The 428,627-nt window shown below is 71.1% G+C and carries 409 protein-coding genes, 6 tRNA genes and 7 pseudogenes (1 of these 422 running past the window's edge); 258 read left to right on the top strand and 164 right to left on the bottom strand.

The genetic code is table 11. The annotated features are described in order from the left end of the window. Positions 1 to 62: 62 nt before the first annotated feature. From IE290_RS17935 to IE290_RS17925, 3 genes are all read right to left on the bottom strand, one after another. Positions 63 to 230 (bottom strand): hypothetical protein, encoded by a 168-nt coding sequence (locus tag IE290_RS17935; RefSeq protein ID WP_191245734.1) that lies wholly within the window; start codon positions 228 to 230, stop codon positions 63 to 65. A 127-nt stretch (positions 231 to 357) separates the two neighbouring features. Next, the gene (gene coaA / locus IE290_RS17930; RefSeq protein ID WP_191245733.1) at positions 358 to 1,290 is read right to left on the bottom strand and encodes a type I pantothenate kinase; all 933 of its coding nucleotides are present in this window, start codon (positions 1,288 to 1,290) and stop codon (positions 358 to 360) included. A gap of 142 nt (positions 1,291 to 1,432) precedes the next feature. Then, positions 1,433 to 2,047 carry a macro domain-containing protein gene (locus IE290_RS17925; RefSeq protein WP_094003518.1) on the bottom strand — a complete coding sequence of 205 codons (615 nt, stop codon included), beginning with the start codon at positions 2,045 to 2,047 and terminating at the stop codon, positions 1,433 to 1,435. Positions 2,048 to 2,144: 97 nt separating this feature from the next. Here IE290_RS17925 and pheA point away from each other — a divergent pair, with 97 nt between their 5' ends. From pheA to IE290_RS17910, 3 genes are all read left to right on the top strand, one after another. Beyond that, positions 2,145 to 3,059 carry a prephenate dehydratase gene (gene pheA, locus IE290_RS17920; protein WP_191245732.1) on the top strand — a complete coding sequence of 305 codons (915 nt, stop codon included), beginning with the start codon at positions 2,145 to 2,147 and terminating at the stop codon, positions 3,057 to 3,059. Then, complete coding sequence (locus IE290_RS17915) at positions 3,056 to 3,673, top strand: histidine phosphatase family protein (RefSeq protein ID WP_191245731.1); 618 nt, start codon at positions 3,056 to 3,058, stop codon at positions 3,671 to 3,673. The genes pheA and IE290_RS17915 overlap by 4 nt, the downstream gene beginning before the upstream one ends. 162 nt (positions 3,674 to 3,835) lie before the next feature. Next, entirely contained in the window at positions 3,836 to 4,468 is a 633-nt protein-coding gene (locus IE290_RS17910) for a DUF4232 domain-containing protein (RefSeq protein ID WP_191245730.1), read from the top strand. Here IE290_RS17910 and IE290_RS17905 read toward each other — a convergent pair whose 3' ends face one another. Further along, positions 4,469 to 4,873 carry a hypothetical protein gene (locus IE290_RS17905; RefSeq protein ID WP_191245729.1) on the bottom strand — a complete coding sequence of 135 codons (405 nt, stop codon included), beginning with the start codon at positions 4,871 to 4,873 and terminating at the stop codon, positions 4,469 to 4,471. 96 nt (positions 4,874 to 4,969) lie between these two features. Between IE290_RS17905 and IE290_RS17900 the strand changes: the two genes are divergently transcribed. After that, positions 4,970 to 6,532 carry an AMP-binding protein gene (locus IE290_RS17900; protein ID WP_191245728.1) on the top strand — a complete coding sequence of 521 codons (1,563 nt, stop codon included), beginning with the start codon at positions 4,970 to 4,972 and terminating at the stop codon, positions 6,530 to 6,532. Here IE290_RS17900 and IE290_RS17895 read toward each other — a convergent pair. From IE290_RS17895 to IE290_RS17885, 3 genes are all read right to left on the bottom strand, one after another. Beyond that, entirely contained in the window at positions 6,519 to 7,730 is a 1,212-nt protein-coding gene (locus IE290_RS17895; RefSeq protein WP_191245727.1) for an MFS transporter, read from the bottom strand. The genes IE290_RS17900 and IE290_RS17895 overlap by 14 nt on opposite strands. A gap of 170 nt (positions 7,731 to 7,900) precedes the next feature. Beyond that, complete coding sequence (locus IE290_RS17890; RefSeq protein ID WP_191245726.1) at positions 7,901 to 8,251, bottom strand: metallopeptidase family protein; 351 nt, start codon at positions 8,249 to 8,251, stop codon at positions 7,901 to 7,903. 4 nt (positions 8,252 to 8,255) lie between these two features. Beyond that, positions 8,256 to 9,191, bottom strand: coding sequence for a septum formation family protein (locus IE290_RS17885; RefSeq protein ID WP_229874559.1), 936 nt, complete (start codon positions 9,189 to 9,191; stop codon positions 8,256 to 8,258). A gap of 62 nt (positions 9,192 to 9,253) precedes the next feature. Between IE290_RS17885 and IE290_RS17880 the strand changes: the two genes are divergently transcribed. Genes IE290_RS17880 through IE290_RS17865 form a run of 4 tightly spaced genes read left to right on the top strand, consistent with a single transcriptional unit; the run spans position 9,254 to position 12,462 of the window. Next, positions 9,254 to 9,868: a hypothetical protein gene (locus IE290_RS17880; RefSeq protein WP_229874558.1), complete on the top strand. Its 615-nt coding sequence runs from the start codon at positions 9,254 to 9,256 to the stop codon at positions 9,866 to 9,868. Between the two features lies 1 nt (position 9,869). Then, positions 9,870 to 11,036 carry a glutathionylspermidine synthase family protein gene (locus tag IE290_RS17875; RefSeq protein ID WP_191245725.1) on the top strand — a complete coding sequence of 389 codons (1,167 nt, stop codon included), beginning with the start codon at positions 9,870 to 9,872 and terminating at the stop codon, positions 11,034 to 11,036. Positions 11,037 to 11,079: 43 nt separating this feature from the next. Beyond that, positions 11,080 to 11,532: a DUF350 domain-containing protein gene (locus tag IE290_RS17870; protein ID WP_191245724.1), complete on the top strand. Its 453-nt coding sequence runs from the start codon at positions 11,080 to 11,082 to the stop codon at positions 11,530 to 11,532. 24 nt (positions 11,533 to 11,556) lie between these two features. Next, positions 11,557 to 12,462, top strand: a complete 906-nt coding sequence (locus IE290_RS17865) for a haloalkane dehalogenase (protein WP_191245722.1) — start codon at positions 11,557 to 11,559, stop codon at positions 12,460 to 12,462. A gap of 9 nt (positions 12,463 to 12,471) precedes the next feature. On the opposite strand, the gene IE290_RS17860 is transcribed toward IE290_RS17865, so the two are convergent. After that, positions 12,472 to 12,978: a MarR family winged helix-turn-helix transcriptional regulator gene (locus tag IE290_RS17860; protein ID WP_229874557.1), complete on the bottom strand. Its 507-nt coding sequence runs from the start codon at positions 12,976 to 12,978 to the stop codon at positions 12,472 to 12,474. Positions 12,979 to 13,014: 36 nt separating this feature from the next. Here IE290_RS17860 and IE290_RS17855 point away from each other — a divergent pair, with 36 nt between their 5' ends. Further along, a complete protein-coding gene (locus IE290_RS17855; protein WP_229874556.1) occupies positions 13,015 to 13,830 on the top strand; it encodes an oxidoreductase in 816 nt (271 codons plus the stop codon). 47 nt (positions 13,831 to 13,877) lie between these two features. Here IE290_RS17855 and IE290_RS17850 read toward each other — a convergent pair whose 3' ends face one another. From IE290_RS17850 to IE290_RS17840, 3 genes are all read right to left on the bottom strand, one after another. Beyond that, positions 13,878 to 14,627: a DUF2382 domain-containing protein gene (locus IE290_RS17850; RefSeq protein WP_191245720.1), complete on the bottom strand. Its 750-nt coding sequence runs from the start codon at positions 14,625 to 14,627 to the stop codon at positions 13,878 to 13,880. A gap of 432 nt (positions 14,628 to 15,059) precedes the next feature. Next, complete coding sequence (serS, locus tag IE290_RS17845) at positions 15,060 to 16,349, bottom strand: serine--tRNA ligase (protein WP_191245718.1); 1,290 nt, start codon at positions 16,347 to 16,349, stop codon at positions 15,060 to 15,062. A gap of 67 nt (positions 16,350 to 16,416) precedes the next feature. Continuing rightward, entirely contained in the window at positions 16,417 to 17,172 is a 756-nt protein-coding gene (locus tag IE290_RS17840; protein WP_191245717.1) for a maleate cis-trans isomerase family protein, read from the bottom strand. A 107-nt stretch (positions 17,173 to 17,279) separates the two neighbouring features. On the opposite strand from IE290_RS17840, the gene IE290_RS17835 reads away from it, so the two are divergent. After that, positions 17,280 to 17,804: a DUF3558 family protein gene (locus IE290_RS17835; RefSeq protein ID WP_191245715.1), complete on the top strand. Its 525-nt coding sequence runs from the start codon at positions 17,280 to 17,282 to the stop codon at positions 17,802 to 17,804. On the opposite strand, the gene IE290_RS17830 is transcribed toward IE290_RS17835, so the two are convergent. Together IE290_RS17830 and lhgD are read right to left on the bottom strand one after the other, a co-directional pair. Beyond that, a complete protein-coding gene (locus IE290_RS17830; protein WP_191245713.1) occupies positions 17,801 to 18,274 on the bottom strand; it encodes a permease-like cell division protein FtsX in 474 nt (157 codons plus the stop codon). The two genes, IE290_RS17835 and IE290_RS17830, sit on opposite strands and share 4 nt — an antisense overlap. Before the next feature lie 23 nt (positions 18,275 to 18,297). Then, positions 18,298 to 19,479, bottom strand: a complete 1,182-nt coding sequence (gene lhgD / locus IE290_RS17825) for an L-2-hydroxyglutarate dehydrogenase (RefSeq protein ID WP_191245791.1) — start codon at positions 19,477 to 19,479, stop codon at positions 18,298 to 18,300. A gap of 94 nt (positions 19,480 to 19,573) precedes the next feature. Here lhgD and IE290_RS17820 point away from each other — a divergent pair. The 5 genes and pseudogenes from IE290_RS17820 to IE290_RS17800 form a co-directional block, all read left to right on the top strand. Beyond that, positions 19,574 to 19,864, top strand: a pseudogene (locus IE290_RS17820) (DegT/DnrJ/EryC1/StrS family aminotransferase); the annotation flags it as partial. A gap of 230 nt (positions 19,865 to 20,094) precedes the next feature. Then, positions 20,095 to 20,223: pseudogene (locus IE290_RS17815) on the top strand (NAD-dependent epimerase/dehydratase family protein); the annotation flags it as partial. 35 nt (positions 20,224 to 20,258) lie between these two features. Beyond that, the gene (locus tag IE290_RS17810; protein WP_191245790.1) at positions 20,259 to 21,431 is read left to right on the top strand and encodes a glycosyltransferase family 4 protein; all 1,173 of its coding nucleotides are present in this window, start codon (positions 20,259 to 20,261) and stop codon (positions 21,429 to 21,431) included. Then, positions 21,431 to 22,080 (top strand): annotated as a pseudogene (locus IE290_RS38550) (acyltransferase). Before IE290_RS17810 ends, IE290_RS38550 begins: the two are co-directional and overlap by 1 nt. Continuing rightward, a complete protein-coding gene (locus IE290_RS17800) occupies positions 21,990 to 22,424 on the top strand; it encodes a VOC family protein (protein WP_191245712.1) in 435 nt (144 codons plus the stop codon). The pseudogene IE290_RS38550 and the gene IE290_RS17800 overlap by 91 nt, the downstream one beginning before the upstream one ends. Before the next feature lie 315 nt (positions 22,425 to 22,739). On the opposite strand, the gene IE290_RS17795 is transcribed toward IE290_RS17800, so the two are convergent. Next, on the bottom strand, positions 22,740 to 23,846 hold the full coding sequence (locus tag IE290_RS17795) for a DegT/DnrJ/EryC1/StrS family aminotransferase (protein ID WP_191245710.1): 1,107 nt from the start codon (positions 23,844 to 23,846) through the stop codon (positions 22,740 to 22,742). Positions 23,847 to 24,085: 239 nt separating this feature from the next. Between IE290_RS17795 and IE290_RS17790 the strand changes: the two genes are divergently transcribed. Further along, entirely contained in the window at positions 24,086 to 25,483 is a 1,398-nt protein-coding gene (locus tag IE290_RS17790; RefSeq protein WP_191245708.1) for an AMP-binding protein, read from the top strand. Positions 25,484 to 25,597: 114 nt separating this feature from the next. Continuing rightward, positions 25,598 to 26,944, top strand: coding sequence for a glycosyltransferase family 39 protein (locus tag IE290_RS17785; RefSeq protein ID WP_191245706.1), 1,347 nt, complete (start codon positions 25,598 to 25,600; stop codon positions 26,942 to 26,944). On the opposite strand, the gene IE290_RS17780 is transcribed toward IE290_RS17785, so the two are convergent. Next, positions 26,941 to 27,756, bottom strand: coding sequence for an HAD family hydrolase (locus tag IE290_RS17780; protein WP_191245705.1), 816 nt, complete (start codon positions 27,754 to 27,756; stop codon positions 26,941 to 26,943). The genes IE290_RS17785 and IE290_RS17780 overlap by 4 nt on opposite strands. A 64-nt stretch (positions 27,757 to 27,820) precedes the next feature. On the opposite strand from IE290_RS17780, the gene IE290_RS17775 reads away from it, so the two are divergent. The 8 genes from IE290_RS17775 (at position 27,821) to IE290_RS17740 (ending at position 37,011) form a co-directional block, all read left to right on the top strand. Then, positions 27,821 to 28,705 (top strand): LLM class flavin-dependent oxidoreductase, encoded by an 885-nt coding sequence (locus IE290_RS17775; protein WP_191245703.1) that lies wholly within the window; start codon positions 27,821 to 27,823, stop codon positions 28,703 to 28,705. 48 nt (positions 28,706 to 28,753) lie between these two features. Continuing rightward, positions 28,754 to 29,977 carry a UDP-galactopyranose mutase gene (gene glf, locus IE290_RS17770; protein WP_191245701.1) on the top strand — a complete coding sequence of 408 codons (1,224 nt, stop codon included), beginning with the start codon at positions 28,754 to 28,756 and terminating at the stop codon, positions 29,975 to 29,977. Further along, a complete protein-coding gene (locus tag IE290_RS17765; protein WP_191245699.1) occupies positions 29,970 to 30,491 on the top strand; it encodes a phosphatase PAP2 family protein in 522 nt (173 codons plus the stop codon). Before glf ends, IE290_RS17765 begins: the two co-directional genes overlap by 8 nt. Positions 30,492 to 30,501: 10 nt before the next feature. After that, positions 30,502 to 31,488 carry a decaprenyl-phosphate phosphoribosyltransferase gene (locus IE290_RS17760; RefSeq protein ID WP_373300463.1) on the top strand — a complete coding sequence of 329 codons (987 nt, stop codon included), beginning with the start codon at positions 30,502 to 30,504 and terminating at the stop codon, positions 31,486 to 31,488. Then, positions 31,485 to 33,443: an arabinofuranosyltransferase gene (locus IE290_RS17755; RefSeq protein WP_191245697.1), complete on the top strand. Its 1,959-nt coding sequence runs from the start codon at positions 31,485 to 31,487 to the stop codon at positions 33,441 to 33,443. Before IE290_RS17760 ends, IE290_RS17755 begins: the two co-directional genes overlap by 4 nt. Positions 33,444 to 33,511: 68 nt before the next feature. Next, positions 33,512 to 34,291 carry a hypothetical protein gene (locus IE290_RS17750; protein ID WP_191245695.1) on the top strand — a complete coding sequence of 260 codons (780 nt, stop codon included), beginning with the start codon at positions 33,512 to 33,514 and terminating at the stop codon, positions 34,289 to 34,291. Positions 34,292 to 34,327: 36 nt separating this feature from the next. Further along, entirely contained in the window at positions 34,328 to 36,451 is a 2,124-nt protein-coding gene (locus IE290_RS17745) for a DUF8728 domain-containing protein (protein ID WP_191245693.1), read from the top strand. Positions 36,452 to 36,477: 26 nt separating this feature from the next. Then, positions 36,478 to 37,011: a hypothetical protein gene (locus tag IE290_RS17740; RefSeq protein ID WP_191245691.1), complete on the top strand. Its 534-nt coding sequence runs from the start codon at positions 36,478 to 36,480 to the stop codon at positions 37,009 to 37,011. A 56-nt stretch (positions 37,012 to 37,067) separates the two neighbouring features. Here the strand turns inward: IE290_RS17740 and dprE2 are convergent, their stop codons facing one another. Both dprE2 and dprE1 read right to left on the bottom strand, forming a co-directional pair. Next, a complete protein-coding gene (gene dprE2 / locus IE290_RS17735; RefSeq protein ID WP_191245690.1) occupies positions 37,068 to 37,826 on the bottom strand; it encodes a decaprenylphospho-beta-D-erythro-pentofuranosid-2-ulose 2-reductase in 759 nt (252 codons plus the stop codon). Then, positions 37,823 to 39,214, bottom strand: coding sequence for a decaprenylphosphoryl-beta-D-ribose oxidase (gene dprE1, locus IE290_RS17730; protein WP_191245688.1), 1,392 nt, complete (start codon positions 39,212 to 39,214; stop codon positions 37,823 to 37,825). Before dprE1 ends, dprE2 begins: the two co-directional genes overlap by 4 nt. A 76-nt stretch (positions 39,215 to 39,290) precedes the next feature. On the opposite strand from dprE1, the gene IE290_RS17725 reads away from it, so the two are divergent. Continuing rightward, positions 39,291 to 39,773: a GtrA family protein gene (locus IE290_RS17725; RefSeq protein WP_191245686.1), complete on the top strand. Its 483-nt coding sequence runs from the start codon at positions 39,291 to 39,293 to the stop codon at positions 39,771 to 39,773. Between the two features lie 67 nt (positions 39,774 to 39,840). Further along, entirely contained in the window at positions 39,841 to 41,781 is a 1,941-nt protein-coding gene (locus tag IE290_RS17720; RefSeq protein ID WP_191245684.1) for a glycosyltransferase, read from the top strand. Here the strand turns inward: IE290_RS17720 and IE290_RS17715 are convergent. After that, positions 41,741 to 43,063 (bottom strand): MFS transporter, encoded by a 1,323-nt coding sequence (locus IE290_RS17715; RefSeq protein ID WP_191245682.1) that lies wholly within the window; start codon positions 43,061 to 43,063, stop codon positions 41,741 to 41,743. The genes IE290_RS17720 and IE290_RS17715 overlap by 41 nt on opposite strands. A 137-nt stretch (positions 43,064 to 43,200) precedes the next feature. Between IE290_RS17715 and IE290_RS17710 the strand changes: the two genes are divergently transcribed. Then, positions 43,201 to 44,136 (top strand): LysR family transcriptional regulator, encoded by a 936-nt coding sequence (locus IE290_RS17710; protein ID WP_191245681.1) that lies wholly within the window; start codon positions 43,201 to 43,203, stop codon positions 44,134 to 44,136. Positions 44,137 to 44,172: 36 nt separating this feature from the next. Here IE290_RS17710 and IE290_RS17705 read toward each other — a convergent pair whose 3' ends face one another. From IE290_RS17705 to wzm, 4 genes are all read right to left on the bottom strand, one after another. Next, on the bottom strand, positions 44,173 to 44,415 hold the full coding sequence (locus IE290_RS17705; protein WP_094003559.1) for a hypothetical protein: 243 nt from the start codon (positions 44,413 to 44,415) through the stop codon (positions 44,173 to 44,175). Between the two features lie 78 nt (positions 44,416 to 44,493). Beyond that, a complete protein-coding gene (glfT1, locus tag IE290_RS17700; RefSeq protein WP_191245680.1) occupies positions 44,494 to 45,381 on the bottom strand; it encodes a galactofuranosyltransferase GlfT1 in 888 nt (295 codons plus the stop codon). A 25-nt stretch (positions 45,382 to 45,406) separates the two neighbouring features. Then, the gene (gene wzt, locus IE290_RS17695; RefSeq protein ID WP_191245679.1) at positions 45,407 to 46,216 is read right to left on the bottom strand and encodes a galactan export ABC transporter ATP-binding subunit Wzt/RfbE; all 810 of its coding nucleotides are present in this window, start codon (positions 46,214 to 46,216) and stop codon (positions 45,407 to 45,409) included. 10 nt (positions 46,217 to 46,226) lie between these two features. Next, the gene (gene wzm / locus IE290_RS17690; RefSeq protein ID WP_191245678.1) at positions 46,227 to 47,180 is read right to left on the bottom strand and encodes a galactan export ABC transporter permease subunit Wzm/RfbD; all 954 of its coding nucleotides are present in this window, start codon (positions 47,178 to 47,180) and stop codon (positions 46,227 to 46,229) included. A 138-nt stretch (positions 47,181 to 47,318) separates the two neighbouring features. Here wzm and IE290_RS17685 point away from each other — a divergent pair, with 138 nt between their 5' ends. Genes IE290_RS17685 through IE290_RS17665 form a run of 5 tightly spaced genes read left to right on the top strand, consistent with a single transcriptional unit; the run spans position 47,319 to position 52,152 of the window. Next, positions 47,319 to 48,512: an acylneuraminate cytidylyltransferase gene (locus IE290_RS17685; protein ID WP_191245677.1), complete on the top strand. Its 1,194-nt coding sequence runs from the start codon at positions 47,319 to 47,321 to the stop codon at positions 48,510 to 48,512. Beyond that, positions 48,509 to 49,375 (top strand): N-acetylneuraminate synthase family protein, encoded by an 867-nt coding sequence (locus IE290_RS17680; RefSeq protein WP_191245676.1) that lies wholly within the window; start codon positions 48,509 to 48,511, stop codon positions 49,373 to 49,375. Before IE290_RS17685 ends, IE290_RS17680 begins: the two co-directional genes overlap by 4 nt. A 36-nt stretch (positions 49,376 to 49,411) precedes the next feature. Next, positions 49,412 to 50,095 carry a hypothetical protein gene (locus tag IE290_RS17675; protein ID WP_229874554.1) on the top strand — a complete coding sequence of 228 codons (684 nt, stop codon included), beginning with the start codon at positions 49,412 to 49,414 and terminating at the stop codon, positions 50,093 to 50,095. Beyond that, positions 50,092 to 50,529, top strand: coding sequence for a hypothetical protein (locus IE290_RS17670; protein ID WP_191245674.1), 438 nt, complete (start codon positions 50,092 to 50,094; stop codon positions 50,527 to 50,529). Before IE290_RS17675 ends, IE290_RS17670 begins: the two co-directional genes overlap by 4 nt. Beyond that, on the top strand, positions 50,530 to 52,152 hold the full coding sequence (locus IE290_RS17665; RefSeq protein WP_191245672.1) for a hypothetical protein: 1,623 nt from the start codon (positions 50,530 to 50,532) through the stop codon (positions 52,150 to 52,152). It begins immediately after the preceding gene. Between the two features lie 18 nt (positions 52,153 to 52,170). On the opposite strand, the gene IE290_RS17660 is transcribed toward IE290_RS17665, so the two are convergent. Beyond that, entirely contained in the window at positions 52,171 to 52,719 is a 549-nt protein-coding gene (locus IE290_RS17660) for a bacterial proteasome activator family protein (protein WP_191245671.1), read from the bottom strand. Positions 52,720 to 52,842: 123 nt separating this feature from the next. Here IE290_RS17660 and IE290_RS17655 point away from each other — a divergent pair, with 123 nt between their 5' ends. Then, the gene (locus IE290_RS17655; RefSeq protein WP_191245670.1) at positions 52,843 to 54,042 is read left to right on the top strand and encodes a cysteine desulfurase-like protein; all 1,200 of its coding nucleotides are present in this window, start codon (positions 52,843 to 52,845) and stop codon (positions 54,040 to 54,042) included. On the opposite strand, the gene IE290_RS17650 is transcribed toward IE290_RS17655, so the two are convergent. Next, positions 54,039 to 55,016 carry an NAD(P)H-quinone oxidoreductase gene (locus IE290_RS17650; RefSeq protein ID WP_191245669.1) on the bottom strand — a complete coding sequence of 326 codons (978 nt, stop codon included), beginning with the start codon at positions 55,014 to 55,016 and terminating at the stop codon, positions 54,039 to 54,041. The two genes, IE290_RS17655 and IE290_RS17650, sit on opposite strands and share 4 nt — an antisense overlap. A gap of 75 nt (positions 55,017 to 55,091) precedes the next feature. Here IE290_RS17650 and IE290_RS17645 point away from each other — a divergent pair, with 75 nt between their 5' ends. Continuing rightward, positions 55,092 to 56,573, top strand: a complete 1,482-nt coding sequence (locus tag IE290_RS17645) for a M28 family metallopeptidase (RefSeq protein WP_191245668.1) — start codon at positions 55,092 to 55,094, stop codon at positions 56,571 to 56,573. A gap of 455 nt (positions 56,574 to 57,028) precedes the next feature. Here IE290_RS17645 and ypfJ read toward each other — a convergent pair whose 3' ends face one another. Further along, the gene (gene ypfJ / locus IE290_RS17640; RefSeq protein ID WP_191245667.1) at positions 57,029 to 57,940 is read right to left on the bottom strand and encodes a KPN_02809 family neutral zinc metallopeptidase; all 912 of its coding nucleotides are present in this window, start codon (positions 57,938 to 57,940) and stop codon (positions 57,029 to 57,031) included. Between the two features lie 476 nt (positions 57,941 to 58,416). Between ypfJ and IE290_RS17635 the strand changes: the two genes are divergently transcribed. Then, on the top strand, positions 58,417 to 58,881 hold the full coding sequence (locus IE290_RS17635) for a MarR family winged helix-turn-helix transcriptional regulator (RefSeq protein WP_191245666.1): 465 nt from the start codon (positions 58,417 to 58,419) through the stop codon (positions 58,879 to 58,881). 20 nt (positions 58,882 to 58,901) lie between these two features. Continuing rightward, positions 58,902 to 58,986 (top strand) — tRNA-Ser (locus tag IE290_RS17630). A 410-nt stretch (positions 58,987 to 59,396) separates the two neighbouring features. On the opposite strand, the gene IE290_RS17625 is transcribed toward IE290_RS17630, so the two are convergent. Together IE290_RS17625 and IE290_RS17620 are read right to left on the bottom strand one after the other, a co-directional pair. Then, positions 59,397 to 60,572, bottom strand: coding sequence for a hypothetical protein (locus IE290_RS17625; protein WP_229874553.1), 1,176 nt, complete (start codon positions 60,570 to 60,572; stop codon positions 59,397 to 59,399). Positions 60,573 to 60,648: 76 nt separating this feature from the next. After that, positions 60,649 to 61,422 carry a FadR/GntR family transcriptional regulator gene (locus IE290_RS17620; RefSeq protein ID WP_191245665.1) on the bottom strand — a complete coding sequence of 258 codons (774 nt, stop codon included), beginning with the start codon at positions 61,420 to 61,422 and terminating at the stop codon, positions 60,649 to 60,651. Between the two features lie 231 nt (positions 61,423 to 61,653). On the opposite strand from IE290_RS17620, the gene IE290_RS38250 reads away from it, so the two are divergent. Continuing rightward, the gene (locus tag IE290_RS38250; protein WP_268246361.1) at positions 61,654 to 61,776 is read left to right on the top strand and encodes a hypothetical protein; all 123 of its coding nucleotides are present in this window, start codon (positions 61,654 to 61,656) and stop codon (positions 61,774 to 61,776) included. 162 nt (positions 61,777 to 61,938) lie between these two features. Next, positions 61,939 to 63,156 carry an aKG-HExxH-type peptide beta-hydroxylase gene (locus IE290_RS17615; RefSeq protein ID WP_191245664.1) on the top strand — a complete coding sequence of 406 codons (1,218 nt, stop codon included), beginning with the start codon at positions 61,939 to 61,941 and terminating at the stop codon, positions 63,154 to 63,156. A gap of 258 nt (positions 63,157 to 63,414) precedes the next feature. Here the strand turns inward: IE290_RS17615 and IE290_RS17610 are convergent, their stop codons facing one another. From IE290_RS17610 to IE290_RS17600, 3 genes are all read right to left on the bottom strand, one after another. After that, positions 63,415 to 64,662 carry a GTPase domain-containing protein gene (locus IE290_RS17610; protein ID WP_191245662.1) on the bottom strand — a complete coding sequence of 416 codons (1,248 nt, stop codon included), beginning with the start codon at positions 64,660 to 64,662 and terminating at the stop codon, positions 63,415 to 63,417. Further along, positions 64,659 to 66,458: a dynamin family protein gene (locus IE290_RS17605; protein ID WP_191245660.1), complete on the bottom strand. Its 1,800-nt coding sequence runs from the start codon at positions 66,456 to 66,458 to the stop codon at positions 64,659 to 64,661. Before IE290_RS17605 ends, IE290_RS17610 begins: the two co-directional genes overlap by 4 nt. A 109-nt stretch (positions 66,459 to 66,567) precedes the next feature. After that, positions 66,568 to 68,763 (bottom strand): IniB N-terminal domain-containing protein, encoded by a 2,196-nt coding sequence (locus IE290_RS17600; RefSeq protein ID WP_191245658.1) that lies wholly within the window; start codon positions 68,761 to 68,763, stop codon positions 66,568 to 66,570. A 227-nt stretch (positions 68,764 to 68,990) separates the two neighbouring features. Between IE290_RS17600 and IE290_RS17595 the strand changes: the two genes are divergently transcribed. Together IE290_RS17595 and IE290_RS17590 are read left to right on the top strand one after the other, a co-directional pair. Then, a complete protein-coding gene (locus IE290_RS17595) occupies positions 68,991 to 70,151 on the top strand; it encodes an Hsp70 family protein (protein WP_191245657.1) in 1,161 nt (386 codons plus the stop codon). After that, positions 70,148 to 72,442 carry a helix-turn-helix transcriptional regulator gene (locus IE290_RS17590; RefSeq protein WP_191245655.1) on the top strand — a complete coding sequence of 765 codons (2,295 nt, stop codon included), beginning with the start codon at positions 70,148 to 70,150 and terminating at the stop codon, positions 72,440 to 72,442. Before IE290_RS17595 ends, IE290_RS17590 begins: the two co-directional genes overlap by 4 nt. On the opposite strand, the gene IE290_RS17585 is transcribed toward IE290_RS17590, so the two are convergent. Beyond that, positions 72,439 to 73,056 carry a L,D-transpeptidase gene (locus tag IE290_RS17585; protein ID WP_229874552.1) on the bottom strand — a complete coding sequence of 206 codons (618 nt, stop codon included), beginning with the start codon at positions 73,054 to 73,056 and terminating at the stop codon, positions 72,439 to 72,441. The two genes, IE290_RS17590 and IE290_RS17585, sit on opposite strands and share 4 nt — an antisense overlap. A 505-nt stretch (positions 73,057 to 73,561) precedes the next feature. Here IE290_RS17585 and IE290_RS38415 point away from each other — a divergent pair. The 5 genes from IE290_RS38415 to IE290_RS17560 all read left to right on the top strand — a co-directional run bounded on the left by IE290_RS38415 (position 73,562) and on the right by IE290_RS17560 (position 80,930). Next, complete coding sequence (locus tag IE290_RS38415) at positions 73,562 to 75,367, top strand: rhodanese-like domain-containing protein (RefSeq protein WP_191245651.1); 1,806 nt, start codon at positions 73,562 to 73,564, stop codon at positions 75,365 to 75,367. A gap of 224 nt (positions 75,368 to 75,591) precedes the next feature. Next, on the top strand, positions 75,592 to 77,889 hold the full coding sequence (locus IE290_RS17575) for a molybdopterin-dependent oxidoreductase (protein WP_191245650.1): 2,298 nt from the start codon (positions 75,592 to 75,594) through the stop codon (positions 77,887 to 77,889). Positions 77,890 to 78,140: 251 nt separating this feature from the next. Further along, on the top strand, positions 78,141 to 79,325 hold the full coding sequence (locus IE290_RS17570; protein WP_191245648.1) for a sensor histidine kinase: 1,185 nt from the start codon (positions 78,141 to 78,143) through the stop codon (positions 79,323 to 79,325). Continuing rightward, positions 79,322 to 79,972 carry a response regulator gene (locus IE290_RS17565; RefSeq protein WP_191245646.1) on the top strand — a complete coding sequence of 217 codons (651 nt, stop codon included), beginning with the start codon at positions 79,322 to 79,324 and terminating at the stop codon, positions 79,970 to 79,972. The genes IE290_RS17570 and IE290_RS17565 overlap by 4 nt, the downstream gene beginning before the upstream one ends. Before the next feature lie 256 nt (positions 79,973 to 80,228). Next, positions 80,229 to 80,930: a hypothetical protein gene (locus tag IE290_RS17560; RefSeq protein ID WP_191245645.1), complete on the top strand. Its 702-nt coding sequence runs from the start codon at positions 80,229 to 80,231 to the stop codon at positions 80,928 to 80,930. A gap of 934 nt (positions 80,931 to 81,864) precedes the next feature. Here IE290_RS17560 and IE290_RS17555 read toward each other — a convergent pair. The 3 genes from IE290_RS17555 to IE290_RS17545 all read right to left on the bottom strand — a co-directional run bounded on the left by IE290_RS17555 (position 81,865) and on the right by IE290_RS17545 (position 84,046). After that, the gene (locus tag IE290_RS17555; RefSeq protein ID WP_191245643.1) at positions 81,865 to 82,269 is read right to left on the bottom strand and encodes an SsgA family sporulation/cell division regulator; all 405 of its coding nucleotides are present in this window, start codon (positions 82,267 to 82,269) and stop codon (positions 81,865 to 81,867) included. A gap of 153 nt (positions 82,270 to 82,422) precedes the next feature. Beyond that, positions 82,423 to 82,899 carry an Lrp/AsnC family transcriptional regulator gene (locus IE290_RS17550; RefSeq protein ID WP_191245641.1) on the bottom strand — a complete coding sequence of 159 codons (477 nt, stop codon included), beginning with the start codon at positions 82,897 to 82,899 and terminating at the stop codon, positions 82,423 to 82,425. A gap of 37 nt (positions 82,900 to 82,936) precedes the next feature. Beyond that, positions 82,937 to 84,046 (bottom strand): winged helix DNA-binding domain-containing protein, encoded by a 1,110-nt coding sequence (locus IE290_RS17545; RefSeq protein ID WP_191245640.1) that lies wholly within the window; start codon positions 84,044 to 84,046, stop codon positions 82,937 to 82,939. A 119-nt stretch (positions 84,047 to 84,165) separates the two neighbouring features. Here IE290_RS17545 and IE290_RS17540 point away from each other — a divergent pair, with 119 nt between their 5' ends. Further along, on the top strand, positions 84,166 to 85,173 hold the full coding sequence (locus IE290_RS17540; protein ID WP_191245639.1) for a beta-ketoacyl-ACP synthase III: 1,008 nt from the start codon (positions 84,166 to 84,168) through the stop codon (positions 85,171 to 85,173). On the opposite strand, the gene IE290_RS17535 is transcribed toward IE290_RS17540, so the two are convergent. The 6 genes from IE290_RS17535 to IE290_RS17510 form a co-directional block, all read right to left on the bottom strand. After that, positions 85,170 to 86,651: an adenylate/guanylate cyclase domain-containing protein gene (locus IE290_RS17535; RefSeq protein ID WP_191245637.1), complete on the bottom strand. Its 1,482-nt coding sequence runs from the start codon at positions 86,649 to 86,651 to the stop codon at positions 85,170 to 85,172. The genes IE290_RS17540 and IE290_RS17535 overlap by 4 nt on opposite strands. Positions 86,652 to 87,306: 655 nt before the next feature. After that, positions 87,307 to 88,302: a non-homologous end joining protein Ku gene (ku, locus tag IE290_RS17530; RefSeq protein ID WP_191245635.1), complete on the bottom strand. Its 996-nt coding sequence runs from the start codon at positions 88,300 to 88,302 to the stop codon at positions 87,307 to 87,309. Next, the gene (ligD, locus tag IE290_RS17525; RefSeq protein WP_191245633.1) at positions 88,302 to 89,243 is read right to left on the bottom strand and encodes a non-homologous end-joining DNA ligase; all 942 of its coding nucleotides are present in this window, start codon (positions 89,241 to 89,243) and stop codon (positions 88,302 to 88,304) included. The genes ku and ligD (IE290_RS17525) overlap by 1 nt, the downstream gene beginning before the upstream one ends. 41 nt (positions 89,244 to 89,284) lie before the next feature. Next, on the bottom strand, positions 89,285 to 90,091 hold the full coding sequence (locus IE290_RS17520; RefSeq protein ID WP_191245632.1) for a SigB/SigF/SigG family RNA polymerase sigma factor: 807 nt from the start codon (positions 90,089 to 90,091) through the stop codon (positions 89,285 to 89,287). Then, positions 90,088 to 90,522, bottom strand: a complete 435-nt coding sequence (locus tag IE290_RS17515; RefSeq protein ID WP_229874551.1) for an ATP-binding protein — start codon at positions 90,520 to 90,522, stop codon at positions 90,088 to 90,090. Before IE290_RS17515 ends, IE290_RS17520 begins: the two co-directional genes overlap by 4 nt. 117 nt (positions 90,523 to 90,639) lie before the next feature. Next, positions 90,640 to 91,695 carry an Rv2629 family ribosome hibernation factor gene (locus IE290_RS17510; RefSeq protein WP_191245628.1) on the bottom strand — a complete coding sequence of 352 codons (1,056 nt, stop codon included), beginning with the start codon at positions 91,693 to 91,695 and terminating at the stop codon, positions 90,640 to 90,642. Positions 91,696 to 91,749: 54 nt separating this feature from the next. Here IE290_RS17510 and IE290_RS17505 point away from each other — a divergent pair, with 54 nt between their 5' ends. Beyond that, positions 91,750 to 92,514, top strand: a complete 765-nt coding sequence (locus IE290_RS17505; RefSeq protein ID WP_191245626.1) for a sulfite exporter TauE/SafE family protein — start codon at positions 91,750 to 91,752, stop codon at positions 92,512 to 92,514. Here the strand turns inward: IE290_RS17505 and hisC are convergent. Beyond that, the gene (gene hisC / locus IE290_RS17500) at positions 92,504 to 93,556 is read right to left on the bottom strand and encodes a histidinol-phosphate transaminase (RefSeq protein WP_191245624.1); all 1,053 of its coding nucleotides are present in this window, start codon (positions 93,554 to 93,556) and stop codon (positions 92,504 to 92,506) included. The genes IE290_RS17505 and hisC overlap by 11 nt on opposite strands. 104 nt (positions 93,557 to 93,660) lie before the next feature. Here hisC and IE290_RS17495 point away from each other — a divergent pair, with 104 nt between their 5' ends. The 5 genes from IE290_RS17495 to IE290_RS17475 all read left to right on the top strand — a co-directional run bounded on the left by IE290_RS17495 (position 93,661) and on the right by IE290_RS17475 (position 98,261). After that, positions 93,661 to 94,287 (top strand): dienelactone hydrolase family protein, encoded by a 627-nt coding sequence (locus tag IE290_RS17495; RefSeq protein ID WP_191245622.1) that lies wholly within the window; start codon positions 93,661 to 93,663, stop codon positions 94,285 to 94,287. 12 nt (positions 94,288 to 94,299) lie between these two features. Beyond that, the gene (locus IE290_RS17490) at positions 94,300 to 96,264 is read left to right on the top strand and encodes an acetoacetate--CoA ligase (protein ID WP_191245621.1); all 1,965 of its coding nucleotides are present in this window, start codon (positions 94,300 to 94,302) and stop codon (positions 96,262 to 96,264) included. A 53-nt stretch (positions 96,265 to 96,317) separates the two neighbouring features. Beyond that, a complete protein-coding gene (locus IE290_RS17485) occupies positions 96,318 to 97,994 on the top strand; it encodes a phosphatidylglycerol lysyltransferase domain-containing protein (RefSeq protein ID WP_229874550.1) in 1,677 nt (558 codons plus the stop codon). 62 nt (positions 97,995 to 98,056) lie between these two features. Continuing rightward, positions 98,057 to 98,146 (top strand) — tRNA-Ser (locus IE290_RS17480). 42 nt (positions 98,147 to 98,188) lie between these two features. Further along, positions 98,189 to 98,261, top strand: a tRNA-Arg gene (locus tag IE290_RS17475). Positions 98,262 to 98,843: 582 nt separating this feature from the next. Here IE290_RS17475 and IE290_RS17470 read toward each other — a convergent pair. Further along, complete coding sequence (locus IE290_RS17470) at positions 98,844 to 99,434, bottom strand: LURP-one-related family protein (RefSeq protein ID WP_229874549.1); 591 nt, start codon at positions 99,432 to 99,434, stop codon at positions 98,844 to 98,846. A gap of 145 nt (positions 99,435 to 99,579) precedes the next feature. On the opposite strand from IE290_RS17470, the gene IE290_RS17465 reads away from it, so the two are divergent. After that, entirely contained in the window at positions 99,580 to 100,194 is a 615-nt protein-coding gene (locus IE290_RS17465) for an acetyltransferase (RefSeq protein WP_191245617.1), read from the top strand. Here the strand turns inward: IE290_RS17465 and IE290_RS17460 are convergent. After that, complete coding sequence (locus IE290_RS17460; RefSeq protein ID WP_191245616.1) at positions 100,191 to 101,225, bottom strand: LLM class flavin-dependent oxidoreductase; 1,035 nt, start codon at positions 101,223 to 101,225, stop codon at positions 100,191 to 100,193. The genes IE290_RS17465 and IE290_RS17460 overlap by 4 nt on opposite strands. 32 nt (positions 101,226 to 101,257) lie before the next feature. Then, the gene (locus tag IE290_RS17455) at positions 101,258 to 102,397 is read right to left on the bottom strand and encodes a cytochrome P450 (RefSeq protein WP_191245614.1); all 1,140 of its coding nucleotides are present in this window, start codon (positions 102,395 to 102,397) and stop codon (positions 101,258 to 101,260) included. Positions 102,398 to 102,486: 89 nt separating this feature from the next. Between IE290_RS17455 and IE290_RS17450 the strand changes: the two genes are divergently transcribed. From IE290_RS17450 to IE290_RS17425, 6 genes are all read left to right on the top strand, one after another. After that, positions 102,487 to 103,566, top strand: a complete 1,080-nt coding sequence (locus IE290_RS17450) for a TetR/AcrR family transcriptional regulator (protein ID WP_191245613.1) — start codon at positions 102,487 to 102,489, stop codon at positions 103,564 to 103,566. A 2-nt stretch (positions 103,567 to 103,568) separates the two neighbouring features. After that, positions 103,569 to 105,053, top strand: a complete 1,485-nt coding sequence (locus IE290_RS17445; RefSeq protein ID WP_229874571.1) for a DHA2 family efflux MFS transporter permease subunit — start codon at positions 103,569 to 103,571, stop codon at positions 105,051 to 105,053. Positions 105,054 to 105,138: 85 nt separating this feature from the next. Then, on the top strand, positions 105,139 to 105,831 hold the full coding sequence (locus IE290_RS17440) for an SDR family oxidoreductase (RefSeq protein WP_191245609.1): 693 nt from the start codon (positions 105,139 to 105,141) through the stop codon (positions 105,829 to 105,831). A gap of 37 nt (positions 105,832 to 105,868) precedes the next feature. Then, positions 105,869 to 106,198 (top strand): putative quinol monooxygenase, encoded by a 330-nt coding sequence (locus tag IE290_RS17435; protein WP_191245608.1) that lies wholly within the window; start codon positions 105,869 to 105,871, stop codon positions 106,196 to 106,198. Next, positions 106,195 to 107,376 (top strand): CaiB/BaiF CoA transferase family protein, encoded by a 1,182-nt coding sequence (locus tag IE290_RS17430; RefSeq protein ID WP_191245606.1) that lies wholly within the window; start codon positions 106,195 to 106,197, stop codon positions 107,374 to 107,376. The genes IE290_RS17435 and IE290_RS17430 overlap by 4 nt, the downstream gene beginning before the upstream one ends. 642 nt (positions 107,377 to 108,018) lie before the next feature. After that, on the top strand, positions 108,019 to 108,519 hold the full coding sequence (locus tag IE290_RS17425; RefSeq protein WP_191245605.1) for a hypothetical protein: 501 nt from the start codon (positions 108,019 to 108,021) through the stop codon (positions 108,517 to 108,519). Between the two features lie 142 nt (positions 108,520 to 108,661). Here IE290_RS17425 and IE290_RS17420 read toward each other — a convergent pair whose 3' ends face one another. Further along, complete coding sequence (locus tag IE290_RS17420; RefSeq protein ID WP_191245604.1) at positions 108,662 to 109,252, bottom strand: ImmA/IrrE family metallo-endopeptidase; 591 nt, start codon at positions 109,250 to 109,252, stop codon at positions 108,662 to 108,664. Then, positions 109,249 to 109,623, bottom strand: coding sequence for a helix-turn-helix domain-containing protein (locus tag IE290_RS17415; RefSeq protein ID WP_191245603.1), 375 nt, complete (start codon positions 109,621 to 109,623; stop codon positions 109,249 to 109,251). Before IE290_RS17415 ends, IE290_RS17420 begins: the two co-directional genes overlap by 4 nt. A 119-nt stretch (positions 109,624 to 109,742) precedes the next feature. Here IE290_RS17415 and IE290_RS17410 point away from each other — a divergent pair, with 119 nt between their 5' ends. Further along, positions 109,743 to 109,964 carry a DUF2188 domain-containing protein gene (locus IE290_RS17410; protein WP_191245602.1) on the top strand — a complete coding sequence of 74 codons (222 nt, stop codon included), beginning with the start codon at positions 109,743 to 109,745 and terminating at the stop codon, positions 109,962 to 109,964. A gap of 92 nt (positions 109,965 to 110,056) precedes the next feature. Here IE290_RS17410 and IE290_RS17405 read toward each other — a convergent pair whose 3' ends face one another. After that, positions 110,057 to 110,668 carry a D-sedoheptulose-7-phosphate isomerase gene (locus tag IE290_RS17405; protein WP_191245601.1) on the bottom strand — a complete coding sequence of 204 codons (612 nt, stop codon included), beginning with the start codon at positions 110,666 to 110,668 and terminating at the stop codon, positions 110,057 to 110,059. A 22-nt stretch (positions 110,669 to 110,690) separates the two neighbouring features. Then, positions 110,691 to 111,854, bottom strand: a complete 1,164-nt coding sequence (locus tag IE290_RS17400; protein ID WP_191245600.1) for an MFS transporter — start codon at positions 111,852 to 111,854, stop codon at positions 110,691 to 110,693. Positions 111,855 to 111,939: 85 nt separating this feature from the next. Between IE290_RS17400 and IE290_RS17395 the strand changes: the two genes are divergently transcribed. Continuing rightward, on the top strand, positions 111,940 to 112,479 hold the full coding sequence (locus tag IE290_RS17395) for a TetR/AcrR family transcriptional regulator (RefSeq protein ID WP_191245599.1): 540 nt from the start codon (positions 111,940 to 111,942) through the stop codon (positions 112,477 to 112,479). Between the two features lie 490 nt (positions 112,480 to 112,969). Here IE290_RS17395 and IE290_RS17390 read toward each other — a convergent pair whose 3' ends face one another. Then, the gene (locus tag IE290_RS17390; RefSeq protein WP_191245598.1) at positions 112,970 to 113,251 is read right to left on the bottom strand and encodes a metal-sensitive transcriptional regulator; all 282 of its coding nucleotides are present in this window, start codon (positions 113,249 to 113,251) and stop codon (positions 112,970 to 112,972) included. 407 nt (positions 113,252 to 113,658) lie between these two features. Between IE290_RS17390 and IE290_RS17385 the strand changes: the two genes are divergently transcribed. From IE290_RS17385 to IE290_RS17370, 4 genes are read left to right on the top strand one after another with little or no spacing between them, the layout of a single operon-like run. Further along, positions 113,659 to 113,868: a heavy-metal-associated domain-containing protein gene (locus tag IE290_RS17385; protein ID WP_191245597.1), complete on the top strand. Its 210-nt coding sequence runs from the start codon at positions 113,659 to 113,661 to the stop codon at positions 113,866 to 113,868. Positions 113,869 to 113,872: 4 nt separating this feature from the next. After that, positions 113,873 to 116,068 carry a heavy metal translocating P-type ATPase gene (locus IE290_RS17380; protein ID WP_191245596.1) on the top strand — a complete coding sequence of 732 codons (2,196 nt, stop codon included), beginning with the start codon at positions 113,873 to 113,875 and terminating at the stop codon, positions 116,066 to 116,068. A gap of 46 nt (positions 116,069 to 116,114) precedes the next feature. Next, entirely contained in the window at positions 116,115 to 117,137 is a 1,023-nt protein-coding gene (locus IE290_RS17375; protein ID WP_191245595.1) for a flavin-containing monooxygenase, read from the top strand. Between the two features lie 15 nt (positions 117,138 to 117,152). Then, positions 117,153 to 118,295, top strand: a complete 1,143-nt coding sequence (locus IE290_RS17370; RefSeq protein WP_191245594.1) for a CaiB/BaiF CoA transferase family protein — start codon at positions 117,153 to 117,155, stop codon at positions 118,293 to 118,295. On the opposite strand, the gene IE290_RS17365 is transcribed toward IE290_RS17370, so the two are convergent. Further along, entirely contained in the window at positions 118,292 to 120,079 is a 1,788-nt protein-coding gene (locus tag IE290_RS17365; protein WP_191245593.1) for a thiamine pyrophosphate-requiring protein, read from the bottom strand. The genes IE290_RS17370 and IE290_RS17365 overlap by 4 nt on opposite strands. Before the next feature lie 10 nt (positions 120,080 to 120,089). Further along, positions 120,090 to 121,025: a Ppx/GppA family phosphatase gene (locus IE290_RS17360; protein ID WP_229874548.1), complete on the bottom strand. Its 936-nt coding sequence runs from the start codon at positions 121,023 to 121,025 to the stop codon at positions 120,090 to 120,092. Between the two features lie 145 nt (positions 121,026 to 121,170). Here IE290_RS17360 and IE290_RS17355 point away from each other — a divergent pair, with 145 nt between their 5' ends. Genes IE290_RS17355 through IE290_RS17340 form a run of 4 tightly spaced genes read left to right on the top strand, consistent with a single transcriptional unit; the run spans position 121,171 to position 124,322 of the window. Next, positions 121,171 to 121,533 carry a hypothetical protein gene (locus tag IE290_RS17355; RefSeq protein WP_191245591.1) on the top strand — a complete coding sequence of 121 codons (363 nt, stop codon included), beginning with the start codon at positions 121,171 to 121,173 and terminating at the stop codon, positions 121,531 to 121,533. A 27-nt stretch (positions 121,534 to 121,560) separates the two neighbouring features. Further along, positions 121,561 to 121,884, top strand: a complete 324-nt coding sequence (gene cutA, locus IE290_RS17350) for a divalent-cation tolerance protein CutA (protein WP_191245590.1) — start codon at positions 121,561 to 121,563, stop codon at positions 121,882 to 121,884. A gap of 40 nt (positions 121,885 to 121,924) precedes the next feature. Beyond that, complete coding sequence (locus IE290_RS17345) at positions 121,925 to 123,232, top strand: glycoside hydrolase family 1 protein (RefSeq protein ID WP_373300462.1); 1,308 nt, start codon at positions 121,925 to 121,927, stop codon at positions 123,230 to 123,232. A gap of 10 nt (positions 123,233 to 123,242) precedes the next feature. After that, complete coding sequence (locus IE290_RS17340; protein WP_191245589.1) at positions 123,243 to 124,322, top strand: MBL fold metallo-hydrolase; 1,080 nt, start codon at positions 123,243 to 123,245, stop codon at positions 124,320 to 124,322. 4 nt (positions 124,323 to 124,326) lie between these two features. On the opposite strand, the gene IE290_RS17335 is transcribed toward IE290_RS17340, so the two are convergent. Both IE290_RS17335 and IE290_RS17330 read right to left on the bottom strand, forming a co-directional pair. Next, a complete protein-coding gene (locus tag IE290_RS17335; RefSeq protein WP_191245588.1) occupies positions 124,327 to 124,872 on the bottom strand; it encodes a hypothetical protein in 546 nt (181 codons plus the stop codon). A 53-nt stretch (positions 124,873 to 124,925) separates the two neighbouring features. After that, positions 124,926 to 125,354 carry a pyridoxamine 5'-phosphate oxidase family protein gene (locus IE290_RS17330; protein ID WP_373300461.1) on the bottom strand — a complete coding sequence of 143 codons (429 nt, stop codon included), beginning with the start codon at positions 125,352 to 125,354 and terminating at the stop codon, positions 124,926 to 124,928. 18 nt (positions 125,355 to 125,372) lie between these two features. On the opposite strand from IE290_RS17330, the gene IE290_RS17325 reads away from it, so the two are divergent. Together IE290_RS17325 and IE290_RS17320 are read left to right on the top strand one after the other, a co-directional pair. After that, complete coding sequence (locus IE290_RS17325; RefSeq protein WP_191245587.1) at positions 125,373 to 126,140, top strand: metal-dependent hydrolase; 768 nt, start codon at positions 125,373 to 125,375, stop codon at positions 126,138 to 126,140. Between the two features lie 11 nt (positions 126,141 to 126,151). Then, entirely contained in the window at positions 126,152 to 126,712 is a 561-nt protein-coding gene (locus tag IE290_RS17320; protein ID WP_191245586.1) for a TetR/AcrR family transcriptional regulator, read from the top strand. A gap of 84 nt (positions 126,713 to 126,796) precedes the next feature. Here IE290_RS17320 and IE290_RS17315 read toward each other — a convergent pair whose 3' ends face one another. Together IE290_RS17315 and IE290_RS17310 are read right to left on the bottom strand one after the other, a co-directional pair. Beyond that, the gene (locus tag IE290_RS17315; RefSeq protein WP_191245585.1) at positions 126,797 to 127,123 is read right to left on the bottom strand and encodes a putative quinol monooxygenase; all 327 of its coding nucleotides are present in this window, start codon (positions 127,121 to 127,123) and stop codon (positions 126,797 to 126,799) included. Positions 127,124 to 127,179: 56 nt separating this feature from the next. Further along, complete coding sequence (locus IE290_RS17310) at positions 127,180 to 128,157, bottom strand: ABC transporter substrate-binding protein (RefSeq protein ID WP_229874546.1); 978 nt, start codon at positions 128,155 to 128,157, stop codon at positions 127,180 to 127,182. Between the two features lie 88 nt (positions 128,158 to 128,245). On the opposite strand from IE290_RS17310, the gene IE290_RS17305 reads away from it, so the two are divergent. Genes IE290_RS17305 through IE290_RS17295 form a run of 3 tightly spaced genes read left to right on the top strand, consistent with a single transcriptional unit; the run spans position 128,246 to position 131,126 of the window. Continuing rightward, a complete protein-coding gene (locus IE290_RS17305) occupies positions 128,246 to 129,271 on the top strand; it encodes a FecCD family ABC transporter permease (RefSeq protein WP_191245584.1) in 1,026 nt (341 codons plus the stop codon). Further along, positions 129,268 to 130,317, top strand: coding sequence for a FecCD family ABC transporter permease (locus IE290_RS17300; RefSeq protein WP_191245583.1), 1,050 nt, complete (start codon positions 129,268 to 129,270; stop codon positions 130,315 to 130,317). Before IE290_RS17305 ends, IE290_RS17300 begins: the two co-directional genes overlap by 4 nt. Further along, entirely contained in the window at positions 130,314 to 131,126 is an 813-nt protein-coding gene (locus tag IE290_RS17295; RefSeq protein WP_191245582.1) for an ABC transporter ATP-binding protein, read from the top strand. The genes IE290_RS17300 and IE290_RS17295 overlap by 4 nt, the downstream gene beginning before the upstream one ends. A 144-nt stretch (positions 131,127 to 131,270) precedes the next feature. Here IE290_RS17295 and IE290_RS17290 read toward each other — a convergent pair whose 3' ends face one another. The 4 genes from IE290_RS17290 to IE290_RS17275 form a co-directional block, all read right to left on the bottom strand. After that, complete coding sequence (locus IE290_RS17290) at positions 131,271 to 132,725, bottom strand: NAD-dependent succinate-semialdehyde dehydrogenase (protein ID WP_191245581.1); 1,455 nt, start codon at positions 132,723 to 132,725, stop codon at positions 131,271 to 131,273. Next, complete coding sequence (locus IE290_RS17285) at positions 132,722 to 133,981, bottom strand: MFS transporter (RefSeq protein ID WP_191245580.1); 1,260 nt, start codon at positions 133,979 to 133,981, stop codon at positions 132,722 to 132,724. Before IE290_RS17285 ends, IE290_RS17290 begins: the two co-directional genes overlap by 4 nt. Before the next feature lie 117 nt (positions 133,982 to 134,098). Further along, positions 134,099 to 135,694, bottom strand: coding sequence for an ABC transporter permease (locus IE290_RS17280; protein ID WP_191245579.1), 1,596 nt, complete (start codon positions 135,692 to 135,694; stop codon positions 134,099 to 134,101). After that, entirely contained in the window at positions 135,691 to 136,587 is an 897-nt protein-coding gene (locus tag IE290_RS17275) for an ABC transporter ATP-binding protein (protein WP_191245578.1), read from the bottom strand. The genes IE290_RS17280 and IE290_RS17275 overlap by 4 nt, the downstream gene beginning before the upstream one ends. Positions 136,588 to 136,681: 94 nt before the next feature. On the opposite strand from IE290_RS17275, the gene IE290_RS17270 reads away from it, so the two are divergent. Both IE290_RS17270 and IE290_RS17265 read left to right on the top strand, forming a co-directional pair. Next, positions 136,682 to 137,146, top strand: a complete 465-nt coding sequence (locus tag IE290_RS17270; protein ID WP_191245577.1) for a GbsR/MarR family transcriptional regulator — start codon at positions 136,682 to 136,684, stop codon at positions 137,144 to 137,146. Positions 137,147 to 137,155: 9 nt separating this feature from the next. Continuing rightward, positions 137,156 to 137,295 (top strand): annotated as a pseudogene (locus tag IE290_RS17265) (SAM-dependent methyltransferase); the annotation flags it as partial. Positions 137,296 to 137,409: 114 nt separating this feature from the next. Here IE290_RS17265 and IE290_RS17260 read toward each other — a convergent pair. Next, entirely contained in the window at positions 137,410 to 137,979 is a 570-nt protein-coding gene (locus IE290_RS17260) for a TetR/AcrR family transcriptional regulator (RefSeq protein ID WP_191245576.1), read from the bottom strand. Between the two features lie 92 nt (positions 137,980 to 138,071). Between IE290_RS17260 and IE290_RS17255 the strand changes: the two genes are divergently transcribed. From IE290_RS17255 to IE290_RS17220, 8 genes are all read left to right on the top strand, one after another. Continuing rightward, positions 138,072 to 138,707 (top strand): NAD(P)-dependent oxidoreductase, encoded by a 636-nt coding sequence (locus IE290_RS17255; protein ID WP_191245575.1) that lies wholly within the window; start codon positions 138,072 to 138,074, stop codon positions 138,705 to 138,707. Between the two features lie 9 nt (positions 138,708 to 138,716). Next, positions 138,717 to 139,442, top strand: coding sequence for an SGNH/GDSL hydrolase family protein (locus IE290_RS17250; protein ID WP_191245574.1), 726 nt, complete (start codon positions 138,717 to 138,719; stop codon positions 139,440 to 139,442). Between the two features lie 121 nt (positions 139,443 to 139,563). Further along, complete coding sequence (locus IE290_RS17245) at positions 139,564 to 140,709, top strand: C1 family peptidase (RefSeq protein ID WP_229874545.1); 1,146 nt, start codon at positions 139,564 to 139,566, stop codon at positions 140,707 to 140,709. Between the two features lie 13 nt (positions 140,710 to 140,722). Continuing rightward, positions 140,723 to 141,298, top strand: coding sequence for a hypothetical protein (locus IE290_RS17240; protein WP_191245573.1), 576 nt, complete (start codon positions 140,723 to 140,725; stop codon positions 141,296 to 141,298). Positions 141,299 to 141,370: 72 nt separating this feature from the next. Continuing rightward, a complete protein-coding gene (locus tag IE290_RS17235) occupies positions 141,371 to 141,709 on the top strand; it encodes a protease inhibitor I42 family protein (protein ID WP_191245572.1) in 339 nt (112 codons plus the stop codon). A 104-nt stretch (positions 141,710 to 141,813) separates the two neighbouring features. Then, positions 141,814 to 142,419: an RNA polymerase sigma factor gene (locus IE290_RS17230; RefSeq protein WP_191245571.1), complete on the top strand. Its 606-nt coding sequence runs from the start codon at positions 141,814 to 141,816 to the stop codon at positions 142,417 to 142,419. After that, the gene (locus tag IE290_RS17225) at positions 142,416 to 142,901 is read left to right on the top strand and encodes a carboxypeptidase regulatory-like domain-containing protein (protein WP_191245570.1); all 486 of its coding nucleotides are present in this window, start codon (positions 142,416 to 142,418) and stop codon (positions 142,899 to 142,901) included. Before IE290_RS17230 ends, IE290_RS17225 begins: the two co-directional genes overlap by 4 nt. Positions 142,902 to 142,950: 49 nt before the next feature. Beyond that, positions 142,951 to 145,536 (top strand): CHAT domain-containing protein, encoded by a 2,586-nt coding sequence (locus IE290_RS17220; RefSeq protein WP_191245569.1) that lies wholly within the window; start codon positions 142,951 to 142,953, stop codon positions 145,534 to 145,536. Here the strand turns inward: IE290_RS17220 and IE290_RS17215 are convergent. Next, positions 145,533 to 145,973, bottom strand: a complete 441-nt coding sequence (locus IE290_RS17215; RefSeq protein WP_191245568.1) for an SRPBCC family protein — start codon at positions 145,971 to 145,973, stop codon at positions 145,533 to 145,535. The genes IE290_RS17220 and IE290_RS17215 overlap by 4 nt on opposite strands. A gap of 91 nt (positions 145,974 to 146,064) precedes the next feature. Between IE290_RS17215 and IE290_RS38410 the strand changes: the two genes are divergently transcribed. Continuing rightward, positions 146,065 to 146,376 (top strand): antitoxin, encoded by a 312-nt coding sequence (locus tag IE290_RS38410; RefSeq protein ID WP_191245567.1) that lies wholly within the window; start codon positions 146,065 to 146,067, stop codon positions 146,374 to 146,376. A 3-nt stretch (positions 146,377 to 146,379) separates the two neighbouring features. Here the strand turns inward: IE290_RS38410 and IE290_RS17205 are convergent, their stop codons facing one another. Together IE290_RS17205 and IE290_RS17200 are read right to left on the bottom strand one after the other, a co-directional pair. Continuing rightward, positions 146,380 to 147,333, bottom strand: coding sequence for a prephenate dehydrogenase (locus IE290_RS17205; protein ID WP_191245781.1), 954 nt, complete (start codon positions 147,331 to 147,333; stop codon positions 146,380 to 146,382). A gap of 21 nt (positions 147,334 to 147,354) precedes the next feature. After that, the gene (locus tag IE290_RS17200) at positions 147,355 to 148,581 is read right to left on the bottom strand and encodes a M20 metallopeptidase family protein (protein WP_191245566.1); all 1,227 of its coding nucleotides are present in this window, start codon (positions 148,579 to 148,581) and stop codon (positions 147,355 to 147,357) included. A 58-nt stretch (positions 148,582 to 148,639) separates the two neighbouring features. On the opposite strand from IE290_RS17200, the gene IE290_RS17195 reads away from it, so the two are divergent. From IE290_RS17195 to IE290_RS17180, 4 genes are all read left to right on the top strand, one after another. Continuing rightward, on the top strand, positions 148,640 to 149,122 hold the full coding sequence (locus IE290_RS17195) for a tRNA adenosine deaminase-associated protein (protein ID WP_191245565.1): 483 nt from the start codon (positions 148,640 to 148,642) through the stop codon (positions 149,120 to 149,122). 1 nt (position 149,123) lies between these two features. After that, positions 149,124 to 149,576 carry a nucleoside deaminase gene (locus IE290_RS17190; protein WP_094008739.1) on the top strand — a complete coding sequence of 151 codons (453 nt, stop codon included), beginning with the start codon at positions 149,124 to 149,126 and terminating at the stop codon, positions 149,574 to 149,576. Positions 149,577 to 149,626: 50 nt separating this feature from the next. After that, complete coding sequence (locus IE290_RS17185) at positions 149,627 to 149,839, top strand: CsbD family protein (RefSeq protein WP_094008740.1); 213 nt, start codon at positions 149,627 to 149,629, stop codon at positions 149,837 to 149,839. 45 nt (positions 149,840 to 149,884) lie between these two features. Beyond that, a tRNA-Ser gene (locus IE290_RS17180) sits at positions 149,885 to 149,971 on the top strand. Positions 149,972 to 150,025: 54 nt separating this feature from the next. Here the strand turns inward: IE290_RS17180 and IE290_RS17175 are convergent. Continuing rightward, positions 150,026 to 150,505 carry a hypothetical protein gene (locus IE290_RS17175; RefSeq protein WP_229874544.1) on the bottom strand — a complete coding sequence of 160 codons (480 nt, stop codon included), beginning with the start codon at positions 150,503 to 150,505 and terminating at the stop codon, positions 150,026 to 150,028. A 227-nt stretch (positions 150,506 to 150,732) separates the two neighbouring features. Between IE290_RS17175 and IE290_RS17170 the strand changes: the two genes are divergently transcribed. Together IE290_RS17170 and IE290_RS17165 are read left to right on the top strand one after the other, a co-directional pair. After that, positions 150,733 to 151,134, top strand: a complete 402-nt coding sequence (locus IE290_RS17170) for a hypothetical protein (protein ID WP_191245564.1) — start codon at positions 150,733 to 150,735, stop codon at positions 151,132 to 151,134. Between the two features lie 124 nt (positions 151,135 to 151,258). After that, positions 151,259 to 153,640 (top strand): DUF8508 domain-containing protein, encoded by a 2,382-nt coding sequence (locus tag IE290_RS17165; RefSeq protein WP_308431361.1) that lies wholly within the window; start codon positions 151,259 to 151,261, stop codon positions 153,638 to 153,640. Positions 153,641 to 153,717: 77 nt separating this feature from the next. Here IE290_RS17165 and IE290_RS17160 read toward each other — a convergent pair whose 3' ends face one another. After that, positions 153,718 to 153,975 carry a YbaB/EbfC family nucleoid-associated protein gene (locus tag IE290_RS17160; RefSeq protein ID WP_191245563.1) on the bottom strand — a complete coding sequence of 86 codons (258 nt, stop codon included), beginning with the start codon at positions 153,973 to 153,975 and terminating at the stop codon, positions 153,718 to 153,720. Positions 153,976 to 154,066: 91 nt separating this feature from the next. Between IE290_RS17160 and IE290_RS17155 the strand changes: the two genes are divergently transcribed. Then, on the top strand, positions 154,067 to 154,234 hold the full coding sequence (locus tag IE290_RS17155) for a hypothetical protein (RefSeq protein ID WP_191245562.1): 168 nt from the start codon (positions 154,067 to 154,069) through the stop codon (positions 154,232 to 154,234). A gap of 377 nt (positions 154,235 to 154,611) precedes the next feature. Here the strand turns inward: IE290_RS17155 and IE290_RS17150 are convergent, their stop codons facing one another. From IE290_RS17150 to IE290_RS17115, 8 genes are all read right to left on the bottom strand, one after another. Next, complete coding sequence (locus IE290_RS17150; RefSeq protein ID WP_191245561.1) at positions 154,612 to 154,968, bottom strand: hypothetical protein; 357 nt, start codon at positions 154,966 to 154,968, stop codon at positions 154,612 to 154,614. Beyond that, the gene (locus IE290_RS17145) at positions 154,965 to 157,688 is read right to left on the bottom strand and encodes an FtsK/SpoIIIE domain-containing protein (RefSeq protein ID WP_191245560.1); all 2,724 of its coding nucleotides are present in this window, start codon (positions 157,686 to 157,688) and stop codon (positions 154,965 to 154,967) included. Before IE290_RS17145 ends, IE290_RS17150 begins: the two co-directional genes overlap by 4 nt. A 7-nt stretch (positions 157,689 to 157,695) precedes the next feature. After that, complete coding sequence (locus tag IE290_RS17140; protein WP_094008747.1) at positions 157,696 to 157,944, bottom strand: hypothetical protein; 249 nt, start codon at positions 157,942 to 157,944, stop codon at positions 157,696 to 157,698. Then, complete coding sequence (locus IE290_RS17135) at positions 157,945 to 158,205, bottom strand: hypothetical protein (protein WP_017986316.1); 261 nt, start codon at positions 158,203 to 158,205, stop codon at positions 157,945 to 157,947. A 142-nt stretch (positions 158,206 to 158,347) separates the two neighbouring features. Next, complete coding sequence (locus tag IE290_RS17130; RefSeq protein ID WP_191245559.1) at positions 158,348 to 158,608, bottom strand: hypothetical protein; 261 nt, start codon at positions 158,606 to 158,608, stop codon at positions 158,348 to 158,350. 100 nt (positions 158,609 to 158,708) lie between these two features. Next, positions 158,709 to 158,795, bottom strand: a tRNA-Ser gene (locus tag IE290_RS17125). A 261-nt stretch (positions 158,796 to 159,056) separates the two neighbouring features. Continuing rightward, positions 159,057 to 159,818: a lipase family alpha/beta hydrolase gene (locus IE290_RS17120; RefSeq protein ID WP_191245558.1), complete on the bottom strand. Its 762-nt coding sequence runs from the start codon at positions 159,816 to 159,818 to the stop codon at positions 159,057 to 159,059. 104 nt (positions 159,819 to 159,922) lie between these two features. Continuing rightward, complete coding sequence (locus tag IE290_RS17115; protein ID WP_191245557.1) at positions 159,923 to 161,302, bottom strand: transcriptional regulator; 1,380 nt, start codon at positions 161,300 to 161,302, stop codon at positions 159,923 to 159,925. 199 nt (positions 161,303 to 161,501) lie between these two features. Here IE290_RS17115 and IE290_RS17110 point away from each other — a divergent pair, with 199 nt between their 5' ends. From IE290_RS17110 to neuC, 14 genes are all read left to right on the top strand, one after another. Continuing rightward, a complete protein-coding gene (locus IE290_RS17110; protein WP_191245556.1) occupies positions 161,502 to 162,560 on the top strand; it encodes a nucleotidyltransferase family protein in 1,059 nt (352 codons plus the stop codon). Further along, positions 162,560 to 162,763 (top strand): DUF5988 family protein, encoded by a 204-nt coding sequence (locus IE290_RS17105; RefSeq protein WP_191245555.1) that lies wholly within the window; start codon positions 162,560 to 162,562, stop codon positions 162,761 to 162,763. Before IE290_RS17110 ends, IE290_RS17105 begins: the two co-directional genes overlap by 1 nt. A 113-nt stretch (positions 162,764 to 162,876) precedes the next feature. Then, entirely contained in the window at positions 162,877 to 163,794 is a 918-nt protein-coding gene (locus IE290_RS17100) for a succinylglutamate desuccinylase/aspartoacylase family protein (protein WP_191245554.1), read from the top strand. Further along, positions 163,791 to 165,050: a phthiocerol/phthiodiolone dimycocerosyl transferase family protein gene (locus tag IE290_RS17095; RefSeq protein WP_191245553.1), complete on the top strand. Its 1,260-nt coding sequence runs from the start codon at positions 163,791 to 163,793 to the stop codon at positions 165,048 to 165,050. The genes IE290_RS17100 and IE290_RS17095 overlap by 4 nt, the downstream gene beginning before the upstream one ends. Beyond that, entirely contained in the window at positions 165,050 to 166,288 is a 1,239-nt protein-coding gene (locus IE290_RS17090) for a phthiocerol/phthiodiolone dimycocerosyl transferase family protein (protein WP_191245552.1), read from the top strand. The genes IE290_RS17095 and IE290_RS17090 overlap by 1 nt, the downstream gene beginning before the upstream one ends. After that, on the top strand, positions 166,285 to 167,559 hold the full coding sequence (locus tag IE290_RS17085; protein ID WP_505606745.1) for an acetyl-CoA hydrolase/transferase family protein: 1,275 nt from the start codon (positions 166,285 to 166,287) through the stop codon (positions 167,557 to 167,559). Before IE290_RS17090 ends, IE290_RS17085 begins: the two co-directional genes overlap by 4 nt. Positions 167,560 to 167,739: 180 nt before the next feature. Then, a complete protein-coding gene (locus tag IE290_RS17080; protein ID WP_191245550.1) occupies positions 167,740 to 169,176 on the top strand; it encodes an MFS transporter in 1,437 nt (478 codons plus the stop codon). A 116-nt stretch (positions 169,177 to 169,292) separates the two neighbouring features. After that, complete coding sequence (locus IE290_RS17075) at positions 169,293 to 170,288, top strand: SDR family NAD(P)-dependent oxidoreductase (protein WP_229874542.1); 996 nt, start codon at positions 169,293 to 169,295, stop codon at positions 170,286 to 170,288. Further along, the gene (locus IE290_RS17070) at positions 170,285 to 171,412 is read left to right on the top strand and encodes a DegT/DnrJ/EryC1/StrS family aminotransferase (protein WP_191245549.1); all 1,128 of its coding nucleotides are present in this window, start codon (positions 170,285 to 170,287) and stop codon (positions 171,410 to 171,412) included. Before IE290_RS17075 ends, IE290_RS17070 begins: the two co-directional genes overlap by 4 nt. Positions 171,413 to 171,437: 25 nt before the next feature. Then, the gene (locus tag IE290_RS17065; RefSeq protein WP_191245548.1) at positions 171,438 to 172,412 is read left to right on the top strand and encodes an aldo/keto reductase family protein; all 975 of its coding nucleotides are present in this window, start codon (positions 171,438 to 171,440) and stop codon (positions 172,410 to 172,412) included. Further along, complete coding sequence (locus IE290_RS17060; protein ID WP_191245547.1) at positions 172,409 to 173,452, top strand: Gfo/Idh/MocA family protein; 1,044 nt, start codon at positions 172,409 to 172,411, stop codon at positions 173,450 to 173,452. Before IE290_RS17065 ends, IE290_RS17060 begins: the two co-directional genes overlap by 4 nt. 31 nt (positions 173,453 to 173,483) lie before the next feature. Beyond that, positions 173,484 to 174,329, top strand: a complete 846-nt coding sequence (locus IE290_RS17055) for an SDR family NAD(P)-dependent oxidoreductase (protein ID WP_191245546.1) — start codon at positions 173,484 to 173,486, stop codon at positions 174,327 to 174,329. After that, entirely contained in the window at positions 174,314 to 175,147 is an 834-nt protein-coding gene (locus IE290_RS17050) for an SDR family NAD(P)-dependent oxidoreductase (protein WP_191245545.1), read from the top strand. The genes IE290_RS17055 and IE290_RS17050 overlap by 16 nt, the downstream gene beginning before the upstream one ends. Beyond that, the gene (neuC, locus tag IE290_RS17045; protein ID WP_191245544.1) at positions 175,132 to 176,427 is read left to right on the top strand and encodes a UDP-N-acetylglucosamine 2-epimerase; all 1,296 of its coding nucleotides are present in this window, start codon (positions 175,132 to 175,134) and stop codon (positions 176,425 to 176,427) included. Before IE290_RS17050 ends, neuC begins: the two co-directional genes overlap by 16 nt. A gap of 25 nt (positions 176,428 to 176,452) precedes the next feature. Here the strand turns inward: neuC and IE290_RS17040 are convergent, their stop codons facing one another. From IE290_RS17040 to IE290_RS17015, 6 genes are all read right to left on the bottom strand, one after another. After that, positions 176,453 to 177,526 (bottom strand): zinc-binding dehydrogenase, encoded by a 1,074-nt coding sequence (locus IE290_RS17040; protein WP_191245543.1) that lies wholly within the window; start codon positions 177,524 to 177,526, stop codon positions 176,453 to 176,455. A gap of 4 nt (positions 177,527 to 177,530) precedes the next feature. Further along, positions 177,531 to 178,529, bottom strand: a complete 999-nt coding sequence (locus IE290_RS17035) for a Gfo/Idh/MocA family protein (RefSeq protein WP_191245542.1) — start codon at positions 178,527 to 178,529, stop codon at positions 177,531 to 177,533. Further along, positions 178,526 to 179,485 (bottom strand): ABC transporter permease, encoded by a 960-nt coding sequence (locus IE290_RS17030; protein ID WP_191245541.1) that lies wholly within the window; start codon positions 179,483 to 179,485, stop codon positions 178,526 to 178,528. The genes IE290_RS17035 and IE290_RS17030 overlap by 4 nt, the downstream gene beginning before the upstream one ends. A 51-nt stretch (positions 179,486 to 179,536) precedes the next feature. Then, entirely contained in the window at positions 179,537 to 180,481 is a 945-nt protein-coding gene (locus tag IE290_RS17025) for an ABC transporter permease (protein ID WP_191245540.1), read from the bottom strand. Further along, positions 180,474 to 182,576, bottom strand: coding sequence for an ABC transporter ATP-binding protein (locus tag IE290_RS17020; RefSeq protein WP_191245539.1), 2,103 nt, complete (start codon positions 182,574 to 182,576; stop codon positions 180,474 to 180,476). The genes IE290_RS17025 and IE290_RS17020 overlap by 8 nt, the downstream gene beginning before the upstream one ends. A gap of 79 nt (positions 182,577 to 182,655) precedes the next feature. Continuing rightward, positions 182,656 to 184,242 (bottom strand): ABC transporter substrate-binding protein, encoded by a 1,587-nt coding sequence (locus tag IE290_RS17015; RefSeq protein ID WP_191245538.1) that lies wholly within the window; start codon positions 184,240 to 184,242, stop codon positions 182,656 to 182,658. Between the two features lie 412 nt (positions 184,243 to 184,654). On the opposite strand from IE290_RS17015, the gene IE290_RS17010 reads away from it, so the two are divergent. The 3 genes from IE290_RS17010 to IE290_RS17000 are packed head-to-tail and all read left to right on the top strand — an operon-like array spanning position 184,655 to position 187,642. Then, entirely contained in the window at positions 184,655 to 185,800 is a 1,146-nt protein-coding gene (locus IE290_RS17010; RefSeq protein WP_191245537.1) for a pyridoxal-phosphate dependent enzyme, read from the top strand. After that, entirely contained in the window at positions 185,797 to 186,846 is a 1,050-nt protein-coding gene (locus IE290_RS17005) for an NAD-dependent epimerase/dehydratase family protein (RefSeq protein WP_191245536.1), read from the top strand. Before IE290_RS17010 ends, IE290_RS17005 begins: the two co-directional genes overlap by 4 nt. Before the next feature lies 1 nt (position 186,847). Next, positions 186,848 to 187,642 (top strand): SDR family NAD(P)-dependent oxidoreductase, encoded by a 795-nt coding sequence (locus tag IE290_RS17000; protein ID WP_191245535.1) that lies wholly within the window; start codon positions 186,848 to 186,850, stop codon positions 187,640 to 187,642. A gap of 52 nt (positions 187,643 to 187,694) precedes the next feature. Here IE290_RS17000 and IE290_RS16995 read toward each other — a convergent pair whose 3' ends face one another. Further along, positions 187,695 to 188,522 carry an IclR family transcriptional regulator gene (locus tag IE290_RS16995; protein ID WP_191245534.1) on the bottom strand — a complete coding sequence of 276 codons (828 nt, stop codon included), beginning with the start codon at positions 188,520 to 188,522 and terminating at the stop codon, positions 187,695 to 187,697. A gap of 233 nt (positions 188,523 to 188,755) precedes the next feature. Between IE290_RS16995 and IE290_RS16990 the strand changes: the two genes are divergently transcribed. From IE290_RS16990 to IE290_RS16955, 8 genes are all read left to right on the top strand, one after another. Next, positions 188,756 to 190,036, top strand: coding sequence for an aspartate aminotransferase family protein (locus IE290_RS16990; protein WP_191245533.1), 1,281 nt, complete (start codon positions 188,756 to 188,758; stop codon positions 190,034 to 190,036). Then, positions 190,033 to 190,404, top strand: a complete 372-nt coding sequence (locus tag IE290_RS16985; protein ID WP_191245532.1) for a RidA family protein — start codon at positions 190,033 to 190,035, stop codon at positions 190,402 to 190,404. Before IE290_RS16990 ends, IE290_RS16985 begins: the two co-directional genes overlap by 4 nt. Then, positions 190,401 to 191,885, top strand: a complete 1,485-nt coding sequence (locus tag IE290_RS16980; RefSeq protein ID WP_191245531.1) for a M81 family metallopeptidase — start codon at positions 190,401 to 190,403, stop codon at positions 191,883 to 191,885. The genes IE290_RS16985 and IE290_RS16980 overlap by 4 nt, the downstream gene beginning before the upstream one ends. 4 nt (positions 191,886 to 191,889) lie before the next feature. Further along, the gene (locus IE290_RS16975) at positions 191,890 to 192,738 is read left to right on the top strand and encodes a fumarylacetoacetate hydrolase family protein (protein ID WP_191245530.1); all 849 of its coding nucleotides are present in this window, start codon (positions 191,890 to 191,892) and stop codon (positions 192,736 to 192,738) included. Then, entirely contained in the window at positions 192,738 to 194,120 is a 1,383-nt protein-coding gene (locus IE290_RS16970) for an FAD-binding oxidoreductase (RefSeq protein ID WP_191245529.1), read from the top strand. The genes IE290_RS16975 and IE290_RS16970 overlap by 1 nt, the downstream gene beginning before the upstream one ends. Further along, a complete protein-coding gene (locus IE290_RS16965) occupies positions 194,117 to 195,184 on the top strand; it encodes a (Fe-S)-binding protein (protein ID WP_191245528.1) in 1,068 nt (355 codons plus the stop codon). Before IE290_RS16970 ends, IE290_RS16965 begins: the two co-directional genes overlap by 4 nt. A gap of 87 nt (positions 195,185 to 195,271) precedes the next feature. Then, entirely contained in the window at positions 195,272 to 196,246 is a 975-nt protein-coding gene (locus tag IE290_RS16960) for an AraC family transcriptional regulator (RefSeq protein ID WP_268246360.1), read from the top strand. An 85-nt stretch (positions 196,247 to 196,331) separates the two neighbouring features. Next, positions 196,332 to 197,234 carry an AraC family transcriptional regulator gene (locus IE290_RS16955; protein WP_191245526.1) on the top strand — a complete coding sequence of 301 codons (903 nt, stop codon included), beginning with the start codon at positions 196,332 to 196,334 and terminating at the stop codon, positions 197,232 to 197,234. Positions 197,235 to 197,251: 17 nt separating this feature from the next. On the opposite strand, the gene IE290_RS16950 is transcribed toward IE290_RS16955, so the two are convergent. The 3 genes from IE290_RS16950 to IE290_RS16940 all read right to left on the bottom strand — a co-directional run bounded on the left by IE290_RS16950 (position 197,252) and on the right by IE290_RS16940 (position 200,219). After that, the gene (locus IE290_RS16950) at positions 197,252 to 197,902 is read right to left on the bottom strand and encodes a hypothetical protein (RefSeq protein WP_191245525.1); all 651 of its coding nucleotides are present in this window, start codon (positions 197,900 to 197,902) and stop codon (positions 197,252 to 197,254) included. A gap of 150 nt (positions 197,903 to 198,052) precedes the next feature. Beyond that, the gene (locus tag IE290_RS16945; RefSeq protein WP_191245524.1) at positions 198,053 to 198,325 is read right to left on the bottom strand and encodes a winged helix-turn-helix domain-containing protein; all 273 of its coding nucleotides are present in this window, start codon (positions 198,323 to 198,325) and stop codon (positions 198,053 to 198,055) included. Between the two features lie 199 nt (positions 198,326 to 198,524). Beyond that, positions 198,525 to 200,219: a GGDEF domain-containing protein gene (locus tag IE290_RS16940; protein WP_191245523.1), complete on the bottom strand. Its 1,695-nt coding sequence runs from the start codon at positions 200,217 to 200,219 to the stop codon at positions 198,525 to 198,527. Between the two features lie 167 nt (positions 200,220 to 200,386). Between IE290_RS16940 and IE290_RS16935 the strand changes: the two genes are divergently transcribed. The 4 genes from IE290_RS16935 to tsrT all read left to right on the top strand — a co-directional run bounded on the left by IE290_RS16935 (position 200,387) and on the right by tsrT (position 205,005). Further along, a complete protein-coding gene (locus tag IE290_RS16935) occupies positions 200,387 to 201,748 on the top strand; it encodes a tryptophanase (protein WP_191245777.1) in 1,362 nt (453 codons plus the stop codon). Between the two features lie 161 nt (positions 201,749 to 201,909). Further along, positions 201,910 to 202,908, top strand: coding sequence for an AraC family transcriptional regulator (locus IE290_RS16930; RefSeq protein ID WP_229874541.1), 999 nt, complete (start codon positions 201,910 to 201,912; stop codon positions 202,906 to 202,908). A gap of 70 nt (positions 202,909 to 202,978) precedes the next feature. Beyond that, entirely contained in the window at positions 202,979 to 203,263 is a 285-nt protein-coding gene (locus IE290_RS16925) for a helix-turn-helix domain-containing protein (protein WP_191245522.1), read from the top strand. Positions 203,264 to 203,346: 83 nt separating this feature from the next. Further along, positions 203,347 to 205,005 (top strand): tryptophan 2-C-methyltransferase, encoded by a 1,659-nt coding sequence (tsrT, locus tag IE290_RS16920; protein ID WP_191245521.1) that lies wholly within the window; start codon positions 203,347 to 203,349, stop codon positions 205,003 to 205,005. A gap of 144 nt (positions 205,006 to 205,149) precedes the next feature. Here the strand turns inward: tsrT and IE290_RS16915 are convergent, their stop codons facing one another. After that, entirely contained in the window at positions 205,150 to 206,313 is a 1,164-nt protein-coding gene (locus tag IE290_RS16915; protein WP_191245520.1) for a glycoside hydrolase family 3 N-terminal domain-containing protein, read from the bottom strand. A 137-nt stretch (positions 206,314 to 206,450) separates the two neighbouring features. Here IE290_RS16915 and IE290_RS16910 point away from each other — a divergent pair, with 137 nt between their 5' ends. The 3 genes from IE290_RS16910 to IE290_RS16900 are packed head-to-tail and all read left to right on the top strand — an operon-like array spanning position 206,451 to position 208,022. Next, positions 206,451 to 206,738 (top strand): DUF6343 family protein, encoded by a 288-nt coding sequence (locus IE290_RS16910; RefSeq protein ID WP_191245519.1) that lies wholly within the window; start codon positions 206,451 to 206,453, stop codon positions 206,736 to 206,738. A 28-nt stretch (positions 206,739 to 206,766) separates the two neighbouring features. Beyond that, positions 206,767 to 207,408, top strand: a complete 642-nt coding sequence (locus IE290_RS16905; RefSeq protein WP_191245518.1) for a phosphoribosyltransferase — start codon at positions 206,767 to 206,769, stop codon at positions 207,406 to 207,408. Continuing rightward, a complete protein-coding gene (locus tag IE290_RS16900; protein ID WP_191245517.1) occupies positions 207,405 to 208,022 on the top strand; it encodes a dienelactone hydrolase family protein in 618 nt (205 codons plus the stop codon). Before IE290_RS16905 ends, IE290_RS16900 begins: the two co-directional genes overlap by 4 nt. A 19-nt stretch (positions 208,023 to 208,041) precedes the next feature. On the opposite strand, the gene IE290_RS16895 is transcribed toward IE290_RS16900, so the two are convergent. Together IE290_RS16895 and IE290_RS16890 are read right to left on the bottom strand one after the other, a co-directional pair. Then, on the bottom strand, positions 208,042 to 208,884 hold the full coding sequence (locus IE290_RS16895) for an SAM-dependent methyltransferase (RefSeq protein ID WP_191245516.1): 843 nt from the start codon (positions 208,882 to 208,884) through the stop codon (positions 208,042 to 208,044). Positions 208,885 to 208,914: 30 nt separating this feature from the next. Beyond that, entirely contained in the window at positions 208,915 to 209,595 is a 681-nt protein-coding gene (locus IE290_RS16890) for a TetR/AcrR family transcriptional regulator (RefSeq protein ID WP_191245515.1), read from the bottom strand. Positions 209,596 to 209,721: 126 nt separating this feature from the next. Between IE290_RS16890 and IE290_RS16885 the strand changes: the two genes are divergently transcribed. Then, positions 209,722 to 210,165 carry a nitroreductase family deazaflavin-dependent oxidoreductase gene (locus IE290_RS16885; protein WP_191245514.1) on the top strand — a complete coding sequence of 148 codons (444 nt, stop codon included), beginning with the start codon at positions 209,722 to 209,724 and terminating at the stop codon, positions 210,163 to 210,165. Here IE290_RS16885 and IE290_RS16880 read toward each other — a convergent pair. Next, positions 210,149 to 210,985 (bottom strand): alpha/beta fold hydrolase, encoded by an 837-nt coding sequence (locus tag IE290_RS16880; protein ID WP_191245513.1) that lies wholly within the window; start codon positions 210,983 to 210,985, stop codon positions 210,149 to 210,151. The two genes, IE290_RS16885 and IE290_RS16880, sit on opposite strands and share 17 nt — an antisense overlap. 47 nt (positions 210,986 to 211,032) lie before the next feature. Between IE290_RS16880 and IE290_RS16875 the strand changes: the two genes are divergently transcribed. Next, positions 211,033 to 211,575 (top strand): CGNR zinc finger domain-containing protein, encoded by a 543-nt coding sequence (locus tag IE290_RS16875; RefSeq protein ID WP_191245512.1) that lies wholly within the window; start codon positions 211,033 to 211,035, stop codon positions 211,573 to 211,575. Between the two features lie 56 nt (positions 211,576 to 211,631). Continuing rightward, a complete protein-coding gene (locus tag IE290_RS16870) occupies positions 211,632 to 212,384 on the top strand; it encodes an SDR family NAD(P)-dependent oxidoreductase (protein ID WP_191245511.1) in 753 nt (250 codons plus the stop codon). A 51-nt stretch (positions 212,385 to 212,435) separates the two neighbouring features. Here the strand turns inward: IE290_RS16870 and IE290_RS16865 are convergent, their stop codons facing one another. The 3 genes from IE290_RS16865 to IE290_RS16855 all read right to left on the bottom strand — a co-directional run bounded on the left by IE290_RS16865 (position 212,436) and on the right by IE290_RS16855 (position 215,818). Further along, complete coding sequence (locus tag IE290_RS16865) at positions 212,436 to 214,295, bottom strand: multicopper oxidase family protein (RefSeq protein ID WP_191245510.1); 1,860 nt, start codon at positions 214,293 to 214,295, stop codon at positions 212,436 to 212,438. Positions 214,296 to 214,370: 75 nt separating this feature from the next. After that, positions 214,371 to 215,012: a DUF998 domain-containing protein gene (locus IE290_RS16860; protein WP_191245509.1), complete on the bottom strand. Its 642-nt coding sequence runs from the start codon at positions 215,010 to 215,012 to the stop codon at positions 214,371 to 214,373. A gap of 59 nt (positions 215,013 to 215,071) precedes the next feature. Next, the gene (locus IE290_RS16855; protein ID WP_191245508.1) at positions 215,072 to 215,818 is read right to left on the bottom strand and encodes a protein phosphatase 2C domain-containing protein; all 747 of its coding nucleotides are present in this window, start codon (positions 215,816 to 215,818) and stop codon (positions 215,072 to 215,074) included. Positions 215,819 to 215,880: 62 nt separating this feature from the next. On the opposite strand from IE290_RS16855, the gene IE290_RS16850 reads away from it, so the two are divergent. After that, the gene (locus IE290_RS16850; RefSeq protein ID WP_020419540.1) at positions 215,881 to 216,090 is read left to right on the top strand and encodes a helix-turn-helix domain-containing protein; all 210 of its coding nucleotides are present in this window, start codon (positions 215,881 to 215,883) and stop codon (positions 216,088 to 216,090) included. Then, on the top strand, positions 216,090 to 216,617 hold the full coding sequence (locus tag IE290_RS16845; RefSeq protein ID WP_191245507.1) for a Clp protease N-terminal domain-containing protein: 528 nt from the start codon (positions 216,090 to 216,092) through the stop codon (positions 216,615 to 216,617). Before IE290_RS16850 ends, IE290_RS16845 begins: the two co-directional genes overlap by 1 nt. Here IE290_RS16845 and yczE read toward each other — a convergent pair. After that, positions 216,609 to 217,232 carry a membrane protein YczE gene (gene yczE / locus IE290_RS16840; protein WP_229874540.1) on the bottom strand — a complete coding sequence of 208 codons (624 nt, stop codon included), beginning with the start codon at positions 217,230 to 217,232 and terminating at the stop codon, positions 216,609 to 216,611. The genes IE290_RS16845 and yczE overlap by 9 nt on opposite strands. A gap of 62 nt (positions 217,233 to 217,294) precedes the next feature. On the opposite strand from yczE, the gene yczR reads away from it, so the two are divergent. Then, positions 217,295 to 218,722, top strand: coding sequence for a MocR-like transcription factor YczR (gene yczR, locus IE290_RS16835; protein ID WP_191245506.1), 1,428 nt, complete (start codon positions 217,295 to 217,297; stop codon positions 218,720 to 218,722). 399 nt (positions 218,723 to 219,121) lie between these two features. On the opposite strand, the gene IE290_RS16830 is transcribed toward yczR, so the two are convergent. Beyond that, a complete protein-coding gene (locus IE290_RS16830; protein ID WP_229874539.1) occupies positions 219,122 to 219,916 on the bottom strand; it encodes a hypothetical protein in 795 nt (264 codons plus the stop codon). A gap of 288 nt (positions 219,917 to 220,204) precedes the next feature. Here IE290_RS16830 and IE290_RS16825 point away from each other — a divergent pair, with 288 nt between their 5' ends. Further along, positions 220,205 to 220,750: an RNA polymerase sigma factor gene (locus IE290_RS16825; RefSeq protein WP_191245505.1), complete on the top strand. Its 546-nt coding sequence runs from the start codon at positions 220,205 to 220,207 to the stop codon at positions 220,748 to 220,750. A 145-nt stretch (positions 220,751 to 220,895) separates the two neighbouring features. Here IE290_RS16825 and IE290_RS16820 read toward each other — a convergent pair whose 3' ends face one another. After that, the gene (locus tag IE290_RS16820; RefSeq protein ID WP_191245504.1) at positions 220,896 to 222,062 is read right to left on the bottom strand and encodes a pyridoxal phosphate-dependent aminotransferase; all 1,167 of its coding nucleotides are present in this window, start codon (positions 222,060 to 222,062) and stop codon (positions 220,896 to 220,898) included. Between the two features lie 29 nt (positions 222,063 to 222,091). Here IE290_RS16820 and IE290_RS16815 point away from each other — a divergent pair, with 29 nt between their 5' ends. Continuing rightward, the gene (locus tag IE290_RS16815; RefSeq protein ID WP_191245503.1) at positions 222,092 to 223,378 is read left to right on the top strand and encodes a DUF445 domain-containing protein; all 1,287 of its coding nucleotides are present in this window, start codon (positions 222,092 to 222,094) and stop codon (positions 223,376 to 223,378) included. Positions 223,379 to 223,467: 89 nt separating this feature from the next. Here the strand turns inward: IE290_RS16815 and IE290_RS16810 are convergent, their stop codons facing one another. Next, entirely contained in the window at positions 223,468 to 223,923 is a 456-nt protein-coding gene (locus tag IE290_RS16810; protein WP_229874538.1) for a CGNR zinc finger domain-containing protein, read from the bottom strand. Positions 223,924 to 224,016: 93 nt separating this feature from the next. Here IE290_RS16810 and IE290_RS16805 point away from each other — a divergent pair, with 93 nt between their 5' ends. From IE290_RS16805 to IE290_RS16795, 3 genes are read left to right on the top strand one after another with little or no spacing between them, the layout of a single operon-like run. Next, on the top strand, positions 224,017 to 224,379 hold the full coding sequence (locus IE290_RS16805) for a VOC family protein (protein ID WP_191245501.1): 363 nt from the start codon (positions 224,017 to 224,019) through the stop codon (positions 224,377 to 224,379). Between the two features lie 28 nt (positions 224,380 to 224,407). After that, the gene (locus tag IE290_RS16800; protein WP_191245500.1) at positions 224,408 to 224,809 is read left to right on the top strand and encodes a TFIIB-type zinc ribbon-containing protein; all 402 of its coding nucleotides are present in this window, start codon (positions 224,408 to 224,410) and stop codon (positions 224,807 to 224,809) included. Between the two features lie 16 nt (positions 224,810 to 224,825). After that, on the top strand, positions 224,826 to 225,449 hold the full coding sequence (locus IE290_RS16795; protein WP_191245499.1) for an ATP-binding protein: 624 nt from the start codon (positions 224,826 to 224,828) through the stop codon (positions 225,447 to 225,449). A 28-nt stretch (positions 225,450 to 225,477) separates the two neighbouring features. Here the strand turns inward: IE290_RS16795 and IE290_RS16790 are convergent, their stop codons facing one another. Continuing rightward, positions 225,478 to 226,611: a methyltransferase domain-containing protein gene (locus IE290_RS16790; protein ID WP_191245498.1), complete on the bottom strand. Its 1,134-nt coding sequence runs from the start codon at positions 226,609 to 226,611 to the stop codon at positions 225,478 to 225,480. A 111-nt stretch (positions 226,612 to 226,722) separates the two neighbouring features. Here IE290_RS16790 and IE290_RS16785 point away from each other — a divergent pair, with 111 nt between their 5' ends. The 4 genes from IE290_RS16785 (at position 226,723) to IE290_RS16770 (ending at position 229,095) form a co-directional block, all read left to right on the top strand. After that, positions 226,723 to 227,154, top strand: a complete 432-nt coding sequence (locus IE290_RS16785) for a helix-turn-helix domain-containing protein (RefSeq protein WP_191245497.1) — start codon at positions 226,723 to 226,725, stop codon at positions 227,152 to 227,154. A gap of 5 nt (positions 227,155 to 227,159) precedes the next feature. Further along, positions 227,160 to 227,780, top strand: coding sequence for a hypothetical protein (locus IE290_RS16780; protein WP_191245496.1), 621 nt, complete (start codon positions 227,160 to 227,162; stop codon positions 227,778 to 227,780). A 439-nt stretch (positions 227,781 to 228,219) separates the two neighbouring features. After that, complete coding sequence (locus IE290_RS16775) at positions 228,220 to 228,516, top strand: DUF2516 family protein (RefSeq protein WP_191245495.1); 297 nt, start codon at positions 228,220 to 228,222, stop codon at positions 228,514 to 228,516. Between the two features lie 27 nt (positions 228,517 to 228,543). Continuing rightward, positions 228,544 to 229,095 (top strand): YbaK/EbsC family protein, encoded by a 552-nt coding sequence (locus tag IE290_RS16770; RefSeq protein WP_191245494.1) that lies wholly within the window; start codon positions 228,544 to 228,546, stop codon positions 229,093 to 229,095. On the opposite strand, the gene IE290_RS16765 is transcribed toward IE290_RS16770, so the two are convergent. Further along, positions 229,079 to 229,828, bottom strand: a complete 750-nt coding sequence (locus IE290_RS16765) for an ABC transporter permease (RefSeq protein WP_191245493.1) — start codon at positions 229,826 to 229,828, stop codon at positions 229,079 to 229,081. The genes IE290_RS16770 and IE290_RS16765 overlap by 17 nt on opposite strands. Beyond that, positions 229,801 to 230,487: an ABC transporter permease gene (locus tag IE290_RS16760; protein ID WP_191245492.1), complete on the bottom strand. Its 687-nt coding sequence runs from the start codon at positions 230,485 to 230,487 to the stop codon at positions 229,801 to 229,803. The genes IE290_RS16765 and IE290_RS16760 overlap by 28 nt, the downstream gene beginning before the upstream one ends. A 118-nt stretch (positions 230,488 to 230,605) precedes the next feature. Between IE290_RS16760 and IE290_RS16755 the strand changes: the two genes are divergently transcribed. The 4 genes from IE290_RS16755 (at position 230,606) to IE290_RS16740 (ending at position 234,143) form a co-directional block, all read left to right on the top strand. Then, positions 230,606 to 231,523 (top strand): ABC transporter substrate-binding protein, encoded by a 918-nt coding sequence (locus tag IE290_RS16755; RefSeq protein ID WP_191245491.1) that lies wholly within the window; start codon positions 230,606 to 230,608, stop codon positions 231,521 to 231,523. A gap of 46 nt (positions 231,524 to 231,569) precedes the next feature. Next, positions 231,570 to 232,004 carry an SRPBCC family protein gene (locus tag IE290_RS16750; protein ID WP_191245490.1) on the top strand — a complete coding sequence of 145 codons (435 nt, stop codon included), beginning with the start codon at positions 231,570 to 231,572 and terminating at the stop codon, positions 232,002 to 232,004. A 329-nt stretch (positions 232,005 to 232,333) separates the two neighbouring features. Continuing rightward, positions 232,334 to 233,338, top strand: coding sequence for an NADP-dependent oxidoreductase (locus IE290_RS16745; protein ID WP_191245489.1), 1,005 nt, complete (start codon positions 232,334 to 232,336; stop codon positions 233,336 to 233,338). 76 nt (positions 233,339 to 233,414) lie between these two features. Then, positions 233,415 to 234,143, top strand: coding sequence for a hypothetical protein (locus IE290_RS16740; RefSeq protein ID WP_191245488.1), 729 nt, complete (start codon positions 233,415 to 233,417; stop codon positions 234,141 to 234,143). Here the strand turns inward: IE290_RS16740 and purU are convergent. From purU to IE290_RS16705, 7 genes and pseudogenes are all read right to left on the bottom strand, one after another. Further along, a complete protein-coding gene (purU, locus tag IE290_RS16735; RefSeq protein ID WP_191245773.1) occupies positions 234,140 to 234,982 on the bottom strand; it encodes a formyltetrahydrofolate deformylase in 843 nt (280 codons plus the stop codon). The two genes, IE290_RS16740 and purU, sit on opposite strands and share 4 nt — an antisense overlap. 44 nt (positions 234,983 to 235,026) lie before the next feature. Then, positions 235,027 to 235,743 carry a maleylpyruvate isomerase family mycothiol-dependent enzyme gene (locus IE290_RS16730; protein ID WP_191245487.1) on the bottom strand — a complete coding sequence of 239 codons (717 nt, stop codon included), beginning with the start codon at positions 235,741 to 235,743 and terminating at the stop codon, positions 235,027 to 235,029. Between the two features lie 196 nt (positions 235,744 to 235,939). Then, positions 235,940 to 236,251, bottom strand: a pseudogene (locus IE290_RS37880) (DedA family protein); the annotation flags it as partial. Between the two features lie 103 nt (positions 236,252 to 236,354). After that, entirely contained in the window at positions 236,355 to 237,038 is a 684-nt protein-coding gene (locus IE290_RS16720) for a lysophospholipid acyltransferase family protein (protein WP_191245486.1), read from the bottom strand. A gap of 77 nt (positions 237,039 to 237,115) precedes the next feature. Further along, positions 237,116 to 237,838, bottom strand: a complete 723-nt coding sequence (locus IE290_RS16715) for a GNAT family N-acetyltransferase (protein WP_191245485.1) — start codon at positions 237,836 to 237,838, stop codon at positions 237,116 to 237,118. A 112-nt stretch (positions 237,839 to 237,950) separates the two neighbouring features. Beyond that, positions 237,951 to 238,748, bottom strand: a complete 798-nt coding sequence (locus tag IE290_RS16710; RefSeq protein WP_191245484.1) for a class I SAM-dependent methyltransferase — start codon at positions 238,746 to 238,748, stop codon at positions 237,951 to 237,953. Next, on the bottom strand, positions 238,727 to 239,227 hold the full coding sequence (locus IE290_RS16705) for a DUF2505 domain-containing protein (protein WP_191245483.1): 501 nt from the start codon (positions 239,225 to 239,227) through the stop codon (positions 238,727 to 238,729). The genes IE290_RS16710 and IE290_RS16705 overlap by 22 nt, the downstream gene beginning before the upstream one ends. A gap of 26 nt (positions 239,228 to 239,253) precedes the next feature. On the opposite strand from IE290_RS16705, the gene IE290_RS16700 reads away from it, so the two are divergent. Next, positions 239,254 to 240,276, top strand: a complete 1,023-nt coding sequence (locus IE290_RS16700) for a UDP-N-acetylmuramate dehydrogenase (protein WP_191245482.1) — start codon at positions 239,254 to 239,256, stop codon at positions 240,274 to 240,276. Positions 240,277 to 240,285: 9 nt separating this feature from the next. Here IE290_RS16700 and IE290_RS16695 read toward each other — a convergent pair whose 3' ends face one another. Further along, the gene (locus tag IE290_RS16695) at positions 240,286 to 241,020 is read right to left on the bottom strand and encodes an SDR family oxidoreductase (RefSeq protein WP_191245481.1); all 735 of its coding nucleotides are present in this window, start codon (positions 241,018 to 241,020) and stop codon (positions 240,286 to 240,288) included. Positions 241,021 to 241,115: 95 nt separating this feature from the next. Here IE290_RS16695 and IE290_RS16690 point away from each other — a divergent pair, with 95 nt between their 5' ends. The 4 genes from IE290_RS16690 (at position 241,116) to IE290_RS16675 (ending at position 245,518) form a co-directional block, all read left to right on the top strand. Beyond that, positions 241,116 to 242,285 carry a L,D-transpeptidase gene (locus IE290_RS16690; protein WP_191245480.1) on the top strand — a complete coding sequence of 390 codons (1,170 nt, stop codon included), beginning with the start codon at positions 241,116 to 241,118 and terminating at the stop codon, positions 242,283 to 242,285. Between the two features lie 99 nt (positions 242,286 to 242,384). Continuing rightward, on the top strand, positions 242,385 to 243,692 hold the full coding sequence (gene mshA / locus IE290_RS16685; protein ID WP_373300460.1) for a D-inositol-3-phosphate glycosyltransferase: 1,308 nt from the start codon (positions 242,385 to 242,387) through the stop codon (positions 243,690 to 243,692). Further along, a complete protein-coding gene (locus IE290_RS16680) occupies positions 243,689 to 244,204 on the top strand; it encodes a type III secretion system chaperone family protein (protein ID WP_191245479.1) in 516 nt (171 codons plus the stop codon). The genes mshA and IE290_RS16680 overlap by 4 nt, the downstream gene beginning before the upstream one ends. 573 nt (positions 244,205 to 244,777) lie before the next feature. Further along, a complete protein-coding gene (locus tag IE290_RS16675) occupies positions 244,778 to 245,518 on the top strand; it encodes a phosphoglyceromutase (RefSeq protein ID WP_191245478.1) in 741 nt (246 codons plus the stop codon). Between the two features lie 52 nt (positions 245,519 to 245,570). Here the strand turns inward: IE290_RS16675 and IE290_RS16670 are convergent, their stop codons facing one another. Then, positions 245,571 to 245,750, bottom strand: coding sequence for a hypothetical protein (locus IE290_RS16670; RefSeq protein ID WP_167120588.1), 180 nt, complete (start codon positions 245,748 to 245,750; stop codon positions 245,571 to 245,573). Positions 245,751 to 245,817: 67 nt separating this feature from the next. Between IE290_RS16670 and IE290_RS16665 the strand changes: the two genes are divergently transcribed. Beyond that, positions 245,818 to 246,417, top strand: coding sequence for a TetR/AcrR family transcriptional regulator (locus IE290_RS16665; RefSeq protein ID WP_191245477.1), 600 nt, complete (start codon positions 245,818 to 245,820; stop codon positions 246,415 to 246,417). Here IE290_RS16665 and IE290_RS16660 read toward each other — a convergent pair. Next, positions 246,403 to 247,029 carry a helix-turn-helix transcriptional regulator gene (locus tag IE290_RS16660; RefSeq protein ID WP_191245476.1) on the bottom strand — a complete coding sequence of 209 codons (627 nt, stop codon included), beginning with the start codon at positions 247,027 to 247,029 and terminating at the stop codon, positions 246,403 to 246,405. The genes IE290_RS16665 and IE290_RS16660 overlap by 15 nt on opposite strands. Before the next feature lie 67 nt (positions 247,030 to 247,096). Between IE290_RS16660 and IE290_RS16655 the strand changes: the two genes are divergently transcribed. The 14 genes from IE290_RS16655 (at position 247,097) to IE290_RS16590 (ending at position 259,520) form a co-directional block, all read left to right on the top strand. Next, positions 247,097 to 247,987 carry an oxidoreductase gene (locus tag IE290_RS16655; protein ID WP_191245475.1) on the top strand — a complete coding sequence of 297 codons (891 nt, stop codon included), beginning with the start codon at positions 247,097 to 247,099 and terminating at the stop codon, positions 247,985 to 247,987. Between the two features lie 107 nt (positions 247,988 to 248,094). Then, the gene (locus tag IE290_RS16650; protein WP_308431359.1) at positions 248,095 to 249,315 is read left to right on the top strand and encodes a sensor histidine kinase; all 1,221 of its coding nucleotides are present in this window, start codon (positions 248,095 to 248,097) and stop codon (positions 249,313 to 249,315) included. Beyond that, positions 249,315 to 250,004: a response regulator gene (locus IE290_RS16645; protein WP_027936104.1), complete on the top strand. Its 690-nt coding sequence runs from the start codon at positions 249,315 to 249,317 to the stop codon at positions 250,002 to 250,004. Before IE290_RS16650 ends, IE290_RS16645 begins: the two co-directional genes overlap by 1 nt. Positions 250,005 to 250,070: 66 nt before the next feature. Further along, positions 250,071 to 251,078, top strand: a complete 1,008-nt coding sequence (locus tag IE290_RS16640) for a Ppx/GppA family phosphatase (RefSeq protein ID WP_191245474.1) — start codon at positions 250,071 to 250,073, stop codon at positions 251,076 to 251,078. Between the two features lie 88 nt (positions 251,079 to 251,166). Then, the gene (locus IE290_RS16635) at positions 251,167 to 252,813 is read left to right on the top strand and encodes an Rv0497 family membrane protein (RefSeq protein WP_229874536.1); all 1,647 of its coding nucleotides are present in this window, start codon (positions 251,167 to 251,169) and stop codon (positions 252,811 to 252,813) included. Positions 252,814 to 252,838: 25 nt separating this feature from the next. Beyond that, positions 252,839 to 253,612, top strand: coding sequence for a sugar phosphate isomerase/epimerase family protein (locus tag IE290_RS16630; RefSeq protein ID WP_191245769.1), 774 nt, complete (start codon positions 252,839 to 252,841; stop codon positions 253,610 to 253,612). Between the two features lie 83 nt (positions 253,613 to 253,695). Further along, on the top strand, positions 253,696 to 254,622 hold the full coding sequence (locus tag IE290_RS16625; RefSeq protein ID WP_191245473.1) for a proline dehydrogenase family protein: 927 nt from the start codon (positions 253,696 to 253,698) through the stop codon (positions 254,620 to 254,622). Beyond that, positions 254,619 to 255,446 carry a thioesterase family protein gene (locus IE290_RS16620; protein ID WP_191245472.1) on the top strand — a complete coding sequence of 276 codons (828 nt, stop codon included), beginning with the start codon at positions 254,619 to 254,621 and terminating at the stop codon, positions 255,444 to 255,446. The genes IE290_RS16625 and IE290_RS16620 overlap by 4 nt, the downstream gene beginning before the upstream one ends. A gap of 23 nt (positions 255,447 to 255,469) precedes the next feature. Then, positions 255,470 to 256,276, top strand: a complete 807-nt coding sequence (gene proC / locus IE290_RS16615) for a pyrroline-5-carboxylate reductase (RefSeq protein WP_191245471.1) — start codon at positions 255,470 to 255,472, stop codon at positions 256,274 to 256,276. Positions 256,277 to 256,464: 188 nt separating this feature from the next. Beyond that, positions 256,465 to 256,677: a helix-turn-helix domain-containing protein gene (locus IE290_RS16610; RefSeq protein ID WP_191245470.1), complete on the top strand. Its 213-nt coding sequence runs from the start codon at positions 256,465 to 256,467 to the stop codon at positions 256,675 to 256,677. A 321-nt stretch (positions 256,678 to 256,998) separates the two neighbouring features. Then, on the top strand, positions 256,999 to 257,100 hold the full coding sequence (locus IE290_RS16605) for a 30S ribosomal protein bS22 (protein WP_017986394.1): 102 nt from the start codon (positions 256,999 to 257,001) through the stop codon (positions 257,098 to 257,100). Positions 257,101 to 257,292: 192 nt separating this feature from the next. Next, positions 257,293 to 258,318 (top strand): NAD-dependent epimerase/dehydratase family protein, encoded by a 1,026-nt coding sequence (locus IE290_RS16600; protein ID WP_191245469.1) that lies wholly within the window; start codon positions 257,293 to 257,295, stop codon positions 258,316 to 258,318. A 28-nt stretch (positions 258,319 to 258,346) separates the two neighbouring features. Further along, positions 258,347 to 259,339 (top strand): lysophospholipid acyltransferase family protein, encoded by a 993-nt coding sequence (locus tag IE290_RS16595; RefSeq protein ID WP_191245468.1) that lies wholly within the window; start codon positions 258,347 to 258,349, stop codon positions 259,337 to 259,339. A 25-nt stretch (positions 259,340 to 259,364) separates the two neighbouring features. After that, entirely contained in the window at positions 259,365 to 259,520 is a 156-nt protein-coding gene (locus IE290_RS16590; protein WP_191245467.1) for a hypothetical protein, read from the top strand. A gap of 95 nt (positions 259,521 to 259,615) precedes the next feature. Here the strand turns inward: IE290_RS16590 and IE290_RS16585 are convergent, their stop codons facing one another. After that, positions 259,616 to 260,452: an HAD family hydrolase gene (locus IE290_RS16585; RefSeq protein WP_229874567.1), complete on the bottom strand. Its 837-nt coding sequence runs from the start codon at positions 260,450 to 260,452 to the stop codon at positions 259,616 to 259,618. Positions 260,453 to 260,633: 181 nt separating this feature from the next. Between IE290_RS16585 and IE290_RS16580 the strand changes: the two genes are divergently transcribed. Beyond that, positions 260,634 to 262,589: an ABC1 kinase family protein gene (locus IE290_RS16580; RefSeq protein WP_191245466.1), complete on the top strand. Its 1,956-nt coding sequence runs from the start codon at positions 260,634 to 260,636 to the stop codon at positions 262,587 to 262,589. Positions 262,590 to 262,602: 13 nt separating this feature from the next. Then, the gene (locus IE290_RS16575) at positions 262,603 to 262,917 is read left to right on the top strand and encodes a DMT family transporter (RefSeq protein WP_191245465.1); all 315 of its coding nucleotides are present in this window, start codon (positions 262,603 to 262,605) and stop codon (positions 262,915 to 262,917) included. 4 nt (positions 262,918 to 262,921) lie between these two features. Here IE290_RS16575 and IE290_RS16570 read toward each other — a convergent pair whose 3' ends face one another. Both IE290_RS16570 and IE290_RS16565 read right to left on the bottom strand, forming a co-directional pair. Continuing rightward, a complete protein-coding gene (locus IE290_RS16570) occupies positions 262,922 to 263,920 on the bottom strand; it encodes a DUF5667 domain-containing protein (RefSeq protein ID WP_191245464.1) in 999 nt (332 codons plus the stop codon). 39 nt (positions 263,921 to 263,959) lie between these two features. Next, positions 263,960 to 264,550, bottom strand: a complete 591-nt coding sequence (locus IE290_RS16565; protein WP_229874566.1) for a sigma-70 family RNA polymerase sigma factor — start codon at positions 264,548 to 264,550, stop codon at positions 263,960 to 263,962. A gap of 224 nt (positions 264,551 to 264,774) precedes the next feature. Between IE290_RS16565 and IE290_RS16560 the strand changes: the two genes are divergently transcribed. From IE290_RS16560 to IE290_RS16495, 14 genes are all read left to right on the top strand, one after another. Further along, entirely contained in the window at positions 264,775 to 266,268 is a 1,494-nt protein-coding gene (locus IE290_RS16560) for an AMP-binding protein (protein WP_191245462.1), read from the top strand. A 7-nt stretch (positions 266,269 to 266,275) separates the two neighbouring features. Then, positions 266,276 to 266,512, top strand: a complete 237-nt coding sequence (locus IE290_RS16555) for a glutaredoxin family protein (protein ID WP_191245461.1) — start codon at positions 266,276 to 266,278, stop codon at positions 266,510 to 266,512. Positions 266,513 to 266,531: 19 nt separating this feature from the next. Further along, the gene (locus IE290_RS16550) at positions 266,532 to 268,040 is read left to right on the top strand and encodes a molybdopterin-dependent oxidoreductase (protein WP_191245460.1); all 1,509 of its coding nucleotides are present in this window, start codon (positions 266,532 to 266,534) and stop codon (positions 268,038 to 268,040) included. A gap of 165 nt (positions 268,041 to 268,205) precedes the next feature. Continuing rightward, positions 268,206 to 268,985 (top strand): redox-sensing transcriptional repressor Rex, encoded by a 780-nt coding sequence (locus tag IE290_RS16545; protein WP_191245459.1) that lies wholly within the window; start codon positions 268,206 to 268,208, stop codon positions 268,983 to 268,985. Continuing rightward, positions 268,986 to 270,311, top strand: coding sequence for a glutamyl-tRNA reductase (locus tag IE290_RS16540; protein WP_191245458.1), 1,326 nt, complete (start codon positions 268,986 to 268,988; stop codon positions 270,309 to 270,311). Continuing rightward, on the top strand, positions 270,308 to 271,264 hold the full coding sequence (gene hemC, locus IE290_RS16535; protein WP_191245457.1) for a hydroxymethylbilane synthase: 957 nt from the start codon (positions 270,308 to 270,310) through the stop codon (positions 271,262 to 271,264). Before IE290_RS16540 ends, hemC begins: the two co-directional genes overlap by 4 nt. Positions 271,265 to 271,319: 55 nt before the next feature. After that, positions 271,320 to 272,855 (top strand): bifunctional uroporphyrinogen-III C-methyltransferase/uroporphyrinogen-III synthase, encoded by a 1,536-nt coding sequence (locus tag IE290_RS16530; RefSeq protein ID WP_191245456.1) that lies wholly within the window; start codon positions 271,320 to 271,322, stop codon positions 272,853 to 272,855. 79 nt (positions 272,856 to 272,934) lie between these two features. Beyond that, on the top strand, positions 272,935 to 273,906 hold the full coding sequence (gene hemB / locus IE290_RS16525) for a porphobilinogen synthase (RefSeq protein WP_191245455.1): 972 nt from the start codon (positions 272,935 to 272,937) through the stop codon (positions 273,904 to 273,906). Positions 273,907 to 273,973: 67 nt separating this feature from the next. Further along, the gene (locus IE290_RS16520) at positions 273,974 to 274,492 is read left to right on the top strand and encodes a hypothetical protein (RefSeq protein WP_191245454.1); all 519 of its coding nucleotides are present in this window, start codon (positions 273,974 to 273,976) and stop codon (positions 274,490 to 274,492) included. A gap of 2 nt (positions 274,493 to 274,494) precedes the next feature. Next, complete coding sequence (gene mce1N / locus IE290_RS16515) at positions 274,495 to 274,917, top strand: transport-regulating membrane protein Mce1N (protein ID WP_191245453.1); 423 nt, start codon at positions 274,495 to 274,497, stop codon at positions 274,915 to 274,917. Positions 274,918 to 274,929: 12 nt separating this feature from the next. Next, entirely contained in the window at positions 274,930 to 275,274 is a 345-nt protein-coding gene (locus IE290_RS16510) for a hypothetical protein (protein ID WP_191245452.1), read from the top strand. A gap of 25 nt (positions 275,275 to 275,299) precedes the next feature. Then, positions 275,300 to 276,607, top strand: coding sequence for a glutamate-1-semialdehyde 2,1-aminomutase (gene hemL / locus IE290_RS16505; RefSeq protein ID WP_191245451.1), 1,308 nt, complete (start codon positions 275,300 to 275,302; stop codon positions 276,605 to 276,607). Next, positions 276,604 to 277,230, top strand: a complete 627-nt coding sequence (locus tag IE290_RS16500; protein ID WP_191245450.1) for a histidine phosphatase family protein — start codon at positions 276,604 to 276,606, stop codon at positions 277,228 to 277,230. Before hemL ends, IE290_RS16500 begins: the two co-directional genes overlap by 4 nt. Continuing rightward, entirely contained in the window at positions 277,227 to 277,802 is a 576-nt protein-coding gene (locus IE290_RS16495) for a TlpA family protein disulfide reductase (RefSeq protein ID WP_191245449.1), read from the top strand. Before IE290_RS16500 ends, IE290_RS16495 begins: the two co-directional genes overlap by 4 nt. Here the strand turns inward: IE290_RS16495 and IE290_RS16490 are convergent. Next, a complete protein-coding gene (locus tag IE290_RS16490; RefSeq protein WP_191245448.1) occupies positions 277,739 to 278,308 on the bottom strand; it encodes a hypothetical protein in 570 nt (189 codons plus the stop codon). The genes IE290_RS16495 and IE290_RS16490 overlap by 64 nt on opposite strands. 121 nt (positions 278,309 to 278,429) lie before the next feature. On the opposite strand from IE290_RS16490, the gene IE290_RS16485 reads away from it, so the two are divergent. From IE290_RS16485 to IE290_RS16470, 4 genes are read left to right on the top strand one after another with little or no spacing between them, the layout of a single operon-like run. Next, positions 278,430 to 279,203 (top strand): cytochrome c biogenesis CcdA family protein, encoded by a 774-nt coding sequence (locus tag IE290_RS16485; protein ID WP_017986418.1) that lies wholly within the window; start codon positions 278,430 to 278,432, stop codon positions 279,201 to 279,203. Further along, positions 279,200 to 280,798, top strand: coding sequence for a cytochrome c biogenesis protein ResB (gene resB / locus IE290_RS16480; RefSeq protein WP_191245447.1), 1,599 nt, complete (start codon positions 279,200 to 279,202; stop codon positions 280,796 to 280,798). Before IE290_RS16485 ends, resB begins: the two co-directional genes overlap by 4 nt. 6 nt (positions 280,799 to 280,804) lie before the next feature. Further along, complete coding sequence (ccsB, locus tag IE290_RS16475) at positions 280,805 to 281,803, top strand: c-type cytochrome biogenesis protein CcsB (RefSeq protein WP_191245446.1); 999 nt, start codon at positions 280,805 to 280,807, stop codon at positions 281,801 to 281,803. Next, positions 281,803 to 282,900, top strand: a complete 1,098-nt coding sequence (locus IE290_RS16470; protein ID WP_191245445.1) for a MinD/ParA family ATP-binding protein — start codon at positions 281,803 to 281,805, stop codon at positions 282,898 to 282,900. The genes ccsB and IE290_RS16470 overlap by 1 nt, the downstream gene beginning before the upstream one ends. A 1-nt stretch (position 282,901) precedes the next feature. Here the strand turns inward: IE290_RS16470 and IE290_RS16465 are convergent, their stop codons facing one another. Beyond that, positions 282,902 to 283,075 carry a hypothetical protein gene (locus IE290_RS16465; protein WP_191245444.1) on the bottom strand — a complete coding sequence of 58 codons (174 nt, stop codon included), beginning with the start codon at positions 283,073 to 283,075 and terminating at the stop codon, positions 282,902 to 282,904. 131 nt (positions 283,076 to 283,206) lie between these two features. Further along, entirely contained in the window at positions 283,207 to 283,416 is a 210-nt protein-coding gene (locus IE290_RS16460; RefSeq protein WP_191245443.1) for a BldC family transcriptional regulator, read from the bottom strand. A gap of 212 nt (positions 283,417 to 283,628) precedes the next feature. On the opposite strand from IE290_RS16460, the gene IE290_RS16455 reads away from it, so the two are divergent. From IE290_RS16455 to cds1, 3 genes are read left to right on the top strand one after another with little or no spacing between them, the layout of a single operon-like run. Further along, positions 283,629 to 284,102, top strand: coding sequence for an Lrp/AsnC family transcriptional regulator (locus IE290_RS16455; RefSeq protein ID WP_191245442.1), 474 nt, complete (start codon positions 283,629 to 283,631; stop codon positions 284,100 to 284,102). Between the two features lie 11 nt (positions 284,103 to 284,113). Then, entirely contained in the window at positions 284,114 to 284,395 is a 282-nt protein-coding gene (locus tag IE290_RS16450) for a DUF4229 domain-containing protein (RefSeq protein WP_191245441.1), read from the top strand. Next, complete coding sequence (cds1, locus tag IE290_RS16445) at positions 284,379 to 285,452, top strand: L-cysteine desulfhydrase Cds1 (protein WP_191245440.1); 1,074 nt, start codon at positions 284,379 to 284,381, stop codon at positions 285,450 to 285,452. The genes IE290_RS16450 and cds1 overlap by 17 nt, the downstream gene beginning before the upstream one ends. On the opposite strand, the gene IE290_RS16440 is transcribed toward cds1, so the two are convergent. The 4 genes from IE290_RS16440 to IE290_RS16425 are packed head-to-tail and all read right to left on the bottom strand — an operon-like array spanning position 285,445 to position 288,592. Beyond that, positions 285,445 to 286,317 (bottom strand): 1,4-dihydroxy-2-naphthoate polyprenyltransferase, encoded by an 873-nt coding sequence (locus IE290_RS16440; RefSeq protein WP_191245439.1) that lies wholly within the window; start codon positions 286,315 to 286,317, stop codon positions 285,445 to 285,447. The genes cds1 and IE290_RS16440 overlap by 8 nt on opposite strands. 23 nt (positions 286,318 to 286,340) lie before the next feature. Beyond that, on the bottom strand, positions 286,341 to 286,481 hold the full coding sequence (locus tag IE290_RS16435; protein WP_191245438.1) for a hypothetical protein: 141 nt from the start codon (positions 286,479 to 286,481) through the stop codon (positions 286,341 to 286,343). 31 nt (positions 286,482 to 286,512) lie between these two features. Next, the gene (gene menE, locus IE290_RS16430) at positions 286,513 to 287,661 is read right to left on the bottom strand and encodes an o-succinylbenzoate--CoA ligase (RefSeq protein WP_191245768.1); all 1,149 of its coding nucleotides are present in this window, start codon (positions 287,659 to 287,661) and stop codon (positions 286,513 to 286,515) included. Between the two features lie 7 nt (positions 287,662 to 287,668). Then, on the bottom strand, positions 287,669 to 288,592 hold the full coding sequence (locus tag IE290_RS16425; RefSeq protein WP_191245437.1) for a 1,4-dihydroxy-2-naphthoyl-CoA synthase: 924 nt from the start codon (positions 288,590 to 288,592) through the stop codon (positions 287,669 to 287,671). Between the two features lie 57 nt (positions 288,593 to 288,649). Between IE290_RS16425 and menD the strand changes: the two genes are divergently transcribed. The 4 genes and pseudogenes from menD to IE290_RS16405 all read left to right on the top strand — a co-directional run bounded on the left by menD (position 288,650) and on the right by IE290_RS16405 (position 293,001). After that, the gene (menD, locus tag IE290_RS16420) at positions 288,650 to 290,314 is read left to right on the top strand and encodes a 2-succinyl-5-enolpyruvyl-6-hydroxy-3-cyclohexene-1-carboxylic-acid synthase (RefSeq protein WP_191245436.1); all 1,665 of its coding nucleotides are present in this window, start codon (positions 288,650 to 288,652) and stop codon (positions 290,312 to 290,314) included. Between the two features lie 100 nt (positions 290,315 to 290,414). Beyond that, a pseudogene (locus tag IE290_RS16415) lies at positions 290,415 to 291,914 on the top strand (M1 family metallopeptidase). Between the two features lie 24 nt (positions 291,915 to 291,938). Beyond that, positions 291,939 to 292,421 carry a DUF3592 domain-containing protein gene (locus IE290_RS16410; RefSeq protein ID WP_229874535.1) on the top strand — a complete coding sequence of 161 codons (483 nt, stop codon included), beginning with the start codon at positions 291,939 to 291,941 and terminating at the stop codon, positions 292,419 to 292,421. Positions 292,422 to 292,437: 16 nt separating this feature from the next. Continuing rightward, positions 292,438 to 293,001 carry a dihydrofolate reductase family protein gene (locus IE290_RS16405; protein ID WP_191245435.1) on the top strand — a complete coding sequence of 188 codons (564 nt, stop codon included), beginning with the start codon at positions 292,438 to 292,440 and terminating at the stop codon, positions 292,999 to 293,001. Here the strand turns inward: IE290_RS16405 and IE290_RS16400 are convergent. Continuing rightward, positions 292,998 to 293,315: a zinc-ribbon domain-containing protein gene (locus tag IE290_RS16400; RefSeq protein ID WP_191245434.1), complete on the bottom strand. Its 318-nt coding sequence runs from the start codon at positions 293,313 to 293,315 to the stop codon at positions 292,998 to 293,000. The two genes, IE290_RS16405 and IE290_RS16400, sit on opposite strands and share 4 nt — an antisense overlap. A 35-nt stretch (positions 293,316 to 293,350) precedes the next feature. Then, positions 293,351 to 294,196 carry an inositol monophosphatase family protein gene (locus IE290_RS16395; protein WP_191245433.1) on the bottom strand — a complete coding sequence of 282 codons (846 nt, stop codon included), beginning with the start codon at positions 294,194 to 294,196 and terminating at the stop codon, positions 293,351 to 293,353. A gap of 142 nt (positions 294,197 to 294,338) precedes the next feature. Here IE290_RS16395 and IE290_RS16390 point away from each other — a divergent pair, with 142 nt between their 5' ends. The 19 genes from IE290_RS16390 to nuoN all read left to right on the top strand — a co-directional run bounded on the left by IE290_RS16390 (position 294,339) and on the right by nuoN (position 315,781). Further along, a complete protein-coding gene (locus IE290_RS16390) occupies positions 294,339 to 295,460 on the top strand; it encodes a glycosyltransferase family 4 protein (protein WP_191245432.1) in 1,122 nt (373 codons plus the stop codon). 4 nt (positions 295,461 to 295,464) lie between these two features. Beyond that, positions 295,465 to 296,571, top strand: a complete 1,107-nt coding sequence (locus IE290_RS16385) for a glycosyltransferase (protein ID WP_191245431.1) — start codon at positions 295,465 to 295,467, stop codon at positions 296,569 to 296,571. A gap of 1 nt (position 296,572) precedes the next feature. Further along, positions 296,573 to 297,277, top strand: coding sequence for a demethylmenaquinone methyltransferase (locus tag IE290_RS16380; protein ID WP_191245430.1), 705 nt, complete (start codon positions 296,573 to 296,575; stop codon positions 297,275 to 297,277). Beyond that, positions 297,274 to 298,545, top strand: a complete 1,272-nt coding sequence (locus IE290_RS16375; RefSeq protein WP_191245429.1) for a geranylgeranyl reductase family protein — start codon at positions 297,274 to 297,276, stop codon at positions 298,543 to 298,545. Before IE290_RS16380 ends, IE290_RS16375 begins: the two co-directional genes overlap by 4 nt. Positions 298,546 to 298,620: 75 nt before the next feature. Continuing rightward, complete coding sequence (locus tag IE290_RS16370) at positions 298,621 to 299,631, top strand: fatty acid desaturase family protein (RefSeq protein WP_191245428.1); 1,011 nt, start codon at positions 298,621 to 298,623, stop codon at positions 299,629 to 299,631. A 368-nt stretch (positions 299,632 to 299,999) separates the two neighbouring features. Then, a complete protein-coding gene (locus IE290_RS16365) occupies positions 300,000 to 300,404 on the top strand; it encodes an NADH-quinone oxidoreductase subunit A (protein ID WP_094003816.1) in 405 nt (134 codons plus the stop codon). A 12-nt stretch (positions 300,405 to 300,416) separates the two neighbouring features. Then, positions 300,417 to 300,959 carry a NuoB/complex I 20 kDa subunit family protein gene (locus IE290_RS16360; protein ID WP_020417415.1) on the top strand — a complete coding sequence of 181 codons (543 nt, stop codon included), beginning with the start codon at positions 300,417 to 300,419 and terminating at the stop codon, positions 300,957 to 300,959. Between the two features lie 6 nt (positions 300,960 to 300,965). Beyond that, the gene (locus IE290_RS16355) at positions 300,966 to 301,718 is read left to right on the top strand and encodes an NADH-quinone oxidoreductase subunit C (RefSeq protein WP_191245427.1); all 753 of its coding nucleotides are present in this window, start codon (positions 300,966 to 300,968) and stop codon (positions 301,716 to 301,718) included. After that, positions 301,715 to 303,097 carry an NADH-quinone oxidoreductase subunit D gene (locus IE290_RS16350; RefSeq protein ID WP_191245426.1) on the top strand — a complete coding sequence of 461 codons (1,383 nt, stop codon included), beginning with the start codon at positions 301,715 to 301,717 and terminating at the stop codon, positions 303,095 to 303,097. Before IE290_RS16355 ends, IE290_RS16350 begins: the two co-directional genes overlap by 4 nt. After that, positions 303,094 to 303,831, top strand: a complete 738-nt coding sequence (nuoE, locus tag IE290_RS16345; protein ID WP_191245425.1) for an NADH-quinone oxidoreductase subunit NuoE — start codon at positions 303,094 to 303,096, stop codon at positions 303,829 to 303,831. The genes IE290_RS16350 and nuoE overlap by 4 nt, the downstream gene beginning before the upstream one ends. Next, the gene (gene nuoF / locus IE290_RS16340) at positions 303,828 to 305,108 is read left to right on the top strand and encodes an NADH-quinone oxidoreductase subunit NuoF (protein WP_191245424.1); all 1,281 of its coding nucleotides are present in this window, start codon (positions 303,828 to 303,830) and stop codon (positions 305,106 to 305,108) included. Before nuoE ends, nuoF begins: the two co-directional genes overlap by 4 nt. Beyond that, positions 305,105 to 307,573, top strand: a complete 2,469-nt coding sequence (locus IE290_RS16335) for an NADH-quinone oxidoreductase subunit G (protein WP_191245423.1) — start codon at positions 305,105 to 305,107, stop codon at positions 307,571 to 307,573. The genes nuoF and IE290_RS16335 overlap by 4 nt, the downstream gene beginning before the upstream one ends. Beyond that, positions 307,570 to 308,907 (top strand): NADH-quinone oxidoreductase subunit NuoH, encoded by a 1,338-nt coding sequence (nuoH, locus tag IE290_RS16330; RefSeq protein ID WP_191245422.1) that lies wholly within the window; start codon positions 307,570 to 307,572, stop codon positions 308,905 to 308,907. The genes IE290_RS16335 and nuoH overlap by 4 nt, the downstream gene beginning before the upstream one ends. Continuing rightward, entirely contained in the window at positions 308,894 to 309,460 is a 567-nt protein-coding gene (gene nuoI / locus IE290_RS16325) for an NADH-quinone oxidoreductase subunit NuoI (RefSeq protein ID WP_191245421.1), read from the top strand. Before nuoH ends, nuoI begins: the two co-directional genes overlap by 14 nt. A 201-nt stretch (positions 309,461 to 309,661) precedes the next feature. After that, positions 309,662 to 310,459 (top strand): NADH-quinone oxidoreductase subunit J, encoded by a 798-nt coding sequence (locus tag IE290_RS16320; RefSeq protein WP_191245420.1) that lies wholly within the window; start codon positions 309,662 to 309,664, stop codon positions 310,457 to 310,459. After that, positions 310,456 to 310,755, top strand: coding sequence for an NADH-quinone oxidoreductase subunit NuoK (gene nuoK / locus IE290_RS16315; protein ID WP_191245419.1), 300 nt, complete (start codon positions 310,456 to 310,458; stop codon positions 310,753 to 310,755). The genes IE290_RS16320 and nuoK overlap by 4 nt, the downstream gene beginning before the upstream one ends. Before the next feature lie 19 nt (positions 310,756 to 310,774). Then, a complete protein-coding gene (gene nuoL, locus IE290_RS16310; RefSeq protein WP_191245418.1) occupies positions 310,775 to 312,670 on the top strand; it encodes an NADH-quinone oxidoreductase subunit L in 1,896 nt (631 codons plus the stop codon). Next, a complete protein-coding gene (locus IE290_RS16305; RefSeq protein ID WP_191245417.1) occupies positions 312,667 to 314,217 on the top strand; it encodes an NADH-quinone oxidoreductase subunit M in 1,551 nt (516 codons plus the stop codon). The genes nuoL and IE290_RS16305 overlap by 4 nt, the downstream gene beginning before the upstream one ends. A 1-nt stretch (position 314,218) precedes the next feature. After that, on the top strand, positions 314,219 to 315,781 hold the full coding sequence (nuoN, locus tag IE290_RS16300) for an NADH-quinone oxidoreductase subunit NuoN (protein WP_191245416.1): 1,563 nt from the start codon (positions 314,219 to 314,221) through the stop codon (positions 315,779 to 315,781). A 62-nt stretch (positions 315,782 to 315,843) separates the two neighbouring features. On the opposite strand, the gene IE290_RS16295 is transcribed toward nuoN, so the two are convergent. Both IE290_RS16295 and IE290_RS16290 read right to left on the bottom strand, forming a co-directional pair. Further along, positions 315,844 to 316,047, bottom strand: a complete 204-nt coding sequence (locus IE290_RS16295) for a hypothetical protein (RefSeq protein ID WP_191245415.1) — start codon at positions 316,045 to 316,047, stop codon at positions 315,844 to 315,846. Positions 316,048 to 316,198: 151 nt separating this feature from the next. After that, the gene (locus tag IE290_RS16290) at positions 316,199 to 318,109 is read right to left on the bottom strand and encodes an MDR family MFS transporter (RefSeq protein ID WP_191245414.1); all 1,911 of its coding nucleotides are present in this window, start codon (positions 318,107 to 318,109) and stop codon (positions 316,199 to 316,201) included. A gap of 177 nt (positions 318,110 to 318,286) precedes the next feature. Here IE290_RS16290 and IE290_RS16285 point away from each other — a divergent pair, with 177 nt between their 5' ends. Then, entirely contained in the window at positions 318,287 to 319,306 is a 1,020-nt protein-coding gene (locus tag IE290_RS16285) for a polyprenyl synthetase family protein (protein WP_191245413.1), read from the top strand. Positions 319,307 to 319,392: 86 nt separating this feature from the next. After that, positions 319,393 to 320,868 carry a sunset domain-containing protein gene (locus IE290_RS37875; RefSeq protein ID WP_229874534.1) on the top strand — a complete coding sequence of 492 codons (1,476 nt, stop codon included), beginning with the start codon at positions 319,393 to 319,395 and terminating at the stop codon, positions 320,866 to 320,868. Positions 320,869 to 320,964: 96 nt separating this feature from the next. Here the strand turns inward: IE290_RS37875 and IE290_RS16275 are convergent, their stop codons facing one another. The 4 genes from IE290_RS16275 to IE290_RS16260 all read right to left on the bottom strand — a co-directional run bounded on the left by IE290_RS16275 (position 320,965) and on the right by IE290_RS16260 (position 325,287). After that, the gene (locus IE290_RS16275; RefSeq protein ID WP_191245412.1) at positions 320,965 to 322,029 is read right to left on the bottom strand and encodes a 2-oxoacid:ferredoxin oxidoreductase subunit beta; all 1,065 of its coding nucleotides are present in this window, start codon (positions 322,027 to 322,029) and stop codon (positions 320,965 to 320,967) included. Beyond that, entirely contained in the window at positions 322,026 to 323,927 is a 1,902-nt protein-coding gene (locus IE290_RS16270) for a 2-oxoacid:acceptor oxidoreductase subunit alpha (protein WP_191245411.1), read from the bottom strand. The genes IE290_RS16275 and IE290_RS16270 overlap by 4 nt, the downstream gene beginning before the upstream one ends. A gap of 140 nt (positions 323,928 to 324,067) precedes the next feature. Next, positions 324,068 to 324,832 (bottom strand): enoyl-CoA hydratase, encoded by a 765-nt coding sequence (locus tag IE290_RS16265; RefSeq protein ID WP_191245410.1) that lies wholly within the window; start codon positions 324,830 to 324,832, stop codon positions 324,068 to 324,070. 8 nt (positions 324,833 to 324,840) lie between these two features. Beyond that, entirely contained in the window at positions 324,841 to 325,287 is a 447-nt protein-coding gene (locus IE290_RS16260; protein ID WP_191245409.1) for an Lrp/AsnC family transcriptional regulator, read from the bottom strand. 73 nt (positions 325,288 to 325,360) lie between these two features. Between IE290_RS16260 and ddaH the strand changes: the two genes are divergently transcribed. The 10 genes from ddaH to IE290_RS16210 all read left to right on the top strand — a co-directional run bounded on the left by ddaH (position 325,361) and on the right by IE290_RS16210 (position 335,180). Beyond that, positions 325,361 to 326,191 carry a dimethylargininase gene (gene ddaH / locus IE290_RS16255; RefSeq protein WP_229874533.1) on the top strand — a complete coding sequence of 277 codons (831 nt, stop codon included), beginning with the start codon at positions 325,361 to 325,363 and terminating at the stop codon, positions 326,189 to 326,191. 76 nt (positions 326,192 to 326,267) lie between these two features. Continuing rightward, positions 326,268 to 327,506, top strand: a complete 1,239-nt coding sequence (locus IE290_RS16250; protein WP_191245408.1) for a class I SAM-dependent methyltransferase — start codon at positions 326,268 to 326,270, stop codon at positions 327,504 to 327,506. Then, complete coding sequence (locus IE290_RS16245; RefSeq protein ID WP_020417439.1) at positions 327,503 to 328,291, top strand: sugar phosphate nucleotidyltransferase; 789 nt, start codon at positions 327,503 to 327,505, stop codon at positions 328,289 to 328,291. The genes IE290_RS16250 and IE290_RS16245 overlap by 4 nt, the downstream gene beginning before the upstream one ends. After that, complete coding sequence (locus IE290_RS16240) at positions 328,288 to 328,929, top strand: PIG-L deacetylase family protein (protein WP_191245407.1); 642 nt, start codon at positions 328,288 to 328,290, stop codon at positions 328,927 to 328,929. The genes IE290_RS16245 and IE290_RS16240 overlap by 4 nt, the downstream gene beginning before the upstream one ends. Before the next feature lie 3 nt (positions 328,930 to 328,932). Next, positions 328,933 to 329,955, top strand: coding sequence for an NAD-dependent epimerase/dehydratase family protein (locus IE290_RS16235; RefSeq protein ID WP_191245406.1), 1,023 nt, complete (start codon positions 328,933 to 328,935; stop codon positions 329,953 to 329,955). A gap of 45 nt (positions 329,956 to 330,000) precedes the next feature. After that, positions 330,001 to 331,290: an MATE family efflux transporter gene (locus IE290_RS16230; protein ID WP_191245405.1), complete on the top strand. Its 1,290-nt coding sequence runs from the start codon at positions 330,001 to 330,003 to the stop codon at positions 331,288 to 331,290. Continuing rightward, on the top strand, positions 331,287 to 332,141 hold the full coding sequence (locus tag IE290_RS16225; protein WP_191245404.1) for a glycosyltransferase family 2 protein: 855 nt from the start codon (positions 331,287 to 331,289) through the stop codon (positions 332,139 to 332,141). The genes IE290_RS16230 and IE290_RS16225 overlap by 4 nt, the downstream gene beginning before the upstream one ends. Then, on the top strand, positions 332,138 to 333,316 hold the full coding sequence (locus tag IE290_RS16220) for a polysaccharide pyruvyl transferase family protein (protein ID WP_191245403.1): 1,179 nt from the start codon (positions 332,138 to 332,140) through the stop codon (positions 333,314 to 333,316). The genes IE290_RS16225 and IE290_RS16220 overlap by 4 nt, the downstream gene beginning before the upstream one ends. Beyond that, positions 333,313 to 333,861, top strand: a complete 549-nt coding sequence (locus IE290_RS16215; RefSeq protein ID WP_191245402.1) for a dTDP-4-dehydrorhamnose 3,5-epimerase family protein — start codon at positions 333,313 to 333,315, stop codon at positions 333,859 to 333,861. The genes IE290_RS16220 and IE290_RS16215 overlap by 4 nt, the downstream gene beginning before the upstream one ends. A 5-nt stretch (positions 333,862 to 333,866) precedes the next feature. Beyond that, a complete protein-coding gene (locus IE290_RS16210; RefSeq protein WP_191245401.1) occupies positions 333,867 to 335,180 on the top strand; it encodes a glutamate-1-semialdehyde 2,1-aminomutase in 1,314 nt (437 codons plus the stop codon). Here IE290_RS16210 and IE290_RS16205 read toward each other — a convergent pair. Beyond that, positions 335,152 to 335,787 (bottom strand): phosphatase PAP2 family protein, encoded by a 636-nt coding sequence (locus IE290_RS16205; RefSeq protein WP_229874532.1) that lies wholly within the window; start codon positions 335,785 to 335,787, stop codon positions 335,152 to 335,154. The genes IE290_RS16210 and IE290_RS16205 overlap by 29 nt on opposite strands. A gap of 131 nt (positions 335,788 to 335,918) precedes the next feature. Here IE290_RS16205 and IE290_RS16200 point away from each other — a divergent pair, with 131 nt between their 5' ends. The 4 genes from IE290_RS16200 to IE290_RS16185 are packed head-to-tail and all read left to right on the top strand — an operon-like array spanning position 335,919 to position 338,605. Further along, positions 335,919 to 336,170 carry a PqqD family protein gene (locus IE290_RS16200; RefSeq protein ID WP_191245399.1) on the top strand — a complete coding sequence of 84 codons (252 nt, stop codon included), beginning with the start codon at positions 335,919 to 335,921 and terminating at the stop codon, positions 336,168 to 336,170. Then, positions 336,151 to 337,269 carry an asparagine synthase-related protein gene (locus tag IE290_RS16195; protein WP_191245398.1) on the top strand — a complete coding sequence of 373 codons (1,119 nt, stop codon included), beginning with the start codon at positions 336,151 to 336,153 and terminating at the stop codon, positions 337,267 to 337,269. Before IE290_RS16200 ends, IE290_RS16195 begins: the two co-directional genes overlap by 20 nt. Further along, on the top strand, positions 337,266 to 337,682 hold the full coding sequence (locus tag IE290_RS16190; RefSeq protein WP_229874531.1) for a lasso peptide biosynthesis B2 protein: 417 nt from the start codon (positions 337,266 to 337,268) through the stop codon (positions 337,680 to 337,682). Before IE290_RS16195 ends, IE290_RS16190 begins: the two co-directional genes overlap by 4 nt. Positions 337,683 to 337,687: 5 nt before the next feature. Then, positions 337,688 to 338,605, top strand: a complete 918-nt coding sequence (locus tag IE290_RS16185; RefSeq protein ID WP_191245397.1) for a hypothetical protein — start codon at positions 337,688 to 337,690, stop codon at positions 338,603 to 338,605. On the opposite strand, the gene IE290_RS16180 is transcribed toward IE290_RS16185, so the two are convergent. Further along, the gene (locus tag IE290_RS16180) at positions 338,588 to 340,354 is read right to left on the bottom strand and encodes an ABC transporter ATP-binding protein (protein WP_191245396.1); all 1,767 of its coding nucleotides are present in this window, start codon (positions 340,352 to 340,354) and stop codon (positions 338,588 to 338,590) included. The two genes, IE290_RS16185 and IE290_RS16180, sit on opposite strands and share 18 nt — an antisense overlap. 168 nt (positions 340,355 to 340,522) lie before the next feature. Between IE290_RS16180 and IE290_RS16175 the strand changes: the two genes are divergently transcribed. From IE290_RS16175 to IE290_RS16155, 5 genes are all read left to right on the top strand, one after another. After that, on the top strand, positions 340,523 to 340,660 hold the full coding sequence (locus IE290_RS16175; RefSeq protein ID WP_191245395.1) for a putative RiPP precursor: 138 nt from the start codon (positions 340,523 to 340,525) through the stop codon (positions 340,658 to 340,660). A 44-nt stretch (positions 340,661 to 340,704) separates the two neighbouring features. Continuing rightward, positions 340,705 to 340,845, top strand: a complete 141-nt coding sequence (locus IE290_RS16170; protein WP_191245394.1) for a hypothetical protein — start codon at positions 340,705 to 340,707, stop codon at positions 340,843 to 340,845. A gap of 87 nt (positions 340,846 to 340,932) precedes the next feature. Then, positions 340,933 to 342,063, top strand: coding sequence for an asparagine synthase-related protein (locus IE290_RS16165; protein ID WP_229874530.1), 1,131 nt, complete (start codon positions 340,933 to 340,935; stop codon positions 342,061 to 342,063). 52 nt (positions 342,064 to 342,115) lie between these two features. Further along, positions 342,116 to 342,967 (top strand): MmyB family transcriptional regulator, encoded by an 852-nt coding sequence (locus tag IE290_RS16160; RefSeq protein WP_191245393.1) that lies wholly within the window; start codon positions 342,116 to 342,118, stop codon positions 342,965 to 342,967. Next, entirely contained in the window at positions 342,964 to 343,902 is a 939-nt protein-coding gene (locus tag IE290_RS16155; RefSeq protein WP_191245392.1) for a hypothetical protein, read from the top strand. The genes IE290_RS16160 and IE290_RS16155 overlap by 4 nt, the downstream gene beginning before the upstream one ends. Positions 343,903 to 343,908: 6 nt before the next feature. Here IE290_RS16155 and IE290_RS16150 read toward each other — a convergent pair whose 3' ends face one another. The 19 genes from IE290_RS16150 to IE290_RS16060 all read right to left on the bottom strand — a co-directional run bounded on the left by IE290_RS16150 (position 343,909) and on the right by IE290_RS16060 (position 368,624). Beyond that, complete coding sequence (locus IE290_RS16150) at positions 343,909 to 345,036, bottom strand: nucleotidyltransferase family protein (RefSeq protein ID WP_191245391.1); 1,128 nt, start codon at positions 345,034 to 345,036, stop codon at positions 343,909 to 343,911. An 11-nt stretch (positions 345,037 to 345,047) separates the two neighbouring features. Continuing rightward, the gene (locus tag IE290_RS16145; RefSeq protein ID WP_191245390.1) at positions 345,048 to 346,589 is read right to left on the bottom strand and encodes a right-handed parallel beta-helix repeat-containing protein; all 1,542 of its coding nucleotides are present in this window, start codon (positions 346,587 to 346,589) and stop codon (positions 345,048 to 345,050) included. A gap of 59 nt (positions 346,590 to 346,648) precedes the next feature. After that, on the bottom strand, positions 346,649 to 347,323 hold the full coding sequence (locus IE290_RS16140) for a phosphatase PAP2 family protein (RefSeq protein WP_229874529.1): 675 nt from the start codon (positions 347,321 to 347,323) through the stop codon (positions 346,649 to 346,651). Continuing rightward, positions 347,307 to 348,317, bottom strand: a complete 1,011-nt coding sequence (locus IE290_RS16135; RefSeq protein ID WP_229874528.1) for a GHMP family kinase ATP-binding protein — start codon at positions 348,315 to 348,317, stop codon at positions 347,307 to 347,309. The genes IE290_RS16140 and IE290_RS16135 overlap by 17 nt, the downstream gene beginning before the upstream one ends. Then, the gene (locus tag IE290_RS16130) at positions 348,293 to 348,991 is read right to left on the bottom strand and encodes a nucleotidyltransferase family protein (RefSeq protein WP_191245389.1); all 699 of its coding nucleotides are present in this window, start codon (positions 348,989 to 348,991) and stop codon (positions 348,293 to 348,295) included. Before IE290_RS16130 ends, IE290_RS16135 begins: the two co-directional genes overlap by 25 nt. Beyond that, complete coding sequence (locus IE290_RS16125; RefSeq protein ID WP_191245388.1) at positions 348,988 to 350,100, bottom strand: NAD-dependent epimerase/dehydratase family protein; 1,113 nt, start codon at positions 350,098 to 350,100, stop codon at positions 348,988 to 348,990. The genes IE290_RS16130 and IE290_RS16125 overlap by 4 nt, the downstream gene beginning before the upstream one ends. Then, positions 350,097 to 351,236 (bottom strand): glycosyltransferase family 4 protein, encoded by a 1,140-nt coding sequence (locus tag IE290_RS16120; RefSeq protein ID WP_191245387.1) that lies wholly within the window; start codon positions 351,234 to 351,236, stop codon positions 350,097 to 350,099. The genes IE290_RS16125 and IE290_RS16120 overlap by 4 nt, the downstream gene beginning before the upstream one ends. 4 nt (positions 351,237 to 351,240) lie before the next feature. Beyond that, positions 351,241 to 352,428 carry an HAD-IIIA family hydrolase gene (locus IE290_RS16115; protein WP_191245386.1) on the bottom strand — a complete coding sequence of 396 codons (1,188 nt, stop codon included), beginning with the start codon at positions 352,426 to 352,428 and terminating at the stop codon, positions 351,241 to 351,243. 70 nt (positions 352,429 to 352,498) lie between these two features. Continuing rightward, the gene (locus IE290_RS16110) at positions 352,499 to 353,731 is read right to left on the bottom strand and encodes an O-antigen ligase family protein (protein WP_191245385.1); all 1,233 of its coding nucleotides are present in this window, start codon (positions 353,729 to 353,731) and stop codon (positions 352,499 to 352,501) included. Next, on the bottom strand, positions 353,731 to 355,194 hold the full coding sequence (locus tag IE290_RS16105; protein ID WP_229874527.1) for a right-handed parallel beta-helix repeat-containing protein: 1,464 nt from the start codon (positions 355,192 to 355,194) through the stop codon (positions 353,731 to 353,733). The genes IE290_RS16110 and IE290_RS16105 overlap by 1 nt, the downstream gene beginning before the upstream one ends. A gap of 64 nt (positions 355,195 to 355,258) precedes the next feature. Then, on the bottom strand, positions 355,259 to 357,196 hold the full coding sequence (locus IE290_RS16100; RefSeq protein ID WP_191245761.1) for a heparinase II/III family protein: 1,938 nt from the start codon (positions 357,194 to 357,196) through the stop codon (positions 355,259 to 355,261). Continuing rightward, complete coding sequence (locus tag IE290_RS16095; RefSeq protein WP_191245383.1) at positions 357,196 to 359,367, bottom strand: bi-domain-containing oxidoreductase; 2,172 nt, start codon at positions 359,365 to 359,367, stop codon at positions 357,196 to 357,198. The genes IE290_RS16100 and IE290_RS16095 overlap by 1 nt, the downstream gene beginning before the upstream one ends. Before the next feature lie 9 nt (positions 359,368 to 359,376). Next, positions 359,377 to 361,278, bottom strand: a complete 1,902-nt coding sequence (gene asnB / locus IE290_RS16090) for an asparagine synthase (glutamine-hydrolyzing) (protein WP_191245382.1) — start codon at positions 361,276 to 361,278, stop codon at positions 359,377 to 359,379. Positions 361,279 to 361,280: 2 nt separating this feature from the next. Next, the gene (locus tag IE290_RS16085; protein WP_191245381.1) at positions 361,281 to 362,870 is read right to left on the bottom strand and encodes a Wzz/FepE/Etk N-terminal domain-containing protein; all 1,590 of its coding nucleotides are present in this window, start codon (positions 362,868 to 362,870) and stop codon (positions 361,281 to 361,283) included. Continuing rightward, on the bottom strand, positions 362,867 to 364,174 hold the full coding sequence (locus IE290_RS16080) for an exopolysaccharide biosynthesis protein (RefSeq protein ID WP_229874526.1): 1,308 nt from the start codon (positions 364,172 to 364,174) through the stop codon (positions 362,867 to 362,869). Before IE290_RS16080 ends, IE290_RS16085 begins: the two co-directional genes overlap by 4 nt. A 179-nt stretch (positions 364,175 to 364,353) precedes the next feature. Continuing rightward, positions 364,354 to 365,532 carry a glycosyltransferase family 4 protein gene (locus IE290_RS16075; RefSeq protein WP_191245379.1) on the bottom strand — a complete coding sequence of 393 codons (1,179 nt, stop codon included), beginning with the start codon at positions 365,530 to 365,532 and terminating at the stop codon, positions 364,354 to 364,356. Beyond that, a complete protein-coding gene (locus tag IE290_RS16070) occupies positions 365,522 to 366,838 on the bottom strand; it encodes a nucleotide sugar dehydrogenase (protein WP_191245378.1) in 1,317 nt (438 codons plus the stop codon). Before IE290_RS16070 ends, IE290_RS16075 begins: the two co-directional genes overlap by 11 nt. Before the next feature lie 150 nt (positions 366,839 to 366,988). After that, the gene (locus IE290_RS16065) at positions 366,989 to 367,861 is read right to left on the bottom strand and encodes an LLM class F420-dependent oxidoreductase (protein ID WP_191245377.1); all 873 of its coding nucleotides are present in this window, start codon (positions 367,859 to 367,861) and stop codon (positions 366,989 to 366,991) included. A 52-nt stretch (positions 367,862 to 367,913) separates the two neighbouring features. Then, positions 367,914 to 368,624, bottom strand: coding sequence for a YncE family protein (locus IE290_RS16060; protein ID WP_229874525.1), 711 nt, complete (start codon positions 368,622 to 368,624; stop codon positions 367,914 to 367,916). Between the two features lie 1,141 nt (positions 368,625 to 369,765). On the opposite strand from IE290_RS16060, the gene htpX reads away from it, so the two are divergent. After that, on the top strand, positions 369,766 to 370,632 hold the full coding sequence (gene htpX, locus IE290_RS16055; RefSeq protein ID WP_191245376.1) for a zinc metalloprotease HtpX: 867 nt from the start codon (positions 369,766 to 369,768) through the stop codon (positions 370,630 to 370,632). 205 nt (positions 370,633 to 370,837) lie between these two features. Here htpX and IE290_RS38245 read toward each other — a convergent pair whose 3' ends face one another. Next, on the bottom strand, positions 370,838 to 371,146 hold the full coding sequence (locus tag IE290_RS38245) for a hypothetical protein (RefSeq protein ID WP_191245375.1): 309 nt from the start codon (positions 371,144 to 371,146) through the stop codon (positions 370,838 to 370,840). 189 nt (positions 371,147 to 371,335) lie between these two features. Further along, positions 371,336 to 372,217, bottom strand: coding sequence for a glucose-1-phosphate thymidylyltransferase RfbA (rfbA, locus tag IE290_RS16045; RefSeq protein ID WP_191245374.1), 882 nt, complete (start codon positions 372,215 to 372,217; stop codon positions 371,336 to 371,338). 87 nt (positions 372,218 to 372,304) lie between these two features. Here rfbA and IE290_RS16040 point away from each other — a divergent pair, with 87 nt between their 5' ends. The 3 genes from IE290_RS16040 (at position 372,305) to IE290_RS16030 (ending at position 374,567) form a co-directional block, all read left to right on the top strand. Next, positions 372,305 to 373,171, top strand: coding sequence for an alpha/beta fold hydrolase (locus IE290_RS16040; protein ID WP_191245373.1), 867 nt, complete (start codon positions 372,305 to 372,307; stop codon positions 373,169 to 373,171). A 4-nt stretch (positions 373,172 to 373,175) separates the two neighbouring features. Then, complete coding sequence (locus IE290_RS16035; RefSeq protein WP_191245372.1) at positions 373,176 to 373,766, top strand: TetR/AcrR family transcriptional regulator; 591 nt, start codon at positions 373,176 to 373,178, stop codon at positions 373,764 to 373,766. Between the two features lie 153 nt (positions 373,767 to 373,919). Then, a complete protein-coding gene (locus IE290_RS16030; RefSeq protein ID WP_191245371.1) occupies positions 373,920 to 374,567 on the top strand; it encodes a DsbA family oxidoreductase in 648 nt (215 codons plus the stop codon). On the opposite strand, the gene IE290_RS16025 is transcribed toward IE290_RS16030, so the two are convergent. After that, a complete protein-coding gene (locus IE290_RS16025) occupies positions 374,540 to 375,676 on the bottom strand; it encodes a sialidase family protein (protein ID WP_191245370.1) in 1,137 nt (378 codons plus the stop codon). The two genes, IE290_RS16030 and IE290_RS16025, sit on opposite strands and share 28 nt — an antisense overlap. A 193-nt stretch (positions 375,677 to 375,869) precedes the next feature. On the opposite strand from IE290_RS16025, the gene IE290_RS38240 reads away from it, so the two are divergent. From IE290_RS38240 to IE290_RS16015, 3 genes are all read left to right on the top strand, one after another. Further along, on the top strand, positions 375,870 to 375,998 hold the full coding sequence (locus IE290_RS38240) for a hypothetical protein (RefSeq protein ID WP_268246354.1): 129 nt from the start codon (positions 375,870 to 375,872) through the stop codon (positions 375,996 to 375,998). A 61-nt stretch (positions 375,999 to 376,059) separates the two neighbouring features. Beyond that, on the top strand, positions 376,060 to 378,909 hold the full coding sequence (locus tag IE290_RS16020; protein WP_191245369.1) for a lantibiotic dehydratase: 2,850 nt from the start codon (positions 376,060 to 376,062) through the stop codon (positions 378,907 to 378,909). A 139-nt stretch (positions 378,910 to 379,048) separates the two neighbouring features. Further along, complete coding sequence (locus tag IE290_RS16015) at positions 379,049 to 380,200, top strand: lanthionine synthetase C family protein (protein WP_191245368.1); 1,152 nt, start codon at positions 379,049 to 379,051, stop codon at positions 380,198 to 380,200. A gap of 3 nt (positions 380,201 to 380,203) precedes the next feature. Here the strand turns inward: IE290_RS16015 and IE290_RS16010 are convergent, their stop codons facing one another. Further along, a complete protein-coding gene (locus IE290_RS16010) occupies positions 380,204 to 380,695 on the bottom strand; it encodes a YajQ family cyclic di-GMP-binding protein (protein ID WP_191245367.1) in 492 nt (163 codons plus the stop codon). A 116-nt stretch (positions 380,696 to 380,811) separates the two neighbouring features. Between IE290_RS16010 and IE290_RS16005 the strand changes: the two genes are divergently transcribed. Continuing rightward, positions 380,812 to 380,893: transfer RNA gene (locus tag IE290_RS16005), tRNA-Tyr, on the top strand. A gap of 122 nt (positions 380,894 to 381,015) precedes the next feature. On the opposite strand, the pseudogene IE290_RS16000 reads toward IE290_RS16005, so the two are convergent. After that, a pseudogene (locus IE290_RS16000) lies at positions 381,016 to 381,225 on the bottom strand (tyrosine-type recombinase/integrase); the annotation flags it as partial. Between the two features lies 1 nt (position 381,226). After that, entirely contained in the window at positions 381,227 to 381,406 is a 180-nt protein-coding gene (locus IE290_RS15995; RefSeq protein ID WP_229874524.1) for a helix-turn-helix domain-containing protein, read from the bottom strand. Between the two features lie 161 nt (positions 381,407 to 381,567). On the opposite strand from IE290_RS15995, the gene IE290_RS15990 reads away from it, so the two are divergent. The 4 genes from IE290_RS15990 (at position 381,568) to IE290_RS15975 (ending at position 385,844) form a co-directional block, all read left to right on the top strand. Next, positions 381,568 to 383,160 carry a DUF262 domain-containing protein gene (locus IE290_RS15990; RefSeq protein ID WP_191245365.1) on the top strand — a complete coding sequence of 531 codons (1,593 nt, stop codon included), beginning with the start codon at positions 381,568 to 381,570 and terminating at the stop codon, positions 383,158 to 383,160. Beyond that, positions 383,157 to 384,407 (top strand): type II toxin-antitoxin system HipA family toxin, encoded by a 1,251-nt coding sequence (locus IE290_RS15985; RefSeq protein ID WP_191245364.1) that lies wholly within the window; start codon positions 383,157 to 383,159, stop codon positions 384,405 to 384,407. Before IE290_RS15990 ends, IE290_RS15985 begins: the two co-directional genes overlap by 4 nt. Before the next feature lie 365 nt (positions 384,408 to 384,772). Further along, positions 384,773 to 385,282 carry a hypothetical protein gene (locus tag IE290_RS15980; RefSeq protein WP_191245363.1) on the top strand — a complete coding sequence of 170 codons (510 nt, stop codon included), beginning with the start codon at positions 384,773 to 384,775 and terminating at the stop codon, positions 385,280 to 385,282. A 49-nt stretch (positions 385,283 to 385,331) separates the two neighbouring features. After that, a complete protein-coding gene (locus tag IE290_RS15975; RefSeq protein ID WP_191245362.1) occupies positions 385,332 to 385,844 on the top strand; it encodes a F0F1 ATP synthase subunit B in 513 nt (170 codons plus the stop codon). A 152-nt stretch (positions 385,845 to 385,996) separates the two neighbouring features. Here the strand turns inward: IE290_RS15975 and IE290_RS15970 are convergent, their stop codons facing one another. Genes IE290_RS15970 through IE290_RS15960 form a run of 3 tightly spaced genes read right to left on the bottom strand, consistent with a single transcriptional unit; the run spans position 385,997 to position 387,578 of the window. Further along, the gene (locus IE290_RS15970; protein ID WP_191245361.1) at positions 385,997 to 386,584 is read right to left on the bottom strand and encodes a DUF3618 domain-containing protein; all 588 of its coding nucleotides are present in this window, start codon (positions 386,582 to 386,584) and stop codon (positions 385,997 to 385,999) included. Further along, positions 386,581 to 386,994 (bottom strand): phage holin family protein, encoded by a 414-nt coding sequence (locus IE290_RS15965; protein ID WP_191245360.1) that lies wholly within the window; start codon positions 386,992 to 386,994, stop codon positions 386,581 to 386,583. Before IE290_RS15965 ends, IE290_RS15970 begins: the two co-directional genes overlap by 4 nt. After that, positions 386,991 to 387,578, bottom strand: a complete 588-nt coding sequence (locus tag IE290_RS15960; protein ID WP_191245359.1) for a hypothetical protein — start codon at positions 387,576 to 387,578, stop codon at positions 386,991 to 386,993. The genes IE290_RS15965 and IE290_RS15960 overlap by 4 nt, the downstream gene beginning before the upstream one ends. Positions 387,579 to 387,774: 196 nt before the next feature. Between IE290_RS15960 and IE290_RS15955 the strand changes: the two genes are divergently transcribed. Both IE290_RS15955 and IE290_RS15950 read left to right on the top strand, forming a co-directional pair. Beyond that, positions 387,775 to 388,026 (top strand): hypothetical protein, encoded by a 252-nt coding sequence (locus IE290_RS15955; protein WP_191245358.1) that lies wholly within the window; start codon positions 387,775 to 387,777, stop codon positions 388,024 to 388,026. 118 nt (positions 388,027 to 388,144) lie between these two features. Beyond that, positions 388,145 to 389,281, top strand: coding sequence for an MFS transporter (locus IE290_RS15950; protein ID WP_229874523.1), 1,137 nt, complete (start codon positions 388,145 to 388,147; stop codon positions 389,279 to 389,281). 287 nt (positions 389,282 to 389,568) lie between these two features. On the opposite strand, the gene IE290_RS15945 is transcribed toward IE290_RS15950, so the two are convergent. Further along, positions 389,569 to 390,792, bottom strand: a complete 1,224-nt coding sequence (locus tag IE290_RS15945; protein ID WP_191245357.1) for a sensor histidine kinase — start codon at positions 390,790 to 390,792, stop codon at positions 389,569 to 389,571. Then, on the bottom strand, positions 390,789 to 391,445 hold the full coding sequence (locus tag IE290_RS15940; RefSeq protein WP_191245356.1) for a response regulator transcription factor: 657 nt from the start codon (positions 391,443 to 391,445) through the stop codon (positions 390,789 to 390,791). The genes IE290_RS15945 and IE290_RS15940 overlap by 4 nt, the downstream gene beginning before the upstream one ends. Before the next feature lie 118 nt (positions 391,446 to 391,563). Here IE290_RS15940 and IE290_RS15935 point away from each other — a divergent pair, with 118 nt between their 5' ends. Genes IE290_RS15935 through IE290_RS15920 form a run of 4 tightly spaced genes read left to right on the top strand, consistent with a single transcriptional unit; the run spans position 391,564 to position 395,001 of the window. After that, positions 391,564 to 392,067: a hypothetical protein gene (locus tag IE290_RS15935; protein ID WP_191245355.1), complete on the top strand. Its 504-nt coding sequence runs from the start codon at positions 391,564 to 391,566 to the stop codon at positions 392,065 to 392,067. Next, a complete protein-coding gene (locus IE290_RS15930; RefSeq protein WP_191245354.1) occupies positions 392,064 to 393,143 on the top strand; it encodes an efflux RND transporter periplasmic adaptor subunit in 1,080 nt (359 codons plus the stop codon). The genes IE290_RS15935 and IE290_RS15930 overlap by 4 nt, the downstream gene beginning before the upstream one ends. After that, the gene (locus IE290_RS15925; RefSeq protein ID WP_191245353.1) at positions 393,140 to 393,802 is read left to right on the top strand and encodes an ABC transporter ATP-binding protein; all 663 of its coding nucleotides are present in this window, start codon (positions 393,140 to 393,142) and stop codon (positions 393,800 to 393,802) included. The genes IE290_RS15930 and IE290_RS15925 overlap by 4 nt, the downstream gene beginning before the upstream one ends. After that, complete coding sequence (locus tag IE290_RS15920; protein ID WP_191245352.1) at positions 393,799 to 395,001, top strand: ABC transporter permease; 1,203 nt, start codon at positions 393,799 to 393,801, stop codon at positions 394,999 to 395,001. Before IE290_RS15925 ends, IE290_RS15920 begins: the two co-directional genes overlap by 4 nt. Before the next feature lie 45 nt (positions 395,002 to 395,046). On the opposite strand, the gene IE290_RS15915 is transcribed toward IE290_RS15920, so the two are convergent. From IE290_RS15915 to IE290_RS15905, 3 genes are all read right to left on the bottom strand, one after another. Continuing rightward, the gene (locus IE290_RS15915) at positions 395,047 to 395,988 is read right to left on the bottom strand and encodes a pyridoxal-phosphate dependent enzyme (RefSeq protein ID WP_191245351.1); all 942 of its coding nucleotides are present in this window, start codon (positions 395,986 to 395,988) and stop codon (positions 395,047 to 395,049) included. 589 nt (positions 395,989 to 396,577) lie between these two features. Beyond that, entirely contained in the window at positions 396,578 to 397,807 is a 1,230-nt protein-coding gene (locus IE290_RS15910) for an RNA polymerase sigma factor (protein ID WP_191245350.1), read from the bottom strand. Beyond that, the gene (locus IE290_RS15905; protein WP_191245349.1) at positions 397,804 to 398,154 is read right to left on the bottom strand and encodes a YciI family protein; all 351 of its coding nucleotides are present in this window, start codon (positions 398,152 to 398,154) and stop codon (positions 397,804 to 397,806) included. The genes IE290_RS15910 and IE290_RS15905 overlap by 4 nt, the downstream gene beginning before the upstream one ends. Positions 398,155 to 398,259: 105 nt before the next feature. Here IE290_RS15905 and IE290_RS15900 point away from each other — a divergent pair, with 105 nt between their 5' ends. Both IE290_RS15900 and ligD (IE290_RS15895) read left to right on the top strand, forming a co-directional pair. Next, positions 398,260 to 399,333: an ATP-dependent DNA ligase gene (locus tag IE290_RS15900; protein WP_191245348.1), complete on the top strand. Its 1,074-nt coding sequence runs from the start codon at positions 398,260 to 398,262 to the stop codon at positions 399,331 to 399,333. Continuing rightward, entirely contained in the window at positions 399,330 to 400,325 is a 996-nt protein-coding gene (gene ligD / locus IE290_RS15895; RefSeq protein ID WP_191245347.1) for a non-homologous end-joining DNA ligase, read from the top strand. Before IE290_RS15900 ends, ligD (IE290_RS15895) begins: the two co-directional genes overlap by 4 nt. Positions 400,326 to 400,786: 461 nt before the next feature. Here the strand turns inward: ligD (IE290_RS15895) and IE290_RS15890 are convergent, their stop codons facing one another. Further along, positions 400,787 to 401,725, bottom strand: a complete 939-nt coding sequence (locus tag IE290_RS15890; protein ID WP_191245346.1) for a methionyl-tRNA formyltransferase — start codon at positions 401,723 to 401,725, stop codon at positions 400,787 to 400,789. 106 nt (positions 401,726 to 401,831) lie between these two features. Here IE290_RS15890 and IE290_RS15885 point away from each other — a divergent pair, with 106 nt between their 5' ends. Together IE290_RS15885 and IE290_RS15880 are read left to right on the top strand one after the other, a co-directional pair. Continuing rightward, entirely contained in the window at positions 401,832 to 403,151 is a 1,320-nt protein-coding gene (locus IE290_RS15885) for a lysine N(6)-hydroxylase/L-ornithine N(5)-oxygenase family protein (protein ID WP_191245345.1), read from the top strand. After that, on the top strand, positions 403,148 to 404,458 hold the full coding sequence (locus IE290_RS15880; RefSeq protein WP_191245344.1) for a salicylate synthase: 1,311 nt from the start codon (positions 403,148 to 403,150) through the stop codon (positions 404,456 to 404,458). Before IE290_RS15885 ends, IE290_RS15880 begins: the two co-directional genes overlap by 4 nt. Positions 404,459 to 404,783: 325 nt before the next feature. On the opposite strand, the gene IE290_RS15875 is transcribed toward IE290_RS15880, so the two are convergent. From IE290_RS15875 to IE290_RS15865, 3 genes are all read right to left on the bottom strand, one after another. Next, entirely contained in the window at positions 404,784 to 405,800 is a 1,017-nt protein-coding gene (locus tag IE290_RS15875) for a FecCD family ABC transporter permease (RefSeq protein ID WP_191245343.1), read from the bottom strand. A gap of 493 nt (positions 405,801 to 406,293) precedes the next feature. After that, entirely contained in the window at positions 406,294 to 407,280 is a 987-nt protein-coding gene (locus IE290_RS15870) for a FecCD family ABC transporter permease (protein ID WP_191245342.1), read from the bottom strand. A 262-nt stretch (positions 407,281 to 407,542) separates the two neighbouring features. Beyond that, on the bottom strand, positions 407,543 to 409,138 hold the full coding sequence (locus tag IE290_RS15865) for a (2,3-dihydroxybenzoyl)adenylate synthase (RefSeq protein ID WP_191245341.1): 1,596 nt from the start codon (positions 409,136 to 409,138) through the stop codon (positions 407,543 to 407,545). A 64-nt stretch (positions 409,139 to 409,202) separates the two neighbouring features. Here IE290_RS15865 and entS point away from each other — a divergent pair, with 64 nt between their 5' ends. The 5 genes in view from entS to IE290_RS15840 are tightly spaced (at most 53 nt apart) and all read left to right on the top strand, a layout consistent with a single transcriptional unit that may run on beyond the window. Continuing rightward, entirely contained in the window at positions 409,203 to 410,468 is a 1,266-nt protein-coding gene (gene entS / locus IE290_RS15860) for an enterobactin transporter EntS (protein ID WP_229874522.1), read from the top strand. Then, positions 410,441 to 411,244, top strand: a complete 804-nt coding sequence (locus IE290_RS15855; RefSeq protein WP_191245339.1) for an alpha/beta fold hydrolase — start codon at positions 410,441 to 410,443, stop codon at positions 411,242 to 411,244. Before entS ends, IE290_RS15855 begins: the two co-directional genes overlap by 28 nt. A gap of 53 nt (positions 411,245 to 411,297) precedes the next feature. After that, a complete protein-coding gene (locus IE290_RS15850) occupies positions 411,298 to 411,504 on the top strand; it encodes an MbtH family protein (protein WP_191245338.1) in 207 nt (68 codons plus the stop codon). A 2-nt stretch (positions 411,505 to 411,506) separates the two neighbouring features. After that, entirely contained in the window at positions 411,507 to 422,957 is an 11,451-nt protein-coding gene (locus tag IE290_RS15845; protein ID WP_191245337.1) for a non-ribosomal peptide synthetase, read from the top strand. Then, positions 422,954 to 428,627, top strand: partial view of a non-ribosomal peptide synthetase gene (locus tag IE290_RS15840; protein ID WP_191245336.1) — the 5' portion only. It continues 1,508 nt past the right edge of the window; 5,674 of the gene's 7,182 nt are visible here — the first part of the coding sequence; it begins with the start codon at positions 422,954 to 422,956; its stop codon lies off the right edge, out of view. Before IE290_RS15845 ends, IE290_RS15840 begins: the two co-directional genes overlap by 4 nt.

The following is a 428,627-nucleotide window of genomic DNA, read 5'->3' as shown; positions in this document are numbered from 1 at the left end:
CACACCGGCATCGGCGGCAACACCCCAGCCAGCCGCGGCACCAACCTCACCGAACAACACAGCTAGGGCACCGCGGTCGGGCTTTCCACCCCCACCGGGTCCAGCCGGCGCTTGCGGCGGCGGTCGGCGAGCGCGTCTTCGAAATCGAGGACGAACGCACCGAAGGCCATCACCAGCAGCACCGTGATACCGAGCACGGCACCGATCCACGTGATGATGATCGCGAACATCGGCGTGCCTCCTCCCTGGTCAGGGCGCATTTCCTGCCCTCCAGGGTGAGCTTTGCGAGGTGCCCGCGGTATCGGCCAACCGGTTACCGCTCGGTGGTCGCGGTCAGCCATTCGGCCGAGGCCGCGCCTACAGTTTGCGCAGGCGCACCCGGTTGATGCTGTGGTCCGGGTCCTTCCGGAGCACCAGCGTCGCGCGCGGGCGGGTCGGCAGGATGTTCTCCACCAGGTTCGGCTCGTTGATCGTGCGCCACAGGTGCCGCGCCTCGGCGCGGGCCTCGACGTCGTCCAGCGTGGCGAAGTGGTGGAAGTGCGAGGCCGGGTCCGCGAACGCCGTGCTGCGCAGCTTGAGGAACCGCTCGACGTACCAGCGCTCGATGTCCTCGATGTGCGCGTCGACGTAGATGGAGAAGTCGAACAGGTCTGACACCGCCAGGCTGGGGCCGGGCTGCAGCACGTTGAGGCCCTCGATGATGAGGATGTCCGGCCGGTTCACGACCTGCTCCTCGCCGGGCAGGATGTCGTAGGCCAGGTGCGAGTACACCGGCGCGCTGACCGATTCGGCGCCGGACTTGACGTCGGAGACGAACCGCAGCAGCGCGCGCCGGTCGTAGCTCTCCGGGAAGCCCTTGCGGTGCATGATGCCGCGGCGCACCAGCTCGGCCTTCGGGTACAGGAAGCCGTCGGTGGTCACCAGGTCCACACGCGGGTGGTCGGGCCAGCGGGCGAGCAGGGTGCGCAGGATGCGCGCGGTGGTCGACTTGCCGACCGCGACGCTGCCGGCGATGCCGATCACGAACGGCACCTTGGTGCCGCGGCAGTCCTCGCCGAGGAACGTCGTGGTGGCCTCGTACAGGCGTTGACGCGCCGCGACCTGCAGGTTGATCAGGCGGGACAGCGGCAGGTAGACCTCGGCGACCTCGGTGAGATCGATTTGTTCGCCGAGCCCCCGCAGGCCGTGCAGCTCCTCGGCAGTCAGCGGCAACGGGGTGCTGCGACGCAGCTCCCGCCACTGCTCCCGGTGGAGCTCGACGTACGGGCTGAGCTCACGTACCCGTGGCATTCCCACACTCCTTGCCCGTCGGTGGGCTGGGCTGGCGTCGACATCTCCGTAACGCAGCTTCAACGGTAGGTCTTACGGCGCGTAAATGCGCTGTGACCTTCTACACGCGCGCCAGGAACCGCCGGTGACCAGGGCCGGAGCGCTAGTTCCGCCGGAAGACCTCGTCCCAGGCCGCCGCCACCTGGCGCGCGCACGTCTCCGGGCTGACGCCGCCGACACCGGTGCCCAGACCGGGCATCGCGATGGTCTCCACGACCGCGCGCACCGCGACGCCCTGTTCGAGCACGCCGTCGCGCCACTGCAGGAACACCGCCCGCGCGGCGAGATACGGGTGGACCGTGTCGGCGGGCAGCCGCTCGCCGGGTTCCCGCATCGTCGGCGCGCTGATCAGCCACGCCGGCGCAGGTTCGCCGGTGGGCACTACGACCGCACTGCCCACCGGCAGTTCACCGCCGTGGTAAGCCAGGATCGTGCTGCGCACGTTCTGCTCGACGTTCGGGAACGCGCGTGCGTAGACGGCGTCGATCCCGCCTCGCATCCAGCCGAACGAGTTCGCCGGGCTCACCACCGCGTCGGCGACCACGTCCAGCACCGAACCCCGGTGCACGCGCACCGAGCCGGTCATGGTGTCCACAACGGATCGCCACGCGCTCGCGAGTGGTTCGTCGACGGCACACAGCACCAGGGCGGGAGTTGCGGGTGCGACCTGGTCCTCCGTTCGCTTGCCGGTGGGTTGGGTGCCCGATTCGGCAGTCACCCCTACACCATGCCAAAAAACCCGATCCCACGTAACCACGCGGCCCACTCGAATGCCTGAACAGACCAGCAACCCACGCGGTGCGTAGCCTGTCGGCGTGTCACGGATCGCATATTTCGGGCCGATCGGGACGTTCACCGAGCAGGCGGCCCGCACCTTCATGACGGCGGACGACGAACTCGTCGCCGCCGACACGATCCCGCAGGCGCTGGACGCCGTTCGCCGGGGCGAGGCGGACGCGGCGTGCGTACCGGTGGAAAACTCCGTCGAGGGCGCGGTTCCCGCGACGCTGGACAGCCTCGCCGTCGGCGAGCCGTTGATCGGTGTTGCGGAAGCCTTGCTGCCAGTGCATTTCAGCATCCTCACGCGGGACGACGTCGGCGAAATCCGTACTGTGGCGAGCCATCCGCACGCGCTCGCGCAGGTTCGCCAGTGGCTGGCGGACAACCTGCCTGGCGCCCGCGCGGTGGCGGCCGGATCGACCGCGGCGGCCGCGGTCGCCGTCCAGGCCGGGGAGTTCGACGCCGCCGTGACCGCGCCGGTCGCCGTCGAGCACTACCCGCTCAAGGTGCTGGCGACCGAGGTCGCCGACGTCCGGGACGCCCGCACGCGGTTCCTGCTGATGCGCCGGCCGCCGGTGGTGCTGCCGGAACCGACGGGCGCGGACCGCACGTCGCTGGTCGCCGCGGCCGCCAACCGCACCGGCGCGCTCGCCGAACTGCTCACCGAACTCGCGACCCGTGGCATCAACCTGACCCGCCTGGACGCCCGGCCGAACAAGCAGAACTTCGGCGAATACCGGTTCTTCATCGACTTCGAGGGCCACGTGGCCGAGCCGCGCATCGCCGACGCGCTCGCCGCGTTGCGCCGGCGCTGCCGCGACGTCCGGTTCCTCGGCTCGTTCGCCCGCGCCGACGGGGTGCGGGCCACCATCGAACCGGCCGCCCGCAACGAGGATTTCACCGACGCCGCCGGCTGGGTCGCCGCGGTGCAGAGAGGGGAGCAGGCGTGAAGCTGTACCTGGTGCGGCACGGGCAGACCGCGGCCAACGTCGCCAAGAAGCTGGACACGGCGTTGCCCGGGCCGCCGCTCACCGAGCTGGGCCACGAGCAGGCGCGGCAGCTGGCCGAGAAGCTCGCGACCGAGCCGGTGGAGGCCGTCTACGCCTCGCACGCCACCCGCGCCCAGCAGACGGCGGCCCCGCTCGCGCAGGCCCTGGGCCTGGCGGTGGAGCGCGTCGAGGGCGTGCACGAGATCGTGGTCGGCGACCTGGAGGGCCGCAGCGACCGGGCGGCGATCGAGCAGTACCTGACCGTGGTGAGCCACTGGACCCGCGGCGAGCTGCACATCCCGATGCCCGGCGGGGAGACCGGGGAGCAGGCCCGGGAGCGGTTCACCGGCGCGATCGCCGGTCTCGCGCAGCGTCACGACCTCACCCGATCGGACGGTGTCGTGGTGCTGGTCTCGCACGGCGGGCTGATCCGGCTCGGCGCCGAGTGGCTGGCCCCGAATGTGCGGCCCGAGCTGGCCGATCAGGGCCTGATCCCGAACACCGGCATCGTCGAGCTGGAGGCCGTCGCCGACGGTGGCTGGCAGTGCCTGAACTGGGTCGGTTTGCCCATGTAGGGGACGTTTCGACCGGTGGTCGAGGGCGCCTTGTTGTAGTTTCACCGCATGTTGCGGCGGATGGTCGGAAAATCGCGTGACGCGGCGCAACCAGGCGTGTGGACCACACGTCTCCCGGGTAGTGCTCCGATCGGCACAGGGAGGGGAAAGATCGTGGTTCGAATGAGTTCACCGCGGATCGGACTGGGTGTGGCGACGGCGGCGCTGGCGGTCGTGCTGGCCGGTTGCGGGACCGCGGGAACGGAGAACGCGCAGCCCCAGTCGGGCGCTCCGACGACACCCGGATCCACCTCGAGCAGCCCGTCCACGTCCGCGACCACGACCGAACCGGACGGGGCGACCAGCACCAAGACCAACGAGACGCTGTGCAAGTCCGGCGACCTCAAGCTGACCCTCGGCCACGGCGACGCCGGCGCCGGCACCGTCTACCGGCCGCTGATCTTCACCAACGTGAGTGACCACCCGTGCGTGATCCAGGGCTTCCCGGGGGTGTCCTACGTCGCCGGGGAGGACGGGCACCAGGTGGGCCCCGCGGCGGTGCGGCAGGGCGAGAAGGGCGGCGCGTTCACGCTGAACAACGGCGACACCGCCTACGCCGAGATCGGGTTCGTCAACGTGCAGAACTACGACACGGTGACCTGCCAGCCGCAGCCGGTGCGCGGCCTGCGGATCTACCCGCCGCAGGAGACGGCGTCGATGTTCGTCGAGCTGCCCACCACGGGCTGCGCGAGTGACAAGATCCCCGGCGACCAGCTGACGGTCCGGACGATCCAGAAGGGCAACGGCGGCCAGTAGCTAGATCGTGTCGCAGATTTCGCGGGCCTGCGCCAGGTGCCGCCGGCCGTTGGGGTCCGCGAAGTTCAGGCCCAGCGCCATCCGCCGCACGCCGTCGATGTGGTCGGCCAGGTCGTCGTAGGTCGAGCTGACCTCGGCGGCCGCCGAAGCGAGCGCGTCGGCCGCCATGATGTGCTGCAGCACGCCCGGTTCGAGCGTGCCCCGGCCCACGCGGCCCTCCGGCAGCGGCTCGGCCCTGGCCAGCGCGGCGCACGCGGCCTTCGCGTCCGCGGTCGGGCCGCTCACCGCCGTGGTGGACACCCACAGCACGCCGATCATGCCGGCCCCGACCACGAACCCGGCGACACCCGCCAGCACCAGGCGGCGCCGGGCCGCCAGCGGCTCTTCGGCCTCGCTGATCCGCATAGGACATTCCAGCACCGAACGGGCAAGCGCACCAGACGCTGTTCGGCCCCCATCCGGGGGTGGCATGCCGGGGCCGCGGCGACGACCATCGGGACCATGACACCGACGTCCCCCTACGACCGCCCGGGCGCCTGCGTGGCGCGGCTGCTGTGTGACGACCACCCGGCCGGCGACGTGGCTTTCACGGTCATCGAACCCGACCTGACCAGCCGCGACCTCACGTTCGGCGAGCTGCGGGACGCCTCCGCGCGCTTCGCCACGGCACTGGCCGAGCTGGGCGTCGGCCGCGGCGACCGGGTGGCGACGCTGATGGCGAAGTCGGCCGAGTTCGTCGTCGCCGTGCTCGGCATCTGGCGCCTCGGCGCGGTGCAGGTGCCGCTGTTCACCGCGTTCGCGCCGCCCGCGATCGAAACCCGCGTCGGCGGCGTGCAGGTGGTCATCGCGGACCCGTCGCAGCGCGCCAAGCTCGACCAGGTGCCCGGCGAGCGGCGGGTGATCGTCGCCGGCGAGGCGAGTGGCGACGACCTGGCGTTCGCCGACCTGCTGCGCGCCGAGCCGCAGACCGAGCCGGTGGCCGTGGGCGGCGACGGGACGATGATCGAGCTGTACACGTCCGGCACGAGCGGCGCGCCGAAGGGCGTGCCGATCCCGGCGCGGGCGATCGCCGCGTTCCGCATGTACCAGGAGTACGGGCTGGACCACCGGCCCGACGACGTGTTCTGGAACGCCGCCGACCCGGGCTGGGCCTACGGGCTCTACTACGCCGTGATCGCCCCGCTCGCGCTCGGGCAGCGCAGCCTGCTCCTGCACGCCGGGTTCTCCCCGGAGCTGACGTATTCGGTGCTGCATCGGTTCGGGGTCACCAACTTCACCGCGGGCCCGACGGTCTACCGGGCGCTGCGCAACGCGGACGCGCCGGTGCCGGACGGGCTGCGGCTGCGGCACTGCTCGTCGGCGGGCGAGCCGCTGAACCCGGACGTGATCGAGTGGGCGGAGAAGGTGTTCGGGGTGCCGATCCTGGACCACTACGGCCAGACCGAGCTGGGCATGGTGATCGCGAACGGCTGGCACCCGGACATCCGCGGCGAGCTGCGGCCCGGGTCGATGGGCCGCGCGCTGCCCGGCTGGCAGGCCGAGGTGCTGCGCCCCGACGCCGACGAAGTCGCGCCGCCGGGCGAGCAGGGACGGGTGGCCGTCGACCTGGCGAACAGCCCGCTGATGTGGTTCACCGGCTACCGCGACGCGCCGGACCGCACGGCCGAACGGTTCACCGCCGACGGCCGCTGGTACCTGACCGGGGACGTCGCCACGAAGTCGCCGGACGGCTACTTCACCTTCGCCTCGCGGGACGACGACGTCATCCTCATGGCCGGGTACCGGATCGGGCCGTTCGAGGTGGAGAGCGTGCTGCTGCAGCACGACGCGGTCGCCGAAGCGGCGGTGGTCGGCCTGCCGGACGAGCTGCGCGGCGAGGTGCTGGCCGCGTTCGTCGTCCTCCGGCCGGGCGCCGAGCCGGGTGAGGCGCTGGTGGCGGAGCTGCAGCAGCTGGTGAAGACGAAGTTCGCCGCGCACGCGTACCCGCGTCAGGTGCACTTCGTGGACGAGCTGCCGAAGACCCCGAGCGGCAAGGTGCAGCGGTTCCTGCTCAGGAAGAGCTGACCGGCTCGTGGTCCATCGAAAACCGCCACAGCATCAGCGCGGCGAGGGCGGCCAGCACGATCTGGGCCCCGCCGGACACCGCGAAGGTGGCGCTCGCGCTGCCCAGCACGTGCGTCAGGGCGCCGCCGGCCAGCGCGCCTAGCGGGATCGCGCCCCACACGACCGTCCGCCACACCCCGAGGACCCGGCCCAGCAGTTCGCCGGGCACCAGGGTGTGGCGGGCGGTCGCGAGCACCACGTTCACCGCGACGACGGCCGCCGCGAACAGGCCGAACAGGGCGGCGGAGGCGACCGGCTGGTGGACCAGGCCCATCGCGCCGAACCCGACGCCACCGGTGAAGATGCCGGCGACGAGCACCGGCCGCCGCCCGGCGCGCCGCACCAGCCGCGGCGCGACGGCGGCGCCGATCAGCCCGCCGATCCCGCCGACGAACGTGAACAGCCCGAACGCGGCCTCGCTCAGCCCGAGGTCCTCCAGCGCGTACAGGACGAGCTGGGCCTGGGCCAGCTCGCTGGCGAAGCTGATCAGGCCGGCGATGATCACCAGCCGGCACAGCAGCGCGTGGTGGCCCAGCCACTTGAACCCGTCGACCAGGTCGGTGCGCAGCCGGGTCGGTTCCGCGGGCGCCTTCGGCCGGTAACTGCCGGCCAGCCCGACGAGCAGCGCCGCGGCGATCGCGAACCCGGCGGAGTTCAGCAGGAACGGGAACGCGGCGAACACCGCGAAGGTGAGGCTGCCGACCGGCCCGCCCAGGAAGGTCTGGCCGAGGATCTCGGCGGCCTGGAACTTGCTGTTCGCGCTCTCCAGCTGGTCCGGCCGGGCCAGCGCCGGGATCATCGCGTTGCCCGCGCTCTCCGCCACGGTCTCGGCCGCGCCCAGCAGCAACGCGGCGACGTAGACGAGCCAGATCGACAGCGACCCGGTGTGCACGAGCAGAGCGGTCAGCCCGACGACCACGGCGCGCGTGACGTTGGCGAGCAGCACGGCGCGCTTGCGGTCCACGCGGTCGGCGAGGGTGCCCGCGAACACGCCGAAGAGCAGCCAGGGCAGGAACTGGGTCGCGGACAACGCGCCGATCTGCACGGGGTCGCGGGTGAGGGTCGCGGCCAGCAGCGGAAAGGCGACCTTGCCGATCCCGTCGGCGAGGTTGCCCACCGCGTTGGCCGCCAGGAGCCAGCTCAGCCGCCGGTCCGGCATCTGTCCTTCATGATCACCCTCGGTGGCGCCGCGATTGCCCAGTGCTTCCGATGCTGCCACGCAGGGTGGCGATCAGTCGAGCTCATCCGGGGGTTTTGCCGAGGTCTGGCTGAATGCGCCGCGTGACCGCGGCGAAAGGGACTTCCTTGCCCGGGCCTTCCGAAGAGCTGCTAGCCCCAGCCGAGTTCGTGCAGGCGGCTGTCGTCGATGCCGAAGTGGTGTGCGATCTCGTGCACGACCGTGATCAGCACCTCTTCCACCACCTGCTCCTCCGAGTCGCACATGGCCAGGATCGGCGTCCGGTAGATCGATATCCGGTCGGGCAGCACGCCGCCGTAGTCGCTCGTCCGCTCGGTCAGCGCCACGCCGTGGTAGAGCCCGAGGATGTCCGGCGCCTCCTCGTTGTGGTCCTCCACCAGCACGACCACGTTGTCCATCGCGCCGGCGAGTTCCTCCGGCACCTCGTCCAGCGCGTCGGCGACCAGTTCCTCGAACCGGGCCTTCGACATCTCCACCGGCACGCCGCTACCCGCCCGGGCTCGACGGGGGCGCTGCAGGCGGGGCCGCCTTGCGGATGCTGCCCGTCACCGGCGCGAGGCCGCTGTTGTCCGGCAGCTTGGCGCCGACCTTGCAGTTCACCAGCGTCGACCCGGCGTCCCAGCTCTCCTGCTCCCGGGTGTCCCAGGTGAGGATCAGCTTCTGCGCGGCCAGATCGACCTCGCCGGCGTAGTCCTGGACCGCCTTGTTGCACTCGGTGTCCAGCCAGGTCTTCTGGTCGATCTGCGACGGGTAGCCGTCCGGGAACTTCGTCTTCAGGTCCAGCGTGGCGACGATCTCGTAGGAGTGCGGCTGCGCGCAGTCGATCGGGTTGCCGACCGTCTTGTCGACCAGCGCCAGGCACGTGCCCGGCTCCCACACCGCCGACTGCGACTGGCCGGCCGCGTTGCCGACGATCGGCTCCAGCTTGCCGCCGGGCGCGGCCCACTGCAGCACGCACCGCATCTCGCGGTCGCCGTCGGCCCATTCGTCGTTGCCCGGCCGCAGCGCGCTGACCGTGAACCGGCCGAACGGGTCGAGCTGCTCGTTCAGGTAGGTCTCCACGCCCGCCGAGCAGCGCTCCAGGGCGATGTCCCGCCACTGGTCGACCGTCGGCGCCGGCGCGTTCGGCGGGTACTTGTCGCCGATGTTCACCACGCCGGTCACCTCGTACAGGTGCGGCTGGGCGCACGGCACGACGTGGATGTCCGACACGTCCGGCATCGTCCAGGTGACGCAGCTGCCGGGTGGCGCGGTGAACGCGGCCTTCGCCTCGGGGGACTCCTCGACCTCGCCGCCGCCGCTGACGGCGCCTCCCCACGAGAACGCGACGCTCAGCGACAACGCCAGGATGGCGCCCAGGAACACACCCGCCATCACCAAGCGGGTGCGCAGCGTGGTCTTTTCCACTCCATCTCCGAGCATCGGGTCCCATAATGCCTGCGTCTGCAGGACGGGACACCCCTCGGGTGGTTAGGGTGAGCGCGATGACAGAAGACGGTGCGGGCGGCCGGCGGCCCCCGGAAGAAGAGCCACCGCGCGGCTCGATGCGGTTCCAGGACCCGTCGACGGCCAAACGGCGCGAGCCGACGCTGGCCGAGCAGCGCGCGCGGCGACAGGCGCTGGAGGAACAGGCCCGCCAGGAGGCCGCCGCCGAGCAGGCGCGCGCCCAGGCGGAGCAGAAGGCCGCCACGCGGCGGAAGGTGCTGATCGGCGGCGGGGTCACCGTCGGCCTGGTCGCCGTCGTCGCGACCTGGTACATCGCGGGCACCGGCGACACGGTCAACGCGGTGTGCACCGACGGCAACGGCACGGTCCAGCCCGACGAGTACTGCGACGACAACTACGCCACCACCCACGGCGGGTACTACAACTCGTCCACCGGGTTCTGGTTCATCCCGATCGGCGGCGGCCAGTACCGCCAGTACCGCTACAACTACGGCGGCTCCGGCACGGTCGGCCAGCCGGTGTCCGGCGGCACCTACACCAAGCCGTCCGGCAACACCACGGTCAAGACGCAGTCGGGCAAGACCGTGCAGCGCGGCGGCTTCGGCATCAGCGGCAAGAGCAGCGGCGGCGACGGGAAGAGCGGGGGATCCTAGGGTGCGAAGGGGGACCGCCCAGCCGCGGCGGGACTGGCAGCGCATCGTCGAAGAGCAGGGCCTGGTGTTCGGCACGCCCGCCCGCTACGGCTCCGGTCAGGACCGGCCGTACTGGGACGAGTCGGTGCACTACGTCCTGGAGATGGACGAGGTGCTCAGCCTGGAAGCCGACGTCGAGCTGCTGCATTCGATGTGCCTGGAGGCCGTCGACAACGTCGTGCTGACCGAGCGCTACCGCGAGTTCGGCATCCCGGAGTGGGTGTGGCCGCACATCGCGGAGTCGTGGAAGCGCCGCGACCCGCACGTCTACGGCCGCTTCGACCTGCGCTACGACGGCCGCGGCCCGGCGAAGCTGCTGGAGTACAACGCCGACACGCCGACGTCCCTGCTGGAGGCGTCGGTGCTGCAGTGGCACTGGAAGACCGACGTCTTCCCGGACGACGACCAGTGGAACTCGGTGCACGAGCGGCTCGTCGAGCGCTGGCAGGAGATCCGCGGCCAGCTGCCCAGCAACGAGCTGTACTTCACCTGGTCCAGCGCCGACCCCACGGGCGAGGACCACATCACCACCTCCTACCTGCAGGAGACCGCGGCCGAGGCGGGCCTGGACACCGTCGGGCTGGCGATCGAGGAGATCGGCTGGGACCCGGTGCTCAAGCGGTTCGTCGACCTCGAAGAGGCGCCGATGAACACCGTGGTCAAGCTGTACCCGTGGGAGTGGGTGGTCGACGAGGAGTTCGGCCGCTTCGCCGCCGAGTCGCTGCCGCGGACGCTGTGGATCGAGCCGCTGTGGAAGATGCTGCTGTCCAACAAGACGCTGCTGGCGATCCTGTGGGAGAACTACCCCGGCCACCCGAACCTGCTGCCCGCGTTCGTCGACCAGCCCGGCATCCTCACTGAGTACGTGCGCAAGCCGAAGCTGGGCCGCGAGGGTGCGAACGTGCAGATCGTGGCGCCCGGCTACGAGACCGAGACCGGCGGCGTCTACGGCGCCGAGGGCTACGTCTACCAGGCCTTCGACCCGCTGCCCGAGTTCGACGGCTTCCGCCCGGCGCTGGGCGCGTGGATCGTCGGCGACAGCTCGGCCGGCCTGGGCATCCGCGAGACGGCGGGCCTGGTCACCGACGACGGTGCCGCGTTCGTCCCACACCGCATCCCGCAATCGTGATAAACCACCCGCGATCATCCACACCATCTGACTGGGAGACCCCGTGACCCACACCCTCGCGCTGGCCGAGACGTTCGGCTCCGACCTCGTGCGCGGGATCGGTGCGATCCTGCTGTACGGCGTCATCGGGCTGCTGCTGATGCTGGTCGGGTTCTACGCGATCGACTGGACGACCCCCGGCAAGCTGTCCGACCTGGTGCGCCGCGGCCTGCCGAACGCGGTGATCGTCACGGCGTCCGGGATGCTGTCGATGGCGTTCATCGTGGTGGTCGCGATCTTCAACTCGGCCAGCGACCTCACCGAGGGCCTGATCACCTCGCTGGTCTACGGCCTGCTCGGGATCATCGTCCAGGTCCTGGCGGTGCGGCTGCTGGAGTGGTCGACCCGGATCGACGTGAAGGGCACCATCCAGAGCGAGGTGTTCGCGCCGGCCAGCATCGTGGTCGCGGCCGCGCACCTGGCGCTGGGTCTCGTCGTCGCGGTCTCGATCAGCTGACGCGAAGCCCCTAGGGTGGGTGGTGTGCGCCTGCTGAGGACTCCCGAAGACCGGTTCACCGACCTCCCCGACTTCGACTACCCACCGCTGTACTGCGACCTGGAGAACGAGCAGGACGGCATCGTCCGGATCTCCTACGTGGAGGCCGGCCCGTTCGACGGTCCGGTCGTGCTGCTCCTGCACGGCGAGCCGAGCTGGTCGTTCCTCTACCGCAAGGTGCTGCCGATCCTGGCCGAGGCCGGGATCAGGGCGATCGCGCCCGACCTGATCGGCTTCGGCCGCTCGGACAAACCGGTCGACGTCGCCGACCACACCTACGCGCGGCACGTCGAGTGGATCCGCTCGTTCGCGTTCGACGCGCTCGACCTGCGGGACGTCACGCTGGTCGGCCAGGACTGGGGTGGCCTGATCGGGCTGCGGGTCGTCGCGGAGAACCCGGACCGGTTCGCGCGCGTGGTCGCGGCCAACACGGTCCTGCCGACCGGTGACCAGTCGATGCCGGACGAGTGGCTCGCGTTCCGCGCCGCCGTGCAGAAAGCGCCGGTGCTCGACATCGGCCGGTTCGTGCAGTCCGGCTGCCGCACCAAGCTGAGTGACGCGGAACGCGCCGCCTACGACGCGCCCTTCCCCAACGAGATGTACAAGGCCGGCCCGCGCGCGATGCCCGGACTGGTCCCGACCACCCCGGACGACCCGGCGAGCGAGGCGAACCGCCGCGCCTGGTCCGTGCTGTCCGAACTGGACATCCCGTTCCTCTGCGCCTTCGGCGACAGCGACCCGATCACCGGCCCGGCGGCGCCCGTCCTGCAGCGTGCGATGAAGGGCGCGGCTGGTCAGGACCACCGGACGCTGGAGAACGCGGGTCACTTCCTGCAGGAGGACAAGGGCGCGGAGCTGGGCCGGATCATCGCGCGGTTCGTCACGGGCTGAGCGGGCCGGTCACCGCACCTGGTCGTGCCGGGACACCGGCCCGAACTCGTCCTCGAACCGGGCGAGCAGCGTGGCCAGCAACGGGTTCAGCGCCGCGAGGTCGACTCCGCCGAACAACTCCCGTTCGTAGGCGGTGCGCGCGGCGGTCGCGGCGCGCCAGCGGGCGTGGCCCTTGCGGGTGAGCCGCACCGGGCGGCTGCGGCCGTCCGGTGCCGGCACCTGCTCGACCAGGCCGGCCCGCAGCAGCCGGTCCAGCCGCACGCTCACCGTGCCCGAGGTCAGGTTCAGCGCCTCGGCCAGCTGTTTCGGCGTGCACACCGGGCTGGTCCGGCGCAGCACCGAGAGCGCCTCCCAGTCGCCGACGGTCATGCCGTGCTCGGCCGCCGCCCGGTCGAGCACCTGCCGGAACTGGCGGGACAGGCGGCCGATCCGCTGCCGCGCCGCCTCCACCTCCGGGTCCACGCCCGCGGGCATCTGCTCGATCCACCCGGCCAGCTCGCGCGTCACCGAATCCACTCGACACCCCTTGACCTTCAAGCTAGTTTGTCTTGAGTGTCAAACTACAGGGTCTGGATGATCACGGGTGCGAGCAGTGGGTTCGGCCGCGTGCTGGCGGAAGCGGCCGTGGCCGCGGGCGATCGGGTGGTGGCGACGGCGCGGGACGCCGGGTCCATCGCCGGGCTGGGCTTCCCGCTGCCGCTCGACGTAACCGACCGGAACTCCGTCGATGCCGCGGTGGCGGCGGCGATCGCCGAGTTCGGCCGGATCGACGTCCTGGTGAACAACGCCGGGCACGGGCTCGTCGGGGCACTGGAGGAACTGTCCGAGGAGCAGTTCCGGTCCGTGCTGGAGACGAACCTGTTCGGGGCGGCCGCGGTGACCAGGGCGGTGCTGCCGCACATGCGGGAGCGGCGCTCCGGGCACATCGTGCAGATCTCCTCGGTCGGCGGGGTCGTCGGCAACCCGGGGCACGCCGCGTACGCCACCTCGAAGTTCGCGCTCGAAGGCATGTCGGAGGCGCTCGCGGGCGAGGTCGCGCCGCTGGGCATCCGGGTGACCATCGTGGAGCCGGGGCCGTTCCGGACGGACTTCGCCGGCCGCTCGATGGTGTACTCGCAACCGATCGAGGACTACGCCGGCACACCGGCCGGCGCCCTGCGTGCCCGCTTCGCCGCGCAGGACGGCAAGCAGCCCAACGACCCGGCGCGCGCGGCCGCGGCCATCATCCGGGCCGTGCGCGACGGGGACGCCCCGCTGCGGTTGCCGCTGGGGCCGGAGGCGGTGGCCCGCATCCGGGACAAGCTCACCGCGCAGCTGGCCGACCTCGAACGGTGGGAGGCGATTTCGGTCGACACCCGCTTCGCCTGAGGGCCTGCCCGGTGTGGCGTCCGGCGACGCCACACCGGGACCCCGGGTCAGCGGTTCTTGCGCCGCTTGGTGTCGTCCTCCATCTCGACGCGCTCCTTGCGCACCTGGCCGGACACGGTTTCCTCGCCACGCACGGTTTCCTTGGCCAGCCGCACCTTCTCCACCGGCACGGTTTCCTTCTCGACCTTCGCGCGCTCCTCGTGCAGGGTGATTTCCTGCTCCTCGTCGGAGATGCGCGCGCCGGTGCGGTCGCCGTCGGTGATCGGCTCGCGTTCCAGCCGCACCTCTTCGTGCGTCACCGGCACCTTGACCTGCTGCTCCTCGGTGACGGTGTACTTGCGCAGCCGGACCCGGCCGGTCTCGACGCGCTCCGTGCCGACGTTGAGCCGCTCCTCCGAGCGGGTCATGGACTCACCCGCTGTGCCGCGCTTGCCCGGCTGCGGCGTGGTGCGGCCGCCGCCGCGGTTCTCCTGGCTGCCGCGTGGCGCCGGCATGTCGTAGAAGCGGTACAGCTCGGCGGATTCCTGTTCGGACAGGTGCCGGTCGCCGTCGGTCTGCGGCGCCTCGGACACCTTTTCCTTGGTGACGCGCACGTGCAGGCCGTCCCGGTCCATCGTGGCGCCCTGGAGCGGCACGAAGCTCTCCTTGTGCCCGAACATCCCGGTGCGGACCGTGACCCACTCCGGTTGCTGCGTGTCGTCGGCGACGTAGACCGTGCCGACCTTCCCGATCTTGCGGCCGTGGGTGTCCACCACGGCGTTCTCCATCAGCTCTTCCGGTCGCATGGTGCCAGTCATGGCTGCTCCTTCCCCGTTGTTGAGCCGTCCTGGGTGTAGACGGCTTGGTGGGGGTGCGAAACTGACACCATCGGGGATCACTCACGTGAGCGTCCCCCACCCGTCGGTGACCGCCACTTCGACGACCCGGAGTAGAGCGTCCAGTGTGGACAACTCATCCGGATCGAGGCGAGCGGTGGTCCTGGACGGAATTTCCGTGGCCGACGGCGGTTCCGGCCGCGAGGGCCCGCGCTGGTTGGCCGTCGCCACCTCCCCGCGCCGCACCACACCGTCCCCGCTCCGGCGTCGAGGAGTTGGCCACGCGGCTGGCAGGCACCGGAATCGCCGCCGCCTGCCGCGATCGCGGCTTCAACACCACCGGGCTCGCCACTTACCTGCGCCCGGCCGGCGGCGAGGACGTGCAGCGTTGCCGGACGAGACCGCGAAGCTCCGCTAGGCCGTGCTGCCGTCCGGGTTGATGACCGCGAACCCGGTGTAGGGCACCAGCGCCTCGGGGATCCGGATCGAGCCGTCGGCCTGCTGGTTGTTCTCCAGCACCGCCACCAGCGTCCGCCCGATCGGCAGCCCGGAGGCGTTCAGCGTCGCGATCTGGGCGCGCTTGCCGTCCTTGCCCTTACCGCGGATGTTCGCCCGCCGGGCCTGGAACGTGCCGGTGTCCGACGCGCTCGAGATCTCCCGGTAGGTGCCCTGGCTGGGCAGCCACACCTCGACGTCGAAGGTGATCTGCGCGGAGAACCCGGTGTCCCCGGCCGCGAGCTTGATCACCCGGTACGGCAGGCCGAGTTTCCGCAGCGGCGCCTCGGCGTGCGAGAGGATCTCCTCCAGCGCCTCGCGCGAGCGCTCCTCCTCGACGAACTGCACCAGCTCGACCTTGGAGAACTCGTGCTGCCGGATCAGGCCGCGGGTGTCCTTGCCGTACGAGCCGGCCTCCGAGCGGAAGCACGGGGTGTGCGCGGTGTAGCGCAGCGGCAGGTCCTCCAGCGGCAGGATCTCGCCCGCGTGCAGGTTGACCAGCGGCACCTCGGCGGTCGGGATGAGGAACAGCTCCCGGTCGGCCACGCCGGTGCGGAACAGGTCCTCCTCGAACTTCGGCAGCTGACCGGTGCCGGTCATGGTCTGCCGGGTGACCAGCGCGGGCAGGCTGAACTCGGTGTAGCCGTGCTCGCCGGTGTGCACGTCGAGGAAGAACTGCGCCAGTGCGCGCTGCAGGCGCGATCCGGCGCCCTTGAACACCGCGAACCGCGGGCCGGACAGCTTGGTCGCGCGGCCCAGGTCCAGGATTCCGGCGCGCTCGCCCAGGTCGACGTGGTCGGCCGGCTCGAAGTCGAACTCCGGCGGCGTCCCGACGCGGCGCACCTCCTCGGCGAACTCCTCGGTCGCGCCGTCCGGGATCTCGTCGAGCGGGATGTTCGGGACGCCGAGCAGGAACTCGTGCAGCTCCGCCTCGACCTCCCGCTGCTCCTCCTCGAGCCGGGTGATCCGGTTCTTCAGCTCGCGGGCGCGCTCGCGCAGCTCGGTGACGTCCTCACCGCGCTTCGCGGCGGCGCCGACCTCGGCCGCGGCCTTCTTCGACTCCGCCCGCGCCTGGTCGCCCTCGCTGATGACGGAGGACCGCCTGCTCACCAGCTTGCCCAGGTGGTCGGTGTCGAGCACATACCCGCGGCGGCGCAGCTTGGCGGCCGCGTCCACCTCGGGGTCGAGCAGCTGGCGGGGGTCGTGCATCAGTACTCCAGGTACGAGCCGGTACGGATGCGCTCCAGCGTAACGAGCCCGACCAGCGGGTTTCGCGCTACCCGGTCGGCAGGCGGATCGCCGGCCGCGCGGGCGCGCCGAGGTCCCAGTCGACGGGCACGCCCGCGGCGCGCAGGGCCGACCACATGGTCACCTGGTTGGCGGTCAGCACGGGGATGCCCAGGCGCTGCCGCAGCGGCTCGATCACGTCGTAGGTGGGCACGTTCGTGCAGCTCACGAACAACGCGTCGGCCCCGGTGGTGTCCAGTTCGGCGACCGCGGCGAGCACATGCGCGTAGGTCATCTTCCAGATCTCGCCGAGCATGCCGAGCCCGACGCTCGCGGTGGTGGTGATCCCGTACTCGGCGAGGAACGACACCAGCCGGTCGGTCACGGCGTCCACGTAGGGGGTGACGACGGCGACCCGGCGCACGCCCAGCGTCTCCAGCGCGCTGACCATCGCGCCGGAGGTGGTGATCGCGCGCGGCGCGCCGGCGTCGAGCATCGCCGCGACCAGCGCGGCCTCGCCCGCGGCGCCGCCGATGAAGCTGCCGGAGGTGCACGAGTAGGCGACCACCTCGGGTTCCGGGACGAGCAGGTCGGTGGTGGCGCGCCGGACGCCGTGCGGGTTGGCCAGTGCCTCGGCGAGCTGCACGGTCACCGGCTCGGGCAGGTAGGGCAGTCGCGTGGTGTGCAGGCACGCGTGGTCCGGCACCCAGCGCCACAGTTCGCGGTCGAGGGCGAAGTCGAACGGCGCGACCACCCCGATCCCGGTCTGGACCGGCAGGGTGATCTCGAACGGATCGGCTGTCATCGCGGCGTTCCCCTCTCCCGGCAACGGCCGCCAGGCTAGGTTCGGCGTGGGAAAACCGATGACGCCGCTCGTTACCGCGCGGTTAAACCTGCCCCGGGAGGCTTTCAGTGAGGTGGCGGATCGCCGCGGTGGTGGCCGCGGCCGGCCTGGCCAGCGCGTGCACGACCACGGTCAGCGGCACACCGCAGCCGGCTCCGGGGCGGATCACCGTGGCACCGGCCGCCTCGACCGACCCGTGCACGCTGCTCACCACCGACGAGGCCGCCGAACTGGGGCTCGGCCCGGGCACCCCGATCCCGGCGCAGCCCAAGCAGCGAGTGCCACCCGGCTGCGACTGGCGACCGCTGGACCCCGACGCGAGCCTCGACGACTCGCTGCAGGCCTACTACGGCACCGACCAGACGATGGAGGAGTACTTCGCCGCGCAGCCGGTCGGGGAGAAGCAGCTGGGCGGCATCACGTGGCAGCACTACTCCTCCATCATGGGCGACTGGCTGTGCAACCTGGCCGTGAAGCTCGGCGAGAAGGAGTTCGTGGTGATCACGGGCCAGAACCTGGGCGACGAGAGCAAGTCCTGCGTGATGGCCGAACGCGCGGCGCCGGTGGTGGCCAAGCACCTGCCGGAGCGCTAGGGCGGGCAGGAGCCGGTGGTCCGGACCTCGGCGTCCGGGAACCGCTGCCGGATCTCCGGGGCCACCTGCTCGGCGGTGGTGTCCGCGCGCGTCATCAGGATCACGGACGCGGGCAGGGCCTCCGGCCGGGACTTGCTCAGCAGGTCCGGCTGGTCGGCGAAGATCCGCTGGAACTCCGCCCACCCCTCCTGCCGGGTCTGGCCGCGGACGCTCGCGAACCGCGCGTCGCCGCGTAGTTGGTCCGCGGCCGCCGACATCGCCGGGTCCGGGTTCCGGCTGTTGAAGTAGACGGTGACCTGGTGGACGCAGCGGTCGTGCGCCTCCCGGGCCGCCCGGTCCGCGCTCGACTCACCGGCCCACAGCAGCGCGCCGATCCCGATGCCGGCGCCGGCGACGAGCACGATCGAGAGGACGAACACCCACCACGGGACGCGTCTGGCGCGCCGCGCGGCGCCGGGTCTGTCGGTCATCCGATCATCTTGGCAGGACCCGCTCAGCCGACCTGGTCCGCCACGTACTTCGCGATCTCCAGTGCGCTCGTCGCCGCGGGGGAGGGGGCGTTCAGCACGTGCACCTGGTTCGGCGCGGTCTCGATGAGGAAGTCGTCCACCAGGGAGCCGTCCGGGCGCAGCGCCTGGGCCCGCACGCCGGAGCCGTGGCGCACGATGTCGTCCGGGCCGACCGCCGGGACCAGCCGCGCCAGGCTGGCCGCGAACCGGCGCTTCGACAGCGATCGCCGCACCTCCTCCAGCCCGGTCGGATACGCCCACTTCCGCGCGAGCCGCCAGGAGCCGGGGAAGCGGGCCACGTCGGCGAGGTCCGACGGCGACACGTCACGCCACCGGTAGCCCTCCCGCCGCAGCGCCAGCACCGCGTTCGGCCCGGCGTGCACGCTGCCGTCGAGCATCCGCGTCAGGTGCACCCCCAGGAACGGCAGCGCCGGGTCGGGCACCGGGTAGATCAGCCCGCGCACCAGGTGCCGCCGCTCCGGCTTCAGCTCGTAGTACTCGCCGCGGAACGGCACGATCCGCGCGCTCGGCCGCAGCCCGGCCAGCTCGGCGACCCGGTCGGACTGCAGGCCAGCGCAGTTGACCAGCGCGTCCGCCCGCAGCACCTCGTCGCCGGTGGCGATCTCCACGTTCGCCGTCGACCCCGGCCGGATGCCTCGGGCCGCCGTGCTCAACCGCAGGTCGGCGCCGTGGTCGGTGAGCAGCCGGACCAGCGCGGTGCACACCCGCGGGAAGTCGATGATCGCCGTCGACTCCACCCGCAGCGCCCGCACGCAGGAGACCTCGGGCTCGTACTCGCGGGCCTCCGTCGCGCTGATCAGCTTCGCCGGCACGCCGTTGGCCTCGGCCCGCTCGGCGAGCACGCCCAGCGCGGGCAGTTCGGCGTCGCTGGTCGCCACCACGAGTTTGCCGCACACCTCGACCGGCACCCCGTGCGCGCGCGCGAATTCCACAATGGACCGGTTGCCCGCCACGGACATCCGCGCCTTCGCCGAACCCGGCCGGTAGTACAGCCCGGCGTGCACGACGTTGGAGTTGTGCCCGGTCTGGTGGGCGGCCCACCGGTCTTCCTTCTCCAGCACGGTCACCGCGGACCCGCGGCGGGTCAGCTCCCACGCGGTCGCGAGGCCGATGATTCCGCCGCCGATGACGACAACCCGGTTCACCACGCGCCCAGCGTATACGCCGCCAACCAGGGCGTTCGCCCGATCGAGTGACGGGCCTCGTGCCTAGACTGCCCGCTCGAGGAGAAGGAGCCCGATGCCCGAACCCGTTCCGCTCGGCCGTCCCACGGTCGGCGAGGAGGAGCTCGCCGCGGTGGCCGAGGTGTTCGCGTCGGGCTGGCTCGCCGGCGCCGGCTCCGCCTGCCGCCGCTTCGAAGAGCGCCTGGCCGCCGCCACCGGCACCGCGCACGCCCTGGCGACCAGCAGCTGGGGCGCCGCCCTGTTCCGAGGCTTGCGCGTGCTCGGCGTCCGGCCCGGTGACGAGGTGATCGTCGGCGACCACACCTTCCCGGCCACCAGCCACGCCGTCCGGCAGGCGGGCGCGAGCACCCGTGGCAGGCGTACCTGCTGCTGCTCGACCGTGGCCGCGACTAGGCCATCGCTAAGCTGCGGGCCCGCGGCATCCAGTGCATCGGACCTGTTCCGCCGCCACCTGGCGCTCCCCAAGCACGCCGGCCTGGCCGATGAGCAGGTCGCGCGGGTCATCGAATCCGTCCGAGACGTCGTAGGAGAGCTGTAGTGCGAGTCCTGCTCACCGGGGGTGCCGGCTTCATCGAGTTCAACCCGCGGGACGTGCTGGTGTCGCGCCGGGCCGCGGACGTCGCCCGTGCACGCGAGGTGCTCGGCTGGACGCCGGAGATCTCCGTCGAGCGGGGCATGCGCGACCTCGTCGAGAGCTGCCGGTGAGCGCGCCCACCGCGGGGCCGGGCGCGAACCGGCCGATGCGGATCGCCGTCGTCAACAACTTCTTCCCGCCCCGCGTCGGCGGCAGCGCGCACATGGCGGCGTCGCTGGCCCAGCGGTACGCGGCCGAGGGGCACGAGGTGCTGGCGATCACCGCGGCCTACGCCGACGCGCCGGAGACCGAGGAACGCGACGGCTACCGCGTCGTGCGGCTGCCCGCGGTGCGGATGCCGCGGCTCGGGTGGTCGATCGACTTCGACCTCAGCTTCGTCACACCGCACCCGCGGACCCGGTGGCGGTTGCGGCGCCTGCTGGACGAGTTCCGGCCGGACGCGCTGCACCTGCACGGCCAGTTCTTCGACCTCACCTGGCTGGCCGGTCGGTACGCGCGGCGGCGGGGCCTGCCGTCGCTGCTGACCGTCCACACGCTCCTCATCAGCGAACGGCGGCGGTACGACCGGCTGTTCCGGCTGCTGGACGCGGCGCTGGTGCGGCCGATCCTGACCCGGATCGCGCCGCGGTTCGTGATTCTGGACAAGCTGGGCCTGGACTACTGCGCGAAGCGGTACGGGGTGACCGATCCGGAGTTCTTCCCGATCCCGGTCGACACCGAGCACCTGGATTCCGCGCCACGTACGGACATCCGCGCCGAACACGGCATCGACGGGCCGCTGATCGTCTCGCTCGGGCACGTCATCCCGCTGCGGAACCGGCTGCCGCTGGTCGAGGCGATGCCGGCGATCCTGGCGCGGCACCCGGACGTCAAGGTGCTCGTGGTGGGCCGGGTCTACCACGACGCGTTCCTCAAGCGCGCGAAGGAACTCGGCGTCGCGGACGCGTTCGTGGTCACCGGCGCGGTGCCGAAGGACGACGTGCCGTCCTACCTGGCCGCGGCGGACATCGTGGCGCACGACCTCAACGGCGGCTGCGGCACGGCGTCGCTGGAGGCGATGGCGGCCGGCACCGCGACGATCGCGTCGGTCGGCGAGGACAACTACCCGGGCGTGGAACTGCGCAACGGGTGGAACGTCCTGCTCGTCGAACCGGACGACGCCGAGGCGGTGGCGGCGAACGTGATCGAGCTGCTGGACAAGCCCGGCAAGCGCCGCGCGCTGGCCGCGCGGCAGCAGGCGATGGTGCGCAACAACTTCGCGCTCGACGTGGTCGCGGCCGAGCACCTGCGCGTGCTGGCGAAGATGGCGGGCCGGTGATGTTCCTCGACGATGAGCGCACCAACCGGTTGCGGCCCGCAGATCCTGACCGAGGTCGTCGGGCAGTACCTGAACGACTCCGAGCGTGCCCGCCTGTTCGGCCTGCCGGACACCACGCGCATCCGGGAACGCGCGAAGATCATCAACCCGGAGCGGCTGGAGATCGGCGAACACTGCTGGATCGGCGAGGGCGCGGCGCTGGACGCCAGCGGCGGCCTGACCATCGGCGAGCACACCGGCACCGGGGTGGGCACGCTGGTGTTCACGCACTCCAGCTGGCTGGCGAACGATGCTGGACAACCGGCCGGGCAGCGACCTGATCGAGCGCGAACCGGTGCGGATCGGCAAGGGCTGCTTCATCGGCAGCCTGGTGGTGGTGATGTCGGGCGTCACGATCGGCGATTTCGTGACGGTGCAACCGATGTCGCTGGTCACGAAGGACGTCCCGGACCGCTGACTGGTGGCCGGCAACCCGGCGCGGGTCTTCCAGCGCTACGACGAGGAGTTCATCGAGGCGGAAGCCGCCCGGGCACCGACGCGCCCCGCTATGGTGAGCGCATGGGGTCGGTCAAACAGTTCCAGGTCACCTTCGACTGCGCGGAACCCGAGCGCGTCGCGCGCTTCTGGTGTGAGGTGCTGGGCTACGTGATTCCGCCGCCGCCGGAGGGGTTCGCCTCCTGGGCGGAGTTCGATCGCTCTCTGCCTGCCGACCACCGGGGCGCGGCGTTCGCCTGCGTCGATCCCACCGGGGTGGGTCCGCGGCTGTTCTTCCAGCGCGTCCCCGAAGGCAAGGTCGTCAAGAACCGCGTGCACCTCGACGTGCGCGTCGGCACCGGGCTGGTGGGCGAAGAGCGCCTCGCCGCGCTGCAGGCCGAGCGCGAGCGGCTGGAAGCGCTCGGCGCGACCTGCGTGCAGGTGCTGCTCGCCGACGAGTTCAACGAGTCGTGCATCCCGATGCTGGACGTCGAGGGCAACGAGTTCTGCATCGACTGAGCCGTCAACCGCGGTGCACGCCCCGGGTCCGACGGCGTCGGTAGCTGGGCCGGTTCCCGCGGTGCGGCCCGCAGCTGGTCCAGCAGCACCGCCCGCAACCGCCGTCCCTCCGCGGAACTGTCGCCTTCCTCGGTGGTGCGACCGCTCGGCGCCCTCGCCGACCGGTGGTGCATGCCGTGGCTGCCCCCGGCCGGCGCCCTCACCAGCGGGCTCGCGGTTCGCCGCCGTCCACCCGGAAGCCGCCCGTGGCGCGGATCGCTCGGCCTGCTACTGCTGTCCACTGTGGAGGAGCCGGCTGTCCGGTGCCGGAGGTGATCACGCGCCGAGCGCCTCTCGCACCTCGCGCACGGTGGTGTCCACATCGGCCTCGGACAGGGCGGGGTGCACGGGCAGCGACAGGACCTCTTCGGTGACCTTCAGCGCGACCGGGAAGTCCTGCCGGGACACCGCCGGGATCTGCGGGTGCTCGCGGAAGCAGTCGTGGTCGAACACCAGCTTCGGGTAGTACACGCCGGTCCCGACGCCGCGCTCGGCCAGCTCGGCGACCAGCTCGTCGCGGGCGAGCATCGCGTGCGGGCCGATCAGCACGCTGTACTGGTGCCACACGTGCTCGCGGCCGGGCAGCTCGGCCGGCAACGCCAGCCCGGGCGTCCCGGCGAGGCCGACGGACAACTGCCGCGCGTTGCGCCGCCGCGCCGCGATCAGCTCGTCCAGTTTGGCCAGTTGCGGGATGCCGACGGCGGCGTGCAGCTCGGACATCCGGTAGTTGTGCCCGGGCACCTCGTAGGCGTAGCGCGTCCGCATGCCCTGGTTGCGCAGCACGCGCAGGCGGTCGGCCAGCCCGTCGTCGTCGGTGGTGATGACGCCGCCCTCGCCGGTGGTCACGTTCTTGTTGGCGGACAACGAGAAACAGCCCACGCCGAACGATCCGGCCGGTCGGCCGGCGAACGTGGCGCCGACCGCCTGCGCCGCGTCCTCCACCAGGTGCAGCCCGTGCTCCTCGGCGAGCGGGGCGAGCTTGCCCAGGTCGGCGATCTGGCCGTAGAGGTGCACCGGGACGATCGCCCGGGTGTCCGGGGTGATCTCGGCCGCGACCGCGTCCGGGTCGACCGCGAAGTCCTCGCGGGTGATGTCGGCGAAGCGGACGGTCGCGCCGGTCTCCAGGATCGCGTTGAGCGTCGCGACGGCGGTGAACGGCGAGGTGATCACCTCGTCGCCGGGGCCCAGCCCGAGCGCCCGCAGCGCGGCGGTGAGCGCGGCGGAGCCGCTGTTCACGGCGACCGCGTGCGCGGTGCCGGCGGCGCGGGCGAAGGCGTCCTCGAAGCGCGCGACCATCGGGCCCTGCGCGAGCGTCCCCGACCGCAGCACCTCCACCACGAGTGATTCGGCGTCGCGGACGTCGACCGCGGTGATGGGGATCATGGGCGCGGCGTTCCTCTACTGTGATCGGCTCAGGCGTCCGTAAGACTGTACGAACAAATCTCGCGGGGTAAACCGCAACCACCCGACTGCGGTACCCGGGCCCAGCGGCGCGTTCACCGTCGCGGTCGGCAACCCGATTCCACCCGATGGGCTGCTGGACCGGCTCCCCGCCGACGTCTCTACTTTGGTGCGGGCCTGGAACGACCGGAAGGACCGGGCGTGGACGGAGGGATGGTCCTGTGACCCTGCTGGCTCCCGGCGCGCGGCTGGTCGACGCGGAAACCGGCGCGGTACTGGACGGCGCGGCGCTGATCACCGAGGTCGAGCGGCGGGCCGACGAACTCGCGGCGCTGCCGGACGGTGTGTTGTTCGCCCGCACGGGCGTCGACCTGGAGAGCGTGCTCACCTACGTCGCGGCGGTGCAGGCCGGGCGGGCGGTGGCGCTGATCGACCCGGCGCTCGACGTCCCGGTGCTGGCCGGCCTGATCGACCGGTTCTGCCCCGCGGCCGTGCTCGGCGCGCCCGCGGCGGAACCGCCGGCCGGGTACCGGGCCGCGGACGGGCACTGGCTGCGCCTCGACCCGGAGGGCATCCGCCCGCATCCCGACCTCGCCGTGCTGCTGCCCACCAGCGGTTCCACCGGCAACCCGAAGCTGGTCCGGTTGTCCCGCAAGGCGATCCTGACCAACGCGCACGCGATCGCCGACGTGCTCGGCATCGACGAGCGCGAGGTCGCGCCCACCACGTTGCCGCTGCACTACAGCTACGGCCTGTCCGTGCTCAACTCGCACCTGATCTGCGGCGCGACCGTCGTCGTCGAGCGGGAGGGCATCCTCGGCCGCGGGTTCTGGGACGCCGTGGCCGCGCACGAGTGCACGTCGGTCGCCGCGGTGCCCTACCACTACGAGATGCTGCGGCGGCTCAAGTTCGACCCGTCCGCCAATCCCGGCGTGCACACGCTCACGCAGGCCGGCGGGCGGATGCGGCCGGAGCTGATCGCCGAGTTCGACACGCTCATGCGCTCGGCGGGCGGGCGGATGTTCGTGATGTACGGCCAGACCGAGGCCGCGCCGCGCATGGCGATCATGCCGTCGGACCGGCTCGCCGAGAAGATCGGCTCGGTGGGGCCCGCGCTGCCCGGCGGCCAGTTCGCCATCCGCCGCCCGGACGGCGGCGAAACCACCCACCCCAAGATCACCGGCGAGATCGTCTACCGCGGGCCGAACGTGATGATGGGCTACGCCTCGACCGCCGAGCAGCTCGCGCTCGGCGACGAGTGCGGCGGCGTGCTGCCCACCGGCGACCTCGGGTACCTCGACGAGGAGGGGTTCCTGTTCGTCACCGGACGGCTCAAGCGGATCGGCAAGGTGTTCGGCAACCGGATCAGTCTCGACGACCTCGAGGCGGCCACTCGCGCGACCGGGCTGGGCATCGACATCGTGGCCGCGGTCCCGGCCGACGACAAGGTCGTGTTGTTCGCCGAGGGCGTTCCGGTGGAAGCGTGCGAGGCCGCGTCCCGTGCGCTGTCCGACCGGCTGCACCTGCACGCGTCCGGGTTCGACGTCCGCTCGATCGACACGATCCCGCTGCTGGCCAGCGGGAAGATCGACTACCAGGCGCTGACGGACGAGATATGAGCGAGTAGGTCAGCACCGGCGCCAGCCGTCCGCCGAAAGTCTCGGAGAAGAAACAATTCGTGCGCGAGAACGATACTCACGGCAAGGGTGGAGCGGCGTCACGGAGGGTGAGAAGTGCCTGGTGCCCTGGTCGTCGCGTGGCTGGCGCTGGCGGGGGTGGTCGTCGCGGTGTGGCCGCGGGTGGGGACCCAGCGCGCCCGCCGGGGCTGGATCCTGCTGCTCGCGCTGGTGTTCGCCCTGGTCCTGCAGCTCGTCGTGGCGACGGTGCCGGACGACGCGTTCGTGACCTTCCGCTACGCCCGCAACATGGCCGACGGCTACGGCGCGGTCTACACGATCGGCGAGCGGACCCAGGGCGTGCCGAACTTCGTGTGGCTGGTGCTGGTCACGCTGCCGCGGGCGCTGTTCGGCGCGGACGTCGTGAGCGGCGCGGTCGGGCTCGGCATCGCGTGCGCGCTGGGCTGCGTGGTGCTGGCGTACCTGCTGGCGAAGCGGTTCGCCGGCGGGGCCGGGGTGGTCGCCGCGCTGCTGACCGCGGGCGCGAGCATCCTGGCGGCGCGTGGTCTGGCCGGCACCGAGACGGCGTTGTTCGTCCTGCTCGTGCTGGCCGTGTGCCTGGCCCTGGTCACCGGCCACCCGCTGGTCGCCGGGGTGCTCGCGGCGCTGGCCGTGATGACCCGCTCCGACGGTGTGGTGCTCGCGTTGCTCGGCGAGGTTTGGCTGGTGACAGCCGCGGTGCGGCGCCGGTCGAGCTGGTGGGGCCCGGCCGGGTACCTGCTGGGCGCGCTGGTGTTCCTGGTGCCGTGGTGGGCGTGGGAGGCCACCTACTACGGGCACGCCAGGGCCGGGTGGCCCGCGTCGGCCCACCTGCCGTACGGCTTCCTGCTGTGCGCGCTGGCCGCGGTCGGGGCCGCCGTGGTGTGCGGCAGGCTGGGCGTGCGGCGCGATCGCCCGTCACCCCGGCCGCGCCGCAGCCTGGCCGAGCGGCGCGTGGTGCCGGTGGTCGCGCTCGTGCTGTGCGCGGTGAGCGTGCCGGTGGCGTTCGCGGCCCGGCAGGTCGTGCACCTCGACCGCGAGCGGCTCGCGCAGACCACGGAGATCGGTCACTGGCTGCGCGACCGCCTGCCGGCCGGCTCGACCATCGACACGTTCGGCAGCGCCGCGCTCGCCTACCGCGCCGGCTCCCGGATGATGATCACCGGCATCACCGGGCCGTCGCCGGAGGGCGACTACGCGCCGGTCGCGCTCTTCGGCCTGCCCGTGCTCGCCGCTCCACTGGCCTGGTACTCACCGGTGCAGGACTGCGGGATAGCGGAGAAGTACGCCCAGCGCTACGAAGTGGCCACCTTCCAGCGCACCGGCCTGGGCTGGCTGACGCTGTACCTCCGCACCGACAGCGAGTCGCGACTGCTGACCCAGCTGATGTCCGACCAGCGGCTGACCTACGTGCCCTGCCCTTAAAACCAGCGCTCCAGCACCTGCGCGACGCCGTCCTCGCTGTTCGGGCTCGTCACCTCGTCCGCCACCGCCAGGACCTCCGGGTGCGCGTTCGCCATCGCCACGCCGTGGCCGGCCCACTTCAGCATCTCCACGTCGTTGGGCATGTCCCCGAACGCGATGATCCGCTCCACCGGCACGTCGAACCGCTCGGCCACCTCGGCCAGCCCGGTCGCCTTCGTGATGCCGTGAGCGGCGACCTCGATCAGCCCGCCGCTGGCGGAGAACGTGATGTCCACCGACTCGTCGAGCACCGCCCTGGCCGCGCGCGCCATCTCGTCCGACGTCATGTCCGGGTGGCTGACCAGCAGTTTCACCGCCGGCCGCCCGACGATCTCGGCCCGCGACACCGGCACGCCCTCGCCGTCGCCCCACGGGTTGCGGTAGCCGTGCTCGATCACCAGGTGCTGCACGTCCGGGTCTTCCGCGCGCCGCCCGACCCGTTCGGCGGCGAACCCGGCGCCGGGCAGCGCCTTGGTCAGCTCGTCGACGGCGTCGTTCAGCATCATCGGCTCCAGCGCGCCGTGCACGCTGACCACTTCGTCCTTGCCGATGTCGTACAGCACGGCGCCGTTCGCGCACACCGCGTAACCAGTCAGGCCGCCGGCCTGCGCCACCGCCGGGATCCAGCGCGGCGGGCGGCCGGTGGCGAGCACGATCGGAACCCCCGCCTCCGCGACGCGGTGCAGCGCGGCGGCGGTGCGGGGGGACATCCGTTCCATCGGGTCGAGCAGGGTGCCGTCCACATCCGACGCGATCAGCAGGGGTTTCTCCACACCCCCCATTGTCCCTTGGGGTGCGGGGCGAGGGATTGTCGGTGCTGACCGATAGCGTGGGCCGGTGCGCGTTGGCATCGTGATTCTTCCCGAGGACCGGTGGTGGGCGGCCGAGCCGAAGTGGCGGGCCGCCGAGGAGTACGGCTTCGACCACGCCTGGACCTACGACCACCTCGGCTGGAGAACGCTGGTGGACGGGCCGTGGTTCGCCGCGGTGCCCACGCTGACCGCCGCGGCCATGGTGACCTCCACCATCCGCCTCGGCACGTTCGTCGCCTCGCCCAACTTCCGCCACCCGGTGCCGTTCACCCGCGAGCTGATCACCCTCGACGACGTGGCCGACGGCCGTCTGGTCCTGGGCATCGGCGCGGGCGGTCTGGGCTACGACACCGGGGTGCTGGGCGAGGCGGAACTCACCCCGCGCCAGCGCTCCGACCGGTTCGCCGAGTTCGTCGAGGCCCTGGACGGCCTGCTGATCACCGACAAGTTCGACTACACCGGCACCTATTACACCGCCCGCGGCGCGCGGAACCTGCCCGGTTGCGTCCAGCGGCCGCGAATTCCGTTCCTGATCGCGGCCAACGGACCGCGCGCGATGAAAGTTGCCGCAACTTATGGTGGCGGCTGGGTGACGACCGGGCCCAAGGCCGAAACGCTCGACGAGTGGTGGCGGGGTGTGGCCGAGCTGTCCCGGCGGTTCGACCAGGTGCTGGACGGCTCCGGCCGGGCCGGCGAGGAGGTGCACCGCTACCTCAGCCTGGACTCCGCACCGGTGTTCTCCCTGGTCAGCAAGCAGGCGTTCACCGACGCGGCCGGCCGCGCCGCCGAGCTGGGCTTCACCGACGTCGTCGTGCACTGGCCGCGCTCGTCCGGCCCGTACGCCGGGCGCGAGTCGGTCCTCGAAGACGTGGTCACCGACGTGCTCCCGGGCCTGCGCGCGGCGCAATAGTGAATGTGGGTGCGATCGCCCTCAGTAGCGTCGGTACCCTCGCTTCCCGTGAGCGAGCACACGAGCAACACTGACGTCACCGACGCCGATTTCGCCGGGTACGACCTGGTCGTCGTCGGCTCCGGCTTCTTCGGGCTGACGGTCGCCGAGCGGGCGGCGAGCCAGCTGGGCAAGCGCGTGCTCGTGCTGGAACGGCGCTCCCACCTGGGTGGCAACGCCTACTCCGAGGCCGAGCCGGAGACCGGCATCGAGGTGCACCGCTACGGCGCGCACCTGTTCCACACCTCGAACAAGCGGGTCTGGGACTACGTCAACCAGTTCACCGAGTTCACGAACTACCAGCACCGGGTGTTCGGCAAGTACCGGGGCCAGGTCTACCCGCTGCCGATGAACCTCGCGCTGATCAACCAGTTCTTCGGCAAGTCGCACACGCCGGACGAGGCCCGCGAGCTGATCGCCAAGCAGGCCAGCGAGATCGACACCGCGAACGCGCAGAACTTCGAAGAGAAGGCCATCTCGCTCATCGGCCGCCCCCTGTACGAGGCGTTCTTCCGCGGTTACACGGCGAAGCAGTGGCAGACCGACCCGAAGGAGCTGCCCGCGGCCAACATCACCCGGCTGCCGGTGCGCTACACCTTCGACAACCGGTACTTCAACGACACCTACGAGGGCCTGCCGGTCGACGGCTACACCGCGTGGCTGGAGCGGATGGCCGACCACGAGCTGATCGAGGTCCGCCTGAACACCGACTACTTCGACGTGCGCGAGCACATCCCGGCCGGCACGCCGACCGTCTACACCGGCCCGCTGGACCACTACTTCGGCTACTCCGAGGGCCGCCTGGGCTGGCGCACGCTGGACTTCGAGCAGGAGGTCGTCCCCACCGGCGACTACCAGGGCACCTCGGTCATGAACTACAACGACGAGGACGTCCCGTTCACCCGGATCCACGAGTTCCGCCACTTCCACCCGGAGCGGGACTACCCGAAGGACAAGACGGTCATCGTCCGCGAGTACTCGCGCTTCGCCAACGAGGACGACGAGCCGTACTACCCGATCAACACCCCGGACGACCGCGCCAAGCTCGAGCGCTACCGCGAGCTGGCGAAGGCCGAGGCGCGTGAGCGCAACGTGCTCTTCGGCGGCCGCCTGGGCACCTACAAGTACCTGGACATGCACATGGCCATCGGTTCGGCGCTGTCGGTGTTCGACAACAAGATCGCCCCGCACCTGACCGACGGCGCCCCCCTGGAGGGGAGCATCGATGCTTGAGAAGAAGCCGGAGCGCGCCGCCGAGATCCAGGTGCTCTCCAAGGTCCAGGGCGCGCTCAAGCGCCCGGCGACCGTGAAGGCCGCGCGTGGCCTGTCCCACTTCGGTGAGCACGCGATCGGGTGGTTCGCCGCCGGTCTGGTGGGTGCGGCGGTGGACCGCAAGCGCCGGAAGGACTGGCTGGTCGCGGCCGCCGGTGTGGTCGGCGCGCACGGCGCGTCGATCGCGGTCAAGCGCGTGGTCCGGCGGCCCCGCCCGCAGGACCCGAGCGTCGAGGTCCTGGTGGGCACGCCTAGCCGGCTGAGCTTCCCGTCCTCGCACGCCACGTCCACTACGGCGGCGGCGGTGCTCTACTCGGGATTGACCGGGCGTAACCTGGTTCCCGCGCTCGTCCCGCCGATGTTGGCGTCCCGGCTCGTGTTGGGGGTCCATTACCCGACCGATGTGCTCGCCGGTGCCGCGCTCGGCGGTGTGGTCGGAGGTCTGCTGCGCAGGAAAATCCGCAAAAAGGGGTAGGGAACCACCCGTGACCAAATCAGTGAACAACGCCGCGGAAGCCGAGATCGTGGACGAAACCAGCGAAACGGCCGAAGCGAAGACGGTGGAACCGGCGGAGCCGGCTCCGGCGGTCAAGCGCGGCCCGGTGCACATGGTCCTCGGCGTCGCCAAGACCGCGCGGCCGAAGCAGTGGGCGAAGAACGTCCTGGTCTTCGTCGCGCCGTTCACCGCGGCCCAGATCACCAACGGCTCGGTGCTGCTCGACGCGGTCATCGCGTTCGTGGCGTTCAGCCTGGTCGCGTCGTCGGTGTACCTGATCAACGACGCGGTCGACGTGGAGGCCGACAAGGCGCACCCGACCAAGCGGAACCGGCCGATCGCGGCCGGGATCGTGCCGGTGCCGGTCGCGTACCTGGCCGCGGTGCTGTTCTTCGGCGCCGGCCTGGCGCTGTCGTTCCTGGCCAGCCCCGAACTGGCCATCGTGCTGGGGGTCTACGAGGCGGTCCAGCTGGGCTACTGCTTCGGCCTCAAGCACCAGCCGGTGATCGACCTGGCGATCGTCGGATCGGGCTTCCTGATGCGCTCGATCGCCGGTGGTGTCGCCGCCGGCATCGCGCTGTCGCAGTGGTTCCTGCTGGTCACGGCGTTCGGTTCGCTGTTCATGGTGGCGGGCAAGCGCTACGCCGAGATCATGCTCTTCGAGCGCACCGGGGCGAAGATCCGCTCGTCGCTGAAGAAGTACTCGGCCAGCTACCTGCGGTTCGTGTGGGCGACCGCGGCGGCGATCCTGATCATGTCGTACTCGCTGTGGGCGTTCGAGCTGCGTGAGGGCGCCGACCAGTCGGTGTGGCCGGTCATCTCGATGGTGCCGTTCGTGATCGCCGTGCTGCGGTACGCGGTCGACGTCGACGGCGGCACCGCGGGCGCGCCCGACGAGATCGTGCTCAAGGACCGCATCCTGCAGGTCCTGGGTGTGCTGTGGGTCGCCACCCTCGGGATGACCTTCTACCTGTGACGACCACGTTGGCCCGGCCCGGCGGCGGCACGTCGACCGAACCCGCACCGCGCCGCCCGCTGACCCGGCTCGGACCCGGCCGCACCCTGGCCGAGCTCGTGCTCGGCACGCTCGCGGCGGTCGTGTTCAGCCTGGTGCTGCAGTTCGGCTCGAACAAGCTGGGCGTCGACCCGGGCACGTACGTGCCGGACGCGCTGGTCAACCTGGCCGTCACGGTGATCGTCGTCGTGCTGTTCGGGTCGCTGGCCTACAGCGGCGCGGCCCGCTGGCCGCTGTGGGTGCGCCTGGGCGGCAGCTGGGCGGCGCTGACCGCGCTGTCCACCCTGCTGCTGGCGATCCCGCTGCAGGGCACCCGGTTCTTCCTCGGCGGTTCCAGCGTGGACAACACGTTCCGCCTGCAGTACATGGAGCGCCTGACCGAGACGGCCGGGCTGGCCGACGTGAACTACCACGGCCTGGCCGCCTACTACCCGGGCGGCTGGTTCTGGCTGGGCGGTCGCTTCGCGAACCTGCTCGGCCTGGAGGGCTGGGCCGCCTACAAGCCGTACTCGATCACCTGGGCCGCGGTGTCCGGGGTGGTCGCGTTCGTGCTGTGGAGCCTGGTCGTGCGCCGCCGGATGGCGCTGCTGGCCTCGGTCGCCACGGTGCTGGCCGGGTTCGTCGCGCTCGGCCCAGAGGAGCCCTACGCCTGGCCGACCACCGCGTGGCTGCCGCCGATCATGCTGCTGGCCTGGCACGCGCTGCGCTCCCGCGAGCGGGTGCCGGCCTGGACGCTCCTGCTGATCGGCGTCTACCTGGGCTTTTCGGCGGTCACCTACACGCTGCACGTCGCGTTCGGCGTGGTCGCCGTGGTGGTGCTGGCGCTGGCCGTGCTCGCGCTGGACGTCCGCGCCGGCGAACCCGTCGGGCCGGTGCTCAAGCGGCTGTTGCTGCGCCTGGTCGCGATCGGCGTGGTCACCGCGGTGCTGGCCCTGATCACCTGGGGTCCGTTCATCCTGGCCGGCGGGCTGGGCCAGCCGAACGTCGCCGCGCACTTCCTGCCCGAGATCAGCGCCTACTTCCCGACGCCGTTCACCTCGGCGAGCGCGTTCGGGCTGCTGTGCCTGGCCGGGCTGGTCTGGCTGGTGCTGCGCGCCCGCCGCGACCCGGTCGCGTTCGTGCTGCTCGTGCTGACCGTGCTGGTCTACGTCTGGTTCGCGTTGTCGAACCTCGCGCTGCTGGTCCGCACCACGCTGCTGTCGTTCCGGTTCATCGTGACCATCGACGTGGTCCTCGCGGTGGCCGGGGTGTTCGCGCTGGTCGAGCTGGTGCGGGTGCTGCCGAAACTGATCGGCCGGATCCGCCCGGTGCGGACGGTCGCGTTCGTGCTGGCCGTGCTCGGCGCCGTTTCGGTGTCCCAGACCGTCGTCGGCTCGTCGATGAAGGACGCGGTGGACACCGCCGAGTCCGACTACTACCCGGACGGCTGGACCGCGAGCTTCGGGCACGACCCGAAGCAGGACGGGTACTGGACGCCCGAGCTGATCACCACGATCGCCGAGCTGACCGGACGCCCGGCGAGCGGCAACATCGTCTTCTCCGCGCACGACCGGCTGCTGTCGTTCCAGCCCTACTGGGGCTTCCAGCAGACCACGCCGCACTACGCGAACCCGCTGGCCGGATACGCGCAGCGCAACGAGGAGATCCGGTCCTGGGCGACGGCCCGGGACTCGGCCGACCTGCTCGCGCGGCTGCGCGCGAACCCGCACCAGGCGCCCAACGTCTTCGTGCTGCGCCGCGCCGACGACGGGAAACTGCTCGCGCCGGTCGTGTCCGACACGTTCCCGCGCGCGGTGCCGATCCGCGTGGACGAGATCGAATTCGCGCCGGAACTGTTCACCGCGCCCGGGTTCGAGCGGCGCGACGTCGGACCGTTCACCGTGATCGTGGACTCTTCGGCACCACCGATTAGCTGAATGTGTGAGTTTCTCGTAAACTGCTCCGCACACACCTGTTGGTCGGAAAACGCAGAGGGGGCACCGGCGTGACCTACCCCCTGTACCGCACCGGCACGATCGCCGTCGTGGACGGCGTGTCCTACCCGGTTTCGTATGCGGCGGGCGAAAATTACGTGCACTTCCCGCAGGTGCGCGACGCGAGACCGGCGCCGTTCCCGCGTCAGGAACTCGCCGGCGCGGTTCCGGTGGAGATGTGTGAACGCGTTTTCTCGGTGCAGGTCTACGCCAGCTACCGGGACCACCGCGTGATGGTCGACGCGGCATTCGACAACGGCACCGCCCGCGTGCTGGACGCCGAATGGGATAACGAATGGGCCACGATCAACGGTTTCGTGCAGGAGAACTCCTACGAGTACTACAAGACCGTCGACATGCGTGATCTCCGCGACTACGCGGAACGGCAGAACGACCTGCTGTTCACGCGGTGGCGCGCGGCGCGGTTCGCGCGGCCGGTCGAGGGGATCCCGCTGCACGGCGGCTGGCCCAACGGCCAGGCGGCGGTCGTCGCGGGCCGACCGCGCTCCGGGGTGCTGGAGACCGAAGGCGGCCGGGTCGCCGAGGTGAGCACGCGCGCGGAGTACCTCGGCTACTCGTGCGAGGTCGCCGGGATCACATTGGACGGTTCGGTCGGCGTGCACTACCTGGGCAGCGACTTCGAGCGCGCCGAGGCGGACGGGTTCCGGCCCGGCGACGACGGCCGCTGGTCCAAGACCGTGCACATCTTCGACCTGGCGCGCTACCACGAGTTGCACCGGGACCTGCTGTTCGACCAGTGGCGAGAGTCGCGGGATAGCCTGGCCCGATGAGGCAACCACGGAACCGGGCCAGGGCGTGTGCGTGAAGTGACACAAGTTCTGGACCGTTCGGACGAGGTCGACCGCACCACCCGCCGGCCGCGCCGCGTACTGCCCGGCGACCGGGCCTTCTGGCTCACCGCAACGCTGGCCGCGCTGGTCGGCGTCGTGTTCGTCGCGAGCGGCCTGGCCTGGAACCAGGGCAAGCTGATCGCGCCGCTCGACGACGTCTACATCCACCTGCAGTACGGGCGTCAGCTGGGCCTGGGGCACTTCTTCCAGTTCAACGCCGGCGACGAGATCAGCGCTGGGGCGAGCAGCCTGCTGTACGCGCTGGTGCTCGGCGCCGCGTACGCGGTGGGTTTCCAGGGCACGTTCTTCCTGGCCTTCGCGACCGGCTTCGGCATCCTGTGCTTCGCGCTGGCGACCGGGCTGGTCACGGTGCTGGGCACGAAGTTGGTGTCGCGTTCGGTCGGGGTGTGGTCGGGTGTCCTGGTCGCGCTGAGCGGCCCGCTGGCGTGGGGCTCGGCCAGCGGCATGGAGGTCGGCCTGGTCATGCTGCTGGTGGTCGCGACGCTGCTGGCGTTCGTGACCGAGCAGCCGTGGGCGCGGTTCCGGTGGACGCCGGTGCTGGGCGGTCTGCTGGCGCTGGTACGCACCGAGGGCCTGATCCTGGCGGTGACGCTCGCGTTCGCGGCACTGTGGACGGTGTGGGCGCACCGGCACATGACGCGTCCGCGCCGGGCGGTGCCGCGGGCACTGTGGACACTGCTGCCGATCGCGGTCGGCGCGGCCCAGCTGCTGTTCTACAAGATCGCGACTGGAACGGCGTCGGCGAACGGCATCCAGTCGAAGTCGTTCCTGCACGACCGGCCGCTGTTCTGGTTCAGCGAGTTCACCGACCGCACGATGGCCAACGCGCGCGGGTTCCTGAACATCTTCCTGGGGTTCGACGGGCAGGACTACGCGTTCCCGGGCGCGCTGCTGGTGTTCGCGGCGGGGATGGTCTACGTGTTCCTCACGCGGCCGACCTGGCGGCCGATGCTGTACGCGCTGGCGGCCGGCTTGCTGCTGATCCTGGTATCGGTGTCCACTTTGAACACCGCGCTGGTGCACGAGCTGCGGTACGTGCAGCCGTTCATGCCGGTGTTCGTCCTGTTCGTGGTGATCGGCGTGTACGGGCTGAGCCGGATCGCCGCCCGCGAGCGCGCCCGGCGCATTTCGCTGCACGGCGCTCTGGTGGTGGTGCTGGTGCTGTCGCTCGCGACGCTGCCCAGCTGGTCGGTCCGCTTCGGCCGGGCGACGGCGGCGATCCGCGACACGGACGTGTCGGTGGCGCAGTGGGTGCGCGGAAACCTGCCGCCGGAGGCGATCGTCGCGGTGAAGGACGTGGGCGCGGTCGCCTACTTCGGCGAGCACCGGGTGCTGGATCTGATCGGCCTGGGCACCAACGGGTTCGCGGCGCCGGCGAACAACGGCACCGGTTCGCTGTACGAGGCGCTGAAGCACCTTCCCGCGGCGCAGCGGCCGGCCTACTTCGCGGTGTACGACCCGGCGCCCGGCCCGTCGATGGAGCCGCTGAAGGACGTCGGGGTGCTGCGGACGCCGGCGGAGATGAACTTCGAGGTGCAGGCGCAGCCGGACCTCGGCGGGCGCTTGATCGTGCCGTTCCGGTGGCTGAGCGTCTACGAGGCGGACTGGTCGCTGGCCGGCAGCGGCGACGAGCAGGCGGTGCCCGGTGAGCTGCGGGACTACGTGAACGTGGGCGACCTGCGCAGCGAGGCTGAGCACGGGTACGCGCCGGTGGCGGCCCAGGTGGGCGCGCAGCCGTGGACGTCGCTGGGCCGCGTGGGCGACGTGATCGACAGTTTCCGCCCCATCGTGGGTGGCGAGGCGTTCACGGCGCACAACCTGGTGCCCGGCCGCCCCCTGACGATCACCTCCCGCACCGCGATGCACGGCACGGTGTTCGACATGCGGGTGCTGGTCAACGGCGTGGACGCGGGCGTGTGGACCCGCGACGAGCGGGACGGCGTGTGGTCGACCTACAGCTTCACGATCCCCGCGGAGCTGATCACCGACCCCTCGGCGCACATCGAGATCCAGCAGCCGCGCCCGCTGCTGAACCCGTACCCGGACTACACCTCCTACGGTTACTGGCTGAGCCAATAACCTCGGTTCCATCGGGAGACTGGACGATGCGTGCATTCGCGCTGGCCGGGGTGGCCGCCGCGCTGGCCGTCACCGTGGCCGGGTGCGAGCAGTCCCGGGAGTACGCCGTGCCCGAGCGCGTGTGCGGCGTCCCGGTGGACCCCGCCGTGCTCGCGCCGCTGCTGCCGGGCGGGGAGCAGATCGCCGACCGGAGCACCGACCTGGGCGCCGGGAGCGGGTCCTGCCGGGTCGAGGTGGACAACAGCACCGTGCTCTACCTCGGCCACGGCGTGGCGCCACGGGACTGGGACGTGCTGGCCGAGGAGGGCTGGAAGCTGGCGAACCGCGGAAATCCCACCCCGGTCGCGGGGGTGGGGAAGGCGGCCGCGGTCGCGAACGACGGGGCGCAGGCGTCGGCCGAGTGCACGTACGAGGGCGAGCCGCGGCTGTTCGTGGGCTTCGTCGGGCTGGAGCGCGCCGAACCGGTGCCCGAGGAGATCCCGGCGCGGCGGGACGCCCTCGTCGCCTTCCTGAAAGCCTGGCTCCCGGTGGCGGCCACGGCAGCGGGTTGCGTGGCCTGAACACGAAAAACGCCCCGGGCCCATCGCGGTGCCCGGGGCGTTTTTTCGTGGAACGATCAGATGGGCAGCTTGCGGAAGATCGGCCGCGGCACGTGCCGCAGGATCGACATCACCGCGCGGAACTGCGCCGGCGCCCACACCAGGTCCTTGCCCTTGCGCGCGGCGTCCACGGCGATCTCGGCGACCTGTTCGGCCGTCTGCTCCAGCGGCGCCTTGCCCAGGCCCTCGGTCATCTTCGTCTTGACCTGGCCCGGCCGCACGACCGTCACCTTGACGCCGAACGGCGCCAGCGCCTCGCCAAGGCCCAGGTAGAACCCGTCGAACCCGGCCTTCGTCGAGCCGTACACGAAGTTCGACCGCCGCACGCGCTCACCGGCCACAGAGGACAGCGCGATCACCGAGCCGTGGCCCTGCTTCTTGAGTTTGTCCGCCAGCGCCACGCCGACCGACACCGCCGCCGTGTAGTTCACCGTCGCCAGCTCGACCGCGGTGGCGTGGTTCTGCCACGCCTCCTCGTTGTCGCCGAGCAGGCCGAACGCCACCACGGCCACGTCGATGTCCCCGGCCGAGAACGCCTGGTCCAGCACCGCGGGGTGGGAGGCGGTGTCCGTCGCGTCGAAGTCCACTTCGGACACCGTGGCGCCGGCCGCGCGCAGCTTCTCCGCGGCCAGCTTGCGGCGCTCGGACGCCCGCGCGGCCAGCACGACACGCAGCTCCGGCGCGTCGCTCAGGTACTTCCGCGCGATCGCCAGCGCGATGTCGGACGTGCCGCCGAGCAGCAGCAGGGACTGGGGGTTGCCAACAGCGTCGATCACAGTTCAAGCCTCCGGCTCATGTCGGACGCGAACACGCCCTCGGGGTCGACCGACTGGCGGATCTTGCGCCACTCCTCCAGCCGGGGGTACATCTTCGCGAAGGTCTCCGGCGTGGTGCGCGAGTCCTTCGCGGTGTACAGCCGGCCACCGGCCGCCAGGACGTCTTCGTCGAGTTCGGTGCAGAAGCGGCCCAGGCCGTCCTTGATCGGGAAGTCCACCGACAGCATCCAGCCCGGCGACGGCCAGGACAGCGGCGCGCGGTTGCCCTCGCCCATCCGCTTGAACACGTTCAGGAACGAGTAGTGACCCGACGTCGCGATCTTGCGGCACAGGTCCTTGAGCGCGTCCTCCCGGCCGAACGGCACGGAGAACTGGTACTGCAGGAAACCCTTGGAACCGTAGGCGCGGTTCCACTCGCTGAGCATGTCCAGCGGGTGGTAGAACTGCGTCAGGTTCTGGATCTTGCCGCGCGCGCCCTTCTTCGGCACCGTGCGCTGCCAGATGTTGTTCAGCATCCCGAACGTGAGCTTGTTGCCCAGGCCGTTGGGGAAGACGTCGGGCAGCGTCATCAGCTGCGGCGCGTCGAACTTCAGCGGATCGGCCCGCAGCTTCGGCGGCAGCTGGTCCAGCTTCGCCAGCGAGCCGCGGGAGAACGTGGCACGACCGAGACGGCTGTCGGAGTTGATGAGGTCCGGCACCGACATCGAGTAGTCGTAGTTCAGGTCGGACCCGTTGCTGAACAGCTCCAGGGTCTCGTCCAGGCTCGACGTGCGGTCGGCGTCCACGATGAAGTAGGCGCTTTCGGTCTTCTTCATGCGGATCTTCGCGCGCACGATGATGCCGGTCAGGCCGATGCCGGCGACCGTCGCCCAGAACAGCTCGGACTCCGGGCCCTCCGGGGTGAGGGTGCGGATCTGGCCGTCCGCGGTGACCAGGTCCATCGACAGCACGTGGTTGCCGAAGCTGCCCGCGCTGTGGTGGTTCTTGCCGTGGATGTCGTTGGCGATCGCGCCACCGATGGTCACCTGGCGCGTTCCGGGCAGCACCGGGACCCACAGGCCGTACGGCAGCGCGGCCTTCATCAGCTGGTCGAGGCTCACCCCGGCGTCCAGGTCGACCTCACCGGTGTCCGGGTCGATCGAGTGGATCGTGTTCAGGGCGGTCATGTCGATGACGAGTCCACCGGCGTTCTGCGCCGGGTCCCCGTAGGAGCGGCCGAGCCCGCGGGCGATCACGCCGCGCTCGCCGGCCTGCGCCACCGCGCGGGCGATCGTCTCCACGTCCGGCGTGGTCAGCACGTCTGCGACGGTCGGGGCGGTGCGACCCCACCCGGTGAGTGTCCGCCGCTCGGTATGCGGTGTCGTGTTCACCCGGACCAGGGTAACCATCCCCGAAGGGCGGCTTTGACCGAGGCGCTTCTACACTTTTCCGGTCCTGGAAATCGCACGCTGGTGAGGTAGTGCAGTGGTGTCTACGGAACCGCAGGAGCAGGCAGTGACCGCGAAGGCGAGCCCGGGCCTGCTCGGCCAGTTGGTGCGATTCGCGCTGATCGGCGGATTTTGCGCGTTGCTCGATCTCGGTACCTACACCGGGTTGCGAGCGCTGGGTCTCGATTACGCTCCGTGGGACACGGTCGCCCGCGCGATCAGTTTCATCATCGGTACGACGACCGCATTTTTCCTTAACCGGAAGTTCACGTTCTCCGGTGGCCGCAAGGGCGGCAAGGGGCAGATCGGCGGCTTCGTCCTGCTGTACGGCGTCACATTCTTCGTCGCCGTCGGTGTGAACGCGCTGATGCTGCACGTGCTCGGCGAGTTCGCGTTCAAGCCGACAGTCGCGTGGGTGATCTCGCAGGGCACCGCGACCGCGATCAACTTCGTGATGCTCAAGTGGGTTGTCTTCCGGGAACCGGATGTGACCGATGTTTCGCCGGAGTCCGGCTCGTGATTCGTTCACAGGTGACCCGTGTAACTTGGCGGTCGCGAGTCGGATTCCCCTGGAGGACTGAGAACTGATGGCCGGCAAGACTGCCGCGGGACAGCCTGCCCCCGCTGAGGCGAAGACCAACGGAGCCCAGTTGGCGCAGGACCAGACCACGTTCGCCGAACACGTTCCGCAGGGCCGCCTGACCGCGCAGCGCGGGCTCTACGCCGGGCCGTCGCCCATCGTGTCCAAGGACCTCTACTCCGAGGTGCTCGAGGGCGTGGTGAACCGCGGCCGCGACGGCGTGACGCTGGAGCCGTCGGCGCGCGTGTCCGGCAACACCTACTTCGGCCGGTTCCCGGCCAGCTACTGGCAGCGCTGGACGAAGGTGCGCCAGGTGCGCGTCGAGGCCGTGGTGAGCGGCGCCGGCCAGCTCGCGGTGCGCGCGTCCGACGTCGAGGGCGAGCCGCGCACGATCGAGGCGCGCGAGGTCGAGGGGGCCGACCAGGCGTCCGTCGAGTTCGACGTGAAGATCGACAAGTTCTACGACGGCGGCGCGCTGTGGCTGGACCTGGAGACCCAGGCCGGGCAGCGGCTGACCGTCGAGCGGGTGCGGTGGACGGTCGAGCCGCCGGAGAAGATCCGGCCGACCGCGGTGACCATCTGCACGATGAACCGCGCCGACGACTGCCTGAAGAACCTGCGGGCGCTGGCCGGTGACCTCCAGTCGCTGGACACCCTGGACGCGATCTACGTCGCCGACCAGGGCACCGACCGGGTGGACTCGCGGGACGGGTTCGCGCAGGTCGCGGCCGATCTGGGCGACAAGCTGCACTACATCACCCAGCCGAACCTCGGCGGCGCGGGCGGCTTCACCCGCGGCCTGTACGAGGTGGCCGGGCACACCGAGACCGAGCACGCGAACGTCCTGTTCATGGACGACGACGTGCTGCTCGAGCCGGATCTGGTCGTGCGGATGACGGCGTTTTCGAACCTGGCCGCGAACCCGGTCATCGTCGGCGGGCAGATGCTGAACCTGCTGCACCCGCACCAGCTGCACGTGGGTGCCGAGTACGCGCGGCTGGAGAAGCTGGAGCCGGGTGTGCCGGTCGAGCACAGCCTGCACACGGCGGACCTGCTGGGTGTCGACGAGGAGACCGGCGAGCCGAACCGCCAGGAGAAGCGGCTCGACGCGGGTTACAACGGCTGGTGGTCGTGCCTGATCCCGTACGAGGTGGTCAAGGCCATCGGGTACCCGATGCCGTTCTTCTTCCAGTGGGACGACGCCGAGTACAGCTACCGGGCGCGGGCGCACGGCTTCCCGACGGTCACGCTGCCCGGCGCGGGCGTCTGGCACGCCGACTTCCACTGGAAGGACTGGGACGAGTGGCACCGGTACTTCAACCTGCGCAACTCGATCATCACCGCGGCGCTGCACAGTGACTTCAACCTGAACGTGGTGTGCCGGACGCTGATGGCGCAGGTCGTGCGTTACCTGCTGGGCATGCAGTACGGATTGACGCACACGCTGATCAAGGCGGTCGAGGACTTCCTGGAGGGCCCGTCGATCCTGGAGGACGGCGGTGTCGCCGCGATGCAGGAGATCCGCGCGATCCGGGCCCAGTACCCGGAGACGAAGCGCCACGACGCGACCGAGGTGCCCGGCATCGCGTCGAACGACATCGGGATCATCAACGCCGCGCCGCGGCCCGCGCTGCAGCGGCTGATCCTGGTGAAGCGGATCGTCGACCGGCTGCGTGGCCGCTCCCGCTTCGCGCTGGGAGCCGTGCCGAACGACGAGGCGCACTGGTGGCACGTGGCGCTGTTCGACACGGCGGTCGTGACCGACGCGTCCCAGGAGGGCGTGCGGGTGCGCAAGTACGACCGGGAGCGGATGTTCGAGCTGGGCAAGCGCGCGGTGAAGACCCTGAACCGGCTGCGCAAGGAGGGACACGCGGTGCAGGCGCAGTACAAGCGCGCCCTCCCGCAGCTCACCAGCCGCGAAAACTGGAAGCGGCTGTACCGGCTCTGAGGTCTTGTGGTTTCCCAGCCGGCCCTGCTGCTTCCAGCGGCGGGGCCGGTTCTTTTTCGCCGCTGTCAGGCGTGCGGTCGCGCCGGGGGAGCAGCACCGGGGTGATCAGCATGAGCAGCCCGGCGACGGCGATCGCGGTGCGGGGGCCGACGATGCCGGCCAGCAGGCCCCACAGCCCGGTCATGGCCGCGACAGTCGCCTTGCTGGTGACCGACCACGCCGACAGGGTGCGGGCGATCCGGTTCGCCGGGACTCGCTCGAGCCGGTAGGTGGCGAACACCGGGTTGAACACGCCCATGCAGGTGATCAGTCCGAACTCGACCGCGATGACGAGCACCAGCCCGGCCACGCCGGGCTGGATGAAGGCCAGTCCGAGCGACCAGCACGCACGCAGGACCCCGGCGGCGAGCATGACCTTGTGCTGTCCGAACCGGGAGACGAGCCGGGGGGCCAGCCGCGCGCCGATGATGCCGCCGACGCAGGGCAGGCCGAACGCGAGGCCGTATTGCCAGGGGGCGAACCCGAGGTCGCCGAGCATGAGGACGGCGAGCAGGGGCATGGTTGCCATGACCAGGCTGCTGACCAGGACCGTGTTGACGAACAAGGGGCGCAGGGTCGGGTGGGTCAGGATGTACCGCCACCCTTCGAACAGGTCGCGGGGCCGCAGCCGCGTCCCGTGCGCGGCGGTGTGCACGGGACGCGGCTCACCGCCGCCGATCGCACGGATCCCCGAGGCTGAGAGCAGATAGCTGACCGCGTTGGCCACGACGGTCGTCGCCGGGCCGAACAGCCCGATCGCGGCAGTGCCGGCCGGCGGTCCGAGCACGGTGGCGGTCCAGGTCGTGGACTCGAATCGCCCGTTCGCGACGAGCAGGTCCGCCGGCCGCACGAGTGCCTTCAGGTACGCGCCACTGGCCGCGTTGAAGGCGATGTCGGCCGCACCGACGACGACGGACACGACCAGGAGCTGGACGAGACTGAGCAGACCGAGTGCGTGCGCGGCGGGGACGGTCATCAGTGCCACGAACCGGGTCAGGTCCATCGCGACCATCACCGGCCGCTTGCGGCGGAACTCCACCCACGGCCCGAGTGGCACCGCGACCACCGCTCCCACCGCCAGCCCCGCGGCTGCCAGCACCGACACCTCGGTCGGCCCGGCGTGCAGCACGAGGATCGCGATCAGGGAGAACGCGTCGAACGCGAGCCACGTGCCGAACGTACTGACCGCGTACGCCGCCCACAGCCACCCGAACCGTCGGCCCAACCGTCTCCTGCCCACCATGCGTAGCGCACCCCTTGTGTCCCACCCGAACAAACCGACGTTGATCAGTGAGAGCAGACCCGATGACGCCGCCGCAGGTCAAACAACTGATCTGCGATAAAGTCACAACCAGGCGTTGTGCGCTAGGGTGGATCGGCGTGGATCTCGACGCCGTGCGCACCTTCGTCGCCGCAGCCGACGCGGGTCAGTTCCAGGAAGCCGCCGCCGACCTGTCGATCACGCAGCAGGCCGTCTCCAAGCGCATCGCCGTGCTGGAGAAGGAGCTTGGTGTGCGGCTGTTCACCCGGACCGCGCGCGGCGCCGAGCTCACCATCGACGGGCAGGCGTTCCTGCCCCACGCGCGCGAGCTGCTGCGCGTCGCCGAGCGCGCGGTCACGTCCGTACGTGCCGGCAGCCGTCCGCTGCGCGTCGACGTGCTCGCCTCGCGCAGCGCGGCGTCGGGCCTGATGCGCGGTTTCCACCGCGCGCACCCCGAGATCGAGCTCGACGTGGTGTGGCTGTTCGACATCGAGACGGCCGTCGCCGCCATCCGGTCCGGTGCGATCGACGCGTCCTTCCGCGCCGTCGCCGTGCCCGGCCGGCCTCTTCCCGAGGACATCGAGTCCGCCCGGGTGCTCGACGAGCCGCTCCAGCTCCTCACCGGCCCCGCTCACGCGCTGGCGGGCGCCCAGTCGGTGACCGTCGCTCAGCTCGCCGGGCACCGGATCTGGATGCCCGGCATCGTCCCCGGTACCGAGTGGGCCGCCTACTACGACGACCTCGTCGCCGAGTTCGGCCTCACCATCGAGGCGACCGGCCCCAACTTCGGCTCCGACGCGCTCCTCGACACCATCGCCGACACCCCGGCCCTGGCCACCTTCATGGGCGAGCAGACCCGTCTCGTCTGGCCCGCCGGCCACGGCCTGCGCCGCATCCCGGTGACCGACCCGACGCCGGTCTACCCGCACTCGCTCCTCTGGCGCCACGACAATCCCCACCCGGCGCTGGCCACCCTCCGCGCCCACCTCGCCGCCACCGCAGCCGGCCACGACGCTGCCGGGACGTGGGTGCCGCGCTGGGCGATCCCGCGCTGACCGCCGCCAGGTCTTCGATCACCGTGCGCCGGGTCGTCAATGCAAGCCGAACACCTTGTTCTTCCGCTGCAGGTCGTCGATGTAGGCCACGGCCACGTGCGCGAAGTTCACCGTGACCCGGGAGCCTTCCTTCGTGCGCACGGTCTGCACCGAACCGTGCTCGAGGTGCAGGTGCAGGTCCTTTTCCAGCTCGTCGACGTCCTCCGGCGGCAGGGCGAACAGCAGAGGCTCGCCGCCGGTGGCGAGGTGCAGGACGAGCGCGGGTTTTTCATCAGCCATGCACCCAGCACACCAGCAGCCGATCTTGTCCGGCAACAAAGTTCGCGGACAGCGCAAGCGCCGCCCCGGAAAGCGCCCTCAGTAGCGGAAGAACCGCTCCCGCTGACCCTGGCGCACCAGCTTCAGCCACTGCACGAACGCCGCCGGATCGCGCTTCACACCCACGAAGTACAACCCGAACCGCAGGATCTCCAGCGCCCCGATCTTCCGCATCCCGGGCTGGGACAGCAGGTACCCGCGGTTGCGGTAGGTGTAGTAGCGCTTGACCTCGTTCTCCGGGTCCTGCGCGTGGAACCGCCCGCCGAGCATCGGCTTGAACTCGTCCGAGCCGTCCGGGTGCAGGTAGGACACCCGCAGCGACGTGCCGAACGGCAACCCGGACCGGACCAGCCGCCGGTGCACCTCGACCTCGTCGCCACGCACGAACAGCCTCAGGTCCGGCACGCCGACCACGTCCAAAGTGGACGCCCGGAACAGCGCGCCGTTGAACAGTGACGCGATCCCCGGCAGAAAATCGACCCCCAGCTCGGCCGAGGACCGCTTCCAGGTCAGGCCGCGGCGCAGCGGGAACGCCAGCTTCTCCGGCGCGTTGATGTTGGTGACCATCGGCGAGATCTCGGCCAGACCGCGCTTTTCGGCCTCCTCCAGGAGCACCGCCAGCACCGTCTCGTCCGCCGGTCGGCCGTCGTCGTCGGCCAGCCACACCCAGTCGGCGCCCAGCGCGAGCGCGTGCAGGATCCCCAGCGCGAACCCTCCCGCACCACCGAGGTTGTGGTGCGACGGAAGGTACGTGTACTGCCCCGGGAACGACTCCACGACGTCGCGCGCCGGCTGGTCCGGACCGTTGTCCACGACCACCAGGTGGTCCACCGGCCGGGTCTGCGCGGCGATGATCTTCAGCGAGTCCGCGAGCAGCTCACGGCGGTGCCGCGTGACGACCACCGCCGCCACACCGCCCGGTCGCATCGGAGCCTGCTCCGGACCGCTCATGTCACTCCCCGCCCTGTACCGCCGGCGCGGCCTCGATCCGCTGCGCGGCTTCCGCGCTGATGTTCTCGAACGGGTCCCGGCCCTTGTACGCGGTGAGCACTTCGCGCAGGCCGCCCCGCATCTTCATCCGGCCCTCGTCCATCCAGATGGCCGTGGTGCACAGCTCCAAGAGTAGGTCGTCGGCGTGCGAGGCGAAGACCAACATGCCGGAGCGGTTCACCAGATCCACCAGACGGTCCCGCGCCTTGTTGAGGAACGCCGCGTCGACCGCGCCGATGCCCTCGTCCAGGATCAGGATCTCCGGGTCGATCGTGGTCACCACACCCAGCGCGAGCCGCACCCGCATACCGGTCGAGTAGGTGCGCAGCGGCATCTGCAGGTAGTCGCCCAGCTCGGTGAACTCGGCGATGTCGTCGACCCGCTTCTCCATCTGCTTGCGCGTCATGCCGAGGAACAGGCCGCGGATCATGATGTTCTCGTAGCCGGAGATCTCCGGGTCCATGCCGACGCCCAGGTCGAACACCGGCGCGACCTTGCCCTCGACCCGCGCGAGACCGCGGGTGGGCTCGTAGATGCCCGACAGCAGCCGCAGCAGGGTCGACTTGCCCGCGCCGTTGTGGCCGACCAGCCCGACCCGGTCACCCTCGCGCAGCGACAGGGTGATGTCCTGCAGCGCCTCGATGATCGGCACCTTCGACTCGGTGCCGATCTTGCCGCCGACCTTGCCGAGGACCTTCTTCTTCAGCGAGCGCGTCTTGGCGTCGAAGATGGGGAAGTCGACGTACGCGTTCTGCACATCAATGCTGACCATTGGTTCGTTCTCACACCCAGTAGGAGACGCGGGCCCGGTAGTTGCGCATGGCGACGAGCGCGAGCAGCCAGCCCACGATCGTGATGCCACCCACGGCGACCCAGCTCCACGGGCTGACGGCCTGCCCGATCAGCGGCGCGCGCAGGATCTGGACGAAGTGGTAGATGGGGTTCAACTTGATGATCGGCTCCGCCCAGCTGACGCTGTGCCGCGCTCCGCCCGCGGTGAGCTGGTCGATCGGCCACACGATCGGGGTCAGGTAGAACAGCAGCTGGATCAGCGAGTTGATCACCTGCGGGATGTCCCGGTACCGCGTCGAGATGATGCCCAGCAGCAGCGTGACCCACACGCCGTTGAACGCCAGCAGGAAGAACGCCGGGATCGCGGTCAGGCTGTACCAGCCCAGACCCGGGTGGCAGATCCCGTCACCGGTGCAGACGCCCTCGGACAGCCCGTACCCGTGGTTCAGGCTGCCGAAGAAGACCGCCACCACGATCACGATGACGATCAGGTTGTGCGCGAACATCAGCGTCTGACGCCACACCGTGCGCAGCGCGTAGACGGTGAGCGGGGCCTGGATCTGCTTGATCAGACCCTCGTTCGCGATGAACGTCTCCATGCCTTCGGTCAGGCAGCCGCTGATGAAGGCCCAGACGATGAAACCCGCGCTGATGTAGGGCAGGAACGTCTGGATGTGCATGTTGAACAGCTGCGAGTACAGCAGCCCCAGGCCGAGCGCGATGACGCCCTGGCTGATGGTGATCCAGAACGGGCCGATCACCGACCGGCGGTAGCGCTGCTTGATGTCCTGCCAGCCGAGGTGGCTCCACAGTTCGCGCTGGCGGAGGCCTTCCTTGATGTCGCCGAACGCGCGCCCGAACGTCCGGCTGTCCGACAAGGGCGGAAGCTCAGCCGGGCGGGCGAGATCGTCGCTGGTCTGCTGGACCGTGCTGGTGGCTTGCACGGACCTAGCGTAGCGAGCGGGACACACGCACTCCGGGCAGGGCGGAGACGTCCGGTTCGGCTGATCATCGTGGGAAATCACGCTGTGCGACCGTCCGGGACGCAGGCGTGCACAGGATCGTCACGTACCCTCGCCCCCGTGCCTGAGACCCCGAAGACCCGCGTGCTGGCGGTCGTCCCGGCCAGGGGCGGCTCCAAGGGCGTACCGGGCAAGAACCTCGCGCAGGTCGGCGACGCCCCGCTGATCGCCAGGGCGATCCGGTCGCTGGCCGCCGCGGCCCGCGTCGACGAGGTCGTGGTGAGCACGGACAGCGGTGACATCAGCGCCGTCGCCAAGGCCGGCGGCGCCACGGTCCTGCCCCGGCCGCCCGAGCTGTCCGGCGACTCGGTCAGCTCCGAGGCCGTTCTCCGCCACGTGCTGGACGAGATGCGCGACACCGCCGACGGCGAACCGGACGTGGTGCTGCTGGTGCAGTGCACCTCGCCGTTCATCGCGCCGGAGACCGTGGACAACGTGATCTCGCTGATCGTCGACGGCGGCTGGGACTGCGCGTTCACCGCGGTGCGCGTGCACGAGTTCCTGTGGCGCCGGGACCCCGCGGGCGGCGCGGTGGCGGTCAACCACGACGCCTCGTTCCGGCCGCGCCGGCAGGACCGCGAGCCGGAGTACCGCGAGACCGGCGCCGTCTACGGCATGCGCGTGCCCGGCTTCCGCGCCGCCGGCCACCGCTTCTTCGGCCGGATCGGCCTGGTGGAGACCCCTGCCGAGCACGCCGTGGAGATCGACACCCCGGAGGACCTGGCGATCGCCCGCGCGCTGGCCGCCGTCATCGACCCGCCGCCGCACACCGGCATCGACGTGGACGCCGTGGTCACCGACTTCGACGGGGTGCACACCGACGACACCGCGATCGTTCTGCAGGACGGCACCGAGGGTGTCGTGGTCAGCCGCTCCGACGGGGCGGGCGCGGCCCGGCTCAAGGCGGCCGGGATCCCGCTGATGATCCTGTCCGTCGAGCAGAACCCGGTGGTCGCCGCGCGGGCGCGCAAGCTCGGCGCGGCGGTGCTGCACGGGGTGGGGGACAAGGCCGCCGTGCTCAAGACCTGGCTCGCCGAGCAGCGGCTCGACCCGGCGCGCGTCGCCTACGTCGGCAACGACCTGCGCGACCTGGAGTGCATGGCCCTCGTTGGCTGGCCGGTCGCGGTCGCCGACGCGCTGCCGGAGGTCCGCCGCGCCGCCCGGCTCGTGCTGACCCGGCCGGGTGGCGCGGGTGCGGTCCGTGAGCTGACCGATCTCGTCCTGGACGCCGTCGAACGGAGGACCAACCGGTGAGTGCCGTGCGGATCGGGGACCGCGAGGTGGGTCCCGGCCGGCCCGTCTACACCGTCGCGGAGATCGGGATCAACCACAACGGCGACGTGGAGATCGCCAAGCGGCTGATCGAGATCGCGGCGCGGGTCGGCGCGGACGCGGTGAAGTTCCAGAAGCGGACCCCGGAGATCGCGACCCCGCCGGACATGCGCGACACGCGGCGCGAGACGCCGTGGGGCGAGATGACCTACCTCGACTACCGGCACCGGGTCGAGTTCGGGCTCGACGAGTACCAGGAGATCGACCGGTACTGCGCCGAGCTGGGCATCGCCTGGTTCGCCTCGCCGTGGGACGTGCCGAGCGTGGACTTCCTGGAGAAGTTCGACGTGGTGTGCCACAAGGTCGCGTCCGCCTCGGTGACCGACCGCGAGCTGCTCACCGCGCTGCGCGACACCGGCCGCCCGGTGATCCTGTCCACCGGCATGTCCACGATGGCCGAGATCGACGCAGCGGTCGAGCTGCTGGGCACCGACCGGCTGGTGCTGCTGCACGCGACCTCGACCTACCCGTGCCCGCCGGAGGAGGCGAACCTGCGCACGATCCACACGCTCGCCGAGCGCTTCGGCGTGCCGGTCGGCTACTCCGGCCACGAGCGCGGGCTGCAGGTCTCCATCGCCGCCGTCGCGCTGGGCGCGTGCGTGGTGGAGCGGCACGTGACGCTGGACCGCACGATGTGGGGGTCGGACCAGGCCGCCTCGCTCGAACCGGACGGGCTGCGCCGGCTGGTGCGCGACATCCGGGCCGTGGAAGCCGCCCTCGGCGACGGGGTCAAGCGGGTCTTCCCAGGTGAAGAGGCTCCGCGTCGCCGACTCCGCCGAACGTAGCTAGAGTCGTCGCCTCGACGACGAAGGGTGATTGCCGTGTACCTCGCCGAGACCGTCTCCGAGACGGCCGCGGTCGGGACGGAGCAGGACACGCTCCGCGACCTGCTGACCGCCTACGGCCGGGGCGGGCGCGTGGAAACCCTCACCGTGGTCGGCAATGCGCCGATGCCGCCGTCGGGGGAGCGGGCCGCGTTGATCGACGACAGCGACCTGGTCGTGCGGATGACCACGTTCGCGCTCGACGAGCCCGGTGGCGAGCCGGGCTACGGGCGCCGGACCGACGTCGTGGTGCTGCACCGGGGCGTGATCGCCAGCCCGCACACCTTCGCCGACTACACCTCGCGCCTGTACCTGCTGGCCGAGCCGGGCCGGATGCACTGGGAGCCGGCGAACATCCCGGACTGGTGGCCCGCCGACCTGGGCTTCGTGCCGATCCCGAACCGGCCCTACGTCGTGCCGCTGAGCCGGGCCCTCGGGCTGGACACCGCGTCGGCGACCTGGGCGACCACCGGCACGCTGACCGCGTACCTGGCCGTGACCCTGTTCCCCGAGGCGAAGATCCGGCTGGCCGGGTTCTCGATCGTCGACGAGCCGGAGCAGACTTCGTTCGCCCACGCGTGGGGCGAGGACGTGAAGGTGACCGGGGACCACCGGTTGCACGCCGAATCCGCGTTGCTGCGTTCCTGGCGCGACGCGGGCCGAATCGAGGTGGTGCCGTGAACGCCGCGAAGAAACTGGTCAAGGCCGCCGGCTTCCCGGTGTGGAAGCGGCTGCGGTGGCGGATCGAGCAGGTCACCGACGAGCGGTCCGGGCCGCGGTTCGGGCACCTGCACGCGGAGCTGGACGGGCTGCGCGGTGAGCTGCGTGAGCTGCGGGACGGGTTGACCGGCCGATGCGACGAGCTGGCCGGGCACTACCGCTGGCACGACGACGAGCTGCGCCGCCTGGCCGCGCACGTGGCGGGGCTGGACAGCAGGCTGGCCGGCCTGGAGCGCCCGGGCACCGACGGCAGCGCGCCGGTCTCGGCGGTCGAGGAGGTCCGCGCGGAGCACGCGCGCGTGCGGGCGAGGCTGTCCGCGGTGGCCCGGTACGAGGAGCGGCTGGCGCGGCTCGAGGAGGCGCTGTCGGTGCGGGCCGAGAGAGCGGGCGAGTAGATGACGGCCACCCATCCGGTCCGTGAGCAGGGACGTCGCAAGCCGATCCGGGGATGGGTGTGGGCGGCGGTCGCGGCGCTGCCGGTGGCGCTGACCGCCTCGTGGATCGGGCTCGGCCACGACATCCGCTACGTGCTCGGCGGGCTGGACGTCAGCCCGTTCGGCGCGACCGGGACGTTCGTGCACCGGCCGCTGGCGTACCGCTGGCTGGCCGAAGCGCTGAGCGTGTTCGACGTGGGGCCGGTCGGGGTCGGCGAGGGTCTGATCCGGCTGGTCGCGCTGGTCCTCGTCGCCGCGGCCGCCTGGTGGCTGCGGGCCGGGCTGCGGCAGCGGCTGCCGTCGGGTGAGGCGTCCGCGGTGGCCGCGGCGGTCGGGCTGGCCCTGGCGCTGGCGCCGAACTGGGACTTCCTGCAGCCGGAGTGGGTCGCGGCCCTGCTCGGGGTGGCCGCGATCGGGTCCGCGTTCCGGACGTCGAGCGTGCTCGGCGGGGTGCTGCTGGCGCTGGCGGTGCTGGTCAAGTACACGACCCTGCCGACCGCGCTGATCGCACTCGGGGTGATCGTCGTGCTCGACCGGCGGCGCGCGCTGGTCGCCGGGGTCAGCGCCGTGGTGTCCGGGTTCGGCCTGTTCGGGCTGAGCCTGCTCGCGCCGCGCGAGTGGCGGTGGCTGCGTGAGGCGTGGCTGCTCGACGAGGGTGCGGCCCGGGACTTCGGCGCGGTGGTGAAGTTCGCGGCCAACGAGGCCATGCTCGTGCCGCTGGTCGCGCTGCTGCCGGCGAGCCTGGTGGTGCTGGTGCGGCTGTCGCGGCGGCGGTGGGCCTGGCCGGTCCTGACGGTGCTCGCGCTGGCGCTCGTGCTGGGCGCGGCGGTGATCCAGGGGCAGTGGTTCCAGTACCACCTGGCCGCGTGGGTCCCGCTGGCCGCGGGAGTGTGGGCGCTGGCCGTGGCGCGCTGGACACTGGTGCACGGGCGGCCGCCGTGGACGCTGGTCGGGGCGACGGTCGTGGTCCTGTTCGCCGCGCGGGTGTGCCTCGGCGCGTCGTTCGACTGGCGCTCCGGTCACGGCACGCTCGCGTACGGCCTGCTCGGCGGCCTGGTGGTGGTGGCGATGCTGGCCTGCGCGGTGGAGCCCGGCCGTGGCGGACGGCAGGTGCTGTCGGTGCCGGTGCTGGTCGGGGTGCTCGCGCTGACGGTGCCCATCCTGCCGACGACGCCGTACTCGTTCGACGGGGTCCACGCGGACTACACCAACGCCGGCCGGGTGGAGATCGAGCACAAGTTCACCGAGGAGATGCTGGCCGTCCGGGACCGCATCGGCGCGGACACGCCGGTGGTCTACCTGGCCTTCGGCGACATCGCGTACTTCATGGGCAACCCGACGCCGTGCCGCTATCCGTCGCCGGCCTACCTGCGGCGGGGCACGTACCTGCCGTCGCTGCGGGACACGGCGAGCTACGCGGAGAACGTCGCCTGCCTGTCCGATCCGTCGGCCGCCTACGTCGTGATCCAGCCCCTGTGGATCGACGTCGCCGCCCTGCCGCCGGACCTGGTCGAGACCCGGTTCGACTGCTCGCGGGCGATCACGAACGACGACGTGGTGGTCTGCCCGCGCGCCGACGCCTGATCCGCGCGCGGGCACCCGTCACAGGTACTGACCCGTGCCGCTGATCCCCGGCGCCTGGCCCTCCTGGCCGCCGCGCCCGGCGGGCAGCCCGCGGCGCATCTGCTCCAGCTGCACCCGCGCGGCCATCTGCTGCGCGAACAACGCCGTCTGGATGCCGTGGAACAGGCCCTCCAGCCAGCCGACCAGCTGAGCCTGCGCGATGCGCAGCTCGGCGTCCGACGGGGTGGTGCCGTCGGTGAACGGCTTGACCAGCCGCTCCAGCTCGCTCTGCAGCTCCGGCGCGAGCGCCTGCTCCAGCTCCTTCACGGAGGTCTGGTGGATCTCCCGCAGCCGGTCGCGGCTCGCGTCGTCCAGCGGCGCGGCCCGCACCTCCTCCAGCAGCTGCTTGATCATGGTGCCGATCCGCATGACCTTCGCCGGCTCTTCGACCAGGTCACCGACCGACTCCTGCTGCTCGTCGTCGTTGTTCGGGATTCGCGCGGTCCCCACCGGCGAGCCGTCAGGCCCCACCACGACCACGCGGTGCGGCTGCTCGTCGGGTGACTCGGAAAACCTCGGTTCCGTCATTGCTCCATCCTGGCTGGTTCGGCAACGCCGCTGTGTTCGAGCCTAGCGTCCGGGGACGCCCGCGGTCGGCGACAGCCCAACCCCGGACGCACTGCGAAACTACCCGTCCGTACGGTGTTGTCCATGGCGTTCGACGTCGCTCGAATTCGTGGGTTGTTCCCCGCGCTGGGTGACGGCTGGATCCACTTCGACGGCCCTGCCGGAATGCTGGTACCCGAACAGGTGGCCTCGGCCGTGTCGACGGCGATGCGTGCCCCGGTCTCCGGCCCGGGTGGCGCGTTCCCGGCGTCCCAGCGCGCGGAGAGCATCGTGACCGCTGCCCGGCGGGCGGTGGCCGACCTCGTCGGAGCGGACCCGGCCGGGGTCGTGCTCGGTTCGAGCGCGGCGGTGCTGCTGCGTCGACTTGTCGACGTGCTCTCGGAGCGCTGGACCCTGGGCGACGAGGTGGTGGTCTCGCGCCTGGACGAGCAGGCCAACATCGCGCCCTGGACGCACGGCGCGAAACGCGTGGGCGCGGTGGTGCGCTGGGCCGAGATCGACATCGAGAACTGCGAGCTGCCGGCCTGGCAGTACGAGAACCTGGTCAACGCCCGCACGAAGGCCGTCGCCGTCACCGCCGCCTCCGGCGCGGTCGGCACCCGGCCCGACGTGCCGACGATCGCCGAGTTCGCCAAGCGCGTCGGCGCGCTCGTCGTCGTCGACGCCACCGCCGCGGCGCCGTTCCTCCCGCTCGACATGAACGCCCTCGGCGCGGACGTGCTCGTGGTGTCCGCGCAGGCCTGGGGCGGCCCGGCCGTCGGCGCGCTCGTCTTCCGCGACCCCGACCTGCTGGAACGGCTGCCGTCCGCGTCGCTCGACCCGGGCGCCCGCGGCCCGGCCCGGCTGGAGCTGGGCCCGCACGCGTACCCGCTGCTGGCCGGGCTGATCGCCTCGATCGACTACCTCGCCGGCCTGGACGACGCGGCCACCGGCTCCCGCCGCGAACGGCTGGTGACCTCGCTCGGCTCGGCGAAGTCGTACCACGCCGGGCTGCTCGCCCAGCTCAGCACGGAACTGCGCGCGCTGCGGCACGTCATGGTCATCGGCGACGCGATGCGCCGCATCCCGGCGCTGGCGTTCACGGTCATGGGCAAGAAGGCGCCGGAGGTCGCCGAGTACCTGGCCGCGCAGGGCCTGTGCGCGTTCGCCGACCTCGGCACCAGCGGCGTGTTCGCCGCGCTCGGCGTCGGAGAGGTGGGCGGCGCGGTGCGGATCGCGCTCGCCCACTACTCCAACGTCTTCGAGGTCAACCAGCTGGTGCGGGTGCTGGACGAGCTGCGCTAGCCGCGGACCGAGAGCAGCACCTTGCCGAACACGCCGCCCTCCTCGAGGGCCTGGTGCGCCTTGGCGGCCTCGGACATCGGCACGACCTGACCGATCACCGGCCGGATCGTGCCCTCGGCGACCAGCGGCCACAGCCGTTCCCGCACGTCGGCGACGATCCGGGTCTTGTCGTCCACCGGCCGCGCCCGCAGGGTGGTTCCCGCGACGCTGGCGCGCTTGGCCATCAGCTTGCCGATGTTCAGCTCGCCCTTGACGCCGCCCTGCATCCCGATGATCATCAGGCGGCCGCCGGTCTTCAGCGCGCTGACGTTGCGGTCCAGGTACTTCGCGCCCATGTTGTCGAGGATGACGTCGGCGCCGCCGGTCTCGTGCTGGAGGACCTCGACGAAGTCCTGCTCCTTGTAGTTGATCGCGAGGTCGGCGCCGAGCTGCCGGCAGCGGTCCAGCCGGTCGGCCGAACCCGCGGTGACGGCGACCGTCGCGCCGAGCGCCTTGCCGACCTGGATCGCGTGGGTGCCGATGCCGCCGGCGCCGCCGTGCACGAGCAGCACCTCGCCCTCGGCCAGGTTCGCGTGCATGACCACGTTCGACCACACGGTGCAGGCGACCTCGGGCAGGCCGGCGCTGGTGATGAGGTCGACCTCGCCGGGGACGGGCAGCAGCTGCCCGGCGGGCACGACGACGCGTTCGGCGTAACCGCCGCCTGCGAGCAGCGCGCACACCTCGTCGCCGACCTGCCAGCCCTCGACGCCCTCGCCCAGCTCGGCGATCGTGCCCGAGCACTCGAGCCCGAGGATGTCGCTCGCCCCGGGCGGCGGCGGGTAGTTGCCTTGGCGCTGCAGCAGATCGGCCCGGTTCACCGCGCTCGCGGCGACGTCGAGGAGGACCTCACCGGGGCCCGGTCGCGGATCGGGGACCTCGACCCACTCGAGGTTGTCCGGGCCGCCGGGTTCACGGAGCTTGATCGCATGCATGTGCCCGACCCTATTGCCGGGGTACACCGAATGCACGATTGACCTCCGCGCGGATCGGGACAAAAGTGACTGCCCATGTCACTCCGGCCAAAGAGACCCTTTGCCGCCCTGGTGCTGACCGCCGCATTGGCGACGGCCGCCACCCCGGCCGCGAGCGCAGCCCCGTCCCCGCTACCCGACCAGCTCGTCGAGAAGACCGACGCGCGTGCCATCAACCGGCACCTGATCGCGTTGCAACGCATCGCCGACCGCAACGACGGAAACCGCGCGGCCGGAACCGACGGGCACGCCGAGTCCGCCGAATACATCGCCGGCAAGCTGGAAGCCGCCGGGTATTCGGTGACGCGGCAGGAGTTCCCGTTCACCTACACGGAAACGATCGAGGAAAAGCTGACGGTGAACGGTGCCGACGTGCCGATCATCGTGATGACGTATTCGGCGTCGACCCCGGCGGGCGGGATCACCGCGCCGCTGGCGGTGGTCCCGGTGGACGCGACGCCCGGTTGTGAGGTGTCGGATTACGCCGGTGTGGCGGGCAAGATCGTGCTGGTGTCGCGTGGTGCCTGCCCGTTCGCGCAGAAGCAGGCGGCCGCGGCGGACGCGGGCGCGATCGGCGCGATCATCTACAACAACGAGGCCGGGCCGCTCAACGGCACCTTGGGCGACCCGGCGGCCGCCCGCATCCCGACGGGCGGCATCTCCCAGGCCGACGGGCAGGCGCTGGCCGGGCAGAACGGCGCCACGGTGACGTTGGACCTGCGTGAGTTCCAGGAGGAGCGCACGTCCTACAACGTGATCGCCGAGACGAAGACCGGCCGCAAGGACAACGTCGTGATGGCCGGCGCGCACCTGGACAGCGTGCCGGAGGGCCCGGGCATCAACGACAACGGCACGGGTTCGGCGGCGTTGTTGGAGATCGCGTTGCAGCTCGGCGGAAAGCCGAAGGTGGAGAACGCGGTGCGGTTCGCGTGGTGGAGCGCCGAGGAGTTCGGCCTGGTCGGCTCGACGCACTACGTCGATTCGCTGAGTTTCGAGCAGCAGCTGGACATCGCGCTGTACCTGAACTTCGACATGATCGGCTCCCCGAACGCGGCGTACTTCGCTTACGACGGCGACGATTCGGACGCCGAGGGCGCTGGGCCGGGCCCGTACGGTTCGGCGCAGATCGAGGCTGCGCTGACGAGGTATTTGAACGGACGAGGCGTCCTGACAGAGGGCACGGACTTCGACGGCCGTTCGGACTACGGCGAGTTCATCGCGGTCGGGATCCCCGCGGGTGGCCTGTTCACGGGCGCGGAGGATGCGAAGACGCCCGAGCAGGCCGCGAAGTGGGGCGGCCAGGCGGGCGTGCCGTACGACCCGTGCTACCACCAGGCGTGCGACAACCTGGGGAACGTGGACCGGGTGGCGCTGGACCGCAACGCGGACGCGATCGCCTGGACGCTGGGCACGTTCGCGCTGAGCACGGAGTCCGTGAACGGTGTGGGGCCAGGCAAGGCAGCGGTGAAGCCACACCGCTCGCCGGCAGCGCAGGAGGCGAGGCTAGCCGCGGCGTGAGTTGGTGGGTGGGTGCCGCTCCTCGGGCGGCACCCACCTGCAGTGCCGCGCTTGCAGTGTCGCGCCTTGCTTCAAGGGCGCGCCTGACGAGAGCCCGTTTCACCGGCGAACGAGCGGCCCCCTCGCCGACTCACGAAAGTCCCATCCGCCGGCGCGAGTGGTCCACTCGCTGCAGTCCGCCGCTTCCACCCACGAGAGTCCCACTAACCAGCCCACGAGAGTCCCATTCATGGGTACACGAGAGTCCCGCTCACCGGCCCACGAGTGGCCCCTTCGCGGCGCCGAGCCTTCGCCCTCGCGCGAAAGTTCCGCTCGCCGGCGCGCGAGTGGTCCACTCGCTGAAGTCCGCCGCTTCCACCCACGAGAGTCCCACTCGCCAGCCCACGAGAGTCCCATTCATCGGCCCACGAGAATCCCACTCGCTCCCGCGCGAACGGTCCACTCGCGCAGCCGCGTCACCCGAGGTTCTTCGTCCCGAACGTGTCGCACCGCGCCGGATCGCCGGTCTGGAAACCGGTCGTGAACCACCGCTCCCGCTGGGCCGACGTGCCGTGCGAGAACTGCGACTCGTCCACCTGCCCGCCGCCGAGGTGGGACTGGATGTAGTCGTCCCCGATGCGGGACGCGGTGTCCAGCGCGCGGTCGATGTCGTCCTGCGTCACCTCGCTGATCAGCGGCCGCCCGGTCGACGACGGCGTGGTCGTCGCGTGGTTGGCCCACACCCCGGCGTAGCAGTCGGCCTGCAGTTCGAGCCGCACCGAACCCGACGTCGGCCCCGTCTCGTTGCCGACCCGGCGCGACGTGCCGAGCAGGTTCTGCACGTGGTGCCCGTACTCGTGCGCGAGCACGTACGCCTCGGCGAACGTGCCGCCCTCCGCGCCGAACCGGGTGCGCAGTTCGTCGTAGAAGGACAGGTCGATGTAGACCTCCGAGTCGGCCGGGCAGTAGAACGGTCCGACGTCGGAGGTGGCGCTGCCGCAGCCGGTGCGCACGCCGCCGCTGAAGAAGTTCGTCTGCGCGCTGCGGTAGGTGCGGCCGGAGCGGGCGAACTGGTCGCTCCAGTAGTCCTGGATGGAGTTCACGATGGCGACGATCGCGCAGTCGTGATTGGAATTGGCGTCCGCGCCGGTGCGGCATTCCTGGGCCAGCGTGCCGTTGCTGACCTGCTCGCCGGACCCGAGTTCGCCCAGGCCGCCCACACCGCTCGGGCTCACGCCGCCGATCTGGGAGAGCACGAAGTAGATGATCACGCCGACGATGCCGAGCCCACCGCCGCCGAGCGCGACCCGGCTCCCGATGCCCCCACCGCCGCCCCGGAGGTCGTCGACCTCGGACGTGTCCAGCCCGGCGCCTTCGTCAAACCTCACCGCGTCTCCCTCACACAAGCCTGGGTGCGGACTCGAGCGAGTCCGCACCCAGGATTACCGAGGTTGTCAATTGTAATCGGCGGCTGACCACGTCGCGGGCCGGCGAGTGGCTCTGCTGTGCGGACACGGAGACCGCACGGAAGCAGGCTCGAAATCGCCGTAGTGCGCAAGCGATGGTCGAGGCGCATCGAGATGGAAACCCGTTGCTGCTCACAGTCACAGCCGGACTGGGTTCACCGCATCCCGGCTGTGGGTCCACAGCTGTATCCGGTAGTCAACCGCGAGGAACTTCTCGTCATTGAACCACCTGACCCTCTCCCGGCGGACGGCTCGATGGACCGCACCCGGGTAGTGCGTCCCTGGACCGGTGACCGATCCGCCGTTGCCCCCAAGCATGCGCCTGTGGGCTCGAATCCTCAACCGCAGCGCCGTCCCTCGTTGGTTGGTAATCGCGGTTCCGGGCTACTGTGCGGTACATGGCTGAGGTGCGCTGGCTGAGCGAGCCGGAGATGTCGGCGTGGCGCGCGTACATCGTCGCCACGCTGCGGCTCCGGCAGCGGCTGCACCGCGAACTGGCCGCCGCGCACGACGTGTCACTGACCGACTACGAGGTCCTCGTGTGCCTGGAGATGGCGCCGGAGCGGCGGATGCGCATGTCCGAGCTGGCGACGATGATGGGTTCCACGAAGAGCCGCCTGTCGCACCAGATCGCGCGCATGGAAGCCGCCGGCCTGGCCCGGCGCGCGCCCGACCCGGACGACAAGCGCGGCGTGGTGGCCGAACTGACCCCCGGCGGGGAGGCCCTGCTGAAAGAAGCCGCGCCGACGCACGTGGAGGGCGTCCGGGCGCACCTGATCGATCTGATGACCCCGGAGGAGCAGGCGGTGCTCGCCCGGGTCTTCTCCCGGGTCGACGAGCACCTCGAAGGCCTGGGCGGCTGAGCCGCTACCCTGAGGCCCAGGGAAGCGTGGCAGAGCGGCCGAATGCACTCGCCTTGAAAGCGAGCGTCGGGAAACCGACCGGGGGTTCAAATCCCTCCGCTTCCGCGTCCGTGACCAGGGCGGATTACCGATAGCGATCCGCCTTGGTCACCACTGCTGCACCGGCGCTCCCGCCGGCGGCTGAATCGCGGTGGGGTCCGCGCGGATGTCGTAGATCCGCTCGTGGCGATCGGTGAACTGCGATTCTTCAGGTGGCGGATCAACTCGCGTCGCGGCCAGAACAGTTCATCGATTCTCCGGGTCGCTGTTGTAAGTGCTTGCCCGGTCGATCACACCCTGCAGAAGGCGATCCGCCGTTTTCCGGGTGATGGGTTTGGCCAGAGTCGCGAGGGCGTTTCCCTGGATTTGGTATCCAGCCCGCTTGGTCCCCGACTAGGCTGATCGGCTCGAGGAAGCCCGCCTTGCAGAAGGTGTCGAGGTGCTCGAGCGCCGCTGACTCGTTCGTTCCAAGTGGGTCACTTCGCCGGCCGCCACAACAGCGCCACCCCGTGGCCCGGCAGCAGCCAGGACCGCACGTCCAGGTCGGTCAGCTCCTCCGGCTTCAACCACCGCGCCGACGCCGTGTTCGACCGGAACGTGAACGGCACCACCCGGAACTCGAACGCGTCCCCGCCCTCGAGGTCCAGCTCCTTGGCCGACATGGAGATCCGCTCGACGTAGCACGGGTACGGCGCCTGCCAGTAGCAATACCCGTCGTCGATGCGTTGCAGCGCCGTCGCCCGCATGGACAGGCGTTCGATCGCGGCCACCGTGTGGTCGTCGCCGGCGATGTCGGACAGGTCGCACTCGAAGATGCGCAGGTCGGCGAGGTGGTCGAGCGTGTTCTGCCGGGGGAGCGGGCCCATGTTGGTGCGGAAGAACGTCAGGTAGTCGGCCCACTGCTGGTACTTCACCTCGCGCAGTTCGAGCCTGCTCGACGACGCCACGTGGTGCCTGCCCGCGCCGTCGAGGTACTCGATCCGCAGGCGCACGGACGGCAGCATGTCGTCCACCGAGCTTTCGAACAGCGAACTGTCCGGCACGAACCACAGCTCGAACAGCGGCAGCTGGCACCCGGCGCTGATCGAGTCCCGCAGCAGCGCGTCGCACGTCGCGAAGATGATGAACCGGTCGACGTGCACGTTCTTCTTGAAGCTGTACGTCACCGCGGTGGTCAGGTGGTAGATCTCGTGGTCCACCGCGCTCAGCTCGAACGTCACCCCGGTGTGGGTGCTGATCGTCAGGTCCCCGCCGAGCGGGCGCAGCCCCTCCCCGCCCAGCACGCCGGTCACCACGTCGCGGTTGGCCTCGTTGTCGCCGTAGATCGAGTGCAGGAAGGTCTCCATGACCTGCTGGGGGAGCAGCGCCTCGACGATCCGCGGCCCGGAGATCCGCGCCATCTCGCTCACCAGCCACGGGTGGACGAACAGCTCGTACCCGCCGATCGCCGCCCCCGCCACGATGACCAGCGGAAACACCGCCTCCAGCACGTCGTGCAGTGCGGTGGGCCAGCCGGCTCCGGCGTGCCAGGACACGACCGTCAGCAGCGCGGCGACCCCGGCGAGCACCAAACCGGACGCGACGCGCAGGACACCCGGGCGGGGTTTCGGGCGCGCCTCGACACCAGGCCGCTGTTTCTCCCCAGCTGTCACAGCCTCTCCGCCCGGTTCGACAGGAACCATGATCGGCGGAGAGGCTGTGCCGGCGAAAGCGGCCGATAGGCTTAATTCACTCCCGCTGCCAGCGTGGCTCGTCCTCCAGCGCGTACGTCGTCAGCGTGGCCCGCTCGCCCGGTGGGGTGCCGGTCTGGGCGACCAGGTCGCTGTACAGACCGAGCAGGTGCGTGGCCATCGCCGCGCGGGCGCCGCCCTCGTCGCGGCGCTTGAGGAACCAGGTGACCTGGTTGTGGTCGTTCGCGGAGCGGACGTGCACCTCGGAGCTGCTGTAGCTGTTGCGCCGGTAGCCGCGCAGCTGCGGCACGAGCGACCGGTACAGCTGGTCGAGCAGCTCGTTGTGGCTCGCCCGCACGACCGCCGCGTGGAAGTCCTCGTCGGTCTGCAGCAGCTCGTCCTTGTCGTCGATGGACGCGGACTGGTGCAGCTTCGCCAGCTTCGCGATGTCGTCCAGCTCGCCCGCCGTCGCCCTGGTCGCGGCCAGACTCGCCGCGGTGGCCTCCAGCGCGATCCGGACCTCCATCAGGTCCGCGTCGCTCACGCGCCGGTCGAACACCAGCGGCTCGTCGTGGTCGGACACGTCGGTCGACCGGACGTACCAGCCGCGGCCCCGCATCACCTCGACCACACCCTGGAGCTGGAGCCGCTGCAGCGCGGTGCGCAGCGAACTGCGCGCCACGGCCATCCGCTGGGCCAGCTCCGGTTCGGTGGGCAGCCGGTCACCCGCCTTGAACTTGCCGCTCTTGATCAGCGACCTGATCTTGTCCTCGATCAGTTCGGGCAGCGGCTTGCGCGTGTTCGGTGAGAGAGCCCAGCTCTCGTCATCCATCGTCAACCTCTCGCGCTCTTGGGTCCCCGAGCTTCGGAGAACCATAACTCCAAACTGATGCCAGACGCAAGTTGTCTGTCAGGTGTCGTCACTTGACAGACAACCGACAGCGACGAGATCATACAACTGCCGACAGCAGGTGAGCGGCCGGCCACCAGCCGGGCCGTCACCTCGGCCAGTGAGGAGGTGTTCGCAATGAACTCGGAATCTCTGTTCGCTGTGATTTTCTTGGTGGCTCTCGGGGTGACCATCATCGGGTGGCGGACCGTCATCGTGATGACCCTGACGGCGGGCTTCGTACTGGCGGTCCTGGGGTTCGTGCAGATCGTTTCGTTCCTCGGCTCCGGCGCGTAGGAGCGAAACCTGGGGGGCGGCTCCGTCTGTTGTCTGACAGCCGCCCCCGGTGTGGGGGCCGGTCGCCCGAGTTGTACTCTCGCGCGGTCCATGGCTGTTCCCTCCTAGTGGAAGCCGCACGCTCGGATGCACTCCAGATCTGCCTGGCCGGATGCCACGGCCGTGCACGCGGCACTGGCGCCCGCGCACGCGGTGATCGAGGAGCGCCGCGCGCTCTACCGGATGGGTCTCGAGCTGCTGTCGCCGGGCCACGAGCCGGTTCCGGTGGCGCAGCTGGACAACCCCCTGTTCCGGTTCCGGATCGGTGAGGCGCTGGCCGGACGGCTGCCCTTCACCGACGCCGACGACGACCTCGGCCCCATCACGACGGAACTGTCCGCGGGACCGGTCTCGATCCGCGTGGCCACCGGGGCCGGAGCGAACGACGTGATGGCCGACGCCATGCGGGTCATCCAGACGCAGAGCCTGCCCGGCCGGCGCCCGCCGCGGCTGCTGACCGGTGACGACGAAGCCCTGGCCACGGTCGAGGCCGGCCTGCGCAAGGTCCGCGAGGTGAGCCCGGCGCTGGCCGACGACCTGCTGGCGCACGTCGGACTGCTGGTGATCCTCGATCCGGCGACCTCCGGCGGGCTGATCTCCGCGTCGTCGCGGCTGTTCCCGGGGCTCATCCTGATCGACCGGCCGTCGTCGGCGTACGACGTGGCCGAGGCGATCATCCACGAGGGCGCGCACGTCAAGCTCTTCGACTTCGCGATCACGCGCAGCTTCCTCGGCGCCGATGTCGCGGAGGGACGGGTCTTCCGGCCGTCCTGGTCGTCGGCCGTGTGGCCGGTGGAGCAGGTCGTGGCCGCGTTCCACGCCTACACCTGCCTCGCGCAGTTCGCCGAGGACGTCGAGCGGCGTGGCGAAACACCGGAACTGGGCCCGAATTCGCTGCTGTCGCGCGCCCGGGAGCGAGCCACCGAAATCGGCCGCTGGCTGCTCGGCGAAGAGGACGCGCTGGAATTCGACGCCAAGTGGCTCCTGCGCACCTTGATGTGTGATGGGACCGGACCCGAACCACTGTCTTCGGTCACCCGTCCGGTGCCCCCCGGCCACTATGCGCTGGATCCGCTGCTGCGGCTCGCCCGGATGGAGTCCACCGGCCGGGTGCTCGCCGGACGTCCCGGCAACCCACCGGAATTGCACTGGCTCGACGGGGAAGCGGCAGATCTGGCCGTCGAGATTGGTCAGGCCCCGGCGGGGAAGTCCCTGCCGGAAATCGGTGCCGAACGTGCGGCCGTACTCGCCGCGCTGGTGGAGGCGACCTTGGTTCGTGCCACCCCGCGCGGGAGAGTACTGTCCTCTTCGGACGGAACACACGCGTCGGAAGGAAACTGATGTCAGTCCAGTGGGACCCTCGCCGGAGACACGAAAACCGGCCCGGCGAAACGATGGTGCCCCGACCGGAGAACGGGATTGTTTCCCCGAATCCCGGCCTCGGCCGTCAGCCTTGCGGTCAGCCGGTCACCCGGGTGGATTTCTTCCGCCGCATGCCGACCGGTGGCACCGCCTACCTCAAGCCCGCCGACTCCACCGACGACTGAACCGGCCGGGCTCGTCGAACCGGGCGAGCCCGCAGCCTCGTGACGAACGGCCTCAGATCGTCCCGTTCGCCATCGCTTCGCAGCTGCGCAACACGACTGCCGCGGCGCGACGCTCCCCGGCGCTCAGCTCCGGGTTCTCCACCTGGTCCCGCCACCGCCGCACGGCGAGCAGCACCGGCTCCGCCCCCAGTCGCTCGGTCCGGGACGTTCCCGCGGCTCCGATCAGCCGCAGGGCTTCCGCCTTCAGGTCCGCCGAAAAAGACGTCCGTCCGGTTTGCAGCGCGGCCACCAGCCGCAGCTCCCGGAAATCGTGGGCGCCGGCCAGCAACCGTTCCAGCCCGGCCGCCAACCCGGCCGCGGCCGGGCGCGGTTCCATGCGCAGCACCACTTCCAGCCCGATCAACGCCGACCGCGCCTTGAGCGCGTCCCGCCGCGCCACGAAGTACCCGTCGATCGCCTCGCGCAGGTCGGCCAGTCCGCTGCGCGGCACGAGCTGACCGGCCAGCGCCGGCAACGTGTCCGCGCCACGGCGGATCAACGTCAACGCCAGCCGCACGCCGAAGATCCCGAACCGCGCGAGCAGTGCGGCGCGGTCGGACGCGGCCACCGGCGCCGGGAACTCCGCCGCCGCGAACCGGTCCGCCGACAGCAACCGCGGCTCCAGCTCCTCCCGCGGCACGGCCGCGAGCGCGCGCAGCACCGCGAACTCCGGCTCGGTCAGCGTGCGCGCCGCCGCGGCGAGCAGCCCGGCCACCGGCACGACGTCCTGGCACAGCCCGGCCACCTCCGGCGCCACCCGGTAGCGGCGCGCGACCTGCCGGGCCGAGATCACGGCGTCCACCCGGCCGCCACCCAGCTCGTCGGCGCGGGACAACACGACCAGCGCGTTCACCGCGGCCGCCCGCGCCACCGGGTGGTCCTGCAGCGTGTGCAGGAACGACAGATCGGCCTCCGACGGCCGCCGCACGAGGTGGAGGACCGCGTCGGCGTCCATGCAGATTCCCTCGATCGTGCTCGGCGCCGCGCCGCCGTCGATCGCCGGCGTGTCCATCAGCATCAGCTCGTCCGGCGACCGGCCCGGCGAGGTCCGGAACCACGTCATCTCGCCCCGCGGCGGCTCCCCGGCCAGCGCGGCGACCAGTGTCGACCGGCCCGAGCCGCGCGGCCCCACCACCGCCAGCCGCAGCGGGTCCTCGAACCGGGTCAGCTGGCGCTGCAGCCAGCTCGTCGCGCGCGGGCTGTCCTGGTAGACCTCCAGCGCCTCCTGCAGGACCGCACGCGTCCTCGCGGCCAGGCTCACGCGGTGATCCCCCGCTGGGTGGGCAGCTGCGCGGGCGTGGCCAGGGCCTGGGCGCGGCGGCGCAGCACGTTCAGTTCGTCCATCATCCGCCGGATCTCGTTCGCCCGGACCGTTCGACGGGTGGTGTCGTCGTCGATGGCCTGCTTGAACGTCTTCGCGGTCTCGGTGATCTCGCCACGCAGTTCGTCGGCGACCCCGTTGAGCCGGTCGCGCAGCGCGCGGTGGATCTGCCGCGCGGTGTCCTTGCTGTGCTTGCTGTAGCGCAGGAAGAAGTCGTCGACGTACCGGTGCGCGGCGGTCTTCGCGGCGTGCTGGCGCCGCTTGAGCCGGTTGCCGCGCTCCTCGAACACGCTCTTCGCGCCGAAGGCCGCGCCCGCGCCGAGCGAGATCGGGTTGATCAGCGGCAGTCCGGCGATGGTGGTGGCGAGCCCGAACATCAGCAGGCCGCTGTAGGACCCGCGCATGCCGACGAACAGCTTCTGCCCGACGCCGAACCGCTCGACCCGCGGCATCCGCAGGTCGCCGACCGCGTCACCGGGCACCTCGCGCGGCAGCGAGTCGGGCAGCGCGTCCTCGCGGTGCGGGGCGACCTGCCGCGCGATCTTGCGCGCGATCCATTCGAACCGGTCCAGCAGCCATTCCGAGTTCGTCTCCGCGACCGTGGTCAGGTTCTCCCGCAGCCACTCCTCGAACTCGGGCCACGTCTTCGCCGGGTCCGCGGTCTCGAAGTACTCGTCGACCTCGACCAGGATCTTGCGGGTCCGGTCGCGCAGGTCGAACTCGACGTCCGAGATCAGGTCGGACACCTCGTCGGACAGCAGCGTCTGCCAGCGGCTGGCGTCCCGCTGCAGCTTCTCCAGCCGTCGCCCGGCGGCGTGCCAGCGGGCGACCGCGTCGCCGTTGTCCGGCTGCTGCGTCGCGGCGTATTCCTCGGTCAGGGAGTTCTGCAGGGCCTCGACGGTGGTGGTGCTCAGCGCGGCGACCGAGCGGCGGGCCAGCAGGTCGGCCTGGCCGGGCAGGTCCTGGTGCAGGCACTTGACCAGCTCGCCGAACCCGGACTCGGCGTTGAGCGCCTGGTCGCCGGTGCGGGCCGCGGCCAGCCGCAGCGCGGCGGACACCGGGATCAGCGACGCCATCAGCCCGCGCTGGTCGAGGCGGTTGCGGTTGCGCTGCGCCACCGCTCGCCAGCCGGGGACCAGGTCGATCTTGGTGAGCACCACGAGCACGGTCGGGCACAGCCGCACGACCTGCTCGAGCAGCTGGATCTCCGACGCCGACAGCTCGCTCGTGGCGTCGGTGGCCATCAGCACGGCGTCCGCCGAGTCGACGGTCTCCATGGCCGCCCGCGCCGGCGTGTCGACCAGCGCCAGGCCGCCGGACAGCAGCGCGCGGGGCAGGCCGACCTCGGCCCGCACGACCGGTGGACCGCTCACGGCGACCGCTTCCCGATTGGCCTGCCCGGTGACCGACTCGACCGGGACCGGCTGCCGGGCCGGGCCTTCGATGGCCCGCGGACCGGCCGTGACGACGGCCGCGGTCGGGGTCTCGGCGTGCGTGACGACGGCCGGGACGGTGGTCGTCGCGTCCTCGCCGACCGCGCACACCGGCGCGTTGACCAGGGCGTTCACCAGCTGGCTCTTGCCCTGGCCGGTCTCGCCGATCACGACCACCCGCAGCTTCTCGTCGAGCAGCTGCGCTCTGCGTCTGCGGATGCGGTCGAGGAGATCCGGACGCCGTTGGGTGGCGCAGACGTGGGCGGTGTCGTCCAGTACGTCGAGCCAGGGCGGTGCAAGCACGCGGAGGAGTGTGCCGTGTCGTGACCAAAACGTGAAGCGGCGGGGTCCGTTCTGAGACGAACCCCGCCGCTTCGTCGGTGAGCGGTAGCCGCGCCGTTGCGGCTACCGGTCAGTGACCCAGGGGCAGGTCGCCGTGCAGGTTGTCGAGGTCAGCGGCCTCGGGCAGCGGCGCGTGGTTCAGCGGGCCGATCGCGTCGGACAGCGGGCTGTTCGTGACCGACACGACCTCCTTGACCGGGTCGGTGGTCAGCGCGTGCTCGACGTGGTTGGTCACCTCGGGCAGCGGGTTCGCGACCGGCAGGTGCGGCAGGCCCTGCGGCAGCTCGGCGCCGAAGTGGACCGGCACGTCGCCGGGCGCCTCGGCCGGGATCTCGGCCGGGACGGCGGCGGGCAGCACGGACGGCACGCCGGGGGCGGCGGGCAGGTCGCTCGCGAGGTCCGCGGCCTGGTGGCCACCGTCGGAGATCGCGGTGCCGGCCTGGGCGCCGGCGTTGGTGACCAGGTCACCGGCCTGCGCGCCGCCGAGGGTCAGGTACTCGCCGAGGGTGGCCGAGTTCTGGGCGACACCGCCGCCGACCAGGTCACCACCGATCGAGATGTAGTCGGCGATCGTGCCGGCGGCCGGCTCGGCGCGGCCGAGGACGTCCGAGTCGAGCGAACCGGCCAGGTCACCGGCCTGGTCGAAGCTCGGCACGTCGGCGGGCAGGCCGTCGAGGCTCGGGACGTCGGTGGGCAGGTCGGCGGGCAGGCCGTCGAAGCCGAGGGTGTAGGTGCCCAGGGCGGAGTCGGTGCGAGCGCCCGCGAGGACGGCGTCCTCACCGGCGGTCAGGCCGCCCTGCAGCTCACCCTCGTTGTTCTCGACGGCGAAGCCGCCGGTGAAGCCCTCGGTGCTGCCCGCGGCGCTGCCGATGAAGGCACCGGCCGGGGTGCCCGCGGTGCCGGCGACACCGGCGCCCTCCGGGGCGGCGGCGGCCGCGGCGGCACCCTCGGCCAGGTCACCCTCGTAGGAGACGGTGGTGGCGTAGCCGTCGGCGGAACCGGCGCTCGCGGTGTCGAAGCGGCCGACACCCGGAACGTCCAGGTCGGGCGCGGTGAACGGCTTGTCGCCCAGCGACGGGGCGTCCACCGGCAGCGAGCCCAGCGTGTCGAAGTCGACGGGCAGGCCGCCGGTCTCCGGCAGCTCGGTCAGGCCGACGGTCTCGGCGAGGCCGGTGACGTCCTCGGTGCCGACGGGCAGCGCGCTCGCGTCGAGGGGCAGGGCGCTCGCGTCGACCGGCAGGCCGGTCAGCTCGCTCGGGACGTCGGCACGCTCGGCGCCGACGGTCGGCAGCGACGGCAGCTCGCCCAGCGCGGGCAGCTGGACCGGGAGCCCGGGCAGCGCGCCCTGGAGGCCCTCGACCTCGGGGAGCGACACCGGCAGCTCGCCCAGCTCGGGGGCGTCGACCGGCAGCGCGTCGGTGGACAGCGCGTCAAGCGGCAGCGCGTCCGTCGGCAGGGCGTCGGTGGGCAGCGCGTCGACCGGCAGCGCGTCGGTGGGCAGGTCGTTGCGGGCGTCCAGCGGGAGGTCGCCGACGGCGGGCGGCTGCAGGGGCAGGTCGCCCAGCGCGGGCAGCTCGACCGGCACGTCACCCAACTCGGGCAGGTCGAGCGGCAGCGCGTCGGTCGGCAGGCCGTCGGTGGGCAGCGCGTCCAGCGGCAGCTGGTCGACCGGCAGCGCGTTGACCGGCAGGTCCTCGCGGGCCGGGACGTCCAGCGGGAGGCCGTCGAGGGCCGGGACGTCGAGCGGCAGGTCGCCCAGCTCGGGCAGCTCGAGCGGCAGGTCGCCCAGCAGCTCGCCGCCGACCGGAAGGGCCGAGGCGTCGAGCGGGAGGGCCGAGGCGTCGAGCGGGAGGGCCGAGGCGTCGAGCGGGAGGGCCGAGGCGTCGAGCGGGAGGGCCGAGGCGTCCAGCGGCAGGGCCGAGGTGTCGACCGGCAGGTCGGCGCGGGCCGGGACGTCCAGGGGCAGCTCGGGGGTCGCGACGGGCAGCGCGTCGGCGGCGTCCGCGACGGCCTGCAGCTGGGCGATCGCGCCCTGCAGGTCGGTTACGTCGGCGTCCAGCGGCAGCGCGGACAGCGCCTCGGCCAGCGGAGCGGGGGCGTAGTCGGCGACCAGCGGGGCGACTTCCTGGATGTCCTGCGGCGTGACGTCGCTCAAGCCGGCGGCGGCGAGCGCGCTGGTCGGGTCGGCGGCGAACGCGGCCCGGGCAGCCTCGTCGTTCAGCAGGGTCAGCACGAACTCGTGCAGGTTCTGGGCGGGGAGAGACAAGGAATATCTCCGCGGATCTCGGGGGGTTGAAAACGGACAAGGCGTCCAGGGTGCACCGCAGGACGCCTGGGCCGAACCTAGTGACCGTTCCGTTACCGAGGCATCGGGGATCGGTCCGCAACCTTCGCCGAGGCCATCGGGGCCACCCGTTAGGGGATTAGGGGATGTGACCCCAACGGGCGACTTTGGTACGAAGGGGCGACCCCGTGAGTGAGGATTCAACCCCTATGCGTCACGTTCTCGGCATCGACATCGGCAGCACCGGCATCGCCGCTGCCGTGTGCCGTGACGTGGGCGAACGCTGGTCGGAGCCGGTGGCCGGACCCCTGGTCGAGTCCGTCGTGCACGTCGCTTTCGACGCGACCGTGTCGGTCGGCGCGGAGGCCTTGCGGCGTTCGGTCGGGGAACCCGACCGGGTGGCGCGGGGGTTCCTGCGCCGAATCGGTGATGACGTTCCGTTCCTGCTCGGTGACGAGCTGTACACGGCGGAGGCGTTGACCGCGGCCGTCGCGGGCTGGGTCGTCGACCAGATCGCCGCCGACGAGGGCGAGCCGGCCGAGCGCATCGCGGTCACGCACCCGCCGTCCTGGGGCACCTACCGGCGCAAGCTGCTGCTCGACGCGCTGGCCGCGGCCGGGTTGCCGCCCGCGATGCTGCTGCCGACGCCGGTCGCGGCCGCGGAGGGGCATCTCGCGCGTGAGCGCATCGACCCGCAGACCCTGGTCGGGGTGGTCCGGATCGGGGGCGAGCACGCCGACCTCGCCGTGCTGCGGCGCGGGCCCGCGACGTTCGACCTGGTCGCGCACGCCGAGCCGGCCGAGCCGACGGCCGGCAAGACGCTCGACGACCTGCTGTTCGACCACGTCCGCGAGCGGTGCGGCGATGTGGCGCCCTCGGCGTTGCGACTGGTGTGCGCGGAGGCCAAGGAGCGGCTGTCGGCGGTGCCCGAGACCGAGATCGGGCCGGTGCGGGTGACGCGCGCCGAGTTCGACCGCCTGGCGCGGCCCGGTCTGCTCGCGACGCTGGACCCGCTGCGCCGGTACGAGCGGCTGAGCGCGGTGCTGCTGGTCGGCGGCACGGCGGCGGTGCCGCTACTGGCCGAGCTGGCCGGCGAGCTGACCGGGTGCCGGGTCGTCGCCGAGCCGGAGCCGGCGTTCGCGGTCGCGCGCGGGGCGGCCCTGGTCGCGCGGCTCGGGGAAGGCGCCCCGGTCGAGTCGACCGCGCTCGTGCCGAAGGTGACCGGCTTCCCCGACCTGGAACCCGAAGACGCGTACGACGACGAACCCGTTCCGCCGCGGCCGCCCGTCGTACTGACCCCGCTCGAACCGCCCCGCCGCCGGTTCGCGCCCTCCCGCCGCGGCGGCTCCCGAAGCGAGGACGACGAGTGATCCTGCTGGACGAACCCACCGAGCGGGTCTGCGCGGCGATCAAATCCGGTCAGCTCGCGCCGGTCCGCCTCGCGATCGTGGCCCCCGGCGGCTACGGCAAGACCGCCGTGCTCGACCACCTCGCCGGCGCGCCCGGCGTGCGGCTGGTCGACGACGCCCACCTGCTGGGCGACGCCGAACTGTCCGAAGTGGCCCGTCAGCTCGACGACGAGTCGGCCGGGCTGGTCATCGCGGCCCGCCCGCACCCGCGGCCGGCCGCGCTGAACCAGGTGCTCGGCCGGTTGACCGGGCAGCTGGTGCTGCGGCCGTTCGACCGGGTGCGCACGGAGACGTTCCTGGCCAGGGCCGGGCGGCCGCTGGCGGTCGACACCGTGCTGGCGCAGACCGGCGGTGTGCCGGGGTTCGTGCGCCTGCTGGCCGGCGGCGACGGTGAACTGGTCGCGGCGTTCCGGCACGAGCTGGATCAGGCCGGCGAGGATTCGCTGTGCTACCTGCTCGCGGTCGAAGCCGGGGCCGATCCGGACCTGCTCGCCGCGCTGAAGCTGCCCGCGTCGACGGTCGAAGCCGTGCGCGCGACTGGTTACCTGGGGCCGGATGGGCGGCTGCTGCCGGTCGCCGCGCGGGCCCTGCGGGAGCTGGTGCCCGCCGACCGGCGGATCGCCCTGCGGCTGCGGCTCATCCAGCGGCAGCTGGACCGCAGCGGGCCGGTGCTGAGCCTGGTCCGGCCGCTGATCGGGACCGGCGTGACCGGCGCCGACGTGGCGAGGGCGTTCGAGGTGGCCGCGGGCGAGGCGACCGGCGAACCGGCGCTGGCCGCGCGGTTGTACGAGGCGGCGGTGCGAGCCGGGCGGCCGATCGCGGCCGTGGGGACCCGCTGGGCCGAGGCGGTCGCGCGAGCCGGGGACTTCGACACCGCGCTGCAGCTGGCCGACCAGGTGATCGCCTCCGACGACGCGGCGGACCGGGCCGAGGGCGCGCAGGTGGCGGGCGCCGCGCTGGCGCACCGGGGCCAGCTGGCGCGCAGCGCGGAGCTGTTCCAGTGGTCGGACACGGCGGCCGCGCGCTGTTTCGCGGTGATCGGCCTGACCGGATCCGGGCGCCTCGCGGAGGCGGAGAAGCTGCTGGCGAAGTCCTCAGTGGACGGTCCGCCGACGCTGCTCGCGGGCGCGGTGTCGTCGGCGGCGGAAGGCGTGCTGGAGTCGGTGACGGGTCAGCCGACGGTGGCACTGTCCACTTTGATCCGGTCGGCGGAGATGCTGGAGCCGGTGTCGGACCGCGTGCTGCTGCCGGACAGCCCGGCGGCGCTGGGCGCGCTGGTGGCGCTGCACTCGGGTGAGGCGGCGATCGCCGAGCCGTTGCTGGAGCGGGCGGTGTCCTCGGGTGTGCTGGTGCCGCGGCACCGGTTGCTGCTGGCGTGGATCGCGATGCTGCGCGGCGACGAGGAGGGCGCGAACGCGCAGCTGAGGTCGGCGGGCGAGCAGTTGTCGCCGCGGGACTGGTTGTTCGCGGTCGGGTTGCGGGTCGGGCTGGCGCGCCGGGCGAGTGACCTGGCGGGGCTGCGGCGGATCTGGATCCAGGCGCGCGAGGCGGTGGTCCGGCACCCGGTCGACCTGTTCACGTTCCTGCCGTTCGGCGAGTTCGAGGTGGCGGCGGCGCGGCTCGGGGAGCGGGACCGGCTGGCGCCGCACCTGCGGCAGGCGCGGGAGCTGCTGGCCGGGCTCGGCGACCCGCCGTTGTGGGCGAGCGCGTTGCACTGGAGCGGCCTGCACGCGGCGGTGATCGCGGAGCAGCCGGAGGAGGCGGCTTCGCACGCCGCGGCGCTGGCGGAGGCCGCGTCGGCGGGCCCGTACTTCGCGACGATCGCCCGGGCGGCGGGGTGCTGGCTGGAGGTGCTGGGCGGCGAGGTCGACGCGGCGGCGGTCGAGTCGGCGGCGCGGGACCTGCACGGGGTGGGCCTGTGCTGGGACGGCGCGCGGCTGGCCGGCCAGGCGGCGATCCGGACGTCCGACCGCAAGGCGATGGTGACCCTGCTGGATTGTGCCCGTGTGCTCCAGGGCCGGCCGGGCCGGGAAGCGGTGGAGCACACGGGCGGGGTGCGGCTGAGCGAGCGGGAGCGGCAGGTCGCGGAGCTCGTGGTCGCCGGGTTGACGTACAAGCAGATCGGCGACCGGTTGTTCATCTCGGCGAAGACGGTCGAGCACCACATGGCGCGGATGCGGCAGCGCCTGGGTGCGTCGAGCCGGGGTGAGCTGCTGGCCGAGCTGCGGGAGATCGTGCAGGTGGCGTCCTAGCGGACGACCTGCACGGTGTCCCCGGTCGCCAGCGTGCTGAAGAATTTTTGCGAGGCGCCGGTCGACAGGTGGATGCAGCCGTGCGAGTACTTGGACAGGCTGCCCTGGTGGAAGGCGATGCCGGGCTGGAAGAAGACCGAGTTCGGCATGGGGGCGTCGAACTCGCGGCTGTGGTAGTCCTTGACCTTCCCGGAGACCCGGAAGGTGCCGATGGGCGTCGGGTTGGCGGCCGAGCCGGGCATGATCTGGACGGGGCCGTAGACGACCTTTCCGTCCTGGAGGAGCCACGCCTTCTTCGCGGAGAGGTCGACGCAGGCGTCGACGGTGGCCGCGCACGGGACGCCGGCGGGCGCCGGGGCCTTGGTCGTCGTGGTCTTCTTGGTGGAGGTCTTCGAACTGGTCGACGGCTTGGTGGTGGTGCTGGTCGTCGAGGGCGCGGCCGAGGTGGTGCTGACCGGCGGCGTGGTAGAGCTGGGGGCGGTGGTGGTGGGCGCTGCGGTGGTCACCGCGACCTGCTGCACGTCCGCGGCCTGCTGGGAGCCACCCCCACAGGCGGTGAGCACCAGCGCGGTGGCTCCGGCCATGACGGCCAGCACCAGCTTCTTGACGGTCACTTGTACGTTCCCCCAGTGATTTCGATGATCCCTACAGCGCATAGACGCTGCGGGGGTGGTCGTGGTTGAGCGGCCGAGGTCACGATCTTGTTGCACCGGGTTTGAGGCGGGTTTTCACTCCGTCGGGTGAGCATGTGGTGGTGCCCGCGCTGGTACCCGCGCGTCGACACCCAGAGCACCAGGTTGTCGGCCTCGCCGTCCGCTCCGCCAGCCGCAGCCGTATCCGGCCTCGGCCGCCGCGCCCGCACAATCCCTCCGGCAAACACGGGCCCGGTGCCCAGCACAGTCCCGCCAGCAGACACGGGCCCCGTGCCCAGCACAGTCCCCGCCAGCTGACACGGGCCCCTCCGCCCGGCCCCGTCCCTCCGACGAACACCAGCCCCTCGGTCCAGCACTCTCCTCCCGGCGACTGACCTCCCTTTCCGCCAGCCCCATCCCGTCCCCCAGTACCGTCACCCCACCCAGCACAGGCACCTCCCAAACGCTCGTCCGGCACCATGGGCCCATGCGCTACGTCATCATCGGAGCGGGCGCGGTCGGCTCGACCGTCGCCGCTCAGCTCCACCTCGCCGGCATTCCGGCCGTGCTCATCGCGCGCGGCGAGCACGGCGCCAACATCCGCGAGCGCGGGCTGCGGTACTTCCGCCCCACGGGCGAGCAGCTCGTCCGCGTGCCGGTCGCCGGCAACGCCGAGGAGGTCGAACTCGCTCCGGATGACGTCCTGGTCGTGGCCACCAAGACCCAGAACACCGAGGAAGCCCTCCAGGAGTGGTCGTGGCGCCCGGCCGGCACCGGCCTGGCCGCCGATCTGCCGGTGCTGATGCTGCAGAACGGCCTGGAGAACGAACGAGCGGCGTTGCGCCGCTTCGCCACGGTGTTCGGGGCGTCGCTGTGGATGCCGGCGACCTACCTGGAACCGGGCGAGGTCAGCGCCCAGGGCGCCGAACTGCCGGGCATCCTGTGGCTCGGCCAGTTCCCGTCCGGTGCCGACCCGCGCCTGGACACCATCGCCGCCGACCTGCGCACCGCCGGCTTCGGCGTCCAGCTCGTGCCGGACCTGCTGCGCTGGAAGGCAGGCAAACTCCTAGCCAACCTCGGCAACGCCGTCGACGCACTCTTCGGTCACGACGAACGCACGGCATCGCTCGGCCGGGAGCTCCGCGCCGAGGGGCGCCGAGTGCTGGCCGCGGCAGGCATCGATCCGGTCAATCTGCGCGAAGCGTCCGAACTAGACACTTCGGCCGCAGACCCCGCCGAGATCCCAGGACGTCCGCGCGCCGGCAGCTCAACCAGGCAGAGCCTGGCGCGCGGCGCTGGATCGGTGGAGGGCGATTTCCTCAACGGCGAAATCGTCCTGCTCGGACGGTTGCACGGCGTTCCGGCCCCGCTCAACGCCGCGGTGCAGCGTCGTCTCGCGCTCGCCGCCGCACGTGGTGAGGCGCCGGGCTCGGCGGACCCGTCCGAAATCGACGTGCCCCGGCCGCCGGTTCTCATCAGCGCCGACGAACTGCACCGGCAGCTCGAATCGTCCACCCCACCTGTCCTGCTGGATGTCCGGTGGGCACTGGGCGATCCGAACGGACACCGCCACTACCTCGACGGCCACCTGCCGGGGGCGGTTTACGTGGACCTCGACACCGAGCTGGCCACACCGCCGTCTCCCGCCGAGGGACGCCACCCGCTACCGGACGTCGAAGCCCTCCAGGCGGCGGCACGCCGATGGGGCATCCGCGACGGCTCCTCCGTCGTCGCCTACGACAACAGCGGCAACCTTGCCGCCGCGCGCGCCTGGTGGCTGCTCCGCTGGGCGGGCGTCACGGACGTCCGGCTCCTCGACGGCGGACTCGCCGCGTGGGGCGACCGGCCGCTGGAGACCGGTTTCGGCCGCGCACCGGAGCCGGGTGACATCGTGCTCAAGCCCGGTCACCTGCCCGTTCTTTCCATCGACGAGGCCGCGGCGCTGCCGAGCGAGGGCACGCTGCTCGACGCCAGGGCCGGCGAGCGCTACCGCGGCGAGCAGGAACCCGTCGACCCGCGCGCTGGGCACATTCCCGGCGCCGTCAGCGCACCGACCGGCGACAACCTCACCGCCGACGGCCGGTTCCAACCGGCGGCCGAACTCGCGTCCCGCTTCCGCGAGCTCGGCGTCACCGCAGGCCCGGTCGGGGTGTACTGCGGTTCCGGTGTGACCGCGGCGCACGAGATCGCAGCGCTGGCCATCGTCGGGATCGACGCGGCCCTCTACCCCGGTTCGTGGTCGCAGTGGTCGAACCAGCCCGACCGTCCCGCGGCAACGGGGCCGAACCCGTAGGCAGAGCATCGTCATGCTGCTCGGGCCGGCTGCTTCGCGCAACGGAGCCGGCCTGAGCAGCGCGTACCGCCACCCGTGATCACCGGTCGTCGATGTCACGCCAGGCTGCACCCACGCACGACGATCGCGACCACCGTGAGCAGCCTGCCTGGTTGCCCGCCGCCAACGGACGTCACCGTCTCACAGCACCATCGATCACCATCCTTCCTGGTAGTTGTAGACGTATGCGCCTGCGGCCGAGCACCTCGCACTGGGGAGCCTTCTCAGCCGGACTCGACGAGAACGGACACCTCCAGGTCTCCGCACACCCCGAGGACCCGGCGCCGTCGCCTCTGCTCGGCAATCTGCCCAGCGCCTTGACCGACCCCACCCGGATCGCGGCGCCGGCGATCCGACGAGGGTGGCTCGAACGCGGGCCTGGCCCGGATCCGAAGCGCGGTCACGAGGAGTTCGTCGAAGTCGGCTGGGACGAAGCGCTTGATCTGCTCTCGGCGGAACTCCTCCGGGTGCGATCCGAGCACGGCAACGAGGCGATCTACGGCGGCTCCTACGGCTGGGCGAGCGCCGGCCGGTTCCATCACGCCCAGAGCCAGTTGCACCGGTTTCTCAATGCTTTCGGCGGTTTCACCTCCTCTCGCAACACGTACAGCAACGGCACCAGCACGGTGGTGCTCCCGCACATCGTCGGCACTGCCACCGACGTCCTGCGCAATGGTTCGAGCTGGCCGACGATCGTGGCGAACACCGAACTCCTCGTGGCTTTCGGCGGTGTGCCCGAGAAGAACGTCTTCGTCACGCCCGGCGGAGTCACCCGGCACCACACCCCGGGCTTCCTCGCCCAGCTCGCTGACCGGGACGTCGAGGTCGCCCTGATCAGTCCGCTGCGCGCCGACCTGCCGGCGCGACTCGATGCGCGGTGGTATCCCATCCGCCCCGCGACCGACACCGCATTCATGCTCGCGCTCGCGCACACCCTTGTGGTCGAGGGCCTGCACGACCGACGATTCCTGGACCGCTACTGCGCCGGTTACGACGAGTTCGAGCGCTACCTCCTCGGTCTCGACGACGGAATCGCCAAGGATGCCGCCTGGGCCAGTGCTCTGACCGACATCCCGGCCGCGGACATCGTCGCTCTCGCTCGACGCATGGCCGCACGCCGAACCTTCATCACCGTCACCTGGAGCCTCCAGCGCATCGAGCACGGCGAGCAGCCCGTCTGGGCGGCCATCGCGCTGGCCGCCATGCTCGGCCAGATCGGACTACCCGGTGGTGGATTCGGCCACGGGTACGGATCCATGGGTGACAGCGGTGACATCGGCCCGGACTTCCGGGTGCCCTACCTGTCGCAGGGAATCAACCCTGTGAGGCAGTACATTCCGGTAGCCCGGATCGCGGACATGCTCCTCCGGCCCGGTAGCCGCTACCAGTACGACGGTGCGGAACGCACCTACCCGGACATCCGCCTCGTGTACTGGGCCGGTGGCAACCCGTTTCACCATCACCAGGACCTCAACCGGCTACGGAGGGCCTTCGCGCGGCCGGACACCGTCGTCGTGCACGAGCCCTTCTGGACCGCCACTGCACGGCACGCGGACATCGTCCTGCCCACCACCACGGCGTTGGAGCGTGAGGACTTCGGTTCCGGCCGCCGCGACACCCACCTCATCGCGATGCATCGGATCGCTGAGCCTCGTGCGCAGTCCCGGGACGACTACGCGATCTTCGCCGGGCTGGCTGCCCGGCTGGGCATCGAGGACAGGTTCACCGAGGGGCGCACCGCATGGGAGTGGCTCGAGCATCTTTATGACTCGTGGCGACAGCACCTGGCCGGGAAAGGCATCTCCGTACCATCCTTTCCGGAATTCTGGGAGACCGGGCAGTACCGCTTGCCGAACACGGAAATCCACCGGACGCTCTGGGCTGACTTCCGCGCCGACCCCGTCGCGCATCGCCTCCCGACCCCGAGCGGCAGGATCGAGATCGTCTCCAAGCGAGTGGCCTCGTTCGGCTACGACGACTGTCCGGGACACCCCGCTTGGCTGGAGCCCGTCGAGTGGCTCGGCGGCGAGCGAGCGAGCCGATTCCCGTTGCTGCTCATCGCCAATCAGCCCCACGCACGCCTGCACGGCCAGCTCGACGGTGGTGCTGTCAGCCAGGCGGCGAAGGTCGCGGGCCGGGAGGCTGTCCGCCTGCACCCCGAGGACGCCGGGCCTCGGGGCATCAACGAGGGCGACGTCGTCCGGATCTTCAACGACCGCGGCGCTTGCCTGGCCGGAGCGGTTCTCACCACCGATCTTCGTCCTGGCGTGGTACAGCTGCCGACTGGCGCCTGGTTCGATCCGCACGGAACCATGTGCGTCCACGGCAACCCCAACGTGCTGACCGCGGACCTGCCCTCGTCGCAACTGTCCCAGGGGTGCACGGGACAGCACGTGCTCGTCGAGATCGAGCGTTTCGCGGGCGAACCACCTGGCATTGTCGTGAATCGACCACCGGTCATCTCGCGCAAGCGCGACGTGTAGATCCGCGGCGCGGGCACGGTGTGCTCCATGAGCGCTCCTTGTCATCGATTTTCCTTGTACTGCAGCAGATCCGGCTGTGGGCGCCGTCCGCGGTGTCTTCGACAGTACACGAATATCGAATCTGTGTTCTAACCCGATCGATTGATTCTGTCGGCGCGTCTCGCAAATATCTGTCTTTCGGTAGATGGTGCGCCTGGACCGATTCGTGCATTCTCGAATCACCACCACATCGCCGAGCGAGGAGATCGGACATGAACACCACGCCCGGAACCAGTCGACGGATGAAGCTCGAACTGGGTTGGCCTGTCCCGGTTCTCGGTGCTGTATGTGTGGCGCTCGCGGCGATGCCCGTGGGCACGGTCCTCGCGACCACCTCGACCCTGGTGGTTCTCCTTGCTGCGCTGGGGATCGCGCTGCGTCGTGCTGGGCAGCCCAGGGGCACGGTCGCTGTCGCGGTTGTCGCGGCCGGCAGTTCACTCCTGGCGACGTTCGGAAGCGGCGAGCCGGCCAACCAGAGTCTCAGCTCGTGGTTGCTGATGGAGTGCGCACTCCTGCTGTGCGTCCTCGTCCAGGCGGTCCGCCGGACGAGGGGGCCGGGGACGCTGCTGTCAGCCGGAACGGTGACGAGTGCGATCGTTCTGGCGCCGTTGAGGCTCGCGAGCGGCCCTCGAGCGTCTCCCGGGGTGGCGTCAGCAGGCGAGTGGTGCGTCGCGTGCGGATTGCTGGCGGCTTGCGCCATCGCGGTCGGTCTCTACTTGCGGTCCCTCGACGAAGTGCGGGAGGAGTCGATTCACGCAGCACGCCGCGAGCAACGCCTGCGGCTCGCGAGTGACCTGCATGACTGGCTCGGCCACGAGGTGACCGGGCTGGTACTGGAGGCTCAGGCCGCGCGGATCAATGACCGGGAACCAGGTGAAGTGCGCCGTGCGTTGGAGCGCATCGAAGAAGCCGGCGTCCGTGTCCTCGACTCGGTCGACAGGGCTTTGTGCTGGTTGCGCGCCGACGATCGGACGGCCGGGATGCTCGAGTGGGAGCGGTCGGCGACGGTGAGCGACATCCCTGCTCTGGTGAACCGGTTCGAGGCGTTCGGGTCGGTGCGCGTGGAGCTGGACCTGGACGACCAGGTAAGGGATGTGCGCCCAGAGATCACGAGAACCGTGCACCGGATCGTGTTGGAAGCGCTTACGAATGTCCGAAGGCATGCGCCGGCGGCGCGTCAGGTGTCCGTGGCGGTGCGGCGCAACGGTGCGCACGTGATCGTTCGGGTGGTCAACGACGGCGTGCGACGGCAGGGGTTGCTCAAGCGGGCCCGCGGCGGAGGATCCGGACTGCAGGGATTGGCCGAACGGGCCATCGCATTGGGCGGAACCTCCTGGGCAGGACCTATGGGGCAGGCTGGCTGGGCGGTGCATGCGGTGCTGCCGGTGGTCTCGTGACCGCGATCAGAGTGCTCGTTGCAGATGATCAGGAGGTGGTTCGCCGCAACCTGCGCCACATCCTGGAGGCCGAAGACGATCTCGAGGTGATCGGTGAGGCAGCCGATGGGGAGTCGGCGGTGAAGCGGGCACGAGAGTTGAGGCCCGACGTCCTCTTGGTTGACGTTCGGATGCCGGGGCGAGACGGGTTGTCGGTGACGCGGGAACTTGCCGGCCCGGACGTGGCGAATCCGTTGCGAGTCATAGTGATCACGACGTTCGAACTCGACGAGTACGCGTGCGCCGCGATCCGGAACGGTGCCTGCGGGTTCCTGCTCAAGAGATCAGGGCCCGGACTGCTGGTGGAAGGTGTTCGCGCCGCGGTTTCGGGCGACATGCTGATCAGCCCCGAGATGACCCTCCGGCTCTTCCGGCAGATGGGCCGACCGGATGCCGGTAGCCGGCGGCCAGGGGTGCTGTCCGGACGGGAATGGGAGATCGTGCATCTCGTCTCCGAGGCGAAGACGAACGTGGAGATCGCGCAGTCCCTGGGAATCACGGTCGGAACGGTGAAAACGCACCTGAGGAGCATCCAGCGGAAGCTGGACCTGCGTAACCGGGTCGCGATCGCGGCATGGGGGTGGGAAACCAGCGCGGCGAGGGCGTGAAAGGTCAGAAGGTAACAAGACGTGGAGCGGCGGGAGGGGACCATTGACTACGGTCCGCAGGATTGTGTACTTGATCATCACCCGATGGAGTTATCTTTTTCCGTGATCGGGGAAAGTGAGAGTCTCTCGGCATCGACCCACTCATCGCGCTGGTAGTTTTTGCCGAGCCGTAGCTGGCTCTGTGGGGTGGTCGAGTGACGCCTGGCGAGCGGCAAGGCATTGGGGAAGGTCCACGCCGTGCCGATGGAGGGTGTTGATGGCGCGCACGATCCTGCGTGACAGGTCGGATGACCTCGTGCGGAGCGTGCAACTGGCGGACCGCACGGGAATCGTCGCGGCCAGCGCGCCCAAACCCGTCGAGCCGTACGAAGACCACGAGCCGATCCTCGGCGAGTTCGCGTCGGTGTCCGGGCAGCTCAACGTCGCGCTCGCTCCGGTGGCTTGCCGGCCTGGGGCGGGTGACGAGCGGCGCTTGCTCCGCCGGGTCCGGCGCAATGTGCTGGTCGCTGCTGCGGCGGTCGTCCTCGTGGGTATCGGTTGGTTCGCGGGTGGCGCCTTCGGTTCCGGCCATGACTCCGACACCGCCCCGGCAGTGGCGGTTGGGGTCGTGCCGAGCGCGGGTCCTGTGGAGCCGGTGCAACCGCCGCCGAGCACGAGTCCCGTTCCTCAGGTGCCGCCGGCGACGATGCAGCCGAGTGCACCCCCGCAGCTGTCGAAGACATCTCCGCCGGCGCAGAAGAAGGTGTCTCCTACTCGCAACTCGCCTTCGGGGAACGGCGAGGCGCGCAATGAGCCCGTCGAGGAGACAGGCAAGGAGAACAAGCCGCTCGGCCGGGCGATCGATGAGCAGATCCAGCAGCTGTTCGAGGTCTGGACCTGGAACCAGCCCGATCTGCGCGGTGACTTCGACGAGGAACAGGACCGGTCGCCGAGGTCCTTCGGGCCGCTGGGGCGCTGACGAGTCGGCTGGCAGCGCTGCACGGGCCCGGGAGGAATCGGCGAGAAGCTGCCGACGTGATGCTGTCGGGTCTCGACGAGACGTTGCCGAACGGCACGAGGCCGAGCGCTCGAGCCGCCCCGCGTCGACACCCTGCGCTCGAAAGTGGCGCTCGTGGCGCTCGAGATGCCGCGTTCAGGGCCGACAAGGTCCAGCCCCGCCGTGGTGGGGCGGAAGCCGCGCGTGCTGGTGTGGGGTGTTTTGGCGTGGAGCTGGAACGCCCCGCGGGATCAGCCGAGTCCGGATCACGCCGGTGCGGGTAGTCGCCGGAGGTGGGTCGGCATGAGGTCGTCGGTGCGGGTGGTCGCCGAAGGTGAGTTGGCATGACGCCCTCGGCGCGGGTGGTCGCGGGAGGTGAGTTGGCATGGCGCCGTCGCTGCGGGTGGTCGCCGGAGGTGGGTCGGCATGGCGTCGTCGGTGCGGGTGTCGCCAGGAGCTCAGTCGGCGTGTGGGGATGGCCGCGAGGTGTGGAGTCGGCCTGACACCAGCGGTGGGCCGTGGCCGGCATGGGCGGAGTTGACGTGGCACCCTCCGTGAGGTGGCCGCCGCGGGATGGCTACCAAGGGCCGAGCTGGCGCGACGCCGTCCCTGGGGGCGGCTGCCGGGGGTCGAGCCGGGCGTGACGTCGTCGGTGGGGGCGGCGGCCGGGGGTCGAGCCGGGCATGACGTCGTCGGTGGGTGCGGCTGCCAGGGGGCGAGCTGGCCTGACGCCGTCCGTCGGGGCGGGCGCCAGGGGGCGAGCTGGCGCGACGCCGTCCGTGGGTGCGGCTGCCAGGGGCGGAGCCGGCGTGACGTCGTCAGTGCGGGTGGCGCCGAGCGATCTGGCGGGGCTGCCGCAGCCGGGATCAAGCGGGCTGAAAGCCGGCACCGCAGCGAGGGGGTGCGGTGCCGGGCGTCAGACGTTCGTGATCTCGTCGATGAAGGCGTCCACGTCGAAGCGGTCGCTCTCCGTGCCCAGGGGCACGAGATCCGTAGCGGCGTCGAGGAAACGCTCGACGTCCTCGCGCTCGATTTCCACCAGCGCGTAGCCGTCGGGGGACTCGATCTCCAGGATCAGGATTCCCTCGTCGGTCGACAGGTCGGGGCGGACACGCACGTCGCCGATGCCGGAGGGCTCGCGCAGGCCCGTCACGAGCAGCTCGCGGGCGAAGGTCCACTCCACCCAACGGCCACGCTCCGTGCGGAACGCGATGTTCACGGCGAACGGTTCGCTCGCGACGTACGACAGTCGAGACAGGACTGGAGCACTGGAGCCGTTGAGTGACACGAACTGGCTCTGGGTGACGGTATCGGTGTTCACGTGCCACCTCTCGCGGTCTTGGTTCGCGCTCCCGGCGCGAACGGGTCGGACAGCGATGAGATGTAAGCGGGCGCCGAAAATGATGCCTCGCCGACGACTTTCACGCGATCGGCTGCAAAACCTTCCAACCTGTAACACGCGGGCCCACGCCGATCAGCCCCCGTTCAGGGGAACGGTCAGGCCCACCTTGACGCGGTCCATCGCGACACTCGTCGTGAAGTGCCGCACCTCGCCGTTGTCGAAGAACATCCGGCGCGTGAACGCCTCGAACTCCCCCATGTCCCGGCACTGCACGACAAGGATGAAGTCCGCCGACCCCGTAACGTAGTAGCACTGTTGCACAGCGGAATCAGCCAGCACCTGCTTCCGGAACGCCTCCAGCACCTCCAGCCGCTCGCGCTCCATCTCCACCATCACGATGAACGTCATGTGGACCCCGACCGACGCCGGATCGATCACCGCGACCTCGCGGGAGATCACGCCGGCATGCCGCAACCGCTTGATACGACGCTGCACCGCGGCGGCCGACAGACCGACCTCAGCGCCGATCGTCTCGGCGATCGTGCGTGAGTCGTCCTGCAGGCGCCTCAGAATCTCGTAGTCGAGTTTGTCCAGGTCAGCGGCGGGCACCACCGCATCGTAACCACAACCGGGCTTGCGACGCGGCTCACGCAAGGGGTGCGACGCGGATGTCGCCGGCTTCTTCGCCGACAGCGAAACGCAGCAGTCGCGCCCCCTCGTCCTCCAGCGCTTGCCGGTCCTTTGTGGAGACTCGTTCGTACGGCTCGATCTCCAGCGTCGCGGCCTTCCCCGAGCGCGTGATCCGCCAGCTGCCCCGCACCAGCCCGTCGACCAGGATCGTCCCCGGGAACACCCCGTTCGGCACCCCGAACACCCGCTTGCGTGCGTCCTCGGGCAGCACGCGGGTCCGGTCGGCGTGGGACAGCAGCAGGTTGTCGAACTCGGCGATGAACCGCGGCGGGGCGGGCGTCGCCGGATCCGGGCGCGGCGCTTCGGGCAGGTCGAACACCTCCCGGCCCTGCTCGGTCCGGAACACGCGCAGGCGCGGGCGCAACCGGTCCACCACTTCACCGAGCCGGGTCAGCCCGCTCCACACCTGTACGTCCGCCACGCTCGCCGGCCCGAACGCCGCCAGGTACCGCGACACGAGATCGTCCAGCGAGCCGTGCCGATCCAGTGGCCGGCCGAGCCAGTCCTCCGCCTCGGCCAGCGTGGTCCGCCCGCTGCGGCCCCACACCGCCCGCGGCGGGACCTGCACCAGCGGGAGCAGGCCGCGGGCCGCGTGGGCGAGCGCCGCCGGCGGCGTGTCCGGCCACTCCTCCGCGAGCCGCTTGCCCAAGGCCGACGGGGTGTGCGGCTCCTCCGCCAGCACCGCACGCGCCCGCTCCGCGACCGCGTCCAGATCAAGCGGGGCAAGCGGTTTCTTGTACGCCGTATTCGTGCGCAGGTCACGCTCGAACAGCGGTTGCACGAGCGGGCGCAGCCACAGGCAGTCCTCCGCCGCGACCAGGTGCACCGTGCCGCGCATCAACGCGATCCGGACCACCTGCCGGTCGAGCAGGAGCTGCCCGAGCTGCTCGGGCCGGAAGCCGCGCAGGCGCGACCACAGTCCGTAATACGGCGGGAACGGCGCCTGCGCCTGGAGCCCGCAGAGGTGCCGGACGGCTTCGAGTGGTGTGACCTCTGCCGGCTGCAGCAGCAGTTGGCGGGCGAGCAGCGCGCGGTTGAGCGCCCGGGGCCCCAGCGTGTCCGACATGGCCGAACCCTAGAACCTATCGGTGACAGTTCCGGGCCGCGTAGTCCTTTAGGGGGCCGATTTTGTGACCTGGAACACAACTCACCGGTCTACCCAGGGGTAGCCCCTACAAGTGTTGCATGCATGAAGGACACCACGCGGTCCTTGCCGGCCTGGGAGCCTGGCTGCCGCCGCGGGTGGTGGACAACGACGACCTCGCCCGGAATCTGGACACGTCTGACGAATGGATCCGCGCCCGCACCGGTATCCGTGAGCGCCGCATCGCCGACGCCGATACGTCCACTGTGGACATGGCTGTCGCCGCGGGGCGCAACGCTCTGCGCAGCGCCGGCACGGACACGGTCGACGCGGTGGTGCTCGCGACCGCGACGCCCGACCAGCTCTGCCCGGCCAGCGCCCCCCAGGTCGCCTCGGCGCTGGGGCTCAGCGGTGTCGCCGCCTTCGACGTCAACGCCGTCTGCAGCGGCTTCATCTACGCCCTGGCCACCGGTGCGGGCCTGATCGCCGGCGGGATGGCCGGCCAGGTGCTCGTCGTGGGCGCCGACGCCTTCAGCCGCTACTGCGACCCCGCGGACCGCACCACGGTGCCGATCTTCGGCGACGGCGCCGGCGCGGTCGTGCTGCGGGCCGGAACCGCCGACGAACCAGGCGCTCTGGGGCCGTTCGACCTGCACAGCGAGGGTGAGAACGCCGACCTGCTGATCGTCCCGGCCGGCGGTGCGAAACAACGCCAGTCGGACAACCCGCACGACCACTTCCTCACGATGCAGGGCACTGCGGTGTTCCGGCACGCCTGCGCGCGCATGGCCGAGTCGGCGCGCGCCGTGCTGGGCCGGTCCGGGCTCGGGGTGGCCGACGTGGACCGGTTCGTGGGTCACCAGGCCAACATCCGCATCCTGCAGGCCACCGCCAGGCAGCTGGGCATGGCGAACGACCGGGTCGTGGCGAACATCGAGCGCGTCGGCAACACGAGTGCCGCTTCGATCCCGCTCGCGCTGGCCGACGCCTGCGACGACGGTGATCTCCAGCCGGGTCACCGGGTGCTGCTGACCGCGTTCGGCGCCGGCCTGACGTGGGGTTCGACGCTGCTGACCTGGCCCGACGTCAAACCGGGCGGCGAGGCCTAGTTCGTCCAGGTCTTCGTGGGGGTGTCCCGCCCGCGGAGCTGGATCGTCTCGTGACGCGACCACTGCGCCTGCTCACTGGCTGTGGCCTGCGACCACACGCTGTCGCTGGCGAGGACGCGGCCGGGCACGTGTTTCGCGTGCTCGGTCAGCCGCGCCGCTTCGTTCACCGCGTCGCCGATGACCGTGTACTCGAGCCGGCTGCTGCTGCCGAGCTGTCCGGCGAACACGCGGCCCCACGCGACGCCGATGCCCAGGTCCAGCTCGCCCTCTTCGCGGACCGCGTCCCGGATGGCGCGCGCCGCGGACAGGGCGGCGGTCGCCGCGTCCGACAACCGGGTCGGCGCGCCGAAGACGCACAACGCCGCGTCGCCCTGGAACTTGTTCACCAGCCCACCGCGTGCGTCGACGGCCGACACCACGTGGTCGAACAGCCGGTTCAACTTGCGCACGATTTCTTCGGGCGGCAGCCGGTAGGCCAGGGCGGTCGAGTCCACGACGTCGACGAACAGCGCCGCCACCTCACGCACGTCGCCGCTCAGGGACGCGCCGTGCTCGAGGGCGTGCCGGGCGACGTCGATGCCCACGTGCCGGCCGAACAGGTCGCGTAGCCGGTCCTGTTCCCGCAGCCCGGTGACCATGCTGTTGACCGACACCTGGAGCGAGCCGATCTCACTGGCGTCGTCGACGCGCACCGAAACGTCCTTGCGGCCGCGGGTGATGAGGCCGACCGCCATCCGCAACCGGTGCAGCGGCGCGGCGACCGCTCGTGCGAGCAGCGCGGTGCCGAGCGCGCCGGAGATGAGCCCGACGATCGACAGCATGATCAGGCTCGCGGTCTCGTCGGCCTTGCCGATGTTCGGCGGCGCGGCGACGATCAGCACCCCGAGCAGCGGAACGCCGCTCGCCACGGCCCAGGTGATCGCGAGGCGCGACAGGACGCTGACCGACACCGCGTTGCGCGGCGGGCTCACCTCGAGGGCGAGGATCAGGATCGGGCGCGCGACCCACTCCGCCACCAGGTACATCAGACCGACGGTGAGCAGCCCGCCGAGACCGACGGCGAGGGTGACGCCCAGGGCGTCGAGCGCCGAGCCGAGGATGCTGGTCAGGGTGCCGAGGATGATCGTGCCGCCGAGCCACAGGGTGCCGCTGACCAGCGCGAGGTCGCGGGGCAGGCGGAGCGCGCGGCGGGCTTCCGGCGGTGTCGGGCGGCGGCCCTGGGCGAACCAGACGGCGGTGCGGCGGTGCAGGATGGCCGTCCACGCGGAGCCGACGAGCACCGACAGCAGGACGTAGGCGCCGGCGCAGGTGAGCAGGACCCAGTTGCGGCCGCCCATGTCGGCGGGGATGCCCTGGAGGAACAGCAACAGCCCGACGGCCGCCGCGCCGCACACACTCGACCCGACGCCGAGCGCCACGAAGCCCAGCCCCGTGCGCAGCACCACGCGGAACTTCGCGAGCTGGGCGAACTTCGGCACGCAGGTGATCGTATTGCCCCGGCGGAGGTGGGGCGCGGTGGTTTCGGTGGGTGGTTCGGCGGGAGTGGGGTGGGGCGGTGGAGGGCGGGGTTGCCTGTGCGCGCCGGGGACGGGCGGGCGGGGCGGGGGTGGTGAGTGCCGGGGGATGGGTGGCGGAGGGCTGGCGGTGGTGCGGTGGCGCGCCGGATGGGTGGTGGGAGTGGACGGACGGCTTGGGATAGGCGGGTGTGGGGGTGCCGGTGGTGGGCGGGCGGTGAGTGCGGTGGAGCGGGTGGCGCTGGGGCGGTGGTGGATACGGATGAAGGGTGGGAGTGGAGGGGCTGTCTGGGGTAGGCGGCTGGCGGACGGGGGTGGGGCGCCGCATTCGGCGGGCGGTGAGCCCCGGGGGATGGGTGGCGGAGGCCGGAGGGCTGGTGGTGCGCGGCGGCCGAGCCGGATGAGTGGGTGGGAGTGGACGGGCGGCCTGGGTTAGGCAGCAGGCAGCTGGCGGACGGCTGTGGGGTGCCGGTGGCAGGGCCCCGAGGGATGGGTGACGGAGGGCTGCAGGTCACGCGGCTGGGCGGTGACGCGGGGATGGGGTGACGCGGTGGCGCGGAGACGGGGGGCGACAACCCAGCACCCCGACGTCGGCCCGGTGCTGGTGATCCTTCGGCCGTCAGGAGGCCCGCTTGCGCGACCCGCCCGAGCGGGCTTCTCGCACTGCTTTTTCCAGCTCCGCGCGCTTGAGTTTCGACCTGCCCTTGATGTCCAGCTCTCGCGCCAACTGGTCCAGCTCCGCCTTGCTCAGCTCCGACAGGTCCGGCTCCGCCGCCTTGCGGGAGGCCTTCTTCCCGGACGAACCAGAACCCGAGCCGCCCTTCGCCGGGGCACCGCCCTTTCGCCGCTCGACGCTGCGGGACAGCGCTTCGAACAGGTCGACCACCTTGGTCGGCTCCGAGGGCTCCTCCTCGACGCTCACCGTGCGCCCGGCCTTCTTGTCGTCGATCAGCTTCAGGACCCGCTCGGTGTACTGGTCGTGGTACGCCTCCGGCCGCCACTCGTCCGCCATGGAGTCCACCAGCGCGATCGCCATCTCCAGTTCGCGCCCTCGCGGCGCCGCCTTCTCCGGCAGCTTCTTCAGCTCCTTCGCCGGGTCCCGCACGTCCTCGGCGAACAGCAGCGTGTCCAGCACCAGCACACCGTCCCCGGCGCGCACCGCCGCCATGTACTCCTTGCCCCGCATCACGAAGCGCGCGATGCCGGCCTTGTTCGTCTCCGCCATGGCCTGCATCAGCAGCCCGTACGCGCGCCCGAACTCCTCCTTCGTCGGCGCCAGCCAATAGCTCTTCTGGAAGTACAGCGGGTCGATGTCACCGAGGTCCACGAACGACTCGATGTCGATCGACCGCGACCGGCCGGGCGCGATCTGGTCCAGCTCGTCCTGCTCGACCAGCACGTAGTCGCCGTCGCCGAGGTCGTAGCCCTTCACGATGTTCTCGTAGGCCACCTCTTCGCCGGTCCGCTCGTTCACGCGCTTGTACCGGATCCGGTCCGACGTCCCGCGCTCGAACTGCCGGAAGTGCACGGTGTGGTCCTCGGTCGCGGAGTACAGCTCGACCGGCACCGTGACCAGGCCGAAGTTGATCGCACCGCTCCAGATCGCTCGCGCCATCACGCCTCCCGGACGACTTCGGCGGCCGGCTTGTCGTCACGCACCCCGGTGAACCGAGGATGCCGCAGCTTCCCGTCCCCGGTCCACTCCGAAAACCGCACCTGCACCACCACCGACGGCTCGACCCAGCGCGGCCCACGCTCCGGCACCGGCTCGTCGAACGGCGACCGGCGGCGCTCCAACCCGGTCAGCGTCCCGGTCAGCTCACGCAGCGTGGCCTCCGTGTAGCCCGCGCCGACCTTGCCCGCGTACCGCAACCGGCCGCGGTCGTAGTAGCCGACCAGCAGCGCCCCGAACCCGGTCCGCGCCCCGCCCGGCGCGCTGAACCCGCCGACGACGAACTCCTGCTCCTTGACGCACTTGAACTTCAGCCAGTCGTTCGTGCGCCCGGACCGGTACGGCGCGTCCGCGCGCTTGGCGATCACGCCCTCCCAGCCGTGCGCGCACGCGTAGGCGAAGTACTCCTCGCCCGTGCCGTTGCGATGCGTGGCGTACCGCAGCGGCCCGCCCCAGTCGAACGCCTTGCGCAGCAACTGCTTGCGGTGCCGCAGCGGCAACCCGGTCATGTCGTGGCCGTCGAAGGCCAGCAGGTCGAACAGGTACAGGTAGACCGCGACCCCGGTGGCCTCGATGCGCCGCCGCTCGGTCAGGTGGATGCGCTGTTGCAGCCGCGCGAAGCTGGTCTGGGTGCCGTCGAACGCGACGATCTCACCGTCGGCGACGAACGAGGAGGCACCCGCCTCCGCGAGCGCCTCCCCGAGCTCGGGGTAACCCGCGCTGATGTCGTTGTGGTTGCGCGACCACAGCACCGGCGCGCCGCCGTCGCGCGAGCAGATGGCCCGGACCCCGTCGAGCTTGCGCTCGAACAGCCAGTTCTCCCGCGAGAACGGCCGCTGGGTCAGCGTCGCGAGCATCGGCGCGCGCCACCCGGGATCTGCCATGATCGCCGGTTACCCTGCGAAGCGGTGGGCAAAACCGCAGGTCAGGACTCTCCGTCCGGCTCGGTGAGGCCCTCGCGCAGCCGCTGCAGGGTGCGGGCGAGCAGGCGGGACACGTGCATCTGCGACACGCCGATCCGCTCCGCGATCTGGGTCTGCGTCATGTTGTGCACGAACCGCAGGCCGAGGATCTTGCGCTCCCGTTCGGGCAGCTCCTGGATCAGCGGCAGCAGCGCCTCGTGGTTCTCCACGCCCTCCAGCCCGGCGTCCTCCTCGCCCAGCGTGTCGCCGAGCGCGAGGTTCTCGGTGTCCCCGGACAGCACCTCGTCCAGTGACATCGAGTGGTAGGCGTTGCCGGCCTCCAGGCCCTCGTACACCTCGTCCTGGCTGACGCCCAGGTGGCTCGCGATCTCGCTCGGCGTGGGCGCGCGGCCCAGCCGCTGCGCGAGCTCGGTGCTCGCCGCCGAGATCGACAGGTGCAGCTCCTTGAGCCGGCGCGGCACCCGCACCAGCCAGCCGGTGTCCCGGAAGTGGCGGCGCACCTCACCCATCACCGTGGGCACGGCGAAGGACAGGAAGTCCGAGCCGCGGCTGGCGTCGAACCGGTCCACCGCGTTGATCAACCCGACCGTGGCGACCTGGACCAGGTCCTCCTTCGCCACCCCGCGCCCGGAGAACCGCTGCGCGATGTGCTCGGCCAGCGGCAGGTGCCCGGTGACGAGCTCGTCGCGCAGCTCGGCGCGGCGGGGGTCATCGGCCGACAGTTCCGCCAGCTCGTCGAACAGCGGTGCCAGGTGACCGTATTCGTTCGACGCGGTGGGTTTGGTCGGCTCCGTCCGGGAACCGGTCACGCGCCTGCCCCTGGGACGTCGACGGCGATGCGTCGCTTGGCGAGTTCGATGTCCACCTGGTGGCCCTGGCCGTTCGACTTCACGTGCGCGTCCACCGAGTCCGTGAGCGTGCTCAGGACCCGCCAGCCGAACGACTTGGTGCTCGGCGCGCTGTCGCTGTCGGACAGCACCGTGCCCTGGAACCGCAGTTCGTCGTCCTCCACGACGAAGCGGCAGCGCATGGTGGAGCCCGGCAGTGCCCGGGTGATCAGCGTCGAGCACGCTTCGTCCACGGCCAGCCGCAGGTCCGCGATCGAGTCCAGGTCGAAGTCGGCACGGGTGGCGAGCGTCGCCACCACCGACCGGACGATCGGCAGGTGTGCCAGGTCGGCACCGAGCCAGAGTTCGATCTCGTTCTGCGCGCGCAAGGACGGTGGCTCCCAGTCCGTCACGTTCACCTCACCGTCGTTCGAGTGTTGCTTCGGAACCATCATGCCTCGAACGAGGGAAGTTCGCTCGGTACGGTTACCGTCCGGAAGCATTCTGTAGCTGCGGTTATCACTGTCTCCTCACCGATGGCGCAAGATCGCGCCGAATCCGTCGACGAGCTCCTCGTCGACGTGCACCAGGTCCGCGTCCACGGCGATCGCTGCGGCGGGGACCGCCTCGTCGGCCCGGCAACGGTGGATCTCCGTCGCGCCGTAGGCCTTGAGTTCTTCCTCACCCAGCGCGATCTGCGCCGGGGTCGCCCCTGTGCACACCACGTCCTCGCCCGGATCGCCGACGAGCAGGGTCTCCACATCGGCCTCCCGCAGAGCGGCGGTCACGGCCTCGAGCCCTTGCACCGCAAGGCCGTCCGGCCGGCTCAGCGCGCCGCGGAACCGCTCGACCACATCGTTCAACCGGCTCTGCCGGACCGCTTCGGCCAGCTCGTCGGCGACGTCGGAGTGCGTGGCCTCCCGCGCGATGGCCTTCGCGGCCTCGGGCAGTTCCTCGATCACGGCCGTGCGGCCCTGCACCTCGCCGGCCACCACGATCAGCTCCGCGTGGGTGCGTTCGGCGAGACGGGCGACCGCGTCGGCGATGTCGGCGACGTTGTGGTGCCGGACCTCCTCGGTGCGGTGCTGCATGCGGTGGTGCGCCTCACCACCGCCGCGCGTCTTGTGCACCGGGTGCTCCTGGCCGCTGACCTCCTCCACGGCCATCTCGTCCCCGTGCTCGTCGTAGGCCCGGATGGTGGCGCTGACCTGGTCGACCTCGGCGACCACGTGCGGCAGTGCCAGCTCCCCGTACCGCGCCAGCGGCAGCAGGTAGGGCAGGTCGGACACGCGGGCGATGGTGCTCGCCGGCGGGCTCGGCAGGTGCTCGTCGACCAGGACCCGCTCGCCGGCGGCCAGCAGCGCGCGGCCGCTGCGGCCGGACGCGCGCGGACCGTCCAGGATCGCGCTCTCCAGCGCGCCCACCGCACCGTCCGGGGCGTGCTGCGCGGTCAGCGCGTCCTTCAGCTCGCGCCACTTCAGCTCGAGTTGCTTCTCCGCGTCCGCGGTGTCGTGCGAGTCCTCGAAGTAGACGGACGTGAACGGACCGGTCGCGGTCACCAGCGGGCGCAGCGTCGTCGTGTCCATGCCCGCTTCTTACCCGTCGGCCGGTGCCGCGAAACGCCACGGTTTGATGGGGACATGGAGTGGTGGGAGGCGCTGGTCGTATTCCTCGCGGGCGTGTGGGCCGGCACGATCAACACGGTCGTCGGGTCCGGCACGCTCGTCACGTTCCCGGTGCTGGTGGCGCTCGGCTACTCGCCGGTGACCGCGACGACGTCGAACGCGATCGGGCTCGCGCCGGGCACGATCAGCGGCGCGATCGGGTACCGGCACGAGCTGACCGGGCAGCGCAGGAGGCTGGTGCGGTACGCGATGCCGTCGGCGCTCGGCGCGGTGTGCGGCACGGTGCTGCTGCTTTCCTTGCCGCCCAACGCGTTCGAGACGGTCGTGCCGGTGCTGGTCGGGCTCGCGGTGGTGCTGGTGATCATCCAGCCGCGGGTGTCGGCGTGGGTGGCGCGCCGCCGCGAGGCCGGGGACGGCGGCAGCTCGCACGGCGGGCTCGTGCTGTTCCTGATCTTCCTGGTCGGCATCTACGGCGGCTACTTCACCGCGGCGCAGGGTGTGATGCTGATGGCGTTCATGGGCATGCTGCTCACCGACCCGCTGCAGCGGCTCAACGGCATCAAGAACGTCCTGGCCGCCGTGGTCAACGTGGTCGCCGGGATCGTCTACGCGTTCATCGCCCCGGTCAGCTGGCCGGTGGTCGCGCTGCTCGCCGTCGGGTCCACCATCGGCGGGCAGCTCGGCGCCAAGATCGGGCGCCGGCTGCCCGCGCCGGTGCTGCGCGGCGTGATCGTCGTGGTCGGGATCGCCGCGATCGTCCAGCTGGTGGTCAACGGCTGAAGCCGCGCGCCGCCTGCAGGAACGCGTCGTTCTCCTCGCGGGTGCTCACCGTGATCCGCACGCCGTCGCCGGCGAAGGCGCGCACGACCACCTTGTTCGCCAGCGCGTGCTCGGCGAACTCCAGCGCGCGGTCGCCCAGCGGCATCCACACGAAGTTGGCGTGCGTCTCGGGCACCTCGTAGCCCAGTGCGAGCAGCTCGTCGGCGACGCGCTGCCGCTCGGTGACGATCGCGGCGCAGCGCTGCCGCATCTCGTCCTCGGCGTCCAGCGAGGCCATCGCGGCGATCTGCGCCAGCGAGTTCACGCTGAACGGGATGTAGACCTTGCGCACCACCTCGGCCAGCTCGGCCGGGCCGACCAGGTAGCCGACGCGCAGCCCGGCCAGTCCGTAGGCCTTGGAGAAGGTCCGCAGCACCACCACGTTGTCGCGGGTGCGGGCGAACTCCATGCCGTCCGGCACGTCCGGGTCGGTGACGAACTCGCGGTAGGCCTCGTCCAGCGCCACGACCACGTGCGGCGGCACCTGGTCGAGGAAGCGCACCAGCTCCTCGCGGCGGTTCGCGGTGCCCGTCGGGTTGTTCGGGTTGCAGACGAAGACCAGTTTCGTCTTCGGCGTGATCGCGGCGAGCATCGCGTCCAGGTCGTGCGTGTGCGTCGAGTCCAGCGGCACCTTCACCGACGTCGCGCCGGCGATCTGGGTGACGATCGGGTACGCCTCGAACGAGCGCCACGCGAACAGGACCTCGTCGCCGGGCTCGCACAGGGCTTGTGTGAGCTGCTGGCACAGCGCGACCGAGCCGCAACCGACCGCGACCTGCTCCACCGGGAAGTCGTACTTGCGCGCCAGCCGGTTCGCCAGCGCGGTCACACCCATGTCCGGGTAGCGGTTCACGTCCGCGGCGGCGTCGGCGATCGCGTCCCGCACGCTCGGCAGCGGACCGCCGGGGACCTCGTTGCTCGCGAGCTTGATCGCACCCGGCACCGTCCGCCCGGCGACGTAGGCGGGCAGCGAGCCGAGATCGGGACGGGTACGCACGGACATGGCGGGCACTCCTTCGGGTCGAACGCGCTGGTGCCACGTTATCCCGAACACTTGATCGCGATTGGTGTTGACTCCCGTTCACCCGGGGATGGTTGAGTAGTGCGATGACGCAGACGCACACCTCGCACTACGAGCGGAACGACGGCCGGGCCATCGAGCTGACCTACGCCGAACCCGAGAACGTCGTCCGTGGCGGGCTCGTGGTGCTGCACGAGGTCGGCGGCATCACCGACGGGGTACGGCTGCTGATCTCGAGCCTGGCCGCGGAGGGCTGGCTGGTCGCCGCTCCGCACATCGAGGACACGCCGACGCCGGACAGCGTCCTGGCCGCCACCGACATCGCGCTGGCGTGGCTGGTCGAGCGCGGTGTGCAGGCCGATCTGCTCGGCGTGGTCGGCTTCGACCTCGGCGGCACGGCCGCGCTGCTGGTGGCGGCGAACCGCAAGCTCGGGGCCGCGGTCAGCGTGGGCGGGCACAGCGTGGCCGAGAAGCCGGGGCTGGTCGAAATCGCCCGCGAGCTGGTCAGCCCGTGGCTCGGCCTGTACGGCGACGCCGGTGACGAGCTGAGTGCCGCCGAGGTGGAAAAGCTGCGCGAGGCGGCGGCCGAGTCGCGGGTGGCGACCAACGTGGTCCGCTACCCGGGGGCCAACCACCGGTTCGACGCGGACCCGCAGGCCGCGATCGAGGCCTGGCAGCGCACGCTGAGCTGGTTCGACGCCCACCTGCGCTAATACGCTCCCGGGGTGACCAACGTTGCTGACACCCCGGAAGTGTTGTGGCGCCCGGACCCGGAGCGGGTCGCCACGAGCAGGATCCAGGCGTTCCGCGACTGGCTGCGCGCGGAGCGCGACCTGTCCCTCGACGACTACGACGAGTTGTGGCGGTTCTCCGTCGACCGGCCCGAGGAGTTCTGGGGCGCGGCGGCGGAGTTCCTCGGCCTCCGCTGGCACGACCGGCCGGCCGCGGTCCTCGGCGACGCGCGCATGCCCGGCGCGCGGTGGTTCCCCGGCGGCACCCTCAACTACACCGAACACGCGCTGACCGGCGCCGACGACGCCCTCGCGGTGATCTTCCGGCGCGAGGACGGCCGGAGCGCCCGCCTCACCTACCGCGAGCTGCGCGAGCAGGTCGCCGCGGCGCGGTCGGCGCTCGTCGCGCTCGGCGTCGGCCGGGGGGACCGCGTGGTCGCGCTCGCCCCGAACTGCCCGCAGACCCTGGTCGCGTTCCTGGCCACCGCGAGCCTGGGCGCGATCTGGTCGTCCTGTTCGCCGGACTTCGGGGTGCGCGCGATCAGCGACCGGTTCACCCAGATCGAGCCGAAGGTCCTGGTCGCGATCAACGGCTACGTCTACAACGGACGGTCCTTCGACGTGCGGCCGACGATCGGCGAGCTGCGCGCGCAGATGCCGTCGCTGACCGCGACCGTGCTGGTCGACTACGCCGGCGGCGGCACGGTCGACGACTCCCTCGACTGGGACACGCTGCTCGCCGAGCACGCCGGCGCGGAGATGGCCTACGAGCCGGTGCCGTTCGACCACCCGCTGTGGGTGCTGTACTCGTCCGGCACCACCGGCCTGCCGAAGGGCATCGTGCAGGGGCACGGCGGGATCGTGCTGGAGCACCTCAAGGCGACGGTGCTGCAGATGGACCTCGGGCCCGGCGACCGCTTCTTCTGGTTCACCACCACCGGCTGGATGATGTGGAACTTCCTGATCGGCGGGCTGCTGGCGCGCTCGACGATCGTGATGTTCGACGGCAGCCCGGGGCACCCGGACCTGAACACGCTGTGGCGGCTGGCGGCCGAGGAGCGGATCACCTACTTCGGCACGTCCGCGCCGTTCATCCAGAGCTGCCTCAAGGCCCGGATTCGCCCGGCCGCGTCGGTCGACCTGTCCTCGTTGCGGGCGCTTGGGTCGACCGGCGCGCCGCTGTCCGACGACGGGTTCCGCTGGATCGCCGACGAGGTCGGCCGGTCGGTGCAGATCTGCTCGGTGTCCGGCGGCACCGACCTGTGCGCCGCGTTCGTCGCCGCCGCGCCGGACGTCCCGGTGTGGCTGGGCGAGCTGTCCTGCCGGGCGCTCGGCGCGGCGGTGACCGCGTTCGACGAGGAGGGCCGCGAGGTCGTCGACGAGGTCGGCGAGCTGGTGGTGACCAAGCCGATGCCGTCGATGCCGGTGTTCTTCTGGAACGACGAGGACGGGTCGCGGCTGCGCGAGGCCTACTTCGACATGTACCCGGGTGTGTGGCGGCACGGCGACTGGATCCGGATCACGCCCCGCGGCTCGGCGGTGATCTACGGCCGCAGCGACTCGACCCTCAACCGCGGTGGCGTGCGGATGGGCACCGCCGAGTTCTACCGGATCGTCGAGGGCTTCGACGAGATCGCCGACTCGCTCGTCATCGACACCACGCGAGCCGGGAATACCGACGGTGAGCTGCTGTGTTTCGTCGTGATGGCGCCCGGGGCGGATCTTGCCGCGGTCGAGCCGGAGCTGCGCGTCCAGCTGCGGCGCGCCCTCTCGCCGCGACACGTACCCGATCGGTTCGTCGAGGTGGCGGAGGTGCCGCGGACGCTGAACGGTAAGAAGTGCGAGGTGCCGGTCAAGAAGATCCTGACCGGGATGGCGCCGGAGCGGGCGGTCAGCCGGGACGCGCTCGCCAACCCGGCGGCACTGGAACCGTTCGTCGACATGGCGAGGGGGAGTTAGGGGGAAGGGTGTCGGGGAGGACGTTGGCGGGGGAACGGCCCGCGGTGTGGCGGGTGACGGGCGCCGCGTCGGTGTTCGCGATCACCTGGGTGACCAGGCTGGTCGGGCTGCTGGCGGTGATCTCGGTCGTCCTGCCCGCCGGGCGGCGCGGCATGCGTGGTCACGTCGCCGTGTGGCTCGGGCTGCCCCAGGAGGCGACGACGGCCGCGGCCGCCGTCGTGCTGGCCGTCGGCGTCCTGTTGATCATGCTCGCCTCCGGGTTGAAGCGGCGCAAGCGCCGGGCCTGGCAGCTCGCGCTCGCCGCCAGCGTCGTGCTGGCCGTGTCGCACCTCGGGATGCAGCACGTGTTCGGCGCCGGGGTGGTGGCGGTCGCGCTGGCCGTGACGCTGGTGCTGAACCGGCGGCACTTCGTCGCGCTGCCGGACCCGGTGACCGGCAAGTGGGTCGCGCTGCGGGTGTTCGTGCAGCTGCTGGTGGCCGGGTTCGTGATCAACGTCGCGCTGCTGTCGGTGGCCCCCGCGCGGTTCATGACACCCCTGTCCTTCCCGGACCGGATGGCCGAGGCGGCGCTGGCGCTGTTCGGGGTCAGCGGGCCGGCCGAGTTCCACGTGGAGTGGATGGACGACCTGACCGCGACGGTCGGGTTGCTGTTCGGGCTCGGAGCGGTGCTGCTCGCGGCGTACTTCCTGCTGCGCTCGGCCGAGCCGGCGCCGAGCCTGAGCGAGGACGAGAAGGCCCGGCTGAAGGCGCTGCTGGACAAGCACGGCGCCCGCGACTCGCTGGGCTACTTCGCGCTGCGCGACGACAAGTTCGCGGTCTTCTCCAGGACCGGCAAGGCGGCCGTGACGTACCGGGTGATCGCCGGGGCGGCGATCGCGTCGGCCGATCCGCTGGGCGACAACGAGGCCTGGCCGGGCGCGATCGAGGAGTTCCTGGCGGTGTGCCGGCGGCACGGCTGGGTCCCGGCGGCCATGGGGTGCTCCGAGCTGGGCGCGACGGCGTGGGCCCGGTTCGACCTGGACGTGCTGGAGATCGGCGACGAGGCGGTCGTCGACGCCGACACGTTCACCCTGGACGGCCGCGTGATGCGCGGGGTGCGCCAGGCGGTGGCGAAGACGAAGCGGGCCGGGTACAGCGTCCGGGTGCGGCGGCCGGAGGAGCTGGCCGAGGGCGAGCTGGCCGAGCTGGAGGCGCTGGCCGCGAAGTGGCGGGGGAGCGACACGGAGCGGGGGTTCTCGATGGCGCTGGGCCGGATGGGTGACCCCGGTTCGGTGCTGGTGACGGCCGAGCAGGACGGCGTCGTGCGGGGGCTGCTGCAGTTCGTGCCGTGGGGCGAGGACGGGCTGTCGCTGGACGTGATGCGCCGCGACCGGACCGCCGACAACGGCATCAACGAGCTGATGATCTCGGAGCTGCTGCTCGCCGCCCGCGATCACGGTGTGAGGTACGTCTCGCTCAACTTCGCCGCGTTCCGGAAGCTGATGGAGCAGGGCAGGCGGATCGGAGCCGGCCCGGTCGCGCGCGCGTCGGCGAAGTTCCTGGGGTGGATGTCACACTGGGTGCAGATCGAGACGCTGTACCGGTTCAACGCGAAGTTCCAGCCGCGGTGGGTGCCGCGGTACCTGGTGTACCCGGGGGTCCGCGAGCTGCCGCGCGTCGGGGTGGCCGTCTTCGAGGCCGAGGGGCTCGCCGGACGTTCCCCCAGGTTGCGCCGCTTGTTGCGGCGATGAGGGGGTCCTTTGCGGCTGCGTTTCGGGGCTGTGTACGCTATCTCAGCAGTGGTCGTGATCCGGGAGGCTTCGCCTAGTCTGGTCTATGGCGCCGCACTGCTAATGCGGTTGGGGGTAACCCCCCCTCCCGGGTTCAAATCCCGGAGCCTCCGCAAGGCACTCGGACCCCGAGTGCTAGAGTGAAAACTGAACAAGCGCCCGTAGCTCAACGGATAGAGCATCTGACTACGGATCAGAAGGTTAGGGGTTCGAATCCCTTCGGGCGCGCGTCTGGTTGAGACAGCAAGACCAGAAAACCCGCCGGAGACGGCGGGTTTTCTGCTTTGTGGGGGTCGGTGCCCGCTGAGGCTGCCTCCTCGCGTCACCGCGGCGGCGAGCGGGAGCAGTGACGGGCGCCCGAGGCGCCGCGGCTTCCCGCCAACCGGTCACCAGGCGGGCGCTCATTCCGTTATGACCCCTTCGGGGGATTCCTCCTCGACGGGCCCCGTACGGGCGTGACCAACCAGCACCGTTGTCGCGCCGCTCGAGGAGCCGTACGGTCCGGTTCGGATCGTCGGGAGTGGATCGCCGTTGCGCTTCACCACCGTCGGCGAGCCCGTCCTCGCGGGAGGTACCCGTGATCCGGCGCCCCGTGCCGGCCGTGCTGGCGGCCGGGCTTCCTCGCACCCGCGGGCACCTCGACTCGCTGACCGTCTCAATGGGACTGTCCATCGGCTGGGGTGACCGGTACCCGTGCACCGTGCCCGACCACGCCACCGCACGCCCAGGGCCTGTTCGTGGAGTGCGACCGCGCGAACAACTCGACGTGGGTGGACATCGCCCTGACCAGCCGCAAGCACGGGCCGCGGCTCAGCGGGACTGCAACGCGTCCAGCGCCACGGCCTGCGCGAGCACCAGCCGGCGGTCCAGCGACGGGTCGCCGATGCGCACCACGTAGTGGTCCCGGAAGCGGGTCTTCTTCTCGAAGCTGCCCACCACCTGGCCGTCGCGGACGAAGTCGAAGTGGTACTTCCACGGGAACGGGATGTCGCCGACCCACGGGAGGAAGTCCCAGATCCGCCGGAACAGCGCCAGGCCCATGCTGCGCTCGCTGATGTCGACCGGCGGCAGGCCGGGCTGCTCCAGCCGCCAGGTGGACCGCAGCAGCGACTTGCCGAACTGCTTGCCGAACACGCCGATCGACTGCCCCTCGGCGGTGGTCACGTCGTAGGCGCTGGCCAGGTCGATCACCTTGCGCGCGCGGAACGCGGCGAGCACGTACTGCTTGCTCTCGTCCGCGTAGAGGGTGACCTGTTCGCGGAAGGTCATCCGCTTCTGCTCGACGAACGCGACCAGCTGGCCGGGCCCGCCGTTCCCGTCGTCGGCGAAGACCTCGTAGCGGTTCACCATCATGGTGACGCGCTGGTGGACGTGGAACTGGTCGTGCTGTTGCAGGTTCACGAAGCCCCCAGATCGGCTGTTTTGGCGACACTCTAGGCGCCGGGAACGGCACGGTGAAAATCAGCGGGCTTACCAGCCGGCGCGCGGACCGGTTGGCTCGGGAATCACCAGCCGAAACCGCGGAACCGCCGGAGAGTCGCGCCGTATGTCGAAGAACCTGGTCGTCCTGGGAGCCGGAGGACTGGCACGTCAGATCGTGGGAGTCATCGACGACATCGACGACCTCACGCTGCTCGGCCTCACGGGCGAACCGGACGAACACAGCCTGCGGAACGACACGCCACTTCTCGGCGGGGACGAGGTGCTCAAGACCCTCGACACGGCCTACGTGATCGGCGTCGCAAACCTCCTCGTGCGGCGCAAGCTCGAGGAGTACGCGGCCGCCGCAGGTCGGGAACCGGCGACGGTCGTCCATCCGACGGCGCGGGTCGAGAAGCGCGTGTCGATCGGTCCGGGCGGTGTCGTGATGCCCGCCGCGCAGGTCCAGGAAGCCGTGGAACTCGCCCGGCACGTCCTGGTCGACGCGAACGTGCTGGTCTGCCATGAAGCCGTCGTCGGCGCGCACGTCACCATCAGTCCGCGGGCGGTCGTCGGCGCGCGGACCACCATCGGCGAGGGAACCACCATCGGCATGGGAGCCGTCGTCCTGCCGGACGTGACCGTCGGCGAGGAAGCGGTGATCGGTGCCGGCGCTGTCGTCACCAAGGACGTTCCGGCGCAGACCACCGTGGTGGGCGTCCCGGCACGCGTCCTGCGCTAGTCCCCGAACTCCGCCTGGAGCTGGGGTAGCACCTCGGTGCCCAGCAGTTCGATCGCCGTCATCACGTGCTTCTGCGGCACCCCCGACCAGTCCATCTGCATGGCGTATCGGTCGGCTCCCACGAGTTTTCCGACCGTGATCAGGCGCTCCGCGACCTCGTTCGGGCTGCCGGTGAACAGCGCGGAAGCCCCGGCGGTGTAGGCGTCGTACTCCGCGCGGGTCGGGACCGGCCATCCGCGGGCCCGCGCGCCGTACTTCATGGTTTCCAGCCAGTACGGGTAGAACGTCTCCTTGGCGTCCTGCGACCGGCGCGCCACCAGCCCGATCGCGCTCATCGTGACGTGCTGCGTCGCCGGGTCGTTGCCGGACACCTCGCTCGCCCGGCGGTACAGCTCCACCAGCGGCGCGAACCGCTCCGGGCGGCCGCCGATGACGGCGTACACGACCGGCAGCCCGAGAGCGCCGGCGCGGATCGAGGAGTCCTGGTTGCCTCCCGTGCCCACCGAGATGCGCAGGTGCTCGCCGAACGGCCGTGGCAGCACCCGCGCACCCCGCAGCGGCGCGCGGAACTTGCCCGACCACGTCACCGGATCCTCGCGGTCCAGCGTCAGCAACAGGTCGAGCTTCTCCTCGAACAGCGCGTCGTAGTCCTCCAGGTCCGCGCCGTACAGCGGGAACGACTCGATGAACGACCCGCGCCCCACCAGTAGCTCGGCCCGGCCGCCGCTGAGCTGGTCGAGCGTCGTGAACTGCTGGTACAGCCGCACCGGGTCCTCGGTGCTCAGCACGGACACCGCGGTGGACAGCGTGATCTTCGAGGTCACGCTCGCCGCCGCGGCGAGCACCGTGGCCGGGTTGGAGATCGCGTACGAGTCCAGGTGGTGCTCGCCCAGGCCGTAGAACCCCAGCCCCAGCTCGTCGGCCAGCTTCATCCGCTCCAGCGTGTCGGCCAGCGCCTGCGAGACGGACCGCTGCTCGCCGGTGACCGGATCGGCCGGGCGGTCACCGAAGCTGTAGATGCCGAGTTCCATGCCTCCCAAGGTAACCAGCGGAAGATGACGCGTCAACCAAATCGGACGACCAGGCTGGACAGCCGCCAGGTGCCCGGATCCGGCATGCGCTCGACCTTGACCGGTTCGAACTCCCGTCGCAGCAACGCGCTCAGCGCGACCTCGGTCTGCACCCGCGCCAGCGCCGCGCCGAGGCAGAAGTGCGGGCCGTGCCCGAAGCCGAGGTGACCGCCGCCGGGACGGGTCACGTCGAAGCGGTCGGGATCGGCGAACGCGCGCGGATCCCGGTTGGCCGCCGCGACCGCCGCGACGATCGCCTCGCCCTCGCGGATCACGGCGCCCTCGAGTTCGACGTCCTCGCGGGCGTAGCGCGGGATCGTCATCAGGGTCGGCCCGCACCAGCGGATCAGCTCGTCGACCGCGCGCGGCATCAGCCCGGGGTCGGCGCGCAGCGCGGCGAGCTGGTCCGGGTGGTCCAGCAGGGCGGCCACCGCGTTCGCGATCAGGTTCGCCGGGGTCTGACCGGCCAGGACCAGGTGCCACACCAGCGTGACCATCTCGGTGTCGCTGAGCCGGTCCTCGGCCCGGATCAGGTCGGCGAGCACGTCGTCGCCCGGCTCCACCCGGCGGCGGGCGATGGCGGCCTGCGCGCCGGCCATGACTCCCGGGATCGCCGCGGCGAACGCCGGGCCGTGGCCGCTCGCGACGGCCATGCCGTACTCGCGCCACCGCGCGCGGTCCTCGTCCGGGATGCCGACCAGCTCGCAGATCACCTCCATCGGCAGCGGCCGGGCGAAGTCCCGCAGCAGGTCGGCCTCGGCGGGCAGGTCGTCGAGCAGCCGTCCGACGAGTGGTTCGATGCGCGGCCGGAAGTCCAGCGCGCGGCGGGCGGAGAAGGCGGGGGAGACCAGTCGCCGCAGCCGGGCGTGCTCGGCACCCTCCACTTCGGACATCGTGCGCATGTACGCGCGGCAGTGCTCGGGCACGTCCGGCCGCTGGTAGCTGTTCGACGTCAGCTCGAAGCGCGGGTCCGACAGGACGGCTCGGGCGGTTTCGTGACGGGTCGCGGCCCACACCGGGCCGAAGCCAGGCGCGCCGACGCGGGCGAGCGGCGCCTGTTCCCGAACCCGGCCGTAGGCGGTGAACGGGTCGGTCAGCACTTCGGGGTCGGTCAGGGAGATCTCGGGGATCATCAGCACTCCAGATGTTGATACCAGATGTTCACATCATCTGAATGGGCACGATATCTTGGTCTCCGTCCGGATGGCAACGAGGAGGCGTGGTGGCGCGGCTGACCAGGGCGGAGACGCAGGAGCGCAACCGCGCGAAAGTGCTGGTGGCGGCCCGTCAGGAGTTCGCCGAGCGGGGGTTCCGGGACGCGAAGGTGGACGTGATCGCCGAGCGCGCGGAGCTGACGCGCGGCGCGGTCTACTCCAACTTCCCCGGCAAGCGGGCGCTCTACTTCGCGGTCCTGGCCGACCTCGCCGCCCGCGCCGAGCCGTCCCCGCACAGCCGGCCCGGCACCGACGCGCGGTCCGCGATCGGTTCGTTCGCCCGGGACTGGATGGTGCGCGACGCCGGTCTGGGCCGCGACCTGCCGTCCGAGGTGATGGCCGACGAGCGGGTGCGGCTGCCCTACGCGCAACTCCTGGAGCTGGGCGCGCTGCTGCTCGCGCTGGCGATGGAACGGCTCGACCCGCCCGAGTCCCCGCCGGGTGCGCCGCCCGCGCGGTACGTGCGCCGGGCGCGGTCGGTGCTGACGACCCTGCACGGCGCGCGGCAGCTCACCGTCGCCGCGCCCGGGTTCGTGGAGCCGTTCGACGTGGTGAGCACCTGCGAACAGCTCGCCGGCCTGCCGCTCAACGACTGGTGGGCGCCGCCGCAGGTGTCCCCGCAGCCGCGCCCCGCCGGTGAGCCGTGGTCGCCCGGCGAGGCCTTCGACCTGGTGCGCGGGGAGACGGTCCGGCTGCCGTCCGACGGCGTCGTCGCGGTCCTCGGCCTGCACCGGCTCGCCGCGGCCGAGGAGGCGGTCCGGGCGGGGGCGGGCGTGACGGTCGTGGTGGTCACCGGGGAGCCGGCCGAGCTGGGGCCGCTCGCGCGTCTGGTGATCACCGAGGTGGCCGCGTCCCTGCGCCAGGCGTTCCCGGCGACGGCGTGGCCGGGTCTGCCGGTCGTGTTCGACGAGCGCGCCGAGCTGGCGGCGGCGGCCGGCGTGCCGGCGGTCAGCGACGCGACCGAGGTGGCGGTGCGCGTCGCGGGTGGCCGGGTCGTGGCGCGCGCGGACGGTTTCGGCGCCTGTCACGCGGTGGCGGCGAACAGGCTTGCGCCCGCCGCGTCCAGCCACCACGATCGGTCCTCGTGACGATGGCGGAACCCGCGCTCCGGTACGGCCAGGCCTCCGGGCGCTGGGTCCTTCTCGCGACCGTGCTCGGGTCCGGCGTGACCTTCCTCGACGCGACGGTCGTGAACATCGCGCTGCCGAGAATCGGCAGCGATCTCGAGGCGAGCACGGCCGGTCTGCAGTGGACGGTCAACGGCTACACGCTCAGCCTCGCCGCCCTGATCCTGCTCGGCGGCTCCCTCGGCGACCGCTTCGGGCGGCGCCGGATCTTCGTGCTCGGCGTGGCGTGGTTCGCGATCGCGTCCCTGCTGTGCGGGCTCGCGCCGGACGTGTGGACCCTGGTGGCCGCGCGGGTGCTGCAGGGCGTCGGTGGCGCGCTGCTCACGCCCGGGTCGCTGGCGATCCTGGAGGCGTCGTTCCACCCCGACGACCGCGCGAAGGCGATCGGCGCGTGGTCCGGGCTGGGCGGGATCGCCGGGGCGCTCGGCCCGTTCCTCGGCGGGTGGCTGGTCGAGGTGGCGAGCTGGCGGCTGGTGTTCCTGATCAACGTGCCGCTCGCGGCGATCGTCGTCGTGGTCGCGCTCCGGCACGTGCCGGAGACCCGCAACCGGGAGGCCGCGCGGCAGCTGGACTTCACCGGCGCGGCGATGGGCGCCCTCGGGCTGGCCGGGCTGAGCTACGGCTTCACCGCCTGGCCGGCGCTCGGCGCGGGCTCGCCGACGGTGCTGGTGGCGCTGGCGGTCGGGGTGGCCGGGATCGCCGCGTTCGTGCTGACCGAGCGGCGGTCGGCGCACCCGATGCTGCCGATGGGCGTGTTCGCGTCGCGGCCGTTCACGGCGGCGAACCTGGTGACCTTCGCGGTGTACGCGGCGCTGGGCGGCGTGTTCTTCCTGGTGGTGCTGAACCTGCAGGTCGTCGGCGGGTTCTCGCCGGTCGCGGCGGGGTCGGCGATGCTGCCGGTGACCGCGTTGATGCTCGTGCTGTCCGCGCGGGCGGGAGCACTGGGGCAGCGGATCGGGCCGCGGCTGCCGATGACCGCGGGGCCGATCATCTGCGCGGTCGGGCTCGTCCTGCTGTCCCGGATCTCGGCGAGCCCGTCGTACCTGACCGAAGTGCTGCCCGCGGTCGTCGTGCTCGGGCTCGGGTTGTCGCTGACGGTCGCACCGCTGACGGCGACCGCGCTGGGCGCGCTGGACGACCGGTACGCGGGGGTGGCCAGCGGCGCGAACAACGCGATCGCCCGCACCGCCGGGCTGCTCGCCGTGGCGGTGCTGCCGCTGGTCGCCGGCATCGGCACGGGCAGCCTGACCGATCCCGCGGCGCTCGCGCCCGCCTACCGCACGGCGATGCTGGTCTGCGCCGGGTTGCTGGTCGCGGGCGCGTTGATCGCGTTCGCGTTCGTGCCCGGCCGCCCGAAGCCCGCGCCGGTCAGCCCGGTGAAGGTCCACTGCGCGGTGGCCGGGACCCCGCTGCACCCGGCGGAATGCCGGGAACCGGCCGGTCGTTGACGGGGCCGCGCGGCCGGGCCGAATAGCGGAACAGGGTCCACGGACCCTGTTCTTTTTCGCGATCAGGCGTTTATCCTGGCGCCCGATGAACGACAGGGGAATTGCCGTCGTGGTCGGAGCGACCGGCGGAATCGGCGCCGAGGTGGCCGCGGCCTTGGCTGACCGGTACACGCTCTGGCTGGCCGGACGTGACGAGACCGAGCTGAAGGAATTCGCCGGAAAACTACCGGACGCTCATTGCTGGCAACTCGACCTCGCCGCCGATCCGGACATTTCAGATAATTTCCCTGAATTGTTTTCCGTCGACGTTCTGGTGCATTGTGCCGGTGTTTTCCAACTGGGCGATGTGGCGGAAACCGATCCCGCGGTGTGGCGTGAGCTGTTCGCGGTCAACCTGTTCGGGGTCGCGTCGGTGACCCGGCTGCTGCTGCCCGCCCTGCGGGCCGCCCGGGGACGGGTGGTCCTGGTGAACTCGACGGCCGCGCTCGGTCCGCCTGCCCACCGCGCCGCGTACGCCGCCAGCAAGACGGCGCTGCGGGTGTTCGCCGAGGCGCTGCACCGCGAGGAGCTCCCGAACGGGGTCCGCGTCACCAGCATCTACCCGGGGCGCGTCGCGACGCCGATGCAGCAGACGGTGCGCCGCATGGAGGGCGGGCGCTACGAACCCGAGCGCTACCTCGATCCGGCGTCGGTCGCCGGCGCGGTGCGGTCCGTGCTGGCCGCGCCGCCGGACACGCACCTGACCGAGCTCGTGATCGAGCCCGAATGGCGCCCGTGACCTTGCGGTCGCGGCGCGTATCCGGTGGTATGACGGCATGAACCAGACGGACCCAGTTGTCGTGGTCGCGACCATGGAGGCCGCGGAGGGCAAGGAAACCCAGGTCGAGGAGGCGCTGCGGACCGCGGTGCGGGCGGTGCACGCCGAGCCCGGCTGCGAACGCTACGCGCTGCACCGCGACGCCAAGTCGCCGACGACGTTCGTCATGGTGGAGAAGTGGGCGTCCGGCCCGGCGCTCGGCGCGCACGGCAAGGGCGCGGCGCTCGCCGAGCTGGGCAAGGCGCTGGACGGGCTGCTCGCCAAGCCGATGGACGTGCAGCTGCTGACCCCGCTGCCGGACGGGGACGGCCGGCTGGGCGCGCTGTGAACCTGCCGCTCGCCGGGATCACCGTCGTCAGCCTGGAGCAGGCCGTCGCGGCGCCGTTCGCGACGCGTCAGCTCGCCGATCTCGGCGCCCGGGTGATCAAGGTGGAGCGGCCCGGCGGCGGCGACTTCGCGCGACGCTACGACACGACCGTGCACGGCCAGTCCAGCTACTTCGTCTGGCTCAACCGGTCGAAGGAGTCGCTGACGCTCAACCTCAAGGATCCGCGCGGCCGTGAGGTGCTAGCCCGGCTGCTCGAGGGCGCGGACGTGTTCGTGCAGAACCTCGCGCCGGGTGCCGCGGCGCGGATGGGCCTGGATCCGCGGGCGCTGGGTGAGCGGTACCCGTCGCTGATCCCGTGCACGATCAGCGGGTACGGCACCGACGGGCCGTGGGCCGAGCGCAAGGCCTACGACCTGCTCGTCCAGTGCCAGACCGGGCTGGTGTCGCTGACCGGCACGCCCGAGGGCGCGGCGCGGGCGGGGGTGTCGGTGGCGGACATCGCGGGCGGTATGTACGCCTACTCGGGCATCCTGACGGCGTTGTTCACCCGGGCGACGACCGGCCGGGTGCGGCCGGTGGAGGTGTCGCTGTTCGACGCGCTGTCCGAGTGGATGGGACAGCCGGCCTACTACACGCGCTACGGCGGCACCCAGCCGCCGCGGGTGGGCACTCAGCACGCGACGATCGCGCCGTACGGGGCCTACACGGCGGCCGACGGCAAGGACGTGCTGTTCTCGATCCAGAACGAGCCGGAGTGGGTCGCGCTGTGCACGCACTTCCTGCAGCGGCCGGAGCTGGTCGACGACCCGCGGTTCGCGACGGGATCGGCGCGGGTGGTCCACCGGGACGAGCTGAACGAGATCGTCGCCGCGCGGTTCCGAGAGCTGGACAGCGACAAGATCATGGCCCTGCTGGACGGCATCGGCGTGGCGAACGCCGGGGTGAACTCGGTGCACGAGTTCCTAGCGCACCCGGTGCTCGCGGAGCGCGACCGGTGGCGGGAGGTGCCGATCCCCGGCGGGACGATGCAGGCGCTCCTGCCGCCGGTGATCATGGGCGGTTTCGAGCCGCGGATGGGGCCGGTGCCCGAGGTGGGCGCCCAGACGGACGCGATCCTCCAGGAGCTGGGCCACGACGCGGCGGAGGTGGAACAGCTGCGCGCGGAGGGCGTCGTCTGAGGCGCGTGGCTTGCCGGCTTGCCGCGTGCGGCTTGGTGGCTTGGCGCGTGGGGCTTGTCGTGCGGGGGCGGCGCGGGGCCTGCCCTTCCGGGCCGCCCGCCAGGGGCCTGGCCCCCCGCCACGCGGGCTTGGCAGCTTGCCGTGCCGGGGTTGGCCGCCGCACAGGCTCGGGAGCTCGCCGCGCCGGGCCGGGATAGCTCGCCGCGCCGGGCCGGGCAGCTTGCTGCGCCTGGCCTGGCGGTCTGTCCTGCGGGGCTCGCTGGCTTGGCGCCTTGAGGCGCGGTGCTTGGCCGCCTGACGCGCCGGGCTTGGTGGCTTGGCGCGCGGAGCCTGGCGCCTTGCAGCGGGGTTTGGCGGCTTGCGGCGCGGGGCATGGCCGCCCGCCTGCGGGGCTTGGCCGCCTGCCGCGCCGGGCCTGCGGTGCCGTGTGGGTCCGGCTGCCCGCCGGGCGGGGTTTGGCAGCTTGTCGCGTGAGGCTTGGCTGCTTGCCGCGCCGGGGGGCGGTGGGCCTGCCGCGCGGCTGCGGAGTGTCTGAGAGCCGCTCTCGTCGCCATTCGGGGCGTGCTGCGTCGGGGGCCTGGAGCGCGTCGGCGGGCTGTTCTGGCCTGGATTGGGGCGCCGGTTCGTGGGGTACTCACCGGTATGGGTCGCACGTTGCTGGGCATTTACCTCAACGACCACGTGGCCGTGGTGACGGCCGGGGCCGAGCTCGCCAGGCGCTTCGCCCGCGCTGAGGCCGAGTGGGCCGGCAACGGGAAGCTCGACCGGCTCGCCGAGGAGATGGCCGATGACCGCGACGCCCTCGTCGACATGATGCGCGCCCTCGGCGAACCCAGCCGCCCCACCGGGCAGTGGGCCGGCTGGCTCCTGGAGAAGGCGGGCAGGCTCAAGTTCAACGGCCGGCTGCTGAACCGGTCACCGCTCAGCCGCGTCGTCGAACTCGAAGGACTCCGGCTCGGCGTCGAGGGCAAGGTAGCGGCGTGGCGCACCCTGCGCGCCCGCGCCGCCGTGGACTCGCGCCTGGACGCCGATCGCCTCGACGAGCTGATCGCGAACAGCCGCAGCCAAGCCACGCGCCTCGAACGGCTTCGGGCACGCGCGGTCGCGGAACTGTTCGGCGAGGAAGCCGCGCAGGACGCCTGACGACACCCCGCGGCCACCAGCCTCCGCGGGCTCTTCCCCGTGGTTGACCCGTTCTGCCGGCAGCCGCCTCCCATCTGTCCCTAGTGGACGGTCGAGTTGTCCACAGATTTACCCACCTGTGGATCGCTTTGTGGACAACCTCTCAGGCGGGTGTGGCGTAGCGTGCCTCGGCCTTGATCCGTGTTCTCGCGGCGATCCGGCGCGCGCCGCTCATGTTCATGCGCCACGTGGCCATCGCGACGCTGACCCGGAAGTGGTTGGCCACCGACTGATCCGACCATCCCTTGAACGCCGCTATCCGCGCGGCGTCGGTGGGGATGAGGAGTTCGCCGGAGAGCTCAGTGGCCTCCTCCTCGATCCCGGCGACCGCCGAGCGGCAGCCGTTCTCGTCGGTCAGCGTCGGGCCGAACGGGTGCTCCAGCAGCACGTGCGCCATCTCGTGGGCCATCGTGGACCGCCTGCGGCGCAGCGGATGCACGTGGTTCTCGATGATCACCGCCCCGCTCGGCTCGAGCGGGACCAGCGCCGCGGAGAACACGTGCGGCCGCTCCTCCGTCAGGTACCGCACCGACGTCTCCGGCAGGAACGGGCTACTGAGGTCGAACACCTCGATGCCGTAGAGCTCGGCGAGCGCCCACGGGTCCAGCGGCGCGAAGACCTCGGTGCCCAGCTCGGCCCTGACCTCGAGCGCGAGTTCCCTGGCCTCCTTCTTGAAACCCCGGCGGAGGGTCATTTCAGCTCCTTGTTCTTGGCGCGGATGTGTCGCATCGTCAGGCCGACCACGTCCAGCACGTGCTGCTGATCGGCCTCGCTCAGTTCTTCCTCGGCCCGGAGCAGCGGCGCGAGCCGCGCTTCGAGCGAGGGCCGTCGGCGCCCGTCGGGCAGGCCCTCCGGCCACACCATGAACGTCTCGGCGGGCATCCCCAGCCACTGGACGAGCGCGATGAACCCGTCCAGGTCCGGCCGGTGACCGTTGCCCATGCGGCTGACCAGGGACGCGCTCACCCCGGCCTCGGCCGCGAGCTGCCGCCAGGACAGGCCGCGTGATTCGCGCTCCGCGTCCAGAGCCGCATAGAGCCTCCCCGTGTCCAGCCGTCCGCCCATGTGGCACACCTCCGCCTCTCGTCCCGTCGCAGTTTTGCCGAACCGTTGCGGAGGTGCAACGGTGGTGTAGTATAGGAACGGTGTTGCTGTGGTGCAACACCGGAGGAGGGAGGCGGATCATGTCGCGAACGGTGTACTGGGTCTCGCCCATGCTGGGCAGCTGGGACGTCAAGCGAGGTGCGGCCGTGCTGTCGCACCACGAGCGCAAGCGGGACGCGGTGCGCGCGGCCGCGAAGCTGGCGCGCGCCGATCGCCCGAGCGTGCTCAGGATTCAGCGGCGGGACGGGTCGATCGAGAGCCGACGGCTCTACGGCGACGATCCGCTTCCCGCTCCGGGCTGACTTCTGCCCCGGCCTTCCGGGGTTGGGGTGGGTGGGCATGAGGGGAGACTAGGGGTGGGGTCTGACAATTCGGGGCGCTTCGTCCTCCGGGGTCACGAGGCCCTTCGCTCTCCGTCCCCTGTGGACAGTGCGCGGGCCACTTCCGCGCACAGGATGTGGACCGCCACGAGGTGCGCCTCCTGCACGGTGGCCGCCGTGCCGGGCAGGCACAGCGCGTCCTCGACGACGTTCGCCAGCGGGTTCGGGCTCGGCCCGGTCAGCGCCCACACGTTCGCCCCCGCCCGGACGCCCTCTTCGGCCGCTCGCGCCAGGTTGCGGCTGCGCCCGCTCGCCGACAGCAGCACGAGGACGTCGCGCGGGCGGGCGTGCGCCCGCACCTGCCGCGCGAAGACCTCGGCGTGGTCGTACTCGTACTCGTCGCCCACCGCCGTGAGGCTGGAGGTGTCGGCGTGCAGGGCGATCGCCGAGAACGGCGGGCGGTCGTCGTGGTAGCGGCCGAGCAGGTCCGCGGTCAGCTGCCGCGCTTCGGCCGCGGACCCGCCGTTGCCGGCCGCGAGCAGGCGGTTGCCCTCGCTCAGCCGCTCGGCGAGCACGCGGCCCCAGCGCGTGAGGCGCCCCGTCTGCTGACGGAGCGCGCTCAGCGTCTCGTCCAGGATGTCCAGGTGTCCGCGCGCCACGTCCGGAACTGTGGTGGTCGCGCTCATGTGCGGGAGGTTTGCCTGCTGTTCAACGTTTAAACTTCTCCGCCGCCCAGGCGGCGGCCAGGCCGACGAGGAGGAACACGGCAGCCAGCCACGGCAGGAACGGGCCGGGTACCAGCTCGAGCGCGGCGGCGCCCAGCACCCCGGCCAGGGACACCGCGAGGTAGATCGCCGACGCGTTCAGCGACACGACCAGTGACGGCGTCGCCGGCGCGGCGGCGATCAACTGGTGCTGCTGCGGCACCATCACCGACCACGAAGCCAGGCCGTAGGCGATGACGGCGATCAGCGCACCCGCGAACGTGGCGGTCGTCCACGGCATCAACGCGAAGTCCAGCGCGCCGAGGACCATCGCGGAGGTGATGACCCGCATCGGGCCGAAGCGGTCGGTCCAGCCGCCGGTGACCACGTTGCTGATCGTGCCGGCGACGCCGGAGGCGAACAGGAGGACGGTGAGTCGGACGCCGTCGCCCGCGGTCGCGTGCTCGACGATCACGCTGAGGTAGATCGTGACCAGGTAGATCCCGATGAACATGGCCACGGTCGCGGTGAGGATCAGCGCGATGGTCCGGTCCCGCAGCGGGGCCAGGCGCTCCCGCAGGGTGGTGGCCGGCGGGTTCGGCACCGGCGGTAGCCACAGCGCGACGCCGGCCGCGGCGACCACGCCGAGCGCGGCGACCAGCCACATCGTCTCGCGCCAGCTCGCTACGGAGCCGAGCAGCGTCCCGATCGGCACGCCCAGCGCCGTCGACGACACCAGGCCCAGCGTCACCAGCGACATCGCGCGGCCGCGCCGCTCGGGTGGCGCCAGGGCGGCCGCGGCGGTGGAGGCGGTCGGCGTGATCGCGGCGGCGCCGGCCGCGGCGATCACCCGCGACGCCAGCGCGAGGCCGTAGTCCGGGGCGAGCGCGGTGAGGGCGTTGCCCACCACGAAGACGGCGAGCGCGGCCAGCAGGACCCTGCGCCGCGGCCAGTTCCCGGTCGCGGCGGCGGGCACCGGGGACAGGACGGCGTAGGCGATCGCGAAGACGGACACGAGCTGGCCGGCCTGGCCGACGCTGACGTCCAGCGAGCGGGAGAGTTCGGGCAGGACGCCGTTGACGACGAAGGCGTCCGTGCCGACGGCGAACGTCGCGATCGTCAGGACGCCTATCCGGGCGGACAGGCGTTCGCTGGTGGTGGTGACCATGGGCTCCCCAAAACGGTACTGATCGGTTCCGTTTGAACGGTACTGATCGGTTCCGTTTTTCGTCAAGTTCGGATACTGTGGGGGTATGCCGACACGTGCTCGTGAGCGTCTGGTGCAGACCGCGGAGGACCTCTTCTACGCGGAGGGCATCCGCGCGGTCGGGGTCGAGCGGTTGCTGGAGGAGTCCGGCGTCGGGCGCGCGTCGTTCTACCGGCACTTCGCGAGCAAGGACGACCTGGTCGAGACGGTCCTGAGTGAGCGCGACCGGCAGTGGCGGCAGCTGCTGGCGGAGGGGGTCGCGGCGCGCGGCGATCATCCGCTCGCGGTGTTCGACTTCCTCGCCGAGCGGTTCGCGCGCGCCGACTACCGGGGCTGCGCGTTCATCAACGCGATGGCCGAGATCGGCGACGCGGACGCGGCGGTGTACCGGCTGGCGCGGGCGCACAAGGCGGCGGTGACGGACTACCTGGCGGGGCTGCTGGAGAAGGCGGGGTACGCCTCGAGCGCGACGCTCGCGGCGCAGCTGATGTTGCTGATCGACGGGGCGCTGGTCACGGCGCTACGCGAGCGCAGCGCGGAGCCGGCCCACCGCGCGAAGGCGGTCGCGGAGGCGCTGCTGGGGTGAGTTCTGGGGTCGGTGGGGTGCTGCGTGGAATGGGCTTGCCGGCGAAGGTGGTCGTGGAGGCGCTGCTGGGGTGAGTCCGCGGCCGGGCGGGGCGCTGCGTGAAGTCGGCTCGCGCGGCGAAGGTGGCCGCGGAGTTGCTGCTGGGGTGATTCTGGGGGCCAGGTGCGGCGGGGACGCTGTGGCGGGCCGGCCCATCGCGACAACGCGCGCCGAGGCGCTGCTGGGTGAGTTCTGGGGCCCGTGGGGCGCTGTGTGGAGTGGGCTCGCGTGGTGAAGGTGGTCGCGGAGGCGCTGCTGGGGTGAGTACGGGGTCCCGGTGCGGCGGGGACGCTGTGGCGGGCCGGCCCACCGCGACAAGGCGGTCGTGGAGGTGCTGCTGGAGTGAGCTCTGGGTGCCGGCTGTGCGAGCCGGCTCGTCGGGGACTGTGGTCGCGGCCGCGCCGCGATGGCTGTCGTCCGGCGGGTGGGTGCGGCTGTCCGACCTCGCGGGTCAGGACTTCACGAGGCGCGCGATGGCGTCGCTGGCCTCGCGGACCTTGACCTCCGCCTCGCGGCCGCCGGTGCGCGCCGCGTCGACCACGCAGGTCGACAGGTGCTCGTCCAGCAGCTCGAGCGAGAACGACTGCAGCGCCTTCGTCGCGGCGGAGACCTGCGTCAGGATGTCGATGCAGTACTTGTCCTCTTCGACCATGCGCTGCAGGCCGCGGATCTGCCCCTCGATCCGGCGCAGCCGCTTGAGGTAGGCGTCCTTGTCGCCGCTGTAGCTCGCCATGTCCGCCTCCGCTGTAGGAAAACTCCCGCCATCATACCCGTTCCCCGTATGCCCGACCTTGCGTCGAACGGAGCCGTCTGTTCACCTGATTACCTGAACAGGTGATGGAGGTTATCCGCGGGTGATCGGACCCCTCTCGGCGGGCGGGAACGGATGTCGGGTGGCCGCGGTGGCCGGCCTCCACGCTGCACGACGTCACCAGCGTGACCGGCGCGGTTCGACGACGCCGAGCTCGCCAGCCGCGGCCCGCTCGCCTCGATCGGCGGAGCTGAACCTCGGCCACGCCGGGTTCGTGATCGTGGGTTTGTTCGTCCTGACCTGGGTAATCGCCTGGCTGGTGTGGCACTTCGGCCGCATCGAGGAGCGCTGGGTGACCCCCGGTACGGGTAGGGGGTATAGTTCGGGCCATGACTGAGACCGTCTACACCGTCACCGGGATGACCTGCCAGCACTGCGTCGCCTCCGTCACCGAGGAGGTCGCCAAGATCGACGGCGTCGAAGACGTCAAGGTCGATCTGCCGACCGGCTCGGTCACCGTGGTGAGCGCCGCCGAGCTGAGCGACGACGCGATCCGGGCCGCCATCGACGAGGCCGGGTACGAGCTCGCCTCCCGGTGACCCGATGACCGCCGCCCCCGAGCGCACCGAGGTCGAACTGGCCATCGGCGGCATGACCTGCGCCGCGTGCGCGAACCGCATCGAGCGCAAGCTGAACAAGCTCGACGGGGTCACCGCCACGGTCAACTACGCCACCGAGAAGGCCAAGGTCAGCTTCCCCGCAGGCATCGAGCCGCAGGAGCTGGTCGACACGGTCGTCGCCGCCGGGTACTCGGCCACGCTGCCGCGGCCCGACGAGGAGAGCGACGACCACGTCACCGGCCTGCGGGACAGGGTGCTCGCGGCGGCGGTCCTGTCGCTGCCGGTGGTCGTCCTGGCGATGGTCCCGGCCTGGCAGGTCGACTACTGGCAGTGGATCTCCCTGGCGCTGGCGACACCGGTCGTGTTCGGCGCCGGCCTGCCGTTCCACGTGGCGGCGTGGACGAACCTCAAGCACCGCGCCGCGACGATGGACACCCTCATCTCCGTCGGCACCCTCGCGGCCTACCTGTGGTCGGTGTACGCGCTGGTGTTCACCGACGCCGGTGAGATCGGTCTGCGGCACCCGTTCGAGCTGACCATCGAGCGCGGCAGCGAAAGCCGCATCTACCTCGAGGTCGCCACGGCGGTGACCACGTTCATCCTGGCCGGGCGCTACTTCGAGGCCCGCGCCAAACGCCGGGCCGGCGCCGCCCTGCGCGCACTGCTGGAGCTGGGGGCCAAGGACGTCGCCGTGCTGCGGGACGGCGCCGAAGTCCGGATCCCGGCGTCGCAGCTGGCCGTGGGGGACCGGTTCGTGGTGCGGCCGGGCGAGAAGATCGCGACCGACGGTGAGGTCGAGGACGGCTCGTCGGCGGTCGATCAGAGCATGCTGACCGGCGAGTCCGTGCCGGTCGAGGTCGGGCGGGGTGACGCGGTCGTCGGCGCCACCGTCAACGCGGGCGGTCGTCTCGTCGTGCGTGCCACCCGCGTCGGATCGGACACGCAGCTCGCGCAGATGGCGAAGCTCGTCGAGGCGGCGCAGACCGGGAAGGCGCAGGTCCAGCGCCTGGCCGACCGGGTGTCCGGCGTGTTCGTGCCGATCGTGCTGGTGCTCGCGCTGGGCACGCTGATCACCTGGCTCGCCCTCGGGGAGCCGACCACCTCGGCCTTCACCGCCGCGGTCGCGGTGCTGATCATTGCCTGCCCGTGTGCGCTCGGGCTGGCGACGCCGACCGCGCTGCTCGTCGGCACCGGCCGGGGCGCGCAACTCGGGATCCTCATCAAGGGCCCGGAGGCGCTGGAATCCACCCGCCGGATCGACACCGTCGTGCTGGACAAGACCGGCACGGTCACCACCGGCCGCATGTCGCTGGTCGACGTCCGGCTCGCCGACGGCGCGGACCGGGACGAGGTGCTGCGGCTGGCCGGGTCGCTGGAGCACGCCTCCGAGCACCCGATCGCCAAGGCCATCGCCGCCGCCGTCGACGAGCACGCGCCGGTGTCGGAGTTCCGCAACGTCGAGGGTCTGGGCGTGCGGGGCGTGGTCGACGGCCGCACGGTCGTGGCCGGGCGCGCCGCGCTGCTCGCCGAGTCGGGCCTGCACCTCCCGGACACGCTCGCGCGGGCCAAGGCCGAGGCGGAGGAACTGGGCCGGACCGTGATCGCGGTCGGCTGGGACGGCCAGGTACGTGCGGTCCTGATGGTGGCCGACACGGTCAAGCCCACGTCCGCCGAGGCGGTGCGCCGGCTCGCGGCGCTCGGGCTGCGGCCGGTGCTGCTGACCGGCGACAACGAGACCGCCGCGAAGGCGGTGGCCCGTGAGGTCGGCATCACCGAGGTGATCGCCGAGGTGCTGCCCGCGGACAAGGTCGACGCGGTGAAACGTCTGCAGGACCAGGGAAACCGGGTCGCGATGGTCGGCGACGGCGTCAACGACGCGGCCGCGCTCGCGCAGGCCGACCTGGGCCTGGCGATGGGCACCGGCACCGACGTCGCCATCGAGGCGAGCGACCTGACGCTGGTGCGTGGCGACCTGCGGGCCGCGGCCGACGCGATCCGGCTCGCGCGCCGCACGCTCGGCACCATCAAGGGCAACCTGTTCTGGGCATTCGCCTACAACGTGGCGGCTCTGCCGCTGGCCGCCCTCGGCCTGCTCAACCCGATGATCGCCGGTGCGGCCATGGCGCTGAGCTCGGTGTTCGTGGTGAGCAACTCGCTGCGGCTGCGCGCGTTTTCGTAGGAACGCCCTCCCGGCTACCGTAGCGGTTCGGACCTGGGGAGGCGTGATGCCGGACGCGATCGTGATCGGCGGCGGCCAGTCCGGACTCGCCGCGGCCTACGCGCTGCGGGAGGCCGGGCTGAAGCCGGTGGTGCTGGAGGCGGGAGCGGAGCCGCTCGGATCCTGGCCGCGCTACTACGACAGCCTCACGCTGTTCTCGCCCGCGGGCTACAGCTCGTTGCCCGGCAAGCGATTTCCCGGCGATCCGCGGCACTACCCGGTGCGCGACGAGGTGGTCGACTACCTGCGCGACTACGCGGCCGGGCTGGATGTCGACATCCGCACCGGGCAGCGCGTGGAATCCGTGCGGCGCAACGGGAGTTTCGTCGTGCGCGCCGGGGAGGAGTTCGAGGCGCCGATCGTCATCGCGGCCAGCGGGTGGTTCGGCAAGCCCTACACGCCCGCGTTGCCGGGGCTGGATTCCTTCGCCGGCAAGGTGATCCACGCGGCCGGCTACCGCGAGCCGAGCGCGTTCGCCGGGCAGCGGATCGTCGTGGTCGGCGCGGGCAACTCCGGGGTGCAGATCGCCGCCGAGCTGGCCGAGGTGTCGTCGGTGACGCTCGCGACGCGCAAGCCGATCCGGTACGCGCCGCAGCGGTCGCTGGGCAAGGACCTGCAGTTCTGGCTCACCGTCACCGGCGTGGCGGTGCTGCCGCGCCGGATCAAGGGCGAGCCGCCGACCGTGCCGGTCATCGACACCGGCCACTACCGCGGGCTGATCCGCGCCGGCCGCCCGGACCGCCGCCCGATGTTCACCCGCCTCGATGGCAACCACGTCGTCTGGTCCGACGGCCGCCGTGAGCCCGTCGACACGCTCCTGCTCGCCACCGGGTACCGGCCGGACCTGCCCTACCTCGCCGGGCTCGGCGCGCTGGACGAGCGCGGCCTGCCGAAGCACCGGCGCGGCGTGTCCACGTCCGTGCCCGGCCTCGGGTACGTCGGGCTGGAGTGGCAGAGCACGCTGGTGTCCGCCAGCCTGCGCGGCGTCGGCCGCGACGCCCGCCATGTGGTCCGCCGCCTGCGCCGATGAGGTAGAAGGGACGGTGTGACCGATCGAACCGGGGCGCTGTCCGGCGTCGTCATCGCCGACTTCAGCCGGGTGCTCGCCGCGCCGTACGCGACCATGCTGCTCGCCGACCTCGGGGCCGAGGTGATCAAGGTCGAGCGGCCCGGAGCCGGGGACGACACCCGCGCTTGGGGCCCGCCGCACGCCGACGGGGAGGCCGTCTACTTCCGGTCGGTCAACCGCAACAAGCGCTCGATCACCCTCGACCTCGCCGATCCGGACGACCTGGCCGCCGCGAAGGCGCTGGCGAACCGGGCCGACGTCGTGGTCGAGAACTTCCGCCCGGGCACGATGGCCCGCTACGGCCTGGGCTACGACGACCTCGCCCCGGGCAACCCGGGCCTGGTCTACTGCTCGATCTCCGGCTTCGGCAGCGGCGCGGGCGCGGCCCTGCCCGGCTACGACCTGCTGCTACAGGCCGTGGGTGGGCTGATGAGCGTCACCGGGCCCGCGCCGGGCGAGCCGACGAAGGTGGGCGTCGCGCTCGTCGACGTCCTGACCGGCCTGCACGCCGCCGTCGGCATCCTGTCCGCGCTGCGCCACCGCGACGCCACCGGCGAGGGGCAGCTGATCGAGGTCAACCTGCTCGGCGCGTTGCTGTCCAGCATGGTCAACCAGAGCGCGAACCACGTGATGGCCGACGTGGTGCCCGGCATCCTCGGCAACCGGCACCCGTCGGTAGCGCCGTACGAGGTGTTCCAGGCCGCCGACCGGCCGATCGTCATCGCGGTCGGCAACGACCGGCAGTTCGCGGCGCTCACCGAGGCGTTGGGCGCGCGGGAACTGGCGACCGACGAGCGGTTCACCACCAACGCCCAGCGCGTCGCGCACGTCGCCGAGCTGGCCGAGCTCCTCGGCGCCCGGCTGCGCACGCGACCGGCGGACGAGTGGTTCGAGCTGCTCACGCCCCTGGGCGTGCCGTGCGGACCGGTCAACGACCTGGCCGAGGCGTTCCAGCTCGCCGACCGGCTCGGGCTCGCGCCGCGCGTGCCGCTGGGCGGGCTGGACGTGGTGCGCAACCCGATCGGGCTGACGAAGACGCCGCCCACCTACCGCCAGCCACCGCCGAAACTCGGCGAGCACACCGACGAGATCCGCAGCTGGCTCAAGGACGGCGACTAGCGGTTCGGCAGGAGCTCCTGGGCCTTGGTCTTCAGCCCCTGCACCAGGATGTGCCACGCGTCGCGGTCGCCCTTGAGCATCGCTTCCGTCGTGGACTTGATCTGTTCGAACGTCGCGTGCGGTGGGATCGGCGGCATCTCCGGGTCGCAGCGCACATCGAGCAGCGCCGGGCGGCCCGCGGACAGCGCCCGGTCCCACGCCGCGCCCAGCTGGTCCGGTGCGTCCACCGCGATGGCCTCGAAGCCGAGCGACCGCGCGAACTCGGCGTAGGAGAACTCCGGCAGCGACTGCGACTCCTCGAACTTCGGCGCGCCGCCCATCGCCCGCAGCTCCCACGTCACCTGGTTCAGGTCGTTGTTGTGGAACACGCACACGACCAGCCGCGGGTCCGACCACAGGTGCTGGTAGCGCTGGATGGTGAGCAGCTCGGCCATGCCGTTCATCTGCATCGCGCCGTCGCCCTCGAGCGCGATCACCGGCCGGTCCGGGCAGGCGAACTTGGCGCCGATCGCGTACGGCACGCCTGGCCCCATCGTCGCGAGCGTCCCGGACAGCGTGCCGCGCATCCGCCCGCGGATGCGCAGGTTCCGCGCGTACCAGTTGGTCGACGAACCCGAATCCGCGGTGACGATCGCGTCCTCCGGGATCCGCTGCGACAGCTCGTGCACGACCCGCATCGGGTTCACCGGGTTCGCGTCGACCATCGCCTGCTGCTCGACGGTCTCCCACCAGGACGCGACGTTCCGCTCGATCTTCTCCCGCCAGGCGCGGTCTTCCTTGCGCCGCACCATCGGCAGCAGCGCGCGCAGCGTGCCCTTCGCCTCGCCGACCAGGTTCACCTCGGTCGGGTACCGCATGCCGATCATGCTGCCGTCGATGTCGATCTGGATCGCGCGCGCCTTGCCGTACTCGGGCAGGAACTGGCTGTACGGGAAGTTCGAGCCGACGATCAGCAGCGTGTCGCAGCCCTCCATCATCTCGTAGCTCGGCCGCGTGCCCAGCAGCCCGATCGACCCGGTCACGTACGGCAGGTCGTCGGGCAGGACGTCCTTGCCCAACAACGCCTTCGCGACCCCGGCGCCGGTCAGCTCGGCGATCTCGCGGACCTCGGCGGCGGCGTTGCGCGCGCCCTGCCCGATCAGGATCGCGACCTTCTCGCCCGCGTTGAGGATGTCCGCGGCGCGCCCCAGCTCGTCATCGGGCGGGACGACCACCGGGTGCGGGAACCCGGGCGGGCTGGACGGCACGTGCTTGAACGCGTGCTTCGGCGCCGTGTACGGCTCTTCCTGCAGGTCGTTCGGGATGATCACGGCCGTCGGCGCGCGCTTGGCGAGCGCCGTGCGGATGGCGCGGTCGAGCGCGTTGGGCAGCTGCTCGGCGACGTTGACCTCGACCAGGTACTCGCTGGCGACGTCCTTGAACAACGGCTGCAGGTCCACTTCCTGCTGGTAGGACCCGCCCATCGCGCTGCGCGCGGTCTGCCCGACGATCGCCACCACCGGGACGTGGTCGAGCTTGGCGTCGTACAACCCGTTGAGGAGGTGGATGGCGCCCGGCCCCGAGGTCGCCATGCACACCCCGACGTGCCCGCTGAACTTGGCGTACCCCACCGCCTCGAACGCGGCCATCTCCTCGTGACGGGCCTGGACGAAGCGAGGCTTGTTGTCCGCCTTGCCGAACGCGGCGACGATCCCGTTGATGCCGTCGCCGGGGTAGGCGAACACCTGCTCGACGTCCCACTCCCGCAGGCGCTGCAGCAGGTAGTCGCCGACCGTCTCCGACATGGAAAACTCCTCACGCTCCTCGGCTCAGTCCCACGAGGGACTTACCCGGGGCGCCGCGGCCCGACACCTCCGGCACCGCGGTGCTGATCGCCTGCAGCGGCAGACCGTCGTAGACCTGCAGGGTTTGCAGGTGGTGCAACATGATCCCCTCGCGCAGGGCCCACGGGCACACGTCGACCTTGCGGATGTCGAGCGTGTCCATGGTCGCCTTGGCGACGATCGCGCCGGCCAGGATCTGCCGGGCGCGCGGCGCGGACACCCCGCGCAGGCGGGCCCGTTCGGACGTCTTCATCTCGGCCAGGCGGGGGATCCACGCGTTGAGCGCGTCCACGGTGAGGGTGCGCCGCACGAACGGGCCGCGCCGCTGCGGCGGCGCCCCGGCCAGGCGGGCCAGCTGCTTGAACGTCTTCGACGTGGCGACGGCGCGGGCGGGCACGCCCTCCCATCTCAGCCGGTCGGCGACCTCGCGCAGCATGTCCCGCACGTGCCGCCGCATCGCCTTGACCTGCTTCACCGACGGCGGGTCGTCGGGCAGGAACATCCGGGTCAGCCGTCCCGCGCCGAGCGGCAGGGACAGCGTGAGCTGCGGTTCGGCGTCGCGGCCGAGTGCGATCTCCAGCGAGCCGCCGCCGATGTCGAGCAGCAGCAGGCGGCCGGCGGACCAGCCGTACCAGCGGTGCGCGGCGGCGTAGGTCAGCCGGGCCTCGTCCTCGCCGGTGAGGAACTGGGGGCGTACTCCGGTGCGCTCCTCGATCCGGTTGATGATCTCGTCCCGGTTGGCCGCGTCCCGGATCGCCGAGGTCGCGAACAGGAACAACTGCTCGACGCGGTGCAGCCGGGCCGCGGCGAGCGCGGCCTCCACGGCGTCCACCGCCCGGCACACGCCCTCTTCGGCGATCGCCCCGTACTCGTCGATCTGCTCGGCCAGGCGTGTGGGCTCTTTCACAGCCAGCGCCGGTAGTGGCGGAGCGCCCGGGTGGGCATCCACGATTTGGAGCTGAGCGGAGTTCGAACCGATGTCGAGCACGCCGAGTCGCATAAGGTCCGGCGTACCCCGTTTAGCCCCGCGTCACACGGCTACTTCCGATCGCATGGAGACGTTCCACTACACCGCGACCGCCGATCTGCCCGCCGACGAGGCGTTCGCGTTCATCTCCGACACACCCAACCTCCCCCGGTTCCTGCCACAAAACCTGGCCGAGGGTTGGCTGCGCACGGACGCGGCGAGCAGACAGCTGGCATGGGGAACCGAAAGCGAGGGTGACGATTGCGGTGAGCTGCGGGTGATCGACCGCGGTCCCGCGCAGTGCGAGATCGCCATCACGCTGCACACCGACCGCACCGACGGGAACCAGGTGCGCGCGGAATTGGCGCAGGCGGTCGCCGCGCTGACCCACCAGGCCAGCGCCGACGCCGACGAGCAGCGCGAGGACCAGCAGGCGGGCTGGGTTTGAGGCGCGCGCGGTGCTCTAATCGGGCCCATGCGCGAACACGTGATCGTGTCGTCCACCACCGACAGCGAGACCACGGCCCGGGAGCTGGCGGCGCAGGCCGTCGAGGCGCGGTTGGGCGCGTGCGCCCAGATAGTGGGACCGATCCTGAGCGTCTACCGGTGGGACGGCGAGGTGCACGCCGATCCCGAGTGGCGGGTGGAGATCAAGACCGCGGCCGACCGGGTTCCTGCCCTGGTCGAGCTGATCAAGCAGCAGCACAACTACGAGGTGCCGGAGATCATCGCGACGCCCATCGAGGGCGGCAGCGCGGAGTACCTCGAGTGGCTGGTCCAGGAGACCCGGACCGGTTGATCGTTGACGGGCCGTCGCCGGAAACGTAAATTTCTTTCACATGTCGCGTCTGGCCCGGATAGCGCTCGTCGTCCTGTTCTGCGCCGCGCTGGTCCCGGTGACCCCGGCGTCCGCCGAGAGCCACTTCTACTGGGGCGTGGCCACCGCGGGTTTCCAGTCCGAAGGCAGCGCCCCGGACAGCAACTGGTCCCGCTACGTGGCGAAGGGCGGCGTCGACCCGTACGCCAACGCCACCGACTTCCGGCACCGCTACGCCGAAGACATCCAGCTGGCGAAGGACCTCGGCGTCAACACCTTCCGGTTCAGCGTCGAATGGGCGCGCGTGCAGCCCGCGCCGGGCGTGTGGGAGGAGGCCGAACTGGCCTACTACGACGACGTCGTCCGGCACATCCGCGACGCCGGCATGACCCCCATGATCACGCTGAGCCACTGGGTCTACCCGGGCTGGGTGGCCGACCAGGGCGGGTTCACCGCCGCCAAGACCGTCGACGACTTCCTCGCCTTCACCACCCGGATCGCCGAGCGCTACGACGACGTGCTGTGGGTGACGTTCAACGAGCCGGTCGCGTTCCTCACGCAGGAGCTGAAGATCGGCGCGATCAACCCGTTCCAGATCCCCGCCTGGCAGGCCAACGTGGTCGCCGCCCACCGCCGCGCCTACGACGAGATCCACCGGCTCGACCCGTCCGCGCGGGTGACCAGCAACCAGGCCTTCTACGCCGGCTTCAACCCGGTCACCGATCTGGTGGTGATGGACCGGATCACCGACAAGGTCGACTTCGTCGGGCTCGACTACTACTACGGCGTCAGCCTGACCAACCTGACGGCGGTCCACGCGGCGTTCGAGCAGTTCTGGAAGGTCAAGCCGCAGCCGGAGGGCATCTACTACGCGCTGCGCTTCTACCACGACCGCTACCCGGACCTGCCGCTGTACATCGTGGAGAACGGGCTGCCCACCGACAACGGCCAACCACGCGAAGACGGCTACACCCGCGCGGCGTCGATCCGGGACACGTTGTTCTGGGTGCAGCGCGCGAAGGCCGACGGCATGAACGTGATCGGCTACAACCACTGGAGCATCACCGACAACTACGAGTGGGGCAGCTACCGGCCACGCTTCGGACTGTACGAAGTGGACGCTCTCGGTGATCCGGCGCTGACCCGCCGGCCGACCGACGGGGTCGCAGCGTACCGGGACGTGATCGCGCGCGGCGGGGTCGGGCCGTCGTACCGCCTGGTCCAGGGGCCGGCGCTGTGCTCGCTGGTCGATCCGCTCGGCAGCTGCCTGTGGCCCGCCGATCCGTCCGGGCCGCTGGCGCCGCTGGGAACATCCGCGGTCGGTTCGTAGTTGTCCGGACATGGCGAAGACGTTGCGGTGGGCCCTGCCCGCGCTGCTCGGCACGGCGGTGGCGGCCCTGTGGGAGATCCCGGTGGCGTTCGGCGGGCGCCCCGACCCCGAACGCATGCGGCGCTCCCCGCAGTTCCACGACGGCCGGTTCCGCAACCTCGCCCCGCCGCTCGTGCAGCCGGCCCGGGCGCGCGACCTGGTCGGCGAGATGGTGTTCGGCAAGCAGCAGCGCAAGCCGACCGGGCCGGTGCCGCTGGTGCCGCCGCAGGCGCCGGCCGATGAGGGCCTGCACATCACCTGGTACGGCCACGCGTCGTCGCTGATCGAGATCGACGGCCGGAAGGTGCTGGTGGACCCGGTGTGGGGCAGGCGGGTCTCGCCGTCGCGGTTCGTCGGGCCGAAGCGCATGCACGAGCCGCCGCACCAGCTGTCGGAGTTGCCGGAGCTGGACGTCATCATCGTCTCGCACGACCACTACGACCACCTGGACCGGCCGACGGTGGTGCGGCTGGCGAAGACGCAGCGGGCGCCGTTCGTGGTCCCGCTCGGGGTGGGCGCGCACCTGCGCCGGTGGCGGATCCCGGCCGAGCGGATCATCGAGCTGGACTGGGACGAGTCGGTGTCGGTGGGCGGTGTCGAGGTGACCGCGTCGGCCGCGCAGCACTTCTCCGGGCGGGCGTTCACGCGGAACAACACGCTGTGGGCGTCGTGGATCGTGGCGCGGTCCGGGCGGAAGGTGTTCTACACGGCGGACTCGGGCTACTTCGAGGGCTACCGCACGATCGGGGAGAAGTACGGCCCGTTCGACGCGGCGCTCGTGCAGATCGGCGCGTACCACCCGGCGTGGCCGGACATCCACATGACGCCGGAGGAGGGAGTCGCCGCGCACCGGGACGTGCGTGGTGGCTTGCTGATCCCGGTGCACTGGGGCACGTTCCGCCTGGCGATGCACGGCTGGAGCGAGCCGGCCGAGCGAGCTTGGAGCGAAGCGAAGGCGCACGACGTGGCCCTGGCGATCCCACGCCCGGGCGAACGGATCGACGTGGACGCCCCGAAGCCCATCGACCCCTGGTGGCAGCCGATCGGGTAGCGCGTCAGGGACGGACCCGCGTCAACCCGACCCGGTCGGCCGCGCGGCGGATCTTGAAGAACGTGTTCCGGAACCACGCCATCAGCGTGGCCCGGGCGTCCGGGTCGAGCTGCTCCTCACCGGCGGCCTTCACGGCCTTGTAGTGGTCGATCAGCGTGTGCAGCCACGCGTCCACGTCCCGGACGCTCTCCAGCTGCACCACGCCCCCGGTCGCCGGCAGCCGCCGCAGGAACTCCTCGTGCGTGTTGCGCACCCAGTGCGACAGCTTGAGGTCGATCTCCGGGATCACCACCGGCGGGTCCAGCTCGAACGCCAGCCGCGAGCGCCACCCGAGCAGCTCCCGCTCCACCGGGTGGTCCCAACGGCCCGGACGGCCCAGCTGGTGACCGGCGATGCGCCGCTCGGCGAACCACAGGAAGTCCTCGGACCCCCGGCGCAGGGTGCTGATCATCGACGGCGCGAGCGCGCCGATCACGGTCCGATCGACGACGTCCCACGTCGTGCCGCCCGCGAACGGGCTGTCGATCTTGAGGGTCTTCGCGGTCCGCACCCTGAATTACTGCCTTATCTTCCCGTTTGTCCGCAACCCGCCAACCGTGTGCTTTACCTCATGCCGAGCCGGCGATCCAGGCTGATCTCGATCACGACCCGCTCCGGGTTCGGCTTCGGCTGCCGGTGGTACCGCACGGCGTACCGGTTTTCCGCGTCCGCCACAGACTCCGGATCCTCCCGGACCACAGCCGATCCCTCCAAACTCGACCAACGGCGACCGTCCACCTGGCTCACCACGACACGCGCGGGTTCGCCGGCCCGGACATTGCGTGCCTTGACGCTGCCGCGGCGGCAGATCACCCGCGCCGTGGTGAAGTCCTCGTCCACGGTGACCCCGACCGGCACGACGTGCGGTTTCCCGTCCGGACGCAGGGTCGTGAGCATGCACAGGTGCCGCTCGGCCCAGAACGCCCGCAGCTCGTCGCTGGGCGCCTCGGTGGTCATGCTCATGCGCGTCCCTTCGCGTCGGTCGGGGTCCATCTTGCCAAGATCTTCTTCATGATGGGCTCCACCCACGCGCTCACCGGCTGGTGCGCCGGTCTCGCGCTCGCCCCGGCCATCGGCGCCGGCTCCGTGCACCAGGCGCTGGCGTTCGCCGCGACGACCGCCGGTTTCGCGCTGCTGCCCGACCTCGACCACCCGCACGCCCGCGCCTCGAAGCTGCTCGGGCCGATCACCGGCGTGGTGTGCTGGCTGCTCCGGCACACCTCGGCGGCGCTCTACAAGGTCACCAAGGGCCCACGCGACGAGCGGGGACGGGGCAGCCACCGGCACCTGTCGCACACGCTGCTGTTCGCGATCGGCCTGGGCGCGGCGACGACGTACGGCACCCGGGCCGGCGGCTGGTACGTCGTGGCCGGGGTGGTGCTGTTCGCGCTGCTGCTCGCCGCGGACGCGCTCGGGGACTGGTTGCTGCTGGTCGCCGGTGGCGGGGTGGTGTGGTGGGCGCTGACGGCCAGCGCCGCGGCCGAGTTGTCGCAGCTCACCGGCTGGCTGGGGATCGCGGTCGCGGTGGGGTGTTTCGTGCACTGCCTCGGCGACGCTCTCACCGAGTCGGGTTGCCCGTTCCTGTTCCCGGTGCCGATCGCCGGTGAGACCTGGTACGAGCTGCGGCCGCCGGCGTTCCTGCGCTTCCGCACCGGCAAGGGCGTGGAGAAGTTCCTGGTCGTGCCGGTCTTCACGGTGCTGGCGGTGCTGTTGGTGCCCGGCGCGTGGGCCGGGTTGGTCGGGTTGTTCGCCGAACCCACCGTGACCGCGGGCGGCTAGAATCGGACACGATGACGACCCCCGTGAGCCGCACCGGACTGCGCGCCGACGCGCGCCGCAACCGCGCCCGTGTCCTGGCCGCGGCGCAGGAGGCGTTCGCGGACGAGGGCCCGTCGGTGCCGCTGGACGAGATCGCGCGCCGGGCGGGGGTCGGCGCCGGCACGGTCTACCGGCATTTCCCCAGCAAGGAGCTGCTGTTCGAGGCGGTCGTGCTGGACCGGATCGAGTGGCTGGCGGCGCAGGCGAAGGAGCGGCTCGAAGCGGCCGACCCGGGCGCGGTGTTCTTCGAGTTCTTCGACGTGGTGGCCGAGCAGGCGCTGCTGAACAAGGCCCTGTGCGACGCGCTGGAGGCGAGCACCGCTCTGCCGTTCAAGGCCGCTTCGGACGAACGCGCCGAGTTCCGCGCCGCGTTCGCCGGCCTGCTGCGCCGGGCGCAGGCCGCGGGCGCCGTCCGGGCCGACGTCGAGCCGGGTGACCTGACCGCCCTGCTCGCGGGCTACCTGGCGATCCAGCGCCAGGCCCCGCCGGGACGCCAGTTGGCGAAGATCATCGCCGACGGCCTGCGCGCCTAGCGCGACACGCTGCGCCGCGGTGTGACGAGGTGAACCGCCGCAGACTGCGCGACTGCCCGGCGCTTCACTCCGAGCCCGGAGCGCCTAGCGCTGCACAGCCATCTCGCCCAGTTCGGACCAGTCGTCCTGGGGCACGTCGAAGTTGACGATCCGCGGGGTCTCCGCCAGGTGGGGCGGCAGGGTCCGCTGCGCGGTCTTGAAGTGGTCGGACTGGACGTGCGCCGCGCCCGCGGCGCCGTCGCGGAAGGCTTCCACCAGCACGTACTCGGTCGGGTCCTCGACGCTGCGGGACCAGTCGAACCACAGGCAGCCCGGCTCGGCGCGGGTGGCGAGCGTGAAGTCCCGCGCGATGGCGGGCCAGTCGTCGGCGTACTGGGGCAGGATGCGGAACTTCGCGGTGATGAAAATCATGGCTCCACCGTAGAGCCGCGGGGCCGCGCCCACACCGGACGCGGCCCCGCGCCGGGTCACGGCGTGACGCCGAACTGGTTCGCCAGGTCCGTCAGCATCACCTGCGCGCCCTGCAGGCTCACCGCGCTGAACCAGGTCGAGTCGCTGACCTCGACGATCTTGCCCTTCAGCGTCGCCCACAGCGGGTTGGCCTGGAACTTCGCCTTCGGATCCTCTGCCGTCTTGGTCTCATCGGCGTACGAGGACACGAAGATGACGTCCGCGTCCAGCTTCGCGATGTCCTCCTGGCTGAGGTTCACCGAGATCTTGTCGGTGGCGTCCGGCTGGCCGGCGGGCCGGGACAGCTTCGCGTCGGCCATCACGATGCCGGGGTAGGACGCGCTGCTGTAGAGCCGCACGGTCGGCTCGCCCTCGACGAACCGCACGATCGACACCGTGGGCGCCCGGCCGAGCTTGGCCGCGATCTCCTGGCCGATCCGCTGCGCCCGCTGCTCGTAGGCGCCGATCTTCTGCTCGGCCAGCGGCTCCTTGCCGAGGACCTGCGCGAGCAGCCGGATGTTGTCCTTCCAGATCGCGCCGGTCGTGGTGGAGAAGACCGTCGGCGCGACCCCGGTGAACTGGTCGTAGTACTTCTCGTGCCGCACCTTCGCCGACACGATCACGTCCGGCTTGATGTCGTAGAGCTGCTCGACGTCCGGGCTCTCCAGCGGGCCGATCACCTTGGCGCCCGCGCCGAACCGGCGGTCGTCGCCGAGGTAGTCGGGCAGCTGGTCGTAGTTGCGGTACTTCGTGTACGCCACGACCTGGGCTTCGAGCGCGAGCGCGGCGTCCACGTAGCTGGTGTCGAGCGCGGCCACGGTCTTCGGCTGCGTCTCCAGCACGGTCGAACCCATCGCGTGCTGGATGGTGCGCGGATAGCCGGCCTGGCCCGTCTCGCCCTGCTGCGCGGCTTCTTCGGTACCGCCACCACACGCCGTGAGGGTCAGGCACGCGGTCACGGCCAGCGTCAGTGCTGCTCGCCACGGTCTCGTCATCGGGATCTCTCTTTCGGTTAGCCTTGCCTAACGCGGAGCATAGGATGCGGTTTGTCCCCTTTGGAAGCGCGAGTGATAGGCGACATCAGTGACGGTGGTGGCGACAGCCCGGCCACGGACGCGCAGGCAGCGTCGTCTCGCCGGTATCGGCGGGCTCGCCGTACTGCTGGTCCTGATCTGCGCGGCGAGTGTCGCGCTCGGGACGAAGACGATCCCGCTCGGTGAGGTGTGGACGGCGCTCACCCAGCCGACCGGGTCCGAATCGGACATCATCGTCCGGTCGCTGCGGGTGCCGCGCACGGTGCTGGGCCTGCTCGTCGGGCTCGCGATCGGCGTCGCCGGCGCGCTCATGCAGGGCCACACGCGCAACCCGCTGGCCGACCCCGGCCTGCTCGGCGTCACGCACGGCGCGGCGCTGGCGGTCGTGTTCGCGGTCGTCGTGCTCGGCGTCGACGGGCTCTACGGCTTCATCTGGTTCGGGTTCGCCGGCGCGATGCTGGCCAGCGTCGCGGTGTTCCTGCTCGGCGCGGTCGGCGGCAAGGGTGCGACCCCGGTGACGCTCGCGCTGGCCGGGGCGGCGGTGAGCGCCCTGCTGCACGGGCTGGTGTCGGCGATCATCCTCGGCGACGAGCGCGGCATGGAGACCTACCGGTTCTGGCGGATCGGGTCGATCGCCGGGCGCGACTTCGCGATCACCGGTCAGATCGCGCCGTTCCTGGTGCTCGGCCTGCTGCTCGCGCTGGTCAACACGCCCGGCCTGAACACGCTGGCGCTGGGCGAGGACGTCGCGACCGCACTCGGACAGCGGGTGCTGCGCACGCGGGTCCTCGGCGTCGCCGCGATCACGCTGCTGACCGGGTCGGCGGTGGCCGCGTGCGGGCCGATCGCGTTCCTCGGGCTCGTCGTGCCGCACCTCGCCCGCGCCATCACCGGCCCGGACTACCGCTGGCTGGTGCCGGTGGCCGGGCTGCTCGGCGCGGTGCTGCTGCTGACGGCCGACGTGCTCGGGCGCGTGCTGACCGGCGACAACTTCGAGGTCGGCATCCTGCTCGCGATCATCGGGGCGCCGGTGTTCATCGTGCTGGTGCGGCGGCGGGGGCTGAGCAAGGTATGAGTCGCAAGGTGCTGGCCGCCGGGCCGGTGGCGTGGATGGTCAAGCCGCGGGTGATCGCGGTCGTCGTCATCGCGGCGGTGCTGCTGGTGCTCGTCGCCGCGATCAACATAGGGATGGGCAGCTCCCGCATCGGGATCTGGAACGTGCTGGAGACCCTGCTCGGCGGCGGAACCCGGCGGGAACGCGGGATCATCTTCGACCTGCGCCTGCCGCGCACGCTCGCCGGTGTGCTGGTGGGCGCCGCGCTCGGGCTGTCCGGCGCCCTGTTCCAGTCGGTCGCGCGCAATCCGCTGGCCAGCCCGGACATCCTGGGCATCACGTGGGGCGCGGGTGTCGGCGCGGTCACCGCGATCGTCGCCGGCGGGTACCGCGGCCAGGTCAGCGGGATGGTGAGCGCGCTCGGTGTGCCGGTCGCCGGGCTGATCGGCGGGTTGCTGGCGGGCGTGCTGCTGTACGCGTTGTCGTGGCGGCGCGGCATCGACGGCTACCGCATGGTGCTGATCGGCATCGGGCTGTGGGCGATCAGCTACAACATCGTGAACTGGCTGCTGGCCGCCGGGGACGTGAACGACGCGGCGCGTGCGACGACGTGGCTGGTGGGCAACCTGGCCGACGTCGGGTGGGACTCGGTGGGCCCGGTCGCGATCGCGCTGGCCGTGCTGGTGCCGATCACCCTGGTCTGCGGGCGGACGGTCGGCGGGCTGCAGTTCGGCGACGACACCGCGCGCGGCCTCGGCATCCGGGTGGACGGTGCGCGCGGGGCGCTGCTGTTGCTGGCGGCCGCGCTGGCCGCGATCGCCACCGCCGCGGCCGGGCCGATCACGTTCGTCGCGCTGGCGACGCCGCAGATCGCGGTGCGGCTGGCGAAGACCGCGCAGCCGCCGCTGGTCGGGTCGATGGTGCTGGGGGCGTTGCTGACCGTGGGTGCGGACCTGCTGACCCGGCTGTTGTTGCCGGATCTGCCGGTCGGGGTGCTGACCGCGATCCTCGGCGCGCCGTATCTGATCTTCCTGTTCGTCCGGAGCCGCCGGGAGGCACGAGCATGACGTCACGACTGCGCGCCGAAGGGCTGAGGCTGGGGTACGGCGAGCGGGTGGTGGTCGACGGCCTGGACCTGGATGTCCTGGACGGCACGATCACCGCGATCATCGGCCCGAACGGTTGCGGCAAGTCGACGCTGCTGCGGGCGCTGGCGCGGTTGCTGGCGCCGCGGGAGGGCGCGGTGCTGCTGGACGGCAAGCGGATCGACACGCTGCCGACGCGCGAGGTCGCGAAGGTGGTCGGGCTGCTGCCGCAGTCGCCGGTCGCGCCCGAGGGCCTGACGGTCGGCGATCTGGTGGCGCGCGGGCGGCACCCGCACCAGCGCTGGTACCGGCAGTGGTCGTCATCGGACGAGGACGCGATCTCCAACGCCTTGCGGCTCACAGGCATGGACGTGCTCGCCGATCGCGTGGTCGACGAACTGTCCGGCGGGCAGCGGCAGCGCGCGTGGATCTCGATGACGCTCGCGCAGGAGACCGGACTGCTGCTCCTGGACGAGCCGATCACGTACCTGGACCTGGCCCACCAGATCGACGTGCTGGACCTGGTGCACCGCCTGCACCGCGACCGCGGCACAACGGTCGTGATGGTCCTGCACGATTTGAACCTGGCCGCCCGCTACGCCGACACATTGGTAGCGATGCGCGACGGACGGATCATCGCGCAGGGCCCGCCGTCGACGGTGCTGACGGAGCCCCTGCTGGACGAGATCTTCGGCCTGACGGCGAAGGTGTTGCCCGACCCGGTCTCCGGAACGCCGCTCGTGGTGCCGATCAGTGCGCACCTCCAGGAGGGCGCTGGGGAGGTGGGCTGACGGGCTGCGCGGGCGTGGGGTTGGCAGGTGGTGTTGGTGGCTTTGGGTGTGCTGGTTGTCGCGTTGGCCGGGCTTGGGGGCGCGGGCGCCGGTGGCTGGACCGTCTCACCGCGACAGTCCTCATCGGACTAAGATTGCGGATCGCTACGGAGTACCGCTGAGCGACAGCGCCATGTACTTCACGTCGAGGTACTCCTCGATGCCCTCGGCGCCGCCCTCCCGGCCGAACCCGGACGCCTTCACGCCGCCGAAGGGCGCCGACGCGTTCGACACCAGCCCGGTGTTGAGCCCGACCATCCCGGTCGCCATCCGCTCGCCGACGCGGATGGCGCGGTCCAGATCGCGCGTGAACACGTAGGCCACCAGGCCGAACTCGGTGTCGTTGGCGAGCCGGACGGCCTCGTCCTCGTCGTCGAACGTGGTCACCGGCGCGACCGGGCCGAACACCTCCTCGCGCAGGATGCGGGCGTCCGGCGGGACGTCGGTGAGCACGGTCGGCGCGTAGAAGAAGCCGTCGCCGTCCAGCGGTTTGCCGCCGGTGGTCGCGTGCGCGCCGCGGGACAGCGCGTCGTCGACCAGCTCGATCACCTTGTCCCGCTGCTCGGCGCTGATCAGCGGCCCGACCTTGACCCCGTCCTCGGTGCCGTGCCCGACCTTCAGCGACGACATCGCCTCGGTCAGCTGCCGCACGAACTCCCCGGCCACCGACGAGTGCACGTGGAACCGGTTCGCCGCCACGCACGATTCGCCGTTGTTGCGCATCTTCGCGGTGACAGCGCCCTTGACCGCCGCGTCCAGGTCCGCGTCCTCGAACATCAGGAACGGCGCGTTGCCGCCCAGCTCCATGGACATCCGCTGCAGGTTCGGCGCGCACTGCTCGACCAGCTTGCGCCCGACCTCGGTGGACCCGGTGAAGGACAGCTTCCGGATCCGCGGGTCGGCCAGGGCCGGGTTAACGACCCGGCTCGCCGACGTGCTCGGCAGCACGCTCAGCACCCCGTCCGGCAGCCCGGCTTCGTTGAGCAGGCCAGCGAGGTTCAGCATCGACAGCGGCGTCAGCTGCGCCGGCTTGACGATCATGGTGCAGCCCGCGGCGATGGCCGGCCCGATCTTGCGGGTGCCCATCGCGAGCGGGAAGTTCCACGGCGTCACCAGGATGCACGGCCCCACCGGGTGCTTCGACACGAGCACGCGCCCGCCACCGGCCGGACTGCGCGCGTACCGCCCGTCGATGCGCACGGCCTCCTCGGCGAACCACCGGAAGAACTCGGCGGCGTAAGTGACTTCGGCCTTCGACTCCTCCAGGCTCTTGCCCATCTCCAGCGTCATCAACCGGGCCAGCTCGTCGGCGCGGTCGGTCATCAACTGCCACGCGCGGCGCAGGATCTCGCCCCGCTCGCGCGGCGGGGTCGCGGCCCACTCCTCCTGCTTCGCGACGGCCGCCTCGATGGCCTCCCCGACATCGGCGTCCTGCGCGTCGGAGACCTCGCAGAGCTGCTGCTCGGTCCCCGGATCGTGCACACCGAAGCGGCTGCCGTCCGCGGCGTCACGCCACTGACCGGCGAGGAAGAGCTGGCGCGGTACTCCATCGAGGGTCATGTGGCGTGACTACCCGTGCGCTCCTCCTCGTATGCCTCGGGCAACCGCCGCATCCGCCGCAACGGCGAGCAGACCAGCCACAGCGCCGACGCCGCCACCCCGGCTCCGGCCAGCCACAACGTCCCGCGCAGCCCGGCCACGCTCGCCAGCACCCCGGCGAGCGCACTTCCGACCGGCCCCGGCGCGAAGTACAGGAACGCGGAGGTGGCCGCCACCCGGCCCTGCAGCCGCTCGGGCGTCACCGCCTGGCGGTAGCTGAGCTGGTGCACGTTGAGCACCACGATGCTCATCCCGGTCAGGAAGTTGCCGACGGGGTACCAGGCCAGACCCCAGCCCGGCGTGGTCAACGGGATCATCAGGTATCCCACGCCCCACGCCAGCGCGCTGATCCACATCAGCCGCGCCTCGCCGAGCCGCCTGCCGAGCCGGCGGGCCACCGCCGCGCCGAGCACCGCCCCGGTCAGCCCGCCCGCCTGCAGCAATCCGATCAGGCCCGGCGACAGGTGCACCTCGCGCTGTAGGAACAGTGCCGCCACCGTGATCTGGAACTGCTGGCAGACGCTGACGCACACGTCGTGCGCTCCGATCGCGCGCAGCACCGGGTGCCGGAAGACGAACCGGAGCCCGTCGCCGATTTCGCGTCGCAGCGGGGCTCTCGCCCGCGCCTCCGGCAGGCGGTCCGGCGCGCGGATCCGCCGCAACCACGCCGCCGACCACAGGAAGCTCACCGCGTTCACCCCGACCGCCGTGGCGCCGCCGAACAGCTGCACCAGCCATCCCGACAGGCCGGGCGCCGCCACTGCCGCGACCGACACGTTGGCCTGCAGCCGCGCGTTGCCTTCGACCAGCTGTGCGCGCGGGACCAGGCTCGGCAGGTACGTCCGGTGCGCCACCTCGAAGAACACCGACAGCACCCCGGCCACCGCCACCACCACATACAGCTGCGGCATCGTGAGCACACCGAACGCCGCCGCGACCGGCACCGAACCGAACGCCACCGCGCGCCCGGCATCGGCCGCCACCAGCACGCGCCGCTTGCGCATCCGGTCCGTCCACGCGCCCACCTGCAACGCCAGCAGCAAGTACGCCAGCGTCTCCAGCGTCCGCAGCACGGACACCTGCCACGCCGTCGCCCGCAGCGTGATCGCCGCCAGCAACGGCACCGCGAGCAGGTTGATCCGGTCGCCGAACTGGCTCAGCGCGTCGGCCAGCCACAGACGCCGGAAATCCCCGTGCCCCAACAACCCCCATCGCATGGTCCCCCCTCGGTCCCGCCTGATGAACAACGTTAGCGAGGGGTACCGACAAAAAAATGAACGGCAGAGCCCGGACCCCCCGACGAGTCCAGGCGCTGCCGCTCGGATGAACCGGGACTACCCGATGTCGCGCCGCTGAAACCGTGCCAGGCCCGTGGCAAGCGCGACCGCGGCGATCCCGAGCAGCCACGCGAACGGCGTGACCACGAACTCCGCGCTCGGCAACTTCGGCACGTGCGTGAACGGCGAGATGTCCAGCACCACCTGCGGCGCCTGCACGACCGGCCCGAACAGCGACAACAGGAGGAACAACGCGGCCACCCCCCACGCCGCCGTCGCCAGCTTCGGCGCGAACCCGAACACCACCACGGCGATCCCGACGACCACCCACACCGCGGGCACCTGCGCGATCGTCGCGCCGAGCACCGCCGGCACCTGGCCGCTCACGTCCCCGACCCGCAACCCGTGCAGCAGCCCGGCGAACAGGCCCGACACGACCAGCAGCAGAGCCGTCCCCAGCAGCGCGAACACCAGATGGCTGCCCGCCCACCGCAACCGCCGCACGCGGGTCGCCAGCAGCGGTTCCAGCCGCAGCGCGGTCTCCTCGGCACGCATCCGCAGCGTGGCCTGCACCGCGTACATCGCCGCGACCATCCCGAAGATGCCGGCGATCGCCGCGAGGTACGTGTCGACCAGGCTCTGCGCGCCACCCAGCCGCTCGAGCATCTGCTGTGCCTGCGCGCTTTCGCCGACGATGTCGCCGATACCCGCGGCCAGCGAGCCGAACATTGCCCCCAGCACCGCGAACCCGACGGTCCAGCCGATCAGCACACCCCGGTGCAGCCGCCAGGCCAGCGCGAACGGCGACCGCAGCCCGGGCGCCGCCACCGGCGGTCCCGGACGCGCCGGGAAGACGCCCATCCCGACGTCCCGCCGCGGCAGCAGCCGGTAGGCCACCGTCCCCAGCACGAGGGCCATGGCGACGAGCAGCAGCGCGACGGCCCACCGGTCGCCGGCGAACGGCCGCATCTGCGTCGACCACCCGAGCGGCGACAGCCACGACAGCCACGAAACGTCCGTCGCCGAGTCACCGACCGCGCGCAGCAGGAAGGCGAACCCGAGCACGGCGGAGGCGATGCCGTTCGCGGTGCGCGAGTACTCGGCCAGCTGGGCGGCGATCGCGGCGACCGCGGCGAACACCAGCCCGGTCAACGTGATCGCGAGCCCGAACGCCACCGAACCGCCGGACGGCAGGCCCGCGCCGATCAGGCCCAGTGCGACCAGCAGCCCGGTTCCGACCGCGCCGATGCCCGCGGTGATCAACGCGGCGGTCAGGGCGGCGTAGCGCCCGGTCACGGCCGAGGACAGCAGCTCCTGCCGCCCGGTGTCCTCTTCCTGCCTGGTGTGCCGCGTGACGGTGAAGATGCAGGCCAGCGCGGCGAACAGGGGCAGGAACACGCCGAAGCGCCAGGCCGTGAACCCGCCCGCGGTGGACAGGTCGAACGGCGGCCCGTACAGCAGGGTGATGGACGGGTTCGCGCTCATCCCCGCCGTCAGCGACGCCCGGCTGGCCGCGTCCGGGTACAGCTGGTCGTAGGCGCCCGCGGAGCTCGCGGGCAAGACGCCGAGCACCAGCACCCAGAGCGGCAGCACGACCCGATCCCGCCGCAGCGCGAGGCGGACCAGCTGCCGGGTGCCCACCAGCGCGGTCACCGGGCGCTCGCTTCGGTCGTGTAGTGGCGCAGGAACAGTTCCTCCAGCGTCGGCGGCTGGCTGGTCAGGCTGCGCACGCCGACCTCGGTGAGCTTGCGCAGCACCTGGTCCAGCGACTGGGTCTCGACGTCGAACCGGACGCGGTTGCCGTCGACCTTGAGGTCGTGCACCTCGGACAGCGAGCTGAGCCCGTTCGGGTGACCGGCCAGCTCCGCCACGATGGAGGTGCGGGTGAGGTGCCGCAGTTCGCTCAGCGTGCCGGTCTCGACGGCGTGCCCGTTGCGGATGATGCTGACCCGGTCGCACAGGGCCTCGACCTCGGCGAGGATGTGGCTGGACAGCAGCACCGTGCGGCCCTTGTCGCGCTCCTCCTGGATCGCGTACTGGAAGGTGGCCTCCATCAGCGGGTCGAGGCCGGACGTCGGTTCGTCGAGGATCAGCAGCTCGACGTCGGAGGACAGGGCCGCGACGATCGCGACCTTCTGCCGGTTGCCCTTGGAGTAGGTGCGGCCCTTCTTCTTCGGATCGAGGTCGAAGCGCTCGATCAGCTCGTCGCGCCGGCGCTTGTCGAGCCCGCCGCGCAGCCGGCCGAGCAGGTCGATGACCTCGCCGCCGGACAGGTTGGGCCAGAGGTTGACGTCGCCGGGGACGTAGGCGAGCCGTCGGTGCAGGCTCGCCGCGTCGCGCCACGGGTCGCCGCCGAGCAGGCGGACGATGCCGCGGTCCGCGCGCAGCAGACCGAGCAGGACGCGGATGGTGGTGGACTTCCCGGCCCCGTTCGGGCCCAGGAAGCCGTGCACTTCTCCGGTCTTGACCTGCAGGTTCAGGTCGTCGAGGGCCTTGGTCGCACCGAACGACTTGTGCAGGCCCTCGATGGAGATGGCGTTGTCCATGGACGCGAAGCTACAGTGATTTCACAAAGTTGTGAAGTTAGGAAAACGTATAGATTGGCTGAAGCGCTGGACGGGTGAGGAAGGATGATCGGTCATGCGTGACGAAGAGGCGGTCCGCCGGTACGTCGAGCGGCTGGCCCTCGTACTCACCCAGCTCGGCATCCAGCGCATGGCCGCGCGCGTGTTCGCCGCGCTCGTGGTGACCGACGACAGCCGCCTCACCGCGGGCGAGCTGGCGGAGAAGCTGCAGGTCAGCCCGGCGGCGGTGTCCGGGGCGGTGCGTTACCTGGAGCAGGTGGGGCTGGTCGAGCGGGAGCGGGAGCCCGGCGAGCGCCGCGACCACTTCCGCGTGCTCGACGACATGTGGTTCGCCAGCATGCGCAAGCGGGACCGGTTCGTGGAGATGTGGCGGGACGCGGCCGAGGAGGGCATCGAGGCGGTGGGGGAGGACACGCCGGCGGGCCGTCGGCTGGCCGACATGCGGGACTTCCTGTCGTTCATCCTCAAGGAGCTGCCGCTGCTGTTCGAACGCTGGGAGAGGGAGCGGGTGCGGCGGTAGGTGAACGACATGAACGCCTACTACGAGCGGCCCGCGATGCTGGCCCTCGCCGGGGACGTGGCCGGCCGTCGGATCCTGGACGCCGGCTGCGGTGCGGATTCGTTGACTCCGAGCTGCGCGACCGCGGCGCGGTGGTGACGGGGGTCGACGTCGGCTGATCGCGTCGGTGGACCACCCGTTCGTCGCCTACACGATCCAGGAGCCCCGGCCCGCAGCCCGATCCGGCCTGTTCTTCGTTCTCGAGGCTCTCGCTCGATGACGGGTCACGAGCTGGGCAGCACCGCCTTCACGAGTTTGCGCGCCAGCACCGTCGGGTCCTCGGTTTCGGTGTCCCAGTGTCGGAGGAATCCCTGCTGGAACGCCGCGCCCAGCAGCAAAGCCGCGATCGCGTCCGGGTCCGATGTGGACGGCAGGCGGCCCAGTCGCTGCTCGGCGCGCAGGTAGTTCGCCAGGCGGGTGACCGGCGTGCGCGGCCCGGCGCCGTGCTCGCGGATCGCCGCCCGGTGGGCCGTCAGCAGCTCCTGTGAGGAGAACAGGGACGCCCCGATCGGGAAGCTCTCGGTGTAGAAGTCGATCGCCGTGGCGGTGATCCGCACCAGGTTGGCGCGCACGCTGTGCCGCCCCGGGGTGAGGTCGCCCAGCATCGCCTCCAGACCGGGCAGCTGGGAGGAGATCACGCCGATGAAGATCTCCGTCTTGTCCGCGAAGTGCTTGTACAGCGCCGCTTCCGAAAAGCCGGCGGCGCGCGCGATCTCCTTCGTCGTGGCGCGGGCGTAGCCCTGCTCGCGCATGATCTGCGTGGCCGCGGCCAGGATCTTCTCCCGAGTTCCCATGCGTTCTCAGCAGTCTCTCAGTGCTCGCTTGACGGTTAGTGAGTACTCACTCACTATAGCAGGTGAGTGAACACTAACCAGGGAGGGAAACCGTGAAGCTGACGGTGTTCGGCGCGACCGGCGGGACGGGCGTCGAGGTGGTGCGGCAGGCGCTGGCGGCGGGCCACCAGGTCACCGCCGTGGTGCGCGATCCGGCGCGGCTGGACGTGCCCGCGCACCCGCGGCTGGAAGTCGTGACGGCGGACGTCTTCGACCCGGACTCGCTCGTGCCGGCCATCACCGGGCGCGAGGCCGTGCTGTCCGCGCTGGGGCCGCGCGACCGCGGCCCGAGCGTGATCTGCCGCGACGGGACGAGCAGCATCATGACCGCGATGGCGACGGCCGGCGTGCGGCGGCTGGTCGTGGTCAGCAACAGCGGCATGCACCGCGAGGGTGACGGCTGGTTCACGCGGCTGGTGGTCAAGCCGATGCTGATCCGCATGCTGCGCGAGGAGTACGCGGACATGGGCGAGATGGAACGCCGGGTGATCGCCTCCGGCCTCGACTGGACCATCGTGCGCCCGCCGAAGCTGGGCGACGGCCCCCACACCGGCCGCATCGCCAGCGAGACCAGGGGAAACGTGCGCGGCAGCTTCACCATCTCGCGGGCCGACCTGGCCGACTACGTGCTGCGGGCGGCAGCGGATCCGGCGCTGTCGAAGGTGGCTGTGTCGATCGCCAAGGGCTAATGTGAACGGGTGTCAACTTCTCGTTCCTTCCTGACCGTCGCGGCCACCGTCGGACTCGCGCCGGTGCTGGTCGCACAGGGCCTTCGCGTTCGCCGGACGACGCCGAGGCTGCCCGGCGCTTCCGGGCCGGTGACGGGTTCGGTTCCCGGCCCGGACCCGCTGCGGTTGCTGGTGATCGGCGAGTCCACAGTGGATGGCGTCGGCGCGGAGACGCACGAGGAGGCGCTGACCGGACAGCTGGCGTCGGCGCTCGCCGGGCGGCTCGGGCGTGGGATCGCGTGGCGTGTGGCGGGCCGGACCGGCGCCAACGCGCGCACCGTCCGGTCGGAACTGCTCGACGAGGCGTGCCGGGAGCCCGCGGACCTGCTCGTGGTGGCGCTCGGCGTCAACGACACCATCGAGATGCGCTCGCCGGGCCGCTACCGGCGCGACCTGCTGGCCCTGGTGGTGACGGCGCGCCGGGCGCTCGGGCCGGTGCCGGTCCTGCTGGCCGGGGTCCCGCCGCTCGGCGCGTTCCCGTCGCTGCCGCAGCCGTTGCGCCTGGTCCTGGGCCTGCGGGGCGGCGCGCTGGACGCGGCGGCGGCGACGCTCGCGGCCCTGCCGGAGGTCACCTACTGCCCGGTGCCGCGCGAGGTGGTGAACCCGGAGCTGTTCGCGACGGACGGCTTCCACCCCGGGCCGGCCGGCTACCGGTTGTGGGGCGAGAAGCTCGCGGAAGCCGTCGCATTGGTCTGAACGGGTGAAACCGGCCGCCGCCGACCAGGTGCTTTGGAAAAACTTCTGTCGCTGTGTATCTGGCGAGGGCCCCTCCGCGTCATAGGGGCGTTGGCTGGTTGCACACCGACTGGAGGAACGCATGAGCTCTCCCCGGCCCTTCGCCGAGGAAATCCGCGCAGTGCGGGATTCCCTTGCCACGATGGGGGATCCGTGGCAGGCGGGGGAGACGGTGCTCAGCCGGCTGGCGGGCGAGTCGCGCAGGGTGCGGCTGGGGGTGCCGGCCCCGAGCGCGGCCGAGGTGGAAGCCCGGGCGGATCTGCCCGGACGGATGCTCGAGGTCGCGCTCGGGGCCGCCGGCCAGCCCTGCACCGCCGTGCACGCGCCGGGCAGCACGCTGCCGACGAAGTTCGACCTCCGCGACGTGTGCGGTCGCAGCTACGTCACACCGGTGAAGGACCAGGGGGAATCGGGGTCCTGCAGCGCGTTCGGCACCGTGGCGGCGCTCGAGGGGACCGCCGCCTACACGCGCCGCAACACCGGCATGCGCCTCGACCTGTCCGAGGCGCACCTGTTCTTCGGGTTCGCGCCCGGACACCGCAAGCCGGGTGACACCGGCTCCTGGCCGGACGACCTGATGGGTGACTGCGCCTCCCACGGTGTCACCTTCGAGGATTACTGGCCCTACTCGGACGAGGGAACCGGCGCGTTGCACCCGAACTGGGTCAACCGCGTCGCCCGCGCGGAAGGGGTCGTCGACCTCACCCAGGACCCGGCCGCGATCAAGCACCACATCTACGGCTACGGCCCGGTCACCGCGTGCATGGTGATCTACGACGACTTCTTCCACTACACCGGCGGCATCTACCGCGCCACCACGACGGAGAGCAACGGCGGGCACTGCGTCGCGCTCATCGGGTGGGACGACGAGCAGAACTGCTGGATCGCCAAGAACTCCTGGGGCACCGACTGGGGCGAGGGCGGGTTCTTCCGCATCGCCTACGGCGAGGCCTTCATCGAGGACTACCCGGAACCGCGGCCGACGACCCTCGGCTGCACCGGGGTCACCCTGCGCGCCTGGCTACCGCCGCAGCGCGCGCTGCGCCTGTTCTCCGCCGGTGATGGCGAATGGGCGTATCTGGAGCAGCTGGGCTGGGTCCGGCTCTCGGGGGACGCCGCGAGCGTGAGCCGCCAGCTCGCGTTGCTCGCCGAAGCGCGGGCGGGCGGTCATCCCGTCAGCCCGTTCCTCGACCGCGGCGTGCTGACCAAGGTTGCGACCACCTACTGATGGGGAGCGAAGCATGACCACGAGCAAGAGCGAGACGCCGGACACCGGCCCGCGGGACGACCCGAACGCCGAGCTGGCCGCCCTGACCGCGGAGACCGCGAGTGCCCCGACGGGCGCCTACGACCCGAACACCCCGCCCACCGGCGCCTATGACCCCAACACTCCGCCCACGGGCGCGTATGACCCGAACACTCCGCCCACGGGCGCCTACGACCCGAACACGCCGCCGACCGGCGCGTATGACCCGAACACTCCGCCCACGGGCGCCTACGACCCGAACACGCCGCCCACCGGCGCCTACGACCCGAACACCCCGCCGGTCAACGGGAACGGCCACCCGCCCGCCCCGCAGCCGGTGCACCAGCAAGCCGGCCTGTGGATCCGCAACCGCTCCATCACCAGCCTGTGGTCGACGAGCGCCAACCCGGGGGTCTGGGTGTTCGTCGCGGGCCTGGGCTGGAAGCGGCTCGCCTCCGCCGGGGACGGCCGCAGCTCGCTGACGACGCTGGCGCTGCTGGCCCGCAACCACGGGCTGCCGGTGTCCTTCCACGAGAACGCCGCCGGGCAGATCGACCAGATCCTGGTCTGACGCCGGTGCACAGACCGGCGGTGGCCGGCAGCCGAGGGGGCCGCCGGCCACCGCCACCCTGGGGAGCTTCCAGTGGCACAGATCCGGCTCGTGCAGGCGGACGCGGGGGAGACGGCGCGGCTTCGCGTGGGGGACACGGTCGAGCTGCGCCTGCCGGAGGTCCGCGGGTCGGGGTACCGGTGGCGCTGGCGGCTGCCGGACGCGGTCCGCGTGGTGGCCGACGAGCACGTCCGGTCCAGGGGGGTGGCCCACGGGGAGGGGCCACCGGGCGAGGGGGGCGTGCGCCGGCTGGCACTCGACGTCGTCGAGGCCGGCCGGCACCTGCTCCGGGCGGAGCTGGCGCGGCCGTGGGAGGTCGAGCCGCGCCGCTCCGTCACGTTCGTGCTGTCCGTGACTACTCCGAACGAGTGATGTTGTGTATCTGGCTCCGGCCTTCGTGCTCTGCACGGTGACAGGGCCGGAGATACTGCCAAGCGCTGACCCGAGGAGTACCACTCGAAGTGGGGGCGAACGCGGTGACCGAAGCGAGGACCGCCGAGGCGGATCCGTCCTGGGAGGGACTCCGCGGACCGGAGCTGTTCGAGGCGTGCCTGGAGGCGGCCCGCGCGGGCAACAGAAAAGCGCTGAACCGCCTGGTCGCCGAGCTGACCCCGCTGGTGTGGAACGTGGCGCGCGGACAGGGGCTGGACACCCATTCGGCCGAGGACGTGGTCCAGACCGTGTGGCTGGCGCTGGTCAGCCACCTCGACCGGTTGCGGGAGCCGAAGGCGCTGGCCGGCTGGCTGGTCGTCACCGCGCGGCACGAGTCGCAGCGCGTGCGCGGCCGGAAACCGCCGCCGGTGCCGCTGACCGACGAGCTGGCCGAGACCGTGCCGAGCACGGACCCCGCGCCCGAGGCCGAGGTGCTGCGCAGCGAGCGTGACCAGCGGCTGTGGCACGCCTTCCGCCAACTCCCGCAGCGGTGCCAGGAGCTGCTGCGGCTCACCGTGCTGGCCGGTCGCGCCGAGTACCGGCTCGTCGCCGAAGCGCTGCAGATGCCGCGCGGCAGCATCGGGCCCAACCGTGGCCGCTGCCTGAAGACGATGCGCGAACTGCTGGACATCGAAGGGGGCAGCGCATGAACGACATCGGAGTGCCGGGGGGTGGGGCACACCCCGACGACGAAGCGCTCCTGGCCGACCTGGGGCGGGTGCTGGCCGCCGCCGACCCGCCGCCGCAGGGCCTGGTCGAGCGCGTGCAGTTCGCCCTCGAGCTGGAGAACCTCGACTTCGAGATCGCCCAGTGGGAGCGGGCCGATCCGGCGCTGGCCGGCGTCCGCAGCATCACCGACGAGGGCACGATCACGTTCACGGTCAGCGACCTCACGGTGATGATCAACCTGACCAGGGTGGGGCACTGCCACCGCATCGACGGCTGGCTCGTGCCCGCCGCCGCGCACGGGGTCGAGGTGCGGGTGGCCGAGCACGGTTCGTCGTCGACCGTCGCCGACGAAGGTGGGCGGTTCGTGCTCGACGACGTGCCGCGCGGGACGACCCAGATCGTGATCTCGGTGGGCGGGGCCAGCAGCCGCCGCACCGTCGTCACGCCCGCGGTCGTGCTCTGAGTTCCACCGGCCGCCCCAACTGATCTCCGGATGTGTTCAGATAGGAGCCGTGGCAGGTTCAGGTGCAGGCAGTCGCGTCCTTTCCGCAGCCGCTGATCTGCACCGCCGCGCCGCCGACGCCTCCGGCGACTTCCAGAACGTCGAGGCCGTGCGCCTGCTCAACCGCGCACTGAAGAGGCTGGACACCGGGGACGCGACCGACCCGGAATGGGTCGTGCTGCGCACCCGGATCCTGATCAGCCTGGCACTGGCCGAGGCGGAGGTCGGCTCGGCGAAGGCCGGGCTCGCGCACCTCGACGAGGCCGCCGGCCTGCCGTCCGCGTTGCCGGACGGCCCGCAGCGGCGGTCGCTGACGACCGTCGTGGAGGCCCAGCGCGCGCTGGTCTTCGGCCGCACCGGCCGGTTCGCCGAAGCAGTGAAGCTCTTCGACAGCATCATCCCCGTGCTGGAGCGCGACGTTGCCGACAACGCGCTGCCCCTGACGCGCAACCTGATGAACCGCGCGCTGATGCACGTCGCGATGAACAACTCCGCGGCCGCGCTCGCCGACCTGCGCCGCTGCCTGCAGCTCGCGATCGACCACGGCCTCACCCGCATCGAGGGCAAGGTCCGGCACAACCTGGGCGAGCACGCCCAGCTGATCGGTGACATCCCGGGCGCGCTGCGACACTACGAGGAGGCGGCGCGCATCTACCGGGAGGCCGCGCCGGGCTGGCTGCCGCGCCTGCGGGTCGAGCAGGCCCGCGCCCTGCTCGCGGCGGGGCTCGCCGACGACGCCGCCCGCCACCTGGACGAGGTGCTCCCGGAGCTGCGGGACAGCCGGGCGTCACAGGACATCGCCGAGGCCGAGATCGCCCGGGCGGCGGCGGCGATCCTCAACCGGGACTTCCGCCTGGCGCGCCGGCTCGCGGCGGACGCGGACCGCAGGTTCCGGCGCCGCGGCAACATCCCGTGGGCCGCGGTCGCCGCGCTGACCCGGCTGCGGGCCGACGCCACCGAGGTCCTCGGCGACTCGCGCCGCCCGCCGGCCCGGCTCGTCGCCGGTCTCACCACACACGCCGGCACGCTGGTCGAGCTGGGGCTGCGGGACGAGGCGGCGCTCGCGCGGCTGCTCGCGGTGCGGCTGCTGCTGCGCCGGGGCGAGGTCACGGTGGCCGAAGAGCTGCTGGCGCGGGTTCCGCGGCCGCGTCGCACCACCCCGGTCGACCACGTCATGCTGCTGCGGTTGTGCCGGGCCGAACTCGCGGTGGCGACCGGCCGTCCGCGCGCCGCGCTGGCGCAGGCGCGCGCCGGGTTGCGCGAGCTGAGCCGGGTGCGGGACCGGATGGGCGGGCTGGACCTGGTGTGCGGGACCGCGGTGCACGGCCAGGAACTGGGCCGGCTGGCGGTCGGTCTGGTGCTCGGCACGACCCGCGGCCACGCCGGGGCGCGCCGGCTGTTCGCCTGGCAGGAGCGCACGCGCGCGCAGGTCTACCGCTACGAGCCGCTGCCCGCGATCGACGATCCGGTGCTCGCGCGGCTCATCACCGAGATGCGGCAGGTGCGGCGGCTCGCGCAGCAGAACCGCCTGGAGGGCAGGCCGGTGACGGCGCTGGAGCAGCGCTACGCCCAGCTGCAGCGGGAAGCGGGCCGCCTCGGCTGGTACACCAGCCCGTGGGGCCGGCCACGCCCGGTCAGCTCACCCGAGGAGGTCGCCGCCGAGCTGGGCGAACGCGTGCTGGTGAGCCTGATCGGGCAGGACGGCGAGCTGTCCGCGGTGGTCGTGCGGGACGGCCGGTTCCGGCTGGTCCGGCTCGGTGGTCTGGACGAGGTCGTGGAGATCACCAAGCAGCTGCACGCCGACCTGAACGCGCTGGCGCCGGACCACCTGCCGCTGCCGCTGGTCGCGGCCGTCACGGCGTCCGCGGAGAAGCGGGCCCGCCTCCTCGACGAGCGGGTCGTCCGGCCGCTCGCGGACGCGATCGGCGACCGCGAACTGGTGATCGTGCCGACCGGCCAGCTGTACGCGCTGCCGTGGTCGGCCCTGCCGTCGCTGCGCGGGCGCCCGCTGTCGATCGCGCCGTCGGCCACGGCGTGGGTCACGGCGATGCGCCGCGAGCTGATCGACCCGGTCGTGCTGGTCGGCGGGCCGGACGTCCCCGGCGCGATCGGCGAGGTGAAGCAGCTGCGCTCGGTCTACCCGTCGGCGACGCTGGTCGACGGTTCATCGGCGACCAGCTCCGCGGTGCTGGCGGCGCTCGACGGGGCCGGCCTGGCGCACCTGGTCGCGCACGGCGCGCACGAGCCGGCGAACGCGTTGTTCTCGCGGCTGGAACTGGTCGACGGGCCGCTGTTCGCGCACGAGACCGCGCGGCTGCGGCGCCCGCCGGACCGGGTGGTACTGGCCGCGTGCGAGCTGGCCATGAGCCACATCCGGCCCGGCGAGGAGGCGCTGGGGTTCGCCGGCGCGCTGCTGGCCAGCGGGTCCCGCACGATCGTCGGCGCGATCGCGCGGGTCGGCGACCGGGCGGCCGCGGAGGCGATGACCGACCTGCACCAGCGGCTCGCGTCCGGGGTCTCCCCCGCGCTGGCCCTGGCGCACGCGACGGCCGCGGATCCGCTCCGCCGCCCCTTCCTCTGCCTCGGTGCCGGTTAGCGCTCGGCGGCCTTGACCAGCCTCGCGGACAGGAACCGGATCACCCCCGCCACCACGGCGCGCACGATCGGCCCGCTGCCCGGCACCTTCTCCCGGAACGAGCCGCGCCAGGTCAGCCGGGTGCCGGTGCCGTGCGGCTCGAACAGCACTTCGGCCCGGTAGTCGCGCACCGGCGCGGGCTCGGCGAACGTGTAGACGTGGCGCCGGTCCTGCTCGTACTCGACCGTTTCCTCGTGGGTCAGCAACGGCCAGGTCCCCACCGTCCGGATCGCGCCCACCCCGCCGACCGGGTCGGCCCACCGGGCCCACCTGGACACGACGACGAGCGGTTTGGCCCACTCGGACCAGCGGGCGCCGTCCGTCTCCAGCCGGAACAGGGTCGCGGGAGGGGCGCTGCTGGTTCGGGTGACCTCGAAGGTGAACGTCCTGGCTGGCATCGGTGGCCTTTCCGCTCGCGTAGGGGTTACCGACCAGTAAACCAGGGCCTTACCGGATGCGGGGGCGCTGACCTTGGGGTTTCATGGATTCATGGGCATCAACTTCAACGAGATCAAGAAGAAGGCGCAGCAGGCGCTCGACCAGAACGCCGACAAGATCGAGCACGGCCTCGACAAGGCGAGCGGGTTCGCCAAGTCGAAGTTCGGCCAGCACTCCGGCAAGATCGACAACGTCACGTCGAAGGCGAAGGACTTCCTGCACAAGCAGTCCGGCGGCGGCCACGGCGAAGCCGGCCCCGGCCCGGCGGGTCCGCAGGGCGGTCCTGGGCCGGCCGGTCCCCAAACTGGACCGACACAGACCGGACCCACCGGACCCACCCAGAGCGGACCGACCCAGCCGTAACCGTTACGGCACCTCGCCGATGGCGGTGTCGTCGGCGAGAGCGGTGATGCGGCCGCCGCGTTCGCCGAGCGCGCGCAGGCCGTCCCGGGCATCCGGCGCGCCCAGCGCGACGCGGACGCCCGACAGTGTGGCCTGCCTGGCGGCCGCAAGCGCTTGCGCGCCTTCGTGACCCGAGTTGATGCTGACCGCGAGGCCGCCGGTGGAGGCCAGTGACCCGCGCATGGCGCCGAGCCGGCCGAGAGCCTCGTCGAGCACGGGCAACAGCGCCTCGCGGTTGCCCTCGGTCATCGCCCGGACCAGTTCCGGGCGGCTGGCGGCCACGCGGGTGCCGTCGGTGTAGGAGCCGGCGGCCAGGGCCATCGCGACCGGCCCGCCGTCCGCGCCGACGGCCGCGAGCACGGCGGCCAGCAGGTGCGGCAGGTGGGAGATCCGGGCCACCGCCTCGTCGTGGGTCGCCGCGGTCAGCGGGACCACGTGCGAGCCGAGGTCGATCGCCAGCCGGGCGACCTCGGCCCACGCGGCCAGGTCGGTGTCGTCCTCCACGCACACCACCCACGCGGCGCCGCCGAACAGCGCCGCGTTGCCCGCGCGCCAGCCGGATTCCGCGGTGCCAGCCATCGGGTGGCCGCCGACGAACCGGGCCTCCGGCGCGAACGCCCGGGCGGCCGTCAGCACGCCGGTCTTCACGCTGGTCACGTCGGTGATCAGGCACGTCGGCGCGCACATGTTGACCGTCCGCAGCACCTCCTCGACGGCGGTCAGCGGGACCGCCAGCACCACCAGCGCGTCCCGGTCGGCGGCTCGCCGCAGTGCGGCCTCCACGTCGGTCGTGGCGTCGAACCCGTCAGCGGCCGCGGCCTCGGCGTCGGCCGCCGAAGTCGTGGCGCCCCACACCCCGCGCCCCACCGTCGCGGCCGCGCGCAGCACCGAGCCGCCGATCAACCCGAGCCCGATCACGCATACGTCTCGCACGGGGCGTCATCCTGCCAGGGCGTCGAGTGCGAAGGCCGCATACATCGCGACACCCTTCGGGAAAGCGCCTTCATCGTGGCGCACCCGGTTGGAGTGGTTGGTCGGCGCCTGTGCCGGGTCGAGGTCCGGCGGGCACGCGCCGAGGAACGCGAACGCGCCCGGAACCCGTTGCAGCACATAGGAGAAGTCCTCGGCGCCCATGATCGGGTCGGGCATCAGCTCGGCCCGGCCGAGCACGCGCTGGGCGAGGTCCAGCACGCGCAACGCCTGGTCCGGGTCGTTCACCGTCACCGGGTAGCCGGGCTCGATGTCGGCCAGCACGCGGCAGCCGTGCGCCTCGCCGACCGCTTCGCACACCTTCGGCAGCTCCGCCTTGACCAGCGCGCGCGTGGACTCGGACAGGGTGCGGATCGTGCCGGCGACCTCCGCGGTCTCCGGGATGATGTTGGTGGTGGTGCCCGCCTGGATGCGGGTCACCGACACCACCGCCGGATCGAACACGCTGACCCGCCGCGTCACCATCGTCTGCAGCGCGCCGACCATCGCCGCGGCCGCGGGCACCGGGTCGATCGCGTTGTGCGGGCTCGAGCCGTGCCCGCCCTTGCCGGTGACCAGGATCGTGAACGTGTCGTTGGAGGCCATCAGCGGCCCGGGACGCGTGGTGATCAGCCCGGATTCGACGTGGGAGAGCAGGTGGATGCCGAAGGCCCGCTCGGCCCGGGTCCCGGCCGCGTCGAGCACGCCCTCGTGGATCATGTGCCGCGCGCCGTGGTAGCCCTCCTCGCCCGGCTGGAACATGAACACCACCGATCCGGCCAGCTCGTGGCGGTGGGCCGCGAGCAGCCGCGCGGCGGAGGCGAGCATCGCGGTGTGACCGTCGTGACCGCACGCGTGCATAGTGCCGTCCACTTCGGAGGCGAACTCCAGCCCGGTGTCCTCCTGCAGCGGCAGCGCGTCCATGTCGCCGCGCAGCAGAACCGCCGGCCCGTCCTTCTCGCCACGCAGCACGGCGGTCAGCGCGGAGGTCGACTTCCCGTCGGTGATCTCCAGCGGGAGACCGTCCAGTGCGCGGCGCACGGCGGCCTGGGTGTGCGGCAGGTGGAGGCCCTGCTCGGGGTGGGCGTGGATCTCGCGGCGCAGCGCGACGGTGGCCGGTTGCAGAGCCTCGGCTTCGGAGAGCAACGCGGCGAGCCGGGTGTCCGGCAAAGGGGGCAACTCGGTGGGTCCCGTCATCATCCGATCCTCGCAGAGCGACTGCACCGATGATCCGTCCAGGTATACGGTGTGCGCTATGTCGGTGAAGGAGCCGGTTGCGGGATTCGCGGTGGCCGTGGTCCGGGAGGACGGCAAGTGGCGCTGCAGCGCGCTCGACGCCGGTGCGCTCACGGGGCTGGACGCCGCTATCACCGAGCTGGCCAAGTTGCGGTCCACGGGGGCCGTATTCGGCCTGCTCGCGGTGGACGACGAGTTCTTCGTGATCGTGCGGCCGAGCCCGCGCGGACCGTCCCTGCTGCTCTCGGACGCGGCGGCGGCGCTGGACTACGACATCGCCGCCGACGTGCTCGACGTGCTGCGGGTCGATCCGCCGGACGAGGAGGACGACTCGATCTGGCCCGAGGGCGACCTCGACATCCTCGCCGACCTCGGCCTGCCCGGGCCGGAGCTCGAGGTGATCGCCGGCGAGGTCGACCTCTACCCGGACGAGCAGTTGCAGATGATCGCGCAGCGCTGCGGGTTCGGCGGCGAGTTCACCGCGTTGCTCGACGAGATCTGACGTGTCCGACGCCGACCTGGTGTCCGCGGCGCTGGCCGCGGCGCGGGAGGCCGGCCCGGACGTGCCGATCGGCGCGGCGGTGTTCGCGCCCGACGGCCGCCTGCTCGCCCGCGCCCACAACGCCCGCGAGGAGCTGGGCGACCCGACGGCGCACGCCGAGGTCCTGGCGCTGCGGGCGGCGGCCCGGGAGTTCGGCGACGGCTGGCGGCTGGACGGCTGCACGCTCGCGGTGACGGTCGAGCCCTGCACGATGTGCGCCGGCGCGCTGGTGCTCGCGCGCGTGGCCCGGGTGGTGTTCGGGGCTTGGGAACCGCGCACCGGCGCGGTCGGGTCGCTGTGGGACGTGGTGCGCGACCGGCGGCTCAACCACCGGCCGGAGGTGCGCGGCGGGGTCCTGGAGGCCGAGTGCGCCGCGTTGCTGGCCGACTTCTTCGCCGGTCACCGGGACGTGTGACGCCGCGCCAGTCGGGGTAGCCCGTTGTCGACCGCGTCGAAGGAGGGTCGATGAACGTCGTGAAGAACCGGATGACGAGCCGGTCCCGCCAGGCCAAGGGCGGGGCGCGGGAGCTGTTCGGCCGCCTCACCGGCAACCGCCGTCACCAGACGGCCGGTCGCGCCGAGCGGATCCGCGGTGTCGTGCGCGAGACGACCACCGAGGTCGCGGACTGGGCGGCCACCGCCGCGCGGGACGCGCAGCGCCGCTTCCGCACCAGGTGAGGAGTGCCTGCGAGTCGCTCTTGGGCGTCTAGTAACCTAGTCGGCGGTAGCGTGTCCGAGCGGCCGAAGGAGCACGACTCGAAATCGTGTGACGGTTGACCCCGTCCGTGGGTTCAAATCCCACCGCTACCGCCGGGATCGAACGCCGGGTTTCCCGCTAGGGAGGCCCGGCGTTCGTCGTTCCCACTACCCGACGTCGACCGTGGTCTCCGCCGCGGTGGCGTTGTCGACCGAGAGGGTCAGCGTCGCGGTGGTGAAGGTCACATCGAGCACCTTGGCCGTCCAGAGCGGGTTCGGGCAGGCCGGCACGGCGGGGACGGCCGCGGGTTTGCTGGTGAGCGCGAAGGTGTACTGCCCGTTGTGCGGGGTTTGCTGCCGTGCGCTCGTCGCGGTGACTTCGACCTCGGTGTCCTGACCTTTCACGCGGATGCCGGCCGGGTTCACGCACTCGACCTTCGCCGTGCCGGTGGCGGTGGCGGTGATCTCGAAGGTCGTGCCACCGAGGCCGGCCACCTTGCCGGCGCACTCGAACCGGGTGCCGGTGTCGGTGCACGCCGCCGCGTTGCCGCCCCCGGTGACGAAGTGGCCGTTGTCCGCATACGCCGGAGCGGCGGCGAGGGCCGCGACAGCGAGCGCTCCCGCGAGGGTGCCGAGCATCCGCCTCATGTGCCTGCCTTTCGTCGGGGAACCCAGTTTCGGCTCGGCGGGTGGCCGGTGGTGGCCCGCTCACGCGGACGGGTGGCACGGTTCCCTCGTCCGGGGGTTCCCGGCCCGCAGGCGACCCGTACCGGCCGTTCCTGGCCTGCGGGAACACCCCACCGCGGTGCGCGGGATCCGTCAGCGCCCGGTCGTAGGTTCAGCCTCTTGTCGATCAGGACTTCTGGGGGTATCCGATGAGACTGCTCAACATCCGCACCTTGTCCGCGGCGGTGGCCGTGGCCGCGGCCGGGGCGCTGGTCCCGGTCGGCACGGCAGTCGCCATGCCCGACCCGCCGGGGGACGGCTGGGACCACACCTTCACCGCCCCGGGCGTCACCGTCTACGTCGAGGAGTACGGCGACCGCATCTCCGTCTGCGACAGCGAGGCCAACGGCTCCAGCGCTATGGTCAACGTCTGGGCCAACGGCGGGTGGCGGTACGAGGCCGTCGCCAATGGCGGCTTCGGTACCTGCGTGATGCATTCGGCGAACGACGGTGGCGCCTACAACCTGCCGGAGGGCGCGTACATCGAGCTCTACTACAAGGGCGTCAGCACGGGTTACGCCACGAAGAGCTCGTACGTCAACGACCACTGACGCACCCGCCCTCCGTCGTAGGCCAGGTGGACGAACCGTTACCGGTTGTTGCCGCTGCGTCTTCCTTCGTCTCACCTCATCGAGCGATGATGCCTCGACTGATGATCAGACGAGGGGACTCAGGGTGACGACCAGTCGAAGAATCGGCGTGCTCGCCGCGGCCGCGCTCGCCGGTGTGACCGTCGCGGTGGCACCGGCGTCGGCGGCCAGCGCGGATCTCGTGATCGCCGAGGTCTACGGCGGTGGTGGCAACAGCGGGGCCACGCTGACCAGCGACTTCATCGAGATCGCCACGGCGGGCGGCAGCGCGGCGCTGGACGGCTGGAGCGTGCAGTACCTGCCCGGCTCGCCGAGCGCGTCGAGCAAGTGGCAGGTCACCGCGCTGACCGGATCCGTCGCACCGGGCGGCCGGTACCTGGTCGCCGAGGCCACCGGATCGGGTGGCGCGGTCTCGCTGCCCACCGCGGATGCCGCCGGGTCGATCGCGATGTCCGCGACGTCGGGCACCGTCGCCCTCGTCCAGGGCACCACCGCCCTGACCTGCCTCACGGCCGCCGACTGCGCCGCCGATCCGCGCGTCCGCGACCTCGTCGGCTACGGCTCGGCGACCGTCCGCGAAGCCAGCCCGGCGCCCGCGCCGGGCAACACCACCTCGGTCGCGCGCGCCACGCTGACCGACACCGACAACAACGCCGCCGACTTCGCCACCGGCGCCCCGACCCCGGTCAACACCAAGGGCGAGACCTCCGGCGGCGACGCGGGCGGCACCCCGGCCAGGATCCACGACATCCAGGGCACCACCCGGCTCTCGCCGCTGGCGGGCAAGAAGGTCACCGGCGTGACCGGCATCGTCACCGCGTTGCGCACCTTCGGCTCCGCGCGGGGCTTCTGGGTGACCGACCCGCAGCCCGATGCCGACCCGCGCACCAGCGAGGGCGTCCTGGTGTTCACCGGCTCGACCACGCCCGCGGTGGCCGTCGGCGACGCCGTCACGGTCTCCGGCACCGTCACCGAGTACTACCCGGACAGCCCCACCAACTCGATCTACCAGTCCACCACGGAGATCACCGGTCCGAAGTGGACGGTTCAATCGAGCGGCAACCCGCTGCCCGCGGCCACCGCGATCACACCGGCCACCGTGCCCGGCACGCTCGCGCCCCAGCCCGGCGGCAACATCGAGGGCCTGCCGCTGGAGCCCGCGAAGTACTCGCTGGACTTCTGGGAGTCGCACGAGGGCGAGGTGGTCAGCGTGCAGGACGTCCGCGTGGTCGGACCGTCCACTGAGTACAACGAGGTCTACGTGACCACCAAGCCGGGGGAGAACCGGACCGGCCGCGGCGGCACCGTCTACACTGGTTACGACACGCCGAACACCGGGATCCTCAAGATCGAGTCGCTGATCCCGTTCGCGCAGCGGCCGTTCCCGCGGGCGGACACGGGTGACACGCTCGTCGGCCCGACCTCGGGCCCGGTGGAGTACGACAGCTACGGCGGGTACACGCTGCAGGCCACCGTGCTGGGCGAGGTCAAGGACGGCGGCATCCAGCGCGAGGTGACGCGCGAGCAGTCGCCGAGCGAGCTGGCCGTGGCGACCTACAACGTCGAGAACCTGTCCGCTGTGGACGATCAGGAGAAGTTCGACCAGCTGGCGCACGGCGTCGTGGACAACCTCGCCTCGCCGGACATCGTGACGCTGGAGGAGATCCAGGACAACAACGGCGCCGAGGGCGAGGGCGACGGCGTGGTGGCCGCGGACCAGACCCTGCAGCGGTTCACCGACGCGATCGTCGCCGCGGGCGGCCCGCGGTACGAGTGGCGGCAGATCGACCCGCAGGACCTGGCGGACGGTGGCGAGCCGGGCGGCAACATCCGGGTCGGGTTCCTGTTCAACCCGCGCCGGGTGTCGTTCGTGGACCGCCCGGGCGGCGACGCGACGACTGCGGTGTCCGTGGTGACGGAGCGCGGCAAGCCGCACCTGTCGGTGTCGCCCGGCCGGGTGGATCCGGGCAACGCCGCGTGGGCGAAGAGCCGCAAGCCGCTGGCCGGCGAGTTCGTCTTCCACGGCCACACCGTGTTCGTGATCGCCAACCACTTCAACTCCAAGGGCGGCGACCAGCCGACCCATGGCCGTTACCAGCCGCCGGTGCGGAGTTCGGAGGTGCAGCGCGGGCAGCAGGCGCGGGTGCTGCGCGGGTTCGTCGACCAGCTGCTGGCCGCCGACCCGTGGGCGGACGTCATCGTGGCCGGCGATTTGAACGACTACCAGTTCTCGCCCGCGCTGGAGACCCTGACCGCGGGCGGCGCGTTGAGCGACCAGATCGACCGGCTGCCCGCGGACGAGCGGTACAGCTACGTCTACGAGGGCAACTCGCAGGTGCTGGACCACATCCTGACGTCGCGGGCGCTGTGGTGGGTCGACTACGACGTGGTGCACATCAACGCGGAGTTCGCCGAGCAGGCGAGCGACCACGATCCGCAGATCATCCGGTACCGCCCGAGGCTCTGACGCGCAGGCCGCCGCCCCCGGGCGGCGGCCAGCGCACCATCGCGGCGGCGTGTTGGCCGCTCCCGGCGTCGTGTCGGTCAGCGGTGCAGCTGCCTGGCCCGACGTTGGGCGGCGCGGGCGGCCTGCAGCATGGCCTCCGCCAGGTCCATCGGCTTGACGTGGTCGAAGAGGGCGGAGTTGATGGCGACCTCGAGGATCTCCCCGTCCGCGGCGACTCCCACCTCGACCAGGCCCCAGTCGTCCTGGGCGGTGGTGACCTGCTGAGCGGCCTGACGCCGCCGCGCGACCGGCCGCTCGTCGACGGCCTCGGACTTCGTGGTCAGCTCGCGGTTCACCGGGTTCCTCTTCCTCTCGGCTGCTACGACGTCACCGACTCCCCAGCGGTTCCGTGGGGAACCAACCACAGGCGCGCAACGTCTGGAAGGCATGAACTGGGTACGCGCGACGATCGACCACCTGTCCCGGCGCGGGGTCTCGCCCGCGGTGCCGGCGACCCTGCGGAGCGACCTGCGCTGGGCGCGGGCGTACGTCCCCCGCCCGATGCCGAAGCCGGACACGCTGGAGCCGGAGAGCTGGCTCCGCCCGGCGAACTAGCCCCGCACGGGCCGAGCTCCCCCGCGCCGCGCGGCGCCCCGCCGCGCGGCGACCGGTGGCCCGCCCAGGGGCTGGCGCCCGCCTGGCTGGCGCCCCACTCGCGCGGCTGGTGCCGCGCCTGCACGGCTGGTGCCAGTCTCGCCGGCGCCCGCCTGGCTGGCCGCTCCCACTCGCGCGGCTGCTGCCGCGCCGCTCGAGTTGCGCCGCACCTGCTCGGCTGGCGCCAGCCTCGCCGGCGCCCGCCTGGCTGGCGCCGCGTCCGCGGGTGGCACATCAGCCCCCGCTTGGCACCGGCGACCTGCCGTCCGGCAGGGCATCCGTTCGGCTGGTGCCGCGCAAGCCATCGGCCCCGCGACCCAGCCAGCGCCGCCCGCCGGTCAGCGTCGCGCGCGCCAGCCCAGGGACAGCACCGCGTCCACCAGCTCCTGGTAGCTCTCCTTGACCTCGCGCAAGTACAGATCCAGCCGCGCGGCGTAGGCATGCGGCGCCGGCGCCGGGTCGGCGCCGACCTCCAGCCACGACAGCCGGCTGACGTTGTCCTGCGCCATCCGCCACCAGTGCTGCGCCCCCTGCGCCGTCCGGGCCTCGCGCTCCTTCGCCTCCGCCAGGGCAGCTTCCGCGGCCGCGATCTCGGCGTCCAGCTCCTCGGCCCGCCGCCGCTCCCACGCCCGCAGCTCCTCGGCCGCCTTCCCGGCGAGCCCGACGATCTGCTTGTACTCCATCGCCGCGTTCATCCCTGGTGCTCCGGCCGGTCGAAGGGGATCATCACCTCGGGCGCGACGTGCGTGCTGCGGTCGAAGAACAGCGCCCGCCCCGGCCGCGGCGACCAGTGCACGACCTGCCCGGCCGCGAACTGGCTCAGCTCCGCGCCCTGCACGTCGAGCGCGGCCCACGCCCCGATGTCGTCCGTGCCGGCGAACCCGAGCGTGTCCTTCAGCCGCGCCGTGCTGCGCCACCACCCGATCGTGTGGGTGCCCTTCCCGGGACCCTGCTTGAGCACCACCCGGAAGTGGTCCAGCCCGCTCTTGAGCTGACCGGGCTGCTTCTGCTCCAAGATGGGCAGCGCCGCGTCGACGCCGTACAGCAGCAGGATCCGCGCGTGCTCCGGCGGCTCCTCCGCGAGCTTCGCCATGTGCTCGCCCAGCTCGACGTCGCTCAGCCGCACCACGCGGTGGCCGTCCGCCTCCAGACCGTCGGCCAGCTCGCCGACCGCCGGCGCGCACCGGTCGACCAGGCACGCCACCAGGAACTCGACCTCGTGCGGCGGGTACTGCTTCGCCAGCGACCGGGCCGCGGCGTCCATGATGGACAGTGCCTCGGCGATCGCGTTGCCCATGATCGCCAGGTTCCGGCCCGGCGCCCCGGTCAGCTCGACCGCGCACGCCGTGTCCGCCACGTCGATCGACTGCCCCAGCAGCGCCCGCGGCGGCCCGCCCGGGCTGAGGGCGGCGAACGCGGCCGAATGCTCCAACACCGGCGAGTGCGCGCCGTCGAACAGCCGCGGCCGCTGGTGCTCCTGGGCGTAGCGCTCCCACAGCTCCCGCTGCAGCGACGAGAAGATGTCCTTGCTGCTCGCGTCGGGCACGTGCGCGAGCTGGTTGCCGTGCGCGACACCGGAGTCGTGGTTGATCACCGCGTGCCACTTCGGCGCGGCGACCGCCGCGTTGTTGGTCTCGGCCAGCACGCGCCGCGCCTTGGGCATCGCGATCCGCAGCGTGCACTGCTCGAACACGGCCGGCTTGCCCCAGAACGCGTCGATGCCCGCGATGTCCTGGCTGGCCAGGATCAGGTGGATGCCCTGCGCACGACCACGGCGGGCGATGTCCTCCAGCAGCGCAGTCGCCTGGTTGGTGACCCCGTCGCGGCCCGCGAACAGGTACTGGAACTCGTCGATCACCGCGACGATCCGCGGCCAGTGCCCGTCCGGGTCCTGGGCGCGCAGCCCGGCCAGGTCGGTGACCTCGTGCTCCTTGGCCGCGGCCGACCGGCGGCGCAGCTCGTCGGCGAGGAACCGCAGCAGCGCCAGGCCGAACTCGCGGTCGGTGTTGACGTTGACCCCGATCAGGCGCGCGTGCGGCAGCCAGCTCGCGTCGCGGCGGCCCGGCGCGAGCCCGGCGAAGGACACGCCCTCCTTGAAGTCCAGCAGGTACAGGGCGAGCTCGTCCGGTGGGTAGCGCGCGGCGAGGCTGCCGAGCAGGGCGTACAGGAAGTTGGTCTTGCCCGAGCCGCTCGGCCCGCCGATCAGCGCGTGCGGGCTCGCGTCGCCGATGACGACCTCGACCGGATCGCCCTCGAAGAACCCGACCGGCGCCCGCAGCTCGCGCGCGGAGTTCTCCTGGCCCAGCTCGGCCGGCAGCAGGTCGCGGAACGACCGCGGCCCGCCCTGCTTCTCCACGATCGCGTCGGCCAGCCTGCTCGCCGCGGCGCTGACCTCGGTCGACGGGATCGGCGGGTCCAGGTCGACGACCAGGTTGGGCCCGGTCATGCTGGTGGCCGCGTGGTGTTCGTCGAGCATGCGGATGTTCTCGAACGCGCCGCCCAGGATCGTCGGGATGTCGACGGTGATCAGCGAGATCCCGGCGGCCAGCGCGGCGCCGGCGATGCGCTTGAGCTCCCGCAGCGGTTCCGGCGCCCAGGTCTCGCCGTTGCCGAACAACACGACGACCCGCCACGGCTCGACCCGCTGGCCGAGCTGGTCGCGCAGCCCGCGCAGCGACGTGTGGCCGGCCTGCATGGTGTGCGCGTGGATGCGCCGGATGTGCCCGGTCAGCTCGTCGAGCAGGACGCCGAGCTGGTCCGGGTCGTAGAGCGTGACCGCGGACGTGCGGGACAGCGGGTAGAGGTTGGGCAGCACGGCGGTCAGCTGCGCGACGTCCCACAGGTGGATCCGCACCGAGCCCAGCTCCATCGTGCTGAGCACGCGCAGCAGCAGGCTCTCGATGAGCGATTCGACGGCTGAGCGGCCGCGGACGGCGGTGGTGATCGCCAGGTGCGAGTCGTCCAGCAGCGGCACCATCACCGGGAACGGACCGGAGTCGTCCATTGTGGACGACCCGATGCGCCACAGCGGCGGTGGTGACAGCGGTTCCCGGCCCGCACGGCCGAGCCACGCGCTCGGCGGCATGCTGGCCGGCCCCGGCGCCACGCGGGCGACCAGGTCGCGCAGGCGCGCGGGCACGGTCGCCGCGTCCGTGTAGAAGGCGGCGTGCTGGGCGTTGAGCTTGTCCCGCACGCCGGCCATCACCGGGCTGCGGAGTGCGGCGGTGAGGTTCTCGTCCCCGGCCGCGGCGTCGATGCCGACGCGCACGATCTGCTGTTCGAGCTGGAGGCGGGCCAGCTCGGTCTCGGCGATCTGGCGGCCGGCCTGTGCCGCGCCGAGCACCATGCCGAGCTTCTCGCGCATGGTGCCCAGGGCCGCCACGACCCGGCGTTTCTGCTCGTTGGCCTTCGGCATCGCGCGCCTACAGCCGGGCCAGGTAGGTGTTCACCAGATCGTCGGCGGCGCGCAGCCGGTCGGCGTCCTTGCCGAGCCGGTCGACCGCCGCCGCCAGCTCGGGCGGCACCCACGCGTCGGCCTGCTCATGGGCGTTCACGATCACTTCGCGTGCTTCGTCCAACAGCTCCACCGCACGGTTGGTGTGTTCGCTTGCCTCGGCCAGTTTCGCACGGAACGCGGCCAGCTGCGCCTGCAGCTCGGGGAGCGAGAACATCTAGAGGCGAGCGGCGTACGACTCGGCCGAGGACACCGCGGCCTGGATCGTGTTCTGCTGACCGCTGATGCCCTGCAGCGCCTCGGCGAGCATGCTGTTCGCCTGGGTCACCTCCGGCTGCGTGCTTCCCGAGGTGACCTGGCCCAGGATCTGCTGGGCCTCCTCGAGTGCCTGAGCGGCCTGCTGGAGGGCTGCGACGCTGGCGTTGCACTTCTCGTTCGCCATCGCGATCCCAGCGCGGATCTCTTCCACTCCGGCCATAGTGACGCGGGTTCTCCTCGAGCTAGCGGTTCGTACGGCCGCGTGTGCGGCCTGTCAACAAACTATCGGTAGAGCGGAGGCGAGCATGAGCCTGGTCACTGGTGCATCCGGGTGAAGTGCGGAGGTGGTTCACACGGCCGGGTCAGCCGCGACGCCGGAGTGGATGGCCCCACCAAGCAGCGACAGCGCTGACGAGCCCGAAGACGACGGCGGTGACGAACGATCCTCCGGTCCACGGCCGTGGGTTGCCCTCCAGGTACTCGAACCCCACGCGGCCGAGGTACGCGACAACCATCACCAGCGCGACGCTCAACGCCAGGCGCCAGTAGCTCTCGTACGTCCACCGCCAGAGCGCGGGGAGGTACTTGAGTTCGTCTTCGGGCGCGTCCTCGTCCTCACCCATGCCAGTCGAGTTCCCCGTTCCGGCTGGCCCACGCTCCACTGAACGGCTCAACAACGCAGAACGCCGGGCCCCTGGAGGTGCCCGGCGTCTGTCGGAAGAGCGGAGGATACGGGATTCGAACCCGTGAGGGCTGTTACACCCAACACGATTTCCAATCGTGCGCCTTAGGCCGCTCGGCCAATCCTCCGCTGAGAAGGGTACAGCAGGCTCCCGCGCGGTCTGCCTAGACCCGCTTCTGGCACGCGTCCACGATCTCGAACACCGGAAGGTGCTGTGCGCGGTCCGCACGTGTTCGGCCAGGTCGTCGCGGGTGTAGCGTCGACCGTCACCACCCGCTCGAACCGCCGCGCGGCAGCCAGGGCGAGCGTGCACGGGCGAGTTCGTCGAGCACCCACGATTCGGCCGTGCATCGACTTGTCGGCTGTGACCAGCGGTTTTCAGGCCGCCGTCAGGCCGACTGGGTGAGTGTCTCCCCGTCGTCGGGAGCGGCGACGGGCCCGAACAGCGCGCAGATCTCCTCCACGACCTGGCGGTGCGCGGCGAGCGCCAGGTGACCGACCCCGGGCAGCACCACGTTGCGCACCTCGAGGTCGGGATGCTCGATCCGGCCGTGCCTGCTGGGCAGCACCAGCTCGTCGCCGTCGCTGGAGAACGTGACGAACTTCGTCGTGCAGCCCGGCGCGGGCCGGTTCAGCTCGGTCAGCAGGTCGCTGCCCGGGCGCAGCTGCCGGGCCAGCGGGATCGGTGAGAACAGCCAGGCCGCGACCGTGCCGCCGTGCGGCGTGCCGACGGTGACCACGGTGTCGACCCGCTCGTGCCCGCCGAGCCGCTGCACGTAGTACCGGGCGATGAGGCCGCCCAGGCTGTGGCCCACCAGGTCGACCTTCGCCGCGCCGGTGACCTCGCACAGCTGCTCGATCTGCTCGGCCAGCCGCGCCGCCGCGGACCGGACATCGCGCAGCAGCAGGCTGTAGCTGAACGAGACCACCGGCCCGGCGCCGCAGCGGTCCAGTGCGACCTTCAGGTCGGTGAAGATCGCGGTGTTGTCCGCCAGACCGGGCAGCACCACCAGCGGGCGGCCCGGCACCGGCGCCGGCACATCCCCGCGGACGGGGTGGATCGCCCAGCGCCGCCCGATGCCCGCCGGGTACCGCACCGCGTGCGTCACCACGCTCGCGATCTCGCCCGCGACCGTCCGCAGAACCGCCATCACGCACCTCCACAGCGAGGTGGTCGTCCACTTGCTGCGAGGTTAGCCGCAGGCACCGACATTTTCGTTTCGCCGCCCCGGTCTCGGTTGCGTTTCGAACCCGATCAGTGGAACAGCGCGAGCTTGCCCGCGACCTCCCGCGCCGCGGCGAGCAGCGTGCGCACGGTGCCGAGGTAGGTCTTGGCCTCCGACGGCAGGATGTGGCTGTCCCGGCTGGTCGGCATGTCCAGTTCCTTCGCGCGCTGGCGGAGCAGCTCGATCTGCGAGAACTGGTGCCCGAACTGGGCCGCCACGACCGTCCCGACCACCTGCTCCGGCGCGGACAGCGCGGGCCGCAGCCCCTGCCGGGCGAGCAGGCCGGCGCCGATCAGCTGCGCGGACTTGGCCAGCAGCAGGAACGCCGAGTCCGGCGAGACCTCCGCGAGCCGCTCGGCCGAGGAGATGTGCTTGGCCGCGAGGTCCAGGAACGGTTGGCCGTTGGCGGCCGGACCGCCGACCAGGTCGAGGTGACCGGCGCGCACCAGCTGCAGGACGACGTCGTGCCCGTTGAGCCCGACGCCCGAGGTCAGCGGTGCCTGCCGGGGCGGGATCGGGGCGATCTCGACGACCGGGTGCCCGGGCCGCTGCCGCGGGATCTGCAGGCCGTCCAGACCACGCTCGGGCGCGGCGAGCGAGAAGCTCACCGGACGCTTGAGCCGCTGCTCGGCGCGCCGCGCGGCGATGTGCAGGGCCTGCTCGTCGGCCGCGACGCCGGGCTGGAGGGAGACCAGCAGTTCGATGCTCTCCGGCGCGGGGCCGGGGATGCCGGCGAACCGGTCGGCCCACACGCCGCCGACCAGGATGCGCACCACGCCGCGCACGCAGCCGAACTCCTCGCCGATGATCTGGGGGACGCCGTAGGTGAGGCGGAGCAGTTCGGCCAGCGGGCGCGCGAGCGGCCCGTCCCCGGACGCGCGCATCAGCCGGATCGTGCCCTCGCGGCGGCTGGTCAGGATGCCGGCCTTCTCCAGGAGCTTGTTCTCCTTGTCCACCGAGGCCAGCGAGCTGCCGGAGTGCTCGGCCAGTTCGGTGAGGCTGAACGAGCGGTCGGGGTTGAGCAGCGTCGCGGCGAGGATGCCGGCCTGCACGCGCGACCGGAAGACCGGGAGGAGGGCCGGGGTGCCCTGCGCGCGGCGGGCCGGACCGGGGGTGGCGGGCGCGTTGTCGGTGACGACGGCGTGCCCGAGCCGGTTGCGTCTCCGAGCCGCCGCGGCGGCCTGGTCGAGCCGCTCCTGGGGCACCTGCAGGACGACGGACAGCCATCGTCGCGTGCCCAGTCTCGGGATCTGGTGCCCACGTTCCCACCGGGCGACCAGATCGCGCGTGACGGTCGGCCGCCCCGACACGGTCGCCAGTTCGCGCGCCAGGGTGTACTGGCTGAGCTTCCGCTCCCGCCGAGCGGCCCGGATGAGCTGCGAGATGGGCTGGTTCAGGTCCACTTCCATGATCCTCAGGCTCCTGCTTCCGCCGATTGGGCCACGACCGTAGCTCCGCCCCTGGCCCCCGCACCGTACGTTTCGCGCACGCTTTCATCTGTTTTGCGCCCCCGGCGTCGGCCGGCTGCCTCCTGGGTGAACTCGTCCCCTGGCTGCGAGCTTTTGACCTGGGAAACCCTGGATCGCGTCCCCCTCGGTCGAGTCAACGATGAACGGACGAACGATGTGCTTGTCGGACCTGTTGCTTTGTTCGAACGCCTCAATTCGCGACGCGTTCACCGTAGTCGACATGAACGATCTGAGCGACGTTTTCGTGGTGGATGACGACTACCGGTTGGTCGGTGCGGTTTCCGAACAGGACCTGCGCCGCGGACTCCTGAACGGCGTGTCGCTGGACGATCCGATCGCACCCCTGGTCCGCCCCTGGCGTGCGACGGCGAGCCAGGCCGCCGACCGGGCCGCGGTCCTGGATCTCATGCGTGCGCTGGGAGTTCGCAACATCCCGGTGGTCGACTCCGGGAACCGGGTGGTCGGCCTGCACGTCGAACGGCGGATCATCGGGGTGCCGAAACTGCCGAACTGGGCCGTGATCATGGCGGGCGGCAAGGGAACCCGTTTGGCGCCCCTGACCAATACGATTCCCAAACCGATGCTGACCGTCGCCGGACGTCCCATTCTGGAACGGCTGGTGCTGCATCTCGTCGGGTCCGGGGTGGAGAAGATATTCCTCTCGGTGAACTACCTGGCGAACGTCATCGAGAAACATTTCGGCGACGGCGGGCACCTCGGGTGCAGCATCGAGTACCTGCGCGAGGACCCCGACCTGCCGCTGGGTACCGGCGGCGCGCTGCGGCTGCTCGGCGACCTCGGCTACCGGGCCCAGCACCCGCTGCTGGTCATGAACGGCGACCTGGTCACCAACTTCTCGGTCGGCAAGCTGCTCGAGGCGCACCGGCGGGAGCAGGCCGTCGCGACGATCGCGACGAGCAGGTACCACCACGAGGTGCCGTTCGGTGTGCTGAAGTCCGACCGGAACCGGCTCACGCAGATCGTCGAGAAACCGACGCAGGAATGGCCGGTGAACGCCGGCATCTACACGCTGGACCCGGTCCTGCTCGACCGCATCCCGGCGGACCAGGAGTTCCCCATCACGCACCTGTTCGAAGACTGCCTGCGCCGCGGCGAAAAGGTGGCGCTGTGGCCCCTCAGCGACGACTGGCAGGACATCGGCAGGCCCAACGAACTGGCACAGGCAAGGGGGCAGTGATGTCCGACGCGCTCAAGATCCAGGTCCGGCTCACCGGCGGACCCGCCGGGATACCGCCCGTGGTGGAGATCGACCCGTCGCTGCTGCCGGACGGGTGTCTCAAGATCCGGTTCGCCGCCGGGTACGAGCACTTCCGGCTGGTCGAGCAGGGAGACGGCGCGCCCGTCTTCGCATGGGCGGACCGGACCCGGATCGCGGAGTGACGATGACCTGGTGCCCGTCGCGGCTTCCATCCCACGCCATGCTTCCCTAAGATGAAATCGCTGTTTCATCAAGCGGTATCATTCGCGGGGAGGCAGGGTTGGGCATGGGGTCTGTGCGGGTCACCCGGACCGTGTTGCCGGGTGATGCGGTCATGACGACACTGGAGGGGGCTGAACCCGGTCCGACCGTCGCGCTGCTCGGCGGGGTGCACGGTGACGAGGATGAAGGTGTTCTCGCGGTGCGGCGGTTGCTCAACCTGCTGAACCGCGAAGAACTGGCCGGGCGTGTCAAGGCCGTGGCTCCCGCGAATCCGGTCGCGTGGGACGCGGGAACTCGAGTCAGTCCGCTCGACGACGGCAACCTCGCCAGGTCCTTTCCAGGGGACGGGAGCGGGCCGACGGCGGCCCTGGCGTCGGCGCTGACGAGCGACTTGATCGACGGCGCGGACCTGCTGATCGACCTCCACTCGGCCGGGGTGGCCTATCGGATGCCGCTGTTCTGCGGGTTCGTCGGCAACGTGCCGGGCGCCGAGCGGTCGCGTCGCGCCGCGGAAGCGTTCGGGGCACCCCTCGTCTGGGTCCATCCGACCGTGGGGCCGGGACGGAGTCTCACCGTGGCGGCAGAACGCGGCATCCCCGCGCTCTACGCCGAGTGTTCGGGAGGAGGGGGGATCCGGTCTGACGAGCTCGACTTCTACGTGCTCGGAGTCCTCTCCGTTCTCGCGGAGTTCGGAGCCTTGCCCGCCCGGCATCGCCGCTTTCCTTCGCCCATGCGGTGGGTTCACGGCGGCGGGGATCTCGACTTCGGGGGCCAGGCGGCGCAGCACGGTCTGTTCGTGTCCGTGTGCGAGGTGGGCGAGGAAATCGCGGAGGGCGCCGAGATCGGGCGGATGTTCGGTTACGACGGCGATTTGCTGGAGGTCGTGCGGGCGCCTCGACGGGGCGTCGTCATGTTCCTCCGTCGCCGGGCCCGCACTCGTGCCGGTGAGGTCCTCTTCGCCATGTCGGAAGCGACGGAGACACCGCTGTGACGAAAGGACTCGAGCGCTACCTCGACAACGTGGAACTGCAGGCGACGCGACATCCAGTGGCACTCGTCGTCCGTTACGAGGGGCACGTGGATCTGGCGGGTCTCGAGGACGCCTACCGCTTGCTGTGCGTCCGACACCCGGTTCTGCGAGCGCGGATCCACCCCGAGGGAGACCGCCATCTGCTCGAAGTTCCACAGTGGTCGAGCGTGGACGTCGTGGTGCGCAGCGGAGGGTCGGACGAAGAGCACCTCCGACGGATCGGACTGGAGTGGCGGATCGAACGTGAGCTGGCCCGACTGCTGGTCGTCGAACGTGACGGCGGAGGTTCGATCGCATTCTTCGCCGATCACGCGATCGCCGACGGCATGGCGAAGAGCGCCTATCTCGCCGAACTCTGGGCGTTGTACGTCCAGTGGGCGAGCGGCAGACGACCCGAAGTGAGAACGGACGGACGGTTGCCCGCGGCGCCGGTCGACGTGCTGCGTGACCGGCTTGGCGACCACTCGTTGCCCGAGATCGTCAAACTCGTCGATCCTGACGACTACGAGGGCACCGAGGCGGTTCGGCGGTACATCACGTTGTCGCCGCGGGCGACCGCGGACCTCGTCGCCACTGCCAAGGCCATCGGCACCACGGTGAACGCGATCCTGTGCGCCGCGGTTCTCCTGGCGCAGCGGAGGCAGTTCGACGGACGCGATCCCGTGGACATGCTCTGCTGGGCTCCCGTCGATCTCCGTCGTCGAATGGAACCGGCTGTCGGGGCGACCGAAACGACCAATTTCATCGGGATGAGTCCGGTGACCGTATTGGTGGGGCCCGATTCCGACCTCGTCCGCCTCGCCCGGACCGTCAGGTCCCGGTTGGAGGCCGTGATCCTGAACCAGCAGCCCCTCCGTGATCTGTTCGCTCGGACCTCCGGCGGAACGTCGCCGCCGGTGGGCTGGAACCTCACCAACGCCGCGGTGAGCAACCTCGGTGTGGTTCGCGGATTTCCGCCGGGACCAGGTGCTCGGATCGCTGGATTCGAGGTCTATTCGCATGCGGTCAAGGGGGCCACCCCGAGCTACGTGGCGTACACGTACGACGGCTGCTTGGGCATCGAAGCCTTCTACCGATCGGGTACTTACTCAGTCGATCAGGTCGAGAGCTTGGTCGACGAACTCAAGCGACAACTCGCGCAGGCGACGGCCCTGCGAGGGGGCAACGACGATCACCCACGAGCCGGAACGGCACGAGCTGAAAGGTCCGCGTCCTGATGCCTCTCGAACGACAACTCGACAACATCGAACTGCAGGTTATGCACTACCCGAGCGCGGTCGTCGTCGAATACCAGGGCGAGCTGGTCCCGGAGGCCATGCAGGAGGCCTACTGGCAGTTGTGCCGCCGACATCCGGTTCTCCGCACGCGGGTGGAGCGGCGAGGGGCCGATCACTTCCTAGTGATGCCGGACGAGACCTTCCCCGAGGTCGCCGTGCACGACGGCGGCGGGGAGGAACACCTGCGACGCGTCGGCCTCGAATGGCGGCTGGACCGGGCCGTGTCGCAGCTGACGGTGGTGACGGGCAGCGGTCGTGGGCTGGTGGCGATGTTCACGGATCACCTCATCGCCGACGGCAAGGCCAAGAGTGCGCTCTTCGACGAACTGTGTGCGCTCTACGGAGCGATCCTGAACGGGACACCTCTCTCCGTGGAGGTCGGCACCGCATTGCCGGCGGCGCCGACGGACGTGTTGCGGTCGCGAGTCGGGGACGAGGCCATGCCACCCGTGGTCCATGTGTCCGATCCGCGCGATTTCGTCGGTGTGGAAGCGCTGCGCCGGTACATCCGTCTGACCGAGAGGCAAACCAGCAGACTGGTGGCGGTGGCGAAGGCGAACGGCACCTCCGTTCACGCGGTGTTGTGCGGCGTGATCCTGCTGGCGCAACGGCGCCACTGGACCGACACCGCGGAATCCAAGATGGTCTGTCTGGCTCCGGTGAATCTCAGAGAGCGGGTCAGTCCTCGGGTCGGAGCGCTCGACACGACCAACTTCATCGGCGTGAGTCCGGCGGAAGTGAAGGTCGAGCCGGACACCGACCCGATCGCGCTGGGACGCGAGGTGAAGCAGCTCCTGGAGACCGCGATCGCGAACCGCCAGCCGGAACAGGAGATCCTGGCCCGAACCAGTGGCAGCCAGTCGCCACCCGTGGGACAGGACCTCGGAACCGCGGCGATCAGCAACCTGGGCGTGGTTCCCGAATACCCCCAGGTGCCGCTCCTTCGGATCGTCGATTTCCAGGTCTTCACGCACTGCGTCAAGGGAGCCACCCCGTCCTACGCCGCATACACCTATCAGGGGCGTCTCGGCATCGAGGCGTTCTACCGATCGGACCTCTACCCCGCGGCGCAGGCGGACGGCCTCGTCGCCGAGATCGGCCGGGAGATCGGCGGCCTGCTGGGCGACGAGTACGGCGATCCCGTGATGACCTCGGTACTGGTGAGCGACGTCCCATGAGCCGGAGCCCACTGGTCGTCGAGGCCGCCGATCTCGACCTGACGAAGTGGATCCGCAGTGGCGACCGTGTCATGTGGCCGCAGGGCTGTGCGGAGCCGGTCACACTGATCGAGAACCTTGTCCGTCAACGGGCTGCCATCGGCAGCGTCCGGCTCTTTCTCCTGCTGTCGTTCACCGAACTGCTCCGGCCCGAGCACGCGGACCATTTCGACTTTGAGGGGTTGGGCGGGCTGGGAACCACCTCCCGACTGTCCAGAGCGGGCGTGCTCGATCCGAACCCGATGCACTTGAGCGACTTGTGCTTACGTCTGTCCACCGGCTCGTTTCCCGTCGATGTCGCGTTCGTGCAACTGGCCGGCCCAGACGCGAACGGGGAGTACAGCCCGGGGGTGGACCACTCCTACACCCACGACCTGATCGCCAAGGCCCGCGTGGTGATCGCGGAGGTGAACTCGCGTGCTCCGGTGACCACCGGAGTTCGCCCGATCCGGGCGGACGAACTCGATGTCGTGGTGCCGAGCGCACGCCCGCTACCGCGGATGCCTGTGATGGAACCGGATGACGACGACCGGCGGCTGGCCGCACACGTGGCCGGCTTCATCACTGACCGCGCGACGATCGAGATCGGTGTCGGAACCCTGCCGTCCGCCCTGCTACCGACGTTGTCCGATCGATGCGATCTGGGGGTGCACACGGGGCTGATCAGCGACTCGGTGCTGAACCTCATCGCCTCCGGTGCGGTGACCAACAAGTACAAGCCCGTCGACACCGGGCTCAGCACCGGGAGCGCGATCTTCGGGACGTCCCCGCAGGCGGTCGACCCCCGCGGCCTCGACATCATCATGCGGCCCTCGCGACAGGTCCTGGATCTCCCGACGCTGGCCGGAATCCCCAGGTTCACGGCGATCAACACGGCTGTCGAGGTGGACCTCACCGGCCAGGTGAACGCCGAGTACGCGTCCGGCCGGTACGTCGGGGCGGTGGGCGGGCTGGTCGACTTCATGCGGGGCGCGAAGGCTTCCCCGGGTGGGAGGTCGATCATCGCACTGCGCTCCAGAACACCTCGGGGAACTCCCAGACTGGTCACCCGGCTGGCCGGCGGGATCGTCACGGTTGCCCGCAGCGACGTGGACGTCGTGGTCACCGAGTGGGGAGCAGCCGAACTCGCGGGGAAATCGGTCGAAGACCGCGTCAGCAGTCTGATCGCCATCGCGCATCCGGACGACCGGGACTCCCTCATGACGGAATGGGCGACCCGCCCTGGAGTCTGAGTTGGGTTAATGCGCCTCCGCGTCGAAACCGTGCGCGAATCGGACTGCCGGCACGCCCGGCGATCAGTAGCGTGGCCGGCACAACCACCGGGACGGCGGTGAGAGTCACGGTCCGACGTACGTCGTCGGCCGCAGCAACCTTCTAGTTCCGCTCTGTTCCTCGACGAGCCGCGTCCCGATGTGGTCTCCGGCGATCGTGAGGATCACAGGGTGCTTTCGGAACACGCGGACCGGACTTCTTCGCCTCGGTCGGCATTGATGGCGGCCTGTCTCGCACAGGCGTTCATCGTGATGAACAACTTCAGCGTTGTCGTCATCCTCCCGCAACTGCAGAGCGAGCTGGGGTTGGAACTGGCGGACGCCACCTGGGCCATCAACGCCTACACCCTGATGTTCGGCGGATTCGTCCTCCTCGGCGGGCGCGCGGCGGATCTGTGGGACCGGAAGTGGGTCTTCGTCTGCGGAGTTTCACTGTTCGCGGCCGCCTCGTTGCTGTGCGCCGCCGCGCCGGCTCCCGTCGTGTTGCTGATCGCCCGTGCCGTACAGGGGCTGGGGGCTGCGCTCGCGACCCCCGCCGGTATGGCGCTGCTGACCTCCGAGTTCCCCGCCGGGCCGGCGCGTCGGGCCGCCCTGGCGACCTGGATCGCGGTAGGCGCGGGAGCCGGGAGCGTCGGTGTCCTCATGGGCGGCCTGCTGGCCGAGGTGTGGCCCTGGCAGGTCGTGTTCCTGATCAACGCACCGTTCGGTGCGGCTGTGGCGTTGCTCGCGGCGTGCCGCCTCGGAGCGAATCCCGGGCCGGCTCGACGACGAGTCGACGTGCGCGGCGCGGTTGTGGTGACGGCGGGTCTGCTGTGCCTGGTCTACGCCGTCCTGGAGGGCAGACAGGTGGGCTGGGCGCTGCCCGGAACGTACGTGCCCGGCTGCGTCGCCGTCGCACTGCTGGTCTGTTTTCCCCTGCTCGAACGGAGACATCCGGCCCCGCTCGTTCCGCTCGGGCTGTTCCGTCTCAAGACGCTCGCCGCCGCGAACGCTGCCATGCTCGCGCTGGCCGGGGTGCCGGTGGTCATCATCTACCTGGTCACCTTCTACGTGCAGGCGGTTCTGCGATTCGACTCGCTGCAGACCGGCCTCGCGTTCGTCCCGGGCACTCTCGCCGCGGCACTCGGCTCGCTGGCATCACGACGCTTGATGGCCGTGCTCGGGATAAGAACGGTACTGCTCTCTTCACTGACCCTGGTCGCCGTCGCGGTGGCTCTGCTCAACCGGACCGGCTCCGGCGACTACCTCACCGTGATCTTGCCGAGCGTCACGTTGATGTTCTTCGGCACCACCTGCGCTGCCGTCTCGCTCCAGCTCCTCTCGGTGACGGAGATCTCCAGGGCGGAATTCGGTCTCGGGTCAGGGCTGATCGCGGCGACCCAGCAGGTCGGAGCCGCGTTGTCGTTGGCGTTGCTCGCCTCGTTGGTCGTGGACGCGAAGGTGACGGAGGTGGGAACCGATCCCGCTGCCGAGCTCACCCGGCTGCACCCGGCGTTCTGGGGTGTGGTGGTGCTCGCGATCGTGGCCTTCACGTTGGTGGCCGGGATCCTGCGCACGCGGTCGTCCGACGAGGCCTGAACTCAACTCCTGTCGATGCGCCCGAGCGGTTGGAAGACTTCCGGGGGAACGACCTGGGGCCGGCGTTTTCTCACAAGGTCGCCCATCGACGATCACTCGACGAGGATAGGGATTTCGTGACCTCACTGACTGGCAAACGCGCCCTGGTGACCGGAGCCGACGGTTTCATCGGGAGTCATCTGGTCGAACGCCTGCTGCGAGAAGGCGTCGATGTCACCGCGTTCTGCGTCTACAACTCGAACGGCACATACGGTTGGCTGGACGAGGCGGTGGAGGCCGGCGAGGATCGGCTGGACGCCGTGCTTGGCGACATCCGCGACTACCGCACGGTGCGATCCGCTGTCGACGGCGTCGACGTGGTCTTCCACCTCGCGGCGCTGATCGCGATCCCTTACAGCTACGAGGCGCCGTCGTCCTACGTCGCGACGAATGTGGCTGGAACGCTGAATGTTCTGGACGCGGTGCGCGACGCGGGTTCGATGCGCATGATCAACACCTCGACGAGCGAGGTCTACGGCACGCCTGAGGCTCTGCCGATCACTGAAGCTCATCCACTGCGAGGTCAGTCCCCGTATGCCGCCACGAAGATCGCGGCGGACAAACTCTGCGAGGCGTACGCGTGCTCGTTCGGAACCCACGTCACGACCTTGCGGCCGTTCAACACCTACGGTCCGCGCCAATCACAACGCGCGATCGTGCCGACCGTTCTCGCACAGTTGCTGGCAGGGGTGGACAAGGTCCGGCTGGGGAACCTGAGTCCGCGGCGCGATCTGACGTTCGTCGCGGACACCGTCGACGGGTTCGTGAGAATGGCCGCGGCGGATCTGGCACCTGGCACGGTGGTCCAGCTCGGCACCGGCCAAGCGGTCTCCATCGGCGAGTTGTTCGAGCTGTGTTGCGAGGTGACCGGTGCCGAGGCCGAAGTCCTCACCGACGCGCAGCGGGTGCGACCGGCCGGCGGCGAGGTGGAAGTCCTCCTCTCCGATGCCGGGAACGCCGCGCGAACACTCGGCTGGCGTCCGGAACGCTCGCTGCGCGAAGGGCTGGCGGAGACCGCTCGATGGCTGGAACCGCGTGTCGACGCGGTCCGGGCGATGAGGTACCAGCGGTGATTCCCCTGAGTGAACCCGTCCTGCAAGGCAACGAGCTCCGTTACGTCCAGGAGTGCGTACACAGCCGTTACGTCTCGTCGGTCGGCCCGTTCGTCGGTCGTTTCGAACGCGAATTCGCGGCCGCGGTCGGGGTGCGGCACGCGGTCGCATGCGCGAGTGGGACAGCCGCGCTGCACGTGGCGCTGCGGCTGGCGGGCGCTCGGCCGGGGCGTCTCGTGGCGGTTTCCGACTTCACCTTCATCGCGTCGGCCAACGCGGTCAGCTACACCGGTGCGGACCTTCTGCTGGTGGACAGCGAGCCGGACACGTGGAACATGAACACGGCGATGCTGCGCGACGAGGTGTTCCGCCGTGCGAAGCTCGGACGGCGGATGCCGTCCGTCGTCGAGGTCGTGCACGTGTTGGGACATCCCGCCGACATCGAACCTCTGCTCGAGTTGCGGTCTAGGTTCGGGATTCGCATCGTCGAGGATGCCGCGGAGTCCCTCGGAGCATCGTGGGTTGCCGGCTCCTCCGCGTCGCGCCAGGTGGGGTCACTGGGTGACTTCGGCTGTTTCTCCTTCAACGGCAACAAGATCATGACCACTGGAGGCGGCGGCATGATCGTGACGGACGACGCCGACGCGGCACGACTGGCGAAGCACCTGACAATGCAGGCGAAACTGCCCGACCGGGGCTACCACCACGACATGGTGGGTTACAACTACCGCCTGACCAACATCGCCGCCGCGCTCGGAGTGGCTCAGCTGGAGAGACTCGGTGACGCGGTGCGCGCGAAACACCGGATCGCTGAGCGGTACGAGGCGGGCTTGGCGGACGCACCATTGGTCCTGGCGCCACATGCGCAATGGGCTGAGCCGACGCACTGGCTCTATTCGGTGCTGCTGCGCGGGGTCGCGACAGGCACGGACGAGGTGGTGGAGCGGTTGGAAGCGCAGGGCGTCGGCGCACGGCGGGTGTGGCCGCCGCTGCACCGACAACAGCCCTACCAGCACGTGGAGCGTCTGGGCGGCGGAACGGCGGAGGACATTTATCGCCGGGGTGTCTCTCTGCCCAGCTCCATCGACATGAAGGAAGCCGACCAGGACATCGCCATTGCGGCCCTGGCCGAAGTGATCAAGTGATAGCGAATACCATTCGGGAGACGGCATGGAATACCGGCGCGTCGGGCGTTGGGGACTGCACGTATCGGCCGTGAGCCTGGGAAGCTGGCTCACCTACGGCGGCGGCACCGAGGTGGACACGGCGATCAAGTGTGTGCACCGGGCCTTCGACCTCGGCGTCAACACCTTCGACACCGCCAACGAGTATCAGAACGGGCAGGCCGAGGTCGTCCTGGGCTCGGCGCTTCGCGACCTGCCGAGAGACGATTACCTCGTCGCGACCAAGGTCTGCCTGCCGACGGGAACAGGTCCGCTGAACCGCGGGCTGTCCCGCAAGCACATCCACGCCCAGGTGGATCACTCGTTGACACGCCTGGGCCTGGACCACATCGACCTCTACCAGTGCCATCGGTTCGACCCGGATGCTCCGGTCGAGGAGACCGCCCGGGCGATGAACGATCTCGTGACGAGCGGGAAGATCCTGTACTGGGGAGTTTCGGAATGGTCCGCGGACCAGCTCGAGCACGTGGTCTCAACGTGCCGGGACCGGCATTGGGCGGAGCCGATCAGCAACCAGCCGCAGTACTCGGCCCTGTGGCGCTCGGCGGAAGAACGGGTTCTTCCTGTTTGCCGCCAATTGGGACTCGGGGTTCTCGCGTGGTCGCCGTTGGCAATGGGGGTGCTCACCGGCAAGTACCGACCGGGTGCGGATGCACCGTCGGGAAGCCGTGGGGCAGGTGGCGACGCGTGGTTCCTCGACCGATATCTGAAGCCGGGAGTGCTGGAAGCCGTGCAGGAATTTCGAGCCCTCGCCGAAGACGCGGGCCTGACCGCCGCGCAGCTCGCGTTGGCCTGGTGCTTGGACCGTCCTGGGGTGAGCAGTGTGATCGTCGGTGCGACAGCGCTGGAGCAGCTCGAAGAAAACCTGTCCGTGGTCGATCTCCAGCCCGACCGCGAGTTGTTGGACAAGGCCGACGACGCACTTGCCGAGGCCGCGAGCACGCTGAGCGTGCAGACGTGAAGGACGTGACGGGCCGGCCCGGTCGTGACGGTGCGCCGGCGAGGATCGGCGTCATCGGCACGGACAACTCGCACGCTTATGCCTACTCGGCTTTTCTCAACGGCTGGGCGGACTCCGAACCCGTGCCCACACGCCTGCCCGACGGCACCTCCGTCCCGGACATGTATCTGTGGGCGGCCCTGCACGGGCGGCTGCGCAATGCGGCGCGGTCGCCGGTTCCCGCCGGCGACGCCCGCGTCACGGCCATCTGGAGCGATGATCGCCGCGACGCCGAACGGGTCGCCCGAGCTTGCGGGATCGACAGGGTGTGCGCTTCACCCCGCGAAGCCTGTGAGGACGTCGACGCCGTCATGGTTCTGAGCAAGGAACCGAGCACGCACCTCGAGTACGCGCGCCTTTCATTGCAACAGGGCCTTCCGACGTACGTGGACAAGCCGCTGGCGGAGTCGTTCGAGGCGGGACGGTCGATCTTCGAGCTGGCCGCCGATCACGGTGCACCTTGCTACACCGGGTCTTCGCTCCGGTGGTCACCGGAGTTGCTGACGGTCCGCGACGCCGTCCGGAGACGACCTGGACCGCCGCGGACGGTCTCGATCCAGTGCCCGCTGTCGATCGAGCTGTACGGCATCCATGGTGTCGAGATGGCGAACATGTTTCTCGGCAGCGCCGTTGACTCCGTGCAGTCCTTGACCGCCTCGGGGCGCCAGATCACAGTTCTGGAGTATCCGGACGGCTCCTCGGCCCTGATCGAAAATCTGGAGTACCTCGCGTGGCCGACCTACAGCGTCTTGGTCGGTGGCGAGACGTGGCACGAGGGAACGACCTTCCACGACCCGTCCGGGACGAGCTACGAGTTCGTCCGGCGATTCGTCCAGTTCGTCCACGACCGTGTTCCGCCGGTGTCCGCGAGGGAATCACTGAGTCTCATCCGAATCGTGGACGCGATACTCGCATCGCACGAGACCGGCCGACGCGTCAGTGTGACCTCTGCGGACGAGGGATTCGACCGACGTTCAGGGGTGATGAGTTCTCATGGCTGACAGGATATCCAGTGGCTCCGACTCGAGGACCGTGATCATCACGGGTGCCGGTAGCGGGCTCGGCAGGGCGATCGCACATCGCCTGCTGAGCGACGGTTACCGGTGCGTGCTCGCCGGAAGGCGCGAGGCGGCGCTCAAGGAAACGGTCGCTTCGGCGCCTGCCGGAAGTGAGCGAGCTGTGGTCGTTCCGACCGACATCCGGAACGCGGAGGAACGAGCGCGTCTCGTGCGATGTGCCGTGCGGCAACCCGGCCCGCTCTTCGGACTGGTGAACAACGCCGGCCTGGCCGAAGCGATGCCGTTCTTCGAGGAGGACGTAGAAACGTGGCGGGAAATCGTCGGCGTCAATCTCGAGGCGGCCTTCTTCCTCACGCAAGCGGCCGTCGAGCAGATGCGCGAGGAGGGCACCGGGCGCATCGTGAACATCGCGTCGGTGTATGCGTTCGCGGGCTTCGACAACAAGGGTTACGGCGCCCGGGCACCGGAGGTGTCGAAGGGCGACCGAGGCCCCTACCGGCAGTCGGCCTACGCCGCGAGCAAGGGAGGTCTACTGCAGCTGACGCGCGACCTGGCCGCAGGCGTCGGCCGCTGGGGGATCACGGTCAACGCCGTCAGCCCGGGAACGATCCCGACCGTGGACTCTCCCCAGCACGAGGAGGCCGACCGGTGGGATGCGAAGCCGGATCCGGATCAACGGCCGAAGCTGGGCGATCCGATCGACCCGCGGGTGCTCGCGGATCTCGCGGCACAGGTGCCACTGGCACGGGTGGGCAGGCCCGCCGAGGTGGCAGGTCCTGTCAGCTTCCTGCTGTCCTCGGACGCGTCGTACGTGACCGGGTTGAACCTGGTGGTGGACGGCGGATGGACGATCTGGTGAGCCCGGCTGGGCGACGCGGTGGGGACATGCCTCCCGCGCGGGGACTGGCGGTGGTGACCGGCGGCGGAGCGGGGATCGGACGAGCGATAACGCTCCGATTCGCGCGCGCGGGGTACCGGTGCTTGATCGCCGGCCTTGTCGACGACGAACTCAAGGCCACCGCCGACCTGGCCGCGCAAGACGGCGCGGCGATCCGGACGGTTGAGTGCGACCTCGCGGAGGAGGCAGGGCGCGAGGCGCTCCGACGAGCGGCCGAGAACACCGGCCCCGATCTGCGAGTTCTGGTGAACTGCGCGGCGCAATGCACGGGTCTGTCGCTTTTCGACCAATCTCGGGAGGACTGGCGGAAAGAGCTGGATGTCAACGTTCTCGCGGTCGCGCTGCTGTCCGGCTGGGCGATCGACCGGATGCGCGAGTCGGGTGGGGGAAGTGTGGTCAACATCGGCTCCGTCTACGGCCGGCTCGCTCTCAACCCGCGGTTCTACGAGGGCGTGTATCCACAAGAGACCGGCAAGGGGCCGGTGCGGGCGCTGGCCTATCACGCTTCCAAAGGCGCTCTCGCGGCGCTCACGCGCGACCTGGCGGCAGCGGCCGGACGCTGGAACGTTCGGGTCAACAGCGTATCGCCGGGAATGATCAACACGCCGGAGCGCCACTTCGACGGTGAACGGTACACGGGATTTGCCGAGAACACGCCGCTCCGTCGCATGGGAACGCCGGAAGAGGTGGCCGGGGTGGTGGAGTTCCTAGCGTCCGAGCGGGCGTCGTTCGTCACCGGCGCGGATTGGGTGGTCGACGGCGGATGGTCGATCTGGTGACTGACCGGCGTCTCCGAGCGACGCTCCGCGTCTGCGTTTTCACGGGATCCCGTGCGGACTACGGCCCACTGCTCTCAGTCATCCGAAGGCTCGATGACGACCCCGAGATCGACCTTCGCCTGCTGGTGACGGGAAGCCACCTTCTCAGCGAAAAGGGCATGACGGTGGAGGACATCCGCGCTGACGGTTTCCGGATCGACGAGCGGGTGCACAACGTGCTCGCGAGTGATTCTCCGGTCGGGGTGGCGGCTTCGTTCGGCCTGGGCGTGATCGGGTACGCACAGGCCCTCGACCGGATCCGGCCGGATGTCTTCCTCGTGTTGGGTGACCGGTACGAAGCGCTCGCCGGGGCGGTCGCGGCCGCGACCCACCGGATCCCGATCGGCCACATCTGCGGGGGTGAGGTGACGGCCGGGTCGACGGACGAGTGGGCCAGGCACGCCATTTCGAAGGTCGCGCAACTGCATTTCGTCGCCACGGATTCCTTCCGTCGTCGCGTCATCCAGCTGGGTGAGCAACCTGACCGAGTCTTCAACGTCGGCTCGCCCGGCCTGGACACCATTCGGACCATGAACTGGCGGGGGCGAGCCGAACTGGCCGCGGAGATCGGGGTCGAGCTGCGGGAGCCGGTGATCCTGGTGACCTATCATTCGGCGACGGCCGACCCGGCCGGCACTGCCGCCGGTGCTGTGGGCCTGGCTGAGGCACTGGCGAGGTATCCGGACGCCACCGTGATCCTCACGGGCACCAATGTCGATCTGGGGTCGACGACCGCCGTCTCTCCGCTCCTCGAGCACGTTCGACGACGCGGGCGCCGGGCCGCCTTCAACGATTCCCTGGGACAGCAGCGGTACCTCAGTCTCTTGAGACTCGCGGACCTCGTGGTCGGCAACTCGTCGAGCGCGTTGATCGAGGCGCCCGCGGTGGGGACACCCACCGTCAACGTCGGATCCAGGCAGGACGGTCGTCCGAGAGCGGAATCGGTGATCGACTGCGGCGAGACAGCCGAAGAGATCTACGAAGCAATGCGTGTGGCGCTCGGCGTCGAACACCGCCGGCTGACCGAAGCTGCCTCCTCACCGTATGGAGACGGGCACGCGGCCGAACGCATCGTCACGATTCTCAAGCGTGCACGACTAGACTCGGTCGCGAAGTCGTTCTACGACCTACCAGTACCGGCCTCCGGGATGCCCGACGAACCGGCCGCCGGCCGGGAAGTGGACCTCCATGGCCGGGATCCTGCTCGAGCAACGCGCTGCCGAGACAGCTCCCCGCGCTGAGCAGGACCTCGATCACGGCAGAGGCTCACGGAGCACGGCCCGTCAAGGGCCGGTCAGGTGCCTCCCAGTCCAGGATCACCGCTCCTGTCGGACGTTCGTTCGCGATCATCGCGAAGGCCTGTTCGATCCGGTGCGCCCCCGCCCGAGCCGAGATGAGCCTCTCCAGCGGGAGCCGGCCGCTCTGCTCGAGACGAGCGATCTCGATGACGTTGCCGAGCGAAGTCGGTGCGCCGGCCTTCGGGGGCGCGTAGTCGTCGTTCCCGCAGAAGACGACATCGAGCATCTTGCGGTAGAAATTGCGGGCGAACAGCGCTCCGAGATCTTCCGAGTGCAGGCCGAGCACGACAAGACGGGCTCGTACGCCTGCGAGCTCGGCGGCGAGCGCGAGCGACGCCCTGGTGCCCGCCGCCTCGATCACGATGTCGGCGCCGAGTCCGCCGTCGATGAAGCACCTGGGCCGTTCGCATCGCGGATCGTGCACGCGGTCCCGCCCGAAAAGTTTCGATGCGAAATCGCGGCGTTGTTCGGAGGTGTCGAAGCACACCGGGTCCGCGCCGAGGCTCTGCGCGACGAGAGCGGCGCACAGCCCGACCAGACCGAGCCCGATTACGGCGACCCGAGCGCCGGACTGGTAGCCGACGCGGCGCAACGCGCTGAGCCCCAGCGTCGGCAGGTAATAGAGGGCGGCGACCGTGGGATCGATCCGCTCGGGCAGCGGAACGGCCTCCCAGTCCGCGACTTCGACCGCTGCCTGGTGACGGGCGACAGCGAAGGCGAGTGTGCCGATGCGGTCCGGGTTGACGCCCTCGCCGACCGCGGAGATCCGGCCCACCAGGTTGTATCCGAGGGCGACCGGAAACAGAGCGGCCTGCTCAGGCGTCTCGTCGTCGAGCGGGTCCATGACGAGCGACGTGGCCGCGGGGGAGAAGCCGGCGTTCAGGCCGTCGACCATCTCCCTGCCCTCGTAGAGAGCGAGTTCGGTGCCGGGGCTGATCAAGGACCTGACCGAGGTCAGACGCACCATTCCGGGGGCCGGGCGTCCGGACAGCTCGAAGGGCTGCCAGGTGATCGTCCTGGGGGCGGTCACTACTGGGCGCACGTGCTCAACTCCTTGTCTCGACTTCCTCGATCGTCTGTGGCGTTCCGGACCGCAGGGCGGCCTCCGCGGCCGCTCCGATGTCGATGAAGCGCAATGCCGCCGCTTCCGACGGCAGGCCTTCGCCCGTGGCGAGGATTCGCAGTACCGCTCGGACGAAGTCTGCGGGTATGGAACCGATGCCGTGGATCTGAGTGGTCACGTCTCGATGCAAGCCGTTGACGATCAGGTTCTGGCAGGGACGCTGGAGGTAACCGAGCGTCTCGTAGGTGGCCGAGCGCCCGTCCGCGAATTCGAGGCAGACCGTCTGCCGGTTCCTGGCGCGCAGGCCGGACACCCGTCGCACGTCCGAGCCCATGAACATGTCGATCATCTCGATGGCGTGCAGCCCGTACAGCAGGTTGTCGATCGGCACCTGGACGTACATGCCTCTGAACTCGCCGACGCGCGCATGCGCGTAATGCCGGAATCCGCGCAGCTCCTCCGTGTAGCGCAGCGAGGACCCCGTGAAGCACGGAGCTCCGTACTCGCGGGCCATCGCGAACATCTTTTCAGCGGTGCGGCGATCCGGCGCCATCGGTTTGTCCACGTACGTGGGTAGGCCCGCTCGCAAGGCCGGCGCGGCGTGAGCGAGGTGTTCCGCGGGGTTCTCGCTGAGCACCAATACCGCATCCACGTCTTCCGCGACCTCGTCCGGGGACTCACAGATCACGTCTATGTCGCAGGCTCTGCGAATGAGGTCGGCGTCCTGGGCATCAGCGCTCCACAGACGTGTCACACGTGCCCCGGACGTGCTCCGGAGCGCGTCGAGAGAGCCGTCGTTCGTCGACTCCCGCAGCACCTGTGCCCATTCGTACATCGCCGGAACCGGATCGCCCGTCGGGAGCCGGACCGGAATGGGCACGTCTTCGCGCCATCCGTTGACGAACGCGGCGTACTGGTAGGCGTGCGTGTTGTCGGTTCCGACGATTCCGAGCCGTAGCATCCGATCTCCCGTCGCACTCATGCGGCCGACACCTTGACCCGCGGATCGATGGCCGCGTAGAGCAGATCGACGAGCAGATTGACGATAACGAAGAACGCGACGGCCAGGAGCATCATGGCCTGGATCATCGGGTAATCCCGTTGTTCCACGGCCTGCAGAGACAGCAGCCCCAGGCCTGGATAATTGAAGACGGCCTCGATCACGACGACTCCACCGAGCACGGACGCTAGCTGCAAACCGAAGATCGTGACCACGGGCAGAGCGGCGTTCCGGAGGATGTGACGGAGCATCAGGCGAGCTCCACGCACACCCTTCGCCCTGGCAGTTCGTACGTATTCGGTATTGGCCACCGCGCTGACTGAATCGGTGATGAAGCGCGTCAGGATCCCGGACAGCAGCAGGGCCAGCACGGTCACCGGACCCGCCAGGTTGTTCAGCGCGACGAACGGCGAGGTGAGCACGTTTTCGTACTGGGAGATCGCCGGGAACCAGCCGAGACCGGTGCCGCGGGAGAACGCGAGCACGAAGAGGATCGCGGCCCAGAAGCTGGGCACGGCGAGGGTGAGGCTGCAATAGCCGTGGATGAGAGAGGTGAATCGCGAGTTCGGCCGGGTGCCTGCGAATACGCCGATCGGGATCGAGATCAGCATCGCCAGGAGCATGCTGATCAACGTCAGCTGCAACGTCGCGGGCAGCCGCTCGCCGATGATGGAGGAAACGGAGAAGTTGTTCTGCGCCGAGGTTCCGAAATCACCCTGGAGGGCGTGCGACAGCCAGGTCGCGTATTGCGAGACGATCGGTTCGTCCAGCCCGAGCCGTTCCCGCGCGGCGTCGAGCTGCGCCTGGGTCGCCGTTGGTCCCGCGATGGCTTGTGCCGCGTCGCCGGGCAGCATGTAGACCATTGCCCAGACCGCTATCGACGCGAGGAAGAGGACGATTATCAGCTGGCCGATCCTTCGGCCGAGTACCCGCTCCATGCGGAGCTCCTTCGACTCGATTGCCGGACGGTGTCCGGGCAGGAAGCCCGGTCACACCGTCTGCGCGATTTTGCGGTACCTCCGGTTCGCTCTGGCCACCGTGTCGATCGCGAGGATCGTGGCGGTCAGTGCGAGGCCGGTGAACAGGCCGTACGTCGGTACTTGCGTGAGATACGTCTTGCTGTCGAGGAGGAGACCTCCCCACGTCGGACTCGGCGGCGGAAGGCCGAGTCCGAGGAAGCTCAGCGACGCTTCGATCAGAATCGCGACAGAGGTGAAGACGTTCAGTTGCACCAGCAGAGAACCGAGGATGTTCGGCAGGATCACACGTCCCATCAGGTAGCGGTCTCCGGCGCCGGCGACGCGTGCGGCCTTCACGTAGTCCAACGACCGCACCTGCATGGTTCCCGCTCGCGCCAGACGCGCGTACACCGGAACACCGACGATCGCGATGGCCGAGATGAGGGCGACCGCGCTCCGGCCCGCGATCGCGATGATGGTCATCGCGAGGAGGATCGCGGGGATGCCCAGTAGCAGGTCCATCAGACGCATGATCGCGGAATCGAGCCAGCCCGCGTAGAAGCCGGCCAGCAGACCGATCGTGACGCCGAACACCGCGGCGAGCGCGGAGGCGGCCAGTCCGATCTGGAGTGTCGGCTGGCTGCCGTAGACGATACGCGAGAAGATGTCCCGCCCGAGCTGGTCGGTGCCGAACCAGTGCGCCGAGGACGGCCCGGACAGTGCGGCACGAACATCCTGATAGCCCGGATCGTAGGGTGCCACCCAGGGGGCGAAGACGGCAGTAACGACAAGCAGGACCAAGAATGCCACGGCGATCCAGCCGGACGGCCCGAGCGAGCGCCGGATCCTACGGAGGTGTTCTCGTCGCGGGCTGTGCGGCCGGCGAAACGAAGTAGTCGTGATCGTTGCGCTGCCCGGCGTGGCGACGCTCGCGTCGACCGGCGGAGGCGCAGTTCGTTCGTCCAGCCTATCCATGGAGTCCCTCCAACCTGGCAGTCTTCGGTGAGACTTCGTCGTCGGCCACGGTCGCTTCCGGGAAGTGGCAGGCCACGAACCCGCCCCCCGCCACGGCGGTATGCGCGGGCTCGACCTCCGCGCACAGGTCCTGCGCCTTCCAGCACCTCGTGCGGAACCGGCATCCCGAGGGCGGATTGGCCGGTGACGGCTGGTCGCCGCTGAGAATGATGCGCTCGCGTTTTCGCTCGATGTACGGATCGGGTATCGGCACCGACGACAGAAGAGCGACGGTGTAGGGGTGAGCGGGCGACGAGTAAAGGCGCTCCACGGCTCCTTCTTCAACGATCTTCCCGTGGTACATCACGGCGACGCGGTCGCTGATGTGCCGTACCACGGCGAGATCGTGCGCGACGAAGAGATAGCTGACGCCGAGGCCTTCCTGTAGGTCGGCCAGGAGGTTCATGATCCCCGCGCGAACGGAGACGTCGAGAGCGGACACCGGCTCGTCGAGAACCAGCACCTGGGGTTCGAGCATCAGCGCCCGCGCGATTCCGATGCGTTGACGCTGCCCGCCGGAGAAGGCGCTGGCATGCCGGGCGGACGCGTGTTCGTCGAGCCCGACGAGGCGTAGCATCCTGGCGATCTTCTGCGGACTGCTCTTCCGATCCCAGCGGTTGTTCAGCTTCAGGGGTTCGGCCAGGATCTGTTCCACCGTCATGGTGGGGTTGAGGGAGGAGAACGGATCCTGGAACACGAACTGGATCCGGGTGGCCAGCCCCCGCAGTTCCTTCCGGCTGAAGGTCGACAGCCGCTTTCCGGCGATGGAGATCTCACCGGACGTCGGTTCCGTGAGGTTGACGAGCATGTGAGCAACGGTCGTCTTCCCGGAACCGGATTCGCCGACGAGACCGAGGGTTTCGCCACGTGCCACTTCGATCGACACGTTGTCCACGGCCCGGATCACCTTCCGATCACCGCGGCCCAGGGACCGCTTGTGGAGCGGGAAGTGCTTGGACACGTTCACGGCCTCGATGAGGAGGTCGTCGCGCTCGACGTGAGCGACGGCGATGTCGCCGGGATGCTCGGGCGCGGAGACGTCCGCTCGCTGCGGAACCTCTGCCGCGAAGTGGCAGGAGCTGAGGTGCGGCTCTCCCGTCATGCCGCTCTCGGCGACCGTATCGATCAACGGAGGTGGCACGGTCGAGCACGGGCTCGGCAGCCGCGCCATCGGACATCGAGGGTGGAACACGCAACCGGACACGCTCGTGATGTCGCGTGGCGGGGTGCCGTCGATCTGGTGCAGCCGGCTGCCGCGCCCGCCGGAGTCCACCCGAGGAAGGCACGCGAGGAGTCCTGCCGTGTAGGGATGGCTCGCGTTGTAGAAGACGTCCTCCGTCGTGCCGAGCTCGGCCAGTTTGCCGCCGTACAACACCGCGACTCGGTCCGCGATGCCGGCCACCACCCCGAGGTCGTGCGTGATGAACACGATCGACGAGTCGGTCCGTTCGTGTATCCTTCGCAGTACGTCGATGACCTGGGCCTGGATGGTGACATCCAGCGCGGTGGTCGGCTCGTCGGCGACGATCAGGCGGGGCTCGTTGGCGATGGCGATGGCGATCATCACCCGTTGCCGCATCCCGCCGGAGAGCTCATGCGGATACTGGGCGGCCCGTTCCCTCGGCGCCGGTATCCCGACGAGCTCCAGCAGCTCGACCGCCTTCTCCCTGGTTCGCGCTCGGGACAGGTCCCGGTGGTGCACCGCTACGGCTTCGGCGACCTGCGCGCCGACGGCCATCACCGGGTTCAGAGACGCCAGGGCGTCCTGGAAGATCACGCTGACTTCCCGGCCGCGGAGCCGGCTCAGCTCGGCTTCCGAGGCCGACAGGAGGTCCTGGCCATTCAGCAACGCCTGCCCGGTGACATGTGCTCCGCGCTGAAGGCCGAGTGCGGACAGGAAGGTGGTCGTCTTGCCGGACCCCGATTCACCGACGACGGCCAGGACCTCTCCCGCGTCCACGTCCAGGCTCAGGTCGTCGACCGCGGTGACAGGAGCGTCTTGCCCGGCGAAACTTACCGTGAGATTTCTCAGTCGAAGTGTCGGTGCGGCTTCCACACTGGCTCCATTTCCTGGCCGGCCGCTTTGTCTCCGGCCACGCGACGTTCGAGTCGGCCCCGGCCCTTCCGCCGCTGCTTCACGCACTGAAGAAGGCGTTTCCGAAGTAGGGCATCGCGTCGATGTTCCGGTCGAGACCGTGGACGTTCGGCGCGTAGTAGGAGAGCGCCGAATGCGACGACACCGTGATGAAGCTGGAGGTCTGCAGGATCGCGGCGTTCAGGTTCTTGAACGCGGCCTTCTGCTCGGCGTCACTGACTGCCGTATTGGCGGCTTCCACCGCGGAGACGTACTCCGCCGGCGGCGTGCCGTTCGGGAAGTACGGATTGGCGGTCGTCGCGAAGAAGGGCACCTTGGCCAGCGCCGTCGGGTACTTGTTCTCGTTCCCGGTGGTCGAGACGTAGATGCCGTTCGTGCCCTTCGTCAGCTGTTGCAGGAAATCGGCGATCGTGACCGATTGCACGTTCACCTGGACACCGATGCCGGCCAGGGTCGCCTGGACGATCTCGGCGGTGGACTTCAGCTGCGGGAGGTTGCTGGGCACGAGGATCGGATCGGGCAGGGAGGTGACACCCGCGGCGGCGAACTCGGCGCGCGCACGATCCGGATCGAAACCCCAGTCCTTGGCGGCTTCCGGATCGTAAGCCGGAGAGGTCTCGGGCCAGGGCAGGATCTTCGTCTTGGCCTCGCCGAACAATGCGTTGCGCACGACCGTGTCGCGGTCGATCGCCCGGTGGAAGGCCTGACGGACCGCTTGTCGGTCGAACGGAGGTCGCTTGGCGTTGAGGTATATGACCATCGTGCCCGCCGCACTCGGATTTTCGATCATCCGGTAGGTGCCGCGGAGTTGCGGGATCCCGGAGTACGGCGTGGACGAGATCACGTCGATCTGTCGCGACTGGAGGGCGGTGATCGCGGCGGTGGGCTCGGCGACGATCCGGAAGTTGAGGCCGGCGACCTTCACCGGCGCGCCCCAGTAGCCGTCGTTGCGCACGAGTGTCCAGTTCTGCCCCGGAATGCGGGGGCCTTGCTTGAACGGGCCGGTTCCGATACCGGTGGTCGCGATGTTCCCCCGGTTGCCGGGATAGCCGAGCGGCACCGCCTGCAGGATGTCGGTGATGAGTTTGGTCGCCCGCGGTCCCTTGAGTGTGAACAACACGGTGGAGTCGTCGATCGCCTCGACCTTCGCGGCATCGCTCACGGTTTGGGTGATCAGGCCGCCCGCCTTCGGATCGGCCACGATGGTGTAGTTGTCGACGACCGCCTGCGCCGTCAGTGGCTGTCCGTTGTGGAACGTGACGCCCTGTCGCAGCAGAACCCGCACCGATGCCTGGTCCGGGGCGATGGTGAATTCCTGGGCAAGAACCGGGACCGGTTGTCCGCCGTGGTCGTACTCGATCAGCGATTCGTACATGTTGCGGATGAGGGGATAGCTGTTGCCCCCGAGAGCGTACGGATCGTAAGACGGCAGATCGCTCGACACGGCCACCTGCAGTGTCCGCGTGGCCGAGTCGCCGGCGGGAACAGCATTCGCGTCCGCCGTGAGTTCGTCGTTCGGGCCGGTGTTGCACGCGGAGAGTAAGGGGCCGCCTGCGCCGAGCACCACGCCGGCCGCGCCCACGGTCCGCAGGAACCGGCGCCGATCCAATTGGTGGTTGTGTGACATTTTCACTCCTCGCGAGGCGGGTCGGGGAGAGTCTGAGGCGGTGCGAGTGCGGCTGTCGCCGGAGCGCGCCTGCCAGTCGTGCTGGTCTTCGTCGGCCTCGCTGGTCGTAGTAGCGCTGATGTCTCGGTTGGAACCTCGATGCGATACGGCAGTTTCAGCTAATGAGACACCGGGTTCACGGGTGGTGTCAACTACCGGAGCGGCCGGGGCGGTGGGCTATATCGTTTTGACATCTTGGTGAACTTTCGGCCAGGTTCCGCTGAACCGAGTCGGCGGTCGACTGCTGGTGGCGAATCGGCCCCGGGTGTGCTCGGGTGGTTGGTGTTCGCCACCTGAACATCTAGAGTGAAACGACGAGTTCATTTTACGATCCGCTGGTCGTTCGCCGGCCGTCGGCGGAAGCGGAGGTAGCGTGACTTTCACCCAGCACGGTCTCGCCCGGTACGCCGCCGATCTGCCGGCGGTCCAGGAGTTCGTTCACCTCGGGGAGGGGAATACCCCCCTGCTGCCGCTGAACGCCCTCGCAGCGAGGCTCGGGTTGGCCGAGCTGCATGGCAAGCTCGAGACGGTCAACCCGACCGGGTCCTACAAAGACCGGGTCGCGGCCCTGTCGGTGTCGCTGGCGCGTTCGCGGGGACTCCGAGGGTGGATAGCGACCTCGTCGGGGAACGCCGGAGTCGCGATGGCGGCCTACGGTGCACGGGCCGGTCTGCCGGGATTCCTCTGCCTGGTTGCCTCGGCGCCTGTCGAAAAGAAGCTTCCCCTGGTGCCGTATCCGGCACGAGTTCTGGCCGTCGGAGGCATCGGTGACCAGGGCACCGGCGCGACGGGACAGCGGCTCTTCGAGGTGGTCCAGCGGGCAGGTGAGCGCCACCGGCTGTACCTCGGGATCACCGCCCACGCGTTCAACCCGGAGGGCATGCGCGGGTGCGACACGATCGCTTACGAGCTTGCCGAGCAGCTTCCGGGCCTGAGTCACGTGTATGTACCGGTCGGTGGTGGCGGGCTGCTCACCGCGATCGCGCGCGGGTTCGGGCATCGGAATCTGCGGGTCCGGACCGTCGCGTGTCAGCCTGCCGGTTGTGCTCCGATCGTTCGGTTCCTCGAGCGGGAGATTCCGGAGCCGCGTGTCGTGACCTGCGCGAGTCAGATTTCGGGCCTGCAGTTACCGCATCCGCCGGACGGGCTGCTCGCAGCCGAGTCGGTGGTGCGCACGGGCGGCTGGGGCACGTGCGCTGAAGACGCCGCGGTGCTCGTGGCCCAGCGCTTGCTCGTGGAGACCGAGGGCGTGTTCGTCGAACCGGCCGCGGCCTTGCCGCTCGCCGCGTTGATCCTCGACCTCGAGAACGGGCGAATCGACCGGGACGCGCGAGTGGTCCTCGTGTTCACCGGCGCGGGTTGGAAGGACCTGAAGCGCTTCGACGAGGAGGCGAGCCGGGTTCGGGTCGCGGACCTCGATGACGTGCCCGCGTGCATCGACGAATGGGCAGGTCTGGCGCTCGTCGACGGAGCAGGGGCCGCGACCGCGGCCGCGCAGGAAGGGAGCTGGTCGGAATGACGAAGGTACTGGTCACAGGCGCCGCCGGGCGGGTCGGCGCCAACGTGGTCAAGCGCCTGGTCGGCGCCGGCGTCGGGGTCAGAGCGATGGTGCTGCCGGGAGACCCGCAGGCCGCCAAGCTCGCGACGCTGCCGGAAGTGGAGGTGGCAGAAGCCGATCTGCTCGACCAGGCCGCGATCGACAGTGCGTGCCGGGGCGTCACACATGTGGTGCACCTCGCCGCACAGCTCGTCCGGGGGGACACTCCTGTCGACCGCTTCTACGACATCAACGCTTTCGGCACCCTGCGACTTCTCGAAGGAGTGCTGCGCGGCGGCGGGGTCGAACGGTTCGTTCTGGCCAGCACCGACGGCACCTATCGTCCGGGTGATCCGCCCGCCGTGCCGCTCTCGGAGGACGCGCCGCAGGAGCCGGCCGACTACTACGGGACCAGCAAGCTGCTGGGAGAGATCATCCTGCGCAACCACGCCGCACAGTTCGACATCCCGTTCGCGATGGTCAGATTCGCGACTGTCGTCAGTCCGGAGGAAGCGGTCGAGCAGTTCCGGCTGAGGTGGGTCCGCGAGCTGCTCGGCCGTGCCGAGCTCGGGCGCGACTCGAACATATGGCAGCTCTTCCGCGGGCGGCCGGACCTCTGGAAGATCATCGACGAGCAGGTCGGCGGCGATGCGGACGACCGGATGGCGGTCGGTCTCGTCGGGCCGGACGACGTCCCCTGGACCCTCCACCTTTTGGATGTGCGGGACGCTGTCGAAGGGGTCTTCCGCGCTCTGACCGAGCCCGGCGCGCTCGGTGGGGTGTTCAACATCGCGGCCGCCCGGCCGACCTCGTTCGTGGCGGGCTCCGAGATCATCGCCGACCGGTTCGGCGTACCGTGCGCGGTGGTGCGGATGCCGATGACCTGGCGCTTGGAGATGACCATCGACGCGGCTCGACGGTCATTGGGATTCGCGCCGAAGTACGACTTCGCGTCCATGGTCGCGACGGCGGCTTCGGCCGTCGGCAACGACGTCATCCCGGCCCGTGTCTGGGCGGGCGGTGTCTGAGATGGAGCAGACGGATCGGAAGCTCGCCCTCGTCACCGGTGCCGGCTCGGGTATCGGTCGCGCGATCGCTTTGCGCCTGGTGCGTGCCGGCTTTGTCTGTGTGCTCGTGGGGCGGCGCAAGGAACCGTTGCAGGAAACCGCATCCCTGGCGGAGGCCGAGGGCGGTGAGGCGGTCGTCGTACCGGCGGACGTGACCGAAGAGGATTGCCGGAAGGAGGTCCTCGACGCTGTGGACGGTCTGGGGCACCCGCTGCGCGGTCTGGTGAACAACGCCGGGGGATCGCACGCGTCTGGCCTGTTCGACCAGGACGTCCGGCGATGGCGCGACGAATTCGCGTTGAACGTCGAGGCCGCCGCCTTCCTGTCGTTCGAAGCGATCCGCCGGATGGCAGGCACCGGAGGCGGAAGCATCGTGAACGTCGGTTCGGTCTACGGCATCGTGGCGCTCAACAACTCGTACTACGAGGATGTCTACCCGTCGAAAACGCCCAACGGGCCGATCCGGGCGCCGGCCTACAGCGCTTCGAAAGGCGCGTTGCGACTCCTTTCGCGTGAGCTCGCCGTGTCCGCGGCGCCGATGGGCGTCCGAGTCAACACGGTCTCACCGGGCATGATCAGGTTGGCCGAAGACCCCGCCTTCGCCGAACGGGACCGATTGCTGGCCGAAGCGACCCCCATGGGACGGATGGGACGGCCGGACGAGATCGCCGGTGCGGTCAACTTCCTGCTGTCCGACGAAGCGAGCTTCATGACCGGGGCGGAAATGGTGATCGACGGCGGCTGGACGACATGGTGACCGGCGGACACGGGTCGGCCAAACCGCTCTCGTGACCGCCGGGGGCGGGCTGTCAGCCGGCCGCCTCCTGGGGTTGTGGGTTCGTCGCGATGCCGGCGGCTACCTCGATGAGCGTCTTGGCCACCCGCTTCACGTCCTGCATCGTGAAGCGGGATGCGGGGCCGCTGACGCTGATCGCCGCGGGGAGGTGCGTCGCCAGCAGCGGGGCGGCCACGCAGCGGCCGTCCTCTTCGTTCTCGCCGTTGTCCACCGCGTAGCCGAGCCTCCGCACCTTCGCGAGCTCGTCCAGGTAGTCGTCGATCGAGGTGATCGTGTTCGCCGTGCGTGAGGGCAGCCCGGTGGACTCGAGGAGGTTCCGGACGCGGTCCGCGGGGAGGTGAGCCGCGATCGCCTTGCCCAGCGCCGTCGAGTGCAGCGGGTCGCGGTCGCCGCGGGACGCCGCGAGCCGGACGCCGCGCCGGCTCTCCACGATCTCGATGTAGATGATGTGGTCGCCGTCCAGCAGGCCGAGGTTCGCGGTCTCGCCGAACTCGTCGCGCAGCGACTCGAGCGACGGCCTGGCCCGCTCGCGCAGGATCTCCAGGTGCCGGGACTGCATACCGACGAACCCGAGGCCCAGTCGGAACAGGCCGCGCTCGTCGTCACGCTCGACGTACCGGTGGTTCTCCAGCGTCCAGAGGTAGCGGAACGCCGATGACTTGGGCAATCCGGTGGTCTGGGCGACCTCGTTGAGGGTGATGCCGTCGACCGATTCCTGCAGCAGGTTGAGGATCAGGCAGACCCGTTCGACCGCGCGCACCGAATAGTCGCGCTCCTCCTCCGCCGAGCCGTTGTCCGACGGGTTGACGTCTTCCGGGTCCTGCTTACGGCGCCGTGTCACGGCTCCTCCTCGTTTCGGACGGCAAGTTCGATGTTTCAGATCGTAGTCCGGCGCGGAGATGGGTGTCAGGGGGCCAGAGCGCACGTCGGTGGCCGAACAGGGCCCCTTGACGGTGTGGACGTCGCGGTCGTACCGTGAATCGCGTCTTAGACTTCTAGTTTCACTAGATGAAACTAGGCGGAAACCCCCGGAACGTCGGCCTCGGCCGCCGCCGGGCTGTGGGAGGGATCTGCATGCCCAACGATTCGACCCGGCTCGGCCCGCGGTCGGCGGAGCTCAGGCGACGGGCGGTCGCCCGGACCCCGGGCGGGGTCCACTCGAACGTTCGCCTCACCGGCGCGCAGGAGTTCATCGACCGAGCCAAGGGAGCCTGGCTGTACAGCGTCGACGGGCGGGACTACGTCGACTACCTGCTGGGGCAGGGGCCGAACTTCCTCGGACACGCGCCCGACCACGTCGTCGACGCGGTCTCCGACGCGTGCCGGCGCGGCGTCATCTTCGGCGGGCAGCACGAGCTCGAGGTCCAGGCGTCGGAACTGGTGTGCCGCGCGGTCGGCTGGGCGGACATGATCCGTTTCGGCGTGTCCGGAACCGAGGTCGTGCAGGGCGCGCTGCGGTTGGCCCGCGCCGTGACCGGCCGCACCAAGGTCATCCGGTTCGAAGGGCACTACCACGGCTGGCTCGACAACGTGCTGACCGCGGCACGGGACGGACACTGGGGCGTGGCGACGAAGGGGCAGGTCGCCGGGCATCTGGACGATTTCATCGTGCTGCCCTGGAACGACGCCGAGCAGGTCGCCGACGCGCTCGACCGGCACGGTGAGCAGATCGCCGCGGTGATCATGGAACCGGTGATGATCAACGCCGGGGTCATCGAACCACTGCCCGGCTACCTCGAGGCTGTCCGGCGGTTGTGCGATCAGCACGGGGTCGTGCTGATCTTCGACGAAGTGATCTCGGGCTTCCGGCTCGGCCTCGGAGGTGGCGCGGAACGCTACGGGGTCCCCCCGGATCTCGCGACGTACGGCAAGGCGATCGCCGGCGGGTTCCCGGTGGCCGCGCTCGTCGGCCGCGCCGACCTGATGTCCCGGTTCGGCACCGGGGAGGTCAACCACTCCGGAACCTTCAACGGCTCGGTGATGGCCACCGCCGCGGTGGCCGCGACGGTGACGAGCCTGCTGGAGGATCCGCCCTACGAGCGGGTCGCCAAGCACGGCAGGACGCTCATGGTGGGGCTGCGGGATCTCGGCATCGAGCACGGCCTGCCCTTGCGGGTCGAAGGCCTCCCGGCGGCGTTCCACGTCTCGTTCGGCGACGCCGAGGTCCGGGACTACCGGACATTGCAACGACTGGACCTGGCCCGGTACGAACGGCTGTCCCGGGTGCTCGTCGAGCACGGCCTGTGGGTGACCGGCCGTGGTGTCTGGTACGTCTCCGCCTGCCACGGCGAGGAGGAGCTCGACGCCGCGCTCACGCGGTTCGAGAAGGCGCTGCGTGACGGGGCTGGACTATGACCGGCACCGTGAGCCGGGATGGCAACACGTCGAAGTTCTCGTCGTTCATGCGGGCCGGCGATCTGGTCTTCGTCTCCGGCCAGGCGTCGGTGGACGAGAACGGCTCCATCGTCCCGGGAACCTTCGCCGAGGAGATGCACCGGTCCTTCGCCAACGTCATCCGGGTGCTGGCCGACGCCGGACTCGAACTGTCCGATGTGGTCAAAGTCGGGGCCTACCTGCGGGACGCGGGCGATCTCCCCGAGTTCAACCGGCTGTACACCGAGTACTTCGCGGAGCCGCTGCCCGCGCGGACCACGATCACCGGCTGCCTGCCGGAGAGCATCCGGTTCGAGGTCGACGTCGTCGCCCACGCGGGAGACAGATGATGCGATTCGCGACGCTCGGGCTCTACCACGAGGCGAACACGTTCTCGCCGCTGAAGGCCGACCGGCGGATGTTCGGCAACGGCGGCGTGGTGCGCGACGAGGAGATCGTTTGCGACTACGCGGACTCGGCGACGACCCTCGGCGGCTACTTCACCGCCGCGCGGAGGATGGGCATCGAGATCGAGCCGATCCTCTTCGCGTTCGTGACGCCGATCGGTGCGATCACCGAGGACGCGTTCGAGTGGCTGGTGGGTGAGATGCTCGCCGAACTCCAGGCCAGGGGGCCCTGGGACGGCGTGCTCCTGAACCTGCACGGGGCGGCTGTGGCCGAGCACCTTCCCGACGCCGATGGCGAGATCGCCACGCGCGTCCGTCGGGTGGTCGGTCCGGACGTGCCCGTCGGGGCGGTGCTGGACCTGCACGCGAACGTGTCCCGGCGGCTGGTCGAGGCGCTCACGGTGACGCTCGTGTACCAGACCAACCCGCACGTGGACGCGAAGGAACGCGGTATCGACTGCACACGGCTGGTCGCGGCCGCGGCGCGCGGTGAGATCCGTCCCGTGCAGGCGCTCGTCCCGTTGCCGCTGGTGGTGAACATCGCGCGGCAGGACACCGCCGAGGAGCCGATGGCGGAGTTGATGGCCAAGGCGCGAGAGGTGGCCGGCTGGCCCGGCATGCTCTCGGCGAGCGTCGTCGAAGGGTTTCCGTACGCCGACGTCCCGCAGATGGGCATGTCGTGCATCGCCATCCACGACGGCGACGAGTTCGAGGCGACCGTGGCGGCGCAGGAACTGGCCAACCAGGTCTGGAAACGGCGTTCCGGTCTGCAGGCGCTGGGGATCACGGTGACCGAAGCGCTCGACCTCGCGGTGCGTGAACCCGTGGGGCCCGTCGTCCTGCTGGATGTCGGGGACAACATCGGCGGTGGGGCGCCCGGGGATTCGACCGTGATCCTGCAGGCGGCGCTCGACCGGGGGGCGCCGCCGCTCGTGCAGACGCTTTGCGACCCCGACTCGGCGCGGCAGTGCGTCGCGGCGGGGGAGGGCTCCGAGGTGCACCTTCGCGTGGGGGCGAAGCACGTGCACTCCGCCGGGCGGCCGGTGCCGGTGCACGGCACGGTCCGGGCGGTGTCCGACGGCCGGTTCGAAGAGCCGACCGCCACGCACGGCGGGTTCCACTTCTTCGACCAGGGGCCGACGGCCGTCCTGGACACCGCTGAGGGGCACACGCTCGTCATCGGCTCCAAGGCCGTCATGAACTCCAGCCTGCAGCAGCTGCTCAGCGTCGGCGTCGATCCGGCTCGCTACCACATCGTGGTGGCCAAGGGCGTCAACTCGCCCCGCGCGGCGTACGGCGCCATCGCGCGGCGGATGGTCGTCGTCGACACCGACGGCATCACCGCGATGAACCTCGACCGCTTCACATACCGGCACCGGCGCAAGCCGTTGTACCCCTTCGAAGCCGCGGAATTCCCGGAGTAGACGGATGAAACTGATGCAGGTGGGCGCTCCCGGCCGGGAGCGCCCCGTGGTGCTGGAGGACGGCCGTCACTACGACCTGTCCCCGTTGACGTCCGCCGTCGACGGCGCCTTCCTGGAGCGGGGCGGGCTGCGCCGGGTGCGGGAGGCGCTCGACGACGGCGCGCTGGCCGAGATCGACGTCGTCGGGCTGCGGATCGGGGCGCCGATCGCGCGGCCGGGTGCCGTGCTGTGCATCGGGCAGAACTACGCGGCCCACGCGGCCGAGACCGGCGATCCGCCGCCCGCCGAGCCGATCCTGTTCCACAAATCGCCGAACACCGTGGTCGGGCCGTACGACGAGGTGCTGATCCCGCGCGGCTCGGAGCGCACCGATTGGGAAGTGGAACTCGGCGTCGTGATCGGCAAACGCGCGCGGTACCTGGAAACACTCCGTGACGCACGGTCCTGCATCGCCGGGTACGTCACCTCCGACGACGTTTCGGAACGCGCCTTCCAGCTCGGCCGGCCCGGCGGGCAGTGGTCCAAGGGCAAGTCGTGCGAGACGTTCAACCCGCTCGGGCCCTGGCTCGTCCCCGCCGACGAGGTGCCGGACCCCCAGGTGCTCGAAATCCGCTCCTGGGTCAACGGCGAACCGCGCCAGGACTCGAAGACCTCGGACATGATCTTCACCGTCGACGAGATCATCTGGCACCTCTCCCAGTTCGTGGTGCTCGAGCCCGGCGACCTGGTGAACACCGGCACACCCGAGGGGGTCGCGCTCTCCGGGCGGTTCGGCTACCTGCGGCCGGGCGACGTCGTCGAGACCGAGGTGGCCGGGCTCGGCCGGCAACGCAACGTGTGCGGGCAGGCCTGATGACCCTTGACCGCGATTTCGCCGCCGCCCTGGCCGACGTGGTCGGGGCCGATCACGTCCGCCAGGCGCCCGGCGAGCTCGCGGTCTACGCGCGGGACGCCACGCCGCTGTTCCACCACCCTCCGGACGTGGTGGTCTTCCCGGCCACCACGGAGCAGGTCGCCCGCGTCCTGAGGCTGGCCACCGAGCACCGCGTGCCGGTGGTGCCGCGCGGCTCCGGCTCGAACCTCTGCGCGGCGACCGTCCCGCTGCACGGCGGGATCATCCTCGCGCTGACGCGGATGACGCAGATCCTGGAGATCAGCTCCGAGGAGCTGCTCGCGCGCGTGCAGCCGGGCGTGACCACGGCCCGGCTCGCGGACGCCGCCGCGGCGCGGAACCTGTTGTACGCGCCCGATCCGGGCAGCCGGACGACCGCCACGATCGGCGGCAACATCGCCACCTGCGCCGGCGGCCTGCGCGGCCTGAAGTACGGCGTGACCCGCAACTACGTGCTCGGTCTGGAGGCGGTGCTGCCGACCGGCGAGATCGTCCGCACCGGCGGCCGGCTGTGGAAGGACGTCGCCGGCTACGACCTGACCCGGCTGCTCACCGGGTCCGAGGGCACGCTCGCGGTCATCACCGAGGCCACCGTGGCCCTGTTGCCCGCTCCGGCCGAGAGCAACACGGGCGTGGCCTACTTCGCCTCGCTCGCAGACGCGTCACGGGCGGTCGGCGCGATCATCACCGCCGGGATCGTACCGGCCACTTTGGAGTTCCTGGACCGCAAATGCGTTGCCGTCGTGGAGGAGTACGCCGGGCTCGGGCTGCGGCTGGACGCCGGCGCGCTGCTGCTGTTCGGCGAGGATGGTCCGATCGAGGTCGTCGCCGGGAACATGGTGCGGATGCGCAAGATCTGCGCCGAGGCCGGGGCGCTCGAGGTGACGGTGGCCGACGACGTCGCGCGCGCCGAGGCGCTGCTGACCGCCCGCCGGTGCTCGCTCCCGGCGCTGTCGCGGCTCGGCTCGCTGACGATCCTGGAGGACGTCACGGTCCCGCGGCCGCGGATGCCGGAAATGGTCGACCGGATCGACGAGATCGCCGAGCGGTTCGACCTGCAGATCGCGACCTTCGGGCACGCCGGTGACGGCAACCTGCACCCGACGTGCGTGCTGGACCCCGACGACGAGGACGCGGTGGGACGGGCGCACAAGGCGTTCGCCGAGATCTTCCGCACCGCGATCCGGCTGGACGGCACGATCACCGGTGAGCACGGTGTGGGCGCGGCGAAACTGCCGTTCCTCGCCGACCGGCTCGGCGCCGTCCAGCTGGGGCTGCTGCGCCGGATCAAGACCGCGTTCGACCCGGCGGGCGTGCTCAACCCCGGGAAGCTCGGTTCATGATCTTCTCCAAACCGCTGCTGGACCGGTGCATCTCCTGCGGGTACTGCCTGCCGGCGTGCCCGACCTACGCGATGACGGGGGAGGAGGCGTCCTCGCCGCGCGGGCGGATCTCGCTGATGCGCGCGCTGGAAACGGGGCAGCTGCCTGAGGACGACGAGACGCTGGCCGAGCAGGCGTCGTTCTGCCTCGGCTGCCGCGCGTGCGAACCGGTGTGCCCGGCGGGGGTGGAATACGGGAACCTGCTGGAGCAGTGGCGGGACCACCAGTGGCGGGGCAGGCGGCGGCCGCTGCGAGCGCGGTTGCTGATGGCCGCCGTCGAGCGCCCGTGGCTGCTGCGGGTGCCGGGCCTGGTGCGCCGGCACGCGCGGACGGCGGCGAGCGCGAGTGGGCCGTCGCTGATGCTCGGGTGCGCGGAACGTGCGCTGTTCCCACGGGTTTCGCGCGCGGCGCGGAAGCTGGTGCCCGGGCTGGCGGCGCCGTCGCGGCAGGGGTGCTGCGGAGCGTTGCACGCGCACAACGGGGATTCCGCGGCGGGCCGACGAATGGCGAAGGAACTCGGCGAGGTCCTCCCGGGCACGATCGTGACGACCTCCGGTGGCTGCGCGGCGCACCTGGCCGCCCACCTCGGCCGGCCACGCGTCCGCGAGCTGAGCGAATTCCTCGTCGAAACCGACGTTCTGCCGTCCGGGCCGTTGCTCGTCGACGGCCGGCCGGCACGGGTCGCGCTGCAGGACTCCTGCCACCTGCGCAACGGGCTCGGCGTGTGGCGCCAGCCGCGGGAGCTGATCCGGGCGGTGGCGGAGTACGTCGAGCTGCCCTCGGCGGCCACCTGCTGCGGCGCGGCAGGCACCTATTCGATCTTGCGGCCGCTGGAGAGCGCGAAAATACTGGCGGTGAAAATCGACGAGATCGAGGCAGCCGGGGTCGACTACGTGGTCGCGGTGAACCCGGGATGCCTCCGGCAACTGCGGTCCGGCCTGCGGAAACGCGGTTCCGCGGTGCGGGCCGTGCACCTCGCGGAACTGCTCGAGCTCGCTGCGAAACAAGCCAGGAGATCGTGCTGAACAGACTTGTCTGAACGGCGTTCTGGAGTAACATGAAGCGCGCTGAAACGACAGTTTCAGGCTTACTCGACAACGAATCCTGACATCATGTTTTCCCGCCCTCTGGAGCCGTACCGGATCTTCCAATCCACCGACCTGGACGAAACTCGTGAGCTGACCTCGCAGGTGCTGTGCGACCACTACCTGGACGTCCTGGACCAGACTTGTGGCCTGAACGCCCGGCTGAATTCTACGCGAATACGCGATGTCGGACTCATTTATGTGGAATACGACGCTCCCGTACTCGTCGATCCCGGCGAGACCGAGTCGTTTCTGGTGGTGCAGGGCCACCTGAACGGCCGCGGGGTCGTGCGATCGGGCGGCGAGCAGATCGCCGCCACCAAGTCTCGAATCGTCGTGAGCTCACCGGACGAGCCGCTGCGGATGGTCTTGTCCGCCGACACCGAACTGATCCTCGCGAAGATCGGAATGACCGCAGTTCGGCGCGTTCTGACCGATCTGCTCGGTGACGACGGTGGGCGCACCATCCGGTTCGAGCTCGGCATGAGCGTGTCCGATGGCATGCCGAGACGCTGGTACTCGTCCTTGCTGCACCAGATTTCCCGAGTGACGCGCGGGGACGCGTTGCTCAGCAGTCCGTGGTGGGCCGAACTGTTCGAGGAGGCGCTGATCTCCCAACTCCTGCACCTCCAGCCGAGCAACTACTCGGAGCGGCTGAACCGAGGGGCGCACCCCGTCGGTGCGCGCATCGTCGGTGCCGCCACGGAGGTGGTCCGTGGTCGTCCGGAAGCGCGTCACACGCCGCACACGCTTGCCCGCGTCCTGGGCGTGCGGCTCGGTGACCTGGACGCCGGATTCCGGAACCACCGGGGTGTCCCGCTGGCCGACTTCCTGACGACGGAGCGGCTCCGCGGGGCGTACGACCAGTTGTGCACTGTGGAACCGGGGCAGGTGCGGCTCTCCGACGTCGCACGGCACTGGGGGTTCGCGGACCCGATCCAGTTCGCGAGCAGATACGCCGAGGCCTTCGGCGAAACGCCGGAGCAGACCCTTCACCGATGATCCGCCGCTTTTCCGGAACGGAGAACCCCGAGCAATGAGCGGCTACGAGTATTCCTACGTCAGAGCAACCGAGTTCCCCCTCGCCGTGGAGGCCGCCGAGCCCGTGCTCGGCCGCCACGAGCTGATCCCGCAGGGGGGCGGCCGCGAAATCGACCTGCGGCTGCGCACGCACACCGGAACCCAGCTCAGATCCGCGATTCTCAACTACGGATGCGATGTCGTGGTACGGCTTGCCGTGCCGCGGTCGGCCTACATCACCACCATCGTCCTCGGTGGAAGGTGCGTTTGCCGGGTGGACGACGTGTACCTCGAAGCCGGAGCCGGCAGTGTCGTGACCGTGTCGCCCAAGCAGCGCTTCGGCTTCCAGGTGACCGGCGCCTGCTCGCTGAAGGTCGTCCGCATCGAGCCCAGAGCCATGCACATGCGGCTCGCGCGCATCACCGGGGACTGGCCGCCGTCGCCGATCCACTTCCGGCCGGTCATCACCGGGCTCGCCGGACGGGGGCAACCGTTGCTCACGAGCGCGGAACGCTTCTTCGGCCGCCCCAAGTCTCGGTTCGCCCGTCATTCGGACGAGGTGTTCGTCGACTGGCTGCTCCGCCACCAGCCGCACGAGTACAGCGACGCCATCTGGCGGCGTTGTGACCCTGTGGTCACCTCAGGCGCCAGCGACTTCGCGAAGGTGTTGTTGCGGGCGGACCCGCGTGGCGAGGTGAGCATGGCGGACCTGGCACGGCTGGCCGGGGTTTCGCTGGACGAGCTGACGTTGTCCTTCCGAGCGCACGAGGGATGTCTACCGCACGAATACCTGCGCAGGGTGCGCCTCGACTGCGTGCGGTTGCTGCTGGTCGCGGCGACCGAAGAACTGATGACGGTGGATGAGGCGGCGCGGCGCTACGGTTTCCGGGACAACCAGCAGTTCCGGATCTGGTACCTCGACCGGTTCGGGGAATGGCCGGTCGAAACGCTGCGGCGGCCTCTGGGGTAGCGGTCGGTCCGCACCGGTCAGTCCACTTCCTGGCCGGGCCACCACTGGTCCAGCAGCTCCATCCGCGCGTCGACCAGGGTGGGGTTTCTCAGGTCCACCAGGTGGACTCCCCGCCAGCGCTCGAAACCGATGCTCTCCAGCATCGCGCCGGCGCGCAGGCTCGACAGTTCCGCGGTGATGCGGTCCGCGCCCGGGACGCTGAAGTCCAGCGGGGAGACCCGGCACGCGGCCAGCCGCGCGTTCGGGGCCAGGATCCGCAGCGCGCTCGCGATCAGGGCGGCGCCCAGGCCGTGCCCGCGCCACGGCTCGGTCAGTTCGATGCGCCGCAGGATCACCATGCGCGGCGGGCCCTGGCTGATGCGCGCGTCCAGTTCGGGGTGCAGCTTGCCCTGGTCCGGGTCGATCACCGTCTCCGCGATGAACTCCAGCGCCCATTCCCCGAGCACGACCGAATCCAGCAGATTCCGTTCCTTCGTCAGATCGGCGATGACGAGGGCGATGTCGCCGACGTGCCGGAGGCCGGCCGGGCACACGTCCAGCTCCGACACGTCCGCGGAGGCGTCCCATTGTTCCGGTTGCTCGTCCTCGTCGTCGATCTGCCACCAGAATCGCCGGTGGGTCAGCTCGAGTTCGATCGACAGAGGGTTCGCCGGCAGATCAGGAACCACGAGCCCTCCTCAGCGTCGCGCGAATGCTGATGCACGTGCATCCGCACTCTAGATGACGACAGCGGCAAATGCCGCCCGGGTGGGAGGAGCTGTCGCGGTCCTTTTCCGGCGCGGTTCGGAATTCCGGCCGGAAGAACGGGTGAAAAGAGTTCACGAATCCCCCGAAGCGGCTCTTCTGCGGGCCTCGTCGGCGATGAAGGTGCCCTTTGAGCGGATGGTGAACACCAGGCCGCGCTCGCGGAGGATGTGCGTTGCGTGGCGCGCCGTGCCGAGTGACACGCCGTACTCCGCGGCCAGCCGTCGTTCCGCGGGGAGTGGCGTGTTGGGGCGCAGTTCACCGGCCTCGATGCGCGCGGCGAGGTGGTCGGCCATCATCTCGTAGATGTAGCCCGGAGCGTCTGGATCGAAGTCTGGGACGGTCACGGGAGGAAGGTAGAACGGCGTTAAAAGGCGGGGATTTCACGGTTGCTCCAAGATGCGCCTGTGCGCGCTATGACGGGGATGACCACGGAAGGCCGCGCACTGCCACCCTACCGGGTGGCGAAATGCGAAACCGATGCCTGATTCGTCAGTTGTTCACTGCCGTCACCCGGCCGGGTTAGCCACAATGGGCGCACATTTCTCACCGCACTTGATTCGGCGCCCGCAACGGGTCGTGGCCCTGCCCGCGCAGAATCTCGAACCGGTCGGTGCCCGGCCAGCTGTTCACCCAGCTCGACCCCGGCACGTCCTTCGCGCGCTTCTTCAACGGCGCCAGCAGCCGCGAAACCTCGTGGTAGGACTTCGCCGCCGTGCCCGCGCACACGACCGTCGCCAGTGACACCGTGACCGTCAGGTGCTGGGCCGTCCACGGGGTGCCCAGCAGGGTGTCCGCGACGGCCGGGATCTCGTCGATGTCGCACGCGATCAGGAAGTCGTCGCCACCGACGTGGCTCACCGTGACGCTGCGCAGCTTCGCCGCGAGGTCGGTCAGGGCCCGCCCCAGCGCGCGGATCAGGTCGTCGCCCGCCGCGAAGCCCACCGTGTCGTTGATGCGCTTGAACGAGTCCACGTCCAGCCACGCCACGACCAGCGGGCGGCCCGCGGCGATCCGCCGGTCGACCTCGCGGGCTACCGTGTCGCTGCCCGGCAGCCGGGTCAGCGGGTTCAGCGCGGCCGCCTCCTCGATCTTCGCCTCGGCCATCGCGCGCACGATCTCGGTCACGAACACCACGCCGAGGCACTCGCCGTCGGCGCCGACCACGACGATGTCGTCCCCGCTGCGGGTCAGGCCCGCGTCGGCCACCAGGTCGAGCAGCTCCAGCGCACCCGCGCCGCTGCGGATCGTGCGCGGCGGGTCGGCCAGCCGCGCGGCCGCCTTGTTCGCGTGCAGCGCGTGCCCGAACGGGCCGGTCAGTTCCAGCAGGAACCGGGTGCGGTCGATCGACCAGCGCGGCCGCCCGGCCGCGTCCAGGCCGACGATCCCGCTCGGCGCGTCGTGGTCGAGCAGCACCCGCCGGACGTCGTCGCACGTCGCGTCCTCGGGCAGGGTGGTCGCGGGGTGCCGGAAGTCGTCCACGCGCGGCGTGGTCGTCGGGGTCAGCGGCACCGGCAGCGCCGGCTCCGGCGGTGCGGTGACCAGTCCGGCGGGCATCGCGTTGGCGCGCGCCGGGGCGAACAGGTTGCCCTGCACGATCCGCACGCCCAGCCGGCGCACGGTGGCGAGCTGCTCCTCGGCCTCGATGCCGGTCGCCGCCAGCCGGATGCCGGTCCGCGAGGTGAAGTGCACGAGCGACTCGACCAGCGCGACCGTGGCGTCTTCGTCCGGCAGCCGGCGCAACGCGGTGCGGTCGAGCTTGACCAGGTCGACGCGGGCCTCGGCGAGCAGGTTCAGCGGCAGGTCGCCCGCGCCGAGCCCGTCGAAGGCCAGCCGGAACCCCAGCTCGCCGAACCGCTGCATCCCCGCCAGCAGCGCCTTCGGCGACACCCCGTGGAACGGCGCGCCGATCTCCAGGACGATCTCGCGCGGACGGCGCCCAGTGTGCCCGAGCGACTCCAGCAGCGGGTCCAGCACCAGCTGCGGCGCCGCGGCCGACAGCGCGGTCAGGTTCAGGTGCAGGGGCAGCAGCGTCTCGTGGGCCGCCTCGGCACGCACCGCCTGCGCGGCCAGGCCGGCGTCCACGTGGACCAGCCGCCCGCGGCGCTGGGCGGCGCGCAGCAGGTCGTGGACGCGTCCGGCGGCGGGCCGGGCGAGGGCTTCCACACCGACGACGCCGCCGGTGTTCAGGCTGTAGAGGGGTTGGAAGGCGAAGCCCACGTCGTCGGCCGCTGCTGGCACACCGTGAATCCTCCGCCGCCGCGGGGCCGGGACGGCCGGATCGCGCGCCGATTGTGGCCCAGCTCACCGCGGGCGGCGAACTGGCCCCTACCGTCGCGGCCCGCGGTCGCACCAGGCTGGTCTGGGTGTCCGAGTTGACCAGCGAGGAGCTGCCCGTGCCGCCCTTCATGGAGCCGTTCCGCATCAAGGCCGTCGAACCGATCCCGTTCCCCACCGCGGCGGAACGCCGGGACGCGCTCGTGTCGGCCGGCTGGAACCTGTTCCGCGTCCCGGCCCGTGCGATCACGATCGACCTGCTGACCGATTCCGGCACGGCGGCGATGTCAGCCGCGCAGTGGTCCGCGCTCATGGTCGGCGATGAGTCCTACGCCGGCGCCCGTTCGTTCGAGCGGTTCGAGACCGTCGTGCGCGACCTGACCGGGTACGCGGAGATCCTGCCGGTGCACCAGGGGCGGGCGGCCGAGCGGATCCTGCTCGGCCTGCTGCTGGGGCCCGGCGACATCTCGGTGAGCAACACGCACTTCGACAGCACCCGCGCGGCCGTGGAAGCCGCCGGCGCCCAGGCCGTCGACCTGCCGGTGCCGGTGGGGCCGGGGGAGCTGAACCCGTTCGGCGGCGACCTGGACACCGGCCGGTTGCGGGACCTGCTGCGCCACTCGGCCGACCGGGTGAAGTGCGTGGTGCTCACCATCACGAACAACGCCGGTGGCGGGCAGCCGGTGTCGGTGCGCAACGTGAAGGCCGTGCGCCAGCTCTGTGACGCCCACGGCGTCCCGCTGTTCCTGGACGCGTCGCGGTTCGCGGAGAACGCGTACCTGATCACCGAGCGCGAGGACGGCTACCGGCACCTGACCCCCCGTGAGGTCGCCCGCGTGGTCTTCGAACTCGCGGACGGCTGCTGGGCCAGTCTCAAGAAGGACGGCATGGCCAACATCGGCGGGCTCGTCGCGCTGCGCGACGCCGGGCTGGCCGCCCGGGCCCGCGAGCAGCTCATCGCGTTCGAGGGCTTCCCGACCTACGGCGGGCTCGCCGGGCGCGACCTGGAAGCGCTCGCCCAGGGGCTGCTGGAGGTCACCGAGCCGGACTACCTGCGCTACCGCGCCGAGTGCGCGCGCTGGTTCGGCGAGCAGCTCGGCCTGGCCGGTCTGCCGGTGCTGCAGCCGACCGGCTGCCACGCGGTCTACGTCGACGCGGGCGCCATGCTGCCGCACATCGCGCCGCAGCAGCTGCCGGCCACCGCCGTCGCCAACGCGCTCTACCTCGCCGGCGGGGTGCGCGTCACCGAGCTGGGCACGCTGGTCTTCGGCCGCCGCGATCCCGACGGCGGGCCGGACGTGCCCGCGCCGCGCGAGCTGGTGCGGTTCACGCTGCCGCGCCGGGTCTACACGCTCAGCCACCTGGAATACGTCGTCGACGTCGCCGAGACCGTCTCGTCGAAGGCGGACCAGCTGACCGGATACCACATCGTGGAGCAGGGAGGTGCGCTGCGACAGTTCACGGCGGTCCTGCGACCGGCCGCCGAGTGGTGAAACCCCTGATCAACGGGGTGCGACGCGACGGATGCAAATTGCAGTCAGCAAATTCGCCCGTTCGTCGGTAGCAATTGAACGGCCAACAACGGACAGTGGTGCATTGGAGGTGTATGGGAGTCGGCGCCACCGTGCGTTGATCTTTTTCGACTGCCCGGGACATGACAGTACTGCCGTTGGACAAGTACCGGCTCTTCCACTCGCACGATGTCGACGACACCCGCGAGCGGGTGGGCCGCATATTCTGCCCACACTCGATGAACACGGTCGGCCGCAACCCGCGGCTGAACACCAAGGTCAACTGCCGGCGTCTGGAGAACGTGGCGATCGCGGTGGTCGCCTACGGCACCGACGTCCGCGTCGAGCCCGGCGAACTCGGCTCCTTCTTCGTCGTCCTGGCTCCGGTGATCGGCCGGGGCATGGTCCAGTGCGGGCGCGAGCAGACCAGCACCGCACCGGACACGGCCGGGGTGGTCGGCGCCGACGATCCGCTGCGGATGCGGTTGTCCGGCGACTGCGCCCAGTTCGTCATCCGGATCGAACGGCCGGCGCTGGAGGCGCGCCTGGCGGAGCTGATCGGCGGCCCGGTGGCGGAACCGGTGCGGTTCCGGCTGGGCATGGACATCACCCGCGGCTACGGCCGCAGCTGGTACCGGGAGCTGGCCTACGGCGTGTCGGAGCTGGACCAGCCGGACACGATGCTCTCCCACCCGGCCGCGGTGGCGCAGTTCGAGCGCAACCTGATCACCGGGTTGCTGCTCGCGCAGCCGCACAACTACACCGCGATGATCGAGGGCCGGGACCGCCCGCTGCCCTCGCGCTCGTTGCGGGAGGCGCTCGATCTGATCCACAGCCACCCGGAGGCCCCGCACACCCCGGCGAGCCTGGCGCACCAGGCCGGCGTGAGCGTGCGGGCGCTGCAGAAGGCCTTCCGGGAACAGCTGGGCAGTTCGCCCAGCGAGTACCTGCGCGGGGTGCGGCTGCAGCGGGTGCACGACGAGTTGTCGGCCGCTCAGGTCGAGGTCACCACAGTCGGGGAAATCGCGAGCAAGTACGGGCTGATGCACCACGGCCGCTTCGCGGCGGCCTACCGGGACCGGTTCGGTGAGTCACCCAACGCGACGTTGCACAGACGGTCTGGACGTCCAACTCGAGTGTGAAGGGGCGAATCGTGCGTGATGACAAGACCGCGCGCCGGACGGACCGAGCCGGCGGCAGAGCGTCCGTGTCATGAGCGGCGAGGTTGCTGTGGCTGCCCGTGACTCGATGCCGATCGGCCGGCTGATCCGGTTCGCCCGGCACGAGCGCGGGCTCACCCAGTACCAGCTCGCGGCTGAGCTCGTCACGGTCTCGGGCAACGAAAGCCTGGGCCGTGGCGAGGTCTCGCGCTGGGAACGGGGCAAGCGCGTACCCGGCCCGTACTGGCAGCGCCACCTCAGCCGGGTGCTCGACGTGCCCCCGGACGAGTTGCGGGCGGCCGCGCGAACGGCGAAACAGTGGCGACGGCGCCAGTGAAACACAACCCCTGATTTCCCGATCCCGCTTTTGTCACTTTTGCAGCGACCGTTTCGCTGTGTTGCGCAGGAGTGGGAGTCACCATGGGAAAGTCGTTGGTCACGCTGGTCAACCCGAATCTCGTCCATCCCCCGATCACGCCCTACGCGCTGGACATCCTGACCACCTCACTGGAGGCCGACGGGTTCGACGTGGACGTCGTGGACCTGACGTTCCGGCGGGACGACTGGCAGACCGTGCTGCGCGAGTACTTCGGGCGGCACCAGCCGATGCTCGTCGGCGTGACGGTGCGCAACACCGACACGATCTACGCGCAGCAGCAACGCGGTTTCCTGGCCGACCACCGGGCGATCATCGACGAGATCAAAACGCACAGCGCGGCCCCGATCATCGCGGGCGGTGTCGGGTTTTCCTCGATGCCGTTCGCGCTGGTCGACTATTTCGGCATCCCGTTCGGGGTGAAGGGGCCGGGGGAACGAATTCTCGTCGAACTGGCGAATGCGTTGCTGGCCGGGAATTCGCCGGACACCGTGCCCGGGCTGCTGGTCAACCGCGGCGGCGGCCGCGTGGAGAAGATCACGCCGAAGCTCGGCCGCCGCGGGCGTCCGCTGTCCTCACCGCTCAACGCGACCACCAGCTACACCCGCCGCTCCGGCGTGCCGTGGAAGGTCGACAACCTCCGTTACTACCGCCGCGGCGGGCTCGGCAACATCCTCACCAAGAACGGCTGCGCCTACTCGTGCGCCCATTGCGTCGAACCGGACGCGAAGGGCACGCACTTCACCCGCCGCGCGGTGGAATCCGTGGTCGACGAGATGGAAGCGCTGACCGCACAAGGGGTGTACGACCTGCACACCACCGACAGCGAGTTCAACCTGGTGATCGCGCACAGCAAGAACGTGCTGCGGGAGATCGTCCGGCGCAAGGACACCGACCACTCCACGCCGCTGCACAACCTGAAGCTGTGGATCTACGCGCAGCCCACGCCGTTCGACGACGAGCTGCTCGACCTTCTGGTGCGGGCCGGGTGCGCGGGCATCAACCTCGCCCCCGACCACGTGCGCGACGACGTCCTCGACGGCTGGAAGGTCTCCGGCGGCGGCCGCCGGTTCTACACCTTCGACGACGTGCGCACGTTGTGCGCCAAGATCGCGGAGGTCGAGCTGCCGGTGATGGTCGAGGTCCTGCTCGGGATGCCGGGGGAGACGGCCGAGACGATGACCGAGGCCGTCCGCCGCACCCTCGACCTGGAGGTCGCGGTCGCCGGGTACAGCCTGGGCATCCGCGCGTTCCCGTACTCGCCGCTGGGGATCCGGATGGCCGAGCGGTGCGCGGGACGGCGCACGCTGCCCGGTCTGCAGTCGGACTCCGCGGTCGAGCCGATCGTGCTCAAGCCGCGGGCGATGTGCGAGTCGGTCGTCGAGTACGAGCGGCAGTTCGCCTTCGACGACACCGGGCGCTTCCGGCCGGTCTACTTCCTCTCCCCGGACCTGCCGGAGGACCCGGCGACGATCGCCTCGCCGAACGGCCGGTGGGTCAACAGCGTGCAGTTGCTGTGGGACCTGGTGCCGCCGTCGGAGTACCACCGCGTCATGCTGCCGACGCTGCCCGGCCTCACCGAGGACGACAACAACTACGCCGACAACCCGTTCCTGCTCAAGCTCATCGAGCTCGGCTACACCGGGGCGTTCTGGTCGCACTGGCCGCACCGGCACGAGATCATGGCGGGCGCGGGGGCCTGACCAGGAACTATTTCGATCCGAACACGAGACCTTGAGCCGCCGCGAAGGTTACGTAGACTTTGCCGCGGCGATACGCCCCCGGATCCCGCTGCGTCGGCCGGTACCTCAGCGTCGAGGAGCCGGCCGGCGCAGCCGCCCCTCTTCTCAGCAGGCGTGCTTGGCGCGCAGGACCGTGGTGAGCGCGTCGGTGACCCGGTCCGCGGACAGGGTCCCGTCGGCCGCCGCCCGCTCCATCGCGTCCAGCACCGTCGACACCCGGCCGCCCGAGGACCACAGCGCCTGGTCCGCGCCGGACTGCACGGCCTTCACCACCGCCTGCGGCAGCGGGTAGCGCTGGGTGACGGCCTTCATCGCGCCGAGGTCGTCGGTCAGGACCGGGCCGTCGAAGCCGAACTCGCCACGCAGCAGCTGGTAGGCCGCCGGGGACAGCGACGCGGGTTCGCCGCCGGTCAGGCCCGGCACGTCGAGGTGGCCGACCATCACGGCGGCGTCGCCGAAGTCCGCGAGGTGCCGGTAGGGCCGCAGGTCGTTGTCCCGCAGTTCGTCCAGCGGCGGGGTGGTCACCGAGCCCTTGTGCGAGTCGCCGGTGGCGTGCCCGTGGCCGGGGAAGTGCTTGAGCACCGGCTGGATCCCGGCGTCGGCCAGGCCGGCGGCGAACGCCTGGGCGTAGCGCCGGGCGGTGTCCGGGTCGGCGCTGAAGGAGCGGTCGCCGATGACCTCGCCGGCCGGGGCGTCGGTGAGGTCGAGGACCGGGGCGTAGTCGACGGTCACCCCGCGCGCGGCCATCGCCTGGCCGCGCTCCCGGGCGAGTTCGCGGACCTCGGCGGTGGTCATGGTGTCGGCCATCTTCCGGGCGCTGGGGATCGAGCCGTCCAGGTCGTCGAGCCGCTGCACCCGGCCGCCCTCGTCGTCGACCGCGACGGACACCGGCAGCTGCGCGGCCTGCTGGACCTGGTCCAGGGCCTTGTTCTGGAGCAGCGCGGTGGCGTTGCCGCCGAGGAAGATCCCGCCGATCTGCTCGGCGCGCACCAGATCGGCCGCGCCCCGCGGATCCGACGCGTCGACCCCGACGACCACCAGCTGCGCGAGGCGCTGGCGCGGGGTGAGCTTGCCGATCACCGTCGCGCACGCGTCCGGCCCCGCGGCCGCGGCGATGCGCGGTTGCGGCGTGGGCGGGGCGGTCGGCGCGGCGGCCGGGGGCTGCTGCTCGGCTTCGTCGCCGCCGGCGTAGACGACCACGGCGGCGAGCAGGGCTCCGGCGGCCAGGACGAGCAGCAGTCGCCGGGTCAGGGGCTGGGCCGGCCTCATCGGCTTTCGGTGTTCCTTCCTGGCGGAATGGGGTTCGCGGCCACGGTAACCCAGGAGGCGGCCGGTCAAACGGGCCGTCGCCGGACCGGGTGAGGGCGGGCACGTGTGTGCTCACCCACGCACGGGTAGCCCAGGGCATGCGAATCCCGCGTGAACGGCCTCGCACCCGCGAGGAATACCAGCGGGGCCTGCCCGACTACCACGATCCGACCGCCGGGTTCGGCGGCGCCGCGCCGGCCTACAGCGCGCTGACGCTGCGGATCTGGCTCGCCGCGATCGGCATCGTCCTCGCCGCCGGGGCCGCCGTCCTGTTCGCCACCGTCGAGATGTGGTGGGTGACGGTGCTGATGGGCCTGATGGTGGTGGGGCTGGTGATCGACCTGGCCTGGGTCGTGCACCGCAAGCGCCGCGGCGAACCTGGTTGACGATCGCCCGCCCGGGTAGACCTGTGACATGAGGCGGCGATACGAGTTCGGCGACCGCCGGGAGGCGGGCGTGCGGCTGGGCGAGCTGCTCGGCGAGCGTGAATGGCGTGATCCGCTGGTGCTGGGGCTGGCGCGTGGCGGGGTGGTCGTCGGGCAGGCGGTGGCCGAGGTGCTGGGCGCGCCGCTGGACGTCGCGGTCGCCCGCAAGATCGGCGCGCCCGGCCAGCCGGAGTTCGGCGTCGGCGCGGTCACCCCGGACGGTCCGGCGTACTTCGACGAGCGGTCCCTGTCGATGCTCGGGCTGCGGCCGGCGCAGCTGCACGACATCTGCCAGGCCGAACGCGCCGAAGCCCGCCGGCGCGCGGTCGTCTACCAGCGTGGGCGCCCGCCGCAGCCGCGGGCCGGCCGGGACGTGCTGGTGGTCGACGACGGGCTGGCGACCGGCGTGACCGCGCGGGCCGCGTTGCGGGCGTTGCGGGCGGACCGGCCACACAGCCTGGTGTTCGCCGCGCCGGTGTGCGCGCCGGACGCCGCGGCGGCGCTGAAGAGCGACGCCGACGAGGTGCTGTGCCTGCTGGCGCCGCACGGTTTCCGGTCCGTCGGCCAGTGGTACGCCGACTTCCGTCAGATCGAGGACGACGAGGTCGTCGAGTTGCTGGAGACGTCATGACCGTTCCGCTCACCGTCGATCCCGGGCTCGAGGGCGATCTGACGGTCCCGTCCGACGCGATCGGGGTCGTCGTGTTCGCGCACGGTTCGGGCAGTTCGCGGCACAGCGCCCGCAACATCGCGGTGGCGCGCGAACTGCAGGACAACCGGTTCGCCACGCTGCTGTTCGACCTGCTCAGCCCGGACGAGGACCACGGCGACCGGCGGTTCGACATCGGGTTGCTGACCGACCGCCTGCGCGCGGCGATGGCCGAGTTGTCCCGGCGGGCGGACACGGCGCGGTTGCCGCTGGGCCTGTTCGGGGCGAGCACCGGCGCGGCCGCCGCGCTGCGGGCCGCGGCGGCGGAACCGGAACGCGTGAAGGCGGTCGTCTCGCGCGGCGGCCGCCCCGACCTCGCCGGCGACGCGCTGGCGCGGGTGCGGTGCCCGACGCTGCTGATCGTCGGCGCCCGGGACGCGGAGGTGCTGCGGCTGAACCAGCAGGCGGCCACCGAGCTGGGCGGCCGGTACGACATCGAGATCATCCCGAAGGCGACGCACCTCTTCGAGGAGGAGGGCGCGCTGGAGCGGGTGGCCCAGCTGGCGGCCGCCTGGTTCAGCGACCACCTGCGTTAGGTGTGCCGTCCCGACGCGGTCAGGGCTTGCGCGCCACCGCGGCGAGGATGCGTGACTTCGACGGCGCGTCGGCGAACAGGGCGTTTTCGTCGGGGTGCCATTCGGGTGCGTAGACCAGCCCCGGCTCCACCAGTTCGAAGTCGCCGTAGAACTTCAGGAACTCCTCCCGCGAGCGGTACTGCCCGGGGTTCGTGGTGGTCTCGTAGTAGGCCTTGAGGTCGTCCAGCGCCCGGCGCTCCTCGTCGTCGGCCGGGTTCTCGTCGGTCAGCTGGCACATGATCAGGTACGAGCCGGGCGCGAGCTGGTCGCGGTAGAAGTCCAGCGCCGGGTGCGGCCGCTGCTCGTCCTTGATGAAGTGCAACACCGCGTTGATCACCAGCGCGACCGGCTCCTCGAAGTCGATCACGCCGGTCTCCGCGACCCGCTCCCACAGGTCGATCGGCTCCAGCAGGTCGCCGGCGATCGCCCGGTGGCGGTCCGGGTCCGCGGTGTCGGCGAGCAGCAGCTGCGAGTGCGCCAGCGCGATCGGCTCGTTGTCGATGTAGACCACCGTGGTGTCCTGCTCGGGACGGGCCTCGTCGGCGACCTCGTGCACGTTGCCCGCCGTCGGCAGGCCCGACCCGATGTCGACGTACTGCCTGATCCCCGCCTTCGACGCGTACCGCACGGCGCGGCCGAGGAACTGTCGGCAGGCCACCGCGGAGTCCGGGATCAGCGGGAGCCGGGCGCGCACCTTGTCGCCGAACGCGCGGTCGATCGCGTAGTTGTGGTTCCCACCGATGAAGTAGTCGTACACCCGCGCCGCGGACGGCCGGTCGAGGCTTCCCTCGACGGCCCGCAGCACCTCGTCATCTGCCGCCATGTGACGAGTCTGCCACAACGCGTAAAGCGTTCACGGAAGGCCGACCAAATCGGCAAATTGCCCTGCGCTGTAGGCGAAGTAGGCGTCCGCGGGATCGGCCGTGCGGGCGTACTGGCCGAACAGCTCGAAGCTGATCGCGCCGAAGAGGTGGGTCCAGGCGGTCACCAACCGGAGGAGATCCGCCTCGCTGAGCGACGTGTCGAGCGCGGCTTGGATCCGGCGGGCCTGCTCGGCCAGTTCGCCGGACAGCGGCGGACCGGGCGACGCGGGGGCGAGGTCGGCGGCCTCCATGACGCGGAGGAGCGCCCGCGGGACCCGGCCGGCGGGGGTGATCGTGTCCTGCGGCGCCCGGTAGCCGGGCACGGGGGAGCCGTAGATGAGCGCGTACTCGTGCGGGTTCCGCTTGGCCCAGTCCCGGGTGCCCGTCCAGATGCGCAGCCAGCGGTCGCGTGGCGGGGCCGAGGGGGCGTCGGCCCGCTCGGCCGCTTCGCCGACCTCGTTGTAGGCGTCGATGATCAGCTCGGTCAGCAGGTGGTCGCGGCTGGGGAAGTAGCGGTACAGCGCGGACGACACCATGCCCAGCTCGCGCGCGACGGCGCGCAGGGACAGCCCGTGCGCGCCGACCTCGGCGAGCTGACGTCGCGCCTCGTCCTTGATCTCGCGGGTGAGTTCGGCGCGAGCCCGTTCACGTGCGGTCTTGCTGGCTGGCATGCCGTCGAGTGTGCCACGGGTGAGAGCGGCGAACAAATTAGAGAGCGGTGCTCTTGACAGTCGGCGCGGAGACGTGTTCACTGATCTCAACAGAGAGCGCCGCTCTCGCAACTGAGGGAGATCCAGGTGAACCGTTACATCAAGCCGGGCAAGGGCGACGGTGTCTTCAACGTGGCCGTGCAGTTTCTGACCAAGCTGGGCGTGAGCCTGGCCGGCAGCCGGGTGCTGCTGGTGCGCGGCCGCAAGTCCGGGGAGCTCCGGTCGACGCCGGTGAACCTGCTGAAGGTCGGCGGGCAGCGGTACCTCGTCGCGCCGCGCGGGCAGACGCAGTGGGTGCGCAACCTGCGCGCGGCGGGCGAGGGGCAGCTGCGGGTCGGGCGCCGGGTCGAGACGTTCCGCTTCGCCGAACTGGCCGACGAGGAGAAGCCGGTCATCCTGCGCGCCTACCTCAAGAAGTGGGCGTGGGAGGTCGGCCGGTTCTTCGAGGGGGTCGACCACAGCTCGTCGGACGAGGTGCTGCGGGGCGTCGCGCCCGGCTTCCCGGTCTTCCGGATCACAGAAAGCGCTTGAGGTGCTCCAGGACCGCGTCCGGTTGTTCTTCGGCGAGGAAATGGCCGCATTCGGGCAGACCCTCGCCGGTGACGTCCTCGGCGTAGTCCCGCCAGATGTCCAAAGTGGGCAGTGCGCCGAGCAGGCCGGCCTGTCCCCACAACGCGAGGACCGGCATCGTGAGCTTGCGTCCGAAGTCGGCGTCGTCGTGCTCGGCGTCGTCCGGGAAGGACGCGCGGTAGTCGTCGAACCCGGCGCGCAGGGCGCCCGGCGCGGAGAACGCGCGGACGTACTCGGCGACCGCGTCCGGGTCCAGCCCCTGCCGCTGGTAGGTCCAGCGCTCGAAGAAGTACCCCAGGTAGGCCGGGATGTCCTTGCCCGCCAGCAGTTCCGGCAGGTCCGGCTGCAGGTGGAACAGCCAGTGCCAGTAGCCGCGCGCGACGCCGGCGTCGAGCCGCCGCCACATCTCCCGCGTCGGGATGATGTCGAGCACGGCCAGCCGCTCGACCTCGTCCGGGCGGTCCAGCGCCCACCGGTGCGCGACCCGGCCGCCCCGGTCGTGCCCGACGACGCTCGCCGAGGAGAAGCCGAGTTCGTGCAGCAGCGCGGAGACGTCGGTGGCCATCGTGCGCTTGTCGAAGCCGGTGCGCGGCTTGTCGGTGAGCCCGTAGCCGCGCAGGTCCGGCGCGATGACGGTGTGGTCCCGCGCGAGCCGGTCGAAGATCCGGTGCCAGCAGTAGGACGTCTGGGGCCAGCCGTGCAGCAGGACGACCGGCGGCCCCTCGCCGGCTCGCCGGTAGTGCACGCGGATGCCGTTGACGGTCGCCATGTACGAGTCCATGTCTCACCCTTCTAACCGGTTATGAAGGTTAGAGTACTCTGGTCGTCGTGAAGGCGCAGTGGGTTTTCGACGGTGGCCGTCCGTGCCTGGACCTGGTGAACACGCTCCGGGACCGGCACCGCGGCGGTCGTGAGCTGCTGACCTCGCCGTCGGCGCTGGTCGAATGGCTGGTGCTGGCGGGCCTGCTGCCGCGCCCGGTGCCCGCCTCTCCCGAGCTGCTGGACGCCGCGATCAAACTGCGCGAGGCCGTCGACCGGGTCTCGCGCGGCGAGGGTCGGCCGGCCGATGTGCGCCTGTTGAACCGGCACGCGCGCAAGGCGCCGGTGCCCCAGCTGCGCATCGACGCGGACGGCGTCGCACACCGGCGGCTGGACGCCCCGGATCCGGTCGAGGGTGCTCTCGGCGCTCTGGCTGTCGACGCGATCGACCTGGCGACGAGCGAGGCCGACGTCCGGATCTGCGCCTACGACGACTGCGGCTTGCGGTTCGCGGACACCTCGCCGAAGCGCAACCGCCAGTGGTGCTCCATGTCGCGGTGCGGAAACCGGGCGAAGGCGCGCGCGCACTACGCCCGCACCCGCGGCCGTTGACGGTCCGCCACTCTGCCTTGTAGTTTGAAACGCACGTTTCAGAGAGGCGGTGGCGGATGGGTGCACAACGGACCGCCCTGGTGACCGGCGGCGCCACCGGCATCGGCGCCGAGATCACCTCCCGGCTGGCCACCGGCGAGATGACCGTCTTCGTGGTCCAGCGGACCGAAGAGGACGCCAGCGTCGGCCGGAAACTCTTCGCGGAGCACCCGTTCGCCGAGCTGATCCAGGTCGGTGCGCACGACCTCGCCACCGGGGACGGTTGCCGCGACGCGGTGGCTGAGTGCGTGCGGCACTTCGGGCGGCTGGACGTCCTCGTGAACAACGCCGGAATCAGCGGCTCCGCGGCCTTCGGTCCGGTGGAAAGCGCCGGCGACGAGCTGATCGACCGGGTCATCGACACCAACCTCAAGGCGCCGCTGCGCCTGGCGCGCGAAGCGTTCACCCAGCTCGTCCTGAACCAGGGCGTGATCGTCAACATCAGCTCGATCGCAGAGTTCCAGGCCCAGCGCGACGTGCCGGCCTACGTGGCGAGCAAGGCCGGGCTCGGCGGCCTGACCCGAGCGCTGGCCTGCGACCTCGCCCCGCACGGGGTCCGGGTGGTCGGCATCGCGCCCGGGGACATCGCCACCGGGACCAGCCGCAGCCCGGACTACACCGCCGTCGCCGGGCCGGTGAAGGACACGCCGCTGGGCTTCGCCGGGGATCCGGCGGACGTCGCCGATCTGGTCACCTGGGTGATCTCGCCGCAGGCCCGCTACGTCACCGGCACGACGATCGTCGTCGACGGCGGCCGCACCGCGTACTGACGCGCCGGCCGGCGGCGCCCCGCACCCAGGGACGCCGCCGGCCCGGTCACCTCAGTGACCGCCCCCATGAGAAGCCCCGGGGTGCACGTGGAACCGCGCCACCTCGGGCGGGTGCACGACGAACGGCCGCATCATGCCCTCGTCCTCGTGGTCGAGGATGTGGCAGTGGTACATGAACTCACCGGTCGCGCCGGTGTGGTGCCCGGCCACGCTGACCCACTCGCCGGCCTGGATCTGGAACGTGTCCTTCCAGCCCTCTTCGTACTTCTCCAGCGGCCTGCCCGTGCCCGGCACCGGCAGCGCCGCGGGCGTCCCGCCGACGGCGGTGTCGAACCCGATCACGTTCCCCGCCGCGTCGAGCGGGTAGGCGCGGCGGGTCAGCAGCTGGAATTCGGCCAGGTGGATGTGCATCGGGTGGGTCGGCCCGCCCAGGTGAACGAAGTTCCAGACCGCCCACCGGTCGTGGTCGATGAAGAACGTGGTGGTGTCGTCGAACAGGCTCGCCACCATGCGGAAGGTCCGCACCGCGCCGTTGGCCGGGTCGGTCAGCTGCACGAAGCCGCGAGCCGGGAACCGCGCGGGCATCTCCGCCGGATCGCTGACCTCCCGCAGCTCCCACATCTGCGGGTGCCCCTCGCCCGCGGTGCCGGGCGGGACGAGCGCGACGAAGACGTGGTCGTGGTCCTCCGGCACCGTCGTCCCGTGGTGCAGCCGCACGTACGACCGCGAGACCACCTCCGGCAGCGCGAACGAGTCGTGCCGCTCCCGGTTCTCGACCCGGAACTGCATCACGTCCGGCTCGGTGCCGTTGGCCAGGGTGTCCCGCAGCGTCAGGTGCTGCCCCTGGTAGCGGCTGAAGTCGATCAGCACGTCCGCGCGCTCCGCGGGCGCCAGCACCAGACCCGCCGCCGGGAACGCGGCCGGCGCGGGCAGCAGACCGCCGTCGGTGCCGATGATCCGCACCCCGTCGTTGTCGACCGCACCGGTTTCGTCGACGAGGTTGAGCCGGTAGAACCGCGAGTTCGACGCGTTCAGCACGCGGAACCGGTACCAGCGGGCGTCGACCTCGAGGTGCGGCCAGATGACCCCGTTGACCAGCGTGAACGGCCCGGTGAACGGGATCGGCACCTTGGGTCCGTCCGGTCCGGCCGGCGTGATGAACGGGATCTTGAACAGCAGCTGCCCGGTCAGCGCGCCGGTGGCGGGGTCGGTGTCGAGGTTGCGGTCGGTGATGATCAGCGGGATCTCCCGGTCTCCGGCGGGCAGGCCGAGCGCGTCCTCCTCGGCGTCGCGGATCAGGTACATCCCGGTGAGCCCGGCGAAGACGTTGAACCGGGTCACCGCCATCGCGTGGTCGTGGTACCAGAGCGTCGCCGACTGCTGCCCGTTCGGGTACTCGGCGAGCTGGGCGGCCCGGCGCAGCACGGCGTTGTGCGCCCAGCCGTCGTTGCCGCCGCCGGTGCGGGCGCCGTGCAGGTGCACCACGGTCCACGCGGGCAGCGCGGACACGCCGTCGATGACCTCGGCGCCGGGCAGCGGCGTGCCGTCCGGGTTGCGCCAGCCGGGGGTGCGCACCGGCGCGGTGATGTCGGTGAGTTCGGCGTGCTGCTGGACGGCGACCACCGGGATGGTGCCGTCGATGTGGTTGCTCCAGCTGACGCGCAGCCGCTTGCCGCTGCGCACTTCGATGGTCGGGCCGGGGAACTGGCCCTCGTAGGCCCACACCTCGGTTTCCGGCAGCTGGCTGTGCAGCCGGACGCGCGAGCGGACCATGTCGATGGTGATTTCGTCCTGGTGCCACCACGAATGCGGCCGGATCAGCGGCGGCACCCGCAGCGGGTCGGCGAACTTGGTGAGGCCGAAGCCCGGCCCGGTGAGGATCGGTGCTGGCTGCGTGACGACGTCGGTCATGAAGTCTTTCCCCCAGAAAGCCCCGCGTGTCGGCCGGAGAGACCCGGCCCTTGCTGACACAGAGGGATTCGGGGGTCAGCTGGATACACGCTCCCGCGGTTTCGCGGGAACCGGCGCCGCAACCGCGACCGCGCGGGCGATCGTGATCAGCAGGCCGATGTCCGCGGCGAGCGCGAGCCGCTGGCTCAGCCCGACGGGCAGCACGCCGGGCATCAGGTAGCTCACACCGAACAGGAGCACGCCGCCGAGCGTCAGTAGCGTCAACCGCATGATCGCGGGGTGGGTCCGCAGCCGGGCGGGCAGGGTCCAGCCGAGCGCGGCCAGGCTCAGGAACGCGATGGCGCAGGAGTATTCGTGGATCTGCCCGCTGACCGGGTCGAACCGCTCCGGGTAGCTGGCGGGGAACAACGCGGCCGCGACGAGCCCGGTCGACCAGGCCCAGAACAGCACCTGGGTGGTCCGGCTGAGCCGGTGCCCGGCGGCCTTGAGGGCGGCCAGCAACGCGACCGACCCGACGGCGATCGCGATGATGCTCGCGCCGAGCAGGCCGACGCCGCCCTCGGCGAGGGCGTAGCTGGACAGCGTGTCCCACACCGGGTTTCGGCCGCTGACCACGTGCAGGACGAAGGCGGTGAACAGTCCCCAGCCGATCGCCACGTTCGCGACGAGCAGCCAGGGCCGGGCTCTCTCACCCGGTGTAGCTCCGGAAATCCCCATGGGAGAAGCTTTCCGCTGAGCGGGCCGCGGAAGATCCGGAGAAGTCCCCGATCTTTCCCCTAGGGTCGCCCGAACTCGACCAGCACCAGCGCCTGGTCGTCGTGGCGCTTGGCGCGCGGCCACCGCGTCGCGTCCGGGTCGCTGTCCTCCGCCGCGCGGACGCTGTCGAGCACCGCGTCCACGCCGCGGGCGCGGGCCAGCCGCAGCGCTTCGGGCCAGGTGAACAGGCCGTAGTCGTCGACGCCGCAGGACACGCCGTCGGTGGCGAGCAGGACCGCGTCCAGCTCGGCGCGCGGCCAGCTGCGGGTCAGCGCCCGGTCGGCGGCCGACGGATCGGCTTCGGCGACCCAGAACCCGCCGGGCTGGTTGCGCAACGCCCGCACGGCGTCCTGCGTCCGCAACCGTCCCGCGCGGCGCAGCGTGGCCAGCCGATCGTCGGCGAGCACGTCCACGGACTGTCCGAACGCGACGATCGGACTGTCGGCCAGCACCAGGGCGTCCACCCGGTCGTCGTCCCAGCGCAGCATCGCGACGGTGCTGGACGGGGACGCGCCGGGACGCAGGCCGAATTCCCGTGCGACAGCGGCGATCGCCCGTGCCAGGACCGCGCGCGGATCGCCGGCCGGTTCCCGGGCGAGCTGGGCCGCCAGGTGTTCGGCGTACCAACCGCCCGAGGGCTGGTCCGGATCGGCCGAGGTGGCGCCGTCGAGCACCACGACGGCGTGGTCGAGCACGACCACGCGGTCTTCGGTGGGGCGGGGCCGGCCGTCGAGGCCGACGCCGGGACGCTCGGCGACGTGGATCACCCGACCGACCCTAGCTGTCAACTCTGGTTGACATCGCCCGGCTGTCAACGTAGGTTGACGTCATGACGAAGGCAACCGATCTGGCCGCCCGCGCCGGCGACCGCGATCCGCAGGTCGGCCTGCGTGCCGTGGCCGCGTTGCGGCGGCTGCTCGAACAGCTCGAGGCTGTCCAGGTGCGTAGCGCGCGGGCGCAGGGCTGGTCGTGGCAGGACATCGCGGCCGAACTGGGTGTGAGCAGGCAGGCAGTGCACAAGAAGTACGGGAGGCAGTGATGTTCGAGAAGTTCACCGCGGACGCCCGCGAGGTGGTCGTCGAGGCGCAGCAGGACGCGATCCGCCTGGATTCGCCGCGGATCGATCCGCTGCACCTGCTGGTCGCGCTGCTGCGCTTCCCGGACAGCAAGGCCGGTCGCCTGCTGGCCGGGTTCGGCGTGGCGCTCGACGACGTCGCCGCGGAAACCGCGCGGGTGCGGCGCCGGGGCGGCATCACCGAGGCCGATGCCGAGGCGCTCGGCGAGTTCGGCATCGACGTGGAGGCGATCCTCGACCGCGTCGAGCAGGCGCACGGCCCGAACGCGCTGGCCGGCCACGCCGGTGGCCGGAAGCGGCGGCACATCCCGTTCGCCGACGAGTCGAAGAAGGTGCTGCAGGTGTGCCTGAAGGAGGTGATCTCCTTGGGCGGCAAGGAACTCGGGACCGAGCACATCCTGCTCGCGCTCACCGCGCTGCGCGGACCCGCCGCCGACGTGCTCGCCCGGTTCGACGTGGACGCGCGGCGGGTCCGGCAGGCGCTAACGTGATTCGCGCCAGGTGACGTGGGGGAGCAGCGCTTGCGTGAGGGGGCCGATCGCGAGCGCGTAGATCACGGTTCCGGCGCCGACCGTGCCGTCGAGGAACCACCCGGCCGCCAGCACGGTGAGTTCGATGCAGGTGCGCACCGCACGGACGGACCAGGTGTTGCGGGCGGCGATCCCGGTCATCAGGCCGTCGCGCGGGCCGGGGCCGAGCCGGGCGCCGACGTACACCGCGGTCGCCACGGCGTTGAGCACGATCCCGCTGAGCAGCAGCGCGATCTGCCCGCCGAGCGCGTGCTGGTCGGGCAGGACGGCGCGCACCAGGTCCACGGTCACCGAGATGACCAGCACGTTCGCCACCGTGCCCAGCCCGGGGCGCTGCCGGAGCGGGATCCACAGTGCGAGCACGCCGACCGACGCGATCGCGACGACGGTGCCGAAGCTGAGGCCGGTGTGCTTGGCGAGGCCCTCGTGCAGGACGTCCCACGGGGACAGGCCGAGCCCGGCGCGCGTCATCATCGCCATGCTCGTGCCGTAGAGCGCCAGGCCGGCCATCAGCTGGGTGAGCCGGCGCGCGGGGCTGACCGAGACGCGCACCGGCCGAAGATCGATTGCAGTCACGGCGTCCACTTTGCGTGGCGTTGGACTGGATAACCATAGCCAATCTGCGATAATTGGACCTCATGGACCCTATTGGCCGCATCTCGGCTCGCAGATTGGCTCTCGTCCTCGGGGCCTGGCGGCGCAACGGCTCACGTCAGGGCGCCGCCGACCTGGCGGCGGCGATCGAGCTGGGGGTCCTCGACGGCCAGTTGCCCGTCGGCACCCGGCTGCCGTCGGAACGGGAGCTCGCCGAGGCGCTGGACGTCAGCCGCACGCTCGTCGCGGCCGCGCTGGACCGCCTGCGCGACGCGGGACTGGTTGCCAGCAGGCGGGGCGCGGGTTCGTGGATCACCGCGCCGCGCGGGTGGCTGCTCGACCCCGCGCCGCCGGACAGCCCGCAGGCGATCGACCTGGTCCGCGCGGCGACACCGGCCGTACCCGGCGTGATGGCGGCGGTCGACAGGGCGCGGCTGCTGCTGGTCGACGAGCTCGGCCGGCACGGCTACACCGGCCGCGGCGTCCTGCTGCTGCGCGAGCGCATCGCCGCCCGGTACACCGCGCGCGGCCTGCCCACGTCACCCGAGCAGATCATGATCACCAACGGCGCGCACCACGCGTTCGTCCTCGTGCTGCGGATGCTGACCCACCCCGGCGACCGGGTCCTGGTGGAACAGCCGACGTACCCGAACGCCCTGGACGCGATCCGCGCCGCGCACACCACGCCGGTCCCGGTGGCGCTGGGCGAGCACGGGTGGGACCTGGCCGGGCTGGAGGCCGCGGTGCGCCAGACCGCGCCCCGGCTGGCGTACGTCATCGTCGACTTCCACAACCCGACGGGCGCCCGGCTCGACGCCGCCGGCCGGGAGGGGCTGGCGGCGCTGCTGGCGCGCACGCAAACGCATGCGGTGGTCGACGAGACCTTCGCCGAGCTGGACCTGGAGGGCGATCCGCTCGACGGGCCGCCGCCGCTGGGCGCGTTCGCCGGCGACTGGGCGATCACCGTGGGAACGATGTCCAAGTCGCACTGGGGCGGGCTGCGGATCGGCTGGATCCGGGCGTCGGAGGACCTGGTGACGCGGCTGTCCTCGTCCCGGTTCGGGTCGGACCTGGGCTCACCGGTGTTCGAGCAGCTGGTGGTGGCGGAGCTGCTGGACGCGGGCGACTCCGCGCTGGTGACGCGCCGGGCCGACGTGCGTGCCCAGCGGGACGCGCTGGCCGAGGCCGTGCGCCGGGACCTGCCGGACTGGCGGTTCCGCGTGCCGGCGGGCGGGCTGTCGCTGTGGTGCCGGCTGCCGGAGCCGATGAGCACGCGCCTGGCGGTCGCCGCGGCCAACCACGGAGTCCAGGTGGCGCCCGCCTCCCGGTTCAGCGCCCAGGGCGGGCTCGAACACTGGCTGCGGCTGCCGTACGCCCAGCCGGCGGAGCGCCTGACCGAGGCCGTCACGCGGCTGGCGCTGGCGGCCGCTTCGGTGCGCGGCGCCCCGGCCGACGATCTGCCGGTGGCCTGAGCCTGGTCGGAAAACAGCCGGTGCGCTGGTCGTCTGCGTGCCGTCCCAGGGAAAGTACGGCGGAAGACGTCCAGCGCACCGGCTGGCACCCGGCCCGGATCGCTCCGGGCCGGGCTCCACGGTGACCCGCCGGCACCGCCCCTCGACGTGCCGGCGGGTCATCGCGGCTAGGCGCGCATCCGGCTTCCGCTCGGCGCGGTGAGCGGAAGCGGCGGACACGTGCCCGGTTGGGGCCCCGGCGTCGCGGGGGCATCGCGACGCCGGGACCAGCACCCGATCCGGCCAGGCGCGGTTGGCCGGTCGGGAAGTCTGGAGTGACCGTCGAGTGGCGCCTCGGAAGACGGGCGCGCTAGTTGATCTTGTTGTGGACGCGGGTCGCCTGTGTGAACGTGTCTCGCGTCAGTCGGGCGAGGTGGGCGGCAGGCCCGCTTCTGTGCCCATACCCACGAAACCGCTGGTCAGCGCTCCCACGATCGGCTGAACCGGCTCGGCGGAGGCGCGCGGGCCCAGAACGGCCATCAGATCGCGTCCGCCGTTGCCGGAGTCGTGGGAAACGGTGATGACGACGCCCGGATCACCCGGGTCGGTGGGTGCCGGGGGCGGCGGGGCGCTGTCCGCCCGCGCCGGGTCCGGAACGTCCTGGTCCTGAGGGGGCGCCGGCGCTTCGGCGTGCTCGACGGCCGGGGCGTGGTGGACGACTGCGTGCGCCGGCTCTACCGGAGCCGGCGCCGCGGGAGGCGCGGGCGCGGATTTCGGAGCCGGCGCCGACTGGGTGAGCGGCGGTTCGGCCTCGGTTTTCGCCACTGGTTCCGGCTCGGCCGGTTCGGACGGTGCCTTCGGGGCGACGGTCTGAACGGTCTGGTCGACGATTTCCACGATCGGCGCCGTGGCCTGATCCGCCGTTTCGGTGACGGTCGTAATGGTTGATTCAGCCGTTTCGGTGACGGTCGACAATGTCGTGCCGACCGTGTCGGTGACGGTGCCGACGAGTCCGGTGACGGTGCCGAGCAGGTTCGGTTGCTGTTGGGCCGCGACGGTGTCCGGTTCGGACGGCGCCTCGTCGGCGGCGGCCGACGGTGCCCCCAGGACCGCGGTGAGCAGCCACCCGGCGAGCACGAATCCGCCCGCGAGCAGCAGTTTGAGTTCGACCGGAAGTGGTCGCGCGCAGTGGCGCACGCGGGTCGCGTCGCGCATCGCCACCACCACCGTCCACGAACGACTACGGGAAGTTTGTTTCGGCCTGGTCATCAGGTGTGCTGATCCCGGCCGGATTTCTCCTACCGGTGGCGAGTGTTTCACCTCGAAAGCGATCGATCCAGCCCCGTACGGCGGAACCCTGGTTCCGCCTTCCGTGTGTCTGTTCGTTAGTTGATCACGGTACGTGTGCGTAGTTTTACTCATCTTCCCGCCTACCAGCGGTTTTCGGGAGCTTTCCCCGCGGCGGTGCCATCTGAGTCGCGACCGCTGATCGCGAGGGGTTCCATGACGGAAATCGAACTGATCGACTTGCTGGCTCGCGCGTGGCGTGGCGACCAGGGCGCGTGGTCGGCGTTGGTGCGCGGGTTGTCGGTGGTGGTCCTGCGGGCGGCGCGGGCGCACCGCCTGGGTGAGGCCGACGTGTCCGACGTCTGCCAGAACACGTGGGCGTCGCTGGCGCAGCTGCGGGAGCTGCGCGACCCGGCCCGCCTGCCCGGCTGGCTGGCGACGACCGCCCGGCGGCAGGCGTTGCGGGTGCTGGAGTCGCGGCGCCGGGAGGTGCCCGCGGAGTGCGACCGGGCGGACGAGGGGCTCGCCCCGGAGCGCCAGGTGCTGACCGCCGAGCGGGACGCGGTGTTGCGCCAGGGGGTGGCCGCGCTGCCCGCCCCGCAGCGGCGCCTGGTGGAACTCCTGCTGCGAGACCCCCCGGCGACGCACGCGGAAATCGCGGCGGAGCTGGGCGTCGCGGTGGGCAGCGTGGGCCCGCTGAGGCGGCGAGCGCTGGACCGCCTCCGGAGATACCTGGAAGCGCGCGGCTACGACCACCCCTGAGCGGGCGAGCGGTGGGGCGCGGCAGGCAGGGCTACGCGGGCGCTGAATGGGGTCAGGCGCCGTCGCGGGCCCGCCGCCATGGCACCTCATCCAGGGGTCGCCTGGTCGTCCTCCAGTGGGCGCCCACGCGGGTCCCGCGGCGTGGTCAAGCCAGCTTGTGCAGCCGCTCGATCGCCTCGTCCAACACCTCGTCCCGCTTGCAGAACGCGAACCGCAGCACGTGGCGCCACTCCGCGGGGTGGTCGGTGAACACGCTGACCGGCACGGCCGCCACCCCGACCCGCTCCGGCAGCTGCCAGGCCAGCTCGGCGGCGTCGGTGAACCCCAGCGGCCGCACGTCGGCGCACACGAAGTACGTCCCGAGGCTCGGCCGCACCGCGAAGCCCGCCGCCGCCAGGCCCGCCGACAGCCGGTCGCGCTTGGCCGCCAGCGACGTCCGCAACGACTCCACCCAAGCCAGCTCGTGGTCGAGCGCGTGCGCGACCGCCGGCTGCAACGGCCCGCCGGACACGAACGTCATGAACTGCTTCGCCGCCCGCACCGCCGCCACGAGCTCCGGGCTGCTGCACACCCAGCCGATCTTCCAGCCGGTGCAGTTGAACGTCTTGCCCGCGCTGGAGATCGACACGGTCCGGTCGCGCATCCCCGGGAAGGCGGCCAGCGGCACGTGTTCGGCGTCGTCGAACACCAGGTGCTCGTACACCTCGTCGGTCACCGCGATGAGGTCCCGCTCGCAGCACAACTCCGCGATCGCCGACAGTTCCTCGCGCGTGAAAACGGTGCCGGTGGGGTTGTGCGGGGAGTTGACCAGGATCGCCCTGGTCGCCGGGGTGACCGCGGCCCGCAGCGCGTCCAGGTCGAGCGCGAACCGCCCGTCGGCGCCCTCGACCAGCGACACCACCCGCCGGGTCGCCCCCGCCATCGCGACCGCGGCCGCGTAGGAGTCGTAGTACGGCTCGATCACCACGACCTCGTCGCCGGGCTCGGTCAGCGCGAGCAGCGCGGCGGAAATGGCCTCGGTGGCCCCCGCGGTGACGAGGATCTCGCTGTCCGGGTCGTAGGACAGCCCGTAGCGCGCCCGGTGCCGCGCGATCGCTGCCCGCAGCTCCGGCCGTCCGGGGCCGGGCGGGTACTGGTTCGCGCCGCCGAACAGCGCGTTCTTCGCGGCGTCGAGCATTCCGGCCGGTCCGTCGGTGTCCGGGAAGCCCTGGCCGAGGTTGACCGCCTCGGTGCGGACGGCGAGCGCGGTCATCTCCGCGAAGATGGTCGACGTGAACGGCCGCAGGCGGGGGACGAGAGCTGGTTCGCGCATAATGGCCGATCCTCACGGACAATGGGGTCGTGGAGCAACCGACCCCCGCTGACGTCAGCCTTCCCCCGGTCCCGGACCAGGAGGGCAAGCGGCGGGCGCTGCGCCGGATGAAGCTGGTGGCGCTCGCCTTCCTGCTCGGCGCGACCGTGATCTTCCTGCTGACCACGTGGGCCCAGTCGGCCGGCTGGCCGGGCTGGGTCGGCTACGTGCGCGCCGCCGCCGAGGCCGGGATGGTCGGCGCGCTGGCGGACTGGTTCGCCGTGACCGCGCTGTTCCGGCGACCGCTGGGCCTGCCGATCCCGCACACCGCGATCATCCCCAGCAAGAAGAACATGATCGGCAGCAGCCTCGGCGAATTCGTCGGCACGAACTTCCTGTCCGAGCACGTGGTCCGCGACAAGCTGCAGCGCGTCCAGGTCTCCCGGCGGTTCGGGGAGTGGCTGGCCAAGCCGGAGAACGCCGAGCGGGTCACGTCCGAGCTCGCCACCGTCGTGCGTGGCGTGGTGACGGTGCTCAAGGACGAGGACGTGCAGGCCGTCATGGAGCAGGCGGTCGTGCGGCGGGTCGTCGAGCAGCCGTGGGGGCCGCCGCTGGGGAAGCTGCTGCAGCAGGTCTTCGCCGACGGCGCGCACTACAAGCTCGTGGACCTGATGTGCGACCGGGCGTACGAGTGGGTGCGCGACAACCACGCGACCGTGCTCCGCGTGGTCTCCGACCGCGCGCCGACCTGGTCGCCCAAGTTCGTCGACGCCATGCTGGCCGACAAGGTCTACGGCGAGGTCCTGTCGTTCGCGTGGGCGGTGAAGACCGACGTGAACCACCCGATGCGGCTGGCCCTGGACAAGTTCCTCGGCGAGTTCGCCCAGGACCTGCAGAACGACCCGGAGACCATGGCCCGCGCCGAGCAGGTCAAGCAGCAGATCCTCGACCACCCCGACGTGCAGAAGCTGATCGGCTCGGCGTGGAGCACCGCGAAGGGCATGCTGCTCAACGCGGCGGAGGACCCGTCCAGCGAGCTGCGCCGGCGGGTCCGCGAGGGCCTGCGGAACCTGGGTGAGCGCCTGGTGTCCGACGAGGGCCTTGGCGGCAAGGTGGACGGATGGGTCCAGGGCGCCGCGGCTTACGTCGTGCGCAACTACTCGACCGAGATCACCACGATCATCACCGACACCGTCGAGCGCTGGGACGCCGAGGAGACCTCCCGCAAGGTCGAGCTACAGGTCGGCCGCGACCTCCAGTTCATCCGGATCAACGGCACGGTCGTCGGAGCGCTCGCCGGCCTGGCGATCTACACGGTGGCGCAGCTGCTGTTCTGAGGGGGCCCGCTGTTCCGCCGGCGCTGATCCGGTTGTCCACAGGCCGTTGAGTTGTCCACAGGTGCACTGTGGGCAACTCGACCCGGACGTCAGGCCTGTCGCTGCCGCCAGCTGCGAGCCTTCTCCCGGTTGCCGCACACCCGCATCGAGCACCAGGTGCGCGACCGGTTTCGAGACTCGTCGTAGAACGCCCATCGACAGCCGTCCGCCGGGCAGATCTTCACGCGTGCCCACTCACCGAGCACGGCGAGCCGGGCGGCCGCGGCCATCACCGCGCCGACCGCGTCCCGCGCGGCCAGAGCCGGCCCGCCGGGCGCCAGTTCGATCGTGACCGGAACCGCCAGCGGCGCCGCGTCCAGGGCGTCGCCCACCGCGGCGCGCAGAGCCGCGCGGGCGGACCGCGCCGCGGACAGCGAACCTGCTTCCAGTCCGCGTTCCTGGCTCCATCCGCGCCAGCCGGCCGCGTTCGTGAGCACATCGGTGTCGTCCTCCACGTCGAGGGTGTTGAGGAAATCCACCACGAGGGACACGTCCGCCGAGCTCACGTCACCAGTGTAAGCGGGACGGTGGTTGCGGACGTATCGCGTAACTTGCATACTCCTTTCACTGGTTATTCGACATTTCTGGGAGGATCCGTCATGAGCGCGTTGACGAGGCTGGGTGCGATCGTTCTCGACTGTCCGGATCCGGTGGCGCTGGCCGGGTTCTACGCGCGCCTGCTCGACCTGCCCGAGCCGAAGGCCGACGACGACGGCAGCTGGGTGGACCTGAAGGATCCGAGCGGGGTCCGGATCTCCTTCCAGCGGGTGGAGTCGTACCGGGCGCCGGAGTGGCCGGGGCAGGACGTCCCGCAGCAACTCCATCTCGATCTGGACGTCACAGATCTCGAAGCGGCGCACGAGCACGCGGTGTCGCTCGGCGCTGAACTGCTCGACGACGCGCAACGCTTCCGCGTCTACGCCGATCCGGCCGGTCATCCGTTCTGTCTCTGCGCCTGTTGACCTCCTGAGCAAGGACGACGGCCCGATCATGCGTAGGGTGGCATACGTGATTTGTCCGAAGTGTCAAAACGTGATGCGGACCGTCAACAAGAACGGCATCCACATCGAGCAGTGTGACGGCTGCCGGGGCATCTTCCTGGACCGCGGCGAGCTGGAGCAGATCGTGGGCGCGGAGAGCGCTTACTACGGCGGGCCCGCGGCAGCTGCTGCTCCGCCGCCGTACCAGGGGGCCGGGCACACCGCGCCGTACCGGGACTCGCCGCGGCCGTACGGCGGTCACGGCGACTCGCCGCGTCCCTACCGGGGTGGGCACGGCTACTCCGACTCGCCCCGGCCGTACCAGGGTGGCGGCTACTACTCCGACTCGCCGCGGCCGTACGGCCACCGGGGGCACCGCAAGCGGAGCTTCCTCGAGCAGCTCTTCGACTGACGCGGTGCCGGAAGCGATGCTGGATCCCCGCATCTGCCCTCGATGCGGGGACCTGGCCGAGGTCCCGGCCGTGGAGGGTGCCACGCGGTTGTGCCACCGCTGCGGTCACCGCTGGCCGTTCCGCCGGTTGCCGCTGTTCGCGTTGACCGGGCCGAGCGGGGCGGGCAAGTCGACCGTCGGTCCGGCCCTGGTCGAGCGGCTCGGCGGGCGGGTCACCGTGCTGGAGCAGGACGTGCTGTGGGTGGCCGGTCTGCGCGACGACGTGAACGGGCACCCGACCTTCCGCGGAACCTGGCTGCGGATGGCCGCGATGGTCAACCAGAACGGCCGCCCGGTCGTGCTGTGCGGCACCGTGGTGCCCCCGGAGTTCGAGGCCCTGCCCGAGCGCGCCCTGTTCAGCGAGATCCACTACCTCGCGCTCGTCGCCGACCCCGACGTGCTCGCCAGGCGCCTCCGGGCCCGCCCGGCCTGGCGCGGCTGGGACGAGCCCCGCATCGCCGAGATGCTCGAGTTCAACGAGTGGCTGCAGGCGAACGCCGACGCCCTCGACCCGCCGGTCACCCTCTTCGACACGACGACCGCGACGCTCGACGAGAGCGTCGACCACGCGGCGAAGTGGGTCGAAAGCCACCTGCCCTGACCCGGCGCCACCAGGGAAGGGCCGTGCTTCAGGCGAGTGGCCAGCGGTGGTCCCCATCCGGGTCGTCGAGCCAGATTTCCTGCTGCCCGGGCGTCACGGTCAGCCCGAACCGCTCGCGGCCGGGCTTGCCGAGCGACGTCCACAGCCGGTGGGCCGCCTCCGCCAGGTTCCACAGCCGCCGCGGGCCGCCTTGGGCCACCAGCGTCCGGCCGGCGTGCGTCGCGACCCGAGCCCATGATCCGTCGCCGTGCAGGAGGAACGCGTCGTCGCCGCGGAGGACCGGCACCACCTTCGGCAGCGCCAGCCCGGCGAAGAACTCGAACCGGCTCGACGGGTGCAGGACCATGTCGGTGGTGAGCTCCGTGGGGCGCACGGGGCCGGAGATCTCCGGCAGGGACACCGGATCGGCGAGGCGGTGCGCCCGCAACGGCATGAACCGTCCGTCGCGGCGGAGGATCCGGCCCCGCGCGACCGATCCCGGCAGCACGATCAGCCGCACCAGTCCGGCACCGATCGGCCGGTTCAGGGTCGTCACCACGATGCCGCCGGGGGTCGTCTGCTCCAGCCACGCGACCGGCACCTCCGACACCGCACACGTGCACAGCACGCGGTCGAAGGGCGCCCTCGCCGGAAATCCCTCCGCACCGTCCCGGAACGCGACCGCCGGGTGGTACCCGCACAGCGACAACCGCTCCGCGGCGAGCCGCACCAGCTCCTCGTCCACGTCCACTGTGGACACCAACGACGAGCCGAGCCGTTCGGACAGCAGGGCGGCGTTGTAACCGGTGCCGGTGCCGATCTCCAGGACCCGGTGCCCGGCGTGCACCGACAGCTCCTCGAGCATCACGGCCATGATCCCCGGCATGCTCGAGGAACAGGTCGGGTTGCCGCGCACCACGCCCTCCCGCCGGGCGCGTTCCCACGCGTGCGGATCGCCGTCGAGCTGGGTGACCAGCACCTGGTCGGCGTAGACGTGGTCGAGCCAGTCCTCGTCGGTGCGGTCGACGGCGCGCCAGCCGCCTCGACGGGACAGGAAGTACCGGGGCACGAAGGCGTGCCGCGGCACCCGCCGGAACGCGTCGAGCCAGGCCGGATCGGTGATCATCCCGTCCCGGCGCAGCGACTCGGCCAGGTGGTGCCGGCGGCGTGCCGTGCTGTGCACATCCCCACCGTAACGGGTGACTCAAGTAACACCCGATGGTTGCAAGCAGGGTGCTTGCAATAGCTAGCACCCAGGCGTACCGTTGAAATCGTCGCGAGGAGATGGACTGACATGTCGGAGGACAACGGCTACGAGAACTCGGCGGGCGGACCGGTGGACAAGGTCGCCGACATCGCCTCCGGGATCGGTGAGTACATCCGCCAGCAACGCAACAACGCGAAGATCTCCTTGCGGCAGCTGGCAAAGCTCGCCGGAGTGTCCAATCCGTACCTGAGCCAGATCGAGCGCGGGGTGCGCAAGCCCAGCGCGGAGATCCTGCAGCAGATCGCCAAGGGACTGCGGATCTCCGCGGAAGCGCTCTACGTGCAGGCCGGAATCCTCGACCTGCCCACCGGTGGCCCGGTGCCCGACGCGATCCGCGCGGACACCGAGCTGACCGAGCGGCAGAAGCAGGTCCTGCTCGACGTGTACGAGTCGTTCCGCCGGGAGAACGCGGCGGCGGGCGGCGATCGAGGACAAACCACCGTCATCGCCAAGGAGTGAGCACAATGCCCAGCACCAAGACCGCCATCGAACAGCTCCGCACCCCGCTGCTGGCCGCCCTGGGCGCCGGCAACCTGGCCGGCCAGGCCGTCGTCGACGCCGTGGGCAAGGCCCGCGAGCGGGTCGTCGAGGGCAGCGAGGTGGCGCGCAAGAACATCGAGGAGCTGCCGACCGAGGTGACCACCCTCCGCGAGAAGCTCGACCCGAACGAGCTGCGCAAGGTCATCGACGAGTACACCGAGGCCGCGCTGAAGCTGTACAACAAGCTGGCCGAGACCGGCGAGCAGGCGTGGGACAAGTTCCTCGCCGAGCCGCGCGTGAAGACCGTGCTCGAGCAGGTCGAGGAGGCGCTGTCGACCGCGCAGGAGCGTGTCGGCGAGGTGAGCACCGAGGCGCGCGAGAAGGTCGAGGACGTGCTCGGCCTGGTCGCGAAGCGGACCCGCGCCGGCGGCGAGAAGGTCGCCGAGGCCGCGGACGAGGTCGCGGACAAGATCGAGGACGAGGTCAAGGAGGAGCAGGCCAAGCCGGCCCCCAAGACCGCCACGACGAAGGCCCCGGCCACCCGCCGGACCACGACGCCGGCCAAGCGCCCGGCGAACGCGACCACGCCGAAGACGACCAAGTAGAACCCGCGCCCGGCCGCGGTGCCGGGCTGGGTGAGCAAGGCGCTTCGCGTGCCCGGCCGCGCCAGTGGTTACTGAGTGGCGTGGCTGGGTCGCGGGGCCGAGTGAGCAAGCCGCCCCGAACCCGGGCCTGCCAGTGGTTGCTGGATGGCCGCCCCGGGCGCGCGGAGCGAGCAGCGTGCCCGGCCGCTGTGTCGGGTTGGGTGAGCGAGGCGCCTCGCGTGCCCGGCCGCGCCTGGATTGCTGAGTGGACAGTCAGCCGGTGGGCCCCGCCCGTCCCGGAACCGCCGAGTGAGCGGCCCGGTCCCCAGGGACCGGGCCGCTCTTCGCGTTCGGCTGCTCCCTCGAGGGGCGGCGGGCGCCGGTGACGGGGTCGGGTACTCGTGGCATTCTGGACATGAGGGATTCCGACGGCGGGGGCGAAGGGACGTAGGCTGGGAACGTGCCGCTAATCGCGTACTGGATCATGCAGGTCATCAGCTGGGCAGGCACGCTGGTGGGCCTCGGCGCGTTCGTGCACGCCCTTCTCCAGCGCTCGGACGCCTACCAGGCCGCGGACCGCAAGACGAAGCCGATCTGGCTCGCCATCACGGGCGCCGCCACGGCCGCCATGGGGCTCTTCGACTTCGGCAGCGCGGGCACGATCTTCTGGCTGGCCGGCATCGTGGCCGTTCTGGTCTACCTGGTCGACGTGCGGCCGCGGCTGATCGAGGTCCAGCGCGGCGGCAAGAACTGGTGACCGGGTCCGACTGCTTATCCTGACGGCGTGAGGACCTGGACCATCGCCGGGACGCTGACCGTCCACCCGGCCACCGAACGCACCGACCTGCTGGCCGAGCCCGTCGCGAAAGCGCTGGCCTCCCTCGACCCCGACAGCTTGGGCGCCGTCGAGATCGACCCCGAACTCGCCGACACCGCCGCGTTCTGCGAGGCCTACGGCTCGCCGCTCGGCGCCTCCGCCAACTGCGTCGTCGTCGCCGGGAAGCGGGCCGGCGAGGTGCGGTTCGCCGCCGCGCTGGTGCTCGCCACCACCCGCGCCGACGTCAACGGCGTCATCAAGCGCCGGCTCGACGTGCGCAAGGCCTCCTTCGCCCCGATGGACGAGGCCGTCGCGCTCACCGGCATGGCCTACGGCGGCATCACGCCGGTCGGGCTGCCCGCGGACTGGCCCATCCTCATCGACAAGGCCGTCGCCGACTCGCCGGAACTCGTCATCGGCAGCGGCATCCGCGGCGGGAAGCTGCTGGTCACCGGCGACCTGCTCGCGTCCCTGCCCGGCGCCGAGGTGATCGACGGCCTGGCTAAACCGGTCGCGTAGACATCGTCGCCCTGCGCGACAACGTCAGGCCCCGCGGCACCGCGAACCGCTCCAGCAGGGCGAACACGCCCTCGCACACCAGGGCCAGCACGATGACCGCCAGCCCGCCGGCCAGGATCTCGCCGTAGCCGCCCGCGCCCTGCGCGAACCCGTCCACGATGAACCGGCCCAGCCCGCCGCCGTCGTTGACGATCGCGCCGATCGCGACCGTCGCCACCAGCTGCAGGAACGCCACCCGCGCCCCGGCCAGCACCACCGGCAACGCCAGCGGCAGCTCGATCCGCAGCATGATCTGGCCCTCGGTGTGCCCGATGCCGCGGGCGGCGTCGACCGCCTCCGGCTCGAGCGACACCACGCCCGCGTAGGTGTTGGTGAACAGCGGCGGCAGGGCGAGCGCCACCAGCGCGAGCAGCAGCGGCCAGAACGACGTGTCGACCTCCCACCGGCTCGCCAGGTACCAGAACAGGATGATCAACCCGAAGCTCGGGATGGCCCGGCCGATGTTCACCGCGCTGCTCGCCAGGAACGCGCCACGGCGGTAGTGCGCCAGCACCAGCGCGGGCGGCACCGCCAGTGTGGCCGCGATGACCAGCGACAACGCCGAGAAACCGAGGTGCTCCAGCGTCCGGTACGGGACACCGGCCGGATCGGTCCAGCTCCACCGGTTCGGCTGGCCGAGCCAGTCCAGGGCCTGCTCGAACGCGTTCACGCCCGCCCCGCCTTCCGCGCCCACGGGGCCAGCGCCCGCTCGCTCAGCCACAGCAGCGCGTCCACCAGCACCGCCAGCACGATCGACAACCCGATCCCGACGATGATCGCCGTCGGGTTCGGCGTGGTGGTCTGGATGCCCTGACGGATGAAGAAGCCCAGCCCGCCCATGCCGAGCATCGCGGTGACCGTGACCAGCCCGATCGTCGTCACCGCCGCGACGCGCAGCCCGGCGATGACCACCGGCAGCGCCAGCGGGAACTCAACCCGCAGCAGCAGCCGCAGCCGAGTGAACCCCATGCCGATCGCGGCCTCCCGCACCTCCGCGGGCACCTGCTGGATGCCGGTGACGATGTTGCGCAGCAGGATCAGCAGCGTGTACGTGGCCAGCGGGATCACGGCCGTGGTGAACGACAGCCCGAAGAACGGCACGAGCAGCGCGAACGCGCCCAGGCTCGGGATCACGTACAGCGCACCGGCCGTACCGAGCGCGACCGCGTAGAACCAGCGCCACCGCAGCGACAGCACGGCCAGCGCGACCGACACGGCCAGGCCGATCGCGAGCGCGGCCGCGGTGAGCGCCAGGTGTTCGCCGAGGCGCTGCACGATCTCGTCCGCGTTGCGCTCGACCCAGCGCCACTCGAACAGCGGCCGGTCCGATGCGGCCAGCACGTACTCGCTCACCGGGCGAGCATAGAGGCGGTGCCCGACACTTTCCGGGCGGCGATCTCACGATGTGAATTTTGTCGGTGGGTGCGGATAGGGTCGCTGGCGACGAACAGCACTGGGAGGGTGAACAGGTATGCGGTGGACACGGAGCCTGCGGGCGGCGGGGGTGCTCGCGGTGGCGGTCCTCGGGCTGACGGCGTGCGGTGGCGGGGACGACGGCGGTTCGGCGGCGCCGGGCAAGGGTGGCGCGCCGATCGTGGTGGCGTCGTTCAACTTCACCGACAGCCAGATCCTGGCGGAGGTGTACTCGCAGGCGCTGGAGGCGAAGGGCTACCCGGTCCAGCGGAAGTTCAACATCGGCTCGCGGGAGCTGGTGTACCCGTCGCTGAAGTCCGGTGAGCTGCAGTTCATCCCCGAGTACCAGGGCGCGGCCATCAGCTCCGGGTTCAACGAGCAGGCGCCGAACGACGCCGCGTCCGAGCACGCGAAGCTGGCCGAGCTGTTCGCGCCGTCCGGGGTCGCGCTGCTGGACTACGCGCCGGCGGAGAACAAGAACACGTACGTGGTGAAGTCGGACTTCGCGCAGCAGCACGGCCTGAAGACGATCAGCGACCTGAAGAAGCTGGACAAGGTCGTCCTGGGCGGGCCGCCGGAGTGCGGCACGCGGGCCAACTGCTTCGTCGGCTTCCGTGACGTCTACAAGCTGAACGTCACGTTCTCCAGCATCCAGGAGTCCGGCCCGCGGGTCGAGCAGCTGCGCTCCGGCGCGGTCACGGTGATCCCGCTCGACTCGGTGAACCCGCTGGTGGGCAACCCGGACTTCACCGCGCTCGAGGACGACCAGAAGATCGTGGCCACCGAGAACATCGTGCCCGCGGTGAACAAGAAGGTGCTCGACGAGCGCGGCGGCGACTTCGCGGCGGCGGTCAACGCGGTGAGCGCCAAGCTGACCACCGACCAGCTGCGTGAGCTGAACAAGCAGGTCGACGAGGACGGCGACCAGGTGGCGGACGTGGCGAAGGACTGGCTGTCCCAGCAGGGCCTGATCTGATCGCTAGAGTTCGCGGGGACAGGGTTCGAGCAGATCAGGAGGGGTTATGGCGAAGGTCACCGCCAGCGCGGAACGGACGATCGACGCACCGGCCGAGAAGGTGCGGGCGCTGGTCGCGGACTACGCCGAGACCCGGCCGAAGATCCTGACCGAGCACTACCGCGACTACGAGGTGGTCGAGGGCGGGACCGGCGCCGGCACGAAGGCGAAGTGGAAGCTTCAGGCCACGTCCAAGCGGGTGCGGGACGTCGCGGCGAGCGTGTCCGAGCCGGCGGCGGGCACCCTCGTCGAGACGGACGCCAACTCCAGCATGGTCACGACCTGGACGGTGCGGCCCGCGGGTGAGCGCAGCGTCGTCCGGATCGAGACCAGCTGGGAGGGCGCCGGCGGCATCGGCGGCTTCTTCGAGAAGACCTTCGCGCCGGGCGGGCTGCGCCGGATCTACGACGGGGTGCTGGGCAAGCTCGCCGAGCTGGTCTAGCCGCGCTGCCCGGAGGGTTCCGCCGGGTGCGGGGCCGGGCGCTGGTGGCGGTCCGCCGGCTCGGTGGTGGCTGGCGGGTCGGGGCCGGGAGGGCCTGCCTCAGGTGGTCGCCGGCGGGCGGGCTGGCTCTCGCAGTGGGGCCTGCTGTGGCTGGCGGCCGGGCCTGGGGCTCGTGCGGGGCACCCCGCCTCGGAGGCGGCCGCGAGTGAATCCGTCGGCGAGACGAGGATGCCTGCCGGGCCGGCTGTAGCCTCAGCCACAAAGCGGAATCCCCGCCCCGGTTAAGTCGTTGGTGCCGGTGAAAGCACCCTCGAATACTGGAGCGCAACATGACCACCACCGCGACCGAGATCCGGCTCGCTTCCCGGCCGCATGGCGCGCCGACCCTGGAGAACTTCGACATCGTCGACGTCGAGGTTCCCCGGCCGGGCGTGGGCGAAGCGCTGGTCCGCAACCTGGAGATCAGCGTCGACCCGTACATGCGTGGCCGGATGAGCTCGGCCAAGTCCTACGCGCCGCCCTACGAGGTCGGCAAGGTGATGCTGGGCGGCGCCGTCGGCGAGGTCGTCGAGTCCAACACCGACGCCCTGCGGCCCGGGGACCTGGTGCTGCACGGCTTCGGCTGGCGGTCGCACGCCGTCGTCACCCCTGAGCAGGCCCACAAGATCAATGCGGGGGCGGCGCCGCGCGAGGCTTACCTCGGCGTGCTCGGCATGACCGGCCTCACCGCCTACGCCGGGCTCACCGAGATCGCCCGGTTCCAGCCGGGCGACACCGTCTTCGTCTCGGGGGCGGCCGGCGCGGTCGGTTCCGTCGTCGGGCAGCTGGCGAAGCTGAAGGGCGCCAAGCGGGTCATCGGCAGCGCCGGCTCCGCCGAGAAGGTCCGGCACCTCATCGACGACCTCGGCTTCGACGCCGCGTTCAACTACAAGGACGCGCCCGTCGCGGAGCAGCTCGCGCAGGCCGCGCCCGAGGGCATCGACGTCTACTTCGACAACGTCGGCGGCGAGCACCTCGAAGCGGCCATCGCCTCGGCGAACGTGCACGCCCGCATCGCCGTCTGCGGCATGATCTCGATCTACAACCTCACCGAGCCGCCCGCCGCGCCGCGCAACCTCAGCCAGATCATCGGCAAGCGGCTCGACATCCGCGGGTTCCTCGTGGGCGACCACTACGACCTGCAGGCGAAGTTCCTGGAAGAGGTCGCGCCGCTGGTGCGCGACGGCCGGCTCAAGTACGAGGAGACGATCGTCGAGGGGCTGCGCAACGCGCCGCAGGCCTTCCTGGACCTCCTCGCGGGCGCGAACACCGGCAAGATGCTCGTCCGCGTCTGATACGCCCGGCGACGTACGGCGAAGAGACGTCGCCAGGCCGACGCCCGGAGCGGCGCCGGAGCCGACCATCGTCGGTATGACCCCGACCCAGCGGCAGACCCGGACCGTCGAACGTGTCGCCTACGTGGTGGCCGCCGTCCTGGCCGCCAGCGGCCTCCTGCACCTGGTGGTCCTCGTGGCGAGCGGCACCACGTGGGAGGGGCCGCTGTCCTACCGCAAGGCCATGACGTTCGGCCTGTCCTTCGGTCTCACGCTGGCCAGCGTGGCCTGGGCGACGAGCTTCCTCCGCGTCCGCCACCGCACCCTGCTGCTCGGGGCGTTCACCGCGGTCAGCGTCGTCGAGGTCGCACTGGTGACCCTGCAGGTCTGGCGCCGGGTGCCGTCGCACTTCAACTTCGAGACCGGCTTCGACACCGCCGTCTCGTACAGCCTCGCCGCGGGCGGTGGCGTGATCATCGTGACCGTGCTCGCCTTCGCCGTGGCGGCCTGGCGGACCACGGACCTCAGCCCGAGCATGACGCTGGCCCTGCGGTTCGGCCTCGTCGTGCTCTTCGCGGCGATGGTCGTGGGCGCCGTCATGGTCGCCGACGGCGTCACCCTCGCTCGGGGCGGGCAGGCCCAGCTCGCCTACACGACCGCGGGGTCGCTCAAGCTCGTGCACGCGGTGACGATGCACGCGGTCCTCGTCGTCCCGGGGCTGGCCTGGCTGCTCCGCCACACGCCGGAACGCCGCCGCACGAAGGCGATCCAGGCGGCCGTCGGCGTCTACGCGGTGCTGATCGCGGGAGCGGTCCTCGCGAGTTAGAACACCACCGTGCGGTTGCCGTGCACCAGCACCCGGCTCTCCAGGTGCCACCGCAGCCCGCGGGCCAGCGTGATCTTCTCGATGTCGCGGCCCTTGCGCACCAGGTCGGGGACCGTGTCGCCGTGGTCGACGCGGATCACGTCCTGCTCGATGATCGGCCCGGCGTCCAGGTCGGCGGTCACGTAGTGGCACGTCGCGCCGATCAGCTTCACGCCCCGGCGGTGCGCCTGGTGGTAGGGCCGCGCGCCGACGAACGACGGCAGGAAGCTGTGGTGGATGTTGATCGCCCGTCCCGACCACGCCTCGCACAGCTCCGGCGGCAGGATCTGCATGAACCGCGCCAGCACGACGGCGTGCGGATCGTGCTCGTCGACCAGCTTGCGGACCTCGGCGAACGCCTCCGCTTTGTCACCGGCGGGAAACGGCACGTGGTGGAACGGGATCCCGTGCGCCCGGGTGATGTCGGCGAGGTTGTCGTGGTTGCCGATCACCGCGCGCACGTCGACGTCCAGTTCACCGGCCGCGACCCGGCCCAGCAGGTCGTACAGGCAGTGCCCTTCCTTCGACACCAGGATCACCACCCGGCGCCGTTCCTCGGTGTCCTCGACGCGCCAGTTCGACTCGGCCGACAGCGACGACGCCACCTCGGCGAAGCGGGACCGCAGCTCGTCCACACCGAACGGCAGCGAGTCCGCCCGCACCTCCTGGCGGGTGAAGAACCAGCCGGTGTCCGGGTCGGTGTGGTAGGCCGCCTCGACGATCCACCCGCCGTTGTCGGCGAGGAAGGACGACACGCGCGCGACGATGCCGGTGCGGTCGGGACAGCCGAAGGTGATCACAAAACGTCGTTCGGGCACCGGTCCATCTTCCCCGGCGCTCCCGCTCACGGTGCGCCCAGGGGCTCCAGGAGACGCACGTCACCGGTCACCGAGGCGTGGCTGGGCCGCCCCCACACCCGCCGGTACACCGCGTCGGCGGTGCCCGCGACCGTGACGTCGGCGTCGAACGCGGCCGTCACCGGATCGATCGTGCCGGGCTGACCGGGGTGCAGCACGACCCGCCACATGCGACCGGCGTCGGCGGCGTGCACCAGCACCGAACCGGACACGGCGAACTGGTCCCACTTCGCGCGTGTCGGCAGGATCCAGGCGATCAGCTCGTCGATGCCGTCCGCCGCGAACTCCGGGCCGAAGACCAGCGACGGGACCGCGGACGGGTCGTCGCTACGAGCCAGCGCGTGCTCGGCGTCCAGCCGGTGGATCGCCGCCTCGTGCGCCTGCCTGCGGGCCCACGACCCCGTGGTCCGCGGGTAGCGCGCCCACGGCAGCCACGCGGGCGCCGTCGGATCGGCCAGCTCGGCGAGCAGCCCGTGCAGTTGCTCGTCCCACCAGGACAGCAGCTCAGTCCAGTCTTCGGGCGGCTGCCCGGCTCGCACGTTCTCCCCGGTGGGGTCGGCGATCGCGGACCGGACCCACGACTGGACCTTCGCCAGGTGGCCGACGAGGCGCTGGACAGTCCACTTCGGACAGGTCAGCACCGGCGTCTCCGGCCCGGCCTTCACCGCGGCCGCCCGCAGAGCCTGGGACTGCGACTCGATCATCGTCAGGTACTCGGCGTGCTGCATGCCGTGAGCCTAGCCGCCGCACCACCTCGATGACCCCCACCATCAGCAGGCCGATGCCGAACGACAACAGCAGTCCCTTGGTCGGCTGACCGTTGAAGCTCGCGCCGCCGATGGCGCCGATGAGCACGCTGTAGACGGCCCAGATCCCGGTCCCCAGCGCGTCGAGTGCGATGAACCGCGCCCACGGCACGCCCATGCTGCCCGTCGCCAGGCCGCTGGCCACCCGGCCGCCCGGGAGGTACCGGCCGGCCACGATCAGCAGCCCGGCGTGCCGGTCCACCTGTCCGCGGGCCCATTCGTACCGGTCCTGCTTGCCGCCGCGGAGCCACCGCGTCAGCGCGGGCGCGGCGCCCCGGCCGACCGCGTGCGACAGGCAGTCCCCGGCGAGCGCGCCGGAGGCCGCGAGCAGCGCGAGCAACGCCAGCCTCGGCACGTCCGGACCGAGCAGCACGGCGACCGTGATCACCGTCGTCTCGCTCGGCATGAACGGCAGCAGTGCGTCCAGCCCGGCCACCGCGAACACGATCAGCCACAGCCAGGGCGAGGAGAGGGTGCCCTGGAGCAGCTCACCGAAGTGGTCGAGGAACTCAAGCATGGGCCGGGATCCGGGTGTGCCGCACGGCGTCCTGGGCCCGCGCGGCCAGCTCGCGCCGGTCGCCGACGGGGTCGAGCGGCGGGTGCGCGGTCAGCCCGATCCGCAGGTCACGGGCCCGCGCGACCCGGCTCAGCGAGGGCAGCAGCGCGTCGTCGCCGACGAAGGCCGCGACCGTGCTCGGCTGCCCGCCCTGGGAGTAGGCGAAGGTGACCGGGCGCACCGGCGCCCCGGCGTCGAGCGCGGCCTGGAACGCCGCGCGCCGGAACGTCCCGCCCGGCCCGCCGCACCACGTGGTGCCCTCGGGGAACACGACGACCGACTCGCCGTGGCGGAGCGCGTCGGCCAGCCCGTCGACCACCGCCGGCAGTTCCCGCAGCTCGCGGCGGGCGATGAACCGGGTGCCGCAGGCCTGCGCGAGCGACCCGATGACCGGCCACGAGCGCACCTCGCGCTTGGCCAGGAACCCCACCGGGTCGACGGCCAGGATCGCGACGATGTCCAGCCACGACACGTGGTTCGCCACGATCAGGGTGCCGGTGCCGCCCGGCACCCGCAGCAGATCGGTGTTCGCCTCCAGCGTGATGCCGAGCGCGTCGAGTACCCCGCGGGCGTGCGGTCGCAGGTTCCCCCGCCGCACCCCGGCGAGGACCGAGCCCAGCGCCAGCCACCGTCGCACGGTCAGCAGTGTGCTGACCTCAGGCAGCCGGTGGGTGACGCAGCGAGGGGTACAAGGTGAAGTCACGTCCCACGGGTTCATGAACTTTCCCCGAGGAAGAACCTGCGGTAGCGCTCGCCGATCTGGTCGATCGCCAGCACGGTGAAGAAGTCGGCGACCGCGAAGTCCGGGTCGTGCGCGGGCGGCCCGCACACCCACGCGCCCAGGCGCAGGTAGCCGCGCAGAAGCGGGGGCACCTGGGCGTAGCTGGGCGGGCGCTCGGTGCGGGGCAGCGGGATCCACGGGCGGTGCGGCTCGACCCGCAGCTCACCCGGCGGGCGGTGCTTGGCCTGCGCGAGCGCCCAGGTCGCGGCCGCCGAGGTGCCGCCGTCCGCGAGCGACACCGACGCGCACCCGGCGAGGTAGCGGTAGCCGTGGCCGACGACGTAACGCGCCATCGCCGACCACATCAGGTTGATCACCCCGCCGGAGCGGTGGTCCGGGCGCACGCACGAGCGGCCGGTCTCGACCAGGTGCGGCCGCAGCGGGGCCAGACCGTCCAGGTCGAACTCCGACTGCGAGTACAGCCGCTGCGACCGTCCCGGGGGCAGCAGCCGGTACGTGCCGACGACCTCGCCCTCGTGGAGGACGGCGAGGTGCTCGCACACGTCGTCGAACTCGTCGGTGTCCAGGCCGCTGGGGTGCGGTGCGGCGCCGAACTCGGTGGTGAACACGCGGTGCCGCAGTCTCTGGCACGCCTGGACGATCTCGGAGTCCGTCGTGATGACGGCCTCGTACTGTCTGCTGAGGGTCGCGGTCATGAAGCGATCGTGTCGCCGCGCGCACCGCCTGAGCCAGGGACTTACGGCAAGATCAGGGACAACCCGGGGAATGCCCGTACGTGCCACCCCCGCTACTCCGGTGGGGTTGTCCCTACCTGCTTTCGGGTGTCACCGTCGACCACGGCACGGTCAGCTCGCCGAGCCGGATCCGCCGCGGCCGGGTGAGCACCGGCCAGCCGCGCGCCGCGAGCAGCCGCACCGCCTCCAGCCACCGCGCGCGGGCGCCGAACGCCTGGTGCGGCGCCGCGGTCGCCCAGCAGATGTCCAGTGTGGACAGCAGGTCGTGGATCCGCTCGCCCGGCACGTTGCGGTGGATCAGCGCCTTCGGCAGCCGTTCGGCCAAAGTGGACGGTTGATCGAGCGAATCCACGTGGCAGGACAGGGTGAGTGTACGCGGACCGTCGGCGTCCAGCGTGACCCAGGTGGACAGCCGGCCGATCTCGTCGCAGGTGCCCTCGACGAGCAGCCCGCCCGGGGCGAGCCCGTCCAGGATCAGCTTCCACGCGCCGGCGACCTCGTCCTCGGGGTACTGCCGCAGCACGTTGAACGCCCGCACCAGGTTCGGCCGGGTGCCGGCCAGTTCGAACCCGCCCTGCCGGAAGTCCAGCTCCGGTGGTCGCGCGGCCGGCTTCGCCACCGCGACCCGTTCCGGGTCGATCTCCAGCCCGAGCACGCGGACCCGCGGGTGCACCCGCCGCAGCCGGGCCGCCAGCTCGACCGTGGTCACCGGGGACGCGCCGTACCCGAGGTCCACGACGAGCGGGTCCGGCGCGCGGCGCAGCGCGGCCGACACCTCGAGGGTGCCGGCCAGCCAGCGGTCGACGCGGCGCAGGCGGTTGGGGTTCGTGGTTCCTCGGGTCGGCGCGCCTACCGGGCGCGACGCAGCCATTCGGCGCTGAACTGCGCTTCACGCGCGAGCAGCTTGGTCAGCTCACCGGCGACGAAGCTCTCCAGCTTGCCGCCGACCAGCGGGATCTTGACCTTGACCTCACCGCGGGTCTCCGCCACGGTGCCGTCGCCCCGGGGACGCAGCTCGGTGCGTGCGGTGATCTCGCCGGGCATCCCGCTCACCGTCGCCCGCGCGGTGCCCGTGTAGCCGTCCCCGCTGCGGGTGAAGGTGTGCTCGCGGTCGACGTAGAGGTCGCCGGGCTGCAGCTTGCGGACGATCTGCGGGAGCTTCTCCGCCTCGATGCCCTGGCGCAGCGTGAACCGCGCTCCGTTGTCGTCCGCGGAATGGTTGAGCAGGGCGCTGTTCTTGCCGCCGATCTCGGCGAGGCGGGCGGTCAGCGCCTCCTCGCTCGTCTCGGCCCGGAACACCTCGGAGACGCCGTGGGAGTACTCCGCGCGGTGCTCGATACGGGATGCCATGGGGCCAGACAGTACCGTTTGTCCTCGTGAGCCGTCTCGAAACACCGACCCAGACGACCCTGGCCGAACACACCACGCTGCGCCTGGGCGGGCCAGCCCGCGCGTTCCTGGTGACCGAGACCACCGAGGACCTGCTGAACGCGGTGCGCTCGGTCGAGGGCCCGGTGCTGCTGCTCGGCGGCGGGTCGAACCTCGTCGTCGGCGACGACGGCTTCCCCGGCACCGTGGTCAAGATCGCGACCAGCGGCTGGCGCGTCGACGGGGACGAGGTCGAGGTCGCGGCCGGGCAGAACTGGGACGAGTTCGTCGCGGCGACCGTCGAGGCCGGGTTCGGCGGGCTGGAGTGCCTGTCCGGCATCCCCGGTTCGGTCGGGGCCACGCCGATCCAGAACGTCGGCGCCTACGGCTGCGAGGTGGCCGATCTGCTCACCTCGATCCAGTGCTACGACCGCCGCACCGGCGAGGTGCGCACGATGACCGCGGCCGAGCTGGGCTTCGGCTACCGCACGAGCGTGCTCAAGGGCGAGAGCTGGGGAATCGTCCTCAGTGTCCGGTTCGCCCTGCGGGCCGACGGGCTGTCCGCCCCGATCCGCTACGCCGAACTGGCCCGCACGCTGGGCGTCGAGCAGGGTGCGCGGGTGCCGGCGGCGCAGGCGCGCGAGGCGGTGCTGAAACTGCGCCGGGGCAAGGGCATGGTGCTCGACGCGTCCGATCACGACACGTGGAGCGCCGGCTCGTTCTTCACCAACCCGATCGTCGCCGAGATCCCGCCGGCGCTGGCGGGCGTGGAGATGCCGCGCTACCCGGCCGACGGGGGCGTGAAGCTGTCCGCGGCCTGGCTGATCGAGCGGGCCGGGTTCGGCAAGGGCCACCCGGGGCCGGGCGGGCGGGTGTCCTTGTCCACCAAGCACACGCTGGCCCTGACCAACCGGGGCGGCGCGAGCACGGCGGACCTCCTGGCGCTGGCGCGCGAGGTCCGGGACGGCGTGCACGCCCGCTTCGGCGTCACGCTGCGTCCCGAACCCCTGCTGATCAACTGCGCGCTGTAGTCGACTCGGTCAGTCGCGGTGGATGCGGCTGCCGTTCAGCTGCGCGCGCGGCTTCATGACGATGGTGTCGAGGTTCACGTGCGCGGGCCGGGTAACCGCGAAGGCGATCACATCGGCCACGTCCTCCGCGGTCAGCGGCGTGAGGCCCTGGTAGACCTTCGCGGCGCGCTCGGTGTCGCCGTCGAAGCGGTTGGCGGAGAAGTCGGTCTCGACCATGCCCGGCACGATCTCGGTGATCCGCACCGGGTCGCCCAGGTGCTCCGAGCGCAGCGTGCGGTGCAGCGCCGACTGGGCGTGCTTCGCCGACGTGTAGCCGGAACCGCCGTCGTAGACCTCGTGCCCGGCGATCGAGGTGACCGTCACCACGTGGCCGTCACCGGAGTCGATCAGCTTCGGCAGCAGCGCCTTCGTCATGCGCAGCGTGCCCAGGACGTTGACCTCCCACATCCAGCGCCAGTGGTCCTCGTCGGCGTCCTCGACGCGCTCCAGGCCGCGTGCGCCGCCCGCGTTGTTGACGAGAACGTGGCACTCTGGAACCCGCTGGACGAACGCGGCAACCGAACCGGGGTCGGTGACGTCCAGTACGTGTGCGGTTCCGGACAACTCGGCGGCCAGCTTCTCCAGGCGGTCGAGGCGCCGAGCCCCGAGCACGACGTGGAATCCGGCCTCGGCGAGGGCGCGGGCGGTCGCCTCGCCGATACCCGCGCTGGCGCCGGTGATCACTGCGGTTCGCTTGGTCGTCATGCCGCACATACTCCCAGCGGGGGACAGGCCGGTAACGCGGCAGGGCCGGGCGTCGCTTTGACGTCCGGGAGAAGTGCTTAGTGCGGAGGTAACAGGTGATCGAGAGGCGCACGGTGTTCAAGGCCGCGCTCGCCGCCGGCGCGGCGACGATGGCCGCGGCGTGCACCAGCGGCGGCGAGGACGGCGGCGCGCAGACCGGGGGCGGTGCGACGACGGAGGCGCCACCGGCCGCGGTCATCACCGCCGAGCCCGCCCCGGACGCGAAGAACGTGCCCGTGCTGCAGCCCGTCACCGTGAAGGTCGCGCAGGGCACGCTCACCGAGGTCAAGCTGACCAACCCCGAGGGCAAGGCCGTCGAGGGGCAGCTGTCCGCCGACAAGACCACCTGGACCAGCAGCGAGTCCCTCGGCTACGACAAGACCTACACCTACACCGCCTCGGCCACCGGCACCGACGGCAAGCCGGTCACGCTGACCGGCAGCTTCTCGACGCTCAAGCCGGCCTCGACGGTGCGCGTCACCCTGAACCCCGCCGACGACGTCACCGTGGGCGTCGCGATGCCGGTGAGCGTGAAGTTCACCAGCGCCGTGAAGAACAAGGCCGCGGTGGAGCAGGCGCTGAAGATCGAGACGTCCACCGAGGTCGAGGGCTCCTGGGGCTGGCTGTCCGACCAGCAGGTGGACTGGCGGCCGAAGGAGTACTGGCCGGCCAACACCACCGTCAAGGTCGAGGCGAAGCTCTACGGGATGGACCTCGGCGGCGGGGCCTACCCGCGGGCCGACGTCACCACCGAGTTCAAGATCGGCCGCAACCAGGTCGTGAAGATCCACACCCCGGACCACAAGATGAACGTGTACCGGGGCGGGTCCCTGCACAAGAGCTACCCCTGTAGCAACGGCAAGGACTCGGACGTGAACCTCAACACACCGAACGGCACCTACATCATCATGACGAAGGAGCCGAGCGCGATCTTCGACAACGCGCGCTACGGCTACACCAACGTCAACAAGAAGTGGGCGTGCCGGTTCTCCAACCACGGTGAGTTCATCCACGAAAACCAGGACAACGCGGCCAACATCGGGCGGGCCAACACCTCCCACGGCTGCGTCAACCTGCTGGAAGCCGACGCGAAGGACTACTTCGACTCGGCCCTGATCGGCGACCCCGTGGAGATCAGCGGGTCGAAGCTGGGGCCGGTCGTCACCTCGGACGTCATGGACTGGCTGGTGAGCTGGAGCGCCTGGCAGGCTAAGTCCGCCCTGTGACGGTTTTCGACCGCTGGGAAGATGTCGGGGGCCCGTGCGCGTTGTCGTGCACGGGCTCCGCCCTGATGCGGAAAGAGACTGACACGGGAGTTGAACCAGGTGACGATCTCGCTGCGCGGATCCCGACGGACGCGAACGAGCTGGCCGCGCAGGGTCGCGGTGCTGTCGGTGCACACGTCACCCCTGGAGCAGCCCGGCACCGGTGACGCCGGTGGGATGAACGTCTACATCACGCACACCGCGGTCGAGATGGCGCGGCGCGGGATCGCCGTCGAGGTGTTCACACGCGCGACCTCGTCCGAGCAGCCGCCGGTGGCCGAGCTGGCGCCCGGGGTGCTGGTGCGGCACATCCCGGCCGGCCCCTTCGAACCCCTCTCCCGCGACGAGCTGCCCGCGCAGCTGTGCGCGTTCACCTCGGGCGTGCTGCGCACCGAGGCATTCCACGAGCCCGGCTACTACGACCTGATCCACTCGCACTACTGGCTGTCCGGCCAGGTCGGGTGGCTCGCGCGGGACCGGTGGGGCGTGCCGCTGGTCCACACCGCGCACACGCTGGCGAAGGTCAAGAACGCCGCGCTCGCCGAGGGCGACAAGCCCGAGCCGCGCACCCGGGTGATCGGCGAGGAGCAGGTCGTCGCCGAGTCCGACCGGCTGGTGGCGAACACCCCGGTCGAGGCGCGTCAGCTGGTGGACCTCTACGGCGCGGACCCGGAGCGGGTGCACACGGTGGCGCCGGGGGTGGACCTGAACCGGTTCGTGCCCGGTTCGCAGTCCGGCGCCCGGCGGCGGCTCGGCTTGCCGCGGGACGCCGTGGTGCTGGCCTTCGCGGGGCGGATCCAGCCGTTGAAGGCGCCGGACGTGCTGCTGCACGCGGCGGCGCACCTGCTGCGGCGGCAGCCGGAGTTGCGGGAGCGGCTGGTCGTGCTGGTCGTGGGCGGTCCGTCCGGGACCGGGCTGGAGCAGCCGCAGGCCCTGCGTGAGCTGGCGGTGTCGCTGGGTATCCAGGACGTGGTGCGGTTCCTGCCGCCGCAGCCGGGTGAACGGCTGGCGGAGGTGTACCGCGCCGCGGACGTGGTGGCGGTGCCGAGCTACAACGAGTCGTTCGGCCTGGTCGCGCTGGAGGCGCAGGCGTGCGGGACGCCCGTGGTGGCGGCCGAGGTGGGCGGGCTGCCGGTGGCGGTCGCGCACGGCGTGTCCGGGCTGCTGGTGCCTTCGCACGGGGCGCGGGACTGGGCCGGCGCGCTGGCCAGCGTGGCGTTGCGGCCGGACCGGCGGGCGGAGCTGGCGGAGAACGCGCTGGTGCACGCGCGGCGGTTTTCCTGGGCGCGCACCACGGACGCCCTGCTGGAGACGTACGCGGCGGCTTCGCGCACGCTGGCCGCGCTGCACGAGGAGGTCGCGGTATGACGCTCGACAAGGTCGTCCAGGCATCACTGGACCAGGCAGACCTGAAGTACGACCGCAAGGCCGAGGGCAAGTACTTCGTCACGCTGCCCGGCACCAAGAAACTCCAGACCAACGCCTGGCTCATCGAACGCGACCACGCCTTCGCCGTGGAGGCCTTCGTCTGCCGCCGCCCCGACGAAAACCACGAGCAGGTCTACCGCTTCCTGCTGCGCCGCAACGCGAAGCTCTACGGCGTCCACTACACGGTCGACGCTCTGGGCGACATCTACCTGGTGGGCCGGTTCGGCAAGGACGCGGTGACCGAGCAGGAGCTGGACAAGATCCTGGGCCAGGTCCTGGAAGCCGCGGACGGCGATTTCAACACGATCCTCGAACTGGGCTTCGCGACGAGCATCAAGCGGGAGTGGGACTGGCGCGTGAGCCGCGGCGAAAGCCTGGCGAACCTGCAAGCCTTCAAACACCTGGTAGAGCCCGACAACCCCCACGAACCAGGCAGCCTGACCGGCGACTGACAGCCAGCCACCACCGCGGGTGCTGGTTCACACCCATCGCGCCCAGCGCCCGCCAAGGCGAGGAGCTCGCACCGTGGGGGTTTGGGGGGTCGCCCCCCAAATGCAATGGGCGAACGCCCGCCGGCGGCGAGCGCAGCGAGCACGCGGAAGAGCGGGCGGAGCGGCTTGAGGGAGGGGGAGTCGCGAACTCAAGCCGCCCCGCGAACGCTCCCGCCGCTTCTGGACCCGGTGGCGAGGGGGAGTGCCAACGGGGCCGGCGGGGCCGCAGCCCGGCAGGGGGGAGACAGGCTGCGGTCGTACCCCGCGTCCGGCTGGGGAGTGCGTGGAATTCCAGCCGAGCGGGACGTAAGCCAACTTGTCAGATGTCCACCAGTAATCACAAGACTACTGGTTACTCCGTTCGAGTGATTCTCACTGTCTGTGTTAACGGTATGCAGCAAGTGTCACTTTCATGAGCGGTGTTCAACCGGTCAAGGAGTGGTCGTGCCAACCTCTACTGGGTGGTAACACACTGTCTGTAGAAAGCTGCGGGCGTCATCCGGTCGCTCGGCGTGTTCTGGCAGGCTAGCGGGTATGGCCGAACTTGGGACGCTGGTGCTGCTCCGCCACGGGCAGAGCACCTGGAACGCCGAGAACCTGTTCACCGGCTGGGTCGACGTGCCCCTGTCCGAGCTCGGGCAGCAGGAGGCCCGCAAGGGCGGCGAGCTGCTCGCCGAGAGCGGGCTGCTGCCCGACGTCGTCCACACGTCGCTGCTGCGCCGGGCGATCTCGACCGCCAACATCGCGCTCGACGTCGCCGACCGGCACTGGATCCCGGTGCGCCGCGACTGGCGCCTCAACGAGCGGCACTACGGCGCGCTCCAGGGCAAGAACAAGAAGCAGGTGCGGGACGAGTTCGGCGAGGAGCAGTTCATGCTCTGGCGCCGGTCCTACGACGTGCCGCCGCCGCCGATCGAGCGCGGCAGTGAGTTCAGCCAGGACACCGACGTCCGCTACGGTCCGGACGCGCCGCTGACCGAGTGCCTCAAGGACGTCGTCGCGCGGCTGCTGCCGTACTGGGACTCGGCGATCGTGCCGGACCTGCGCGCCGGCAAGACCGTGCTGGTCGCCGCGCACGGCAACTCGCTGCGCGCCCTGGTCAAGCACCTGGACGGCATCTCCGACGACGCCATCGCCGGCCTGAACATCCCGACCGGCATCCCGCTGCGCTACGACCTGGGCGCGGACCTCAAGCCGGTGAACCCGGGCGGCACCTACCTCGACCCGGAGGCCGCGGCCGAAGCCGCCGCCGCGGTCGCCAACCAGGGCCGCTGACTCCAGTCCGCCGAAACGCCGGCTCCCCCCTCGGGAGCCGGCGTTTTCGCGTTCAGCGCCGGATTCGCCGCTGGGCGAACTCGGCCGCCGTGCGCGCCACCCGGCGCGCTTGATCGCCCCGGCCGCGCCGGTGCAGCACGAGCACGACCGCGAGGACGACGAGCGCGATCGCCACGACGACCGCCGCGATCAGCGCGAACCGGACCAGCAGCACGGTGAGCACCGTTTCCATCTCTACCCCTCCTTTATATCCCACCTGTGACAAATAGAAGTTAGCACACGTGTGATACAACGGCCAGGTGCCGAAGATCGTGGATCCGGAGAGCAGGCGGGCGGAGGTGGCCGACGCGCTGTTCCGGCTGGCCGTGCGTGAGGGGCTGCCCGGCGTGTCGCTGCGGACGGTGGCGGCCGAAGCCGGCCTGAACGTCGGCTCGGTGCGGCACTACTTCGATGGCCAGGCCGAGCTGATGCGCTTCGCGATGCGGACGGTCATCGACCGGGTGTCCGCGCGGCTGACCGCGAAGGTCGACGCCCTCGGTGATGTCACGGGACTGTCCCCGTCCGAGCGCCGCGCGAAGCGGACCGAACTGCTGGCCGAACTGCTGCCGCTCGACGACCTCCGGCGGGCCGAAGTCACCGTGTTCCTCGAGTTCGTGGTGGCCTCACGCACGGACGAGCGGCTGGCGGACCTGGCGCGTGAGGCGGCGTCCGGCACGCGGGCGCTGGTCGCCCGCATCCTCGCCGCACTGGACCTCGACGACCCGGACACAGAGGTGCGGCGGCTCACCGCGCTGATCGACGGCCTGAGCCTGAACGGGATCCTGCACCCGGACCTGTGGTCGCCCGCGGAGACCCTGGCGGCGCTGCGGGCTCACCTCGAAGCGCTAGACCAGTCCTAGCTCGCGGGCTCGCGCGCCCGCTTGGAAGCGGGACGTCGCGCCGAGTGCGGCCATCAGCTCGGCCACCCGGCGCCGGTAGGTGCGCACGCTCAGCCCGAGCGTGCGTGCCGCCGCCTCGTCCTTGCTGCCGGACGCCAGCTCGTCGAGAATCCGCGGCGCCAGGGCCCGCACCTCGCGGAACTCGGTGTCGTAGATCGCCAGCTCGGTGCCCGCCCGCCAGGCCGCGTTGAACAGGCTCGTCACGCTGCCGATCACCTCGGGGCTGGTGACCACGGTGTAGCCGCGCTCCCCGCCGGACATCTCGCCCGCCAGGATCGCCACCTTCCGGTCCAGCACGATCGTCTCGTTGATCTCGTCCAGCGTGATCCGGATCCGCGCGCCCAGCCGCTCCCGCTCACGCAGGTGCGCCACCCCGCCCGGCTGGAGCAGCGACGCCGGCCGGTACAGCTTCCGCACGCTCTTGCCGGTCATGTCCTGCCCGGCGTGCGGCGCCCGGTGCGCGGCCGCCCAGGTGTGCAGGTCGTTCGCGGCGCAGAAGACCTCCCGGGCCGAGGAGAAGAGGTGGGCCGTCCGCGCGAACAACTCGGCCTCACCCCGCACCAGCACGTCCATGTCCACCAGTGTGGCAGCAAGTTGCCAACCTGCGGCGCCGTCACGATCACCGGACCAGGCTGGAGCCATGACCGAAACGATCAACGCCGGCGCGGCCGGCACCTGGCAGCTGGGCGATCTCACCGTGAACCGCATGGGCTACGGCGCCATGCGGCTCGCCATCTCCGGCGGCGGGAAGCTCGACCGCGACCAGGCCATCGCCGTCCTGCGCCGGGCCGTCGAGCTGGGCGTCAACCACATCGACACGGCCGCCTTCTACTTCTCCCCGCTGCGATCGGCCAACGAGCTGATCAGCACCGCCCTCAACCCCTACCCGGACGACCTGGTGATCACCACCAAGGTCGGTCCCGGCCGCGGCCTGGACGGCGAGTTCCTCCCCGAGGCGCGCCCCGAGCAGCTGCGCCTGCAGGTCGAGGAGAACATCCGCCAGCTCGGCCGCGACCACCTCGACGTCGTCAACCTGCGCATCGGCAGCGGCCTGGACCGCGGCAGCGGTTCGCTGGCCGACCGGTTCGGCGCGCTCGCCGAACTGCAGCAACAGGGCCTGATCCGGCACCTGGGCATCTCCAACGTCGGCCCGGAGCACCTGGCCGAGGCGCAGGCCATCGCGCCGGTGGTGTGCGTGCAGAACCAGTACGGGCTCACCGCCCGGCGCGAGGACGACGACTTCGTCCGCCTGTGCGCCGAACAGAAGATCGCGTTCGTCCCGTTCTTCGCCATCGCCAGCGGCACCGAGGACCCGGCCGTCCAGGCCGTCGCGGACGACCACGGCGTGAGCCCGGCCCAGGTGCGGCTCGCCTGGACCTTGCACCAGGGACCGAACGTGCTCGCCATCCCGGGCACCGGGAGCGTCGGGCACCTCGAGGAGAACATCGCGGCGGCGTCGCTGCGGCTGTCCGAAGAAGACCTGGCGCGCCTCGACCGGGTGAATGGTCACGGGACGGGACTGGGTGCGTGAACACCGGTTGACGCGCGGGGAAACAAGCACGGTGAAGGTGTCACAGCCATCACGAGAAGGCGGCCAGGACTAGGCCGAACAGCCACTTCCATGCTTACGATTCACCCGTGAGTGCGCCGGGTTCAGTTGCGCTGGCCGTCGGCTGTCTGCTGGTCGGCCTGATCGCCGGTCTCCTCGTTCCGCGGTTGCAGCGCAGGCGGGCCCAGCGGCGGCCGAGCGGTCCCACCGTCGCCGAACTGCTGCTCAGGCTGGTGCGCTCGTCGAACAACGGGATCCTGGTGCTGAACCGCTTCGGCGACCTGGTGCTGTTCAACCGCCGCGCCGAGGCCCTCGGACTGGTCCAGGCCAATCGCGCCGACCCCCGCGCGCGGGTCGCGGCCGAGCAGGTCGAGGAGACCGGGGATCCGATGGAGATCGACCTGTCCCCGCTGGAGGCCCGCGGCCGCCAGCCGGAGGCCGTGGTCGCCGAGATCCGCCCGCTCGGCGAGGGCTTCACCGTCGTCGAGGCGGTCGACCACTCCGAGGCCGCCCGGCTGGAGGCGGTCCGGCGCGACTTCGTGGCCAACGTCAGCCACGAGCTGAAGACCCCGGTCGGCGCGATCGCGCTGCTCGCCGAGGCGGTGCTGGACGCGGCGGACGACGTCGAGGAGGTGCGCCGCTTCGGCGGCAAGATCCTGCACGAGTCCACCCGGCTGGGCACGCTCGTCAGCGAGCTCATCGCGCTGTCCCGCCTGCAGGGCGCCGAGCGGCTGCCCGACCTGAACGTGGTCGAGGTGGACGCCGTCGTGCGGGAGGCGCTGGGCCGCACCCGCCTGTCTGCGGAGTCCCGCGAAATCGAGATCACCACCGACGAGCCGAGCGGCCTGCTCGTCGAGGGCGACCGGACGCTGCTGGTCACGGCGTTGTCGAACCTGCTCGACAACGCCGTGAACTACTCCCCGCAGGGCAGCCCGGTGTCGATCAGCCGCCGCCTGTCCGGCGGCATGGTCGAGATCGCGGTGACCGACCGCGGCATCGGCATCGCCGAGGAGGACCAGCAGCGGGTCTTCGAACGCTTCTACCGCGCGGACAAGGCGCGCTCGCGCGCCACCGGCGGCACCGGGCTCGGCCTGGCCATCGTCAAGCACGTCGCCGCCAACCACGGCGGCGAGGTCAAGCTGTGGAGCATGCCGGGCACGGGATCCACGTTCACCCTGCGGATCCCGATGCACCAGTCCGGGCGCAACGGGGACGGAACCCCCGCCGCCTCGGACGACCAGACCCCCGCGCAGCTGTCGCGGCTCGTCGTGACCGCCGCCAAAGACGGCCGGAACCAGGGAGGAAAGTAGTGACGAGAGTGCTCATCGTCGAGGACGAGGAGTCCTTCGCCGACCCGTTGGCCTTCCTGCTGCGCAAGGAGGGGTTCACGGCCGCGGTCGCCACCAACGGCCAGCAGGCCCTGGACGAGTTCGACCGCAACGGCGCCGACATCGTCCTGCTCGACCTCATGCTGCCCGGCATGAGCGGCACCGACGTGTGCAAGCAGCTGCGGCAGCGCTCGGCCGTGCCGGTGATCATGGTGACCGCGCGGGACAGCGAGATCGACAAGGTCGTCGGCCTGGAGCTGGGTGCCGACGACTACGTGACCAAGCCGTACTCGGCGCGCGAGCTGATCGCGCGCATCCGCGCGGTGCTGCGCCGCGGCGGCGAGACCGGCGGCGAGGGCGAGCTGGCGCCGCTGGTGCTCGCGGCCGGTCCGGTGCGGATGGACGTCGAGCGGCACGTGGTCACCGTCGACGGCGGCGAGGTGTCGCTGCCGCTCAAGGAGTTCGACCTGCTCGAGTACCTGCTGCGCAACGTCGGCCGGGTGCTCACCCGCGGTCAGCTGATCGACCGGGTGTGGGGCGCGGACTACGTCGGCGACACCAAGACGCTGGACGTCCACGTCAAGCGCCTGCGCTCGAAGATCGAGCCGGACCCGGGCTCGCCGCGCCACCTGGTCACCGTCCGCGGCCTGGGGTACAAGTTCGAGTCCTGACAAGCAGAGGTGGCCTATCCGGCACTTTGCGGCCGCACACGGGTGCGACCGGTACCGTAGGGCTTTGTGCGCCTAGGGGTACTCGACGTCGGGTCCAACACCGTCCACCTGCTCGTGGTGGACGCGCACCGTGGTGCGCACCCGACGCCGATGCACTCCGAGAAGACCGTGCTGCGGCTTGCCGAGCAGATCACCAAGAACAACCACCTCTCCAAGCAGGGCGCGCAGGCGCTGGTGGCCGCCATCGAGGAGGCGAAGGTCTCCGCGGCGAAGCTGGGCTGCGAGGAGCTGATGGCGTTCGCCACCTCGGCGGTCCGGGAGGCCGACAACAGCTCCGAGGTGCTGCGCAAGGTCGCCGACGAGACCGGTGTCGAGCTGACCGTGCTGTCCGGTGTTGACGAGGCGCGGTTGACTTTCCTCGCGGTGCGGCGGTGGTTCGGCTGGTCGGCCGGTCAGTTGCTGGTGCTCGACATCGGGGGCGGTTCGCTGGAAGTCGCGATGGGGATCGACGAGGAGCCGGCGCTGGCGGAGTCGCTGCCGCTCGGCGCGGGCCGGATCACCCGCACCCGGTTCGCCCACGATCCGCCCACCCGCTCCGAGCTGGTCTCCACCTCGGCCTGGCTGGAGGACCAGCTCGCGCCGCTGGCCAAGCGGGTCGCCAAGGTCGGCGTCCCGGACCGCGTGGTGGCCACCTCGAAGACCTTCCGATCCCTGGCCAGGCTGACCGGGGCGGCTCCCTCCGCAGCCGGTCCGCGGGTACGCCGTACCCTGTCCCAGACCGCACTGCGGCAGCTCATCGCGTTCATCTCCCGGATGGAGGCGGCCGACCTCGCCGAGCTGGAAGGGGTCAGCGCGAGCCGCGCGCACCAGCTGGCCGGTGGCGCGCTGGTGGCGCAGGCCGCGATGCGGGCGCTGTCGCTGGAAGAACTGGAGATCTGTCCCTGGGCGCTGCGAGAGGGCGTCATCCTGCGGCGTCTTGATCACTCCAACGGTGACGAGACGACTGTTCGCCGCGGCAGAACCACCGGTGACAGCAACCGGCTGGACCTCGGTGAGCTCGATCAGGCACGGTGAAAGGCGGAAGGATGCGTAAGGCGGTGGTGGGCGTGTGCGGTACACGAGCCCGCGTCTTGTGGCCCTACGCGCTGTTTGGGATGACACGATGAGCCGAGAGAGCCGAGAAGACCGCTCGCAGAAGACCGTCGCCGAGCTGCTCGCCCTGCACGGCGGGAACATCGAGGGCAGGCGGCGCCGCCGGCGCGCGGCCGACGACGACGCGCCGGAGGAGAACGACGGCCCGCGTCGCGCCCAGGACCCGACGGAGACCGGTCCGCAGGCGATCATCGACCGGGTCCGCGCCAACGGCGCGCCCCCGGCACCCAACGGGGCGCCGCCGGCACCGAACGGGGCGCCGCCGGGACGCAACGGCGGCCGTCGCGCGATGCCCGACTCGCCGGGCCGGCAGGACTCCGGCGGTTTCCGCCGTCCCGAGCCGGGCCCGCCGGTTCCCCCTGGTCAGCCCGTTCCCCCTGGTCAGCAGAGCTCGGCCGCCATGCCGCGACCGGTCGTCCCGCCGGAGAACCCCGGTCAGCAGAGCTCCGCGGCCCTGCCGCGGCCGGTGACCCCCGAGCCGCCCGTTCCGCCGGTTTCCCCTGGTCAGCAGAGCTCGGCGGCGTTGCCGCGGCCGGTCACGCCCGAGCCGCCCGGCCCGGCGGGCGCTCCGCCGCGCCGCGGTCAGCAGGATTCAGGCGGCTTCGCGCGCCCGAACACCGGCGCGTTGCCGCCTCCGCCGCAGGACTCGATGCCGCTGCGGCGCCCGCATCCGCAGGACTCCGGTTTCGTGCGCCGCCCGCCCCAGGAGTCGGGCGCGCTGCCGCTGCCGCCGCCGGAGTCCGGCGCGCTGCCGGTGCCGCCCGCGGAGGCCGTGCCGCCGCCGCTGCGCCGCCGTCCGCCCGGCGAGGAGACCGGCACCGGGCTGGCCGCGCGCCTGGACGGTCTCGACGCGCCGGTCGACCCGGACGCCCCGCCCACCGGAGGACGCGCCACCGGCACGTTCCCGCCGCCGCGGCGTCCCCGTCGCGCACCGGCGCGCGTCACGCCCCCGCCGGACCCGAGCACCGAGCAGTTCGAGCCGGTCGGCGAGGTCAAGCCGGTCGAGGACCCGGCCCCCGACGCGCCACCCGCCGGGCTGTCCGCGCCGCCCGCCGGCCTGCAGCGCTGGCGCCGCGGCCGGGCGGAGGCCCCGGCCGAGGAGGACACCGAGGTCGGCCTCATGCCGCCGGTGCGGGACGAGCCGGACCCCGACGAGCCGACCGGTTTCCACGCGCCGCCGCATCTGCCCGGCCGCCCACCGCAGGACGACCCCGGCGAGGCCCTGGAGGCCACCGGGTTCCACGACCCGTTCGCCGACGATGACGACGACGTGGACGAGTTCGGCGACTTCGGCCCGGCCGAGGAGGGTCCTGAACAGGCCTATGACTACGACGACGAGCCCGAGGAGGCCGCCGCCGAACCGGCCCGCGCCAAGAAGCGCGAGCCGGAGCCGTCACCGGCCAAGCAGTGGCTGTCGATGGCCGGTCAGCTGGCCGGTGGCGTCGTCGGTGGTGCGGCCGTGTGGCTGGGCTTCAACTGGCTGTGGGGCCAGATCCCGGCCGCCGCGCTGATCGCCGCGCTGGTCGTGATCGTCGGGCTGGTGTGGATCGTGCGGCGCATCCGCCGCGCGGACGACATCCAGACCACGGTGCTCGCGGTGCTCGTCGGTCTCGTGGTGACCGTCTCGCCCGCGGCGTTGTTGCTCTTGTCGAGGTAGTGCGAGCGTGCCGGTACCGATCGGGATGTCCACCGCGTCGGTCTGGCCGTTGCGGGCCGGCGCCGGTTTCGAGCTGGCCCAGCGGCTGGGTTACGACGGGGTCGAGGTGATGGTCTGGGTCGACCCGCTCAGCCAGGACGTGGGTGCGCTGCGGCGGCTGTCCCGGCAGACCGGGGTGCCGGTGCTGTCGGTGCACTCGCCGTCGCTGCTCATCACGCAGCGCGTGTGGTCGCCGGACCCGGTCGTGCGGCTGCGGCGCAGCGTCGAGGCGGCCATCGAGCTGGACGCGCGCACCGTCGTGGTGCACCCGCCGTTCCGGTGGCAGCGCCGCTACGGCGACATGTTCGCCGACCTGGTGGCCGAGCTGGAGGACGAGACCGGCGTCGAGATCGCGGTCGAGAACATGTTCAAGGTCCGGCCGCCGGGTGGCCGCCGCGACGCGCGGGTGTCGGCGTTCCGGCCGTCGATCGACCCTACGGAAGTCGGGTATCGCCACTACACGCTCGACCTGTCGCACAGCGCCGCGGCCGGCATGGACGCGATGGAGCTGGCCGAGCGGATGGGCCGCGGCCTGACCCACGTGCACCTGGCGGACGGGACGGGTGTCCCGAAGGACGAGCACCTCGTCCCGGGCCGCGGGAACCAGCCGTGCGCTGAGCTGCTGGAGAAGCTGGTCGCGAGCTCGTTCACCGGACAGGTGGTTCTGGAGGTCAACACGCGGCGCGCGGTGAGCGCCGCGGACCGGGCCCGTGATCTGGCCGAGGCGCTGCTGTTCGCGCGTTTCCACCTCGGCCAGTGAGGCGCGTTACAAGATCAACTTCTTGGCGTGGGCGGCGGCCCGGATCATGGGCTTCCGATAGATGAACACGTAAAGTTTCCGCTGTGAACCCGCTGCGCTCGCTGATCCTCGCCGCCGCCGGAAGCGAGGTGGTCCGCCACCTCGTGGCGACAACCCCGGGAACCTCCGGAGTGGTCGAGCGGTTCGTCGCCGGGAACACGGTGGCCGACGCGGTGACGCGGGTGGGCCGCCTGGTCGACGACGGGTTGTGGGTGACGCTGGACTACCTCGGCGAGGACGTCACCGAGCCCGCGCAGGCCGAGCAGACGGTCCAGACCTACCTGGCGCTGCTGGACCGGCTCTACGCCGAGGGCCTGACCGCGCGGGTCGAGGTCAGCGTCAAGCTGTCCGCGCTGGGCCTGCGGCTGGACGAGCGGCTCGCGCTGGACAACGCGTACCGGGTGTGCGCGGCGGCCGAGCAGTGCGGCACCACGGTGACGCTCGACATGGAGGACCACACCACGACCGACGCGACGCTGCGCGTGCTCGGCGAACTGCGCCGCACCTGGCCGTGGGTGGGCGGGGTGCTGCAGGCGTACCTGCGCCGGACCGAGGACGACGTGCGGGCGCTGGCGGTGGCGGATTCGCGGGTCCGGCTGTGCAAGGGGGCCTACGCCGAGCCCGACGAGGTGGCGTTCTCGCGGGCGCACGAGGTCGACCTCGGTTATGTCCGGTGTGCGAACCTGCTGCTGGCGGGCGACGGTTACCCCATGTTCGCCACCCATGACCCGCGGTTGATCGCGATCCTGGCCGAGCGCGCCCGCTGGTACGGCCGCAAGCAGGGCAGCTACGAGTACCAGATGCTCTACGGGGTCCGCCCGGACGAGCAGCGGCGGCTGGCCGGTGAGGGGGAGACGGTGCGCGTGTACGTGCCGTTCGGGGAGCACTGGTACCCCTACCTGATGCGGCGGCTCGCCGAGCGGCCCGCCAACCTGGTGTTCTTCCTGCGCGCGTTGGTCAGCCGTTCGTGAGCGCGGCAGAGGTTCCGGACCCGGCGTCCTTCGAGGCCGCGTGCGCCGTCCGGTCGCTGGGTGACGGCACGCTGACCGCCGATCTGCGACACGAGTGGTCCATCGGCGGCCACCCGCACGGGGGATTCCTGATCGCGTTGATGGCCCGCGCGGCGCTGGCGGTGCTGTCCGAGCGGGGCGAGCCGTCGACGGATCCGCTCGCGGTGAGCGCGGAGTTCCTGCGGCCGCCGGCGATCGGCCCGGCTCTGCTGCGGACGGACATCCGCAAGGTCGGCCGCCGCGCGACGGTCGTGGCGGTGCGGCTGGAGCAGCGCGGCCGCAGTTGCGTCGAGGCGACGGTCACCACCGGGCGGCTGCCGGTGCGGCGGGCGGACTGGACGGATCTGCCGCAGATGCCGGTCGAGCCGCCGCCGCGGGCGATCCACCTCGCCGGGGAGACGTCGGAGGGCGTGTTCAACCTGGCGAAGGGCTGCGACGTGCGCATCGACCCGGCGACGGCCGGGTACCTGGCCGGCCGCAACGGCGACCCGCCCCGGCTGCGGCTGTGGGTGAAGCCGCGGTACTCGGTGCCGGACGCGTACTTCGCGCTGCTCGCGGGCGACATCAACCCGCCGGTGGTGTTCAACCTGGGGCGGATGGGCTGGGCGCCGACGGCCCAGCTGACGGCGCTGGTGCGCGCCCGCCCGGCCCCCGGATGGCTCCGCGTGCAGGTCGAGTGCCGCACGGTGCAGGAGGCGTGGTTCGACTCCGACGCGACGGTGATCGACTCCGCCGGACGGCTGGTCTGCCAGGCGCGGCAACTGGCCCTGGCCCCGGCCCCCTGAGCGGCCTTTGGCACGCTGGTGCCATGACGGTTATCGCGGTTCTCGGGGCTGGGAAGATCGGTGAGGCGCTGCTGGCGGGCCTGCTGCAGGGCGGCCGGAGCGCGGAGGAGCTGCTGTTCACCGAACGCCACCCGGAGCGCTCCGCCGAGCTGACCGCTCGCTACGGCGTCGCCGGGGTCGAGGTCACCGAGGCGGCCAAGCGCGCCGACGTGCTCGTCGTCGCCGTCAAGCCGCAGGACATCGAGCCCGTCCTGGCCGAGCTGGCGCCGCTCGTCGGGCCGAACTCGCTGGTCGTGTCGCTCTGCGCGGGCCTGCCCACCAGCCTCTACGAGCGCCGCCTGCCCGACGGCGTGCCGGTCGTGCGGGTCATGCCGAACACCCCGATGGTCGTCGGCGAGGCGATGAGCGCCGTGTCGCCCGGCAAGCACGCCACCGCCGACCACGTGGCGCTGGTGACCGAGATGCTCGCCACCGTCGGCCAGGTCGTCGAGGTGCCCGAGGCGCAGCAGGACGCCGTCACCGCGCTGTCCGGCTCCGGCCCGGCCTACTTCTTCTACCTGGTCGAGGCCATGATCGACGCGGGCATCCTGCTCGGACTGCCCCGCGCGGTGGCCGAAAAGCTGATCATCCAGTCCGCCGTGGGCGCCGCGAAGATGCTCGCCGAGACCAACGAGCACCCGGTGATCCTGCGGGAGGCCGTCACGTCCCCGGCCGGCACCACCATCAACGCGATCCGCGAGCTGGAGAAACACGGTGTCCGCGCCGCGCTGCTGGCCGCCATCGAAGCGGCGCGGGACCGGTCCGTGGAACTCGGCAAAGCCCACGAATGAGCCCCGCGCACCGGCTCTGACTAGGCCGAACGGGCGCCGCCGAGCGGGCTCTTTCGCGGGAAAGTACCCGCCGGGCGTCGCATTGGCCCCAGGTGTCCCGCTACCCTCAAGGGTGAAGCACGTGCGTGTCGGTACCGCCCGGTGGGGAAGCCGAGCGGCACGACACGTGTCGAAGGGCACGGTGACGTATGCCGTCGAACAACAAGGACGTGCCCGCTGTCGGGCAGGTCCAGTTCCTGACGGTCGCCGAGGTGGCCACGCTGATGCGGGTCTCCAAGATGACCGTCTACCGGCTCGTGCACTCGGGCGAGCTACCGGCCGTACGCGTCGGCAAGTCGTTCCGGGTGCCCGAGAAGGCTGTCCACCAGTATCTGGAGAACGCCTACTTCGATGTGGGCTGACAACAGGGAGTGCGGCTTGCGCAGCGGTGCGGGTAGCGGAACCTGAGGCGGCCCCTCGCTGTGGGATCGCCGACTCATGAATGTCCAATTCACCACGTCGGCGCTGTCCTCGCGAGGAACCACCTCAGAACCCGCAGCGGTGCGAGCTGCTTGGGTGGTGGTGCGGCTCCGCCGCTCCAGTAACACCTACTAGGCCGGGGGCCCGCGCCGCGGCGCGGGCCCGCCCGGTAACCTTAAGGGCCGCTCGTGCCTGTAGCGCTTCAACTCTTTGGACGTTGCGCTGGGCAGCGTGTGAAGCAGACGAAACGTGAAGGAGCACCCGTGGGCTCGGTGATCAAAAAGCGCCGCAAGCGCATGTCCAAGAAGAAGCACCGCAAGCTGCTGCGCCGGACGCGGATGCAGCGTCGCAAGCAGGGCAAGTAAACCCTGCGCGAACGCCTCTTCACGCGGCCCGTCCAGATCCTGGACGGGCCGCGCGCTTTTCCCTGGCGATCAGTGACCAAAGTCCCTGACCTGGGTTAACAGCGTGTTAGGCCTCCTGACTCCGGCCGCGGTCCGGGGTAGCATCGGCGACTGCCGCGAACACCACATCCCACACCCTTGTCAGGGGGTTTCATGGCGTCCAACGTCGTGCTGGTCACCGGGGTCGGCGGCGAACTCGGAGGCAGGCTGCTGGTACGGCTGGGCAACAACCCGGACCTCGAGCGGGTCATCGGCGTCGACACCGCGCCACCGCCCAGGTCGGTCCTGCAGCGCCTGGGCCACGCCGAGTTCGTCCGGGCCGACATCCGCAACCCGCTGATCGCCAAGATCATCGACTCCGCCGGCGTCGACACGGTCGTGCACTGCGCGACCACCGTGCACCCGGCCGGTCCCGCCCGCCGCACGGCGATCAAGGAAGTCAACGTCATCGGCACCATGCGCCTGCTCGCCGCCTGCCAGCGCGCGCCGAAGGTGCGCAAGCTCGTCGTGAAGTCCACCGCCGCCGTGTACGGCGCCGGGCCGCGGTCGCAAGCGGTGTTCACCGAGGACTCCGAGCTGATCCCGACCTCGTCCACCGGCTACGCCAAGGACGCCGTCGAGATGGAGGGCTACGTGCGCGGCCTGGCCCGCCGACGCCCCGACCTCACCATCACCACCACCCGCTTCACCAACGTCATCGGGCCGGACGTGGACACCGTGCTGGCCCGCTACTTCGCGCTGCCGGTCGTGCCGACGGTGCTCGGCTTCGACGCGCGGCTGCAGCTGCTCCATTCGTCGGACGCGCTGGCGATCCTGGAGAAGGCGACCCTGGAGGACAAGCCGGGCGTGTTCAACGCCGGCGGGGACGGGGTACTCACACTGTCCCAAGCGATCCGGCGAGCGGGCCGGGTCGAGCTGCCGGTGCCGCGGACCATGGTCGGCACGGTGGGCAGGATGCTGCGTGGCGCGAGGGTCGACTTCTCGCCGGACCAGGTGCGCCTGCTGAACTACGGGCGGGTCGTCGACACCACCCGGCTGACCGAGGTGTTCGGTTACCGGCCGCGGTGGTCCAGCGAGGCGGCCTTCGACGACTACGTCACCGGGCGCGGGTTGCGTCCCGTGCTGGACGGTGAGCAGCTGGCCGGAGCGGCCGGCAAGGTGCTGGCGGCAGTCCGATGACCAGAGAGAGGAAAGCGGGGCAAGACAAGTGACGACCAGCGCGGAAGCCCAGGTCATCCCCCTGCACGCACCCGGGCGCGAGAAGCCGGCGGACGTCCCGCCGCGCGCCGGGGAAACCCCCGCCGACGCGCCCGTCGTGGCGTTCCCGACGCAGAGCCCGCCGGCCGCGGAGGCGCCGGCCCCGGAACCGGACCCGCTGAGCCGGCTCCTCGAGTTCGTCCGGCACCGGCTGACCGGCGACTACGACGTCGACGAGTTCGGGTTCGACCCGGAGCTGACCGACACCGTGGTGCTGCCGCCGTTCCGGCTGCTGTACGAGAAGTACTTCCGGGTGACCACGCACGGCGTGGAGAACCTGCCCGCCGAGGGCGGCGGGCTCATCGTGTGCAACCACTCCGGGACGCTGCCGCTGGACGCGGTGATGACGGCGGTCGCCGTGCACGACGAGACCCCTGGCCACCGGCACCTGCGCATGCTCGGCGCGGACCTGGTGTTCAAGACGCCGCTGCTCGGGGCGCTGGCGCGCAAGACCGGCCAGACGCTGGCGTGCGCGGCCGACGCCGAGCGGTTGCTGTGCTCCGGCGAGCTGGTCGGGGTGTGGCCGGAGGGCTACAAGGGCATCGGCAAGCCGTTCTCCGCGCGGTACCGGCTGCAGCGGTTCGGGCGCGGCGGGTTCGTGTCGGCGGCGCTGCGGACGCGGGTGCCGATCATCCCCTGCTCGATCGTGGGTGCCGAGGAGATCTACCCGAAGATCGGTGACCTGAAGCCGCTGGCGCGGTTGCTGGGGTTGCCGTACTTCCCGGTGACGCCGTTCTTCCCGCTGCTGGGGCCGCTGGGTGCGATCCCGCTGCCGACGAAGTGGCATATCGAGTTCGGCGAGCCGATCCAGACGGATTCTTATGCCGAGGAGGACCTCGACGACCCGATGCTGGTGTTCTCGCTGACCGACCAGGTGCGCGAGTCCATCCAGACGACCCTGTACCGGCGGTTGGCGCACCGGCGCAGCCCGTTCAAGGACTGAGCGGGTTCGTGCCATCCTGGGTGGCATGGGGTTGATCACGCGGATCGCGTACTCGGTGGGGCGTGTCGTGGGCGGGGTGCTGAAGCTGGCGAACCTGGTGACGGGCATCCCGGCCGGCGAATCGACGCAGAACCGGCGGAGTGACGACCGGCGCGGTGAGCGGGGGCAGCAGCGCCGGTAGGCCGGCACGCGCGAGGGGTTGAACCGCTGCCGCGGGCCGGGAGTGGCCAACACGCCGCCGGGGCGGCGGGAACCCGCCGCGGGCGGCGGGGGTGGTCAGCGGCGCCGGTAGGCCATTCCGGCCGCCACGGCGCCCGCCAGCGCGCCCGCGCCCAGCACCGACGGCACCCCGATCTTCGCGGCCTTGCGGCCGGTCCGGAAGTCGCGGATCTCCCAGCCTCGGGCGCGCGCCACCTCGCGCAGGCCGGCGTCCGGATTGACCGCCACCGCCGTGCCGCACACCGACAGCATCGGGATGTCGTTCGACGAGTCCGAGTACGCCGTGCACCGCCGGAGGTTCAGGCCCTCCCGGGCGGCCAGCGCGCGCACCGCGTGCGCCTTCGCCCTCCCGTGCAGCAGATCGCCGACCAACCGGCCGGTGTAGACGCCGTCCACGTGCTCGGCGACCGTGCCCAGCGCGCCGGTCAGCCCGAGCCGCCGGGAGATGATCGCCGCCAGTTCGACCGGCGTCGCCGTCACCAGCCACACCCGCTGGCCCGCGTTGAGGTGCATCTCGGCCAGCGCGCGGGTGCCCGACCAGATCTTGTCGGCCATCAGCTCGTCGTAGATCTCCTCGCCGACCTGGTTCATCTCGGCGACCGTCTTGCCCGCGACGAACGACAGCGCCTGCTCCCGGCTCGACTGCACGCCGCTGTGCGACTCGCGCCCGCCGACCCGGAACTTGATCTGCTGCCACGCGAACCCGGCCAGGTCCGAGGTCGTGAAGTACTTGCGCGCGGCCAGCCCGCGGGCGAAGTGGAAGATCGACGCGCCCATCATCATCGTGTTGTCCACGTCGAAGAACGCGGCGGCGGTCAGGTCCGGCGGGGCCGGGGGCACGTCGGCCTGGGCCTCCATGGCCACGGCGGCGTCGGCCGACGCCTCGCCGGCCATCTCGGCGAGCCGTTCGCGCTCCGGGCCGTCACCCCTGCTACGCCACACGCACACCGCCTCCTGCGCTTGTCCCTGGGATCAGCGTAGCGAGCAGGTCACGCATCCGGATCAGGCGATCCCTCCAGACCGGGCGCCGGTGTGCTTCGATCGGGGCACTCATCGCACCCCGGGGGAAATCACCATGTCGCCAACGCTGCTGGGGCTGCTCAGCCTGCCCGTCTACCTCCTCATGCTGTGGCCGCTCGTGGTCGCCTCGCGCCGGGTGCTCGGCGTGCGGATCGGGACGTTCCGGGCGCTGCTCGGCGCCGCCGCCGGGTGGGCCGTCGCGGGTGGACTGGCGGGCCGGATCGGGGTGCTGACACGCGATTCCACCGGCGCCTACCTCGGGTTCATCCTGCCGCTCGCCGGATGCGCGTTCCTGGCGACGCTGATCTTCCTGTTCCTCGCCGAGATGGCCGTCCCCAGCGGCGGCGGGCTCGGGCTGCTCGGCCGGGTCCGGTCGCTGCGCGCGCGGTTCGCCCGGACCCGCCGGTACTCGCAGATCACGCGCATCGCGGTGAAGCACGGCATCGGGCCGTACCTCACCGGCCGCCGCGTCACCGACTCCGGCCGGCACGCCACCCTGGCCCGCTCGCTGCGGCGCGCGCTGGAGGACGGTGGCGCCACCTTCGTGAAGCTCGGCCAGATCCTGTCCACCCGGCCGGACGTGCTGCCGCCGGTGTTCATCGACGAGCTGAGCCTGCTGCAGGACCGCGTCGCGCCGGTGCCATTCGCCGACGTCGAGCGCGAGCTGGAGGCCGAGCTGGGCCGCCCGCGCGCCGAGGTGTTCGCCGAGTTCGACCCCGAACCGCTCGGCGCCGCGTCGATCGCCCAGGTCTACCGGGCCCGGCTGCACAGCGGTGAGGACGTCGTCGTCAAGGTGCGCCGCCCGGGCATCGACCGGATCGTCGAGCGCGACCTGGACATCGTCTTCCGCGTCGCGCGCTCGCTCGAGCTGCGCGCGGCCTGGGCGCGGTCGCTCGGTGTGCTCGACCTCGCCGAAGGCTTCCGCGCCGCGCTCACCGAGGAGCTGGACTTCCGGGTCGAGGCCCGCAACCTCACCGCGGTCGCCGCCGCCGAGAACGGCTCGCCCGTCGCGCTGCCCGCCGTGCACGCCGACCTGTCCGGCGAACGCGTGCTGGTCATGCGGCGCCTGCACGGCGTGCCGGTGCGCGAGGGCATCGGCGAGGTGCCAGCCGAACGGCGCGCGGTCCTGGCCCGCGGCCTGCTCGACTCGCTGCTCCGGCAGGTCCTGCTGCACGGCGTCTTCCACGCCGACCCGCACCCGGGCAACGTCCTCCTGCTCACCGACGGCACCCTCGGGCTGCTGGACTTCGGGTCGGTCGGCCGCCTCGACTCGTCCCTGCGCGGTGGCCTGGCGAACCTGTTCGCCGCTGTCGACCGCGGTGATCCGGAGGGGCTGCGGGACGGCCTCCTGGAGATCGTGGACCGGCCGGACGAGATCGACGAGCAGCGCCTGGAACGGGCGCTGGGCGCGCTGATCGCCAAGCACCTGTCGCACGGCCGGTCGCCGGACGCGGACCTGTTCACCGATCTGTTCCGGATCATCGCCGAGTTCCGGTTGTCGATCCCGCCGGCGATCGCGGCGGTGTTCCGGGCGCTGGCGACGATGGAGGGCACGCTCGGTCTCTTGTCGCCGGGCTTCGACATCCTCGGCGAGTCCCGGTCGTTCGCCGGTTCGCTGGTCGGGGAGCGGCTGCGGCCCGGCTCGCTGCGCGGCGCGGCGACCGAGGAGCTGGTCGCGATGCTGCCGGTGCTGCGCCGCCTGCCCCGCCGCGTGGACCGGCTGACGTCGGCGCTGGAGCAGGGCCGGCTGACGGTCAACGTGCGCACCTTCGCCGACGAGCGCGACCGGGCGGTGGTCTTCGGCATGCTGCACGAGCTGTTGCTGGCCCTGACCGGCGCGGCGACCGGCCTGATGGCGGTCCTGTTGCTGGCGAGCACCGGCGGGCCCCGGGTGCTGCCCGAGCTGACGCTGAACCACGTGTTCGGCTACAACCTGCTGGTGATCAGCGCGCTGCTGGGGCTGCGCCTGCTGTTCGTGGTGTTCCGGGCGCAGCGCCGCGGGGCCGGCTGAGAGACTGCCTGCCGTGGCGTGGATCGTGCTCATCGTGTCCGGGATCCTCGAAACCGTCTGGGCCGCGGCGTTGAACGCGGCCCGCGGCTTCACCCGGCTCGGGCCGAGCCTCGTGTTCGTGGTCGCGCTGGCCGCCAGCATGGCCGGGCTCGCCTACGCGATGCGGTCCATCCCGATCGGCACCGGTTACGCCGTGTGGGTGGGCATCGGCGCGCTCGGGACCGCCCTGTACGGCATGGTCGCGCTCGGGGAACCGGCCACCGCGGCCCGGCTGGTGTGCCTGGGGCTGATCGTCGCCGGGGTGGTCGGCCTGAAGGTCCTGCACTGAGCGGTCAGCCGATGCCGAGGCCCGGCAGGCCGGGGATCAGCGGCGGGATCGAGATCAACGGCGGTGGTGTGGTGGTCGACGGCGCCGGGAGCCGGGTGCTGGTCGGCGCGCTGATCGGCGGCGGCAGCACCGGCGGCGCCTGTCCGCTGCTCGATGGCGGCAGCGGGCCCGTCGCGGGAGGCACGACCGGCGTGGTCGAAGCGGGCGCGGTCGGCGTCGTCGCGATGTCGACCGGCGGCGGGGACACCGTGCTCACCGGCGGCAGTGGCGCTTCGGTCGGAACGCCGAGCAGCGCGTCCGGCGGGATGGTGCATTCGCCGGCCGCCGGGATCGCGCCCAGGTCGTCGGCCTCGCCGGTGGTGATGCGGTAGCAGGGCAGCCGCGAGGCCAGCGCCACCGCCCGCGCGTCGATGCGGTTGAGCAGCGCCCCGGCCTGGGTGAACCCGTTGCGCGCGCCGTCCGGCACGCCGAGGCCGCCGAGCTTGCCGGCCTGCTCACGCGCCCACGTCCGCAGCTGGTCCAGCCGCGCCGTGTCGCCTTGCACGCCGAGCACGGTGAGCTGCGCGGTCCCGGCCGTCGCCTCCGTCGCGAATGCCGACAACGTTGTCAGAAAAGCGGAGGCGTCGGGGGAGGGCATCGCGGCGAGCTCGTCGAGCCGGTTCGACGCGAACTGCAGGTGCTTCGAGCCGCGCGCGGCCTCGTCGAAGGTGAGCTGCAGCTCGGCGTCCTCGCTCGCCAGCTTCATGCCGTAGAGGGGGTCACCGGGCAGCGATTCGCGGGAGAGCAGCAGGCCGACCCCTCCGACGAAGACGATCAGCGCGGCCGCGGCGGCGAGGAACGTCGCCAGCACGCGCCGGCGCCGGCTGGGTTCCGCCTCCAGCTTCCGCGAGATGTCGGCGCGGATCCGCGCCCTGGTGTGCTCGTCCGGTTCGACGGCGCGACCCAGTCCGCGAAGACCGGAGATGACCTCCAGCTCACGCGCCGACCACCGGTGTTCCTCCACACCACCTGCAACGACGCAAACCGTCCGGTTGTTACGCGTTCAGCGCCACCCGTCCGGAAGGAGCTGCGCGAGCTTGCGCACCGCGCGGTGCTGCAACGCCTTGATGGCGCCCTCGTTGCGCTTCATGATCTGCGCGGTCTCGGCCAGCGACAGGCCCTGGATGAACCGCAGGACGATGCATTCCCGCTGGTCGTCGCCCAGGCCGGCGATCGCGGACAGCAGCGCGTCGCGGGTCGCGCTGGTCACCGCCTGCTGCTCCGGGCCCGCGTCCGGCCCCGGGGGCGCGGCGAACGGCGCCGTGCCCGAGTCGGCCACCTCGTCGGTGACCACCTCGAGCTTGTACCGGCTGGACTTGAGGTGGTCGAGCACGATGTTGCGGGCGATGGTGACGAACCACGCGCCGACGTCGCGGCCCTGGTAGCTGACCGAGGAGATCCGGCGCAGCGCCCGCAGGAAGGTCTCGCTCGTGATGTCCTCGGCCAGCTCGCGGTCGCTGAGGCGGAAGTACACGTAGCGGTAGACGACGTCGACGTACTGGTCGTAGAGCACGCCGAAGGCGGCGGTGTCACCCTGCTGGGCGGCGCGGACCAGGGCCCACGGCCCCGCCTGCTCGTCCGGCACCTCGTCCACGTGGGTGACCGTGCCGACGTGCAGACCCGCTGGGCGGGCGGCAAGCCAGTTCGTCACGGCGACTCCTTCGTCCGGCCCGAGTGATCATCACCACTACGACGCGAGAAGCAGCATACGTGTAGTTACCCGGAAGTAGGTAGTGGCGGGGGTCTCGGAAGAGCGACGATCGCCGAGCTTCCCCATGACGGGTGAGACGGCGCCTGGATGGTGCCACACTGACCTCCATGACAACGGGCAACATCGCCGGCCTGCTCACCAGCGCCGCCGGGCAGTGGCCGGACGCCGTCGCGGTGATCGACACCGCGGCCGGTGTCAGCCTGACCTGGTCGGAGCTGGACGCGGCCGCGGGCGGGCTCGCGCAGCGGCTCACCGACCAGGGCGTGCGGGCCGGTGACCGGGTCGCGTTGCGGCTGCCCACCTCGGCGGACTTCGCCGTGACCCTGTTCGGCGTCACCCGGTCCGGTGCGATCGCCGTGCCGATCTCGCCGCTGGCCCCGCGCCCGGAACTGGACACCGTGCTCGCGCACAGCGGCGCGCGCCTGGTGATCAGCCGGAACCCCGACGACGGCGCGGACGAGACGCCGGTGCTGCGGCCGGAAATCGGTCCCGGTGCGAATTTTCCCGCCCGCGGCGGCGGTGAGGACATCGCCGTGCTGTCCTACACCTCGGGCACCACCGGACCGCCGCGCGGCGTGATGCTGTCCCACCGCGCGCTGCTGGCCAACCTCGAGCAGCTGGGCCGGATCGACCCGGCGCCGGTCGGGCACCCGGACCGGGTGCTGATCGCGATCCCGCTGTTCCACGTCTACGGCCTCGGCCCGGGGCTGCTGCTGAGCACCGCGGTGGGCGCGACGGCGGTGCTGGCCGAGCGGTTCGACGCGCGGCAGGCGCTGCAGGCGTGCGCGGACCACCGCGTCACCGTGATCGGCGGCGTCCCGGCGATGTACGCCGAGCTGGCCGCGCTGGAGCCGGAGGAGCTGGCCGCGGGCCTGGGCACGGTCCGCCTGCTCACCTCGGGCGCCGCGCCGCTGCACCCGAAGGTCCTGGCCGCGATCCGGGAGAAGACCGGGCTGGGCGTCTTCGAGGGCTACGGGCTCACCGAGACCGCGCCGGTGGTGACGTCGACCCTGGTCACCGGCTACCCCAAACCGGGATCGACCGGCCGCCCGCTGCCCGGGGTGGAGGTCCGGCTGGTCGGGCCGGACGGCTCGGGCGAACCGGTGCCGCTGGACCCGGACGACCCGGACGACGTGTTCGACGAGGACGGCGACGGCACCGGTCTGGTCGCGATCCGTGGCGCGAACCTGTTCTCCGGCTACTGGCCGGACGGGACGCACGGGCCGGACGCCGACGGCTGGTTCCGCACCGGCGACGTCGGCTTCCTGGACAGCGACGGCGACCTGCACCTGGTGGACCGCGCCAACGACCTGATCATCGTCAACGGCTTCAACGTGTACCCGCACGAGGTCGAGGAGGTCATCGGGCAGCTGCCGGAGGTCGCCGAATCGGCCGTGGTCGGGGTGCTCGACGAGCGCAGCGGCGAGGCGGTCAAGGCGGTCGTGGTGCCCTCACCCGGCGCGTCGCTGTCCGAGCAGCAGGTCGTCGAGCACTGCGCGGCCCAGCTGGCCGGGTACAAGGTGCCGCACACGGTCGAGTTCGCCGAGCGGCTGCCGCATTCGCCGACCGGCAAGCTGCGCCGCGTGCAGCTGCGGGGATGATTTCGGCATGGCCCACGAAGTGACCGTGATGACCCGCCAGGGCTGCTCGTCGTGCGTCCAGGCGGAACGCGACGTCGAGCGGATCTGCGCCGAGCTGGGCGTGCCGTGGCGCGCCGAGGACGTCGACAGCGACCCGGAGTGGCAGGCCGAGTACGGCGACCGGGTGCCGGTGATCCTCGTCGACGGCGCGGAGCACGGCTACTGGAAGGTCGAGGAGGACCGTTTCCGCGCCGCGCTGGCCTGACCGGGGTCACACTGGTGGGGTGAGCACCGACTCGCCGCGGCTGTCCGCGCCCGTGGCCGGGCTGATCGGCGTGATCGCCCTGGTCGCCGCGCTCGGGGCGGGCCACCTGGTGGCCGGGTTCGTCGGCGCGAGCGCCTCGCCGTTCTTCGCGGTCGGCAACGCGGCGATCGACCTGACCCCGGGCTGGCTCAAGGACTTCGCGGTGCGGACGTTCGGCACCGCGGACAAGGCCGTGCTGCTGACCGGCATGGCCGTGGTGGCGCTGGCGCTCGCGGTGGCCGCGGGGCTGGCTTCCCGCCGCCGTGCCGCGCCCGGCCTGGTGTTCGTGTCCGTGGTCGGCGTGCTCGGCGGCGTCGCCGTGTTCACCCGTCCGGACCTGGGGCAGATCGCGTTGCTCGCGCCGGTGGTCAGCCTCGTCGCCGGGCTCGCGGTGTTCGCCTGGCTGCACCGGACCGCGCTGGACGGGCAGTACTCGTCGGCGGCGCGGCGGAGTTTCCTGATCGCGGTGGCGGGCGCCGGGGCGGCCGGAGTTGCCGGGGAGCTGATCGGCACGAGCAAGGACGCCGAGGGTTCCCGAGCGGCGGTCGGTCCGCTGATCCCGGCCCGGACCGCGCCACCGGTGCCCGCCGGCGCGGACTTCGCGAAGTTCGGCACCCCGTCGTTCCTCACGCCCAACGCGGACTTCTACCGGATCGACACCGCGCTCGTGGTGCCGCAGGTGCGCACCGAGGACTGGTCGCTGCGGATCCACGGCATGGTCGACCGCGAGATCACCTGGTCCTGGTCCGACATCCGGAACCGGCCGCTGGTCGAGCGGATCGTGACCCTGTGCTGCGTGTCCAACCCGGTCGGCGGGCCCTACATCTCCACCGCGCGGTTCATCGGCGTCGACCTCGCCGAGCTGCTGGCCGAGGCCGGTGTCGCACCCGGGGCCGAGCAGGTGTTCTCCACCAGCGCCGACGGCTGGACCGCGGGCACGCCGGTGTCCGCGATGGCCGATCCCTCCGTCGGGGCGATGCTCGCGATCGGGATGAACGGCGAGCCGCTGCCCATCGAGCACGGCTTCCCGGCGCGGCTGGTCGTGCCCGGGCTCTACGGCTACGTCTCGGCGACGAAGTGGGTCACCGACCTCGAGGTGACCACCTGGGACGCGCGCACGCCGTACTGGCTGCAGCGCGGCTGGGCGGAGCAGGCGCCGGTCAAGACCCAGTCGCGGATCGACGCGCCGCGCGGTCCGGTCGCCGCCGGGCAGGTGCGGGTCGCCGGGATCGCGTGGGCGCAGCACACCGGGATCGACCGGGTCGAGGTGAGCGTGGACGACGGGCCGTGGGTGACGGCGGAGCTGTCCACCGAGGTCACGGTCGACGCGTGGCGGATGTGGTGGGCCGACGTGCCGGCCGCGCGAGGCAGCCACGCGGTGCGGGTGCGAGCGACGGACCGCGGCGGCTACATCCAGACCGACCGGCTCGCCGACGTGGTCCCGGACGGCGCCACCGGCTGGCACACGATCACGTTCACCGCGCGCTAGGTGTGCTTTCGGTCATGCCGTTGACCAGCCACTTTGTGCCTGCGTTCACAAGTGGCTACCGTATTGCCGGTACCCCTCACGGCGGCCGTGCATCAAACCCGACTTCGCGGCCCGGGTCAAGGGGGAATTCGAAGCTCATCGAGGGCGTGGAACGAGGAGGCCGGCGTGGTGTCACAGCGTGGCCGGCGAAACGGTGCGGCCGTCGCCCGGAAGCTGTCCACCCCGGACGCCGACAACGCCCCCACCGCGGAGATGCCCGCGGTCACCGAGAACGGCGCCGAGGAGGCCCGGGTCCGCGCGATCCCGGAGGCCGCCGTCGCCCGTCTCGCCGTCTACCTGCGCGTCCTGTCGGCGATGGCCGAGCAGGGCGCGACGACCGTGGCCAGCGAGGAGCTCGCCACCGCCGCCGGCGTGAACTCCGCCAAGCTGCGCAAGGACCTGTCCTACCTCGGCTCCTACGGCACCCGCGGCGTCGGCTACGAGGTCGCCGTCCTGGTCGCCCAGCTCGAGCGCATATTGGGACTCACGCGACAGCACAAGGTCGCCGTCGTCGGAATCGGTAACCTCGGTCATGCGTTGGCCAACTACGGAGGCTTCCCCGGCCGGGGGTTCCCGGTCGAGGCGCTGTTCGACATCGACCCCGACCTGATCGGCGTGCCGGTCGGCGGGATCCCGGTCTCGCACCTCAACGACATCCCCGAGGTGTGCTCGGAGCGGGGGATCTCGATCGGCGTCATCGCGACGCCGCCGCCCGCCGCCCAGACGGTCGCCGACCGGCTGGTGCAGGGCGGGGTGCAGTGCATCCTGAACTTCGCGCCCGTGGTCCTGCAGGTGCCCGACCACGTCGAGGTGCGCAAGGTCGACCTGGCCGTGGAGCTGCAGATCCTGTCGTTCCACGTGGCCCGGCGAGCGGAGAACGTGGGTAACGGAATGGTGGTGCGCTAAGTGAGTGTCCTGGCCGTCGGGCTGTCGTACCGCACTGCCGATCTCCGCACGCTGGAGAAGGTCGCGATCCCGGCGACGGAGCTGGACAAGGTCCTGCACGAGCTCCAGCAGTCGCCGCACGTGAACGAGGTCATGGTCGTCTCGACCTGCAACCGCATCGAGGTCTACTCGGTGGTCGAGGCGTTCCACGGCGGCCTCGCCGACATCTCCGAGGTGCTCGCCCGGCAGGCCGGCTGCGACGCCGCCGACCTCTACGACAACCTCTACGTGCACTACGCGGGCGCCGCGGTCGAGCACATCTTCTCCGTGGCCTCCGGCCTGGACTCGATGGTCGTCGGCGAGACCCAGATCCTCGGCCAGGTGCGCAACTACTACGCCGCCGCGCGCGACGCCGGCACCGTCGGCCGCACCCTGCACGAGCTGATCCAGACCACGCTGCGCGTCGGCAAGCGCGTGCACTCCGAGACCGGGCTGGACCACCTCGGCGCGTCCGTGGTGTCCGAGGCCCTCGGCGAGGCGCCCGACCTGGCCGGCAAGCACGCGGTGATCGTCGGGGCCGGCTCGATGGGCGCGCTGTCGGCGAGCCAGCTGCGCAAGGGCGGCATCGGCCGGATCACGGTCGTCAACCGCACCCTGGCCAACGCCGAGCGGCTCGCGGCCAACGTCACCGAGCAGGGTGTGCCCGCCGTGGCCGCCGGCATGGACGAGCTGACCGCCCGCCTGGCCGACGCCGACGTCGTGGTCGCCTGCACCGGCGCCCAGGACGTCGTGATCACCCCCGCGCACCTGGCCGCGCGCGGTGAGCGCCCGGTGGTCGTGTGCGACCTCGGCCTGCCGCGCGACGTCCACCCCGACGTGGACAGCCTGCCCGGCGTGCGCCTGGTCGACCTGGAGACCGTCCGCAGGCGGATGGACTCGCACGGCTCGGCCGGCAGCGCCAAGCAGATCGCCAAGGCCAACGGCATCGTGCTGGACGAGGTGCGCGAGTACCTCGCCGCCCAGCGCAGCGCCGCGGTCACCCCGACCGTCACCGCGCTGCGCAAGCGGGCCGCCGAGGTCGTCGACGCCGAGATGCTGCGGCTGGACAACCGGCTGCCCGGCCTCGACGCCGAGGTCCGCGACGAGTTCAACCGGACCGTGCGCCGGGTCGTGGACAAGCTGCTGCACGCGCCGACGGTGCGTGTGAAGCAGCTCGCCGCGGAAACCCAGGGCACGGACTACGCCAACGCGCTCCGCGAGTTGTTCGAGCTCGACCCGGCCTCGCCGGCCGTCGTGTCGAGCCCGACCACCGAGCGCCTGCCCAGGACAGACGGTGAAGGCAAGTGACGAGGACCATTCGGATCGGGACGCGGGGCAGCGCACTCGCCCTGACGCAGACCGGCACGGTCGCCGACGCGCTGCGCAAGGCGGGGCAGGAGGTCGAGATCGTCACGGTCTCCACCCCCGGCGACCGCTCCACCGCGCCGATCGCGGAGATCGGTGTCGGCGTGTTCACCTCCGCGCTGCGCGAGGCCCTGCTGAACAAGCAGGTCGACGTCGCGGTGCACTCGTACAAGGACCTGCCGACGGCGCCCGAGCGCGGCATCGTGCTGGCCGCCGTGCCGCCGCGGGAGGACCCGCGTGACGCGTTGATCGCGCGCGACGGGCTGACCCTGGGCGAGCTGCCCTCCGGTTCCCGGATCGGCACCGGCTCGCCGCGCCGCACGGCGCAGCTGCGCGCGCTCGGCCTCGGCTTCGAGGTCGTGCCCATCCGGGGCAACATCGACACCCGGCTGAACAAGGTCTTCGACGGCGAGCTGGACGCCGTCGTGCTCGCGCGCGCCGGTCTGGTCCGCCTCGGCCGGGCCGACGTGATCACCGAGACCCTGGACCCGATCCAGATGCTGCCCGCGCCCGCTCAGGGCGCGCTGGCGGTGGAGTGCCGCGTCGACGACGTGGACATCGAACACCTTCTTCGGTCCATTGTGGACGACGAAGCGACACGGGCCGCGGTGACGGCGGAGCGGGCCATGCTGGCCGCGCTCGAAGCCGGCTGCAGCGCGCCCGTCGGCGCACTCGCCGAGGTGGTGGAGGATCTCGACGCGGACGGCTCGGTGATCGAGAACGTCTCGCTGCGCGGGGTCGCCGCCGCAGGCCTCGACGACGAGTCCGTGCAGCTGCTGCGGGCCTCGGCGGTCGCCGGCAAGAGCGAAGCGGAGCAACTCGGCCGCGACCTGGCCGCGGAGCTGCTCGACCTCGGAGCCGGCGCGCTGTCCGGCCCGGGCCGCGAATCACGGTAAACCAGTTCCTCGAACGGTACGGCGTGCTCGCGCCGATCAATAGGAGAAAGACACGATGACCCCCGCGCGGACAACCGCTGGGCGCGTCGCCTTCGTGGGCTCCGGCCCCGGCGACGCCGGACTGCTGACCGTACGTGCCCAGGAGCTCCTGGCGAAGGCCGAGGTCGTGGTGACCGACCCGGACGTGCCCGCCGGCGTGCTCGCGGGCGCCAGCGCGGACGCCGAGGTCCGGCCCGCCGTCGGCGAGCCGGCCGAGGTGGCGAAGGACCTCGCCAACGAGGCCAAGGGCGGACGGCTGGTGCTGCGCCTGTCCAGCGGTGACCCGCTGACCAGCGCCGCCGCCGTCGCCGAGGTGCAGGCCGTCGCGAAGACCAGCGCGGTCTTCGAGGTGGTCCCCGGCATCACGCCCGGCTCGGCCGTGCCCGCCTACGCCGGCATCGCGCTCGGCGGCAGCTACACCGACGTGGACGTCCGCGGCGACGTCGACTGGGCGAAGGTGGCCGCGGCGCCGGGCCCGATCGTGCTGCACGCGACGTCGGCCCAGCTGGCCGAGGCCGCGGGCGCGCTGACCGAGCACGGCCTGGCCGGCACCACCCCGGTCGCCGTGACCGCCAACGGCACGATCAACACCCAGCGCACGGTCGACACCACGCTGGCGAGCCTGTCGCAGGACGCCGGTGAGCTGGTCGGCCCGCTCGTGGTGACCGTCGGCGAGCAGGCCGGGCAGCGGTCGAAGCTGTCCTGGTGGGAGTCGCGCGCCCTGTACGGCTGGAAGGTCCTGGTGCCGCGCACCAAGGAGCAGGCCGGCGAGATGGCCGAGCGGCTGCGCATCCACGGCGCCACCTCGCACGAGGTGCCGACCATCTCGGTCGAGCCGCCGCGCAGCCCCGCCCAGATGGAGCGCGCGGTCAAGGGCCTGGTCGACGGCCGTTACCAGTGGATCGTGTTCACCTCGGCCAATGCGGTGAAGGCGGTGTGGGAGAAGTTCGAGGAGTTCGGTCTCGACGCCCGAGCCTTCTCCGGCGTGAAGATCGCCTGCGTCGGCGAGGCCACCGCGGCGCGCGTGCGGGCGTTCGGCATCAACCCGGAGATGATCCCGCAGGGCGAGCAGTCCAGCGAGGGTCTGCTGGCCGAGTTCCCGCCGTACGACGACGTGCTGGACCCGGTGAACCGCGTGCTGCTGCCGCGGGCCGACATCGCCACCGAGACGCTGTCGGCGGGCCTGGTCGACCGCGGCTGGGAGGTGGACGACGTGACGGCCTACCGGACCGTCCGGGCCGCGCCGCCGCCGGCCGAGACGCGCGAGATGATCAAGACCGGCGGGTTCGACGCGGTCTGCTTCACCTCGTCGTCGACCGTGCGGAACCTGGTCGGCATCGCCGGCAAGCCGCACACGCGCACGCTGGTGGCGTGCATCGGGCCGAAGACCGCGGAGACCGCGGTGGAGTTCGGCCTGCGGGTGGACGTGCAGCCGGAGGTCGCCGACGTGCCCCACCTGGTCGACGCGCTGGCCGCACACGCGGCGAAGCTGCGCGCGGAGGGCGCCCTGCCGCCGCCCCGCAAGGCGAAGCGCACCCGGCGTTCTTCCTGAATTCCGCCGGCTCGGGGCCGTCTGTGAGATCTCACGGGCGGCCCCGAGCCGTGTCCGGGGCCGGAGTACCGTCGGTGGCGTGTTTCCCGAGCATCGTCCCCGCCGGTTGCGGACCACGGCGGCGCTGCGGCGCCTCGTCAGCGAGACCACCCTCCGCCCGCGTCAACTGATCCTGCCCATGTTCGTCGCCGAAGGGGCCGACGCCCCGCGGCCGATCGCGAGCATGCCGGGCGTCGTCCAGCACACGCGGGACTCGCTGCGCAAGGCGGCCGTCGAGGCCGTGCGGGCCGGCGTCGGCGGGCTCATGCTGTTCGGCATCCCGGCGCACCGGGACGCCACCGGCTCCGGCGGGATCGACGAGAACGGCATCCTCAACGTCGCCCTGCGCGACCTGCGCGCGGAACTCGGCGACGCGACCGTCCTGATGGCCGACACCTGCCTCGACGAGTTCACCGACCACGGCCACTGCGGCGTCCTCGACGAGAACGGCGCCGTGGACAACGACGCCACCCTGGAGCTTTACGCGGACATGGCCGTCGCCCAGGCCGAAGCCGGCGCGCACATGCTCGGGCCGAGCGGCATGATGGACGGCCAGGTCGGCGTCATCCGCCGGGCGCTCGACGAGGCCGGCCACACCGAGACCGCCATCCTCGCCTACTCCGCGAAGTACGCCAGCGCGTTCTACGGCCCGTTCCGCGAGGCAGTGGACTCCCAGCTCAAGGGCGACCGCAAGACCTACCAGCAGGACCCGGGCAACGCGCGCGAGGCGCTGCGCGAGATCGAGCTGGACGTCGAAGAGGGCGCCGACGCGATCATGATCAAGCCGGCTCTGCCCTACCTGGACATCCTCCGCCAGGCGGCCGACGTCTCCCCGGTGCCGGTGGCGGCGTACAACATCTCCGGCGAGTACGCGATGGTCGAGGCGGCCGCGGCGAACGGCTGGCTGGACCGCGAGCGCACGATCCTCGAGGTGCTGACTTCGATCCGCCGCGCGGGCGCCGACATGATCCTCACGTACTGGGCGACGGAAGCGGCGGCCTGGCTCGACTGAGATCATGACTCGGACCAAGGCGGCCACCGCCCTCAACGCGGCCGTCGCGCGGCAGTAGTCTTCGGGTGTGACCGCAGGGAACGAATCGGACGACGAGCGCCGCGCCCAGGGCCTGCCCCCGGCGCCGAGCCTGCCGGGCGACGAGGTCGAACGGCCCGATCCGCCGAAGCCGGTCCAGGTGTCGGTCTGGCTCTGGGTCGCCTGCGGTGTGCTCTTCGTCCTCGGCTACCTGCTGTTGTTCCTCGGCCGGCAGGTCACCATCGATCGCCTGGTCAGGGAGAACCCCAACCCGCAGATCACGCCCGACCGCATCAGTGACGGTCTCACCGTGCTGTTCGCGGTGCTGCTGGTCGGCTCGGTGTCGTTCGCGGCTCTGTACGTGCTGTTCGCCTGGAAGGCCCGGCAGGGCACCCGGTCGGCCCGCACCATCCTGACGGTCCTGATCGCGATCACCCTGATCTTCCAGATACTCCTGGGCTTCTACACGACCGTCACGTTGATCGCGACGCTGCTCGGCCTCGTCGCGCTCGCGTTGATGTACATCCCCTCCGTGCAGCCGTACTTCCCGAAGGTCGGCCGCCGGTAGCCGTGGCCCGGTACCTGGAGCGCGGAGCGAGCTGGACGGCCCTCGCCTACGGGCCCGGCTTCGCGCTGCTCGGGTTCCTGGCCGAGCTGTTCACCGGCACCACCCACGCCGTCGCGTGGGTGATCGTCGGTCTCGGCCTCGCCGCGATCACCGCGCCCTGGGTCTACGCGCGGCGCCGGTTCCTCACCGTCCAGGTCACCGACGACGCCCTGTGGCAGGGCCGCGAGCGGGTACCGCTGCAGGACATCGCCGAGGTCACCGACGTCGGCGCGCCCACCGGGGCCAGGGTCCTCGGCGGCGGCTGGACCACCCCGAACAAGTACGAAGCCCTGCCGATCCGGCTCACCGACGACACGGTCGTCCTCGCCTGGGCCAAGGACGTCGAGGCGCTGCGGACCGCGCTGCGGGACGCGCGGACGGCATGAGAGGCTGCTCACGTGACTGAACAGGCCCGCCTGAACCAGCCCGCGCGCGCGGTCGTCGCGCTGGCCGAGGTGCTGCTGGCGGCGGTCGCCGTGTGGGGCGCGTTCCAGTTGTGGCCGCACGGCGTGCACACCGTGGTGGTGACGCTCACCGACGGCACCGTCCTGACCAGCACCCGCTGGATCGGCAGCTGGATGTCCGGCGCGATCGGCCTCGGCGTGGTCGCCGGGATCCTGCTGGCCGACGCGGTGCGCCAGATCCTGCTCGCGCTGCGGGTCAAGCGCCGCCGCAAGAGCCGCGAAGGCAGCGGCGACGAGGATGACTTCGGCTACTTCGCCGGACACCTGAACCAGGCCTGACGGGTCTTTTGCAAGACTGGGGTCCGTGACGCGAGAAGTCGACAAGTCCAGGGCATGGTTCGACCGGGCCGCCGCCGTGACACCCGGCGGCGTGAACTCGCCGGTGCGGGCGTTCAACTCCGTAGGCGGCACGCCGCGGTTCATGGTGCGCGGCGAGGGCCCGTACCTGTGGGACGCGGACGGCAACCGGTACGTGGACCTGGTGTCCTCCTGGGGTCCGATGATCCTCGGGCACGCGCACCCGGCGGTCGTCGAAGCCGCGCGGGAGGCCGCCAGCTCGGGCCTGTCGTTCGGCACGCCGACGATCGGTGAGGTCGAGCTGGCCGAGGAGATCATCGACCGCGTCGACCCGGTGCACCAGGTGCGGCTGGTCAACTCCGGCACCGAGGCGACGATGAGCGCGATCCGGCTGGCCCGCGGGTTCACCGGCCGCAGCAAGATCATCAAGTTCGCCGGCTGCTACCACGGCCACGTCGACGCGCTGCTCGCCCAGGCCGGCTCCGGCGTCGCCACGTTCGGCCTGCCGACCTCGCCCGGGGTGACCGGCGCGCAGGCCGCGGACACGATCGTGCTGCCCTACAACGACATCGAGGCCGTGCGGCAGTCCTTCGCGGACAACCCGGACTCGATCGCGGCGATCATCACCGAGGCCGCCGCGGGCAACATGGGCGCCGTCGCGCCCGGCCCCGACTTCAACGCCCAGCTGCGCGACCTCGCGCACGAGCACGGCGCGCTGCTGATCATGGACGAGGTCATGACCGGCTTCCGGGTGTCCCGGTCCGGCTGGTTCGGCATCGAGGGCGTGCCCGGCGACCTCTACACGTTCGGCAAGGTCATGTCCGGCGGCCTGCCCGCTGCGGCGTTCGGCGGCCGCTCCGACGTGATGGCGCGGCTCGCGCCGACCGGCCCGGTCTACCAGGCGGGCACGCTGTCCGGGAACCCGGTCGCGGTGGCCGCCGGCCTGGCCGCCCTGCGCGCGGCCGACGACGAGGTGTACCGCCGCCTGGACGCCAACTCGCAGCGCCTGGGCGCCCTGTTCACCGAGGCCCTGACCAAGGCGGGCGTGCCGCACCACGTGGCCTACGCCGGGAACCTGCTCAGCGTGTTCTTCCGCGAGGAGCCGGTGCGCAACTACCACGACGCCACCAGCACGGACACCTGGCGCTTCCCGCCGTTCTTCCACGCGCTGCTCGAGCGCGGCGTCTACGGTCCGCCGAGCGCGTACGAGGCCTGGTTCGTCAACTCCGTGATGGACGACGCCGCGTTCGAGGTCATCGAGGCCGCGCTACCTGCGGCTGCGCAGGCGGCCCAGAGCGCGGAGGCGCGCCAGTGACGACGATCGTGCACCTGCTGCGGCACGGTGAAGTCCACAACCCGGACGGGATCCTCTACGGCCGGCTGCCCGGCTTCCACCTGTCCGAGCGCGGCCGCCGCCAGGCACTCACCGTGGCCGAGGCGGTCGCCGCCCACGACATCGTCCACGTCGTCTCCTCGCCGCTGCAGCGCGCGCAGGAGACCGCGGCGCCGATCGCCGCGGCCCACCGGCTGGACGTGCAGACCGACGAGCGGCTGATCGAGGCGGGCAACGCGTTCGAGGGCCAGAAGGTCGCCGTCGGCGACGGCGCGCTGCGCCAGCCGCGGCACTGGCCGAAGCTGCGCAACCCGTTCCTGCCGTCCTGGGGCGAGCCGTACGTGGAGATCGCGCACCGGATGCTCGGCGCGGTGCTGCGGGCCCGCTCGAAGGCCGAGGGCCACGAGGCGTTGTGCGTGTCGCACCAGCTGCCGATCTGGACGCTGCGCCGGTTCCTCGAGGCCAAGCCGCTGTGGCACGACCCGCGCCGCCGCCAGTGCTCGCTCGCGTCGCTGACCAGCCTGGTCTTCCAGGGCGAGGAGCTGGTGAAGATCGTCTACAGCGAACCGGCCGGCGCCACCGACCCGAAGGTGACCGGGGCGTGAAGCGGATCCTCGCGGCCGTCCTGGCGAGCGCGTTCGTGCTCGCCGGGTGCAGCACCGGCAAGGACGCGGTGTCCCAGGGCAGCAGCTTCGAGTTCGTCGCGCCGGGCGGCAAGACCGACATCCTCTACGAGGGCGCCGACCGGCAGCCGATCCCGAACCTGTCCGGCGAGGACCTGATGACCGAGGGCAAGACGATCTCGGTCGCGGACTACGCCGGCAAGGTCGTGGTGATCAACATCTGGGGCCAGTGGTGCGCGCCTTGCCGCACCGAGGCGCCGGAGCTGGAGAAGCTGTACCTGGCGCACCAGGCCAAGGGCGTGCAGGTCCTCGGCCTCGACGTGCGCGACGACGACCGTTCGGCGCCGCGGGACTTCGTGCGCAACCGGCAGCTGACCTACCCGTCGATCTACGACCCGCCGGGCCGCAGCCTGCTGCAGCTGTCCGGCTATCCGCGCAACGTCGTGCCGTCCACGATCATCCTGGACAAGCAGCAGCGGGTGGCCGCGGTTTACCTGCGGTCGATCCTGGCGAGCGACATCGAGCCGGTGGTCCAGCGGCTCGCGGCCGAGTAACCCGACCGCAGGAACACCCCGAGCGCCAGCGCGCCGCCGAACAGCAGGAACGCGGTCCCGGCGACCGTCGGCGGGTGCGGCGTGGCGAGCTGCGGCGAGACCCGCGCCCACTGCTGGATCGCCACGGCGGCGGCCGCGGCGGACAGCGTGAGGCCGGTCGCGCCCAGCGCCGCGCCCCACGGCCCGGCGTCGCGCAACACGATCACCAGAACCGCGATCAGGCCGGCCACCTGGACCAGCGGCAGGTTCACCACCTCGGGCCGGGCGGGCAACCAGTCCGCCAGCAGCACGAGCCCGGCCGAGCCGAGCACCCCGGCCGCGGCCGGCAGCGCCCCGGCCCACCAGCGGAAGCGCAGCGCGAGCCACGGCGCGGCGGCGACGAGCGCGCAGCCGAGCAGGAACGCGTAGGACGCGGGACGGCTCAGGTCGACGCGGGTGATTTCCCACACCAGCGGCGCTCCGACCAGCACGGACAGCAACGCGTGGGCACGCAGCGGAATCGTCATGGCCGAAAAGGTATGGTGCGGACCACGGCGCCGGCTTCGGTCGAAGGGCTAGCCGTCCTCGGCCGATCGGCCGAGACCATCCCGGTGAACTCACACCGAACTCACTGCTTACCCTCGAACCGTGAACTCCGTGACCGAGCTGGCGACCTCCGGGCCGCTGCTGCTCGCCGCCGGGGTCGCCCTGCTCGCCGGCGCCATCTCGTTCGCCTCGCCGTGCGTCGTCCCGCTCGTGCCGGGTTACCTCGCCTACCTCGCCGCGCTGGTCGGCGCCGACGCCCCGGCCGTCACCGCGGACGAGGACCGCAAGAAGGGCCGGTACGCGGTCGTCGGCGCGGCCGGCCTGTTCGTGCTCGGCTTCACCGTCGTCTTCGCCGCCGGGGTCGGCAGCCTGGTGTGGCTCGCCGACGCCCTGCTGGTCAACCAGGACCTGCTGCAGCGCGTCGGCGGTGTGGTGACCATCGCGATGGCCCTGGTCTTCCTCGGTCTCATCCCGGCCCTGCAGCGCGACGTCCGGTCGCACCGCGTACCGCGCGGCGGCCTGCTCGGCGCGCCGCTGCTGGGCGCGGTGTTCGGGCTCGGCTGGACGCCGTGCATCGGCCCGACGCTGTCCGGGGTGCTCGCGCTGGCAGCGGGCACCGGCTCCAGCGGCGCCCGCGGGTTCCTGCTGGTCCTGGTCTACTGCCTGGGCCTCGGCCTGCCGTTCCTGCTCATCGCGTTCGGCGCGCGCTGGGCCGTGCGGGCCACCGACTGGCTGCGCCGCAACGGCCGCCGCGTCCAGATCTTCGGCGGCGGGCTGCTCCTCGTCGTCGGGGTCCTGCTGGTCACCGGCCTGTGGGGCGAGCTGGTCAGCTGGCTGCGCGACGCCTTCGTCACGGACACGGTGCTGCCGCTGTGACCGCCACCGAAGCGCCCCCGGAGCCCAAGCCCTACCGCGACTCGCCCGGCAAGCGGGTCCTGGCGTTCCTGCGCAACACCTGGCGCGGCCTCACCGCGATGCGTACCGCGCTGATCCTGCTGTTCCTGCTCGCGCTCGCCGCGCTGCCCGGCGCCCTGCTGCCGCAGCGCACGCTCAACGCCCCGAAGACCGAGCAGTACATCGCCGACCACGGCTGGTGGGGCACGCTGCTGGACCGCCTGCAGTTCTTCGACGTCTACTCCAGCGTCTGGTTCTCGGCGATCTACCTGCTGCTGATGATCTCGTTGGTCGGCTGCCTGCTGCCGCGCAGCGTCGAGTACTTGAAGTCGATGCGCGCCAAGCCGGTGCTGACCCCGCGCAACCTGTCCCGGCTGCCGCACTTCGCCAAGGCCACCACCCCGCGCGACCCGGACGAGGTCCTGGCCGCCGCCCGCACCCGGCTCAAGGGCTGGCGCGCGGTCGAGCGGGAAGAGGACGGCGGCGCCCGCACGATCAGCGCCGAGCGCGGCTACCTCCGCGAGACCGGCAACCTGGTCTTCCACTTCGGGATGCTCGGGCTGATCATCGCCTTCGCGCTGGGCAAGATGTACACCTACGAGGGCCAGGTGATCGTCCAGGCCAACGGGTCCCAGTTCTGCAACTCCGGGATCTACGCCTACGACTCGTTCAGCCCCGGCCTGCGCGTCGACGGCACCGACCTCAACCCGTTCTGCGTCAAGGTCGACGACTTCAGCGCCGAGTTCACCGAGGCCGGCCAGCCCGTCCAGTACAAGTCGCACGTCCAGTACCAAGCGGGCGCGGACCTGGAGACCGGCACCTGGCGCGACTACCTGCTCGAGGTCAACTCGCCGCTGCGGCTGGCCGGCGACCGCGTCTACCTGCTCGGCAACGGCTACTCGCCGATCTTCACGATCACCTGGGCGGACGGCACCACCCGCACGCAGGCCACGCAGTGGCGCCCGACCGACCCCACCGGGACGCTGAACGAGGGCGCGACCAAGTTCGACCCGCCGAACATCACCGACCCGTTCGAGCGGCGCACCAAGCAGCTCGCGGTCACCGGCCTGTTCGCGCCGGACGGTCTGCTGCACGGCGGCGTGCTGACCGGCGGCGGGCCGGAGATGACCAACCCGATGGTCGCGGTCGACGTGATGCGCGGCGACCTGGGCCTCGACTCCGGGCAGAGCCAGTCGATCTTCTCCATCGACCAGTCCATGGTGGACGACGGCCGCCTCACCCGGGTGGCCCGCTCGAACCTGAACGTCGGCCAGTCGGTCACCCTCGACGACGGCACGGTGGTGCGGTTCGACGGGGTGCAGCGCTTCGTGTCGCTGCAGATTTCACACGACCCGACGCAGACGTACGTGCTCGGGTTCGCCGTCGCGATGTTCCTCGGCCTCGGGTTGTCGTTGCTGATCAAACGCCGCAGGCTGTGGGTGCGGGTCGTCCCGGGCGCCGAGGCCGGGACGGGTACCGTGGTCGAGGTGGGCGGGCTCGCCCGCACCGACCAGGCGGGCTACGGCGAGGAGTTCACCCGGATCGCGGAAGAGCTGCTCACGGGCAAACGGAGGTAAGCGGAAATGCCGGGCGCTGCTGTTAACGCAACGTTGTCCCAGTACAGCGACTGGTCCTACACGACAGCGACCGCCATTTACGTACTGGCGCTGGTCTTCTTCCTCATCGAACAGTCCTTCGGCGCCAAGGGGCGCCGCGCGGCCGAGCGCACCCGGGAGCGGGCCCGCGAACTGGTCGGCGCCGGCGGCCCGGACACCACCGAGTCCGTCACCCCTCCGGCTGAAACTCCCGCGACCCGCGCCGCCCGTGGCCGCGCCGAGCGGATCGGCCGCATGGGCGCTTCGCTCGCGGTCCTCGGCGCGCTGCTGCACCTGGCCGCGCTGGTGCTGCGCGGTGTGGCGACGCACCGCGTGCCGTGGGGCAACATGTACGAATACATCATGGCGGTGACGTTCATCGCCGTGGTGACCTGGCTCGTGGTGATCCGCAAGTTCCCGGCCCGCCACCTGTCCGGCTTCCTGCTGCTGCCGGTCGTGATCCTGATGTTCGTCGGCGGCACGATGCTCTACACCGTGGCCGCGCCGGTCCAGCCCGCGCTGCAGTCGTACTGGCTGGTCATCCACGTGTCCGCGGCGGCCGCGTCGTCCGGCATCTTCCTGGTGCCCGGCGTCGCCAGCATCCTGTACCTGATCCGCACCGCGCACGAGCGCGACCCGAAGCGCTTCGCCCGGTTCGGCTCGCGGCTGCCGGCCGCGGACGTGCTCGACCGCATCGCCTACCGCACCACCGTGTTCGCGTTCCCGCTGTTCACCTTCGGCGTGCTGTGCGGCGCGGTGTGGGCCGAGGCCGCGTGGGGCCGGTTCTGGGGCTGGGACCCGAAGGAGACCACCGCGTTCATCGCGTGGGTCGTCTACGCCGCCTACCTGCACTCGCGGGCCACGGCGGGCTGGCGCGGCACCCGCGCCGCGGTCATCAACACCCTCGGGTTCGCGGTGACGGTGTTCAACCTGTTCTTCGTCAACCTCGTCACCACGGGCCTGCATTCCTACGCCGGGGTCGGCTGATGACCGAGCCGCGCGAACCCGAGTCCTACTTCTCCGACGAACGAACCGACTCCACCTCGCACCCGGCTCCTCCGCCGCCGCGGCCCCAGCAGCCCGGCTACGACCCGAACCTGCCCCCGCTGCAGCAGCAGTACGGGCAGCCGCAGTACCCGTACCCGCCGCTGCCGCAGCCCTCGCGGCCGCGGCACGCGGCCCCCGAGCGTGCCGTGCGACCGCCGAAGCGCGTGCCCCAGTCCGGCTGGCGCAAGGCGGTCTACCTGGCCTCCGGCAAGCTGATCAACCCGGGGGAGAGCCCGCAGGAGCAGCGGCAGCGTGAGCTGGTCGCGCGGGTGAACCAGCCGCTTCGCGGGTGCTTCCGGATCGCGATGCTGAGCCTGAAGGGCGGGGTCGGCAAGACCACGATCACCACCACGCTCGGCTCGACGTTCGCCGCGCTGCGCGGGGACCGGGTGATCGCGGTCGACGCGAACCCGGACCGCGGCACGCTGTCGCAGAAGATCCCGATCGAGACCACGGCGACGGTGCGGCACCTGCTGCGGGACGCGGACAAGATCACCCGCTACAGCGACGTCCGCGCCTACACCTCACAGGGGTCGAGCCGGCTGGAGATCCTCGCCAGCGAGCAGGACCCGGCCGTGTCGGAGGCGTTCTCGGAGAGCGACTACCTGCGCACGGTCAACCTGCTGGAGCACTTCTACAACATCGTGCTCACCGACTGCGGCACCGGTTTGATGCACTCGGCCATGAAGGGCGTGCTGGATGCGGCCGACGCGCTGGTCGTGGTGTCGTCGGGTTCGGTGGACGGTTCGCGCAGCGCGTCGGCCACTCTGGACTGGCTGGACGCCCACGGCTACGGCGACCTGGTGAAACGGTCGGTGACCGTGATCAACTCGGTGCGCCCGAAGGCCGGTTCGGTGGACCTGGACAAGCTGGCCGCGCACTTCGCGGCGCGGACCAGGGCGGTGTGCCGGATCCCGTTCGACCCGCACCTGGAAGAGGGCGCGGAGATCGAGCTGGAGCGCCTGACGCCGGAGACGCGGATGGCGCTGCTGGAACTCGCCGCCACGATGGCGGACGCGTTCCCGGGGAAGCGGTAGATCAGTCCTCGTCGGACTTGGGCGGCTTCTGCTCGCCCAGCTTGCGCAGGAACTCGGGGTCGTCGTCCGGTGGGACGGTCGCTCGCGAGGACACTCCGACGTGCTCGGGGCCGAAGGCCCGCCACAACAGGACAGCGATGGTGAGCGCTCCGATCGCTGCGAGCAGGTAGATCATCCCCGCTCCCTTCCGAGTGCGTTGGCGCGGAACTGCTGTACCGAGGGTAACCCCTCGGGCGTGAGTTCTCCTTGACGCGCTCGGGCCCCGCGGGTCCGGCTGGGCCGGTCCGCGGGGTTCGCACCGCCTCGTCAGACGCGGGACGGCTCGCTCGCGTCCGTGGTGAGCTCGGCCAGCAGGGCGTTGACCTCGGACTCCCGGAACCGCCGGTGCCCGCCGGGGGTGCGGATCGAGCCGATGCGGCCCGCGGTCGCCCACCGGGTCACGGTCTTCGGGTCGACCCGGAACAACGCGGCGACTTCGCCGGGCGTCAGCAGGCGCCCTCCCGTGCTAGCGGTCATTTTCCGCCTCCTTAACGACCAAGGTGCTAAACCGGAGGTCGAAGCCCCGGTTCGATCAACACGGCAATCGTGGCATCTCACCCGCCAGGTACTCGAACGGTTGTCAATAGGTAAAGGGGTAGTAATGGACAAAACGCCCAGCTTGCGCACGCTAAGCAACTGGCGCGGCGGTGGTGGGCGCCTGTGGGTAAAGGCACCTTAGGCTGGCGTCCGTGGATGCGCTGGACCGCAAGATCATCGCCGCGTTGCGCCTGAACGGCCGTGCCACCTACGCGGAGCTGGGCAGAACCGTGGGGCTGTCCGCGTCGTCCGTGCACGAGCGCGTCGGCAAGCTCGAAGCGGCCGGCGTGATCACCGGTTACCACGCGACGGTCAACCCGAGCACCGTCGGATTGGGGGTGACCGCGCTGGTCGGCATCCAGCCCACCGACACCGCCGACGACAACGACGTGGCCAAGGAACTGGGCGCGCTGCCCGAGGTGGAGAGCTGCTACGCGGTCGCCGGCGACGAGGCGTTCGTGGTGAAGGTCCGGGTGCCGACGGTCGACGAGCTGGAGCACACCCTGGGGCGGTTGCGGCGGATCGGCGGGGTGGCGCGCACGCGGACCACGGTGGTGCTGTCCACGCGGTTCGAGGGGCGGCCGAACAACACGGTGCTCGAAGACCCGCCCGCCACCGGCGCGTAGGCTCCTCAGACGTGAGCGAGACCCGTACTCATCTGGGCCGCGACCTGACGCTTTACCTGCTCGCGCGGTTCGGGCTGATCGTCGTCGTGGCGGCTGTGCTCGTCCTGGTGAAGGTGCCGCTGCTGGTCGCCATCGCCGTCGGGGTGGTGGTCGGCCTGCCGGTGGGGCTGCTGGCGTTCCGCGGGCTGAACGCGCGGGTCACCGCCGGGCTGGCGGCGCGCAACGAGCACCGCGCGCGCGAGCGGGCGAAGCTGCGGGCCCAGCTGAGGGGCGAGGATGCCGCCGACGAATAGGGCGTGGGTGCGCGAAGCGATCCGCCTCATCGAGGCCGACGCGAACCGCAGCGCCGACACGCACCTGCACTGCTTCCCGCTGCCGCCCGAGTGGGGCGTGGACCTGTACCTGAAGGACGAGTCGGTGCACCCGACCGGCTCGCTCAAGCACCGGCTGGCCCGGTCGCTGCTGCTGTACGCGCTGGTCAACGGCCAGATCGGGCCGGACACCACGTTGATCGAGGCCTCCAGCGGCTCGACCGCGGTGTCCGAGGCGTACTTCGCCCGGATGCTCGGCCTGGACTTCGTGACGGTGGTGCCGCGCAAGACCAGCCAGGAGAAGATCGAGCTGATCGAGTTCTACGGCGGCCGGTGCCACTTCGTGGACGTCCCGTCCGCGATGTACAGCGAGGCCGAGCGGCTCGCCGCGGAGTGCGGCGGGCACTACCTGGACCAGTTCACCTACGCCGAGCGGGCGACGGACTGGCGCGGCAACAACAACATCGCGGAGTCGGTGTTCGCCCAGATGCGCGCCGAACGGCACCCGGTCCCGTCGTGGATCGTGGTCGGCGCGGGCACGGGCGGCACGAGCGCGACCTTCGGCCGGTACGTGCGCTACCGGCGGCACACCACGAAGATCGCGGTGGCCGACCCGGAGAACTCGTCGTTCTACGGCGCGTGGCAGACCGGCGCCATGGACTACACCACGGGGATGCCGTCGCGCATCGAGGGCATCGGACGGCCGCGGGTGGAGCCGTCCTTCGTGCCGACGGTGATCGACCACATGATCCAGGTCCCGGACGCCGCGTCGATGGCGGCGATCAGGTTGTTGCGGGAGCGCACCGGCCACTGGGCGGGCGGCTCGACGGGCACGGCGCTGTACGCGGCGTTCGAGATCATCGCGAGCATGCTCGAGGCGGGCCAGGTGGGCAGCGTGGTAACCCTCATCTGCGACGGCGGCGAGCGATACGCGCACACGTACTACAACGACGAGTGGATCACCCAGCAGGGCTTCGACCTGGCCCCGCACACCGCGCGCATGGAACGTTTCCTCGCAACGGGCAAGTGGGTCAGCTGATCGCGAGCCCCACGGCGGTGAGCACCGACCAGGCCAGCATCGCCAACCCGGTGTCCTTCAGCACCGGGATCAGCCCGGGCCCCGTCCCGCCGCCGGTGATCGCCCGCACCGGCGTCCGCAGCAGCAGCGCGGTCACCAGCGCGATCAGCGGCCAGGGGTGCCACACCGCCAGCAGCACCGTCACCACGTACGGCACCGCGATCAGCGTCAGGTAGAACCGCCGCGTCCCGGCGTCGCCCAGGCGGACGGCGAGCGTCACCTTCCCGGCCACCTCGTCGGTCGGGATGTCCCGCAGGTTGTTCGCCACCAGCACGGCCATCGAGAAGCACCCGACGGCCACCGCGGCCCCCAGCGCCTCCCAGCTGATCCGCCCGGCCTGCACGTACACCGTCCCCAGCACGGCGGCCAGGCCGAAGAAGATGAACACCGCGACCTCGCCGAGCCCGGCGTAACCGTAGGGCTTGCGGCCGCCGGTGTAGAACCAGGCGCCGAGGATGCACGCCGCGCCCATCGCGATCAGCCACCACCGCCCGGTGACCGCCACCAGCACCAGCCCGACCACCCCGGCCACGCCGAAGCAGGTCAAGGCCGCGGTCAGCACGAGCTTCGGCGCCGCCGCACCGGAGCCGACCAGGCGCAACGGCCCGACCCGGTCGGCATCCGTGCCGCGGATGCCGTCGGAGTAGTCGTTGGCGAAGTTGACGCCGATGATCAGCGCGAGCGCCACGAGGAGCGCGAGCAGCGATTGCCACCAGGTGAACGCCCCCAGCTGGATCGTCGCCCCCACACCAGCCACCACCGGGGCCACGGCGTTGGGCAGCGTCCGCGGCCGGGCCCCCTCGATCCACTCCGTCACAGTCGCCATGACTGCATTCTGGTCGAGCGCGCCTACTCCCCGACGACCGGGACGGACCAGGTGAGCGTGCCGGAGTCCGGCAGCGGCGGATCGGCCGCCGCCGTGCCGGCTACGGCGAGGACGGCGAACGCGGCTCCGACGGCCGCGACCAGGAGACGTTTCAGCGAGATCATGGGCTAACTGAAAGACGGTCCGCGCCCGATGTCAACCAACCGGGGGAAAAATCTGCTCCGCGACCGCTGTCCGGTCGATTTTGCCCGGCCCGCGCAGCGGGAGTGTGGTAACGAACTCGACCCGCTTCGGCACGGCCGCGGCACCCGCGGACGCCCGCACCGCCGCCCGCAGCTCGTCCACGCTCGGCGCCTCGCCCTCGGCCACGACCGCGGCGGCGACGACCTGGCCCCACTCGGCGTCCGGCAACCCGACCACACAGGTCTCCCGCACCCCCGGCAGGGCTGTGATCAGGCGTTCCACCGCCGCCGCGGACACCTTGACCCCGCCGGTGTTGATCACGTCGTCGAGGCGGCCGAGGACTTCGAGGCGCCCGTCGCGCAGCTGCCCGCGGTCCCCGGTGCGGAACCAGCGCCCGTCGAAGGCCTCGGCGGTGAGGTCGGGACGCAGCCGGTAGCCGTGGGTCAGGACCGGCCCGGCGATGAGGATCCGGCCGTCGTCGGCGATCCGCACGTCGACCCCGTCGAGCGGGACGCCGTCGTAGACGCAGCCGCTCGCGGTCTCGCTCATCCCGTAGGACGGGACGATCCGCACGCCCGCCTCGGCGGCGCGGGCACGCAGGGCCGGGGTGGTGGCGGCGGCGCCGAGGATGATCGCGTCGAACGCCTTGGCCGCGTCCAGGCCGGGGCCGCCGGCGTCGAGCAGGCGGGTCAGCTGGGTCGGGACCATCGCGGTGTAGCGCGGCCCGTCCCCGGCGAGCACCGGCCGCGCGGCCTCGGCGAAGCGTTCCGCCCGGAACGGTCCAGGCGGCAGCACGGCGAACGGCTGCCCGGCGAGCATCGACCGGACCAGCACCTGCAGGCCGCCGATGTAGTTCGCCGGGGTCGCCAGCAGCCAGCGGCCCGGCCCGCCGAGCCGGGCGTGCGTGGCGGCCGCCGACGCCTGCAGCGCCTCGGCGGACAGCAGCACGCCCTTGGGTTCGCCGGTGGACCCCGAGGTCGCGATGATCACCGCGGTGCCCGGCTCCACCGGCTCGTCCGGCCGCATCCCGGCCAGCAATCCGGCGGCCTTGGGATCACCGGCGTCGAGGGGTAGCACCGCCTCGCCCCCGTCGAGCGCCGCGGCGACCGCCCCGGCCAGCTCGTCGATCGATTCCGGGCCCCGCAGCCAGACCTCGCGCACGCTCACCTCAGTAGTAGTAGGGGAACGCCGACCAGTCGGGGTCCCGCTTCTCCAGGAACGCGTCCCGGCCCTCGACCGCCTCGTCCTGCATGTAGGCCAGACGGGTGGTTTCGCCGGCGAACACCTGCTGCCCGACCAGCCCGTCGTCGATCAGGTTGAACGAGTACTTCAGCATCCGCTGGGCGGTCGGCGACTTGCCGAGGATCTCCCAGCCCCACCGCAGCGCCTCGGCCTCCAGCTCGGCGTGCGGCACGACCGCGTTGACCGCGCCCATCCGGTGCATCTGCTCGGCGTCGTACTCCCGGCCGAGGAAGAAGATCTCCCGCGCGAACTTCTGCCCCACCTCGCGGGCCAGGTAGGCCGAGCCGAACCCGCCGTCGAACGAGCCCACGTCGGCGTCGGTCTGCTTGAACCGCGCGTGCTCGGCGGAGGCGAGCGTGAGATCGCACACCACGTGCAGCGAGTGCCCGCCACCGGCGGCCCAGCCCGGGACCACCGCGATCACGACCTTCGGCATGAACCTGATCAGCCGCTGGACCTCGAGGATGTGCAGTCGGCCGGCCCGCGCGGGGTCGACCGTGTCGGAGGTCTCGCCGCTTGCGTACTGATAGCCGGACCGACCGCGAATACGCTGGTCACCACCGGAACAGAACGCCCACCCACCGTCCTTCGGCGAGGGACCGTTCCCCGTCAGGAGGACGCAGCCGACATCTGAGCTCATCCGCGCGTGGTCGAGAGCGCGGTAGAGCTCGTCGACGGTGTGCGGGCGGAAGGCGTTGCGAACCTCGGGGCGGTCGAACGCGACGCGCACGACGCGTTTGCCGGAGCGGGCCTCGACGGAACGGTGATAGGTGATGTCGGTGAAACCGAAACCCTCGATTTCGGTCCAGGCGGACGGGTCGAACAGCTCGGAAACCTGGGCGTCATGCACGTTTGGGAGAATAGGCCGTGTGACTGTGGTGACGGGTGACACGCCGGGCGGTGCCCGGTGAATCCGTCGACCGCGCAGGCCAAGGTCATCGTGGACGAACTCGTCCGCAACACCGTCTCCCACGTGGTGCTCTGCCCGGGCTCGCGCAACGCGCCGCTGTCGCTGGCGCTGCACGCCGCGGCCGCCGCGGGACGCCTCCAGCTGCACGTCCGCATCGACGAGCGGGGCGCCGGTTTCCTGGCCCTCGGCATCGCGGCGCGCACCGGGCGCCCGGTCGCCGTGGTGTGCACCAGCGGCACCGCGGCGGCGAACTTCCACCCCGCGGTCCTGGAGGCCGACCGGGCCGGGGTGCCGCTGATCGTGCTGACCGCCGACCGCCCGCCGGAGCTGCGCGCCGCGGGCGCGAACCAGGTCATCGAGCAGCAGCGGCTCTACGGCGGGGCGGTCCGCTACTTCGACGAGCTGGCCGTCGCCGAGCGGCGCGGCGGGCAGAACGCGTACTGGCGCAGCCAGATCTGCCGGGCCTGGAACGCGGCCTACGGCGAGTGGCGCTGCGGCCCGGTGCACCTGAACGTCCCGTTCCGCGAGCCGCTGGTGCCCGACGGCGACGACGAGTGGTACGAGTCGCTGGAGGGCCGCCCCGGCGGGGAGCGGTGGACCGAGCTGCCGGACTTCGGCGCGCTGCCGTCGTTCGTGGTGCCCTCGGCCCGGTGCGGCCTGGTCATCGCGTGCGACAGCGGGGTGCGGGCCGCCGGCGAATGGGGGGAGCAGCACGGCTGGCCGGTGATCTCGGAGACCGGCGGCCTCGGGCTGCTCGGGTCGTCGGCGATCTCCTCCGGCGTGTGGCTGCTCGGCGCGGAGGAGTTCATCCGGCGGCACAAGCCGGAGCAGGTGCTGTGCCTGGGCCGGCCGACGGTGTTCCGGCAGATCCAGCAGTTGCTGTCGGACGCCGACGTCGAGGTGCTGCTGGTGCGGCCGGACTCGGACTGGCCCGCGCCCGCGCACAACGTGCGGCAGGTCGGGCAGTGGTTCGACTCGCCGACCAAGCCCGCCGATCCGGACTGGCTGGCCGCGTGGCAGCGAGCGGACGCGCTGGCGAACGAAGCCGTCGGCCGGGCGTTGCGGCGCGAGCAGTGGCCGAGCGGGCTGCGGCTGGCGTCGGAGCTGGTCGACGCCCTGCCGCCGGACGCGCTGCTGGTGGTCGGCTCGTCCAACCCGGCGCGGGACGTGGCGCTGGCCGGGCGGATGCGGCCGGACATCCTGGTGCACCGCAACCGCGGCGTGGCGGGCATCGACGGCACGGTGTCGACGGCGATCGGCGCGGCGTCGGTGCACCGCGGGCAGTCCTACGCGCTGCTCGGTGACCTGACGTTCCTGCACGATGTGAACGGTCTGCTGGCCGGCCCGGCGGACACCCGGCCGGACCTGACGATCGTGGTGCTCAACGACGACGGCGGCGGGATCTTCTCGCTGCTGGAGCAGGGGGCGCCCGAGCACCGGGACGCGTTCGAGCACGTGTTCGGCACCCCGCACGGCGCGGACCTGTCGGCGCTGTGCGCGGGGTTCGGCATCCCGCACGTGCGCGCCGGCACGATCGAGGAGTTCCGCGAGGCGCTGCGCCCGACGCCCGGCCTGCGGGTGGTCGAGGTGCAGGTGGACCGCACCCGCCACCGCGACCTGCACGCGCGCATCCGCACGGCGGTGTCGAGCGCTCTCTCCTGACCTCCGCCACGCCCGCCCCGGAGTGGTCAACTCGCCTCAGTCAGTGGGAACCTTCTTTCGGCCGTTTCCGGTGGGAAGTTTTCCCGCTAGCGTCCGCCCCATGCGTCTGCGAACTCGCGCCGGCCTGGGGGCCGTGACCACCGGAATCGCGATCGTGCTCCTCGCCTCGACCGCCACCGCCGCGCCCGCTCCCGGGGCCTCCGGCGCCGGCGATCCCTACTACCCCTACGCCGGCAACGGCGGCTACGACGTCGCGCACTACGACATCCGCCTCACCTACCAGCCGGCCACCGACCAGCTCTCCGGCACCACGACGATCCTCGCCACCACCACGCAGGACCTGTCCAGCTTCGACCTCGACTTCGGCCTCCGGGTCCGCGACATCCGGGTGAACAACAAGCCGGCCACCTTCCGGACCGTCCGCGACGGCGAGCTGGAAGTCACCCCGGCCAAGCCGCTCGCGAAGAACCAGCCGGTCACCGTCGTCGTCACCTACGCCGACACGCCCTCCAAGGTCGTCATCGACGGCTACACCGCCTGGAAGAAGACCCCGGACGGCGCGCTCGCCGTCGACGAGCCGCAGAACTCCCAGTGGTGGTACCCGGCCAGCGACCACCCCACCGACAAGGCGACCTACGACGTCTCCGTCGAGGTGCCCGACGACGTCGCCGCCCTGTCCAACGGCACGCTCGTCCGCACGACCAAGCAGCGCGCCGGCTGGACGCGCTGGAACTGGCGCAGCACCCAGCCCCAGAACACCTACGCGACCACCCTCGAGGTCGGGAAGTTCGAGATCAACCGGGCCACCACCCCGGGCGGTCAGCCGTTCCTCACCGCCTACGACGCGGCCACCGGAGACTCCCTGGGCGCCGCCAAGGCCAGCGTCGAGCGCACCCCGGAGATCGTCGAGTTCCTGGCGAGCCAGTTCGGCGAGTACCCGTTCGAGGCGCAGGGCGGCGTGGTCAGCACCGGGCTGACCTTCGCGCTGGAGGCCCAGACCCGCCCGGTCTACAGCAACAAGTTCTTCGTCGCCGGCGCGAACACCTCGGTCGTCGCGCACGAGAACGCCCACCAGTGGTTCGGCGACTCCGTCTCGCTGGGCCGCTGGAGCGACATCTGGCTCAACGAGGGCTTCGCCAGCTACGCCGAGTACCTGTGGTCGGAGCACCAGGGCGAGGGCACCGCGGCCGAGCTCGCCCAGTACGTCTACGACTCCCACCCGGCCGACGACCCGTTCTGGCAGGTCCTGCCCGGCGACCCGGGCGCGGCCAACCAGTTCGACGACGCCGTCTACGACCGCGGCGCGCTGGCCGTCCAGGCGCTGCGCACGGCGGTCGGTGACGACGCGTTCTTCACGATCCTGCGCACCTAGGTCGCCCAGCACCGCGGCGACGACGCCCGCATCAGCGACTTCGTCGCGCTGGCCGAGCAGGTCTCCGGCAAGCCGCTGCGGCAGCTGTTCCAGACCTGGCTGTTCACCGCGGGCAAGCCGGCCACCGGCCCGAACGGCGCGGCCACCCTGCGCGCCGCCGCGCAGCCGAAGTCCTACCCCGCCATCCAGCAGACCCACCGGCTGCTGGCGGCCGGGCACAGCCGTTAACCCGCACCTTCTATGCTCGGACGAGTGACGGCGAGAACTCTGTGGTGGCTGAAGGTCGGCCGTCGCTGCGTGCTCGCCGTCGCCGTCGTGATCACCGTGCTGTGCGCGGGGCTGCTGCTCGCCGCGATCCGCAACGACCAGGCCATCACCGGCCACCTGGGCACGGCGACGGCCGAGGTCGACGCGGTGGCCTGGGACCGCACGATCATCCGGTTCGAAACCCCGGACGGCATCGTGCACATCCCGTCCAACGGCGTGCTCTACCCGAGCGGGCTGGTCGCGGGCGACCTGGTGCGCATCGAATACGACGCGACCGATCCGGACCTGGCCCGCGTCGCCGGCCGCACCGCGACCTTGACGCTGCTGCCGCTGGGCACCACGATCCTGGTCACCTGGCTGGTCGCCGTGGCGGTGGCGTGGCTGATCCGCCAGCGCCTGCGCCGCGCCGTGCCGGTCGAACCGGAGGTCGCCGTCGTGGACAGCGAAACCCCGGTCAGATCCGGCTGAAGCTCAGGAGGACCCGATGCGCAGTGTGACCTATTCGCTGTCTGCCTCTGCCGACGGTTACATCATCGGGCCGGATGGTGGCTTCGACTGGTCGGAGCCCGACGAGGAGGTCTTCCGCTTCGCCACCGACGAGGTCCGCGACCTCGGCGTCCACCTGATGGGGCGACGGCTGTACGAGACGATGCTGTACTGGGAGACCGCCGAGCAGGAGCACTCGCTCGACGACGGGGAGCGCGAGTTCGCCGCGATCTGGAACGCGCTGCCCAAGGTCGTCTTCTCCAACACGCTGTCGGAGGTGCGGGGCAACGCCCGCCTGGCCTCCGGCGGCCTGGCGGAGGAGATCGAGCGGCTGCGCGCCGAACCGGGGGACGGCAACATCGGGATCGGCGGTGCGAACCTGGCCGCCCAGGCGGCCGAGCTGGGGCTGATCGACGAGTACCGGATCAGGGTCTACCCGGTGCTGGTCGGCGGCGGCACCCCGTACTTCGACCACCGCGAGCGCCGGGTGGATCTCGAACTCCTGGAAACCCGCACCTTTCCCTCGAAGGTCGTCTTCCTCCACTACCGCGTGGTGCGTTAGAAACCCTGGCGCGGCGGCTGGATCTGCTGCTGCGGGTACTGGGGCGCGTGCTGCTGTGGGAACGCGGCCTGCGGCGCCTGCTGCTGCATGGCCTGGACCTGTCGCGCCTCGTCCTTGGTCAGCTTGTTCGTCATGCCGCAGAAGGTGCACACCGTGAAGTACTTCGAGCTGATCGGGAACAGCGGGATGAAGAACAGCGTGAACTTCGTGACGGCGCGGCGCAGCGCGTGGGCGCTCGGGTTCTGGCAGTTCCCGCACAGGTAGGTCGCGGTGGCCAGCTCCTGGACGCTCTTGCGCCAGCCGTAGATCAGCATGTCGTGTTCTCCCGGGTCCGTGATCTTCTCCGGGGCTAGGACGCGCGGATCTCCCGTTCGGTTTCCTGCCACCACGACAGGACTTCCTCGGCGACGCTGGGTGCGGCGACGAGCAGGCCGTCGGTGGGCAGCGGGCTGTCCGAGCCGCGCCGGTCGAGCACCACGGCGCCGGCCTCGATGGCCAGCGCGACCGAGCCGGCCACGTCCCATTCGTGGTAGCTGTGCAGCACCGCGGCGATGGCGTGCCCGAGCGCGACCTGCGCGATCGACAACGCGGCCGAGCCGAGCACCCGCACCCCGGCGTGCGCCTCGGCGGCGCGTTCGATGAACGAGCCCATGCCCGGCCACGGACCCTTGCGGGCCAGTTCGGTGCACACGATCGACCCGGCGATCCGGTCCCGGTCGACCAGCCGGACCGGTTTGCCGTTGGCGCGCGTGCCGCGGCCGCGCGCGGCGGCGTAGATCTGGGCGCGGTAGGGGTCGGCGACCACTCCGACGACCGGCCCGGACGCGTCGACCAGCGCGAGGCTGTAGGCGCACCACGGCACGCCGGCGACGTAGTTGGCGGTGCCGTCGACCGGGTCGACCACCCACCGGTAGGCCGCCGAATCGGCGCCGGTGTCGGCTCCGAACTCGCCGCCCACGACGGGGATGCCGGGGAACTCCGCGGTCAGCACGCGGCGGGTGTGCCGCTCCAGGATGCGGTCGGTGTCGGTGACCCAGTCGAACGGCGAGTCCGCGATGTCGGGGTGGGCGCCCCGGCCGGCGGTCGCGGTGATCACGTCGGTGGCGTCGTTGGCCAGCCGCCCGGCGACCTCGAGCGCTCGCGACAGCAAGCCCGGTTCGACCGGGTGGGGTGGGCGGGCGGAGAGGAGGGTCACGCCAGCCGAGTGTGGCGGCACCAAGTGTCCGGGACGCGACACCCAGGTGAAGCGGAGAAAGCTTCGTGAAGTTCGGGCACCGTTGGTCCCCTCGTCACGCGGGCTTTTCCGCCCGAACCGGACCGGCTGCCACGGTGGCATCGTGCGCGTCGCCATCGTCACCGAAAGCTTCCTTCCGCAGGTGAACGGCGTGACCAACTCCGTGCTGCGGGTCATCGAGCACCTCACCGGCACCGGCCACGACGTGATGGTGGTCGCGCCCGGTCTCACCGGGCCCACGCACTACCGCGGTGCGCCCGTGGTGCGGATCCCGGCGCTGGACCTGCCGGTGGTCAACTCGCTGCCGATCGGCCTGCCCACCCGCACGGTGCTGACGGCGCTCACCGCGTTCGGGCCGGATGTGGTGCACCTGGCCTCGCCGTTCGTGGTCGGCGCGCGTGGGCTGGCCGCGGCCCGGCGCCTGCGGGTGCCCTCGATCGCGGTGTTCCAGACCGACATCGCCGGGTTCGCCACCGCGTACGGGCTCGGCCTCGGCGCGCGGGCGGCGTGGCGGTGGGTGCGCCGGCTGCACGCCAAGGCCGACCGGACGCTCGCGCCGTCCACCCAGTCCGTGCAGGACCTGCGCGCGCACGGCGTGCCCCGCGTGCACCGCTGGGGCCGGGGCGTGGACGTCGAGCGCTTCTCGCCCGCGCACGCCGACCCCGAGCTGCGTGCCCGGCTCGCGCCCAACGGGGAGCTGCTGGTCGGGTTCGTCGGGCGGCTGGCGCCGGAGAAGGAGGTCGGCCGGCTCGCCGCGCTGGCCGGTGTGGACGGCGTGCGGCTGGTGGTCGTCGGCGACGGGCCGGACCGCGAGGAGCTGCGGGACCGGCTGCCCGGCGCGGCGTTCCTCGGCGCCCGCTACGGCGACGAGCTGTCCGCGGCCTACGCGAGCCTCGACGTGTTCGTCCACACCGGACCGCACGAGACGTTTTGCCAGGCGGTGCAGGAGGCGATGGCCTCCGGGCTGCCGGTGCTGGCGCCGGACGCGGGCGGCCCGCGGGACCTGGTCCTGCCCGGTCGCACCGGGTACCTGCTGCCGCCCGATCCGGCCGGGTTCGCCGAGGAGCTGGTGCGGCGCGTGCGCGACCTGCGCGACCCGGCGCTGCGGGAGCGGCTGGGAGGCAAGGCGCGCAAGGTCGTGCTGGGCCGGACCTGGCCTGCGGTGTGCGCGGAGCTGGTGCAGCACTACGAGGTGGTCACCGGCCGCGTCGCGCGAGCCGCCTGATGCCATGCACATCGTCCAGCTGGCGAACTTCTACGGGCCCCGCTCCGGTGGGCTGCGCACCGCGCTGCACCACCTGGGCGCCGGGTACGTGGCGAGCGGCCACCGCGTGACGCTGGTCGTGCCAGGGCCCCGGCACGCCGAGGAGCGGCTGCCCACCGGGGTGCGCCGGATCAGCCTGCCCGCGCCGAAGATCCCCGGCACCGGCGGCTACCGCGCGGTTGACCCGTACCGGGTGCGGGCGTTGCTGTCGGCGCTGCGCCCGGACCGGCTGGAGGTGTCCGACCGGCTGACCCTGCGCGGGATGGGGGTGTGGGCGCACCGGCGCGACGTGCCCAGCGTGGTGATCTCGCACGAGCGGCTGGACCGGCTGCTGCAGCAGTTCCTCGTGCCCGGTCCGCTGGCCCGCCGCGTGGCCGACGTCGCCAACCGGCGGATGGCGGGCAACTACGACACCGTCGTGTGCACCACGTCGTTCGCCCGCGAGGAGTTCGACCGGATCGGGGTCGCCAACGTCCGCCAGGTCCCGCTGGGCGTCGATCTGGCCGCGTTCCAGCCGCGGCACCACGATCCCGGGTTGCGTTCCGAGCTGGCCTCCGGCGCCGACGCGTTGCTCGTCCACTGTGGACGGCTGTCGCCGGAGAAGCACGTCGAGCGCAGTGTGGACACCGTCGCCGAGCTGACCGAGTCGGGCGACCGGGTGCGGCTGGTGATCGCCGGGGACGGGCCGCGACGGCGGGCGCTGGAGCGGCGGGCCCGCGGGCTGCCGGTCACGTTCCTCGGGTTCGTGTCCGACCGGAGTACGGTCGCGCGGCTGCTGGCGAGCGCGGACGTCTCACTCGCGCCCGGCCCGCACGAGACGTTCGGGCTCGCCGCATTGGAGGCGCTGGCGTCCGGGACGCCGGTGGTGGTGTCGCAGTCCTCGGCGCTGCGGGAGATCGTCCGGCCCGGGTGCGGGGCGGCGGTTCCGGACGTGCCGCGGGCGTTCGCGACCGCCGTGACCGGCCTGCTGGAGAGCCCGGAGGACCTGCGACGTGCGGCTTCCCGGGCGCGGGCGGAGGAATTCGCGTGGCCCGCGAGCGTGCGAGGGATGTTATCTGCTTTAGGCTCCTGACATGTCACGTGCGAGCCTCGACAAAGATCCGCACGAGGTCGCCGCCATGTTCGACGGCGTCTCGGAGGGCTACGACCGGGCGAACTCGGTCATGACGTTCGGGTTCGACCGCCGATGGCGCACGACGACGTCCCGCGTCCTGGACGCCCGCCGCGGCGAGAAGGTGCTCGACCTCGCCGCCGGCACCGGGGTGTCCACAGCCGAGTACGCGCGCGGCGGCGCGTGGTGCCTGGCCGCGGACTTCTCGCTCGGCATGCTCCGCAGCGGCAAGCACCGCCGCGTCCCGATGGTCGCCGCCGACGCGCTGCACCTGCCCTTCGCCGACGACAGCTTCGACGCCGCGACGATCAGCTTCGGCATCCGCAACTTCGTCGACACCAAGGCCGCGCTCGAGGAGATCGCACGCGTGGTCAAGCCCGGTGGACGGCTGGTGATCTGCGAGGTGTCGACGCCCACATTCCCGCCCATCCGGTTCCTGTACAAGCGGCTCATCCTGTGGGTGATGACGCTGCTCGGCCGGTTCGCCTCGTCCAACCCGGAGGCCTACTCCTACCTGGCCGAATCCATGGCCGCCTGGCACGACCAGCGCAGCCTGGCGCAGATCATCGCGAGCGCGGGCTGGTCGAAGGTGGAGTGGCTGAACCTGACGTTCGGCGTCGTCGCCATCCACCGCGCCGTGAAGCCTTCCGTAAACTCCGAGGCATGACCCAGGACGCTCAGGTAATCGTCGTCGGCGCGGGCCCGGCCGGATCCACCGTCGCGACGTACCTGGCGCGCGCCGGGATCGACGTCCTGGTGCTGGAGAAGACCGAGTTCCCGCGCGAGAAGGTGTGCGGCGACGGCCTCACCCCGCGTGGCGTCAAGCAGCTCATCGACCTGGGCATCGACACCAGCCGGGAGGCCGGCTGGGTGCACAGCCGCGGCCTGCGGATCCTCACCGCCGAGCTGACGCTGGAGCTGGACTGGCCGGAGCTGACCAGCTACCCGCCCTACGGCGTCTCGCGCACCCGTCAGGACTTCGACGACCTGCTGGCCAAGACCGCGGTCAAGGCGGGCGCCCGGCTGCTGGAGCGGACCACCGTCACCGGCGCGATCACCGACGCGCGCACCGGCCGCGTGATCGGTGTCGAAGGGAAGCAGGGGCCAGAGAAAACCCCGGTGCGCTACCACGCACCGCTGGTCCTGGCCTGTGACGGCGTGTCGGCGCGGCTGGCCCGCTCGATCGGCATCGAGACCCACGAGAAGCGCCCGATGGGTGTCGCCGTGCGGCGGTACTACAAGAGCCCGCGGCACGACGACCCGTTCATCGAGGGCCACCTGGAGCTGTGGGACCGCAAGGACCCGCGCAACCCGCAGCTGCTGCCCGGCTACGGGTGGGCGTTCCCGCTCGGCGACGGCACGGTGAACGTCGGGCTGGGGATGCTGTCCACGTCGAAGTCGTTCCGGAACATGGACTACCGCGCGTTGATGCGGCAGTGGCTGGACTCGACGCCGGAGGAGTGGGGCTACCGCGAGGAGAACGCGATCGGCCGCATCGGCGGCGCCGGCCTGCCGATGGGCTTCAACCGCACCCCGCACTACCGCGACGGCCTGCTGCTGCTCGGCGACGCGGGCGGCATGGTGAGCCCGTTCAACGGCGAGGGCATCTCGGCGGCGATGGAGTCGGCGCAGCTCGCGGCGGAGTTCGTGGTGCAGGCGCTGGCGCGGCCCGAGGGCTCGTCGCGGGAGCGCGCGCTGCGTGGCTACCCGCTCGCGTTGAAGGAGCTGATGGGCGGCTACTACCGGCTGGGCAACGTCTTCGCGAAGGCGATCGGCAACCCGAAGGTCATGCGCGCGGCGACCAAGTACGGCCTGCGGATCAACCCGCTGATCCCGTTGATCTACAAGGGCCTGTCCGGCTGCTACGACGCCAAGGGCGGCGACGCGGTGGACCGGATGATCTCGCTGGCCGCGCGGTTGACGCCCAGCGCCTGAGGTGGGGGCAGCCCCACCGCGCCTCCGGGTGCGCGCAGGCTGCCGGATCTTCCCGCGGCGCAACAGACTCGGTGGGTGCCCACCACACAAGCCGACACCGGCAGTGACTTCGCCCTGCTGTCCCAGCGCATCAAGCAGGCCGGCCTGCTGAACCGGCGCCCCGGCTACTACGCCCTGCGCGCCGCCGTCGTGATCGCGCTGTTCGGCTACTCCTGGACGTTGTTCGCCTGGCTCGGCGACTCCTGGGCGACGCTGGTCGTCGCCGTGTTGCTGGCCGTCCTGTTCGGCCAGATCGCCCTGCTGTCGCACGACCTCGCGCACCGGCAGGTCTTCCGCACCCGCCGCCCGAGCGAGATCGCCGGGCTGCTGGCCGGCAACCTCGGCATCGGCCTGAGCTACGGCTGGTGGATGGACAAGCACACCCGCCACCACGCCAACCCCAACCACGAGGAGCTCGACCCGGACGTGGCGCCGGACATCCTCGTCTGGTCGCAGGGCCAGGCCAGGGCCAGCCGCGGCCTGCCCCGGTTCATCGGCCGCCACCAGGCGGTCCTGTTCTTCCCGCTGCTCACGCTGGAGGGCCTGAACCTGCACTGGTCGGGCATCCGCGCGGTGCTCAAGCCCGGACTGAAGCACCGGTGGCTGGAGGCGGGTCTGCTGTTCACGCACTTCGCGGTGTACCTGGGCGCGGTGTTCCTGGTGCTGTCGCCGGTGAAGGCGCTGGTGTTCATCGCCGTCCACCAGGGGCTGTGGGGCGTCTACCTGGGATCGATCTTCGCGCCGAACCACAAGGGCATGCCGACCCTGACCGGCGACGACCGGCCGGACTTCCTGCGACGGCAGGTGCTCACGTCCCGCAACGTGCGCGGCGGCCGGTTCGTCGACATCGCGATGGGCGGGCTGAACTACCAGATCGAGCACCACCTGTTCCCCAGCATGCCGACGCCGCACCTGCGTCACGCGCAGCCGATCGTGCGGCAGTACTGCGCCGAGATCGGGGTGCCGTACTCGGAGACCGGCCTGGTCGGCTCCTGGGCGCAGGCGCTGCGGCACCTCCACGAGGCCGGCGCCCCGCTCCGCCGCTAGTGCGCCAGGCGCCGTCCACCGGAGGTCATCACGCGCGTCGGGATGACCTCCGTCACATGTCCGGGGGCGTGATCTGGCTCGCAAGCGGCGCCGGTTGCGCCCACTCACCGTGGGTTGCGTCACACCACTTCTCCGTTGCGTGATCGGGAAGATCCTTTTCGTGCTGGTCTCGGGCTTATGGCCGTCCACCAGGGCATCTCCCGGTTAGGGTCGCCTTACCCGAAACACCCCGCGACAACAATGTGAGCCACGTCCTACACTGCCCCTATGCTTTGTGAACCGCTTCACAACCCCGCAACGGAGATTGTGAACAGTTTCACAAGCGGCACGTTCGCAACGGCGCGGAAAGGACGGCAATCACCGTGCTGATGTCGCAGTTCCCCCTCGCGCAGGCGGCCTCGTCCCCGGGGCTGGAGATGTACCTGCCGCTGGTCCTGTTGTTCGTCCTTGCCGCGGGTTTCGCGGTGTTCTCCGTGCTGCTCGGCCCGCTGGTGGGCCCGCGCCGGTACAACCGGGCGAAGCAGATGGCCTACGAGTGCGGGATCGAACCGTCCCCGCAGCCGCTGGTGGGTGGCGGCCGCATGCCGGTCGCCTACTACATCACCGCGATGCTGTTCATCCTGTTCGACATCGAAATGGTCTTCCTCTACCCGTTCGCCGTCTCGGCGGACGCGCTCGGCCTGTTCGGCCTGGTGGAGATCGTCTTGTTCATCGCGACCGTCGGCTTCGCCTACGCCTACGTCTGGCGTCGCGGCGGGCTCGACTGGAACTAGGGGAGGGACGTCATGGGACTCGAAGAGCAGCTCCCCAACGGCATCCTGCTGGCCAGCCTGGAGAAGCTGGTCAACTGGGCGCGCAAGAACTCGCTGTGGCCGGCCACCTTCGGGCTCGCCTGCTGCGCGATCGAGATGATGACCGTCGGCGGCTCGCGCTACGACATCGCCCGCTTCGGCATGGAGCGCTTTTCCGCCACCCCGCGCCAGGCCGACCTGATGATCGTCGCCGGCCGGGTCACGCAGAAGATGGCCCCGGTCCTGCGGCAGATCTACGACCAGATGGCCGAGCCGAAGTGGGTGCTGGCGATGGGCGTCTGCGCCTCCTCCGGCGGCATGTTCAACAACTACGCGGTCGTGCAGGGCGTGGACCACATCGTGCCGGTCGACATGTACCTGCCGGGCTGCCCGCCGCGCCCGGAGATGCTGCTGGACGCGATCCTCAAGCTGCACGCCAAGATCCAGGACGAGCCGCTCGGGCCGCGCCGCGCCGCGGCACTGGCCGGGCACCAGACCGAGCTGATCCCGTCGTCGATCAAGTACGCGAAGAAGTGATGCGGCATGGCTGAAGAGAACCCCGAGACCGGCGGCGAACAGTCCAGCGCCCAGCGCCCGGACACCGGCCTGGAGCCGAGTGGACCGCGCCCGGCGCAACCGATCGTCGCCGGCCGCGAGCGCCGCGGCATGTTCGGCGTCTCGGACAGCGGTGACACCTCCGGCTACGGCGGGCTTCGGCTGCCGGCCTACCTGCCGCCACCGGCGGAACGGCCCTACGGCGGCTGGTTCGACGAGTTCGCCGACCAGTTCTTCGCCGCGCTGGCCGAGAACGACGTGCCCGCCGAGGCGGTGCACCAGGTGACCGTCGACCGCGGCGAGATCACCCTCTACGTGGACCGCGCGCACCTGGTCGCGATGTGCCGGATCCTGCGCGACGACGCCGGCCTGCGGTTCGAGCTGTGCAGCTCGGTGTCCGGTGTGGACTACGGGCCGGACGTGCCGCAGCGGCTGCACTCGGTGTACCACCTGACGTCGATGACCTACCGGCGGCGCATCCGGCTGGAGGTCGCGGTCGACATCGAGGACGCGCACGTCCCGTCCATTGTGGAGGTCTACCCGACGGCCGACTGGCAGGAACGCGAGGCGTGGGACCTGTTCGGCATCGTCTACGACGGCCACCCGGCCCTGACCCGGATCCTGATGCCGGACGACTGGGACGGTCACCCGCAGCGCAAGGACTACCCGCTCGGCGGGATCCCGGTGGAGTACAAGGGCGCGGAGATCCCGCCCCCCGATCAGCGGAGGTCGTACTCGTGACTACCGATCGAATCGCGGACGTCAGCACCGGTACGGACACCACCGACGCCGGCCGCGACAGCGCGGACAGCACCGCCGAGTACGCCGAATCCCGCGACACCACCGAAGGCCGCATCTACCACGTCAGCGGCGGTGACTGGGACGACGTGCTGGAGGACGCCCAGCACGACGAGCGGATCGTCATCAACATGGGCCCGCAGCACCCGTCGACGCACGGCGTGCTCCGGCTCGTGCTGGAGCTGGAGGGCGAGACCGTCACCCAGCTGCGGTCGGTCATCGGCTACCTGCACACCGGCATCGAGAAGAACTGCGAGTACCGGACCTGGACCCAGGGCGTCACCTTCGTGACGCGCATGGACTACCTGTCCCCGCTGTTCAACGAGCTGGGCTACTGCCTGGGCGTGGAGAAGCTGCTCGGCATCCAGGCCCCGCGCCGCGCCGAGCTGATCCGCGTCATGCTCTGCGAGATCAACCGCATCGGCTCGCACCTGGTCTACATCGCCACCGGCGGCATGGAGCTGGGCGCCACCACCGCGATGACCTTCGGGTTCCGCGAGCGGGAAGAGGTCCTGCACCTGCTGGAGTACCTGACCGGGCTGCGCATGAACCACGCGTTCATCCGCCCCGGCGGCGTCGCGCAGGACCTGCCGACCGACTGGAAGGAGAAGGTGAGCGAGTTCGTCAAGGTGATGGACGAGCGCCTTCCCCTGTACGACAAGCTGTTCACCGGCCAGCCGATCTGGCGCAACCGGCTCAAGGGCGTCGGGTACCTGCCGGTCGACGCGTGCCTCGCGCTCGGCGTCACCGGCCCGGTGCTGCGGTCCGCGGGCCTGCCGTGGGACCTGCGCAAGATCCAGCCGTACTCGCGCTACGACGAGTTCGAGTTCGACGTGCCGACCTCCACCGAGGCCGACTGCTGGGGCCGGTACCTGTGCCGGGTCGAGGAGATGCACCAGTCGCTGCGGATCATCCGGCAGTGCCTGAAGATGATCGAGCCGGGCCCGGTCATGGTGGAGGACCGCAAGGTCGCGTGGCCGGCGCAGTTGTCGATCTCCAGCGACGGCATGGGCAACTCGCTCGAGCACGTCCGCAAGATCATGGGCCAGTCGATGGAGTCGCTGATCCACCACTTCAAGCTGGTCACGGAGGGCTTCAAGGTGCCGTCGGGGCAGGTCTACTCGACGGTCGAGTCGCCGCGCGGCGAGCTGGGCTTCCACCTCGTTTCCGACGGCGGCACCCGGCCGATGCGCGTGCACGTCCGGGAACCGAGTTTCGTCAACCTGCAGTCCCTGCCGGCGATGTCAGAGGGCGGCCTGGTGGCGGACGTGATCGCGGCGGTCGCGTCCGTGGACCCGGTCATGGGCGGAGTGGATCGATGACCCAAGCGAAGGAACTGTTCGACGCGGACACCGTGGCCAAGGCGCGGGAGCTGATGGCCCGCTACCCGCAGTCCCGGTCGGCGCTGCTGCCGATGCTGCACCTGGTGCAGTCGGTGCAGGGGTTCGTCAGCCAGGAGGGCGTGACGTTCTGCGCCCAGCAGCTCGGGCTGTCCGAGGCCGAGGTCAGTGCGGTCGTCACGTTCTACACCATGTACAAGCGCAAGCCGTGCGGCGAGCACCTGGTGAGCGTGTGCACGAACACGCTGTGCGCGGCGCTCGGCGGCGACGCGATCTACCGCACGCTGCAGGAGCACCTGGGCGAGGACGGGAAACCGCTGGGGCACGAGGAAACCGCGGGCACTCCGGGCGAGCCGGGGTCGATCACGCTGGAGCACGCCGAGTGCCTGGCCGCCTGCGACCTCGCGCCGGTGCTGCAGGTCAACTACGAGTACTACGACAAGCAGACGCCGGACAGCGCGGTGGAGCTGGTCGACGCGTTGCGCCGCGGGGAGAAGCCGCAGCCTTCGCGCGGGGCGCCGCTGGGCGACTTCAAGAGCGCCGAGCTGCAGCTGGCCGGGTTCTTCCCGGAGGACGAGCAGACCTACCGGGCGCAGGTGGACGGACCGTCCCAGGCGCCGGAAACCCTGATGGGTGCGCGGATCGCGCAGGAGCGGGGCTGGACCGCCCCGGTCATGGCGGACGACGTGCCGTTGCCGGAGGTGGAGAAGAAATGAGCGACCCGCTGACGCCGGTACTCACCAAGCGCTGGCTGTCTCCCAACTCCTGGCGACTGTCCACCTACGAGCAACTCGAGGGCTACACCGCGCTGCGCAAGGCGTTGCGCGGCACGCCCGAGCAACTGGTGCAGCTGGTCAAGGACTCCGGTCTGCGCGGCCGCGGCGGCGCGGGCTTCCCCGCGGGCGTGAAGTGGTCGTTCATGCCGCCGAACGAGGACAAGCCGCACTACCTGGTCATCAACGCCGACGAGGGCGAGCCGGGGACCTGCAAGGACATCCCGCTGATGATGGCCGACCCGCACTCGCTGATCGAGGGCTGCATCATCGCCGCCTACGCGATGCGGTCGCACCACTGCTTCATCTACGTCCGCGGCGAGGCGCTGCACCCGTACCGGCGGCTCAACGCGGCGGTGCGCGAGGCCTACCGGGCCGGGTACCTGGGCCGCGACATCCTCGGCTCCGGCTTCGACCTGGACATCACCGTGCACGCCGGGGCGGGCGCGTACATCTGCGGCGAGGAGACCGCGCTGCTCGACTCGCTCGAAGGCCGCCGCGGTCAGCCGCGGCTCAAGCCGCCGTTCCCCGCGGCCGCCGGTCTGTACGCGGCGCCGACCACGGTGAACAACGTCGAGACCATCGCCAGCGTCCCGTTCATCGTCAACGGCGGCGCGGACTGGTTCCGCAAGATGGGCCGGGAGAAGTCGCCGGGCCCGAAGATCTACTCGATCTCCGGGCACGTGGAAAAGCCCGGTCAGTACGAGGCGCCGCTCGGCACCACCCTGCGTGAGCTGCTCGAACTGTGCGGCGGCATGAAGGACGGCATCCCGCTCAAGTTCTGGACGCCGGGCGGGTCGTCCACGCCGATGTTCACCGCCGAGCACCTGGACATCCCGCTCGACTTCGAGGGAGCGGCGGAGGCCGGGTCGATGCTCGGCACCACCGCGGTGCAGGTGTTCAACGAGACCGTGTCGGTGCCGTGGGCTGTGATGAAGTGGACGAAGTTCTACGAGCACGAGTCGTGCGGCAAGTGCACGCCGTGCCGCGAGGGCACGTACTGGCTGGCGCAGATCCTGGAGCGGATGGTCGACGGGCGGGGCACCGCCGAGGACATCGACACGCTGCTCGACGTCTGCGACAACATCCTCGGCCGGTCGTTCTGTGCCCTCGGTGACGGCGCGGTCAGCCCGATCACCAGCGGGATCAAGTACTTCCGCGACGAATTCCTCGCCCTGTGCGAGAGCAACAAGCGCGAGTTGGTGGGAGCACAGGCATGACGATCGCGCCAGAGAACCCCAAGACCGAGACGCCGGTCCCGGAAGGTCACGTCAAGCTGACCATCGACGGCGAAGAGGTCATCGCGCCCAAGGGCGAGCTGCTGATCCGCACCGCGGAGCGGCTCGGCACGGTGATCCCGCGGTTCTGCGACCACCCGCTGCTCGACCCGGCCGGGGCCTGCCGCCAGTGCCTCGTCGAGGTCGAGATGGGCGGGCGGCCGATGCCGAAACCGCAGGCGTCGTGCACGATGACGGTCGCCGACGGGATGGTCGTCAAGACCCAGCTCACCTCGCCGGTCGCGGACAAGGCCCAGCAGGGCGTGATGGAGCTGCTGCTCATCAACCACCCGCTGGACTGCCCGGTGTGCGACAAGGGCGGTGAGTGCCCGCTGCAGAACCAGGCGATGGCGCACGGCCGCGCCGACTCGCGGTTCCGCGACACCAAGCGCACGTTCCCCAAGCCGCTGCCGATCTCCACGCAGGTGCTGCTCGACCGCGAGCGGTGCGTGCTGTGCCAGCGGTGCACGCGGTTCTCCGCGCAGATCGCCGGCGACCCGTTCATCGACCTGCTGGAGCGCGGCGCGCACCAGCAGATCGGCACGGCCGAAACGGCGGACGTGTTCGACCTCGCGTCGCGCACGTCGTCGGGCGCGCCGTTCCAGTCGTACTTCTCCGGCAACACCATCCAGATCTGCCCGGTCGGGGCGCTGACCAGCGCGCAGTACCGCTTCCGGTCGCGGCCCTTCGACCTGGTGTCCGCGCCCAGCGTGTGCGAGCACTGCTCGTCCGGCTGCGCGGAGCGCACCGACTACCGGCGCGGCAAGGTGATGCGCAAGCTCGCCGCGAACGACCCGGAGGTCAACGAGGAGTGGATCTGCGACAAGGGCCGCTTCGCGTTCCGGTACGCCACGGCGGCGGACCGGATCCGGCGGCCGCTGGTGCGCGACGCCTCCGGTGAGCTGCGGGAAGCGCCGTGGACCGAGGCGCTGCGGGTCGCCGCCGAGGGGCTGGCGAAGGCCCGGGACAGCCGCGGCGCCGCGGTCCTCGCGGGCGGCCGGCTGACCCTGGAGGACGCCTACTCCTACGCGAAGTTCGCCCGGGTCGCGTTGCGCACCAACGACATCGACTTCCGGGCGCGGGCGCACTCGCCGGAGGAGCTGGACTTCCTCGCCGCCGAAGTGGCGGGCACGACGCCGGAACACGGCGTCACGTTCGGCGCGATCGAGAACGCGCCGACGGTGCTGTGCGTGGCGTTCGAGCCCGAGGAGGAGGCGCCGATCGTCTTCCTCCGGCTGCGCAAGGCCGCCCGCAAGAACCGCGCCCGCGTAGTCCACTTGGGACAGTGGACGACGCCGTCCGTGCGCAAGACCTCCGGCGAGCTGCTCGCGTGCGTGCCCGGCTCGGAGGCCGCGGCGCTGGACGGCATTCCGGAGCACGCGCCGGACGTCGAGTCGGCGCTGGGCGCGGACGGCGCGGTCGTGCTGGTCGGCGAGCGGGCGGCCGAGGTGCCGGGCCTGTTCGCCGCGGTGCGGCGGCTGGCCGCGCGGACCGGCGCGAAGGTCGCGTGGATCCCGCGCCGGGCGGGGGAGCGTGGCGCGCTGGACGCCGGTGTCGCCCCGACGCTGCTGCCCGGCGGCCGCCCGGTGACCGACGACGCGGCGCGCGCCGAGGTCGAGGCGGCGTGGGGGGTGTCGGTGCCGGCCGAGCCGGGGCGTGACACTAACGACATCGTCGGCGCGCTGGCCGGCGGGTACCTGTCCGGCGTGGTCGTCGGCGGCGTGGACCTGGACGACCTGCCGGACCCGGAGCTGGCGCGGCGGGCGCTGTCGCGGGCGGAGTTCGTGGTGAGCCTGGAGATGCGGGCGAGCACGGTCACCGAGCACGCGGACGTGGTCCTGCCGATCGCACCGGTGGTCGAGAAGTCCGGCAGCTTCGTCAACTGGGAGGGCCGGCGCCGCGTGTTCGACGCGACGCTCGAGGGCACCGGCGCCCTGCCGGACTGCCGGGTGCTGGACACGCTCGCCGTCGAGATGGACGCGGACCTGTTCACCCAGACCCCGGCGGCCGCGTACGCCGACTTCGCCCGGCTCGGCTCGTCGGGCGCCTCGCACGGCAAGTTCTGGGAGTCCGGTGCCGCGCGCGCGGCCGCCGAGGTCGGGCCGGGGCAGGCGCGGCTGGCGAGCTGGCGGCAGCTGCTGGACGAGGGCTCGCTGCAGGCGGACGAGCCGCACCTGGCCGGGACCGCGCGGAGGGTGGTGGCCCGGGTGTCGGCGAAGACCGCGGCGGAGCTCGGTGACGAGGTGACGGTGTCGACCGAGCGGGGCGCGATCACGCTGCCGGTCGAGATCGCCGACCTGCCGGACGACGTGGTGTGGCTGCCGGGCAACTCCGACGGCTCGCGGCTGCGCCCGACGCTCGGCGCCGGCCACGGGGCGGTCGTCAACATCGAGGGAGTGCGGCGATGACACCGTTGGTTGCTCAGGTTCCTGAGCAGATGACCAGGGCGGAGCTGCTCGCGGACGACCCGTGGTGGCTGATCCTGCTCAAGACGGTCGTGGTCCTGCTGATCGGGCCGCTCCTGACGATCTTCCTCATCGTGTGGGAGCGCAAGGCGATCGGCCGGATGCAGAACCGGCCCGGCCCGAACCGCGTCGGCCCCGGCGGGTACTTCCAGTCGCTGGCGGACGCGATCAAGCTGCCGTTCAAGGAGCAGATCATCCCGGACGGCGCCGACCGGAAGGTGTACTTCCTGGCGCCGGTGCTGTCCGCGGTGCCCGCGCTGATCGCGCTGGCCGCGATCCCGTTCGGGCCGCGGGTGTCGATCTTCGGTGAGCAGACCGTGTTGCAGCTGGTCGACCTGCCGGTCGGCGTGCTGGTGATCCTGGCCTGCTCGTCGGTCGGGGTGTACGGGATCGTGCTCGCCGGGTGGTCGTCCGGGTCGCCGTACCCGCTGCTCGGCGGGCTGCGGTCGGCGGCGCAGGTGATCTCCTACGAGATCGCGATGGGCCTGTCGATCGTCGGGGTGGTGCTGTACTCGCAGTCGCTGGCGACCGGCGCGATCGTCGAGGCGCAGGCCCGCGGCTGGTACTTCTACCTGTTGCTGCCGAGTTTCGTGATCTACCTGATCTCGATGGTCGGCGAGACGAACCGGGCGCCGTTCGACCTGCCGGAGGCGGAGTCGGAGCTGGTCGGCGGGTTCCACACCGAGTACTCGTCGATGAAGTTCGCGATGTTCTTCCTCGCCGAGTACGTGAACATGGTGATCGTCTCGGCGTTCGCGACGACGCTGTTCCTCGGTGGCTGGATGTTCCCGTTCGTCGGGTTGGATTCGCCGCTGAACCAGGGGTGGCTGCCGCTGATCTGGTTCGCGGTGAAGCTGTTCGCGTTGCTGTTCGGGTTCATCTGGCTGCGCGGGACGCTGCCGCGGTTCCGCTACGACCAGTTCATGAAGCTGGGCTGGAAGGTCCTGGTGCCGGCCAACCTGGTGTGGATCGTGATCATCTCGTCGATCCGCGCGATCCGGAACAACGGCGGGCTCTCGACGGGCCAGATCCTGATCGGCGGGGCGATCGTGGTGGTGGTCGCGGTGGCGATCGCGCTGCTGGTGCCGGAGAAGAAGCAGGCGGAGGGCGATTCGGTGCCGGTCACCGGTGGCGGGTTCCCGTTGCCGCCGTTGGATTTGCGCGTGCCCGAGGTGCCCGAGCGGGGCGCCGGGAAGCGCCGGCGCCGGGTGGCGGGTCGGACTTCGGAGCCTGCCCAGGTGGGCGCCGGGAAGGAGGGTTCCGATGGGACTGTTTGACCCCATCAAGGGTTTCGGCGTCACGTTCGGGACGATGTTCAAGAAGGTGGCGACGGAGGAGTACCCGGAGATCGGCGCCCCGGCCGCGCCGCGCTACCACGGGCGGCACCAGCTCAACCGGCACCCGGACGGGCTGGAGAAGTGCGTCGGCTGCGAGTTGTGCGCGTGGGCGTGCCCGGCGGACGCGATCTTCGTCGAGGGTGGCGACAACACCGAGGACGCCCGGTATTCGCCCGGTGAGCGGTACGGCAAGGACTACCAGATCAACTACCTGAGGTGCATCGGCTGCGGCCTGTGCGTCGAGGCCTGCCCGACCCGCTCCCTGACGATGATCAACTTCTACGAACTGGCGGACGATGATCGCCAGAAGCTGATCTGGACCAAGGAGGACCTGCTCGCACCGCTCCTGCCGGGCATGGAGCAACCCCCGCACCCAATGCGCCTGGGCGACGACGAGCAGGACTACTACGTGCACGGCCCGGAGCTGGCCCGCGGCAGAGGCATCCCAACGGGCGAAACGGTGGAAACCTCCCGCGAGGAGGCGATCCAATGACGGCCCGGGTCTTTCTGCGCGTCCCGTCGATCCGCAGCCGGACGAATCCGCCCGAGGGGCGCTCCGCGTTCCGCGGCAACGCCCCGGACTCGGGTTGCTCCGGTGAGGAGACTGTCCGATGAGCCGCTTCCAGTTTTCTTCCTGGGCCCACCGGCCGGCGCGCGGCACGTCCGTGGGGGCCATGCCTGAGGAGGTGCGGTGATGGTGCTGGCACAGGTCGCGGAGGCGGTCTCCACCGGAGAGGCCATCGCGTTCTGGATTCTTGGTCCGGTGGCCCTTCTGGGCGCCCTCGGGCTGATCTTCGCGCGCAATGCGGTTCACTCGGCGCTCTTCCTGGCCCTCACGATGTTCTCGCTGGGCATCCTCTACATGGTCCAGCGCGCGCCGTTCCTCGGGTTCACCCAGATCATCGTTTACACCGGCGCGATCATGATGCTGTTCCTGTTCGTGCTGATGCTCGTGGGCCGGGAAAGCTCCGACTCCGTCGTCGAGGTGCTGCGCGGGCAGCGCCTGTGGGGCGGCATCCTCGGCATCGGCATCGCCGGGCTCATGGCCACCGCGCTCACCCGGGCGCTCGCCAACGTCACCCCGGCGCCCGCGCCGGACGGGACCGCGGGCGGGCTCGGCCGCCTCATCTTCACCGACTACCTGTTCCCGTTCGAGCTCACCTCGGCGCTGCTGATCACCGCCGCGCTCGGGGCCATGGTGCTCGCCTTCACCGAGAAGCGCGGCCGCCGGACGCAGAAGGAACTCGTCGAGGCCCGGTTCCGCGGCGAGTACGAACGCATCTCGCCCAAGCCGGGACCCGGCGTGTTCGCCACCTCCCACTCGGTCACGACTCCCGCGATCCTGCCCGACGGCTCGGTCGCGCCCGAGTCGCTGTCCACGATCATCGAGTCCACGCCCACGGCCCGCCTCGAAGCCGAGCGCAAGCAGGTCGAGGGCACCGAACCGCAGCCCGACGCCCACGCACTGGTCGGGAAGGGTGACGAGGAATGACCCCCACCTACTACCTGCTGCTCTCGGCCCTGCTGTTCGCCATCGGCGCGGTCGGCGTGCTGGTGCGGCGCAACGCCATCGTCGTGTTCATGTGCATCGAGCTGATGCTCAACGCCGTGAACCTCTCCCTGGTCACGTTCTCCCGCATGAACGGCGGGCTCGACGGCCAGGTGATGGCGTTCTTCGTGATGGTCGTCGCCGCCGCCGAGGTCGTCGTCGGGCTGGCGATCATCATGGCCATCTTCCGCACCCGCCGCTCGGCCTCGGTCGACGACACCAACCTGCTCAAGTACTGAGAAGGGCAAGGGCTACTCAGTGATCGCATCATCGTGGCTGCTGGTCGCGTTTCCGGCCCTCGGCGCGCTCGTCCTGCTGGCCGGGGGACGGCGCACCGACCGCTGGGGTCACCTCCTCGGGTGTGCGACGGTCATCGCGTCGTTCGTGTACGGCCTGGTGCTGTTCTTCGGCAGCGACGGGCACGTGACCGACACCAGGATGTTCACCTGGATCGGCGTCGGTGACCTCCAGATCGACTTCGGACTCCGCATCGACGCGCTCTCACTCGTCTTCATCCTGCTGATCACCGGTGTGGGCGCGTTGATCCACATCTACTCGATCGGCTACATGGCGGAGGACCGCAACCGGCGTCGTTTCTTCGGGTACCTGAACCTCTTCGTGGCCTCCATGCTGGTTCTGGTGCTGGGCAACAACTTCGTGACGCTCTACCTCGGCTGGGAGGGCGTCGGCCTGGCGTCGTACCTGCTCATCGGCTGGTACTCGGACCGCCCGTCCGCGGCGACCGCCGCGAAGAAGGCGTTCCTGATGAACCGCGTCGGTGACGTCGGCCTCGCGCTCGCGATCTTCCTGATGTTCAAGTACCTCGGCACGGTCACCTACGCGGGTGTGTTCGACCGCATCGGCGACGCCCCGCCCGCCGTGATCACCGCGATCGCGATCCTGCTGCTGCTCGGCGCGTGCGGTAAGTCCGGCCAGTTCCCGCTCCAGGCGTGGCTCCCGGACGCCATGGAGGGCCCGACCCCGGTGTCGGCCCTGATCCACGCGGCCACCATGGTCACCGCCGGCGTGTACCTGGTGGCGCGCGCCAACCCGATCTACAACGAGACCGAGACGGGCCGGCTGATCGTCACCCTCGTCGGCGCGATAACCCTGCTGATCGGGTGCATCATCGGCTGCGCCTACGACGACATCAAGAAGGTGCTCGCGTACTCGACCGTCAGCCAGATCGGCTACATGATGCTCGCCGTCGGGCTCGGGCCGTTCGGCTACGCGCTCGGCATCATGCACCTGCTCACGCACGGCTTCTTCAAGGCCGGTCTGTTCCTCGGCGCCGGTTCGGTCATGCACGGCATGAACGACGAGGTCGACATGCGCAAGTTCGGCGGCCTGTACCGGCACATGCCGATCACGTTCGTCACCTTCGGGCTCGGCTACCTGGCGCTCATCGGGTTCCCCTTCCTGTCGGGCTACTTCTCCAAGGACGCGATCATCGAGGCCGCCTTCGGCCAGGAAGGCTGGCGCGGCTGGGTGTTCGGCCTCGCCGCGATGCTCGGCGCCGCGCTGACCGCGTTCTACATGACCCGGCTGATGCTGCTCACCTTCTTCGGCAAGGAACGCTGGCGCGACCTGCGCACCGCCGAGGGCAAGGAGTTCCACCCGCACGAGTCGCCGCCGGTGATGACCGCGCCGATGATCGTGCTGGCCATCGGCTCGCTCGGCGCCGGCGCGTTCTTCGCCCTCGGCGACCGCCTCTCCGAGTGGCTCGCCCCGGCACTGGGTGAACTCGGCGAGGCCGAGCACACCGCGATCCCGCACTCGCTCATCCCGTGGATCACGGTCGCCCTGTCCGCGCTCGGCGTGCTGCTCGCCTGGCTCGTCGTCGGGCGCCGGGACACCCCGGTCGAGCGGCCGGAGAACGTCTCCGCCGTCGTCAAGGCGGCCCGCAAGGACCTGTACGGCAACGCGGTCAACGAGGCACTGGTCGCGACCCCGGGCATGTGGCTCACCCGGTTCTCGGTCTACCTCGACAGCCGGGGCGTCGACGGCGCCGTCAACGGCCTGGCCGCCGCACTCGGTGGCGGGTCCGGGCGGCTGCGCAGACTGCAGACCGGCTTCGTCCGCTCGTACGCCCTGTCGATGCTGGCCGGCTCGTTCGTCCTCGTCGCCGCACTGCTGATGGTGAGGTTCTCATGACCTGGGTACTGGCCCTCATCCTCTGGCCGCTGGTCGGCGCGTGCGTCGTCACCGGGCTGCGCCGCAACGACCGGCTCGCCACCGTCGCCGCGGTGGTGTTCGCCCTCGTCGAGCTGGCGATGATCATCCCGACGTGGGCGACCTACCAGCCGGACGGCGCCCGCCTGCAGCACACCAGCTCGATGGACTGGATCCCGAGCTTCGGCGTGCACATCTCCTTCGGCATCGACGGCATCGCGCTGGTGATGATCGCCGTGATCGCTTTCCTGGTGCCGATCGTCATCGGCGCCCTGGGCACGGCGGACAAGCTGCCGCAGGACCGCAGCGCGGGTGGTTTCCTCGCGCTGATCCTGGTGCAGGAGGCCATCACCATCGCGGTGTTCGCCGCCACCGACGTGTTCCTGTTCTACGTGCTGTTCGAGATCATGCTGATCCCGATGTACTTCCTCATCGGCGGCTACGGCGGCGCGAACCGGCAGTACGCGGCGGTCAAGTTCTTCCTGTACTCCTTCCTCGGCGGTCTGATCATGCTGGCCTCGGCGATCGGGGCCTACTCGCTCGCCGCCGACGAGCTGGGCAACGGCACCTTCGACTGGGCCACGCTGGTCACGGTGGTCCGGGACGCGCCGGCGAGCACCCAGATCTGGCTGTTCCTCGGGTTCTTCCTGGCGTTCGCGATCAAGGCGCCGCTCGTGCCGTTCCACACCTGGCTGCCCGACGCGGCCGGCGAGGCGCCCATCGGCGTCGCCGTGCTGCTGGTCGGTGTGCTGGACAAGGTCGGCACGTTCGGTTTCCTGCGCTACTGCCTGCCGATGTTCCCGGAGGCCAGCAAACAGCTGGCACCGCTGGTGCTGGTGCTCGCCGTGATCGGCGTGCTCTACGGCTCGATCCTCGCCGCCGGGCAGCAGGACATGAAACGCTTCGTCGCCTACGTCTCGATCGCCCACTTCGGGTTCATCGCACTGGGCATCTTCGCCTTCACCCAGCAGGCGACCGTCGGCGCGGTGACCTACATGCTCAACCACAGCCTCGCGACCGGCATGCTGATCGTGGTGCTGGGCCTGGTGATCGCGCGCGGCGGGTCCACCCGGATCTCCGACTACGGCGGCATGTACAAGCTCACGCCACTGCTCGGCGGCATGCTCCTCATCGCGGGTCTGTCCACGTTGTCCCTCCCGGGTACCAACTCGTTCGTCAGTGAGTTCCTGGTGCTGCTGGGCGCGTTCGAGACCCAGCCGGTGTACGCGATCCTCGCGACCGTCGGCATGGTGCTCGCCGCGGCCTACGTGCTCTGGCTGTACCAGCGCCTGATGACCGGCCCGGTGCGGGGGACCGCGCTGGTCGGCGCCGGGGGAGGCCCGGGCACCGCGATCGCTCCCGAGCTGGGCGCCCGGAAGACGATCCGGGACCTCGGCGGCCGGGAGCTGGCGATCCTGGTGCCGATGGTCGTGCTGATCATCGGGCTCGGCTTCTACCCCCAACCCGTGCTGGACACGGTGACCCCGTCGGTCGACGCGACGCTTTCCGCACTCAACGGAGGCCAGTGAAATGCTCGGGATTCTGGCCCAGCAAGGGCAAATCACCGCACCGCAGATCGAGTACGACGCGATCCTGCCGGTGCTGATCGTGCTCGGCGCGGCGTGCGTCAGCGTGCTGTTCGAGGCCTTCCTGCCCCGGCACATGCGGTGGCCGTCGCAGGTGCTGCTCAGCCTGACCGGGCTGGCCGCCGCCGGCGTCGCGCTGGCCGTGTACGTCAGCGGTTCGCCGGTCAAGGGCCTGACCACCCTCAGCGGCGCGGTGTCGGTCGACAAGCCCGCCCTGTTCCTGTGGGGCACCCTGCTCGCCCTCGCGCTGCCCGCGATCCTGCTGATCGCGGACCGCTCGGTGGAGCCGGGCGGCGCTTTCGTGGCGCAGGCCGCCATCCGGCCGGGCACGGTGCAGGACCGGGCCCAGGTCGGCTCGACCGGGATGCAGACCGAGGTCTTCCCGCTGGCGCTGTTCGCGCTGGGCGGGATGATGACGTTCTGCGCGGCCAACGACCTGCTCACCATGTTCATCGCGCTCGAGGTGCTGAGCCTGCCGCTGTACCTGATGTGCGGCCTGGCCCGGCGCCGGCGCCTGCTGTCGCAAGAGGCGGCGGTCAAGTACTTCCTCCTCGGGGCGTTCTCGTCGGCGTTCTTCCTCTACGGGCTCGCGCTGCTGTACGGCTACGCCGGTTCGGTCAAGCTGGCCGACATCGCGGGCGCCGCGGCCGGCTCGGACCGTTCGGACATGCTGTTGTTCGCGGGCATGGGCCTCCTCGTGGTCGGGTTGCTGTTCAAGGGTTCAGTCGGCCCGTTCCACACCTGGACGCCGGACGTCTACCAGGGCGCGCCGACCCCGGTCACCGGGTTCATGGCGGCCTGCACCAAGGTCGCCGCGTTCGGTGGCATCCTGCGCGTGCTGACCGTCGGGTTCGAGTCGACCAGCTGGGAGTGGCGCGGCGTGCTGTGGGCGGTCGCGATCATCTCCATGGCGATCGGCGCCGTGCTCGGCCTCACCCAGACCGACGTCAAGCGCATGATCGCCTACTCGTCCATCGCGCACGCCGGCTTCCTGCTCGTCGGCACGCTCGCGATGACCGACCAGGGCCTGTCCGGCACGCTGTTCTACCTGCTGGCCTACGGCTTCACCACGCTCGCCGCGTTCGGGGTGGTCTCGCTCGTGCGCGACGCCAAGGGCGAGGCCACGCACCTGTCGGCGTGGGCCGGCCTGGCCAAGCGGTCGCCCGTGCTGGCCGGGGTGTTCACCTTCCTCCTTCTTGCTCTGGCCGGGATCCCGCTCACCAGCGGGTTCGTCGGCAAGTTCGTGGTGTTCTCGGCGGCGCTGCGGGACGGCATGGCGCCCCTGGTGGTGGTCGCGCTGGTGTTCAGCGCCGTCGCGGCGTTCTTCTACCTGCGGGTGGTCGTGCTCATGTACTTCAGCAAGCCGGCCCCCGACGGCCCCACCGTGACGGTGCCGGGCGCGTTCACCACGGCGGCGATCACGCTCGGCGTGATCATCACCCTGCTGCTCGGTGTCGCCCCCGCCTTCGCGCTCGACTGGGCGGGAGCGGGCGCCTTCGCCTTCTGACGCCGTGACTTCCGGAAGTGCCCTTCGCCCACCCGGGCGGAGGGCACTTCCGCGTTCGGCGGTCAGGTGGAATCGAGCGCGCGCACCACGTCGGGATAGGAACACACGTGCCGGTGCACTTCGCCGCAACGGCAGGGCTGGTCGTGGGCCAGCCGCATCAGCTTGCGCAGATGCCGCCGGGCCAGTCCACGCTGGCGCGCCTCGGCCAGGGCCAGGCGGGTGGCCTGGTTGCGGTTGCGGCGGCCGGGAAGGGTCTGTTCGGTCATTTCTCGAGGCTCCTTTCGGGAGGGATGTCTCGAGCATGCCCGGTGTGGCGGCGGAGTGGGAAACAGAACGAGATTCTGTGGATGGCTGAAGGCGATGTGGACAAGTCGCGCCGTTTTCCCGTCGGGGCGGCGTTTTTGTCGGATGCGTGTGCTAGGCGACCGGCGCCGCGTGCCGTCCGGACGACGTCAGCGACCGGCTGTTGCTGATCAGCTGGGTCGCGATCTCGTCCACGCAGGCCGTGAAGTCGCGGCCCGCGGCGGCATCCGAGCCCGTCACGTTGTCCAACACCCACAGCCGCCACGCGCCGACCAGCCGCGCGAACGTGTCGCTGCCGTGCCCGGTGAACGTGAAGTGCCCGTCGGCCTCGGCGAGCTGCCCGGCGGCCACGAGCTGGCGCGCGGTCGGCTCGAAGATCCCCGCGGGGACGCCGGTCTGCGTGGCGATCTCCTGCAGCGTGGCGTCGCCGTCGTCGACGCTGTTGCGGTAGATCTGCGCGATCAGCCACGCCTGCGCGTAGCTCAGCGGGACACCGGACCGGGCCAGGATCTCCGGCCCCGGATCGGTCTGCTGCTTCGCCCACACCATCGCCACGACCTTCTCCAGCTCCTGCCGCGAATCCCCGGATCCGGGCATCGCGAAGCCCTCCCCGACGCCGCTGTTGCCCGACGTCAGCGCCTTCGAGCTGTCCCGCAGCGGAACCTCCGCGAGGAACAACGCGACCAGCAGCGCGAGCAGGCCGATCGGCGAGGCGATCAGGAACATCGTGTGAATCGCGTCCACATAGGACTCGGTGGACGGTCGCGGCGGCAGGTTGTTCGCGTAGATCGTGCCGAACACCGCCACGCCGAAGGAACTGCCCAGCGTCCGCAGGAAACTCACGCCCGACGTCGCCACCCCGAGGTCGGTGTAGTCGGCGGTGTTCTGCACGACGATCGTGGGCACCTGCATGGTGCACCCGAGCCCCAGTCCCAGCACGATCATGTACGCCGAGGTGACCCAGAAGCTCGTGCCGGCGTCCAGGTGCGACAGCAGGTACAGGCCCAGCGCCAGCACCAGCGAGCCGGCGATCGGGAACGCCCGGTAGCGGCCGCTCCGGCTGATCACGGTGCCGCTGACCAGCGCGGTGATCATCATCCCGACCACCAGTGGCAGCATCCGCAGCCCCGATTCGGTCGCGCTCGCGCCCTGCACCCGCTGCAGGTACGTCGGCAGGTAGGTGATGCCGCCGAGCATCGCGAACCCGACCACGAAGCTCAGGATGCCGGCCACCGAGAACACCCGGCCGCGGAACAGGCGCATCGGCAGCATCGGCTCCTCGGCCCGCAACTCCACCAGCACGAACGCGACCAGCAGCAGGACCGAGCCCGCCGCCATCCCGATGATCACCGGCGACGCCCACGGGTACTCGGTGCCGCCCCAGCTCGTCACCAGCGTCAGACCGGTCGAGGCGAGCGCGATGAGGACGATCCCCAGGTAGTCGATGCGCGGCTTGACCGCCGCCTTGACCGTGGGCAGCGCGACCGCGGCCACGAGGATCACCAGCACCCCGAGCGGCACGTTGACGTAGAACGCCCACCGCCAGCTCAGGTGGTCCACGAACAGCCCGCCGAGCAGCGGCCCGGCCACCGTCGAGACGCCGAACACCGCCCCGATCGCGCCCTGGTACTTGCCGCGTTCGCGCAGCGGGACGACGTCGGCGATGACCGCGGCCGAAGTCACCATCAGCCCGCCCGCGCCGAGGCCCTGCAACGCGCGGAACGCGACGAGCGTGGCCATCGAGTCGGCCCACCCGCACAGGAACGACCCGGCGAGGAACAGCACCACGCTGGCCAGGAACGCCCGCTTGCGCCCGAACAGGTCGCCGAACTTGCCGATCAGCACCGTCATGATCGTTTCGGCGAGCAGGTAGGACGTGACCACCCACGACAGGTGGTTCGCGCCGCCCAGATCGGCCACGATGGTCGGCAGGGCGGTGGAGACGATCGTCTGGTCGAGCGCGGCCAGCAGCATCCCGAGCATGATCGCCGCGACGATGGTGTTCCGGGCTCGCCTGCTGGTCACGCCGCGAACGTTAGTGCTGGTCAGGAGTGCTCGCGGGCTGCCTCACCCGATGGTGTGGGGCGCGCTGTCACGCGCATCACCGGAGTGGTTCGCAGAGGGCGCACGAACGCCCCGGGTGCAGCCATTACGCTGGTGAGGACCGGTCAGTGAAGTGCGGAGAGGGCGGACAACGTGTCAGTGCGGCACCGGGGTAGCACGATCGAGGAGCTGCGCGGGAGCGTGGGCCTGCGGATCGCCGACGAGCAGCTGCTGCGCACGCTGGCCGCTGGACTGGACGACGTCGAGAAGCTGTTGCGCGACACCGCGCGCAGCGAGGTGCGGGCCGTCCACGACGCCGCGTCGCACCTGGTCGAGGCGGGTGGCAAACGTTTTCGTCCGATGCTGACCCTGCTGGCGGGCGAGTTCGGCGAGGGCAACCACTCCGACGTCGTGATCGCCGCGGCGGCCGTCGAGCTGGTGCACCTGGCCACGCTGTACCACGACGACGTGATGGACGAGGCGACGATGCGGCGCGGCGCGCCCAGCGTCAACGCCCGCTGGACCAACAGCATCGCCATCCTGACCGGCGACTTCCTGTTCGCGCACGCCTCACGGCTGGTGTCCGACCTGGGCACCGACGCCGCCCGGATCCTCGCCGAGACGTTCAGCGAGCTGGTCACCGGCCAGATGCGGGAGACGGTCGGGCCGGGCGAGGGCGAGGACCCGGTGGACCACTACCTCACCGTGATCGCGCAGAAGACCGGTTCGCTGATCGCCACCTCCGGGCGGTTCGGCGCGATGGTGTCCGGCGCCAAGCCCGACGCGATCCTCGCGATGCAGCGGTTCGGCGAGATCATCGGCACCGCGTTCCAGATCTCCGACGACATCATCGACATCGCGTCGCCGTCGCACGAGTCCGGCAAGACGCCGGGCACCGACCTGCGCGAAGGCGTGCGCACGCTGCCGATGCTGTACGCGCTGGCCGACCCGGACACCGACCCGCGGCTGGTCGAGCTGCTGGCCGGCCCGATCACCGACGACGAGCTGGTCGAGGAGGCCCTGACGCTGCTCCGGGCGTCCACCGGCCTGGACCGCGCCATGGTCACCCTGTCGGACTACGCTCAGCGGGCGAGGACCGAGCTGGCCCCCCTGCCGGCCGGGCCCGCGAGGGACGCGTGCGAGTCCGTCGCGGACTACCTCGTCGCGCGGACGCGGTAATGGGGTTGCGTTCGAGCGTCATGCGCGCGCCGCTGCGGCGTCACTGAGAGTGGTAACCGCGCGGTAGGAAAGGAAGGGCAGCACGGATGTCCATTTTCGGACAGGTCTGGCTGTGGAGCGCGGCGGCATTCGTGGTCGGGGTGCTGCTGACCTGGTTGTTCCTGGCACGACCCGCCCAGGCGAGAAGCCGCCACCTGGAGCGCAGGCTCCTCGCCGCGCAGAGCGCGCCCGCCGCGCAGCCGACGCGCACGATGGAGCGGGACCCGGTGTCCGCGCCGGTCGCGCGGAAGGAACCGATCGCCGCGGAGACCCCTGGCGCCGAGGAGCACCACGCGCCACCGTCCTGGCTGGAGCGCGACAGTCTCGCCGGACGGTCGCCCGGGTACCAGCCGGGGTCCGAGATCGACGACGACTCGCTGTTCGAGCCGGAGGAGCCGCAGTCCGACGCGACGACGGTCTTCAACGCGTTCGGCCGCGAGCGGGACGACGCCGCCGAGCGCGGGGCGCTGCGCGTGGGCGATCACGAGCAGGGCGATGAGGCTGCGCCTGGCTTCGCGGAGGCCGAGCAGGGGCGCGGAGCGCTGTTCGAACAAGACGAGGCCGCGTACCGGCGGGGCCCGGCGGCTGGAGCCGAGCAGGGGCGCGGGTCGCTGTTCGAGCAGGACCAGGGGGCTGGGCGCGGGTCGTTGTTCGGGCAGGAGCAGGCCGGGCCGTCGGAGGAGCAGCCGGCGGGGCTGTTCGGCCGGGACGAGACGGCCACCGGGCGTGGCTCGTTGTTCGAGCGGGATGAGCCGGCTGCTGGGCGCGGCGCCTTGTTCGAGCCGGGCCAGGCCGGCAGTGCACATGAGCGTGGGGCGTCGGCTGCGGAGCGCGCCTCGTTGTTCGAGCAGGAGCGGGCCGGGCGTGAGGGGTCGCCGGAGGCTGACGAGCGCTCCTCGCTGTTCGAGCAGGGCCAGGCGGGCCGGGGAGCGCACGCGCGTGACGAGTCGGCGGCCGGGGCCGGGACGCTGTTCGGGCGGGAGGAGGCTCCGGAGCCGGAGCGGGGGTCGCTGTTCGATCCCGATCACGCTCCCGAACCGCAGCGGGTGCCGGAGTCCGGGTCGGCCTTCACGCCGTTCGCCCCGGCCGAGCCGGAGCCGCCGGCCTACGCGTTCGGTTCCGGCGAGCCGGAGCAGGCCACCGACGAGGAGACGGCCACGGAGACCACGCAGGTCCTGCCCAAGCGGCAGCCGCGGCGGTCCTCGCACGCCTTCGACCCGCCGCGGCCCTCGATGCGGACCGTCGAGCGGCGGGAGCCGATCCGGACCGAGGAAGGTGGCCGCAGCGGCTCGCTGTTCGAGCCGACCCCGCGGGACAGCTCCGTGCCGCCGGGACCGTTCGGCCCGGGATCGGCGATGCCGCGGCCGGGCGGCGGGAAGCCGTCCGAGGAGTTCACCGTCAAGGCGAGCGTGACCGCGCTGCGGTACTGCACCGAGGACTCGCCGCAGTACAACCGCATGGTGGCGGAGGTGTGGTTCCGCACCGCGGACGACGCGGAGCGGGTCGGGTTCCGGCCGCTCTAGGGACAGGCGAAAAAGCCCCGCACGGATGGCTGTGCGGGGCTTTTTCGTGTGGTCGGACCGCACCGGGGCAGGGCGCGGGGCCTCGAGCGTCCGAACTCAGTCGACCCTCCAGGTGTCCTTGCCGGTCAGCAGTGCCTGCAGGTCGGCCGGCTTGGCGGAACGGGCCTGTTCGACCTGGGCGCGGGCCTGGTCGTCGTAGGTGGGGCGGGCGACCTGGCGGAAGATGCCGGTCGGGGTGTGGTTGAGGTGCTGGTCGCCGATGCGGGACAGGCCGAAGGCGTACGCGGTGTCGGTGATGGTCGGGTCGTGGACGATCAGCTCGTCCTCGCCGACCTCCGCCACCTTGGCGATCTCGAAACCGCCCCAGCGGTTGGGCACCACGCCGTACTCGCCGTCGGGGCCGAACCGGATCGGCTCGCCCGCGCGCAGCGGGATGATCCGGTGCGCGGCCTCGTCCTTGTCCTTGAGCACGTCGAACGCGCCGTCGTTGAAGATGGGGCAGTTCTGGTAGATCTCCACCAGCGCCGAGCCGCGGTGCTGGGCCGCCGCGGTGAGCACCTCGGTCAGCCCCTTCTTGTCGCTGTCCAACGCGCGGCCGACGAAGGTGGCCTCCGCGCCCAGCGCCAGCGAGATCGGGTTGAACGGCGTGTCCACCGACCCCATCGGGGTGGACTTGGTGATCGTGCCCGGGTCCGAGGTCGGCGAGTACTGGCCCTTGGTCAGGCCGTAGATCCGGTTGTTGAACAGCAGGATCTTGATGTTGACGTTGCGGCGCAGCGCGTGGATCAGGTGGTTGCCGCCGATCGACAGCGCGTCGCCGTCACCGGTGACCACCCACACCGACAGGTCCGGCCGCGTGGTCGCCAGCCCGGTCGCGATCGCCGGCGCGCGGCCGTGGATGGAGTGCATCCCGTAGGTGTTGAGGTAGTACGGGAACCGCGACGAACAGCCGATACCGGAGACGAACACGATGTTCTCGCGCTTGAGCCCGAGCGTGGGCAGGAACGACTGCACCGTGTTGAGCACGACGTAGTCACCGCAGCCCGGGCACCAGCGCACTTCCTGGTCGGACTTGAAGTCCTTCGCCTTCTGGGTCTCGTCGGTGGTCGGCACTAGGTCCAGGCCACCGAGCTGGGGGAGACCGAGATCCGTGGCGGTCATCGGGTCAGCGCTCCTTCGATGATGTCGGTGAAGACGTGCTGCAGTTCCTCGGCCTTGAACGGCAGGCCGGCGACCTTGGTGTAGGAGTGCACGTCCACGAGGTACTTCGCGCGCAGCAGCAGCGCGAGCTGCCCGAGGTTCATCTCCGGCACCACCACGCGGTCGTAGCGGGCCAGGACCTCGCCCAGGTTGCGCGGGAACGGGTTGAGGTGCCGCAGGTGCGCCTGCGCGATCGGCATGCCCTGCTTGCGCACCCGGCGGGCCGCGGCGCCGATCGGGCCGAACGTCGACCCCCACCCCAGCGCCAGCACCCGGGCTTCGCCGGAGGGGTCGTCGACCTCCAGATCGGGCACGTCGATGCCGTCGATCTTGGCCTGGCGCAGCCGGACCATGTGGTCGTGGTTGTCCGGATCGTAGGAGATGTTGCCCTTGCCGTCCTGCTTCTCCAGACCACCGATGCGGTGCTCCAGACCCGGCGTGCCCGGCACCGCCCACTCGCGCGCCAGCGTCTCCGGATCGCGCACGTACGGCCAGAACTCGCCCGAGCCGTCCGCCGCGTTGGGCTTGGTGGCGAACTCCACCGACAGGTCAGGCAGGTCCTCGACGTTCGGGATCAGCCACGGCTCCGAACCGTTGGCGTTCGCGCCGTCGGACAGGATCATCACCGGCGTCCGGTACTTCAACGCGATCCGCACCGCCTCGATCGCCGCCGCGAAACAGTCCCCGGGGGACTGCGGCGCGATCACCGGCAGCGGCGACTCGCTGTTGCGGCCGAACATCGCCTGCAGCAGGTCGGCCTGCTCGGTCTTGGTCGGCAGACCCGTGGACGGGCCGCCGCGCTGCACGTCGATCACCACCAGCGGCAGCTCCAGCATCACGCCCAGCCCGATGGTCTCCGACTTCAGCGCCACGCCCGGCCCGGACGTCGAGGTCACCCCGAGCGCGCCGCCGTAGGAAGCGCCCAGGGCGGCGCCGATGCCGGCGATCTCGTCCTCGGCCTGGAAGGTGATCACACCGAAGTTCTTGTGCCGGGACAGCTCGTGCAGGATGTCCGAAGCCGGGGTGATCGGATACGTGCCCAGCAGGACCGGCAACCCGGCCCGCTGCCCGGCCGCCACGATCCCGTAGGCCAGCGCGGTGTTGCCGGTGATCTGCCGGTAGGTGCCCTTGTCCAGCTTCGCCGGCGCCACCTCATACGTGGTGACGAACGACTCGGTGGTCTCCCCGTAGTTCCAGCCCGCCCGGAAGGCCAGGATGTTCGCCTCGGCGATGTCCGGCTTCTTCGCGAACTTCTCCCGCAGGAACGCCTCGGTGCCCTCGGTCGGCCGGTGGTACATCCACGACAGCAACCCGAGCGCGAACATGTTCTTGCACCGCTCGGCGTCCTTCTTGCCCAGCCCGGTGCCCTCCAGCGCCCCCTGGGTCAGGGTCGACATGGCGACCTTGTGCACCTGGAACGCCGACAGCGTGTCGTCGGCCAGCGGGTCGGAGTCGTAGCCGACCTTCGTGAGATTGCGCTTGGTGAACTCGTCGGTGTTGACGATGATCGTGCCGCCGTTGGGCACGTCCCGCAGGTTCGCCTTGAGCGCGGCGGGGTTCATCACCACCAGCACGTCCGGCCGGTCGCCGGGGGTCAGGATGTCGTAGTCGGCGAAGTGCACCTGGAACGACGAGACGCCCGGGATGGTGCCCTGTGGCGCGCGGATCTCGGCGGGGAAGTTCGGCAGCGTGGCCAGGTCGTTGCCGAAGGCCGCCGCCTCCGAGGTGAACCGGTCACCGGTCAGCTGCATACCGTCACCGGAGTCGCCGGCGAACCGGATGACCACGCGGTCCAGCTTGGCGACTTCGGTGGGTCGGCTCGCCGACAGCACACCGTTGCCGTTCGTGCTCGTGCTCATGGGTCAGAGAATCCCTCTCTCCCGACAGGCCGCGTCGTCGTGGCCGGTGGGCACACTTCCGCCGATACCTCCACCTTACTTGTTGTTCTGTGACGAGAATCGGCGGTGTGATCCCGGTTACCCGTAACTTACGGTTACGTCTAGTTCCGTGTGGTGATCTTCGCCTGCATCGAGGCCAGACGTTCCGCGAAGTCGGGGGAATTCAGGGACTTCACCTGCGGTTCGATCTCGGTGTCCACTGCTCGGGAATGCTCGGCCATGGTCGAGGTTTGCCGCATCGAGAGCTTGGTCGCCAGTACCACCTCGCGGGGTGCGTCCGCCGCCGGTTTCGCCAGTTCCAGTGCCGCCTCCAGCAGGTCGTCGTGGTCACCGTCCACGGTGCGCAACGTCAGCCCGGCCGCCTCCGCCGCCGCGGCGTCCAGCGACTGGCCGAACAACGTCATCGCCCGCGCCCGCTGGATACCCACCGCGCGCTGCAGCATCCACGTGAATCCGCCGCCGGGGTGCAGGCCGAGTTCGAGGAACCGCGGGATGAACTTCGCGCGCGGCCCGGCGAGGCGGACGTCCGCGGCGAGCGCGAGGTTCAGCCCGGCGCCGACGGCCGCGCCACCGACCGCCGCGATCGTGGGCAATGTGGACCGCGCCACCGCGAGAAAACCCTCGTAGACCGCCCGCAGGCCCTCCTCCTGCGCGCTGCCCAGCGTGGTCAGGTCGGCTCCGGCGCAGAACGCCGGCGGGGTGCCGGTGACGACCAGCGCGTGCACGTTGCGGTCCTGCTCGGCCTCGGCGACGGCCTGGGCCAGTTCGGTGGAAAGCGCCAGGGTCAGCGAATTCCGCCGCTGCGGCGCGTCGACGGTGATCACCGCGACCCTGCCGCGCCGCTCGGTCACGATGCGTTCGGTCATGGTCGCCATCATGTCGTGGGGTTGGGCGGGCGCTCAAGGAGCCTGGACAGCACGACGGTGGACACCGTCCGGTCGATGATCTCCAGCCCGCGCAGCCGCTCCAGCGCCATCTCCAGCTGGTGGATGTCGGCGGCCCGCAGGTGCACGATCGCGTCCGCCGCGCCGGTCACCGTGTAGGCGGCGACCACCTCGGGCAGCGGCTCCAGCCGGGCCCGGATGCGGGCCGGGGAGATGTTGCCGCGGCAGTGCACCTCGACGAACGCCTCGGTGCCCCAGCCCAGCGCCTCCGGGTCGACCACCGCCGTGAAGCCGCGCAGCACCCCGGTCTCCAGCAGCCGGTCGACCCGGCGTTTGACCGCCGGGGCGGACAGGCCGACGACCTTCCCGATCTCGGCGTAGCTGGCGCGCGCGTTCGTGACGAGGCACGAAACGATCTGCTGGTCGAGCGTGTTCACACGCAATGTTTAGCAGGTGGATGAGCAAGAAACAGCGATTGATTGTCCCTGAATCGAGCCATACCGTGAACTCATGACGACTCGGGTACCGACGACCCGCCGATACCTCATGTGCCCGCCCCGGTTCTTCGCCGTCGAGTACGCGATCAACCCCTGGATGGACCCCACGCAGCCGGTCAGCGCCGGGCGCGCGATGGCGCAGTGGCGCGAGCTGCGGGACACCTACCGCCGCCTCGGGCACACGGTCGAGGAGATCGAGCCGCAGCCAGGGCTGCCGGACATGGTCTTCGCCGCCAACTCCGGCACCGTCGTCGACGGCCGGGTGCTCGGCGCCCGCTTCCGCGCCCCGCAGCGCGCCGCCGAGGCCGAGCACTTCCGCCGCTGGTTCGTCGAGCACGGCTACCGCGACGTCGTCATGCCGTCCTACGTGAACGAGGCCGAGGGCGACTTCGCGTGGACCGGCCGGATGCTGCTCGCCGGCACCGGGTTCCGCACCGACCCCGCCGCGCACGCCGAGGCGCAGGAGGTGCTCGGGGTGCCGGTGCTGTCACTGCGGCTGACCGACCCGCGCTACTACCACCTGGACACCGCGCTGTTCGTGCTCAGCGAGGCGACCGACACCACGCCGGCACAGATCGCCTACTACCCGGAGGCGTTCTCGGCCGGCTCGCGCCGCGTCCTGGCGCGCCTGTTCCCCGACGCCGTGCTCGCGACGGCGGCCGACGCGGAGTGCTTCGGCCTCAACGGCGTGTCCGACGGGCGCAACGTGGTGCTGCCGGTGGAGGCCACGGACTTGGCCGAGCGGCTCGCGGCCCGCGGCTACGAACCGGTGCCCGTGGACATTTCCGAGCTGCGCAAGGCCGGTGGCGGGCCGAAGTGCTGCACGCTGGAGATCCGCAAATAGGGTCTCATTTCGAAGACGGTGGGACGAACCGGCCGCGTGTTTGTAACAGGTCCTTCGCGTCTCCCGAATCAGGAGCATGACCTCCTGCCGACTCTGTGGCTCGACACAGCTGGCCAGCGTCGTCGACCTCGGGGCGACCCCGCCGTGCGAGGCGTTCCTGACCGAAGCACAACTGGACGAGTCGGAAAATACCTTTCCGTTGCACCTGCGGGTGTGCACGGACTGCTGGCTCGCGCAGATCCCGCCGTTGATCACTCCTGAGGAAACGTTCACCGAATACGCGTATTTCTCGTCGTATTCGGAATCCTGGGTGGATCACGCGGGCCGGTTCGTCGCCGGTGCGGTGGACCGGCTGGGCCTGGACGGCGACTCGTTCGTCGTCGAGGTCGCCAGCAACGACGGGTACCTGCTCAAACACGTTGTGGCACAGGGCATCCGCTGCCTCGGCGTGGAGCCGTCGGTGAACGTCGGCCAAGCCGCCCGGGACGCGGGCGTGCCCACGCTGACCGCGTTCCTCGGCCCGGAGACCGGCGCGGCGGTGCGGGCCGAGCACGGTCCCGCGGATCTGGTCGTGGCGAACAACGTCTACGCGCACATCCCGGACGTCATCGGCTTCACGAAGGGCCTGCGCGCGCTGGTCGCCGACGACGGCTGGGTGTCGATCGAGGTGCAGCACCTGCTCACGCTCATCGAGAAGACCCAGTACGACACGATCTACCACGAGCACTTCCAGTACTACACGGTGGCTTCGGCGCAGCGGGCGCTCGCCTCCGGCGGACTGTCCCTAGTGGACGTCGAGCTGCTGCCGACCCACGGCGGCTCCATCCGGCTGTGGGCCCAGCCCGCCGAAACCGCCGGTGAACCGAGCCACCGCATGGTCGACGTCCTGGCCCGGGAGAAGGCCGCCGGGCTGCACGAACTCTCCGGCTACACCGAGTTCGCCGCCCGGGTCGCCCGCGTGCGCCGCGACCTGCTGCGGTTCCTCGTGGACGCGGCCGACGACGGCCTCACCGTGGTCGGCTACGGCGCGCCGGGCAAGGGCAACACCCTGCTCAACCACTGCGGCATCCGGCCGGACCTGCTCGCCTACACGGTCGACCGCAACCCGTACAAGCACGGCCGGTTCACGCCGGGCACGCGCGTCCCGATCCTGCCGCCGGACCGCATCGCCGCGGACCGGCCCGACTACGTCCTGGTCCTGCCCTGGAACCTGCGGGACGAACTGACCCAGCAGCTGTCCTACGTCGGGGAGTGGGGCGGCAAGCTGGTCTTCCCCATACCCCGCCTGGAAATCGTCGAGGTGAATCCAACGTGAAGGTCGTCCTGTTCTGCGGCGGGTACGGGATGCGGATGCGCAACGGCACCGCTTCCGACGTGCCCAAGCCCATGGCGATGGTCGGTCCCCGGCCGCTGATCTGGCACGTGATGCGCTACTACGCGCACTTCGGGCACACCGAGTTCATCCTGTGCCTCGGTTACGGCGCCCACCACATCAAGGACTTCTTCCTCAACTACGAGGAGACCACCTCCAACGACTTCGTGCTGCGCGGCGGCAAGGCGGAGCTGCTGTCCACCGACATCGCGGACTGGACGATCTCGTTCGTGCAGACCGGGATCGAGTCGCCGATCGGGGAACGGCTGCGCCGCGTGCGCAAGCACCTCGACGGTGACGAGATGTTCCTCGCCAACTACGCCGACGTGCTCACCGACGCGCCGCTGCCGTCGATGATCGAACGGTTCTCCCGGTCGGACGCGGGCGCGTCGATGATGGTCGTGCCGCCGCAGTCGTCGTTCCACTGCGTGGAGATGGACGAGGGCGGCCTGGTCGGCTCCATCACCGCGGTGAGCGAGATGCCGTTGTGGGAGAACGGCGGGTACTTCGTGCTGCGCCAGGAGGTGTTCGACCACATCCCGGAGAACGGCGACCTGGTCGCCGACGGGTGCGCCGAACTCGCCAAGCGCGGCCGCCTGCTCGCCTACCCCTACCGCGGCTTCTGGAAGCCGACGGACACGGTCAAGGAGCGCTACGCCCTGGACGAGGCCTACACGCGCGGGGTGCGCCCGTGGGCGCTGTGGGAGAAGGACCGAGTGCCGGCGTGATCGGACTGATTCCGGAGCGGCTCGAGCGGATCGTGGTGCTCGGCGCCCACTGCGACGACATCGCGATCGGCGCGGGCGGCACCCTGCTCACGCTGAGCCGTCCCGGACTGCGGGTGGACGCCCTGGTGCTCTCCGGCGGCGGCAGTGAGCGCGAGGACGAGGAACGCGCGGCGCTCGCGGCGTTCTGCCCGGGCGCCGACCTGGACGTGACCGTGCTGAAGATGCCGGACGGCCGGCTGCCCGCGCACTGGGACGAGGTCAAGAACGCGCTGGAGGAACTGCGGGCGCGCACCGACCCGGACCTGATCGTCGCACCGCGCACCGACGACGCGCACCAGGACCACCGCGGCCTCGCCAAGCTGGTGCCGACCGCGTTCCGCGGGCACCTCACGCTCGGCTACGAGATCGTCAAGTGGGACGGCGACCTGGGCACACCGTCGGTGTACGTGCCGCTGCGTGACGAACTCGCCGAGAAAAAAGTCGAATTGCTGCAACGGCACTACCCCTCGCAGCGACATCGTCCTTGGTACGACCGGGAGGCTTTCCTCGGGCTGGCCCGCATTCGGGGGATCGAATGCCAGGCGCGGTACGCGGAGGCCTTCGCGGTCCGGAAGTTGTGTCTCCAGCTGGAGGGTTGAGCCATGCGTGTGCTGCTGACCGGGCACAAGGGGTATCTGGGCACGGTGATGGCGCCGGTGCTCACCGCCGCCGGGCACGAGGTGACCGGGCTCGACTCCGGTCTGTTCGACGAGTGCGTGCTCGGCCCGAAGCCGCAGGACCCGCCCGGGCACCGGGTGGACCTGCGGGACGTCACACCCGAGCACGTGTCCGGTGTGGACGCCGTGATCCACCTGGCGGCGCTGTCCAACGACCCGCTGGGCGCGCTGGCGCCCGAGCTGACCTACGAGATCAACCACAGGGCCGCGGTCCGGCTGGCGCGGCTGGCCAAGGACGCCGGGGTGTCCCGGTTCCTCTACGCGTCCACCTGCTCGGTGTACGGCGCTTCGGGCGGCGCGGACCTGGTCAACGAGGACGCTCCGCTGCGGCCGGTGACGCCGTACGCGGAGTCGAAGGTGCTCGTCGAGGACGACCTGCACGAGCTGGCCGATGACGACTTCACCCCGGTCTACCTGCGCAACGCCACCGCGTTCGGGTTCTCGCCGCGGCTGCGGGCGGACATCGTGCTGAACAACCTGGTCGGGCACGCGTGCCTGTCCGGTGAGGTGCTGGTGCTCTCCGACGGCACGCCGTGGCGGCCGCTGGTGCACGCGCGGGACATCGCGCGGGCGTTCGCCGCCGCGCTGGTCGCGCCGCGCGAAGCGGTGCACGACAAGGCGTTCAACATCGGAACCGAGCGCAACAACGTGACCGTCGCCGAGATCGCCGAGCAGGTCGTCGAGGCCGTGCCGGGCTCTCGGCTGCGGATCACCGGCGAGGCCGGCGCCGACCCGCGGTCCTACCGGGTCGACTTCTCCCGCTTCCGCGCCGCGATCCCCGGCTTCACCTGCGAGTGGTCGGTCAAGGACGGCGCGGTCGAGCTGGTCGAGGCCTACCAGCGGCACGGGCTGACCCACTCCGCGTTCGAGCGGAGCTTCACCCGGCTCGCGCGGCTCAAGCGGCACCGCGAGGCCGGTGCGGTCGACGACACCCTGCGGTTCGTGTGATGCGTTGCGGGCCCGGGATGCACGCACTGGTGGAGGGGTGATCCCATGACCACGGGCCGCCACCGCAAGCCCGCTGCGAAGCCGTCCGGGCTGCGAGCCATGGCCGGGCGGTTGTCCTGGGGGCTGGGCGACCAGGCGGTGTCGAGCCTGACGAACTTCGCCGTCGGCATCTACGTGGCCCGCGAACTGGGCGTCACCGCGTTCGGCGTCTTCAGCCTGGCGTGGGTCACCTACGGTGTCATGCTCAACGTCTCGCGCGGGCTGGCGACCGACCCGCTGATGGTGCGCTTCAGCGGCGTCGACACCGGTGTGTGGCGTGCGGCGGTGGCCCGGTCGTCGGCGACCGCACTGGCCGTGGGCGCCGTGGCGGGCCTGGTCAGCGTGCTGTTCGGAATCGTGGTGGGCGGGAGCGTCGGACCGGCGTTCGTCGCGCTCGGCGTGATCCTGCCGCCGCTGCTGTTGCAGGACAGCTGGCGGTTCGCGTTCTTCGCCTCCGGCGAAGGCCAGAAGTCGTTCGTCAACGACGCCCTGTGGGGCGTGGCCATGATCCCGGCGATGGTGCTGGCCGCGCTGCACGGCAGCGTCGTCGCGTTCCTGCTGGCCTGGGGTGGCGCGGCCGCGGTCGCCGCGGGCTACGGCTACCTGCAGACCGGTCTGCGGCCGAGCCTCGACGGGGTGCGGTCCTGGCTGCGCGACCAGCGCGACCTCGGGCCGCGCTACCTCGTCGAGAACGTCAGCAACAGCGGTGGTTCGCAGATCCGGATGTACGGCCTCGGCGCCATCGCCGGACTGGCGGCCGTCGGGACCGTGCGGGGTGGCGAACTGCTGCTCGGCCCGTTCCTCGCGGTCCTGATGGGCCTGGCCTACGTCGCGGTGCCCGAGGCGGCCCGCGTGGTGCGCCGCAACGTGCGGCGGCTGACGACCTTCTGCCTGGTGCTGGGCGGGAGCCAGGCGCTCGCTGCGCTGCTGTGGGGCGGCGCGCTGCTGCTCGTCCTGAACGACCACCTCGGCGAGCTCGTGCTCGGCGACGTCTGGCGCACCGCCCAGGCGATGATCATCCCCGCCACGCTGTCCGTCTTCAACGCGAGCTTCATCGGTGGCGCCGCGACCGGCCTGCGGGCGCTGGGCGCGGCCCGCCGCAGCATGCGCTGCCAGCTCATCGCGTCGTCCCTCTACGTCATCGGCGGCCTGTCCGGCGCGGCGATCGGCGGGGCCGTGGGGTCCGGCTGGGGCGTCGCGTGCGCCACCTTCGCGGGCGCGTTCGTGTGGTGGAGCCAGCTGCACGTCGCCGCCCGCGCACACGTCCCTGTCCCGGAGGAATCGAGGACCCCATGACCGCACCGAGGTTGAGCATCGGACTGCCCGTCTACAACGGGGAAAACTACGTGGCCGAGGCGCTCGACAACCTCCTGGCCCAGACCTTCACCGACTTCGAACTGATCATCTCGGACAACGCCTCCGGCGACGGCACGCAGGAGATCTGCGAGAAGTACGCCGCGCGGGACGACCGCATCCGGTACGTGCGGCAGCCGCGCAACATCGGGGCCGCGCCCAACCACAACTTCGTGGTGCGGGCGGCGCGCGGCGAGTTCTTCAAGTGGGCCGCGCACGACGACCTGTTCGCCCCCGAGCTGCTGGCGCGCTGCGTCCAGGCGCTCGACGAGCACCCGGAAGCGGTGCTCGCGCACACGTACATGGCGATCGTGGACGAGCGGGGCGAGGTCATCGAGAACTACGACTACGGCCTGGCCACCGATTCGCCGGACGCCGCGGTCCGGTTCCGCAGCCTGATGTTCACCGAAGGCGGGGACGACTTCTACGGCGTCATCCGCACCTCGGTGATGCGGCGGATCGCACCGCACGACAGCTACCACAACGCCGGCCGCAAGCTGGTCGGTGAACTCGCGCTGCACGGGACGTTCGTGCAGGTCCCGGAGGTCATGTTCTTCCGCCGCGAGCACCCAGGCCGCGGCGACAACCTGGGCTCGGTGCAGAAGGTGTGCGCGAACCTCGACCCGCGCCGGGAGGGCCAGTCGAAGGCGCGGCTGTTCGCCGAGTACCTGGCCGGGTACGTCACGGCGATCCGGCGCGCACCGCTGTCGTCGAGCGAACGGCGCCGCTGCTACGCCGTGATCGCGGAATGGCTCGGCGGCAAGCCACTGCGGAAGGTGGGTCTGCTTTCGTGACGCGCATCGGGTTCTTCGGCATCCTCGGCTCGGGCAACCTGGGCAACGACGGATCGCTCGACGCCGTATTGAGATACGTGCGAAAGCGATATCCGGACTCCGAGCTGGGTTTCCTGGCGATGGGGCCGGAGGAACTCACCGCGCGGTACGGCGCGCCCGCCACGCACCTGCAGTGGTACGAGCCGCACGCGGGTGACGCGACCGGATTGCGGGCGGCCGGGTTGAAGGTGCTCGGCAAGCTGCTCGACCCGTTCCGGACCTGGGCCTGGGTGCGGAACTTCGACGTGGTCATCGTGCCCGGGATGGGGGTGCTGGAGGCGACGCTGCCGCTGCGGCCGTGGGCGCTGCCGTACTCGCTGTTCTGGCTCGGCGTGACCGCCCGCCTCACCGGGACCAGGGTCGCGCTCGTCAGCGTCGGCGCCGACGTGGTGCGCAAACGCGCCACCCGGTGGGTCATCACGCGCGCCGCGCGGCTGGCGCACTACCGGTCCTACCGGGACGAGCACTCGCGTCAGGCGATGGCCCGCATGGGGGTCGACGTGAGCGGGGACGGCGTCTTCCCGGACCTGGCGTTCGGCCTCGACGGTCCCGAACCGCGGACCTCGGCCGGCGCGGTCGGGGTCGGCGTGATGGCCTTCCACGGCGGCAACGACGACCGCGCCCGCGCGGACGAGATCAACCGCGCCTACCTGGCCACCGTGAAACGGTTCGTGCGCCTGCTGGCCGACGAGGGCCGCCCGATCCGGTTGTTCACCGGCGATGTCGCCGACGCCGAGGTGCCCGCGGAGATCATCGCCGCGGTGCCGGGCGCGGATATCGTCGCCGAGCCACTGACCTCGCTGCAGGACCTCATGCACCAGATGGCCGCCGTCGACGTCGTCGTCGCCACGCGCTACCACAACGTGCTCTGCGCGCTGAAGACCGCGAAACCGACGATTTCCCTGGGCTACGCGCGCAAGAACGACGTGCTCATGGAGGCGATGGGGCTCGGCGAGTTCTGCCAGTCCGCCCGGGAACCCGACTTCGACCGGCTGGTGCGGCAGTTCCGCGAGCTGGAGGACCGGCGCGAGGAGCTGACCGCGGTGCTCAAGGAACGCAATCGTGTGATGACCGAGCGGCTCGAGCGCCAGTTCGACATCATGTCCGAGTCCGTCATCGAAGGGAGCCGGACGTGAAGGCCGTACCGGTACCCGGCATCGCCGGGGCGTGGTTGTTCGAACCGACACCGCACGCCGACGCGCGCGGGTTCTTCTCGCGCACGTTCGACCGCGAGGTCGTCGCCTCCGTCGGCATCGACCCGGACGGCTTCGCGCAGGACAGCCTGTCCCGCTCGGTCAAGGGCGTGATCCGCGGGATGCACCTGCGCTCCGGCGCCGGGGAGGCCAAGCTGGTCCGCTGCTCCTACGGCGAGGTGTTCGACGTCGTCGTGGACCTGCGGCCGGACTCGCCGACCTTCCGCAACACCGAGTACTTCCAGCTCTCCGGCGACACCCAGGTCAGCGTGTACGTGCCGGCGGGCTGCGCGCACGGTTTCCAGGCGCTGACCGACCCCGCCGACGTCTCCTACCGCATCGACCGGCCGCACGACCCGTCCGAAGACGTGACCATCGCGTTCGACGACCCGGACCTGGCCATCCCGTGGCCGCTGCCGGTGAGCCTGACCTCCGACCGCGACCGGCGCGCGCCCTCGCTCGCCGAAGTTCTGAAGACCCTGAGGTGACAGTCATGGACGCGCAGTTCCTGCCCCGGTCCACCGAGGCCAACGAGCGTCTGCACCAGCTCGTGCCCGGTGGCGCGCACACCTACGCCAAGGGGGAGGACCAGTACCCGGAGGGGCTGGCGCCGGTCATCTCGCACGGCCGCGGCGCGCACGTGTGGGACGTGGACGGCAACGAATACATCGAGTACGGCTCCGGGCTGCGGTCGGTGAGCCTCGGGCACGCGCACCCGCGGGTGGTCGAGGCCGTGCGGCGCGAGCTGGACCGGGGCAGCAACTTCGTGCGGCCGTCCACCGTGGAGCTGGCCGCCGCGGAGAAGTTCCTGGCGACCGTGCCGACCGCGCAGATGGTCAAGTTCGCCAAGAACGGCTCGGACGTCACCACCGCCGCGGTCCGGCTCGCGCGTGCGGCGACCGGGCGGCGGGTGGTCGCGATCTGCGCCGACCACCCGTTCTTCTCCACCGACGACTGGTTCATCGGCACCACCGGCATGCCCGCCGGGATCCCGGACGAGATCGCCGCGCTGACCGTGCGCTTCCCGTACGGCGACCTGGCCGCGACCGAGGAGGTCCTGCGGCAGCACGACGTCGCGTGCCTGATCCTGGAGGCCGCCACCGCGGTCGAGCCCCCGCCAGGGTACCTCGAGGGGCTGCGCGCGCTGGCCGACTCCTACGGCGTGGTGCTGATCTTCGACGAAATGATCACCGGGTTCCGCTGGTCGGAGGCGGGCGCGCAGGGCTACTACGGCGTGACGCCGGACTTGTCCACGTTCGGCAAGGCGCTCGGCAACGGGTTCGCGGTGTCCGCGCTGGCCGGCAAGCGGGAGCTGATGGAGCTCGGCGGGCTGCGGCACGCGCGGGAGCGGGTGTTCCTGCTGTCCACCACGCACGGCGCGGAGACGCACTCACTGGCCGCGGCGATGGCCGTCATGGACACCTACGTCGAGGAGGGCGTCACGGCCCGGCTGCACGCGCTGGGCGAGCGCCTGGCGTCCGGGGTGCGGGACGTGGCGGCGGCGATGGGCGTCGGCGAGCACGTCGTGGTGCGGGGCCGGGCGAGCAACCTGGTGTTCGGCACGCTCGACGAGCAGCTGCGGCCGTCCCAGCCGTACCGGACGCTGTTCCTGCGCCAGCTGGTGGCCGGTGGCGTGCTCGGGCCGTCGTTCGTGGTGAGCAGCGCACTGACGGAGGCCGACATCGACCGGACGGTGGACGTGGTGGCCCAGGCGTGTGCCGTGTACCGCAAGGCGCTGGACGCCGAGGACCCGACGCCGTGGATCGGTGGCCGCCCGGTCAAGCCGGTGTTCCGGCCCTACGCGTGACGCGGTCGACGAGCCAGGCCGTGGTGGGCACGACGGCGAGCGCGACGCAGAAGCCGCCCAGCGTGTCCGTCGGGTAGTGCACGACCATGCCGTACTGCGCCCACGCTTCCGCGGCACCGGTGGTGACGGCGGCGTAGAGCACGACGGCCGTCGCGGCGGGCGTGCGCAGCCGCAGCCGGTCCACCAGGACGAACGCGAACACCAGGACCATCGCGGTCACCACCGCCGTGTGCCCGCTGGGGTAGGACAGGTGCGGGCCGTTGATGGTGCGCCCCACGACGGGTTTCAGCAGCGTCGTCACGGCCACCGACAGACCGGGGCCGAGCACCGCGAGCACGGCCGCGCGCCGGTGCCCGAGCACCAGGCAGAGCGCGATCAGCGCGGTCACCAGCAGCGCGGCGCCCGCCGGTTCGCCCGCGAAGTCCAGGCCCTTGGCCGTGACCCGTTGCTGCGACGGGAACGGGATCGCGCCGCCCGAGGCGTCGAGGATCCAGCGGTCGAGCGCGCCCGCGGCGTGCGTGCCGGCGAAGTGGACGGCCAGCACGACGACGGTGATCGCGGCGGGGATCGCCAGCACCAGCAGGGGACGCCGCACGGTGGCGGGCATTGCGGCTCGTGCGGGCAGCAAGGTGCGGGTCACCGTTGGGAGTCGGTCTCCCGGCCGGGTTCGTTTCGGCGTAACGGGGAGGCGGTCGCCGGCGACTCGCAGGAGAAGCCGCCAGCTCCGGGAGGGCCGCCATGCGCGTACGGGCATCCGACATCTCGGCTCGCACCATCGGTGACGAGACGATCGTGCTCAGCCTGTCGACCTCGAAGTACTTCACCATCACCGGTGTCGGCACGCGGTTGTTCGAGCTGCTCGCCGAGGAGCGGTCGGTCGAGGACCTGGTCGGCGCGATCACCAGCGAGTACGAGATCGACGCGGACACCGCGCGCCGCGACATCGAGGCCTTCCTCGGCCGGCTCCGCGATGCCGAGCTCCTCCACTGAGGCGCCGCCGCGGCTGTCCACACTGGACATCGCGGCCGGTCAGCCGCTCGGTGTCGCGCCGTTCCCGCTCGGCGTGCCCACGGACCCGGTGCTGGCGCTGCGGAACGCCGTGCGACCGGCGTTGCTGCGTGAGCCGTGTGTGATCGCCTTTTCCGGTGGGCGGGACTCGTCGGTGTTGCTGGCGGTCGCGGCCGATCTCGCCGCACGGGAGGGGCTCGCACCACCGATCGCGCTGACCTTCCGCTATCCCGGTGACGCGGCCGCGGACGAGTCGGCCTGGCAGGAGGCGGTGATCCGGCACGTCGGCGTCGACACCTGGGCGCGCCGGGACATCGACGGCGAGCTGGACCTGATCGGACCGCTCGTGCGGCCGGTGCTGCGGGCGCGCGGCCCGGTCTACCCGGCGGCGCTGGGCAACACGATGCTGCTCGCGTCGCACGCGCCGGGCGGCAGCCTGGTCACCGGCAACGCGGGGGACGAGGTGCTCGGCGGGCACCGGCTCGGGACGCTGCGGGCGGTGGCGCGCCGTCGTGGCCGGGGGATGACCGGGGCCGACTGGGCGCAGTTCGCGCTGTGCGCGGCGCCCGCGTTCGCCCGCCGACGGCTCGCGCGCCGGTCGCTGCCGATGCCGTGGCTGCGGCCGGACGTGCGCCGCACGCTGTGGCGCGCGGCCGCGGACCGCCCGTTGCGGTGGGAGACCAGCGTGCGCACCGCGTTGGCGACCCGCGCGTTCTCGGTGGGATTCCGGACGCGGGCCGACGCGGCCGCGGAGTACGGCTGCGAGCTGGTGGAACCGTTCGCCGATCCGACGTTCGTGGCGTCCTACGCGGCTGTCGCACCGATGACCCGCGCGGCGGGCACCCGGCTGGTCGCGGACGGGCTGCTGCCGGAGGCGGTCCTCACCCGGCGGGACAAGGCGCGGTTCAACGCCTCCCGCTTCGGGGCGCGGTCGCGGGAGTTCGCGCGGAACTGGGACGGCAGCGGTGTCGACGCGTCGCTGGTCGATCCGGACGCGTTGCGGACCGCGTGGCTGGCCGACGAGCCGCCGGCGTCCACCGCGATGCTGTTGCAGCAGGCCTGGCTGGCGGAGGCGGCATGAGGTGGCGGCGACGGGCCCGGCTGGCCTGGGAGGTGCTGCGGGCGCTTCCGCCGATGGTGCGGATCGAGTTCCGCCTGCGGCGCTCGGACCTGCGGGAAACGTGCCGCCGGCTGGGGGTGCGCTGCGATCTCACCAGCACCGAGCCGCCCTCGGCCGAGGCGCCGGTGCTGCCGCGGTGGTCGCGGGCGCCGATCCGGGCCTCGTACTTCGTGGTGTCGCGGTGGCCGGCCGGGGACACGTGCCTGCGGCAGTGCCTGCTGATCGGGCACCGGTTGCGGGAGCTGGAACCGGTGCTGCGCATCGGCGTGCGGCGCGAGGACGGCCGGTTCGCCGCGCACTCGTGGCTGGAGATCGACGGCAGGGCGATGGACCCCATGGCGGCGCGGTACGCGGTACTCGGATCGGCGGGGTGACCACAATGGACTTCACCTACCAGGCTCACGGGCTGACCGTCTGGAGCGATGTCGAACTGGCGCTGCCACCCGGTGACGGCGGCGAGCCGGATCTGGTGCTGCGCCGCGGTTCCGATCGGACGGTGCCGCGGGCCGAGCTGCCCGGCCGGTGCCTGGCCGAACTGGCGAAACCGGACGGGCGGGTGTTCTACACACTCGCCACGGACGGGGACCGGACCGTGCTGCGGTACCCGTCGCTGTGCGAGTTCGTCGGCGACGTGCGGCTGCGTGAGGTGACCTACCACCTCGACCCGTCGGCCGATCACGGGTTGCTGACCGTGCTCGCGACGGGCGCGCTGCTCGCCATCCACCTGACCCTGAACTCGCACCTGGTGTTGCACGCGAGCGCGGTGCGGGTGGACGACCGCGCGCTGGCGTTCGTCGGCGCGTCGGGGATGGGGAAGTCCACATTGGCGGCGGCGCTGTGCGGGTACGGGTGCGACCTGGTGGCCGACGACGTGCTGCGCGTCGATCCCGGCGCGCTCGTGTACCCGGGCAGCACGGAGAACCGGCTGCGGATGGCCGCGCGCGGACTGGCGGACGGGGCCGCCGCGGAGGACGTGCGGCCGACCGCCGACGGCCGGCTGGCTTTGCGGTCCACTGTGTCCGCCAGCGCGTTGCCGCTGGCCGCGTGCGTGATCCCGCGGCCGAGCCGGTCCGCGACGGACGTTTCGGTGGAGCGGATCACCGGGGCGCGGGCGTTCGTGCGGATGAGCCAGTTCCCGCGCGTGCTGGGGTGGCGGGATCCGGCGGTGATGGACTTCGCGTTCCAGCGGCTGGCGGACCTGGTGGCGCAGGTGCCGGTGTTCGAGGCGACCGTGCCCTGGGGCCCGCCCTTCCGCGACGAGGTGCTCGCGGACCTGCTCTCAGCGGTAGGCCGCTGACTGGAGGCGGTACAGCTCGGCGTACTGGCCGGCGCGGGCCATCAGCTCGTCGTGCGTGCCGCACTCCACCACGCGGCCCGCGTCGAGCACGTAGATCCGGTCGGCCATCCGGGTGCTGGAGAAGCGGTGCGAGATCAGCAGCGCGGCGCGCCCGCCGAGCATCGCCCGGACGTCGGTGAACAGTTCGTGCTCGGCGCGCGGGTCGAGCGCCGCGGCCGGTTCGTCCAGCACCACCAGCGACGTGTCCCGGTAGAGCGCCCGCGCCAGCGCCACCCGCTGCCACTGCCCGCCGGAGAGGTCGAAACCCTCGTCCAGGTCCCGGCCGAGCATCGTGTCCAGGCCGTGCGGCAGCTCGCGCGTCACGCCGAGCACGCCCGCGCGCCGGGCCGCGTCGTGCACCGACTCCTCGTCGGCGGGGCGGTCGCCGTCGCTGATCGTGATGTTGTCGCGCAACGTCATCTGGTAGCGCACGAAGTCCTGGAAGATCACCGTCACCGACGCGCGGATGTCGGCCGCCGGGGCGTCCGTGCCGTCCCAGCGGCGCGTGCCAAGGTCCGGGTCGTAGAGCCCGGCGACGATCTTGGCCAGCGTCGTCTTGCCGGAGCCGTTCTCGCCGACCAGCGCGACCACCTCGCCCGCGCCGATCTCGATGTCCACCGAGTCGACCGCGGGCCGCTCCTGCTCGGGGTAGCGGAAGCTGATGTCCCGCAACACGACGCCCTGCCGCAACGGCCGCTTCGCCCCGGCGGCCGCCGAACGCGGGGCCGACGCGACGAACCGTTCCAGGTCGGCCAGGAACGGCGCCGATTCGAGCAGCCCGCCGATCGAGGTGAACAAGGTGCCGAGCTGGCTGCTCAGCAACCGCACCGCGATCGCGGCGGCGCCCGCCGCGGGCAGGTCGATCCGGCCGCTGCGCACCAGCCCGATGATCGCCAGCAGCGCGGCGGTCAGCGACAGGGCGACGCCGACCGTGGTGAGCCCGGCGATCACCTGGCGGCGCCGGACCTGCTGCCGCAGCGCTCCGTTGATCCCGGCGTTCAGCTCGCCGTGCCGCGCCCGCAACGGCTTCGTCGAGTGGAACGCGCGCAGCTCGGCCGCGTACGGGCGCTGGGTGAGCAGTTGCCGCAGGTAGTTGCGGCGGCGGAACAGCGGCGTGAGCCGGTGGGCGAACGCGAACTCGGTGCGGCTGGCCCACCGCGCGAGCAGCACCGCGGGCAGCCCGGCGGCGAGCAGGATCGGCACCAGCAGCGGCTCGACCCCGATCAGCACCGCCGACATCGTGACGACCCCGAGCAGGCTCCCGGTCAGCCCGAGCAGCGCGGTGGTCACGGCGAACGGGCGGGTCAGCGCGTTCTGCTGGACGCGTTCCAGCGACGTGGCGAAGCCGGCGGACTCGTAGGTCACCAGGTCCGCGCGCGCGGTGGTGTCCAGCACGCGGTCCCAGACCCGTTGCGACACGCGTTCGCCGAGCAACCGGTGCTGCTGGGTCTGCAGGGCGGTGACCGAACCGGACAGTGCGGTCGTGAACGCCAGTGCCAGCAACGAAACGGTGAGGCCGAAGCGGGCGTGATCCGGTTGCAGCAACGCGTCGAAGGTGAGCTTGCTCGCCGCGACGACGCCGAGCGCGCCGACAGCGCCGACGATCTGGTAGACCGCCGCGGTTGCGGTGCCGAACCGGTCGGCCGCCGCGACCTCGCGCGCCGCGGCCGTGATCAACCGCGGCGTGGCCGCGACGCTTCTGATCCCCACCGTCGGATCCTACCGCCGGGAAAACGAATTCCCGGAATTGTTCCGGTACCGGTTGGACAACTTCACCAGCACATTCGGCGAGCGGTTGTAACGGCGTGGAGCATTCAGGCGAATCCCGGTCGAGGTCCTTCGGCTCTCCTTCGTCGACGAGTAACGGAAAGGAGCGATATGAAGAAAGAGTACGCCGCGCCGGGCATCGAGGACATCGGCACGTTGTCCGAGCTCACGCTCGGTCAGTCGTCGGGATCCCGGCTCGACGCCGATTTCGCTGCCGGTAGCCTCTTCGGAGATCTGACGTTTTCCTGACCCCGGTTTTCCCATCCCTGCCAGTAGCGGGGGGAGGTGAACACATGCGCGAACCGTATGCGACCCCGGAAATCACCCTATTGGGTTCGGTGACGGACTTGACACAGGCGAACCTGTTCGGTCAGGCGCCGGACAACCTCACGTGGGCATTGCCGATTCTCGGCGACAACGACACGTACTCATGACGATTCACCGGTCACGGGGCCGGCGCGCTGCCGCCGGTCCCGTGACCGCCTGTCCCCGTCCGCCGACTGTCCGAAAGTGAGCACCCCGTGGCCCTGTACACAATGGACCGACTGGAGATCGCGGGCGGCTGGATCAACGGGTACGACCTCGTCCCGTTGCCGCTGGGCGATCCCGGCGAGCCGCGGCGGGTGCTCGACCGGATCCTGCTCGGGCACCTGACGCGGACACCCTGCCTGGTCGCCTTTTCCGGCGGCCGCGACTCCTCCGCGCTGCTGGCCGCGGCGGTGTCACTGGCCCGGCGCGAAGGACTGCCCCTGCCGGTGCCGATCACGCTGCGCTACCCGGCGGCGCCCGGGTCGGACGAATCCGCGTGGCAGGACGCCGTGCTCGCGCACCTCGGGATCACCGAACGCATCGTGCTGACCGTGGACGACGAGCATGATCCGGTCGGCCCGATCGCGACCGCGGTGCTGCGGCGGCACGGGCTGGTGTGGCCGCCGAACTTCGCGCCGACCTGGCGGATGATGGACGCGGCTCGCGGTGGCGTGCTGCTGACCGGCGAGGGCGGCGACGAGGTGTTCGGGCTGAAGCGGATCACGCCGCTGACCAAGGTGCTCAAGGCACGCGGGCGGGTGCCGGCCCGGGTGTTCACCGACGCGGTGCGCGCGCTGGCGCCCGCGTCCGTGCGGCGGCGGGCCGTGCTGCGCGCCCGGTACCGGCGCCCGTGGCTGCGGCCCGCGGCGGAGGAGGTGCTCGCCGAACGGGACGCGGCGGACGCGGCGGCGTACGAGCTGCACGCCGGCCGCCACGCGTGGCAGTTCACGACGCGACGCTGCGCGCGGCTGGGCTACCGGACGGTGCGCGCGCTGGGGTCCGAACTGGACTGCCGGTACGTGCAGACGTTCGCCGAGCCGGACTTCGTGGCGGCGATCGCGCGGGCCGCCGGGTTCTGGGGGTGGAGCGGCCGGACGGCCACGATGCGCGACGTCTTCGGCGACCTGCTGCCCCGCGAAGTCCTGGAACGCACGACGAAGGCGGACTTCACGGGGGCGGTCTTCACGGAACGGACACGCGCCTTCGCGCGCGAGTGGACCGGTCGCGGGGTGGACGCTGAGCTGGTGGACGCCGAGGCGCTGCGGGACAACTGGCTCTCGCCGAGCCCGCACGCGCCGTCGATGACGCTGCTGCAGCAGGCGTGGCTGGCGACCAGCGGTTAGGTGGTATCGACGAGTCCTGGTTGTCCCGCCGGCAGAGGATCATGCTGGGGGCGTGGCACGGGACGAACTCGCGGAATTCCTCCGGCGCCGGCGGGCGCTGCTCCAGCCGGCGGACGTCGGTGTCCCGGCGGGCGGGCGACGCCGGAGGCCGGGGCTGCGGCGCTTCGAGGTGGCCCAGCTCGCCGGCATGTCACCGGACTACTACGCCAGGGTCGAACAGGGCCGCGGCCCGCAACCATCGGTCACGGTGCTCGCGGCGCTGGCCCGTGCGCTGCGGCTGACGACCGACGAACGCGACCACCTGTTCCGCCTCGCCGGTCACCACGCTCCGCCGTGCGCCGGTGGTGACGAGCACGTCAGCCGCGGCCTCCTCCGGCTGCTGGACGGGGTGACGGGCCTGCCCGCCCTGATCGCCTCCGACCTGAACATCGTCCTCGCCCAGAACGCCATGGCGGACGCGCTGCTGGGGGAGCAGACCCGGTTCCGCGGCCTCGCCCGCAGCTGCACCTACCGGTGGTTCACCGATCCGGCGATGCGCGAGCGTCATCCGGCCGAGGACCACGAGCACGAGAGCCAGGCGCAGGTGGCGGACCTGCGGGCGACCCTCGCGGCCCGGCCGGCCGACCGCGCGGCGGGCGAGCTGGTCGAGGCGTTGCGCGCGGCGAGCGCGGAGTTCGCCGGGCTCTGGGACCGGCACGACGTGGCGGTCCGTCGCAGCGACCGCAAACGCATCCGGCACCCCGCGGTCGGGCTCATCGAACTGGACTTCGACGTCCTGGCGACGGCCCGGCAGGACCAGCGCCTGATCGTGTACTCACCCGCGCCGGGCAGCGCCGCGGTGTCGCAGCTGGAGCTGCTGGCCGTGCTCGGCCAGGAGACCTTCACCACCGAAGGAGAAGCATGACCGCCCACCGGACCGCCGCCCTGCTCGCCGCCGTTCTGCTCGTCGCGGGCGCCCCGGCCACCGCGCGGGCGCACCCGGGCCCCAGCCGCCTGGCGGACGTGCGCGTGCTCGCCCACTTCGACCGCGCCGCGGGCCAGGCCGCCGAGAGCATCGCCCCGCAACCCGGCGGTGGCGCGGTGATCGGCATGATCCCGGCCCGCCAGGTGGTGCGGGTCGCGCCGGACGGGGCCGTCCAGGTGCTGGTCACCATGCCGCTGCCGCCAGGTGGCGGCGGCACCACCCCGGTCGTCGGGGCCCCCGTGGTCACCGGGGTCGCCCGGTCGGGCAGCGGCGACGTGTACTTCCTCTACTCCGCCGGACAGGGCGCGCTGACCGGGATCTGGCGGCTGGGCCGCTCCGGCGAGCCTCGGCTCGTCGTGCCGCTGCCCGCCGACACCATGCCGAACGCGCTGGTCATCGACCGCGACCGCGTCCTCGTCACCGATTCCGCCGACGGGCGCATCTGGCAAGCCCCGCTGCGGGGCGGCGCGGCGTCGGTGTGGTCGGCTGACCCGGCTCTGGCGCCGGACGGCTTCTTCGGCGCCAACGGCCTGAAGATCCACGACGGTGCCGTGTGGGCGAGCAACTCCGACCGGGGCACCATCGTCCGCATCCCGGTGACCGGCGGCCGCGCCGAGGTCCGGGCCACGGGGCTGGCCGGCATCGACGACTTCGACTTCACCGGCCGGGGCGACGAGATCCTCGCCGCGATCAACCAGGCGAGTGAGCTCGTGCGGGTGGGCGCGGACGGTTCCCACGACACCCTGCTGGACGCCGCGGACGGCATGCAGGGGACGACGGCCGTCGTCGTGCGGGGGCACCGGGTGTACGTGACCAACGGCGCCAACCTGGTGGGGAACGACTCGAACCTGCTGGTCGCCGAGCTGCGGCGCTGACCCGGCTCAGCGCCGCCCGGTGGGCGAACCCTTCCGCACCTCGCGCAGGGCGTAGCCGAACCGGCTCAGCACCGAACGGTGCCGGTCCGCCGTGTAGCTCGCGTCCGGGAAGACCAGCGCGCGCAGGTACGCGGGCTTGTCGCGCCACGGCAGGACCCGCAGCGTCGCCACCGCCTGCGCGGCGAACGTCTTGTCCGGTGTCGTGTGCAACCCCAGCCACGATTCGTCCCGGGGAGACGGCACGTAGGCGACCGCCCAGTGGGCCAGCTCGCCCGGCACCTTGATGCCGAGCAGCCGCACCGTGTCGGCCACCGCGGCGGCCACCACCGCCTCCGCACCCCACGACGCGGCCAGCCGCCGCACCTGCCCCGGATCCACCACCCGCAGCATCTCGGCCACGTCCCGCAGCGAGCCGAGCCGCAGCGGCCAGTCGCCGAGGGCGGCGTGGTAGCAGGCGTGCAGGAACCGGTTCGGCAGCGACAACGCCCGCACCGCCCGGCCGCCGATCGTGAACTCCTGCCCCTCGTCCCACACCGCGTCCAGGTCGACCCGCCGCCCCCATGGGCCCAGCACGAACGTGCGGTGCAGGTCCAGCTCGTACCCGGCGGGCGGGCGCAACGTCATGCCCTTGTCGAACCGCCGGTCGAACCCCGGCCGCGGCTCGGCGAGCGTGCGCTGGAAACCCGCGGTCCGCAGCGCCTCGACCGTCCGGTCGATGTCCCCGGCCCGCACCAGCACGTCGAGGTCGTTGAACGACCGCAGCGCCGGATCGGGGTAGTCCAGGTGCGCGACGGCCGTTCCCTTCAGCACCCGCGCCTCGATGCGTGCCCCGGCCAGCAGGTCGAGGATCCGCAGCAGCTCGTGCTCCAGCACCAGCACGCGCATCTGGTTGGTGGCGTGCGCGGACTTCACCTCGCGCGCCTGCTCACCGGTCGCCGGGAACGCGCCCGCGGTGATCGCCGCCGTCAGCAACCCGGTCATCCGGTGCTTCCGCGCCGCCGCGAGCAGCCCCGGCCACTCCTCGGCGCCCACCGGTTCCGCCGGGAACGCCCGGTCGCTCCCCGGCAGGCGGTACGCCGCCACGGCGAGCAGCGCCGCCGGGTACTCGCTCTCCGCGCACAACCTGCGTCCCATCCGCCCCTCCGTCATCCGAACGTGCTGCCCGCGTCCTGGTGGTACGGCGCCCCGGTCCACTGCGGGACCGGCACCGTCGTGCTCATGTCCGGCACCGTGAACCGCCACGGCCCGGTGTAGGTGTTGTCGTGCCACCGGTTGCCCGCCTCGAACACGATGTGCCGCTGGATCACGTCGCCCTGGTACGGCGACCAGTCCGGCGAGCTGCCGTAGTTCGACAGCAACGCCATCCGTCCGCAGAACTCGGGCGGGCAGCCACCGTCGACCGCGGCCGGGTCGAAGCGGAACGTGTTGCCGTGGATGTCAAGGCCGGAGGTCCACCACCGGCAGTCGGTGTACAGCGGCTCGCGGGCGATCGCCGGTGGCGAGCACGCCGAGGTGTTGTCCGGTCCGACGACCAGCGTGCAGTCGGAGGTGGTGGACGCCGAGGAGTTGCAGAACCGGTCCGCGTTGGCCCAGCCCACGACGCCGCCCCAGTTGTTCTCCAGCAGGTTGCCGGTGACCTCGATCTTCGCGGTGCGCGCCGGGATCCGCGCGTCACCGTCGGTCTCGGACAGGTAGATCGCGCCGACCGGGAACGGGTCGCGTTCACCGGCGAACTCGCGGCCGGTCGCCCAGGCGTTGTTCCGCAGCGTGTTGCCGCGGATCACCGCGTTGTAGCTGATCTCGTAGAAGATGCCGGTGCCGTCGTTGTCCTCGATGAGGTTGCCCTCGATCAGGAAGTCGTTGTTGTTGGTGTCCGCCCACACGGCGGTGCCGCGGTTGCCGTGGATCCAGTTGTTCCGCACATCGGCGCCGTTCACCGCCCAGAACTTCATCGCGCCGGTGCAGCCGCACCCGGGCAGCTGCGACTCCCAGTCCTCGGTGTTGTTGCCGGTGAACTCGTTGCCCTCGACCACCAGACCGGTGATGCGGTTGCCGGACTGGTAGGCGTTGAGGCCGTACTGGCCGTTGTCCTTCAGGCAGTTCCCGGCGATGCGGTTGCGCGCGCCGGCCATCAGGGCGGCGCCGCGGTTGCGGGTCAGGGTGTTGTGCTCGACGGTCCAGCCGTCGCCGGAGTCGTGGTTCACCACGCCTTCGTCCCGTGGGGCGACGAAGTTGCGGATCGTCAGGTGCCGGATGGTGACGTTCGCGGCCCGTCCGGTGATGGCGTACCGGTTGTCGCGGTTGCCGTCCAGGACCGCGCCCGGCCCGCCGAGCAGCGTCACCCCCGGGCCGGGGGCGATCTGCGAGAACTCGCCGGGCGCCAGCGTGTGGACGCCGGGTGCGAACCAGTACGTCGTGTCCGGGGTGCTGAAGTCGAAACCCGCGTTGCTGCCCGCGGGGACCACGACCGCGCCGGCCGGGGGCGACGCGGGCCCGGCCAGTGCGGGGCTGTCGCAGACGGCCGCGGGCGGCTGCTGGACCAGCGCGGTCTGTGCCGGGGCGGCCTGGACCGCGGGGGCGACGGCCGGGGGCGCGGCGGAATCGGGCGCCACCACCGCGACGGTGGCGGCCAGGGCGAGCACACCCGCCCCGAGCGTGAGCGCCGCCGCGCGGCTGCTCGTCTGCATCCCCGTCCCCCGTCCGTCACGCCGGTCGTCTAGAGGAGTCGCCCCCGCGGGAAGGGCCGTTACCCGGTGACCTTCACCCGATCGGCTACTCGATCGATCAGCCATCCGGCGGCGACCACCAGCGCGAGCGCCGTGCAGAACCCGCCGAGCGTGTCGGTGAGGTAGTGGACCCGGGACGCGGTCTGCGACCACGACATCGCCGCTCCGCACAGCACCGCCAGGCCGAGCACGAGGGGCAGTCCGCGCGCGCGGCCGAGCCGGAACCGGTCGGTGAGCAGCAGCCCGGCGACGATCCCGAGTGACGTGAGCAGCGCCGTGTGCCCGCTGGGGTAGGACAGGTGGTCGCCGTTGATCGTCCGGTCCACCACCGGTTTCACCAGGGTGGTGATGACGCCGGTGGCGGCGGGCCCGGCGACGGCGAGCAGCGCCAGGCGCCGGCGGCCCACGGCGAAGCAGAGCGCCGCGAGGAGCACCACGAGCCCGGCGGCCCACGCGGGGTCGCCGGCCGTGCCGATGGCCCATGAGACGTCGAACGACAACGAGGGCTCGCGCACGCTGTCCTGCCACGCCGTGTACGCGCTCCGGTCGACCGCGGTGCCCGTGCTGTCACCGGTGACGAGCACGCCGAGCAGGACAGCCACGGCTGCCGCGGCGACGGCGATCGCCGCCAGCGGGGCGCGCAGTGCGGCCGGGACGGCGGGGTGCGGTGTCAGCTCGTCAGCTCCAGATGTCACGGTGCACGTTGAAGATGATCCGCGACCCGAGCCGCTCCAGTTTGATCGGCAGTTCCTTCATACCTGCCAGCCGGGCGCGCACCGCCTGCTGGTGTTCCAGCGGGCAGCTGACCAGCAGGAACCCGCCGCCGCCCGCGCCGGTCACCTTCGCCCCGGACGCGCCGGCCGACAGCGCCGCGTCGACGGCCTCGTCGATCTGCTGGTTCGACACCCCGGACGCGAGCGAGCGCTTGGCCTCCCAGCTCTTGCGCAGCGCGGTGCCCAGCGCGGACAGGTCGCCGCCGCGCAGGCCGTCCGCCGCCTCGCCCGCGAGGTCGCGCAGTTGCCCCAGTTGGGACAGCTTGCTGCCGACGTTGGCGTTCTGCTCGCCGAGGATCGTGTCCGCGCTGCGGGTGATCCCGGTGAAGAACAGCATCAGCTCGTCCTGCAGCTTCCGCCAGTCCGCGCGCGGCAGGTCGATCTGCTCGACCCCCACCGCGTCGCCGGGGCCGAAGTGCAGGTCGCACAACCCGCCGAACGCGGCCGCGTACTGGTCCTGCTTGCCGATGGGCTTGCGGCACCGGTCGATCTCGATCGCGCACGCCCGGTCGGCCAGCTCCTCGGCGGTCACCTGCCTGCCCTGGTAGGCGAACAACGCGTGCAGCAGGCCCACCGTCACCGAGGACGACGAACCGAGACCGGACCCGGCGGACGGGATGTCGGCGAGCGTGGTGATCTCCACGCCGCTGCGCACCCCGGTCATGTGCATGGCCTCGCGCACCAGCTCGTGCTCCAGGTCCTCGACCCGGGAGACGATCTCCTTGCGCGAGTAGTTGACGTAGATCTCGTCGTCGAAGCGCTGCTTGACCACGACGTAGACGTACTTGTCGATCGCCGCGTTGAGCACCCGGCCGCCGTGTTCGCGGTAGTAGCCGGGCAGATCGGTCCCGCCACCGACGAGCCCGATGCGCAGCGGGGTCTGGGTGATGATCACGATGCTCGCCTGCTTTGCCATTCGTCGCGCGCCCTGGCCAGGGCCGCGGGGGTGCCGATGTCGAGGAACCACGAGTCGCCGAGGGAGACCACGCGCGCCTGTCCGACGAGCTTGGGCAGCAGGTCGTAACCGATGTCCCGCGGCGGCGGCCCGATCAGGTCGAGCACGGCGGGGGAGAACGCGTACATCCCCGCGTTCGCCAGGTCACTGGACGGTTCGGCGGGCTTCTCGGTGAAATCCGTGACGAGTCCGTTCTCGACGGTCAGGATCCCGCACCGCGTGGGGTCGGGCGCGTGGAACACCGACAGCGTGGCGATGGCCCCGCCCGCGCGGTGCGCGTCGATCAGGACGCGCGGGTCGAAGTCGGTGAGGTTGTCGGCGTTGAGCGCCAGGAACATCTCCTCGCCCGCGACGAACGACCGGTTGGTCCACAGCGTGCCCGCGCTGCCGAGCAGTTCCGGCTCCTCGACGGTGTGCACGACCGGGCCACCTCGCCGGTCCGCGAGGTGCGCGCGCACCAGTGGGGCCAGGTGGTGCAGGTTGACCAGCACCTCGTCCACCCCGGCGGCGGCGAGCGCGTCGAGCCAGATGTCCAGCATCGGCCGCCCGCCGATCTCGACGAGGCACTTGGGCGTGTGGTCGGTCAGGGGCCGCAACCGCGTCCCCAGCCCGGCCGCGAGCAGGAACGCCTTCACGTCACCGCCTTGCGCACGACGCCGAGCGATCGCATCTTGGCGTCCGCCTCGGCGAGGATCTCGTCCAGGCCCGGCATGTCCCGCAACCACTCGGCGTACTCGGCGACCGAGTCCGCCGGGGTCCGCTTCGGGGACCAGCCCAGTTGTTTGAGCGCGTCGATGTCGGAGGTGATGTGCCGGGTGTCGCCGAAGCGGTACTCGCCGCTGATCCGGCCCGGCCGGTCCGATCCGTACTGCCGTCGCACGATCTCGGCGAACTCCTGCGTGGTGTATCCGGTGCCGCCGCCGACGTTGAACACCCGCCCGGCCGCGCGGTCGTCGGCGAGCACCAGCACGTTCGCGTCGACGACGTCGTGGATGTTCACGTAGTCGCGGACGTTCTGCCCGTCCTCGTACAGCGTCGGCGCGCCGCCCAGCAGGTAGTGCAGGTTGAAGATGCGGCACGCGCCGGAGTAGGCGTTGTAGACCGACTGCCGCGGGCCCTGCACGATGCTGTAGCGCAGCGCGACCGTGGGGATGCCGTAGCGGCGCCCCAGGTTGACCGCGACGACCTCCTCGCCGTGCTTGGACATGCCGTAGGCGTTCTGCGGGTTCGCGATCCGCTCCGGCGTGGGCAGCATCTCCAGCGGCTCACCGCACACCGCGCAGCCGATGTCCCAACGCCCGGCCCGCAGTGCGGACTCCGGCCGCATGTCCGGCGTCTGCTCGCCGTGCTCCGCGCACCGGTACAGCCCTTCGCCCATCGCGGCCTGCGAGGACGCCACCACGATCCGGGCCAGGTCCAGCTTCTCGGCGACCGCGATCTCGTAGATCATCGCCGTGGAGGTGACGTTGACGTCGGTGAACTTCGCGAAGTCCGGCAGGTAGTCCTGGTAGGCGGCGAAGTGGTAGACCGCGTCGGCCCGGCGCAGCAGGTTGCGCATCAGATCCCGGTTGCGCACGTCGCTTTCGTAGAACTCCACGCCGGGCGTGAGGTGGTTCGGCTTGCCGTCGCGGTGCACCGGCGCGGCCAGCACGTCCAGCACGGTCACCTCGTGCCCCAGCTCGACGAGCCGGTCGCAGGTGTGCGAGCCGATGAACCCGGCGCCGCCGGTGACCAGGACCCTCATACGGTGTGCCCCTCGTGGACTTCGCGGTAGACGTCGAGCGTCCGCGCCGCGGTGGCCGCCCAGGTGAACTCGCCGGCGCGTTCCGGTCCGCGGGCGCGCAGCCGCTCGCCCTCCGGGCCGCACGCCTTGACGATCTGGTCGGCGATCGAGTCCGCGTCCTTCGGGTCGGCCAGCAGCGCCGCCCCGCCCGCGGTCTCCGGCATCGCCGTCACGTTCGAGGTGACCACCGGGCACGCCGACGCCATGGCTTCCAGGATCGGCAGGCCGAACGTCTCGTTGTGCGACGGGTACACGAACACGTCCGCGGCGCGGTAGAAGTGCACGGTCTCCTCCAGTGGCACCCCGCCGACCCACACGATGTCGTCCGCCACGCCGAGCCGTGCGGCCAGCGCCTTGAGCTCGCCGACGTACTCGACGTCCCGGCCGGGTCCGACGACGACCAGCTGCCGGTCACCGAGGTCGGACTTCGCCGCGGCGAACGCGCGGATCAGTCCTTCGCAGTTCTTGTACGGCCACAGCGACGACACGAACAACACGAAGTTCTCACGCACCCCGTACCGCTTCGCGACGTGCGCGAACGCCTCGTCCCGGTCGCCGGGGTTGAACAGGTCGTGGTCCACCGCCTCCGGGATGAGCCGGATCTTCGCCGGATCGACCTTCAGGTACTGCTGCACCTCGTCGACCAGGCTGCGCGAGTTGAGGATGATCGCGTCGGCCAGCCGCGCGGTGCGCGGGTAGCTCAGCTGCCGGTACAGCCGCGCCGGCGGCGAAATCGCGTGCGGTGTGGTGTAGGCGTGCAGCGTCTTGATGTGCACCACGAGCTTCGGCGCCGACTTCACGATCGGCGCCATCAGCGTGTTCAGCACGTCGATCCCGCTCAACGGCAGCCGCAGCGGCGAGTACACGTGCTCCGACAGCGTGCGCAGGTTGCGCTTCTCGTTGGACCACGGGTAGGTGATGTAGCCGACGCTCGACCCGTAGTCGTGCGTCGGCCGCGACTTCGGACTCACCATCAGGTGGAACGACTCGCCGTCGCGGAGCAGCCGGGTCATCTCCGGGATGACCCGAGTCCAGAACCAGTGCGCGCCCGAGGGGTTGAACGGATCGTCGGTGAGCAGGTTGATCGCGACGCGCATGCGGTCAGAATGTCTGCGAGACAACGGCATCTGGGGTCATCCTCGACTGTCGGACGTACTGGGCCAGCAGGTGCATGCACGCCTGGTGGGCGTCTTCGACGACGCCGTAGTTGGCGGAGTCGACGTGGATGGAGACCTCGGCGCGGCGCCGCGCGGCCCCGCCTTCGAACCCGGTGAGCGCGATGGTCGGCATGTCGTGCGCGGCCGCCCAGTCCAGTGCCCGCACGATGTTCGGCGAGCGGCCCGAGGACGAGATGACGATCAGCACGTCACCCGGCCGCGCCTGGGACTGCAGCTGGTATTCGAAGACGTGCTCGTAGCCCAGGTCGTTGGCGATCGCGCTGAACAGCTCCACGTTGGTGCTCAGGCTCTGCACGCGCGTGGTGACGCCGGTCCCGTTGCGGATGCCCTTCACGTGGTCGCACTGCAGGTGGTTGGCGATCGACGCGGATCCGCCGTTGCCGCAGGCGAACACCGCCGAATCGCGGTCGTAGGCGGCGCTGAGGACCTTCGCCGCGCGGCTGACCTGTTCGAGGTCCACGGTGGCGAAGGCCCGCGCCAGTTCGGCGACGTAGGCGCCGCCGAAGGAGTCCGCGCGGTGGAACTTCGCGGCCGGGAACTTCGGCGCCTTCTGCTGCCGCGGCGCCGCAACGGTGCTGCCGTCGAGGATGAACCGCACGGCGGCAGCCAGATCGGGGAACGTGTCCACACCCGTCACCGCCGAGCCGGGCGGCCCGACGTGCAGCGGTTTGGCGCCGACGGCACGGGCGAGCCCGACGTCGGCCGGGCTGTCGCCGACCACCCAGGACGCGGACAGGTCCAGGTCGAGCGCCTCCGCGGCGGCCAGCGCCATGCCCGGGCCGGGTTTGCGGTCGGCGCTGCGCCGCGCGAACGCCTCGACGATGCCGTCCGGGTGGTAGGGGCAGAACAGCCACAGGTCGACGTGCGCGCCGTGCCGCGCCAGCTCGGCGATCATGTGCTTGTGGACCTGTTCCACGTCGGCGATGCCGTAGTACCCGCGCGCCACCCCGGCCTGGTTGGTGACCACCGCGACCGGGATGCCGGCGCGGTTGAGCGCGGCGATGGCCGCGATGGACCCGTCGATGAACTCGACCCGGTCGACGGAGCCGACATACCCGCTGTCGACGATGATCGTGCCGTCGCGATCGAGCAGAACCCCTGGCTGGCTCACGGTTCGACCACCTCTCTGAGATGACTGGAGGTCGCGCGCGGGCCCGGGTGCGTTACGGGCCGCGCCCCGGTCATCCGATCACCGTCCTTTGTGGAATCGATCTGGGTGCGGACAGCAACCCGGCGGCTACCGCCAGGTGGAGCAGGTACGGCGAGGCGTCGCCGAGACCGGCCTCGGTGTAGGAGGCGGTGAGGCAGTAGGTGATGAGGAACAACGCGCACGCCCGCCCCGGCGACGGTGGCCGGGCGATGGCCACCACGACGAGCGTGACCAGGAACAGCGCCACGATCGTTGCCCCGAGGTAGCCCTGCTCGTGGTACACGGCGAGCCAGCTGTTGTCGATCGGCAACCCGTCGAAGGACTTGTTCGACAGGCCCTTGCCGAAGACCTCTTCGAACCAGGTGCGCGGGGCGGCCAGCAGCCTGTCCCACACCTTCGCGCGGCCGGTGAGGTTGCCGAAGTTCTCCGCGTCCTGCCCGCGCAGGATCCAGGTCTGCAACAGGGGCCCGAGCAGGACGGCGCCGATGCCGGCGGCCGCGATGCCCCACCCGAACGCCTTGCGGGCGCGGCCGCTGGTCAGCCACATCGACAGCATCGCGACGACCAGCCCGACGACCAGGCCCAGGGTCGCCGTGCGGGTGTGGGTCAGCAGGAGCAGGACGATCGCCGGGCCCGCGACGAAGGCGACGCTGCGGGCGTCGGTGAGCCGGTTGACCCACAGCAGCACGGCCAGGCCCGCGACGATCGCCGCGTACTGCCCGATCTGCGTCGGGGTCAGCGGCCACAGCACGCCGGTCAGGCGGCCGTCGTTGAGCTCCGGCATGGCCGAGCCGGGGGAGATCACCAGGCCGAGCGCCACGGTCACGAGCAGCACGGTCAGCACCCTGATGTGCTGGCGGACGAACCAGACCGACCCGTTCATCCACGGGCTGATCAGCCACAACGTCCCGATGAACAGCCCGAGCCGGGTGCACCGGAACAGCGAGCCCAGACCGGACTCCATCCGCACGCTGCTCGCGACGCTCGCCACCAGCAGCAGGCTGAGCAGCATCAGGAACGCGCTCGGCCGGATCTTCAGTCGCGGGTTGAGGATCAGAGCGAGCGCGAACGCGACGCCGACCGCGCCCATCGTGAGCGCCTGGGTCACCGGGCGCGGGATCGGGATGAGCGCCGAAACGCCTTGCGTGGCGAGGGTGTTGAAGATCAGCAGGGCCCAGATCGCGCCCAGGATCTTGAGGGTGTGCGGGCCGTGGGCGACGTCGTCGGAGTCCAGGGGCCGTCGCTGGATGTCGGTGAGGTTCATCAGTTCCCGCCTCCCACCGCGAAGGTGCTGCCGGCGTCCTGCCGGTAGGCCGGGCCCTGCCACTCGACCTGCTCGACCAGCCGGCTCGCGTCGTGCGCGATGAAGGTCCACGGCCCGGTGTAGCTGTTGCCGTACCAGCGGTTGTTCTGCCTGGAGGTGATGGCTTCCGGGATGACTTCGCCCTGGTAGGGCGACCAGTCCGGCGAGCTGCCGTAGTTGGACAGCACCGCCATCCGCGCGCACATCGCCTGGCAGTCGATGGCGCGCGGGTTCACGTCGAACCGGTTGCCGTGGATCTGCACGTTCTGGGTCTTCCACCGGCAGTCCGACAGCAGCGGCTCGGTGCGGATGCCCGGCGGGGCGCACTTCGCGACGTCGCCGACGATCAGCGTGCACACACCGGTGGACGAGTTGGCGGGGCTGTTGCAGAACCGGTCCGCGTTCTCCCACAGCGTGACCCCGGACCAGTTGTCCTCGAAGGTGTTGTCGTAGATGTCGATCTTGTCCGTGCGGGCGGGCACCCGGGCGTCGCCACCGGATTCGGAGATGTAGACCGCCGCGACCGGGAAGTTGTCGTCGCGGTCGACGAACTCGCGGCCGGCGACCAGGTTGTTCCGCTTGAGGGTGTTGCCGCGGATGGTCGCGTTGTAGCTGGTCTCGTAGAAGATCGCCGTGCCGTCGTTGTTCTCGATCAGGTTGTTCTCGATCAGGAAGTCGTTGTTGTTCGTGTCGGCCCAGATGCCGGGCCCGCGGTTGCCGTGGATCCAGTTGCCGCGGATGTCGGCGCCGTCGACCTCCCAGAACTTCATCGCGCCGGTGCAGCCGCAGCCGTCGGCGTACTTGCTCTCCACGTCGTCGGCGTTGTTGCCGACGAACTCGTTGCCCTCGAGCACGAGGTCGGTGACGTCGCCGCAGCAGGCGTTGAGCCCGTACTGACCGTTGTCCTTGAGGCAGTTGCCCGTCATCACCTGGCGGGCGCCGGCCATCATCGCGGCGCCGCGGTTGTCGGTGAGCAGGTTCGACCGGATGAGCCAGTCGGCGCCGGAGTCGTGGTTGACCACGCCTTCGTTGTCCGGGGCGTCGAAGCCGGTCACCGTCAGGTGCTCGATGGTCACCTTGCTCGCCTTGCCGGTGAAGGCGTACCGGTTGGTGTTCCGGCCGTCGACGACCGCTCCCGGCGCGCCGGTGTAGGTGTTGCCGTCCTTCGGCAGGACCTGGTCGAACTCGTCGGTGCCGAGGGTGTGCGTGCCGGGCCGCAGCCAGAAGGTGGTGCCCGGCGGGTTCGCCTTGGTCTTGGCCTGGAGGTCGCCGGTCACGGCCGGGTCGACGACGACCGCTCCGGCGGGTGGTTCCGCCGGGCCGGGCCGCAGGTTGCCGCACGCCCCGGAAGCGGCGAGCGCCGCGGTGGCGTCGGCCGGTTCGGGGCTGGGGGTGCAGGCGAGCACGGCCAAGGGTGCCAGCACGACGAGGAGCGTCGTCGCCCAGCGGAGTCGGGTCGTCGTTCGTGCGCGCACGGGCAACCTCCGGCTAGTGGGCGAAGCGCAGCAGTGTGGTGAGCGCGCCGCCGCGCCCGACGAGTCCACTGCCGGTCAGGGTGGTGGCCGGTTCGCGGCGGCCGTAGCCGGGCGAGTACCAGCCGAGCGGCGGGTCGATCTGCCCGCGGTGCGCGGTCCAGGTGAGGCCGGCGGGCAGGTCGAGGACAGCCGCGTGCTCGCGGCCGCCGGAGGTCCAGGTCAGCACGGCCGCGTTGGCGATCAGCTCGGCCTCGACGCGCGGGCCGAGGTGGAACGCGAGCCGCGCCGGGTGGTGCCGGTCGGCGGTGACCTCGTCGGTGATCCGCAGCTCGCGCGCGCCCGGGTCGAGTTCGACGGTGCGGCGGTGCACGGCGGGCCGGTAGCCGTCGTGCTCGGCCGACCACCTCAGCACGCCGCCGCCGGGGCGGGCCAGCACGCGGGTGGTCGCGTGCCGGGTCCACAGGAACGGACCGCCCGAAGTGGACTGGTCGGTGTCGTCCAGCTGCAGCGTGTTGTGGCCCAGCGTGGACCGGAAGTAGGTGCGCCACTCCGGTTCGCCGTGGTAGCAGTAGGTGCCCGGGTCGGCGAGGATGTCCACGCCGTCGTGCCGCACCTCGACCGACAGCGCGTCGGCGTGCGCGTGCGCGGCGATCGACAGGAACCCGTGCGGGCCGCCGTCGCAGCGGCACCAGATCTCGCCGCGGCCGTCGCCGGGCGGGGTGCGCAGCAGCGTCAGCCCGGCGTCGGCGAAGTGGTCCGGCCGGGTGCGTGGCCGGTCGGTGGCCTCGAACCGGCGGGCGAGCGCGGTGAGCAGCGGCGTGCGGACGTCCCCGCCGCGTGGGTCCGGCCACCAGTCCAGGCGCCCGAACAGGGCGTCCCCGGTCGCCAGCAGCGAGGACCAGCGGTTGGTGCCGTGGCCGTCGAGGACCAGCCCGTGCCCGTCGTCGCTGTCGCCCTGCCGCGGCGGGTGCAGCCGGACGTCCACGACGGCCGCGAGCGCGTCGGTCATGCGCAGCAGCGTCCGCCACAGCGAGTCCGGCGCGGCCGGCCCGGCTTCGACCGCCGCGGCCAGGCCAAGCTCCAGGACCAGGCCGTGGTACTCGGTGGCCAGCTCGCGGTTCAGGCCGGAGCCGAAGGTGTTGGCGCCGAGGTGCTCGTCGAGCGAACGCAACGCGTCAGCACGCCAGCCCGCGGATTCGGGGAACCACGGGAACGCGCAGGACGCGGCCAGCTGTCCGGCCGCCTCCGCGATGACGTGGTTGTTCGCCGACGATCCCCGGCTCGGGAAGGTCGCCAGCCACCGCTGGTGGTGCCAGATCTGGTGCAGCGCCTCGGGGTTGTCCTCGAACAGGCCGGCCGCGCCGGGCCAGCCGTGCAGCAGCCGCCGCACCCACACCCACGACAGCAGCCGGATGCCCAGCTCGATCCCGCTGACCCAGTGCACGCTCGTCATCGGCGCGTTGGCCGCCCACCACGACTTCAGGTGGTCGGCGACCCGCTCGGCGTAGCGGTCCTCACCGCTGAGCGCGTAGGCGGTGGCGAGCACGGTGAGGTGCTGGTGCCGCGACGGCTCCCAGATCTGCTTGATGTCGCCGACGACGTCCTCGCGCCGGTACGGGATGTCGAAGGCGAAGGCGTCGCTGGGCGCGCGCCGCCCGGTCTTCGGGTCGAGCGACCAGTCCGGGTTGACCAGGTCGTCACGCGGCACGCCGAAGTACTCGGCCCGGCCGTCGAGCAGCCGGTTCGCGGTCTCCAGCACGCGTGCCCGCGCATCCGGCGGCACCTGCACGTCCGCGGGCAGCACGGCGGTGAAGCGGCGGCCGGGCAGGGGAGCGGACGGCTCGGGCAGCGCGCGCCGCAGCTTGCGCCGGTTCAGCACGTCCGCGGCCCGCCCGGCGACTTCGCGCGGGCTCATCCGCGACAACCGCCGCAGGTACCAGCCGGGGTCCATCATGCCGAGGTCCCGATCTTGACCGGCACACCCGTCGCCAGGCTGGTCCGCACCGCGAGCGTCGCCAGCGTGGTCGCGACCAGCGACTCCAGCGGCACCGGCATCGGGCCGCCCGAGGTGACCGCGGTGACGAACGCGTCCAGCTCGGCGTGCTGGCCCTTGTCGCGGCCCTTCGGGATGCGCGAGCTGGTCCAGCGCTTGCGCGCGTACACCGAGGCGCGGGCGAAGTCGTCGAACTTGAGCACCTTGCCGTCGGCGACGACGTCCAGCGTCTCCTTGGGGAAGCTCGTCGAACCGCTGGTGGCGTAGCTGATCGTCGCGGTCGAGCCGTCCGGGTACCGCAGCAGGATCTGCAGGTCCTGCTGGTCCGGCGTGGCGCACGCGTAGACCGACACCGGGTCCGCGCCGAGCAGCCAGCTCACGGTGTCGATGAAGTGCCCGCCCTCGCCGTCGAACCGGGTGCCCTCGGAGCCGGCCTGGTTGTACCAGCTGCCGCCCTCCAGGCGGCCCGCGTTCACCAGGTATCGCACCGAAGCCGGCCCGATGCGCTTGCCGAAGTGGCCGGTGGTCTCGTGCAGCAGCGGCGCGAACCGGCGGTTGAACCCGACCTGCAGCCGGTCGTTGCCGGACTCCTCGATCGCGCCCAGCACCTTGCCCAGCTCGGCTTCGGTGAGCGCCAGCGGCTTCTCGACGAACACCGCCTTGCCGGCCAGCAGTGCGCGCCGGGTCAGCTCGGCGTGCGAGCTGTGCCGGGTCACCACGAACACCGCGTCGATGTCCGGATCGGCCAGTGTGGAGTCCACATCGGTGGACGCCTCGGCGAAGCCGAACTTGCGCTTGGCGTTCGCGCCCGACAGCGACGAGGTCGTGACGACGCGGCGCAGCTCGACGTCCTCCCGCTCGGCCAGGTGCGGCAACAGCATCGAAGACGCGTAGTTGCCCGCACCGACGAACGCGGTCCGCACCTTGCCCATCCGCTGGGACGTGCGGATCGGCTCGCGCCGCGGGACCTCGGCGATCAGGGCGGGATCGTCGGCGTCTCGCGCCACGTCGGGGTAGCGGAACAGGACGGCGACGGCCTTCAGCTCACCCTCGTTGAGCTTGCGGTAGGTCTCCACCGCCGTGGCGAAGTCGGCGACGTGCGAGACCAGGGGCTCGACGTCAATGCGGCCGCGTGCGATCAGGTCGAGGAAGCACTCCAGGTTGCGGCGCTCGGTCCAGCGCACGTAACCGATCGGGTAGTCGCGGCCGTCCAGTTCGTACTCCGGGTCGTACCGGCCGGGGCCGTAGGAGCGGGAGAACCGGACGTCGAGTTCCTTTTCGTAGTAGGCGTTCCACGGCAGGTCGAGACGGCACTTGCCGATGTCGATCACGCGCCCCCGGTCGCGCGCGAGCTTCGCGGCCAGCTCGACCGGCTCGTTCGTGCTGCCACCGGCGGCGAGGTACACCTGGTCGACGCCGTGCCCGCCGGTCAGCTCACCGACGGCGATCTCCACGTCGCCAGAACCAGGGTGGCCGGCCACCGACGCGCCGAGCCGCTCGGCCAGCTTGCACCGCTCCTGGTCCGGGTCCACGCCGACCACGCGCACGCCGGACGCCGACAGCAGCTGCACGACCAGCTGCCCGATCAGGCCCAGCCCGATGACCAGCGCGACGTCCCCGAGTTGTGGTTCGCCCCGCCGGACGCCCTGCATGGCGATCGCGCCGACGGTCGCGAACGACGCGTGCCGCGGCGCGACCCCGGCCGGCACGCGCGTGAAGAGGTTCTTCGGCACCCAGTTCAGCTCGGAGTGCAACGCGTGCTCGTTGCCCGCGCAAGCAACCAGGTCGCCGACGGAGACGTCGTCGATTCCGGCGCCGACCTCTTCCACCACGCCGCACAGCGAATAGCCGAGCGGGGTGTAGGAGTCGAGCCGGTTCATCACCTTGCGGTAGGTGGCGCCGACACCGTTGGTCGCCACGCTCTGCATGACCTTCGCGACCTGGTCCGGCCGCGACCGCGCCTTGCCCAGCATCGACATGCTCGCCTCGGACACCTTCATCATCTCGGTGCCGGTGGAGATCAGCGAGAACGCGGTCCGCACGAGCACGCCGCCCGGTTTGCACGCCGGCGCCTCGACGTCCAGCAGCGCCAGCTCGCCGCTCTTGTAGTTCTGTACGACCTGCTTCACCAGGGCTCCTTACGCTGCTCGCTCGGCCGCACCGGCTTCGGTCGCGCTGCGGTACCAGTACTCCAGGGTCAACACGTGCCAGAGGTGCTTGGACCGGTCCTCGCGCCCCGCGGCGTCCTCGTCGACCAGCCGCTGCAACGCGTCCCGCCGCAGGAAACCGGAGTTCACCAGGACGCCGTCGTGCACGACCTCACGCATCAGCGGCGCCAGATCGCGGCTCATCCACGCCCGCAGCGGGGCGCTGAACAGGCCCTTCGGCCGGTAGACGATCTCCTTCGGCAGGATCGACAGCGCGGCTTCCTTGAGCGCGGCCTTGCCCTGCCGTCCGGCGATCTTGCGGTTGCCGGGCAGGCTGAACGCGGCCTTGACCACCTCGACGTCCACGAACGGCACCCGCACCTCGGTGGAGGCGGCCATCGTGGAGCGGTCGGTGTAGGTCAGGTTCAGCCCGGGCAGGAACATCCGCGCGTCGGCCAGGCACATGCGGTTGACGAAATCGTCGAGCAGGTTGTCGTGGTAGGTGTCGGCGTGCTCGGTGAGCACGTCGTCCACCGCTCCGGCCAGGTCGGGGGCGACCAGGCCGGCCAGCTCGTCACGGTCGTACATCGTGTAGCTGCGCCGGAACGCGGTCTCCTCCGGCAGCTCGGCGAAGGACAGGAACCGCTTCGCGAAGCGCACCGACCGGAACCCGCGCTTGGACGTCGCCACCGGCAGACGGTCCACAACGGACTCGATCGGCCGCCGCACCCCGCCCGGGATCTTCTGGTACCGCAACGCGATCAGGTTCGCCAGGTGCTTGCGGTAGCCGGCGAACAGCTCGTCGGCGCCCATCCCGGACAGCATCACCTTGACGCCGGCCTCGCGCGCGGCCTGGCAGATCAGGTAGCTGTTGATCGCGGCCGGATCGCCGATCGGCTCGTCCAGGTGGTAGGTCAGGTGCGGCAGCAGGTCCTGCACGTTCGGCGCGATCTCGATCTCGTGCAGGTCCACGCCGAACCGTTCCGCCACGACGCGGGCGTACCGCAGGTCGTCCGGCATGGCCTCGAACTTCGCGTCTTCGGCCCGGAAACCGATGGTGTAGGCGGAAATCCCGGGGGAGTACTTCGCCGCGAGCGCGGTCAGGTAGCTGGAGTCCAGGCCACCGGACAGGAACGTCGCCACCGGCACGTCGGAGAGCAGGTGCTTGCGGGTGGAGTCCTCGACGACGGCGGCGAGGTCGGCCGGCGGGCCGTGCTGCGCCTCGGTCGCGACGTCACGCAGGTTCCAGTACCGGCCGGTGTCGACGCGCCCGTTCGGGCGGACGCGAAGCCACGAGCCCGGCGGCAGCTTGCGGGCCTCGCGGAACGCGCACCGGCTGTCCGGCACCCAGTAGTAGAGCAGCGAGGCGACCAGCGCGGTCTCGTCGACGTGCAGCCCGCCGATCTCCCCGGCCAGCGCCTTCAGCTCGGAGGCGAACGCGATCCCGTCGCCGCGGCGCACGTAGAACAGCGGCTTGATGCCGAGCTGGTCGCGCGCCAGGAACAGCTCACCGGTGCGCTCGTCGAAGATCCCGAACGCGAACATTCCGCGCAGCCGGGGCAGGCACCGCACACCCCAGCGACGCCACGCCTCCAGCAGGACCTCGGTGTCGGAGGTGCCGCGGAACCGCACGCCCGTGCCCTCGAGTTCGGCCCGCAGCTCGGGGGCGTTGTAGATCTCGCCGTTGTAGGTCAGCGCCAGCCCGCCGGAGACCATCGGCTGCGCGCCCGTCTCGGACAGGTCGATGATCGACAGCCGGCGGTGGCCGAGGTGCACGTCACCGTGGTCGTAGCGGCCCTCGCCGTCCGGACCGCGGTGGGCGAGGCGCTTGGTCAGCCGGTCGGTCAGCGGTCCGCCGTCGGGCCAGCGGAAGGTTCCTGCGACACCACACATGGTCAGCCTTCGCGATCGAGGGGGAGCTTGCCGTTCACGTGCGCCTCCGCGGCATCGACCGGCGTGAACTGCTTCGTCGGCAGGTCGGCGTGCACCGGCATCAGGGTCACCGTCTGCTCGCCCTTCGGAGCGCTGGGGACCGGGGCGAACCACTTGGTCGGGTGGTCGTCGACGTTGGCGCTGCCGCCCGGCCTGGCCTGGGCGAACGCGGCCCGGCCCCGCAGCGCGGTGTGCAGGCCGTCCCACAGCGTGCCGTCGGTGCGGTCCCGCGGATCCGGCGCGACGAGCACCACGCCGATGACCGGGATGCCCAGATCGGCCAGCTGCCGCGCGACAGTGTGCAGCCACAGCGTGCTCGCCTTCCCGGCGCGCACCACCAGCACGGTCTCCGCACCCAGCCGGCGCAGATCGGTCCACGCCGTCCCCGGCGACACCGAACCCACGCCGATGCGGGCCTTCTCGTGCGTGCTGGCGTCCACGATCCGGACACCTTCGCCGGCTTGTCCGGACAGCGCGAGGACGTCCTGGTGCGGCAGGTCGTCCACGATCACGACCGGGCCGTCCAGGTGCCCGGCCATGTCGACGGCGAGCGCCGCGGCCACGCCCGGGCAGCCCAGCTCGAGCAGCGACACGCTGCCGCCGTCGCCGACACAGCGCGCCAGGGTCGCCGCGACCCGGTCCCGGTGCGCGGCCCCGTGCCCCCAGCGGCGCGGCTTGGGCAGCTGGGCGATGACGGACGCGCCGAGGTGTGTGGAGATCTCGCGCCGCAGCAGCGGGCGGTCCCGCACCACGCTCAGCACCGCGGCCAGCCCCAGCCCGGCGATGAGCCCGAACCCGAGCCCGATCCCGGCGTTCGTGACGAGCGGACCGAGCGGTGATTCGACGACCGGCCGCGGCGCGTCGACGATCTGCGTGCCGGCGGCCAGCTGCGGCGTGCCGATCTTCGCCTCGTTGGCCTTGTTGGTGAAGTCGGAGACCCGCGAGGTCAGGTCGGCGCGGCGGGCGTAGAGCGACTGCAACTCGGCCGGGCCGATCTGGCTGTTGCGGCTTCCCGACGCGGCGATCTGCCGGTCGACCTCGTTCAGCTCGTTCTGGATCTGGTCGCGCTGCCCCAGCAGCGCCTGCGCTTCCGCGTCCGCTGCGGCCTGCATGCGCTGGCCGTGGTCGGCGATGAAGGCGTCCGCCAGCGCCTGGGCCTTGGCCACCGCCTCGCCGTAGCTGCGGGCCGTGACCTGCAGCTCCAGCACGTTGTTGGTCAGCCCGGTGCCGGTGTAGGACTTGACGAACTTCTCCGGGGGCTCGGACGAGCCGAGCTTCTGCAGCGCGGCCCCGGCGATCCGGGTGGTTTCCAGGATGGCCACGTCGGTCTTGATGAGCGTGCCGCTGTCCTGCGGGGCGTCGTCGGCGTGGAGCACGAGCAGCCGGGTCACGGCGGTCGGCGGGGTCGGCGACACGACCGCCAGCGCCGCGCCCGCGAGCAGCCCCAGCAGGGCCGCCGAGAGCCACAGGCGGCGTCGTCGCCGGATCGCGATCAGCACCCGCTGCAGGTCCAGCAGCGGTTGCGCGTTCTGGTTGCTCTCCGGTGTCGTCACGCTGAACCTGCCAATGCTTCGTCGCCGGCGGTCTGCTCGCCCGGCTCGGGCCCCGCGGCCGTGCGCTGGGCGACGACGGCGCCGAGTACCCGTTGCCCGCCGTCGGCGGCGGCCTCGGTGATCGCGACCAGCTCCCAGCCGGTCCGGCTTCCGCTGGAGACCACCACGAGCACACCGGCGCAGTCGCGGTCGTCCGGCACGGTGGGCCGCTGCGGGTCGACCAGCGCGACCCGCAGCTCCGGTCGTTCGCCGTGGCCCGCCGCGACCAGCTGCGCGACCGCGGTCCTGGCCACCGGGTCGTCCTTCGCGGCCAGCACCAGGACCCGCGCGAACAAGCCGGAGCCGTCGCCCAGCCGGGAGAGCACCCGGCGGTAGCGGATCTCCCTGCTGGCCGCGTCCGCGGAGGGGTTGAGCTCGGGCAGGTTCCACGGCTCGTCGGTCTTGAGCAGCCTGGACCACCAGCGCCCCGAGGGGGTGGGTGCGTGCTCCGGCACGGTGGGCACGTCCACACTGCCCAGCAGTGGCCCGCCGACCGCCGCCGCGATCTCGGTCTCGTCCCGCAGCCGCCGGTCGGTGCGCGCGCCGACGAGGTGACCGAGCACGCCGAGCAGGAAGAACACGATCGCGCCGCCCGCGACGAAGTGGATCATCGTCGGCGGGGCGGGGGAGGACGGCAGCTCGGCCGAGCCCATCACGACCACCTGCGCCTGGCGGCCGCCGCCGTCGAGCTGGTCGAGCTTCGCCATCGCCTCGGTCAGTGACGTCCGCAGCGTCTCCAGCAGGGTGCGCGCCTCGACGCTCTCCACCGTCACGCCCGGCACGCGGCGGGACAGGTCGCTGATGCGGTCGTTGGTCTCCTGCACCTGGCGGCGCAGCGCGTCCTCCTGCTCCTGGCGGATCTGGCTGGCCGCGTCCGCGGCGCTCCCGATCAGCTGGGCGGAGTAGTTGACGTACTCCTTGGCGACCTGGTCGGCCAGCAGTTGCGCCTTCTCGGGGGTCTCGGCCTCGGCGGTGATCTCCACGATGTTGCCGTCGGCCGCGGTCGCGCTCACCGAGTCGTGCAGCGCCGGCCCGGGCACCCCCCAGGCCAGCGCCTGCGCGGTGCGGTCCAGCACCACCGAACTGGTCGCGACCTGCGTTTCGGTCATCAGTTCGCTCGAATCACGCGCACCCTGCAGCAGCACGTGCGAGGTCGTCTTGTAGCCGGGGGAGAAGATCAGCGAGACGCCGGCCCCCACCAGCGCGCCGAGCACGGCGAGGGCGGCGAGGACGCGCCAGCGGCGGCGCAGGATCCTGCCGATCATGGACAGACGGACGGTGTCGTCGTTCAACGCCCGGTCCCCCTCTCATCACAGGTCGCCCGGCCGCGAAACGGATGGGCTTTCACAAACCACGTCGCGGCGATTCCCGGATTGGTTACCGGCTTTCCCAAAACGCGACCAGGCGTCTTTCCGACCAGGAATACCTCGTCCCGGTCGGCAATTCACCGACCGGTCGCCGCGTAGGCCGCGAGCAACGCCCGCGCCGAATTGGCCCACGACAACGGACCCGCGACGCGTTCCGCGCCGAGCTCGCCCATGCGTTTCCGCTCGGCGGGGTCGTCCAGCAGGCGGGCGGTGAGCTTGGCGAATTCGAGTTCGTCGTTGGCCGGCGCGTACACGGCCGCGTCGCCCGCCGAAACCCGTGCCTCGCGCAGGTCGAACGACACGATCGGCCGGCTCATCGCCATGTATTCCATGATCTTGTTCATGGTGGACACGTCGTTGAGCGGGTTCAACGGGTCCGGCGCGAGGCAGACGTCCGCTGTGGACAGATAACGGACCAGGTCCGCGTCCGGGATGCGGCCGGTGAACTCGACCTGGTCGTCGAGGTGGAGTTGCCTCGACAACGCGACCATCGCCTCGAACGCGTCACCGGAGCCGACGAACACCGCGTGCCAGTCGGTGCGGCCGAGGTCGTCGCGCAGTTTCGCGAGCGCACGCAGGGCGTAGTCGACCCCGTCCTGCGGGCCCATCACGCCCAGGTAGCAGAGCAGGTGCGGCTTGCCGTGCTTGAGCTCCGGTTCCGGCGGCACCTGGTGGAAGCGTTCCACGACGGGGGCGCTGCGCACCACGAAGACGTCCTCCGGCCGCTTGCCGCCGCGGGTGAGCGCCACGTCGCGGTAGCTCTCGTTGGTCGAGATGACCACGTCGGCGGCCCGGAAGGTGGCCCGCTCCAACGCGCACACGCCGCGGTAGAGCAGATCTTTCCCGCGGTCGAACCGGGACAGGTACAGCTCCGGCACCAGGTCGTGCTGGTCGAAGACGAACTTCGCGCCGCGCCGCTTGAGCATCCGGGCGACGAGGAAGAGCAGGTCGGGCGGGTTGCACGCGTGCACGACGCCGACCGGGCCGATCCTGCGGGCCAGCCGGAACGTGTGCCACAGCGCCGATCCGTACTCCTGGAGGTAGCCCGCCGGGCCGCCGGTCGCCGCGGTCAGCGGGTAGCGGTGGATGTGCACGCCGTCGAGCACGGCCTCCGGTTCGGTGTCCCGCTTCGTCCCCTGTGGACAGATGACGTGCACTTCCCACCCGGCGTCGCGCAGGGTGGTGCTTTCCTGCCAGACCCGCCGGTCGAAGGGCACGGACAGGTTCTCGACGAGGATCAGGGCTTTACCAGGCAAGGCCGACGTATCCTTCTTCGGTGCGGCGCACGGCGGCGTCGGGCAGGCGGACGAGGTCGATCAGCGTGCGGTCGCCCGCCCTGGGCAGCGCGGCGAGCACGGCCGGGTCGGTGCTGCCGACCAGGCACACCTCGGCGTGGGCGAGCACCTCGTCGACGGAGCCGGCGAGCAGCTGGCCCAGGTGCGGCAGGCGGCTTTCGATGTACTCGCGGTTGGCGCCCATCAGCCGCGACAGGCTCACGTTCGCGTCGAAGATCTTGAGGTCGTACCCCTTGCCCAGCAGGCGTTCGGCGAGTTCGACCAGCGGGCTCTCGCGCAGGTCGTCGGTACCCGGCTTGAAGGACAGGCCGAACAGGCCGATCCGCCGCTTGCCGGTGCGCGCGACCAGGTCGAACGCGCGGCGCAGGTGCTCCTCGTTGGAGGGCAGCACGTGCGACAGCAGCGGCACCGACACGTCAGCGCGGTGCGCGGCGTAGACCAGGCCGCGCAGGTCCTTGGGCAGGCACGAGCCGCCGAAGGCGAAGCCGGGCCGCAGGTAGGCGGGGCTGACGTTGAGCTTGCGGTCGGCGAGGAAGACGTCCATCACGCGGTGCGAGTCCAGGCCGAGGGCGCGGCAGATGGCGCCCAGCTCGTTGGCGAAGCCGATCTTGAGGCCGTGGAAGGCGTTGTCGGCGTACTTGGTCATCTCCGCGACCGGGATCGGCACGCGGAAGACGTCACCGGGCAGGCCCTCGTACAGCTTGGCGACGGCGTCGCCGCTGGCGGTGTCCAGCTCGCCGATCACGGTCTTGGGCGGGTCGAAGAAGTCCTTGACGCTGCTGCCTTCCCGGAGGAACTCGGGGTTCACGGCGACGCCGAAGTGCACGCCCGCGGTGAGCCCGGAGGCCTTCTCCAGGATCGGCACCAGCAGGTCGAGGCACGTTCCCGGCAGCATCGTGCTGCGGAACACGACCGTGTGCCGACCGGTCTTGCCCGCGAGCGCGCCGCCGATCTCCTCGGTCACGCGCTCCAGGAAGGCAGTGGACAGGCTGCCGTTGGGGGCCGACGGCGTGCCGACGCAGATCAGCGAGATTTCACTGCGCGCGATCGCCTCGGCGACGTCGGTGGTGGCGCGGAGCGCACCGCTGGCCACGACTTCGGCGGTGAGTTCGCCGATGCGTTCCTCGACCACCGGTGCTTTTCCCTGGCGGATGAGGTCGATCTTCACGGGGTTGATGTCGACCCCGATCACCTCATGCCCCTCGCCGGCGAGGCACGCGGCCGAAACGCATCCGACGTAGCCGAGCCCGAAGACACTGATCCTCATGAGATTCCTCCCGCCGCGACCGGCTTGACCCAGAGGTCGGCGGGCGGGAGGAGATCGTTACGGCGGTGGGCGGCTGGAAAACCGCTTACCTGGTGGGGTTTTCGCGGGGAACAAACCGCCCCGGCGCGGCGCCGGTTGCCCGGGCGCCGGTCAGAGGTCGTCGGCGAAGGGGATGACGTCCTTGGCGAAGACGTCGATCAGATCGAGATCGGGAATTCCGGGGACGTAGCCGATCACGCCGTCGACGCCGAGGCCGTTCAGGCGGCTCAGTTCGGCCTTGAGTTCTTCGGCCTTTTCGCCGTTCCGGCCGATGTCGAGCGGGTGGTAGACCGTTTTGGTGATTTCGTCGTAATCGCGGCCTTCGGTTTCGCAGTGCTCGCGCAGGACGTTCAGTTTGTGTTCCAGTTCCGGCCCGTTGAAGATGTTGCAGGCGTCGCCGTACTTGGCGACGAACCGCAGGGTCTTCTTCTCGCCGCTGCCGCCGACCATGATCGGCGGGTGCGGCTTGGACAGTGCCTGCGGCACGTTCAGCAGTCGTTCGGCCTCGATGTGGGCGCTGGAGAACGGGCCGTCGTCGTCCGACCACATCTGCCGCACGTACTGCAGGGTTTCCTCGAGCATCTGGAAGCGTTCCGCGGTGGGCGGGAACGGGAAGCCGAGCCCGCGGGACTCCTCCTCGTTCCACCCCGCGCCGATGCCGAGGATGGCGCGGCCGCCGGATAGGACGTCGAGGGTGGTGACGGCCTTGGCCAGCACGCCGGGCTGGCGGTAGAAGACGCCGGTGATGACGGTGAGCAGCTTGGCGCGTTCGGTGTGCGCGGCGAGGTAGCCGAGGGTGGTGTAGGCCTCGAGCATGTCGTTCTCGCTGGGGCCGACGACGCTGATCTGGAAGAAGTGGTCCATCACGGCGAGGTATTCGAAGCCGGCGTCGTCGGCGGCGCGGGCGACCTCGCCGAGTTCGCGGCCCAGCGCGGCCGGTCCGTTCGGCCAGGTGAAGTCAGGAATCTGCAGTCCGAGTTTCATGGATTTCCCCTTGTCGTCGTTTTCGAACCTATACCTGGAGCCACTCCAGGAATCAGAACCCGGTGATCACGTGCAGGCGGTCGTGCAGCGGGTCGGTGACGAACACGGCGCCGGTGCGCTGGTCGACGGCGACCTGCCCGGGGTTGATGCCGAGCGAGAGTTCGCCGGTGATCTCGCCGCGGGCGCCGTCGATGCGGACGATGCCGTCGGGGCCGCCGTTGGTGTAGACGGTGTTGGTCGGTTCGTGCACGGCGACCGAGGAGGCCTCGCTGCGCAACAGGATGGTGCGGGTCTGTTGGCGGGTGCGGCCGTCGATCACCGACAGGTGGTGGATCCCCGAGTTCGCGACGTAGATCGTGTGGGTGCCGTGGTGCACGGCGAGCCCGGAGGGTCCGTCCCCGACCGGGATGCCGGTGGTGAAGGTGCCGCCGTCGAGGTCGAGAACCTCGACCGAGGCGGTGTGGAGGCTCGCGAAGTAGCCGGTGCGCCCGTGGATGGCGGCTGCGCTGAACCCCCTGCCGGGCGCGGGCAGGCTGGCCTTGAGGCTGCCCCCGAAAAGATCGAGCACGCCGACTGAGCCGGCCGTGCCCGAAGCGACATACATCCGGTATGTATCTGAATCGAGGGCGAGGGCAGCACTGCCCACCCCCGAGGCGATGACATTGGTGACCCGCCCCCCGTCGAGAACGCTGGTGGTCCCGGACGCGCTGCTGGAGACGTAGAGGCGCCCGGAGGCTTCGTCGATGGCGACGTCACTGGGCACACCCCCAACGGAAACCGTGGCGAGTGTGGTCCCACCCCCGACCACGGACACTGTTTGCTCGCCGGCGTTCGCCACGAAAACCACGCCGGTACCCGAATGCACGGCAACGCCCCCCGGCCCCCGCCCGACGGGAATGGTCACCAGATGGGGCCGCCCACCCGATCGAGACACCGCCCGCCCCGATGGCGAGACCCCGAACAGCGCGGCACCCGCAACGAGCCCAACGACACCGCGGCGACTGATCAAGCCATCCCGCATCCCCGACTCCCGACTCCGAACAGGCCGCCGCCGAGGCTGCCCCCGACCCATGACCCCGACGAACCCCTCACCAGCCACGAACACCCCCAACGCCCCGACCGGCACCCTCCCCGGCGGCCGGGCAGACCGCCCACCCGCCGTGCCTTGGGGGCGGTAGGCCGCCGAGCGGCCGCGCCTCGGGCGCGGCAGACCGTCCACCCGCCGCGCCTCGCGGGCGCCAGCGAGATCACAGCCCTCCCGATGCCTCTCACCAGCCCAACCACCCCCACTCCCGCTGTCCAGCACGCATTCCCACCCCCGGCGACCGGGCAAGCCGCCCACCTGCCGCCCCCACCCGGCGGCGAGATGCCAGTCCTCCCGGTGCCCCTCACCAAACCGAAAGCCCCCACCATCTGGCCCACCGCCACCCAGCCCCGCCCCCCGCGACCGGGCAAGCCGCCCAGGCGCCGCGCTGGCCAGATGCGGCCCCTACCCGGCGGCGAGTTCCCAGTCACTCCTGCATCCCTCACCAGCCCAACCGCCCCCACGCCTGCTCGTGCCGCGCCCATCCCTCCACGACAGGGCGGTCCGCCCAGATGCCCCGCCGCCCGGGCGCCAGCGAGATCCCCCGTCGCTCCGGCTCTCTCATCAGCCCGAAGGCCCCCACCCCGCCCCGCCCCACTACCGAGCCGGCCGCCCTGGTGCCGCGCCCTGACGCCAGCCAGATCCCAGCCGCCCCTCACCAGCCCGAACACCCCCTCCCCGGCGGTTTCCCACCCCCTCCCCGGGTACCCGGTCGCACGGTAACCCGCCCTGCTCGCCCGCGCGCGCGGAGATCGTGCAGGAACTTCACTTCCGTTTCGGGCGTTGGGAAACTGAGTGTTGGTAAGGAGGCGCAGGGCACGTGCACAAGCACCAGAACGGGCTGAAGACCGCGCTGTTGCTCGGATTGCTGAGTGCCATCATCATCGCGATCAGTTCACTCTTCGGGCGTGGCGCGTTGTTCATCGGGCTGGCGCTCGCGCTCGGGATGAACGCCTACGCCTACTTCAAATCGGACACGCTGGCGCTGCGCGCGATGCGGGCACGGCCGGTGTCCGAGCCGGAACAGCCGGTGATGCACCGCATCGTCCGGGAGCTGGCGACCTCGGCCCGCCAGCCGATGCCGCGCCTCTACGTGAGCCCGACCCCCGCGCCGAACGCCTTCGCGACCGGCCGGAACCCGCGCCACGCCGCCGTCTGCTGCACCACCGGCATCCTGGAGCTGCTCGACGAGCGCGAGCTGCGGGCGGTGCTCGGCCACGAGTTGTCGCACGTCTACAACCGCGACATCCTCATCTCGTGCGTCGCCGGTGCGCTGGCGAGCATGGTGAGCGTGCTGGCGAACCTCGCGATGTTCGCCGGCGTGTTCGGCGGCAACGACCGCGAGGGCAACAACCCGCTGGTCTCGCTGCTGATCATCCTGATCGGCCCCATCGCGGCCGGAATCATCCGGATGGGGGTCAGCCGCTCGCGTGAGTACCAGGCCGACGCGTCGGGCGCCGCGCTGACCGGTGACCCGCTCGGTCTGGCCTCGGCGCTGCGCAAGCTGGAGTACGGCACGCGCCGCGCCCCGCTCGTGCCGGAGCCCCAGCTGGTCTCGCAGTCGCACCTGATGATCGCGAACCCGTTCCGCCCCGGCGAGACGTTCTCCCGTATGTTCTCCACCCACCCGCCGATCGCGGACCGCATCCGCCGCCTGGAGGAGATGGCCCGCCGCGGCCCGTTCTGAGCCCCACCGCCCCAGCCACTCGGAGCCCCCGCCGCGCCTGTTCTGAGCCCCGCCGCGCCAGGCCCACTCGGCGCCCGGCCGCGGCCCGCAGCCGGCTGTTCTGAGGGGACCCCGCCGCACCCGTTCGGAGCCCCGCCGCGCCAGCCCCACTCGGCTCTCGGCCGGAAGCCCTCGCACCAGCCCTCCGGTCCCGCCGCGGCCCCTGCTAACGGCGCTTCCGCTTGACCCGCTTCCCCAACCCCATCGTGTGATAACTGCCGCGCGGCTGGTCCGGATCCACAGCCCACAGGATGTCGGCGACGGTCTCCACCTCGTGCTCGTACCCCACCTGCAGGATCGTCCACAACCCGTTGCGCGCCTTGAGCCGGCACTGCTCCCCGAGATCGGCCGGCTCACCGGCGGACGAGTCACCGGACACGAGCACCGCCAGCGCGTCCAGCAGCTCCACCCGCGCGAAACCGGACAGCGGCACGGCCAGCGCGGCGAGGATCACCTCCACTGCCGGAACCGCCACCTCGAACAGGTTCCCGCTGATCTCCAGGTGGTTGTCGAGCCGGGCGCCGAGCGCCTCGCGCGGTTCCGCGGCCGTCAGGATCGTCTCGAACGTCCCCGGCAGGTGCCCGCCGCTTTCCCCCGCAGTCGCACCGCAACCGGCGCCAGTCGTGCCGCGCCAGCTCCGCGCGCACGAGCCTGCTGACCGCCACTAACCAACGGCACCCGCCGCGCGGGCACACGCGACCACGTAGTCCCCGTACCCGGACTTCGACAGCTTCAGCCCGAGCGCCAGGCACTCCTCCGGATCGATGTACCCCATGCGCAGCGCGACCTCCTCCAGGCACGCGATCCGCACCCCGGTCCGGTGTTCGAGCACCTGCACGAACTGCCCGGCCTCCAGCAGCGAGTCGTGCGTCCCGGTGTCCAGCCACGCGAACCCGCGGCCCAGCTCGACCAGCTTCGCGCGCCCCTGCCGCAGGTACGTCAGGTTCACGTCGGTGATCTCCAGCTCGCCGCGCTTCGACGGGGTCAGCCCGCGGGCGATCTCCACCACCTGGTTGTCGTAGAAGTACAGCCCGGTGATCGCCTGGTTGGACTTCGGCCACTCGGGCTTCTCCTCGATCGACACGAGCCGGCCGTCGGCGTCGAGTTCGCCGACGCCGTACCGCTGCGGGTCCTTGACCGGGTACCCGAACAGCACGCAGCCGTCGAGATTCGCGACCTCCTGCCGCATCCGCCCGGAGAAGCCCTGGCCGTAGAAGATGTTGTCGCCCAGGATCAACGCCACGTCGTCGTCGCCGATGAAGTCCGCGCCGATGACGAACGCCTCGGCCAGTCCGTTCGGGCTCGGCTGCTCGGCGTAGCTCAGCCGAAGCCCGAACTGGTCGCCGGAGCCGAGCAGGCGCTGGAAGTTCGGCAGGTCGGCCGGTGTCGAGATGATCAGGATCTCCCGGATCCCGGCCAGCATCAGCACGGAGATCGGGTAGTAGATCATCGGCTTGTCGTAGACCGGCAACAGCTGCTTCGACACCGCCTGGGTGATCGGGTGCAGACGCGTCCCGCTGCCGCCCGCCAGCACGATGCCCTTCATGTCCCCAGCTCCTTCCGGATCGATCCGGAACCACCCTAGCGTGTGCCGACGTTTACATACATACAGTCTGTATGTATGTTCGAGGGTATGACCCGCTCACCAGCACTCGGCCAGGAAAAGCGCGTGACCCTCCCGCAGGGTGACGTCCGCTACTTCGAACGCGGGGAGGGCCGGCCCGTGGTGTTCGTCCACGGCGTCCTCGTCAACGCGAACCTGTGGCGTCACGTCGTCCCCGACGTCGCCGACGCCGGCTTCCGCTGCCTCACCATCGACATGCCGCTCGGCGCGCACGAGGTCCCGCTGCGTCCGGACGCCGACCTCACCCCGTCCGGTGTCGCCGACCTCCTCGCGGACTTCCTCGACGCCCTCGACCTCCGGGACGTCGTCCTGGTCGCGAACGACACCGGCGGTGCGCTCACCCAGATCATGTTGTCCCGCCGCCCGGACCGGGTCGAGCGCGTGGTGCTGACCCCGTCGGACAGCTTCGACTACTTCTTCCCGCCGCTGTTCAAACCGCTCGTCCCGTACGCCCGCATCCCCGGCTCGATGCGCCCGCTCGCCGCGTTGCTGCAGGTCAAGGCGCTGCACCGGGCCCCGTTCGTGTTCGGGCGGGTCGCCAAGTACCCGATCCCCGAGGCGGTGGTCGAGTCCTACACCGGACCTGCCCACCGCGACGCCGCCGTCCGGCGCGACCTGCGCAAGTTCCTCCGCACCGTCCACCCCCGGTACACGCTGGAGGCCGCGGAGAAGCTGCGTGCCTTCGACAAGCCGGTCCTGCTCGTGTGGGCCGACGAGGACCGGACGTTCCCGCTGCGCCTGGGCAAGCGCCTGGCCGCGATGCTGCCCGACGCCCGGTTGGAAGTGGTCCCCGATTCCTACGCCTTCGTCCCGGAGGACCAGCCGGCCGCGCTGGTGCGGCACATCCTGGCGTTCGCGGGCGTCATGGCAGATTAGGGGCGTGCGCCGTACCCAGGAAGAGCGATCCCAGAGCACCCGGGCCGCGTTGATGGCGGCCGCCCGCGAGCTGTTCGCCGAGCGCGGCTACCAGGCCGTGCCGGCGGACGAGATCGTGCGGGCGGCCGGGGTGACGCGGGGCGCGCTCTACCACCACTACGGCGACAAGCAGGGCTTGTTCCGCGCCGTGTTCGAGCAGGTCGAGCTGGAGGTCACGGCCGAGGTCGAGGCCGCCACCAAGGACGCGCCGGACCTCGCCACGGGCCTGCTCTTCGCGCTCAAGGCCTTCCTCGACGCGTGCGAGCGCGCGGAGATCCGGCAGATCTCGCTGGTGGACGCCCCGGCCGTGCTGGGCTGGACCACCTGGCGCGAAATCGAGGCCGAACACGGCCTCGGCCTGGTCATCGGGGTGCTGCGGCAGGCCGTCGAGGAGGGGCTGATCAAGCCGCTCCCGGTCGAGGTGCTGGCCCAGCTCGTGCTGAGCGCCGTGAACGAGGCCGCGCTGATGATCACCCACGCCGAGAACCCGGCCCAGGCCCGCTCGGACGCCGAGCAGGTGCTGGCCACCTGGTTGATCGGCCTGCTCGCGGACTGACCCGGCGGTCGCGGTGGTGATCTTCCACCGCCCTCCGGCCGAGACGGCTACCTGGCTGACGAACCCCCCGAGACCCACCCCGGAGCCCGCCACTGGCCCACTGATCGACCTCCTCGCGGAATAACCCAGGCCCCGGCGGCGTTTGGCCGGGTCGTGCAGGTCGAGATCTGGTCCGATGTCGTGTGCCCGTGGTGCTACCTCGGCAAGCGGCGCTTCGAGAGCGCGGTGGCCGCGTTCGAGCACCGTGACCAGGTCGAGGTGACCTTCCGGTCCTTCGAACTGGACCCGGGCGCGCCGCGTGAGCCGCAGCCGAAGGCGCCGCTCATCGCCGCGAAGTACGGGATCAGCGAGGCGGAGTTCGCCGCCAACGAGGAGCGCCTGACGCGGCTCGCCGCGGCCGAGGGCCTGGAGTACCACCTCGACGGCGGGGTCATCGGCAACACCTTCGACGCCCACCGCGTGCTGCAGCTCGCCCGCGAGCGCGGACGGCAGGAGGTCGTCGCCGAGCGGTTGTTCCGCGCCTACTTCACCGAGCAGCGTTCGGTTTTCGACGAGGATTCGCTCGTCGAGCTGGCTGCCGAATCCGGTTTGGACGGTGACGAGGTCCGGCGGGTGCTCAAGGACGGCACCTACGCCGAGGAGGTCCGCGCCGACATCGACGAGGCCCGCGCGCTCGGCGCCAACGGCGTGCCGTTCTTCGTCTTCGACCGCCGCTACGGGGTCTCCGGCGCCCAGTCCACCGAGACCTTCGCGGCCGCGCTGGACAAGGCCTATCAGGACGCCGGCCCCTTGCCGAAGTAGATCTTGCACACGCCGCCGTCGTAGTCCGCCGCCAGTTCGAGGACGTTGCGCCCACTGTCCACGGGCAACAGAGACGAGCTGTAGTTCGGGCAGAAGTTGTTGTAGGCGCCGGGAACGTGTACTGGCGCGGGCAGCTCGTACCAGTTGCCCGCCCCGAAGTTGTCGTTGGCGAGCAGCACCTGGCCGTTGGACGGCAGCGGGCGCCCGGCGCTGTCGGTGTAGATCTGGCCGACCATCAGCAACCGGACCCCGTTCGGTCCGCCGGGGAAGACCGTGACGGTCTGGGCGTGCTGGAAGTAGTTGCCGTTCGCCGTCACCACCCGGGTGCCGGGGTCGGCGGGGTCACCGTAGTTCGCGCCGTCCGGGGAGATCCGGAAGTACGGATCGCAGTACCGCTTGCCGTAGTTGCAGATCTCGTAGCCGAAGTAGTAGCGGCCGTCGGGCAGTTTCCGCACGATCGGCATGCCGGGACGGACGCGGTCGGGTGAGATCGCGACCGTGCTCTGCTTGGTGCCCCAGGTGACGCCGTCGGTGGACGCGACCCGGTTGAGCACCTGGCTGTGCCGGGGCGCTTCGGTTTCGTCGGCGTAGTGCATCCACAGCGTCCCACCGGAGTCCACTGTGAACTCCGGCTCGAACACACCGTCGTGGTTGTGCGAACGGGCAGCCTCGGACAGGAAACTCCAGTTCCGGCCACCGTCCGAACTGGACCAGATCCGGATCGACATGCGACGGTCGGCGCCGCCGTTCTGCCCGTAGGACGCGGCCCACAGCAGCGTTCCGGCGCGCAGCCTGCCGACGCGTTGCGGCAGTTCGTAGATGCTGCCGCAGCACTCGCCGCGCGCGCCCTCCGGATCGCGGATCTCGCCGATCTGGCGGAAGGACGCGCCCTCGTCGGTGCTCTCGTAGATCCGCGCGAACGCGCCACTGCCGTCCCAGCTGTTCACCGACGCGACGATCCGCCCCCGCCGGAACGGCGCATGCTCCAGGCGGATGACCCGCGGGTACGCGCCCACGCCCAGCTCGGTGCGCTGCGCCGCCTGCGCTGGGACGGTCATCGCGGCCGTCGTGACCAGCAGCGTCAGCATCAGCACGGCTATCCGGCGCATCCGTCACCCCTCACTCTCAGCAGCGGAATTAGACCACAGGGTGACGGTTGTCGGCCTGATCTCGTGGGCAAAAGGTCACGTTGTAGCGCAATACCACGTTGGAATCAACCTCTTGCTGGATCGTTGAACGATCCTCTACGTTCGAGAACCAGTGGCACAAGCCACAGTTCACGACGAAGGAGAGGCAAATCCCGTGGAAAACCTGGCTCCCGAGGACTTCGACCTGGACCTCCGCATCGCGACTCCGACCCAGGACGGGGACCTGCTGACGAACAAGTCCGGGTTCAGCGACATCTGCGACACCCTGTGGCCGTCCTGCTGACCTGACTTCCGGGTGGCGGGTCCGCGGGGGCCCGCCACCCGTCCAGCCGGGAGGCGAACCGATGTTCACGTGTGCCGGCCCGGCCCTGCTGCGGGCCGCGGTGCGACCCCGCGTCTGGGGGCCGATCCCGCCGCTGGAGGACCTCGCGGCGGACGAAACGCTGGTGGAAGCGGTCGAGGCGGCCAGCCCGAGCCTGGCTCGCGACGTCCTCCGCGTGGTGCGCGGCGAACCGGTCAAGGACAAGGTCCGCCGGCGCGGCGCGCTCGCCCTCGCCAAGTACCACCTGCGCATGACCAGCCGCCCGACGCCGTTCGGACTCTTCGCCGGGGTCGCGCCCGTGCGACTGGGCGCCGACCCCGAGCTGCGGTTCGGCGATCGCCACCGTCCGACCAGTCGGACAGACGCCGAGTGGCTGGACGGGGTCCTGGGTCGGCTGCGGACCGATCCCGTGGTCCTGACCAGGACGATCCTGGTCGCCAACAACGTCAGCGTCCTCCGCGGCGACCGTCTGGTGCTGCCCGAGCGGTACGAGGGTGCACGTCGTCGTGAAGCCTCGATCCGGTTCACGCCGCTCGTGCGGGCCGTCCGCGAAATGACGGTCACGCCGGTGGCTTGGCCGGACCTGGTCGAGCAGCTCTGCCGGCGGTTCCGTCGCACCGGTTTCGAAGGCGTCCTGCGGCAGCTCGTCGAGGTCGGGGTGCTGCTCACCGACCTGGATCCGCCGCCGGACTGCGCCGACCCGCTCGCCCACGTGCTCGACCGCGTGCCGGCGGAACATCCGATGCACGCGGAGTTGAGCGCGATCCTGCGGGAGTTGCGGGCCGCCGACGTGGCCGGTGAGGACCGGCGGTCCCGTCTGCGGGCGGTCGCGACCCGGATGCGTGCGTTGCACGACGTGGATGACGTGATCCAGACCGATCTGCGACTGGACGTCTCCGCGACGTTGCCAGCCGCGCTGGGGGTGGAAGCCGCTCGCGCCGCGGAGGCGTTGTGGCGCCTGGGGAGTACCGCCGGACCGTCCTGGTTGGACGGATATCGCAAGCGCTTTCTGGAGCGGTACGGCAGCGACCGGCTGGTGCCGGTGCTGGAACTGCTCGACGACACCCGCGGCATGGGGCTGCCCGATTTCACGCAACGGCCGGACCGGCCGGGGCAGCGGGGTTTGATCGAGATCCTGCTGGCCGCGGTGCGGGAAGGTCGGGACGAGATCGAACTCGACGATCCGCTGATCGACCTGCTCGCCGAGGACCCGCCGTCGCGCCGCCCGGTGTCGATGGAGCTGTGCGCGGAGGTTCTCGCCCCCAGCTGGGACGCGTTGTGCGCGGGCGAGTTCCGCCTGGTCATCGGCGAGAACCTCGGGTCGCCGCAGGCGGGATCGACTGTCGCGCGGTTCGCGCACCTCATGCCCGAACTCGACGCCGAACTGACGGCGCTGGTCCGCGACGGTGCCCCGGCCGGTGCGGCGCAGGTCGCGTGCCGGCCGCGGACGACGCGCTCGGCGAACGTCGCGTCGGTGCCGCAGCGGCTCCCGATGCGCATCCCGGTGAGTTGTGGTCCATCTGTCGGCGACGTCACCGACCTGGCGCTGGACGATCTCGCGGTCGGCGCGACGCAGGACGAGCTGTACCTCGTCGACCTGGCGTCCGGGCGGCGCGTGGTGCCGGTGTCCGGGTCGATGCTGAACCCGCGCAGCGGACACGTTCCGCCGGTCGCGCGGTTCCTGCTGGAGCTGGGGGAGCAGGAGAACCCGTCGTGTCTGCCATGGCGCTGGGGCGATTTGTCGACCGCCCCGATGCTGCCCCGGGTCCGGTACGGCCGGACCGTGCTCGCACCGGCGCGATGGCTGCCCAGCCGGGAGATGCTCGATCCCTCGTCCGACTGGCCGGACGCCGTCCGAAACTGGCGGGACCGCTGGGACGTGCCCAGGTGGGTGCAGCTGACCAGCTCGGACAACCGGATCGCGATCGACCTCGACGACCCCGGGCACCTGGCGGTGTTCCGCGCGGAGCTGCGGAAGACGCCGCGGCTGGTGGTGCAGGAGGTCCTGTCGCGGGGCGACGGCTGGCTCGACGGGCACGCGTGCGAGGTCGTGTTCCAATTGCTGGGGGAGCGTCCCGCCGCGCGGCCCGTTCCGGCCACCCGGACCCGGTCCGACGCGCTGCAGCTCCCGGGCGGGGACTGGTTGTACGCCAAGCTCTACGCGGGGGACGCCGCCCAGCGCCAGATCCTCCAGTCGCGGCTCAGCGAGCTGGTCGCCGGGGTGGAGGACTGGCACTTCGTCCGATATGCCGATCCCGATCCGCATCTCCGGATCCGGTTCGCCGGGAAGCCGGACGTGTTGTGGACGACGCTGTTGCCGCGTCTGCACGCGTGGGCGGCCGGGCTCCGGGCGGAGGGGCTGCTGTCCCGGCTGGTGCTGGACAGCTACGACCCGGAGGTCGAGCGGTACGGCGGTCCGGACGCGATCGCCGGGGCCGAGCGGGTGTTCCACGCGGATTCGCTGGTCGCGCTCGCGATGCTCGACCGGGACTCGGACGACCTCGCGGCGCTGAGCGTGCTGGACCTCGTCCGGCATTTCGGACAGCCTCCGGAGATCCTGGACTGGCTCGCGGCGTCCGTGCCCCTCGACCTGCGGCGGAGTGTGGCCCGCGACCGCCGGGAGGCATTCGCGGCGGCGATCGATGCCACCGGTCGTCCGTCACTGGACCAACCGTGGAGGCAGCGGAGCCGAGCGGTTGTGGAGTACTTGAGGCGCGTGGCGCCGGAGCAGCACGGCCGGGTCGCGCTGAGCTTGGCGCACATGCACTGCAACCGCCTGTTCGGGATCGACCGGGCGCGGGAGCAGGAGGTGTACGCGTTGGTGCACGGCGGGCTGGCGCTGCGCATGGACCGGGGGAGGCACGGCCGGTGACTGTCGAAACGACGCGGCGGGCGCGGGTGTGGGAGATCGCGCTGGAGGTGGGCGGCCGTTTGCGGGCGGTGCGGTGGCGTGGGTCCAGTTTGCTGGAGGCGCAGCCGGGGCTGCGCATGGATCGTGGGAGGCACGGCCGGTGACGACTGTCGAGACCACGCGGCGCGCACGGGCGAAGGACATCGCGCTCGAGGTAGGCAACCGGCTGCGCTCGGTGCGGGGGCGCGGACCCCGTCTGCTGGACGGCCACCCGGGGATCGCCGTCCTGCACGCGGCACTGTCCGCCTGGGACCCGGCGTGGGCCGCGGTGGCACATGCGCACCTGGCGGCGTCGGGTGAGGTCGCCCCGGAGGCGACGGTGCCCGCGGCACTGGTGCACCGGGCCGTGCACGGCGGCGGTTACGACGGCCTGCTGCGCAAAGCCGGCTCGGCGCTCGCCGACGTGTGCGAGTCGTGGCCCCGCGCTGATCGGCTCGCCGTGTCGGACTACGACGTGATCAGCGGGCTCGCCGGCAAGGGCCGTCTGCTGCTCGCCCTGGGCGGCGACCGGTGCCTGTCCGCGCTGGAGGTCGTGCTGGCGCGTCTGGTGGAGTTGACCCGGCCGGTCCTCGTGGAGGGGCACGAGGTGCCCGGGTGGTGGTGCGCGCCGGACCGGTATGCGGTCGAGGTGGATCGCGAGCGCTACCCGCGGGGCGATTTCAACGCCGGCCTGGCGCACGGCATCAGTGGTCCGCTCGTGCTGTTGTCGCTGGCCCACCGGCACGGCCACCGGGTCGACGGCATGACCGACGCGATGCGCGTGATCGCCGACTGGTTGTTGCGGTGGTCGTGGACGGACGAGTCCGGGGTGAGCTGGCCGTCACGCGTCGGCTTCGACGCGCAGGTGCGGGGGTCGGCGGCGCCGCCGTCGCGGTCGGCGTGGTGCTACGGGACGGCCGGGGTGGCGTACGCGCTGCACGTGGCCGCGGCCGAGCTGGGCGACGCGGGTCTCGCCGGCCTGGCGGCCGCCGCCATGCGCGGGCCGGGCCCGGCGGAGGGCCCGACCGTGTGCCATGGCGACGCCGGGTTGCTGCAGATCAGCGTGCGGATGGGCCGCCCGTCCGACCGGATCGCCGACCGGGTCCTTGCCGCATTCGACCCGTCGTCCCCGTTCGGTTTCCGGCACCGCCTGCACACCGGTGAGTGGACCGACAACGCCGGCCTGCTGCAGGGCGCCGCCGGAGTCGCACTGGCGCTGTCGAGCTACGCCGGCAACCCCGCCCCCTGGGACGCCGCGCTGCTGCTGACCTGACGGTCAGCGGTAGTTGGTGAACTGCAGCGCGATGCCGAAGTCCTTGTCCTTCAGCAGGGCGATGACGTCCTGCAGGTGGTCCTTCTTCTTGCCGGAGACGCGGAGCTGGTCGCCCTGGATCTGGGCCTGGACGCCCTTGGGGCCCTCGTCGCGGATCGCCTTGGCGATCTGCTTGGCCTTGTCGGCGGCGATGCCCTGGAGGATCTTGCCGTTGACCTTGTAGATCTTGCCGGACACGGCGGGCTCGTCGGCCTCGAACGCCTTCAGCGAGATGCCCCGCTTGATCAGCTTCTCCTTGAACACCTCGACCGCGGCCTTGGCGCGCTCCTCGGTGTCGGCCTCGATCGTCACGGCCTCTTCGCCGGCCCAGGAGACCTTGGCGTTGACGCCGCGGAAGTCGAAGCGGGTGGAAAGCTCCTTGGCCGCCTGGTTGAGGGCGTTGTCGACCTCCTGCCGGTCGACCTTGCTCACCACGTCGAATGACGGATCCGCCACGTGTCCTACCTCGTCGTTTCGCTTGTCGGCTGCCCACACCATAGCGCCGCCCCCACCCCCGTCGGAGGCCCGCCGGAGGGTTGGTAAGCTAGTCCCCGGCCGGGACGCCCGGCCATGGCGGGTTGCCCGAGCGGCCAAAGGGATCTGACTGTAAATCAGACGGCACTGCCTTCAGAGGTTCGAATCCTCTACCCGCCACACCTCCGGGAAAGCCCCGTTGACCTGCGCGAACAGGTCGACGGGGCTTTCCCCGTATGTGCGGTGGTGAGCAGTGCTGGGCCGTGTGTGACGGGTGCCCGCGGCAAAGACGCGGCAACGGCTCAGCGGCCCTCCAGGGCCCTCTGGACGCGGTCCCGGGCGGCCTGCTCGCCCCCATCGAGGCACTTCGCGTAGACCCGCAGGAGCACCGACAGGCTGTGCCCGGCCCACTTGGCGACCCTGGTGGCCTCGACACCGCCGTTGAGCCAGGTCGACACAGCGGCGTGCCGGAGGTCATAGGGTCGCTTGCCCAGCGGCCCGGCGAGCACTTCTTCACCGCAGCTCGGCGAGGCCGGGCACGAGCTTGCCCTTTTCGACCTTGGACACCCAGGACTGCGTCGTGTTGAGCAGGTCAGCGGCTTCCTGCTGGGTGAGGTTGTGGTGCTGCCGGTACCAGCGGATGACCTCGCCGGCGTCGGACCCGTCGGGGGGCGCGGCGACCGCTTGTGCCACGTGGAGCCACCTTCCAGTCTTCCCAGTATCGGTCATGTCGCGGTTATCCCAGTCGAGTCGATAGTTTGAGGCACCTGAAGATACTCAAAGGCCCTGCGCGTAGGCGCCTTCTGACGATACACTCTATTCGAGTGGCGCTCGACGAAGGATGAGGATTTAGAGTGACTAGCAACGTTCCGCTGGACGGCACCGGTTCTGGAAACTTCAGCATCCCGGAACTTGTGCAGTACGCCGGCGAAGGCAGCATTCGGGTCCCCACTTTCCAGCGACAGTTCGCATGGACCTCGAAAGACATACGAACGTTATTTGACAGTATTTATCGAGGATTTCCTGTTGGTACCCTACTGCTGTGGCGCCAATTTGCTGAGGCTGGGACAGTAACTTTAGGTCCGATCACTTTTGACGTACCGCAAAACCCCAACGCCTATTGGGTAGTCGACGGCCAACAGCGGATCACGTCACTTTTCGTCGCGCTATCCACGAAGTATCGGACCGAGGATGAGCGCTTTGAGGTCTTTTTCGACCTTGAAACGCAGAAATTTATTCCGCCTCGACGGGGGTCAGTCCCGCCTAGAGCAATCCCCGTGCGCGAAGCTCTGGAAACCCGTACCCTACTCCAATGGCTTCGAAACCACGCCGATGAACTCGCTCCTGAAGACTTCGACACCGCCGACCGTTTGGGTGGCGCTCTCCGCGACTACCGGATTCCCGCGTACATCGTTTCAGGAAATAACCAGGAACTGCTACGCGAAGTTTTTGATCGCGTCAACTCTGCGGGTAAGCCGATCAGTAGAGCGCAGGTCTTCCATGCGTTGTTCGCCGGCGTAGAAGAGCCCGGAAGTCCGGCATCGGTGGTAGCCGCCATTGAGAAATTGGGTTTCGGGACACTGGACGAGGGGCGAGTGGTTCAAAGCTTGTTGGCTTTGAGAGGCGGCGACGTTCAACGGGATATCCGCGACGAGTTTGGTGACGGTGATCGTCCGGCCGACTGGTTCGATGCGACCGAGGTCGCGCTTACGCGCGCCATTGAGTTTCTACGAAGTGAGGGTGTAGCGCATCAGTTATTGATGCCCAATACCCTTCCACTTCCTGTTTTGGCGGTCTTCTTCCACCTTCACCCGGACCCCGAGCCATGGAATAGGCGACTCTTAGCGCGTTGGCTCTGGCGAGGTTGGGTTCATGGGTTTGGTCGAGAAGGCGGCCAAACGCCAGTCTTGCGTCGGGCGATTAGGTCGGTTAATCCCGAACTTCATGATCCAACACAAGCTCCGTCCGAATACTCGGCGGTCAAAGCGCTTTTGGATTTCACTCCGGACCGAGAAGTTCCATATCTACCGATGGACAATTTTAATACTAAGGCCGCGAATACTCGACTAATTGCTTTAGCGCTCGCTTCCCTTGAGCCTCTCGACGCCGATCGAAGTAAGATCGATCTTGGGCTGGAGTTCGGGCGTTACGGAACAGACGCGGTTACCCGTTTTACGCCTAGGAGTCGATCCTTGGCGGCTAATCGTGGGTTCTGGCGTGTCGACTCCGAGAGCATTCGAGCCGTTGGCGATTCGGAGGTGCTCGCTAGTCATCTCATTGATGCCGATTCTCGGAAGGCGTTGGTTTCGTCTGACTTCGATTCGTTCATCAAGATCAGGCAGAAGGCGCTAGAGAATCTGGTTCGACGCTTTTTGGATAGTAGGCTAGAGCCCGGATCTCGAATCAGACCTCCGCTGCGTCAACTAGCCTTTGAGGACGACCTGTGACTATCAAGGATGGTCAGGCGTTGCTGATTCAACTGCAGCGTCCTGGCGGTGAATGGGTTGATGTAGGACTCCTCAAGAACAATTTCTCTAACAACTGGTTTGAGTTTGTTCCGGGCTATTGGGAGCAAGAGAGTCGTCCAGTGCTCGGCCAGGTATTTGAGGAGCATGGGCGAGATTGGCGTCCGAACGCACATGTGGCCCTTCCTCGGTGGTTTTCGCATCTTCTTCCAGAGGGGCGATTGCGAAGTGCCGTTTCGGAAGCTGCACACGTAAATAGTGTGAGAGAATTCGAGTTACTCCGTAGGCTCGGTCCAACCGATCTGCAGGGGGCTATCAGGGCGATTGCAGCGGTAGCGGACGGTTTGAGTTACGAAGTGCCGTCATTGATTCCGGAAGATAGTGTCGACGACGAAAACCCGCTTTTGAAGTTCAGCCTTGCCGGTGCTCAGTTGAAGTATTCTGTGTTTGCTGACGGGCGTGGTTTAACCATACCGGCGAAAGGAGTGGCGGGCAACGTTATTGCGAAACTTCCTGACGGTCGCCCCGGGTTCGATGGTGTTCCGGAGGCTGAGCTCGGCGCCCTAGAGTTGGCGCGCGCCGCCGGAATCAATACTTCTGAAGCTGAACTCGTCCGATTGCAGCAAATTGAGAACCTTGAGAAATGGGTGGAATGGGTTGGTGATCGCCCGGTCCTGGCAGTGAAACGCTTTGATCGAAGTGAGGGCGGCCTCAGGGTTCACATGGAGGAGCTGGCGCAGGTTCTGGATATCCCAACCGCTCGCGACGGTGCTAAGTACACGTCGAACTTCGAAACTGTGGCGCAGTATGTTGCTGGGTTGGCTGGCGTTGATGCGGTGGCTGCCGTGATAGATCGACTCGTGCTCAATGTTCTTGTTGGCAACGGTGATGCGCATCTCAAGAACTGGGCGTTTCAGTACCTAGATGGAAAAAACCCATCACTGAGCCCACTTTACGACGTTCTGCCGACTGTATTGTACGTTGCGAATGATGACATGGGTCTAAAGCTAAACAAGAGTAGGAGTTTCACATCTGTGAGCGTTCGCAGCTTTGATCAGTTGGGGCGGCGAACGGGTTTCGGGGTCGCTGAAGCTCGTGAGCAGGCGCGCTCTGCCGTTGAACGGGTCCGTTCGAACTGGAGTGGTCTCTCCGAGTATCTGACACATGAGAACTATCGGCGGTTGACGGTTCGCCTCAACGAACTGCCGTTGGCTCAGTTGGCTGAGTAGCGGTGGCTGTCGCCGGTAACCGCGATGTCACGTCGTGGTTTGTTGCTGGCGTCTGGCAATGACGCGGCAATGGGTTCAAAGATTCATGAAGACCTGCCGGTCAGAGCCGGTCTGTCCGGCACTCTGTAAATCAGACGGCACTGCCTTCAGAGGTTCGAATCCTCTACCCGCCACACCTCCGGGAAAGCCCCGTTGACCTGCGCGAACAGGTCGGCGGGGCTTTCCCCGTATGTGCGGTGGTGAGCAGTGCTGACAACGACTCAGCGGCCCCTTGCCGGGCCGGACAGCTTCCGGACCCTCGACGGCAGGGTGTGTCCGGGACGAGATCGATCCGTTGGGCCGTCACCATCTGGGGGGTGCCGGGTATGGAGGGCTTCGAACCGCGGTGGTTGTCCGGCTTCGCTGCGGTTCGCCGGGAGCATGGTCCTCGGCTCGCCGCGCTGGTCGGGCGGCGGCTGACGGCGGGGTGGCTCGCTTGGGAGCGGGACTCCGACTGCTGGTGGAACGACGCGCCGGTCGTGTTCGACTTCGGTGGGGAGCAGGTCGAGATCAGCCATCGGAAATTCGATGAACTGTCGATCACCTGGAACTCGATCCAGGTGACACGTCTGCTGACCGATTCGATGTTCCACATCAGCTGGTGCAATGATGTGTGCCACCGGTTGACCGCGTTGCACGGACAGGTCCTGTCGTCGGTGGCCCTGCTGGAATGGCAGGGCGCGCAGCGTGACCTGGGCACAGGTGCGGTCGCTGTGCATCTCGTCTTCGCCTCGGGTGGTTCCGTCACGGTTGCGAATGCCTTGGACGAGAACGAGTTGGACTTCAGCGCCCCGGGCCCGCACTGGCGTCCGCACCGGCTCTCGCGAGGCTCGTAGGGGCGGAAATCCTGCGACGGCCATCGCCGGTTTCCGCTAGGTTCGGGCCATGGTCGTGCTCGCTGTGGGGAATCCGGTTCAGCCTGATCTTTCCGAGCTCGCGCTCGGGCTTGTCGCATTTCTCGTGCTGCTGGTCCTGCTCGCGAAGGTCGCCGTGCCGCGGTTCGAGGCCTTGTTCGAGAAGCGGGCGGAGAAGATCGAGGGCGGGATCGAGAAGGCGGAGCAGGCGCAGGCGGCGGCCGCGGAGGCGCTTGGCCGCTACCGGGCCCAGCTCGCGGAGGCGCGTGCCGAGGCGGCGCGGATCCGGGAGGAAGCCCGCGCGGAGGGCGAGCGGGTGCGCGCCGAACTGCGGGCGGAGGCACAGGACGAGGCCCGGCGCCTGATCGCCGAGGGTGAGGCCGACCTGACCGAGCAGCGGGGCCGCATCATCGCCGAGATGCGCCCCGAACTGCGGCGGCTCGCGGTGGAGCTGGCCGAGCGGATCGTGGGCGAACCACTGGCCGACGAGGCCCAGCGGCGCGGCACGGTGGACCGGTTCCTGACCGAGTTGGAGCGGCGGTAGAGGTGGCTGTCGGCGTTACGGGGTTTGCCGGCGTGGTGGAAGTGCCGGTCGCCGGCTAGGGCTCGGGGGGCCATGCCGCGGTGCGACAACAGGTGGATCCGACACGTCGGAGCGGTGCCTGATGGCCCAACCACCAGGCACCGCGCCGACGGTTACCGGTTCTGTGCCGATTCCTTGGTCTCCCGCGCCGCCGACTTCGTTTCCTCCGCCACTGTCGCCGCGGCGTCGCTCGTCGTGGACTTCATCGCCTCGGCCGCTTCCTGCGCTGGTTCGCGCAGGTTTTCCGTCATGTCGCGCGCCACCGAGCCCACTTGGCCGGCCATGCCCTGCGCCGACTCCTTGACCTGCCCGGCCAGCTCCCGCTCCGGGCGGCTCGCCGGGATCAGCGACGACACAAGCCACCCGGCGCCGAACGCGATCAGGCCCGCCGCCAGCGGGTTGCCCTCCGTCTGACGGCGCACCATCCGCGGCGCGTCCTGGACCTGCCCGGCCACCGACGAAGCCGTCGAGGAAGCGCTGTCCGCCGCCTCGTGCATGCGGTCCGTCGCGGTCTGCACGCCGCTGGAAGCGCTTCCCATGACCCGCTCCTTCATGTTCTGCGCCAAGCCGCGCGCGCGGTGCACCCGCCGGTGCACGATGCGGCTGGGCGTGACCTTTTCGGCGAGCGCGTCCACGTCGCTGCCCAGATTCCGTTGCGTGCCTTCGATCTCCTGGCGAAGGCGGTCCGGGTCCGTGCTCACGTCGTCCTCCTCAACTGGTCGGGCATCTGCTTCAGGCTGTCCACGGTCCGCTCGGGCACCGGTTCCACCCGGCGCATCCGGCCGCGCCCCAGGACGTACAACACGGCCGCGATCACGGCCCACACCCCGGCCACGATCAGCGCCGCCCAGCCCTGGTCCATCACGTTCGACAGCGCCCACCACAACGCGATCGACAGGAACAACATCACCATGTAGCCGCCGAAACCGGCGCCGCCGAGCATGCCGGCGCCCTTGCCCGCCTGCTTGGCCTCGGCCTTCATCTCCGTCTTCGCCAACTCCAGTTCCTGCCGCATCAGCGTCGACAGGTCCTGCGAGATGTTGCTCATCAGCTGTCCCACCGACGCGTCGGCGACGTCCGGCCGTTGTCCGGGTGGTTGTGAGTAGGTCATGAGGGGTCCGCCCGGTGCTGTCCGCTGTACTCACCCGATGCCGGACCGGCGTACGTGCCTTCCGCCGGGTAGCCGGTCGCCGGTGTGTCCGCCGGCGAGCGCGGCTGGGGCGCGCTGCCGCCCTGCTGGCTCATGGATGCCGCGACGCCTCTGGTCAGCCGGCCCGCGAGCAGGCCCGCGACTGTCGCGCCGGCGAGGAACAGGCCGGGCTTGCGCCGCGCGAAGTCACGCACCTCGCCGACCAGATCGCCCGGCTCGCGGGAATCGAGCCACGACGCCACCTTCTTCGCCCGCTGGGCGACCTCGCGGACGACGTCCTGCGCGACCCCGGACTCCGAACTGTCCGACATCCGGCCCAGCTGATCCGCGATCGAGAGCAGATTTCCGGCCGCCATCTGCTGGCTTTTCCGCGCCTGCTCACGCAATTGATCAGTGCCCTGTTCGGTCAGATTCCGCGCCTGCCGCTGCGCCTCCGACGCGACCTCCCGTGCCTGATCCGCTGCCGTTCCGGCCACTTGGCCGGCCGATTCCGTGGCTTGATCACGCACGGCCTGCGGCGCCGAACTGCTGGTTTGCTGGCTCATCCGTCCTCCTTCAAATCCGGTTTCGCGCGGCTACCCGGGCCAATTCCCGGTAAACGAGGAAAAGGATTCCCCTTCTCGGCGGAAAGGGGAAAAAGAATCTCCCGCTGGGGACTGCTGGCGAGGCGATGGTGGCAGACCACCGGGGATCTGCGAACATGAAGCCTTTGCGCGCCAGGCTGTGAGCGAGGAGCGAGGCATGCGGTGGCACCGGTCTCGTCGGCTGGTCCTGAAGGAGTACGACTGCGTCGAGCGGTTCGCCGCGAACGCCGCCGAGCATCCTTCGGAGGAGGTACGAGCTGCCGGGATCGAGGCGATCATGCACGCGGGCTGGCCGCGCTTCGCCGAACTGCTCAGGGCCATGGCCGAGCGGGATCCCAGCCGGAGCATCAGAAAGCTGGCGAAGCGCAACGCCTCGGTATTGGAGGCCAGAATTCCAGCTGCACCATAGATCTCTCCGGTCAGGTGAACACCCGCTGCGGGCCGACGACGGCCACCGCCTGATCTTTCGTTGTCCACACGACAAGTCCGGTTGGAGTACGAGCGTTCTGATCACGGATGCGGAACTCGTGCGCGCCCGGCGTGCGGTGTCGGTGGTGTTCGCGGTGTGCGGGGCGGCGTTCGGGACGTGGCTCGCGCGGGTGCCGGCGGTGCAGGACCGGCTGGCGCTCACGACGGGGCAGCTCGCGGCCGGGTTGTTCGGTCTCGCGGCTGGGTCGGTGGTCGCGTTGCTGCTGGCCGGCGCGGTGATCACGCGGATCGGCAGCCGGGCGGCGGCGATCGTGGGAGCGGCCGTGCTGTGCGGCGGGTTGCCGTTGGTCGCGGTCGCGCCGAGCGTGCCGGCGTTCGTCGCGGCGCTGGTGGTGCTGGGGGTCGGCAACAGCACGCTCGACGTGGCGATGAACGCCCACGCCACGCGCGTCGAGGACGGCTACGGGCGGCCGGTCTTCGCCGGTTTCCACGCGTTCTGGAACATCGGCGGGCTGGCCGGATCCGGTGCCGACGCGCTGATGGAGACCTGGCACGTGCCGGTGACGGTGCACTTCCCGGTGGCGGGCGGGGTGTTGCTGGCGGTGGGCTTGTGGGCGGTCCGGACCGGGTTCCTGCGTGGACCCGACCGCGGCCAGGGCGGGCCGGCGTTCGCGTGGCCGGGGCGGGCACTGGTGCCGCTCGGGGTGATCGCGTTCTGCGGGTTCGTCGCCGAGGGTGCGGTCAACAGCTGGGGCGCGGTGTACCTGAGCGAGGTGACGGCGGCCGGGCCGGCGGTCGCTTCGCTGGGGTACTTCGCGTTCTCGGTGACGATGATCGTCGTGCGGCTGGGCGCGGACCGGATCGTGGCGCGGGCGGGGGCGATTTCGTTCCTGCGGCTGGCTTCGGGAGTGGCGGTGGGCGGGTTCGCGGTCGTGCTCGCGGCGCTGGGGCCGGTGGTGGGGGTGCTCGGGTTCGCGCTGGTCGGGGCCGGGGTGGCGGGGATCGTGCCGGTCGCGTGGAGCGTGGCGGGGCGGAGGTGGCCGGACGCGCCGGGGCGGGCGGTCGCGGCGGTGGCGGCGTGCGGGTACGCGGGGTTCCTGATCGAGCCGGTGGTGATCGGGGTGGTCGCGGGGTGGGCCGGGCTGCGGTGGGGGCTGGTGTCGGCCGTGGTGGTGACCGGGGTGGTGGGGGTGGTGGCGCCGGTGCTGCGGGAGGGGCGGGGGCTGCGGCGGTAGGGATGGGGGCGCGGTGGTGTGCGGATCGGCCCCGGAGGGGCTGGTGTTGGCGAGGGAGGTGGGGCTGTCGCGGGGAGGGGCGGGGGTAGGCGGGAGCGCCTTTGGCGCGGTGCTGGGCGGAAGGCTGGCGCCGGTGCTGCGGGAGGGGCAGGGGCTGCGGTGCTAGAGATGGGGACGGTGTTGGCACCGCCGTCGCGGAGGGGTGGGCGCGGCGGCAGGTCGGATCGACTTTGGCGCGGTGGGAGGGTGGTGCGGGACGAGGGTGCGGCGGCGGGCGAGGACCGCTGCTAGCGGCTGGCGTGCAGCGGCCGCGGCGGCTCCGCCACCCCGGCGCGAGCGGGAAGCCGCACGGTGACCACCAGTCCGCCGCCCTCGCGAGGGTGTGCCGTCACCTCTCCGTCGTGGGCGCCGGCCACCGAGCGCACGATCGACAGCCCCAGGCCGGCGCCCTTCGCCGAGTCGAGGCGTGGGGCGGCGCGTCGGCGGAAGGGCTCGAACAGCGCCGGGATCTCCGCCGCGTCCACCACGGGCCCGGTGTTGCTCACCTCGATCTCCACCTCGTCACCGCGGGTGTGGGTGCTGATCCGGACCCAGCCGCCCGGCTCGTTGTACCGGATGCCGTTCTCCACCAGGTTGTGCACCAGCCGCTCCAGCAACAACGCGTCGCCCAGGGTGGGGGCTTCCCGCGGCGTGTCGGTGACCGTCACGCCGGCGGCCGCGGCCTGGCCGGCGGTCTGCTCGACGACGTGCGTGACCACGTTGGCGAGGTCGAGCGGGAACCGTTCGGCGACGTTCTCCGACTTCGCCAGCACCAGCAGCCCGCTGATCAGCCGCTCGTGCCGCGAGTTGATCTGCAGCAGCTTCTCGCCCAGCTCCTTGACGTCCGGCGACGCGCTCCGGCGGTGCATGGCGACCTCGACCAGCGAACGGTTCAGCGTCAGCGGCGTGCGCAGCTCGTGCGAGGCGTTCGCCACGAACCGCCGCTGGCCGTCGAACGACCGGTCCAGCCTCTCGACCATCGTGTTGAACGCCTCCGCCAGGTCCTTCACCTCGTCGTCCGGGCCGCGCAGCGTGATCCGCCGGTGCTGGCGCGGATCGGCGGAGGCGGCGATCCGGCGGGCCGAGCCGGTGACGCCGTGCAGCGGCGCCAGCACCCGGCCGGCGACCAGCCAGCCGAAGCCGATCGCGAGCGCACCGACCACGACCAGCGCGATCGTGCCCTGCACGAGCAGCGAATGCGCCGCCGCTTCCTTCAGCAAGGCGGCCTGCTCGCGCGCGAGGCGCTCGGCTTCGGAGCCGATGAGCAGGTCGTTCAGGTCGTTCGTCGTGATCACCGTGTCCGTCCCGGGCGCCGGGCCGGTGCGGGTGAGCAGCTTGATCGTGCCGTGCCCGACCTGGGAGTTGAACAACGCGTAGGTGACGCCGAGCAGCACCACGCCGCCGGCCAGGAACAGCCCGCCGTAGATGAGCGTGAGCCGCGCCCGCAGGGTGATCCGCCGGGGCCGCCTCACGGGATCCGGTACCCCACGCCGGTCACCGTCTCGACCACCGGCGGGTCACCGAGCTTGCGGCGCAGCTTGAGGATCGTGAGCCGGACCGCGCCGGTGAACGGGTCGGCGTTCTCGTCCCACGCCTTCTCCAGCAGGAACTCGGCCGACACGGTGGCGCCGTCGGCCCGCAGCAGCTCGGCCAGCACGGCGAACTCCTTTTTGGACAGCGGGATGTAGCGGCCGTCGCGGAAGACCTCGTGCCGCGCCGGGTCGAGCGTGATCCCGGCGCGGCTGAGCACCGGCGGCGCGGCCGGGCGCGCGCGGCGGCCCAGCGACTGGATGCGCGCGGCCAGTTCCGGGAACGCGAACGGTTTCGTGAGGTAGTCGTCGGCGCCGATGGTCAGCCCGGCGACGCGGTCGGTGACCTCCGCGGCGGCGGTCAGCATCAGCACGCGCGTCGGCGAGGACGAGGACACCAGTTCGCGGCACACGTCGTCGCCGTGCACGCCGGGCAGGTCCCGGTCCAGGACCACGACGTCGTACTCGTTGACCGCCAGCCGGTCCAGCGCGCCGCCGCCGTCGTTCGCGACGTCCACCGCGTGCGCCTCCTCCCGCAGCCACTCCGCGATCGCCTCGGCGAGCATCGGCTCGTCCTCCACCACCAGAACCCGCACGTCACCAGCCTGACGGGCGCGGTGTTTCCTCGGCGTTAGCGATGTCGGAAACGCCCGGGAAATGCCCCGCCCCGTTTGATCTCCACCCGTTCGGTCCTGAATTCCGAAGGAGATCCTGATGCGCAAGATCCTGGCCGCGTTTCCCGTGGCCCTCGCACTGGCACTGGCCGGGTGCGGTTCCGGCGACGACGGGGGCGACGACGTCGCCTCGGCCGGCGGCGCCGCGACGACCACCGCCGGCGCGCCGGCCGTGGGCGGCGCCGACATGGGGCTCAAGTTCGCCCAGTGCATGCGGGAGAACGGCGTGCCCATGGACGATCCGGTGGACGGCAAGATCACCATGAAGATCGACGGTTCGATCCCGCGCGAAACGGTCGACAAGGCCCAGGAGGCGTGCCGCCAGTACAACCCGCAGGAGAACGGCGCCGCCAAGTCCGACCCGAAGATGGAGCAGGCGGCCCGCGACTTCGCGGTCTGCATGCGGGAGAACGGCGTCGAGGCCTTCCCCGACCCGGAGCCCGGGCAGAAGGGCATCCGCATCGAGGGCAGCTCGGCGTCCGATCCGGACTTCGAGCAGGCCTCGCAGAAGTGCCAGGAAGTGCTCGCGGGGGCGCGCGGATGACGGTCGGAGAAACACGCGGACGCGGCCGGGCCAGGGTCTACGCCGTGGTGTTCGTGCTGGTCGTGGCCGTCGCGGGCGGGGCGTGGGCGGTGGTCGCGCACGGCGACGACGGTGCTGCCCCGGCCGCGGCGGAGCTGCCGCCGAGCACGGCGAAGGTCCAGCGGCAGACGCTCGACGACACCCAGACCGAGGACGGCGAACTCGGCTACGGCGCGACGGCGACGCTGGCGAACCGGCTGCCGGGCACGGTCACCGCGGTCCCGGACAGCGGTGCCGTGATCGGCCGCGGCCAGCCGGTCTTCCGGGTGGACGACAAGCCGGTGACGTTGATGTACGGCGCGTTGCCCGCCTACCGTGCGCTCGCCGAGGGCACCGAAGGCGCCGACGTGCGGCAGTTGGAGGAGAACCTCAGCGCGCTGGGCTACACCGGTTTCACGATCGACGACGAGTACACCTCGGCCACCGCGGACGCCGTCCGGGAGTGGCAGGAGGACCTCGGCCTCGACGAGACCGGCGTCGTCGAGCTGGGCCGGGTCGTGTTCACGCCCGCCGAGATCCGCGTCGACACCGTGGACGCGAGCGCCGGCCAGCCGGCCGCGCCCGGGCAGGAGGTGTTGTCCTACACGGGCACGGCGAAGGCGGTGACCGTCGAGCTGGACCCGTCGGACCAGCGGCTGGCCCAGGAGGGCGCCGCCGTGCAGGTCACGCTGCCCGACGACCGGAAGCTGGCCGGGAAGATCACCGACGTCAGCACCGTGATCGTGCCGGCGAGCGGTCAGGGTCAGGAGGCGCAGACCAAGGTCGAGGTGGAGATCGCGTTCGACGACCAGCAGGCCGTGGCGAGCTACGCGCTCGCGTCCGTCGACGTCACCTTCACCGCCGAGAAGCGCGAGAACGTGCTCGCCGTGCCGGTCGCCGCGCTCGTCGCGTTGTCCGAGGGCGGGTTCGGGGTCGAGGTGGTCGAGGGCGCCACGACGCGGTACGTGCCGGTGAAGACCGGGTTGTTCGCCGGCGGCAAGGTCGAGGTCAGCGGTGACGGGATCGCCGAGGGCATGCTCGTGGGGATGCCGAAATGATCTCGCTGACCGACGTGACCAAGCGGTACTCCGGCGTGCTCGCGCTGGCCGGGGTGTCGCTGCGGATCGAGCCGGGGGAGCTGGTCGCGATCGTGGGGCCGTCCGGTTCGGGCAAGTCGACGATGCTCAACGTGCTCGGCACGCTCGACCGGCCCACGTCGGGGAGCGTGCACATCGACGGCCACGACGTGGCGACCCTGTCCGACGCGAAGCTGTCCGCGTTGCGGGCGCGGCGGATCGGTTTCGTGTTCCAGCAGTTCCACCTCGCCTCCGGCACCCCGGCGCTGGACAACGTCGCCGACGGCCTGCTCTACACCGGACTGCGCGCGGGGGAGCGGCGGCGCCGGGCGGCGGCCGCGCTGGAGCGGGTCGGGCTCGGGCACCGCGTGGACCACGAGCCGCACGAACTGTCCGGTGGTGAACGTCAGCGGGTCGCGATCGCGCGAGCGGTGGCGGGTGACCCGCCGCTGCTGCTGGCCGACGAGCCCACCGGGGCGCTCGACTCGGCGTCCGGGGCCGGGGTGATGGCGCTGATGCGGGAGCTGAACGAATCGGGCACCACGGTCGTGATCATCACGCACGACCGGGACATCGCGGCGTCGCTGCCGCGGCAGGTGCGGATGCGAGATGGCCGTGTCGTCGAGGAGGTGACGCGATGACCGCCGCGTTGTCCCCGGCCCGGATGTGGCCGCGGGACGTGGTCAAGGTCGGCGCGGTCGGCCTGCGGACCCGCCCGACGCGTGCGTTCCTGTCCGCGCTGGGGATCGCGATCGGCATCGCGGCGATGGTCGCGGTGGTGGGGATCTCCTCGTCGTCGCGGGCCGAGCTGGACCGGACGCTGGCGGCGCTGGGCACCAACCTGCTCACCGTGTCGCCGGGCACCACCCTGACCGGTGAGGCGGCGCAGCTGCCGGAAACCGCGGAGGCGATGGTCGCGCGGATCGGGCCGGTCGAGTCGGTGTCGGCGATCGCCCGGCTGGCCGACGCGAAGGTCTACCGCACGGACAAGATCCCCGAGGCGCAGACCAACGGGCTCGCCGCCTACGCGGCCCGGCTGGACCTCCCGGCGACGACCGGTGCGCGGGTGCGCAGCGGAACCTGGCTCAATGAAGCCACGAGCGGCTATCCGGCGGTCGTGCTCGGCTCGTCCGCGGCCGAGCGGCTGGGCATCTCGCGTGCCGGGCCGGACGTCCAGGTGCTGGTCGGCGGGCGCTGGTTCACCGTCGTCGGGATCCTCGAGCCGGCGGCGCTGGCGCCCGAGCTGGATTCGGCCGCGCTGGTCGGCTGGGACGTCGCGGCGAGCGAGCTGCGGTTCGACGGGCTGCCCACCACGATCTACACGCGCTCGCAGGACGCACAGGTCCCGGCGGTGCAGTCGGTGCTCGGCGCGACCGCGAACCCGGCGGCGCCGAACGAGGTCGAGGTGTCCCGACCCTCGGATGCCCTGGCCGCGCAGCAGGCGGCGGGCGAGGCGTTCACCGGGCTGTTGCTCGGGCTGGGCGCGGTGGCGCTGCTCGTCGGCGGGGTCGGGGTGGCGAACACGATGGTGATCTCGGTGCTGGAGCGTCGCGCGGAGATCGGCCTGCGGCGCTCGCTCGGCGCGACGCGCGGGCAGATCCGGACCCAGTTCCTGGCCGAATCGCTTCTGCTGTCCGCGCTCGGCGGGCTCGGCGGGGCGGTGCTGGGGAGCGTGGTGACGGTCGCCTACGCGGTCTACCAGTCGTGGCCGGTGGTGGTGCCGTTGTGGGCGGTGGCCGGCGGGGCTGCGGCGACGCTCGTGATCGGCGGGATCGCCGGTCTCTATCCGGCGATCCGCGCGTCCCGCCTGTCGCCGACCGAGGCGCTGGCGACGCCGTGACGTCGAGCCGGGTGCCGTTCGTCGGGGGCGGCACCCGGCTCGCCGTCAGCCGAGCAGTTCGCGGAAGCGCTCGACACCGATGTTGCCGCCGGAGAGGATGACGCCGACCCGGCCGGTGAAGCCGCCCTTGAGCAGTCCGGCGAGGGAGGTCGCGCCGCTCGGTTCGAGGACGATCTTGAGCCGCTCGAACGCGAACCGCATCGCCTCGCGGATCTCGTCGTCGCTGACCACGATGATGTCGTCGACCAGGCGCTGGTTGACGGAGAAGGTCAACTCGCCGGGGATGTCCGCGGCGAGCCCGTCGGCGATGGTGCGGGCGACCGGGATCCGCACGCGTTCGCCTTGCCGGAGGGACAGCTGCGTGTCGTTGGCCTGCTCCGGCTCGACGCCGATCACGCGGATGCCCGGGTGCAGGCCCTTGGCCGCGGTGGCGCTCCCGGCCATCAGCCCGCCGCCGCCGATCGGGGCGACGAGGGTGTCCAGCTCGCCGGTCTCTTCGAGGAGTTCCAGCGCGGCGGTGCCCTGACCGGCCATGACGTGCGGGTGCTCGTAGGGCGGGATGAGGGTCAGACCGCGCTCCTGGGCGAGCTGGTTGCCCATCGCGACGCGGTCGCCGGTGTAGCGGTCGTAGGTGAGGACCTCGGCGCCGTAGCCGCGGGTGGCGTCCATCTTGGAGGACGGGGTGTCCTCGGGCATCAGGATGACGGCCTTGGCGCCCACCAGCCGGGCCGCGAGGGCGACCGCCTGGGCGTGATTACCGGACGAATACGCGGCGACGCCCTTGCTGAGCTGCTCGGGGGTCAGGTGGGAGATCGCGTTGTAGGCGCCGCGGAACTTGAAGGCGCCGATGCGCTGGAAGTTCTCGGCCTTGAGGAACGCGGTGGTGCCGGTGCGGTGGTCGAGGGTGGCGGAGGTCAGGACGGGCGTCCGATGAGCGACACCGTCGATCCGCTTGGCGGCGCTCCGAATGGCTTCGAGATCGAGCATGAGGACCATCTTATACGAGATGTCCAGGAGTTGGACACTTCGTCTTAGTGATGCAGGACGGGCGGCCGGCAACGCAACGCCACCGACTACCCCAACCAGACCTCCCCCGCCCCCGATCCACAGCCTGCTTTTGGTCGCCGATCAGGCGTGTCAAGGTACTCTTTCCCGCCTTGACACGTCTGCTCGGCGACTGAAACACAATCAAGGAGCGGGGGCGGGGGTGGTCGTAAGGTGACCTTTCGGCGCCGTAAGGCGCATTCCGCCCGCAGGGCGGGCTCTTCGCCTGCCCAAGGGCAAGACTAAAGATCAAAACATGTCCTCGCCGGACGGGCAGGCTCCGGGATGACGGGGAATGCAGGCACGTCACCTTGGCGAGGTGGGAGCTGGGTGGTCATCCCGTCGCCTGCGGTTTGTGCATATCACCTTGAGCCAGGGCCGCAAGGTTGGCATGTTCGGCCGCCGGTGAGCACGGATGTTGCGGCCCTGGCTCAAGGTGATCGTTGCGTGTCAGGCGACGGGATGACCACCCAGCTCCGCTGTGTTCACTGCATGCCGCTGCGCGGCGTTGTCGACGGGATGACCACCCAGCTCACCTTTGGTTGCTGCATGCCGCTGCGCGGCGTTGTAGGTAGCGTTGTTCGGGCAGGCTCGTGGTTCGTTTCGCGGCCAGCTGGTATTCCTCGCGGGCTTCTGTGTGGTTCCCGGCGCGTTCGAGCAGGTGGGCGCGGACCGCGTGCAGGCGGTGGTGTTCGGTCAGGCGGGCGTCCTCGGCCAGTGAGTCGAGCAGTGCCAAGCCGGCCGCGGGGCCCGAGGTCATCGCCACGGCCACCGCTTTGTTCAGGGTCACCATCGGGTTCGGGGCGACCCGCTCCAGCAGGTCGTACAGCGCCAGGATCTGCGGCCAGTCTGTCTCGTCGTCGCTGGCCGCCTCGTCGTGGACGGCGGCGATCGCGGCCTGCAGTTGGTACGCGCCGAGCCGTCGGGTCTTCGCCAGTGCCTCGCTGACCAGGGCGACTCCCTCCTCGATCAGCGCGCGGTCCCAGCGGCTCCGGTCCTGTTCGGACAACGGCACCAGCTCACCGTCGGCAGTCCGGGCGGCGCGGCGGGCGTGGGTCAGCAGCATCAGCGCCAGCAGGCCCGCGACCTCCCAATCCGACGGCAACAAGCGCCGCACCAGGCGGGTCAGCCGGATCGCCTCGGTGGCCAGGTCGTCCCGTTGCAGGTCGGGGCCCGTGGTCGCGGTGTAGCCCTCGTTGAACATCAGGTACAGCACGTGCAGCACCGCGTTCAGCCGCTCGTCCCGCTCCTCCGCCGGCGGCAGCGTGAACCGGGCGCCCTTCACCTTCTGCTTGGCCCGGCTGATCCGCTGGGCCATCGTCGCCTCCGGGACGAAGAACGCCTTCGCGATCTCGGCCGTCGTCAGGCCGCCCACGGCCCGCAGCGTCAACGCGATCTGCGACGGCACCGACAGCGACGGATGGCAGCACAGGAACAGCAGGGTGAGCGTGTCGTCCGCGTCGCCGGGGCCGCGTTCGTCCGCGCCCGGTGCCACGAGCAGCGCCGCCGGGGTGGCGAGCAGGTCCTCGTCCTCCCGGCGACGCCGTGCGCTGTCACTGCGCATCCAGTCGGTCAGGCGCCGCGTCGCGACCGTCAGCAGCCACCCGCGCGGGTTGTCCGGCACGCCGGTCTCGGCCCACTGCGTCGCGGCCGCGAGCAGCGCCTCCTGCACCGCGTCCTCACACGTGTCGAGCCCGCCGTAGCGGCGCATGAGGATCGCCAGCACCTGCGGTGCCAGCTCGCGTAGCAGGTCCTCGGTCATCCCTCGCCGCCGTGCAGCACCGGCCACACTTCGACCTGCCGGAACGCCGCGAACGGGTTTTCCGCCGCGATCTGCAGCGCCCGCTCCTCGTTGTCCACCTCGAGCATCGCCACGCTGCCGAGGTACTCCTTCGCCTCCAGGTACGGCCCGTCGGTGACGGTCGCCTGCCCGTCGCGGACCCGGACGACCTTCGGCGCGTCCCCGAGCCCGTACGCGCCGAGCAGCTCGCCGGTCTCGAAGTACTTCTTGTTGAAGGCGTCCTGCGCCGCGATGGCTTCCTGCCACTCGTCGGGCGTGATCGAGTCCCACAGCTCCTGGTTGCCGTAGAGAATCACCATGTACTTCATGGGGGTCATCCTTCCTGATCGAGCCTCTGTCGGAAGGAGGTACGGAGCGGGCCGTCTTCGCTCGACATGGCGCGCGAGAAATTTTTCCGGCCTAGAGTTCTCGGTGTGGACCTGCCCGTGATGCCGCCGGTCAAGCCGATGCTGGCGAAGGCCGTGCACGAGATGCCCCGCGAACCCGGGCTGCACTACGAGCCGAAGTGGGACGGGTTCCGCTGCGTCGTGTTCCGCGACGGTGACGAGGTCGAGCTGGGCTCGCGCAACGACCGGCCGCTGACCAGGTACTTCCCCGAGCTGGTCGACCTGCTCAAGGCCGCGTTGCCCCAGCGGTGCGTGGTCGACGGGGAGATCGTCATCGTCACCCGCGACGGCCTCGACTTCGACAACCTCCAGCTCCGCCTGCACCCCGCCGCGTCCCGCGTGCGGAAGCTGGCCCAGGAGACGCCGGCCAGTTTCGTCGCCTTCGACGTGCTCGCCTTGGACCACGGAGACCTCACCGGCGAGCCGTTCCGTCGCCGCCGGCACGTCCTCGAAGGGGTGCTCGACGACTCACTCGCCCGGGTGCACCTGACCCCGATGACGCAGGACCCGGACGTCGCGCAGGACTGGTTCACCCGGTTCGAGGGCGCCGGGTTCGACGGGGTGATGGCCAAGCCCGGTGACCTGCCGTACGAGCAGGACAAGCGGGTGATGTGGAAGGTCAAGCACGAGCGCACGGCGGACTGCGTGGTCGCGGGGTTCCGCTGGCACAAGGACGGCAACGGGATCGGGTCGCTGCTGCTCGGGCTGTACGACGGCGACGGGCGCCTGCAGCACATGGGTGTGGCGAGCAGTTTCACCGCCGCGCGGCGCCGGGAGCTGGTCGACGAGCTGGCGCCGCTGCGGGAGGGCGCGATGGAGCAGCACCCGTGGCGGGAGTGGGCGTCGTTCGAGATGGACGGCAGGCGGGTGCCGGGCGCGCAGAGCCGGTGGAACGCGGGCAAGGACTTGTCGTGGGAGCCGGTGCGGATCGAGCTGGTCGCCGAGGTGCGCTACGACCACCTGCAGGCGGGCCGCTTCCGCCACGCGACGCGCCTGGTGCGGTTCCGGCCCGATCGGACGCCCGATTCGTGCCGGTACGACCAGCTGGAAGAGGTGCCGCCGGCGGAGCTGACCGCCCTGTTCAGCGAGGTGAGAGCGTGAGCGCCGTGCCCATCGAGGGCACCGAGGTGAGCATTTCGTCGCCGGACAAGGTCTACTTCACCGAACGCGGCGAGACGAAGCTCGATCTGGTGCGCTACTACCAGGCGGTCGAGGGGCCGCTGATGAACACGCTGCGGGACCGGCCGTTGCTGCTGGAGCGCTACCCGGACGGGGCGAGCGGCAAGTCGTGGTTCCAGAAGCGCGTCCCGAAGTCGACGCCGTCCTGGGTGCGGACGACGGTCGTGTCGACGCCGAACGGGACGACGTCGGACGCGCTGGTGGCGGCCGATCTGGCGCACATCCTGTGGGCGGTGAACCTGGGCTGCATCGGGTTCCACGTGTGGCCGTACCGCGCTTCGGCGGCGGATGTCGCCGATGAGTTGCGGATCGACCTGGACCCGTCGCCGGGGGTGAGCTTCGAGCAGGTCCGCGAGGCGGCGGTGCTGACGAAGGAGCTGCTGGACTCGCTGGGGATCGTGGCGTACGTCAAAACGACCGGCTCACGCGGCCTGCACATCTATGTCGCGCTGGAACCGAGGTGGGATTCGTACGCCGTTCGCGCCGCCGCGGTGGCACTGGCGCGCGAACTGGAGCGGCGGCACCCGAAGCTGATCACCGCGCAGTGGTGGAAAGAGGAGCGGGGCGCGCGGGTTTTCGTGGACTTCAACCAGAACGCACCACACAAGACGGTGTTCGGCGCGTGGTGCGTGCGACCGCGGGCCGGGGGACAGGTCTCGGCGCCGATCTCGTGGGAGGAGCTGTCCACTGTGGAGCCAGCGGAGCTGACGCTGTCGACAGTGCCGGAGCTGGTCGCGCGACGGGGCGATCCGTGGGCGGAGATGGGCGCGCGGCCGCAGTCCATTGAGGCGCTGCTGGAGATGTCGGAGCGAGACATGGCGGCGGGCTTGATGGACGCGCCGTGGCCACCGGTGTACCCGAAGCAGCCGAACGAGCCACCCAGGGTGGCACCAAGCCGGGCGAAGAAGGGGTAGCGGGGAGGAATCGGCGGCCGGCAACGGAGTTGGACCGAACACGCCAGCCACCCGCGACCACCACCCGCGAACCGCAAGCCGGCAACGGAAGTGGACCGACTACGCCAGCAACCCGCACCCCACCTCACCAACCGGCGGCCGGCAACGCAACGCCACCGACTACCCCAACCAGACCTCCCCCGCCCCCGATCCACAGCCTGCTTTTGGTCGCCGATCAGGCGTGTCAAGGTACTCTTTCCCGCCTTGACACGTCTGCTCGGCGACTGAAACACAATCCGGCATCGGGGGCGGGGGTGGTCGTAAGGTGACCTTTGGCGCCGTAGGCGCTCTTTGGAACCCGCCCGTAGGGCGGACTCTTCGCCTGCCGAAGGCAGCGCGGCTTTAAAGATCAAAAGATGTCCTCGCCGGACGGGCAGGCTCCGGGATGACCACCCAGCTCCGCTTGTGTGCAAACCCCGCTGTCAGCGGCCCAGGTATCCGCCCATCGTCTTGAAGTACTCCGTGGCCGCCATTTCCGTGCCATCTTCCAGCCGAACCCGCTCGACGACCAGCCCGTGGTTCTTCCCGAAACGAGCGTCGGCGCCGGCGACGATCACCACACCCTTCCCCTCCGGGATGAAGATTCGGCCGGGCGTGCCGCCGTACCGTCCCTTCGAGACGGACGCCTTGATGACCCTGATCGTCTGTCCCTTGTGGGTGGTGAAGGCGTTCGGGTACGGGTCGGACTGGGCGCGGACCAGGCGGTCGATGTCCTCGGCCGGCCAGGTCCAGTCGATGCGGCTGTCCTCAATGGATCGCTTGTGGAAGAAGCTCGCCTTCGAGCGGTCCTGCGGCATCGGCTCGTAGTCGCCCGATTCGAGCTTCGCCAGGGCCTCCGTCACCACCGGGGCGATCAGATCCACGGTGCGGTGGAACAGATCGGTGACCGTGTCCCGTGGACCGACCTCGACGGCCCGCTGCAGGATGATGTCGCCCGCGTCCAGCTCCTCGTTCATCATGTGCGCGGTCACGCCGACCTCCTTCTCCCCGTTGATCAGCGCCCAGATCAGCGGCGAGAAACCGGCGTAGGCCGGTAACAGCGAATCGTGCACGTTGAGGGTTCCCCGGGGCGGCAGGTTGAAGATCTCCGGAGGCAACCAGGTGCGCCAGTTGTTCGCCACGATGATCTCCGGCTCGGCCTCCTTCAGCCGCGCGGCCACCTCATCGTCGGGGCGGTTGCGCTCGATCACCGGAACACCGTTCTCCGCCGCGAGTTCCGCGACCGAGTCGGACCAGATCTTTTCGTACGCGTGGTCGCTCTTCGGGTGCGTCACGACGAGCACCACCTCGTGACCGGCGTCCAGCAGTGCACGCAAGGTGCGGTGCCCCCACGTCTGGTAGCCGAACATCGCGACCCGCATCGGTCCTCCTCGTTCCGGGATCAACATCACGCCCGAATGTAGTAGTTAAGCCTCCCCTAACTTAGGTTAGGGTTGCCTCGGTTGTACATCGACGGATAGGACGGGCATGCCAGAACCGCAGGAAGTTCCGGTCTACGACCTGGTCGGGGTCGGCTTCGGCCCTTCGAATCTCGCGCTGGCGATCGCCGTCACCGAGCACAACGCCGGCGGCGGGGAGGCGGTCACCGCCCATTTCCTGGAGCGACAGCCGCGCTTCGGCTGGCACCGGGGGATGCTGCTGGACAACGCCACCATGCAGGTGTCGTTCCTCAAGGACCTCGTCACCATGCGCAACCCGGCCAGCGAGTTCAGCTTCCTGTCCTACCTGCACAGTCAGGGCCGCCTGGTCGACTTCATCAACCACAAGAACCTCTTCCCGCTGCGGATCGAGTTCCACGACTACCTGGAGTGGTCGGCGGCCAAGGTCGACGACCTCGTCTCCTACGGCCGCGAGGTCGCCGGGATCAGGCCGGTCCCGGGTGAGGAATCGCTGTTCGACGTGCGGACCACCGATGGGCGGGCGTTCCGCGCGCGCAACGTCGTGTTCGGCACCGGGCTGCGGCCGAACCTCCCCGAGGGCGTCACGACCAGTGACCGGATCTGGCACAACCACCAGCTGCTGCACCGGATCGACAAGGTGACGGACCCCGAGCGGTGCGTCGTCGTCGGGGCCGGGCAGAGCGCCGCGGAAGTCACCGCCTTCCTGCACGACAAGTTCCCGCGGGCCGAGGTGTGCTCGGTGTTCGCCCGCTACGGCTACAGCCCGTCCGACGACAGCTCGTTCGCGAACCGGATCTTCGACCCGGACGCGGTCGACGCGTTCTACACCGCGCCGGAGGACGTCAAGCGGCGGCTGATGGACTACCACGGCAACACGAACTACTCGGCCGTGGACCTCGACCTCATCGACGACCTGTACCGCCGCGTCTACCGCGAGAAGGTGCAGGGCGTGCAGCGGCTGCGGATCTTCAACGCGTGCCGCCCGATCGACGTCGACGAGACCGGGTCCGGCGTCCGCATGGCGATCGAATCCCTCACCACGGGGGAAAAAACGGTGCTGGACGCGGACCTCGTCGTCTACGCGACCGGATACCGTCCGGCCGATCCGACGCCGCTGCTCGGCGAGCTGGCCGCGAAGTGCCGCCGCGACGAGCAGGGCCGTCTGCGGGTCGAGCGCGACTACCGGCTGGTGGCCCCGGAGGTCCAGGCCGGGCTGTACCTGCAGGGCGGCACCGAGCACTCGCACGGCATCACGGCCTCCCTGCTGTCCAACACCGCGGTGCGGGTCGGCGAAATCCTGCGCTCGATCCTCGACCGGCGGGAACCGTCGTTCGACTGGCCGGCCGAATACGCGGTCAGTGGTGTGAAAGCCGAGGAGTGGGCGTGACCGAGTACGACCTCGAGACCTTTGGGTCGGTGGCTGAGCCACTGAGCCTCGTGACCAGGCTGGCGCGCGCCGGGTTCGACGACTACGTCGTCTACGAGCGGGACGGCGTGTGGACGTTCGCCGGCGGAGCGCTCGCGACGGTGTCACTCGACGCCGAGCGAGTGCGCATCTCGTACGGCGACGAGGTGACCGATCGTGCGTGGACCGGGTCGCCGGGCGAGGCCATGCGGTCGGCGCTGGCGGAACTGCCCGTGGTGGGCTGGAACGCCTACGGGCGTGTGCACTTCTCGTTCGCCGGGCTGGTGCCGGGGCTGGGGCTGCGGGGCGCCGCGACTCCGCCGGGCGAGGTGGTGCGGGTGATCGTGCCGCGCACCGAGGTGCGGCTTGACGGGCACACGGTTTGTGTCCGCGGGGTGGACGCCGCCGAGCGGGCGCGGGTGCGCGAAATCCTCGAAGCGTCGTTCGCGGCGGACGAACCGCGGGCGGCCGAAGTGGACGTCCGGGCCGGCGGCGAGAGTTACCGCGAGCGGGTCGCGCAGGCGGTCAAGGAGATCCGGCAGGGGCAGTACCAGAAGGTGATCCTGTCGCGGGTCGTGCGGATCCCGTTCCCGGCCGACCTGGTCGCGACCTACGAGCTGGGGCGGCGCGGCAACACCCCGGCCCGGTCGTTCCTGCTGCGGCTGGGCGGCGCCGAGGCGGCCGGGTTCAGCCCCGAGATCGTGGTGTCGGTCGACGCGAGTGGTCAGGTCACGACGCAGCCACTGGCCGGGACGCGTGCGTTCGGGCGGGGCAGCGCGGCGGACGCGGCCGCGCGGGCCGAGCTCGAGTCGGACCCCAAGGAGGTGTTCGAGCACGCCGTGTCGGTGCGGACCGCGCAGGAGGAGATGCGGCGGGTGTGCGTGCCGGAGTCGGTGCGGGTCGGGGACTTCATGGGCATCAAGGAGCGGGGCAGCGTGCAGCACCTGGCTTCGCTGGTGAACGGGGAGCTCGCGGACGGCCGGTCGGCGTGGGACGCGCTGGAGGCGGTCTTCCCGGCGGTGACCGCGTCCGGCATCCCCAAGCGCGAGTCCCTGGACGCGATCTCGCGGATGGACGACCCGCGCGGGTTGTACAGCGGGGCGGTGATAGCGCTTTCTCACGACGGCGCGCTGGACGCGGCGCTGGTGCTGCGGGCGGTGTACCAGGAGGGTGCGCAGGCGTGGCTGCGCGCGGGCGCCGGGATCGTCGCGGACTCGACGCCGGAGCGCGAGTTCGAGGAGACGTGCGAGAAGCTGGGATCGGTGGCGCCGTTCGTGGTGCGCGCCTGAGCTGGTCTCGACGGCCCCGGGCGCGCTGGTGACGCCCGGGGCCGGTTTCGTGTTTGCTGTTGCGGGCCGCGTGTTTGCGCCCCGGGGCGGCGCGTTCCTCCGCCGGGTTTCGTGTTTCCCCGGCCGCTGTGTTTGCCGTTGCGGGCGGTGTTTTGCCCCTCCTGGGCGCGGTGTTTGCTGTTCCGGTCCCCGTGATCGCGCCCCCGGGCGGGGTGTTCCCTCGCCGGGTGTCGTGTTTGCCCCGGGCGCTGTGTTTGCTGTTGCGGGCAGTGGGTTCACCGTTCCGCCGGTGGCCGCGCGGCGTGGGGCGCGAGGGTGTGGGCGTTCAGCGGCGGCGCCAGAGGAGCCACCCGAGGTAGGCGCCACCGAGAGCGGCGGTCGCAACGCCGACCGGGAGCGTCGACGAGCCGGCGATGCGCTGGGCGACGAAGTCCGCGGCCAGCACCAGCAACGCGCCCATCCACGCGGCCGGGAGGATGCCCGCGCCGGCGGCCCTGGTCAGGCGCTTGGCCAGCTGGGGCGCGGTGAGGGAGACGAAGGCGATCGGCCCGGCGGCGGCGGTCGCGATCGCGCAGGCGGCGGTGCCGACGACCAGCAGGTAGACCCGGCTGCGTTCGACCGGGACGCCGAGCGCGGCCGCGGCGTCGTCGCCCATTTCGAGCATGTCCAGCCGGCGGGCGCCGGCCAGTAGCAGCGGGATCAGCGCGATCAGGGTGATCGCCAGTGGCCAGAACTGGGTCCAGCCGAGGTTGTTGAGGCTGCCGGTGAGCCAGACCGTGGCGCGGGCGACGTCGGCGAGCTGGGCGTTGACGATCAGGTAGAAGTTGACGGCCTGCAGGATCGCGCTGACGCCGATGCCGACCAGCACCAGGCGGGAGCCGCGGACGCCGCGTTGCCAGGCGAGCAGGTAGACGGCGAGCGCGGTGACGAGCCCGCCGGCGAGCGCGCCGCCGGAGACGGCCAGGGTGCCGCCGCCGAAGAGCAGGATGATCAGCAGGCCGCCGGTGGTGGCGCCGTAGTTGAAGCCGATGATGTCCGGGCTGCCGAGCGGGTTGCGCGACAGGCTCTGGAAGACGGCGCCGCTCATGCCGAGCGCGGCCCCGACGGCCAGTGCGATGAGCACGCGGGGCAGCCGGAGGTCGAGCACGGCGAAGTTCGTGATGCGGCTGCCGTTGCCGAGCAGGGTGCGGATGACGTCGAGCGGCGCGACGGCGATCGACCCGGTGCCCAGAGCGAGCACCCCGAAGACGACGACCACGACCGCGAGGGCGGCGCAGACGAGGAACGACCGCCGGTTCGCGCCGCGGGGTGCCGTGCGGGCCTTGGTGAGGAGCTGGGTCATGAGAGGGCCACTTCGTGGTGGTGCGAGTGGGCGGGTGGTGGGGGCGTGGTTGGGCCGTTCGTGCGGGGTGGGGTGTGTGGGTGGGCCAGTCGCGCGGGTGCGGTTGGGCCACTCGTGCGGCGGGTGGTTCGTGAGTGGGCCAGTCGTGCGGACGCGGTTGGGCGGTTGGTGCGCCTGGTGGTGTGTGGGTGGGCCAGTCGTATGGGAACGGTCGGATCGTTGGTGCGGCGCGGGGTGCGTGGGTGGGCCGGTGATGGGGGCGCGGTTGGGCCGTTGGTGCGGCGCGGGATGCGTGGGTGGGCAAGTCGCGGAGGTGCGGTTGGGCCACTCACGCAAGGAGCGGTGCGTGGGTGGGCCAGTGGCGCGGGTGCGGTTGGGCCAGTCGCGTGGCGCGGGGTGCGTGGGTGGGCCAGTCGTGCGGGTGTGGTTGGGCCAGTCGCGTGGCCCGGGGTGAGTGGGTGGGCCAGTCGGGCGCGTACGGTTGGGCCGGTCATCACCGCGCCGCCTTCGTGCGCCGGACCAGTGCGATGAACAGCGGTGCCCCGAGCAGGGCGGTCACCACCCCGACGTCGATCTCCTCGCGGGCGATCACCCGGCCCAGCACGTCGGCCAGCAGTAGCAGCCCTGGGGCCAGCATGGCGCAGTACGGAACCACCCACCGCTGGTCGGGGCCCGTCAGCACCCGCACCATGTGCGGCACCGCCAGGCCGACGAACACCAACGGCCCCACGGCGGCCGTCGCGGCGCCGGACAGCAGTGTGACGGCCAGCAGGGTCAGCCCGCGAGTCCAGCCGAGGTGCGCGCCCAGCGACTTGCCGGCGTCGTCGCCCAGGGCGAGCGCGTTCAGCGGGCGCGCGAGGAACAGCGCGAGCACCAGGCCGGCCACCAGGAACGGCAGCACCCGCACCAGGGTGCCGCCGTCCGCGCGCTCCAACGAACCCACCGTCCAGAACCGCATCTGGTCCAGCGTCTGCGTGTCGAGCAGGGTCATCGCCTGGGTCAAGCCGGTCAGCGCGGCCGACACCGCGGTCCCGGCCAGCGCCAGCCGCACCGGTGACGCGCCACCGCGGCCGGCGATCACGTACAACACGAAACCCGCGACGGCCGCACCCAGGAAGGCGAACCACACGAACGCCCGCAGATCCGTCACGCCGAGCACCCCGACCGACAGCGCGGCCGCCGTCGCCGCGCCGGCGTTGATCCCCAACAGCCCGGGGTCGGCCAGCGGGTTGCGCGTCAGTGCCTGCATGAGCGCACCGGCCACACCGAGCGACGCACCCACCGCGATGCCGATCAACGTCCGCGGCACCCGGATCGACCAGACCACATAGGACGCGTCCGAACCGTCCCGGTGGAACAGCGCGTCGACGACCGTCCCGAGTGGAATGGACCGCGCGCCGACCGCGATGCTCAGCAACGCCACCGCCACGAGCACCGCGAGTGCGACGACCAGCCCGGCTAGCCGCGACGACGCCGGCACACGGGGCCCCCGGGCCTGGACAGGGATGGCGTGGGTAGGTCCACCGGTGTTCACGGGTGTTCTCCAGGTGCGGTGGGGTGGGGGCTGCCGGTGCTCAACGGGCGTCGGTGGCCGGCGCGGGCAGGCCGGTCGCCAGCGCTCACCCGGCGCGCCGCCTGCGGGTGGCCGCGGGAACCGGCGCCGGCGCGGGCAGGCCGGTCGCCAGCGCTCACCGGGCGCGCCGCGCGACCGGTGCCGACGCGGGCAGCCCGATCGCCTGCGCTCACCCCGCGATCCGCTTGGCCAGCGCGACCTTCGACACCTTCCCGACCTTCGTCAGCGGGAAGCGGTCCAGCACCTCCAACCGGTCGGGCAGCTTGTACGCCGCCACGCCGCGCTCCCGCAGGAACGCCGTCACCTCGCGCAGCGTCGGCGCCTCGCCGCGCACCACCAGGAACGCGCACGTCCGCTCGCCCATCACCTCGTCCGGCATCCCGACCACCGCCGCGTCGTGCACGGCCGGGTGCGCCAGCAGGTGGTTCTCCAGCTCCTCCGCCGGGATCTTCTCGCCACCGCGGTTGATCTGGTCCTTGATCCGCCCCTCGACAACCAGGTGCCCGGACGGCAACACCCGCACGACATCACCACTTCGGTAGAACCCGTCCGGCGTGAACGACCGCGCGTTGTGCTGCTCCGCCCGGTAGTAACCCCGCAGCGTGTACGGCCCGCGCGTCAGCAGCTCGCCGCTCTCGCCGGGCGCCACCGGGTCGCCCTCCTCGTCGACCACCAGCACCTCGTCCGCTGGGCACAGTGGACGGCCCTGCGTGGTGATCTTCAGCTCGTCCGGATCGTCCAGCCGGGTGAAATTCAGCAGCCCCTCGGCCATCCCGAACACCTGCTGCAGATCGCACCCGAGCGTCGCGCGCACCCGGGACGCGGGCTCCGCGTTGAACTTCGCGCCACCCACTTGGAGCAACCGCAGGCTCGACAGGTCCTCGTCCATGAACTCGGCCGCGTCCATCCACAACAGCGCGACCGGCGGCACCACCGCGGACACCGTGACCCGCTCGCGCTCGATCAGCTCGAACGCCGTGTCCGCGCTGGGATCCGGCGCCAGCACCACCGTGCCACCGGCGGCCAGCGCGCCGAGCAACCCCGGCGAAGCCAGCGCGAAGTTGTGCGCCGCCGGCAACGCCACCAGATACCGCGTGTCGGCGGAAAACCCGGACACCGAAGCGCTCGCCCGCGCGTTGTACAGATAGTCCTGGTGCGTCCGCGGGATCAGCTTCGGCGTGCCCGTGGTGCCGCCGGACAGCAGGAACAACGCCACGTCAGCAGGATCCGGCGCAGGCAACGAGATCGGCGAAGCGGACGGCAGCGCCTGGAACTCCGCCGGCTCACCCACCACGAACACCTGCCGCACCGACGGCGCCGCCTTCTGCACCGTCCGCGCCAGCTCGCGGTAGTCGTACCCGGCGTCGTCGCTGTCCGCGACCACGTACGCGACCGCTTCGCTCAGCTCGCACAGCGGCACGATCTCGCTCTCGCGGTGCGCGGGCAGCGCCAGCACCGGCAGCACCCCGGCCCGCAGGAAAGCGAAGAACAGAGCCACGAACTCCGGCACGTTCGGCAGCTGCACCACGACGCGCTCGCCCGGCCGCAACCCGGCCGCCACCAGCCCGGCCGCCAGGCGCGAGGCCCACGTGTCGAGCTCGGCGTAGGTCCACCGCGCACCGTCCGCGGCCACCAGCGCGACGCGGTCCGGATGCGCGGCCGCGCCCTCGGTCAGCAGGACGTCGAGTGGCTGTCCGGTCCAATAGCCTTCGGCGCGGTACTTCGCCGCCAGTTCCTCGGGCCAGGGCACACAGCCGTGCAACATCGTCAGCTCCCTCGATCGCGCGAACTTAGGTTAGGCTAGCCGACGTTACGAAGGGAAGGTGCTCGTGCGGCTCGGGGAAATGGTCATCGACGTCACGCCGCTACGCAGCGCATCCGCGTACCGGCTCGTGTTCGCCGCGCAGACACTCACCGTGCTGACCACGGCGCTCACGAACGTCGCGATCAACCTGCACGTCTACCAGGTCACCGGGTCGTCGGTCCAGGTCGGACTGGTCAGCCTGGTGTTCGGCATCGCGTTGCTGGGCGGGCTGCTGGCCGGCGGGGTGATGGCCGACCGGGTCGACCGCCGTCGCCTCATCCTCACCACGCGCGCGATCGTCGCGCTCGTGCTCGGCGGGCTGGCGGCCAACGCCGCGATCCCGCACCCGATGTTGTGGTTCGTCTACGTGGCCGCGATGCTCGCCGGCGCGATCAACGGTCTCGGCGGCTCGGCGCTGATGGCCGCGATCCCCGCGCTGGTCAAGCCGGAGCACCTGACCGCGGCCGGTGCCCTGATCACGGTGACCAGCCAGTTCGGCGCGATGGTCGGCCCGACGATCGCCGGGGTGATCGCGGCCGGGCCCGGGGTCGCCGCGTGCTTCGCGATCGACGCCCTGGGCTACGTCGCCGCGGTCGCGTTGATGTGGCGGCTGCCCGAGCTGCGCGCGGGCCGGCCGGACGAGGACCACCAGCACCCGTTCCACGCGATCGCCGAGGGCTTCCGGTTCCTGCGGCACAACGCGGTCGTGCGCGGACTGCTGCTGATCGACCTGTGGGCCATGCTCTTCGCGATGCCCTACGCGCTGTTTCCGCAGATGGGCATGGAAGTCTTCGGCGGCGGCCCGTCCGCGGTCGGCCTGCTCTACACCGCACCCGCGGTCGGCGCGTTCCTCGGTGCGCTGGTCAGCGGCTGGACCGGGCGGTTCCGGCACAGCGGCCGCGCACTGATCGCGTCGGTGTTGTTGTGGGGACTGGCGATCACCGCGTTCGGCCTGTCCGGCGAGCTGTGGCTGGCGCTGCTGTTCCTGGCCATCGCCGGGATCGGGGACACCACGTCGGAAATCCTGCGCCGCGCGCTGCTGCAGCACCACACGCCCGACCACCTGCAGGGCCGGGTCAGCAGCCTGTGGCTCGCGCAGGCCACGACCGGCCCGGCCGTGGGCAACGCCGAAGCGGGCCTGGCCGCGCGGCTGCTCGGCCCGGCCGGCGGGATCGTGGCCGGCGGGATCGTGTGTGTGCTCGGTGTCTGCCTGGTCGCGGTGACCATGCCCGGACTGCGCCGGGCCAGCCTGCAAGGAGAACCATGCCACTCGCCGACGTCAACGGGATGAAGATCAACTACGACGACCTCGGCTCCGGCGATCCGGTGGTGCTCGTGATGGGCACCGCGGCCAACGGCCGGGTGTGGCACCTGCACCAGGTGCCCGCGCTCGTCGACGCCGGCTACCGCGCGATCACCTTCGACAACCGCGGGATTTCGCCCGCCGAACCGGGTTTCACCATCGACGACCTGGTCGCCGACACCGCGGGCCTGATCGAGCACCTCGGACTCGGGCCGTGCCGCCTGGTCGGCACGTCGATGGGCGCGCAGGTGGTCACCGAGCTGATGCTCGCGCGTCCGGAACTGGTCAGTCAGGCCGTGCTGATGGCCACGCGCGGCCGCCCGGACGCGATGCGGGCGGCGATGAGCGCGGCGGAGAAGGAGTTGCGGGACAGCGAGATCGCGCTGCCCGCGAAGTACGAGGCCGTGACCCGGGCAGTGCAGAATCTCTCACCCCGCACGCTGAACGACGACGCGGCGATCGCGGACTGGCTGGACATCTTCGAGATGTCACCCACCCTCTGGACGCCCGGCGTGCGCGCCCAGCTCGACCTGGACATCCGGGAGAGCCGCCTGGACGCCTACCGCGCGATCGACATCCCCTGCCTGGTCATCGGGTTCGCCGACGATCTTCGCCTGCCCGCCTACCTCGCGCGCGAGGTCGCCGACGCCATCCCGTCCGCGCGTTACCTGGAGATCGCCGACGCCGGGCACTACGGATATCTGGAGCGCCCGGACGCGGTCAACGACGCCCTTGTCACCTTTTTCGCCGCTGGACACTCTTAGCCTGGCCTTACTAAGGTAAGCCTCAGTTGACCTGACGGCACTGGAGGCTCGGCGTGACTAACCCCTTCGACGACGACAACGGGCGCTTCTACGCGCTGGTCAACGACGAGGGCCAGTACTCGCTGTGGCCCACCTTCGCGGAGGTGCCGGCGGGCTGGCGGATCGTGTTCGGAGAGGACAGCCGCCAGGCGTGCCTGGACCACATCGAGGCCAACTGGACCGACATGCGGCCGCGCAGCCTGGTCGAGAGCGAGTCCTGAGGGTGGCGTCGAGCGTCGAGGACGTCCTCCCGCTCACCCCGTTGCAGCAGGGCATGATCTTCCACGCCCTGCTGGACGAGCACGCGGACGTCTACACGGTGCAGACCGTCCTGCGGCTGACGGGTGAGGTGGACGCCGAGCGGCTGCGGGAGGCGGCCGAGCAGCTGGTGCGGCGGCACGCCAACCTGCGGGCCGGGTTCCGCACCCAGTCCTCGGGCCAGTTCGTGCAGGTCGTGCGCCGGTCGGTGCGGGTGCCGTGGCGCGTGGTGGACTGCCCGGACGACGGCGAGTTCCAGCGCCTGCTGGACGACGACCGCGCCGAGCCGTTCGACCTCGCGCGACCGCCGTTGCTGCGGTTCACGTTGGTGCGCCGGGGTTCCGGGCACGTGCTCGTGCTGTCCTCGCACCACCTGCTGTGGGACGGCTGGTCGGCGCCGATCCTGGTGCGTGAGCTGCTGTCGCTGTACGGCGGGGAAGCGCTTTCGCCGGTGCGGCCGGTCCGCGACTACCTGACCTGGCTGTCCAAACAGGACACCAAGGCGGCCGAGGAGGCGTGGGCCGCGGCGCTGTCCGATCTGGACGGCCCGACGCTCGTCGCCGACGGCCCGTCGAGCGGACTGCCGCGGCGGGCCGAGTTCTCGCTGCCTGGGCAGCCGTTGACCCAGGCCGCCCGCGAGCACGGCGTGACCGTCAATGCGCTGGTGCAGTCGGCGTGGGCGCTGGTGCTGGCCGGGATGACCGGCCGGGACGACGTGGTGTTCGGCGCGACGGTGTCCGGCCGGAACCCGGAGGTGCCGGGCGTCGAGTCGATGGTCGGCATGCTGATCAACACCGTGCCGGTGCGGGTGCGCCTCGCGCCGGGCGAGCCGCTGGCCGGGCTGGCCGCGCGGGTGCAGGCCGAGCAGGCGCGGTTGCTGGAGCACCAGCACCTCGGGCTCGCCGACATCCAGCGCGCCGCCGGGCAGCCCGCGCTGTTCGACACGCTCGTGGTCTTCGAGAGCTACCCGGGCACCGACGTCGCCGGCTCACCGCTGGCCGGGGTCGAGGTGCGGGACGCGACGCACTACCCGCTCGCGCTGCTGGTCGTGCCCGGCGACGAGTTCGTGCTGCGCATCGACCACGACCCGGCGCGCTTCGACGACGCCGCGGTCGCGCGCATCGCCGAGCGGGTGCAGGACGTGCTCGGCTGGTTCGTCACCGCGCCCGGCACGCCGGTCGCGCGGCTGGAACCGCTGCCGGCCGACGAGTGGCAGCAAGTCGTGGTGGCGCCCAACGAAACCGCCGCCGAGGTGCCGGAAACCACGCTCCCGGAGCTGTTCGCGCAGCAGGTCGCGCGCACGCCGGACGCCACCGCGGTGGTCTTCGAGGGCACCGCGCTGACCTACGCCGAGCTGGACGCCCGCGCCACCGTGCTGGCGAAAAGGCTGGCCGGGGCGGGTGTGGGGCCGGAGCACATCGTCGGGGTGCGGCAGGACCGCTCACTCGATCTGATCGTCTCGCTGCTGGGCGTGCTCAAGGCCGGTGGCGCTTATCTGCCGCTGGATCCGTCGTATCCGGCAGAGCGGCTGGGCATGATGATCGAGGATGCCCAGCCCACCGTGGTTCTTCCCACCGAGCTGCGGGATGAAGCAGAGTTGCGGGCGGTGGGCCCGGACAACCCGGCCTACGTCATCTACACCTCGGGCTCGACCGGCCGCCCGAAGGGGGTTGTGGTCAGCCACCGGGCGATCGTGAACCGTCTGTTGTGGATGCAGCACGAGTACCGGCTCACGCTCGACGACCGGGTTCTGCAGAAGACCCCGTCGAGCTTCGATGTGTCGGTGTGGGAGTTCTTCTGGCCGCTGATCACCGGTGCGACGCTGGTGTTCGCGAAACCGGAGGGGCACAAGGACCCGCGCTACCTGGCCGAACTCGTCGAGCGCGAGCGCATCACCATCGCGCACTTCGTGCCGTCGATGCTGGCCCAGTACGTCGAGACCGGGCGCGGGCCGGCGCGGATCATCTGCAGCGGCGAGGCGTTGCCGCCGGAGCTGGCACGGCAGGCGAGTGAATTCGCCCAGGTGCACAACCTGTACGGGCCGACCGAAGCCGCGGTCGACGTCACCCACTGGCCGGTGCGCGCCGATGCCACGACCGTCCCCATCGGACGTCCGGTGTGGAACACGCAGACCTACGTGCTGGACCGGTTCCTGCGTCCGGTGGCGCCGGGCGCGCCGGGTGAGCTGTATCTCGGGGGAGTACAGCTCGCCCGGGGGTACCTCAACCGCGCGGGGCTGACCGCCTCCCGGTTCGTCGCCAACCCGTTCGGCGAGCCCGGTTCGCGGCTCTACCGAACCGGGGACGTCGTGCGCTGGATCGCCGACGGCGCCCTGGAGTACCTGGGCCGCGCCGACGACCAGGTCAAAATCCGTGGGTTCCGCGTCGAACTGGGTGAGGTCGAGGCGGCCTTGCTCGCGCTGGACGGGGTCACCGCCGCCGCGGCCGCCGTGCACGCCGTCCGTCAGCAGCTGGTCGGGTACGTCGTCGGCGACGGCCTGGACCCGGCGGCGCTGCGGCGGAGCGTGGCCGAGTCGCTGCCCGAGCAGCTCGTGCCGTCCGCGATCGTCGTGCTCGACGCGCTGCCGCTCAGCCCGAGCGGGAAGCTGGACCGGCGAGCGCTGCCCGAACCGCGGATCACGCAGACCAGCGCCGAGGCCCGCGACCCGCGCGAGGAGATCCTGGCGGAGCTGTTCGCCGAGGTCCTCGGCGTGCCCAGGGTCGGCCGCGACGACGACTTCTTCGCCCTCGGCGGGCATTCGCTGCTCGCCACCCGCCTGGTCAGCCGCATCCGCCGCACGTTCGGCGCCGACCTGCAGATCCGGGCGATCTTCGACGCCCCGACGGTCGCGCGCCTGGCACGGCACCTGGACGGCGGCACCGCGCGTCCGCCGCTGACCCGCCGCGAGCACGACGGCCTGATGCCGATGTCGCCGGCGCAGCGCAGCCTGTGGTTCCTGCACGAGCTGGACGGTCCCTCGCCGGTCTACAACATCCCGTTCGCCGCGCGGCTGACCGGCCCGCTCGACCTGGACGCGCTCGATCAGGCGCTGACCGACGTGGTGAACCGCCACGACGCCCTGCGCACCCTGCTCACCGCCGAGGGCCAGCGCGTGCTGCCGCCGTTCGAGCGGTTCCCGGTGCAGCGCCACGACGGCCTGGCCGACGGCTTCGTGCAACGCGCGAGCCGGTATGCGTTCCGGCTCGGCGAGGAACCGCCGATCCGGGCTGAGGTCGCGAGCATCGGCCCGCACGAGCACCTGTTCGTGCTGGTCGTGCACCACGTCGCGGGTGACGAGTGGTCGGCGCGGCCGTTGCTGCGCGACCTGGGCGTGGCCTACGCCGCCCGCCGCGAAGGTCGCGCGCCGGAGTGGGCGCCGCTGCCGGTCCAGTACGCCGACTACACGCGGTGGCTGGCGGAGATCCCGGTCGACGGCCAGCGCGAATTCTGGCTGAAGCGCCTCGAAGGCCTGCCAGAGGAACTGCCGCTGCCCACCGACCGGCCGCGCCCGCAGCACCCGACGCGCGAAGGCGGCAACGTCACCGTCGAATTCCCCGCCCCGCTCACCGCGTCGCTGGCGAAGCTGGCCCGCAAACTCGGCGTGACGGACCTGATGATCGCACAGGCGGCCACCGCCGTGCTGCTGTCCCGCCTCGGCGCGGGCGAGGACATCCCGCTCGGCACGCCGGTCGCCGGCCGCACCGACGAAGCGCTCGACGACCTGGTCGGGTACTTCGTCAACACGGTCGTGCTGCGCACCGACCTGTCCGGCAACCCGACGTTCCGCGACCTGCTCGCACGCGTGCGCGAGGCGAACGTGGACGCCTACTCGAACCAGGACCTGCCGTTCGAGCGGGTCGTGGAGGCGGTCAACCCGCCGCGCTCGCCCGGGCGGCACCCGCTGTTCCAGATCATGGTGTCGCACAGGGACCCCGCGACCGCGGCACTGGAGCTGCCGGACGTCGTGGCCGAACCGCTGGACCCCGCGTTCACCGGGGCCAAGTTCGACCTCGCGTTCCACTTCGGCCCGCAAGCCTGCCTGATCAGCTACTCCGGCGACCTGTTCGACGAGTCCACTGTGGATGCGCTGGCGCAGCGGCTGGTGCGGCTGCTCACGGCGCTGGTCGCCCAGCCGGACCAGCCGGTCGGGCTGGCCGAGATCCTCGGCGACGACGAGCGGGCCCAGCTGGCGGCGTTCAACGACACCGCCGAGGAGCGGCCGCACACGACGTTGACCGAGATGGTCGAGGAGCAGGCCGCTCGCACCCCGGACGCGGTGGCCGTCGAGTTCCACGACCGCAGCCTGACCTACGCCGAGTTGAACGCGAAGGCCAACCACCTGGCGCGGCGGCTCGTCGCGGCGGGGGTCGGCCCAGAGCGGACCGTCGGGATGCACTGGGAGCGGTCGCTGGAGCTGGTGGTCGGCCTGGTCGCGGTCGAGAAGGCCGGTGGCGCGTTCGTGCCGCTGGAGCCGTCGTGGCCGGACCGGCGCATCGCTGAGGTGGCGGAAAGCTCCCGGTTCACCGCGATCCTGAGTGGACCGGAGCACGACGGGCCGGTGCGGGAGCTGGGCGTGCCGGTCGTGCACGTCGATCTCGCGAACGAGGACCCGGAAAACCTCGGCGTGCGCGTGCCGCCGGAGGGTCTGGCCTACGTCATCTACACGTCCGGCTCCACCGGTAAGCCGAAGGGCGCGATGATCCGGCACCGCGCGATCACGCACCGCCTGCTGTGGCAGCGCGAGATGCTCGGCTTCGGGCCGGGCGACGCGGCGTTGTTCAAGGCGCCGATGGGCTTCGACATCTCGATCAACGAGGTGTTCCTGCCGCTGGTCACCGGCGGCAAGCTGGTGATCGCGGAACCGGGCGGCGAGCGGGACATCGAGTACCTGCTGGGACTGATCGAACGGCACGCGGTCACCTTCACCTACCTGCCGTCGTCCATTCTGGACCTGCTGGTGGGGCTCGACGGATTCGCCGAGCGGGGCCGGTCGCTCAAGCACGTCTGGTGCGGCGGCGAGGTGCTGACGCCGGAGCTGTTCGCCCGATTCCGCGCGGTCAGCGACGCGATCATGTACCACGGGTACGGCCCGGCGGAAGCCACGATCGGCGTCAGCCACGTCGTGTACCGGGACGCGAGCGCGGTGCGCAAGGCCGTGTCGATCGGGCGCCCAAATGGGAACACGCGGCTGTACGTGCTGGACCCCCAGTTGAAGCAGGTGCCGGTCGGCGTGCCCGGCGAGCTGTACGCCGGGGGCGTGTACCTCGGCCGTGGCTACATCAACGATCCGAAGCGGACGGCCGACCACTTCGTCGCCGACCCGTTCGGCCCGCCCGGTTCGCGCCTTTACCGCACCGGCGACCTGGCCCGCTGGCAGCCGGACGGCACGCTGGAGTTCCTCGGCCGCGCCGACAACCAGGTCAAGATCCGCGGGATGCGGGTCGAGCTGGAGGAGATCGAGGCGGTCCTGGAGCAGCACGAGGGCGTCCGGCGGGCGGTCGTGCTGGTGCGCGACGAGCCGAAACGACTGGTCGGCTACTGCCTGGGCGCCGAAGTGGACGGTCTGGGCGACTGGCTGCGCACCCGCCTGCCCGAGCACATGGTGCCGCGCCGGTTCGTGTTCCTCGACGAGTTCCCGCTGATGCCGTCGGGCAAGGTGAACCGCAAGGCGCTGCCCGACCCCGGCCCGGAGCCGACCGCCGGTGGGCGGGCCGCGGAGACCGAGGCCGAGCGGATCCTCTGCCGCGTGATGGCCGAGGTGCTGCGGGTGCCCGAGGTCGGCGCCGAGGACAACTTCTTCGGCCTCGGCGGTGACAGCATCCTGTCCATCCAGTTCGTGAGCAAGGTGCGCGCGGCCGGGCTGCGAATTTCGCCGCGCCAGGTGTTCGAGCACCAGACCGCGGCCGCCCTCGCCCGTGCCGTCGACACGGATGTCGTGGTCGCCGACGGGGACCGGGCGCAGGGTGTCGGCGAGGTGCCGCTGACCCCGGTGATGCGGTGGTGGCTCGAGAACGGCGACCCGAAGATGGCCCAGGCCGCACTGTTGCGGGTGCCGCCCGCGGACGGCCCGGAGGTCTTCGCCGGCGTGCTGCAGGACGTGCTCGACCACCACGACCTGCTGCGTGCCCGGCTGCGGGGTGAGGTGCTCGACGTCCGCCCGCCCGGCTCCGTGACAGACGTGCTTGAGCATGTCCCCGGGGACACCCCGGTGGACGCGAAGTACGCCGAGGTGGTCGCCGCGCTCGACCCGGAGGCGGGCGTGCTGGTGCGGGCGGTGTGGTTCGACCACGGGGCCGAGCCCGGCCGGCTGCTGCTCGTGCTGCACCACCTGGTCGTCGACGGGGTGTCGTGGCGCATCCTCGCCGGGGACCTGGCGCAGGCCTGGGAGGCACGCGCGGCCGGGCACCCGGCCAAGCTTGACCCGGTGCCCACGTCGTTCCGCTGGTGGGCGCGGCACCTGCCGACCGCCAGCGCCGACGTGTGGAAGTCGTTGCCGCGCACCGGCTCGACGGACGTACGCCCGGCTCGCACAGCGGGCCGCCGGGAGCTGACGCTCGACGCCGAACTGGTCACCGAGGTGCCGGGCAAGTTCCGGGCCGGGGTGCAGGACGTGCTGCTCAGCGCGCTCGCGCAGGCGTTCGGCGAGCCGCGGTTGGTCGCGTTGGAGGGCCACGGCCGCGAGGAGCACCTGGTACCCGGAGCGGACCTGTCCCGCACGGTCGGCTGGTTCACCAGCGTCTACCCGGTGGAGCTGCCCGCCGCCGCGAGTCCACCAGAGATCCGGGAGCTGCTGCGTGCGGTGCCGGACAACGGCATCGGGTTCGGCATCCTCCGCTGGCTGCACGACGAGCTGACCGATGTTGCCGAACCGGAGGTCGGCTTCAACTACCTCGGCCGGTTCGACGTCAGCGACGGCTACTGGGTGCCGGCCGCGGAGAAGCTGCCGTCGCCGGACACCCAGCACCGTCCACTGGAGATCAACGTCGTCACCGAGGACGGGCCGGACGGACCGGTGCTCAAGGCCACCTGGTCGTGGACCGGCCGGTTCGCTGACTCCGAAGTAGACCGTCTCATCGGGAAGTGGCAGAACGCCCTGCGTGACCTCGCCTCGGCGGAGGAGGCGGACGAAGTCCTGCCGCTGTCCCCGCTACAGCAGGGCATGCTCTTCCACGCGCTCTACGACGAAAGCGCGGACGACGTCTACACCGTCCAGTTCGTGCTGGGCCTCACCGGCGAGGTCGACGCGGCGAGGCTGCGCCGGGCCACGCAGGACCTGCTGGTCCGGCACCCCAACCTGCGGGCGGCGTTCGTGCACGCGGACGAGCCGAAGCAGGTCATCCGGCGCGCGGCCGAGCTGCCGTGGGCCGAGCTGACGTTGAGCGAGCACGAGTTCGGTGAGTTCCTGGCGCGGGACAGGGCGGAGCGGTTCGCACTGGACGAGCCGCCGTTGTTGCGGATGACCCTGGTGAAGCTGGGCGAGCGGGACCACCGGCTGGTGCTGTCCAACCACCACATCCTGCTCGACGGCTGGTCGCTGCCGCTGCTGGTGCGGGACCTGCTCGCGCTCTACGCCGGCGCCGAACCACCGTCGCCGCGCCCGTACCGCGACTACCTGGCCTGGCTCGCCGAGCGGGACCGCGACGCCTCCGCCGAGGCGTGGCTGGCCGCGCTGGACGACGTCGAGGAACCGACGCTGCTGGCCCCCGCCGCGTCGCGGGTGCCGATGCGGCCCGGCAAGCTGCGCCTCGACCTGCCGCGGGAGACCACGGAACGGCTCTACGCGGTCGCCCGTGAGCACGGCCTGACGGTCAACACCGTGGTCCAGGGCCTGTGGGGACTCGTGCTGGGCAGGCTGACCAACCGCGACGACGTGCTGTTCGGCGCCACCGTCTCCGGCCGCCCGGCTGATCTGTCCGGTGTGGACGGGATGGTCGGCCTGTTCATCAACACCATCCCCGTGCGCGTCCGCGTGCGTGGCTCGCTGCTGGACGTCCTCCGCGGCGTGCAGGACGAGCAGGCGCGGCTGTTGGATCACCAGTACCTCGGCCTCACCGACATCCAGCGCGAGGCCGGCCACGGCGACCTGTTCGACACGCTGGTCGTGTTCGAGAGCTACCCGATCGACTTCGACGCGGTGAGCGAGGCCGAGCGGGCCGCCGGGATCGCGATCGACCGGGTCGAGGTGGAGGACTCGACGCACTACCCGCTGACGTTGGCGGTCGCCGCGGAGGAGCGGTTGTCGGTCGTCTTCGAGTACCGGCCGGACACGTTCGACGAGGCGTGGGCGGAGTCGCTGAGCGGCTGGTTCCGCCGGGCCGCGGGAGCTTTCGCGGCCGACCCTGCGCAGAAGGCGACGGCCATCGACCTGCTCGGCGACGAGACCCAGGCCGACCTGCGCCGCATCGGCACCGGCAAGATCCTGGACGCTCCGGCGACCACGCTGCCCGAGGTCCTGCGCGACCAGGCCCGGGAAACCCCGGACGCGGTAGCGATCGTGGCGGGAGACACCCGGCTGACCTTCGCCGAGTTCAACGCGCGCGCCAACCAGGTCGCCCGCGTGCTGATCGAGCAGGGCGTCGGGCCGGAGGACGTGGTCGCGCTGCGCATGCCGGCCGGGCCGGACATGCTCATCGCGCTGCTCGCCGTGTTCAAGGCGGGCGGCGCGTACCTGCCGCTCGACCCGGACTGGCCGGCCGAGCGGATCGACTTCATGCTCGCCGACGCCGCCCCGAAGCTGGTCCTCACCGAGCTGCCCGAAGTGACCGGCTCCACGGACGACCCGCCAACGCGCGCGAAGCCGCAGCACCCGGCGTACGTCATCTACACGTCCGGCTCGACCGGCACGCCCAAGGCCGTCGTGGTGCCGCACAGCTCGATCGCGAACCTGCTGGTCAGCCACCGCACCGACCTGTTCGACCCGGCACGGGCGCGGGTCGGCCGACCACTCCGGGTCGCGCACGCCTGGCCGATGGCGTTCGACGCGTCCTGGCAGCCGATGCTGTGGATGTTCGCCGGGCACGAGCTGCACCTGGTGCCGCCGGACACCCGCCGCGACGCCGACCTGCTGCGGGCGTTCCTGCGGGACCACGAGATCGAGTTCGTCGAGCTGTCCCCGTCGCTGCTCGCGCAGGTCGCCACCGAGCCAGGCTGGCGCGGCGCGCTCAAGGTGCTCGGCGTCGGCGGAGAGGCGGTGCCCGCGCAGCTGTGGCGGTCGCTGCGGGACGAGCCGGACCTGGCCGTGTGGAACCTGTACGGCCCGACCGAGTGCACTGTGGACTCCGCGGCGTGCGACTTCGACCGCACCGAGAACCCGTGCATCGGCTCGCCGGTCGGCAACGCGCGCGCCTACATCCTGGACCGGCACCTGCGGCCCTGCCCGCCCGGTGTCGAGGGCGAGCTGTACCTGTCCGGCGCCGGTCTCGCCCGCGGCTACCTGCGGCGGCCGGGCACGACGGCCGAACGGTTCGTCGCCGATCCGTTCGGCGAGCCCGGAACCCGGATGTACCGCACCGGCGACGTGGCGCGCTGGAACGCCGAGGGGCTGATCGAGCTGCTCGGCCGCGTCGACGACCAGGTCAAGATCCGCGGCTTCCGCATCGAGCCCGGCGAGATCGAGGCCGTGCTGCTGCGCGACGAGCGGGTCGAACGCGCGGTCGTGGTGCCGCGCGAGGACACGCCCGGCGTGAAGCGGCTGGTCGCCTACGTCGTCGCGAGCAGCACGGACGGTCTGCGCGAGCAGGTCGCGGCGGCGCTGCCGGAGTACATGGTCCCGGCCGCGATCGTCGCGGTCGAGTCCTTCCCGTTGACGCGCAACGACAAGCTCGACGTGAAGGCGCTGCCCGCGCCGGACTACGCGAACACCATCAGCCGGGCGCCCTCGACGGACCTGGAGAAGCGCATCGCTGCCCTGTTCGCGGAGGTCCTGGGCCTGCCCGAGGTCGGCGCGGACGACAGCTTCTTCGCGCTCGGCGGGGACAGCATCGTGTCGATGCGGCTGGTCAGCAAGGCCCGCGGCGCCGGGCTGGCGTTCACCCCGCGGGACGTGTTCGAGCAGCGCACGGTCGCGGCACTGGCGCAGGTTGCCGGGGAGGCCGTGCACCGCGAGGCCTCGGACGCCGGTATCGGCGAGGTCCCGCTGACGCCGATGCTGCACTGGCTCAACCGCAACCAGCCGTACGGGCAGCTCAGCCAGGCCCGGATGCTCTGCACGCCGGCGGGGCTCGACCTCGGCCGGCTGCGTGAGCTGGTGCAACTCCTGCTCGACCGGCACGACGTGCTGCGCGCGACCTTCGACGGGACGTTCGTCGTCCGCTCGCGGGGCGCGGTGGACGCAAGCGCTTGCGTCACCCGGATCGACGCCCGCGACCTGGCGTACGGGGACATCGCCGAGCGGTTGCCGAGCCTGATGCGGGAGATCCGGCTCGACCCGCCGTCCGGCGACATGGTGCGGTTCGTCTGGTTCGACACCGGCCCGGACCGCTCCGGCCGGTTGCTCATCGTGCTGCACCACCTCGTCGTGGACGGCGCGTCGTGGGGTGTGCTGGTGCCCGAGCTGGCCGAGCTGTGGGCGGGCCGGGAGCTGCCGCCGGTCGGCACGTCGTACCGCGAGTGGGCGCAGGCTCTGCCCGAGGTCGCGCGGGCCAAGGCGAGCGAAATGCCGCTGTGGCGGGAGATCCTGTCCGGCCCGGACCCGGTGCTCGGCACCCGCCGCCTCGACCCGGCGGTGGACACCCGGGCGTCGATGCGGGCCACGCGGACGTTCCTCGACCCGGAGGTGACCGGCAAGCTGCTCACCGAGGTGCCCGAACGGCACGGCGTCACCATCAACGACGTCCTGCTCGCCGGGCTCGCGCACGCGGTGTCCCGCTGGCGCGGCGACGGCGGCACCTCGCTGCTGCTCGCGTTGGAGGGACACGGCCGCGAGGAGCAGATCGTTCCCGGCGCGGACCTGTCCGGCACCGTCGGCTGGTTCACCAGCGTGTTCCCGGTCCGCGTCGACCCGGGTGACCTCACGCGCGGTGTCCACCAGGGACTGGTCCGGGTGAACGAGCAGCTCGCCCTGCCGGACAAGGGCATCGGCCACGGCCTGCTGCGTTACCTCAACCCGGACACCGCCGCCGAGCTGGAGGCGCTGCCCGAGCCGCAGCTGGAGTTCAACTACCTCGGCCGGCTCACCGTCGGCGAGCGGGACAGCGAGCCGTGGTCCGGCGCGCCCGAGGTGGGCGCGATGGGCGGTGGCGTGGACGACGACATGCCCGCGCCGTACTGCCTGGTGCTCAACGTGCTGGTCCGCGGCTCGACGCTGGAGGCCGACTGGCAGTGGCCGTCCGCGTTGTTCACCGAAGATCGCATCCAGCAGCTGTCCCGCGAGTGGTTCGCCGCGCTGACCCTGATCGCGCAAGGAGGCCCCCGGTGAGTGACCTCGCCGCCCGCAAGCGTGAGCTGCTGCGCCGACGGCTGGCCCAGGCCGGCCTGGCCAGCACGACGTCGATCCCCAAGCGGGACTCCGACGACGATCTGCCGCTGTCCTACGCGCAGTCGCGCATGTGGTTCCTGCAGCAGCTCGACCCGGCCAGCCCGGCTTACAACGTGTGCCTGGCGATCACGCTGCGCGGCGCGTTGGACAAGGCCGCGCTGCACCGGTCGTTCCAGCGGCTGGTGGAGCGGCACGAGATCCTGCGCACCCGGTACGTCGCCGGCGCGGACGGTGAGCCGCGGCAGATCGTCGACCCGTACGCCGTGGTGACGATGCCGGAGTCGGACCTGCGCGGGCTGTCCGAAGAGGACCGGGACCGGACCGTCGAGCGGGTGTCCCGCGAGGAGTCGGCGCACGCGTTCGACCTCGCGAAGGAGCACTCGCTGCGGCTGCGCCTGCTGCGCCGCGGCGACGACGACCACGTGCTGGTCCTGACCGTGCACCACATCGCGTGGGACGGCTACACGTTCAACACCCTTTCCCGCGACCTGTCCGCGCTCTACCGGGAGGACACGACGGGACAGCCGTCCGGTTTGGACCCGCTGCCGGTGCAGTACGCGGACTTCGCGGTGTGGCAGCGGAAGACCCTGACCGACGAGAAGCTGGCCGGCGATCTCGACTACTGGCGCCGTGACCTGACCCCGGCGCCGGAGAACCTGCCGCTGCCCACCGACCTGCCGCGCCCGCCCGCGCGGTCGGACCGCGGTGACCGGCGCTTCCACACCTTCGACCGGGCCGTGACCGACCGGATCGCCGAGTTCGCGCAGGCCCGCGGTGTCACGCCGTTCATGGTGGTGTTCGCCGGGTACGCGGCGCTGCTGTCCCGCTGGACCGGGGCGACGGACGTGCCGATCGGGTCGGCGTCGATGAACCGCGACGCCGGGGAGGTCGAGCGGCTGATCGGCAATTTCGGCAACACGCTCGTCCTGCGTGCGGACCTGTCCGGCGACCCGTCGTTCGCCGAGCTGGTGGACCGGGTGCGGCGGGTGTGCACCGAGGGGTACGCGCACCAGGACCTGCCGTTCGACCTGCTCGTCGAGCGCCTGCGGCCGCCGCGCGTGCCGGGCCGGTCGGTGCTGTTCGACGTGATGCTGTTGTTCCTGACCCAGGGGTTGCAGGGCTTCGACCTGCCCGGTGTCGAGGCGAGCTGGGAGACGGTGCACAACGACACCACCCAGTTCGACCTGGCGCTGGAGGCGTTCCTGGTCGACGGCGAGATGCGGGTCGAGGCCACGTACTCGACGGAGCTGTTCACCGCCTCGACCATCGATCGATTCCTCGCGCACCTGGAGTCGCTGCTCGCCGCCGCGGTGGGAGAGCCGGAGCGGCCGGTCAGCCGGCTGGAGTTCTTCCCGGACACCGCGCTGATCGGTGACGTGCGCGAGGTGCCGGCGACGACGCTGCCGGAGCTGTTCGCGGAACAGGCAGCGCGCACACCGGACGCGACCGCGGTGGTCTTCGAGGGCGAGTCGCTGACCTACGCCGAGCTGGATGCCCGAGCCACTGCCTTGGCGCGCCGGTTGGCGGGCGCGGGTGTGGGGCCGGAGCACATCGTCGGGGTGCGGCAGGACCGTTCGCTGGATCTGATCGTCTCGCTGCTGGCGGTGCTGAAGGCGGGCGGTGCGTACTTGCCGTTGGATCCGTCGTATCCGGCGGAGCGGTTGAGCATGATGATCGAGGATGCCCAACCCACCGTGGTCCTTCCGGCTTCGCTGGAAGGTGAGGGGGACTTGCGTGCGGCGGGCCCGGACAACCCGGCTTACGTGATCTACACCTCGGGCTCGACCGGCCGCCCGAAGGGGGTTGTGGTCAGCCACCGGGCGATCGTGAACCGTCTGTTGTGGATGCAGCACGAGTACCGGCTCACGCCCGAGGACCGGGTGTTGCAGAAGACGCCGTCATCGTTCGACGTGTCGGTGTGGGAGTTCTTCTGGCCGCTGATCACCGGCGCGACGCTGGTGTTCGCCAAGCCGGGCGGGCACAAGGACCCGCATTACCTCGCCGACCTGATCACGCGGGAGCGGGTCACCACCGTCCACTTCGTCCCGTCGATGCTGCGGGCGTTCGTCGAGTCCGGCGCGCGGCCGAGCACCCTGCGCCGCGTGATCTGCAGCGGCGAGGCCCTGCCGTCCGACCTCGCGCGCGAGCTGCCGCACGTCCACAACCTGTACGGGCCGACCGAAGCCGCGGTCGACGTCAGCCACTGGCCGGTGACCGATGGCGCCGGCACCGGAACCGTCCCCATCGGACGGCCGGTGTGGAACACGCAGCTCCACGTGCTGGACCGGCACCTGCGGCCGGTCGCACCCGGCGCCGTCGGTGAGCTGCACCTGGGCGGCGTCCAGCTGGCCCGGGGTTACCTGAACCGGCCCGGGCTCACCGCCTCCCGGTTCGTCGCCGCGCCGGGCGGATCCAGGCTGTACCGCACCGGCGACCTGGTCCGGCGCACCGGCGACGCCCTGGAGTTCCTCGGCCGCGCCGACGACCAGGTCAAGATCCGCGGGTTCCGCGTCGAGCTGGGCGAGGTGGAGGCCGCACTGACCGCGTTGCCCGAGGTCGTGAGCGCCGGGGTGGTCGCGCGGCCGGAGCGGCAGCAGCTCATCGGGTACGTCGTCGCCAAGCCCGGCACCGATGCGGCGACCATCCGGCAGAAGCTGGGCGCCACCCTGCCCGAGCACCTGGTGCCGTCGGTGATCACGTTCCTCGACGAGCTGCCGCTCAGCCCCAGCGGCAAGCTCGACCGCAAGGCACTGCCCGAACCGGAAGCCGCCACCGTGGCCGAAGAGCCGGAGACCGAGCGCGAGCGGGCGCTGGCCGCGTTGTTCGCCGACCTGCTCGGCGTCGAGCGCGTCGGGCGGCACGACGACTTCTTCGCCCTCGGCGGGCATTCGCTGCTGGCGACCAAGCTCGTCGGCCGCATCCGCGCGGACCTCGGCATCGACGTGGCGATCGGGACCGTCTTCGACGAGCCCACCGTCGCCCGTCTCGCCACCGCGCTCGACGGCGGCACGCAAAAGCGGCCCGCTCTCACCCCGATGCCGCGCCCGCGCCGCATCCCGTTGTCGTCGGCGCAGCAGCGGTTGTGGTTCCTGTACCGGCTGGAAGGCCCGAGCGCCACCTACAACGTGCCGTTCGCGGTGCGCCTGGACGGCCCGCTCGAGGTGGACGCGCTGCGGGCCGCGCTGGCCGACCTCGTGAGCCGGCACGAGGTGCTGCGCACGATCTACCCGGAGTTCGAGGGCAAGCCCTACCAGCACGTTCTCGACACGATCCCGCCGCTGATCCTCGACGACGGTTCCCCGCGCGAGGCCGCCCAGCGGGCGTTCGAGCTGGACCGCGAGCCGCCGTTCGAGGCCCGGCTGTTCCGCGACGACGACTCGCACGTGCTGTCCCTGCTGACGCACCACATCGCGAGCGACGGCTGGTCCGCCGAACGGCTGTTGGCCGACCTGACCACCGCCTACACGGCCCGCCTGCAGGGCCGCGGCCCCGGCTGGGCGCCGCTGCCGGTGCAGTACGCCGACTACGCGCTCTGGCAGCGGGACCTGCTGGGCAACGACGCCGACCCGAACAGCCTGGCGTCCACGCAGCTCGCGTACTGGACGCGGCAGCTCGCTGACCTGCCGGACGAGATCAGCCTGCCGACGGACCGCCCGCGCCCAGCGGACCCGTCGTTCCACGGCGACGCGGTGCGGTTCCAGCTGCCGCCGGAGACCCACCGGGCACTCGCGGAGCTGGCGCGGCAGACCGGGGCCACGACGTTCATGGTCGTCCAGGCCGCCGTCGCCCTGCTGCTCGGCCGGATGGGCGCGGGGGAGGACGTGCCGATCGGCGCGCCCGTCGCCGGCCGCACCGACGACGCCCTCGATGGCCTGGTCGGGTTCTTCGTCAACAACCTCGTGCTGCGCACGGACCTCAGTGGTGAACCGACGTTCCGCCAGCTCGTCGAGCGGGTCCGGCGCACCGACCTGGACGCGTTCGCGCACCAGGACCTGCCGTTCGAACGACTCGTCGAGGCGCTCAACCCGGCGCGGTCGATGGGCCGGCACCCGCTGTTCCAGGTCATGCTGGCCTACCAGCGGGCGCCCGGTGGGCCGGTGCCGTTCGGGCACGCCTCGCTGCGCGAGGAGCACGTCGACTTCTACGCGGCGCGCCTGGACCTGTCGTTCCACCTGTTCGAGCAGGACGCGGGCATCGACGGGTGGCTCGTCTACAGCACGGATCTCTTCGACAGGTCCACAGTGGACGACCTCGTCGCCCGGTTCATGCGCCTGGTCGGCGATCTCGTGGCGGACCCGGACCGCCGGCTGTCGGCGACCTCGGTGCTCACCGCGGAGGACGTGCTCCCGGCCGGTGAGGTGCGGGAAGTTCCTCCGGCGACCTTGCCGGAACTGTTCGCGGCCCAGGCCGCGCGCACACCGGACGCCACCGCGGTGGTCTTCGAGGGCGAGTCGCTGACCTATGCCGAACTCGATGCCCGCGCGAGTGCGTTGGCGCGCCGGTTGGCGGGCGCGGGGGTCGGCCCGGAGCACATCGTGGGTGTGCGGCAGGACCGCTCGCTCGATCTGATCGTCTCGCTGCTGGCCGTGCACAAGGCGGGCGGTGCGTACTTGCCGTTGGATCCGTCGTATCCGGCGGAGCGGTTGAGCATGATGATCGAGGACGCCCAGCCCACCGTGGTCCTTCCTGCCTCGCTGGATGAAGAGGGGGAGTTGCGTGCGGCGGGCCCGGACAACCCGGCCTACGTCATCTACACCTCGGGCTCCACGGGCCGCCCCAAGGGTGTCGTGGTCAGTCACCGGGCGATCGTGAACCGTCTGTTGTGGATGCAGCACGAGTACCGGCTCACGCCCGAGGACCGGGTGTTGCAGAAGACCCCGTCGAGCTTCGACGTGTCGGTGTGGGAGTTCTTCTGGCCGCTGATCACCGGCGCGACGCTGGTGTTCGCCAAGCCCGACGGGCACAAGGACCCGGAGTACCTGGCCGACCTGATCGCCCGCGAGCGGGTCACCACCGCGCACTTCGTGCCGTCGATGCTGCGGGCGTTCGTGTCCGCGGGTGGCGACCTGTCGGTGCTGAAGCGGGTGATCTGCAGCGGCGAGGCGCTGCCGTCGGACCTGGCGCGACCGAACGTGCACAACCTCTACGGCCCCACCGAAGCCGCGGTGGACGTCACCTACTGGCCGTGCACCGAAGGCGCAGGCGAGGGCACGGTCCCCATCGGACGGCCGGTGTGGAACACGCAGGTCCACGTCCTGGACCGGTACCTGCGGCCGGTGCCGCCGGGCGTCACCGGTGAGCTGTACCTGGGCGGCGTCCAGCTGGCCCGGGGTTACCTGAACCGGCCCGGGCTCACCGCCTCCCGGTTCGTCGCCGCGCCGGGCGGATCCAGGCTGTACCGCACCGGTGACCTGGTCAAACACCGAAACGGGGTGCTCGAATTCCTCGGCCGCGCCGACGATCAGGTCAAGCTGCGTGGCTTCCGGATCGAGCTGGGCGAGGTCGAGGTCGCGCTCACTCGCGCCGGTGCCCGCAGCGCCGTCGCGGTGGTGCGGGACGATCGCCTGATCGCCTACGTCCTGGGCGAGGCCGACCGGGACAGCCTGGCCC

The organism is Amycolatopsis deserti (assembly GCF_014653945.1).
GTDB classification, from domain to species: Bacteria; Actinomycetota; Actinomycetes; order Mycobacteriales; family Pseudonocardiaceae; genus Amycolatopsis_E; species Amycolatopsis_E deserti.
This window is presented reverse-complemented; position numbering and strand designations above follow the sequence as displayed.

Excerpts from the sequence above, each read along its gene's own strand:
- IE290_RS17025 (WP_191245540.1), bottom strand. The coding sequence starts at position 180,481 with ATGGATAGGCTGGACGAACGAACTGCGCCTCCGCCGGTCGACGCGAGC.
- IE290_RS17455 (WP_191245614.1), bottom strand. The coding sequence starts at position 102,397 with ATGATCCCCGAGATCTCCCTGACCGACCCCGAAGTGCTGACCGACCCG.
- IE290_RS16110 (WP_191245385.1), bottom strand. The coding sequence starts at position 353,731 with ATGAACCTCACCGACATCCAGCGACGGCCCCTGGACTCCGACGACGTC.
- IE290_RS17135 (WP_017986316.1), bottom strand. The coding sequence starts at position 158,205 with ATGGCCGGAGTGGAAGAGATCCGCGCTGGGATCGCGATGGCGAACGAG.
- IE290_RS16355 (WP_191245427.1), top strand. The coding sequence starts at position 300,966 with ATGGCTGAAGAGAACCCCGAGACCGGCGGCGAACAGTCCAGCGCCCAG.
- IE290_RS17200 (WP_191245566.1), bottom strand. The coding sequence starts at position 148,581 with ATGACGGGACCCACCGAGTTGCCCCCTTTGCCGGACACCCGGCTCGCC.
- IE290_RS17400 (WP_191245600.1), bottom strand. The coding sequence starts at position 111,854 with ATGGTCACCACCACCAGCGAACGCCTGTCCGCCCGGATAGGCGTCCTG.
- IE290_RS15980 (WP_191245363.1), top strand. The coding sequence starts at position 384,773 with ATGGAGGGCTTCGAACCGCGGTGGTTGTCCGGCTTCGCTGCGGTTCGC.
- IE290_RS17405 (WP_191245601.1), bottom strand. The coding sequence starts at position 110,668 with ATGAGCGCGACCACCACAGTTCCGGACGTGGCGCGCGGACACCTGGAC.
- IE290_RS15890 (WP_191245346.1), bottom strand. The coding sequence starts at position 401,725 with ATGCGGGTCGCGATGTTCGGCTACCAGACGTGGGGGCACCGCACCTTG.
- nuoF (WP_191245424.1), top strand. The coding sequence starts at position 303,828 with ATGAGCGACCCGCTGACGCCGGTACTCACCAAGCGCTGGCTGTCTCCC.
- IE290_RS17415 (WP_191245603.1), bottom strand. The coding sequence starts at position 109,623 with ATGGGCGGACGGCTGGACACGGGGAGGCTCTATGCGGCTCTGGACGCG.
- IE290_RS16360 (WP_020417415.1), top strand. The coding sequence starts at position 300,417 with ATGGGACTCGAAGAGCAGCTCCCCAACGGCATCCTGCTGGCCAGCCTG.
- IE290_RS16935 (WP_191245777.1), top strand. The coding sequence starts at position 200,387 with ATGGAGCCGTTCCGCATCAAGGCCGTCGAACCGATCCCGTTCCCCACC.
- IE290_RS17620 (WP_191245665.1), bottom strand. The coding sequence starts at position 61,422 with ATGGATGACGAGAGCTGGGCTCTCTCACCGAACACGCGCAAGCCGCTG.
- IE290_RS17175 (WP_229874544.1), bottom strand. The coding sequence starts at position 150,505 with ATGAGGCGGATGCTCGGCACCCTCGCGGGAGCGCTCGCTGTCGCGGCC.
- IE290_RS17000 (WP_191245535.1), top strand. The coding sequence starts at position 186,848 with ATGGAGCAGACGGATCGGAAGCTCGCCCTCGTCACCGGTGCCGGCTCG.
- IE290_RS16895 (WP_191245516.1), bottom strand. The coding sequence starts at position 208,884 with ATGGCGGCAGATGACGAGGTGCTGCGGGCCGTCGAGGGAAGCCTCGAC.
- IE290_RS16170 (WP_191245394.1), top strand. The coding sequence starts at position 340,705 with ATGCGCGAACCGTATGCGACCCCGGAAATCACCCTATTGGGTTCGGTG.
- IE290_RS16590 (WP_191245467.1), top strand. The coding sequence starts at position 259,365 with ATGGGGTTGATCACGCGGATCGCGTACTCGGTGGGGCGTGTCGTGGGC.
- IE290_RS17715 (WP_191245682.1), bottom strand. The coding sequence starts at position 43,063 with ATGGTGGGCAGGAGACGGTTGGGCCGACGGTTCGGGTGGCTGTGGGCG.
- IE290_RS16680 (WP_191245479.1), top strand. The coding sequence starts at position 243,689 with ATGACGCTCGACAAGGTCGTCCAGGCATCACTGGACCAGGCAGACCTG.
- IE290_RS17005 (WP_191245536.1), top strand. The coding sequence starts at position 185,797 with ATGACGAAGGTACTGGTCACAGGCGCCGCCGGGCGGGTCGGCGCCAAC.
- IE290_RS17285 (WP_191245580.1), bottom strand. The coding sequence starts at position 133,981 with ATGCGATGGGGGTTGTTGGGGCACGGGGATTTCCGGCGTCTGTGGCTG.
- IE290_RS17315 (WP_191245585.1), bottom strand. The coding sequence starts at position 127,123 with ATGATTTTCATCACCGCGAAGTTCCGCATCCTGCCCCAGTACGCCGAC.
- IE290_RS17245 (WP_229874545.1), top strand. The coding sequence starts at position 139,564 with ATGAGCTCTCCCCGGCCCTTCGCCGAGGAAATCCGCGCAGTGCGGGAT.
- coaA (WP_191245733.1), bottom strand. The coding sequence starts at position 1,290 with ATGCCACGGGTACGTGAGCTCAGCCCGTACGTCGAGCTCCACCGGGAG.
- IE290_RS16405 (WP_191245435.1), top strand. The coding sequence starts at position 292,438 with ATGCGCAGTGTGACCTATTCGCTGTCTGCCTCTGCCGACGGTTACATC.
- IE290_RS16235 (WP_191245406.1), top strand. The coding sequence starts at position 328,933 with ATGCGTGTGCTGCTGACCGGGCACAAGGGGTATCTGGGCACGGTGATG.
- IE290_RS16925 (WP_191245522.1), top strand. The coding sequence starts at position 202,979 with ATGAGCGGCGAGGTTGCTGTGGCTGCCCGTGACTCGATGCCGATCGGC.
- IE290_RS17510 (WP_191245628.1), bottom strand. The coding sequence starts at position 91,695 with ATGGACACGACGACGCTGCGCCCGCTGGTGACCGCGACCGGTCCGTTC.
- IE290_RS16800 (WP_191245500.1), top strand. The coding sequence starts at position 224,408 with ATGCGTAGGGTGGCATACGTGATTTGTCCGAAGTGTCAAAACGTGATG.
- ccsB (WP_191245446.1), top strand. The coding sequence starts at position 280,805 with ATGCCGGGCGCTGCTGTTAACGCAACGTTGTCCCAGTACAGCGACTGG.
- IE290_RS17035 (WP_191245542.1), bottom strand. The coding sequence starts at position 178,529 with ATGAGTGCGACGGGAGATCGGATGCTACGGCTCGGAATCGTCGGAACC.
- IE290_RS16020 (WP_191245369.1), top strand. The coding sequence starts at position 376,060 with ATGTTCACGTGTGCCGGCCCGGCCCTGCTGCGGGCCGCGGTGCGACCC.
- IE290_RS16530 (WP_191245456.1), top strand. The coding sequence starts at position 271,320 with ATGACCCCCGCGCGGACAACCGCTGGGCGCGTCGCCTTCGTGGGCTCC.
- nuoH (WP_191245422.1), top strand. The coding sequence starts at position 307,570 with ATGACACCGTTGGTTGCTCAGGTTCCTGAGCAGATGACCAGGGCGGAG.
- IE290_RS16740 (WP_191245488.1), top strand. The coding sequence starts at position 233,415 with ATGACCCCGACCCAGCGGCAGACCCGGACCGTCGAACGTGTCGCCTAC.
- IE290_RS16845 (WP_191245507.1), top strand. The coding sequence starts at position 216,090 with ATGTTCGAGAAGTTCACCGCGGACGCCCGCGAGGTGGTCGTCGAGGCG.
- IE290_RS17380 (WP_191245596.1), top strand. The coding sequence starts at position 113,873 with ATGACCGCCGCCCCCGAGCGCACCGAGGTCGAACTGGCCATCGGCGGC.
- IE290_RS16380 (WP_191245430.1), top strand. The coding sequence starts at position 296,573 with ATGTCACGTGCGAGCCTCGACAAAGATCCGCACGAGGTCGCCGCCATG.
- nuoE (WP_191245425.1), top strand. The coding sequence starts at position 303,094 with ATGACCCAAGCGAAGGAACTGTTCGACGCGGACACCGTGGCCAAGGCG.
- IE290_RS16930 (WP_229874541.1), top strand. The coding sequence starts at position 201,910 with ATGACAGTACTGCCGTTGGACAAGTACCGGCTCTTCCACTCGCACGAT.
- IE290_RS16230 (WP_191245405.1), top strand. The coding sequence starts at position 330,001 with ATGACCACGGGCCGCCACCGCAAGCCCGCTGCGAAGCCGTCCGGGCTG.
- IE290_RS15920 (WP_191245352.1), top strand. The coding sequence starts at position 393,799 with ATGACCGCCGCGTTGTCCCCGGCCCGGATGTGGCCGCGGGACGTGGTC.
- IE290_RS17185 (WP_094008740.1), top strand. The coding sequence starts at position 149,627 with ATGAACGTCGTGAAGAACCGGATGACGAGCCGGTCCCGCCAGGCCAAG.
- IE290_RS16375 (WP_191245429.1), top strand. The coding sequence starts at position 297,274 with ATGACCCAGGACGCTCAGGTAATCGTCGTCGGCGCGGGCCCGGCCGGA.
- IE290_RS16610 (WP_191245470.1), top strand. The coding sequence starts at position 256,465 with ATGCCGTCGAACAACAAGGACGTGCCCGCTGTCGGGCAGGTCCAGTTC.
- IE290_RS17650 (WP_191245669.1), bottom strand. The coding sequence starts at position 55,016 with ATGCATGCGATCAAGCTCCGTGAACCCGGCGGCCCGGACAACCTCGAG.
- ddaH (WP_229874533.1), top strand. The coding sequence starts at position 325,361 with ATGACGACTCGGGTACCGACGACCCGCCGATACCTCATGTGCCCGCCC.
- tsrT (WP_191245521.1), top strand. The coding sequence starts at position 203,347 with ATGGGAAAGTCGTTGGTCACGCTGGTCAACCCGAATCTCGTCCATCCC.
- IE290_RS15855 (WP_191245339.1), top strand. The coding sequence starts at position 410,441 with ATGCCACTCGCCGACGTCAACGGGATGAAGATCAACTACGACGACCTC.
- IE290_RS16870 (WP_191245511.1), top strand. The coding sequence starts at position 211,632 with ATGGGTGCACAACGGACCGCCCTGGTGACCGGCGGCGCCACCGGCATC.
- IE290_RS16675 (WP_191245478.1), top strand. The coding sequence starts at position 244,778 with ATGGCCGAACTTGGGACGCTGGTGCTGCTCCGCCACGGGCAGAGCACC.
- IE290_RS17330 (WP_373300461.1), bottom strand. The coding sequence starts at position 125,354 with ATGGACCCCGACCGACGCGAAGGGACGCGCATGAGCATGACCACCGAG.
- IE290_RS16400 (WP_191245434.1), bottom strand. The coding sequence starts at position 293,315 with ATGCTGATCTACGGCTGGCGCAAGAGCGTCCAGGAGCTGGCCACCGCG.
- IE290_RS17840 (WP_191245717.1), bottom strand. The coding sequence starts at position 17,172 with ATGACAGCCGATCCGTTCGAGATCACCCTGCCGGTCCAGACCGGGATC.
- IE290_RS17560 (WP_191245645.1), top strand. The coding sequence starts at position 80,229 with ATGGCGCGCACGATCCTGCGTGACAGGTCGGATGACCTCGTGCGGAGC.
- IE290_RS16305 (WP_191245417.1), top strand. The coding sequence starts at position 312,667 with ATGACCTGGGTACTGGCCCTCATCCTCTGGCCGCTGGTCGGCGCGTGC.
- IE290_RS16275 (WP_191245412.1), bottom strand. The coding sequence starts at position 322,029 with ATGACCGCCACGGATCTCGGTCTCCCCCAGCTCGGTGGCCTGGACCTA.
- IE290_RS17465 (WP_191245617.1), top strand. The coding sequence starts at position 99,580 with ATGTCGAAGAACCTGGTCGTCCTGGGAGCCGGAGGACTGGCACGTCAG.
- IE290_RS15925 (WP_191245353.1), top strand. The coding sequence starts at position 393,140 with ATGATCTCGCTGACCGACGTGACCAAGCGGTACTCCGGCGTGCTCGCG.
- IE290_RS16205 (WP_229874532.1), bottom strand. The coding sequence starts at position 335,787 with ATGCCCGCCACCGTGCGGCGTCCCCTGCTGGTGCTGGCGATCCCCGCC.
- IE290_RS16755 (WP_191245491.1), top strand. The coding sequence starts at position 230,606 with ATGCGGTGGACACGGAGCCTGCGGGCGGCGGGGGTGCTCGCGGTGGCG.
- IE290_RS17505 (WP_191245626.1), top strand. The coding sequence starts at position 91,750 with ATGGAGTGGTGGGAGGCGCTGGTCGTATTCCTCGCGGGCGTGTGGGCC.
- IE290_RS16560 (WP_191245462.1), top strand. The coding sequence starts at position 264,775 with ATGACAACGGGCAACATCGCCGGCCTGCTCACCAGCGCCGCCGGGCAG.
- IE290_RS16850 (WP_020419540.1), top strand. The coding sequence starts at position 215,881 with ATGACGAAGGCAACCGATCTGGCCGCCCGCGCCGGCGACCGCGATCCG.
- IE290_RS16470 (WP_191245445.1), top strand. The coding sequence starts at position 281,803 with ATGACCGAGCCGCGCGAACCCGAGTCCTACTTCTCCGACGAACGAACC.
- IE290_RS16435 (WP_191245438.1), bottom strand. The coding sequence starts at position 286,481 with ATGATCTCGCTGAAACGTCTCCTGGTCGCGGCCGTCGGAGCCGCGTTC.
- IE290_RS16120 (WP_191245387.1), bottom strand. The coding sequence starts at position 351,236 with ATGCGCGTCGCGATCAACCTGCTCACCGACGATCCGTTCAACCCCTCG.
- IE290_RS16440 (WP_191245439.1), bottom strand. The coding sequence starts at position 286,317 with ATGGCGACTGTGACGGAGTGGATCGAGGGGGCCCGGCCGCGGACGCTG.
- IE290_RS17545 (WP_191245640.1), bottom strand. The coding sequence starts at position 84,046 with ATGTCGGACACGCTGGGGCCCCGGGCGCTCAACCGCGCGCTGCTCGCC.
- IE290_RS16025 (WP_191245370.1), bottom strand. The coding sequence starts at position 375,676 with ATGCGCCGGATAGCCGTGCTGATGCTGACGCTGCTGGTCACGACGGCC.
- IE290_RS16990 (WP_191245533.1), top strand. The coding sequence starts at position 188,756 with ATGCCCAACGATTCGACCCGGCTCGGCCCGCGGTCGGCGGAGCTCAGG.
- nuoK (WP_191245419.1), top strand. The coding sequence starts at position 310,456 with ATGACCCCCACCTACTACCTGCTGCTCTCGGCCCTGCTGTTCGCCATC.
- IE290_RS17225 (WP_191245570.1), top strand. The coding sequence starts at position 142,416 with ATGAACGACATCGGAGTGCCGGGGGGTGGGGCACACCCCGACGACGAA.
- IE290_RS16460 (WP_191245443.1), bottom strand. The coding sequence starts at position 283,416 with ATGACCGCTAGCACGGGAGGGCGCCTGCTGACGCCCGGCGAAGTCGCC.
- IE290_RS17795 (WP_191245710.1), bottom strand. The coding sequence starts at position 23,846 with ATGATCCCCATCACCGCGGTCGACGTCCGCGACGCCGAATCACTCGTG.
- asnB (WP_191245382.1), bottom strand. The coding sequence starts at position 361,278 with ATGTGTGGTGTCGCAGGAACCTTCCGCTGGCCCGACGGCGGACCGCTG.
- IE290_RS17425 (WP_191245605.1), top strand. The coding sequence starts at position 108,019 with ATGGGTCGCACGTTGCTGGGCATTTACCTCAACGACCACGTGGCCGTG.
- IE290_RS17410 (WP_191245602.1), top strand. The coding sequence starts at position 109,743 with ATGTCGCGAACGGTGTACTGGGTCTCGCCCATGCTGGGCAGCTGGGAC.
- IE290_RS16465 (WP_191245444.1), bottom strand. The coding sequence starts at position 283,075 with ATGATCTACCTGCTCGCAGCGATCGGAGCGCTCACCATCGCTGTCCTG.
- neuC (WP_191245544.1), top strand. The coding sequence starts at position 175,132 with ATGGTCGATCTGGTGACTGACCGGCGTCTCCGAGCGACGCTCCGCGTC.
- IE290_RS17355 (WP_191245591.1), top strand. The coding sequence starts at position 121,171 with ATGGAGACGTTCCACTACACCGCGACCGCCGATCTGCCCGCCGACGAG.
- IE290_RS17460 (WP_191245616.1), bottom strand. The coding sequence starts at position 101,225 with ATGGAACTCGGCATCTACAGCTTCGGTGACCGCCCGGCCGATCCGGTC.
- IE290_RS17800 (WP_191245712.1), top strand. The coding sequence starts at position 21,990 with ATGGGGTCGGTCAAACAGTTCCAGGTCACCTTCGACTGCGCGGAACCC.
- IE290_RS15875 (WP_191245343.1), bottom strand. The coding sequence starts at position 405,800 with ATGACCCAGCTCCTCACCAAGGCCCGCACGGCACCCCGCGGCGCGAAC.
- IE290_RS16070 (WP_191245378.1), bottom strand. The coding sequence starts at position 366,838 with ATGAGGATCAGTGTCTTCGGGCTCGGCTACGTCGGATGCGTTTCGGCC.
- IE290_RS17635 (WP_191245666.1), top strand. The coding sequence starts at position 58,417 with ATGGCTGAGGTGCGCTGGCTGAGCGAGCCGGAGATGTCGGCGTGGCGC.
- hisC (WP_191245624.1), bottom strand. The coding sequence starts at position 93,556 with ATGTCCGTGCGTACCCGTCCCGATCTCGGCTCGCTGCCCGCCTACGTC.
- IE290_RS16150 (WP_191245391.1), bottom strand. The coding sequence starts at position 345,036 with ATGGGACGCAGGTTGTGCGCGGAGAGCGAGTACCCGGCGGCGCTGCTC.
- IE290_RS17935 (WP_191245734.1), bottom strand. The coding sequence starts at position 230 with ATGTTCGCGATCATCATCACGTGGATCGGTGCCGTGCTCGGTATCACG.
- IE290_RS16745 (WP_191245489.1), top strand. The coding sequence starts at position 232,334 with ATGACCACCACCGCGACCGAGATCCGGCTCGCTTCCCGGCCGCATGGC.
- IE290_RS17270 (WP_191245577.1), top strand. The coding sequence starts at position 136,682 with ATGCGTGACGAAGAGGCGGTCCGCCGGTACGTCGAGCGGCTGGCCCTC.
- IE290_RS16190 (WP_229874531.1), top strand. The coding sequence starts at position 337,266 with ATGAGGTGGCGGCGACGGGCCCGGCTGGCCTGGGAGGTGCTGCGGGCG.
- IE290_RS16125 (WP_191245388.1), bottom strand. The coding sequence starts at position 350,100 with ATGAGGGTCCTGGTCACCGGCGGCGCCGGGTTCATCGGCTCGCACACC.
- IE290_RS16705 (WP_191245483.1), bottom strand. The coding sequence starts at position 239,227 with ATGGCATCCCGTATCGAGCACCGCGCGGAGTACTCCCACGGCGTCTCC.
- IE290_RS17345 (WP_373300462.1), top strand. The coding sequence starts at position 121,925 with ATGTCGCGTCTGGCCCGGATAGCGCTCGTCGTCCTGTTCTGCGCCGCG.
- IE290_RS15935 (WP_191245355.1), top strand. The coding sequence starts at position 391,564 with ATGCGCAAGATCCTGGCCGCGTTTCCCGTGGCCCTCGCACTGGCACTG.
- IE290_RS17090 (WP_191245552.1), top strand. The coding sequence starts at position 165,050 with ATGCCTCTCGAACGACAACTCGACAACATCGAACTGCAGGTTATGCAC.
- IE290_RS17660 (WP_191245671.1), bottom strand. The coding sequence starts at position 52,719 with ATGACGGAACCGAGGTTTTCCGAGTCACCCGACGAGCAGCCGCACCGC.
- IE290_RS17195 (WP_191245565.1), top strand. The coding sequence starts at position 148,640 with ATGTCGGTGAAGGAGCCGGTTGCGGGATTCGCGGTGGCCGTGGTCCGG.
- cutA (WP_191245590.1), top strand. The coding sequence starts at position 121,561 with ATGCGCGAACACGTGATCGTGTCGTCCACCACCGACAGCGAGACCACG.
- serS (WP_191245718.1), bottom strand. The coding sequence starts at position 16,349 with ATGCACGACCCCCGCCAGCTGCTCGACCCCGAGGTGGACGCGGCCGCC.
- IE290_RS15885 (WP_191245345.1), top strand. The coding sequence starts at position 401,832 with ATGCCAGAACCGCAGGAAGTTCCGGTCTACGACCTGGTCGGGGTCGGC.
- IE290_RS16960 (WP_268246360.1), top strand. The coding sequence starts at position 195,272 with ATGTTTTCCCGCCCTCTGGAGCCGTACCGGATCTTCCAATCCACCGAC.
- IE290_RS16825 (WP_191245505.1), top strand. The coding sequence starts at position 220,205 with ATGACGGAAATCGAACTGATCGACTTGCTGGCTCGCGCGTGGCGTGGC.
- IE290_RS17325 (WP_191245587.1), top strand. The coding sequence starts at position 125,373 with ATGATGGGCTCCACCCACGCGCTCACCGGCTGGTGCGCCGGTCTCGCG.
- IE290_RS16295 (WP_191245415.1), bottom strand. The coding sequence starts at position 316,047 with ATGACCGAACAGACCCTTCCCGGCCGCCGCAACCGCAACCAGGCCACC.
- IE290_RS16975 (WP_191245530.1), top strand. The coding sequence starts at position 191,890 with ATGAAACTGATGCAGGTGGGCGCTCCCGGCCGGGAGCGCCCCGTGGTG.
- IE290_RS16630 (WP_191245769.1), top strand. The coding sequence starts at position 252,839 with ATGTCCACCGCGTCGGTCTGGCCGTTGCGGGCCGGCGCCGGTTTCGAG.
- IE290_RS17420 (WP_191245604.1), bottom strand. The coding sequence starts at position 109,252 with ATGACCCTCCGCCGGGGTTTCAAGAAGGAGGCCAGGGAACTCGCGCTC.
- IE290_RS16580 (WP_191245466.1), top strand. The coding sequence starts at position 260,634 with ATGTCGCCAACGCTGCTGGGGCTGCTCAGCCTGCCCGTCTACCTCCTC.
- IE290_RS16155 (WP_191245392.1), top strand. The coding sequence starts at position 342,964 with ATGACCGCCCACCGGACCGCCGCCCTGCTCGCCGCCGTTCTGCTCGTC.
- IE290_RS17130 (WP_191245559.1), bottom strand. The coding sequence starts at position 158,608 with ATGGGTGAGGACGAGGACGCGCCCGAAGACGAACTCAAGTACCTCCCC.
- IE290_RS17495 (WP_191245622.1), top strand. The coding sequence starts at position 93,661 with ATGACGCAGACGCACACCTCGCACTACGAGCGGAACGACGGCCGGGCC.
- IE290_RS17155 (WP_191245562.1), top strand. The coding sequence starts at position 154,067 with ATGAACTGGGTACGCGCGACGATCGACCACCTGTCCCGGCGCGGGGTC.
- IE290_RS16730 (WP_191245487.1), bottom strand. The coding sequence starts at position 235,743 with ATGATCGAGTCGCAGTCCCAGGCTCTGCGGGCGGCCGCGGTGAAGGCC.
- yczR (WP_191245506.1), top strand. The coding sequence starts at position 217,295 with ATGGACCCTATTGGCCGCATCTCGGCTCGCAGATTGGCTCTCGTCCTC.
- IE290_RS17105 (WP_191245555.1), top strand. The coding sequence starts at position 162,560 with ATGTCCGACGCGCTCAAGATCCAGGTCCGGCTCACCGGCGGACCCGCC.
- IE290_RS16100 (WP_191245761.1), bottom strand. The coding sequence starts at position 357,196 with ATGGACCCCGGCTGGTACCTGCGGCGGTTGTCGCGGATGAGCCCGCGC.
- IE290_RS16065 (WP_191245377.1), bottom strand. The coding sequence starts at position 367,861 with ATGAAACTCGGACTGCAGATTCCTGACTTCACCTGGCCGAACGGACCG.
- IE290_RS38415 (WP_191245651.1), top strand. The coding sequence starts at position 73,562 with ATGCGCTACGTCATCATCGGAGCGGGCGCGGTCGGCTCGACCGTCGCC.
- IE290_RS16820 (WP_191245504.1), bottom strand. The coding sequence starts at position 222,062 with ATGCGCGAACCAGCTCTCGTCCCCCGCCTGCGGCCGTTCACGTCGACC.
- IE290_RS16270 (WP_191245411.1), bottom strand. The coding sequence starts at position 323,927 with ATGAGCACGAGCACGAACGGCAACGGTGTGCTGTCGGCGAGCCGACCC.
- IE290_RS16780 (WP_191245496.1), top strand. The coding sequence starts at position 227,160 with ATGCCCAGCACCAAGACCGCCATCGAACAGCTCCGCACCCCGCTGCTG.
- IE290_RS17170 (WP_191245564.1), top strand. The coding sequence starts at position 150,733 with ATGAGACTGCTCAACATCCGCACCTTGTCCGCGGCGGTGGCCGTGGCC.
- IE290_RS17150 (WP_191245561.1), bottom strand. The coding sequence starts at position 154,968 with ATGAACGCGGCGATGGAGTACAAGCAGATCGTCGGGCTCGCCGGGAAG.
- IE290_RS16660 (WP_191245476.1), bottom strand. The coding sequence starts at position 247,029 with ATGGACGTGCTGGTGCGGGGTGAGGCCGAGTTGTTCGCGCGGACGGCC.
- IE290_RS15865 (WP_191245341.1), bottom strand. The coding sequence starts at position 409,138 with ATGTTGCACGGCTGTGTGCCCTGGCCCGAGGAACTGGCGGCGAAGTAC.
- IE290_RS37875 (WP_229874534.1), top strand. The coding sequence starts at position 319,393 with ATGTCCATTTTCGGACAGGTCTGGCTGTGGAGCGCGGCGGCATTCGTG.
- nuoN (WP_191245416.1), top strand. The coding sequence starts at position 314,219 with ATGCTCGGGATTCTGGCCCAGCAAGGGCAAATCACCGCACCGCAGATC.
- IE290_RS17320 (WP_191245586.1), top strand. The coding sequence starts at position 126,152 with ATGACGACCCCCGTGAGCCGCACCGGACTGCGCGCCGACGCGCGCCGC.
- IE290_RS16905 (WP_191245518.1), top strand. The coding sequence starts at position 206,767 with ATGAGGCGGCGATACGAGTTCGGCGACCGCCGGGAGGCGGGCGTGCGG.
- IE290_RS16915 (WP_191245520.1), bottom strand. The coding sequence starts at position 206,313 with ATGAGGCCGGCCCAGCCCCTGACCCGGCGACTGCTGCTCGTCCTGGCC.
- IE290_RS17310 (WP_229874546.1), bottom strand. The coding sequence starts at position 128,157 with ATGACGAGACCGTGGCGAGCAGCACTGACGCTGGCCGTGACCGCGTGC.
- proC (WP_191245471.1), top strand. The coding sequence starts at position 255,470 with ATGACGGTTATCGCGGTTCTCGGGGCTGGGAAGATCGGTGAGGCGCTG.
- IE290_RS16805 (WP_191245501.1), top strand. The coding sequence starts at position 224,017 with ATGAGCGCGTTGACGAGGCTGGGTGCGATCGTTCTCGACTGTCCGGAT.
- IE290_RS17740 (WP_191245691.1), top strand. The coding sequence starts at position 36,478 with ATGCGTGCATTCGCGCTGGCCGGGGTGGCCGCCGCGCTGGCCGTCACC.
- IE290_RS16980 (WP_191245531.1), top strand. The coding sequence starts at position 190,401 with ATGATGCGATTCGCGACGCTCGGGCTCTACCACGAGGCGAACACGTTC.
- IE290_RS17850 (WP_191245720.1), bottom strand. The coding sequence starts at position 14,627 with ATGACTGGCACCATGCGACCGGAAGAGCTGATGGAGAACGCCGTGGTG.
- IE290_RS16910 (WP_191245519.1), top strand. The coding sequence starts at position 206,451 with ATGCGAATCCCGCGTGAACGGCCTCGCACCCGCGAGGAATACCAGCGG.
- IE290_RS17085 (WP_505606745.1), top strand. The coding sequence starts at position 166,285 with ATGAGCCGGAGCCCACTGGTCGTCGAGGCCGCCGATCTCGACCTGACG.
- IE290_RS15965 (WP_191245360.1), bottom strand. The coding sequence starts at position 386,994 with ATGACCTACTCACAACCACCCGGACAACGGCCGGACGTCGCCGACGCG.
- IE290_RS16655 (WP_191245475.1), top strand. The coding sequence starts at position 247,097 with ATGACCGAAACGATCAACGCCGGCGCGGCCGGCACCTGGCAGCTGGGC.
- IE290_RS17145 (WP_191245560.1), bottom strand. The coding sequence starts at position 157,688 with ATGCCGAAGGCCAACGAGCAGAAACGCCGGGTCGTGGCGGCCCTGGGC.
- cds1 (WP_191245440.1), top strand. The coding sequence starts at position 284,379 with ATGCCGCCGACGAATAGGGCGTGGGTGCGCGAAGCGATCCGCCTCATC.
- IE290_RS17910 (WP_191245730.1), top strand. The coding sequence starts at position 3,836 with ATGAGTTCACCGCGGATCGGACTGGGTGTGGCGACGGCGGCGCTGGCG.
- IE290_RS16900 (WP_191245517.1), top strand. The coding sequence starts at position 207,405 with ATGACCGTTCCGCTCACCGTCGATCCCGGGCTCGAGGGCGATCTGACG.
- IE290_RS16635 (WP_229874536.1), top strand. The coding sequence starts at position 251,167 with ATGAGCCGAGAGAGCCGAGAAGACCGCTCGCAGAAGACCGTCGCCGAG.
- IE290_RS17395 (WP_191245599.1), top strand. The coding sequence starts at position 111,940 with ATGCCGACACGTGCTCGTGAGCGTCTGGTGCAGACCGCGGAGGACCTC.
- IE290_RS16600 (WP_191245469.1), top strand. The coding sequence starts at position 257,293 with ATGGCGTCCAACGTCGTGCTGGTCACCGGGGTCGGCGGCGAACTCGGA.
- IE290_RS17215 (WP_191245568.1), bottom strand. The coding sequence starts at position 145,973 with ATGCCAGCCAGGACGTTCACCTTCGAGGTCACCCGAACCAGCAGCGCC.
- IE290_RS17830 (WP_191245713.1), bottom strand. The coding sequence starts at position 18,274 with ATGACCGACAGACCCGGCGCCGCGCGGCGCGCCAGACGCGTCCCGTGG.
- wzt (WP_191245679.1), bottom strand. The coding sequence starts at position 46,216 with ATGGTCAGCATTGATGTGCAGAACGCGTACGTCGACTTCCCCATCTTC.
- IE290_RS16865 (WP_191245510.1), bottom strand. The coding sequence starts at position 214,295 with ATGACCGACGTCGTCACGCAGCCAGCACCGATCCTCACCGGGCCGGGC.
- IE290_RS16695 (WP_191245481.1), bottom strand. The coding sequence starts at position 241,020 with ATGACGACCAAGCGAACCGCAGTGATCACCGGCGCCAGCGCGGGTATC.
- IE290_RS16985 (WP_191245532.1), top strand. The coding sequence starts at position 190,033 with ATGACCGGCACCGTGAGCCGGGATGGCAACACGTCGAAGTTCTCGTCG.
- IE290_RS17340 (WP_191245589.1), top strand. The coding sequence starts at position 123,243 with ATGGCGAAGACGTTGCGGTGGGCCCTGCCCGCGCTGCTCGGCACGGCG.
- ligD (WP_191245633.1), bottom strand. The coding sequence starts at position 89,243 with ATGGCAGATCCCGGGTGGCGCGCGCCGATGCTCGCGACGCTGACCCAG.
- IE290_RS16185 (WP_191245397.1), top strand. The coding sequence starts at position 337,688 with ATGGACTTCACCTACCAGGCTCACGGGCTGACCGTCTGGAGCGATGTC.
- IE290_RS17720 (WP_191245684.1), top strand. The coding sequence starts at position 39,841 with ATGGCCGGCAAGACTGCCGCGGGACAGCCTGCCCCCGCTGAGGCGAAG.
- IE290_RS17645 (WP_191245668.1), top strand. The coding sequence starts at position 55,092 with ATGTCACTCCGGCCAAAGAGACCCTTTGCCGCCCTGGTGCTGACCGCC.
- IE290_RS16890 (WP_191245515.1), bottom strand. The coding sequence starts at position 209,595 with ATGCCAGCCAGCAAGACCGCACGTGAACGGGCTCGCGCCGAACTCACC.
- glfT1 (WP_191245680.1), bottom strand. The coding sequence starts at position 45,381 with ATGCGACCGGGCGGTGTGGCGGCGGTGGTCGTCACGCGGCACCGCCGT.
- IE290_RS17880 (WP_229874558.1), top strand. The coding sequence starts at position 9,254 with ATGACAGAAGACGGTGCGGGCGGCCGGCGGCCCCCGGAAGAAGAGCCA.
- IE290_RS16670 (WP_167120588.1), bottom strand. The coding sequence starts at position 245,750 with ATGGAAACGGTGCTCACCGTGCTGCTGGTCCGGTTCGCGCTGATCGCG.
- IE290_RS17385 (WP_191245597.1), top strand. The coding sequence starts at position 113,659 with ATGACTGAGACCGTCTACACCGTCACCGGGATGACCTGCCAGCACTGC.
- IE290_RS17365 (WP_191245593.1), bottom strand. The coding sequence starts at position 120,079 with ATGTCGGAGACGGTCGGCGACTACCTGCTGCAGCGCCTGCGGGAGTGG.
- IE290_RS15975 (WP_191245362.1), top strand. The coding sequence starts at position 385,332 with ATGGTCGTGCTCGCTGTGGGGAATCCGGTTCAGCCTGATCTTTCCGAG.
- IE290_RS16200 (WP_191245399.1), top strand. The coding sequence starts at position 335,919 with ATGCGCGTACGGGCATCCGACATCTCGGCTCGCACCATCGGTGACGAG.
- IE290_RS17765 (WP_191245699.1), top strand. The coding sequence starts at position 29,970 with ATGCTTGAGAAGAAGCCGGAGCGCGCCGCCGAGATCCAGGTGCTCTCC.
- IE290_RS17570 (WP_191245648.1), top strand. The coding sequence starts at position 78,141 with ATGAACACCACGCCCGGAACCAGTCGACGGATGAAGCTCGAACTGGGT.
- IE290_RS16795 (WP_191245499.1), top strand. The coding sequence starts at position 224,826 with ATGCTGGATCCCCGCATCTGCCCTCGATGCGGGGACCTGGCCGAGGTC.
- IE290_RS16335 (WP_191245423.1), top strand. The coding sequence starts at position 305,105 with ATGACGATCGCGCCAGAGAACCCCAAGACCGAGACGCCGGTCCCGGAA.
- IE290_RS16860 (WP_191245509.1), bottom strand. The coding sequence starts at position 215,012 with ATGGGGATTTCCGGAGCTACACCGGGTGAGAGAGCCCGGCCCTGGCTG.
- IE290_RS17390 (WP_191245598.1), bottom strand. The coding sequence starts at position 113,251 with ATGGCGAGCTACAGCGGCGACAAGGACGCCTACCTCAAGCGGCTGCGC.
- IE290_RS16385 (WP_191245431.1), top strand. The coding sequence starts at position 295,465 with ATGCACATCGTCCAGCTGGCGAACTTCTACGGGCCCCGCTCCGGTGGG.
- dprE1 (WP_191245688.1), bottom strand. The coding sequence starts at position 39,214 with ATGGTTACCCTGGTCCGGGTGAACACGACACCGCATACCGAGCGGCGG.
- IE290_RS17665 (WP_191245672.1), top strand. The coding sequence starts at position 50,530 with ATGACGGCCACCCATCCGGTCCGTGAGCAGGGACGTCGCAAGCCGATC.
- IE290_RS16970 (WP_191245529.1), top strand. The coding sequence starts at position 192,738 with ATGACCCTTGACCGCGATTTCGCCGCCGCCCTGGCCGACGTGGTCGGG.
- IE290_RS17290 (WP_191245581.1), bottom strand. The coding sequence starts at position 132,725 with ATGACCCTCGATGGAGTACCGCGCCAGCTCTTCCTCGCCGGTCAGTGG.
- ku (WP_191245635.1), bottom strand. The coding sequence starts at position 88,302 with ATGGCGCGAGCGATCTGGAGCGGTGCGATCAACTTCGGCCTGGTCACG.
- IE290_RS38410 (WP_191245567.1), top strand. The coding sequence starts at position 146,065 with ATGGGCATCAACTTCAACGAGATCAAGAAGAAGGCGCAGCAGGCGCTC.
- IE290_RS17885 (WP_229874559.1), bottom strand. The coding sequence starts at position 9,191 with ATGCTCGGAGATGGAGTGGAAAAGACCACGCTGCGCACCCGCTTGGTG.
- IE290_RS17140 (WP_094008747.1), bottom strand. The coding sequence starts at position 157,944 with ATGTTCTCGCTCCCCGAGCTGCAGGCGCAGCTGGCCGCGTTCCGTGCG.
- IE290_RS16040 (WP_191245373.1), top strand. The coding sequence starts at position 372,305 with ATGACCCGCTCACCAGCACTCGGCCAGGAAAAGCGCGTGACCCTCCCG.
- IE290_RS16250 (WP_191245408.1), top strand. The coding sequence starts at position 326,268 with ATGACCTCCTGCCGACTCTGTGGCTCGACACAGCTGGCCAGCGTCGTC.
- IE290_RS16585 (WP_229874567.1), bottom strand. The coding sequence starts at position 260,452 with ATGGCCGGCGAGGCGTCGGCCGACGCCGCCGTGGCCATGGAGGCCCAG.
- IE290_RS17575 (WP_191245650.1), top strand. The coding sequence starts at position 75,592 with ATGCGCCTGCGGCCGAGCACCTCGCACTGGGGAGCCTTCTCAGCCGGA.
- IE290_RS16225 (WP_191245404.1), top strand. The coding sequence starts at position 331,287 with ATGACCGCACCGAGGTTGAGCATCGGACTGCCCGTCTACAACGGGGAA.
- IE290_RS17445 (WP_229874571.1), top strand. The coding sequence starts at position 103,569 with ATGGCGGAACCCGCGCTCCGGTACGGCCAGGCCTCCGGGCGCTGGGTC.
- IE290_RS16490 (WP_191245448.1), bottom strand. The coding sequence starts at position 278,308 with ATGACGATTCCGCTGCGTGCCCACGCGTTGCTGTCCGTGCTGGTCGGA.
- IE290_RS17705 (WP_094003559.1), bottom strand. The coding sequence starts at position 44,415 with ATGGCTGATGAAAAACCCGCGCTCGTCCTGCACCTCGCCACCGGCGGC.
- IE290_RS15910 (WP_191245350.1), bottom strand. The coding sequence starts at position 397,807 with ATGACCGAGGACCTGCTACGCGAGCTGGCACCGCAGGTGCTGGCGATC.
- IE290_RS15915 (WP_191245351.1), bottom strand. The coding sequence starts at position 395,988 with ATGCTCGATCTCGAAGCCATTCGGAGCGCCGCCAAGCGGATCGACGGT.
- IE290_RS16715 (WP_191245485.1), bottom strand. The coding sequence starts at position 237,838 with ATGACCGCGACCCTCAGCAGACAGTACGAGGCCGTCATCACGACGGAC.
- nuoI (WP_191245421.1), top strand. The coding sequence starts at position 308,894 with ATGGGACTGTTTGACCCCATCAAGGGTTTCGGCGTCACGTTCGGGACG.
- IE290_RS15955 (WP_191245358.1), top strand. The coding sequence starts at position 387,775 with ATGCGGTGGCACCGGTCTCGTCGGCTGGTCCTGAAGGAGTACGACTGC.
- IE290_RS17275 (WP_191245578.1), bottom strand. The coding sequence starts at position 136,587 with ATGGACAACGCCATCTCCATCGAGGGCCTGCACAAGTCGTTCGGTGCG.
- IE290_RS16710 (WP_191245484.1), bottom strand. The coding sequence starts at position 238,748 with ATGGCTGCGTCGCGCCCGGTAGGCGCGCCGACCCGAGGAACCACGAAC.
- rfbA (WP_191245374.1), bottom strand. The coding sequence starts at position 372,217 with ATGAAGGGCATCGTGCTGGCGGGCGGCAGCGGGACGCGTCTGCACCCG.
- IE290_RS16145 (WP_191245390.1), bottom strand. The coding sequence starts at position 346,589 with ATGCAGACGAGCAGCCGCGCGGCGGCGCTCACGCTCGGGGCGGGTGTG.
- IE290_RS17295 (WP_191245582.1), top strand. The coding sequence starts at position 130,314 with ATGACGTCACGACTGCGCGCCGAAGGGCTGAGGCTGGGGTACGGCGAG.
- IE290_RS16135 (WP_229874528.1), bottom strand. The coding sequence starts at position 348,317 with ATGGCAAAGCAGGCGAGCATCGTGATCATCACCCAGACCCCGCTGCGC.
- IE290_RS17300 (WP_191245583.1), top strand. The coding sequence starts at position 129,268 with ATGAGTCGCAAGGTGCTGGCCGCCGGGCCGGTGGCGTGGATGGTCAAG.
- IE290_RS17900 (WP_191245728.1), top strand. The coding sequence starts at position 4,970 with ATGACACCGACGTCCCCCTACGACCGCCCGGGCGCCTGCGTGGCGCGG.
- IE290_RS16830 (WP_229874539.1), bottom strand. The coding sequence starts at position 219,916 with ATGCGCGACGCGACCCGCGTGCGCCACTGCGCGCGACCACTTCCGGTC.
- IE290_RS16365 (WP_094003816.1), top strand. The coding sequence starts at position 300,000 with ATGTCGCAGTTCCCCCTCGCGCAGGCGGCCTCGTCCCCGGGGCTGGAG.
- IE290_RS17375 (WP_191245595.1), top strand. The coding sequence starts at position 116,115 with ATGCCGGACGCGATCGTGATCGGCGGCGGCCAGTCCGGACTCGCCGCG.
- IE290_RS16265 (WP_191245410.1), bottom strand. The coding sequence starts at position 324,832 with ATGACCGAACGCATCGTGACCGAGCGGCGCGGCAGGGTCGCGGTGATC.
- IE290_RS16320 (WP_191245420.1), top strand. The coding sequence starts at position 309,662 with ATGGTGCTGGCACAGGTCGCGGAGGCGGTCTCCACCGGAGAGGCCATC.
- IE290_RS17030 (WP_191245541.1), bottom strand. The coding sequence starts at position 179,485 with ATGGAGCGGGTACTCGGCCGAAGGATCGGCCAGCTGATAATCGTCCTC.
- IE290_RS17115 (WP_191245557.1), bottom strand. The coding sequence starts at position 161,302 with ATGGAAGTGGACCTGAACCAGCCCATCTCGCAGCTCATCCGGGCCGCT.
- IE290_RS15960 (WP_191245359.1), bottom strand. The coding sequence starts at position 387,578 with ATGAGCCAGCAAACCAGCAGTTCGGCGCCGCAGGCCGTGCGTGATCAA.
- IE290_RS16750 (WP_191245490.1), top strand. The coding sequence starts at position 231,570 with ATGGCGAAGGTCACCGCCAGCGCGGAACGGACGATCGACGCACCGGCC.
- IE290_RS16175 (WP_191245395.1), top strand. The coding sequence starts at position 340,523 with ATGAAGAAAGAGTACGCCGCGCCGGGCATCGAGGACATCGGCACGTTG.
- IE290_RS17895 (WP_191245727.1), bottom strand. The coding sequence starts at position 7,730 with ATGCCGGACCGGCGGCTGAGCTGGCTCCTGGCGGCCAACGCGGTGGGC.
- IE290_RS16880 (WP_191245513.1), bottom strand. The coding sequence starts at position 210,985 with ATGGACTCGTACATGGCGACCGTCAACGGCATCCGCGTGCACTACCGG.
- IE290_RS15905 (WP_191245349.1), bottom strand. The coding sequence starts at position 398,154 with ATGAAGTACATGGTGATTCTCTACGGCAACCAGGAGCTGTGGGACTCG.
- IE290_RS17655 (WP_191245670.1), top strand. The coding sequence starts at position 52,843 with ATGGCGTTCGACGTCGCTCGAATTCGTGGGTTGTTCCCCGCGCTGGGT.
- IE290_RS16555 (WP_191245461.1), top strand. The coding sequence starts at position 266,276 with ATGGCCCACGAAGTGACCGTGATGACCCGCCAGGGCTGCTCGTCGTGC.
- IE290_RS17435 (WP_191245608.1), top strand. The coding sequence starts at position 105,869 with ATGAACCAGACGGACCCAGTTGTCGTGGTCGCGACCATGGAGGCCGCG.
- IE290_RS17260 (WP_191245576.1), bottom strand. The coding sequence starts at position 137,979 with ATGGGAACTCGGGAGAAGATCCTGGCCGCGGCCACGCAGATCATGCGC.
- IE290_RS16195 (WP_191245398.1), top strand. The coding sequence starts at position 336,151 with ATGCCGAGCTCCTCCACTGAGGCGCCGCCGCGGCTGTCCACACTGGAC.
- IE290_RS17120 (WP_191245558.1), bottom strand. The coding sequence starts at position 159,818 with ATGGCGGTTCTGCGGACGGTCGCGGGCGAGATCGCGAGCGTGGTGACG.
- IE290_RS16965 (WP_191245528.1), top strand. The coding sequence starts at position 194,117 with ATGATCTTCTCCAAACCGCTGCTGGACCGGTGCATCTCCTGCGGGTAC.
- IE290_RS17540 (WP_191245639.1), top strand. The coding sequence starts at position 84,166 with ATGCATGAAGGACACCACGCGGTCCTTGCCGGCCTGGGAGCCTGGCTG.
- IE290_RS16210 (WP_191245401.1), top strand. The coding sequence starts at position 333,867 with ATGGACGCGCAGTTCCTGCCCCGGTCCACCGAGGCCAACGAGCGTCTG.
- IE290_RS16080 (WP_229874526.1), bottom strand. The coding sequence starts at position 364,174 with ATGATCGGCAGGATCCTGCGCCGCCGCTGGCGCGTCCTCGCCGCCCTC.
- IE290_RS16785 (WP_191245497.1), top strand. The coding sequence starts at position 226,723 with ATGTCGGAGGACAACGGCTACGAGAACTCGGCGGGCGGACCGGTGGAC.
- IE290_RS15930 (WP_191245354.1), top strand. The coding sequence starts at position 392,064 with ATGACGGTCGGAGAAACACGCGGACGCGGCCGGGCCAGGGTCTACGCC.
- IE290_RS17440 (WP_191245609.1), top strand. The coding sequence starts at position 105,139 with ATGAACGACAGGGGAATTGCCGTCGTGGTCGGAGCGACCGGCGGAATC.
- IE290_RS17240 (WP_191245573.1), top strand. The coding sequence starts at position 140,723 with ATGACCACGAGCAAGAGCGAGACGCCGGACACCGGCCCGCGGGACGAC.
- IE290_RS17810 (WP_191245790.1), top strand. The coding sequence starts at position 20,259 with ATGCGGATCGCCGTCGTCAACAACTTCTTCCCGCCCCGCGTCGGCGGC.
- IE290_RS17110 (WP_191245556.1), top strand. The coding sequence starts at position 161,502 with ATGAACGGACGAACGATGTGCTTGTCGGACCTGTTGCTTTGTTCGAAC.
- IE290_RS17015 (WP_191245538.1), bottom strand. The coding sequence starts at position 184,242 with ATGTCACACAACCACCAATTGGATCGGCGCCGGTTCCTGCGGACCGTG.
- IE290_RS17065 (WP_191245548.1), top strand. The coding sequence starts at position 171,438 with ATGGAATACCGGCGCGTCGGGCGTTGGGGACTGCACGTATCGGCCGTG.
- IE290_RS17595 (WP_191245657.1), top strand. The coding sequence starts at position 68,991 with ATGCGTCACGTTCTCGGCATCGACATCGGCAGCACCGGCATCGCCGCT.
- IE290_RS17905 (WP_191245729.1), bottom strand. The coding sequence starts at position 4,873 with ATGCGGATCAGCGAGGCCGAAGAGCCGCTGGCGGCCCGGCGCCGCCTG.
- IE290_RS17050 (WP_191245545.1), top strand. The coding sequence starts at position 174,314 with ATGGACGATCTGGTGAGCCCGGCTGGGCGACGCGGTGGGGACATGCCT.